The following is a 441,510-nucleotide window of genomic DNA, read 5'->3' as shown; positions in this document are numbered from 1 at the left end:
CCCTCGGTATTGATCAGGGCTTTTTCGAACCTACATACACTGTGCGGCGGCGCCTCGCGCTGTCGCTGCCCTCTTTTGGGGCGTTTCCTCCCTAGACTTGGGCCGCTTGTTTATTCAAGCGGCCCTTTTTATTTGCATGGATTTGCCGCAATTCTCACGCCGCCTTGTAGGCCGCGATCTTCTTGATCTGCGGCGCGAGCGCGTCTTCGGCCGTTTCGAGATCGAAGCGCGCCTGAATGTTCATCCAGAACGCCGCGCCGGTCTTGAAGAATTTCCCGAGCCGCAGCGCAGTGTCGGCCGTCACAGGCTTTTCTTCGCGCGCGATGCGCTCGATACGGGTGCGCGGCACGTGCAGCGCGGCGGCGACCGCATAAGGTGTCAGCTTAAGCGGAACAAGAAATTCCTCCCGCAGGATTTCGCCGGGATGAACCGGCGGAAGTTTCTTTGCCATATGTGAACTCCCGATGCCCATCAATCGTAGGATGGGTAGAGCGAAAGCGAAACCCATCATCTCACCCCGCGGAAGCATCGATGGGTTTCGCTGCGCTCTACCCATCCTACGTTCCCGTGCTCGCGATAGGCTATCGAGTCGCTTCCCTCACAATAGCGAAATACAGCGAGCGGGTGCGACAAATTAACCTGACGGGCAAATCAGTTCTGATTTACGGAATTGGTGTCAAGCCCGGAAATTAAAAATATTTCTGTTTACCAGAATGAAAATCAGGTGCATATGTTTGCCCATCCCGCCCTACTCAGAAGGGCGTCGGCCGTCGTCACGGACGTTGGGCGGGTTGCGGTGGACGCTTGTTTGCGCTGAGACGATGGCGTGAACTAAGCGTACGGTAAAACCGTGTGGTCCTGGCACCCGTTGCAGGTGTCAAGCCGTCGTAAGCGTGAGCTGAACCGGCGGTGACGGAGTCAACCAAGAACTCGTCTCCGGGGAGATCACGGCATAAGCCGTAAAGCCATTGCGCAGGGAAGGCCGGGTGTTCTCCGCTGCCCTGTATGCTCGTGTGCACTTTGTTTTGTGCAATCCGCACACGGGACCGCGGGTGCAGCGCGCACCCGGTCTTCCCTGCGCCCTCTTATTTCGGGGGCACGGAATTTCTGGCAAAGCTCGGGCGCAATGCGCGGCGAGAATGCGAAACTGCGTTTTGGGTCATGGTGCCAACAAAAACACCGCCGTCGTCCCGGGCTTGACCCGGGACCCATAGCCACAGGAAGAAGTTTTGCGAACGGTCTCTGTTACCGCATCTTCATCGAGAGATCACGCGGTATGGGTCCCGGCCTTCGCCGGGACGACGATGAAAGTGGCTTTACGAGTTCGTGCCGGAAGCGGCGCGCGGTGAAGCCTCGGCCAGCGATCGTCCGACGTGTCGCAGCATCCTGCTTGCCTGCGCGGCGCTGTGGTCGAGCAGCCAGCGGCCGAACGCGTCGGGCGACAGCGCTCGGGCGTAGAGAAATCCCTGCACGACGTCGCAGCCAAGTTCGGTCAGCAGATTCAGCTGGCCGTCGCTTTCGACGCCTTCGGCGACAACGGTGAGGTGCAGACTTTGGCCAACGCGCACCACCGATGTCACGATCGCCAACGCGCTGGGGTCGCTCTCGACATCGTGCATGAAGCTGCGGTCGATCTTCAATTCGCGGATCGGCAGATGCGCCAGCCGGCTGAGGCTCGAATAGCCGATGCCGAAATCATCCAGCGACAGGCCGACCCCCAGTTCGCGAAGCGCATGCATCGTCTCGATCGCAACCGAACGCTCGTTCATGATCACGCCTTCGGTGATCTCGAGCATCAGCACTTCCGGCGGCAGGTCATGGTCTGCGAGAAACCCGGCGACCGTTGCGGCCAGGTTCGGGTTCTGGAAATTGATCGGCGAGAGGTTGACCGACACGCAGGGGATATCCACGCCGGCCGCACGCCATTCCGCCATTTGCCGGCAGGCCTCGCGGAGCGACCACATGCCGATCTGTTCGATCAGTCCGCACTCTTCGGCGAGCGGGATGAACTTCGAAGGCGAGACGTCGCCGAGCTCCGGATCGTACCAGCGCGCCAGCGCCTCGACGCCATAAATGCCGCCGTCGCTGGTCCGGATCTGCGGCTGATACTGCAATTGCAGAACGTCGTTGGCGAGCGCGCGCCGCAGCGCCGCGCTGTGGGCCAGCCGCTGTTCGGCCAGCCGGTCCATGTCGGCGCTGAAGAAGCGAAACGTGGAGCGGCCGGCCTGCTTGGCCTTGTACATGGCGGCATCCGCCTGCTGGATCAGCGTGTCGATGTCGGTCGCGTTGTCCGGATACAAGCTGATGCCGATGCTGGCGGACATCGCGACCTGCTTGGCGCCGATCTGAATCGGATTGACCAGGGCCTCCGTCATCCGCGACGCCATCAGCGAGGCTTCGGCCGCGTTGCGGTTCGGCAGCACGATCACGAATTCGTCGCCGCCGAGCCGCGCCAGCATGTCGCCCGGCTGGATCTGCGCGCGCAGGCGCTGGGCAAATCCGACCAGCAGTTCGTCGCCGGCCGAGTGTCCGAGCGTATCGTTGACGTCCTTGAAATTATCGATGTCGAGAAACGCCAGTGCAACGTGTCTTCCGTCGGCGCAGGCGTTGGTGGCCTCAAGGATCAGATCGCGCAGGCGCGCGCGGTTCGGCAGGCCGGTCAGCATGTCGTAATAGGCGAGCCGCGCGATCTGGGCGCGGGCTTCCTTGCGCTCGATCGCGAGCCCGCCGAGATCGACGCAGGCGTCGACGATCCGCTGATGCCAGCGGCTGGGCGCGCGACATTCCCGGTAGTAGAACGCGAAGGTCCCGATCACGCGGCCGTCCTTGCCCTTGATCGGCGTGGACCAGCAGGCGCGCAGGCCAACCTCGAGCGGGCGGGCCTTGAACGGCTGCCAGCGCGGGTCGGTATCGATGTCCTCCGCCAGCACCGGCTTGCCGAAATAGGCCGCGGATCCGCAGGAGCCGATGTTGGGACCGATCGCGACGCCGTCCAGCGCCCGCGAATAGTCCTCGGGAAGGCTGGGGCCGCCCAGCGAGTGAACCAGTCCGCCGGCGTCGATGTGCAGCAACGAGGAGACGACGTCAGGCGCGATCTCTTCGACGCGCCGGCAAAGCCGGTCGGCGATGTCGGCGATCGGGATTTCATCGGCCAGCGCGCTCATGATCAGCTGCTGCAGCGAACGCAGCTGCTTGGTCTCGGTGATGTCGGTCAGCAGGGCGAACATGTAGTTGGACCGTCCGCGCCCGTCGCGGAACGTCTTGACGTTGGCCGAGACCCAGATTTCGTCGCCGTTCTTGTCGTAGGCGAGGACTTCCTCTTCGCCGCCGGCTTCCTCGCCGACCCAGCGTCGCAGCCTGGCCAGCGTCCTGCGGTCGGTACAGCGGCCCACCAGCAGTTCGCCTGCAAACCGGTCCTTCGCCTCTTCGAGCGAGTACCCGAACATTCCCGTAAACGCGGCGTTGGTGTAGACGACCCTCAGATTGCGATCGGTGACGACAACGGCGCGGCTGGTCCGGTCGGCGACCAGCGAGAGCAGAGCCAGCCTTTCACGCCGGTCGACCTCCTTGGTGATGTCGCGCACGAAAGCGATGGTGCGGTGTTGACCGTCGATCTCGATGTTCGAAAGCCAAAGCGCCACACGAATCCGGCTGCCATCCTTGCGCGCGATCGTGATCTCGGCGTTGCGTCCGTTCGGAACGTCGTTGCGGCTCACCTGGTCCGAGGCGGGCGTCGCGACATGATGATGTTGCAGGTCCTTGAGCCCGAGATCGCCGACATGGCAGCCGAGCGCTGCTGCGCGGTTGAGCCCGAAGATCAGCTCGGCCGCGGCGTTGCAATAGCTGACGTGAAGCTCGCGATCCAGGATCAGGACGGCGTCGTTCGCCCGCTCAAGCGCGGCCAGCAGAACGTCCGGCGTTTCGGCCACGGGGTAATCGCCTGTGCTCATCATCCAACCCTGATGCCCGCCTGGAGCCCATCGGGGCCTTGGTCCGATAGGGCGGCGGCGTCATTTTGGTGAAAAGCCTAGGCGAGCATGGGTGTTGAAATGGTTCTTCGATCCCGTCCCGGCTGGCGGAAAGAGATCATCCTTAAGGATTCGCTAATAAATAGCCGAAGCAACCGGCCTCAGCGGCCAGGCTGGAACGCAATTTCCGTTGTGCGTGGCGGAAAAAGAAGGGTGCCGGCGGCGGATCGCGTCGGCACCCATCCATTTTCGTATTGCCGCTCCCCGTCACGAAGGGAGGGCGTTGACGGCTCAGTAAACCAGACCGGTTCCCGGCGGCTTTTCGAGCGCCGCGGCGAGCGAGCGGTATTCGTCACTCGAGGTGCCCGCAAGCGACGCGATCTTGTTCAAATGGTATTGCGCGGATTCGCGGTTGCCCTGTTCGACCTGCCACAGGCCGTAATATTGCCAGGTCTTGACGTGGTTCGGATCGGCCTTGAGCGCGCGCTCGTACCAGACCTGCGACACCTTGTAGTCGCCGAGCTGGCGATAGGAGTAGCCGATCAGATTGGCGACCGCGGCGCTGTCGTCGCGGCCGAGCGCCTTCAACTGTTCGATCGCCGAGGCGTAGTCGTGGCGATCGTAGATCGCGGCATAGGCGGCGCGATAACCGGCCGCAAATGCGGTTTCCTGCGTGCTCGGGCGTACTTCGCTCGATCGCTTCTTCTTTTTGCTGTTATCGGGCGGCGGCGGCGGACTGCTGTCGGGTGCCGCGTAGACCACGCTGATGAAGGGGGCCGCCGTCAGCGCCAGGGTCAACATCGCCAGCGTCAGAAGCCTGATAGCAAATTTGGTCATGCGTCTCTCCAGTTGAACAGATCAAGAAACCCGACTTCGAGAAAATCAGTAGAAAAGGACGGTGCCATCAGGCGATCCTATACCGAAGCTCGCTGATTTGAACACCTGGCGGTTGGGAACATTCCCGCCCCTTTAGTGCCATTCCCGTGATTTTTGCGCTGCGGCCGCATTGCGCCGGGAACATGACGAAGATGTCATGCAGATGAATGAAGTCCGGTGTCGCGCTTCACGACGGGTTCAGTGCGGGGTCGTTAGCGTCGTCTGCATGATCAGCGAGGGGTCGGTCACGTGGCCGGAGCGTCCTGCGATCCATGGAAGAGGAGACAACCATGTTCAAGACCATTTCCGCAGCGCTGCTCGCCGTATCGGTTCTCGCCGCACCCGCGCTAGCCGGTTCGCCGGGTAAGACCATGCACGCGCCGATCAGGGCGGAGCAGGCGAACGCGAATTTCTTCAATGCCAATGCGCGGATGGGCCGGCATCATCACAAGCATTATCGCCACCATCATCGCCACCACAAGCACATCGGCTTGTTGAAGACGCACACCACGCCGAAAGTCGTGTTCAAGCACGTTCCGCACGGCAGGCGCGGCTGATAACTGATCCGCGGGCGCGGTTCGATCCCCATTGCCCCCGCCGCGCCGGCGGGTATCAGGCCAGCCCACGCGCCATTGCTTCCCCAATGGCCGTGGGTTGGCGCCGTTTTCAGCGGTCCAATCCGGGCGTGATGCCCGAGTTGCGAATTCCATTTCGGCGCCGCCCGGTCTAAGAGATAGCCTCGGGGGCAGGTGGAAGACTTACGCTTGGGGACATCAGCAAAATTTGCGGCGATCGTGTTGCTGCCGATCGTGCTCGCGGCCTGCGCGAGCAGCGACGAGGGCAGGAGCATCACCTATACCGACGATCGCGGCGTCTCCAATCAGCCGTTTCCCAACAATTACAAGGGCGAGATACTCTCGTTCATGAGGACCTATCTCAACAACCCGGTCGGTGTGCGTAATGCCGTGATGGCTGAGCCGATACAGCGCGTCGTCGGGGGACGGCTGCGTTATGTCAGTTGCCTGCGCTTCAGCCCGCGCGATTCCGACGGCAATTACGCCGAACCGCGCGAACGCGCGATCCTTTACGTCGATGGCCGGCTCGACCGCATTATTGAAAACGCCAGCGAGCCCTGCGCCGGTGCGGTCTATGCGCCATTCCCCGACCTGGAAAAGATGGCGCGGTAGCAGCCGGTGCTCAGGATTACGCGCTCTGCTTTGCCGTCGCGGGGCTTGCCGGCGCGCCGGTCGGCGTATCCTGCATTGATTTGATCAGGTTGTTGCGCACCGTCACCACCGCCTTTTGCAGCTTGGGGAATTCCTCCGGCGAAAGCCCGGAAGCCTTCACCAGATTCCTTCCTCCGAGTTTTTCGCGCAGGCCCCGCCCGGCCTCGGTCAGGCTGACCAGCACCTGGCGCTCGTCGGCGGCATCGCGCTGCCGGCGCAGATAACCCATCGTCTCGAGCTTCTTCAGGATCGGGGTCAGCGTGTTGGATTCGAGGAACAGCTTTTCGCCGAGACTTGAGACGGTCTGGTTGTCGTTTTCCCACAACGCCACGATCGCAATGTATTGCGTGTAGGTGAGGCCGAGTTCATCGAGAAGCGGTTTGTAGGCCCGGCCAAAGGCGAGGTTGGCCGAGTAGACCGCAAAGCAAAGGAAGTCGGCGAGCTTGGGATCCGAAGGCCGCGGATCCGAAGGCGTTGGGTTCGAAGCCGTTGGGTTCGAAGGCTTGGTCGGTTTCATCCTGATGCTCCCGGACACCTGATCGTGACGTCAGGTGAGCATATATATCGGATACGATTAAATCGGAAGGGTTGACTTCAGGAACAATAGCGGTAATTAGATCGTATCCGAACAAATCGCACTCGATGTGTATCGAAGGAGACCCAAATGTCCGACAACATCAACCTTGGTCGCCGCCGTTTTCTTGGCGCCGCGGCCATGACGCTGGCAACGGCCCAGGTGGCTTTGGCCGGCCCGGCCGGCGCACAGTCCGGTAACGCCAAACCAGTGAGTGCGGTCAAGCCGGGCGCGCACACGTCGTTTCCTGCCATCAAGCGGATCAATGCTGGCCTCCTCAATGTCGGATACGCTGAAGCAGGGCCCGCCGACGGTCCGCCGGTCATTCTCCTGCACGGCTGGCCCTACGACATTCATGCCTTCGTCGATGTCGCGCCGATCCTGGCCTCGGCCGGCTTCCGGGTGATCGTGCCGCATCTGCGCGGCTACGGCACCACGCGGTTTCTCTCCAGCGACACGCTCCGCAACGGTCAGCAGGGCGCGCTCGCGGTCGATGTCATTGATCTGATGGATGCGCTGAGGATCGAGAAAGCGGTTATCGCCGGCTTCGACTGGGGCGCACGGACCGCCGACATCGTCGCGGCGATCTGGCCGCAACGCGTCAAGGCGCTGGTCGCGGTAAGCGGGTATCTGATCGGCAGCCAACAGGCCAACAAGGCGCCGCTGCCGCCGAAGGCAGAGCTTTCCTGGTGGTACCAGTATTATTTCACCACCGAGCGCGGCCGGGCCGGCTACGAAAAATATACCCGCGATTTTGCCCGGCTGATCTGGCAAACGGCTTCGCCGAAGTGGAATTTCGACGACGCCACCTTCGAGCGCAGCGCGGCCTCCCTCGACAACCCGGATCATGTCGCGATTTCGATCCACAATTATCGCTGGCGGCTCAGCCTGGCCGAGGGCGAGGCGAAATACGACGATCTGGAGAAGCGGCTCGCCGCGTTTCCGGTAATCCAGGTGCCATCAATCACCCTCGAAGGCGATGCCAATGGCGCCCCGCACCCCGATCCTGCCGCCTATGCCAAGAAGTTCTCGGGCAGATACGCGCACCGCCTGATCACCGGCGGCGTCGGCCACAATCTGCCCCAAGAGGCGCCCCGGGCCTTTGCCGAGGCGGTGATCGACGTTGCCGGCTATTGAGCCGGGACGGCTTCCGGGAGCCTGAAATCGGGCATCCCGGAAACACCCGAATGACGCTCTTCGGCGAAGGGTCCTTCCGGCTAAGCGGAGGGTCCTCCGTTCCGAAAACATGACCTGAATTCAATCACTTTTTGGCGACCCTTGAACCTTGCCTTAGTCATCTCCGACATCAACAAAGCGGGATACCTGCCAGTTAACGCAGGAAAAAACCTTATATGCGAGGGAACCAAAGCGCTTTGTTGCCGCGCCGTCACAGTTGGGCACCGTCAGGTGCTCCGGCATTGCCGCAAAGCAACCTAATTGAGGTCACGTTGTTTGGTTTGATGACGAACGTTAGTCACGGGGAATGAAGATGAAGAAGTTTTTGCTCGGCGCTGCCGCGCTGGCCGCAATGGCGGCTCCTGCTTTCGCGGCGGACATCCAGCCTCGACCTTACACCAAGGCGCCGGCATACACGGCGCCGGCGCTGGTCTATAACTGGACCGGTTTCTACATCGGCGGCCACGTCGGCGGGGCATTTGCGGGTAACGACTCCCTGCAAGGCAGCGACGCGCGCTTCCTCGGCGGTGTGCAGGGCGGCTTCGACTACCAATTCGCGCCCAATTGGGTGGTGGGTGCCGAAGCCCAGTACAGCTGGCTGAACGGCGGCAGCAATAATGGCGTGCTGTTCCCGGGCGGTACGCTGGTGACCAGCAATACCGACCAGCTCGGTTCGGTGACCGGCCGGGTCGGCTACACTTGGGGTCCGGCGCTGCTCTACGCCAAGGGCGGTTATGCCTGGCGGGACGGCAACAACCTCGGCGTCACCGTGGGCGGCCTGCCGGCGGGCTTTACCAACAATGGCAACCGCAACGACGGCTACACCGTCGGCGGCGGTCTCGAATACATGTTCGCACCCAACTGGTCGGCCAAGGCCGAGTACCAGTATTACGATTTCGGCAAGACCACCTTCACGGCTGGCCCCGCCGACATCACCGGCCAGAGCTTCCGGAACGACGAACACACCGTCAAGGTCGGCGTGAACTACCGGTTTGGCTGGGGTGGCCCCGCGGCCTCCAAATACTGACGGGCTTGCTGCGTAACCAGACGAGAAAAGGCCGGGGGGAAGCCGGCCTTTTTGTTTTCAGGGGCAGCTGCCGGAGGGCACGAAGCGCTATCCGCGGCTGTCGGCAGCCCGCAAAAAATAATTTTCGCGGTGCACGCAACTTTTTGTCATCTTCGGTTATTATGGTCCAGTCGGCTGGTTGGACAATCAAACATGCGTGCTTTTGCGTTAGGGCTGGTACTTTCCGCAGCGTCGCTGCCATGCTTTGCCCAGACTGTCCTGAAATCAGAACCGCTCATCCTTGCTCCCTATGAAATCGCCTTCGTGCAGGACGCCAACTGTCCGGTTGGGAAGGTGCTCAAGGTGACCGGCGCGATCAGGGGACTGAACCGCCGCAAGGCTTGCGTCGTGCTCGCCTCGGAACAGGCTTCACTGGCAGCCGCGACGCCTTAAGGCGGCGATCGTTCGATTTTTCCTCCGGCCGCAAGGCGGGGCTGGTCCCCTGCGGCAACTATTTCTATGTCCGCCAGGAATACTCGCCAAGCCGCCGCATCAGGCGGCTTTCGAACCCAACTGCAGCACCGAACGGGCGTCACGCTCGGCCTCGGCCTTGTTGCGCGCCGGATCTTCGTCGGGGTCCGGTTGGCACGGCTTGATCTCGTAGTCATTGTCCAGCACCGGTCGCGGCTCCTGCCTTTCCTCATCGGAAACCGCATCGACCACCAGCCCCGACTGTCGGGCCAGCTTCCAGACATCGGCCTCGGTCGGATAGGCCTTGCTCAGCTTGGCCTCTTGGCAGAACAGCGCGTAGGGCATCCAGGGTGGCTCCAGCAAAAACGGTCAACGTTGCAGCCCCATTCGGGTTTCAGGCTTGGCTGCTATGCCATTCCTTCAGAGCTCGGGAAGGCAAAAATGGTCCGTTTTGGCGGTATTTTGGCGGAGTCCCTGAGTCGTAAACGAGTCATGAATCCCGCGAAAAAGAATCCACGAGACTCCTCGGCTAGAATCGCTGGATGTTTCGGCCATGAGAACGATCCTCCAGACTCACTCCTGCGAGCGTGTCCAACTCACGCTCACGGTCGCGCTGCTGGTGGCCTGCGCGGCCAACGTCGCGCTGGTCTGGGCGTGGCTTTAGCAGGCGGGGAGCGATTGACCGCGCGACCAATCCACCCATCATGCAACTCAATGGTTCGGGCTGTGAAGCGGCCTGACGACATTGCAGGGACGGGAATGATCGAGACGCTGCAAGCGCGGGTCAATGGCGATGCGGGATTGGTCCGGCGCGGCCGTTATCTCACGACCAGCTTTCTTCTGGAGGTCGGCCAGTCGGCCTTTCTGATTTCGATCCATGAGGGACGAATCGTGTCGGTGACGCCAGGGCCGTTGGTGATGCCGTCATCGGCCTTTGCGCTTCGCGCCTCCGAGGAGGAATGGAAGAAATTCTGGAGCGAGCGCCCGCCGCCGGGCTCCAACGATTTGCTGGCGCTGATCAAGCGGCGCGTGCTGAGGGCCGAAGGCAATCTGCAGATCTTCATGGCCCATCTGCGTTACTTCAAGGAGGCGCTCGCCAAGCTCCGCGCCACGGGAGCCGGCGCATGAGCGCGAGGTTCGAGCCGATCGTCGGCCGCTACATGCATCTGGAATTGTTCGGCCGGCCGCACCGCATCTACGTCGAGCAAGCGGGTGAGGGCACGCCGTTACTGTGCCTGCACACCGCGGGCAGCGATGGCCGGCAATACCGCGCGCTGATGAACGATGCGCGCGTCACCTCGAAGCATCGCGTCGTTACCTTCGACATGCCCTGGCACGGCAAATCCTCGCCGCCGGCTGGCTGGCAGGAGGAGGAATACCAGCTGACCTCGGCGCAATACACGACCATGGTCCTGGAAATTTCGGCGGCGCTCGAGCTCGACACGCCGATTCTGATCGGCTGCTCGATCGGCGGCCGCATCGCGCTGCATCTGGCGCTCGAACATCCCGAGCGCTTTCGCGCCATCATCGGTCTGCAGGCCGGCGCGCATGTCGATCCCTATTACGATCTGAATTTCCTGCACCGGCCGGATGTGCATGGCGGCGAGGTCTGCGGTGCCATCGTCTCCGGACTGGTGGGCCCCGATGCGCCCGAACGTGAGCGTTGGGAAACGATCTGGCACTACATGCAGGGCGGGCCCGGCGTCTTCAAAGGCGATCTGTATTTCTACAAGCTCGACGGCGACATCCGCGGCCGCGTCGCAGAGATCGACACCAGGCGCTGTCCGCTGTTTCTGCTGTCCGGCGAGTATGATTACTCCTGCACCCCGGAGGAGACGCTGGCCGTGGCCAACAGCATCAGGGGTTGTGAAGTCACCATCATGAAGGGGCTCGGCCACTTCCCGATGAGCGAAAATCCGGAGCTGTTTCTGACGCACCTGCTGCCGGTGCTGGAGAGAATCGGCAGGACCTGAAGGGTCTTCAAGCGAAGCGGATTCAGGTTCGCGCTAAGAAAACCCGTCGAACAAAAGAACCTAAACCAAAAGGACCTGGCGAGCAGCTATTTGCCCAGTGGCGGCGGCGCGGTGTCTTCGCGCAGCGCGGCGTGGACCTTGGCCATGGTGGCGCTGCAATAGGCCTCGCGCTCGCGGTTGAAGCGTTCCTGATGCGCGCGGAAATTGGCGACACGGGCGCGGATCTCGGACTGGAAATCGACCTTGGGCTCGGGACGGGCGCTCTGGACCGGCTTCAGCGGCGCGACGGAGATGGTTTCGGCCAGCATCGCCTCGACGTCAGGCATCGACACCGCGGGCGCGGCCTTGGGCACGTCAAAGGGGGCGGGCGCTTCCGGGCTCACGAAAGAGGCAGGATTCGCGAGGAATTGCGCGGCGTCCGGCTTCTTCCCGGTCACCGATTGCACGAATGCCATTGTTTGCGCGATCAGGAGGTCGCGTTCTTTCATCCATTTCATCGCACACCTCAGCCCAAGTCATTCGAGCAAAAGGCTTTTGTGGAATCAAGAGCAAGTGTTGAACTTGGCTAATGAACGCATTCGATTTGCCGGCGAGGTGACAAAAGGGCGACACCTGTGGGGGACACCCAGCGTGGCGCCGCCGCAAAGCAGAGCGGACCGCGGCTCGCAGCACGGTGCGTTGCGTAAGGTATAAGAAAATAGGGGCGGCCGTCACGGCCGGACCCTCCATCCCGCTTAGCGCTCGCGCGGATTGGTGTTGGGCACGAAAGGCGCGCCGATCACCCGGACCGGCGTTTGGTCGATGAGCCGGGCTGGTTGACGTGCCGCCGGTGAAGCCGTGGCGGCCTTGGTCGACGGCGACGAAGCCGTCGCGGCGGCCGCATAGACCTGCTTGTTTTTGCTCACGGCGGAGGCGGGTTCCCAAAAGCCGGCGGCGCCTGCGATCACAGTACTCACCAAGGTAACGCCGGCGAGCAACACCAGATTGCAGTTCTCTTCCCGAATTCTCATGGAGCAAAAACGTGATTGGCCGGTGTTGGTTCCGGGAGTCCACGGGAACCCAAAATGCCGCAGGCATCGGATGGAACAAAGATTAAATGTGCACTTCGTAACACATCGCTCGGAACGATTCCCGCGTTGCAACGTAATTTCTGCGGGCAGGCAAGCGGGAGATAGCAGCGGTGGTGGGCAGGCAGTATCTGACGCGTCAGGCAACTACGCTTCTCAAATTTGCACGGACAGTCACGGACCCGAATGTGGCAGCGGGCCTGGTCGAGAAGGCCGCCGATCTCAAATCCCGGGTCGATGATCCGAACCGGTCGGACAAGAGTCCGAGAGCGCCGGATGTCGAGCGGTCCAGCAGTCGATAGCGCAGCGACGCCGCCATGCAGGAAGGCCGCATGGTCTGCGCTCGCAAGCCGACGCGCGATCACATAATCGCCATCCGGAACTCCGTTGAATCATCGGAACAGGAGTCCGTTTCCCTAAACTGCAAAAATTAACCTGCGCAAGTTCCTGCAACACGCTCGCTCCGCAGGCGTTAACCCGGCAACGGAAAGGAGCGCACATGCGAAAGATAGGATTAACTCTCGCAGCCGTTGCCGCGCTTGCGACAACCGCTGTCGTCAACTCGCCGGCCGAGGCCCGCGGCGGGCGTAACGCGGCGATCGGCTTCGGTGTGGCCGCAGGCGTGCTAGGCGCGGCCGCGGCGGCCAATGCCTATAACAACGGTTACTACTATGGCCCGAGATACGGCTATTACGGCGGTGGGCCGTACGCCTATTACGATGATGGCCCGCGATACTATCGCCGCCACTATCATCGACACTACCATCATTGGTAACGAAGAGGCCCGGAGCAATCCGGGCTTTTTCTTTGCGCTGTCAGATAAACAGCTTGGCGACGGCCAGCACCATCAAAGCTGCAATGCAGAGATACATCAGGGCGAATAGGCGCCGGTCCTGTTTGGCGTGCCGTTCCGAAATCTTACCAGTCATGAAATCAGTAAATGGATCTTGCACGGTGGCCCTCTGAAGCAAGGCCGTACAGGTTCTGATTTGCGATTCCCGGTCAAGAGTCGCTTGAGATTTTTTGATGTTGCGGTCGGCATAAAGCGGCTCGCAGAGCACGGCGCCCAAAGTGTTCACTGTGAATAGTGAGGATAACGGGAAATCTCGCTGTGGCTGTGAATATCGAGGATTGAGTGCAGAATGCTGCTTTGCGGTCGGACAATTCGAAGCGCGCACTTCAGAACCGTATTCATCGAGCCATTGTTCGGGAGGTGCCACGTTGAAATATAATGGTGTCAGCTCGCCGGCGGCGGCCTATGTCTGCCACGTGGTTTGCTTCTTTATCGGTTGGGCCGCGCTTGCGCTTTTCACCGTCAATCGGGTGAAAGTCGATCACTCCGAAGGGCCGAGCTGGAATCCATTTTCTAGATTGCCGGACGGCTCGCCTGCGATTTCCGAATACGCGGTGGATGTGCTCGGCGTCAGCGTCATGATCGCTGCGCTCGGGCTCGCGCGGCTGATACGGCGCTGGATGCTGATGTAAACGGTGCAAGCGTCGTTGTCGTATTTGCGACTTTGAACGCGGACTGGCGCCGGTAAAACCGTCCCGCATTCAATTATATCAATACCTTACGGCGACCGTGACCTATTGTCGGAAAATGTCATTTTTTGTGAACAGTTTCACAAGGCCGCTATCCAACGCCAGCGCGTTAGGTTATGTGACCCAAGGTTGGGACAACCCCGGAGCGATCATGACAACAGTGCAGGCCATTGCATTTGGGGCCATGCTGGCTTGGACCCCGGCGCTTATCATTATGGCGTTCTTGTTGTGGAATGTTCCCGACCTCGACGAGAAAGAATAGCCTCGTTGCGTCGCCGGTGTCGTCAGCGCTTCGCCCTGCCGTCGACCTGACGCCAGAGCGACAAACCATTTCGATTTTCGATCGATGACCTGGACCACTCTGAACTGGCGCCGATACGCCATGAGTTAGCTTGGCTGCACGTCGCGCAAATTGGTCGTCCCCAGTTCAGCACCAGTTTCTTACGATAGTGATGGGATGCTACCGAGCGAAACTCTCGGTCTTGTGCCACGACGACAGGAGCGTCCGAATTAGGATATCAGACTTCTTGCACGGTCATTTGCTGGCCAGCGCAAAGCAGTTCGTGCTGAATCACGATCCGGATTACTCGGCTTGCCTGTTCCGGCTAAACACAAGACCAAGGCAGCCCATTGCGATCAAAATTGCTCCCGCGATCATCAGCCAATACGGCAAGTCAATCGACGACAGCAGGTCCATTTATTCCCCTTCGCGTTCAGCTGGACCGTTCAGCCTCATTTGGGTTTTTGGGAATTGGCTGATGTTTCCCCGTCGAGCCAGTCTTGCTCCTCGGCCAACGCGAGCCAAGCGGCTTCCATCCGCTTGAAACGCTTGTGAGCGGGCTCGTTCTCTGCAGCCTCAGCCAGACGCAGGCAGTTCTCCGCGTTCTGCCGGTAGATTTCAGACTGCTTTATCATTGCCGCGCCTCTTCGGCCCCATTTCTCTATCGCCTTTGGTCAGATTAAGCGGCAGTCGTAGGGAGCGTATCGGAAGAGTTTAGTCTTTATGTTCGGTCCAGCTGCGTTCGCCGCACTGACATTCAAACATTCGTACCGTCAAGCCACGAGTTGGGTCCATCATCTTGTGAACCACTTTGGGCTGCGCGCCACACCTGCACCTGCGATGCTCGCGTTTCTCCGATCCTGAGGGTTTATCGCCGCTGAAGTCGTTCATTACTCACCCCGCCAAAGGTGAGTCAATAAGTGCTAAATTGCAAGTTTTGTTCCCGCTCGCGCGCGGAAAACGCGCGCGTCACCCGAATGGGTTATAATTCAAGTGAAGCCACTAACGGCGAGGCCGCGACCGGTAAGCAAACAAATCCGCGCGGGCCGGTGTGTACTTCGCGAAGGTCCCGGACTCGTGCAGCCACAGCCAGCCGCGCGCGATCGCGAGATCTTTCCAGCAGCTTGCGCGCGGCCTTCTCAGGACCGGAATAGGGGCGGTCGGTGCTTGGCTTCACGCGTGCTGCGAATCTATGCGTGCATCCTGAACGTGACGGCCGGTTGCTGCTTATCTATCGCGGCGTCACAGAAACAGCGTGCCCGTCCGCTGGTTGATTGCGTCGGCAGCGGCAGGCCAGCGGCATGCATTGCGTATTTCCAAGCATCCAGGCGCGCTGGTGCCGATACTCGACGAAGTCGGCTTCCGTGCATCGTGGTCGGCACAACCAAAGAGGCCGCCAACCGAGGTACTCCAAACTAGTTCGGAACGATCAACCGAGTTGCGGTAACTTGGCTAACCGTAGGCCGCCTTTTTCCGCGTTGCCCGCGGTTGGAATGGCGGCCCCAACTCAGCCCCCAGCCCCGAGGTTGGGGCCGCTTCTCCGCGGCATCGCGAATGGAAGAGGCCGCCACCTGAGGCGGCCGACAAGGCGAACGATAGAATGCTGATGCCACCACGGCCGCGCGCTTTGCTGTTTTTGAAACGGGGCGGGTTGCCGCCTTTTCCCCAGACGGTGAGTGTATGAGTTCCAGCGAAAAAGCGGCCGTCGAGGTGGTCCCCGGCAAAAGGCGAGAGCAAGTGATCGTTGGGGTGGCCTTCTTTGTCCCAGTTGTCCTTGCAATGGCAGGCTGGTTCTACCTCCTTAGCAAGCTCGTTGCGAAGACCTACGATTGGCTGTTTGCATAATTGCAGCGGAGCGCGCCGCGCGCAGCCATTGGTCGATTGCGTCGGCAGCGGCATCGGGGATGGCAAATGTCCAAGCCTTGAAGGGGCGAGAGCAACCGATGCTCGATGAGGTCGGTCCCGGTGCATCGGGGCAGGTCATGTTTCCATGCCGCTTCGATGTCGGTCCCGAGCCTTATCGTAACGCGTGGCAGCTGCGAGGCTGGTTTTGCATTCACGATCCGGTATTTTGCGCCGGCTTTTGCTGCCCAATGAAAAAGGCCGCAGGCTTTGCGCGCTGCGGCCCGTCCGGGAAAATTGATTGTCAGTGCAATGACAATACTCCCAACCCCGGTAACGTCGAATCTGCCGCAAGACTTTCGAGCAGGGGAGTCTTAATTGGTGTTCCGAGAAACGAAACATCCCGCATGTTGCTAGACGGTGACAGTTCCTCGCACCACTCAAGCGACGCTGGTGCCGGTTGAGAGGATTGAACTCCCGACCTTCGGTTTACAAAACCGCTGCTCTACCGCTGAGCTAAACCGGCGAATTGAAGCGATGGCGGGCCAGCCCAGATAACGCGCGGGATTCTACCAATCTTCGGCGGTCGAATACCAGACTTGCCCGGAAAGGGCCAGCACCTCGAAAGCCGCTCCATCACGCCTGCACACGAAAAAGCTGGCCTTTCGGCCGCCTTTTTCCGCGTCTCGATCCGCTGGTCCTATTGGCAGATGTGCCGGCGGCCGTCTTCGCCGCGGAACAGGGTGCCGGGATGCAGACGAAGCCGTTGCGGCGGGCATATTCTTCGCCGCCGATCGGTTCGACGGCCATAGCGGACGCGGTGCCTGCGGCGGTGCCGGCCGCGGCATTGCCCGGTCCGAAGCCGGTGCGGCCATCCCAGCGATTGTAGCTGTTCTGCCAGGTGCCACTCTGGCGATTCACCTGATCCGCAAAGGCCGGACGCTGATAATTGCCGCTGGTGACCTGCTGCGCCATGGCCGGGCTCGCCAATGCGTATGCAAGGATCGCGGCGGCGCCGAGGATCTTGATTGTCGTCATACGGCTCTCCTTCTTTTCGTGACGCGAGTTTTCTCGCGACACCAGTTTTCGTCACGCCAAGCCAGGTCCGGGGTGCAAGGTCGTTCCGTATTTTCCCTCGCCGCGATTCAATTCGGCGTGATTTGCCCGGACGTGCCGCTCACCTCTCAGCAGGGGCGCCAGCGTCCGTCGGGGCCCATATAGGTCGCGTCGGGTTGAATGCCGCAGGCGGGACGCAGGCTCTGCGGTCGTTGGACGGGATAGGCATAGGAGTCGTCATAGGCCGGCCCGCCGTAATAGGCGTAGGAATCCCTGTTGCGGAACGGGGCGGTCGCAATCGCGCCCGCCGCGCCAACCGCACCGCCGACGACACCGGCTGCGACTTCGCCGGGCCAGAAGCCAGACGATCTAGGGCGATAATTGTAATCATCATTCGTCCACTGCTGCGCCATCGCAGGTGTCGCAATCGTCGCCGCCAGCAATGCCGCTGCGCCCAGAAGTTTCAGCTTTGTCATTGGTTGCTCTCCGCAAATATTGTGCGGGGCCAACCGATCGCAGGGCTCGATGTTCCGAATTTGGGTTGTGCTGCGTTCAAAGCGGTGTGATGTTCCTGTTCCCGCACTTTGAAGCGCCCCCAAGAACTCCACTCAAGAGAATATCAAGACAACTTCAAGAGTCCCTCAGAGAATTTTATGCCGACGCGTGACCTCGATTACCGCTGCGACGATGTCAATTTGCGGGGCTATCTCGCCTGGAACGACAATGCGGCAGGTCCGCGGCCGGGCGTGCTGGTGTTTCACGAGGGACTGGGGCTCGGCGCGTTTGCGATGGAACGCGCGCGGCGGCTTGCAGACCTCGGCTATATCGCGCTCGCCGCCGACATGTTCGGGGACCGGCGGCAGGCGAGCAATCTGCAGCAGGTCGCGACGCTGGTCGGCGGCCTGCGTGCCGAGCCGGAAAAACTCCGCGCCCGCGGCCGCGCCGCGCTCGCGACGCTGGCGGAACAGCCTGATGTCGATACCAGCCGGCTCGCAGGAATCGGGTTCTGCTTCGGCGGCTCGGTGGTGCTGGAGCTCGCGCGCGAGGGCGCCGATCTCAAGGCTGTCGTCAGTTTCCACGGGGTGCTGACGACGAAAATGCCCGCGCAGCCCGGCCGCGTGAAGGCCAGCGTGCTTGTCTTGACCGGCGTGGAGGATCCGCTGGCGCCGCCCGATCAGGTCACCGCGTTCGAGAACGAGATGCGCGAAGGTCAGGTGCGCGACTGGCAGGTCATCAGTTATGGTAACACGCTGCACGGTTTCACCAACCCCGCCGCCGACGGCTCAATGATGCGCACCGCGCTCTACAATGAGCAGGCCGATCGCCGGTCGTGGGCAGCGATGGTGAGTCTGTTTGATGAAGTGTTGACCTGACAAGAACAGTTGATTGGTTTGATAAGCGCTTGTAGCGCGCAGGGGGCATATGTTCGGAATCTTGGGGCTTGGGTTTTTGCTGGGCATGCAACATGCACTCGAAGCCGATCATATCGCCGCCGTCTCCAGCATCGCCGCGCGCCGCAGCCGTGTCGGTGACATCGTCAAGCACGGGCTGACCTGGGGACTCGGTCATACGCTGACGCTGTTCGTGTTCGCCGGCTGCGCCATCTTGCTCGGCAGCGCGATCCCGGAAAGCGTGGCGCGTCCACTCGAGGCCGCCGTCGGCATCATGCTAGTCGGCCTCGGTGCGCATGTGCTGTGGCGGCTGTGGCGCGACCGCGTGCATTTCCACAAGCACGGCCATGGCGACGGCACCGTGCATCTTCACGCCCACAGCCATGCCGGAGAAACCACGCCGCATCTGCGCACCGCGCACGCGCATGAGCATGGTTTTCGCTGGCGCACGCTGCTGGTCGGGTTGATGCACGGCATGGCGGGCTCGGCTGCGCTGCTGGTGCTGACGGTGTCGCAGGCGTCTAGCCCGGCGGCCGGACTCGGTTACGTCGCGCTGTTCGGGATCGGCTCGATGATCGGCATGGGCGCATTGTCCACCGTCATCGCCGTGCCGCTCGCGGTGTCCGCGCGCTGGCTTACCTGGGCCAATCGCGGCCTGCAGGGCGCCGTCGGTATCGTCACGATCGCCATCGGCGCGACGACCCTCGTCGAAAACCTGTTTGCGTGAGCAAAATCTGTGTGCCTCAGTCCGCTGGATCCGCTCGCCCCGTTAACAATTGCTGAGCGGGTTCGCTCGCAATTGAGCGGCGGGGGATGCTGACGCGTTAGCCTTACCGGCAGTTTGGTCCGGCCCCTTAACCCTTGGGGATGCCCGTTCGACTAAATTGCGGCCAAAGGAAAACGGGGTCCCGGGCGATGCGCATTGGCGTGACACTGGCAATTCTGATGGCGACGACGTCGACGGCCTTGGCCGGCGGCGGCTTTGAAATCGTGATTCCGGGCCGCCCCGGTGTTCCCGTCATCATCAACGGCGTCGATGCATCCTATTCGGTGGTCGAGGGCGACTGGGGCCTCCTCAGGGGTACGCATGTGCAGCCGACCGTCTATGGCGGCCGCTATGTCGATCCGGTGCCGCGTGTCGGTCATTATTATCCGAGCGCGGGTCATCTGCCCGGTTACGGCCGTCTGGAAATCGAGCCGCCGGCGAACCGAAGGTTGCCGCAGCCGGCCGAAAGCTATCACCAGTCCTGGTCCGCACAGTCGGCGCCGCTGCCGGCGCAGTCCAACGTGCCCGTCAATCCGCCCGAGATCATCTACGCACCGCAGGAAGACCGGCGTCGTCGGCATCCCACGGGACTGCTTCCACGCCCATAAAACCACGCCAACAAGAACACCAACAGGCAAACACTTACAGGAGAGAGTAATGCGTCATCTGATTTCAGGACTGGTCGCGGCCGTCGCCGTGATGGCCACTGCGCCCGCGATGGCCTGCGGTTACGCCAATTGCGGTTACGCTGCGCCGGTCGTCTACGCCGCGCCGGTTGTTGCGACCTACACCTCGGCGGGCTGCAATCCCTGCGGCGGCGTGGGTTGGGGTTATGCCCGGCTCGCCGATCCCGTGCAGCAATACTATTACGTCAACCAGGGTCCGACCTATTCCGGTCCCGGCGCCTGGGCTCCGGCCCGCGTCTATCAGGAAGACACCGTCGTCGGCTATCGTCCGTATTACGGCTACGGCTACGGCAGTGGCGTCGTGGCCCCGCGCGCCTACGGCTACCGCTACGGTTTCCGTCCGGGCATCCGTTATGGCTATGGCGCCCGTTACGGTTATGCCGGACGCTATGGCTACGGCGCTCGTTACGGCTATCGCGGTGCGCGCTTCGGCCGCTACTGATCCAAACTTCGAATCAAGACAAAGGCGCCCGTTCGCATCATGCGAGCGGGCGTTTTTTTATTTCATCAGGCCAAGCCGGCTCGCGCCGATATAGAGCGCCAGCACCGCGGCGTTCGAGACGTTCAGGCTCTTGATCTCGCCGGGCATGTCGAGGCGCGCCACCACGCTGCAGGTCTCGCGCGTCAATTGCCGCAAGCCCTTGCCTTCGGCGCCCAGTACCAACGCCAGCGGCTGCTGTAATGCGACCGCGCCGAGGTCTTCGCGGCCTTCGCTGTCGAGGCCAACGGTCATGAAGCCGCGGTCGTTCAACTCGTTCAGCGCGCGGGCGAGATTCTGCACGGTCACCAGTGGCACCAATTCCAGCGCGCCGGACGCCGACTTCGCCAGCACGCCGGTCGCCTCGGGGCTGTGACGCGCGGTCGTGACGATCGCCTTGACCGCAAAGGCCGCGGCCGAACGCATGATGGCGCCGACATTGTGCGGATCGGTGATCTGGTCGAGCACCAGCACGATGCCCTCCTGATCAAGCGAATCGATATCCGGCGAGGGCAGGGGATCGGCCTCCGCGAGCAGGCCCTGATGCACGGCATCGGGGCCCAGCCGCTGGTCGATCGCGCTCGGCCGGACGAGTTCCGGGGGCACGCGGGTGTCGATATTCTCGTCGGCCAGGCGCCGGGCGGCGTTCTCGGTCAGAAATAGTTTGCGGATCTGGCGTTCCGGATTGGCCAAGGCCGCCGCAACCGTATGCCACCCATAAAGAATCACCGGCCCGTCCGGGCTCGTGTCCCGGTCGCGCCAGGCCGGGCGACCGCCCGGTTTCCGGCCTTTTTCGAAGGGTTTGCCGCCGCCACGGCGGAACGGCGGTTTTCGGTCGCGATCGCTCATAGGCCAGCTTGTGTCACGGGTTCCGGATTATGGCAATTTGGCCCCTCGAGGCTCGCTTTTCGAGGCTTCCCTTGGTTGACTTTGCCATGCCCCTTCGCCCATAAACGCGCCCGACCGGGAGCGCGCCATCGGCTCCAGGTATTAACTTCATCCATGGCCTGTCCGCCGCCATCAAGCGGTTGGGTTTGCGATGCAGTTAAACGGGGGAGTGTCCCGAGTGGCAAAGGGAGCTGACTGTAAATCAGCCGTCTTATGACTTCGAAGGTTCGAGTCCTTCTTCCCCCACCAATCTTTTCAAGGAGTTGTGTTCCCAATCGCTGAACTTCATGGAAGCGCGCGCTCTGGGGTAACGTTGCGGGTAACAGCTGCTCGAAATTAGCGGAAGGAGCCAGTTCTTGGCAAGGCATGTCACTGCCTCAGGATATGGGACCCCTTGACTTGGGCGGTCGTCCAAGCTTTGGCCGCGGTGCGCGCTCTTTAGGTCTGACTGGCATCACTGATAAACGAACGCCCAGTCCCTCGAACAAAGCCATGACACGTCCGAGTTGAGGGTCGATCTCACCGCCAAATGTTTTGTACAAGTTGTCTCGGCGAAGGCCCGTTTCCCGCGCCATTGCCTTTACGTTTTGGGCTCTCATCACCCGGTTCAGAGCAATTAGAACCTCACGCAAGTCATTTTTGCGAAATATATCATCTAGGTAGGCGGCGATCGCACCTGGGTTGTCGCGGTAGAGTTCCGGGTCAAATTCGTCGTCCGACATCATGTCCTCAACGCACTTTGCCATTCAGTGTGGCATCCCGGTGACAGCCCTAAAAGGTGAATTGGGTATACTCCCTATCACATTGGATTTCAGGAATCGGTGCGACGCACCCGGTGCGACAAGGGGAATAGAAATGAAGAAAATTGTGCTCGCTCTGGCTGCGGTAGCGGCAATCACCGGATCGGCCTCGGCCGCTGACCTCGGGGCCCGTCCGTATACCAAGGCTCCGCCCCCCGTGGTTCCGGTCTACAACTGGACCGGCTTTTACATCTTCGGCGGCGGTGGCGGCGGCATCTGGTCTGCAAACGGCGGCGTGGATGTCACCGGGGGCCCCTGCCTCGTTTGCACCAACACCCGCACTGGCGGCGACGGCTGGTTCGGAACGGTGGGTGCCGGTTACGACTGGCAGAGCGCGAACTGGGTGCTCGGTATTTTCGGCGATGGCACCTTCGGTAGCCTGAAGGGCAACATCGGTGATTCGACTTTCACCGCTCCTGGCAGCCTCATCCCGGGCATCGTCGGCACCACGAAAATGGAGACGGCTTGGGCAGTTGGCGCGCGCGTCGGTTATCTTGTCGCTCCGAACGTCCTCTCCTATGTGAACGGTGGTTATACGGGCACGTACTGGACGGGCAGCACGCTGCTGGGTTCAAACACCGGTACTGCGTCCGGTCTACACACTGACAGCTTTAACACTCAGGGCTGGTTTGTGGGTGGTGGCGTCGAAAACAACCTGAACATCTTCGGAATCAATGCTCCGGGCTGGTTCATGAAGACCGAATATCGTGCGGCCTATCTTGATCGCAAGAACCTCCAAGAGCGGGTCGATGGCACCAATCTCCCGACCGGCTTCGACATCACCTTCAAGCCTTTCGTTCAAACGATCAGCACTTCGCTGGTCTATCGCTTCAACTGGGGTGCTGCGACGGGAACGCGGTATTGATCTCCCGATTGGTCAATTCAAAAGCCCCGGCATCGCCCGGGGCTTTTTCTTGATCACTACCCAATGAAGCCCGCCGGCGTGAACGGGCGAGCCTTTTGCGCGCACTGTAGGTACGCTGGCCGCTAGCATAAGGAAGGGCCGCTCACTAAGGCTCACCCACGGATTAAAACATGCGGTTCGTTGCTGAACTTTGGCAGTTCATGCGATTCCGGAAGAAGTTCTGGCTGCTACCGATCCTGATCATGATGGTCGTGCTCGGCGGACTTGTGGTGCTCACCAAGGGCACAGCGGTCGCGCCGTTTATCTACACCCTCTTCTAGCTAGTGAAGCGGCATTTCTTAGAGTGGGCCAACTGCGGCTGAGAAAAAGCCCCGCCGGTTAGGGCGGGGGCCAGTTGCGGAAAGGTAATATTGCTAGCCCGCGTGAGGGCCGCCGACAATTAACAGGCCAGGCGGCATGTCGATTCGCATTTCCAGCATGCCTGCCTATTTATCCCGCATGCGTACATCAGCATTCGAACCCTGCATCCCGACCCGCGCCACCAAAGTCCCACCTCCAAAAATTGGCTTCATGAGATCAAGCACGACGGTTACCGGCTGATCGTTCATCGCGAGGGCAAGCGCGTGCGCCTGTTCACTCGCAACGGCTTTGATTGGAGCGATCGATATCCGCTGATCACCGAGGCCGCGCTGCGCACCGCTCAACCTCGTTTGTGATCGATGGTGAGGCCGTGTTGCTGGGTGTTGACGGGATCTCCGACTTCGACGGCCTGCACAGCCGAAAGCACAATGAGGAAGTGCAGTTCTACGCCTTTGATATGCTGGTGGCCGACCGGGACGATATCCGGAAGCTGCCGCTCACCATGAGGACGACCAATCTCGCCCGGCTGCTGGCGCGGCGCGTCGATGGCATCTTTATCTCTGACTTTGAGCGCGGGGAGATCGGGCCTGAGCTATTCCGGCATGCCTGCCTGATGGGCTTGGAGGGCTTGGTATCCAAGCTAGACGATCGACCTTACCGCCCCGGCCGCTCGCCCAATTGGGTGAAGATCAAGAACCCGGCGTCACCTGCCATGCTGCGGGCCAAGGATGCGTTCTCCTGATGGGCTGGACGAACCACCTGCACGTCTGCGCATAGCCGCGCTGGAGGAACCGCCAGCCCAAAGGCGAAAGGATAGGGGTGTGCTTCATTTGGCCGCGCATGTCACCCAACCAGATTTGAACCATTCGCCTCGGCATTTGTCTGACTCTGCGGAGGCAACACAAATGATGCCGGACCAACTAGCCCGCCAAGAGCAAATTGCCCGCCGTTTGGAGCAAGCCAAACGCTTGGTGAAAGGCGCGAACGACGCCAGGACCATAGAGCGCATCGGGAAGATGATTGGTGACCTAGAGCATGAGCAAGCGGAAGAAAAAGAGAAGTAAACGGCCGTCTTGGCCTCTCTCATTCTGACCGATGCTACACCGCAAGCTTGTAGCTTCCCGCCGTTCCGAACCACAAGGGATTGATAATTTGCGGAAGGCGTCTCGCCGCGCTTCAATGGGCCATGCCTGTTCTCACCCGCGGCCCTCACCCTGAACGCTCCGACACTTGGCACGTCTACTACGGTGATGTTCAGGTCGGCACCATCGCGATCCAGTCAGGTCTGCCGGTCAAGGCCAAGCAATGGCGGTGGGACTGCGGTTTCTATCCGCTATCACACCGTGGCCGGTCCCGGTACGGCTATGCGTCAAGCTTCGACGAAGCACGAGCCGCCTTCGAGGTGGCGTGGAAAGACTATCTGAAACGATGCACCGAAGCCGACTTCGTGGAGTACCGGCGTCAGCGCGCCTTCACGGCATGGAAGTACGCCATGCACGAGGCCGGTCTGCCGCTGCCGACGCAATCAACCAGTGGACAGGCGCGCTGTTTCTGTGGCGCCACAATCAATACAGCGGTAACCCAGCAACACGTTCACACCGCGCACATGATGGATTCGCAATAGGCAAGAAATCTCCGGGTTCTTCCTTGGAACCACGATAGAGGCGGAAAACATGAACCGGCTCAGGAAATACGTCGAATGGATGAGCCGAGGCCGGCGGACAGACCGGATTGCCTACGTCATGAAGGAGTGGGATTTGCCCCAACCGTTGCCTGGCGCGGAATGGCAGCCCGACGCAAAGTTTAGCCCCGCTGACGAACTTCTAACCAATCCGAACTTGAAGGCGGTTTTCAAAGAGGCGCTGGAAAAAGGCTGGGCATTGTATTCAGCCCCAGGGTCTGACGATGAAAGACGCTGACACCAAGCTGCTGGAGATCGCCAATACGGTCGAGCCCGTCCAGGATGGTCGCATCCACATCGAGAAAATCACAGGACTTGCCCCACCAGCCAACCGCCGGCTGGTCGATCTGGGGCCGAAGGCGAAGGGGAAATGAAAATCAACAGCAAAACGAGGGCACAATGATTTCACTTTTGATTGGGATTTTGATCATCGTGGTCGTCGGCGCGATCTGCTTTTGGGCGATTGAAAAGTTCGCGCCCGACGCCAAGATTGCGAATCTACTCAAGTTGCTCGTTGTACTCGTTTGTCTCGGCGCAATTGTGCAGCGATTGTTGGTGCTGACCTATTAGCCAGTCCCCGCGCGGCTTGTAGAGCTGGGGCTGAAGGCGAAGCCCAGGTCCTGATTTTTGTTTAAAGAATCCATCCCGTTTCTAGAGGGAGGCGCGCATGAGGGCGATCGGCGTCGCGGCAATATTGGTTTCCTTCCTCGCGATGGTTTACATCGTTTTCGATTATTACCAGCGCCAGAACCAGATCGACCAGATGCTGGGAATAACAGCGGACAGGCGGTGACGCGCCAAGCCCTCACGGGCGGCTTTCGCGCGCCTTATTGGGCTAGGACAAGGACACAACCATCACAATGAGCGCCAGTCCGGCGAGAGCCAGCGAGACATATCCAGCGATGTCGATCCAATCTCGGTCCTGGGGCATGCTCGGAATGCTGATCGCACAAACTCCCGCATTCCTTGACCCAGATCAATCAAGGCGCTTCTCCCGAAATGATCTGAAGCGATTTGCCCCTCACGGGCGGTTTCGCACGCCTTATCCCTTGCTCGTCCGCTCGCTACGGATACGTTCTCTTGATGTGGATCACCCAGCTAAATCTTAGGTGGGCCAGTTCTCAAGAGTCCGCCGGCTCCTGGATCGACGCACAAAATTCTCGCGTTCGTCCTGATTGCGGCTTCTGAGCGAGATCTTCAGTTTATGGGCCTTGAAGGCAATACCGCCCACCGTTCGGTTCATAATCTCCGCAATTTTCGGAATAGGGTGTCGCTGCGCTAGTTGCTTAAGGTCACGGACATCTTCATCAGTCCAACGCTTACCCATCGACTTGCTCCAGCACAAATACGAACTCCTAAAGTCGGGAAAAAACGGAAAGTTCCTATTCCGTTGGGAACGGCTCCGGGCGTGTCGAATTGGCCCTGATGGCACGGCGACAATAGTTAACGCAACTTGGTTGGATCGTTCCGGGCTACTTTGGAGTACCCCCGCGGCCTTTTCGTAAACAAGCCGTCCGTTTGGAACGCTGGTCCGGGACAGGAGTTTGAAATTTCCATTGTACGCGGTGTTTTTTATCGTGGAGTCGAATTGTGAGTCAGGTGCAAGAATTTAATAGACTGGTCGTCGGCGCTCGCTTCAAGATGAGTGAACTCGGAGCCACTCGATTGCGATCGCTGGCAGGCACGACATGGATCGTCGTCGAGGTTTCCCATCGAAATACGGGCGTCACCGTGTTGTTCGATGGTGCCAAAAGCCCAACTTGCCTGCACAGGGATTTTATCACCCCAATCTAGCGGTAACGCATCGGCCGGCTTGTTGAGACTCGGCCTTAATAGCAAAAGTAAATGACCCAGGATACTCCAGTACTCGCCGCCAACATGAGCCAACGCGCGGTGATGCAGCATCTCAGTTTGACTGAATGGAAGGTGGTGGCTCACCTCCCTGTGCCGGCTGGCCCTGGTATGCTCGATCGGATACGGGGCCATGGTTGGATAGAACTGCGCGGAATGAAACCGCGAACCGAGATCCGTTTGACCGAGTTGGGACTGGCAGCAATGCGCGCCCCTGTTGTACTGAAGGCGAAGCCCAAACCCTGATCAGCATGAAACGATACTTGGCCTTCATACTGACGTTCGAGGGTGGTGTCGTTAGTTCGATCGAGTTTTACTGCGCCGATGAAGCCGAGGCGATAGAACGTGCCAAGGCTCTTGTTGCAGACGGGCCGGTCGAACTTTGGGATGGGCCGCGTCGGATAGGTCGCTTTAACCTATCGCACTAGCTCCGAACGTGTCCGCGGTCATAGCGCTGCCCGTGAAAAGCAACGGCCCCAGCCTAAGGGGGACCATGCTGGGGCCGTCGATTGTAACACGCCCGGGCGGCAGGCGCGTTGAACCCACGCTAATCCTGCAAGGGCGCAACGCAAATTAATTCGATTCCGCGACGCAAAGGAAATTGGTGCTTGTGTTACTTTGTGCACCAAACGTGAGCCAACTTTTTTCCTAGATCAGACTCACCGCGTTCGGTTTGCGGACTATCTGTTCGTCATCATGGTAATGCGCACTCGAAAGGAAGCCACCCGGCGCCCGTCTGGGTTTATTGAACCTTGCCGGCCTACAAAGGCGATCCGGCCACCGTCCGGCCCTGAGTGGGTCCACGAGATAAAGCACGACGGCTTCCGCCTTCTGGTGCGCCGCGAAGGCCCGCGGGTGCGTTGTTTCACGTGGGGCGGCCCGGCCATCGTTGAGGCCGCCAAGCGGCTCCGGCCGCAATCCTTCCTGATCGACGGCGAGGCGGTCATCTGCCGGCCTGACGGCGTTTCGGACTTTGACGCTCTCCGGGTCGGGCGGCGCGCCCACGAGGTGACGCTTGCGGCCTTCGATCTGATCGAGCTGCAAGCCGACGATTTGCGGAAAGAACCACTATTCAACCGAAAGCAGCGCCTAGCGCGACTCCTGAGCGGTGGCCCGGACGCGATCGTCTACAACGAACACATTACGCATGACGGCCCCACCGTGTTCGAGCACGCCTGCCGGCTCGGCCTGGAGGGCATCGTTTCCAAGCGACTGGACGCGCCGTACCGCAGTGGCGCCGCCAAGTCATGGCTCAAGTCAAAGAACCCCCTCAGCGAGGCCGTGAGGCGGGAGACCCAGGAGGATTGGAGCTAGATCATGGCCGCGCGGCTGGTCATCTAAAGAAGGGCAAAAATTGCGAGCCAAGCACTCATCAATATGACAGGTCGCTATAGCGGTATAAGGCAGGGCGATACGCACTCGATCCTCCCCCGAAGAATACGAATCAGTACCACGGTTCGCCGCACCTGAGAACACCTCGGCTTAACACGGACAACGCGCAGCGCCTTCCCGCAAGCCGAACACGTCGGCATTGGCAGCGCGACCGCCCACCCTTAGGCCCTTTGCCCGGTTGGCATGCCGGCATCGCGATTGAGCGCGGGCAGATAGCTGCGGCGGCCCTTCTACTTGAACCTCGTCTTGATCGCCTGCCAGAACGATAGGCCTTCCCGGTGTTGATGCTCAACGGTAGGCGCCGGCTGAGTGGCGCGGACCGGGCCGGAAGTTGGAGGTGTCTCGGTCAAACCTGCCTCCAATCGCGCATGCATCTCCAGGTCGAGCGCCTCGGCTTCCCGTCGATCACCCTTTCCAACCGGAGTGAGAGTTGCTTTCTGAGCCATGCTCACCTCCCTCGTCCCCTGACTGAAGCCAACGGGTCCAGATTGGGCTCGTTCCATGGCGCGAAAAAAGAAGCTTCCGTTCCGCTTCCCGATGCATCCACTTGTATTTCACGTTGTACTGACGGCATTCCCCCAGCCACGACGCCCTGTGGCTCTCCGCCCTCCCGATCCCCAAGATGTTGAAAATTTGCGTTAGCGCCCTGGGGGCGTTTCGATGAACGATGCCTTGGCGTCGAAAACCAGACTCAGGACTCTGCTATTGGTCAGACGGTACGCCCACGACTGCGAAGGCGGCCGGCTTCAAGTCCATCCTCGTCTATTGCGTTGGCCCCCCTTATGGCGATCCCCGCCCGCGATGCTGGCACAATGCCGCGGTGCCGCTCGATCGGCTGCCGGACTGGGATTGGTACCATATCTGCGCCCATCTCAAATGCACGAAATGCGGTAGCGTGGGCTGGGGTGGACCCGCAGTCGGCCGAACTGGGGCGAAGTGATAAACTATGAGAAGGGTGTAAGCTGAGAAACTGGGCTAGAAGCAAAGACTTCGGTGAAGGGAACGGCAATGGCCAAAGGCTACTGGGTGGTGTTCGCAGACGTTACCGATCCCGAAGGCTACAAGGAATATGTCGCAGACAACGGTCCGGCACTCGCCAAATACGGGGCGCGCTTTCTCGCGCGGGGTGGCCAGGTCGAACCAAAAGAGGGACAGCCAAAATCGCGCGTGGTCGTCGTTGAATTTCCGAGCTATCGCGCTGCGCTCGATTGCTATCACTCGCCCGAGTATTCCGCCGCAATGAAGCTGCGGCAGGGACGATCTATCTGGGATATGGCGATCACGGAGGGGTACGAAGGGCCTCAGCCGCACCACAGCGACCTCGGTGGGGGGTAGGCCGTACACGCCAGCGCCGTGCCGCTGTGTGAATCGTTGGTCCGAAGACGTCGCTCATGAGCTGCGCCGGCGCTGCGATCTGGAGATGCGTGACATTTCATTGCCGTTGCAAGACTTCACCGACCGATATGAGGGCCGCTATCAAGACGTCCAGCTGCCACTACCAATGCGGTTGGCTTGATGCTTACGGACCGGCAAATGGCTGTTTTGCGGGATCTTGGACCAGCCTCTTCATTCAGCGAGGAAAAGAAAGGCGCGGTCTTGCATCTACTCACAAGCGGATACATCGAAAGAGACGGTGATCTGTTCAAGCTCACCGCAATGGGTTTACAGGCGTTGCTTGATCAACGGCGTGCATAATTTGTAAGTCCTGTCCGACAGTAAGTACAAAAGGGTACACAACCGCTCGCGGTTAAAAGTTGTATAAGTTTGGAACTGGCATTTTGCTCTGCAGTTGTACGGTCGAAAACTGTTGAGCAGCGCCGATGTCCCGACCAGTCCCGTACACTGACGTAATAATCGATCCGATGAATGGCCCCCAGGTCGAGCACTGGGCCAAGGACCTGCAGGTTCAAACCTACGAGCTCCGGGCAGCAATTAAGTTGATCGGGCCACGCTTAAGCCACCTGCGGCGGTACTACGGAAGGTCTGCGGACATCATTGTCCTTTCGGATAGGCGGGCCCAGTCACGCCAGACGGCGGCAACATGGTCTGCATTTTCCCCTGTTTGAGAACTAAGGAAGACGGGTCGCAGCCGAGTTACCCTCGTTTGTAGCGTCCTTCCATCACCGCTCGGCTCTAGGCTTTCATCGGTGACAGAGAGACGCCACAGCGCACCCGCCCTTTAGGAGCGCGAGCATGTCACCCGATGAGCCTGCGGGACCGCAAGATAAATCTGATCAGGTTCGGTGTAAGCGTTGCGACGCTGTACCCCGGCTTGTCCATAAGATTCCGAACGTCCGAACCGGCGGCAGCCTTCATGTACAAGTGCCCATAAGCTGCGCTTGTGGAACGAACACACGGTGGGACAGTTAGCAGCTGCGGCATCCCGCCGGCGAGGTTCAGACGATGCTTATGCTGTTTCCAATGATGGCGCTCATGATGGATGCGGCCCGAGTGATAGAAATACGTCTTCGGATGATGGCGTTCGGGAAGAGCACCCCTGACGAAATTTTTCTAATGGTCGCTGAAAAGATCGATGCCATGGAGCAAGCGAAGACAATCATTATTCGCGGCGGAGATCCGTCGCATGTCATCGATAACTACCAGAAGATTGTCGCGGCGAACGTCGCGCGCCTATCGCGCTCCTAACGCCGGAACTTTCGATCCTCACCGCTTTGCGGTGCGGGGAGTCGCACCACACAGACAAAAGAAAAGCCGGAGGCGCACTGCACTCTCCGGCTTTGACAATTAGTTTTGCGAGGCTTCATTCCTTCTTATGTGGCAGCCCCACCGCCATCGGATGTAGCGCAACATCTTTACACAAGGAAGGCGCATTTCTGCATACGAGACAACCAGCTTCCCACTCAGATGTTCCATCCCGCACCAGCTGTATTGCCGGGCTCGCAGGGTTCTTGATCTTCAAATGGCAAGATGCGGGTCGTTGTTGCTGACGCCGTCTATCGGGCCGTGCCCAGTGATAAAGCCGTATCTCGCTTGCCACAGAATCAGAAATTCCCTCTCATTGAATTCCGCTTCAGCCTTCGACGGGGCAGCCGGTGCGGCTTCCGCCTGCCGTCGTTCGACGGAGGTACATCCGCTCCGCCAAATGGTGCTACCAGCAGCGTCAGAACTTCGGGGATCCGCCCCCATGGACGAGCCCTCCGCAACAGCGCCAGCTCCTGAAGCAACTCTGCCCGCGGCGCAAATCAAGTTTGGCACTCGGAAGATGTGGGCTAGGGGAATCGATGGCGGCACGGTGGCAGAGAAAGGAGCGAGGTTGGTCTATTCACTGAGTCCGGTTGATGGATTGATTATAGCGGTCCTCTACCCGGCCACGTTGGAAGCGTGAAGGAGGATCACATCTTTCTCGAGGCCGGCAATTACAGCGGCATAGACTTATTGGGAAAATTGCGATCGGACCTCAAAGACCTTGGCGCTTACGTTTACGTCTCAAGTTTGAGCACGTGGTCTGCGTCGCTCACCGACCCGATACTGATCACCTCTTCGTCGGTCTTGCTTGCCCGCCAGGAATGCGGCGTCGGGGGGAGTTCGGCCTCGACGTAAGTCTGTGAGCTCGCGGCAAACGAAGAAGGCCCCGCCGAGACGGGGCCTTCAGAAGCATAAAAATCTCTCTCTTACTTCTTTCCTTTCGGCGCGGGCGCGGACGCGATGGGCGCACTGGCGCCTGCGTTGGGCGGAGCGGCGCCTGCTTTGTGCCCGTAATCAGGGCCTGCCATTGGAACCGGTTTCTTGGCTTTTGGATCAACCGTGATGGGCGCACTGGCGCCTGCGTTGGGCGGAGCGGCGCCTGCTTTGTGCCCGTAATCAGGGCCTGCCATTGGAATCGGTTTCTTGGCTTTTGGATCAACCGTGATGGGCGCACTGGCGCCTGCGTTGGGTGGAGTGGCGCCTGATTTGCTGGTGTCTTTTCCTATCAACATCGGCCCGGTCGGCGTCCCGGTCTGAGCCAACGCCAATGACGACCCAAAGGCGAAAAACGAAACTATTGCCGCCGTAACTACTCTCTTCATGTCCGTCTCCCGATTAAAACCCCTAAAACCTGCACAGCACCAATCTGTTCTATGGCGGCGCAGCGGTCAAACTTGATTTCGCGGGACCAACGGTCGCAGCACAATTTCATCGCGACCGACGCCGGACCAGGGCTGACTGCCGGAGGGTTGAGAGGCGCCTCCCTTTGCCGTCGCGTCCGCTTCCGCTGTGCTCGTGCCTCTACCAGCAACATACGTCTCAGAGATCCCCTCGTCAGCTCGAATACCGGCAACGGCTCGGAACCCGGCGCGGAGCTGCGCCCACCCTGCAAACTTCTGGCTCAGCGTTCATGACTGCTTTTCCAACATTAAATTCGGCTTGCGCCGAAACCCTGACGAAGCGTCGTCATTTGTTCATTGTCGCTGGTCCGGTTCCGGACGCCCCTTGGGACGGGCTGCGGCAGGGGGGCCGCCGCTGTCGGCGCTATGGTCTCGGTGGCCCCACCTCTCTTTGCGCAGGTCGGTCATATTGCAATCGATTGACGGTGAACCGTGGCTCGCCTGTGCTGGTACATCTCCGCAGTCACAGACAAAGTGGGTAATCGAAGAACAACGGCACGGTGAGCGGACGTTTTGGCTTGCTTGCCTGTCTACTCACCGGCCGTGTTTTGGCCTTCTTCACGGCAGGCTCGCCGAGCCTAAACTATGACGCGATAAAACATCTTCTGATGGCGACCGCTGTCCCCATACTGCATGATCTTTAAAAGGCGATTTGCGCGTTGCTCTTCCATTCGTTCAAGCTCGGATCGAACACGGGTTGCGCAAGCCGTTCCTGCTCCGCCGCCCCTGAAGCCTCCTCCGCCTCCTCCGAATCTGGCCTCCGCCTCATCCGGCACTAGTGCGAGCGTAGATGCGACAATTGCCACGCCACTGAGGATGGCCAATACTCTTTTCCGCATTGCACTCTTCTTTTGATTAGGACGTTTCCATTCGCCTCCAGGGAAACTCACAAAGCCGCGCGAGCTCAGCAACGTGCTCGGAAAACAGGGTTTCGGTGACCAGCGGCTGCTGCGGTGCTGTCCGATTCAGACTTGGCCATGAACTCCGTGACGGATTCGTCCAAGGTGCCGTCGAGCAGCAGATACGGGCCGGTGCCTTTGGTGCGCCGCTGGTTGTTAAGCGAAGGCCATTTCCTAAGGACAGCCGGAGCGTTAACCGGTCTGTTCACTTGTGAACCCTTCGCGTTATATCTTTGCCTTTTCATGGCGGAACAATTGTCCGGTACCTGACATTACGTCGTGATCACGGGGACCCTCATAGCGGACCCTAACCAAGAGACGCTATAGCGCTCCCGCCGAACCGGAGTGAGCGCCATGATCCGCTACTACTTCGACGTCGTCATAGACGATGATGTAACGGTCGATGAAGAGGGTGAACTCCTTCTTGATATAGGGTCGGCTCGACAAGAGGCTTCCCGAACGTTAGCTGAAATTGCCCGCGACGAGCTAGAGCGGACAATTGCACATCTGGCGATAATAGTCCGAACCGCTAAGGGGCCAGTTTGCGAGGTTATCTTTCAGTGGGACCCGAAATCTCTGCAGTAAAGCGCCCGAACAAACAAACGGCGCGGGGGCGAGGCGAGGCCATCTCTGCGAAAGGCCGTGTTTCATCAGGTGCACGCGCCACGACGACCGTTGCAATAAGACAATGCCCTCGTCGGCAAATGATTTGACCCATTCGATTTCCCCACGGGTTGGGGTTGTTGGTGACGGAGCCTCTGGTGCCGCTGCGCAGCACGAACCGGGCGCCTGCCGTGTTCGGTCGCGTTTGAATCGCCGGGCTTTCACCGCACATTCTCACTGGCATTGGTTTTCCGTTATTTCTGAAAAGGTGCGACATCTGAGGCGACCCCGGAATCGGTAAAAAGGCACCCACCTTCAAGCCATGGAGCCGGCGGCGTTGAGGCGTGTGTCTGGACGACGACGTCGGACAAAACGCTTCGAACAAAAGACTTCGCCGTCATGAGGAACGCTGCCACCGCTCGCTGCGTTGGATTGCGGGGGCCACGGAGAGCCCCATGGACAAGAAGATTCTGGTCCTCGGCCTTTTGGTGGCATTTTGCTTCGCCTTAGCTGCGATAACCCGGGCCATAGTTAACGCTGACACAGCCCAGGATAAATCCGTCCAAGGAGTGCCGCAGGCTGCAGTGCGGGATGGGTTAGACATTCGGCTCATCTCGCAGCGAACATCAGACATGAGGTCAGAGCGTTGACGTTGATTTCGCTTGAGATTGCTTCGGGCCACCGCGAATTGCAATGCCCGGACGAAATGTTTAACCGTCGGACGTGGCTACTGCACTTTTGCGCTTTTGCGGGACCGCAAGAGCCAAAGGCTATTGCCGACAGTCTTCACCGTTCGCTTCAATGCATTTGCGATTGAAACGGTAGTCCGGCCGGCATCCCGCAATTCCAGCAGGAGCCGGTCTTCTTCATCAATCCATGGTCCTTTCTTGACCATCAGCCGGCCTTGCGCTTCGCGGCTGGTTTGGCGTGCGTTTTCTTGGACGGCTTTTCGGCCGGGGCGGGCCCTTGCCACCCTTGATGCTCGCCTTCAGCGCATCCATCAGGCTGAAAAGGTTGCTGGGAGCGACTCGCTTCGCGGTACGCGTCATGCCCGACCTTGCCATCCGGCACAATGTAATAGGGACGAACCAGATAGAGATCGTCGATCTCGTTGCGCGGCACGAACTCGTCGATTTCGATGGTACGGGTGGACTCGAGTGCGATGTTTTCGAGCTCGTCCTTGGTCACTTCAAGGTAGCGATCCTTGTCGACCTGGTAGCCCTTGATGATGTCGCTGCTCTCGACTTCCTCGCCGGTGTCAGCATCGACCTTGAGATAGCGGATGCGGTTGCCGGTCTTCTTGTTGATCTGGTTGAAGCTGATCTTCTCGGATTCGGAGGTAGCGGGAAACAATGCGATCGGGCATGTCACGAGCGACAGCCGCAAAAAGCCCTTCCAATTCGCGCGCGGGGCCATGAACTCAAACTCCACCTATACTGAATAAGGTCAATATAGGCGGGCGACGAGGATGTGGGAGTCCCGGCTTAGCAGTCCGGGCAGGTGTCGCCGATGGACTGCATGACAGCCTCTAATGCTGCAAGGCATGCTTCCGGCGTGGAGCCAGGAAACGGGTTCCGCCAGGCTTCCTCGCGTGCCCGGTTCCAGGCATACGGGTCCGAGCGGTCTTTCCCATGGCCGTGATGCTCGCACTCGGTCACGGCGAGCTGTTCGATCAGCACGCCGAGCGCCCAGCCTTCCAGTGTGCGGTAAGCTGGCCGTCCGGTCGGCGGAGATGTCTTGCGCTGCGGGCTGCTCATCGTCATTCCTCGAATCAAAGGGTGAGCAGCAATATAACACCCGGCTCCTTTCTTCTGAATCCGGCTGGCCTTATGCCCACTGTCCACTGGCGACGAACGCATCGAGGCCGCCTCACGCAATGTGCAAAAGTGAACTTAGCAGATGACGATAATTTAATTGGAACGATTGATCTTGGAGTCCTTTCGCTTATCTCTGGAGTCGGCAGAGGTGCGCCGCCGCAGCCGGCCGGCGGGACCATCTTTCGCCTACCCCAGGGTGGAGCCGCTGTCAGCGGGCGGTATCGCCTGAAATGAAAGGCCCGCCAGAGGCGGGCCTTAGTTTTTATAGATTTCGATAAATATCTCGTTCTCGACGTATCTCGTCAGCCCCATAGGGCCGCGCTGCGGGATCGAACGACTGCCACCCGCTCTTCTGCCAAGCGGCAGTTCGGTTTCGAAGATTGACAGCTGACTCATTTAGAAGGCCATCGAGCCGAGCGCGGTCGGCATCCGCAATCCTGGCGGAAACGAGCGTTCCGCCTCGCCGAACACCTTCAGCATATGCATGCGCGTCTTCGTCGGATATGCCGGCTTCGGTAAGTGCGCCCACAATGCCGCCAGTAGCCGCACCGGCCGCAGCACCGACGGCCGTTGAAGCGAGCCAGCCTGCGGCAACAACCGGTCCGAGACCTGGAATAGCCAGCAGTCCTAGACCAGCGAGAAGGCCCGCTGCTCCGCCCAACCCACCACCGATGCCAGCGCCCCTGCCGGCACTTTCTGCTCGGTCGTCCACGCCATCGGCGTCTCGGTCCTTTTTGTCTCCGCTAAACCAGTTGTCGGAGTTGTTTGCCACGATGCTGATATCGGAATGCGCCACACCAGCGGACTCGAGGCGCGCCACGGCCCGCTCGGCATCAGCGTAGCTGTGCGCTCAAGCCCGCGACCCGAGTAAGTATTTGTGATCTTCGAGCGGCTACCAGAAATCATCAAGCGCTAACGCACCAAGCATGGCTGGGCGTTTCATTTGGAACCTTCCAATAGGATTTCCATTAAGTGGCTACGCGGCGCATTCCCGTGCCGGGTTGGCTCGCGCATTGGTAGATAGAGGTGTTGGTCCCAGCTGGCTTGGCGTTCAAACTTCTTGATCGGCGCAGTTGTCGTCGCCGCCCTCTATTTCACGCGTGAAATCCTCGTCCCGATCGCACTCGCCGTCCTCCTTAGTTTTGTCTTGTCGCCCCTCGTGAGGGCATTCCAGCGCATGAAAGTGTCGCGGTCGATAGCGGTGCTCAGTGCCGTCAGCCTGGCGCTGGCCATCGCCCTCAGTCTTGCGGCGATGGTGATGATCGAGGTCAACCAACTCGCGAGCGACCTGCCGCGCTATCAGTCCACGCTGGGCGAAAAAATCCATAATTTGCGGGACAGGATTGGCAGCGTTGGCGTGCTCAAGAACGCCTCCAGCCTGTTGAAGAACCTGGACAGGGAGCTGACGTCGCCCGGAAGTGGCGATGCCGAAACGGCGAAGCCATCGTTGTCGGACGGCCCAGCAAAAACGCCTATCCCGGTCGAAGTCCATCAGCCGGATCCGGGCGCGTCCGAGGTCCTGATTGCCATGTTGCGACCACTCGCAGCTCCCTTCACCACCACCGGAATCGTGGTGATCTTCCTCCTCTTCTTCCTTTTTCAGCGGGAGGACCTGCGCGATCGGTTCATCCGGTTGCTCGGCAGTGAGGATTTGGAGCGCACCACGGCGGCGCTCGATGACGCAGGGCAACGGTTAGGCAGGCTGTTCCTGACGCAACTCATTCTGAATGCGACTTTCGGCGTCGTGATCGGATTGGGCCTCGCCGTCATCGGCGTCCCGAGTTCGCCGCTCTGGGGACTGCTGGCAATGATCCTTCGGTTCGTGCCCTACATCGGCGCGATCCTTGCCGCCGGCTTGCCAATTGCCTTGGCCGCCGCGGTTGGGAGCGACTGGACCATGACCTTGTGGACAATCGCCTTGTTCGCAGTGGTGGAACCGCTGACGGGCCATGTTGTCGAGCCGCTGGTCTGTGGGCGAAGTGCCGGTCTGTCCCCGGTCGCCGTGGTCGTGGCCGCGTCGTTCTGGACCTGGCTCTGGGGCCCCCTGGGGCTTTTGCTCTCCACGCCGCTCACACTGTGTCTGGTCGTCTTTGCCAGGTACGTCGACCGTCTCCAGTTTATCGACGTCATGCTGGGAGACCAGCCGGCGTTGACGCCGCAGCAGACCGCATACCAGCGCATGCTGACGGGCGATCCGATTGACGCGATCGAACAGGCACGGTCGTTCCTGAAGAAGGGGTCCGCTGTGGCCTATTACGAAGAAATCCTGCTGGGCGCCCTGCGATTGGCTGAGGCCGATGCCGCCCAAGGCCGGCTTGACGACGTCAGGCTCGAGAACATTCACGAGACGGTTTCCGAAATCATCGAAGATATCGCCTCGCACGAGACCGCTGAGGGGAGGGCGAGTGCCGAAGCGCCCGCCAAAGAGGGGAAGATTGTCAACATCGACGCTCGCAAGCTGGGCAAGCCGGTTTTCTGCCTACCCGGACTGGGTCGGCTCGACGATTGCGCCGCGTTGATTGTCGCAGATGCGCTGAAACGTGAAGGGTTCAACGCCCGTGTTTCCGGCGTCGATGCTGAGATTGACGCCGGCAAGGCCGAAACGATCTGCGTTTGCTTTCTGGAGGAGGTATCGGAGGCGAGGTCGTCGTTCACGGTTCGCAAGTTCTCCCGACGGGCAGCTTCGGCCAGGATCATCGTTTGCCGGTTGGGAAATCAGCTCGAAGCGGACAAGGAGCAGCGTAGTGATGACGTAGCGCCGCAGTCGCTCGCCACCGTTATCGCCGCCGTCGCCAAAAGTGCCAGCGTCAAAACGCGTCGGGAACAATAGCTATGTCCCCGAGTTCGGCACAGGAAGGAGTCAAGGTATGCAACAGACAGCCGATCAATCGCTCCGAGAGCTACAGCGCGACACCGAGCAGACACGCGCAGGTCTGACCCAAACGGTAGATCAGCTCAAGGCGAGCGTAACCGATACCGCGAGCGAAATTCGCCAGCGCATCAGTCCCGAAAACATAAAGGCGGAAGTGACGAGCTACGTCCGCTCCAAAGGCGAAAGCATGTTGGAGGACATAACGGCGGCGGCGCGTCGTAATCCGATGCAGGCGGTAGCCGTAGGCGCAAGCCTCGCCTATCCGCTTTTCAGGTTCGCAAGGGCAATTCCGTTGCCCGTGCTGATGGTCGGCGCGGGGATCTTTTTCGCCGGCACAAAGAGCGGACAATCGATCACCCAGAAAGCCTCCGACATGGCCTCCGATCTATCGGACGAACTCGGCCGGCGCAGCGAGGATATGTCGGCGCAGGTTGGAGGGGCCGCCAGTTCGGCAACGGACGCGGTTTCGGATGCCGCGGGGCGCGTTGGCGACATGCTGTCCGGGGGCGCGGACCCGGTCCGCCGTTCCGCAACGTCCTCGACGGCAGCGCTCAGTCTGGCAGACCGGTTAAAGGACTCGGCCGCCGCGGCAGGCGACGCGATCAACACGGGTGTTTCCGATGTGAGAGATCGTGCGTCTGACCTGGCTGGTTCCGCGATGGATTCGTCGCGAGATATTGCCGCTGGCGCAGCCACTGCCGCGCGAAGCGCCGCCTCGTCCGCGGCGAATGCGGGGTTGGAAGCGGCCCGCGATGTTCGCGACAAGGCAGCGGATTATTCCAATCGCGCCGGAAAGACCATGTTGGACACGATCCAGCAGAATCCGCTTCTGGTCGCAGGCGTCGGTCTGCTGGTTGGAGGTCTGATTGCGAGTGCGCTCCCCAAGAGTGAGTTGGAGGAGGATCTCGTGGGCGATGCAGCCACGGCTGCCAGAAGGCGGGCGAGTGAAGCAGCTTCCAAAGGCTTCGACGCTGCCAAGGGCGTAGCGGGCGAAATCCTTGAAAACGTGGCGCGGCAGGCTGGCGCGGAAGGCCTGACCCCGGACAAGTTGGACGAGTCGGCCCGTGAGATCGGGCAACGCGTCAGGCGCGTGGCGGAAAGCGCCGTCACGACGGCGTTCGATCCGGACAAGACGTCCCAATCACACAACGGCGGAGAAAACTGACATGGCTGACCTCATTGGAACTGCACATCAAGTCACGGCGTCTTCCGGCCAGGACTCCGCAAGAGCCAAATTTGACGACGCCGTCGCATCGACCAAGAGTTTGAGCGAGAAGGCCATGTCGGCTGGCCGAGACCTTACCGACAAGGCAAAGGATATTGCTGAAGGTTCGACCGATGCCATCAAGGGCCAAGCCTCCGATCTCGTCGATGCAGCCAAGGATGTGGCATCCCAGGCTACTGACAAGCTCAAGGACGCGGTCAACAGTCAAAAGTCGTCCGGCGCGGAATACGTCGGCAACCTGGCGGAAACAATAAGGCGCGCGGCACGGGAATTCGATACGGATCTGCCGCTCGCGGGCACCTACATCCGGAAGGCGGCCTCCCAGATCGAAGGGGTTTCCGATCACATCCGAAACGGCAACCTGAACGACGTGGTTCGGAGCGCGCAATCCTTTGCGCGCCGGCAACCCACGGCGTTCCTTGGCTTGGCTGTCCTGGCGGGTTTTGGCGCCGTTCGGTTCCTCAGGAGTTCCTCCACGGACGACGGCACGAGCTCGCAGGCCGGCCGCTCCTCCGCAGCAGACAGCAGGGGATATCGCGATGACTTCTCGAACTGATCGCTCGATCCCGGAACTGTTCAGCGATGCGGTCGGTCAGCTTGCAAAGCTGATCGGAAACGAATTCGCGTTGGCTCGCGCCGAGCTGTCCGAAAAGGCCGGACAGGCCGGGAGAGCTGCTGCAATGATGGGTGCTGGGGCAGTCATCATGATTCCCGCGCTTGTCCTGCTGTTGTTTGCCGCGGCGGCTGCCCTCATACAGGGCGGCTTCTCCGAGCCCATCGCATATCTCATCGCCGGGGGCGGCGCAGCGGCCCTGTCGATCGCCCTCATCGTGGTGGGCCTTAATCGCCTGTCGGGCGATGCGCTTGCGCCCACTGTGATGATCCAAGAAGTCGAGCGAGACAAAGCGGCGGCGAGGGAGATGGTTCGATGACCGATATGGCCGGAAAAGGTTCTGATTTCATCAAGGATCTAGGGGACGCTGCTCGTCGCAATCCTGTTTCTGCGGCACTGATCGGCATGGGGGTCGTATGGCTTTTCGCAGGCAAGGCCGGGGTTCGGCCGAACGAACTCCTTGAAAGAACCGGCCTGGATCGCCTGCCGGAGGCGGCAAGGAATGCGATGAGCGCTACACAAGACCGCGTTGCATCTGCTGCCGATGCGCTCCGTGAGACCGGCAGCGACGGTGTTGAAACCGCGACCCGCATGGCCTCGGAATACGCAAAGGCCCTGCCGGATTCTGCCGATGTTCTTCGCAATGTGCGAGGCAATCTGACTGATCTGTTCAAGGCACAGCCCCTGGCATTGGGCGCTCTTGGATTGGCCATCGGCGCCGGCATCGCTGCGGCCCTGCCGAACACCGACATCGAAAAATCATACCTTGGCGAAACCAGCGAGACCCTGAAAAGCAAGGCTGCCGAAATCGCAGGTGAGCAGATCGAGAAGGTGGCGGCGGTTGCGGCGACCGTCGTGGAAACCGCGGCAGATGAAGCGCGCAGGCAGGGCCTCACCATCGATGGCGCAAGGGAGGCGATGGACGACCTTTCAGGCAAGGTCAGCCGCGTGGTCGACGCGGCGGGAAAGAGCGCGTCGCAACGCGCAACATGAAGGGCAAGTGCGATCGACAGCAAAACGAGGAGAGAAAAATGAACGCCAACGAGGCAGAAAGGCGCGGATACGCAAGACCGGGCTCCGACTGATCCTTGCGCCGCCGGCCACTCGCATATCGAGCGGCGGCCCGGGCACGACGACGAGGCAAGCCATGTCCGAGGTGTGGAAGATTCTTAAGGCTGCTGTGCGGGGTTACATCGACAATGAAGCCTTGAGTCGGGGCGCAGCAATTTCCTTTTACGCTGTCACGTCCCTGACTCCTGTCCTCCTGATCGTGGTGGCGGTTGCCGGCGTTGCTTTCGGAAACGACCTGGTGCGGGATAGCCTCATCCGGGAAATGGGCGGCGTTCTTGGGCAGGAAAGCGGCGAACTCGTCAAATCGATGCTCGCCAAGTCGAGCGATCCGAAAACCGGCACGTCCGCGACGATCTTCGGAATCGTCATGCTGCTGGTCACCGCTTCAGGCGTGTTCGGAGAAATGCAATCCGCTTTGAACGCCACATGGAAGGCGAAAGCGCCCGACGAGCCATTTTTCTCGCTGATCAGGAGTCGGGCCACGAGTCTGGGTCTGGTCGGCGCCCTCGGCTTCCTGTTGATGGTTTCGCTTGCCGCCAGCACCGGCCTATCGGGCCTTGCCGACTATCTGGGCAGCAGGAACGTGCTGGCTCCGTTGATCTTATCCGTCATCAACACGCTGGTGTCGGTTGCGCTGTTCACGGCGCTTTTCGCCGCCATTTACAAAGTCTTGCCCGACACCCCTATTGCTTGGCGGGACGTGCGCACCGGTGCGTTTCTGACCGCGCTGATGTTCACGGCGGGAAAAAGTCTAATCGGCTGGTATCTTGGAACGACAGCGACGAGTTCGGGCAACGGCGCGGCAGGCGCCCTAATCGTAATCCTGCTCTGGACCTACTACTCTGCGCAAATATTCCTGTTCGGATCGGAGGTAACCAAAGCGATCGCCGACGCGCGGTCGGATAACAAAAGCCGTGACGCTTCTGAAAGCCGGCTGAGGCCGGCTGGAACGTCAAGGCAACACATTCGTTAGTTCCAAATGCACTGGACGTTGGGAAGAGGCCGGCGGTCGGAATAAACTGCCAAGCTTTCGACCAGTAGTGCAGGCGGGAGAACATTTGAGCAAACGATGGCCATCCAAGCTTTGGGTTGTCCGGCACGGTGAAAGCGCGGGCAACGTCGCTCGCGACGCCGCTCATGCTGCGGGCCGTCCCGACATCGATATTTCCGCCAGGGATGTCGACGTTCCGCTCAGCGCTCTTGGTCATCGGCAATCGAGGGCGCTAGGCCGATGGTTCGCGGCGTTGCCGCCGGATACAAAACCGGAGATCGTGCTGAGTTCACCCTATCTTCGTGCGCAAGCAACGGCAGAGGAAATCGGCAAGGCCTCAGGCTTCGCCCAGGGATTTTCGAGCCTGGTTATCGATGAGCGGCTGCGTGAAAAGGAATTTGGAATACTGGATCGGCTAACCCGACTGGGAATCGAACAGCGTCATCCCGAGCTGGCCGCTTCAAGGCAGCTGGTAGGAAAGTTCTATTACCGCCCACCAGCGGGAGAAAGCTGGTGTGATGTGATTTTGCGACTTCGCAGCGTGCTCGATACGATCAGTTTGCATTATGGTGGCAAACCCGTCCTGATCGTGGCGCATCAGGTGGTCGTGCTGTGCATGCGTTATCTCCTCGAAAATATGGACGAGAAAGAGATCCTGGCGATCGACGCGGAGGGCGACGTCGCCAATTGTGCGGTGACCGAATACGTCTTCGATGAAGAAAAAGACGGCGGGTCCCTCGTATTGACGAAGTACAATTTCGTGGCGCCGCTCGAACGCGAGGGGGCGCCGGTTACGTCCTCGCCCGACGCGAATGTCGCCGCGCGATGAGCGTCACCGAGATTACCCGGGAGTTCCTGCGGGCTCATCCCTTGCCAAAACCCGAAATGGGAGGCGATAAGCAGGCGAGAGGCCGTGTGCTAGTCATTGCCGGCAGCGTGGAAATTCCCGGTGCCGCATTGCTTGCCGGGCTAGGATCGCTCAGGGCTGGCGCAGGAATCCTGCAGATCGCCACTTGCCGTTCGCATGCCGGCCATTTGGGTATGGCCATGCCGGAGGCGCTGGTAATCGGATGTAGGGAAACAAATGCGGGCGGCATCGATCCGGCGAGCGCGGAGCGTTTGATCGAACTCAGTGCAGACTGCGATGCTGTGCTGATCGGCCCAGGCATGACGGACCCAGCAGCGGTTGCGCAGCTTACCCGGACCATATTGCAAAATCTGGATCGTCCGAGTGTGGTGCTTGATGCTTTAGCATTCTCAACGCTCCATTCCGATAAAATGCCGCAAGGCCGTGTCGGCAAAATCGTCGTGACACCGCATTCGGGCGAGATGGCGAAATTTCTCGATGCTAGTCGCGCAGATGTAGAGAAAGACCCATTGAACGCGGCGCGCCGAGCTGCGGCTGCGCTGCCCGCCGTCGTAGCGATGAAAGGTGCCGATACGCACGTCGTTGCCGAAAATGGCGAGGCTTGGCTTTCGCGAAATGGCTGCATCGGTCTGGCCACGTCTGGATCGGGAGACACCCTGGCAGGTATTCTCGTCGGACTGCTTGCCCGAGGTACGGAGGCCGGCCTGGCGACGGCGTGGGCGGTTTACATGCATGGTCAGGCCGGCCGAAATCTGACGAAGAAATACGGCGCGTTCGGGCTGCTGGCGCGCGAAATTCCTGGCGAGATTCCTGCAATCATGCGCGAACTCACCGAATGATATTCGGGGCGGCGATCATGAGAGAGTCGGCAACGGGGGCGGGCAGAGACTCCTGCAGAAACCTTACCTTGACTTCGCAACGTGACTTGCTTGCTTTCCCCGTAGCGCGCTTGCCGATCGCGGCGCGGATCAATTCCCTTACGTAAGATCTGCAACGGACGCCCTGCGATGGGTGAGTTGCAGCAGCGCTCGGAGGTCGGCCGCTTGCCGGCCGTGGGGCATCGCTCACACGGCGAGATCATTGGATGCTGGTGGCGAAGTGAGGCAGCTCCCTACAATAAATGATGCTGTCGCCGCAGGAACAATCCCACCTGCCCCCACTTGACTGCAAACCGCCCGTTTATCGCGAGGATTCTCGATTTATGGCCGACCTAACAGAAGACAAAATACGGACGCGGGCCTTTGAGTTGTGGAAAGAGGCTGGCGAGCCCAGCGGCATGATGGAAACGTTCTGGTACCGAGCTGAGAGAGAGTTGCTGCAGCAGCGAAGCGACGAGTCGGCCGAAAATCAGGACTTGCGCTGACCCGCTCTCAACGCCGGATGCGTTATCGCGAAGGGGTGATAGAATCCCGGTGCAGGCGAGTTGGTCTGTTGGACCATCGAACAGCACGGGTACGGAGGGTGGCCATGGATCAGCTCGAGGACCCCCGCGACCTGGAGCGCAAGATTGAACAAGCGAGCCGTATTGCCTCGCGGGTAATAGACCAGACGACCTATCAGCGTCTTACCGCTTGGGGCGATAAACTAAGACAGAAACTGCAAAAACCTTGCTGCAAGGAGATGAAAGTTTATGGGCATTCAGCGGGCGTAATTGCGAGTAGCAGAATAGACAAGTGCAGCCAGTGCGAAGATCCTCACGCCTTTTCCTTTAGTCCAGGTTTTCTCCCCACGTTGGCACTTATCGACCGACGAGAAGAGCTTCTCGCCGGGAAAAATGTCGGCGGATTTGGATCGGCCGCAGCCGCCGACAACAGACCAATGCACGTTGTATGCGGCAGCGTTCAAAACACTCGGAAAGGACCCCGAATTTCGGCCCGCCGGTCAACTTCGCTTTTGAGTATTCACGTAGTTGGACGGTATTAGCTAACCAACTTGAAAACCTATCGATCATCATGAAAGAAGAAACGATAGGCGATTGCGGCCCCATCGATGCCCGCAGCTTATTTGGCGAAGTAGACCCGCCGGGGCGTGGATTACTGGATGGCGCGGAAGTTCAACCGTTGGGGCCGGACCGTAGCAACGGGTAGGAATTGCGCTCAGCGGTCCGAGCCGCTTTCCGCGAATGCACCAAGCGACATAAGAGCCGACGCTGTAGCAGTGGCAGCTAGCCAGCAATCTTAGTTTGACCGTAATGCGCCGCAGTGTTTGACCGTAATGCGCCGCAGTTCTATCGGCAATCAAGGGAACTTGGGCCAATGACCGAAAAATTAGCGCTCTTTCTCGATGGCCTGAACCTTCACTACACGGCGAAAGCTTTGGACTTCAGCATTGATTTCAGGAGGCTTCTCGCTGAATTCGAGGCTCGCGGCGTGCTTGTGCGTGCTTATTACTACACGATCATCGCTGAAGAATTTGAAACGACCCGGCCTCTCATCGATTGGCTCGAATACAACGGTTTCGCAGTGCGTACGACATCGGTTAAAGAGTTCGATGATGTTCAGGGGCGGCGGAAATACAAGCGCAATATTGGAGTTGAACTCGCAGTCGATGCGGTCGAGATTGCGAAGTACGTGGACCACATATTGTTGTTTTCCGGGGACGGCGATTTTCGTCGCCTTGTGGAAGCAATCCAGCGCATCGGTCCTCGCGTCACAGTCGTATCAAGCATGCGAACGAAACCTGCGATGGTCGCCGACGAATTGCGTCGGCAGGCGGATACGTTCCTCGAATTGGATGACCTCAAGGCTGCGATAGCGCGGACAAAGGAGGAGAGGAGCAACCAACGGGATGAGTTTTCGTAGGGAAACAATATTCCCGTGACTCGCACAAAAGGCCGCCCAACTGGGTCAGTCTTACGCGAACCACAAAAAGAGGTAAGCACAGATCGCCGCCCCAGCCAGACCAAAAGAAGCCGATAGTAAGGAAGGTCACAATCCATGGCTTTCAATCAGCGCCGATCTCTACAGTCGAACCGTTGATCTAGCAAGGGAGCGCGCTAATGCGACCCTTTTGCGTTCGGCGCGACTTCTCACGGGAACCCGCCCACTGAGGTCTTGCGCGGTGCGACGATTGCTAAACTAGGCTTGAGCGTGGCCTGAAACCACAACGGCCGACGTCCCGTAGCTAGGGCGTCGGCCATCGCTCTCGTTGAGGCTGGGGCAACTGGAAGTGGTCGGCCGGGGCCGTCCGCTTTTCCAAATTACGGGCGGCCCCACTTCCTTTCAAGCCCGGCGGGAAACATCAGGATCAGCTGTCAAGATGTGACCAACACCCAGCGGCAAGATCGTCTTTAACGCGAGCGGAAATTCCAAAGACTCGACGATCAGCGCGTTCCGGATTCAGTAGCGACGCCCCCAGGACGCGTTTTTTCGGAGCGAACCGAATAGATTCCCGGTCTAATACCCGACACGGGGGCTATGAACTGCCTGTGCAGGCAAGTCGGTCTTTTGGCGCCATCGAACAACACGGTAACGCCCGTGTTGCTGAGGCTCACTTCGACAACGATGCCGGTAAGATTAGCGAACTCGGGGCATCGAGCGTCGCCTAGCTTACTCATCTTGAAGCGAGTCCCGACAACTAACCTGTCGATTTCCCGAACCATCTCAAATCCGTAAAAAATAAATTTTGCTAAAGCGCAATAATGAGAACCAGCGGCCACTCAATGCGTGCCACCAAGTTGGCATTAAACAACTTTACCCATTTGCTTTCCATCACCCACTTGGGGGGGGCGGCCCCTTTTGCTGCAAGTGCGAGATGCTTACTTCCGACGAGCCGCATCAGTAGGCTGCACTTGCTGGGTAAACTGCATTCTAATGTTGCCTATTGCCCACCAACCAACATGAGCATTGCGAGTACGCTCGCGGCGAACAACACGACCGAGCCTAATAAGAAAAGGGTGTAGTAGGTTTTGTCCTCGTCGACCTGATGCAGGTCCCTCAAGCTGAGCTCGGTACTGTTGCAGGCGTAGCCAGACCTTGTGGCAAAGGGCGGACATTGCGGTTACTATTCCGAATTTACGTAATTCTACGAGCGTTACTAAAATCGGCACTGCGCGGTATCTTTGATCAAATCGAGGGGCCGGCGATGTTCATTGTGAGCGATCTGGCTGGCGACACGGAAGTGGTCCGGGACACGCCCGAGGACGCCATCGAAGCAGCAAACGATTTGCTTGCTCAGGGATCCGCTCAAGTAACCATCGAAGCCGGTGGCAATGTCTATACGCTAGTAAATTTTGCCCTGACCATCATCGACCCCAGAGATTAGGGCCACCAGGCCGCTATCCTCTAAGAGCCTTTAGCCAGGAGCGAGCGGGCGGAAAAAGGTAGCCATTTACGACGTTGAGACCAACACCATTCAGATCGCCGAGCGCGGTTCTACCCTTTTTGCAAGCAGCCACAATCTCTTCGGCAATGTATTTTCGGATCGGGATTATCCCGCTCCGGCGGCAGCTTCCGGCAAACATACTCAAGCGCCGCCGTCATGTTGGCGAGAGTCGTTTGATCGAAATTCAGAATTGAGTTCATGCGGCCGCACAGCATCGGTTGGCAATGAACGATACCGCGTATGTGTTAACGCAGGCTGATATCGAACATTGCCGCAAACGTCCGCAAATTAGGACACCACTAACCAACAGGGGCCCACAATCATGCCCTCATGCGTGGCAAGACAAGGTTCAGTTTCTTCGCCTTGGCTTGGACGCCCATAAAAGACCTGCGAAGCTCTTTGCCGATGCTGCGGGCGTCCTTTCCGGCCTGAGCCATTGACCGCAGTGCGGCCAGCTCGGCTTCCGTCCAGCGGCGCGTTTTGTATGGCGCCCGCTGCGTTATCATTTGTCCTACCTGATAATCGAAATCAGGATGGCCAGTTGATGGGCGAGTGCTGCATTCGCCGCTTGATCATTTCTTGACGTAGCTTATCCGCCCGTTCCCGGACGCTCGGGCTAGCCGTGAAATGCTCTTTATGCTTTCGATCGGCGTCGGCTTGTTCGCGTATGCTCTCGTAATAACGTGCGATGCTAGCGTCAGACATTCTCTCGAAACTCATAATCAAAGAACCTGCTTGAGTGGCGGCCGCCGACCGTCACGGGTGAGGGGGTGGGCAGTAAAGTTTACCACTTTTTCCCGATGTGTGAAATAGCACACAGTGCTCGACGCGTTAAAAGTTAGACAATGCGGTCACGTGGAGGATTCAGTCATGACCACTTCTGCGAAGCGACGCGTAACAGCCGACGTGATTATCTTAACGACAGGGGCGGTAATTTTGATCGTGCTGGCCTATGTTGGCGCGCTTTAACGGCAGGCGCGGCCCAGGGTGGGGACCAGGAGATGCATACGCTGAGCGCTGAAGATATCGACGCCATTATTCTGTAGCCCCGCCGACACCCGGCGGGCTTTTCGGTAAGGTCCCATTAACCCGGGATTGTCAGATTGGGTCCGGACCTTTCGAGCGAGGGGTCGCAATCTGAAAGCCGTCACCGATCTCAACCCCGGTGGCGGCTTTTTGATAATTGAAGCGCGTCTGCGCGGCGAGTGAGGGTGGGAATATCGCCGTGCAAAACCGTTGTGACGCTATGCCGGAAGGTCCTGACGCCTCTGACTCGGTTTTGGAATCTCGTTCTTTCGGCCCATCTCGCGCTCATATGCTGCTTCAGCCGGGGTCAGAGGATGTTCATAGTCAGCATATGCGCGGGCCTCATCCACCGTCATGCCCATCTCACGCATCTGCTTAAATGTGCGAGCCCGCCACGCAATTCTGAGATTCAGTAAGATCTTCCTTAAGATGTTCATGCCCGTGTTCCAATTCAGGCTCGTTTGGCGGACTTCGAGTAGGAAATGCGACTGGCTGCCGGCTAAAAAATTGACGCTTCAGGACCCGCCTTGAGAAATTAAATTTAGTGCGGGCGCTCGATGTGGAGCGTGCGAGCCACCCCGCCTTGTTCTCGAAGGCGCTCCTCCTAAGCGTAGTGCGCCCTGATGCGGCGCAGTATCTCCGCCATTGAAGGATCGTCGTCTCTGGGTTTGCTCATGCGGCATCCTTACGCCACGCTGGTAAACCGATTCCAAACGGCACAGACTACAACGGCGGGTTAGGACAAATGAAACCCCGTCCGGGGGGCTAGCGCGGACGGGGTCATTCCAAAGCGCTCCCGGCGGCGTTTTGATGAGCGCCACCGAAAGCCTAACAGCGGGGCTCATTGCCGGAAAGTGAGTTTCGTGGAAACTTGGTATTAGTCCGAGCGAGACAGCCGGTTTCTTAACGTTCGCGCTTTGCTCGTAAGCTCGTTCCGCTCTAAACTGAGCAATGCGCGTCGGGCTCCAGCGACGCTCAGCCTCCTAAGGGGCTTGTCTAGGGGGTCGACATGTATGAAGCGACGCCGTTCAGTCGGGGCGCGGAGCGCTTCCCTGGCGATAACATCAGCGACGTTAACAGACTTTCGGGAAGTCATGATGCCCTTGCAACCTGGCTACCAGAGTTCTGCCCATTAGTGGGCACACAAGCCATGCCGCGCAAATCACAACCCGATCAGTAGCCAACCGCTTGGGACGTGGCAGCCCGCGGGGGTTTTTCGTCCATCAGGAGAACGCATCCTTCAGCCGCGGCATGAGGAGGCGGGGTTATTGATTTTCACCCAATTGGGTGGCCTGCCGGGCTGGTACGGCTGGTCGTCGAGCTTGGAAACCAAGCCCTCGAGTCCCATAAGGCAGGCGTGCCGGAAGAGCTCGGGCCCGATCTCGCCGCGTTCGAAGTCGGAGATGAAGATGCCGTCCACACGCCGGGCCAGCAGCCGGGCGAGGTTCGTTTTCCTCATCGTGAGGGGCAGCCTCCGGAGGTCATCGCCGTGCGTCACCAGAATGTCGAAGGCGTACAACTGCACCTCGTCATTGTGCTTGCGGCTGCTGTGCAGGCCATCGAAGTTCTGAGATTCCATCAACATCCAACAGAACGGCCTCACCATCCAGGACAAACGAGGTCGACCGATGCGCAGCGCAGCCTCGGTGATTAGTGGGTAGCGGTCGCTCCAGTCGAAGCCACTTCGCGTGAACAGCCGGACGCGCTTGCCATCGCTGCGGACGATCAGGCGGTAGCCATCGTGCTTGATCTCGTGGAGCCAGCTATGGGAGGTCGGGACCTTGGTGGCGCGGGTTGGGATGCACGGTTCAAAGGCTGATGTGCGCATGTGGGATAACTAGGCAAGCTAGCGGGAAATGCGAATCGACAATCCTAGTCACCTTGTCAAAGGCCCTCACGGGGCCGGAGCATGTTACCTTACCCGCGACTTCGCCCGCCATCTCTGGCGGGCTTTTCCTTGGCGTTAGGAACGATCCGGCGCCGGAGGAATCGATTCTGCGCTCCCGGTATGCCCCTTACCTCCAACCGGGAGAAAACCCCCACTGGGTTGGCGGCCTTGGTGCAGCGTGGCGTTCTCCGCGCCGGGGCCGTTTGTGCCGCTCCATCAGGGGAAGGCGCGTTTCGGACCGTTATTTTTGACAGGATATTCGAACGCCACGCCCTCAGGATCATGATCTCGAAACCAAGACTCGGCTGCGGCCTCGTTGGCGAATACTTGCAGATGGTCGGGGTCTCCCACCTGTTTGCTCGTGTCGACGTAGACCCAGACATTCATGAGAAGGCATCCTTAGCGCGGTTCGTCGCTGGCGACGCCGGGTTCTTCACCTTGATCCAGTTCGACGACGGCCCCGCTCGATAGGCGCAATCTCGGCGCTTCGAAACGATACCTTCCAGCCCGAGCTCACAAGCGTGCTCGAACATCGCCGGGCCGAATTCGCCTTCCATATACTCGCTAAGTTGAATGCCAGGCGACCCCATGACCGTTGAATTCTCAAGCACCTTTGCCAGTTTGACTTTACGGACATGCAGAGGTTCGGCACGGATGTCCTCGCCGTCAACCGCCAACAAATCGAAGGCAACCAGGCGGGCTTCGCGGTCGTGTTTCTTGGAGCGCAGTGCGTCAAAGTCTGCGACGCCGTCCTCGCGCAAGACGACAGCCTCGCCATCGATGACAAAGGATGACACCCGCAGATGGCTGGCAGCTTCCACGATCAGGGGGTAGCGGTTGCTCCAGTTGTAGCCGTTCCGAGTAAACAACCGCACCCGATCGCCCTCACGCTGCACGATCAGTCGAAAACCATCGTGCTTGATCTCATGTAGCCAGTCAGGACCGCTCGGTACCCTTGTTGCGCGGGTCGGTATGCAAGGTTTGAAGGCACTGGTACGCATCCGGTTTAGATAGGCGAGGGCGCAGCGAATCGATACGGGCCCGCCGGCTCACCCCGGCAGGTTTTCTTTGCCCGTGCAAACGCCTTATACGAGGCTGACAACGGCGAGGACTAGTTCGGGGCCGATATCGCTCGATGCCAGCGCGATCAAGGTTCCGGCACAGACGGCTAAAATGGCGGTGACTGTGAGAGCAATCATTTTGGAAATCCCCTGTTGTCAGTGGCGAGGAGACTGCGCCGGCTTCGTTTCCGGATGACTGCGTGGGGGAAGGCAATCGGTTTCGTTCACCGAGACGTTATCTGCCGTACGAATGCCGCCTGTATGCCGATCGCCCGCAGGCGGGATGTTTCGTCAAGGGAAAGCCGCCCCAAAGGGCGGCTTTAAGTTTAACCATTGAAGTCCATCCAAGGGGATGAGCTTCAACTGATACTTCCGGTTCGTGACCGTTTTTTTATAGGCGCCCCCGCCTGACTGCTTAGTCTGCTGTTCTCGACGGGTAGCTGCATCGCAGCAGCCGTTCTTTCCGGTTCTTCTTGGAAAACTCGCGCTCGCGTTGCTCGACAGCAGCAAGCTCCCTTTGCGCCGCTTCTAGAAAGCGGTCACGCGGTGTTATTGCCAATTGAGTGTGTCCGGTCATCACGCACCCCACTGATTGCCCAGCGCCCGTTCTACCCAAGTGCGGGAAACTGGAAAAGGTTCGGCCACGTAAAATTATGGAAAGATGACATTCGGCCACAGCGGAGGAACCCTCCCGCCATAAGTCGCGGCCCAAACATCTTATCAGCGCCATTGCCATCGGCCTCGGGGGATTGGTTTGCTCATTTTTTTGTCGGTGATCCGCTAAGCTGAGCTTGAACCGCTACGCATCGGTCAATTAGGTTCAACCTGGCTCCAGTCCAACTCGACGCCGTCCTAACCGGCAGGGCTTTTTCTCGGCGTCAGCACGGCTCAGATAGGAGAGGGGACCGGATATGCGAATCCGAGAACGGCCCCAGCACGCGGCGGGTGCACTGGAGCCGTCACTTGGAGTTTGCCTTCCGGCCAACGGGGGTTGAAGACCGGAGGGCATGGAGTCCGACTCAGCGCACGCTTGAAAGTTCCGGCACTCACCCAAACTCGCAGTCGGATGCCAGACGCTCAATGGCATCCGTTGTGGCGGCCGCAGTTCGCTTCCCCTAGGGCGGAGACGCGCCGTGTTCTGTTGATGAGGAGGCAAGCGCTTACCGACCTCGATGCCGCTCGTGTGATTTGATGCGGATGGAACAACCGATGGGTCAACAGGTTCTCCTTGTGCAACGCAACAAGGGTAAAAATGCCAGCTACAACTCAGTCATTTCGTCCGCCATCTAAGATTCTTATGATGCTTGAAGGGCGGCGCGCTCTCAGCGAATTCGGGGCTTTTTTGGGTGCGCTTCCGATTTTAAACTTGGTGGCAAAGGGGGACGGACATCCGGTGTTGGTGTTACCCGGCCTCATGGCTGGTGACGACTCCACATTACTGCTGCGCCAATTTTTGGAAGGTCGTGGCTACAGGGTTAGTGGCTGGGGGCAGGGGCTAAACCGAGGTCTTCGCGCCGGCGTCCAAGACCGCATGCTCGATTTGGTGCGTGAACTTAGCGACTTGCACGGTAGAAAAATCAGCATAGTAGGCTGGAGCCTTGGCGGGATTTATGCGCGGGAACTGGCAAAGATGTTGCCAGATCGCGTTCGTTCGGTGATTTCGCTGGGAAGTCCCTTCGGCGCCAGTCCCAAATCCACAAATGCGTGGCGAGTTTATGAGTTTGCCAGCGGCCAATCGGTCGACGACGCGCAGGATGTTGCGGTCGCGCCACCAGTTCCTACGACGGCGATTTATAGCCGCACGGACGGAATTTGCGCGTGGCAGGGTTGTGTAGAGGAAACCTCCGCTCAGTCAGAAAGCATTGAGGTGCAAGGAAGCCATTGCGGGCTGGCCGTAAATCCAGCCGCCGTCTACGCGATTGCCAACAGACTGGCCCAGCCGGAGGGAGCGTGGAAACGCTTCGATCGCAGTGGCTTGCGAAGCCTTATCTTCCCCGATCCCTCGCTGGGCGCTCAACGCGAGAAATGAGGAGCACCTGAGCGAAATCTCAGGGCATGCCTGGAAGCAGACTTATGAATTGGGGACATATTGTTAGAAGCGTCGCCGTCGCGATTGGCATAACGTTCGTTACAGCGGTCGTCGCCTACCTTGCTCTGCGGTTTTTCGCGTCGCTAACTTAGGCCACGTCAATTGGGACTGGGAGCAGTTATGACTGATGAGCATCAAATAAACGCGATTATCGCAAAGGCGCTACTCGATAGCTTTGGCGACCATCCCGAGCTCAAGGTAGATTTTGAGGAGGCCAAAATAATTGCGAAGCGCATCCTTGGAGCTCTTGGGGATGCAGGCCTTCAAGTTACGGTGACGGAAGTGCCAGCACGGTAACGAGCTCTGCTATACCTTTGAATGACATGGGAGCTTCTAGCGGACGAGTGTGGGTATCGGTTCCAAATGGGCGACAACTGCATTGCCTTAGTTGTCCATGAGCTGGCCACCAACTATCTGAAATACGGCGCGCTATCGGTCACGAGCGCCGTGCTGACCGCGTGGCTCGGAGGCGCGCGGCATCCGATGACCTATCCTTAGATGTGCTTGACGAAGGAAAGTGATCGCCACGTTTGAGCAGGAGAAGTCCGCTGGCATAAGCGGCGTTGCAAACAATCCTTCGATGACTGAACTAAAGAGAACACATGGGCAAAGCTAGAATTGTATGTCGGCTCGGCCGAACGGGCAGCATCAATATTCGAGGTAATCGAATGTTCTTGAAATATGATCATGAACAGCGGCGTCCTCGAAAAGGAGTCAGCGTTCGTGATCTGGCGCCCCGTCATCGGCACGTTAGAGTCTTTGCGTTTGGGCTTCTACGCCATGGTTTCTCCCTCGCCCAGTGGTGTGGGGCGTTTCAATGAGAAGAATCTGAACGTTAGCGCTTTGACTTCTTACTTTTCTTCTTAGATGACTTTTTGGCGGATTTCTTCGACGCCTTTTTAGCTGACTTCTTCGGTGCGGACTTCTTCGCGGCCTTTTTCGGAGATTTCTTGGCCGACTTTTTTGCTGACTTCTTCGAGGCCTTCTTGGCCGTCTTCTTAGCCGCTGCAGCCTTGTTCACTTTCTTGGCAGCCTTCTTGACCGACTTCGGTACGCGCTTCGCAACCGCTTTAGTGGCCTTCTTGGCGACAGTCTTTACTGCGGCCTCAGCCAATGTTCCTGCCGCTCCAGCGACCAGGTCGGTCATTTGCTCCATGATGGGCTTCTTAGATTGGTCGGCCTCGGTGGCTTGCTCGGTCTTTTCAGTGTCCATGGTGTCCTCCAGAATCGCTATCTTAGCTTATTTCCATTCGACCGGCATTGGCCGGGTGGAGGTATGTGCCCAAAAATTTGTTCAGAGAGCCATATTTCTCTTCATTACCCAGAGGCTCTAGGGCGGTTTCCGCGGTTGTCAGGCCAGCTCAATTTTGATCAAATGGCGGGCCACTAGAGGATGTCCATGAGGTCGAAGCCTTATCGACCTTTCTTAGAATCCGGGGCAATCAAGCAATCAAGTGGTGTAGATCGCGCCTGCGACCGTCATGATCTGAACTTTGCTCAATAAGGCCAGTGGTGACAAGCGACTTCATAGATTGCCTGCAAACTACGAAAAAGCGCGCGGTCATAAGAGATGGTCAGCACAGTTTGGGTGAATATTTTCTAAGCCACTACACAGGCTCGATGTTTCCTTCGAATTATTAGTTAAAGGATAATCGTCTAGAAAGTCGCCTCACAAAAGGAGTGTCGTGTGGCTAGAAAAACCAAAAAGAAAACCAAAAGGAAAACTGTCTCGCGTCGCCTGTACACGATGGAAACCTAAAACTGCTAAAGGCGCATTCAAGATCTAGGACGCCGGTGGAGCGTATTGCTAAGCTTATGAAACGGTCCGCAGCAACCTTGCGTCAAAAGGCGCGAGCGATGGACACCGTAGGTAAATTAAAACCGGGCGGCTCGCTTGCATGGTGTCAAACGGACCGCCCGGCGGAGGACCGTCTGTGGCTAAACGAGACGGCTTATACGAGAATACACGGGCGCCGCTCATGTTCCTATTTTTTCTAAGAGCAGAAAGCCGGACGTAATCGCTCACGCTTCGGACCTCGGCGAACGAACCCGGCTACAAGGACGCGGTCAAGCGCTGGACGCGACCCTCAGCGAGCTAGCGCAAGCCGAGGTCAATCAGTCCGCGGAGACGGCACAGGCGGCGTAAGAAGAAGAAATTTAGAGGTGCCGAGCTAGCTACCTTCGTCGGGAAGTCGAGAAACGTTTTTTGGCTTGTTATAATAGCCTGAGGCACGGTGTGCGCCCTTTTGTGCTTCATAGTGGACAGATCCCGGATAAGTTGCGCACAACACCGGGCCACAGCTTGACGTCTCCGATCCCACCGGCTCGTGATGGCGGCTACTAAGACGCTCTCAAACTTGTCTCGAAGCCACTTGACCGAACTGGCGCCTACTTGATCTGAATATTGAAACCTTGAGACCGCATATCCAGAAGCGTCGTCCTATCTGCGGCAGTCATGGTTGATGGCGGGGTTATGACCAAGCGCTGCCTCCCGCGGTTCTCGATCAGCGCCAGTCTCAGCGCCGGGAGATCGGCAAACTCGCGTGTTGCCAACAGCGAATTGTGTTCGCTCGGTTCGCTGTAAATCGCTAGCCTCCACAAGGACAAAGTCACGATGTCTCCAAGGAAATAGGCCTAATCTGCCGTAGGCAACCGTCGCATTGTGAATTGAATTTGTCCGTCGGGAAGCTGACGCCACCGTTCGACAATCGTCATGTAACCGCCGGATGGGAATTCTTTAATGAACGTGCGCGCCTGAGCGCGCGCCTCTTCGACGGGGAGTGTGAAGGTTTTGCGCAGGAAGCCATCTGGATCTAGACGCCGCAGATCTCGTAGTTCTCGTGATCGGGTGGCTGCGTCGCGAGGCTTCATATGTCCTCCCTGAGCCCTTTGAAGAACGGATGTCGCACCTTGCCCTCGGCCGATTTTGCTCGGTATTCGATTTCAGCCATCAGCTGAGGTTCGACCCAGATGCCCTTGTGTGCGATCCGGTTAGCATAGGGCTGGGTTTTGCGGATCAGTGGGGTGAGCATTCCGCGCAAGCGGGCCGCCGAAGCCTTATCGAAACCGTGATCGACCTTGCCGGCATACACCAGGTCGCTGCCTTTGCGGCGTCCGAGATAGACACCATCCCAATCGTTGCCATCGAGCGCGAAGCCAGCGATCGTCAATGTTTCGCGCTGCGCGCATGTCTTCTTCACCCAATCGTTGCCGCGGCCGGAATTGTATTTGCTGTCCCGCACTTTCGATACGATGCCTTCGAGGCCGATCGAGCAGGCGTGTTTGAAGATATCTGCGCCTTCCGTCTCGAAGCTGTCGGAAAACTGGATAGCGCTATTAGCGATCAGCTTTCTTAGGTGCGCCTTACGCTCGAAGAGCGGCAGCTTCCTCAGATCAAAGCCGTTGAGATAAAGAAGATCAAAAGCAACCATCACAATCTTGGTCGACTTGCCCTTGAGCTCGTTTTGCAGGACAGAGAAATCGGTGGTCCCGTCAGCAGCCGGTACGACGACCTCGCCGTCGATGATCGCGGAAGAGGCACTGATCAGGAAGGCGTCATGCGCGATCTTGCTAAACCGCTTAGTCCAGTCATGACCATTGCGGGTAAAGACCTTCGCGGCTTCATTGGCGATATGCAGCTGGACCCGATAGCCATCGAACTTGATCTCGTGAAGCCAGCGCTCTCCTGACGGAACTTTCGCGATTGAGGTCGCCAAGGTGGGGTCGATAAATCCGGGGAAGGGCGCTTTAACACCGATAGCCGCGGGCTTCCTGCGCTGGAATACCATCGCTTCACGCCAATCGCATCGGCAAGGGTAGCTGGACGCGGCGGTGACGGCCTTCGTACCGATCGGTGAAATCTTGCAGGGGTAAGGGGATGTCGCGCATTTGCAAATCGCAGCGCCGTCGCAGCTCGTGGGCGACATCTTCCGACCCGTCCTCCGACCATCGCTCAGCGGTGTTGAAGGCGATGATACGGATCGGATTGTTGTACTGACCGGAAAGAAGGTCTTGGATCACGGCCTCGAGGTCGGCTGTCTCGCAATCGGTTTCGCGCCAAGCGCTGCCGTTTTTGCCAAAATCATCGGCTACCAAATAGACCGTCTGATCGTTGCCGTTGGGCACGATAGATGGCGTCCAATTCGACTTACGCATAACAAACTCCACACTACAGAACCGAAAAATAAGCGGGCACTTAGAAATTTGTTCCGGGGTCCCGGGTCCCGGATCGCGATATGTTCCCTTTCTCCTCCCGGCACGCCGAAACAGACCGCTCCGCTTTTCGAAACAGGCCACTGATTGGGAACGAATACTTCCGGGGCGAATTCAGTGAAGACTACCGGATGTCAGGCTCAAATGGCATCCGCTGGAATGGCGGCCTCAGCGCGTCCCCCGAAAGGCGCTGAGGCCGTTTCTTTTGGCTATAGCAACGCAACCCCAAGCGCCTCAACTGAGGTGGCCCGTAGTTTCTCCGACCGAGAACATATTTCCGGAACTAAGTGGCATCGACTTCGTACCTAGTCTTACAGGTCGCCCGACCGGCTCCCGCCTGCAACGAGCAGGGCATCATGTGTAACAAGTGCGACGATATTCGTAAGATTGCTCACTACAAGCAATTGGCATCCCTCATCACCGACCAGCAAACCCTGAACGGGATCGGAGACCTGATCAAGAAAATGGTGGTCGAAAAGACCACCTTCCGATGCGAGCAGCCGCCAGAAAAGTAAGGCCGCCTCAGTGGGCGGCCTCTTTCGTTTTGCGACGGACTTGGCAGCTGCCTTCGGAGGCGCCGGCATTCCCCAGCGCATCCGTGACCACTCTCCGCTCTCCCTGATTGTTGGCACGATGGGCGCTGGAATAGTTTGGAATACGACTGTTAGAGGCTATGACCCGCGACGTCCGTAGTATTACGGAAAGACGTTCAACGACTGTTCATGATGAGCCGACTAACAACGCGACCGGGGAGGCGCGGTCAATTAGAATGGGCATCGATGGCGACGTCACCGGACAAGTTCGATCCTCTTGCTATTGTCGTAGACTGGCTTGATGCCTGTCGCTTCGGCGATCATGGTGCCCTAGTCGACATGTACGACGAGCGGGCGACGCTTGAATGCGGCTGCGATGGTGTGGCCCTCATCGGACGAACGTCCATCGCGGCTTACTGGGGACCCAAACTTGCGATGGCGTCTTCGACGGCATTCGCAATGGACGACCTGACGCTAACTGCTGACGGCGTTTGCCTCGACTATCGAAATTATGAAGGCGACCCCGTGCGGATGCTCTTCCGGTTCACCTCCTCCGGCCAGATACTGCACACTGAGTGTGGGCTGTTCAGTCGGCGTTGCGCCGCCTGACAGTCGCCGTCATGCGTCCCATGCACTCGTCAAGCCGTCTGACCGCTCATCGCTTGCTCGCCCGGGCATAGGCGGCAGATTGCCGCCGCAGTTGACCACGCGATGAGGGCTGCGATTGCAGCTTGAGGGATTGCACATTTCAATCCCGATCGCCCGGCCACATTTTGGAGGCGGGCGTGTCCGCCGAAATCTTGTTCGGTCGCAGGGCGATCAGCTGACTTCTCTTGTAGGGATATCGGCGCTGCTCAGAGCATTCCTTACATCGCATGTAACGCTCCAGCTCGTGCACCGGCGTTGTTTTCGGACGGCGAATGATACCTAACGCCACCGTCTGATGAGTGTTGCAGCCGAGGCACCTTACTTCGAGGTAGCCGTAGCCCCCGTTCAAAGCGTCGCCGATAGCCGGGGAGGGTTGCGCCGGACCTCGAAAGCCCAACATTCGCGCGTTCCACGCCTCGCAGGCGAGGCGGTCCGCACTCTTCCGCGCCCTGGTTGCTTCGTCGGATTTCGCTCGAACGCTTGAGCCGAACAGATACTCGCGAGATTTGGTGCTCATCGGCCACCACAAAAGCGCGGCCATTGGCTTACCGCAAATTATCAATGTCTAGGGGCCAAGCCCGGTCGGACAGTACTGGCCCTCGTGGCTGTGGAAAGATCCCGTCCGAGGAACGAACGTCGCTGCCGCAAATTATCGCACCGGTGGCTGGCAAGAGGATGTGCGATATTCCAGCGATCTTTGGAGCTGGGCTCGCACATCCGATGGAGGAGCGGATATGAAAATGGTGACGATAGTTGTGGCCCTTTATCTCGGCACCTGTTCGTTCGCTTTCGCCCAGAGCTCGACTGGCGGGGCGGCCGGGAGCAGGGAGCTCGACGCTTTCGAACGGGAGCACTATCAGCGGAACAGGCGGATCGCCTGGCCCGAATACCTCGAATGCGCTCAACCGCGGCACGACAGGGAATAACCTCGGCGCGCCGCCAAACCGCCCCTCCGCAGGGCCTGCTGCCACTCACGGCAATGCCGTGGATACCCCCGCAGCAAAAGCAGCCACGCAAAATTTTGGCAATACAGACGCGGGCGTTTTCAAGAAATAAGCGCCTATTGTGGCGACGATGCTCAATCATCCCCGATGACTAATAATTTGGAGCCTGCAATGACAAACGCGGACCTCCACCGGAAGCGCGGAGCACCGGATCGAGCACGCAACGGATGCTATCCGCAGCATGTCGCAGGATCTTACCGCCGAGGTCGCGCCGCGGCGCAATTGGATCGACCAGGTGAGCACATTGACGCGAGAAGCGCCCATTCATTCGTTGGCGATTGCCTTCCTGTTTGGGTTGATCATCACCCGTCGGTGACTCTCGCAAGTTGCAAACAAGATTTGCTAAACCCGTTGGTCGGACGAGCGAGCGCCTTAGTGGCTATTCTTCAACGAAGCGACCACTGAACCCGGCCGCGACGCGATTGGCTGGTATCAAGAAAAGAAGTCGAGCGATGACAGGAACATTGGGCTTACGCATAACCACGATTGGAGTTCGCACGGCGCGGACGCGTTCGGCCTGTTGTGCCTCCATTACGACCAACCGGAGGGGGCTCCACCGCAGCGGCAACGATATACAGGCCCACGCAGTTCGAGCAGCGGGGGCTCTTGGCAAAGCGCATAGACACGCAATTGATCCTTAGCAAGTAACCAGTTGGCCAAACAAAAGGCCCGCAGTAATTTCACACTGCGGGCCACGGGCCCTTCGACGGGCTGTCTGTTTCCTAATCGCCAGTCAGGTGCTTTAGCGTATCATGCCACCTCGCGACTCCCAGTACGTAGGCGTCCCGTAGTACTGGTGCGTGCGCGTTTCCCAGTCTCGATCTTGCCACGAGTCATCACTGAACTCAGGCGCGTCTCTTAGTTGTTGCTCGGTGATATTTGTTCGGAAACCACCAAGCGACGTGTCATATGTCAGAGCGCCCCAAGGTATGGGATAATGGCTGTGGCCTAATCCAGCAAAGCCGCCAAAGCTCATGACGGCATAGGCCACGCGACCTGACACCTTGTCGATAATGAGGTGATCAATCTCACCGATATTCTTCTGACCTGCCCCATACACCTCGGTTCCCTGAATGTCTTCGCTTGAGATGCATTGACGATCCGGATGCGCTGTCGCACGGGCCATGGCTTCCTCCTCAATAGTGAGTTTGTCGTCATAACTCGGCCGCTACGGCTTCGTTCCTGATTTCCGAGAGAATTGCCCTCCACACCAACCCTACCGTCACCGTCGACCCAATTAACCAAAATCTTATGGCATCAGGAAAAAGTGGCAACTTTCTCAGGGCAAACGAATTGAATTTGAACGCTTTCTTGGAGTCGAAGATGGATGACAGTTCTCCGCTGAAGGTTGCGGTGCAGCGAGCGTGGAGCTTGCACTTGGCGACTCACGACGATGTCGACGCCGCCGACGCGCGTCGTTGCTCGCTGGAGAGGTACCTACGCCGAAAATGGCAAACTGGCGAAAGCGATCTAGAAGAACTAACGTGCTGCGGTCTTTCTTATCTAGCTCGTTTACGAACCGAGAGTTGGTGAAGGAGGATGGCAAACTTCGCCACGGCTTTGATCCGCCTAGCTGCTCGGAGCGCCAGACCCGAGTGGACGCTGAGCGCGATGGCAAGCCTCATGGCTGCCGGTATCAGCGTGTCGCTTCGATATGTTTTTGGATGAAGGCCAAACTTTACTAAGCAAGGCGAGTTATTGGTGGATGAAATGGCGGACGCTAACGGCTTGAAACTCATCGGAATTGTTTTTGCAATGGTGACTCTTGCCGTCACTGCAACAGCGGCTGTGCTTGCGATTTGAGATGCGCACGAAATACAAAGCTATGCAGTTCGAGATCGTTCAATCGACAGACCTCTTTTGCTGGAAATGGGTCGTCTTTCTCGGCGCAACCAGGATGCAGACTGGCACGGCACTTACACGAGCCGACGCGGTATCGGATGCCGAATTCACCATCGACAATGCTTTGGAGAGCCGTGGAGGAAGCGCTGCGGAGAGGCGCGGAACACTTTAGTCCGCGTTAGGCCGCGCAATGATGCGTTGAAGAATGAAGGCCCTGCCGAGCTCAGAGGAGGGCACTCGGCAGGGTAGGTTCACGCCGTGACGAACGATTAGTCCGTACAAACCTTCATGGACTTCATGCCGGTTTCCGCTTCGGTCCGGGTCTTGAAGATGCCGTTGTCCACGACGGTCGTCGTCGTCGTCGGCTCCCTGTCGACGATGGTGCACTTCTTAGTAGTTGCATCTCTCACGACATAATATTCGGTGGCGGTCTGCGTCAATGCTGGTGGCCTTGGCGCGGTTTCCGTCTAACGCGGGATTTAGCAATCGAAGTGCGGGACGACAACGGCGTGGTGATCGAGCGTCTACCGTAAGGCCTCCCGGTGCTACTGGCGCCGCGCTTTGCATCCATCACCCGTGCCATCCCGGATGATCCGGATTCTTTATCTTGATTTAATTCAAGCGAGCGCAACTACCTCCCCGTTATGGAACCAACCGTCTTTCGCGAGCTTGGTGCATTTTAACCGGGAGGACTCCATGAAGAAGCTAGTGACGGTGACGACAATCGCGTTTTTCGTTCTGGGATCGTCTTTGGCCTCGGCCCAGACCGGCGGGCCAATGTTGATAGGAAAAGACACCAGCAAAGCAGGCGCCACTCCACCCAACGCAGGCGCCAGTGCGCCCATCACGGTTGATCCAAAAGCCAAGAAACCGGCTCCAATGTCAGGCCCTGATTACCAGCACAAATCAGGCGCCACTCCACCCAACGCAGGCGCCAGCGCGCCCATCACGGTTGATCCAAAAGCCAAGAAGCCGGCACCAATGGCAGGCCCTGATTACCAGCACAAAGCAGGCGCCTCTCCGCCCAACGCAGGCGCCAGCGCACCCATCGCGTCCGCGCCCGCGGCCAAAGGGAAGAAGTAGGACCAGAGCACTTTTTGTGCGTCTTAAGGCCCCCGTCCCGACGGGGCCTTCTTCGTTGGGCCGTGACGTGCTCCCTTCATTAAAAATATGAACGATCCCGCACCGTCTGCATCGTTCTAATGCTAATGAGCGAGTTTCAACAATCGGCAAACCGGAGACTAAAATTCACCGGGTGCAACTCCAAAAGCGAGTGTAGCCGTATCCAGATGGGTCGAGCAATACGAGGCCTGTCTTCGGCCGTGGGTGTTTCATTGACGAGCAAGCGCGCTAAGCCCTCCGCTTGAGCGCCAGCTTCACCATAGCGAAACAGGGGACGCCAGCGCTTGCCCCGATGACTTTGCGCGGGTCGCGCGCCTCAACTCAGGCGGCCCTTTACTTCTCTTTTTCTTCCGCTTGCTCATTTTCTAAGTCATCAATCAGCTTCCCGATGCGCTCTTCAGCGCTCATGCGCGTTGCAATAGACGCATTCTCCTCTCACCCACAGAAATTGGAAAGAGGTGTGGCGGACTTAGCCGCCACAAGCCAATATCAGGCCTCAATAGTACGAATAACCGTACGATTCATAGCAGACGTTCACGTACTGATAACCGTCCCAAACCACGCAGCTATGGTAGCCCGAGTAGCCATACGGATAACCCCATGCGCCGGCAGCGACGATGCCGGCTGCAACCGGCCCACCCCATCCTCCCCAACCCCAGCGACCCCAACCCGGACGGTAGCCGGCCCACCTGCCGCCCCACCCGGGACGGCCCGCGACACCCCACCCAGGGCGGCCTGCGATCGGACCTGCCGCTGTAATAAGGCCCATACCGTCAGCTACCTCGCTCGGCCTTGCTGGCCTTGCAGAGCGCCACGTACAGCTCAAACGCTTCCGGGCGACCGTACCGCTCTTTCTGCCAGCGCTCCGCTGCGCAGCATCCGGCCGGATATGGGCATGTCGCGTTTGGATCTTCAAACGCCGGCCATTCCCATAGCCTCAGCTTGAGCTCATCCCACAAGGTGCTGTGCAGGTCCCACCACTGTTCGCAGCCAGAACACTGCGTGTGCACCCAGTATTTTCCGGCCCAATCCCTGGGCACACACGCGCATTCGATGGCTCGCATCTTCTCGAAAGTTGAGATGGCAAGCGGCGTAATCTCGAAGTTACGATCTTTCGCCTTGCGTTTTTTCACTGGCACAATGGTTCTCCGCTTTCCAGCGCTACTGGCTCGAAGTCGTCGGCCGTTAACCGCCTGCGTTCGGCGGGTGACAGCAATCCGTGACGATCCAGATAGGCAGCCTCGCTTTCGAACTTGGGCGGATCGCTCCAGTCTATCGGCGTGCCTAGATTGAATTTGTCGGCCCCGACCCACGGCCAATCCGTCGGTATCCCTCGCCAGAAGCGGGGCGCATAAGCCGAGGTTTGGTAGAGTGGTTGACTTGAGCCTCCGAGTTGGCGCCGTGGCTCCTCAAGTTTATCCGGCCATTCGCTCGTCAGTCCTAGGGCCTCGGGTGCAGAGCGAGGCGCGTCGAAACGCCACCAAAGATTAGGCCGCGTGCCGGGATGGTCAGCAATCCACGCAGCAAGTACCTCCTCGCGATAGGCCTCCCAAAGCGCACTGTTGGACGGGTATTCGTCATCCATCGCGCAATCGCGCCGCAGTTGGAAAGCCTCAAAGCCCTCCGTTCCATGCGGCAACGGCTCGTCATGCAGGAAAGCCCGCTGAGCCTCGGTCAGTTCAAAAATCGTTTTATTCCGCTTCGACTTTCTACGTTTAACCGGCATAGCCAGACCCCCTGCGGTTCGATCGAAGTGCAGGCGGCCCCGTGCGCGCGTCGCCCGGTGGCTCAGTGTCGAGGTCCAGTTCTCGCAGAAGACGCGCGAATGAAACCTCGGCGTCCCGGCGAATGCTCACGGCAGGATGCGGACGCAGGCCACCCTCGCGGCCGGCAATGACCAGCCCGTCACGGGCGAGGATCGATTGTGCGTCCACAGCGCGGTCCCAGGCCTCTGCCGCTGCCTGGAGCAAGCGGAGATGGTGCGGCTCAAGCCTGTACTCGCGCACAACGGACCGCCACCACGCTCGGGTGGGGTCGGCAAGGTGTGCGGGTGCCTTTGGGGTTGTTTGCTTCATGGTTATCTCCGTTTAGGGGTGAGTTTTTGAACGGGGGCAGCGGTTGGCAAAGGTTACTGGCAACGCGGTTTTCAGAAGGGGCGCGAAAACCTTTCCTTTGGTCCCCCCTGCCTCTCGTGTGGGATCGGCCGGCGCCCCTTTGTGATCCCCATCACAGTCAACTCGGCTTCGGACCCGCTAAGCCTGAGTTCACGGGAAACAGGGAGACGGGAAATGACCTCGAACAACGAACTCAGCTTTGCGCAGCTCGACACCGTCAGCGGCGGTTGGTTCAGCATTGGCCATCTGCCGATGCGGTCGTCGGCGACGAAATCTTCCTCGTCTACGCCAGAGGGCCCGGCTTCTAAGGATGGTTCGACCGTCAAGTCGTATCCGAGCGCTTCATTCGATCCCGTCACGATCAGGTTCTGATCACTCAAGGCGCACAGCAGAGCAGCTACCCACTGGCAAGCTGTAGAGTGCTTCTGTAGTGGCACTGTGCTGGTCGATAATTGGCGCTGACAGTCCCAGCCCAAGCGCATTCACGTTGCTTGATTGCAACACAGTCCCACTACAGGACCCGTATAGGTTCTGTGGTGGGACTGTTGGTTACTGTGGTGGGACTGTTGAATGATTTTGCCGGTATCCATTTCATGAACTCCTTGGTGGCCATCACGCCTGTTTTGGTGTCGTCGGGAAACTCGGTCAGCAGCCACTCGGTGGCGACACGACCCTTCATGTTGAAGCCGCTCCGCTTCCCCACTTTGATGAAACCCAGCGCTTCCAAGAGTTGGAAACAGCGGCATGCCGTGCTGTGGCCGATGCGAAGCTCCTTGGCGGCTTCGCGCACGCTGTAGGGTATCTTGCCGTTGTTTGAGTTCGGGCCTCTGTAGCGCCTCGCCAGCTCGACGTAGAGGCATCGGGAATTAGGGTCCAACCTCTGCCAAGCGGGACACGCGAGCATATACTCGCGCAGCGTGACGTAACGTCCCGCCGGCATCTCCCGTTTGTCCCGCCCTCTCATCGAGGGCCCCCAATACTGCCAATGCCGAGAGCATCGGTAAGGTTGTCGATGAAGGTGCCGATGTTATCGCGCGATATGACAATCATCTGGTCTTCGTCAGGCCAGCGCGCCTGTGTGATGATGGCGTCGCCGTCGTCGTCGAAGGAGATCTCGATCTTGTCCTGCGCCGCACACAACACCGTTCCGTTACTCAAGGTAACGGGTGGCGTTATGGTCAGAGCGTTACGCTGCGTTACGGTCGCGTTACGCTGCCTGTAACGGCGCTGGCGTTCCGCATTGGTGGAAGCCTTTCCGGTGGTAGTCCGGTGGATTTCCACTTCGCTGGTGGTGTCTGTCATCGCGCCACCGCGTATGCCAGCTGTGCAATGGTTGCGGCGGTGGCGAATGTGACGGCGTACAGACGAGAGATCCTGCGCACTTGTAGAATTGCCGCCGGTTCGTTATCAGTGTCATCCTGCACGATGATGGATCGGTCGCCCTGGCAGGCGCCCTTTTCGTTTTTCAACGCTCAGCCTCCTGGAATGATGTACCCCGCACAACGGCCTCGGCCTCTGCGCGTGAGCTGAATGTCCCCAAGGGCCTGCCCGCGCAGTTGTAAGCGCTGGCCTGACTGGCATCGCCGTGCACGACCAAGTGCCCGATTTCGAAATCGTCCGCGATTATGGGAACCGTGTATGCGAAGACGGCGCCGAGGTCGGCGAGGCTGCGGAGAGTTGGCATCAAGCAACTTCCCGGCGGCTCGTGTTTTCGCGATCCCAAGCAGTGAGCCGGTCCTCGTCGTCGTACTTCCGTCCGTTGATGATTGTGGGCGCGGGAAAGTTCAGTTCCGGGTCGCGCTCCCAACGGGAAATAGTGCGATCGCATACCCCGTAGCGCTCGCAGGTTTTGCGGCGGGGCAACTTACGGCCGGTGGTTTGGTTGGTCATATCCGCTCCTGTCAGGAAGTTTGCGGATATGACTAATAGTCAGTTCGTCGAGAGATGTCGCAAATATGCCAGGACAAACCCGGTTAGCCTGCGACCGGTTTTGTCCGACGGCCGCCGAATGAATCGGAAACGATTTTCGATGCGCTGCTGGGCTTCTCACCAGAGTGTTCGAGCAAAATTGCCGTCACCGTAGTGAGTATCCCGCCGGCCTTTACATCGACGGGCATCCCAGATTTTTCAATGATTGCGGCAAGTTCTCGGACAAGCACGGTATGAGCCGAAACTGGCCGTCCGCGTGGGATCATTTCCTCCGCCGTTCCAACTGTCTCCTCAAATACAGCGAGCATTGTCTCGATCTGGTCGATCTCGTCGTGGCGATCGAGACTGGCAGCGGCCTCCCAAACCGTGTGTCTAAGGGGCCCGAGATCGGAAAAGGCTTTGGATAATTCGGTAGCGCGCCGCCGCAGATCACTAAGTTGCTTCCGGGCGTCTTTGGGTGAGGGATGATCAGAGCGGCCATCACGAGAAATAATGTAAAACGAATAAGCCCTCTCAACCTTTTTGAGGTCTAAGTTGGGAAACCTCCTTGTAATTTCTTCGCGCGCATTTGCGGGCAGAGGCTGAAGGAATCCTGCCGTTGGCAGTACAAAACCGGTGACCGGCATCTTCATCCACCCCGCAGATTGATCACGTTGTGGTCCGGGTGACCGGCGACAATATCCGCAACAAATGCAGACCACCGGTGGAGGGCGTTGCGCTTTTCCGTCGCGTATGAGTGCCGCTGATACACACCTACTACGCCGCGGAAACTGCCACTCGAATGATTGAGCACCTTTTCAATGACAGGCAACTGAATGCCTAGGCGTGCCATGCCGCTCGCCATAGTCCGGCGGAGATCATGAAACGTCCAGTGCTCTGGCGGTTTTGCCCCCGCCTGCAAAGATGCCTCTACGCCTGCGTCCAGGCGATCCTTGGCGCGGGAGAAGCCAGACACTGCTGCGTCGCGGGTGGTTGTGAATACGAAGCCCTTTGTCGTGTTTATGCGGGGCAGGGCTTTCAAGATTTCGACTGCGGTATCAGAAAGCGGCACTTCGTGGCGCTCGCCATTCTTCACACGCTCCGCCGGCAGCGTCCAAAGCTTGCTTTCGAAGTCGATCTCATCCCAGCGCATGCCGCCTACCTCGGCCAAGCGCTGTCCAGTTAAGATCAGCATTTTGACGAGTGGTCCGAAGGGGGACACATCGGTGCCGCTGGCGTTCCAGACGAGTCGCAATTCGTCGTCGCTCAAGATGCGATCGCGGCTGCGCTCCGGGGCAGGGGGTTCGATCAGTGTGCAGGGTGAAACCTGGATCACATCCCTCGCCAGACACCAGTTGAACAGCTTTCGAACAGCCGCCAGATTCCGGTTTGCCATCACCGGGGCGCGGTCCCGGACAGTATCAAGGAAGGTAATGACGTCCCGCTTGGTGATCTCCTGCACCTTGCGGCCAGCCCAGTGATTGATGACGGTCAGGGGCTTGCCGTCCTGTCGCTCAACAACGAGCAATTTCTCCGGATTTTCTGGATCGGGCTTGAGGCCGAGAATCCGGGCGGTCTCCCGCCACGACGATTCCCGGGTGTTCTTCATGGCGTGTCGCTCAATGAACTCGCGGGCAACGTTCTCGAATAGATCACGCTTGCCGCGCTCCTCCTCAGCCTTCGCCAGTTTCTCCGCACCTTTACGCGCTTGCTTTTCGGTGGCGGGGTCCCGGCCCTCAGCGGCGGCCCGTAGGGCCTTGCCGCCGATATCGCGGGCCGCCTCAAGGGTGATCGCCGGGAACGCACCCAAGGTCAGCTTGCGCGGCTGGCCGGCGTATCGGTAACGGACGGCGAATGACTTGGCCCCTGAGGGCTGCACCACGAGATAGAGGCCAACCAACAACCCGTCGGGGACTTCCTGGCGCGTGGACTTTGCCTCCGCGGTCTCAATGCGCTTAACTGTGAGAGCTTTTGTCATAATCAGACTGCCGCCCGGGTAACAGCGGGGTAACGCTTGCCGCCTGTCTGCGAATGTTACCCCGTGTCGGCGACAATGCCGGACAAATAGCAGAAATGCAATGGTTATTGAGCGATTTCGCTGAAAGGTGTCCTGATTTGTCGGGGGCTGTCATGATATCGGGCCTGACTGTAAATCAGCCGTCTTATGACTTCGAAGGTTCGAGTCCTTCTTCCCCCACCATCCTTCGCTCGCTCCGCGAGCTACGGCTCGGCAAGCCCCATCGTAGCGAAGGCTGCCGCGCCGAAGCCCGGTGAATCACACATTCTGGGTTCGGATATGCTCTCGTTTCTGGCCGAATTCTGGATGTTTCTGCGGGTGCGGAAGAAGTTTTGGCTGCTGCCGATCTTCATCATGATGCTGCTGTTCGGGTCGCTGCTCGTCTTGTCGAAAGGCTCTGCGGTCGCGCCTTTTATTTACGCGATTTTCTAGAGAACTCTTGAGCCCTTCTCGCTGCTGCTCTGGCTCCTTGATTTCCTCGGCTTGCTCAAGCTCGCGAGCGCCGTTCTGGAGCTGATCGGGGCGGTGATTTCCGGCGTGGTAAAGCTTGCCAGCTATTGATGCGCCGGTTGACCGGACCGGCAAATCTCCAACCCTGAGCGTCGTAGCCCTAGCTGGTAACGCCCGGCGTCTCCGTGGTTGGGAGCGGCTCGCCGGGAAGATAGAGGGCGATCGGGCGGATCTCGTAGACCGCGGTCGGATTGACCTTGCGCAGGTCGCGGGCCACCGCGATCGCGGCGTCGTCATCGGCGCAGTCCACGACATAAAGCCCCAGCAACTGCTCCTTGGTTTCGGCAAACGGCCCGTCGATCACGACCCCCGCGCCCGGTCCTCGCAAGGTGCGGGCCTTGCCCGTCGCCCCCAGCCGGGCCGACGGCCCCAGCAGCTTTTTTTCGTTCAGCCGGTCGTGAACGCGAAGCAGGTCGGTCATCAGGGCGGCATCCTCTTCCGGCGTCCAGGACATCACCTCGGCTTCCACGTGGTAGGCCAGAATGGCGTAAAGCATCGATATCTCCTTGGCCAAAGCGTTTTCGAGCGAAGAATGCCCTCGGACTTGATCCGGGGGTGGACCCGGTTCGCAGCAATCAAGTTTGCGCAGATTGCGTAGACTTATCTGCGGTAGAAAACGCGTCAAAACAAAAATAGGACGGGACTGGCCCGCCTGTAAGGACGTTTGGCAAAGGCCTATCCCGACAAGTCCGTTTCAACAAAGTGTCAAACGGTCGCCGGGTGAGGCACGTCACGAAACATTCCGGAAACACGATATAGGGGTTCGGTGCTTGAACGCGCGGTGGCAAGTTAACGACTGATGAACAGAACGCAGCAACTGCGCATCATCCACGGAGACGGTCATGCAACGCAAGCCAGCCTCGATCATCAGTGACGCCACCCGGTCCCACGCGGCGTCGCCGGCATCGACGCAGCCCGGCGATTGGCACGATGTCTCCGGCCACCACCGCTATTACGGCAGCTCGGCCACCAATGGCGGCGAGAACATTGTCGAAAGCCGCCGCGGGGCACGTCCGCGATCGGTCAATCTCTGCGGCTTCTGACCGGCCTTCAGTCCCGAGACCACCCCCAATGACCGACGTCACCCTAGGCACGCTCTTCATCCTGTTCCTGCCGTTTCTGTTGTCGCTGTTCGGGCAGGGCGGAATGGCGAAGATGCTCACGCTGGCGACGAGCATTCTGGCGCTGCTGCTCAGCGTCGAGGAATACGGCGCGGTGCTTCCCTGGATCACCGGCATGGCGATCGCCCTGGTTTCGGTGTGGGAAAGAATCCGGCAGCGCCGGATGGCGTGAGTGGTCGGCTCGGAAGCTTCTGGACCTCTGACTCGAACAGCCTTGCCCCTATTGCTCTCGTCCCGGGCTTGCGGAACAATGCCGCCAGCGATGGAGGAAGAGATGGGAGCAGCGTTCGCCGTAGCGCTAAACGTGCCGTGCTGAAGACCGTCTTGCTTGGCACGCTTGTGAGCGCCTGCTGTGTTGCGGCGGCCTTTGCACAATCCGGCAATGCCGGCGGCACCATTGGCAATGATGAAAAGGCGCTCTCCGGCACCAGGCAGCAATTGCCGTCGGCGGCACCGGACCAGGACCGCAATTCATGCGTCGTCGCTGATCCGACCGGAACGCCGCTCAACATCCGGACATCACCGAACGGAAAAATCGTCGGCAAGATCGCCAACGGCGAGCGCATCCGGATTTCCGACCAGACAACCGAAGACGGAAAGCAGTGGGCCTACATTTCGAACGCCGCTTCCCGGCCGATGGGGTGGGTGTTTCGAAAATTCCTCGTGTGCAGATGAGCTTTGTTTTCTGATCGGGAGTTGCGGCGCGAGCCCCGAGGGCTATCTCTCGTCCACAAACTCTCTTCTACAAACAAAAAGGCGCGGCAGGATTGCTCCCGCCGCGCCCCAACTATTGAACTCGCTGGTCCAGGGCTGAGAGCGCCCCGTTGCCAAGCCTCTAAGGCGAGAGCCTAGCGGGCGATCCCAGCGAGGTGACAGCGCTTGGTAAGAGACACTGGATCACCTCCTTTCGTTGTTTGTGGAGATAAGAGTATAGGCAGCGAATCTGTCGCTGTTAAGGGGGCTGGGCGGTGCGGATTCCGGCCGGAACCGGGCCGATTCGTGAGGCGACCGGGTCGCGTTTGGCGGTTTCCCGACGGTTTCCTTGCGGGTCCCCACGGTTCCTGGGGTGGTTGAGGCCGCCCGCACGGCGTGTTAGGTGATCGCCAACGCGGGTGTAGCTCAATGGTAGAGCAGCAGCCTTCCAAGCTGAATACGAGGGTTCGATTCCCTTCACCCGCTCCAGCCTCTTCATAGACTTAGCGAGAGGGTCGGATTTCATTCTGACAAATGGGCTGCTTTACACGTTCTGATGCTCGCTTTCCGACCGACTGTTTCGCGTCCGCTTGATACGCTGTCGTATTCCCCGCACTGCTCCAGACCGACTCAGGTGCGAGCTCATCAAGACCGAATATCTTGATTTGGAGAAGAGGTACTGAACGCGCGTGCGGAAATCGGCGACGATGGCGTAAATATAGGACAGTCGAATACAACGCTTGCGAAGAGACGATCAGTCGGCGGTAGCGTTCTGCGACGGTGCCTCTTGCAAGGCCGCTGGTCGAGATGTTCGCGCGCTACGTCGGAAGGTCAGAGCGAATGTCGCGGCCCCGGGCGAGCCAAGACGTAAACGGCGACGAGGGCTGCAGCAAAGCCTGAAGCCGCGCCGATGCCGAGCGCCCAGCGCGGCCCGCAATGATCGGCCACCCATCCAACGATCGGTGCTCCGATCGGCGTGCCTCCGAGCGCGGTCCCGACGCGCAGCGCCATCACCCGCCCGCGCATCGCCGGCTCGGTCGAGAGCTGCATCAGGCTGTTCGTGGTGTTGGTGAACGTCAGGGCGGCCACCCCGATGATGACGAGCGCGCCGGCGAAGAACCAGTAGCTCGGCGCAATGGCGGCCAGCATGCAGCCGAGCCCGAAGACCGCGGCGCCGACCAGCAGCAAGCCGAACCGGGGCGTGTCCCGGCCGGCGCCCAACAGCGCGCCCGCCACCGTGCCGATCGCCATGATCGACGACAGCAGGCCATATCCGCGGGCGTCGGCATGAAAGACACTGACCGCGATGGTCGAGATGAAAATCGGGAAATTGAGGCCGAAGGTCCCGATCAGGAACAGCATGGCCAGAATAGCCTTGAGGTCCGGGCGCCCCCACACGTAACGGACCCCTTCGGTGAAGCTGCCTCTGGCCCGGTGCGCCCTGGCACTCGGACGAAGCTCGACGACGCGCAGGAACGCGAGGGAGATCAGCACCGCGACGAAGGAGGCGCCGTTGATCAAAAAGGCCCAGCCGGTGCCGATCGCGGCGATGACCACACCCGAGACGGCCGGGCCGATCATCCGCGCGGCGTTGAACGAGGTGGAGTTGAGCGCTACCGCGTTGTGCAAGTCTTCATCCCCGACCAGTTCGGCGACGAAGGTCTGGCGCACCGGCGCATCGAACGCTGCGGCACTGCCGAACAGGAAGGCGAAGATGTACACGTGCCAGAGCTGGACGAGGCCGGCGACGGTAAGCGCCCCCAGTGCCAGAGCGAGAGCGCCCATCGTCGCTTGTGTAGCGATCAGCAGCTTGCGCTGATTGAAATGGTCGGCGGCGAAGCCAGTCCATGGCAGCAGAAGGAGCTGCGGCCCGAACTGCAGCGCCATGACCAAGCCGACGGCCGACGCGTCGTGATGGGTGAGCTGGGTGAACACCAGCCAGTCCTGGGCCGTCCGCTGCACCCAGGTGCCGACATTGGAGACGAAGGCGCCGCCGACCCAGACCCGATAGTTGAAGCTTCGCAGAGACCGGAAGACACCCGCTAAGGGAGCCTTCATGGATGCTCCGGCTGATTGCCGCCGTGGAGGCGGCCAAAGTGCCGGGCGGAAAAAAGCGCAATCAGGAGCGCGCCAGCGGCGCATGCAAGGACGTCGCCTGTGTTCCTCAATCCAAAATCACCGACGCGGCAGACGAGGACATAGCCGACGACGATATTGAAAAAACCCCAGAGGACGTTGACGGTCGACGAAGAGAGCCCTTGGCCCGGCGGCTTGGCGAACGGGCTCTGAAACGGCCTGCCCATCATGCCGCTGACGACATGAGGGATCGCGTTCGCCAGGAATACGCCGCCGAAGAAGTAGGACAGGAGCGGAAGCCACGGCATTTCAGGCGCTCCTTCCGGACAGGAGATCGACGATCTCCTGGGTCGTCCCCGTCTCGCCGAGCCGCGGAAAGACGTTCCTGATGCTGTAGTGGTGAGCCTCGGGACGCACGTCGGTCATGGCGTCGAGGGCGAGGGTGACATTGAAACCCGCCTCATAGGCTTGGCGCGCCGTCGCCTCGACGCCGGTTCCCGTCGCAACGCCCGCGATCACCACCTGGGTGACGTCCCGCGCTTTCAACAGGGCTTCGAGATCCGTGCTGGCGAAGGCGCCCCAGGTCCGCTTCGTCACCACGATGTCCCTGGGTTGTTGATTCAGCTCCGGGGTGAGGTCGGTCCACCCTTCCGGACGGGGACTCGTTTGACGAGGCTGTTCCGTCCGGCCTGGCGCGCCGCCGGCGACGTTGACGAGCACCACCGGCAGGTCGCGCTCGCGGAAAGCGTCGGCGAGCGCCCGAGCCCGCTCGATGATGTCGCCGATCGGGTGGATAGCGGGAAGACCGATGATGCCCTTCTGCAGGTCGACGATGATCAGGGCGGTATTCGGATCGAGCGTGGCCAGCGCCATGGATTCTCCTCTCGAAATTCGGGATGGGTTCGATCGGGCGTGAGCCCCACGAACTTCCGTCAATCGTCGTCGAGCCGCTTGAGCAGCTCGACGGCCTCCGCAAGCTTGTCCTGTTCCTCCGGCGACAGACGCGCCTGGAGAGTGCGGGTCAGCCAGTCTTGGCGCGCCGCGCGCCCTTCCTCGACCCATTTGCGACAGGCGTCTGTGAGCGAGAGCAGGGTCTGTCGTCCGTCCGTCGGGTCTGGCGCGCCACTCACCAGGCCTGCGCTCTCCAGCGCGGCGACGACCGGGCCCATTGACTGCGGACGCATTCCCTCCGCCCGGGCAAGGCTCGACGCCGTGGCGGGACCGTCCTTCTCCAGGCGAAGCAGCGCCGACACCTGGGAAGGTGTCAGGTCGCCAACGTGCGCTTGCTCGCGCAGTCGGCGCTTCAGCTTGCCTATCAGGGTGCGGAGGTCCTGCGCCAAGTCTGAGGCGCGTATGGCTTGGGAATTATCCGGCTGATCGTTCATGTCAGCCTGTATAGCAGATATGAAGATTATCTGTAAAGATAAACTTATCAGTTTATCTGAATATATCACGGGCGGAGTCGAAGGCGCTGTCCCAAAATCGATGCGGGCGTGTGCAGAGCGTTCTCTAGAAGCCGGTTGCGATTCGATTGAATCGCATCCGGCTCTCGATGCCTTGAAAACGCGCGCGATTTGCGAAAAACCGGCGTCCACTTTCTCGCCGCGCGCTCTAAGCGATCTGTCGGAAGGCGCTTGATCGTGCCGATGAGATCCGGGTAGCGGCCGGAATATCTGCAGCGTCGTGGCGCGTGCGGTCGCCGGATGCCTTGAATATCAGCGGATGCCGTAGCGTAGGATGGCGGGCGTGGAGGGATTCGAACTGATGATTGTTTCCAGCGCCTCAGGCTGCCAACCTTGGAATAGACCTCTCGACCAATCGCAAGAATCGGCTGTTGCATGTCCCCGATTTGAACCTACCTCCGCCCGAGCCAAATGTTCTGCGACCATGGGACTCGCAACCGCCATTCTGACAACGAGAAATTCTGTATTGATCTCAATGGGTCAAAAACACCGAAAATGTCAGAACGGCCGCTCACTACAGTATTTCGAGACTTCCAAGCTGAATACGAGGGTTCGATTCCCTTCACCCGCTCCAATCAAATTCTGTCCAGCCCGAAACATAGGTAGTGGTGCCGATCGAATCCCGCGGTCGGGTGGATGAACGTGGATCAGGCATGAAGAAGATGACACCTGCCGCCAGCCCCGAGGCGTATGTCGTCGCGCTCTCCGGCTGGCGCCGCGAGTGTGTTGAATCCCTACGGGCGGCGGTTCGCGCTGTTTCGGCCCTGGAAGAAGTCGTGAAATGGGGCCACCTCGTCTATCTGGCTAATGGACCGACGCTACTCATCCGCGCCGAGGAGGAGCGGGTGCTGTTCGGCTTCTGGAGAGGCCAGCGATTGAGTGACATCGAGCCTCGCCTCAAGAAGGCCGGCAAGTACGAGATGGCCACGCTGGAGCTGCGGGAAGGAATGTCCATCAAGCCATCGATCGTGCGTCGCCTGGCTCGGGAGGCCGTCGCACTCAACCAGACGCTCGGCAATCCAGTGGACGCTGCGAAGCCGGCTTCGAAGAAAGGCAACAGGCGGCAGCTCTGATGCGCATCGTCTATTTTTGCCTGGGCTGGGTGATGGTCGCGCTCGGCGTGATCGGCCTCGTGTTGCCGCTGATGCCGGGGGCGGTTTTCCTGATCGTGGCGGCGTGGTGCTTCGCGCGCTCCTCGCCCCGTTTCGAGGCCTGGCTGCTCGGGCATCCGACGCTGGGCAAACCGCTGCGTGACTGGCGCGCCGCCGGAGCCATCCCGCGCCCGGCCAAGATCATGGCCTGCGCGGGGATGACGTTCGGTTTCGCTGTCTTCTGCTATACTTTCGCGCCGTCAGTGCCGCTCGCCCTGGCCGTGGCGGCGGGTTTTTTGGCCTGCGCCGCCTATGTCGTATCGCGGCCGGCGGTGGCCCGGCAGGATACTTCGATCTAACGATCGCCGCCACGAGCACAAAGGCGGCCGCATGCCAGTCCTGATCCGGGCAGCCTTGTGCGGCCGGCCGTCTCGCACGATGCTCACGAGCACCGCAAGCCTCATCAGGAAACTCTCCATGCCCGTCGACGTCAAAACCGCCACCGACCGCCTCATGCGCTTCCTCGCCGTCGAGGGCGTGACCGGAAAGGAGGCCGCGATCGGACGCGAGCTCAGCGCGGCGCTGCAGGAAAGCGGCGTGCCGGCGAGCGCGATCCGCCTCGACGACGCCAACACCCGCATTCCCGTGCCGACGGAGACCGGCAATCTCATTGTCGATCTGCCCGGCCGTGGCGCAATGCATAACCAGCCGCGGATCATGTTCATGACCCACATGGACACCGTGCCGCTATGCGCCGGCGCCAAGCCAAAACTGGCGGGACGCAAGATCGTCAACGACGCGAAGACCGCGCTCGGCGGCGACAACCGCGCCGGCTGCGGCGTTCTCGTCACGCTGGCGGCCGAACTTGCAAAACAGAAGCTCGATCATCCGCCGATCACGCTGCTGTTCTGCGTCCGCGAGGAGAGCGGGCTCTATGGCGCGCGCCACGTCAAGACCGACGAACTCGGCTCGCCGGTCATGGCCTTCAACTACGACGGCGGCTCTGCCTCCAATGTCACGATCGGCGCCGTCGGCGCGGATCGCTGGCAGGTCGAGATTTTCGGCCGCGCCTCGCACGCCGGCGTCGCACCCGAGCGCGGGATCAGTTCGACCATGATCCTGGCGCTGGCGCTGGCCGACGTGAAGGCTGGCGGCTGGTTCGGCAAGGTGGTGAAGCGCAAGCTGCAGGGCACCAGTAATGTCGGCCCCGTCACCGGCGGCGAGGGAAGGCCGGCCGGCGACGCCACCAATGTCGTCACCGACTATGTCCATGTGCGCGGCGAAAGCCGCAGCCACGACAGCAAGTTCTTCAAGGAGATCACCAAAGCCTACAAGGCGGCGTTCGAGAAGGCCGCCAAGAACGTGAAGAACAGCGACGGCAAATCGGGCCGCGTCAAGTTCAAGGCCGAGACCGACTATTATCCGTTCCGCATGAAAGAGAGCCTGCCCGTGGTCAAGCGTGCGATCGAGGCCGTGTCCGGCATCGGCGCAACCCCGGCCATCCGCGCCGCCAATGGCGGGCTGGATGCCAACTGGATGGTCCGCCACGGCATTCCGACGGTGACCTTCGGCGCGGGTCAGAACGAGCCGCACACGATCGACGAATGGATCAATCTCGACGAATACGACAAGGCGTGCGCGCTCGCGGTGCAGCTCGCGACGATGCGGTGAACGTGGCCTGCCACCGCGGTTCAGTGAGGCACAAGACAACCTTGATGCAGCCGTCCTAAGCCGTATGGCCGGGATCAAAATCCGACGGGGTCTTCTTTCGGCGTTGCGGGACCATTACTGCGGGATCCGGCTGTCCCGGTCGGTACCCCTCGGGGTCCCAGTTGCTCGCGCTGAATGTCGTCCTCCGATTGCCTCGGCCGGCCGTCATCGACCTGCCGCCGAATTTTTATGCTCTCGTCGTAGATTTGCCGACTGGTTTTGGTTTCCGGCATGTGAGCACCCGTTTTTCAGTTAGCTCGCAACTGCGTGTCGTCGGAAGCCACTCATACTAATAACGTCCCCGGCAGAGATTTGTTTCTACTGACGGCCCGATGGACTACCGCGCTGACATAGAAAAACCGCCCACGACCTCAGCCAGGCTTAGCGGTTCTGGGCGCTTTCGCAGCACGCGTTCGCCGTCGGCCGTGGTCCGTTGCCGGCCAGCGCTTGTCGCTGACGGCAGCGCGTACGACCTCGACCACGGTGTTGCGCACCTCCAGGAAGGCCTTGGTCTGCGGCCGGTCCGCCAGCGCGATCAGCCCAAGCGAACGCGTCAGCGGCGGATCGATGATGCGCCGCGCGTAATACTTCTCCGCCGCGAGGTCGGAGAGGACGGTGGCACGGGACAGAATAGCGCATCCGAGGCCGGCCTCGAGCGCCATGCGCAGCGCCGGCAGTGAATCGACTTCGAGCGTTTCGCTTGGAATGACCTGATTGCGGAGAACCTGGGTCTGGATGATGGCGCGCGATGCCGGCATCGGCGTCAACCCAAGTACGCTTCGTTGCGGAATCGCGGAGAAGGCGATCGGACTGGTCGACCGGCCGATCAGGCCCGGATGTCCGACGAGGTAAAGATCTTCCTCCAGCAGCAACTCGACATCCAGACGGGCGTCCCGCGGCGGATTGTAGGCGAGCGCGAGATCGAGGGTGCCCGACAGGACGCGCTCGGTCAGCGCCGGTGACAGCGCCTCGACGATTGTCAGGTAGACGCCCGGAGCATTGGTTCGGACCGCCTTCATGAGATCGAGCGCGACCAGGGAGATCCCGGTATGGCTGAGGCCGAGGCAGACCGGACCGGCCGCTGCCTCGTTAAAGTTCCGGACATCCTCTTCCGCCTTGCCGAGCGCCGACAAGACGGCGCTGGCGTGCTCATAGAGCCGGCGTCCGGCTGCTGTCAGCGCGATGCCGCGCGGCCTTCGTTCGAGCAGTTTGACGCCGAGATCGTTTTCGAGCGCGGCGACGTGATGGCTGAGCGCCGACTGGGCGATGTTGAGCCTCTCCGCCGCCCTCGACAGCACGCCGGCGTCGGCAATGGCGATGAAGTATCTGATCTGCCGCAGTCCCAACGCCACCGAAGATCGCTCCTATCATCTGATTATTAGAACAGATTGATCATGATATTATATTTGTCAGATGTCTTGGGGCGCGACAAGCTCACAACCAACAAAAGATCACCCGGGGAGCCGCAGGGCATGGACCTGCCGAACAGCGTCGTCATCAGCGAAGAGGGGCCGCGCGAAGGCTTTCAGATCGAGCCGGGCCCGATTGCGACCGCGGACAAAATCGCGCTGATCGATGCGCTCTCCAGTTGCGGCCTGCGCCGGATCCAGGTCGCCTCCTTCGTCAACGCCAAGCATGTTCCGGGCTGGGCCGACGCCGAGGCCGTAGTCGATGGGTTCACTGCACGGCAAGGCGTCGAATACTCCGCGCTGTGGTTCAACGAGAGCGGATTGCGGCGCGCGCTCGCGTTCAGGGGGAAGCTGACCCTTGCCGGGTTCATTTCGCTGAGCGCGTCGGAAGCCTTCGCGATCAGGAATCTCAACCGCGATCGCGCCGGACAAGTCGAAGCCATGCGCAAATATGTGCGGGTGCACCAGGAAGCCGGCGTGCCGATCGCCAAGATCATCGTCATGGCCGCCTTCGGCTGCAATTTCGCCGGCGACGTCTCGCCCGCAATGGTCGCCGGGACCGTGGCGGACGGGCTTGCCGTTGCACGCGAATTCGGCGTTGAGGTCCGTGACGTTGCGCTCGCGGATTCCATGGGCTGGGCGACGCCGCGCCGGGTCGCGGCCGCGGTTGGCGCCGTTCGTGACCGCTGGCCGGACTTGCAGATCGCCCTGCATCTGCATGACACGCGCGGGCAGGGTATCGCATGCGCCTATGAAGGATTGAGGCTCGGTGTCACCGCGTTCGACGCGGCGGTGGCGGGGCTCGGCGGTTGTCCGTTTGCCGGCCAACCCGGCGCGCCCGGCAATATCGCCACCGAGGAGCTCGCGCTGCTGTGTGAGGAGATGGGCATCGCGACCGGCCTCGACATCGAGGCGCTGATCGAGGCCGGCCGTCTCGCCGAGCGGATCGTCGGACACCGCCTGCCGAGCGCTGCGCTCCGATCGGGAACGCTGGCTGCATTCAGGGAAAGGGCTGCGTGATGACGGCGTCGAGGCCGCTGGCGGGATTGAAGGTGCTGGATTTCGGCCACACAATCATGGGGCCGTGCGCGGGCGTACTGTTTGCCGATCTCGGCGCCGACGTGATCAAGATTGAGCCTGCCGGTGGCGATCCGACGCGACGCCTGCCGGGTTTTGCCGCCGGATTTTTCGCGACGTATAATCGCAACAAGCGATCGATCGCGATCGACCTGAAGCGGGCCGAGGGGCAGGCGATCGTGCATCGGCTCGTCGGGGACGCCGACGTGGTGCTGGAGAATTTCGGGCCGGGAACCATCGAGCGGCTGAAATGCAGCTGGGATGATCTGCGCCGGATCAATTCACGTCTAGTCTATCTTTCGATGAAGGGTTTCCTGAAAGGCCCGTACGAGAATCGGGGCGCGCTCGATGAAGTCGTGCAGATGCAGTCCGGCCTTGCCTACATGACGGGTCCGCCCGGCCGGCCGCTCCGCGCCGGTGCGCCCGTGATCGACATTCTCGGCGGCGTGTTTGGCGTGGTGGCTGCGCTGGCCGCGCTGCGCGAGCGCGACGCTACGGGCGTCGGGCAGAAGGTCGCCAGCTCCCTGTTTGAAAGCGCGACCTTCATGCTCGGCGCCGTGGTCGTCGGCAGCGCGGTCATCGGCGGTCCGATGCCGCCGATGCCGGCGCGCAAGAATGCCTGGGGTGTCTACGATGTTTTCACCGCGTCCGATGGCGGTCAGGTCTTCATCGGCTGCACCTCGGACGGCCACTGGCAGCGGTTCTGCGAAACGTTCGGCTTCGACGACTGGCGCGATGATATCAGGTTTGCGGGTAACGCCGCCCGCTGCGAAGCGCGCGAGTGGATGCTCCCCGAACTGGAGCGGCGGATCGCGCGGCTGCCGCTCGGCGAAATCCTGGCAAAATGCGAAGCGGCGCGGGTGGCCTATTCGCGGGTTGGCCGGCCCGACGAACTGTCGACCGATCCGCATCTGCTTCACAATGGCGGCTTGCTGGCGACCGCCGTATCGGGACTAGGTGGCGGGCCGCTGGTCGGAATCCCGGCGCTGCCGGTCGAGTTCGGCGAAGCGCGGGAACGGCCCGGCCTCGATCGCCAGCCGCCGCGGATCGGCGAGCACACGGACGAGATTCTGCGAGACGCCGGATATTCGGAGCGCGACATTGAGGATTTGCGCTCGGCCGGCGTGCTGGGCGCGGTCGCGAACGAGCCCGCGTAACAACGAACCAGCGCGGTGGATTCAACTGCGCCTGGATAAAAATGTGATCTCATGGAGGAGGCGGAGCATGACGTCAGGCAAATTGGTGCGAGGCAAAGCCCGTACGCTCGGCGCGGCGCTGGTTACGATGGCGTTGGTCGCGACGGTACAAGTCGCCAACGCGCAGCCATATCCATCGCGATCGATGACCTTCCTGGTGGGTTATTCCGCGGGCGGGCAGGCCGATGCACTGGCCCGGATCATCGGCAAGCAACTCGGCGAGAACCTCAAAGTATCCGTCGTCATCGAGAACAAGACGGGCGCCAATGGCATGATCGCGGCGCAGGCGGCCGCACGCGCCGAGCCCGATGGATACACGATCCTGATGGTGACGGATGCGATGGTGACGATCGATCCGCATCTCGCCACCAGCAAACAGTTCGACCTTTCGGCAGCCTTGGAGCCGGTGATCAGCGTCACCGGGGCGCCATTGCTGCTTGCCGCCAGCATCAATCTGCCGGCCAACTCGGTGGCCGAGCTCGTCGCGCTGGCCAAGCAAAAGACCGTGGAATTAAGTTTTGGCAGTTCAGGCAGCTCCACTCCACATCGTCTCGCCGGCGAGATGTTGCAGAAGGCCGGCGGCTTCACCATGACCCATATTCCATACAAGGGGACGGCGGCTTCGGTGAACGACCTGTTGGGCGGACAGATACCGCTGGTGTTCGGCGCGTACACGGCGGTCGAGCCGCTGGCGGCGGCGGGCAAGATTAAGCTGCTGGGCGTTACCTCGGAGAAGCGCGACCCGCTGCTCCCCAACGTGCCGGCGATCAGCGAGACTTTCCCGGGTTTCAAGATCACCAGCTACATCGGATTCATGCTGCCGAAGAACACGCCAAAGGCGGTGATCGATACCTTGAACAAGGAGGTGAATCAGGTCCTTGCGACGGACACGATGCGCGCCTGGCTGGCCAAGCAGGGCATGGCCGCGATCGGTGGTACGGCTGATGATTTCAAGCGGCAGATCGATATCGACTATCGGGCGCGTGGTGAGCTTGTCCGGGCTCTCGGCATTGCCGCCGAGTGAGCCGGAAGGTAGCGGATCGCATCACACGATGAGCCGGCCGACCCGATCGGCGACCGTGATCTGCGCCTCGGTCCCCGAATTGAACTCCAGGCGGTCGGCTTCGATGCCGTCGCTGAAGATGACGCCGTTTTCCGGCATCAGGGAGCGGACGCTGAGCCGTTCGGATCCTGTCAGTTCGCCATAGACCAGATTGACCTGCGAGGTGCGGCTTGGAAACGGCTCGCGCACGGCGAAGCGCAATGCGTTGCAATCCCAGGCCTGCGCTGAATAGGACGCGGGCGCGGTCTGGCCGCCGAACGCGCCGGCAATGGCGAGCGAACCGGTGACGATGCTCTTGAACCACGCCGTCGAGCCGAGGCCGGTTGAGACGATCAGGCCGCTCGACGACTGCGTCTCCCTGTGCGCGCCGGCTGCGATTTCATAGACGGCTGAAATGTGCGTGCGCGCGCCGATGAAGAGCTCGTTGACGGCATGGAGCACCTGACCGTTGGTCAGCGTGGCCCTGGCCATGGTCACCGCCTTGAAGCCGCGCTTGTCGGCGGCGACCTCGCGCAGCAGGGCAGGGAGGTCGTCAGGCACGAACGGCAGCAGGATGCCGTCGTAACGCCTTGCGTCCGGGTTGAGGCCGATCAGCGGGTGGCCGTCGAGATATTTCATGGTGTTGGCGACCACGCCGTCCTGGCCGAGCGCGACCACGATGTCGGCGGGGCCGAACAGGAAGTTGGGCAAGAAACTCCGGTCGATGATCTGGTAGCGGCCCCATTGCTCCAGCGTCTGCACGGTGCGGTGCCGCTCTGACTGATAGACGTCGTGCTCGCGCTGATAGTCGGAGAAGTCGGCGCCGAGATGCTCGACATAGAATCTGGCTTGCGCGGCCGTGAGATATTTCGCGATCAGATCTTCCAGCCGCGTCTTGCGGGTGACCAGCACCACCTTGCGGTCATTGGCGGCGGGCATGTGCGGTCTCCCTGGGCTTCTCCATCAGCGCGTTGAGCAGTTCCGGCGAGACGTTCAACTGGCCGATCCGCTCGGCCTTTTCGGCGATCCCGCCGAACGCCTGCGCGATCAACTGGCCGGGCTGCATGCCGGCAGAAGCGAGCGCCTGGATCACCCTGGTATCGACGCCCTCAAAAATCTTCATCAGCGCGCCGACGCGGTAAGCCTCGGCGTCCGCCAGCGTCCTGGTATTTTCCGCGTTGAGCGCCACGAAGTCCCCGCGCTTGGCTTCCAGCGTGATGTCGGCGACCATGCCGGCTTCGCGCAGCTCGTTCTGCTTGGCGACCACGCTGGCCTCGGCGTCCATCTGGGTCTCGCGGATCGAACGCTTCTTCTGCTCGACGGCGATTTCGGTGTCGAGTTCGCTCTCGCGGATGGCGCGTTCCTGTTCCACCGCGAAATTGCGCCGGGCGAAGATCGCCTCGTCGGCGTTTCGCAGGATGGCCTCGCGCGCCTCGGCTTCGAGCGCCTTGGCCGTGTCCGGCGTCGGCTTGATCGCGCGGATCGATACGCCGAGGATTTCCAGCCCGAGCGAAGCGATGTCGGCGCGGCTCTTGAGTCCGGTTGCGATAATGTCGGCGATCCGGTCGGAGGCCTGCAGCGCTTCCTTCAGCGTCAGGTCCTTCACCACCTGCTGCGCCAGCACCTCGACGGTGCCGAGGATCCGCAGCGGCAGTCTCTCGGGGTCGTCGGACTCGTAATTCTTGCCGTCCTTCTTGAGCGTGAAATTGAGCATGGCGGCGGCCCGCTTGGGATCACTGACGCGATAGGTGACGTGGCCCTGGATAGTGAGGGCCTGAAAGTCGCGGGCGATCTGCTCGAAGATGAAGGCGGCGTCGCGGCTGCCGATCGGCACCGCGACCAGCGACGTGACCGGGGAGTAATAAAACCCCGAGAGGCCCGCGCCTTCCTGAGTCACGGCGCCGCCGCGGTATTTCATCAGATAGGTGGTCGGCTGTGCCTTGATGAACCGGATGCCGAACATGGCGTGTACCCCTTCTAGTTCGTTCGTAAGTGTGTCTGGACAACTAAGTAAGTTGGACAGTACAACTAAGTGTGCTATTGTCAAGCCCAACGGCAAGAGGGTTCATGGACACGGATTCGGGCATGGAACAGGGACGGGGAACAAAGTCGGGCAGAGGAGGGCTGGATTTTCCGCGGCCGTTGACGACGGTCGACGTCGTCATCTTCGCCGTGCGGGACGACGCGCTCCAGGTCCTGCTGGTTCAGCGCCCGGCAAATGAGGGCGAGCCGTTTCCGGATTCCTGGGCATTGCCGGGCGGGTTCGTGGACACCGACCGGGATCGCGACCTCGAGGCCTGTGCGGTCCGCAAGCTCAGGGAAAAAACCGGCATGGTCAGTCCATACCTCGAACAATTGGGGAGTTGGGGCAGCGCCGGCCGCGATCCCCGCGGCTGGTCGGCAACCCACGCCTATTTCGCGCTGATGCCCGATCTGCCCGCGAGCGGCCCCGGCGCCGCCGACGCGCGGTGGTTTGCCGTGGGTTCGGGCAAGCCAAGGGTCAGGCTTGCGTTCGACCACGCCGAGATTCTGGAGGCGGCGGTCCAGCGCCTGCGCAACAAGGTCGAGTACACCTCGCTGCCGGCCTATCTGATGCCGCCGGAATTCACCCTGCCGGACCTGCAGCGGGTCTATGAGATCGTGCTCGACCGCCCGCTGGAGAAAAGCGCGTTCCGCACCCGGATGCTGGCGGCGGACCTGATCGAGCCGGTGGCCAAAATGCGCAAGGGGCCGAACCGGCCGGCCCAGCTATACCGGCTGAAGAAGGCCAGGTCCCCGGTGTTTTTTGCGCGGACATTCAACGCGCCGGGCTGAGGCGTTTCGGCGCGCCATCAGCCACAGGCGGATACCTGCATGCCGCGAATGCAGGGCTCATGGCCGCAAAATAGTGTATCGGCTGGGCATCGCGCGCCGGGGGACGTTCCGGCGCCACCAAATCAAAAGTTTCGGAGGAAGTTTCATGTCGGCTCTGCCACTCAAAGGCATCAAGATTCTCGACCTGACGCGGGTGCTGGCGGGGCCCTTGTCGGCGCAGATGCTGGGCGATCTCGGGGCCGAGGTGATCAAGATCGAGCGTCCCGGCGGCGGCGACGACGCGCGCGCCTTCGGCCCGCCCTACCTGCAGGACCCCGAAGGCAAGGCCAATAACAACAACTCGTTCTATCTGTGCGCCAACCGCAACAAGAAGTCGGTCACGGTCAACATCGCCTCGCCGGAAGGCCAGGACATCATTCGTGAGCTCGCAAAATCCTGCGACGTGATGATGGAGAACTACAAGGTCGGCGACCTCAAGCGCTACCGGCTGGATTATGAATCGATCAAGGCGATCAATCCCGGCATCATCTATTGCTCGGTGACCGGTTTCGGCCAGACCGGGCCTTACGCGCCGCGCGCCGGCTACGACGCCATCCTGCAGGCGATGGGCGGCCTGATGAGCGTCACCGGTCATATCGACGGCGAACCCGGCGAGGGGCCGATGAAGGTCGGCCCGTCGATCGTCGACTACATGACCGGCATGAACACCTCGATCGGCATTCTCTCGGCGCTGTTTCACCGCAAGGTCAATGGCGGGGAGGGGCAGCATGTCGACGTCTGCCTGTTCGACACCGTGATCGCCTCGCTGTCGCACTGGTTGCAGATCTACCTCGTCAACGGCGTGACGCCGCCGCGGCGCGGCACCTGGGGCAATGGCGGCATGCCGGCCGGCGTGTTCCGCGCCATCGATGGTGAATTGATGCTGGTGGTCGGCAATGACGGCCAGTTCGCGCGCACCTGCGCCGTGCTGGGCGCTCCCGAGCTCGCGACCGATCCAAAATTCCTCAAGAACAACGACCGCGTCGTGCACGGCAAGGAGATCATGGCGATCTTCGCCGGACTGTTCCTGAAGAAGCCGGTGGCGTACTGGCTGGACGAATTGGAAAAGGCCGGCGTGCCCTCCGGTCCGATCAACAATTTCGAGCAGGTGTTTTCCGATCCGCATGTCCAGTCGCGCGGCATGCGGGTCAAGGTCGAGCATCCCTTCGAACCGGAACTGTCGTTGATCCGCAATGCCATCTCGTTCTCCGGCACGCCGGTGAAGGAGTATCGCGCGCCACCGCTGCTCGGCGCACACACCAGGGAAGTGCTGGCGACGATCGGTTATGACGACGCCAAGGTCGAGGCGCTGAAGGCGCAGAAGATCGTCTAGGCGATACAGCAACACTTCGATCACCTTCGAAGCATGATCGCGGCGCAAGACGTTAGTCTTGCGCTGTCGATCCGCCAAATGAAGGTGCCGTCATGAAAAGAGAAGCTCTCCGCGTCGAACCGATCTCCTCTTTTCTCGAGAAATGGGGAACGCCTCCGGCATCGCCGGTGACGCGCGCCGGCAACATGATCTTTGTCTCCGGCCTGCCGCCGTTCGATCCCCAGACCGGCGAAATCCTCAGCGTTCCGATCGAGCGCCAGACCGAACTGGTTCTCGAGCAGATGAAACGCTGTCTGGAGGCCGCGGGCGCATCGCTGGACAATGTGATGAAGTGCAACGTCTACTGCACCTCAGCCAGGCACTTTGCGGCCGTCAATTCGGTCTACCGGCGCTACTTTCCGCAGGATCCGCCGGCCCGCATCTTCGTTTGCATCCCGGAATGGACCGGGCCGTTCGATATCGAGATCGATTGCGTGGCGATGACGTAGCTCACAGGTCCTGCCGGGTCAGCCGGCCATACGGCGGCGCCATGGACCGGGCCGGCGCTTTCTTCGCAGGCTCGCCGCCTGTCAGCGCCATTACCGACACCGTGACCACGCGTTCGACGATCGCATTCACGTCGTTGAGGTCGCATTGGCCTTCCGACAGTTTCGTCAGCCGCTCTTTTTCGCGGATCGTGTGGTGCGACATCGCGAGCGCAAAATGCAGGCCCCAATAGAGCTCGGCATCGTCGCGGCCGGGCAGGGAGCGGCGCATCGCGGCGACGAATTTCCGCAAATGATCGACCTCGCGGTTCTTGATGCGGCGGATCGGCGGCACTGACTCGATCGACGCGCGGATCATGAAGCGCGCCGCGGTCGAGCCTTCGCGGTCCGGACCGAGGCAGCCGCGCAAGGTCGGGCCGACCAGCGCGTGCATGATGGCCTCGATCGAGGCGCGGCCGCCGCCGGCTTCCTCGGCGGCCTTCAGTTCGTTGAGCCGCTCGCGGTTGGTGGCGAGGCTGCGGGTCACGAACAATTCCGCGATCAACTCGTCCTTCGAACCGAAATGATAATTCACCGCGGCGAGATTGACGTTCGCCTCGGCAACGATGTCGCGCAATGTCACATCGCCAAAACCGCGATCGGCGTAGAGCCGTTCGGCGGCGGCGAGAATGGCGGAGCGGGTATGATCGGACGCCATATCTGGTCCCCTGTTGGGGAGTTGCATTTCAAACGCGTGTATGAAACTATCGTTTGAAGGGCGGGAAATGTCAATCCACCTCGGCTCGTGCATCAGCAAATCTCTTGCGGCGCAGGAGGGGTGGGCAGACAGTGCCGCCAAAGGTTTCAAAAGCCAGCGAATGTATTCAGAAGGGAGCGTCCCATGGACTTCAATATGTCAGAACGCCAGACCGAATGGCTCAACCGCGTTCGTTCGTTCATGAAAACGCATGTTCGGCCCGCGGTGCCGATCTACGACAAGCAGGATGCGGAGGGACCGCGCTGGAAGGTGATCCCGATCCTCGAGGATCTGAAGAAGAAGGCCAAGGCCGAAGGCCTCTGGAACATGTTCATGCCGCCGAACGCGCATGAGGATGACGAATTCCGCGGCGCGGGATTGACCAACCTCGAATATGCGTTGCTGTCGGAAGAGATGGGCCGCATCTCCTGGGCTTCGGAGGTGTTCAATTGTTCCGCCCCGGATACCGGTAACATGGAAGTGTTTATCCGCTACGGCACCAAGGAGCAAAAGCGGAAGTGGCTGCGGCCGCTGATGGACGGTGAAATCCGTTCCGCCTTCCTGATGACCGAGCCCGCGGTGGCGTCGTCGGACGCGACCAACATCGAAACGCGCATCGAAAAGGATGGCGACCACTACGTCATCAACGGCCGCAAATGGTGGTCGTCGGGCGTCGGCGACCCCCGCTGCAAGATCGCGATCCTGATGGGCAAGACCGATCCGAGCGCGGCGAAACACAAGGCGCAGTCGCAGATCCTGGTTCCGCTCGATACCCCCGGCATCAAGGTCGAGAAAATGCTTCCGGTGTTCGGCTATGACGATGCGCCGCACGGCCACGCCCAGGTGCTGCTGGAAAACGTCCGGGTCCCCGCGGAAAACATCCTGCTCGGCGAGGGCCGTGGTTTCGAGATCGCGCAGGGCCGTCTTGGTCCGGGCCGCATCCATCACTGCATGCGCACCATCGGCAAGGCCGAGGAAGCGCTCGAGAAGATGGTGAAGCGGCTGGCCTCGCGCACCGCGTTCGGCAAGAAGATCATCGAGCACTCGGTGTGGGAGCAACGTATCGGCGAAGCGCGCGCCGACATCGAGATGAATCGCCTGCTGTGCCTCAAGGCTGCCGACATGATGGACAAGGTCGGCAACAAGACGGCACAGGCCGAGATCGCAATGATCAAGGTCACCGCGCCCAACATGGCCTTGAAGATCATCGACAATGCCATCCAGTCCTATGGCGGCGCCGGTGTGTCCGACGAAGCCGGCCTGGCGAAGGATTATGCCCATATCCGTACGCTCCGCCTGGCTGACGGTCCGGACGAGGTCCACAATCGCGCCATTGCCAGACTTGAACTTCGGAAGTATGCAAACACGTCGCACTAATTAAGCAGGCGAGAGCGAACGTGCTCTCACAGCCGTCATTCCGGGGCGCGCGAAGCGCGAACCCGGAATCTCGAGGTTCCGGGTCCGGTCCTTCGGACCATCCCGGAACGACGGATAAGAAACTTAGGGGAGCGTCATCGTGGCGGACGGCGTCAGGAAAGACGAAGAGTTTTCAGGCACCAAGGAAGTCGAGGAGCGTCATCGCATCGATGAGACGCGCCTCGATGCGTGGATGCGCGAAAACGTTGAAGGCTATCAGGGACCGCTGACCGTCCTGCAGTTCAAGGGCGGCCAGTCCAACCCGACCTACCGGCTCGATACGCCCGGACGATCCTATGTGATGCGCCGCCGGCCGTTCGGCAAATTGCTGCCGTCGGCGCATGCGGTGGATCGCGAATTCCGCGTCATCGCCGCGCTGAGCAAGCAGGGGTTTCCGGTTGCAAAGGCCTATGCGCTCTGCACCGACGACGGCGTGATCGGCTCGGCCTTCTACATCATGTCGATGGAAGAGGGGCGGGTGCTGTGGGATCCCACGCTGCCGACCCAGACGCCGGGCGATCGCTACAAGATTTTCACCAGCAAGATCGAGACGCTTGCAAGACTGCATCTGTTCGATCCGCAGGCGATCGGCCTCGGCGATTTCGGCAAGCCCGGCAATTATTTTGCGCGGCAGGTCGATCGCTGGACCAAGCAATACCGCGCCTCCGAGACCCAGCACATTCCGGAATTCGAAAAGCTCGCCGAATGGCTGCCGAAGACGGTGCCGGAGCAGAAGCGCGTGTCGATCGTCCATGGCGACTACCGCCTCGACAATATGATCTTCCACGCCACCGAGCCGCGCGTGCAGGCGGTGCTGGACTGGGAATTGTCGACGCTCGGCGATCCCATGGCCGACTTCACTTACCTCCTGATGCAATGGACCATGCCGGGCCTCGCCAACGCCGATCTGAAGGCGCTGAACATCCCGAGCATGGAAGCGGCCGCGCAGATCTACTGCAACGTGACCGGTACCGAGGTTCCCGACCTGAACTGGTACTTCTCCTACAATCTGTTCCGCCTTGCAGGCATCACGCAGGGTATTGCTGGCCGGATCCGCGACGGCACCGCGGCCAACGCCAAGGCCATCGAGTCGGCGAAGCGCACGGTGCCGCTGTCGCAGGCTTCCTGGGAATACGCGCAGAAGGCCGGCGCGAAATAATTTGAAACATGGCGCGGTCCGGATGGGCCGCGCCATGTTTCATTCATTGCATCCGTAGCCAGACCCTCATGGTGAGGAGGGGCGAAGCGCCGTCTCGAACCACGAGGCCCCGCTCTCGCTCGCGGCCATCCTTCGAGACGCTTGCTTCGCAAGCTCCTCAGGATGAGGTTCAACTGGAATCCATCTTGGCTCTCTCCCCAAATATCCGTGGCAGCCTGATCATGGCCACCGCCATGGCCGCTTTCACGATCAATGACTCCATCACCAAGGCGGTGTCGGCTGAAATCAATTTCGGCCAGGTGATGCTGGTGCGTGGCCTGTTCGCGATCGTGCTGGTCGCAGCGCTCGCATTGCATCAGCGCGCGTTGCGCCCGTTGCGCACGGTGATGACCGCGCCGGTCGCGCTGCGCGTTGTCGGCGAGGTCGGCGGCACGATATCGTTCATGGCGGCGCTCACGCATCTGCCGCTGGCCAATACGTCGGCGATCTTTCAGGCCTTGCCGCTGGCCATCACGCTCGGCGCGGCGCTGGTGTTTCGCGAGCCGGTCGGCTGGCGACGCTGGCTGGCGATCGCGGCCGGTTTTGTCGGCATGCTCATCATCGTGCGGCCGGGCATCGCGGGCTTCAACCAGTTTTCGCTGCTGGCGCTGGTCTCGGTGGCGTTCTGCGCCCTGCGCGACCTCTCGACCAAGAAAATCCCCGCGCAAATCCCCTCGCTGTTCATCACGCTGTTGATGACGGTGACGGTGACATCGGCCGGCGCGGTCATCCTGTTTCCGCTCGGCGGCTGGACGCCGCCGTCCAATCACGCGCTGGGCATGCTGGCGCTGGCGGCGGTGCTGGTGCTGATCGGCTATCAATGCATGATCGTGGCGTTGCGATCGGGCGATATCTCGGCGGTGGCGCCGTTCCGCTATTCGGCGCTGCTGTGGGCCATGCTGCTCGGCTATTTCATGTTCGGCGACAAGCCCGACGGCATGATGTTGCTCGGCGCCTCGATCATCGTCTCGTCCGGGCTCTACGCGTTCTACCGCGAACGGGTCCGCGCCCGGCCGGTGGCGGCCAGCACGTCAGGCATTCCGCCCGACGGGCTGTGAGCGTCGCGTTGTTTGATGGAACCGATCGCGGGATGGCCGGGCAATTGACAGGCAACAGCGCGATCATATCTCCCGCGCAAGAGGAGATCTGATCATGATCCAGCAACTTCGCATCTATGAGATCTTCGAACGGAACAAGGCCGCGTTCCATAACCGGTTTCGCGATCACGCGGCGCGTATCATGCGCACCAAATACGGCTTTCGGATCGTCGCGATGTGGGAAACCAAATTCGGTGACAGAACCGAATTTGCCTATCTGTTGGAATGGCCCGACGAGGCGACCAGGACCGCGGCATGGTCGGACTTCATGGCGGACACCGAATGGTCCGATATCAAGCGCGTGACGCATGCGGAGCACGGACTGATGGTCGGCCAGATCGAGGATCGCTTGCTGGCGCCGGTGGATTATTCGCCGGTGAAAGGGAGTTTGCTGCCGGCTTCCTGACACGCGCTACTGCGCTCATCGTCATTCCCCGATGCGCAATTGCGCATCGGGGAATGACGGCGGATGGATTGCTCGCGCTGCGACAAATTAACCCGACGGGCAAAATTCCGCTTTCCTCGTCGGGCAAATCAGCGGTTTGAATTGTCGCGTTCCGCCCGACAAGAGGGGCGTGCGCACGTCACGAACGCGCGGCGGGATGCGGTGGACGCTGGTTCACGTCTGACGACGGCGTGTATTTAGCGTACGGCAAAACCGTGTGGTCCTGGCGCCCGTTGCAGGCGTCAAGCTGTCGGAGAAGCGCAAGCGGAAACGGCAGCGACGGAGTCAACCAAGAACTCGTCTCCGGGGAGAGCGCGGCATAAGCCGTAAAGCCATTGCGCAGGGAAGGCCGGGTGTTCACCGCTGCCCTGTATGCTCGTGTGCAGCCTACTTAGTGCAAACCGCACGCGAGACCGCGGGTGCAGCGCGCACCCGGTCTTCCCTGCGCCCTCTTATTTCGAGGGCAAGGAATTTCTGGCAAAGCTCGGGCGCAATGCGTCGCGAGAAGGCGAACTCATATCCCCGTCGTCCCGGACAAGCGAAGCGCGATCCGGGACCCATAACCACAGGGAGAAGTTTTGCGAACGGTCTCCGCTACCGAGTCTTCACTGAGCGATCACGCGGTATGGGGTCCCGGCCTTCGCCGGGACGACGCGTTGATGGAGGAGTTGGGGACGCAGCAATCAAACCGGCTTGCCCGTATACGGCATCGAGGCCGTCAAACCGCCGTCGACCGGGATCGCCTGGCCGTTGACATAGGACGCGTCGTCGCTGGCGAGGAACAGTCCCATCGCGGCGAGTTCATGCGGCTGGCCGGCGCGCTTCAGTGGGTTGAGCTGGCCGATCTTGTCCTGGGTGCCGCGCTCCTTGGCGCGGTCGAACACCGGCTTGGTCATGCCGGTTTCGATCAGGCCCGGACAGACTGCATTGATGCGCACGCCGGTGCCGGACAGCGAATAGGCCGTGGTCTGCACCAGGCTGATCACGCCGGCCTTGCTCGCGCCATAGGGATGTCCGCTGGCGCCGGCCTTGAGACCTGCGACGGAAGCGGTGCAGACGATCGAGCCCGACTTCTGCCTGATCATGTGCGGCATCGAATGCTTGATTGCGAGGAACGGTCCGATCAGGTTGATGCGCAGCACTTCCTGCCAGTGCTCCACCGTCTGTTCGGGAATTGGAACCAGCCCGCCGCTGACACCGGCATTGGCCCAGATCGCATCGAGCTTGCCGTATTTCGAGACCGCCTTGTCGATGAAGGCCTTCACGTCGGCTTCCGATCCCGCATCCGCCATCACGGCCTCGACAATGCCGCCGGCGTCGCTGACGAGCTTTGCGGTTTCCTTCACCGCTTCGCTGCGATCGACCGCAATCAGTTTTGCGCCTTCCCTGGTGAACAACAAGGAGGCTGCGCGTCCGATGCCGCTGCCTGCGCCGGTGATGATGACGGATTTGCCTTCGAGGCGGCCCATGAGTTCCTCCCTAGTGTGGACGTGGTTATAGCGTTTTCAAGCGAAGTGGCTACCGGTTCGCGTGAAGAAAACGCGTCAGACATAGATACGCTTGCCGCCTTGCGGAATTTCAAACAAGATTTCAAACGCTGAAGTCACTTGAGACGTTGCGTGCTCTGACGTACAGCGACAGTGAACACTATTGAAGGGTGCCAGCGATGTCCAATACCGACAAATCAGTAGCTGCTCCGAAGGCAGGAGTGGTTACCACACGCTGGTGGTGGGTGCGGCATGCGCCGGTCCGCGAGGATGGCGGCTGCATCTACGGGCAAAAGGATCTGGGCTGCGATACCAGCGATCGCGTGGTGTTCGACGCGGTCGGAAAAATCCTGCCGCGCAACGCGGTCTGGTATTCAAGCAACCTGAAGCGCACGCATCAGACCGCGGACGCGATCTGGGCCGCCGGATTTCCGAGGCCCGCCGACATGCCGCACATCAAGGACTTTGCCGAACAGCATCTCGGCGAATGGCAGGGCATGAATCGCGCAGCGTTTCTGGCCAGCCGTCCCGCCGGCAGCCATTGGTTCGCGGCGATCGACGAACCCGCGCCCGGCGGCGAAAGTTTCATGGATCTCTACAACCGTGTCTGCGGCGCGATCGAGCGCATCACCAGGGAGCATGCCGGCAAGGACGTGATTGCCGTAACCCATGGCGGAACGATCAAGGCCGCGGTCGGTCTTGCGCTCGGCGGCTTGCCGGAAAAGGGCCTCGCCTTCGACATCGATAATTGCTCGGTGACGCGGCTCGATCACGTCGCAAGCGAGAACCATGCGATCTGGCGGCTGCCGATGGTCAACCAGCAGCCGTGGATTGCGGACGCCTCGCACAATGCGATGCATCAGCCGGCCGGGCCGGAGATCGTGCCGCCGGCGACGAAGCTTGCGTAAGGCGTCATTCTCCGATGTGCAATTGCACATCGTAGTTCGATGCTTCGCATCGCCCGGGAATGACGTTAGGTTTAAAACCAAAACCGGCGGACCGCCGGACCAACATCTGGGAGAGAGACATGAGCTTGTTCGACATGAAGGGCAAAGTCGCCGTCATCACCGGCTCCACGCGCGGCATCGGCCTTGCCATCGCCGAACGGATGGCCGAGCACGGCGCCAAGGTCGTGATCTCCTCGCGCAAGCAGGACGTCTGCGATTCCGTCACCAAGTCGATCAACGAAAAATTCGGCAAGGGCACGGCGGTCTCGATCGCGGCGAATATTTCGAGCAAGGAAAACCTGCAAAACCTCGTCGATGAATCCAACCGCGCCTTCGGCAAGATCGACGTGCTGGTCTGCAACGCCGCGTCCAATCCTTACTATGGTCCGCTCGGCGGCATCTCCGACGATCAGTTCCGCAAGATCCTGGACAACAACATCGTCGCCAACAACTGGCTGATCAACATGGTCGTGCCGCAGATGATCGAGCGCAAGGACGGCTCGATCATCATCGTGTCTTCGATCGGCGGTCTGAAGGGTTCGACCGTGCTCGGCGCCTACGCGATCTCGAAGGCCGCCGACATGCAGCTCGCGCGCAACCTCGCCTGCGAATACGGCAAGCACAACATCCGCGTGAACTGCATCGCGCCCGGCCTGATCAAGACCGATTTTGCCAAGGCGCTGTGGGACAATCCCGATACCCTGAAAGCCTCGACCGCGCGCTCGCCGCTGCTCCGCATCGGCACCCCCGACGAGATCGCCGGCGCGGCCGTCTTCATGGGATCGGCGGCCGGCGACTTCATGACCGGCCAGACGATCGTGATCGACGGTGGGGCGACGATTAGTTGAGGACGCAATACCTCTCGTCGTCCCTGCGTTCGCAGGGACGACAGGGAATTACTCCACCGCCGCGTACACCAGGTTCCGCAACATCGTGCGGATGTATTCCCGCTGGCCCGGGCCCTGCATCATGAACACCGCGATCAGGTCCTCCTTCGGATCGATCCAGAAGAACGTTCCGGCCATCCCGCTCCAGAAGAAGTTGCCGCGCGAGCCCGGGAACGGCGCCATGCCGTCATGGGTGCGGACCGCGAAGCCGAGGCCAAAGCCGTGGCCGGCCGGCATCAGGGGCGAGTTGACCTTGACTGACGGGGCGAGGTGATCGGACGCCATCAGTTCCAGCGTCTTGCGGCTGACGATGCTGACGCCATCCAGCGTGCCGCCGCTCAGCAGCATCTGGCTGAAACGGGCATAGTCCATCGTGGTCGACACCAGCCCGCCGCCACCGGATTCCATCACCGGCTTCTCGAGCATGTTGAAGAGCTGGACCTTGTCGCCGTTCCAGGGATCGGTCGGGAACGCCTCGGCCAGCCGGCCGGCATTTTCCTCTGCGGTGTGGAACGCGGTCTCCGCCATTTGCAGCGGCGCCAGGATGCGCTCGGTCAGGAACGCGCCGAGCGACTTGCCGGAGATGACTTCGATGATGCGGCCAAGGATGTCGGTGGAGCGGCTGTAATTCCATTCGGCGCCGGGCTGGCAGATCAGCGGCATGCTCGCGACCATCACCGCATGTTCGGCATTGGTGATCTTGCGGCTGCGCAGCCGCGATTGCTGATAGAGCTGTTGCACCAGTCCGTTGCCGGTGTGGTCGTAAGTGATACCGGAAGTGTGGCGCAGAAGGTCCTGCACCGTCATCTGCCGCTTCAACGGCACCAGCTCGAGCTGGCCGTTGTGCTCGACGCCGACCTTCTGGCCGGCGAATTCGGGGATGAATTTGGCGACGGGGTCGCTGAGCAGGAAGTGGCCGTCCTCGATCAGCATCATGATGCCAATGGAGACGATCGGCTTGGTCATCGAGAAGATGCGGAAGATGCTGTCCTTGGCCATCGGCGCGGACAGGATAGGCGCCTGCCGGCCGATCGCGTCGAACCAGCCGATCTGGCCGCGACGGGCCACCAGCACGGTCGCGCCCGGCAGGGTTCCCTTGTCGACCTCGCGCTTGAAGGCGTCCGACATGCGTTGCAGGCGGGTGGTGGACAACCCGATCTGTTCCGGCTTGGCGTGGGGGAGGGACGGGGTCTGCGGCGTGGCGGCGTGTTTGGGGGCAGTCTGCGCGTTCATGGTCTCTCCCATTGCTCTTGGCTCTTGTTGTTGTGGGAGCAAGTTTGGCGCAGAACCCTTGACTTGAACAGGGCGGTTACCGATTTCCAGAGGGCTGCTCGCGGCTTCGCCCTTGCAATCGGGGCATCGCCTATGCTTGAAACGGGCCGAAACCGGCGGCGACGCATGGTTTGCGTAGGGGTGTAGCTCAGTTGGTAGAGTACCGGTCTCCAAAACCGGTTGTCGCAGGTTCGAGCCCTGCCGCCCCTGCCAGCTAAATCAAGGACTTGGGTGGGGTTTCCTGCCGCCGTCCGGAACTAGCCGAAGAACCCCACGACAACAGCCATGTCCGAAGTCGCGGGCGCCACGCCGCGCAGATTCGCGTCAATCACGCGCCGGCAGGCATCGATGGTGACGGTATCGCCGAGATCGTTGGCCGCGTCGAGAACGCTCCAGGCGATGTCACCTGCAGGTCCGTCCTGGCCGGTCTGGGGTTGGCTGAGCAGCGACATCGTCACCTCATGGTCCATCAAGGGGACGGTCAGGATGGCGGGGAGCCTTTAAGAACCCGATCGCGCGCTGATTCGGATTTGAGGGGCGCCCGCTACCTGCGGTTAACCAACGGCCTTCGGTCCGGCCGAGGCATTTCCGCCGGCCCGGGGGCCTTCCGCGGCCGGCGGATACCTTGACCTTTTGCCCGACTGGCAGTAGATACCCGCCACCTGCTGCCGGCCCGTTATGCGGATATCCGGCGCGGCTTTGAAATCCCCCGAACAATCGAGCCCGCTTGGCGGCTCATCCTTCGAGAGAGGGCTGGGCGCTAGAGGGCTGTTCGGATTCACTTAAATTCAGACATTCGTTTCACGAAGGACGCGGTACCCAACGATGGCTCTCAGCCCGTTCAAGTTCCTGCAGGAAGTGCGTTCGGAGACCGCCAAGGTCACCTGGCCGACCCGCCGCGAAGTGACCATCACCACCATCATGGTGTTCATCATGGTGGCGCTGTCTTCGATCTTCTTCTTCGCCGCGGATATGATCATCCGCTATCTCATTACCTTCCTGCTGGGCGTCCACTGATGAGCACCGGAACCCAAACGATGGACAAGCGCTGGTATATTGTTCACGCCTATTCGAACTTCGAGAAGAAGGTCGCGGAATCGATCCGCGAACAGTCCAAGCAGCGCGGGCTGGAGGAACTGTTCGAGCAGGTGCTGGTGCCGACCGAAAAGGTCACCGAAGTGCGCCGCGGCCGCAAGATCGACGCCGAGCGCAAGTTCTTCCCGGGCTACGTGCTGGTGAAGATGAAGCTGACCGACGAGGCGTTCCATCTCATCAAGAACACGCCCAAGGTGACCGGCTTCCTGGGCGCCGAAAACAAGCCGATGCCGATCTCGGAGTCCGAGGCGATGCGGATCCTGCATCAGGTGCAGGAAGGTGTCGAACGTCCCAAGGCGTCGGTGTCGTTCGAAATCGGCGAGAACGTCCGCGTGGCCGATGGGCCGTTCGCGTCGTTCTCCGGCGTGGTCGAGGAAATTGACGAGGCACGCAGCCGCGTGAAGGTCGCAGTGTCGATCTTCGGCCGCGCGACGCCCGTCGAACTGGAATTCGGTCAGGTCGAGAAGGTCTGATCGCTGTCATTGCCGGGCTTGACCCGGCAATCCATCCGCTTCGCAAAGGCTTTCGCGAAGGTGATGGATGCCCGGGTCAAGCCCGGGCATGACGAGTAGAGGAGGCGGCGACGCTTCCGAAGAGCCGTGGAAGGGGACTGACGGTTGCCAGCCGTCATGCGAACCGCACCACGGTCCTGTGAAGCTTCCGGATGATCCGGAGCAACATGAGGAGTGACGTATGGCAAAGAAAGTGACCGGATACCTGAAATTGCAGGTGCCGGCGGGTGCTGCGAATCCTTCGCCCCCGATCGGTCCCGCGCTTGGTCAGCGCGGTCTCAACATCATGGAATTCTGCAAGGCGTTCAACGCCCAGACGCAGAAGGAAGAAAAGAACACCCCGATTCCGGTGGTGATCACGATCTACGCCGATCGTTCGTTCACCTTCGAGATGAAGACCCCGCCGATGTCCTTCTTCCTCAAGCAGGCCGCCAAGATCCAGTCCGGTTCGAAAGCCCCGGGCCGCGACAAGGCAGGCTCGGTGACCAAAGCGCAGGTGCGCGAGATCGCCGAGAAGAAGATGAAGGATCTCAATTGCGATTCCGTCGAGTCGGCCATGAAGATGGTCGAGGGCTCCGCCCGTTCGATGGGTCTGGAAGTTGCGGGGTAACGGACCATGGCAATCGGAAAACGTTTGAAGAAGGCCCGCGAGGGCGTCGACCGCGAGAAGCTCTATCCGCTCGCGGACGCCATCAAGATGGTCAAGGAACGCGCCAAGTCGAAGTTCGACGAGACGATCGAGATCGCGATCAATCTCGGCGTCGATCCGCGTCACGCCGACCAGATGGTTCGCGGCGTGGTGACCCTGCCGAACGGCACCGGCCGCACCCTGCGTGTCGGCGTGTTCGCGCGCGGCGCCAAGGCGGAAGAGGCCAAGGCAGCCGGTGCTGACGTCGTCGGCGCCGAAGACCTGGTCGAGAAGGTGCAGGGCGGTGCGATCGATTTCGATCGTTGTATCGCCACCCCCGACATGATGCCGCTGGTCGGCCGCCTCGGTAAGGTGCTCGGCCCGCGCGGCATGATGCCGAACCCGAAGATCGGCACCGTGACGATGGACGTCGCCACCGCCGTGAAGGGCGCCAAGGGCGGCTCGGTCGAGTTCCGCGTCGAGAAGGCCGGCATCGTGCAGGCCGGCATCGGCAAGGCCTCGTTCACCGAAGAGAAGCTGGTGCAGAACGTCAAGGCGCTCGCGGATGCGGTCTCCAAGGCGAAACCTGCCGGCTCCAAGGGCACCTACATCCAGCGCGTGGCGGTCTCCTCTACCATGGGCCCGGGCGTCAAGGTCGAGCCGGGCACGCTGCTCGGTTAAGGTCTTGCGGCACTGATGAGAAAACAGGGCGGAATCGGGTGACCGGTTCCGCCCTTTGCTTTGCGACAGGGAAAGAACAACAACATGCCCGAGAAGGTCCTGGTCTATTCGCGCTTCCCAAAAGCCCTGATGGTGCGGATCGGTGAGCGCTACGAGCTGCTGGACGCCGCGGGCAAGCCGCCGAACGAGACGTTCTCGGCCGAACAGCTCTCCAATATTCGCGCGATGATCACGGCAGGCGGCACTCCACTCCGCGCCGACGTGATGGATTCGATGCCAGCACTCGCAGCCATTGTCTGTTACGGCACCGGCTATGACGGCGTCGATCTTGCGGTCGTCGCCAAACGCAACATTGTGCTCGGCCACAGCCCGGGCGCAAACGCCGCTTCCGTTGCCGACATCGCGGTGACGCTGATGCTAGCCGCGACCCGGCGCTTGCTGGTGGCCGATGATTACGTGCGAAGTGGTAGCTGGTCCGGCGCAAAGCCGTCGCCGATGATGCGTCCGCAGGCCGGCATGCTCGGCCGCAAGATCGGCATCTACGGGATGGGGGAGATCGGCCGCAAGATCGCCGCGCGTGTCGCAGCCTTCGAGACTGAAGTGGGCTATTTCAGCCGCAGCCAGCACGACGTGCCGTATCAATATTTTCCGACGCTCGAGGCGCTGGCGGAATGGTGCAGCGTGCTTGTCATCGCGGTTCGCGCCGGCAGCGACACCCACCACGTGGTCGATGCCAATATCCTGAACAAGCTCGGCAAGGACGGTTATGTCATCAACATCGCGCGGGGTTCGGTGATCGATCAGCGGGCGCTGATCGAGGCGCTGACCGACCAGACCATCGCCGGCGCCGGCCTCGACGTCTACGCCAGGGAGCCGCATGCGCCGGATGCGCTGACGGCACTGCCGAACGTCGTGCTGTCCCCGCATATCGGCGGTCACACGCTGGAATCGCACGTGGCGATGCAGGACTGTGTGATGGCCAATCTCGAGGCGTATTTCGCCGGTAAGTCGTTGCCTTACGAGGTAAAGCTCGGCTGATTGCCGGCCGCTGGCAACGCCTTGACGGGCGGGAACCGTGCCGGGAAGTGGCGTTTCCCCATTTGTGGCAGCGGCCTGAATTTTGCCCTTGGCAAGACGGGCGAGACTCGGTAAAGAACGGCTTCCGGGCGTGCTGGCCGTTGCTGGCACGTCTGTGCTCGCATTCCGAAAACCCGATACGGTAGGAGATCATTCCTTTCAGGACATCCGCTATGGATTGCTCGAAAGGAAGGAAAGCCATCGTCGGGCTGGAATGCGGCAGGGGGCGTCCGGCTTGCCGGATAACCTCGATCCTGTCCAAGACTGCAGGCGCCCGCGATGAGATGCAAGTCTCTTCAACGGCTTAATCGCACAGCCTGCACAGACGGGTGAAGACCGGATTTTGCTTGGCGTCGCATCTTGCGGCGTGTGGGCCGATTTGGTTCGAACCTCGACACCCCGCGCCATCTGGTTCGGGAGGGCAGGCTTTTCAATGTCGTCTTGCCCGACGTGTCCGAAGGACTGGTGTCTTGAGGTCAGGTTTTGGGTGAGACGGTGGGTGCAACCCGGCGGTCTCGCCTCACGCGAAGGCCGCCAACCGGAGAGAGCTTGCTGTGGAAAGAGCGGCAAAAAAGGACGCGGTTGAGGCGCTGAACGGGGTCTTCAAGACCACCAGCGTTGCAGTCGTCGCCCACTATTCCGGCCTCACCGTGGCCCAGATGCAGAAGCTGCGCATGCAGATGAAGCAGGCGGGTGCGTCGGTGAAGGTCTCGAAGAACCGTCTCGCCAAAATTGCTCTTGAAGGCACGGATGTCGTTGCCATCGGTTCCCTGCTGAAGGGACCGACCGTGATCGCCACTTCAGACGATCCGGTAGCGGCGCCGAAGGTTGCCATCGAATTCGCCAAGACGAACGAACAGTTCGTCATTCTCGGCGGCTCGATGGGTAAAACCGTCCTGGATGTTAACGGCGTGAAGGCGCTTGCCTCGCTGCCGTCACTCGATGAACTGCGCGGAAAGCTTGTCGGCCTCCTGGTGGCGCCGGCGACCAAGATCGCTCAGCTCTCGACTGCGCCCGCGGCCAAGCTCGCGCGCGTCGTCCAGGCCTATGCCTCAAAGAGCGAAGCGGCCTGACCCTTCGCAAATCAAACCTGGTTCGAACCAATACGTTTAAGGAAACAGATCAATGGCTGACTTACAGAAAATCGTCGACGACCTCTCGAGCCTGACCGTGCTCGAAGCTGCCGAGCTCGCAAAGCTCCTTGAAGAAAAGTGGGGCGTGTCCGCCGCTGCCGCCGTTGCGGTTGCCGGTCCGGCCGGTGGTGGCGCTGCCGCCGCTCCCGCTGAAGAAAAGACCGACTTCACGGTCGTCCTCGCCGCCGCCGGCGAGAAGAAGATCGAAGTCATCAAGGAAGTCCGCGCCATCACCGGCCTGGGCCTCAAGGAAGCCAAGGACCTCGTCGAAGGCGCGCCGAAGCCGGTCAAGGAAGGCGTCAACAAGGACGAAGCCGAGAAGATCAAGGCCCAGCTCGAAAAGGCTGGCGCCAAGGTTGAACTCAAGTAACGCAAGTTACTTGGGACAAAGTCCCGGGCGGGGCGCACCTGCGCCCGGGATCGATGCAAAAGTCGTGCTATGGGACAACCGGACGCACGGCGTACACAAAAATGTGTGGGGATTCGCGGGGTTAACCCTCGAATCTCCACTATTGTCATCCCATATCGGGCTGGCAGCAGGAAAATACGGTAGGCGGCGGGAACGGCAGGGTTCTCGGCGTAAGCCGTTGGGAGACAGTCAAATTTCGGGCTTTTTCAGTCCGTGAAGCGATGGTTGGACGGGCGAGGTGCAGTCATGCGCCTTGCGCGTCGTTTTGCGTTTTGAAGGTCTGGAGAACGGATTTGGGACTTAATTCCTGAATTTGGGCTTGGTTCCGGCGAAGCGATTCGAAAATTCAACCCGGGGGCGATGGCAGTCGCGCTTCGGAAGGTTCGTCCATCAAGGGCGACGAAAATGAGAGGCCACGATGGCGCAGCAGACATTCACCGGTCGCAAACGCATCCGCAAGTTTTTTGGACACATCAAGGAAGTCGCAGAGATGCCGAACCTCATCGAGGTTCAGAAGGCGTCCTATGACCAGTTCCTGATGGTCGATGAGCCGGTCGGCGGCCGTCTGGACGAGGGCCTGCAGGCGGTCTTCCGTTCGGTGTTCCCGATCTCGGATTTCTCCGGCACCTCGATGCTGGAGTTCGTCCGCTATGAATTCGAACCGCCGAAATACGACGTCGACGAGTGCCGTCAGCGCGGCATGACCTATGCGGCGCCGCTGAAGGTGACGCTGCGCCTGATCGTGTTCGATATCGACGAGGAAACCGGCGCCAAGTCGGTCAAGGACATCAAGGAGCAGGACGTCTACATGGGCGATATCCCGCTCATGACCATGAACGGCACCTTCGTCGTCAACGGCACCGAGCGCGTCATCGTCTCCCAGATGCACCGCTCCCCGGGCGTGTTCTTCGACCACGACAAGGGCAAGACCCATTCGTCCGGCAAGCTGCTGTTTGCCGCTCGCGTGATTCCGTACCGCGGTTCCTGGCTCGACATCGAGTTCGACGCCAAGGACATCGTGTTCGCGCGCATCGACCGCCGCCGCAAGATCCCCGTGACCTCGCTGATGTATGCGCTTGGTCTCGACGGCGAGACGATCCTGTCCACCTTCTACAAGAAGATCAATTACAAGCGCGCCAAGGAGGGCTGGCGCGTGCCGTTCGACGCCACCCGTTTCCGTGGCTACTCGACCATCAACGACCTGATCGACGCCGACACCGGCAAGGTCGTGCTCGAGGCCGGCAAGAAGCTGACCGTGCGCAGCGCGCGCCAGATGCAGGAAAAGGGCCTCAAGGCGCTGCGTCTGTCGGACGAAGAGCTGATCGGCAACTATCTGGCCGAGGACCTCGTCAACCCGAAGACCGGTGAAATCTACGCCGAAGCCGGCGAGGAACTGACCGAGAAGTCGCTGAAGGCGCTCAACGAGCAGGGCTACAAGGAACTGCCGCTGCTCGACATCGACCACGTCAATGTCGGCGCCTACATCCGCAACACGCTGCATGCCGACAAGAACATGACGCGTGAAGACGCGCTGTTCGACATCTACCGCGTGATGCGTCCCGGCGAGCCGCCGACCATCGACTCGGCGCAGACCATGTTCCAGTCGCTGTTCTTCGACTCTGAGCGCTACGACCTGTCCGCGGTCGGCCGCGTCAAGATGAACATGCGCCTCGAGCTCGACGCGCCCGACACCCACCGCACGCTGCGCAAGGAAGACATCCTGGCCGTCATCAAGACGCTGGTCGACCTGCGCGACGGCAAGGGCGAGATCGACGACATCGACCATCTCGGCAACCGCCGGGTCCGTTCGGTCGGCGAATTGATGGAAAACCAGTACCGCATCGGCCTCCTGCGCATGGAGCGTGCGATCAAGGAGCGTATGTCCAGTGTCGATATCGACACCGTGATGCCGCAGGACCTGATCAACGCCAAGCCGGCGGCTGCCGCGGTGCGCGAGTTCTTCGGCTCCTCGCAGCTGTCGCAGTTCATGGACCAGACCAACCCGCTGTCGGAGATCACCCACAAGCGCCGTCTCTCGGCGCTTGGACCGGGCGGTCTGACCCGCGAGCGCGCCGGCTTCGAAGTGCGCGACGTGCATCCGACGCATTACGGCCGTATCTGCCCGATCGAAACGCCGGAAGGCCCGAACATCGGTCTGATCAACTCGCTGGCGACCTTTGCGCGCGTCAACAAGTACGGCTTCGTCGAAACGCCTTACCGCAAGGTCAAGGACGGCCGCGTCACCGAGGAGGTCGTGTACCTCTCGGCGATGGAAGAGGGCCGGTATCGCGTGGCGCAGGCCAACGTGCCGCTCGACGCCAAGGGCCGCTTCACCGAGGACCTGATCATCTGCCGTCACGCCGGCGAAGTGCTGCCGATCACGCCTGACAAGGTCGACTACATGGACGTGTCGCCGAAGCAGCTGGTTTCGGTTGCCGCGGCGCTGATCCCGTTCCTCGAGAACGACGACGCCAACCGCGCGCTGATGGGCTCGAACATGCAGCGCCAGGCGGTGCCGCTGGTTCGCGCCGAGGCGCCGTTCGTCGGTACCGGCATGGAAGGCGTGGTTGCGCGTGACTCCGGTGCTGCGATCGCGGCCCGACGTTCCGGCGTGATCGACCAGATCGACGCCACCCGCGTCGTTATCCGCGCCACCGAGGATCTCGATCCCACCAAGTCGGGCGTCGATATTTACCGGCTGATGAAGTACCAGCGCTCCAACCAGTCGACCTGCATCAACCAGCGTCCGCTGGTGAAGGTCGGCGACATCGTCAAGAAGGGCGACATCATCGCCGACGGTCCCTCGACCGATCTCGGCGAACTCGCGCTCGGCCGCAACGTGCTGGTCGCGTTCATGCCGTGGAATGGCTACAACTTCGAAGACTCGATCCTGCTCTCGGAGCGGATCGTGAAGGACGACGTCTTCACCTCGATCCACATCGAGGAGTTCGAGGTGATGGCCCGCGACACCAAGCTTGGTCCGGAGGAAATCACCCGCGACATTCCGAACGTTTCGGAAGAAGCGCTGAAGAACCTCGACGAAGCCGGTATCGTCTACATCGGCGCGGAAGTTCGCGCCGGCGACATCCTGGTCGGCAAGATCACGCCGAAGGGCGAAAGCCCGATGACGCCGGAAGAAAAGCTGCTGCGCGCCATCTTCGGCGAAAAGGCGTCCGACGTTCGCGACACCTCGCTCCGCGTGCCCCCGGGCGTGCAGGGCACGATCGTCGAAGTGCGCGTGTTCAACCGTCACGGCGTCGACAAGGACGAGCGTGCGCTGGCGATCGAACGGGAAGAGATCGAGCGTCTGGCCAAGGACCGCGACGACGAGCAGGCGATTCTCGACCGTAACGTCTACGGCCGTCTGGCGGAGCTTCTGGAAAACCGCCAGGGCATCGCCGGTCCGAAGGGCTTCAAGAAGGACACCAAGATCACCCGTGCGGTGCTCGACGAGCATCCGCGCTCGCAGTGGTGGCTGTTCGCTTCGCCCAACGACAAGCTGATGGCTGAAATCGAGGCGATGCGGAAGCAGTATGACGAATCGAAGAAGGGCCTTGAACAGCGCTTCCTCGACAAGGTCGAAAAGCTGCAGCGTGGCGACGAATTGCCGCCCGGCGTGATGAAGATGGTCAAGGTCTTCGTCGCGGTGAAGCGCAAGATCCAGCCCGGCGACAAGATGGCCGGCCGTCACGGCAACAAGGGCGTGGTGTCCAAGATCGTTCCGATCGAGGACATGCCGTTCCTCGAGGACGGCACCCATGCCGACATCGTGCTCAATCCGCTGGGCGTGCCCTCGCGCATGAACGTCGGTCAGATTCTGGAGACGCATCTCGGCTGGGCCTGCGCGGGCCTCGGCAAGCGCATCGGCCAGACCATCGACTCCTACTATCAGAAGCAGGACCTCAAGCCGCTGCGCGAGACCCTGAAGAAGATCTATGGCGACGATGAAACCATCAAGACGATGAACGATGGCGAGTTGATGGAGCTTGGCAAGAACCTGAGCCACGGCGTGCCGATCGCAACGCCGGTGTTCGACGGTGCCAAGGAAGCCGACATCGAGGAAATGCTGAAGCTCGCGGGCTTCGACGCCTCGGGCCAGTCGACCGTCTATGACGGCCGGACCGGCGATGCCTTCGATCGTAAGGTGACGGTGGGCTACATCTACATGCTCAAGCTGCACCATCTCGTGGACGACAAGATCCACGCGCGTTCGATCGGACCGTACTCGCTCGTTACCCAGCAGCCGCTGGGCGGCAAGGCGCAGTTCGGTGGCCAGCGTTTCGGCGAAATGGAGGTCTGGGCGCTCGAAGCGTACGGCGCCGCCTACACGCTGCAGGAAATGCTGACCGTGAAGTCGGACGACGTCGCCGGCCGTACCAAGGTGTACGAGGCGATCGTGCGCGGCGACGACACGTTCGAGGCGGGTATCCCGGAATCGTTCAACGTGCTGGTCAAGGAAATGCGCTCGCTCGGCCTCAACGTCGACCTGCACAACTCCAAGATCGGCCCGGCCACGACGTCCGAGGCGGCAGAGTAACGCATACGATTTCATGTCCGGCGCATGCGGGCGAAGCCAAGTCTTCGCTCAGATGCGCCGGGCATTCGCACTCCGCTCGGACGTTGAGCAGGGCGCGCGCTGACAAAGAGTTTCGAATTTGCTGCCGGTGACGATCGGCACGCGAGGAGAAGACGATGAACCAAGAAATTATGAATCTCTTCAATCCGACGACGCCGGCTCAGGTCTTCGACCAGATCCGGATTTCGATTGCGTCTCCGGAGAAGATTCTGTCGTGGTCGTATGGCGAAATCAAGAAGCCGGAGACCATCAACTACCGTACCTTCAAGCCCGAGCGCGACGGCCTGTTCTGCGCCCGCATCTTCGGGCCGATCAAGGATTACGAGTGCCTGTGCGGCAAGTACAAGCGGATGAAGTACAAGGGCATCATCTGCGAAAAGTGCTCGGTCGAAGTGACGCTCTCCCGCGTCCGTCGCGAGCGCATGGGCCATATCGAGCTGGCGGCGCCGGTTGCGCACATCTGGTTCCTGAAGTCGCTGCCGTCCCGCATCGGCCTTCTGCTCGACATGACGCTGAAGGATCTCGAGCGGATTCTGTACTTCGAATATTACGTCGTGCTGGAGCCGGGCCTGACCGCGCTCAAGGACCGTCAGCTCTTGTCGGAAGACGAGTATCTGAAGGCGCAGGACGAATACGGCCAGGACAGCTTCACCGCCATGATCGGCGCCGAAGCGATCCGCGAGCTGCTCAAGGGTCTCGAGCTCGAAAAGCTCGAGCAGTCCCTGCGCGCCGAGATGCAGGAAACTGAATCCGACATCAAGCACAAGAAGCTCGCCAAGCGCCTCAAGATCGTCGAAGCGTTCCGCTATTCCGGCAACAAGCCGGAGTGGATGATCCTGACCGTGGTGCCGGTGATTCCGCCGGACCTGCGTCCGCTGGTGCCGCTCGACGGCGGCCGCTTTGCGACCTCGGATCTCAACGACCTCTACCGCCGCGTCATCAACCGCAACAACCGCCTGAAGCGGCTGATGGAGCTGCGTGCGCCCGACATCATCATCCGCAATGAAAAGCGCATGCTGCAGGAGGCCGTCGACGCTCTGTTCGACAACGGCCGCCGCGGCCGCGTCATCACCGGCGCCAACAAGAGGCCTTTGAAGTCGCTGGCCGACATGCTCAAGGGCAAGCAGGGCCGCTTCCGGCAGAACCTGCTCGGCAAGCGCGTCGACTATTCCGGCCGTTCGGTGATCGTGGTCGGTCCCGAACTGCGGCTGCATCAGTGCGGCCTGCCGAAGAAGATGGCGCTCGAACTGTTCAAGCCGTTCATCTATTCGCGGCTCGACGCCAAGGGTCTGTCCACCACGGTGAAGCAGGCGAAGAAGCTGGTCGAAAAAGAGCGTCCCGAGGTCTGGGACATCCTCGACGAGGTCATTCGCGAGCATCCGGTGCTGCTGAACCGCGCGCCGACGCTCCATCGCCTCGGCATTCAGGCGTTCGAACCTGTCCTGATCGAGGGCAAGGCGATCCAGCTGCATCCCTTGGTCTGCGCCGCGTTCAACGCCGACTTCGACGGCGACCAGATGGCCGTGCACGTTCCGCTGTCGCTTGAAGCGCAGCTGGAAGCGCGCGTCCTGATGATGTCGACCAACAACATCCTGCATCCGGCGAACGGCCAGCCGATCATCGTGCCGTCGCAGGACATCGTGCTCGGCCTCTATTACGTGTCGATCATGCGCGAAGGCCTGCCCGGCGAGGGCAAGATCTTCGGCGAGATGGCCGAACTCGAGCACGCCCTGCATTCGAAGGTCATCCACCTCCACACCAAGATCAAGTATCGGTGGGAAGGCATCGACGAGACCGGCAAGGTGTCCAAGCGCTGGATCGAAACCACCGCGGGCCGCGTCATGCTCGGCAACCTGCTGCCGAGCTCGGCGAAGATTTCGTACGACATCATCAACAAGCTGATGACCAAGCGCGAAATTTCCGGCGTCATCGACCAGGTCTACCGCCACTGCGGTCAGAAGGAGACGGTGATCTTCTGCGACCGCATCATGGCGCTCGGCTTCTACAACGCGTTCAAGGCCGGCATTTCGTTCGGCAAGGACGACATGGTCGTTCCGCACTCCAAGTGGAAGATCGTCGACACCACCCGTACGCTGGCGAAGGATTTCGAGCAGCAGTACAATGACGGCCTGATCACCCATGGCGAGAAGTACAACAAGGTGGTCGATGCCTGGTCGAAGGCGACCGAAGAAATCGCCAAGGAGATGATGAAGGAAATCTCCTCGACCAAGAAGAACGCCAAGGGCGCCGACGCCGACATCAACTCGATCTACATGATGGCGCATTCGGGCGCGCGCGGCTCGCCGGCCCAGATGCGTCAGCTCGCCGGTATGCGCGGCCTGATGGCCAAGCCGTCGGGTGAGATCATCGAAACGCCGATCATTTCCAACTTCAAGGAAGGTCTGTCGGTGCTCGAATACTTCAACTCGACCCACGGCGCCCGCAAGGGCCTCGCGGACACTGCGTTGAAGACCGCGAACTCGGGCTACCTGACGCGCCGTCTGGTCGACGTGGCGCAGGACTGCATCATCACGCAGGACGATTGCGGCACCAAGCTCGGCATCAAGATGCGCGCCATCGTCGATGCCGGCACGGTCGTTGCCTCGCTGGCGTCCCGCATTCTCGGCCGCACCGCGGGCGAGGATCTGCGCGATGCTGCGACCAACAAGGTCGTGGTCAAGCGCGGCACGCTGATGGAAGAAATGCATGTCGACGCCATCCAGCAGGCCGGCATCCAGGAAGTGAAGATCCGTTCGGCCCTGACCTGCGAACTCGTCAACGGCATCTGCGGCAAGTGCTACGGCCGCGATCTGGCCCGCGGCACGCCGGTCAACCATGGTGAAGCGGTCGGCGTCATCGCGGCGCAGTCGATCGGTGAACCCGGCACCCAGCTGACGATGCGTACGTTCCACATCGGCGGCGCGGCGCAGATCAACGAGCAGTCGTTCATCGAGTCGAACTTCGACGGCAAGGTGACCATCAAGAACAAGGCCATCGCCAAGAACAGCGAAGGTCATCTGATCGCGATGGTCCGCAACATGGTCGTTGCGATCACCGACGCCGACGGCACCGAGCGTGCGACCCACCGCATTCAGTACGGCGCGCGCATGCACGTCGATGAAGGCGACATGGTCAAGCGCGGCCAGCGGATCGCCGAATGGGATCCGTACAGCCGTCCGGTTCTCACCGAAGTCGAGGGCACCATCGGGTTCGAGGACCTGGTCGAAGGCCAGTCGATCTCGGAGACGCTCGACGAATCCACCGGTATCGCCAAGCGCGTCGTCATCGACTGGCGCGCCTCGCGTGGCGGCGCGGATCTGCGTCCGGCCATCGTGGTCAAGGGCAAGGATGGCAAGGTCCTGAAGCTCGCACGTGGCGGCGATGCCCGCTACATGCTGTCGGTCGACGGCATTCTGTCGGTCGACACCGGCGCGAAGGTGAAGGGCGGCGACATCCTGGCGCGTATTTCCACGGAAAGCGCCAAGACCCGCGACATCACCGGCGGTCTGCCGCGCGTCGCCGAACTGTTCGAGGCTCGCAAGCCAAAGGACGCGGCGATCATCGCGGAAATCGCGGGCACGATCCGCTTCGGCCGCGACTACAAGAACAAGCGCCGCATCTCGATCGAGCCGATGGACAAGACCGAGGAGACCAGGGAGTACCTGATCCCGAAGGGCAAGCACATCCATCTGCAGGACGGCGACATCGTCGAAAAGGGCGATTTCATCGTCGAAGGCAATCCGGCACCGCACGACATCCTGGCGATCAAGGGCATCGAGGAACTCGCTGCCTATCTGGTCAACGAAATCCAGGAAGTCTACCGGCTGCAGGGCGTGCTCATCAACGACAAGCACATCGAGGTGATTGTCCGTCAGATGCTGCAGAAGGTCGAGATCACCGACCAGGGCGAGACCGACATGATCTCGGGCGAGCAGGTCGACAAGATCGAGTTCGACGCGCTCAACCTCAAGGCCAAGGAAGAGGGCAAGAAGCCCGCCACGGGAACGCCGGTTCTGCTCGGCATCACCAAGGCGAGCCTGCAGACCCGCTCGTTCTTCTCGGCTGCCTCGTTCCAGGAGACCACCCGCGTGCTCACCGAAGCCGCCGTCAACGGCAAGGTGGACCCGCTGGAAGGCCTCAAGGAGAACGTCATTGTCGGCCGGCTGATCCCGGCGGGCACCGGCGCCTCGATGGCCAAGATCCGCGAAGTCGCGGTCAAGCGCGACAAGCTGATTCTCGACGAGCGCGAGAAGCAGGCCGCGATCGTGCCGACCGCTCCGGAAGCGGAACCGCTGGCGCTGCCGCCCGCGGAATAGGGCCTCCGCGCGAATACGCTGCAAGCGAAAAGGCCGGCGCAAGCCGGCCTTTTTGCTGCGGCATGGGCGTCCACGCCTCGCTGTGACACCGCCGGTTCCTTCAAACGGGAGAGCCCGTTGGGAAACTGGCTGTCCTTTGTTGACGGCGTGTCCTCGTGCTTCACCCACAAAGCGGGGGCGTGCTATCAATGCGTGAATCGTATCCGGGCAACCATTTTCACGGGTTTCCATGAGCGAAATGGATCATTCAGAACATTTGATCGACCGCATTTACGAGGCGGGGCTCATTCCTTCCCTTTGGCCAGCTGTGCTTGGCGAGCTCGGTGCGACGACCAGCGGTAGCGGTGGGTTTATGTTCGCCGTGCGGGACGGTTACGTCAGCGCGGTCAACTCAGTCGAATATGATGCCACCATGCCGCTCTTTCTGAATGACGGGTGGAGCGAGCGCGATCCGAATCTGCCGCGCGCCATCGCGCTGAATCATGCAGGCTTTCTCACGGACGGCGATCTTCTGTCGGATGAGGAAATTGCAACCAACGACGTCTATTGCAATTTTTATCGCAAATACGGCCTCGGTTACCGGGCCGGCACGATCATCCCGATACCGAGCGGCGATTCGATCGCCATCGTCGTGCCGCGGCACCAGGATCTTGGCCCGGTGCCGCGCGAGATCGTCACCTTCCTGGACGGGCTGCGGCCACATTTGGCGCGGGCGTCGCTTACGGCGAACCGCCTTGGCTTCGAGCGCGCACGCGCCCAGGCGGACGCGTTGCAGGCGCTGGGCCTGCCCGGTGCGGTGCTGCGTGCGCGCGGCCAGGTGTTCGCGGCCAACGGCCTGTTCGAAGCCTTGATGCCTTCGCTGTTTGAAGACCGTGCCGAGCGCGTGACAATGACGGATGTGACGGCGGATGCGCTGCTGGCCGAAGCGCTCGCCGCGCGGCCTCTTGGGGATGGCCGGATCATCAAGTCGATACCGGTTGCAGCGACGGCCAACTATCTGCCGATGGTCTTGCACGTCATTCCCGTCCGCGGGGCCGCGCGCGACATCTTCACCCAAGCGAGCGTGATGCTTGTGGTGACGCCGGTCGATCGCGCCGCGGTGCCGACCGCCGAAGTCCTGCAAGGCCTGTTCGACCTGACGCCGGCCGAAGCGCGTGTGGCGCGCGGCATCAGCGAGGCCCGCACGATCGAAGTACTCGCGGGGACGCTTGGTGTCAGTCGCGAAACGGTCCGCACTCAGCTCAAGTCGGTGCTCACGAAAACAGGCCTTTCGCGGCAGCAGGAACTGATCAGTCTGCTCGCCGGCAAGGCGTTCCCGAAATAACGAAACGTCCGCGGGAATCCGATGGCGTACTCCACGTCTGCGGGAATAAGGTCGGCCGGACCCGCTTGCCGCTACCGTGGCTTTCACACACGGCGACACCCGATCAACCGCCGGCGCCGAAACCCCCGTAAGAGTACGGATTCGGATGAAAAAGCGCGGTTATGGCGGCCTCCATGGCGCTTTCCCGCATTGCCGCGATGCGCGGACCTGCTTTGTTCATCTTCCCTTCAGGGTGAAAAGCGCTTTTGCTAAGGAGACTTAAACCGGCTGCACTTTGGGGGCAGGCGGGAACTTGCGGAAAACACATGCTCGATCTTGCAATCGTAGGCGGCGGCCCCGGGGGGCTGATGAGCGCCTGGTATCTGAAAAAGAAGCTCGGCGACCTCTGCCGCATCACGATCTACGAGGCATCCGACCGGGTCGGCGGCAAGATCGTCACGCGCAAATTCGATTCGGCGCCGGCGATGTATGAGGCCGGCGTTGCCGAGATCTATGATTACTCGATGACCGGCCCCGATCCGCTGCGCGAGCTGATCCAGCATTTCGGCCTGCAGACGATTCCGATGGACGCCGAGCAGGTGCAGTTCGACGGCGAACTCCTCAACGACGTGCCGGGCATGCGCCGCAAATATGGTGTAAAGACCGCAGCCGCGATCGAGGGCTTTCGCAAGCGCTGCAGCGATATGGTGTCGCCGATCGAATATTACGAAGGCGTCGGCGCCCACGACAATGAGCATCCGTGGGCCTACATGACGGCTGAGGAACTGCTCGAAAAGTTCGTCGACGACGATACCGCCAAGCGCTTCTTCAAGGTGATGGCCCGCTCCGACATCGCGACCGAGCCGCACAACACCAACGGGCTGAACGCGCTGAAGAACTTCGTGATGGATGTCGACGGCTATATCGGGCTGTATTCGATCCAGAACGGCAACGAGCAACTGGTCGATTGCCTGCGCAGCGAAGTCACGGCCGATATCCAGCTCAATCACCGGGTGCTCCAGGTCGGCAAGACGTCCTCCGGCCGCTATCAGCTCAACATGATGAACGGCAAGGGACCGGAGACGCGGGACTTCGATCTCGTGGTGATGTGCCTGCCGCATTCCTGGCTCGGCACGATGCGCTGGAACGGCGAAGAGCTGCGCAAGTCGATGGTCAAGCACGTCGCCTATTTCGACCGGCCCGCGCATTATCTGCGGGTCTCGATCCTGTTCGACGAACCGTTCTGGGGCGAGAAGATCCCCGGGGCCTGGTTCATGTCGGAGGCATTCGGCGGCTGCTGCGTCTACAACGAGGGCGCGCGCCATGACGTCGGCAAGCACGGCGTCCTGAACTGGCTGATCGCGGGTTCCGATGCGCTGGCGTTTGCCAATCTCAGTGATCAGGAACTGATCGACGCCGCGCTGAAGTCGCTGCCGGCGTCGCTCGGCAACGCCCGTGACTATTTCAAGGAAGGCAAGATCCATCGCTGGCTGTCGTCGGTGAACGCGCTGCCGGGCGGCTTGCCGGTGCGCGATGTCATGACCAACCACCGGCCCGAGCCGAAGGAACATCCGGGGATCGTCGTGGTCGGCGACTATCTGTTCGACTCCACGCTGAACGGACTGCTCGACTCCTCCGACGCCGCCACCGACATCATCGTCTCCGAGATGATGCGGCTGCGCCGCGCACGCGCGCAGGCGGGCGGGGCGCTCTCCGACAAGATCGACCGCGATTATTTCCAGAATTATCGCGGGCTTGGCCCCTACAGCGAGGTCTGGAGCCAGTTTACCGACCCGGCCTATCTGACGGACCTGATCAAGATCGTCTGGAACCGGGCGAGGGGCTACAAGCTCCTGATCGCGGGCTCCGCCAGCGGCGAACTGGTCGGCGCGCTGCGCGAGCGCGGCATCGACGCCTGGGGCATCGAAAACAACCGGGCCATCCATGCCCGGACGCCGAAGGCGCTGAAGAAATTCAACAAGCTCGGCTCGATCGTCGATATGCCGTTCAAGGACGGCGAATTCGATTTCGTGTTCGAGACCAGCCTGTGCCACGTCGCGGAGAAGCAGGTGCCGCGCGCGGTGCGCGAACTGAACCGGGTGATCAAGACCGGGCTGCTGTTCGGCTCCGTCACGTCGGACACGCCGCCGGCGCTGATCGATCGCTATGACCTGCTGCGCGGGGTGAAGAAGCTCGGCACCTGGTGGGAATGGTCGGAGTTGTTCTTCGGCAACGGATTCGACCTCTCAATGCATCGCCGTGACGTCACCGATGCATTGTGGGCGGCGACGCTTGCCGCCAACAAGGGGCCGGGGCAGTGGTACGCCGACTCCGACAGCCTGCGCTATTCGTTCTTCGACAAGGTGGAGTCCGAAGACTGATCGGCAGCCGCCGATACTCGGATTGTGTGCCAATTGTTTTGCCGAATTCATCCTGATCGCATAGGATCGGCGCGATAGCGTCCACCGCTATCGCGTTCGATTTGCGGTCATGCCGGCCGTGCAGCATCGGTTGGTTTTATGGCGCCAAAGCCTCCTTCTCCGGATGATCAGAATCCCGCGCCAGCGGACGATTCTGAGCTTGCGAAGAGGCTCGCGCTCGAGGCTGTCGCCAGTGGCAAGCCGGCCGGCGTGCCCGCTGCCGATGACGGCATAAAAGACAAAAAAGCCAAGAAAGACGAGGACGAGGACGACGACGAGCTGGAGCTCGACGACGATGATGACGAGGACCTCGTCGTCTTCACCGCGAAGGAAGCCGCCGGCGCGATGGCGACGGTCTACGGCTTCGTCAGGCCGTATCTTGGCAGTTACAGGAAGCCATTGGCGATCGTCACCTTCGGCGTGCTGGTCGAGACGCTGTTCAACGTCATCATGCCGCTCAGCCTGAAGTTCCTGATCGACGACGCGCTCGGCGAAGAGGATTTCCAGGCGCTGTACAAGATCCTCGGCGTGCTCGCGGTCGCCGGCATCATCACCTCGATCGTCGCGATCTGGTATGAGCGCTGGGACGCGCGGCTGGCAGCCGGGATCATTTCCGATGTCCGGACCCGGTTGTTCGAGCATGTCCAGGGCTTGCCGGCGGGCTATTTCGCCCGCACCAAGCGCGGCGAAATTCTCTCGCGCTTCTCGATCGACCTCTCGGCCTTCGAGGGGGCGGTCAAGACCTTTGCCAACAGCGCGGCGCTGCCGTTCCTGGAGTTGATCGCCGGCATCATCCTGATGCTGTTCCTGAACTGGCAGCTCGCCGCCGTCGCGCTGCTGGTGTTTCCGATCACGCTGATCGGCCCGCGGATTCTGACGCCAAAGGCGGTGCAGGCCAATTACGAGCAGAAGCTGAATGAATCGGCGCTGCTCGGCGTGGTGCAGGAAAACGTCGCGGCCCAGGCGGTGGTGAAAGCGTTCAGCTTGCAGCGCCGCGCGTTCGGCTGGTTCTCCCTGCGCAACCAGGATGTGCGCACCAAGACCGCGTCCGCGGTGTTCCTGTCGACCATGGTGGAACGCACCGTCACGATCTCGGTGCTGTTGCTGCATCTGGTGGTGCTCGCGATCGGCGCCTATCTCGCCACCACCGGCCAGATCACCATCGGCACCTTCGTGACCTTCGAGAGCGCGTTCTGGGAGGTGTCCTACAACATCGCCCATCTGATGCATTTCATTCCGGTGTCGATCCAGGCGGCCGCATCGGTGCGGCATATGCAGGAGCTGCTGGACGAGCCGACCCGCGGGGCCGACCGCGCCGGCGCGCCCGACCTGCCGCGCATCACCAACGACATCACCTTCGATCGCGTGACCTTCCAGTACGAGGGCAGCGAGACGCCGGTGCTCGACAATCTCAGCCTCAAGCTCAATGCCGGCAAGCGCATCGCCATCGTCGGACCCAGCGGCTCGGGCAAGAGCACGCTGCTCAATCTGGTCCTGCGGCTCTACCAGCCCGACGAGGGGCGCCTGACCATCGACGGCGTCGACGTCCGCCGCGTCACCCTGGAATCGCTGCGCGGGAGCATGGCGGTCGTGTTCCAGGAGAACATGCTGTTCAACATGTCGATCCGCGAAAACATCCGGCTCGGCAAGGAAGGTGCGAGCGACGAAGAGGTCGAGGAGGCCGCCAAGAAGGCCGAGATCCACCAGTACATCATGAGCCTGCCGCAGGGATACGACACGCCGGTCGGCGAACGCGGCGACACGCTGTCGGGCGGCCAGCGCCAGCGCATCGCGATCGCGCGCGCCGTCATCCGCAACCCGTCCGTCCTGCTGCTGGACGAAGCGACGTCCGCGCTCGACCAGACCACGGAAGCTGCGATCAATCGCACGCTGCTGAAGGTCGCGGAGGGACGCACCATGATCTGGTCGACGCACCGCCTGACGTCGGTGGTCGAGATGGACGAGATCATCGTGATTTCGAACGGCAAGGCGATCGAGCGCGGCTCGCACGCGGAGCTGCTTGCCCGCAATGGCGCCTACCGCAAGCTCTGGGACGACCAGGGCCACAAGCCGCACAATGCGGCCGGTCAGGCCGACGACGACAATGAAGACGACGATGATGATGAGGACGAGGACGACGAGGAGGAGTGAGCGTGGGTTTTTGCTTCCGCGCTGATTGCCTTGCGTAGCCGCCGCAAATTGCCTTCGCCAAACCACGCCAGGAACCGCGCCAGGCGTTGTGCGCGCCAGTAGATGCCGCGGTCCAGCGTGACCTTGCGGAAGCTGAAGGCCTTCGCCATCGACCAGGCGTCGCAGGCCAGCTTGACCGGATCTTCGTAATACGACGCGATCTTGGCCTCGATCATGCCCTCGCTCGCCAGCCAGGCGGGAATATGGACATTGCAGAGCTGGGTGACGTCAGTGAGTACCTTGTCGGTGCCGGTGCCCGTGACAGGGCAGGTGGTCGCGAAGGCGTCGCCGACCAGGACGATGCCGGGCTGCCGATAGCCCGTGCTGACGTGGAGATCCGCTGGCCTGATCTTGACGTCGCCTGACACGGTATAGTCGCCGGTGATGCGGCGCAGCCGCGGCAGCGCGGCATTCATGGTCTCGACCGGCTTTTGCCGCATCTCGCGCAGCCAGGTATCGTCGGCCTCGCGATAGGCGAACAGATTGGCCCGCATCTTCGTGCCGACCGGAAACAGCGTCAGATAGGGGATACGGCCGCTCGGCCGTTCCGAAAAATACGTCAGCGCCGGAAATTCGAAAGCGGCGCGGCCGACAGGCGCAAGGTCGAATCCGATCGAGATCGAGTGGCACGGGCTGATGATCTGGCGTTCGATGCCGAGATTGCGGCGGAGCCCGATGTTCAACCCATTGGCCAGCACCACCAGCCGCGCCGAGATCGATTCGCCGTTCGAGAGCGTGAGCTTCTGGCGATCGTCGCTGGTCGAGACATCCGTGACTTTGGCGTAGACCAGTTCGGCAGGTTTGGGGATTTCGGCCCGAATCGCCATGATCAGCGCGTCGTACATGATGCCGAACTGCTGGCTGGGCCGCTTGTCGAGCAGATATCCGGCCCGCGCGATCCAGTTTTCGCCGTCATGGGTGGTCGCACGCAGCAGCGAATCGGCGAATCCCGTCTTCTGCAAAAGGTCGACCTGGGTACCGCCACTCAGCTTTTCGACGCGAAAATCGAACGGATAATTTTCATGCGGGTCGATCAGGAGCGTCGGAATCCCGGCGCGTCCGAGCATCGCGGCCGCGGTCGAGCCGGCGAGGCCGCCCCCGATAATTGCAATGTCGGTGTACCGCATAGGAATTTCCGGCCTTGAAGGGCTAGTTTTGCGCCGGGAAAGGCAAATAAAGGCTTAGCTTGGCAATCCGCTTTGGACGGGAACCCGGGGAATTATGTTTCTGGATATATTTACCCGGGTAAAATTTGGCGAGAATCGCTGGTGCCGTTCGATTCGAAGAAGCGGGGAGTGCCGCCAATTTCGCTACGCACCGATTCACGCTAAGCTCTGAATCTGCAGGTGCCATAGGCGTTTCCTGCGTTGTCGTTTCGCTTGACTTAGCTACCCACGGCTTATAGAAGACCCCCACTTCACGACAGGCGGTGAGCGTCGCCAGCGTCGGAACGGAACACCCTTCAAATCCTTATGGACCCAAATCCTTCTGGACTGAGACGGGCACCAACCTCGACGAATGCCGCTCAAACGCTGTCGATCATATAGCTAGGCAATGCCAGTGCGATTTTAGTTCTCTTGAGCACGTTCTCTTGAGAGTGAACTCGGATGCATGACCTCGGTAGCAGGCCGAACAGCGAACGCTGATCGGTCTTCAGTCGCGGTCCTCTGTGGCGTCGAAGCGCTTTCCGCTCAGCAATGAGTGGTTGGCGCGATTTCGTTTTGCGTGGGTCTTTTCCCGTGCAAGGCGGCCGAACGGGGCGGCTAGTCCCGAGAAGAATTTGCGAAGCCATCTCCGGTTTCGCGCGAACTAAAGGGTGAAGGCTGACATGCCGACGATCAACCAGCTGATCGCAAAACCGCGTACCGTGCAGAAGTCGCGCAAGAAGGTGCCGGCGCTGCAGCAGTCGCCGCAGAAGCGCGGCGTTTGCACGCGCGTCTATACCACGACCCCGAAGAAGCCGAACTCGGCGCTTCGTAAGGTTGCCAAGGTGCGCCTGACCAACGGCTTCGAAGTGATCGGCTACATCCCCGGTGAAGGCCATAACCTTCAGGAGCACTCGGTGGTCATGATCCGCGGCGGCCGCGTCAAGGATTTGCCCGGCGTGCGCTACCACATTCTCCGCGGCGTCCTCGATACCCAGGGCGTCAAGAACCGTAAGCAGCGTCGTTCGAAGTACGGCGCGAAGCGTCCGAAGTAAGCGGGAACAGCCAAGATGTCTCGTCGCCATTCAGCTGAAAAGCGTGAAGTGAACCCGGATCCGAAGTTCGGGAACATCATCATTACGAAGTTCATGAATTCGATCATGTACGACGGCAAGAAGTCTGCCGCCGAGAGCATCGTCTACGGCGCGCTCGCCATGATCGAGGCCAAGACCAAGCAGGGCCCGCTGCCGGTGTTCGAGCAGGCGCTGGAAAACGTCATGCCGACCATCGAAGTGCGGTCGCGCCGCGTCGGCGGCGCCACCTACCAGGTGCCGGTTGAAGTGCGTTCCGTCCGCCGTCAGGCGCTCGGCATTCGCTGGATCATCACCGCGGCGCGCGATCGCAACGAGAAGACGATGACGGAGCGGCTCTCCGCTGAACTGCTCGACGCGTCGAATAACCGGGGGAACGCCGTCAAGAAGCGTGAAGACGTGCACCGGATGGCTGAAGCCAACCGCGCCTTCTCGCACTATCGCTGGTAACGGCGAAACACGGATTTTAAGGAACAACCCATGCCCCGCGTTCATGCCATAGAGAACTACCGCAACTTCGGTATCATGGCGCATATCGATGCCGGCAAGACCACGACCACCGAGCGCATCCTTTATTACACCGGCAAGAGCCACAAGATCGGCGAAGTGCACGAAGGTGCCGCGACGATGGACTGGATGGAGCAGGAGCAGGAGCGCGGCATTACGATTACGTCGGCTGCGACCACCGCGTTCTGGGAAGGCAAGCGCCTCAACATCATCGACACTCCCGGCCACGTCGACTTCACCATTGAAGTCGAGCGTTCGCTGCGCGTGCTCGACGGCGCGGTATGCGTGCTCGACTCCAACCAGGGCGTTGAACCCCAGACCGAAACCGTCTGGCGTCAGGGCGACAAGTACCGCGTTCCGCGCATCGTCTTCGCCAACAAGATGGATAAGACCGGCGCCGACTTCTACAAATGCATGCAGGATATTGTCGATCGCCTCGGTGCCAAGCCGATTGCGATCCAGCTGCCGATCGGCTCCGAAAACAACTTCAAGGGCCTGGTCGATCTCGTCCGCATGAAGGGCGTAGTCTGGGAAGAAGAGAAGCTCGACGCCAAGTTCGTCGACATCGATATTCCCGAGGACATGGTCGAGAAGGCCAATGAATATCGCGAGAAGCTGCTGGAAGCCGCCGTCGAACTCGACGACGACGTTCTTGCTGCTTACCTCGACGGCAAAGAGCCCGATGTCGCGACCTTGAAGCGCATGATCCGCAAGGCCGTGCTGACCGGCGCGTTCTTCCCGGTGCTGTGCGGTTCGGCGTTCAAGAACAAGGGCGTGCAGCCGCTGCTCGATGCGGTCGTGGACTATCTGCCGTCGCCGGTCGACGTGCCCGCCATCAAGGGCATCGATGAAGACGGCAACGAAGTCGTCCGCAAGGCCGACGACAAGGAGCCGCTGGCTCTGCTCGCGTTCAAGATCATGGACGACCCGTTCGTCGGCACCATCACCTTCTGCCGCATCTATTCCGGCGTGCTGATGAGTGGTACCGGCGTGGTCAACTCGACCCGCGAGAAGAAAGAACGCATCGGCCGCATGCTTTTGATGCATGCGAACAACCGCGAAGACATCAAGGAAGCTTATGCCGGCGACATCGTTGCTTTGGCGGGCCTGAAGGAAGCGCGCACCGGTGACACGCTGTGCGACCCCGACAAGCAGGTGATCCTGGAAAAGATGGAATTCCCGGAGCCGGTGATCGAAATCGCTATCGAGCCGAAGTCTAAGGCCGACCAGGAAAAGCTCGGCGTCGCGCTGGCGAAGCTCGCTGCGGAAGATCCGTCGTTCCGCGTGTCGACCGACCAGGAGTCCGGCCAGACCATCCTCAAGGGCATGGGCGAACTCCATCTCGACATCAAGGTCGACATCCTGCGCCGTACCTACAAGGTCGATGCGAACATTGGCGCGCCGCAGGTGGCGTTCCGTGAGCGCGTCACCAAAAAGGCCGAGGTCAAGTACACGCACAAGAAGCAGACCGGCGGTACCGGTCAGTTCGCTGAAGTGTCGATCGTGGTCGAGCCGAACGAGCCCGGCAAGGGCTACGAGTTCGAGTCCAAGGTTGTTGGTGGTTCGGTGCCGAAGGAATACATCCCCGGCGTCGAAAAGGGCCTCAACAGCGTGATGGGCTCGGGTGTCGTCGCCGGCTTCCCGGTGGTCGACGTCAAGGTGACGCTGGTCGACGGCAAGTATCACGACGTCGACTCGTCGGCGCTGGCCTTCGAAATCGCATCGCGCGCGGCGTTCCGCGAAGCGCTGACGAAGGGCAAGTCCGTCCTGCTCGAGCCGATCATGAAGGTCGAAGTGGTGACCCCGGAAGACTATACCGGTTCGGTCATCGGCGATCTGAATTCGCGGCGCGGCCAGATCCAGGGTCAAGACATGCGCGGCAACGCCAACGTCATCAACGCGATGGTGCCGCTCATGAACATGTTCGGGTACGTGAATAACCTGCGCTCGATGAGCCAGGGACGCGCGACCTTTACGATGCAATTCGATCACTACGCGGAAGCACCCGCGAACGTGTCCGCAGAAGTCCAGAAGAAGTTTGCCTGATTGTCGTTGGCGACAGTCAACGATTAAACGGAGAGTCAAATGGCCAAAGCAAAGTTTGAACGTAACAAGCCGCACTGCAATATCGGAACCATCGGTCACGTCGACCATGGCAAGACTTCGCTGACCGCAGCGATCACCAAGGTGCTGGCTGAAACCGGCGGTGCGACGTTCACGGCGTACGACCAGATCGACAAGGCGCCCGAAGAAAAGGCGCGCGGCATCACGATCTCGACCGCTCACGTCGAATACGAAACCGCGAACCGGCACTACGCCCACGTCGATTGCCCGGGCCACGCCGACTACGTCAAGAACATGATCACCGGTGCGGCGCAGATGGACGGCGCGATCCTGGTGGTGTCGGCCGCCGACGGCCCGATGCCGCAGACCCGCGAGCACATCCTGCTGGCCCGTCAGGTCGGCGTTCCCGCGCTCGTCGTGTTCCTGAACAAGTGCGACATGGTCGACGATCCGGAACTGCTCGAACTGGTCGAGATGGAAGTCCGCGAACTGCTCTCGAAGTACGAATTCCCGGGCGACACCATCCCGATCATCAAGGGTTCGGCTCTCGCCGCCCTCGAAGACAAGGACAAGAAGCTCGGCCACGATGCGGTTCTCGAGCTGATGAAGGCCGTCGACGAAAGCATCCCGCAGCCGGCGCGTCCGATCGACCAGCCGTTCCTGATGCCGGTCGAAGACGTGTTCTCGATCTCGGGCCGCGGCACCGTGGTGACCGGCCGTGTCGAACGCGGCATCGTCAAGGTCGGCGAGGAAATCGAAATCGTCGGTCTGCGCGATACCCAGAAGACCATCGTCACCGGCGTCGAAATGTTCCGCAAGCTGCTCGATCAGGGCCAGGCCGGCGACAACATCGGTGCGCTGCTGCGCGGTACCAAGCGCGAGGAAGTCGAGCGTGGCCAGGTGCTGTGCAAGCCGGGTTCGGTCAAGCCGCACACCAAGTTCAAGGCTGAGGCTTACATCCTGACCAAGGAAGAGGGCGGTCGTCACACCCCGTTCTTCACCAACTACCGGCCGCAGTTCTACTTCCGCACCACCGACGTGACCGGCGTCGTGCATCTGCCCGAAGGCACCGAAATGGTGATGCCGGGCGACAACATCGCGATGGAAGTGCACCTGATCGTGCCGATCGCGATGGAAGAGAAGCTCCGCTTCGCGATCCGCGAAGGTGGCCGCACCGTCGGCTCGGGCGTCGTCTCCGCCATCATTGAGTAAGCGAACAGGAATTGGCGAGTGGCGGATGAAGTCATCCGCTACTCGCTAGCCACCATTCGCAAATACGACGACAAAGAAAGACAGCGGCAATGAACGGCCAAAATATTCGCATCCGTCTCAAGGCGTTCGACCATCGAATTCTCGATACGTCGACCCGCGAGATCGTGAACACGGCGAAACGTACCGGTGCTCAGGTTCGCGGACCCATTCCGCTGCCCACCCGCATCGAGAAGTTCACCGTCAACCGTTCGCCGCACGTCGACAAGAAGAGCCGTGAGCAGTTCGAGATGCGCACCCACAAGCGCCTGCTCGACATTGTCGACCCGACCCCGCAGACCGTCGATGCTTTGATGAAGCTCGACCTGGCCGCCGGTGTCGACGTCGAGATCAAGCTCTAAGATTTTTTTAGATCGTCCGAAGTTAGCGGACAGAAAGAACAGGAAGCACGCCGATGCGCTCCGGAGTGATCGCACAAAAGGTCGGGATGACGCGGGTCTTTACGGAGACCGGTGAACATATCCCTGTGACCGTGCTGAAGCTGGGCAATTGCCAGGTTCTGGGCCACCGCACGACCGAGAAGAACGGTTACGTTGCGCTGCAGCTCGGTTCCGGCACCCGCAAGACCGTCTATCTGCCCAAGGCAGAGCGCGGCCAGTTTGCGGTGTCCAAGGTCGAGCCCAAGCGGAAGGTCACCGAGTTCCGCGTGTCTGAGGACGCGCTGATCCCGGTTGGCGCCGAAATTCAGGCGGACCATTTCGTGGTCGGCCAGTTCGTCGACGTCACCGGCACCTCGGTCGGTAAGGGTTTTGCCGGCGGCATGAAGCGCTGGAACTTCGGCGGTCTTCGCGCCACCCACGGTGTGTCGGTTTCGCATCGTTCGATCGGTTCGACCGGCGGACGTCAGGATCCCGGCAAGACCTTCAAGAACAAGAAGATGCCCGGTCACATGGGCGTCGATCGCATCACCACGCTCAATCTGCGCGTCGTGCAGACCGACGTCGAGCGCGGCCTGATCCTCGTCGAGGGCGCCGTTCCCGGCTCCAAGGGCGGTTGGATCTCGGTGCGTGATGCGGTGAAGAAGCCGTTGCCGAAGGAAGCTCCGAAGCCCGGCAAGTTCAGGGTTGTCGGCGGCGCCGAGCAGGCTGCTGCACCGGCCGAGCAGGAGGGCGCGTGAGATGGAACTGAAAGTCACGACCCTTGAGGGCAAGGAAGCCGGTTCGGTCCAGCTGTCCGATGAGATTTTCGGCCTGGAGCCGCGCAAGGACATCATCCAGCGCTGCGTCAACTGGCAGCTCGCCAAGCGTCAGGCCGGCACGCACAAGACGCAGGGCCGCGCCGATGTCTGGCGCACCGGCAAGAAGATGTACAAGCAGAAGGGCACCGGCGGTGCTCGTCACGGTTCGGCCCGCGTTCCGCAGTTCCGCGGCGGAGGCCGTGCGTTCGGTCCGGTGGTGCGCTCGCACGCCTTCGCCTTGCCGAAGAAGGTGCGCGCACTGGCACTTCGCCATGCGCTCTCCGCCAAGGCAAAGGACGGCGGGCTGATCGTGATCGAATCGGCGACGCTCGAGGCCGCCAAGACCAAGGCTCTGGTCGGGCATTTCTCGGGTCTCGGCCTGACCAATGCGCTGATCATCGACGGCGCCGAGGTCAACACCGGTTTCGCGACCGCGGCCCGCAACATTCCGAACATCGACGTGCTGCCGATCCAGGGCATCAACGTCTATGACATTCTGCGCCGTCACAAGCTGGTGCTGACCAAGTCGGCGGTGGATGCGTTGGAGGCGCGCTTCAAATGAAGAATATCGATCCGCGCCATTACGACGTGATCGTTGCCCCGGTGGTGACCGAAAAGGCGACGGTAGCGTCCGAGCACAACAAGGTTGTGTTCAAGGTCGCCTCCAAGGCGACCAAGCCGCAAATCAAGGAAGCCGTCGAAAAGCTGTTCGACGTCAAGGTGAAGAGCGTGAACACGCTGGTCCGCAAGGGCAAAACCAAGGTGTTCCGCGGCAATTTCGGTTCGCAGTCGGATGTGAAGCGGGCGATCGTGACCCTCGAAGAGGGCCACCGCATCGACGTCACCACCGGACTATAAGGCGTTACGACGATGGCATTGAAAACATACAATCCGACGACGCCGGGCCAGCGCCAGCTGGTGATGGTCGACCGTTCGGCGCTGTACAAGGGCAAGCCGGTCAAGGCGTTGACCGAGGGCAAGCACAGCAATGGCGGCCGCAACAACACCGGCCGTATCACGGTTCGCTTTCGTGGCGGTGGCCACAAGAAGGCCTACCGGATGGTCGATTTCAAGCGCGACAAGGTCGACGTTTCAGCGACCGTCGAGCGCCTGGAATACGATCCGAACCGCACCGCGTTCATCGCGCTGATCAAGTATGCCGACGGCGAGCAGGCCTACATCTTGGCGCCGCAGCGGCTGGCCGCGGGCGACACCGTCGTTGCCGGCAACTATGTCGACGTGAAGCCCGGCAATGTCATGCCGCTCGGCAACATGCCGGTCGGCACGATCGTCCACAATATCGAGATGAAGATCGGCAAGGGCGGCCAGATCGCACGTTCCGCCGGCACCTACGCGCAGATCGTCGGCCGCGATCAGGACTACGTCATTCTGCGTCTGAACTCGGGCGAGCAGCGCCTGGTGCACGGCCGTTGCCGCGGCACCATCGGCGCGGTGTCGAACCCCGATCACATGAACATCTCGATCGGCAAGGCCGGCCGTACCCGCTGGCTGGGCTGGCGTCCGCATAACCGCGGCGTCGTCATGAACCCGATCGACCATCCGCACGGCGGCGGCGAAGGCCGCACCTCGGGCGGCCGCCACCCGGTTACCCCGTGGGGCAAGCCGACCAAGGGCAAGAAGACCCGTTCGAATAAGTCGACCAACAGATTCATCCTCCTAAGCCGCCACAAGCGGAAGAAGTAAGGAACGCCGGACATGGTTCGTTCAGTCTGGAAAGGCCCGTTCGTCGAAGGCTCTCTGCTCAAGAAAGCAGATGCCGCGCGTGCGTCCGGCCGTCACGACGTCATCAAGATCTGGAGCCGCCGCTCGACCATCCTGCCGCAGTTCGTCGGCTTGGTCTTCGGTGTCTACAACGGCCAGAAGCATGTGCCGGTATCGGTCAACGAGGAAATGGTGGGTCACAAGTTCGGTGAATTCTCGCCGACCCGTACCTTCCATGGCCATTCTGGCGACAAGAAAGCCAAGAAGGCTTGAGGAATAAGCGATGAGCAAACCAAAGCGCGAAAGAGTGCTCGCGGATAACGAGGCCAAGGCTGTGGCCCGGATGCTGCGCGTGAGCCCGCAGAAGCTTAATCTTGTCGCGCAGCTGATCCGCGGCCGGAAGGCGTCTGCGGCACTGGCCGACCTGCAGTTCTCGCGCAAGCGGATCGCGGTCGACGTCAAGAAGTGCCTGGAATCGGCGATCGCGAACGCCGAGAACAACCACGACCTCGAGGTCGACGATCTGGTCGTCGCCGAGGCCCATGTCGGCAACGGCATCGTGATGAAGCGCTTTTCGCCGCGCGGCCGTGGCCGTTCGGGTCGTATCTACAAACCGTTCTCGCACCTGACCATCGTGGTTCGTCAGGTCGAGGCCGAGGCTGGCGCTTAAGGGCGCGGGAGAAGACGATGGGTCAAAAAATCAATCCAATCGGACTGCGTCTCGGCATCAACCGTACGTGGGATTCCCGTTGGTTCGCCGGCAAGAACGAGTACGGCAAGCTGCTGCATGAGGACGTCAGGATCCGTGAGATCCTGCACAAGGAACTCAAGCAGGCAGCCGTCGCCCGCATCGTGATCGAGCGTCCGCACAAGAAGTGCCGCGTGACGATCCATTCGGCGCGTCCCGGCGTCGTAATCGGCAAGAAGGGCGCCGACATCGACAAGCTGCGCAAGCGGGTTGCCGACATCACGGCTTCCGACGTCGTCATCAACATCGTCGAAATCCGCAAGCCTGAGCTCGACGCTACCCTGGTCGCCGAATCGATCGCCCAGCAGCTCGAGCGCCGCGTCGCATTCCGCCGCGCCATGAAGCGCGCGGTGCAGTCGGCGATGCGTCTTGGCGCCGAAGGCATTCGTATCAACTGCTCGGGCCGTCTCGGCGGCGCCGAAATCGCGCGTATGGAATGGTATCGCGAAGGTCGCGTTCCCTTGCACACGCTGCGCGCCGACGTCGATTACGGCGTGGCGACTGCGTTCACGACATTCGGTACCTGCGGCGTCAAGGTCTGGATCTTCAAAGGCGAGATCCTCGAGCACGATCCGATGGCCCAGGACAAGAAGATGGCCGAAGGCGACAATACCCGTCCGCGTCGCGACGCTGCTTGAGACATTAGAGAAGGTTTGAGGGCGTAAGCCATGATGCAACCAAAGAAAACGAAGTTCCGGAAGGCGCATAAGGGCCGTATCCACGGCGTTGCGACTTCGGGCGCGACGTTGTCGTTCGGACAGTTCGGCCTGAAGGCGATGGCGCCCGAGCGCATCACCGCCCGTCAGATCGAAGCCGCACGCCGCGCGCTGACCCGTCACATGAAGCGCGCCGGCCGCGTCTGGATCCGCGTGTTTCCGGACCTGCCGGTGTCGAAGAAGCCCGCCGAAGTCCGCATGGGCTCGGGCAAGGGTACGCCGGAATTGTGGGTGGCCCGCGTCAAGCCCGGCCGCGTGATTTTCGAGATCGACGGCGTCACGGTGCAGACCGCAAAGGAAGCGCTCTCGCTCGCCGCCGCCAAGCTGCCGATCAAGACGCGCTTCGTCGCGCGCATTGCGGAGTAACATTCATGGCCGAGATGAAAACCGCCGACATTCGCGCGATGAGCGACGATCAGAGGGAGGACGCCGTCCTCAACCTGAAGAAAGAGCGTTTCAACCTGCGTTTCCAGCGCGCCACCGGGCAGCTGGAGAACACCACGCGGCTGCGTGAAGCTCGCCGCGATATCGCCCGCATCAAGACCATCGCCGCGCAAGCGCGCGCGAAGAAGAAGTAAGAGGCCGGATATGCCGAAACGAACCCTTCAGGGCGTGGTCGTGAGCGACAAGCAAGCCAAGACGATCGTGGTGCGCGTCGACCGCCGCTTCACCCACCCGATCTACAAGAAGACGATCCGCCGCTCCAAGAACTACCACGCGCACGACGAGAACAACGAGTTCAAGCCGGGCGACATGGTGTGGATCGAGGAGAGCAAGCCGATCTCGAAGTTGAAGCGCTGGACGGTTGTCCGGGGCGAACAGAAGAAAACGGCCTGAAGCGGGTCGGGCCTAGCCTGACCGGTTTTGGGAAATTTTAAGCGCGTTTCAGCGCATCAGAAAGAGGACGAGGTGCATCAATGATTCAGATGCAGACCAACCTCGACGTGGCCGATAATTCAGGCGCACGCCGTGTCATGTGCATCAAGGTGCTTGGGGGCTCCAAGCGCCGCTATGCCACCGTGGGCGATGTTATCGTTGTGTCGATCAAGGAAGCGATTCCGCGCGGCAAGGTGAAGAAGGGCGACGTGATGAAGGCTGTCGTGGTGCGTGTCCGCAAGGACATCCGCCGCGCCGACGGCTCGGTCATCCGCTTCGACCGCAACGCCGCCGTGCTGATCAACAATCAGTCGGAGCCGGTCGGCACCCGTATCTTCGGGCCCGTGCCGCGCGAGCTGCGCGCCAAGAACCACATGAAGATCATTTCACTTGCGCCGGAGGTGCTGTGATGGCTGCCAAGATCCGCAAGGGTGACAAGGTCATCGTGCTGAACGGCCGCGACAAGGGCCGTACCGGCGAAGTATTCGAGGTCCGTCCCGACGAGAACAAGGCTCTCGTGCGCGGCGTCAACCTGGTGAAGCGTCACCAGAAGCAGACCCAGTCCCAGGAAGGCGGCATCATCTCCAAGGAGGCGCCGATCCACCTGTCCAACATCGCGTATGTCGGCAAGGACGGCAAACCGACCCGCGTGGGCTTCAAGATTCAGGCTGATGGCAAGAAGGTACGCATTGCCAAGAGCTCGGGAGCAGAGATCGATGGCTGAAACCGCTTATGTGCCGCGCCTGCGCGTGGAGTATGACAAGAGCATCCGCAGCAAGCTGACTGAACAGTTCGGCTATGCCAACGTCATGCAGGTGCCGCGTCTTGACAAGGTCGTCCTCAACATGGGCGTCGGCGATGCCGTCAACGACCGCAAAAAGGCCGAGACCGCGGCTGGCGACCTGTCGCTGATCGCCGGCCAGAAGGCGATCGTGACCTATTCGCGCGTCGCGATCGCGACCTTCAAGCTGCGTGAAAACCAGCCGATCGGCTGCAAGGTCACGCTGCGCAAGGCCAAGATGTACGAGTTCATCGACCGCCTAGTGAACGTGGCGCTGCCGCGCGTGCGCGACTTCCGCGGCCTCAATCCGAAGAGCTTCGACGGCCGCGGCAATTATTCGCTCGGCCTCAAGGAGCACATCATTTTCCCCGAAATCGACTTCGACAAGGTTTCGGAAGCCCGCGGCATGGACATCACGGTTTGCACCACGGCGCAGACCGACGACGAGGCGCGTGCCTTGTTGACCGCTTTCAATTTCCCGTTCCGGCAGTGAGACGCAGTTAAAGCCTCTCAAACGCGGAAACCCAGGAGCCAAGCATGGCAAAGAAGAGTTCAATCGAGAAGAACAACCGGCGCAAGCGGATGACCAAGAACGCCGCCCCCCAGCGCGCGAAGCTGAAGGCGATCATCGCCGACAAGACCAAGCCGATGGAAGAGCGCTTCGCGGCGACGCTGAAGCTTGCCGAGATGCCGCGCAACTCGTCGGCGACGCGCATCCGCAACCGCTGCGAACTCACCGGCCGTCCGCGCTCGGTCTATCGCAAGAACAAGCTCAGCCGCATCGCGCTGCGTGAACTCGGCTCCAAGGGCCTGGTTCCCGGGCTCGTGAAGTCGAGCTGGTAAGGGAGGGTCGTCAGATGTCTACGCACGATCCGATCAGCGATCTCATCACCCGCATCCGCAACGCGCAGATGCGCTCCAAGTCCAAGGTTTCGACCCCGGGCTCGAAGATGCGCGCCAACGTGCTCGAAGTGCTGAAGTCCGAGGGTTACATCCGCGGCTACGCCAGCGTAGAGCATTCGTCCGGCCGCAGCGAACTCGAGATCGAACTGAAATATTTCGATGGCGAGCCGGTCATTCGCGAAATCGAGCGGGTGTCCAAGCCAGGCCGTCGGGTTTACGCCTCGGTGAAGAACCTGCCGCGCGTCAACAACGGTCTCGGTATTTCGGTCTTGTCGACACCGAAGGGAATCATGGCTGACCACGAAGCGCGTGAAGCGAACGTGGGCGGCGAAGTTCTCTTCACGGTGTTCTGAGGAAGGATTCTAGCATGTCACGTGTTGGCAAACGGCCCGTGCCGATCCCGTCCGGTGTGACGGCGACCGTCGAGGGGCAGACCGTCAAGATGAAGGGGCCGAAGGGCCAGCTTCAGTTCGTCGTGCATGACGACGTCGAGGTGAAGTTCGAGGACGGCGCGGTCAAGGTCGCGCCGAAGCTCGAAACCAACCGGGCGCAGGCCATGTACGGCACCGCGCGCGCGCAGGTCGCAAACCTGGTCGAGGGCGTCACCAAGGGTTTCGAGAAGAAGCTCGAGATCACCGGCGTCGGCTACCGCGCCGCGCTGCAGGGCAAGAACCTGCAGCTCGCGCTCGGCTACAGCCACGACGTCGTCTACGCGATCCCGGATGGCATCACCATCGCGGTGCCGAAGCCGACCGAGATCACGATCACGGGCAATGATTCCCAGCGCGTCGGTCAGGTTGCGGCCGAAATCCGCGCCTATCGTCCGCCGGAGCCCTACAAGGGCAAGGGCGTGAAGTACGCCAACGAATTCATCTTCCGCAAGGAAGGCAAGAAGAAGTAACGGAGCCGGCCATGTCACTGAAAGTTACAAATGCCCGGCGCAAGCAGCGTGTGAGGAATTCACTGCGCCGCTCCGCCAATGGACGTCCGCGTCTGTCGGTGTTCCGCTCGTCGAAGCACATCTATGCCCAGGTCATCGACGACCTGAAGGGCGAGACGCTGGCTTCCGCGTCGTCGCTGGAAAAGACGATGCGCGAGAGCGGCAACACGGGCGCCAACATCGATGCGGCCAAGGCCGTCGGCAAGCTGCTGGCGGAACGCGCCGTGCAGAAGGGCGTCAAGGAAGTGATATTCGATCGCGGTCAGTATCTGTATCACGGGCGCGTCAAGGCGCTCGCCGATGCGGCCCGCGAAAGCGGATTGAGCTTCTAACAACCGGTTTTGAACCAAGATTAAGGACAGGGGCGTTAGGCTCCCTGAGATTGGAAAACACCATGGCAGGTGAACGCGAACGCGGCGGACGCGAACGGAGCAGGGATCGCGAAGAGCGCGACAGCGAGTTCGTCGACAAGCTGGTCCACATCAATCGCGTGGCGAAGGTCGTCAAGGGCGGCAAGCGCTTCGGCTTTGCGGCGCTGGTCGTGATCGGCGACCAGAAGGGTCGGGTCGGTTTCGGTCACGGCAAGGCGCGCGAAGTTCCCGAGGCGATCCGCAAGGCGACGGAATCGGCGAAGCGTAACCTGACGCGCGTTGCTCTGCGCGAAGGCCGCACGCTGCATCACGATATCGCCGGCCGTCACGGTGCGGGCCGCGTCTATCTGCGCGCAGCCCCGGCCGGTACCGGCATCATCGCGGGCGGTCCGATGCGCGCGGTGTTCGAAACGCTCGGCATCCAGGACGTGGTGGCGAAGTCGATCGGCTCGTCGAACCCCTACAACATGGTTCGCGCAACCTTCGACGCGCTGAAGCATCAGGATTCGCCGCGTTCGGTGGCGGCACGCCGCAACATCAAGGTGTCCACGCTGCAGTCGCGCCGCGTCGGTGGCGATGCCGAAGTGGTGGCTGAATAAACAATCAGGCGCAGCTTCCCGCGCCGTTCGGAGTCAAGACGATGGCCAAGGCCGCAAAGATGATCAAGGTCGAGCAGACTGGCAGTGCAATCCGCCGCCACCACTCGCAGCGTGCGACGCTGATCGGCCTCAAGCTCAACAAGATCGGCCGGGTTTCCGAGCTGCAGGATACGCCTGAAGTTCGCGGCATGATCAGCAAGGTTCAACATCTCGTCCGCGTCGTCGGCGAGTAAGCAAGACAGGGAGGAGCATGATCCCGAAAAGTGGGGACCGGTTTTCGGTCAAGATCATGCTCCATAGATAAGGGAATTTCGCGATGAAGCTCAGCGATATCGCCGACAACGCCGGCTCGCGCAAGAAGCGCATGCGCGTCGGCCGTGGCATCGGTTCAGGCAAGGGCAAGACTGCGGGCCGCGGCGGCAAGGGCCAGACTGCGCGTTCGGGCGTGCGCATCAAGGGCTTCGAGGGCGGCCAGATGCCGCTGCATCGGCGCCTGCCGAAGCGCGGCTTCAACAACATCTTCAAGCTCGACTTCGCCGAGATCAATCTCGACCGCCTGCAGGACGCGATCGATGCCAAGCTGGTCGACACCAAGGAAACCATCACCGCCGAATCGCTGGTGAAGGCAGGCGTGCTGCGCCGCGCCAAGGACGGCCTGCGTCTGCTCGGCCGCGGCGAGATCAAGGCCAAGCTCGCCATCGAGGTGCATGGCGCCTCGAAATCCGCGATCGCGGCGGTCGAAAAGGCCGGCGGCACGGTGAAGGTTCTGGCTCCGGCCAAGAAGGAAGAAGGCGAGGCGGCGTAACATCTGCGTCATTGCCCGCCGAGCGCGGGCAATCCGCCGATTGAACGATGGACTTATCGAAGCCGAGCACCAAATAATGTCCGGCGTCTGCCGATGGCCCCGCTCGGGGCCCACGGCGTGAGGGACGGCGGGAGAAAGCCTAGACATGGTCTCAGCAGCAGAACAACTTGCGGCAAACCTCAATTTCTCTGCGCTCGGCAAAGCCGACGAACTGAAGAAGCGCATCTGGTTCACACTGGGTGCGCTGCTTGTTTATCGGCTCGGCACCTACATTCCGCTGCCCGGCATCGATCCCGCCGCCTGGGAGCAGGTGTTCAAGTCGCAGGCCGGCGGTATTCTCGGCATGTTCAACATGTTCGCCGGCGGCGGTATCAACCGCATGGCGATCTTCGCCCTGAACATCATGCCGTATATCTCGGCGTCCATCATCATCCAGCTTCTGACCACGGTTTCGCCGCAGCTCGAGGCGCTGAAGAAGGAAGGCGAGGCCGGCCGCAAGACGCTGAACCAGTATACCCGCTATCTCACGGTGATCCTCGCCGCGTTCCAGTCCTACGGTATCGCCGTCGGCCTGCAGGGCGCCGGTAACGTCGTCAGCGAGCCTGGGCCGTTCTTCCTGATCTCTACCGCGATCACGCTGACCGGCGGCACCATGTTCCTGATGTGGCTCGGCGAGCAGATCACCTCGCGCGGCATCGGCAACGGTATTTCGCTGATCATCCTGGCCGGCATCGTCGCCGAGTTGCCCTCGGCGCTCGCCAACATGCTCGAACTCGGCCGTCAGGGTGCGCTGTCGACCGCCCTGATCCTGGTCGTGATCGTGATGGCGGTCGTCGTGATCGCCTTCATCGTGTTCATGGAACGCGCCCAGCGGCGGCTCCTGATCCAGTATCCGAAGCGCCAGGTCGGCAACAAGATGTTCGAGGGCCAGTCCTCGCATCTGCCACTCAAGCTCAACACCTCGGGCGTGATCCCGCCGATTTTCGCCTCGTCGCTGCTGTTGCTGCCGACCACGGTTGCCAACTTCAACGCCGGCAAGGGTCCGGAATGGTTCCAGTGGCTCAACACCCAGCTCAGCCACGGCCGTCCGCTATTCCTGTTCTGTTATCTCGCGCTGATCGTGTTCTTCGCGTTCTTCTATACCGCGATCGTGTTTAATCCGACCGAGACCGCGGACAATCTGAAGAAGCATGGCGGCTTCATCCCCGGCATCCGTCCGGGCGAGCGTACCGCCGAATATATCGACTACGTGTTGTCGCGCGTGACGGTGCTCGGCGCGATCTATCTCGCCATCGTCTGCCTGATTCCCGAAGTTCTGATCTCCTATGCCGCGGTGCCGTTCTACTTTGGCGGAACCTCGCTTCTGATCGTCGTCAGCGTGACGATGGATACGGTGGCGCAGGTGCAGGGCTATCTGCTCGCCCATCAGTATGAAGGGCTGATCCGCAAGTCCAAGCTCAAGGGCCGCCGTCGATGAAATCTGAGCTGCCGCGCCGGATCGCGATCACGATCGGCGCGCTGCTCATCTTCCGGCTCGGCACTCATATCCCGCTTGCGGGCCTCTCGCCACAGATGCAGGCCGGCCTGCTGGTTTCATCGGGCGCGGCCGCCCGCATTTCGATTTTCGCGCTCTTCATCATTCCCTATCTGAGTGTCGCGATCGTCATCCAGCTTGTCGCTGTGGTGTGGGGCAGGCTGAGCGCGCTCGAACGATCGGGTGAGGCCGGCCGCCGCAAGATTGCCCGCTTCACGCTCATCCTGACGCTGCTGCTTGCGACATTCCAGGCCTTCGGCGTCGCGTCCGGTCTTCAGGACGTTCCCGGCCTCGTCACCGAGCCCGGCGGCTGGTTCCTGCTGTCGGCCACTGCAACGATGGTGGGCGGCGTGTTCTTCCTGGTCTGGCTCAGCGAACAAATCACCCGCCGCGGGATCGGCAACGGGCTCGCGCTGCTTCTGTTCGTCGGCATCATCGTTTCGCTTCCGGCGGATATTTCCGCCACCTTCCAACTGCTGGGACAGGGTGCGATCTCCGGCAGCCTTCTGCTGTTGCTGGCCATCCTCGCGGTCGTGGGGGTCGCTGTCATCGTGCTCGTCGAAGGCGCGCGGCGGAACGTGCCCGTGCAATATGCCGCGCGCCAGGCCGGAACACGCCTGCTTCCCGCGCGCTCCTCGGTGCTGCCGATCAAGATCAACAGCGCCGGGTTCCTGATCCCGGCCACCGTGACACCGTGGATTTTCTATCTTCCGCTGGTGCTTGCGACCCTGGCCTTCGGCCAGACACCGACGCTCGCCGTCGCCTACGACCACATCCAGTTCGCCCGGCCGGTCCACATGATCCTCGGATCCATTGCGGTCTTCGTGCTGGCTTTCATCTATACCGCCTATGTGCTTGATCCCGCGCGCATCGCCGAGGTCTTGCACAAGCGGGGCGGCGCGATTACAGACGTGGCGCCGGGCGAACCCACCGCCGACCATCTCGATCGCGTCGTGACGTTGACGACCTTCGTCGGAGCCGTCTACCTCGTGGCCGTGTCGCTGATTCCGGAAGCCCTGGTGGCTTACGGTAAGCTGCCCTTTCTTTTTGGTGGTGGGTCGGCGCTGATTGTGGTTTGCACTATCCTTGATATCAAAACGCAGGTGCGCGGGCATTCGCTCACCAAGCCGGGGGGCGAATTGTCATGAGATTGATCCTTTTGGGGCCGCCGGGTGCGGGCAAGGGGACCCAGGCGCAACGGCTGGTCCACAAACACGACCTGATCCAGCTCTCCACCGGCGAGATGCTGCGCGCTGCGGTGGCCGCCCAGACGCCGATCGGCCTGCAGGCCAAGGACATCATGGCGAGCGGGTCGCTGGTGCCGGATGAAATCGTGATCGGGATCATCTCCGACCGCCTCGACCAGCCCGACATGAAGAACGGGTTCATCCTCGACGGCTTTCCCCGCACGGTGCCGCAGGCCGCGGCCCTCGATGAACTGCTGAAGAAGAAGCACATCAAGCTCGACGCCGTGATCGAGCTGCGCGTCAACGAGAGCGCGCTGCTCGACCGCGTCGAGAGTCGCGTCGCCGAGATGCGGGCGAGGGGCGAGGAAGTGCGAATCGACGACACCCCTGAGGTGTTGTCGAAGCGGCTGGCGAGCTACCGGACCCTGACCGAGCCGCTGATTCACTATTATTCGGAGCGGCGGAAGCTGCTCACGGTCGACGGCATGATGACCATCGAGCACGTCACGCGGGAAATTAACCGGATCCTGTCTGCGATCGGCGCGGTGGAACCCAAGCCGGTCAAGGCTTCAGCCCCGGCCAAACAGGCCAAGGCAGGCGCCAGGAAGACCGCCAAGCCATCTGGCAAAAAGCCTGCCAAAACAGCCAAGAAGGCCGCCAAATCGGCTCCAAAGGCCGCCAAATCGGCCTCCAAGGGGGCAAAAAAGGCCAAAAAGGCGACCAGGAAAACTGCCAAGAAAACGGCCAAAAAGGCGGTCAAGAAGCCCGCCAAAAAGGCCGTGAAAAAGGTCACGAAAAAGCGAGCTAAACGATAGAGACGGTTGACGAAACCGAGTGGAATCCTTTAATAAGCCCCGCATCCAAGTCGGATAGTTTCAGACGATGCCGGGCCCCAAAGAATCTGAGGGGACGGGCGTCGTGTTCGCGTTTGCGGACACCTGCCCGAGTTAGCAAGAACATAGCCCGGTCCGCGAGGGATCGGTGACAGGAGAGAAGTCCGTGGCCCGTATTGCCGGCGTGAATATCCCGACCAACAAGCGCGTCTTGATCGCGCTCCAGTACATCCATGGCATCGGCCAGAAGAACGCGGCCGAGATCATCGAGAAGGTGAAGATTCCCGCCGAGCGCCGCGTCAGCCAGCTCAGCGACCAGGAAGTTCTGCAGATCCGCGAAGTCATCGACCGCGACTATCTGGTCGAGGGCGATCTTCGTCGTGAAGTCGGCATCAACATCAAGCGTCTGATGGACCTCGGCTGCTATCGCGGCCTGCGTCATCGCCGCGGCCTGCCGGTGCGCGGCCAGCGCACCCACACCAATGCGCGCACGCGCAAGGGCCCGGCCAAGTCGATTGCCGGCAAGAAGAAATAAGCTCGCGAACAGCTGACGCGAGGCGGCGAATTTCCATTCGCTCCTCACCGTCTGCTTTTCGCGTTTTAGGTGTAGCCGCTGGCACTACGGCGGCGTTTGAGATCACAGGAAAGGTTTTGGAATGGGCAAGGAAGCCACCCGCATTCGCCGCCGCGAACGCAAGAACATCGCCTCCGGCATCGCGCATGTGAATTCGTCGTTCAACAACACGACCATCACCATCACCGACGCGCAGGGCAACACCATTGCCTGGTCGTCGGCCGGCACGATGGGCTTCAAGGGTTCGCGCAAGTCGACCCCCTATGCCGCGCAGGTCGCGGCCGAAGACGTTTCCAAGAAGGCGCAGGAACACGGTATGCGCACGCTGGAAGTGGAAGTTGCGGGCCCTGGTTCGGGCCGTGAGTCGGCGCTTCGCGCGCTGCAGGCGGCGGGCTTCACCGTCACATCGATTCGCGACGTGACGACGATCCCGCACAATGGTTGCCGTCCGCGCAAGCGCCGGCGCGTTTGATATTTGGTCGCGGGCGGATTTATCCGCCGCGCGATTGCCTTGGAATTTCGACAGCCGCGGGCTGATCCGCGATCTCCAACGTCAGTTGCGGGCACGACTGGCCCAAAGGACTGACACATGGGTGACACAGTGACGATCCAGAAAAATTGGCAAGAACTTATCCGACCGAACAAGCTGCAGGTAACGCCGGGCACCGATGCGGCCCGGTTTGCGACCGTTGTTGCAGAACCCCTCGAGCGCGGCTTCGGCCAGACCCTCGGTAACGCGCTGCGCCGCATCCTGCTGTCGTCGCTGCAGGGTGCAGCGGTGCAGTCGGTGCACATCGACGGCGTGCTGCACGAGTTCTCCTCGATCGCGGGCGTTCGCGAAGACGTCACCGACATCGTGCTCAACATCAAGGACATCTCGATCAAGATGCAGGGCGAAGGCCCCAAGCGCATGGTCGTGAAGAAGCAGGGCCCGGGCGTCGTCACCGCCGGCGACATCCAGACCGTCGGCGACGTCGTGGTGCTCAATCCTGACCTGCAGATCTGCACGCTGGACGAGGGCGCAGAAATCCGTATGGAATTCACGGTCGCTGCCGGCAAGGGCTATGTCGCCGCCGAGCGTAACCGCCCCGAGGACGCGCCGATCGGCCTGATCCCGGTCGACAGCCTGTTCTCGCCGGTCCGCAAGGTCTCCTACAAGGTCGAGAACACCCGCGAGGGCCAGATCCTCGACTACGACAAGCTGACCATGACGATCGAAACCAATGGTGCGATCACGCCGGAAGACTCGGTGGCCTATGCCGCCCGCATCCTGCAGGATCAGCTCAACGTGTTCGTGAACTTTGAAGAGCCGCGCAAGGAAGTGGCGCAGGAGATCATCCCCGATCTCGCGTTCAACCCGGCGTTCCTCAAGAAGGTCGACGAGCTGGAGTTGTCGGTGCGTTCGGCAAACTGCCTGAAGAACGACAACATCGTCTACATCGGCGACCTCGTGCAGAAGTCGGAAGCGGAAATGCTCCGTACCCCGAACTTCGGCCGCAAGTCGCTGAACGAGATCAAGGAAGTGCTGGCCCAGATGGGTCTGCATCTCGGCATGGAAGTGCCGGGCTGGCCGCCGGAGAACATCGACGAGCTCGCCAAGCGCTTCGAAGACCACTATTGATTTAGCAATGACCGCGATGGCCGGGCGAAAGCGCGGCCATTGCATTTTGGGCGAACGCAGGCGGCCCACCTGAGCAACAAGTCCGACGAACCGTCGCGACAGAATAAGTATTGAGGAATTCAACATGCGTCACGGCAAGGTTCACCGGAAGCTCAACCGCACCGCCGAGCATCGGAAAGCGATGTTCGCCAACATGTGCGCGGCGCTGATCAAGCACGAGCAGATCGTCACCACGCTGCCGAAGGCCAAGGAATTGCGCCCGATCGTCGAGAAGCTCGTCACGCTCGGCAAGAAGGGCGGTCTCGCGATGCGCCGCCAGGCGATCAGCGAAATGCGCGACAAGGATCAGGTCCGCAAGCTGTTCGACGTGCTGGCGTCCCGCTACAAGGACCGTCAGGGCGGCTATACCCGCATCATCAAGGCCGGCTTCCGCTACGGCGACAACGCTCCGATGGCCGTGATCGAATTCGTCGACCGCGACGTCGACGCCAAGGGCAAGGACTCCGGCCCGGTGCAGGAAAAGTCCGCCGAAGCGGCGTAAGGTTTTCCGAGATCAGTTTCCAAAAGCGGCGCCTCCGGGCGCCGCTTTTTTTTGGCATCACCTGCAGGTGACCAGCGATTGCGGCTGCGCCCGCCGCTTCCGATATCTCCGTCATCAATGAAGGGAGATATCCAGTGAACATCGATCTTTCGGGAAAAACCGCGCTGGTGACGGGCTCGACCGCCGGCATCGGACACGCTATCGCCAAGAGCCTCGCCGCGACCGGCGCCAGCGTGGTCGTCAATGGACGCTCGCAAGCCAAGGTCGATGCCGCGTCAGGGGCGATCACCAAGGCCGTTCCCGGCGCCAAGGTCCACGGCGTGGCCGCCGATGTATCGACCGCTGCGGGATGCAAGGCGCTGCTGGCCGCGCTGCCCAGCGTCGACATCCTGATCAACAATGCCGGGATATTCGAGCCCAAGGGCTTCTTCGATATTCCCGACGAGGACTGGAGCCGCTTCTACGAGGTCAATGTGATGTCGGGGGTGCGGCTGTCGCGCGCCTATATGCCGGGCATGTTGACGCGCAATTGGGGCCGCATCGTTTTCATTTCCTCGGAATCCGGGTTGAACATTCCAAAGGAGATGATCCATTACGGCATGACCAAGACCGCGCAGCTTGCGGTTGCGCGGGGCCTTGCGGAGCTGACCCGTGGCACCGCGGTGACGGTCAACTCGGTATTGCCGGGGCCGACGATGTCGGAGGGCGTCGAGACCTTCGTCAGGGATCTGGCAAAGCAGAATGGCCAGTCGGTGGAAGAGGCGGCTTCCAGCTTCGTGAAACAGCATCGCCCGACCTCGCTGCTGCAGCGCTTTGCCAGCGTTCAGGAGATCGCCAACATGGTGGTCTATGTCAGCTCGAAGGAGGCCTCCGCCACCAACGGCGCCGCGCTCCGTGTCGAAGGCGGGATCGTGCAAACCATCGCGTGAGGCGGCGCCGGCGTGTGTGCACGGCGCGGCGTCGCATATCCGACTAACGCGAACTGCCTAAGACAAAAAGGGCCGCCATTTCGGGCGGCCCTTTTTAGTGCAACTACCAGCGGCGGTAGTAAGCGCGATGGTACCGTGGACCGTAGTAGCGCGGACCGTAGGCGTAGACCGGACGATATACGCGGCGAACATAGGGACCGCCATAGTAGCCGCCGTAGTAGGCCGGTGCGTAACCGCCACCATAATAGGCGGGCGCGTACCCGCCGCCGTAATACGCTGGCGCGTAGCCGCCGCCATAGTACCCGTAGCCTGGGCCGTAATACCCGTAGCCCGGACCGTAGGCGTAAGCGTTCGACGCAATTCCGCCGATCACCGCGCCCGCGATCAATCCGCCAGCGATCCCCGGGAAAAATCCGCCGCCGCGCCAGCGCGCTTCCGCGGGCGAGGGTGCCGCGATCGCCGTCAAGCCCAGGACCGCCGCGGCGGTCAGAGCCAATACTGCCTTCCTCATGGGCCACTCCCTTCCAAAAATCACACGCAATCCAAACATTCTAGGTCGAAGTTCGTTGCTTACCCAAGGACTTCCAGTGAGTTTGCGCGCGGATTTAATATTGATGAACGTTTGTTCAGCGCGGCCGATCCACCGCCTTGGCGAGGATCGTCGATTTCTCCGGGCATTGGAACTCAACGCTCCGTGAAATTACATTCTGTCGCAGGTGCGAAATGACGGGGTAGCCGCCGAAGTTCGTAGGGCGGGCAAAGCGACTTGTCCGGTGTAGCTCGAAGAGCGAAGGCGGCCCCACCATTCACGACAACGATCCGGATAGAGGGTGGGCACGGCGCTGGTGCGCCTTTGCCCACCCTACGCAATCTCGAACTACCAACCCTCCAGCACGATCTTGCCGCGCGACTTGCCGCTCTCCAAAAGCGCATGCGCGCGTTTGAGGTTGGCGGCGTTGATGCTGCCAAAGGTCTGGTCGAGCGTGGTGCGCAGCACGCCCTTGTCGATGAGGTCGGCGACGTCGTTCAAGAGATGATGCTGTGCGATCATGTCCGGCGTCTGGAACGACGAGCGCGTGAACATCGATTCCCAATGCACCGAGATCGCCTTGCCCTTGAACGCGCTCATGGTGAATTCCGGGGGATCGTCGATCAGGCCGAACTTGCCCTGCGGCGCCATCAGGTCGGCGATGCCCTTGTAGTGCTGATCGGTGTAGGTGAGGCTGGCGACGAGGCCGACCGGCGGCACTTTCAGCTGCTCGATTTGCTCCTTCATCGGCTTGCCATGATCGATCACGGCATGCGCGCCGAGGTCGAGGCACCATTTTTGTGATTCCGGCCGGGTCGCGGTGGCAACCACGGTGAGGCCGGTGAGGCGGCGCGCGAGCTGGATCAGGATCGAGCCGACGCCCCCGGCGCCGCCGGTAATCAATAGCGTGCGCGGATCGACGCTCTTGCCCGGCACCGCGCCGAGGCGGTCGAACAACAACTCCCACGCGGTGATCGAGGTCAGCGGCAGCGCGGCGGCCTGCGCAAAGGAGAGCGACTTCGGCTTCTTGCCGACGATGCGTTCATCGACCAGATGGAATTCCGAGTTGGTGCCCTGGCGCAGGATCGAACCGGCGTAGAACACTTCATCGCCCGGCCTGAACAGCGTCACGTCAGGTCCGACCGCATCGACGACACCGGCCGCGTCATAGCCCAAAATCTTGGTCTCGCCTTCGGGCGGCGCGGCGCGCTTGCGCACTTTGTAATCGACGGGGTTGGCCGAGATCGCCTTCACGGCGACGCGGATGTCGCGGCCTTTCGGCTCCGGCTTGGCGGTCTCGAAATCGATCAGCGAATTCGCGTCCTCGATCGGGAGCGATTTTTGGTATCCGACGGCCTTCATGGCTGTTGTCTCCTGACTGTCCAAAACAGGTGGTCCAAATTTGACGTGTTTTCCTGGCGCGAACCGGTCGCCACCCACGGACCAATTCCGCGGGCATGCTTCGGTTGAAAACGCTGTAGCCCTACCTGTCGCGCTGGCGTCAATTTGGCAAGTACTGTAAAATTGGGGAGCTAGTCCCTATTTGGATACTATTGGAAAATAACGCATGAAAAGGCGGAATTTTGCTCATCGGCCCGGCTGCTCGGTGGAAGCCACCCTCGACCTGATCGACGGCAAGTGGAAGGGCGTGATCCTGTTCCATCTGCAGACCGGTACCCAGCGATTTGGGGAGTTGCGGCGGCGGATGCCCGGCATTACCCAGCGCATGCTGACCAAGCAGCTGCGCGCGCTGGAGGATGACAAACTGGTGGTCCGCAAGGTCTATGCCGAGGTGCCGCCGCGGGTCGAGTATACCCTCTCGGAGCTCGGCGAGAGCCTGCGCCCCGTGATCGATACGCTGAAGGCGTGGGGGGAGAGCCATCGGGACCGGCTGTCCTGTGGACCCGCGCCGGAAACCATCGAAACGCCCGATCGCGCAGCGTAGTTGTGGACCGCTTTGTCTTCTCTCGTTGCCGCCTCGCATCTATATCTGACGCACCAAATTACGGGATTTCCTGCATGTTGATTCGCTCTCTTGCCCTGCTACTGGTTTCCGCGATCGTTGCCACGCCGGCGCTGGCGCAGGACCGCCGCGTGCCGTCGTCGGGAGCCGAGTTGCGGCTATCCTTTGCGCCGATCGTGCAGCGGGTGCAGCCGGCGGTGGTCAACGTCTATGCCGCCAAGACCGTGCAGAACCGCAATCCCTTGCTGGACGATCCGATCTTCCGCCGCTTCTTCGGCGTGCCCGGCCAGCAGCCCGAGCAGATGCAGCGTTCGCTGGGTTCGGGCGTGATGGTCGACGCCTCCGGCCTCGTCGTCACCAACAACCACGTCATCGAAGGCGCCGATCAGGTCAAGATCTCGCTGGCCGACAAGCGCGAATTCGAAGCCGAGATCGTGCTGAAGGACAGCCGCACCGATCTGGCGGTGCTGCGCATCAAGGACTCCAAGGAGAAGTTCACGACGATCGACTTCGCCAATTCGGATGAATTGCTGGTCGGCGACGTCGTGCTCGCGATCGGCAATCCCTTTGGCGTCGGCCAGACCGTGACGCAGGGCATCATCTCGGCGCTGGCGCGCACGCAAGTCGGCATCACCGACTACCAGTTCTTTATCCAGACCGATGCCGCGATCAACCCCGGCAATTCCGGCGGCGCGCTGGTGGACATGACCGGCAAGCTTGCGGGCATCAACACCGCGATTTTCTCGCGCTCCGGCGGCTCGCAGGGCATCGGCTTTGCGATTCCCGCCAACATGGTGCGCGTGGTCGTGGCCTCCGCCAAGAGTGGCGGCAAGGCGGTGAAGCGCCCGTATCTCGGCGCCAAATTGCAGGCGGTGACGCCCGAGATCGCGGAGACGCTGGGGCTCAAATCGCCGACCGGTGCGCTGGTCGCCAACGTCGCGGCGAACAGCCCGGCAGCACGCGCCGGATTGAAGCTGTCCGACCTGATCGTGGCCATCGACGGACAGGTGATCGACGATCCCAACGCGTTCGACTATCGCTTCGCCACCCGTCCGTTGGGTGGTTCGGCGCAGATCGACGTGCAGCGCTCCGGCAAGACCGTGAAGCTGACGGTGCCATTGGAAACCGCGCCTGACACCAACCGCGACGAGATCGTGCTGACCGCGCGCTCGCCGTTCCAGGGCGCGAAGGTCGCCAACATCTCGCCGGCGGTGGCCGATGAACTGCGGCTGGACGCCTCGACCGAAGGCGTCGTCGTGATCGATCTCGCCGATGGCGGAACGGCCGCCGGCGTCGGCTTCCAGAAGGGCGACATCATCCTCGCGGTCAATAGCCAGAAGATCGCCAAGACCAGCGATCTCGACAAAGCCTCAAAGACCTCGGCGCGGATCTGGCGCATTACCGTGGTGCGCGGCGGCCAGCAGATCAACGTGACGCTCGGCGGATGAGCCCGAAGCAGCCACGCGAAGCTGCCAACCTCTTTGCCGCGGCAGGGATGGAGCAGGACGCGCCGCGTCCGCTGCCGGACCGGCTGCGCCCGCAGTCGTTGTCCGATGTCGTCGGCCAGGATCACATCCTCGGTCCCGACGGTGCGCTGACGCGGATGCTGGAAACGCGCACGCTGGGCTCGCTGGTGTTTTGGGGGCCACCCGGCACCGGCAAGACCACCGTGGCGCGGCTGCTCGCCGATGCCACCGAACTGCATTTCGAACAGATCTCCGCGGTATTTTCCGGCGTCGCCGACCTGAAGAAAGTGTTCGATGCCGCGCGCGGCCGCCGCGAGACCGGCAAGGGCACGCTGCTGTTCGTCGACGAGGTGCATCGCTTCAACCGCGCGCAGCAGGATTCGTTTCTGCCCGTGATGGAAGACGGCACCGTGGTGCTGGTCGGCGCCACCACCGAAAACCCCTCGTTCGAGCTCAACGCGGCGCTGCTGTCGCGGGCGCGCGTGCTGGTGTTTCATTCACTTGATGCGGTGGCGGTGGAACAGCTCTACGCCCATGCCGAAAAGATCGAGGGTAAAAAGCTGCCGCTCGATGCCGAGGCCCGCGCCGTGCTGGTGCGGATGGCCGATGGCGACGGTCGCGCCGCGCTGACGCTCGCCGAAGAAGTCTGGCGCGCCGCGCGCAAAGGCGAAGTCTTCAACGCCGAGAAGTTGCAGGACATCCTGCAGCGCCGCGCGCCGATCTACGACAAATCCGCCGACGGCCACTACAATTTGATCTCGGCGCTGCATAAGGCGGTGCGCGGCTCCGATCCGGATGCGGCGCTGTATTATCTCGCGCGCATGATGGACGCCGGCGAGGATCCACTGTTTCTGGCGCGGCGGGTGGTGCGCATGGCGGTGGAGGACATTGGCCTTGCCGATCCGCAGGCGCTGGTGATCTGCAACGCCGCCAAGGACGCCTATGATTTCCTCGGCCATCCCGAGGGCGAACTGGCGATCGCGCAGGCCGTGATCTATCTCGCCACCGCCCCGAAATCGAACGCCGCCTACAAGGCGTTTGGCGCGGCGATGCGCACGGCGAAGGAGGGCGGCTCGCTGCTGCCGCCAAAACACATCCTCAACTCGCCAACCAAGCTGATGAAGTCGGAAGGCTACGGTTCCGGCTACGAATACGACCACGATGCGCCCGATGCGTTTTCCGGCCAGGACTATTTCCCGGAAGCGCTGGGACGCCAGACTTTTTATGATCCGCCCGATCGTGGTTTCGAGCGCGAAATCCGCAAGCGGCTGGACTATTGGGCGAAGCTGCGGCGCGAGCGCGGCGGGGGAAGTGCTGAATGACTGGTCTGATGTGTCGTGGCTTGTTCGCTTTCGCGTGCGCGCTTCTTGCAGTGGGGTTTGCGCAATCCGCGTCGGCTGACACCGTGGAAGTTGCGCCGGGGATACAGGTGACGAAGCGTACCTATGCGGCGCCGAGCAAGGAGCAGCCGTTCTTTGGCTTCGCAGCCAAGACCGACGCGGAGCGGAATGAGGACGACAAGTTCGTCAAGGCGCTGGTGCAGGCGGCCGGGACCAAGGAGAAGGCCCTGGACGAACTGGTGAAGCGCGGTTGGCGGGCGCTTGGATCGGGCAAATACCCCGAAGCTGCACTGCGATTCAACCAGGCCTATCTCGTGGCTCCCGAACAGAGCGTCGTCTATCACGGCCTGGCGGCGATCGCGCAAATTCGTTTCAAGGACCTCGACTACGCCGAAGAGCTGTTCCGGATTGCGCAGAAGCAGCCCAATCCGTTGAAGATGCTGAATGCGGACTACGGCCGCGTGCTGCTGGTCGCCAAGCGCCCGAAGGAGGCTCAGCCGGTGCTGGAGCAGGCGGTCAAGGACACGCCGGACTTCGGCGACGCCTGGATCAATCTCGCCCACGCCCGCCTGCAAAATGGCGACCGCGACGCCGCCTGCGCGGCGGCCGACGTGGCGATGAGACAGCGTCCGTCGAGCAATGCGGCCGTTGATCTCAACAAGTTGAGGAATGACGCGCAGTGCAAGTGAGCGTTGCCTGTTTCCGACCTCGCGCTGAAGCCCAAGCGAGAGGTGACGTGCGCCGCTACTTCCCCGTCTTCACGAAAGCTCCCTGTGTCGCCCGCTGAAGTCAAACGCAAGGTCCTTGACGAAATCGGCAGCGACTGGTCGCGGTCGAATCTTCACGGAGTCAACCTCAAGCAGTGTCTTCTGTCGACGCCGATACGTAAGAGCCTCCGCAATTCGTGGTTTGATACAAAGCTGCGAGAAAGCGATACGAATCGCATCAACGTGGAGCTTTGGTTGATATTGGAAGAAAGGCAGACTGAGAAAGACGGATACGCAATCGTTTACTCGGAGGAGGGCGATCAATTTGGTTTAGCGATGGGCGAAACTTTCATCGCCTTCTACGGGAGTTTTATCGAAACTCTGAATGCTATGTGATGCAACAACTAGCTCGCTTTTTTTGTCATGGCCGGGCTTGTCCCGGCCATCCACGTCTTTCTTGCTTAGTGGAAGCCAAGACGTGGATGCCCGGCACAAGGCCGGGCATGACGACGTTCGGTAACAATACGAGCGCGCCGTCGAGCTCCAATGTCGTCGTACCCTTCCACTACTTCCCCGTCTTCACAAATTCCAGAATTTCGTCGGTTAGCCGCGTATCCGCGGTGTTGATCGCGTAGACCTCCGACATGTGGCTGTGCTGCGGCAGCATGAAGGTGCGCGCGCACCCCTCGGCGCTTTTGCAGGTGGCCTGTTTCAACAATTCGTATTGCTCAATGAATCGCGGTGGATCGAGTTCGGCGGCCGTGGCCATCAATGGAATCTTTGTCTCCAGCAGGCCTCGCAGCGACGACCGTTCGGCATAGCGCGAGGGATCGGAACCGAAATAGGTGATCTCCGCGTCGCCGACCGGCGATGCCGTCAGATCGTAGATGCCGGAAACCATGATCGCGCCGGCGATGCCGCCGCCCTTCACCTTGTGAAGCTCGGGATGCGATACGTAATTGGCGACATGCACCGCGCCGGCGGATTGCCCCATCAGGAAGATCCGATCAGGATCGCCGCCACGCTCGCGGATTTTCTCGGTCACCCATTGCACCACGGACGCAAGGTCTTCGGCACTGGCCGGATAGACGAATTGCGGCGCCAGCCGGTAGGTGGCGTTGACGCCGACGAAGCCGTTCTTCACCGCCCACAGCATGATGTTGTCGTAAAAGGGGCTGCCGGGATTGCGCTTGTTGCCGGCAACAAAGCCGCCGCCGTGGATGAAGATCAGCACCGGTCGGGCGGGTGAACTGGTGTCCGGCGTAAAGACGTCGAGCAGATGCCGCTCCGCCGCGCCGTATTTGACGTCGCGCTCGGTCTTGACGCCCTCATAGGGCTCCTTCTGCTGCATCGGCGCGTAGAGCGCGGCGGTCTTGGGCGGGTCAATGGTGCGCCCGAGCTCCAGCAGCTTCCACGCCAGATCTTCGGACATCGCCGGCTGCTGTGCGAGGGTTGAACCCGCCCACAGGGCTGCGGTCACGGCCAGGAACAGCTTCACGGCCCATGTCGTCGATTTCATCTCGCAACTCCAGCTTACTTCCAAACCATAATCCGGCCGCTGGCTGTCTGGCCGCCGACCAGGCGGACAAGCTTCCGCGCGCGACCCACCACACCACTATCAGATGGATCTGGCGCGAGGCCAAATGCAGCGGAAATTGAAGCCGGATCGGCCGGGTTTTCGTCCGACATTCTCCGAAACAGGCCGATTCACCGTGACGATTCGCCGCTTTTGCGCTAGGCAACGACCTTATCCGGAGCCAAGCCAAATCATGAGCCGTCGCGTCAAAAAACCTCTCCGCCCGGCGGGCGACCGCCCCAAGGGCGCGCGTCCCTATCGGGGCTCGAAAGCCGAGCGGCCGGCCCATCGTCCGGGCGGCAAGCCGCCGGCGCGTTTTGCGGCCGCGGCGCCCCGCGCGCAGAAACCGGCGCCCTACGTTCCGGAGCCGGAGAAAGTGGTCGCCGAGCCGCCACCGCTGCCGACCAAGGTCCAGACCGTGGTCGTAACTGCGGACGAGAACAACATGCGCGTCGACCGCTTCCTCGAGGCGCGTTTCCCGGGCCTTTCGTTCTCCCACATCCAGCGCATCGTCCGTAAAGGCGAACTGCGCGTCAACGGCAAGCGCGCCGACAGCAAGGACCGGATCGAGGAGGGGCAGAGCATCCGGATTCCGCCGCTCAAGCTCGATACGCCGAAGGTCGGCGGCACGCTCTCGGAAGCCGCGACCAAGACGCTGCAGGCGCTCAAGGACATGATCCTGTTCGAGGACGCCGACGTCATGGTGCTGAACAAGCCCGCGGGGCTTGCGGTGCAGGGCGGCTCCGGCATCACGCGCAATGTCGACGACATGCTCGAAGTGATGCGCGACGCCAAGGGACAAAAGCCAAGACTGGTGCACCGGCTCGACCGGGAAACGTCGGGCTGTCTGTTGATCGCAAAAACGCGCTTTGCCGCCACCGCGCTGACCGGCTCGTTCCGCCATCGCTCGGCGCGAAAAATCTACTGGGCGATGGTGGCGGGCGTACCGAAGCCGAAGCAGGGCCGCATCTCGACCTATCTCGCCAAGGAAGAGAGCGAGGACGACACCATCATGCGGATCGCCAAGCACGGCGACGAAGGCGCCAGCCACGCGGTGACCTACTATGCTGTCGTCGAGACCTCGGCGCAAAAACTCGCCTGGGTGTCGCTGAAACCGGTGACCGGGCGAACCCATCAATTGCGCGCGCATATGGCGCATATCGACCATGCCATCGTCGGCGACCCAAAATACTTCAACAAGGAAAACTGGGACCTGCCGGGCGGCATCCAGAACCGCCTGCATCTCTTGGCGCGCCGGATCGTGATCCCGCATCCGCGTGGCGGCGTGATCGACGCGACCGCGCCGTTGCCGCCGCACATGCTGCAATCCTGGAACCTGCTCGGCCTCGAGGCCGACCGCTTCGATCCGATCGAGAACGCGCCGGAGGAGTAGGGTATCTCAGCGCTTGAACTGCGCGAGAAACAGCCGCAGTGAGTCTTGCGGACTTTCAATGTCCGAAATCACCCAGCCGTCAGGCCCCTTGACGGCGATGAAGTTCAGCGTGACGGCGCGGCCGTTATTGTTGAAGCTGGCGGTGACATAGGTCTTGCCCGATTCCGTGCGCAGGATTTTTGTCGAGACCGGGCCGATTTTCCAGCTCGGGCTCTGCACCATGAAATCGTACGGCGCCTCGCGCGGGGCGATCCACGCGCTTCGCAGACTGCGGTCGAAAAACTGTTCCGCGATCTCGGCGCTGCGCGGCAATCCCTTCGAGAGGTCTGACGAGCCCTTGCCGTAATAGGCGTAGACATTACGGACCAGGGATTCCGGCGTGCGGAACCCGGCTTGCGCGGGCAGGGCGGCGAGAACAGCCATCGAAATCAGGATCGCAGCAAGGAGTTTCACGGCTCGCGGACCTTTCTTTGTTTCACCGGGCCCATTTTGGCGGCAAATGACATCAGGCGAAAGCCTTGCGCACGGCTCGAATTGAAGCGTTTTTTGGCGTGAACCGGTGTCCATTTCACCCAAAAGCGCTATAAGGCGCGGATGCGTGAATTATTCGATGAAGTTGCCGGCCAGTCTCCGTTCGACCCCGAAGAGGCGGTGCGGCGCGCGACGCGCGTGCCACAACGCAAGCGCTTTTACACCAGTGCCGGCGTCGGCGAGGCGGATGGCGGCTTTACCGTCACGCTCGACGGCAAGCCGATCCGCACGCCCTCCGGCCGCCATGTCGTCGCGCCCAACGCTGTTATCGCGGAGGCGATCGCTGCGGAGTGGAATGCGCAGGTCGAGACCATCAATCCCCTGACGATGCCGCTGACGCGGTTTGCCAACAGCGTCGGCGAAGGCGTCGTCGATCGCGTGGACGCCGTCGCCGACGACGTCGAAAAATATCTCGGCACCGATTTGCTGTTCTATCGCGCCGGCCATCCCGAAGCGCTGGTCGCCAAGGAAGCCGCGCATTGGGATCCCGTGGTGTTCTGGGCCGCGAGCGAACTCGGCGCCCATTTCATGCTGGCCGAGGGGATCGTGCACGTCACCCAGCCGGAGCCCGCGATCCAGGCGGCACGTGCGGTGTTCCCGACCGATCCCTGGTCGGTCGCGGCGCTGCATGTGGTGACGACACTGACGGGCTCGGCGCTGCTCGCGCTGGCGCTATTCCACGGCGTACGCAACGCCGATGAGGTCTGGGCCGCCGCCCATGTCGATGAGGACTGGAACATCGAGAAATGGGGCCTCGACGAGGAGGTCGCGGCCCGCAGGGCAGCCCGGCTGGTCGATTTCACCGCCGCGGTCACCATTCTGAAAGCCCTGAATCGGGTGGTCGGTTAACGAGAGGTTTACGACGCCGGGGTAGCCTGATGCCCTGGCCGAGACCTCTGACATGGCGATCTCTATCAACAATTCGGTGCTTCCGGTGCTTGCCGCCCAAGAGGTCGGCGGCGTGGCGCCGGAGCTCGTGCTGGCGCAGGGCAGTGTGGTCAATGCGCAGGTCCTGAAAGTTCTCGACGCCAATCTGGTGCGGATCGCCATCGCCGCTCTCTCCATCGATGTCGCCACCGAAATTCCGCTGCAGGCGGGGCAGTCGCTGCAACTCGCCGTGTCGCAGACCAAGGACGGGATCAGGCTTGCGCTGGTCGGGCAGGGCGGCGACGCCGGTGATGCCGTCACGCTGTCGCCGCAGGCGCTGGTCGATGCGGCGGCCAACCGCCCGACAATTGTCGCACCCTCAAAGAACGTCCTGACGCCGCTGGAACGCGCGGCGGTGTCGGTCGCGGCGCAGAGTGCGGCGACCGAGCAGGATAGTCTCGCGCCATTATTCGCCAATCTCGGCGCCGCGGTATCATCCGCAAACCTGCCGCCGAAACTGCAAGCGGCGATTGCGCAGGTATTGGCGCAACAGACCAGCCTCGACCAGAATCTCGACGGCGGCGACATCAAGACCGCGTTCCAGAAGTCCGGTATTTTCCTCGAGGCGTCGCTGGCCTCGGGCGCGGTGCCATCGTCAGGCGCGCCCGATCTGAAGGCCGCGCTGATCGTGCTGCGACAGACGTTGCAATCGGCGCTCGGCGCGGATGCAGTGGTGACCATGAAAGCGGCGCCGGCACAGGCCGGTTTGCCGAATGCCGCACCCAGCCTTGCGCCTTCTGGGACTTCCGATCTCGACGTCCACGAAATCCTGCTGCCGCAGGCGCGGCTACCTGTGGCTCAGGAAATTGCCCAAGCGCGCGGCGGCCTGCAGGGCGCGCTGGCCCAGGCCCTCAATTCCGGGCCGAGCGCGGGCGCGACCATGAATCTGCTGCAGGAAGCACTGCAGCAACTCGGCACTCCCGCGCGATCGGCAACACTGTCGAAGGCGGCACCCGGCGACGACGTCACTGTTCACACCAACACGCCGCCGCCGCCGTTTCGCGGCGCATCGCCGACGGCGCAGCCGGTCGCGTTACCCTCGCTCGCGCCGGACGCGCCGCTTGCCACCACAGCGCATCATCTGCTCGACGACACCGATGCCGCGATTGCGCGGCAGACCCTGCTGCAGGTCGCCTCGCTGCCGGACCGCATCGATGTTACAGGCCCGAAGATCGACGCGACGTCGCCGCGCTGGAATTTCGAAATTCCGTTCGTGACGCCGCAGGGCACGGCGATGGCGCAGTTCGAGATTGCTCGCGACGGTGCTGCCGGCGAGGCCGAGGCCGCCAAGCGGGTGTGGCGCGCGCGGTTCTCGCTCGATGTCGAGCCGACAGGTCCGATCCATGCGCTGGTGTCACTGGTTGGTGAAAAAACCTCGGTGCGGATGTGGGCGGAGCGGCCGACCACCGCCGCGCAGCTGCGCGCGGGTGCTGCGGATTTGAGCCAGGCGCTCACCAGAGCCGAACTGCAGCCCGGCGAGATCGTGATCCGCGACGGCGCGCCGCCGCAGGCCGCCCCCGCCAAAGCCGGACATTTCCTGGACCGCGCGCTATGAGCGTCGAGGTCCGCAATCAGCTCGCGGTCGCGCTGCACTACGACAAGAAAGGCGCGCCGCGCGTCGTCGCCAAGGGCAAGGGCACCATCGGCGCCAAGATCATCGAACTCGCCAAGGCCCACGACATCCCGATCGAGGAGAACGAGGTGCTGGCGGGCGCGCTGTCGCATGTCGAGATCGGCGACGAAATCCCGGAAGAACTCTACAAGGCGGTGGCGGAAGTGCTGATCTTCGTGCTGCGGCTGTCGGGGCGGATTCGGTAGATCTTGGCGGCTCGCGTCATCGTTTTACCACGATGCCATCCGCATCCTCCTCCGCTCCCCTCAATCGTTTCGGATATCTCCCGTGATCAATCGCCGCCATGCGCTCGGACTTGTTGCCGCCGCGAGCCTTTTGCCTTCGCGCAGCTTCGCCAATGTCTCTTATCAGCGCAGCGAATTTCGCGACGATCTGGCAAAACGGTTTTTCAACCTGGGAACGGTCGGCACCTTCGTCGGCTACAAGGTCGATGACTATCTGATGATCGCCAGCGACAAGGTCCGCTCGGGAGAGGACAAGCTGCCGGCTTCCACCTTCAAGATTCCGAATTCGCTGATTGCGCTGGAGACCGGCGTGGTCGAGGACCCGGACAAGGATATCTTCAAGTGGGACGGGGTGACCCGCAGCATCGCGGCCTGGAACCAGGACCACACGCTGCGCTCCGCGATCGCGGTCTCCGCGGTGCCGGTCTATCAGGAGATCGCCCGGCGCATCGGCGCAGAGCGGATGCAGAAATATCTCGACCTGTTCGAGTACGGCAACCGTGACATCGGCGGCGGCATCGATCAATTCTGGCTGACGGGCAATCTGCGCATCGATCCCGTCCAGCAGATCGATTTCGTCGACCGGCTGCGGCGCGGCGTGCTGCCGGTCGGCAAGCGCAGCCAGGAGCTGGTGCGCGACATCCTCCCCGTAACGAAAGTCGGCGACGCCACGATCCGCGCCAAGAGCGGTTTGCTTGGCGCCGAGCAGGGCAAGCCGTCCCTGGGCTGGATGGTCGGCTGGGCCGAGAAGGGCAACACGCAGACCGTGTTTGCGATGAACATGGACTGCAAGGAGCCCGCCCACGTCGCCGCGCGCATGACGGTGACGCAGCAATGCCTGTCAGACATTGCTGCGATTTAATGATCTCGCTCTGGCGACCGGGTTCACGCTGAACTAGCATTTTCCCGCGATGGCAACCCGCCATCGAACGGGGCTTTGGCATGCTGCATCGCCGCGCTGTCGTGCTGGGTGGGTTGGCGCTTTCGCTCGGTGCCGGCTACGCGCGGGCACAGGCCCCCGCCGAGGAAAGTCTTTCGACGATCCTAAAGGAGCGGGTGGATATCGGCCGCGAAACCACCGGCCTCGTTGCCGTCGTTCTCGATGGCGGCCGGCGCATCGATGCCGCCTACGGCCGCTCCGACTCCGCTGACAACCGTGCGCTCGATGCCGACAGCGTTTTCGAGATCGGATCGATCAGCAAGGTTTTTACCGCGCTGCTGTTTGCCGACATGGTGGTGCGCGGTGAAGTGTCTCCCGGCGACCCCGTCGCCAAATTGCTGCCGGCGAACGTTCGCGTGCCCGAATTCCAGGACAAACCGATCACGCTGCTCGATCTTGCGACCTACATGTCGGGCCTGCCGCGCATGCCTTCCAATCTTGCGCCGAAAGACAAGAGCAATCCCTTCGTCGATTACACGGTCGAGAACCTCTACGCTTTCCTGGCCGACTACCAGCTGCGCTTCATGCCCGGTACCCATTATGAATACGCTAATCTGGGCTTCGGTCTGCTCGGTCATGCGTTGGCGCTCCGCGCCGGCATGAGTTACGAAGAACTCGTGATCTCCCGCATCTGCGCGCCGCTTGGCATGGACGATACGCGGATCACGCTGTCGGCTTCGATGCAGTCGCGGCTGGCGCGCGGACACAACTCCAGCCTCGAGCCGGTGGCGAACTGGGACATTCCCACGCTTGCCGGCGCCGGCGCGCTGCGCTCGACCGCGAATGACCTGTTCAAATTCCTGGAAATGGCCCTCGGCAACAGGTCGTCGCCGCTGGCGCCGGCCATGGCGATGACGCTGGGCGAGCGCCACCCGACCGAGCGGCCGAGAGTGGAGGTCGGCCTCGGCTGGTTCCTGAGCACGAGCTACAAGGATGAGATCGTCTGGAAGGACGGCGGCACCGGCGGCTATGCCACGTTCGTCGGGTTCTCGATGAAATCGCACCGGGCCAGCATCCTGCTGTCCAACACGGCCGACTACGGGCCGAACCTCAGGCTCGGTGTCCATCTCGTCAATTCTGCCTACGCGCTGCCGAAACTGCGCCGCGCGGTGCCGGTCGATCCGGCGCTGCTTGCGAGCTATGCCGGCCGCTACATGCTGGCCGCGACCTTCGTGCTGACGGTCCGCGCCGAGGGCGGTCGGCTGTTCGTCCAGGCGACGGGGCAGCCGGAGTATGAAGTGTTTGCCGAGGACGACGCCAGTTTCTTCTATCGCGTCGTCGACGCCCAGATCACCTTCGATCGCCCCGACAACGGCGCAACGCCGCCGCTGACGCTAACACTGCATCAGAACGGCAGGGATCGGCCGGGACGGCGGCTGCAATGATCCGGTATTGCGTTGCCCGCTAACCCAGCTTGAACAGCGCCAGCAAAAAGTCGCTCACGGCCTTGCGCGCTTCCGCGGCGGTGGCCGGGTTGCCGCCGACATGCGGGTTGAGCTCGATGCAGGCATCCTTGTAGCTGAACGGCGCCTTGGTGTCGGCATTCATCAACACGCCGCCTTCGCCCTCGCTGAGCTTGCAGCTGCGCGCGGTCTGCGCATTGGCGGAGACGGTCGTCGTGCTGAGGCCGAGCAGGCCGGAATCGAAGCCGTGCGGGGAGTCCGGATATTCGGTCAGCACCACGTCGCGCTTGGCTTCCTGCAGCCGCGCCAGATAGGCCTTGCAGCTCGAGACCGGATTATAATCATCGGGCGTGCCGTGATGGATCCGGATCGGACGCGCCGCGACTTCGGTGTCGGTGGCATAGCTCGTCGAGCAATCCGGATAGAACGGGATGTAGGCGGCGAATTGCGCGCCGGACTTGTTCCACAGCTTGTTGAAGCGATCGAGGCTGGCGTAGAGCGTGGCCTGTCCGCCGCGCGAAAATCCCATCAGCACGATCCGCTCAGGGTCGACGCGCGGATGTTTGGCCAGGATCTCCAGCGAGCGATAGATGTCGACGACGAAATTGAGCCGGCCGAGCAGGCCCTGGTTCGGGCCAACAGCGGTGAGGCCGCGGCCGGAGAAGCCGTCGATCACGAAGGTCGAAATCCCCAGGCTGTTGAGCTGACGTACCCACGGATCCATGCCCGCGCCGACGCCGCTCGAGCCGTGCATCAGCACCACGACGGGCAGCTTTCCAGTGCCTTGCGCGATGCGGAATTGACCGGCGACGGTGACCTGCTTGCCGTTGGCGTCGCCGGTCAGAAATTGCTGGTCCGAAATCGTCAGCGACGGGATCGCGTAGATCTCGGTGCGCGCGGCGACGTCCTTCGGGATCGACTGCGCGTTGGCCTCGAGCGAGCTCAGGAGAATCCCGCCGCAACAGATCGCGGCCGTGACGGCAAAGCGCCAGTCTGTCAGCATCGGTGTGCCCCCCGGTATTTTTTCGTTGTGGGGCAACTAGACCAAGCAGCGCAATGGCTGTCAAATCGATCTGCTAGGTCGATTTCTTCCCGATCTGCCCGAGATGGGTGAAGCCAAACCCGGTGGTATATTTCAGCCCATAGCCCAGCGCGCGGTCGAAGCCGATATGGGCGAGCCAGATCATCGCGATCGACAGCACCAAAGGCTCGGCCGTCACAAAGCCGACCGTCATCAGCGCCATCGGCACCATGTAGGTGTGGGCGGCGTTGTAGAGCATCGCCCCGAAGCGCGGCCCGAAAAGATAGGCGGCGAAGCTGAGGTCGGGCGCGAGGAACAGGGCGGCGTAGACCCACCACGATCCGTCCCAGACCCAGTAAAGCAGCGTCATCCCCAAAAACAGCGCCAGGCCTTCCAGCCGGAGCATGGTTCGCAGGCCCCCGGTCACGGCCCCGGCAGGCTCGGCGGTCGCAGTATCCGTCAATTGCATCCCCTGTGCAGAGGTGCGGATATAGGTGCATTTCCGCACCGGTACCAGAGGGCATGGAGGGGTGTTTCCGGTTCGCAAAAGGCCGTGTTAGAACCCCGGCCAATTCGGACCTATGACGGGCGGCAGCACATGAAAGACATCCTGGACACCCTCGAAGAACGGCGCGCCGGCGCCAAGCTCGGCGGCGGCGAGAAGCGCATCGAGGCGCAGCACGCCCGCGGCAAGTTGACGGCGCGGGAGCGCATTGAACTCCTGCTCGACAAGGGCTCGTTCGAGGAGTTTGACATGTTCGTCGAGCACCGCTCGGTCGAATTCGGCATGGAAAAGAACAAGATCCCCGGCGACGGCGTCGTCACCGGCTGGGGCACCGTCAATGGCCGCAAGACCTTCGTGTTCGCCAAGGATTTTACCGTGTTCGGCGGCTCGCTGTCCGAGACCCATGCGCTGAAAATTACAAAGCTGCAGGACATGGCGATGAAGGCGCGGGCGCCGATCATCGGGCTCTATGACGCCGGCGGCGCGCGCATCCAGGAAGGCGTAGCAGCCCTCGCGGGCTATTCCTACGTGTTCCGCCGCAACGTCATTGCCTCGGGGGTGATCCCGCAGATCTCGGTCATCATGGGCCCCTGCGCCGGCGGCGATGTCTACTCGCCCGCGATGACCGACTTCATCTTCATGGTGAAGAACACGAGCTACATGTTCGTCACCGGACCCGACGTGGTCAAAACCGTCACCAACGAAGTGGTGACGGCCGAGGAACTTGGCGGCGCCTCCGTGCACGCCACGCGCTCATCGATTGCGGACGGCGCGTTCGACAACGACGTCGAGACGCTGCTGCAGATGCGCCGGCTGATCGACTTCCTGCCCTCCAACAACACCGACGGCGTGCCGGAATGGCCGAGTTTCGACAATATCGAACGCCTCGATATGTCGCTCGACACGCTGATCCCCGACAATCCGAACAAGCCCTACGACATGAAGGAACTGATCCTAAAAGTCGTGGACGAGGGCGACTTCTTCGAGATTTCGGAGACGTTTGCAAAAAACATCGTCACCGGTTTTGGCCGCATCGCCGGCCGCACCGTCGGCTTCGTCGCCAACCAGCCGATGGTGCTGGCGGGCGTGCTTGACTCTGACGCCTCACGCAAGGCCGCGCGTTTCGTTCGGTTCTGCGACGCCTTCAACATCCCGATCGTGACCTTCGTCGACGTGCCGGGCTTCCTGCCGGGCACCGCGCAGGAATATGGCGGCCTGATCAAGCACGGCGCAAAACTGCTGTTCGCCTATTCGCAATGCACGGTGCCGCTGGTGACCGTCATCACCCGCAAGGCCTATGGCGGCGCGTTCGACGTGATGGCGTCCAAGGAAATCGGCGCCGACATGAACTACGCCTGGCCGACCGCCCAGATCGCCGTGATGGGCGCCAAGGGCGCGGTCGAAATCATCTTCCGCAGCGACATCGGCGATGCCGACAAGATCGCCGCCCGCACCAAGGAATACGAAGACCGCTTCCTGTCCCCCTTCATCGCCGCCGAGCGCGGCTATATCGACGACGTCATCATGCCGCATTCGACGAGAAAGCGGATCGCGCGGGCGCTGGCGATGTTGAAAGACAAGAAGGTGGAAATGCCGGCGAAGAAGCACGACAATTTGCCGTTGTGAGCTTCGTAGCTTCGTAGGGTGGGTTAGCGAAGCGTAACCCACCATCCTTGATCTTCGCAGCTGCAATTGATGGGTATCGCTTCGCTCCACCCATCCTACGCATCCCTACCGCGCCGCCAGAAAACCCAGCAGCAACTCGTTGTACTTCGCCGGCGCCTCCAAAAACACCAGATGCCCGGTATCCGGAATCACCTCGGCGCGGGCGTTCGGCATTTTGGCGGCGAGGGCTTTGGCGAGGTCGGCGTTGTGGCCCATCTTCGGCCGCAGCGCTTCGGGTGCATTGGCTTTGCCCGGTGCGTTGTGATCGTCGGCGCCCATGATGAACAGGGTCGGCCGCGTGATGAGCGGAATTTCATGCGCAACCGGCTCGCGGTAGATCATCTGCGCGGAGCTTACGAAGGCGCGCAGCCAGCGCGGATATTCGGCGCTGCCCTTGAGGTTGAATCGCGCATCGATGAACGGCGTCACCTGGTCCGCCGGCAGTTTTAGCGAATAATTGGTCTCGAGCTGCTTGCGATATCCGTCAGCGGTCAGCTTGTCCTCATTCTCCAGAATCTTTTCGGTCGGCGTCGGCGGCACATAGAGACGGTAATCCTCGAGCCCGATCGGTGCGGTCAGCACGAGATGGTCGATCCTGTCAGGGTAGGCGCGGGCGATCCGCACGCCGAGCATTCCGCCGAGCGAATGGGCGACGATATCGGCCCTGGCGATATGCAGATGATCCAGCAGCGTCATCGTGTTGCGCGCCAGCGTGTCGAAATGCAGCTCGCCCTGCGGCTTGGAGGATTTGCCGAACCCGATCTGGTCCGGCACCACCACGCGGTAGCCTGCCTCCGAGAGCGTCTTGATGACCGGCGCCCAATAGCTCGACGGGAAATTGCGGCCGTGCAGCAGCGCCACGGTGCGCCCGTTCGGCTGCACCGGGGCGACATCCATATAGGCCATCCTCACTTGCTCGCCGTCGTTGGTGAGCGGCAGCAGGCTGACCGGATAGGGGTAGGCGAATCCTTCCAGCCCGATGCCATAGGGCTCACGCACGGCGGCGCTGGCTGGTGCATGAAGTGAAGCGAGCAGGGCGCTGGCCAGCGCCGCGGCACAAAGACGATTCATTGGGAACTCCGACGGCGTTGGCCTGTGTGTGGCGGCATCGGAATCACGACGCGATATCCACTTTAGCCAACGACATACCGACGTTATGGTTTCCTGTGGAAGGGGCGAGCCCTTCACGAAACGTCACCTTCGCTTGATCGGGATCACGCGTGAGCTGGTATCGCGCCGATCAAGCTAGAGACCCGATGCCTTGATCCCCGGCGCCCCCAGCGGGTAGGGTGACTTTCCAACCATTCTGGTATCTGCCCATTAATGACCGAAGACGACGACCCGACCGACGAGATTTCACGGATCGAAGCGCGGCTCGAGGAGCTTGCCGAGGCCGCCGAGCGATGCCGGAAGTTCATTCTGGCTTCCAAGGCGGCGATCGCCGGCGGCGCCGCGCTATTGCTTGTGACGATGCTTGGCCTGTTCGGGGTCGGCATAGTTTCCGCTCTCGGATCGATCGCCATGATCCTTGGCGGAATTGTCTCGCTCGGGTCGAATGTCAGCACCTTGCGGCAGACGGAGGAAGCCATCGGCGCCGCCGAGCTGCTCCGATCCGATCTGATCAGCAGGATCGACCTGCGGATGGTTCGTGATGCGCCGATGAAGCTGGTGTGAGGCTAGCCGCCATTCGCAATTACTGTCTTGACCCGGTCCAGCTTCCAGCACATCCATCGGATCGCCGGAACGAACCTCCGCCGCTGCGGCCCGAGAAACGGCCGGACATGGTCCAGCTCAGGCTCCCGGCGCTTCCGACTCCGGACACCGAGCCATTCGGGCTGACTTGAGCGGTGCCATATTGCCCCACCATCTTGCCGCCCGAGACGACCACCGTGTCGGTGGAGCTGCCGCAGGGCGTGCCGACGCTGGTAAGAACCCATGCACCATCCAGATTGCCACCGCCGCCGCCCCCGCTGCTTCGCGGTGCCCGGCGCGGTGCCTCCGCTTCGGGCTTGCTGCGTCGTGCCGGCTTTTCGGGTTCAACCGCCCGGGGCGTCGTGCGCGAACCGGACAGCGATTTTTCGTCATTGCCGATGCTGCCGCCCGCGCTCCCTGATTGCGCGCCCGCCATCTCGGGCAAGGCGACAATGGCGAGTGTGGCTGACAGCAGGGCGGCTTTCAAAATACATCGAGTGACGTTTTGCATAATAAATTGGTGTCCAAAAAATACTGGTGTCCAATAAAAAGAGGGTCCTGACGGCCGGACCCATCGCCAAAACATCGCGCCGATCTGCGGCAAGACTTGCCGGTCTCGCCGCACTCGTCAAGCGCTGCGCCCTTCGGACTTTGGACTGTGTGCCGCTAAGCGGGGGCAGGCTGGATCAGCCGACCGAAATCCACCAATTAAGTCTGGAGCGTCCCCAGGGAGCGACGGCAACGCCCGCGCCAGGATTCCCGTTTGGCCTGCTCGCAAGCCGCGACCAGAAAAAATCCACCACGCCGACGCCGCCCACGCACCATGCGAAAAAGAACTCGGCCCGGGCATAGCTGTGCGCGCCCAACAGCGTGTCGAACAGTGCGAGGATGAAGCCCGCTGCGACCCAGACGATGTCGCCGTCCGTGGGAGGTTTTCGTTTGAAGGCGTGAAGCACGGCTGCGTAAGCCAGTGCTACTGACACGGCCACGCTGCCCCAGGCCGTGGCGGCGACGACGTAGAAGCCCGGCACGGCCTGACAAGTCTCTCCGCACCACGCCTGCGCGGATTGGGCCAAAGCGGAATGATAGGCGGCGTGAGCCACACCGCCGAGCAGCAGGGCGAAGCAGACCACATGACGGAGCGTGCGGAGCGCCGTTTGATGCTGGCTGGTCCAGGCGTCAAAGCGGGCCACCGCTCCGCGGAAAGCTTGTTTACTGGATTGAATCAGCTGCATGGGCAGTTAGACGAGGTGAACGGCTGGAAGGTTCAGACCCATATCTCTCGTCGTCCCGGCCTTGAGCTCAGATGCGCAATTGCGCATCGGGGGACCCATACGCCGCGGCCCATCGATTAGAAAACGGTGTTCGACGACTTCTCGTAACCACGAGCATCGGTGGCTATGGGTCCCGGCCTTCGCCGGGACGACGAGACTCAGGTCAGGTCCGTAGGGTGGGTTAGCGCAGCGTAAACCGCCAATTTTGTTCGCCGCATCGCATCGGTGGGTTACGGCTTGGGCCTAATCCACCCTACGATTCCGGCGAGTGCAGTTACTTCATCCCCATGCAGCTCGCATAGAACGTCGTGGTCGCCGGCCAATCCGAGAACATGCCGCGGATGCCGACCTGTTTTGCCAGCACATCGAGCACCGTCAGCGTGTCGCCGTCGCGGTCGATGGCTGGTTTGATGGAGCGATGATAGAAGCCGCCGCCCTTGTTGAGCGGGCCGTCACGCTCCAGCGACCAGCCGATCAGATCGAGGCCGGCGGCCTTCGCGGCCTTGGCGTATTCGGACGGGATGATTTCTTTCTTGTCGTTCAGCGCCAGCATGGTCCAGATCGGCGGCGCCAGGATTCTGACGCCAGACGACTTGAGTTCGGCCATCGAAGGCTTCCAGGTCTCGGGCTTGGCGGGATCAAGACCCTGCTTCTCGTAGCGGTCCTCGAGATAGACCGCCTGCGCGCCAAATGCCGGCTCGGTCTTTATCCAGAACAGCACGTCCGCGAGGTTAAAACTCTGCGCGAATACGTCGCTCGCCGGAATGCCCGCGGCCTTGTACGCCTGCAGCATTTGCGCGGCATACTTCTCCTGGGTGTAGTCGCCGTCGAACGGCATCGGCACTTCCGGTGACTTCAGCTCGGGCGTGAACTTGGCGCCGAGGCTCTTGATCAGCGCGATGCTTTCGTCATGCGTCATCAGCGTGCCGGAAGCGGCGTAGAGATCCGTGCGCCAGCGCGGCGTGCCGTTCTGGTAATCGGCTACGTTGGTGGCATCGGGATTGAAGCTGTCCATTTTTGCTGTCAGCGACCTGAACTCGGCGAGCGTGATGTCGCTGGTGCAGCACTTGGCGGATGCCTTCTTGCCGGTGGCCGGATCGGCCGGGCTGAATCCCTGCGAGCATTTGGCTGCCAGCGCGGGCACCGACAGGATGTTGGTCGTGGTGTGCAGATCGCACTGTGCATGCCGGCAGACCAGCTGGCGGTCCTTGGTGAAGGTCACGTCGCATTCGATGATACCGGCGCCCATCCGGGCTGCGGCGGTATAGGATTCTTTGGTGTGTTCAGGGAATTGCATCGCCGCGCCGCGATGGCCGATCGAAAAGTCGGTCTTGTGGAACGGGCCAGTGCACTGGCTCAGTTTTTCCTTGAGCGGGCCGTCCTTCATCTTATCGACGAGGTAGAACGGGCGCGGGCCGATCTGCGCCTCGCGGGGCAGGGGCACGCTTTGCGCCGCGGCGGGAGCGGCGGACGCAAACAGCGCGACCGCGGAGAATAGAACCAGAAGGCGGCGAGAGTGCATGAACGAACCTCCGAAGTGGCGGTGTAAAAAACGGATATCACCACGACATTATGACGTCTGCGTGTGGGGTTGCGCCCGCTTGGCGTTTATCTACAGTTCGCGCGGTCGCACGGCGGCGATCTTACGCAAAATAACAATCGGGAGGAACCGAAATGCCGAAAGCCCTGTTCGTCGTCCGCGCCACCGTGACGGATGCCGCAAAGCGTCAGGCGTTCGATGCCTGGTATTCGCGCGAGCACCTGCCGGACGCGGTCAAATCGTTCGGCGCCGAGAAAGCGTGGCGCTACTGGAGCCTCAGCGATCCCGCACTGCATCACGCGATGTATCAGTTTTCCGACGAGGCTGCGCTCGATCGCGCGACCAAAGGTCCCGACATGACCCGGCTGATCGCAGATTTCAACCGCGACTGGCCCGACGTGACGCGCACACGCGAGGTGCTGGTGCTGGCCGAGGAGTTTGGGAAGTAGCAAGCGTCGTCCCGGCGAAGGCCGGGACCCATAGCCACCAGCGGTTATTAGTTCACACGCTGGTCGTTATCTTCCGTTTTCGACAACAGTGGCCGCGGCGTATGGGTCCCGGCGTTCGCCGGGACGACGAGAGCGCGTGAGCAAACCTGAACGCGCAGTTCAGCTGGCATTCATCTCGGCGCACCGAAACTCTCCTGCTCAATCCAACCGATCGCAGAGGAGGAGATGTCATGGAGCGCCGTCACTTTCTTAAACTCGCCTTTGGATTTGCGGCTGGTGGCATCGCACTTGCGGCCGGCGCACAGGCGGCGCCGCTGACGCCGCGGCCGCTGGTTCCGGACGGCCAGCTCCCTGCCAATCCGGATGCGCAACCCGCCGTCACGTCTGGCGATGAGGTCGATCGGCTTCAGCCAGAGGAAGTGCGCGGGGGCCGTGGCCGTGGCCGTGGCCGCGGATGGGGGCGTGGCCGTGGCTGGGGCCGTGGCCGCGGATGGGGCCGTCGTCGCTGGGGCTGGGGCCGTCGTCGTTGGGGCTGGCGCCGCCGGCGCTGGGGCTGGCGCCGCAGGCATTACGGCTGGCGTCGCCGCTACTGGCGCCGTCGTTACTGGCGTCGCCGCTACTGGTAAGGTTCCTGGGTACGGGGCGGGGATGGCATTTGCCGTCCCTGCCTTGTTCGGCTCGGTGCGGACTTCATCCCATCCGGCTATCTGATTTTCGGCGACGTCTCGAAATTCGCCTGCGTATCCTGCGTATGAAGGTGCTTCAGCCTTCCGCCATCCTCGATCAGATAAAAATGGTTTCCGACGATACCCTTTTCGTTGCGGGCGCCGCGAAACACGATCATCCGGCTGTTGGCGCGGCTGACGACGGGATCGAAATCATCTGATACCTCGTGCCATCCGGAGACCGTGAACAGCTCGACGATCTTGCCGGTGCGCGCATCGAGCAAGGTGGGCGCGACGCAGCTCGAGCCGCAGGGCAGCTTGACCACGATGTAGCGGCCGGCCGCATCGATCTTCCCGTCGTCGGCTGCCGCCAGAAAGGTCTCGCGGCGGGCGCGCAGATCCGGCGTCGCCAGGCGCGGTTTTGCGACTTTGCCGGCGTAGACCTTGGCCGGATGGTCCGCGAATTTGGGTGGTGCTTCGGCATGCGCCGGCATGGTGAAGGAGGCCAGCGCGATCGCGGCGGCTACGGCGCACAGCAGGGCGTTCATGGATTCTCGCGTGGAAACGGTTACGCCGTTTCGTCTGCGCAACAAGCCGCTACGTTCAATGCCCAAATAAAAAGCCCCGCCGGAGCGGGGCCTTTTCGTATCAAGGGGGATCAGAAAGGACGGCAACGTCCACCACGCCACGCGAAGCCGGGGCCGCAGCCGCGGCCAGGCCGCACCACCACAACCGGCTCCCTTACAACCACGCGCGGGGCGCCGTAGACCGGACGCGGGGCGACATAAACGCGGCCGACGTTGCGGACGCATGCGCCATACGGACCGCGATGCCAGCCGGGGCCGCATCCGCCTGCGGCATTCGCCGCGCTGAAGCTCGCAAACGAGGCTGCGACCAAGACTGCAGCGAAAAGGTACTTCATGTTTTCTCCCGATTTTTAGCCGCCATGCGGCGCGGTTCCGAACCTAGTCACGGAGACCTGAATAGAAAATGAATGTTGTTGATTCGTGAAACAGCAGCAAGAAATTGCCGGTTGAGCTGCGGTCACATTCTCGTTGCCGCGCCTCATTTGGAGCCAATTCGTAAACAAACGGGCTGCAGGAATTAAGCTTCGCTCGGGCCGAACAGCGCCGCGAATCGCTTCTCACCATTACGCGTGAAATTGACGACGCGGCTGCCCGGCGTGGTATCGCGCGCGGCCCAGTTCAGTTCGGTGAAGCGGCTCATGACCGCCGCGCCCAACGTGCCGGCGAGGTGGTGCCGCCGTTCGCTCCAGTCGAGGCAGGCCTTGCAAACCGGACGGCGGGGATGCGCCAGCGTATCGGCGTCGATCTGCAGCGCCTTTGCCATGAAACGCTTGCCTTCACCGGTGAGTTCGATGGTCTCCTTGCTTTGCCGGACCAGCTTCTGCTTCTTCATGCTGTCGAGCATCTGCACGCCGAGATCGCCGGCGAGGTGGTCGTAGCAAATCCGCGCCCGGCGCAGCGCCGGCTCTTTCGGCCCGGTGCGCACACGCGTGTGACCGGCGCGTTCCGCAAGCCCCGCGAGGCCCTCGAGCACGCCGGCGACATCGGGATCGGTGAGGCGGTAGTAACGGTGCCGGCCCTGCTTCTCCTGTTCGATTAGCCCGCCGGCTTCCAGTTTGGCCAGATGCGAACTCGCCGTCTGCGGTGTGATCCCGGCCTCGTGCGCCAGCTCGGTCGCGGTCAGCGCGCGGCCGGTCATCAGCCCGGTCAGCATGTTGGCGCGCGCGGGATCGCCGACCAGGGAGGCAACCATTGCGATGTCAGGGCCTGCTTTCATAGTTCGATGATAGCCGAAGCATCGACGGCGATCAAGCGGGTAGTGTCGCCTCGAACGTCATTGCGAGCGAAGCGAAGCAATCCATCGCGCCACACGCGGAGGAATGGATTGCTTCGTCGCTTCGCTGCGCTCGCAATGACGACAACAAAGACCGGAGAACCACATGACCATCACCGTCTTCATCCGCTACCAGCTCGATCCGTTCAAGCGGGCGATGTTCGAGGAATACTCGAAAAACTGGCTCACCATCATTCCGAAATGCGGCGGTGACCTGATCGGCTACTGGATGCCGCATGAGGGCACCAACAACATCGCCTTCGCACTGATCTCGTTCGACAGCCTCGCGGCCTACGAGAGCTATCGCGCACGGCTGCGCGCCGACAAGGAAGGCATGGCCAATTTCAGCTTCGCCGAGGCGAACCAGTTCATCCTCGCCGAAGAGCGCACGTTTCTGCGCAAGGTCGTGGCGTGAGCGTCTGGCGAAGGCGGCGTCGCGTACCTATGTTGGCCGCGCCAACAAACAATTCGGGGAGTGACCATGCTGACAACTGCTGACAAACGCGCCGCCTTCAAGAAGTTGCACGAGAGCGGCTGCTTCATCATCCCCAATCCGTTCGACGTCGGCAGCGCGAAGGCGTTGCAGCATCTTGGCTTCAAGGCGCTGGCGTCCACCAGCGCCGGGTTTGCCTGGGCCATCGCCAAGGCCGACAACCGCGTCACCGTCGACGACGTCTGCGATCATCTCGCCGCGATCTCTGCGGCGGTCGACATTCCTGTCAATGCCGATTTCGAGGACGGCTTTGCGCATGAGGCGGACAAGGTCGGCGTCAACGTCGCGCGCGCGGTCAAGACCGGCATCGCCGGCCTGTCGATCGAGGATTTCACCGGTGACAATTCCAAGCCGCTGTTCGACCGTGAGCTCGCTATCGATCGCATCAGGGCGGCGCGCCAGGCGATCGACGCCGACAACAGCGGCGTCCTGCTCACCGGCCGCTGCGAGGCATTTTTGCGCGGGGTGAAGGATATGAAGCTCGTCATCGACCGGCTCACTGCCTATGCCGAGGCCGGCGCCGACGTTCTCTATGCACCTGGCATCTCGACGCCGGAAGAAATTTCGGCGGTCGTCAAAGCGGTCGCGCCAAGACCGGTCAACCTTTTGGTTGGTGCGGCCGGTCCGTCGCTGAAAATTGCCGGCGATCTCGGCGTGCGCCGCATCAGCGTCGGCGGTGCGCTGGCGCGGATGGCGTGGGCAGGCTTCATGAAGGCGTCGAAGGAGATGGCGGAGCAGGGCACGTTCACGGAGTTCGCGAACGGCTATCCCGGCGGCGAACTCAACAAGATGTTCAGCTAAAATCTGCAATCAATAGCGCGCAACAAAAAGCGCAGCGGGCGAAATGCCCGCTGCGCTCTCAATTCATTTCACTCTTGCCTCAGCCGTTACTGTTTGGCCGGTGCGTCAGCCGGAGCGGGCGGGGCCGCCGGCGAGGGCGCTGCCGGACGCGGCGGCGCGGCACCGGTGGTCATGCCGGGCTGGTTGTTGGACTTCGGCGTTACGTCACGCATGCCCGGAGGCGCCGCGGGGGTGGCCGGCTGTGTCTGCGCGGTCTGGCTGGACGGCGTGGTGCCGGCCTCGTTGACGCTGGTATTGTTCAGACCATAGAACAACGCACCCATCACCACTGCAATCGCGATGGCGAACATGGCGACCTTGGTGCCGCTGGCCGGACCGTCGGCGAGTTCCGGGTCGGCCGGGATCTCGTTGTCGAGACTGTTCAAACGTGCCTGACGGCGGATTTCTTCGTCTGACATACTGGCACGATACGGGTCGTTCGGATTGTAGGTCATCAATCAGTTCCTCCGTTAGAACCCCAAAGTGTTTAGCGGAGATACAATGGCTGGCGCGGCCGGATGTTCCGCGCCAATCTTGCAACCGGTTAATGATGGAACCGTGATTCGCGGGTTCCATCGAACCACGAGGGGTGCGAAGAGGCTGCATAAGAGGTTGCCATGTGGGCCCTGCCGCCCAGCGATACCGTGCTGCACCTGTTGTCTTATGTGGCGCTGACCGCGCAGGCGATGACGGCCGCCCTGGCCGCCGGGCGCCGCAGCATGGATTGGGCGGGCGTATGCATGCTGGGTTGCATTACCGCGCTCGGCGGCGGAACCATCCGTGACGTGCTGCTCGGGCACTACCCGCTGGTCTGGGTGAAGAACCCGTCCTACCTGGCGCTGACCGCGATTGCGGCTTTCATGACCATCCTGATCGCGCGCCACGTGCACCGGCTCAACCTCGCATTCCTGGTGCTCGATGCGATCGGCCTTGTGGTGTTCACGATGGCCGGCTGCGACGTCGCCCGGCAAGTCGGCGCGCCGCTGCCGATCGTGATCGTCGCCGGCATGATCACGGGCTGCGCCGGCGGCGTGCTGCGCGACATCCTCTGCAACGACGTGCCGCTGCTGTTTCGCTCCGAACTCTACGCCAGCGTCTCCGTCGTCACCGGGCTGTTCTACGTCACCGCGTTCGGGTTGCAGTTGAATCACGAACTCTGGACCGGATTGACCTTCGCGCTCGGGCTGACGCTGCGGCTGCTCGCGATCCGCTACAAATGGGAAATGCCGAAATTCGTCTTCGGCGGCGATCAGCGCTGACCGACGAACGCAGCGCACCATAACGTGTCAGCCAGAATCGCCTGCAGCCAAAGGCCGCCTCGGGCGTTATCCCCAAAGGCAGGGCAGCCGGCCACGTCATGCCGTTTCGTGCCGGGGCGGTCCGGCGACACAAAGCGAAACCGGCCGGCGTTCTTCCCGGCACGAAATTGCGATCTTTGATCGCGCGGCTGCCTTGCCCAGATTTGTGGTGCGGGAAGCGGAAAATCCGACATAGACTGGTTCTAAGAAGTTCTGACGCCTACATAAAACACAGCCTTGCTCAGAAATCGTCTTGGCGATCAAAGCGGCTGGCAAAAGAGGGCTTAAATGGGAATCAACCAGGGTCCGATCAGTCTCGATCAGAAATACACCCAAGGAAGCGGCCATGTCTTCCTGACCGGCATCCAGGCGCTGGTGCGGCTGCCGATGGCGCAGATCCGCCGCGACCGCGCCGCGGGGCTGAACACCGCAGGCTTCATTTCAGGTTATCGCGGCTCGCCCCTTGGCGGTTACGACCAGCAGCTGTTCGCCGCCCGCAAGCATCTCGAGCAATACAACATCAAATTCCAGCCCGGCGTGAACGAGGATCTCGCGGCCACCGCGGTCTGGGGCTCGCAGCAGCTCAATCTGTCGCCCGGCGCCAACTATGATGGCGTGGTCGGTATCTGGTACGGCAAGGGCCCCGGTGTCGATCGCTGCGGCGACGTGTTCCGTCACGGCAACGCGGCAGGCTCGGCCAAGAACGGCGGCGTGCTGGTGCTCGCGGGCGACGACCACGGCGCCAAATCCTCGACCGTGCCGCATCAGTCGGACCATGCCTTCATGTCGGCGCTGATGCCCTATCTGTATCCCTCCAGCATCCATGAAATGATCGAGATGGGCCTGCTGGGGATCGCGATGTCGCGCTACAGCGGATGCTGGGTCGGCATGAAGGTGATCACCGAAACGGTGGAAACCACCGCCGAGATCGACCTCACCGACGAGATGACGCCGTTCGTGATCCCGACTGATTTCGAACTGCCCGAGGGCGGCCTCAATCTGCGTTGGCCCGATGACCGCTTTGCGCAGGACCGCCGCCTGCAGGACTACAAGGGCTTTGCCGCGATCGCCTTTGCCCGCGCCAACAAGGTCAACCGCGTCACCATGGATTCGCCGAACGCCCGTTACGGCATCATGGCGTCAGGCAAGAGCTACGAGGATATTCGCCAGGCGCTGCGCGAACTCGGCATCACGCCGGAAGTTGCCGCCAAAATTGGCCTGCGGCTCTACAAGATCGGCATGCCCTGGCCGCTGGAGCCGGAAGGGGTGCGGCAGTTTGCGGTGGGGCTCGAAGAAATCTTCATCATCGAAGAGCGCCGCGAGATCGTCGAAAACCAGGTCAAGCAGGAGCTGTTCAACTGGCGCGACGATGTCCGTCCGCGGATCATCGGCAAGATGGACGATCACGACAAGCGCTTCCTGCCCTTTGCCGAAGAGCTCAGCGTCGCCTCGCTGGCGAGCTCGCTGACCGAGCGGCTGCTTCGACTTAATCTCAATCCCGAAATCGCAGCACAGCTGCGCGCCAAGGCCGACTGGTTCAACGGCCGGCAGGCAACGCAGATGCAGGCGGTGGCGCCGATCACCCGCACCCCGTATTTCTGTTCGGGCTGCCCGCACAACACGTCGACAAAAGTGCCGGAAGGCAGCCGCGCCTTTGCCGGCATCGGCTGCCACTTCATGGCGCTGTGGATGGACCGCTCGACCGAGACGTTCACCCATATGGGCGGCGAGGGCGTGCCCTGGGTCGGCGTCGCGCCCTTCACCAAGGAAGAGCACGTGTTCGCCAATCTCGGCGACGGCACCTATTTCCATTCCGGCAGCCTCGCGATCCGCCAGGCGGTCGCCTCCGGCGCCAATATCACCTACAAGATCCTCTATAACGACGCGACCGCGATGACCGGCGGCCAGCATGTCGATGGCGAATTGTCGCCGCAGCAGATCACCTTCCAGCTCCACGCCGAAGGCATCCGCGAAATCTACCTGGTCTCCGAAAATCCCGACGCCTATCCGGCTGGCGAAATCGCCCCCGGCGTCAAGACCGCGCATCGCGACGAGCTCGACACCGTCCAGAAGACGCTGCGCAAGGTGAAGGGCGCCTCCGCGATCGTGTTCGTGCAGACCTGTGCCGCCGAAAAGCGCCGCCGCCGCAAAAGGGGAACACTGGAAGATCCGGCGCGTCGCGTCATGATCAATCCGGCGGTCTGCGAAGGCTGCGGCGACTGCTCCGTGCAGTCGAACTGCATTTCGGTCGAACCGCTGGAGACCGAGCTGGGGCGCAAGCGCGCCATCAACCAGTCGACCTGCAACAAGGACTATTCCTGCCTGAAGGGCTTTTGCCCGTCCTTCGTAACCATCGACGGCGGCAAGATGCGCAAACGCGCGCCGGCGGGCGTCGGTGACATCGGCGAACTGCCGGAGCCTGCGTCGCGCCCGACACTGGACCGGCCCTACAACGTCGCCGTCGGCGGCGTCGGCGGCACCGGCGTGCTGACCATCGGTGCATTGCTCGGCATGGCCGCGCATATCGAGGGCAAGGCCAGCATGATCCTCGACATGTCCGGTTTGGCGCAGAAGGGCGGCGCGGTGCTGAGCCATGTACGTCTGTCAGAACACACCGCCGACGTCACCTGTTCGCGCATCGTCACCGGCACCGCCGATCTCGTGCTGGCGGCCGACGAGGTGGTAGCCGTGTCCAAGGAAACCATCACGCTCTGCGAATCCGGCCGCACCACCGGGATCATCAACACCCACCTCATTCCGATCGCCGACTTCATCCTCAACCGCGATTTCAATTTCCAGGCTCGCAAGGTCAACCACGTGCTGGAAACCGCGCTGCGCAAGGATTCGTCGTTCTTCGATTTCACCAAGCCTGCCGAAATGCTGCTCGGCGATTCCATCGCCACCAACATGATGATGATGGGCTTTGCCTATCAGAAGGGCCTGCTGCCGCTCTCGGCGAAAGCCATCGAACAGGCGATCGAGGTCAACGGCGTCGCGATCAAGCTGAACATCCAGGCATTCCAGCTCGGACGTCTCGCCGCACACGATCCCGCAAAGCTGATCGCGATGATGAAGGACCAGGACGGGAGCGTTGCACCCAAGACGCTGGATGCGATGTCTCTCGACGAGATCATTGCTCACCGCAGCAATCTCCTGACCGAGTATCAGGACGCGAAACTCGCCGCCCGCTATCAGGCGCTGGTCAAGAAGGTCCGTGACGCCGCCATCGATGGCGGTTACGACGAGGCCTTGCCGCGCGCGGTCGCGATCAACTATGCAAAGCTGCTCGCCTACAAGGACGAGTACGAAGTCGCGCGGCTCTACACCGACGGCCGCTTCGAAAAGCAGCTTCGCGACCAGTTCGAGGGCGATTTCAAGTTCAGCTTCAACCTTGCCCCGCCAATCCTCGGTGGCGGCGTCGATGCGCTGGGCCGGCCGAAGAAGCGCGCGTTCGGCGCGTGGATGATGCCGGTGTTCAAGATGCTCGCGAAGATGAAGGGCCTGCGCGGCACTACGTTCGATATCTTCGGCCACAGCGCCGACCGCAAGATGGAGCGCGACCTGATCGCTGGCTATGAGAAGGACGTCGCAACCGTGCTCGGCCTGCTGTCGCCGCTCACGCTCGACATCGCGATCGAAATCCTCTCGCTGCCCGACCGCATCCGCGGCTACGGCCCGGTCAAGGAAAAGGCGGTGCACGACGCCAAGGCGCGCTACACCCAACTCGCCGCCGACCTCGTCAGCCCGCCACCCGCGCCGAGGCAGATCGCGGCGGAGTAGGCCCTCGACCCTCATGGTGAGGAGCGCGCTCTTGCGCGCGTCTCGAACCACGCTCTGCCCTTCGGGCTACGCGTGGCGCAGCCACTCACAAAAGGCACAAAGCGTGCCCGGCGAAGCCCAATGGGCGAAGACGGGCTCCTCAGGATGAGGAACGTGGTGCGCGTTGTTCTGTAAACCGATCGATGATCCCGTAAAGGCGCTCGCAGGAAGCCGCGAGGCGCTTCTGCGGCGCTGTCGCGATGCCCAGCAGCAGGCCGGATCGCACTGGGGCCGTCGATGCGCACCACAGTGACAGCGGGGTCGGCGCCAGGCCGAACGACAGCGTTTCCCGGGCGATCGCGAGGTCCGGAGCGCCATCCGGCAATCGCAGCAGCACGGCCAATCCCGCAACCGCGATATCGTTCGCATTGTTCTTGGCGTGCGGCCGCAGGCATTTCAGCAGCGCGTCGGTTTGCGTTGCATAGATGCGCTTGGTGCGCCGCAGATGCCGCATGTAGTGGCCGTCGCGCATGAACGCCGCGGTCGCGAGTTGCACCGCCGGTCCGGGCGCCGGCGAAAGACACGCTGCGACTTCGGCAAACCGGCCGGCCAGCGGCAGCGGTACAACGAGAAAGCCGAGGCGCAGGGCAGGCGTCAGCGTCTTGCTGAACGATCCGATGTGAATGACGCGCCCGGCGCGATCGAGCGAGGCAAGCGCCGGCGAGGCGCGGCCCTTCATTTGCAATTCGCTCAAATAATCATCCTCGACCACCCATGCGCCCTTAGAAGCGGCCCAGTCGAGCAGGCGCAGGCGCCGCGCTAGCGACAATGTGAAGCCGAGCGGCGCCTGCTGCCCCGGCGTTACGACAGCCAGCGCGGCATCCGGCGCATGGTTCAGGCCGTAATCGACATCCATGCCGTCAGCATCCACCGGGATCGGCGCGAGCGACAATCTTGCGAGCTCGAGGCCGCGCCGCGTGAACGGGAAGCCGGGATTCTCGACCCAGGCCTTCCGCCCCTCGAGGCCGAGCACCCGTAGCGCCAGCCCGAGGCCGCTGCTGAAGCCGCCGGTGATGATCACTTGCGAAGGTGAACACTCGATGCCGCGCGCGATGGCAAGATACGCGGCTATTTCCCGCCGCAGCTCCGGCTCGCCGCGCGGGTCCGGATAAAGCGGCGGCGCGCTCAATTCCGCGCGAACGGCGGATGAGCGAATTCTGGCGAAGAGTTTTGCGGGAATCGCTTCCTGCGCGGGCACGCCCATCTGGAACGCCAACGGCCCCGCCGTCAGTTCCTGATACATCTCCATGAACGAGCCGGGATCGGGCGCTTCCTCCTGTCGAACCGACATCGAAGGGCGCGCCGCGACATGGGTGCCGCTTGCCCGCGAAGCTGCGATCAATTGGGCAGCGGATAGTTTTTCATAGGCGGTGCGAACCGTGCCCCGGGCGACGCCGAGCTGGGCGGCAAGGTCCAGCCAGGACGGCAGGCGCGCGCCCGGCGCGAGCACGCCGCTCTCGATGGCGGAGGCGATGCCTTTGCGGATCTGCTCGGCCAGCGGCGTCCTGGCCGCCCGATCGAGCTTCAGATTCAGTGTCTTGTCCATGTCCCCTTGGTACACGATTTTTGTCACTTCTTGGTACTTTTTTATAGACCATGGGAGGGGCATCTGTGCGGGACAGCAACGGAGAACCATCATGAAACTACGATCCATCCTCGGTGCGGCCTGGGCCGCTGCCGCGATCGCCACGGCAACGCCTGCCGCCGCACATGGCGTCGGCGAAAAGGCCACGCCGCACTTCGCACAGGCGATTCCAAACATCCCCGGCAAGTCGCTGATCGCCGTGGTCGTCGACTATGCGCCCGGCGGAGCGTCGCCTTCGCACGTTCACGCGAAGTCGGCATTCATCTTCGCCTACGTCGTGTCTGGCGCCATCGAGTCGCAGGTGAACGACGGGCCGAAGCGGGTCTACCGCGCCGGCGAAAGTTTTTACGAGACGCCGGGCTCCAGCCATCCCGTCAGCCGCAATGCGAGCAAGACCAAGCCGGCAAAACTGCTCGCGGTGTTCGTCGTCGATACCGACGACAAGCAACTGACCACCCCGGTCAAATAACCAGATCATCAAGGAGCAAGACAATGAGCAAACGTCTCGACTACAACCAGATCGCACCGGCAGGTGCAAAGGCGCTGGGCGGCGTCTACGGCTACGTCATGCAAAGCGGCCTGCCTGCCGTGCTGGTCGACCTGGTCTATCTGCGCATCTCGCAGATCAACAACTGCGCCTATTGCCTCGACATGCACACGCGCGACCTTCTCAAGAAGGGCGTGAAGATCGAGAAGCTGGCGCTGGTGCAGGCGTGGGCGGAAGCCGGCGATCTCTTTGACGCGCGCGAGCGTGCCGCGCTTGCCTGGGCCGAAACGGTGACGCGCGTCGCGGAGACCGGCGCGCCTGATGAAGCCTACCAGGCCGCCCGCGCCGTGTTCGAGGAGCGGGAACTGGTGGACCTGACGATCGCGATCGGTCTGATGAATGTCTATAACCGTATGGCGATCAGCTTTCGAAATACGCCGCAGGCTGCGGTCGCGAAGGCGGCCTGACGGACCCGAAAGGCTTCGCTCGCAACCGGTCATCGGGTTGCGAGCGGCAATCACGGCGCCGGATCGGCTTGGCGAACCCGGCGTCAAGGCAGATCGCGGCGGAGTAGGGGCTCCAGACCCTCATGGTGAGGAGGCGCAGAGCGCCGTCTCGAACCATGAGGCCTCGATCGCGCCCGCGGCCATCCTTCGAGACGACCGCGTTGCGGTCTCCTCAGGATGAGGTTCGTGGTTGTGGTTGCCGTGCTCACCGTCGCTCAAAGGTGACGGGGAAATCAAAGCCTCGTAAAACGCAAAAGACCTCCGAGCCGAAGCTGGAGGCCTTCACTGTCACGAGGGGTACATCCGCCCTTCGTGACACTACTGGTGCGCATCGCTGCGCTATGGTTGACGCTTGTAATCCATGACCGTCAACGTTTTATGACGCTGAAAGTTCCTTCGGGGATAAGTCTGGCGCGAACAGCATGTATGGCGGGTTCTCTTTAACCCGCCATCTTGCGTGGAGCGCGGCGGGTTAAAGAGAACCCGCCCTACACAGCTGCGTCGCCTCGCTTGCAACTGGAATCTGGCTGCGGTGGGTGCGACAAAGCAACCCGACGCGCAAATCAATTCTGATTTACGGAAATCATGTCAAGTAAAAAAATTACGAAAATCAAAAATATTTCTGTTGTCATCCACCCCAAATCACCTACACATCAATAGCCATCCCGTCCCACTCAGAGGGGCGTTGGCCATCGTCACAACGAGGGGCGGGTCGCGGTGGACGCTGATGTTGCGATTGACGGTCGTGGCTGAAGCGTACGGCGAAAGCGTGTGGTCCTGGCGCCCGTAACGGCGTCAAGTCTTTCGGGGGCTAACGCTTCCGAGGGGCGACGGTGGCAATAGAGGCCGTCTCACCGGGGAGAGCGCGTCATAAGCCGTAAAGCCATTGCGCAGGGAATGTCGGATGTTCTCCGCTGCCCTGTATGCTCGTGTGCAGCCTACTTAGCACAATCGCACGCGAGACCGCGGGTGCAGCGCGCATCCGGCATTCCCTGCGCCCTCTGTTTTGAAGGGCGGAACGATTGTAAAACTTCGGGCGCATAGCGCCGCGAGAATGTGAGATCATGTTCGGCAACAATAACTCGTCATGCCCGGGCTTGACCCGGGCATCCATCACCCTTCGCAAGAGTCCTTCGAAGGAGATGGATTGCCGGGTCAAGCCCGGCAATGACAGAGGTGGCGTACTGGGTCCCCCGCTTTCGCGGAGGACGACAGTGTCGGTGACCTGATACGATTTCCGAAGATAATCATCCCGACTTGAGTCCAGTCGCTACGTCTCGCCTGACGGAATATTTCCTCGCTTGCCAATGCCCTCCCGACAGGCCAGAAAAACGTTGGAAATAAGAAACGCCAGCGGAGAATGATTTGACCATCAAGGGCAAAGCCTACATTGCCGGGATCTATGAGCATCCCACCCGGCACGCACCCGATAAATCCACCGCGCAGCTGCACGCCGAGGTCGCCAAGGGCGCGATCGAGGACGCCGGGCTGACCAAGGCCGATATCGACGGCTATTTCTGCGCCGGCGATGCCCCCGGCGGCCTGTGGCCGATGGTCGACTATCTCGGCCTCAAAGTGCGCCACATGGATTCCACCGATACCGGTGGCTGTTCCTATTTGATCCATCTCGGCCACGCCGCCGAGGCGATCGCCGCCGGCAAGTGCTCGATCGCGCTGATCACGCTCGCCGGCAAGCCGCGCACCGGCCCGATGCCGCCGCGCGCCGCCGGCGCCGAGGCCGATTTCGAGGCCGCCTATGGCGCGACCACCCACAATGCCTACGGCATGTGTGCCATGCGCCATATGCACGACTACGGCACCACAAGCGAACAGCTCGCCTGGATCAAGGTCGCGGCTTCCCATCACGCCCAGTACAACCCGCATGCGATGCTGAAGGAAGTCGTCACCGTCGAGGACGTCTTGAACTCGCCGATGATCTCCGATCCGCTGCATCGGATGGATTGCTGCGTCGTCACCGATGGCGGCGGCGCGCTGATCGTCACCACGCCGGAGATTGCAAAGAGCCTGAAGAAGCCGCTGGTGCGCCTGATCGGCCATGGCGAGGCGATGAAGGGCCCGCGCGGCGGCAAGGATCTTGATCTGACTTACTCCGCCGGCGTCTGGTCCGGCCCGCGCGCATTCGAGGAAGCGGGCGTGACGCCGAAGGATATCAAATACGCCTCGATCTATGACAGCTTCACCATCACGGTCTTGATGCAGCTCGAGGATCTCGGTTTCTGCAAGAAGGGCGAGGGCGGCAAGTTCGTCGCCGACGGCAATCTGATTTCCGGCGTCGGCAAATTGCCGTTCAACACCGATGGCGGCGGCCTCTGCAGCAACCATCCCGTGAACCGCGGCGGCATGACAAAAATCATCGAAGCGGTGCGCCAGCTGCGCGGCGAAGCGCATCCCAAGGTGCAGGTGCCAAACTGCGATCTCGCGGTCGCCCACGGCACCGGCGGACTTCTCGGCGTGCGCCATGCCGCCTCAACCTGCATTCTGGAGCGTGCGTGATGACGGAGCCAAAGAAACTTCCTGTGCCGCAAGGCAATCCCGAGACCGCGCCGTTCTGGGAAGCCGCCAAGCAGGGCAAGTTCATGATCAAGCGCTGCACCGCCTGCGGTGAGCCGCATTTTTTCCCGCGCTCGATCTGCCCGTTCTGCTTCTCCGACAAGACCGAGTGGGAGGAGAGCTCGGGGGAGGCCACGATCTACACCTTCAGCCTGATGCGCAAATCCCCGACCGGGCCTTACGCGATCGCCTATGTCACGCTGAAGGAAGGCCCGTCGCTGCAGACCAACATCGTCGATTGCGACATGGACAAGCTCAAGATCGGCCAGAAGGTGAAGGTGGTGTGGAAGCCGACCGACGGCGCACCACTGCCGTTCTTCACGCCGGTGTAAATTCTTCCCTTCTCCCCTTGTGGGAGAAGGTGGCGCGAAGCGCCGGATGAGGGGTTCTATCCGCGTCGAAAGATGTGTCTGCGGAGCGAACCCCTCACCCTAGTGAGATTGTTGCCGGCTTCGGTGATGCCCTCTCCCACAAGGGGAGAGGGTGCATTAACGGGCGCCGGTGAAGAAAAAGAATTCGGGAGGACGCGCGAAGATGCCGATCAAGTATGAAGAGCTGATGGCCCTGAAAAATCTCGGCCAGAAATATGCCTACACCGACCGCGAGGTGATGCTCTACGCCTACGGGATCGGGATGGGCGCGGATCCGATGGACGAGAAGGAGCTGGCCTTCGTCAACGAGGGCACACTGACGCCGCGTCCGCTCAAGGTGGTGCCGACGTTCGCTTCGGTGGCGGCGTGGGGGGCAGGGCCCGGCGAGATGAATCTCAATCGCGTAATGGTGGTCGATGGTGAGCGCGACATCACCTTCCACAAGCCGCTGCCCGGCGCGGCGCATATCACGGCCGACTCGACCGTGCTGGACGTGTTCGACAAGGGCAAGGACAAGGGTGCGGTGATCCGTCACCAGACCGTGCTCAGGGACGAGAAGGGCGAGAAGCTCGCGACACTGGTCGCCTCGCGTTTCGCGCGCGGCGATGGCGGCTTTGGCGGACCGTCCGAAGGCCAGCCCGAGCCGCACAAGGTGCCGAGCCGCGCGCCCGACAAGATCGTCGACATTTCCACGCGCCCGGATCAGGCGCTGGTCTATCGCCTGTGCGGCGACCGCAACCCGCTGCACAGCGATCCGGAGTTTGCCAAGAAGGCCGGCTTCCCGAAACCGATCCTGCATGGCATGTGCACCTACGGCATCACCTGCCGCGGCGTGCTGCAGACCTATGCCGATTATGACTCGTCCGCCTTCAGGCAGCACGCGGCGCGGTTCTCCTCGCCGGTCTATCCCGGCGAAACCGTGACGATGGAATTGTGGAAGGACGGCAACGTCGTGTCGTTCGAAGCCAAGGTGAAATCGCGCGGCGTCACCGTGATCAAGAGCGGCAAGACGGTGCTGGGTTAAAGCGGCGAGGGCGGTGCGCTCCCTCGCCCCGCTCTTGCGGGGAGAGGGTGGGGGTGAGGGGCTCTCACCGCGAGTTGTGAAAGCGGTGAGACCTGTACCCCCTCACCCGGATCGCAAGAGCGATCCGACCTCTCCCCGCAAGCGGGGAGAGGTAAGGAAGAAAGAGCAATAGGGAGAACCGCCATGGGATTACTCGACGGCAAGGTCGCGCTCATCACCGGTGCGGGCGGCGGGCTGGGTGAGGCCTACGCCAAATTGTTCGCGCGCGAGGGAGCGGCGGTCGTGGTCAACGATCTCGGCGGCCCGCGTGACGGCTCCGGCGGCGACCAGACCATGGCGCAGAAGGTGGTCGAGGCGATCAAGGCCGAGGGCGGCCGCGCGGTCGCCAACGGCGCCGACATCTCGACCATGGCCGGCGGCCAGTCGGTGTTCGACGACGCCATCAAGCATTTCGGCCGCGCCGACATCCTGGTCAACAACGCCGGCATCCTGCTCGACGAGACTTTTGCCAAGGCGAAGGAAGCCAATTGGGACAAGGTGCTGAAGGTACACCTCAAGGGCACCTTCTGCTGCACCCAGCCGGTGTTCAAATGGATGCGCGAGAACGGCGGCGGCGTCATCGTCAACACGTCCTCGACCTCGGGCCTGATCGGCAATTTCGGCCAGACCAATTACGGCGCCGCCAAGGGCGGTATCTGGGGACTGTCGAATGTGCTGGCGATCGAGGGCCGCAAATACAACATCCGGATTTGGACGCTGGCGCCGGGCGCGCTGACCCGCATGACCGCGGATCTGCCGCGCTACATCGAGAACCCCAAAGCGGCGCTGGGGCCCGATGGCATCGCGCCGGCCGTGCTATACATGGTCAGCGATCTGTCGGGCGATCAGACCGGCAAGACGCTCGGCGTTTCCGGTCCCCGCGGCGTCCGCGAGATGCGGATGATGGAAATGGAAGGCTGGAAGCCGCCGGGCGAGGCCTGGAAGGCGCAGGATATCGTCGAGCACGCCAAGGAGATCTTCTTCTCCGACGAACAGATCAAGATGGGCGCGCGTCGCTTCTGACGCCCGTCTCATGCCCGAAGGAGGTGCTATGCTCGCACTGCGGCCCGCTCGTCCCGAGGAAGCGCCGGCACTTACTGAATTGTGCCTGCGCTCGAAGGCCGTCTGGGGCTATGACGCGGCCTTCATGCAGGCTTGCCGAAGGGAGCTCACGATGACGCCGGCGGTCATCATGTCATCGCGCGTGCAGGTCGCTGAAGTCGACGGCCGTCTCGCAGGCGTCGCCGAGGTGAAGTCCGAAGGCGACGTCGCGCAGCTCGAAAGGCTGTTTGTCGAACCGGGCATGCTTCGCGCCGGCACCGGCCGACAGCTGTTCGATTGGGCCAAGGCCACGGCGCGCGCCGCCGGGGCCACGACAATGCTGATCGAGGCGGATCCGGACGCGGCCCCGTTCTACCGCCGCATGGGGGCGGTCGACGACGGCGTTGTTCCATCCGGCTCGATCCCCGGCAGGTTCATTCCCAGGCTCAATCTCTCGCTTTGAGACGGCAGCCAGTAGGTGGTATCACTGGATCAGGGATACCGCTCGCTCACTCCTAACTACGGAAATTGACCATGAAGCTCACCGCCCAGGCCGCAGGCACCTTTGCGATTGCGCCGACCCCGTTTCACGATGACGGCCGCATCGACGAGAAATCGATCGACCGCCTGACCGACTTCTATGCTGAAGTCGGCTGTGACGGCGTCACCGTGCTCGGCATTTTGGGCGAGGCGCCGAAGCTGGACGCGGCAGAAGCCGAGCAGGTGGCGATCCGCTTCGTCAAGCGCGCCAAGAACATGCAGATCATCGTCGGCGTCTCGGCGCCGGGATTTGCCACCATGCGCTCGCTGGCGAAGGCGTCGATGGATGCGGGCGCCGCCGGCGTGATGATCGCGCCGCCACCGCACTTGCGCACCGACGACCAGATCACGGGCTATTTCAAGCAGGCCCAGGAAGCCATCGGCGGCGACATTCCCTGGGTGCTGCAGGATTATCCGCTGACGCTCAACGTCGTGTTCACGCCCGCTGTGATCCGCAAGATCGTGATGGATTCGCCGTCCTGCGTGATGCTCAAGCACGAGGACTGGCCGGGGCTGGAGAAGATCTCCACGCTGCGCGGCTTCCAGAAGGACGGCTCGCTGAAGCCGATGTCGATTCTCGTCGGCAATGGCGGCCTGTTCCTCGATTTCGAGATGGAGCGCGGCGCCGATGGCGCGATGACCGGCTACGCTTTCCCGGAGTTGCTGATCGATGTCGTAAAACTGCAAAAGGCCGGCAAGCGCGACGCCGCGCATGATCTGTTCGACGCGCATCTGCCGCTGATCCGCTACGAGCAGCAGCCGGGCGCCGGTCTCGCCGTGCGCAAATACGTGCTGCAGAAGCGCGGCGTGATCGCCTCCAGCGCACAGCGCAAGCCGGGTGCGACCATCACGGCGACGGCAAAGGCCGAGGTCGAGTATCTGCTGTCGCGGGTGGCGCGGGTCGATCGCCGCGCCAATCTGCAACCGCAATCCAGCGCGGCAGGTTGATTTTCCCTCATGGTGAGGAGCCGCGGAGCGGCGTCTCGAACCATGAGGCCCCGGTGCTTCCTAATCATCCTTCGAGACGCGGCCAAGAGGCCGCTCCTCAGGATGAGGTTTTGAGGAGTTGAGTGTTATGACCGAACCCGCCAAAGCACCGCGCCCTGCGTCCACCATCCTGTTGCTGCGCGACGCCTCGGCAAAGAAGGAAATCGAGGTCTTCATGATGGTTCGCCATTATGAGATCGACTTCAATTCCGGCGCGCTGGTGTTTCCAGGCGGCAGCGTCGACAAGGGCGACAAGGAGATCATCGCGGCGCCTGAATTGTATTCGGGCGGTGAGGGGCTCGATGAGGCCACGCTCAGCTTCCGCATCGCGGCGATCCGCGAGACCTTTGAGGAGAGCGGCATCCTGCTGGCGCGCCCCAAAGGATCGAAAGCGCTGGTCGACGCCGTCAGGGCCAGCGAGATCGAGACCGCACATCGCGCCGATCTCTGCGACAGCAAGATCAGCTTCCTGAAAGTATTGACCGACAACGGCATGGTGCTGGCGCTCGATGAACTCGTGCCCTATGCGCACTGGATCACCCCGGAAGGCATGCCGAAGCGTTTTGACACCTGGTTCTTCCTCGCCGCCGCACCGCCCGAACAGGTCGGCGCCCACGACGGCAAGGAATCCACCGATTCAATCTGGGTGTCGCCGCGCGAGGCGCTGGAGGGCGGCGAGACCGGCCGCTTCAAGCTGCCGTTCCCGACCACGCGCAATCTGATCAAGCTCGGCAAGCAGGACAGCGTGCAGGCTGCGCTCGAGGATTCCAGAGGTAAGTCCGTCGTCACGGTGACGCCGATCATGACCAGGAACAGTGGCGGCCGCCAGCTGCGGATCCCGCTCGAGGCCGGCTATGACGGCGACGTGTTCGAGGTCGGCTCGGTCGGCTGAGGCACGCATGCACACTTCGGCGATGAACGAAGTATCGTAAGGTCTGCAGTCTGTAATGTCCGGCCCTGGCATGGATCAGGACCGGAATCACCGACATGGGCGAAAGCCAACCGCAACATGAAGCGATCGTGAGCGAACTGGGGCTGCTTCTGCTGCTCGCGACGCTATGGGGCGCGTCGTACACGTTCCTGAAAGTAGCCGTGGAGACGATCCCGCCGATCACGCTGATCGCGGGCCGTACGCTGATTGCGGGGCTGCTGCTGGTGGCCATCATGCATGGCCGCAGGGTGAAAATGCCGACGGACGCTGTGAACTGGCGCCGCTTCCTGTTCCAGGCCTGCCTGAACAGTGTCATCCCGTGGGTCATGGTCGCCTGGGGTGCACAGGCGCTGGACGCCGGCGTCGCCACCATTCTCAATTCGACCGCTCCGATATTCACGTTTTTCCTGACATTCGCGATCACCCGTCACGAGGCGGTGACCTCGCGAAAGCTGATCGGCGTCATCGCTGGCATGGCTGGCATCTGCCTGATCGTCGGCGTGCAGGCGCTGGGCGGCCTTGGTGAGCAACTGATCGCACAAATCGCCTGTGTCCTTGCCGCGGTCTGCTATGCCGGCGCGGCGATCTTCGGTCGCAATTTTGGGAAGCTCGATCCGATGGCGCCGGCGGCGGGATCGCTGCTCTGTGGCGCCGCGATCCTGATTCCGCTCAGTCTCATTGTCGACCGTCCCTGGACGTTGGCGCCGTCGATGCATTCGCTGCTGGCGCTGCTCGCGATCGCCGTATTCTCGACCGCGCTCGCGTTCGTCATCTATTTCCGGCTGATCCAGACGCTCGGATCAGTCGGCGCCACCGCGCAGGCCTATCTGCGCGTACCCATTGGTGTGGCGTTCGGCGTGGCCTTCCTCGGCGAGCAATTGAGCTCGACGGTATGGATCGGGTTAGCTTGCGTGGTTGTCGGCGTCGCCGCGATGACGATACCCGCGCGGAGGGCGAAACCGGTGGCGGCGTAGCTTACGCGAGATAGGCGTCGACCGCCGCCTGGTCCTGGTCCCAGACCCAGCATTCCCACAGCAGGCCGTCCCGCACGGCATAGACCAGCAGCCGTTCGAATTCCTTAGCCTTGCCGTCGCGCTCAAAGCGCTCGCGCACCAGCAGCGCGCCGCGCTCCGGGCCGGCCATGATGTCGATGATGCCGAGCAGTTTTCGGCTGGTGCGGCGGGTGAACTCGGCCAGGATCGCGAGCGCGGCCATCTTGCCCCTGTGGTCGCCGGCGAGCGGATTGCTGCCGAAATAATGCAGCGTGAAATCGTCGTGGTAGCAGGCGGCCAGCGCCGTCCGGTCGCCGGCAAGCCAGGCGTTTGCGTAGCGCGTCACGGCCTGCCGGGTGCGCTCAATCGCGGCTTGGCTCTCGGTATCATCAGGCTTATCTGTCATCGTGCCGGGTCCTGTTGTCATCCCGGCACCCTAGCTCCGCCTGATCATCCGGGCTTTCAGAAACTGGCTATGCGCGCAATCGGCGGGGCGAAATTGTTGGGGTGGGGCGCGCGCGTGCTTTATCTCGGCCCGGCCTTCGGACTGACGCCGCACCGCAATGCGACCGCCGTGCTTGCCGTGGGCCTCGATGCGACGCTGGAAGTGGCCGACGATCCCGCGGACCCCGCGACCGACTATCGTTCCACCCGCAGCGTATTGATATTGCCCAACAGCCTGCATCATCTGCGGATCGCGCGCGGGCGCATGGCGTTCCTCTATGTCGATCCGCTCGGGCGCGACCTCAAGGCATTGCTGGCGCGAATGACGGACGCACGCGCACGTGCGGCATTCGATTTGCGGAATGAAGCCGCCGTGATCGAGATCATGACTGGCCTTGCCGAAGACCGCATCGCGGCGCGCGACGGACGTTTGTCGCTCGGCGAATTGCTCGGCGTGAGCACGGGCACCAAAGCCAACGCGCGGATATCGGCGGCGCTGCGGCTGATGCGGGACGAGCCGCACCGGGCGCACCGCCTGACGGAGTTGGCGGAACAAGCGGGCCTGTCAGCGTCGCGGTTCCTGCATCTGTTCAAGGCGGAGACCGGCGTTCCGTTGCGGCGCTACCGGATCTGGAACCGGATGGGGGCCGCGGTGCGCGCCTGCGGTGAGGGCTCGTCCCTGACGGAAGCTGCCCACGCCGCCGGCTTTGCCAGTTCGGCGCATTTCAGCAGCGCATTTCGGGACATGTTCGGCATGATGCCGTCGGACCTGCTGAAAACCTTGCAGCCTGTGGAGGGCGAGCCGCGATGGTCTGTGAGGCCCGAGGGATGATCCATCATCTGGCCATTTTGCCGCACGGCAGGGCCCCCGCCGCGCCCCAGAATCCCGGATTGGGGCAGCGAGGACCGGCAGTGTGACGCCAGCGTGACCCAGGGGGCCTGGACCGGCGCACCGCCCGGCCGGTCTGGCCGGCTTTGCGAGCTATTCCAGCATGTTCCCCACGACCCGAATAACGTCGTATATTGCGACCGATAGGAGCCCGGCCTCGATAACATGACCTCTGAATTGCCGCCGAATTCGCCAATGACGCGATCGTTCTCGTTGTCGATCGGCCAGCTGACATTCGGCAGTTTCATGCTGGTGCTGGCGGTGATTATCATCACCTCCACCGCCAGCGTCATTGCCATCCGCCACATCGATGCGACCTTCGCCGAGTTGCAGCGGCTGGAAAGCGTCGGCGACCTCGCGCAGGATATCGACCGGCGGATGAACGAGTTGCGGCTGGCGGCCCGGGATTTCGTCACCGACCCCGGCGCCCAATCGGTCCAGGTCGGCGAGGCGGCGACCTCGCTCATCGAGGTCCTGAAGAAAACCCGGCTGGAGCTTGCTCCCGAACAGCAGGACATGATCGATGGCGTGACCGAGCGCCTATCGACCTACCGCAGCGGCATTGAGCGTATTTCCGCCCTGATCAACCGCCGCGCGGAGTTGATCGTCGGGCTACCGCCGCTGCGCGAAAAGTTCGATGCCGCGATCGCCGACACCCCCGATCCACTGATGGCGTCGGCGCTGTTTCAGACCCAAAGCCAGATTGCCTCGGCTCTGCTGGCGCGAAATCCATCCGCCGCCGAACTGGCGGCGCAGAGCATGCGCTCAATGACCATGTCGGAGCCGAAGCTTCGCGCGGCCGTCGATGATTATGCCCTGGCGATTATCAACATTTCGACCCGCGAGCGGCAGATTTCCGACATCGACAAGGAGGTGCTGGGCGCGGAGGGCCGCCTGATCCAGCGCGTCACCGAATTGTTGCGCGAGGTCAGCGCGCGTCGCGGCCATGTGTTGTCCCGCGATTTCGCCCGGACGCTGACGGAAGCAAAATGGCAGAGCATCGTGCTCGGCACCGCCGGTGTCCTGATCGGGCTGTTCGCCTCGCTGCTGGTGGTCAGGCGCACCGTGCGTCCGCTCGCGACGATCGCAACCTCGATCCGCAAGGTGGCCGGCGGCGAAAAGAACACCTCGATCCCGCAGACCGATGTCGACAACGAAATCGGCGATATCGCGCGAGCCGCCGAAGTGTTTCGCCAGACGCTGGTCGATGCCGACGCGGCGCGCGAGGCGGCGGTACGCGCGCTGGCCGAACAGCGTCTCGCCGAGGAAAGCTATCGAAAATTGTTCGAGGCGTCGGTGGACGGAATCTACGTCACCACGCCCGGAGGCGCGCTGCTCAATGCCAACCCGGCGCTGGCGCGGATGATGGGTTACGCCACGCCGCAGGATCTGATCAACGGCCTCGGCGACGTCTCCGAATCCGTCTACGTCGATCCGCAGGCGCGGGTGGAATATGAGCGGCTGATGGAACGCGACGGCATGGTACGCGAGTACGAATACCAGGTTCGCGCGCGCGACGGGACGGTGCTCTGGCTCTCGGATAGCGCCAGCGCGGTGCGCAACGAGGATGGCGAACTGATCCGTTACGAGGGAACGGTCCGCGACATCACCGACCAGAAACGGGCCGAGGACGCGATCGCCGAAGGCCGGCGTTTGCTGCAGCAGGTGATCGATACCGTGCCCGCGGTGATCAACGTCAAGGACAAGCAGCTCCGTTATCTCCTGATGAACCGTTACATGGCCGGTATTTTTGGCATCGAGCCTGGGGAAGCCATCGGTCGCACCACGGCCGACCTGATGTCACGCTATGGCGCGGCGAAGACCGACGAGCCGGACAAGCGGGTGCTGGCCGGCGGCAGTGAACTCGGCTTCTATGAGGAAGAGTACAAGGATTCCACCGGTAATATGCGGCAATGGCTGGTCAACAAGCTGCCGCTGCTGGACGCGTCGGGCGCGATCGAGAACATCGTCACGGTCGCGCTCGACATCGGCGAGCGCAAGCGCGTCGAATTCGAGATGCGCAAGGCCAAGGACGCCGCGGAAGGCGCGCTGCGAAATTTGCGGGAAACGCAGAATTCGCTGATTGAAGCCGAAAAACTCGCAGCCCTCGGGCGGCTGGTGGCGGGCGTCGCGCACGAGGTCAACAATCCCGTCGGCATCAGTCTCACGGTCGCCTCCGCGCTGGAGCGCAAGGCGGCGAATTTCACCGCCGAGGTGGCGCGTGGCGAGCTGCGGCGTTCCAGTTTGACCGATTTTCTCGAAACCAGCCGCGACGCGTCATCGCAGCTCGTCGCCAATCTCAATCGCGCCGCCGAACTGATCCAGTCGTTCAAGCAGGTCGCCGCCGACCGCAACTATTCCGACCAGCGCAGCTTCGACCTTGGCGATCTCACCGAGCAAGTGGTGATGAGTTTGCGGCCGGGCCTTCGCAAACACAATCTGACGCTCAACGTCGATTGCCAGCCCAATCTGACGATGAACAGCTATCCCGGTCCCTACGGACAGGTGCTGACCAATCTGTTTCTCAATTCGGTGGCGCACGCGTTCCCGGACGGCAAGCCGGGCACGGTCGATATCCAGGTGCGCGAGTCCGGCAAGGACAATGTCGAGGTCCTGTTTTCCGACAATGGATGCGGCATGACCCTCGACGTTCGCCGCCGCGCGTTCGACCCGTTCTTCACGACACGGCGCGACCAGGGCGGCACCGGGCTTGGCCTGCACATCGTCTACAGCATTGTGACCAACCGGTTAGGCGGGCGGCTCGATCTCGATTCGGAGCCGGGAGGCGGCACGCGGATCCAGATGATCCTGCCGCGCATTGCGCCGCTCGAAATGGCGGCAGAGTAGCAATCAGGTATCATCGATGAGCAATGGAATTGATTTGTCGGAGAAGCTGTCCACATTCTCCGAGCACTGGTCGCCACGCACGGTTACGCAGTTCAACAATTGCGACGTCATGGTTGTGAAAGTGAAAGGTGAATTCGTCTGGCACAAGCACGATGACACGGATGATTTCTTTCTCGTGCTGAAGGGCGTGTTGGATATTCAGCTGCGCGATCGAACGATCACGCTCGGGTCGGGGCAGATGTATGTGGTGCCCAAGGGCGTCGAGCATCGGCCCGTTGCGAGGGAAGAGGTCCATCTACTGTTGATCGAGCCCACCGGCACGCCCAACACCGGCGATGCTGCAACAGCCGCACCGCGCAGGACGGTGTGATATTCTACCGATGAGCGGCGGCTAGCCTAGTTGGTATCGGCCAGCTTGCGCAGCGTGGCGCCGAAAATCTGGCTGGCTTTGCCGACCAGCGCCGTCCCGTTCATGGTTCCGCGCGTATCGGTGAAGGTGCCGGATACGCCGATGCCGACGGGGGCCGGCCCGCCGAACAGCGGATTGGCATCGGGGCTCGACGTGTGACGCTGCACCAGCACCTCGCCCTTGAAGGTATCGCCCTTCACGGTGTAGCTGCCGGTGTAAAACAGATAGGCATCGCCGCCGAGGATTTGGCCATCCCGAAACAGAATCACACCGCTGCCCTTGCCGGATCGCCCATCCAGCAGGCTGACGTGGATCGAATACAGACCGTTTTTCATGACGTCCCAATCGGCCTCCGCGCCCACGGAACCCGGCTAGCTTTTATGCCAAAGCGGCACCCGCGGCGTCAACGTGGCAGGCCGTAAATATGCGCGCGCGTAGCGCGGTGGATCACGCGTATTTCTGGTCGCGCTCCAGGAGTTCGATGGAAATGCCCTGCGGTCCGCGGATGAAGCAGATGCGTACGCCGGGCCGGATCGTGGTCGGTGGCTTGGTGAACTCGACGCCCTTGGCCTTGATCTCGGCGGCGACGGCGTCGATGTCCTTTACCGTCAGCCCGAAATGATCGAGGCCTTGATACGGCGTCACCGGCGGGGTGTTGACGCCGTCTCCGGCCGCAACCGGGGCGATGAACACGTTGGCGCCGCCGAGCTTGACGTCGATCCTGCCTGGGCCGCGGACGATCTCGCCGCCCAGAATGTCGGCAAGCCAAGCCGCGGTCGCTTCCGGATCGGGGCTGCGCAAATGGACATGGTCCCAAGTTACTGTCGGCATATTCGTCTCCCCCAAGCGTCTTCGCGGCACGTATTGCAGCGCCGCCAATCTAGCGGCCGGTCGTCCGCAATTCCATCCCCTGTCGTGCGCCTTTGGCGCCGCATAAATTGTCGAGCTCGCGTGCAACCATTCTGGCCGTGGGTGATTATCAAGCTAGCGGCGGAACCGTACAGCGGCAGTCGTGTGAGAGGCCGTACGGTGTAACGCCCGTGGGGCCTTTTTCATGTGCGGCTGCGGCGACCGATATCGCCGCCGGGTGAGGGCATGGCCATGATGATCGCTGGACGGTCGTTCGGAGCCCCGCAAGCGCGACTGCTCGTTTTGCCGGCCATCGCCATCGCGGGATGCACCGTATGGATGATGCTTCCCGGACCGAGCGACGCCGAGGGCCACGCCGCAGCCGAACCTTCCCCGACCATCTACGCGCAGAATGTATCCCTGGTTGAAGATGGGGCGGTTCCCGCCGCGACGTCCCTGGCAAATCCGGACCAGATGGCGACGCCCGCCGCGGTGACCGCGCCGTTGTCGATTGCGCCGGAATCGAGGTCGCCGATCGAGGGTTTGAGGATTTCCTCGCAGTCATGGCGAAGGGGCGGCCTCGGCTCGAAGGCGCTCGTGACCTTCACGCTGCGCAACGCCAATGATTATCCGGTGAAGGATGTCGAAATCGCCTGTGCCTTTACCCGCAGGGACGGCAGCCATTTGACCGACCGGCGACGGTTGATCCCGGACACCGTTAACACCAGGAGCCGGAAGCACTATTCAGGTGTGCTGGTCGGCTTCGTCAATGTTAACGCAAACAAGGCGAAATGTTCGCTGGTGACGGCAAGTCGAACTTAAAGTCGAACTTTGCCCTGCGAACCCAACGGTGCGAACCCGAAAATGTGATCGGCGCCGTTGAACCTTGGGGGTGTCCCAGGAACTAATCACCATATCTCCAGTTAGCCGAATGAACCGCGCGGATGGTGCGGGGGGAGCGACGTCAATGCCCGTAGCGCGCTATTTCCTGTTTGTCGGCGCAGCGCTGATCGCGCTGTTGTTCGCGCTCGATGCCTTTGCCCCGCAACAGGTCGCCGTGGCCAGCAATTCGACAGGCTCGATCGACAAGACCGTGGTGCGGATCCGTTCCGACCAGAAACCGCCGGAACGCGTGGTTTATGACACGAGCCTTCCCACCATTGTTCCGCCGGCTGTGACCACCCAGGTTGCGGCGGCTCCGGCTGCGCCGATTGCCGATGCGCAGGCTCGGGTGCGTGACACCTTTGCCCAGTTCGTACCGGCTGAAGCCAAGAAGGTTGAGCCGCAGGCTCCGCGCAAGCGCAAGGTCGCCAAGGCTCGCTCGGTTCACCCGTCGCCGATGCGCGTCGCCCAGCAGCAGCACTTTGGCTTTGGCTTCTTCGGGAACAACACCTGGTAAGGGTTCCATCCACCGCCGCTTGCGACATTCGCCGACCTCTGGCCGGGCGGTTTTGACGGGTTACCGCGGCAATTGCGGGATTTTGTCGACAAACTTGTTGAAGCAGGTCAGCCGCTCGTCTTCCTCCTTCACGAACCGGCATTCACTGGCGCTCTTGGCGGCCGCCGGCTTGGGTTTCGGCTGCGGCGCATAGACGGCGTCGTAGCAGGTCAGGCGTTCCTTCGTTGCGTCGTCGATATCCTGACAGGCTTGCAGCTTCTGCGCGATGGACAGGGGCTTGGCGGGCGCCGCCTTTGCCGACTTCTTCTCGGCGGGAGGTTTTTTCGTCCCGACCTGCACCAGCGGCTTGCCGCCAACCGTCGGAGGAGGGGCCGGGTTCGCGGGGGCGGGCGTAGCCGTTCCCTGAGCAAAGGCTGCGGCCGGATACAGGATCGCCAGCGCCAGGATCATCTTTCTCATGTCAATCGCTCTCGAATGCGTGGTTTGCCGGCGTGGCCTCAGCCCCGAAATGGCGCACTCGGAGAGATTCGAACTCCCGACCCTCGGAATCGAAATCCGATGCTCTATCCAGCTGAGCTACGAGTGCCTGTAGCCCGCCCGATTATCAGACTTGTCCGGGCAGGGCCAGCAGCGGAACGTTTAGTAACAGGGGTGCCGGCCGCCCTGGCCGATATAGGCGGCCGCGCCTTGGCGGCAGCGGTTGGTCGAGGGGCCGTCATAATAGGCAAAAGTGCCGGGCTGGAGGCCGGGCCCGTAATTGTGCAGGTAGCTGATCGGGTAGGGCAACGGCCAGTGCTGGCGGTGGTGCCGATTGTGGCGGGCGTCCGCTAGGCTAGGCGCCAGGGCCGCGGCAGCAAACAGGGCGGCGGCGATTAAAAACTTGGCTTTGGTCATTGCGATTCTCCGGAAGATCCCACCAGGAAACTAGACGTTTTTGGCCGGTCCGGGGGCCATTTTACGCAAAACGACAGGAAAAGCTCCGGAAAAGCTTGGGAAAATTGGCGGAAGCTTGCCTATTTTTGGCCCCTAAGGGATGCTTAACGAAATCCCAACACAGTCCGGCCAAGGTTCTGCGGTGTGGTCCGGACTTCAAGGGCCACCCCTCCGCTTTGACAAGGCTATCCGGTTCCCGATCGACCCATGCGCATCACGTCCCTTGCCCTGTTGTCTCTCTCGGTTCTGGTCGCGACCCCGGCGCGGGCCGATCTGCACATCACGCGCGACCATGGCGGCTACGTCGAGGAATACAAGGTCAAGTACAAGCGGATCCGCGACCGCAAGGAACGCGTCATCATCGACGGCATCTGCAACTCGGCCTGCACCCTGGTGTTCGGCATCGTGCCGATGAACAAGATCTGCGTGACGCCGAAGGCGAGCCTCGGCTTTCACCAGGCCTATTACGACAAGGCCTTCACCTTCGGCATCAAGGTCACGAGCTCCGACGGAACGTCGGACCTGATGTCCTATTATCCGGATACCGTGAAGGACTGGATCCGCCGCAATGGCGGGCTCACCACCGAAATGAAGAAGATCAAGAACGGTGGCGAGCTCTGGAAGATCGTAGATCCCTGCCCGGAAGCGTTTTGAGCCGGGCGCAGTCGCGGCCGCTCTGCGTCGTCAGTTCTCTCTAAAACGTCACCACGCCACGGATCGATTTCCCCGCGTTCGAACGCGTTGTTGATTTCGCTCAGCGGCATCACATGCGTGATCGTCGGGTCGATCTGGATCTTTGCCGCTGCATGTACCAGTCGACGATCTTCGGCACGTCGGTGCGGCCGCGCGCGCCGCCGAACGCAGCGCGACGGACCCGATCAGTCCTTGCCGCATGGCATATGATCGGGCACTACGCTTCCGCAAATGAACCGTGACCTTGAAGATATTGCCGCGCGGGCGGCGCCGGCGATTTTCGTCGTGCTGTGGAGCACCGGCTTCATCGCCACCAAATACGTCGTCAACAACGCCGATCCTTTGACCTATCTCGCGATCCGGATGGCGCTGGTGGTCGTCTTGATGGCTGGCATCGTCGCCATCGCGCGGCCCCGCTGGCCGGATCGGATCGGCATCTTCCACAGCGCCGTCGCCGGCATTCTGGTGCACGGCTTCTATCTCGGCGGCACCGCGATCGCGATTGCGCATTCGATCCCCGCGGGGCTGTCCGCGCTGATCCCCGGCCTGCAGCCGATCCTGACCTCGACCATCGCCAACCGCTGGCTCGGCGAGCGCGTCACGGCCATTCAATGGGCCGGACTTTTGCTCGGGCTCGCGGGCGTGGTGCTGATCCTGCACAATCGGCCGATGAGCGGCGACGCGGGCTGGGGTTGGCTCGCCTCCGGCGTGTCGCTGATCAGCATCACTTTGGGCACGCTGTACCAGCGGCGCTATTGCAACGCGATCGACTGGCGTGCCGGCAATCTCGTGCAATACATCGCGGTTACGATCTTCTTCGGGCTCGGGGCATGGCTGTTCGAGAACAACGTAGTGCGCTGGACCACGGAGTTCACGCTCGCGCTCGCCTGGCTGGTCGTGGTGCTGTCGATCGGATCGATCGGGTTGTTGTACTGGCTGATCCGCCGCTCCGCCGCGACGTCGGTGGCGAGCCTGTTCTATCTGGTGCCGGCGGTGACGGCGCTGATGGCTTATGTGCTGTTCGGCGAGCAGCTCGATGGAATCGCGCTTGTCGGCATGACCGCGTGCGCGGCCGCGGTGTTTCTGGTCAACCGGCGCGCTGCCTGAGGATGTTCAGCCGTTGCGAATGCTCGCATAGGCCGCGAGCGCGCGTTCACGACCAACCCTGTGATCGATGATCGGCCGCGGATAGTTTTTGCCGAGTTCGATGCCGGCGCTTGCCAGTTCAAGCGGTGTCGCGCTCCAGGGCTGATGGATCAAATTGTCAGGCAATTGCTTCAGCTCCGGCACCCAGCGCCTGACGTAGACGCCACCGGGATCGAACTTCTCGCCCTGCAGGATCGGATTGAAGACGCGGAAATAGGGCGCGGCATCGGCACCGCAGCCCGCGACCCACTGCCAGTTGGCCGGATTGCTGCCGGCATCGGCATCGACAAGCGTGTCCCAGAACCATTGCTCGCCCTCGCGCCAGTCGATCAGGAGATGCTTGACGAGGAACGAGGCCACCACCATCCGCACACGGTTGTGCATCACGCCGGTGTGCCAGAGTTCGCGCATGCCGGCGTCAACGATGGGATATCCGGTCTGCCCGCGCTGCCAGGCGCGCAAGGCCTTGGTGTCACGCTTCCAGGGAAACGCGTCGAACGATGCCTGCAGATTGCGCGTTGCGAGATCCGGCACGTCGTAGAGCAGATGACGACAGAATTCGCGCCAGCCGAGTTCGCTGAGGAATTTGTCGATATCGGATGACAGGCGAGGATGCTCGGCGGCGGCGAATTTTGCGGCGTGCCTGACCTGGCGCGGGCTGATCTCGCCGAAGCGAAGATGCGGCGACAGACGCGAAGTGCCCTCGCGGTCGGGGCGGTCGCGATCACCGGAATAGCCGGCGATACCGCCGGCGAGGAACGCCTTGAGCCGCGCCTGCGCCGCAGCTTCGCCGGGCGTCCAGCTCTCGCGCAGGCCGCCGGCCCAGTCGGGGCGGGTGGGTTCGAGATGCCAGTCTTCGAGCGTATCGCTGGCAATATCGGATATGCCGTTTAGCTTCTTTGGCGCCGGCAGCGGCTTTGGCGGATCGCCGAGGGATTGCACCCGCCGCCAGAACGGCGTGAACACCCGCAGGCCGCGGTTCTCCTTGTTCCGGATCTGGCTCGGCGCCACCAGGAGGTCGCCTGGAAATCTGTGAGTGGCAACACCACCGAGTGCCGCCGCGACCTGATCCGCGACCCGCTGGTGGGGCGCCTGCGCAATCTCGTTCCAATAGACGGCGCCGGCATCGACCTCGCGCGCGAGGGCGGCGACGACCGTGGAGGCCGACCCCCGGCGCAACACCAGGGACGCGCCCCGATCCCGGAGGCTCTCCTGCAAGGCGCGCAGTGACCGCGCCAGCCACCAGCGGGCAGCACCTCCGAGCGGACGAACGCCCGGCGTCCTCTCGTCGAGCACGAAAATGCATACAACCGGCGCTTGTGCGTTGGCGGCCGCATGCAGGGCGGGATGGTCCGAAAGGCGGAGGTCGTCGCGGTACCAGACGATGGCAGGGCGAGGACTCGTCATGCACGCATCAATTTCATCAAATTCCTCAGCCTTTGCCTAGGGTTGCATCCATTAATGCGATCGTAAGCAAGAACCGTCAAATTGAGCGCGATTTTGGGGAAAATTGCACATGTCATTGCCGTCGTTTGGAAAGCTGCTGCCGTCGCTGAAGCTTCGTCTCGGCACCAAGGCGGTCATTTCGGCCGTCCTCCTGATCGCGGTGAATACCGCGCTGGTTGTAGGCGCGGCCTATTGGTCGCTCAACTCTGAGTTTGGCGACCGGGCGCTTCGCGACATCGAGGTCAATCTGCGCACCCTGGCGCTGTCCTTTGCCGAGACCTACCCCGACGCCAAGATCACGCTGAAAGACGGCATGGTCGCCAAGGCCGAAGCGGCGAAGATGCCCGAATTCAAGGACCACGCGATCGTCGATCGCTCGGTCGGCTATGTCGGCGGCAACGCGACGCTGTTCGTCTATGACGAGGCCAGCAACCAGTTCGTCCGCCGCTCCACCAACGTGAAGAAGGAAAACGGCGACCGCGCCGTCGGCACCCAGCTTGCGCCCGATCATCCGGGACAACCGATCCTGCGTCGCGGCGAGGCCTATAAGGGGCCGGCCACGCTGTTCGGCAAGACGTTCATGACGGCCTATTACCCGATCGCGAATTCGACCGGAAAGGTGATCGGCGTTCTCTATGTCGGCATTCCGATGGCGCAGTTCGAAACCATGCTCGCGGAGGCTATTCGTGACATGGCGATCGCGGCGGCCGTCGCAGCGCTTCTGGTCATGTTGCTGACGATGCTGATCGTGCGCCGCGTGACCAAGCCGCTGACCTCGGTCACGGCGACGCTGACGGCCATCGCCAACGGCAACAGCGACGTCGAGGTCGGTCATCACGAACGCATGGACGAGATCGGCGAGATCGCGCGCACGGTCGCGGTGTTCAAGAACAACTCGCTCGAGCGCCGCCGGCTTCGCGACGAACAGACCGCGGCGGCGGCTGCAGCCGTCGAACAGCGCAAGGCCGAATTGCGCGGGTTCGTTGACGAGTTCCAGACCAGCGTCGGCGGTATCCTCGACAAGGTGCTGAATTCCTCGGGCGAATTCGAGCGCGTGGCCAAGCAACTCACCGAGACCGCGCGGACCACCGCCGGGCTGTCGGGCCAGTCGGCAGGCGCGTCGGAGACCGCCTCCGAGCATGTCCGCACCGCAGCAATTGCTTCCGATGAACTCTCCAACTCGATTGCCGAGATCACCCGCCGCGTCCAGGAATCCAACGGGATCGCGGCCGACGCCGTCAAGCAGGCTGTGGCCACCGACCAGCGCATCAACGAACTGTCCGAGGCGGGCGCGCGGATCGGCGACGTGGTGAAGCTGATCACCTCGATCGCCGAACAGACCAATCTTCTGGCGCTCAACGCGACCATCGAGGCCGCCCGCGCCGGCGATGCCGGCCGCGGGTTTGCCGTGGTGGCCCAGGAGGTCAAGAGCCTCGCCGGCCAGACCGCCAAGGCCACCGAGGAGATATCGAGTCAGATCGGCAGCATGCAGCTTGCAACCGAGGAGTCGGTCAGCGCGATCAAGGCGATTGGCCAGACCATCGAGCGCATCAGCGATATCGCGACCTCGATTTCGGCCGCGGTCGAGCAGCAGCGCGGTGCGACGGCGAACATCGCCCAAAGCGTGCGGGCCGCCGCGAGCGGGACCGCCGACGTTGCCGTCAACATCCGCAACGCCGCGCAGGGCGCCGGCGAGACCGGCGAGACGTCCAACCGCATGTTTGCCTCGGCGCAGGCGCTGTCGGGCGAGAGCCTGCATCTGAAGGCCGAGGTCGAGAAGTTCCTGGACCGCGTTCGCGCGGCCTGATCGCGGATTCAACCGGCTGCCGAAAAGCTACAGCCCGTCATTCCGGGATGGTGCGTAAGCACCAGACCCGGAATATCGAGATTCCGGATTCGATGCTGCGCATCGCCCCGGAATGACGTGTCGAGTTACTGTTTCGGCTGCGGCACGATCCGGATGTACGGCTTCGGCGACTTCCAGCCCTGCGGATAGATCGTCTTGGCCTCGTCGTCGGTGACTGAGCCGGCGATGATGACGTCTTCGCCCTGTTTCCAGTCGGCCGGCGTCGCGACCCGATGCTTGGCCGTCATCTGCAGTGAATCAATCACGCGCAAGATTTCCTGGAAATTGCGGCCTGTGGTCATCGGATAAACCAGCACCAGCTTGATCTTCTTGTCCGGTCCGATGATGAAGACGTTGCGCACGGTCTGGTTATCGGCAGCGGTCCGCGTTGCGACATCTCCCGAGGTGGAGGCGGGGAGCATGTCGTAGAGTTTTGACACATTGAAATCGGTGTCGCCGATCATCGGATAGTTCGGCGCCGCGCCTTGCGTCTCCTTGATGTCCTCCGACCATTTCGAATGCTTGTCGACGGGATCGACGCTGAGCCCCATCAGCTTGACGCCGCGCTTGTCGAATTCAGGCTTCAACTTTGCGAGAGCGCCGAGTTCGGTGGTGCAAACCGGGGTGAAATCCTTCGGATGCGAGAACAACAGCGCCCAATTTGAGCCGATCCAGTCGTGGAATTTGATCTTGCCCTCGGTGGTCTGGGCTTCGAAGTCCGGGGCGACTGCGCCAATCTGGAGTGCCATGGTACACCTCATCTTATTAAAGTTGCAGGAGAATTTCTGTCAATCTGTATAAGCCCTAGCGGGGTGGAAGTGAACCTCCGGCCCAAAAAGGCGAGATCCTTCTCCGCGAATAGGGAACTCCTAGCACCTTCTTGCGATCTGCGCCCCTGCGACGAAAAATCCACAGCGGCGGTAATCGCCCGGATTGCCCCGATATCGCCTTTTATGGTCCGCAAGACCCCGGTCCCGGTTGCCGGGGCGTTCATCGGTCATTCAACTGAACCGTGACATCAGTCACAGCGACCAACTGGAGTCACAGCGACTAATTGGCAACCATCTAAAAATCTCGGAATGCAAGTTCCGAATCGTTAACCACTCGTTTACGCCGGCATCGCAATGCTGGACCAGAAAAAGAAATTGAGAAGTGCAAGCTATGTCTGCCCCTAGTACTACCAAATCTATTGAAGCGTTCGCCGTTCTCCAGCCTTCCTGCCGCAAGACCGCCGCCCACGCGCTGACCATCGTGCGCGATGGCGTCATTACCGGCGAGGGCCCGACCACCAAGGGCCGCATCCATTTTTCCCGTGCGCTCGACGCCGATGACGCCGCCTGGTGCGCCCGCATCCTAACCGCATCCGCCGTCGAGCATCAGCCGGTCAGCCGCGCCGAAGCCGAGGCGCTGTTCGAAATCAGCGACGCCGCCGCCGAGCGCAGCGACGGTGGCCGTTTCGACGATCTCTTGGCCAAGGCGGTCGCCCATCACGCGGCGTCCGAATCCGGTCTGCCGGTGCCGCCGCGCACGATTGCCCTGTCGCCGGACACCGACATCGAAAGCTGGGCCCCGGCCAAGGCCGTCAACATCGACACCAAGGTGCTGGAGTGGATTGCCGCCCAGATGCGCGGCAAGCGCCGCTCCAACCACGCGCTGGCCGCGATGGTCGCGACCCTGGTCGGCGCCGCCGCACTGCCGCTCGCGCAGCTGCCGGGCATGCTGGACATGGGGATGATGTAACGTCATTCTCGCATCGTTGAATTCAAAGCGGCGGGGATTTTCCCCGCCGTTTTTGTTTGATGGAGCAGGGTGGCTACTAAATCGTCATTGCGAGCCAACGGGTCGCCCGAATGCGCACCCGATGACAGGCTCCGCGAAGCAATCCATGCCGCCACGCAAAGAATGGATTGCTTGGTCGCAAGTGCTCCCTTGCGCAAACGCTTTGCGTTTGTCGCAGCAATGACGGCACGGCAAACACAGCTCGGCATTCTCGCGGGGACGTTGTGCCCAAGCTGTTGCCCGAGCCGCCGCTTTCCAGTCTGACCTCGAACGGGCATTGCACCACGTCGCGGCCAACAGGCCTTTAATTCCCGATCCGGCACCCCATATAGAATCCCATGGCACAATGGAAAGCATCTGTCGCGCGGCAACCACCAATGACCAAGGCGGAACTGCGGGATATGCTGACCGACGCAGTCCGCAACACGCAGCCCGGTGCTGACGAGAAGCCGAAACGCTCCCCGAAGGTCGAGAACGATCAGCCCTGACGGGCCGCCCCACGATTTATCCTCGGCAGTTGCGGTCGATCCGAACTTCTTGGCCTCACAAGTTTCACAGGGAATAGCGTATGCGGCTGGTTGCCAAACCCACCGAACAAGAGATCATCGAGGGGCCGCAAGCGGTATCCTTTCAGATCGCGAACGGGAACGCGCGGCAGCGCTGCCTTCTGCAAACCGATCTTCCGACGCAGGCGCTGGCCCACAAATATCTGCTCACCAATTGGCCTGCGATCGAGCGGATGGCGCGCGAGGCCCTCGCGACCGGCATCCTTGACGATGGTCAAATCAAACTGGCCATGGTCTAAGCGGCTCGTTCAACAATCAATGTCGGTTTTGGTCTACAGGGAATAGTCATGCTCAAGGATCGTGAGAATATCCTGAATGCGCTTCGCGAGAAGCCGCTCAAGGTCTACGAGATCATGAAACGCGCCAATCTTCCGAATGAGGAAGCCTGCCAGTCGCTGCTGCTGAAAATGCGCGACGAGGGTCTGGTGAAATTCGACATTCACAAGGGACGCTGGCTTGCCGGATGATGGCGGCTCGCTGGATGATGGCGCGGCGCGGCAAACGAGTCGCCGCGCCGAAAATCGATGTCGGCTCGAAGCTGGATCGCGGCTAATCCCGGCCGCGTGTGTCTCGAATGTCCCGCAAGAGCCAGGCGAGCACAAGAACGGAAGGCGTCCAGGCGAGTAGTGCTCCGATCAACATCGCTTGCGCGCTGGTCATGATGGCTCCTCCACTTACGCTATCGACAATTTCCACCTCAACGGTTTCGGCTCATTTCGGTCCGAGAGACAGTCTCCAGTCCGGAGCGGTCGCATCGCTGGATTATTTTTGGTTTGCGACAGACGGCTCGGGGCATTTGTAGAGCCATCTCCAATAGGCCTTGTTACGATCCCGCTGACGCTTGCACTGTTCGCGGCACCTGGACGAGCAGAATTGCCCGAAACGCCAGCTGAAACGGACCAGCCCGAAGGGGCGTTCGCAGTTCGGATTGTCGCAACGATTTGTCATGATGCGGCCTCCGCATTCGTTCGCAGGATCAAGCGAATGAATTTTTCCTGGCCCTGGCCGAGACAAGAACGTCCGCAGTAACGTTCACGCGCCGGATTTCGCAGGCATACTATCTTGGGTTCTTCACTGTCGCATTCGGAACAGCGTGGGCCTGTACGCATGGCGACCTCCTCCTGAGGAATTGCCATTCACTGATCGTGGTGTACTGGTTGTCGTGCCGTCGGATGACCGGAGGGCGACGATGCCGCACTCTCGTTCCGTCCCGCCCCATATTCAACTTGTCTAGATGGTTGATCGCCTTATCCCTAGGTATGACCGGTTCGAAACTGCCATTTCGGTGGGATGGGATTGTCGTTTTGGCCCTGTCGCCGGACCGATCGGAATAGCGGTGCGATGCCGTGCTAACCCGATCGGATCGGGTCATCAGCTCTTTTCCTCGCCGTGCCCGCGCAGCGCGGCGTCGAGGCAGTTGATCAATGCCTCTCCCGTGAAGGGCTTGGTGAGAAAGCAGCTCGCGCCGGCCTTCAGTGCTTGCATGCGCGCGTTCTCGGTCGCGAAAGCCGTGATGAAAATGAATGGCAGCCGGTATCCGTCGGCAACCAGGTGAGCTTGCAGCTCGAGACCGCTCATGACCGGCATTTGAATATCTGCGATCACGCACGAGGTGTCATGCAGATGAGGCGACCGCAGGAACGCCCCGGCCGATTCAAAGGTGTGAACGACGTATCCAAGCGTCCGCACGAGATTGTAGGTCGCGGTGCGAACGGAGCCGTCATCGTCAATGATTGAAACTACGGGTGGGTTGGCCAAAGCGGTGCTTCCTGACGTGCCGGCAGAATGCCTCTTGCTGCAAGCCGCTTGAGGGCAGAGTGCGTCGCAAATCAGGGGCGGAAAATCATACTTAGGTTTGCAGGACGGGGTGTGGATCGCTCCACGACCCGCCGCTATTGCGGCGGTGCCGGGCGCTGTATTTCGAGCGCCTGGGCCATCTTCACCAGCTCGGCCAGCGATTTCGCGGCCATTTTTCTCATGATGTTTCCGCGGTGTATCTTCACGGTGATCTCGGCAATGCCGATTTCGGCCGCGATCTGCTTGTTCATGAGCCCGGTCGTGACCAGCGCCATGACCTCCCGCTCCCGGGCAGTCAAGGTCGCGAACAGCGCGTGCAGGTCGGAGCGGATCTTTGCTTCATTGCGGCTATTTCGATCGCGTTCGATTGCCGCGGTCACGGCATCCAGCATGTCCTGATCGCGGAACGGCTTGGTCAAAAAGTCGACAGCCCCGGCCTTCATGGCCCTGACCGTCATCGGGATATCGCCGTGGCCGGTCATGAAGACGATGGGAATGTGAATGCCTGCCTTGGCAAGGTCGGCCTGAAAGTCGAGGCCGCTCAGTCGAGGCAGCCTGATGTCAAGGATCAGGCAGCTCGCAACGTCCGGCAGCTTGCTCTGCAGAAATTCTGCAGCCGAACCGAACACTTCGGCCCGCAAGCCCACCGAGCGGAAAAGATTCCGGAGCGCTTCACGCACCGACACGTCATCGTCGACAACGTAGACGATCGGCTCGTCCGGGCCGCCAATGTTGCGAGGCGGGTTTGAGCGGCCGGTCACAGCGTATGGTCCTCTTGATGCATCGGCAGGCTGAACTGAAACGTCGCGCCGGGCCCGACATTGATGGAGGCCGACAGTCGCCCGCCATGGGACTCGACGATTGATCGGCAGATCGACAGGCCCATGCCCATGCCGTCGGGTTTGGTGGTGAAGAACGGGGCGAACAGCCGGTCGGCATTCTGAACGGCTAATCCGACACCGGAGTCTGTTACCGTGACCAGAATCTCGCGGGCGTCCTCCTGGTGCGTCCGGATCGCCAGCTTGCGCGGCCGGTCAGTGACCGGTTGCATCGCTTCAATGGCGTTGATGACGAGATTGAGGATGACCTGCTGCAGCTGAATCCGATCGCCGAGGACAGGGGCGAGGGCAGGAGCGAGGTCCTTCCGCAGCACGATCCGGTGGCTGAATAGTTCGCGATGCAGCAAGGTGACCACCTCATTGACGACCGCATTGATGTCGAGAGGCGCCTTCTGATCGGCGGTCTTGCTTACCAGCCCGCGGACGCGCTGGATCACTTCGCCCGCCCGGTTGCCGTCATCGATAATCGAGACCAGAGCGCTGCGCGCCTCCTGCAGTTCGGGAGTGTCGCGGTCGAGCCAACGCAGCGCGGCCGAGGCGTTGGCGACGACGGCGGCCAGCGGCTGGTTCACTTCATGGGCAATCGACGCGGCCAGCTCCCCGAGCGCCGTCACGCGCGTGACATGCGCCAGTTCTGCCTGTGCCTCGTGCAGTTTCTCCTCCGCTCGCCTTCGTGCCGTGACGTCCGTCACCGCGCCGACAAATTCGATGCCATCAGATGCATCGGTTACGGCATGCGCGGTTGCGTGGACATGTTTGACCGAGCCGCCGGGCATCAGCAATCGATATTCGTGATCGAAATCCCTGCCGTCGCGGGACGCCCGGTCGATGGTCTGTTGCGCGCCCGCTCGATCGTCGGGATGGATGCGTAAAATAACCATGTCGAGTGCGACAGAAGGTCCCTTTTCAAAGCCGAATATCCTGAAGGTTTCGTCCGACCAGATAATTTCGCCGGTGGCGACGCGCCAGCCGAAGCTGCCGGTGTGGCTCAATCGCTGTGCTTCGGCCAAATAGTTCCCACTCTGCCGCAAGGCGTTTTCAGCCTCCTTGCGCTCGGTGATGTCCTCGCATGCGATCAGGACGATCAGCCGGTCATCCTGTCGTCGCACGGCTTTTGCGTTTTCACGAACCCACAGCGCCGAACCGTCCTTGCGGACCTTTCGGATCTCCCAGCTATGCGTTTGCCCGATATGCGCCAGACAGATTTCAACGCTTTTTCGCACCGTGTCCCAGTCTGCTTCAAAGAACACCCCGAGCACCGGTTGTCCCCGTAGTTCGCTGACGAGATAGCCGAGTTGGGCGGCGCCAAAAGTGTTGACCGAAAGGACGATGCCGTCCGCATCGACCATGAAGTACATGACGGGGTTGTGCTCGAAGACCTCCTTCCACTGCGCCTCGCTCTCGCGCAGGGCTTCTATTGCGCGTTGTTCGGCGCTTGCCCGGCTCTCAAGCGCAGCTTCCATTTGCCTGCGGGTGCTTCCTACCAGGTGCATCACGATCAATGAGGCGAGAAACAGGGCGAACAGCAGCACGACGGCAATCAGATAGTCGGCAACCTCCGGGGCGGGACCGAGCACGAGCCAGATGCAAGCCGCCGTCAACGATGCCAGCGCCATGCCGCCGAGCAGCGATTGCTCGGCAGAGCGCCGGGATTTCATTATCTGGTTACGCATGGCATTCGGCCGTTCGGCCCCGCGCCGCGTCGTCAGGTGATCATCACCATCGACGGCAACACGTGGCCCCACGAATAGGCCGCATCCTAGCAGCTTTTCCCGGCCCGGAGGTATGGTGCATCGCGATACGCAGGTGGCTCAAAGCGCTCGCGGTCGCGGCCGTTCGTCGCGCCTGCGAGCCTCGGTTGACAATCGCGGAACGCGCAACGTCGACAACTGGATATCGCTGCGGGAGGAGGCGCTCCTTCTCCTCGCAAGGCTCATGCGGCTGATCCTAAACCTAAGTATGCTCCTCTCACCCAAATGTAACGTGCATATCAACCTCCGTTCAATGGTTCGGCGATTCTCCGCGACTAGGCTGGCGCGATAGCCGAGCAGCAGCAGTTTTCTTGCGCCATCGCTCTTGCTGATTGAACGTTGAACCTCGGCGCCGCTGTCCGGGATAGTCGCATTGTAAACGTCGCTTGCGTAACGACCGCCGTCTCGTGCCGCCACAAATTCGGGGATTGAGATGCCAAAGCCAAGCCTGCAATTGATCCACTGCTCGAACGATATTCGCCCGGCCGCAAAACGCCGGCAGGACAGCGCCGCCTTCCAGCCATACGTTATTCCTGGAGGCGCGCGATCCGTGCCGGGCGAGCGTTCTTGGGAGGCCGCGCTTGATCTGGTCGATTTTGGCGTTCTGGTTTGCTATAAAAACTATCTTGCCTTCCTTGAGGCGAGTGCGGCCGTTCTCGGCGGCTCCAGGTGGACTGATCATGAAAAGACCCGCTAAATTGACAAGGCACGCCCGAACCATGTGTGGTGCGTCGACGATCCCTTGCTCCGGGTCGTCAACGCCACCCGCGTGGGCCAGCTACGGTGTCCTACAACTTGTCCGTGGGGCCGAAGCCGGTCACTCTGCTGAGCTGCGCATCTCGAATTGGGGGGCTGGTACCTGATGTTATCGTCCGACAGGATCGCGCTGTTTATCGATGGCGCCAATCTCTACTCGACCTGCAGAGCGCTCGGTTTCGACGTCGATTACAAGCGTCTGCTCAAGGAATTCCATAGCCGCGGTACGCTGCTGCGGGCATTCTATTTCACGACCATTATCGAGGATCAGGAATACACATCGGTCCGCCCCCTGATCGATTGGCTCGACTATAACGGCTACACCGTCGTCACCAAGCTCACCAAGGAGTTCATCGACCCCAGCGGCCGCCGCAAGGTGAAGGGCAGCATGAATATCGAGCTCGCCGTCCATGCGATGGAGCTTGCCGATCATGTCGACCGGATGTTTCTGTTCTCGGGCGACGGCGACTTCCGCTCGCTGCTCGAAGCGGTGCAGCGCCGCGGCGTCCATGTGACCGTCATCTCTACCATTGTCAGCCAGCCGCCGATGGTGGCGGATGACCTGCGGCGTCAGGCCGACGCCTTCATTGATCTTGCCGAATTGAAGCCGGTGCTCGGGCGTGATCCGTCGGAGCGGCCGGCGGCACGTGAGATACGCCAGCAATCGTCGCAAATCCCGTCGCACGTGACGATCAATGGAAATGACCTCAGGTCATGATGTCTTCGGGATGTCGTCCCGCTCATCCGTGCTGTGTTTGTTCCAACGACGAATCCCCGCGCGCATAAGGGATTCGCGAACCGTCAAGAATTGACGGGATCGCGTCCCGATGCATCATCGTGCGATGTTCGGTTTCTTCAAAGGTTGCCGCCTGGCCCGCATGAGCAGCGGGCGCTTTTGCGTGGTGCGCGATCTCGGCCTCGTCAAGGGCGGCAAGGGCATGCGGCACCATGAGGTGGTGATCGCCTTCAGCGCCCGCGAGCTGCTGAAGTGGCTGCGCCAGCCGTCGGCGAAGCGCCTTGAGCCGGACGTGAGTTCGCGAGCCAGCGCCTTGCCGCATGAACCAGAGGCGTTGGCTAACCTCGGACCACGCTCCTGAAGGCAGCCGAAAGCGCGGCAAGCGCATCGCGCGGCCGGCCGTCCTTGACCCTGGAGTGAAGCAAGACCGGCAAGCGCGGCAGATCGGGAAGCCCGAGCTTGGGGCCGACCTCAACGGCGCCGAATGGCAGCATGCGCGGCGCCAGAGCGGCAACGCCGAGCCCGGCCATGACGGCGGCTGCGACCGCCGCAACGCCGCCGCCGACGAAAATTTCCATCCAGGGCACGTTCGCCGCATCGAGCAGGCGCCCGGCCATCGCACGCACGCCGCAGGGCTCGGCCATCGTGGCAAGCGGCAAGGGCTCGCCCGCGCGGTGCTGCCAGCCGGGTGCTGCGAACCAGCCGAACTTCTCTTCGGTAATGATTTCTCCGTCGTCCCGCCCGGCCTCGAGGCGGACGATCACCGTGTCGAGCTCGCGCCGGTCGAAGCTTTGCAGCAGGTCGCCCGACGATCCGATCCGGATTTCGATCAACAGCTGCGGGTCTTGCGCGTTCATGCGCGCGATCAGGGCGGGGAGCTCCGGCCCTGCAACATGGTCGCTGATGCCGATGGTGAGGCGCTGCCGGGCAGCGGCAAATACGGCGAGCGCGCGATCGTGCACCGCCAGCAGTTCGCGGGCGTGTTCGAGAAAGGCTGCGCCTTGCGCTGAAAGCTGCACGTAACGGGGCGTCCGCTCGATCAGCCGGCAGCCGAACCTCTCTTCGAGCCGCTTCAGCTTCAGGCTGACCGCGGCCTGCGTCGTCCGCATGGCCTCGGCCGCGCGCGTGAAGCTGCCAAGCTCGGCGATGCGGACGAAAGCCCTGATGGCATCGAGGTCGAGGGGGCGTTCGGTCATTTCCAGCCATTATAGCTGATATCCGTATCCATAGCATACCAAAATAACCCGATGGCATTTAGCGTTCGGGCCAGGACGAAATCGACCAGGACAAAATCGACCAAGGACAATGGAAAGGATCAGCTGTGCCGCTGCTTCACATCTCACTGCGCGCCGGAAAGCCGGAAGCCTACCGTCAGGCGATCTTCGACAGCCTTTATCGCGCGATGCGCGAAGCGTTGAACGTGCCCGAAGACGACCAGTTCATGACCATCACGGAGCATGACGCAGCGAACTTCCGCTACGGCGCTGCCTTCGGCATCGTCCGAAGTGACGATCTCGTGTTTATCCAGATCACGGTGTTCGACACCCGCACCGCGGAACAGAAGAAGGCGCTGTTCCGGCGGATCGCGGCGTTGCTTGGCGAGCGCCCGGGCATACGGCCGGAGGACGTGTTCGTGAACGTGCTCGACGCCGCGAAGGAGAATTGGTCCGTCGGCCACGGGCTCGCGCAATTCGCGTGAGCAGAAGGTCGTTCGTCCGCTCGGAACCGTCTCGTACGCAGACGGAACCCATTCGCGTGCAGATCTTTGATTGGCTCGGTCGGAAACATTACCGCTCCCGGCCGTTCTCTTTCGAAGGAGATTGCCATGACCACCTTCAGAGAGAAAGCAGAGGCGCAGACCGAGCAGGTGATTGGACAGATGCTCGGCGATGAGTTGCTGGTGAGAGAAGGCCAGTCGCGGTTGCGGAAAGCGGACAGTGCTGAACCCTCCGAGGATCGGGCCAAGGAACGAGATGAGGATCGCGCCAAGGGTGCGGATCAGGGCATCGTCCGCGATGAGCGCGGACAGGAGCAGCCAAAGGACAAGGCGCGCGCCCAGCAGGTGAGCCGCGTGGACAAGGGCGGCGATCCGCCCGGCAAGAAGGCCTAGGCGCTCGCTCGCCGACGAGGCGAAACACGCGGTGTGAATGGCCGCTTACGCAATCCGTGCCGTGCATCGGACCGAATGCAGGATATTGAGATGAAAACCAAGCTTGTTTCCGACGACCCCGGCGGGCGGATCCACGTCGTCATTCTGGATTCCGGAGAGGAGGCGTTCACAGCGCTGACGCGATTTGCGAACGAGACGAAAATTGAAGCGGCGTCCGTGACGGCGATCGGGGCGTTCGAGAAGGCAACCGTCGGCTGGTTCGATTTCACCTCGAAGACCTACAAGAAGATCGAAGTGGCCGAGCAATGCGAGGTGTTGAGCGCGATGGGCGACGTTGCCGTTGGGGACGACGGCAAAGCCAGCCTTCACATTCATATCGTGCTTGGATTGTCCGACGGTTCGACGCGGGGCGGGCACTTGATCGCGGGCACCGTCAGGCCGACACTCGAGATCGTCCTGACCGAAGTCCCGACCCGGCTGCGGCGCAAGAAGCGGGCCGACCTCGGCATTGCCCTCATCGATATCGGCTGATCGGCGCTTCGGTGGCATGACGCAAGCCGTCACAAATGTTTGCCGCCGGACCCAGGCCGTAAGCAAACGTTTAGCCGAAGGCTATAAAATACCGGTGACCACGTCCTGTGTTAACCACCGGTTAATCATGCGCCTCCTGCCGATGAGCTCCGACAAGTCTTGGCGTTCGATCAAGGCGCAATGGAAGAAGGACGCTGAAAGCGTCGGCGAAGACTTTTCCACGTTTTCGAACGGAAGCTACGCGGCGTTCGACGCCCTGACCAAGGACGGCGACAACCCGACGCTGTATTGCCTTTCGGACGGCGAGAAGATTCACGCGGCCTGTCAGGTCAGCCGCCTGATGATGAGCAAATTCCCGACCCCGATCCTGCGCGCGCGCTTTGTCGTGGTCTCGCCGCTCTACGAACTCGGGGTCGCTACATCAGTCCAATACGCGCAGACCATGGTCGCCCTGTTCTCCGGGATCGTTTGGTTGTCGCGCGACACGCTGTCGGCGGGTCATGTCCGGTTCTTCCTCAAGAGCCCCGGCGATGCACAGTTCTTCGCGGCGCTGCAGGTCGTGACGGAGCTTTCGCCATTTTCGGCATTCGCGATCGACGGGGCCTTGATCGAGTGCAGCTTGAAAGAGGCGGAAGTTCCGGAAATGGCCTGATCCGGGCGAGCGCTTTAACCGCGCAATAACTGATTTTGCTAACGCCCTCTTGGGTTGTCTTCCCGTACAAAAGCGACCGGGGGGCGGGCAAAATGCCGGGTAGTGCATCAGATAGCGTCATCGCGGGGAGCCTGCGGCGGTCAATCGCCGGCGTGCTGCCCCGAATGCGCCTGGGCGTGGTGCAGTGGCTCATTCTGTGCGCCGCGGCGATGGTGATCGCGATCATGCTCGGCACCGGCTATTTCGCGCTGCAATTCCGCGAGCGTGCGCTGGACGTTGCCGAGCGCGAACTCAACAACACCGCGCTGCTGCTGTCGCGCCATTTCGACCAGCAGCTCAGCGATCTCCAGCACGTGCACGACGACGTCCTGAACTATGTCCGGGCGGACGGGGTCAACACACCAGACGAATTCGAAAGGAAAATGTCGACCTTGAGCGCGCATGAGATGGTGCGCTCAAGGCTTGCGACGTTGCCGCATGTCGGCGCCCTGAATCTGTTCAATGCCAAGGGCTGGCTGATCAATACCTCCCAGATGTGGCCGGTGGGGGACGTGAACATTTCCGACCGGCGCTATTTCCAGGAATTCACCTCGGGAAAGCCGACGCCCGACGTGATCGTCGAACCGGTCGTCAGCAAGGTCACCAAAGTCTGGACCACGGTGTTTGCGCGCAAGATCGTCGGTCGCGATGGCGAGATCATCGGCTTTGCCAGCCGCGGCGTCGAGCCGTCGCATTTCGAGGCTTTTGTCGGCTCCCTGGCGCTGGACAGCGATACCGCGATTTCGATGATCCACCGTGACGGCACCATCATCGCCCGCTATCCGAAAGACGCAAAGCTGCTCGGCGTGAACGTCGCCAAGTCGCCGTCATTTCAGCGGGCGCTCGCCCTGAACGGCAACATCTCGGGACGCTTCACCAGCTCGTCGCAGAATGAGGACAAGGTCGGTGCCGTCCGCTCGCTGATGCATTTTCCGATCCTGATCGTTGCGACCACCAAGACCGAGACCGCGCTGGCCGACTGGCGGGCGCAGACCAAGCTGCAGTTTTGCGCGGCGGCGCTCGCGATCATCGTCGTTGTCGTCATGATCTTCCTGATCGTGCGCCAGCTGCGCAGCCAGCATGCGGCAGCCCAGCACAAGCTGTCGGAAAAGACCCAGCATCTGGACGCCGCCATCAACAACATGACGCAGGGCCTGTTGCTGTTCGATTCCTCGGCCCGCCTCGTCGTCTGTAACCAGCAATATATCGACATGTTCGGCGTATCACCCGACATCGTCAAACCGGGTTGCCATTTGCGCGACATCATCCTGCATCGCCAGGAGCAGGGCAGCTTCGTCGGCGACGTCGACGCCTATTGCGCGAGATTTCTCAACCCCACGGACGACGGCGTTCGAATCGTCGAGACGACGACACCTGACGGACGCACGATCCAGCTGATCTACCAGCGCTCGCCCGACGGCGGCTGGGCGACCACGCTGGAAGACGTGACCGAGAGGCGGCGCGTCCAGGCCCGGATCCAGCATCTCGCCCATTACGACGCGCTGACCAACCTGCCGAACCGCACGCTGTTTCAGCGCCATGCCGAGGGACTGCTGCTCGAATCCGAAACTACGCAATTCGCGATCCTCTACATCGATATCGACGAGTTCAAGCGCATCAACGATTCGCTCGGGCATCTGATCGGCGACGAATTTCTCAAGGGCGTCGCGGATCGCCTGCGCCAGTCGGTCGGGCCCGAAGACTTCGTCGCCCGTCTCGGCGGCGATGAGTTCGCCGTCGTGCAGCGTAACGTCGCGTGTGACAATGACGTCAGCATTCTGGTCGCGCGGATCTACGATCGGATGCGCACGCCGTTCGATTGCAACGGCCATCGCCTCTCCAGCGACGCCAGCATCGGCGTTGCAGTCGCGCCGCGTCACGGCTCCGATCTGTTCGCGCTGCTGAAGAGCGCTGATCTGGCGATGTATGCGGCGAAGGCGGCGGGCCGCCGGACCTATCGCTTCTTCGAACCGACCATGGAAAAGCAGGCCAACCATCGCCGCGAGCTCGAGAGCGATATGCGCGCGGCGCTGGTCGAAGGCGGGTTCGAACTGCACTACCAGCCGCTGGTCGATTTGCGCAACGACGAGGTCAGGGGATGCGAGGCGCTGCTGCGCTGGCGGCATCCGCTGCGCGGCATGGTGTCGCCCGCCGATTTCATTCCGGTGGCCGAGGAGACCGGCCTGATCGAGGAGATCGGACAGTGGGTGCTGCGGACCGCCTGCGCCGAAGCGACGACCTGGCCGGCGCATGTGCGCGTCGCCGTCAACGTCTCGCCGATCCAGTTCCGCTCGCAGTCGCTGTCGTTGAAGGTTGCCGCGGCGCTCGCCGACACCGGGCTCGATCCGCGCCGGCTGGAGCTTGAGATCACCGAGGCGGTTTTGATCGCGGACGATGACGCCGCGCTTGTGGCGCTAAATCAGTTGCGCGCGCTCGGGGTTCACATCGCGCTCGACGATTTCGGAACCGGTTATTCCTCGCTGCAATATCTGCAACGCTTCCCGTTCGACAAGATCAAGATCGACCGCAGCTTCGTCAAGGAAGTCACCTGCAATTCGAGTTCGGCCTCCATCATCAAGGCGGTGGTGAGCATCGCGGCCGACCGCAACATGATCACGACGGCCGAAGGCGTCGAGACCTTGCAGCAGCGCGAAACCGTGCAGAATCTGGGCTGCAACCAGATGCAGGGATATCTGTTCAGCGCGGCGCGGCCGGCGCATGAAATCCGCGCGTTGCTGGCCGCGTGCCCGGCCGCGGTCGAGGATGCGGCGTAACGGCTGCCGATAACAGCTAAAGCCGCGCGTCTGAAATCGCCTTCCGCAGGATGCGCGACAGCGACTCGACCGAATAGGGTTTCTGAATCAGCTCGAAGCCGCGATGGGCATTTTCCGCCAGTACGTTGCTGTAACCGCTGGTCAGCACCACAGGCAGGCCCGGATAACGTTCGCGGATGACGCCGGCGAGCTCGACCCCGTTCATGCCGGGCATGATGACGTCGGAGAACACCAGATCGGCGGCAAACTCGTCCTCGGCCAGGATCGCCAGCGCGGTGTCGGCATTGTCGGCGCGGCGCACCATGTAGCCGAGGTCTTCCAACAGCTCGGTGGAGAACTGTCCGACATCGTCATTGTCCTCGACCACGAGAACGCGGTAGCCGCGCCCGCGCGGGCCGGGCTCCTGGCCCGCGGCAGCGGCTTCCGCCGCCTGCGTCGGCATCGCGGCCTGCGGCAGGTAGATGGTGAAGGTCGCGCCCTGTCCGGGCTCACTGATAACGGCGATATCGCCGCCGGATTGCTTGGCAAAACCGAAGGCCTGGCTGAGACCGAGCCCGGTTCCCTTGCCGACTTCCTTGGTGGTGAAGAACGGTTCGAAGATCGCCTCGATGTGCTCGGGGGTGATACCAAGACCGGTGTCGGTCATGGCGATGGCGACGAAGTCGCCGCTGCGCGCGGTCTGGGCACGCAGGGCAGGGATGGAATGAGCCTTCCTGACGCTGATCGCGAGCCGGCCTTCGCCCTCCATGGCGTCGCGCGCGTTGACCGCCAGATTGATCAGCGCGGTCTCGAACTGCGCGATATCGGCAATCGCGAAGCAGTCGGGCGCGGAAATATCGACCTCGATCCTGATTCTAGGGCCGACAAGCGGACGAACCAGCTGGGCGACGGCTTCGACCTGGGCGCCGACATCGAACACCTGGGGTTTTAGCGGCTGCCGGCGGGCAAACGCCAGCAATTGCGCGGTCAGTTTCGAGGCGCGTTCCACGGTATCGGAAATCGCGTCGATGTAACGCCGGCGCCGCTCATCCGGCAGGTCGCGGCGGCGCAGGAAATCGGTGGCCGAGCGGATGATGGTCAGGAGATTGTTGAAATCGTGCGCGACACCGCCGGTCAATTGGCCGACCGCTTCCATCTTCTGTGACTGCCGCAGCGCTTCCTCGCCCTTGCGGCGCTCGGTGATATCGATGGCTTCGGGAACCGCACGGATGACCGCGCCGTGCTGGTCGCGCAAGGGACGCATCGCGAAGTCGAAATAGCGCTCGCCGACCGGCAAATGCAGCCGCATCTCGGTCTTCACCTCGTCGCCCCGCATGACCGCGACGAAGGCATTGCGGACGGCGTCGGGCATGCCCTCGGTGGCGCCGAACCACGGCGTTTCCCAGAACGGCTTGCCGATGACGTCGGCGGCGTCGGCGCGAATGCCGTCCAGCGCCGTCTTGTTGGCGTAGAGCACGTCGCCATGTGGATTGAGCAGCGCCTGGTACTGATGGCTGGTCTCGAAAATCGCGCGCATCTGGGCTTCGTTGGATTCCAGTTGCGCCGTCCGCTCGGTAATCCGCAGTTCCAGGGTTTCGTTCAGCCTCCGCAGTTCGCTTTCGGCCTGCTTGGCGGCGGTGATGTCATGGGCGACGCCGATGAAGCCGATGTGGTTTCCGGTCGGGTCCCAGCGCGGTTGGGATTCCGACCTCAGCCAGCGCCATTCGCCGTCGGCGCGCTTGTAGCGGGCCTCCAGCACGAACGGCTTCAGGGAAGCCTCGCCGGCGACCGATTCCTGCAGGATGCGCGGCAGATCGTCCGGATGCAGCACCTTGCGCCAGTCGAACCCGATCGCCTGCTCGAACGGCAACCCGAGGAAATCGACATAGGCCTGGTTGGCGAAAGAGCGCGTGCGGTCGAGCTTGGTGACCCAGATCGGGACGGGGGCGCTGTCGGCGATCAGGCGGAAGCGCTCCTCGCTTTCGCGCAGCGTTTCCTGGGCCAGCATCTGGCCTGACACGTCGAGATCGGCGCCGACCAGGCGCTGCGCGCGACCGTCGCGGCCGCGCTCGATCTTGGCAACGACGCGGATCCATCTGATGTCGCCGTCATTCGGCCGAATGATGCGGTATTCGGCCGTATAGTCCTCGCTCTCGCTCCGCAGCACGCCGAACAAATGCTTGACCGTCCGCTCGCGATCTTCGGGATGGATTCGACTGACCCAGTCCGAATAGGTCTCGCTGGCCGCCTCGGGCGGCAGCCCGTGAACGAGGAGATATTCCGGAGAGCGGCGGTTCTTGACGCCGTCGCGAAAATCGATTTCGAGCCCGCCGACACCGGCTATTCGCTGGATCCGCGCCAGCTCCGCCTCGCGTTCCTGCAGCGCACGATGAGCCCGGTCGCGCTCGCGCGCGATTTCTTCGAGATGTTGACGCAGCCTTTCCGCAGCGGCTGCTTCAGGAAGTGGGTTGGAATGATCAGGAGGAGTCATACGCGCCCGCAAGCCTCTTGCGGCACTCTCACACAAGAGGCGCAAGGTTTGCCAGCATCATTTGCTTTCATTTGCTCTTGGCGGGGGGCCGGCAATTATAGGCTCTGCGGAACCCGCCGGCCTGGGCGTCCTCTTCTGAACAAAACCAACGGTCCGGATTGGTCAGTCCCGGATAGCTGCGGCAGGCCTGCAGATGATAGATGCCGAGATTGCCGGTGACGCGGGCGCGGACCGCGAACTTGCCCTTGATGTTGCAGCCGGACGGCATCACGAAATCCTCGGGGAATAGGGCCTCGCGAATCTGGCGGTCGCGGTCGGCGCGGCATGCGGCGCCCAGCAGTGCGCCGTCCTTCTGGCCGCGGCGAAACTCTTGCGGCGCTGCGAAACAGCCTTTCCAAAGGCCCTGACGATCGTCCCTGGCGCGGGCCTCGTCGGTCTTGAAACGCCCGGTTGCAGAGGCGTCGATATTCAGGGCGAAGCCCTGGCGGACCAGCAACTGGCTGAGGCTGGTGGGGTCGCCGCCCTCGATCTTGCACACGCCGAGGCGCCGCTTCTTGAAAGTGGGATCGGCGCCGAGATCGTCGCAGCGGACCTGGCGGCCGCCGATCAGCTTGACCAGTTGATCGCGCGCCTCGATGCCGCAGGCCCAGCTGTCGGCGTGTTCGTCGATGCAGAGCTGATCGAACGCCGGGGCGTCGATCCCGTCGAGCCGGTAGGTAACGTTGCCCAGTTGAAGCGTGCCGCCATCCCTGACGGTCGCGGTGGCGGCCCAAGTCCGGGACGAGGAAAGTGAGACCAATAACAGCGCAACAATCAGAACAACCCGTGACCGCATGTGTCTCACTTCAAATCTCTTTCGTATCGCCAAGAACCTTCTAGCACATGCCGGCATCCCGGAACCAAGGGCTGTCAGCGCTACGAGGTGTCACCATCCTTCAAGGAAGCGATTTCTCTCGCCATATTTGCGCGGGCGCGCTGGTCGTATCGCGTTGCAAAATCGGGGTCGGGGAAGATGACGGGCCTCGCCATGAAGCGCTGGAGGACGTCGGAACGCCCGGACCGGTAGGCGGCATCCGGAACATGGGAGAATTCCTTGCGGATCGACGAGGCATAGGCGTCGTACCGATCTGGTTCAGCCCCCAATATGCTGAGGTCGATCGAAATCAGGATCGCGCCGAGGCGGTCGCCGGGCGCGACCTGGTGGGACTTTGTCAGGCGGATCAGCCGGCCGACTTGCGCTCGGATATCCGATGACACGGCTTGCTGGGCAAGCAGGGCACTCTGTTCTTCATTGTCGGATTCTGTGGGGTCGTAAACCGCGTCGTGCCACCAGATGGCCTGAACGAGCAGATCGCGCTCGGCCACGGAAAGGTTATCGACGGACGACAACAGGTCGAGGCAGTCCTCGATATGCGCCAGGTTGTGATAGTGGCGGCCCGGAGCAGAATAGGCGGCGATCAATGCGTCGTTGGACATCCACAAGATGTAATGCAATGCGGTTGCGGCGGAAATGGCCGAGGCAATGGGGCTCCATCCACAGGCGAGGGACATCGCGTCATGCGCCGCGCATATTCATTGACTTCATGAGAACAAAATAGGAACATAGCGCTCCGCCGCGAGATCAGTTTCATGTCTTCTTCCTCCCAGCCAGCCACCGAACCGAACGACGAGCTGGAAACGGCGGTGGATCAGGCCATTTCGGCCTGCGGCGGCGACATGCGCGCGACCATCCGCGCGCTGATCGTGGCCAACGAATATCTGGAGACCGAGGTCGGCGAACTGATGAAAGCAGTGTCGCACGCCTATGCGCGCGGCCGGTTTCACAGCTATTCGGGCTGACTGGCGCCGGCGGGCCGCGGCCTGAGCAGGCGGCTTGAAACTGGACCGTTGCCTCGGTCGATTTTTGCTGTACGACGGGTTTGTTCGCCGCGTCCCCGCATGTCACATTGCGGGTGAGGATCCTGCCCCAGGCCTTGAAACAGCAAGCCTTCAAGTAAAGCTCAAGCAAGAAGCACATGTTCAAACGAATTCTGATCGCAAATCGCGGCGAGATCGCCTGCCGGGTCATCAAGACTGCGCGGCGCATGGGGATCGAAACGGTAGCCGTGTATTCCGAGGCCGACCGTGATGCGGTCCATGTCGAAATGGCCGATGACGCGGTGCTGATCGGCCCGCCGGCCGCGTCCGAGAGTTACCTTGTGATCGAGAAGATCGTCGAGGCCTGCCGCAAGACCGGGGCGCAGGCCGTGCATCCAGGTTACGGCTTCCTGTCCGAGCGCGAATCCTTTCCGCGCGCGCTGGCCGAGGCGGGCGTCGTCTTCATTGGTCCGAACCCCGGCGCCATCGCCGCCATGGGCGACAAGATCGAATCCAAGAAGGCCGCCGCCAAGGCCAAGGTCTCGACGGTGCCGGGACATCTCGGCGTCATCGAGGACGAAAAGCATGCGGTGAAGATTGCCGACGAGATCGGCTATCCCGTGATGATCAAGGCGTCCGCCGGCGGTGGCGGCAAGGGCATGCGCATCGCGCATTCGAAATCCGAAGTCGCCGAAGGTTTCAATCTGGCTAAGGCCGAGGCCAAATCCTCGTTCGGCGACGACCGCGTCTTTATCGAGAAGTTCATCGTCGATCCCCGTCACATCGAAATCCAGGTGCTGGGCGACAAGCATGGCAACGTGATCTATCTCGGCGAGCGCGAATGTTCGATCCAGCGCCGCAACCAGAAGGTCATCGAGGAAGCGCCGTCGCCGCTGCTCGACGAGACCACCCGCCGCAAGATGGGCGAGCAGGCGGTTTCATTGGCCAAGGCCGTGAATTATGATTCCGCCGGCACGGTGGAATTCGTCGCGGGCCAGGACAAGAGTTTCTACTTCCTGGAAATGAACACCCGCCTGCAGGTCGAGCACCCCGTCACCGAACTGATCACCGGCATCGATCTGGTCGAGCAGATGATCCGCTCCGCCGCCGGCGAAAAGCTGTCGCTCGTGCAGAAGGATGTCACGCTGACCGGCTGGGCGGTGGAATCGCGCGTCTATGCCGAAGATCCGTTCCGCAATTTCCTGCCCTCGATCGGCCGGCTGGTGAAATACCGCCCGCCCGCGGAAGCGAGCCATGACGGCATTACCGTTCGCAATGACACCGGCGTGCAGGAGGGCGGCGAGATCTCGATCCATTACGATCCGATGATCGCCAAGCTCGTGACGCATGCGCCGTCGCGGGCGGCCGCGATCGAGGCGCAGTCGGCGGCGCTGGATTCGTTCTATATCGACGGCATCCGCCACAACATTCCATTCCTGTCGGCGCTGATGAGCCATCCGCGCTGGCGCGAGGGCAACCTGTCCACCGGATTCATTGCCGAAGAGTTCCCGAAGGGATTTGCAGCGCGGCCGCCCGAAGGCGAGATCGCGCGGCGGCTGGCGGCGGTCGGGGCTGCGATCGATCACGTGCTCGGCGAACGCAAGCGGCAGATTTCCGGCCAGTTGAACGGCCGGGCGGTGCAGCGCGAGCGCCGCCGCGCAGTGTGGCTCGATCGCGCGGAAATCGCGCTCGACGTCGCGCGCGAAGCCAATGGAATCGCGGTGCGCTTCATCGGCGCCGACGATCTGCCGGGCAATCCGCATCAACTGGTCTCGAACTGGACGCCGGGCGAGCCGGTCTGGCAGGGCACCATCGACGGCCATTACGTGGCAATGCAGGTGCGCGCGATCCCGAACGGCATCCGCCTGGCGCATCAGGGCTTTGAAGTCCCGGTCAACGTCTTCACCGAGAGCGAGGCGGCGGCCGCCCGGCTGATGCCGGTGACGTCGGCGGCCGATACCGGCAAGAAGCTGCTGTGCCCGATGCCCGGTCTCGTGGTGTCGATCGCGGTTGCCGAAGGGCAGGAGGTCAAGGCCGGCGAAACGCTGGCCGTCGTCGAGGCGATGAAGATGCAGAACGTGCTGCGCGCCGAACGCGACGGCACTGTGAAAAAGATCCACGCCGCCGCCGGCGCCACGCTCGCGGTGGACGCGCTGATTCTGGAGTTTGCTTGAGCCCCGGAGTAATCAAGCCGTCATTGCGAGCGCAGCGAAGCAATCCATAGAACAGCCAAGCAAGAATGGATTGCTTCGTCGCTGACGCTCCTCGCAATGACGGCAGATAGAATTGAGGACACCATGGCCTTTCGCCAACGCCGAGAGAGATTGCGCGCCATCCTCAACGGATCGACCTGCATCCGGCCGGGTTCAGTCTATGACGCGACCTCGATCCGCATCGCCGAGGACCTCGGCTTCGAACTCGGCATGTTCGGCGGCTCGGTCGCTTCGCTGGTGGTGCTCGGCGATCCCGACATTGCGCTGATCACGCTCACCGAACTCGCCGAACAGATGCGCCGGATGTCGCGGGCCGCGCAGCTGCCCGTGCTCGTCGATGCCGATCACGGTTATGGCAATGCGCTCAATGTCCGCCGCACCGTACAGGAACTCGAAGCCGCCGGCGCCGCCGGGTTGACGATCGAGGACACGCTGCTGCCGCAGGCCTTCGGGCAGGCGAAGACGCAATTGATTTCCCGTGAAGAGGGCGTCGGCAAGATGAAGGCCGCGCTCGACGGGCGCGGCGATCCCTCGCTTGTCATCATGGGCCGCACGGGCGCGGCCTCGATCACCGATCTCGACGACGCCATTGCGCGCGCCAAAGCGTACGAGGCGGTCGGTGTCGACGCGCTGTTCTTCACCGGCATCAAAAATCGCGAAGAACTGGAAGCGATCTCGGCCGCAACCAGATTGCCGATCGTGCTGGGTGGCGCGCCGGAGGAGATGTCCGCGCTGGACTACCTCAGCGCCCAGCGCGTACGGATCGCGCTGCAGGGCCATGCGCCTTTCGCAGCCGCCACGCAGGCCGTCTACGAAACGCTGAAAGCACTGCGCGAGGGAGGCTCGCCGAAGAACCTCAAAGGCCTCGCATCGTCAGAGTTGACCGGGCGGGCCATGCGCGAAGCCGAAGTGAAGGCGCGCAGCGCCGAATTTCTAGGGCTGAAGAAATAGATGACCAGCGCGATCCGCCATGTCACGGTCACGGGCCGGGTACAGGGCGTCGGCTACCGTGCCTGGGTCGCGGACGAGGCGATGACACGTGATGTCGAGGGCTGGGTGCGCAATCGCAGGGACGGCAGCGTCGAGGCGCTGTTTGCGGGGTCTGCGGACGTCGTCGCCGACATGATCGCAGCGTGCCGGCGCGGGCCGTCGATGGCGCGGGTCGACGCGGTAAGGGAAGAGGACGCCCATCCCGACGCGCTGAAACTGCTGCGGCCGGGGGAGCGCTTCTCGCTGTTGCCGACGATCTGACATTGGCGCGGACCAAGTTCGTTGCCATAGTCGCCACTGGCCGAAACCCGCCAAACGAGGTGATCCATGAAGCCGCCGACTTCCGAACGCGATTGGAGGCAAATCCATCATTCGCCGATGTTCTGGGTCGGCCTCGTGCTGTGCCTCGCCGCGATCGCGATCTATCTGTGGTCGGATGATCTGTCGTGGCGGCCGGGGACGCGATAGCGAGCGTGGCGGCGAGGGCCTCAGTCGCCAAGCCCGGCGTCAGTGGCCCTTGCCCATGCAAAGCTGATCCAGCGTGATGATGACTTCGAACGCGATCAGCCCGACGATGATGAGTTCGAGGCGCAGGGTTCGGCGCGTGTCGATGATATCGGCAAGGGTGTTGGCGGTTTCCGCGACCACGGCAAGTTTCCGGTTGAGCGCATCGAGGCGCTCCTTGAGCTCGTATTCGTCTTCAAGCCGGGCATAAAGCCGCTCGAGGTCGGGACGATCCCACAGCGCGTCAGGCTTTTCTCCGATCGCGACGCGGCCGGACACCCTGTGCTGGACCAGCAGCGCGCTTCCGATCAGTTGCATGACGCCTTTTCGATCGCGCCTGGTTCGTCCGTGGTCTGCCAGCTCTTTGGCAAACGGTTCGATAATCTCGAACACCTTCGCCACTTCGCGTTCGTCGTGCGCCAGCACGACGCTCTTGGCCAGCACGTCGGCCACGACAAGAAGTCTTGCCGGCGACATGTCGCGCAACTGTATCGGGCCGCCGGACAAAACCTGATCCTCGGTCTCACCGGCGAAGGCGAGAATGGCGGCTTCCTCTTCACGGCGCGCCAGTTTGCCGTCGATCCGGGGTTTCAGTGTTTCCAGGAAGCGGCTTTGTTCTTCCGGCGCAAGCCCGATCATGACAGCCACACCGTAGCGGAACAGAACCGCGACGCCGCTCGTGCCAACCCTGATCGCGAGCGGGATCGCCGAGAGCGCTTCTGTTTCGAAGCCGATCGTATTGATGCGGTCGCCAACATGCAGCGCGTGTGCCGTGACCCGCGTCCCGATTTCAGCGGGAATGAATTCGGGTTTGGTCATCTCGCCGCCTCCTCAAGGCCGATGCTGGCCGGCGGAGACTACGCGCGTTCGATGACAGGCGCGATGCGATTGCCAGTCTATGCGGTCGCGCGGATCGGAGAGGGCGGCGCATCGATGTGCCGGTACTTGTGTTCCGACGACATCACCAGCCGATAGGCTCTCAGCTTGGAATCCTGCCAGACATCGAGAAGTTGGCCGCAGGTCGTGCATTCAATCCGGCCCGGCCGTCCAATCGGTGAACTTGATTCCGCGACCTCGTAAGCAGACGCGCAGGATGGGCAGGTGAAATCTGATATTTTCATTGGCGGAACCTGTGGTGTTTTGAGCAGAACGATTTTTCTGGATCAATGTGGCACCAGAAGGGTCCAGGCTGATGCGTGCAGCATATAATTTGTGCGCACGCGCAAAGTTCGGCCGCTATGGCAGCAGGGCTGACATGCAGAACTGATAGTGGACGGTCTCGCTCAAGATATTGATCCGCGATGACGCGCGCTAATGCGCCAGCTTCCGTTCGGCGGGCGCCAGTTCCGGATCGTGCTGGATCGACCCGGCCTCGACATAGCGCAGGACCGGCGATGAATAGACGAAGCTGCGATTGCGGCCGAGCCGCTTGGCTTCATAGAGCGCGACATCGGCCTCCCCGACCAGCGCAGCTTCACCAGATGTCGCGCGCGTCCGGGTGGCAATGCCGGCACTGATGGTGACGAAGCCACGGTTGGCGGCGGTGTTGGGAAGGCCGAGGGCGCGCACGGTCAGCCGGATCGATTCGGCGACCTTCAATGCATCGTCTTCGGAAGTGTTCGGCAGCACGACGGCGAATTCCTCGCCGCCATAGCGCGCGGAGAGGCCCGATGTATTCGAGGTCGCATCGCCGATGGCCCGGGCGACGGCCTGCAGGCAGCGGTCGCCGGCCTGGTGCCCATAGGTGTCGTTGTAACCCTTGAAGTTGTCGATATCGAACAGCAGCACCGAAATCTCTTCGCAGGCCTCAAACTGGCGCGCCAGAAAACCATCGAAGGTGCGGCGGTTGGTCAATCCGGTCAGACCGTCGGTGGCCGCGAGCTGGGTCAGGCGACGGTTGAGCAGGGTCAGCTCATCCTCCATCCGCTTGCGCTCCGTGATGTCGCGCAGCACGCCGACAAACTCGGCCTCGGCGGGATTGTCGCGTTCCGATGCCTGCTTGAAGTTGCTTTCGACCCACACGATCGATCCGTCGGCACGGTAGGTCCGAAACTCGGCTGTGCTGACGGCGCCCGAACCGTTCAGCCGCGCGCTCGCGGCCATCAGGCCTTGCTTGTCCTCGGCGTGAACCATGTCGAAGCAGGATTTGCCGACGAGGTCCTGCGGGCGAACGCCCAGCATCTGTTCGACCGAGTGGGACACATAACGAAGCGTGCCGCGGCCGTTGAGCAGGATGACGACGTCGGCGATATTGTCCGCCAGCAGGCGATAGTGGGACTCGCTTTGCCGCAGCGCGCGCTCGGTTTTGATCCGAAAATTGAACTGCGCCGAAAGCAATGCCGCGAGCAGCACGATCATGCAGAGGAGGACCGTTGCCACCAGCGCGTCGGTGCGCAATGCCGTCGACCAGGCCGAGAGCAACCAGTCCTCGGACATCGCCACCGTGATGATCAGCGGATATTGCGGCGTTCCCTCGTATCCGAAATATTTGACGACGCCATCGAACGGCGAGGTGATCTTGTAATACCCGACCGAGCTCGCCTTGAGGTGTGTCGTAAACAAGGCCGTTTTGGAAAGGTCCGCACTTCTGGTCGAAAGCGGCCAGCGGGACAGGACGGCGCCGTCATTGCGCAGCAGGCTGATTCCGCCGTCGGGGCCTAGCTGGAATGCGCTGTAGAAGCTGCTGAAGTAATCGCTGTCGATCGCGGCCGTCAGCACGCCGCCAAAGCTGCCGTCCTGCTTGGTGACGCGTTTTGAGAGCAGGATGGTCGGTCGCCCGGTAAGGCGGGATTGAAACATTTCGCTGATACGAAGCGCCTTGCCGGCGGTGTCGCGATGGTAGGCGAAGTAGGGCCGGTCGCCATTGTTGTAGCGTGGTGTTTCCGGCAGGGATGAGTAGCGCCAATTGCCGTTGGTATCGAGCACGCCGATCTCGCGTATTTGCGGCAGCGCGGCCACGGTGTCGGCCATGTATTTGTTGAACCGCTCCGGCAGGGGGCTTTGATACATGAGCAGATCGACCATGCCACCCATCGCGATATCGGCAGCCTGAATGGTGTGCGCGGCGTGTTCGGCGAGGGAATGGGCGAGGTTCTTGATGTCGGTGGAGCCGCGCGACAGCGCGGCCGACTTGGCTTCGAGCGCCTTCCAGACCACGACGCCCAGGATGCAGGCCGTCATGACCAGCGCAAAGAACACCACGACCATCGCCGGCGTGATCCGCCGCAGGAAGGCGTTTTGGTTTGCGAGGTGTCGATCGGGCATCTTCCGCCTTGATGGGGGAGTGCCAAATCATTCTGACCGGCAAGCTAAATGCGTGGCCCGAATCTACCGGCCAATAGGTGGCGATGCGGTTAATAAACCGATCAGGGAAACAACGGAGGAACCGGGATTTCGGCCGGGATCCCGATGGAACCGGGACGGCGCGCGCCACCGGTCACCGCGGCAATTTTGCGATCGCCTGGCTCAATTGATGGATCTCATAGGGCTTGCGGAGGATGGGGAAATCGCCGCGCACGTTCAAGGCGGCATCGCTATAGCCGGTCGCCAGCAGAATGGGCAGCTGGGGCCGCATCGCCTTGAGGCGGCGCGCCAGGCCGAGGCCGTCCATTTTGCCCGGCATCACGATGTCGGAGAATACGAGGTCGATCCCGTCGCTCTCGATCTCGCGCAGGGCGGCCTCTGCATTCGCTACCCTGCGGACGGTGTAGCCGAGTTGTTCAAGCAGGCTGGTGCTGACCGCGGCGACTTCGGGATTGTCGTCGACCAGCAGCACGGTGCCGCTTCCACCGGATTCGGCGACGCTGACCTCGTCAACCGGCAGGCCGACATGCTGCTGTCGCGGCAGCAGTATGGTGATCCTGGTGCCTTTGCCGAGTTCGCTGGCAACCTTGACCGTTCCGCCGGCCTGATGGATGAAACCGTGCACCTGCGAAAGACCCAGTCCGGTGCCCTTGCCGATCGGTTTGGTCGTAAAAAACGGATCGAATATCTTGCTCATCACGTCAGGCGCGATGCCGGTGCCGGTATCCGTCACGGAGATGGCGACATAGTCGCCGCTGTGGGCATCCTCGCTAAGCCTGGTGTTGTCGGCTGCAACCTTGATGATGCCTCCGTCGGGCATGGCGTCGCGCGCGTTGATCACGAGATTGACCAGCGCGGTCTCAAGTTCGGTGATATCGACCATGACGGGCCAGACGCTGCGGTCGAGGTCGAATTGCAGTGTCACCGTGCCGCCGACGCCGGTGTGGAGAACATCGCGCACCGTCTTGATTCTTTCGGTGACATCGACCGTTTGCGGATTGACGCTTTGTCGCCTGGCGAAGGTAAGCAACTGGCTGGTCAGCGCTGCACCCCGCTTTGTCGCCCCGTCGATAGCAGCCAGCGCGCGCTGCATCCTGGGATCGTCGGAGACTCCCTTCCTGAGCGTATGAAGGCTGCCGCTGACGATCATCAGCAGATTGTTGAAATCATGCGCCACGCCGCCGGTCAGTTGCCCGAGCGCGTCCAGCTTCTGGGATTCCGCCAGCTGCGCCTGCATCTGATCGAGCTTGAGCTGGGCCTCCCGGCGTTCGGAGATGTCGCGGGTAATCTTGGCAAAGCCGACCAGCCTGCCGTCCTCGTAGATCGGGTCGATGACAACGCTGGCCCAGAAGAAGGTACCGTCCTTGCGGACGCGCCAGCCGTCCTCCTCATAGCGGCCGGTTTCGCGCGCGATGCGCAACGCGCGCGTCGGCTTGCCGTTGGCGCGGTCAGGTTCGGTGTAGAAACAGGAGAAGTGCCGGCCCAGGATCTCCGCCGGCGAATAGCCCTTGATGCGCTGACCGCCGATGTTCCAGCTGGTGATGATGCCGGTGGGGTCGAGCATGTACAGCGCGTAGTCGGCGACCGCCTCCACCAGAAGCCGGAAACTGCGTTCGCTCTCGAACAGATCCCGCTGCTGTCGTTGGTCTTTTTCGGACATCTGAACCCCTAACCTAGTGGCCGAAACGCGCGGGATGCCGGATGGTTCCGGCAATGGACAAGTTTTAGGCACATTTTAGCCGGGGGGCGCGATCGGGCAGGGCACGGCTCGCCTCGGCGAAGGTGCCCGGCCCGATGTCGGGGCTTGACGTCGATCCAGAAATGTCAGATATTTCTGTTATGACAGAAACAACCGAAAAGAAGAAACTCCCTGCCGCCGTCGAGCGGTTCATCCTGCACTGGGGTGACATGGGGGACGAGTGGGGCGTCAATCGCTCGGTCAGCCAGATCCACGGCCTGCTCTACCTCGCCGAGGCACCGATGACGGCCGAGGATATCGCCGAGACGCTCGGCATGGCCAGGTCCAACGTCTCCAACTCCATCAAGGAACTGCTGTCCTGGAACCTGATCCGTCGGGTGCCGATCCTCGGCGACCGCCGCGATCATTACGAGGCGGAGACCGACATCTGGGAAGTGGCGGCGCGGATCGCGTCCCGCCGCAAGGAGCGCGAGATCGACCCCGCGGTCGATGCGCTGCGCGCCTGCGTTTCCGATGCCGCCGATGATCCGACCATCAGCGCGGTCGCGAGCAAGCGGCTGAAGGAGATGCTGGAATTCACCGAGCTGGTCGACCGCTGGTACATGCAGATGCTGAAAGTGCCGCGGCCGAGATTGGTCGCCCTGATCAAGCTTGGCGAGAAGATCGTCAGCTTCCTGCCGATGGGAAAAACCAAATAGCGCAGGGCGTGGCGGGAGAGTAGCAGGAGCGTTCGATGGCATCAGCGATCAGGATCTCAAGACTTCCAGCGTCCAATCCGCATCACAAGCCTTCCAGCGACATACTGCTCGACGATAACAGGTTCCACGCGCTGCTGTCCGACGCCGATTGGGGGCGATTGCCGCTGGCGATCTGGCGGCGTTTCTCCAAGCGCCACGTTGATGGTGCAACCGTCGTCTATGTCGGCGAGGTCGAGGAGGCCTATTTCAACAGGATTGGCTGGTGGCTCGCGCAGTTGGCGCGGCTGGTCGGCGGGCCGCTGCCGACCGGGGCCGAGACCGGCGTCCCGATGGTGGTGACGGTGACGGAGGACGCGGCGAGCGGCGGCCAGATCTGGACCCGCATCTGCGCCCGCTCACACGGATTTCCGCAAGTCATTCACTCCTCGAAGCGCTTCGCCGGGCCGACCGGGCTCGAGGAATATGTCGGCCACGGCATCAGCATGGCGCTGCGGATCTTCGTCGAGCACGAAGCGCTTGTGTTTCGCAGTGTCGGTTACTCGTTCCAGGTCGGGCCGCTGCGGCTGGCGTTGCCGGATTGGCTGACGCCGGGGGATCTCACCGTAACCCATGCAGATCTCGGCGGCGGCACGTTCCGCTTCACGCTCGATATCATTCATCCGCGCTTTGGCAGGCTCATTCGTCAGTCCGCGGTGTTCCGGGAGGCCACGTCATGACATCGTTGCTATGGACCCTGATCGCCATTCAGATCGTGATGGGCGTGTTCGACACGTTCTATCACCATGAGCTGACCGAGCGGCTGGTCTGGCGCCCGTCGCAGCGCTACGAGCTGCAGCTGCACGGCGTGCGCAACATGATGTACGCGTTCCTGTTCCTGGTGCTCGGCTGGCTGGAAGTCTACGGCATTTTCGCTTTTGCCATCATCGCGGTGCTGGTCGCGGAAGTCATCATCACGCTGATGGATTTCGTCGAGGAGGACATGAGCCGGAAACTGCCGGCGAGCGAGCGCATCAACCACACGCTGCTGGCGATCAATTACGGTGCTATTTTGGTGCTGCTGCTGCCGGTCCTGATCGACTGGGCGATGCAGCCGACCGGGGTCCAATCGGCCTACACGGGGTGGCTCAGCATTGTCGCCGCGGCGGCCGCCGTCGGCGCGGCGCTGTGTGGTATCAGGGATTTTACCGCGGTCCGGCGTCTCGGCCGGATGCACAGCGCGCCTGCGGCCGGCCTCGTGGAGAAATTGCCTGATCGCCAGACCGTGCTCATCACCGGCGCCACCGGCTTCATCGGCAGCCGCCTGGTCGCGAGCCTGACCGCGTCGGGCCATCAGGTCATTGCGCTGGTCCGCAACCCGGCGAAGGCGGAACTGCCGCTGCCGATCACCCTGATCACCAGCCTCGATCAGATTCCGGCGGATGCCAAAATCGACACCATCGTGAATCTCGCCGGCGAGCCGATCGGCAACGGGCTGTGGACGGAGGCAAAGCGCCGCAAGATCCTCGAATCCCGGATTCAGATGACCGGCGATGTCGTTGATTTGATTGGCCGTCTCGAACGCAAGCCAAAGGTGTTGGTGTCCGGCTCCGCGATCGGCTGGTACGGTCTGTGGCAGGATCAGGTGCTGACCGAGTCCGCCAAATCCCACGCCTGCTTCAGCCACGAATTGTGCGACGCCTGGGAGCGCGCGGCGAGCCCGGTGGCCGAACATGGCGTGCGTGTAGCCTACTTACGGATCGGCCTCGTCATCGGAACCGATGGCGGCTTCATCACGCGGATGCTGACGCCGTTCGAGTTCGGCCTCGGCGGGCCGCTCGGATCAGGCAAGCAGTGGATGTCCTGGATCGAGCGCGACGACCTCGTGCGGCTGATCGCCCATGTGATTGCCAGCCCCGGCATCTCAGGGCCGATCAACGCCACCGCGCCGATCCCGGTCACCAATCTGAAGTTCACCGAAGAACTCGGCCGGCGGCTGCATCGTCCGGCCGTGTTCCGGATTCCCGCTAGCCTGCTGCGCCGTGTCGGCGGCGATTTTGCCAACGAGCTCCTGCTCGGAGGGCAGAGGGTGTTGCCGAACAAGGCGTTGAGCAATGGATTCAAGTTTCGGCATGAGACGTTGCGCAGCGCATTCGAGGCGATCTTGTGAGGGGGCCAATCATGCCAGGCAGCGCAATCCGACCTTGTCCACTGCCAGCCGATGCGCTGTTGGCCAGATATGCGGGTGCTGGAGCTTACACGGACTGCTACGCGTTGGACGTGGCGGGGGCGGTGTCCCACGCAGCGTATGTCGAGGCGTTTTACACGGGCAGGATGTTCAAGATCGAACGGTTCCTGCTGGGTTTGCTCTTGTCCAAGCCTTCAACGGATATTGAGGTCAAGCAGCTGGCGATCGGAAAAATCGATCACTTCTCGGGCTGGCGAGTGGAAGACCGAAGCGCCAATCAAGTGCTGTTGCGCGACCTCATCAGCGGCAAAACGAGATCGTGGCTCATGGTAGCTCCGCAGGCGGAGGGGACCACACGGGCAACCCGTCTGTTTTTTGGGTCTGCCGTCCTGGCGGATCGATCGAAGCAACGGGGGAGCGACGCATGGGCACAATGTTCGCGTCGTTACTCTGGTTTCACAAGCTCTACTCGCGAATTCTGCTGGACGGTGCGCGTGCACGCCTCGCGCAGGTCAGCAACAATGATCGCACCTAGGCCATGGGCGAGTTGCTGACCTTCGAGCGTAACATCACCTTGAGCGGCCAAGCCTTAGCAGTTTCTGCGCTATCCCGATGCCCGAGAGGCCGAGAGGAGCGATCCTAAACAGTTGCTTCCGGCAGGCGGGCTTTGGTCGCGCCGAACACGTCCTCAAAGGCCTGCCGGAGCGCGACGTCGACGTCTTCCATCGTCACGGGCAGCCCGAGATCGACCAGCGAGGTGACGCCGTATCTAGCATCGACGACGCCGCAGGGGATGATCGCGGAAAAATGCGACAGCTCCGGCTCGACGTTGATGGCGATGCCGTGGAACGAGACCCAGCGCCGCAGCCGCACCCCGATCGCCGCGATCTTGTCCTCATGGCCGGGGCCCTTGTCCGGCCTGTTGACCCAGACCCCGACGCGGTCCTCTCGGCGTTCGCCGCGCACATTGAAGGCGGCGAGCGTGCGGATGATCCATTCCTCCAGCCCGGCGACATAGGCCCGCACGTCCGGCCGCCGGCGCTTCAAATCGAGCATCACATAGGCGACCCGCTGGCCGGGGCCGTGATAGGTGAGCTGGCCGCCGCGCCCGGTCTCATACATCGGAAAGCGCGGGTCCAGGAGATCGCCGGCCTTGCCGCTGGTTCCGGACGTGTAGAGCGGCGGATGTTCCAACAGCCACACCAGTTCGGGGGCTTGCCCGGCCGCGATCGCGGCCGCCCGCATCTCCATCTCGGCCACGGCGTCGGGGTAGGGCACTTGTTTGGCCGCAATCCGCCATTCGACATCGCTGCCACCAGGGGCTTGCGCAAATGTCGTCAAATCAAGGCTTTGGCGGTCATTAACCATTGGCTAACCATAACGTGGTCAGGTGAAACCACGCAATTCAGTCCAAGAATCTAGTCCAAGTTTGGCGGTTTCGTAGTGGCCACCCTCGATAAAGTCAGCGTCGATCTCATGGTGGTGCTCGGCACCACCACGATGCCTATCCACCAGGTGATGCGGCTGTCCCGCGGCGCCATCATCGAACTGGACGCCACCGAGGCGGACGAGGTCAAGATCCTCGCCAACAACCTTCCGGTGGCTTCCGGCGTGGTCCTGGTCGATCGCAACCGGATTGCGGTCGAAGTCAAGCAAATGCTGCCGAAATTACCGGGTGTTAGGTAGTTATTCGGTCGCAAAACCGCCTTGTCCCTCCATCTCTGATTTGTTACATCGGCGCCGTTGATCCGGCAGGCCTTAGATCCTTCCAGCCGGTATCCCAAGCGCTCGTGGCGGAATTGGTAGACGCGCTGCCTTGAGGTGGCAGTGAGTAAAATCGTGGGGGTTCGAGTCCCTCCGAGCGCACCACAAAATCATGCAGTTTGGGCCCAACCCATTCGATTCGGTGAGAAAACGCGTCATTCTTCGCAAAGCCGCGGTGGCGAACCAGTTGGGAATCGCCCGGGCAGGCGGAAGTAGCCTTGCTGTTACACCGTTCGCGTAAAACAACAGGGCATCGCCGGCTACCCGGTCCGATGACCGTAATTCGGCACTTCCAAATCCATCCGGGGCACGTGAATGATCTTCCTGGGCTACGCCTATCGGTTCGTCTCCAACTTCGTGTTCCTGGCGCTGGTCTATTTCGCCCTTAACTTCCTGGATAAATATCCGCAGCGCGCGATGGTTGCGGTTCTCGTGCTGGTCTATGCCGCCATGCATGCCGCCTCGGCGCTGCGTTCGTTCTATTTCTTCCAGCGGATCGAGCGGCTGGAGATCGAGGCGCGGCGTCTGGCCAAGGTCGCCGCCGAGGGGCCGAGCGCGGCCGCTGCCGCCGCGGCCTCGCGCAAGCAGATCGTCACCGAGGTCAGCGGGCTTCGCCACGCCGGCGAGATCAAGGCCTATATCGATTTGCTGTTCCTCGCCCTCGTCATCCTGCTCTGCATCGCCAAGATCGTGACGAACTGAACGAAAATTCGGCGCATTCCTTTTGACATTCTTCATCTGCGCCGCTGGTTGTCGGCAGCTTTGCCGACTTGCCATGCATGCGGGAATTGCTGAGCGGCATAGAACTTGCTCCGCTGTGCAAGAGAATGCGAGGAGTTTCTATTCGATGCTGGCTGTCTATTCGGATGACAACGCGCTGCACGATCCCGATCATTTCATCTCGCGCGGCGTGAAAATCGCGGTGCGGGAATCGCCCGAGCGGGCCAACCAATTGCTGGCGGCGTTGCGCGATGGCGCGCACGAGATCCGAACGCCGCGCGATTTTGGCCGCGACGCGCTGCTCAGTGTGCACGACCCGCGCTATATCCATTTCCTCGCCAATGCCTACGACAATTGGCAGACCTTGCCGCAGCCGCGCGGCCCGTTCGTGCTGGCCAACAGCTATGCCATGCGACAGATGAAGACGCTGCCGACAAGTTTCGAAGGCCAGCTTGGCTTCTTCCTCTCGGGCAATTCGGTGCCGATCGGCCCGCAGAGCTGGCGCGCGATCGCCTCTTCGGCGAATTGCGCGCTGGAAGCGGCGGACGCCGTGCGCAGCGGCGCCTCCGAAAGCTATGCGCTGTGCCGACCGCCCGGCCACCACGCCTATGCCGATCTTGCCGGCGGCTATTGCTACCTGAACAACTCGGCGCTCGCGGCCCAGCACCTGCGCGGCCGGTTCGCCCGCGTCGCGGTGCTCGACGTCGACGTGCACCATGGCAACGGCACGCAGGGCATCTTCTGGGAACGCGGCGACGTCCTGACCGTCTCGATCCATGGTGATCCCAATACCGGCTATCCCTGGCAGGTCGGCTATGCCGGCGAACGCGGCGAGGGTGAGGGGTTCGGCAAGAACCTCAATCTGCCGCTGCCGCTCGGCACCACTGACGAGCCCTATCTGGCGGCCCTGGACCACGCGCTCGCAGCTGTCAGGGCGTTTGAGCCGGAAGCTTGCGTCGTGGCACTCGGCCTCGATGCATTCGAGGAAGATTCGTCGGAAATGATGCGGGTCACCACCGCGGGCTTTGGCGCCATCGGGGCGCGGATCGGGGCGCAAAAGCTGCCCAGCGTCATCATCCAGGAAGGCGGCTATGCCGTCGACGCCCTGCGCCGCAATCTCGGCAGCTTCCTTGGCGGATTTCTGTCGGCCCGCGGCGGCTGAGGCTATAGCGTTTTCCAGCGAAAGCCTGCCCCGGACTTGATCCGGGGTGGACCCGGTTCGCGCCAAGAAAACGCGTCAAAAAGAATCTAGAGCCCCGTTTCGATTCAATCGATACGGAAAAGGCTCTAGAATACGAAATGGCGGGAACACGCTTTTCGTGGTCTGCTCCCACCGATCAACAAGAATCGGAGCATTAATCCAATGACGGGCAGACCCAACTCCCTGGCGGCTCGCGATGTCGCCTCGCTCATCCATCCCTATACCAATCTCGACAAGCACAAGACCGACGGGCCGCTCGTCATCGCGCGCGGCGAGGGCGTTTACGTCTACGACGAAACCGGCAAGCGCTATCTCGAGGGCATGGCCGGGCTGTGGAGCACCTCGCTCGGCTTCAGCGAAAAGCGCCTGGTCGAAGCCGCGCGCCGCCAGATGGAGCAATTGCCGACCTACCACATCTTCAACAGCCGCTCGACCGAGCCCAGCATCGAGGCCGCCGAGGAGCTTTTGAAGATCGTGCCCAAGGGGCTCGGCAAGGTGCTGTTCGCCAATTCCGGCTCGGAGGCCAACGACCAGGCGGCGAAGATCGTCTGGTTCTACAACAACGCGCTGGGCCGTCCGCGCAAGAAGCGCATCATCGGCCGCGTGCGGGGTTATCACGGCATCACGGTGTTTTCCGGCAGCATGACCGGGCTGGCCGCCAACCATGTCGAATGGGACCTGCCGGTCGGCGGCATACTGCGGACCGATTGCCCGAGCCATTACCTGTACGGCCGCCCGGGCGAGAGCGAGGCGCAGTTCGTCGACCGCCTCGTCGCCAATCTCGAGGACATGATCATTCGCGAGGGGCCGGATACGATCGGCGCCTTCATCGCCGAGCCGGTGAACGGGGCAGGCGGCGTCATCGTGCCGCCGGCGGATTATTTCCCGCGCATCCAGCAGGTGCTGCGCAAATACGACGTCCTGATGATCGCCGACGAGGTGATTTGCGGCTTCGGCCGCACCGGCGAGATGTTCGGCTGCGATACGTTCGGCATCGAACCTGACATCATGACCGTCGCCAAGGCGCTGTCATCGGCCTATCTGCCGATCTCGGCCACCATCATCAGCGACACCATCGCTGAAACCATCACCGCCCATGCCGGCAAGCTCGGCAATTTCGCCCATGGCTTCACCTATGCCGGTCACCCCGTCGCCGCCGCCGTAGCGCTGGAGACGCTGCGCATCTACAAGGAGCGTGACATCGTCTCGCAGGTCAAAGCGCTCGCACCGCATCTGCAATCGCGGCTGCGCGCGCTCGGCTCGCATCCGCTGGTGGGCGAGGCGCGCGGCGTCGGACTGATCGGCGCGCTGCAACTGGTCGCCGACAAGGTCACACGCCGGCCGCTGCCGCCGGCCGAAGGTATCGGCGCCTTGATTCAGCAAGGCGCGATGGCGCGCGGCGTCATCGTCCGCGCCGGTCCCGACGCGGTGTTCGTCTGCCCACCGCTGATCATCACGCCGGAGCAAATCGACGAGATGATGGACGCGGTGGCAGCGGCGCTTGACGAAGCGCACGCGGTGGCCGACCAACGCGGCTTGCTGGGCCGTGCGCAGTCGGCGGCGGGGTAGAGCGTTTTCGAGCGAAGAAAACGCGTCAAAAAGAGTCTAGCGCTTCTTCAGGCCGGCCATGCGGACCTTCTTGGCCGGCTTTGCGGGCTTGACCTGCACATGTTTGGCGGCGCCCTTGCCGCCATGTTTTGCGTGCTTGGCAGGGCGTGCGGCCTGTTTGGCGGACACTTCGTGCGCGGCAGGCGCGGTCGGCTCGACCTTGCGTGCGGATGGCGGCGAATACAGCATCGTCACGCGGATCGATTCCGGAAGCTTGAACACGCCGGGGGCCGGGACCGGCAGCGCGGGCGGGTCAAGCACCAGCGTCACCTGCCGCGACCACAGGGCGTCGCGCAAGGCGCGCCGCTGCACGCGGTCCGCCGGGGCCGTATTGCGCCAATCGTAATCCGCCAGCGCGGGCGCGGGCAGGGCCGCAGTCGCGGTATAAGCGAAATTCGGAATTTTGGGCCAGCGTGACGTCGCCACCTGCTCCGATACCGGATACAATTGCCATTGCGACGGCTCGGTCGGCGTCGGCGGCCGTTCCGGCGTTGCCGGCACGACATGGACGAGGCGGTAACCGCGGGCCTTCAGGTCGTGCAAAATTCGCGGCAGGGCGGCGACGGTGCGCGCCTGGATGTCGTGCAGCAGCAAAATGCCTTTGCCCTTGGCCTCGAGCCGTTGCATCGCGAGGTCGTAGACGCGCTGCGATGAGACCGGCCGCCAGTCGTCGGCAGGAAAATCGGCGCTCCAGATTTGCAGGCCTTTTGCTTCGGCATATGCCTCGATGACGTCGGAACGGCCGAGGCCCGGAATGCGGAAGAAAGGCGACGGCGCGGTGCCGTCGCCGAGCGCTGATGTGATCGACGCGATGCCGTCCTCGATCTCTTTCTTGGCGCCATCGATCGAAAGCCGGTTCATGTTTCCGGGATGGTTCTGGGTATGGGTGGCGATGGTATGGCCGGCATCGCGCATTTTGCGCACGCCTTCGGGGTTGGCGTTGGCCTGCCGTCCGACCAGGAAGAAGGTCGCCTTGGCGCAATGGGCGGCGAGGATGTCGAGGATCTGGTTGCTGTATTTCGGCAGCGGACCGTCGTCGAAGGTGAGGACTACCTCATGATCTTCCAGCGGCAGCGTCTTGGCATATTGCATGGTGCCGATCAGCGGATATTGCCGCGGATCGACCACCAGCGTGCGCGACGTGCCGATCGCATCGGGATGCCCGGGGCAATTGGTGGCCGGCGCGGCCTGCGCCGTGGCGCCGGTCAGCATTCCCAGAAACATTGCGGCTGAAAAACTAATCGATGCCCGCTGACGGAGCCCCATACCTGCGCTAGCGATCATTGAACCCCGGCTTCATTCCCAATCGAACTTTGGTCCGCGCGGACCGGTATTCGGTTCACTCGAAAAATGCCTTGTTTGCAATCCTTAACGGCGGGCCATGAATGCCGCCTTAATAGCCGAAATACCACACTTATTTCGGGTTTTGGACCGCTCTGGCGGTGCTCGCCGCGGCTGCCGGGACGATATGGACCACGCGGTAACCATTGTCTCTCAGATAGCGCAGGAACGCCGGCAGCATGGCCGCGGTTTGCGCCTTGGGATCGTGCAGCAGGATGATTCCCTTGCGGGCGGCCTGCAGCCGCTCGGTGAGCAGCTTCAACTGCTGGGCCGGTTTCATCGGCTCCCAGTCGCTGGCCCAGAGGTCGGCGCCGAACACGGTTATGCCGCGGTTTTGCAGCAGGTCCAGCGTCGCCGGCGTCATCTCGAAATAGGGATAGCGAAAGAACGGCGTCGTCGGGGTCGCGCTTGCGATCCCCGGGGTCGCAATTCCGATCCCCTGGGTCGTCGTCACGGTGCCGTGAAGCGCCTTTTCGACCGCCGCAAAGCCCTTGTCGATGTCGGCCACGGCCGCATCCGGCTTCATATATTTGATGTTGGGATGCGACCAGGTGTGGTGCCCCACCGTGTGGCCAAGGGCTGCAATCCTGCGCACCAGTTCCGGGTACGCCGAAGCCGACCTGCCGATCATGAAGAAGGTGGCGAGCACGCATTCGCGCGCGAGCGCGGCCAGCACCTGGGGCGTCGTGCCCGGCCACGGCCCGTCATCGAAGGTCAGGACCACTTCACGGTCTTGCAGCGGCAGGGTTTGCGGAAAGCTCTTCAGGCCGACGCGCGGTGAGGTAGCTGCATCGACGCGCAGAACGCGTGAGGTGCCGAGCGCGTCCTTGCGCGGGCATTCGGCAGCCTTGGCCGCGGCCGTCCACACCGTCGCGGCCGCGACGGCTGCGCAGAGCGTCCTGGTGAATCCCGGGGTCATTCGCCGTTGTACATCTTTAGCATTGCGCTTTGCGTCGCCGATTGGGTAATGCGTGCAGCGATAACTCAAACGCAAGTTCTGTCAAACCGGCGAGGCGCGGCATGGCCGAGGATATCGACGTTGCCCTAGCCGGCGCGCGACCCGTTGACGGGTCCGCGCTCGATCCCGCCCTGATGCGGGATGAAGAGGGCCACATCCGCCACGAATTTGTCGAGGAAATCACGCGCGCCATCAAGGCCGCCGATCGCCCCCTGCTGTGTGAGGTCGTCGCCGAGTTGCACGAGGCTGATCTCGGCGATTTGATCGGTGCCCTCGAACCCGACGACCGCGTCCATCTCGTCGAGCTGACAGGCACCGATTTCGACTTCTCGGCGCTGAACGAGGTCGACGACGCCGTTCGCGAGGAAATCCTCGAAGAGCTCGAACCGCAGACGGTTGCGGAGGGCGTTCGCGAACTGGAATCGGACGACGCCGTCGAACTGCTCGAAGGCCTCGACGAAGAGGACCAGGAAGAGATTCTGGAAAAGCTGCCGCCGTCCGAGCGCGACGCGCTGGAGCGCAGCCTGCTGTATCCGGAAAACTCCGCCGGCCGGCGGATGCAGTCCGAATTCATCGCGGTGCCGCCGGACTGGACCGTCGGGCAGGCGATCGACTACATGCGCGACACGCCGGACCTGCCGGAGCGGTTCTATGAAATCTACGCGGTTGACGCCAACCAGCACTGGCAGGGCGCGGTCTCGCTCGACACGCTGCTGCGGGCAAGGCGGCCGGTGCCGCTCGCCGACCTGATCGAGGAGGACCGCCGCCGCGTCTCCGTGCTCGACGACCAGGAAGTGGTCGCGCGGATGTTCGGCAAATACAATCTGGTCGCAGCCCCCGTGGTCGACACCACCAACCGGCTGGTCGGCGTCATCACCATCGACGACGTCGTCGACGTGATCGAGGAAGAGGCCGACGAAGACCTCAAGGCGCTAGGCGGCGTCACCAGCGACGAAGAATTGTCCGACAGCGTCTGGACCATCGCGCGCGCCCGCTTCAACTGGCTGCTGGTCAATCTGGCGACCGCGTTTCTGGCATCCTCGGTGCTCGGCCTGTTCGAAGGCCAGCTGGAAAAGATGGTGGCGCTGGCCGTGCTGGCGCCGATCGTGGCAAGCCAGGGCGGCAACGCCGCGACCCAGACCATGACGGTGGCGGTGCGGGCGCTGGCGACCCGCGAACTCCATTCCAACAACGCGCTCCGCGTGGTCCTGCGTGAGGCGATGGTCGGTCTCGTCAATGGCCTCGCCTTTGCCGTGATCACCGGCGTCGCCGCGGTGGCGTGGTTCAAGATCCCCGGCCTCGGCGTCGTGATCGGCCTTGCGATCGTCGTCAACCTGATCGCCGGCGCGCTGGGCGGCATCCTGATCCCGATGGTGCTGGAGCGGGTGCGCGCCGACCCGGCGGTCGCCTCCGGCACCTTCGTCACCACCATCACCGACGTGGTCGGCTTCTTCTCGTTCCTCGGCATCGCCACGCTCTGGTTCGGGCTGAAGTGAGCTGGGTGAGTATCGTTAATCGGGCCTTAACGCGCTTGGCCGATGATTCCCGGATCGGGAATCGAACATGCAGCGCTTGCGGCTAAAGGCAGATGGACGGATCGTGGAACTGCGGGACGGGCAGGAGTTCCCGCTGGCGCCCGGGCTCGCGCTTGCGACGCCTGCGCATCCGGTGCCCGGGCTCGCGATGCCAGCAGCCTCTGTTGCGAGCGAAAACGCGCCGCTGCCGGCGGTTCGCGACCTGCGCCGCCGTTCGCGCCTGACTCAGCTCGAATTCGCAGCCCGGCTTGGCGTGCCGGTCGAGACCATCCGGAACTGGGAGCAGGGCAAACGCGCACCGCGCGGACCGGCGCGGGCGCTGCTCGCCGTCATCGCCCATTCGCCGGAGACGGTTTTCGCCGCGCTCGCCACGGAATCGGCTACCATCTAGCGTTTTCGAGCGAAGTGGATACCGGTTCGCACAGCAATCAAGTTTACGCAGATTGCGTAGACTTATCTGCGGTAGAAAACGCGTCAAAACAAGAATCTAGAGCCCCGTTCCGATTCCATCGGAACGGAAAAAGCTCTAGGACGCGGACTCACCAAGGCACAGCCACAGCCTGATTGACGCAAACTCAACAGGCAAGCAGCCGCGCTGACGGCTGCTTGTTCGCAAAGCGCAGTCCGCATGTGACGGTTGATCGGTTACATCCCACGGCTCAATAGGTACATCCCGCTATCTCTAATCCTGTCGATAGCGCGTTGAGGTGTGATGTGGTCGATCGCATCGCGCGTCAGGCCGATGTCCATCAGCTCCCTGTCGCTCAGGTAGGCCAAGCTCTGGCATTGGCGCCGCTCCTGAAACGCACGCCAATATCGCTTGAGCAAGCCGAGGACGTTTCGCGTCGATGCGGCCGTTGGTAATGCGATGGGCAGGTCGAGGCCGAGCCCCGCGGCATCGCGCTCGGTCCCGGATGTGATGTTCGTCTGGTGGGGTGGCATCGGATGCTCCTGCTGTTGCGTCGGCAGGGAGCATGGCCAAACAAAAGGCCCCGTCCGATGCCGGCGGGGCCTGGTGAAAAGATCGCGTCGTCGAATTTCTAGCGCACGACTCCTTCCACGGCCCAGCGAGAGCGGGTCATGTTTTTACGGTTCGCGGTGCATACGACGTTGATCATGAAGCGTAGCTACCACGGAAATCGCGCCAAATCAAGGGATGTACCGACGTGGCTCGCATCCTGGAGGCGAGCGACATATTGCGCGGTCGCTCGAACCTGGTCGCCACGGGCAGAGCGAACGTGGCCTTCGTCGCATCACGCCGCCGGGTTTATGGGTACACGGTCCAGTCTCTTCTGACGCGTTTTCTACCGCAGATAAGTCTACGCAATCTGCGTAAACTTGATTGCTGTGCGAGCCGCAATCCACCTCGCACGAAAACGTTATGTGTTGGCACTGAGCTGCCGGCGGCCCATAATGGGCGATGCACTTCATCGAAGCCAATGGCGCAAAAATCCCGGCGATCGGGCTCGGCACCTGGGAATTGCGCGGACGAACCTGCGCGCGGCTGGTCGAGCAGGCGCTGCGGCTCGGCTATCGCCACATCGACACCGCGCAGGTCTACGAGAACGAACGCGAAGTGGGCGAGGGGCTGCGCGGCTCCGGCGTCAAGCGCGGCGAGGTCTTCGTCACGACGAAAATCTGGACCACGCATTTCGCGCCCAACGATCTCGAGCGATCGGCGAAGGAAAGTCTCGCCAGGCTGCGCCTGACCGAGATCGATTTGTTGCTGCTGCACTGGCCCAATCCGCAGGTGCCGCTTTCGGAAACGCTGGGCGCGCTGGCGCGGGTCAAGCAGCTCGGGCTTGCCCGGCATATCGGCGTTTCCAATTTCACCGTGGCGCTGATCGAGGAGGCGGTGGCGGCGTGCCCGGAGCCGCTGGTCTGCGACCAGGTCGAATACCATCCCTATCTCGACCAGGCCAAGGTGAGGGAAGCCTGCGCGCGCCATGGCATGGCTGTCGTGGCCTATAGCCCGGTCGCCAAGGGCCGCGTCAAGAACGACCAGGCCTTGCTGCGGATCGGCGACCGCTACCGCAAGACATCAGCGCAAGTGTGCCTGCGCTGGCTGGTGCAGCAGAACGTGGCGGCGATCCCGCGGACGTCGAAGCTGGAGCGGCTGTCTGAAAATATCGAGATCTTCGATTTCGAGCTGTCGGACGCCGATATGCGCGAGATTTCCGAGATGGGCAGTGCCAATCGCCGGCTCACCGATTTCGGCTTCGCCCCGAAATGGGATTGAGCAGCGGTCGCGCCGGGCGGTATGCTCAAAGCCCATCGCAAGGCCCTTCGATTGTCTCGGTACGATGAACCTGCGCCAGATCATACCTTCGGACATGACGGCTTCAGTGATTGCCCATCTGTCGCTGCTGGCGTTGCTGCTTGTGTTCTCCGACGTGCACCCGTTCGGCGCGGCCACACCTGAGTCGATCGCCGTTGATATCGTCGCGCCGCAGGACATTCCTGAAAAGCAGGACATCCCCCAGAAGGCCGAGATCGAGAAGACGCCCGAACCGGTTGCGATGCCGACGCCGCAACCGGATTTCACCGCGCTCGACAAGCCCGCGGCCGCGGCGGCGGCTGCGGTTCAACAGCCACCTCCGCCGCCGCCGCAGAAGCAGGCGTTGGCCGCACCGAGCCCGGCGCCGCAGCCAGCCGCGCCACCGCAGGGAGTGACGCAGACGCCGGCCTACAAGCCGCCCGAGCCTGATCTATCGGTCAAATACAACGTCATGCTCGGTCTGCCGCCGCCGATGGAACCGAGCGCGCCGTCAGCGGCCGACAAGGGCAAAGACAATTTCGACGCGCCCGCGACCACGTCCGCCGACATCAATTCAAGCGTCGTCGCGGCGTTCCGGCGCCACTTGCGGACCTGCTCGAAACTTCCGCCCGCGTTGAAGGGCTCCGACGACGTCAAGGTCAAGCTGCGCGTGTTCATGGGCCAGGACGGCAAGCTCGCGGCGGAGCCGCAGCTGATCGAGGCCAGCGCTTCCGCCAAGGGCCCGCTCTTGATGCGCAGCGCGATCAGCGCGCTGCAAGCCTGCCAGCCCTATGCGATGCTGCCGGCCGACCGCTACGGCGAATGGAAGGTGCTCGATCTCAGTTTTACGGTGCAGGATTTCGCGGGTTCGTGATACTTTTCGATGCGTTTTCTTGACGCGAACTAACGGGAGTAGCCGGCCCTGGATCAATGAACGGGTAGATGCGCGATCACCTAACTGGAGGCAGAGCCATGATCAAAGACATCCTTGTCAACCTGTCTTACGGTACATCGCAAGATGGCGTTTCCAATTACGCCCTGTCGGTTGCGGAAACATTCGGCGCACACATCATGGGGACGGCCTTCTATCCGGCAGTGCTCGGTGGCATTGACCTGTCCGCTAACTTTATTCGAGCCCAGCAAGCTGAAGCTCACCAACGCGCAGAGGCTGTGGCCAACGCGTTTGACGAGGCGACGCGTCGGGCCGGCGTTTCAGCCGAAACACGCAGAATTGAAACTGACGTCCGCGACGGACCAACCCAGTTTGCGCATATCGCAAGACGCTTCGATCTTTCCGTCATTGGCCAGTTTGAAGGGGACCGGGATCATCGCACCACGAATATCGTTCTTGAGGCAGCGCTGTTCGAATCCGGAAGACCGGTGCTGATCGTACCTTTCATTCAGAAGGAGCGGCTCAAACTCGATCATGTCATGGTGTGCTGGGATGGCAGCCGGGCAGCCGCCCGAGCGGTCGCCGATGCCATGCCGTTTCTTATCCGCTCCGGCACGACGAGTATTGTTGTTGCGGACACTCAGAGCGCCAAGAGCGCAGACCTTCCGGGTGCTGACATCGCGACCCATCTGACCCGTCACGGAGTAAACGCCGCGATTGAGCGCATCCCCGTCAGCAAGATCGATGTTTACAATGCAATCCTGTCATATGCAGCCGATACAGCTGCCGACCTCATTGTCATGGGCGGGTACGGGCATTCCCGGCTGCGGGAATTTATTCTGGGTGGGACGACGCGTGGTATGCTTGCCTCGATGACCAAACCGACATTGATGTCGCATTGATGGGATCTTATTAAGGTGACAGCTGGTACGGCGGATTGAGCCGACTTGTGCGGCCGACCTACGACCTTGCGCGAAGGCGAGGAAACCGCGAAAATCCAGGCCAGTTCAAAAGTCAGCTCGGGAAACTTAGACACATGCAGTTTGATGACGTTATCCTCGGTCGCCGAAGTATCCGCGGTTACAAGCCCGATCCGGTACCCAGGGAGCTGATTGCGGAAATCATCGCCCTGGCGATGCGCGCTCCGTCGTCGATGAACACCCAGCCCTGGAATTTCTATGTCATCACCGGCGAACCGCTGGACCGGATCCGCGCCGGCAACACCGAGCGGATGGTGGCGGGCATACCTCAGTCGCGCGAATTCCGCACCGGTCAGGCCTTTGCAGGTCCGCACCGCGACAGGCAGGTCGGGGTAGCCAAGCAATTATTCTCCGCAATGGGGATCGCGCGCGATGACAAGGACAAGCGCCAGGACTGGGTATTGCGCGGCTTCCGCCAATTCGACGCGCCTGTATGCGTGATCGTGACCTATGACCGCGTGCTGGACGGCAGCGACGATACGCCCTTCGATTGCGGCGCTGTGGCGACCGCGCTGGTCAATGCCGCCTGGTCTCGCGGGCTGGGCGCCGTGATCAACAGTCAGGGCATCATGCAATCGCCCGTGGTCCGCGAGCACGCCGGCATATCCGACGATCAGGTCATCATGAAAAGTATCGCGCTGGGCTGGCCGGATGAAAGTTTCCCGGCAAATGCGGTCGTGTCCGAACGCAAGTCTGTCGAGGAAGCCACGGTGTTCGTCGGTTTCGAGAATTAGGCGCGCAAACGGGCCGGCATGCATGAGGCCAATACCGGCCAAAATGCCAGCAAGTTCACTGCCTTTATCCCGTCAGCTCGCGGTCGGCGATTTGAGAATGGGAGCAAACCGCTCGGAGAAGGTTGCCGCTTTCGTTTCGCGGGCTGCCGAGATGAAATTGTAAACAGGCACTGAGACGACTGCCAACAAAATGGCTCCGAGAATGAATTTACGCATTCCATCCTCCTTTTCCGGGTGCTGATGGGCGGAGATTGCAACTGTCTTGTTTCAGGAGCGTTTCGTGGTGTTGAAGAACGGTTTCGTTCAACGGAACGTGTACTGGCGCCTTCGACCGTTAGCCATCACCGACGTCCCGTCGGAACCGTAGATCGCGGCATCGCGGCGCGGCAGGCCGGTGATCGATGTCACCGGCCTGATAATCGAGAATTTGGTTCAGGTGTTTGTATTGACGTTGATGCCGAGCAGCTTCCAGACCTTGGCATTCATGACGAAACGCAGGCGATACGTCACCTTCATCTCGTCGGTCTTGAATGCGCCGGCGAGCACCAGCACGCCTTCTTCGTCGATTTTGGTCGGCTCGGAGGAGACGCGCGTGGCGGTGACGATGTCGTCGAAGAACATCTGCTTTTCGCGGAACGAGCCGAATATCGTCTGAAGCGTTTCCGGCGTCACCTGCGCCTGGAGCTGCCGCGATGCCTTGGCCATGAACACGGTGTAGTTATTGGCGATGTTGGCATCATTGAACGAGGCCAGGGTCGATCGGATCATCACATCCTGATCACGCTCGGACGGGATGTCGGCCGCGAAAGCCGACGGGATCGACAGGAATGCCAGGGCGAACAGCGAGGCGATGCAGGCAGTTACACGGGCGCGAAATGATTTCATCCTTCCTCTCCAGACGTTGAAAATGATCTGCGAGCTGCACGACGACCTGCCATCAGAAATTGGCAGTCGAAGTGATCGCGCCGGTCTTAATGCTATGCGGCGCGCTCGCGTACAGTGATTTAGATCACGGAGCTGGTAGGGCGGGGGCTACGACAAACTCGCTCGGAAGTACTTCTCAGCTCTGTGCTTCGTTGCCGCCGTGGCATTCTGGCTTTAGTCGTGCGCGGTTTCCGCCTTTGGGATAACATGGCGAGCGTGTCGGCACCCGGATGAGGACGGGAAACCATGAAGGGGAGCTTGGAATGAGCTCGCCGCGAGTGTCGGGAACCGCTGCGCAACGAACCATTGCCGTCCTGGGCTCGGCGGTTTTCTTCGTGGTCGCCCCATGTACGCTGGCGGGGCTCGTTCCATGGTCGATCACGGGTTGGCAACTCCGGCCGCCGTTCCTTGGTCTGGAGCTGACGCGTGGCATCGGCGCGATAATGATTCTCGCAGGTGTGCCTGGGCTCGTTGACGCATTTGCGCGTTTCGCGCTGCAGGGTCTCGGCACCCCCGCGCCCATCGCGCCGACACGGAATCTCGTGGTGACCGGTCTCTACCGTTATGTGCGTAATCCAATATACGTCGCGGTCGTTGCCATCATCCTGGGTCAAGCGGTGTTGATGGGCGATTGGCGCCTCATCTTCTACGGCGCGCTGCTCTGGCTCGCCTTCCACGTCTTCGTCGTGGCGTACGAAGAACCCACGCTCGAGCAGACGTTTGGGAGAGAGTACGAGGCGTTCCGCGCCGCCGTCCCGCGCTGGATACCGCGGATGACCCCATGGCGGTCGAAATGATCGGTGGCCCGCGGTTGTGCGAGCCGCTGCTCGCGACCGGTCTCGGACGCTTCACCGGCGCTGCGAGCAGGCACGCTAACGGCCCTCGGAAAAGAACATCTCCCCATTGGCGATGCGGTTGGGTTTCAGGCGCATCGCACGCGCTACGACAAACTCGCTCGGAACTATTTCTCAGCCCTGTGCCTCGTTGCCGCCGTGGCATTCTGAGCATTAATCAACTGAGTCGGACCCTGGCAGCTTCGGAATCGAACCTTGGTTAGGGCTGATGCTTGGCGCGGCATTTCGGGCCGGGGCCACGCATGTAGTGCAGCTCGGGCCGGTAGCTATCGCGCACGTCCATAACCAAATTGTGAACGATGCTGGCGATGTCGGAGACGGTCTCAGCCGTCTTGCGGGCAAAACCAGACATTGCGGACCGGCGTGCAGAAGCACGGGGGCTGACGATGCTTTTCCAGATCATCTTTCTTCTCCGTTCGCTTGGATGGGGCACCGTGATCATCTAGCGGTTCGGAGCCGCGGCTACGCCAGAGCGATTGCCTTACCTGTTGAGCGATTGCTGCTAACGCTGCGCCTCAATCCGTCGCCGATGTCGCTGCGTCGCTTCCTGCGCAAGCGAAATCTCGTTGCCCGCGTGCGGCAAATCAACCCGACGGGCAAATCAGTTCCGATTTACAGAAATTGGTCAAGCCCAAGAATCAAAAATATTTCGCTTTTGCAGAAGGAAAATCAGTGGCATATCTTTGGCCATCCCGTCCCACTCAGAGGGGCGTCGGCCGTCGTCATGACGAGGGGCGGGTCGCGGTGGACGTAACAGTTGCGATTGACGGTCGCGGCTGAAGCGTACGGCGAAAGCGTGTGGTCCTGGCGCCCGTAACGGCGTCAAGCCTTAAGGGAGCTAACGCTTCCGAGGGCGACGGTGGCAATAGAGACCGTCTCACCGGGGAGAGCGCGTCATAAGCCGTAAAGCCACTGCGCAGGGAATGTCGGATGCTCTCCGCTGCCCTGTATGCTCGTGTGCAGCCTACTTAGCACAATTCGCACACGAGATCGCGGGTGCAGCGCGCATCCGGCATTCCCTGCGCCCTCTGATCTCTCGAGGGCAAGGAAATTTCTGTCAAAGCTCGGGCGCAATGCGTCGCGAGATCGCGAACACGCATTCAGTCGTCGTCACCCGCGGAGGCGGGTGACCCAGTATTCCAGAGACGGCAATGATTGAACCGATAGGCCACGGCGTACTGGATACCCGCATTCGCGGGTATGACAGCGTTGTATGGAGCCGCATCAGGCTCCCCTCAGCTCCCCATCGCCTTCCACGCGTTCGACGCGAACTGCCGCCGCCAGGTCACGATCACGACCATCGCTGTCGTGACGAACAACACCCATGGGCTGACGAACCAGCCGAGATAGCCGAGCGCAAAGAAAAACGAGCGCTGGCCGCGATTGAAATGCTGGCCGGCGGATTCGAACAATCGCGTCGTGCGGATGACGTGCGCTTCGGCTTCGGGGGTACCTTTTTCCGAGGCCGGCGGCATCGCGCCGAGCAGGATGGCGACATAGTTGAACAGGCGATAGGCCCAGGAAAATTTGAAGAAGGCGTAGGTGAAGATCAGGATCAACCCGACGCATTTGATTTCCCACAAAGCGGGCGAGGGGCTGAGATCGATCGGCAGCGCAGCAAGAACCGCCAATGCGTCGTTGGTGGCGCGCAGCAGCGCCAGCCCGCCGCCGATCGCGATCAGGCTGCTGGAGGCAAAGAACGCCGTGCCGTTTTGCAGCGAAGCCATGATCTGCATGTCGACCATGCGGGTTTCGCGGTCGAGCAGGTTGCGGATCCAGACCTCGCGATAGATATGCATGCGGGCGGACAGGCTGTCGCGGCCGTAGGCGGTACGCTCGAGGGTGAAGGCGTAGACCGTCCACTCCACGACGAAGAACGTGATGGCCGCGATATCGACCCAGTAACCGGTCATGCTGAATCCCCCGTGACCGCTTGGTCACGCCAGATGTACAGGTTGAATGTGCGCGGCGCACTATGCCATGATGGCGTCCCCAACAGGATTTCCCGCAAATGTTGAAGCTCGTCATCGGCAACAAGAACTATTCGTCATGGTCGATGCGGCCGTGGCTGGCGCTGCGCGCCAACAACATTCCGTTCGAGGAGGTCGTGATTCCCCTGTACACGGACAACCCGGCCGACAAGGCGCGCATCCTGAGTTTCAGCGATGCGGGAAAAGTGCCGGCGCTGGTCGATGGCGACGTCACGGTGTGGGATTCGCTGTCGATCATCGAATATCTCGCCGAAAAATTTCCGCAAACCAAACTGTGGCCGGAAGACCGCGCGGCCCGCGCGCATGCGCGCTCGATCTCGGCGGAGATGCATTCGGGCTTCATGGCGCTGCGCAACGAATGCGGCATGAACCTGCACCGCCCGATCCGCGCGGTTGCGCTGTCGGATGACGCGCAGGCCAATGTGGCGCGGATCCAGGCGATCTGGGCCGAGTGCCATCAGCGCTATGGCAAAGACGGGCCGTTCCTGTTCGGCGCCTTCTCCGGCGCGGACGCGATGTTCGCACCTGTCGTGCATCGTTTCCGTACCTATGCGATTCCGGTAGCTAGCGGGGCGCTGTACTATGTCGATGCGATGGAGGCGCTGCCGGCGTTCCAGGAGTGGACCCGCGACGGGCTGGCCGAAACCATGCTGATCGACCGGCTCGAGGCGATCTGAGGCGGGCGGCGTTCGGCTCGTCCGGTTCCAATAGCCTGACCGCACCCGCCCTGGCTGCGGCGTGGGCCGGGCGAGGGGAAATTGCGGCCGGAATAGCGGCTATGCAAATTCCCCCAAACGGGCATTTAACACACTGAAATATCTGTAAAATATCCGTTTTCGTGAGTTCCCGATGTTGCTGGCTTTTTGGGCCTGTGGTGTGCTAGGTTGACGCAGGGTTCTCAAGTCGGCCGATCGCTAGCGGGACAACTAAGCGCCGCCGACAATCTTGCGTGATGGAGAGGGCGTTGAAGCACAAGTTCACCGTTGGAGAGACTGTCTATTTCACTGCCAGCAACGTTGCCCGACCGGCCGCCAGCGGCACCTATGAGGTGATCCGGCTGCTTCCGACCGACGGTGACGACTGCCAGTATCGCATCAAAAGCTCGACGGAAGCCTTCGAACGGGTAGCCAAGGAAAGCCAGCTCGCGGTCTCCTGAGCCGCGCTTGCGGTCTCCTGAGCCGCGTGCGGTCTCCTGAGAGAGCTGTGTGCAAACCAGCGGTTGACGCGGTTCCTTATCGCTCGCCGTCAAAAGGCCCCGTTCGCAGGACCATTCTGTCGGAAGTGAATGCGGGCAAGCACGCATTCGCTTTCGCTGATCGCGTTATGCTGCGTGAGGGACACCGCGCATGAGCTGGGACTGGGCTTCTTCGCTGGATCAGATCTGGCGTACACCGACCTTTCCGATGTGGCTGACGCTGGCCGCGGCGGGATTTTTGGGAATCATCGTTCTGATCACGCTGTTGCGCGCGGAGAAATCCGTGGCCAATGGCGTGCTGACGGTCATGACGCTGCTCGCGATCGTCGTCGCTGTCGCCGCGACCATCCGCAGCTTCGGGCCCGATGGCGGGGTCTCGTCCGCGGGGACCCGGGTGGCTTCGGTCAGCGCAGCGCTGCCGCAGCTCTCTTGTGTCGACGATCTCGCCGGCGATGCCGTCCTCAACGCCTGCGAGAAGACGTTGTTCGGGTCCGCCGACTCGGTCGCTGCCGCGGTCACCTATGCGGCGTCCCAGATCACCCGCCTGACCGGGCTCGGCGATGCTGCCACTGCCGACAAAGCGACGAGTTCCGATCTGCAGGCGCTGCGCCGCGCCGTCGAGCGCGACCGCTACGGGCTGATGGCCTATGTGCTGATGGCGCGCGACCATTGCACGCCGGCTGCATGCGCGGCGTTCGCCGCGCTGGCCGACAAGCGCCAGGTCGTCGCCAATATGGATGAGCGCCTCTACGAGAACCTGATCACGCGCTATGCGCCGTCATGGAACGCGCCGCCCCTGGCTGCGACATCCCCGGGGCTGCTCGCGGGGCTACCGCCATCGATGCCTACCGGCAGACCGACCAATGCCGAGTTCCCGAGTGCGGCCAATACCCCGCCGGTCAACATCATGACGCCGGAACCCACCAGTGCCCCGGCGATCCGGTCGGCACCTGCGGCTAACGGCGCAGCGCCGCCGCGGCCGGCCGCGGCCGCAGCACCAGCCGCCGCTGCCCCAACGGCCGCCGCACCAGCCACACCAACCGCGGCAGCGTCGCCAGCGCTGGCGGCAGCCAAAAAACAACCGCCGGCGCCGAAACGCACACCGGCCGCGCCGGTCCAGCTGTCGCCGGCACCGGGGGCGCCGGGAGCACCGACGGTGTCATCCACAGCTGCGGCGCCCGCCAACGAATGATCGTTTTCAAACGGCGCGGAGCCCGCTAAACCCGGATCCATGCCGCTTCATCTCATCAAGCTCGCCGTTGGCTGCGAGTCGGTCAAAGAACTCAAAGGCTGGGTTGCCGAACGGATGGCAACCGCCAAGAAAAAGGGCTTGCCGCTCCGCCATATCCACGTCACCCGGATGACACCGAAACGCGACGAGGAACTGCTTGCTGGCGGTTCGCTCTACTGGGTGATCAAGGGAGAGATCGCGGCGCGCGAAAAGCTGATCGCGATCGAGCCGTTCCGCGACAAGGACGGTATCGGACGGTGCCGCCTGGTGATGCAGCCCAAGGTCATATCAGTCTCGCCGCGGCCGATGCGCCCGTTCCAGGGCTGGCGCTATCTGACCGAGGACGGCGCGCCGGCCGATCTCGGCAAGTCCGCCGCGGTCGTGGCGTCGATGCCGGAGCCGATGCGGCGCGAACTGCGCGACCTCGGGCTGTTGTAGCGGGCTACACCGCGATATTGTCGATCAACCGCGTGGTTCCGATCTTGGCGGCGACCAGCATCCGCATCGGACCGTCCTTGAGCGAAGCGATCGGCGCCAGCGTTTCGGCGTGGCGCACCTCGAAATAGTCCAGCGCAAAACCCGCGTTCTCGATCAGCTCGGCGCCGGCCTGCATGACGGCGTCGACCGGCTCGCCGGCGCGCAGGCGGGCCGCGCTTTGCTTCATCGCGCGGTAGAGCTCGGGCGCCGCCTGGCGCTGTTCGGGCGCGAGGTAGACGTTGCGCGAGGACATCGCCAGCCCGTCGCGTTCCCGAACCGTGCGCGATCCGATCACCTTGACGCCGAGATCGAGATCGCGCGCCATCTGCGTCACCACCCGCAATTGCTGAAAGTCCTTTTCGCCGAAGATCGCGACATCCGGCCGGCATTGGGTGAACAGCTTGCCGACCACGGTGGCGACGCCGCCGAAGAAATGCGGGCGGAAGCGATCTTCCAGCCCGGCGGTGGCCGGACCTTCGGGCACGATCCGGGTGACGAAGCCCTCCGGATACATCGCCTTGACGTCGGGGTTCCAGATCAGGTCGACCTTCTCGGCCGCGAGCTTGGCGACGTCGGACTTCCAGGTGCGCGGGTAGGAGCCGAAATCCTCCGTTGGCGCGAACTGGGTCGGATTGACGAAGATCGAGACGACGACTTTCTGTGCGCGGCGCTTGGCGAGCCGAACCAGCGACACATGACCGTCATGGAGCGCTCCCATGGTTGGCACCAGCGCGATATCAGCCTTTCTGGCGCGAAGGCCATCAAGGGCGCGGCGCAATGCTGGGACGGTACGGACGACCATGGGGCTTCGCGGCATCTGGGTTCGATCTCTTGCACGATGTTGGGGGTGAGGGGGCTAATCGCCGCGACCTCTGGGCGGGCGCGCCGACCTTATAAGGCCGAGGCATTGCCGCCAAGGTGATCAACCTGTGCAACTCATCACGGCAGTCCGACGTAGCTGCATGGGTCATGTATCGCCAGAGGGGTCGGCGCGTGGAAACGTGCGTTCGATCACAGATGAACGCGACGTCGCCAAGCGGATTCATGATTAAGGCAGGCAGACAGTGATTTAAAAGTGTTATCACGCATTTTGCTTGACCACAGTCTCGCGTGATTTGAAGATATCAAACGGGGGTTGGGGTTGAGTCATGTTGGTTCAGGCTAGTCAGGGTCAGTCCGGTTCGGCGCACGTTGTCGTGCTCGGCAACGAGAAGGGCGGTTCGGGGAAATCCACCACCGCGCTGCATATCGCTGTCGCCCTGATGAAAGCCGGTCAGCGTGTCGCCACCATCGACCTCGACTGCCGCCAGCAGAGCTTCACCCGGTACATCGGCAACCGCACCGCGTGGGCCCGCCGCACCGGCCTCGACCTCGAAATTCCCGTGCACTTTTGCATCAAGCTCGGCGAGACGATGCAGATCGCCGACAATGAAAATTCCGAGTTCCAGCAGTTCATGGAAGCGGTGAGCACGGTCGAGCGCGCCTTCGACTTCATCGTCATCGATACGCCGGGGTCGGATTCCTATTTGATGCGCCTGGCCCATTCGATGGCCGATACGCTGGTGACGCCGATCAACGACAGCTTCCTGGATTTCGACGTGCTCGGCACAGTCGACCCCGCCACCTATTCGGTGACCGGCGAAAGCCACTATGCCGAGACGGTGCGCGACACCAGGCGCAAGCGCCGCCAGCTCGACGGCGCTTCGACCGACTGGATCGTGGTGCGCAACCGGCTGTCGATGATCGGTTCGCGCAACAAGCAGCTCGTCGCCGACAGCCTGAAGGATCTGTCGTTGCGGCTGGGCTTCCGTTCGATCGACGGCCTTGCCGAGCGGGTGGTCTACCGCGAATTCTTCCCGCGCGGGCTGACTGCGCTCGACGACATCGATGAGGCCACGCTCGGCACGCGGCCGAGCATGGGCCATGTGACGGCGCGCGAGGAGGTGACGAGCCTGCTTCGCCAGTTGAAGCTGCCCCTCGACGAGCGCGGCCGGCGGCGGGCCGCCAACCGCGCCGAATGGTTCAGCCAGGTCGACAAGCCGCTCGAAGTCCACGACATCCTCGGCGCCTGATCACGGCGCTCGATCCTCGGCGCTTGATCGCCGCAGCCTCAGCGCGATCTCGGCGGCTCGATCACCGTCATCCGGAACGGACCACTGTTGCTGGCGGCATGCGTGACCGCGGCGTTGGCGTCATCGAGTGCAAACGAAGTGACCTCGAATTGATCCAGGCTGACCAGGCCTGCGCGAACAAGCCCGGCCATCAAAAGGCTCGCGTGCGGCGGGTACATCCATTGGCCGCGAAGGGTGATGCAGTTCCGCATCATCCATGAATAGGGCAGGTCGAGGCCGGCGCCGCCAAGCATGCCGACACCGCCCATCAGCACCACGCGTCCATACGGCCGAACCGCGAGAACGGCGGTCCGCACCTGCATCGCGTTGGCCGCCGGCGGCAGGATGTCCAGCACGCAGTCGATGCCGCCCGGGGCGGCTTGCACGATCCGCTTGCGGTCGTCGTCCTCCTCGCCGCGCATCGGAACGATACGGACGCGTGGGCCGAACCGGCGCACGAGATCGGCCAGCGCCTTTTCGTTGCGGCCGGTTGCGATGACGCAAGCCGCGCCCATGCCCAGCGCGACGGCCACCGCCGCGCTGCCAAAGCTGCCGGTGGCGCCGTTGACCAATACGGTCTCTCCTGCCTGCAATTGGGCGGCGAGGAAGCCGCCATAAGGCACCAGCAGCGTGCCCAGCGCGCACCACCGCGCGGCGTCCGCTTCGGCAATGCTGCCGATCCGTACGGCGTTTTCCGTCGGCACCCGCATCTGTCCGGCCCATGCGCCATCGTGAAAGTATCGCTGCAGCCGCAGACCGCCGTCGCTGCCGGCGGTCAGGCCCTGCAGCGCGATGTCGGGGGCAAGCGCATCATCGCGCGAACGCACGGTCGGATCGCAATAGACCCAGTCGCCCTTGGCCAGATGGGTCGCGTCCGGGCCGGTGGCGCGGACCCGGCCGATCGCGCCGGGACCCGGCACCACAGGCAATTCCAGCAGGTATTTGCGTTCGCCGCTCAGGACCTCATTGGCATAGGCGAGAACCCGGCTCGCCATCACGTCGACGATCACTTCGCCGGTGCCGAGGATGGGATCGGGCAGGGTTTCGATCGCGAGCGGCGATCCGAATTGTTTCAAGACGGCGGCTTTCATGGGGCATCCTTTCGCAACGAGAAGCCCATTTTCGCGACCCTTCATTTCGCCAACAAGACCTGGTATTATCCTAGGATTGATCAGTCCCCCGCTGACGAAGTGCAGGTCCGTGAATCCCAGGCAAAGCGAACTCGGCGATTTCCTGCGCTCGCGGCGGGAAAAGCTGACGCCGAAGGCGGTCGGCCTGCCGATCGGGCGGCGGCGGCGAACACCCGGCCTGCGGCGCGAGGAAGTTGCCGAACTCGCAGGCATCGGCGTCGACTGGTACATCCGGCTCGAGCAGGGGCGCACCGTCAGTCCGTCGGCCGCGACGATCGACGCGCTGGCCCGCGCGCTGCGGCTCGGCAAGGCTGAGCACAAGCATCTGCGGGCGCTGACGCAGAATGCCGACCGCCGCGCCTTCGTCCCGGAAACCGTACCGCCTGCGGTCCGGCGCACCGTCGAGCGGCTCAATTTGCCGGCCTATGTCACCGGCCGCCGCTGGGACATTCTGGCCTGGAACGCGGCCGCGGATGAAATCTTTGCGTTCAGCCGGCTGCCGGAGGGCGATCGCAACATTCTCCTCACCGTGCTAACCAACCGCGCGACGCGAAAGTTATTCGGCGCCTCATGGGAAGAAGAGGCGCGGCGCATCGTGGCGCAATTCCGCGCCACGCATGATTTGTGGGCCGGCGATCCCGCGTTCCAGGAACTGCTTGCACGGCTGCGGCAGGGCTGTCCCGAATTTTTGGGCTGGTGGGAAGCCCACGATATTGGCGGCGCCGCAGCCGGCCGGAAATCCCTGAGTCATCCGAGGAAGGGGCGGCTGAAGCTGGAATATGCGAGCTTCCAGGCCAATGACGATCCGGCGCTGAAACTGATCATCTGTACCGCGGGCTGAATCCAGTGGTTTTCCGGGATTTCCAGGGCAGACGCGGCGTGCGAAACAAGGGAACCAATTGCCTACAACACCGTTTTCATTAGACTTTTATCGATCGGTCGAACCGAAGCTTGGTTGGGGCCGTCATATATAGGCAAATAGGAAATGATCGCAGGGTAGTGTGCAGCTGCACAATGGATGGGTGCATCGCACAACGATCAGGCGACTAATTCACAATATTTGGACTTTATGTCACGCCGCTGTGACATATATCATCAAGAACGAGGCCGAAGAGTCTCGAGACCAACATAGCCCCGCCGGGGGCCCCGAGGACGCCGATGAAACGTGGAATTGCCATTCTGCTTTCACTTACCGTACTGGTTGCGGTCGCGTACTTTACCGCGAGCAAGTGGGCGATCCGTCACGAGACCATCGCGTTCCATGATCCGGCACGGGACAATCGTTTGGTCGCGGTGAATATCGCCGTTCGGCGCGACAAGGAAATGCAGGCCAATGCCGGCATGATCACGCTGCCGGTTGCGATCATCAATCACGGCAACACCGTCAAGCATACCGAGTACTCATTCCTCTCCAACGCGTTCGCGGCGCGCGGCTATCTTGCAGTCAGCCCGCAGCATGATCTGCCGACCGATCCGCCGATGGTGACCAAGGTCGGAGAGCTTTATGTCGGCCGTCTGCCGCAAATTCAGCGCGGCGTCGCCAACATCCATTTTGCCGTCGAGGAAATGAAGAAGGTACAGCCCAACGCCGACTACGCCAGGGTGACGATGGTCGGGCATTCGATGGGCGGCGATATCTCGATGTATTTCGCCAAGCAATATCCCGACGAGATCAAGAAGGTGGTGACGCTGGACAATCTGCGCGTGCCGTTCCTGACCGACGGCAAGTTCAAGATCCTGTCGTTCCGTTCAAAGGACACGCAGTTCAAGCCGGATCCGGGCGTCGTGCCGGATGACGACCAGTGCGAGAAGGCGGGTATTACGGTCGTGAACACCGGCTATCAGCACAACGATATGCGCGACACCGGGCCCGACGCGGCAAAGTCGTCGATCCAGACGATGCTCGACAAGTTCATCGCTGATAACACCGACAGCAGCGTGCTGAAGCCGGTGCCGACCAAGGTGCCGGATCCGCTCGTGAGCAATCCGGGGCCGGTGCCGCTGGCGAGCAACCCACCGACCATCAAGTCGGCGACCAACTAACGGTTTTAGCTGTTAAGCTGCCGCTGCCTGATCCTGGCCGATCACGACCGGGTGCATTGACGCCCCGTATGGACCGTCCCACATAGAGCTTGCTGTAATTGCGAGCGCTCATGGCCGGCGAACCCACCAAACCGAAATCTTCCGCCGACGTCTTCGCGGCGCAGAAACCTCAATCGCGCAGCTCTCCGTTGCCGGAAGCCCGGCCCTCGGCAGCCGAAGACATCGCTGCCTTTGTCGCCAAGGCCCGCGCCATGTCGCCGCACCGCACCGGCGCGAAGGGCAGGTTGGTGTTCGCGCTCGACGCCACCATGAGCCGGCAACCGACCTGGGACATGGCCTGCGCGCTGCAGGCCGATATGTTTCGCGAAGCGGCGTCGCTCGGCAGTCTCGACATTCGCCTGGTCTACTACCGCGGCCTCAATGAGTGCCGCGCAACGGGATGGATCTCCGACTCGGCGCAACTCGCCAAATTGATGACCAAGATCGATTGCCAGGGCGGCAATACCCAGATCGGCAAGGTGCTCTCGGAAGCCCGCCGCGAGGCGGTCGCTTCCGCCGTGCGCGCCGTGGTGTTCGTCGGCGACGCCATGGAAGAGTCGGTCGACGACCTCTGCGCCAAGGCCGGTGAACTCGGCCTGCTCAAGGTGCCCGTGTTCATGTTCCAGGAAGGCCACGACGTTGCGGCCGAGCACGCGTTCCGTGAGATCGCGCGCCTCACCGGCGGGGCATGGTGCAGGTTCGATCCCGGCGCCGCGGCCCAGTTGCGCGAGCTGTTGCGAGCTGCGGCGGCCTATGCCGCCGGCGGACGCGAAGCGCTGCTGCGGCTGTCGAAGACCGGAAGCGGCGCGGCCAAGCTGATCGGCCAGATGAAATGATCGCCAGCTGGGTTCTTCAGGTGCGGATCGCCATGCTTTTTGCCGCCGGGGCGACTATATTGAGCCCATGCCAACCCTGATTGCCGGTGTCGTCGCCGTTGTCCTGCTTTATTTGCTGCTGCAGATGTTTCGTGCAGCCAATCCGGTCGTGCTTGCGCGGCTGCTCAAGATCGGCGGCGGCATCATCGCGCTGGCGGTCGCGGCCTTCACCGGGCTCAGGGGCGAACTGGCGGTGGCGATCCCGCTCGGCATCTTCGGAGCGGGACTGCTCGGCTGGTCGCCGTTCGGCCCGTCGGGCTTCAGCAATATCGGCGGGATCTTCGGCGGCGGCACGCAGCGCTCGCCCGGACAGACCTCGCGCGTGCGATCGCAGTTTCTCGACATGAGCCTCGATCACGACAGCGGCGGCCTGTCGGGCCAGATCGTCGACGGGCCCTATGCCGGCCGCTCGCTCGACGAGTTCGACCTGGTGCAGCTGACGACGATCATGTCCGGCTTCGACGCCGAGAGCGTCGCGTTACTTGAAAGCTATCTGGACCGCCGGTTTCCCGCCTGGCGTCAGAACGCGCAGGGCGATGCGGCAGGGGGGCAGCGACGCGCGCCGCCGAGCGGCAAAATGACGGACGAGGAGGCCTATCAGATCCTTGGCCTGCAGCCGGGGGCGGGGCGTGACGACATCAGCCGGGCGCACCGCGCCCTGATGAAGAAACTGCATCCCGATCAGGGGGGCTCGACGTACCTCGCCGCCCGTGTAAACGAGGCCAAGGATACTCTGCTTCGCGCGCATCTCAGCTAACTCCGGCAAACGCTACCAACGCTACAAACCGAGAGCTGCCGCTGCCCTATTCTCTGGTTGATGCCCCGTGTCGCCCGCCGTTTTCCGGCGTGGTCGATCCTTCATTCCGGAAAACTTAACCGTAAATTCTTGACGAGAAGTTTGCGCAGGTTCGATTTGCTGCCAGCGGCCGAACGGCGTCTGCAACTGTGCTCTGGAAACAACAAAGCCGGCGCTTGCGGCGCCGGCTTTGCGAACCAAGAGAGAAATGGGTCAGTTACGAACGGTGATGCAGGAGATGTCGGCGCGCTTCAGCGTCTTGCAGACCGCCTCGGCCTGATCGCGCTCGAGGCCGGCGAAGCGGGCGCGGAACAGCTTGCGATTATCCTTGGCAACGACCGGTTCGGTGAAGGAATCGGCCTTGCCGAGCAGGCCACGGGCCTGATTGCGTGCCTGATCGAGGCGGGCGCGGGCTTCGCTTTCGCTTTCCAGCGCGCCCACCTGGATGATCCAGCCGGTATGGGTAACGGTGGCCGCGGGCTTGATGGCGCCGTTCTGCTGGACGGTCTGTGGCTGGACATAGGCGAGTGCCTGCGCGGGGGCAGACGGCACGCTGGAGGCGGGCAGCACGCCGAGTACGCCATGGCCGGTACCGTGATTGGCAGGCTGCGGCGGCAGTTCGGCACGGGCCACTTCGGGCCTGATCACCTCAGGCTTGACGGCTTCAGATCTCGGCTCAGCCCGCGCCACGACGGCGCTGGAGGTCTCCGCCACTTCCGGGCGGGAGGGCGCAATCGCGCTGGTGATCGGCGGGGCAACAGGCTGGGACGGGCCGGCGGAAGCCAGCTTCATCGCGCCGGCCTTGACCTGAACCGTCTTGACCTTGACCGGCTTCATCGGCTCGGCCGAGCCGGGGATCGCCGATATGGCCTGGGTCTGAATCACACCGCTGGTCAGCGGGGCCGGTTCGGGCTTGGCCTGCGCCGTGAACTTGGACTGTTCGGGTTTCGGTTGCGGCGCCGGCAGGGCGGCTGCGGCTGCGGCCATCAGCGAGGGCTTGGCCGGGGCAACGCTGCGCGTCACCTGCATTGCGGCCATGCTGGGCTCCGAGGCCGCGGCGGCGTTGTTGGCCTGGACCGCCTCGGTCGGGCGCGGCGTGCTGGCGACTTCGGCCACCTCGACGCTGGCCTCAGCGGAATTGCGTTCGGTGACGGCGGCGGCAGTGCGGATGGTCGCACCCTTGTCGAGGTTTTCCGCGAGCAGGGTGCGCATGGTGGCGTCGCGCGATCCGCCGCTGCGGCCGCCAAGCACCACGCCGATCAGATGGCGGTTGCCGCGCCGCATCGAGCTGACAAGATTAAAGCCCGAAGCGCGGGTGTAGCCGGTCTTGATGCCGTCGACGCCTTCGACATTGCCGAGCAGGCGATTGTGATTGCGGATCGACTGGCCGCGATAGGTGAATGAGGTGGTCGCGAAATAGCGATAGTAGCGCGGGAAGCGCTCCTGGATCGCGCGGCCCAGCGTTGCCTGATCGCGCGCGGTCGTGAGTTGTTCATCGTTGGGCAAGCCGTTGGCGTTGCGATAGACGGTCCTGCTCATGCCGAGCGAACGCGCCTTGCGCGTCATCAGCTTGGCGAATTCGTCTTCGTCGCCGGCAATGGCTTCCGCGATCACGACCGAGGCGTCGTTGGCGGAGCGCGTCACCAGTCCCTTGATGGCGTCTTCGACCTTGATGGTCTGGCCGGGCTTCAGGCCGAGTTTGGTCGGCGCCTGCTGGGAAGCATACGCGGACACTTCCATTTCGGTGTCGAGTTTCATCTTGCCGCGCTCGAGCTGCTCGAACAGCAGATAGAGCGTCATGATCTTGGTCAGCGAGGCCGGACGACGGAGGGCGTCGGGATTGTTGGAGGAGAGCGTGGCGCCGGAATTGCCGTCGACGATGATGGAGGCGAATTGCGGGCTATAGCTCGCGCGCGCCACGTGGTGGGCGGTGTGGTGCTTTTTGCGGTAGCGGCGGGCTTCCGCGCTGTCGCTGGTGTAGATGACTGCAGAGGTGAGAGTGACCAGCCCGAGAACGCAAACTCGCAATGTGCGCGAGGAAGCTAAGGTTGTACGAAGCATTTACTTCCCCGTCCCAATTTCTATCTTGATCACCGGTTCGTGAGGCGAAATTGTGCCCATCGGTCCGGTGACGCTGCCTGTTCGAAGCGGTTAGCCTGGTTGCAATGTGGCCCCGGCTGGCCGATCAGGTCGCTGTTCTAGCTAAGGTGTTGTTCACAAACAGCTTTCAATCTGTCTGTCGGAAGGCGAACACGTCCGGGAATCAGGTTAGGCGGCGCGAGTTTCCAAAAGGTTAAGTAACCGTTGCGTAACACTCCGGTGTTTGGCGCTAATCGTCGGTATTTGTGCGTCGCACAATATTCCTTGACAGTCATTGTGCGGTGCACTATAAGGGAGAGGTGGTCAGGGAGCCGGGACCTCCCGGCGATTTACATTTCAGTCTGGGAAAGGACTCCAAGATGGTCAAGGTTGAAGACATTCAGAGCTACGGAAAAGAGCATCTCGAAACGGTCGCCGCGTCCGCGAGCAACCTGCAGAGCGGTGTTCAGGCGATTGCGACCGCCTATGGCGACTACGCCAAGAAGTCGTTCGAAGACACCAAGTCGTTTGTTGAAAAGCTGTCCGGCGTGAAGTCGGTGGACAAGGCGATCGAAGCCCAGACCGAATTCGCCCGCTCGTCCTACGAGACCTTTGTCGCCGAGTCGCAGAAGATTGCCGGCCTCTATACCGATCTGGCCAAGCAGACCTTCAAGCCCTACGAAGGCCTGGTCGCGAAGTTCGCTCCCGCCACGAACTAATTTTTTGCGCTGTAGCAAGACAAAAAGCCCGGCCGTAAGGCCGGGCTTTTTTCGTTTTGCGTTGTTGTCCTGCCGGCTGCGTCGCGGTTATTTCGCGACGCGCAGCTTGGAGAGCGACGTGCCGATCGCGGTAAAGGCCGTCGCGATCTGGCTCGAGGACGTCACGGTGGAGAACTTGTCCGAGCCGCTGGCGCAATACTGTAGGACGGTGGAGGTCGGATCGCCGTTGGTGTTGACGTGCATCGTGTAGATGATGACGCCGTCGGCCTTGATGTTGTCGCACTGGATGCGCTGGCGGGCGTCGATGGCGCCGTTGTACTGGACTTGGCCGTTGCCGTATGACGGCCAGCGATCCTGCGTGTTCAGACCGTCGGACATCACGATCAGCACCCTCTTATAGGTGTAATTGGCATCCTCGGGTGGTGCGTTGAGTGGCGCGCCCTGGGTGAGAGACTGCCATCCCCAGGCGATGCCGATCGGCTGGTTGGTGCCGCCGTTCGGGGTCAGCTCGTCGACTTTGGATTTGGCGGAGGCGAAGTCGGTCGTCAGAGGCAGCAACTGCGCCGGGCATGCGTTGTACTGCTCGGCATAGAACTTGGTACGATAATCGGAGGTCGGCGTCGTGTTCTTGGTATCGTAGTCCTGATCGCGGTCAGTCACACAGCCGTTCCAGTTATCGTGGTTCTTCACCGTCCAGGTCCTGCCGGCCGATTCACAGGAGCTTTTTGTAGGGTAGTTCCCGGAGTTCTTGCCGCTGCACTTGCCGTTCGCAGCCTCCCACTCGCTCCACTCGATCCACGACTGTTCGTAGTTGCTGGCGCCGACGTTGACGTCCTTGGCGAAGGGAATGACCGAAATATAGACGTCGCCTGTGTTCTTGGCGAGGGCGCCGATCTGGTCGATCAGGGCCTTTGCGGCCGGCTTCATCGCCGTCATTTTGCCGTCATCGTTCATCGATCCGGTGACGTCGAGTGCGAGCGCCACCCGCATCTTGACGTTGCCCCAGAGCGAGGTCGAACTGGTGTCGAAGCCGATCTGCGGGAAGCCGGCGACCTTCATGAACTCCGTCGGCACGTTGCCGGAGCCGGTGATCTTGATGGTCGAGCCCTTGCCGGTGTTTTCGGTATAGCTCGCAGTGACGCTCACGCCCCTTGCTTCGGTGTTGGTGTAGAGCGCCTTGAAATAGTCCTGAGCCTTGGTGTTGATGTCCGAGACCTTGATGGTTCCGTCCGAGAGGTCTTTCGCCACCATCAAGGCGGTGGAATCCATGGCAGCCTGCATCGACGACCGGGCACTGTTGGCGCGGGTATAGTCGATGGCGGCGCCGACGAAGCTGATGATCGGGACGGCGGCGATGGCAAACAGAATCGCGATGTTGCCCTGATCGGCCCTGGCAAAACGCCCGGCGGCCGTACGCACCCGACTGAAAATGGCTGTATTGAGCATGGCTCTCACCGAAATAGTGGTTTCTAGCGGTATTTCGGCCTGGGCCACTAAACAGGTGGTAAATCGGTTCCCGCAAAAACGGGTCAAAGCCCATGTATCGGGAAACCGGCGGCCAGAAGTGCCTGCTATGCTCAAGGACCGCTAAACGGGCAGGGGCCTTCCTTTGTCAAATCCGCCAGAAACGATTAACCTTGCCTGGATTGCCGGACCGGGATTCGGGGCCGGTTGCGGGCGCGGCAGGGCAGCGTTGATGCGCTTGCGGTGGTCTGCAACTGGACCCATATTCCAATAGCCGATCCGCCGCTGGATCGGACCGGGAGCGGCGATCTGGAAAGCGTTGCTGGGTGCCTTGTGGTGGTCGTTTTGGGGCCTTCGCGAGCGTGCGACGATGCGCTGTCCGGTTTCCCATAAGGATTTTGGTCCGGAATGTCGAACACCTGAGCCATGTTGCAGTTGAACTCCAAAGCCTGTTTGTACGCGCCCGCCGCGACCGCCGTCTCTGCTCCCCGGATGAGCAATGACGAAAACCGCAATGCGGGGACAAACGGTCCGTCGACGTCGGTCATCACCAAGGTCAAGCCGAAGACCAAGCGTCCGAATCTCTATCGTGTCCTGATCCTGAACGACGATTACACGCCGATGGAGTTCGTGGTTCATGTGCTGGAGAAGTTCTTCCAGAAGGACGCGGAAGCGGCCACCAAGATCATGCTTCATGTTCATCACCACGGTATCGGTGAGTGCGGCGTGTTCACTTACGAAATCGCCGAGACCAAAGTGACGCAGGTGATGGATTTTGCACGCAAGCATCAGCATCCCCTGCAATGCGTGATGGAAAAGAAATAGCCGCTGCACCAGCCCCGACCGGCTAAAGGGCGACCGGCTAAAAGGAACGGGTCTTGCATTGTTCCGCCCTGGAGGAAGCAGGGCGGCAACCCAGTAGTTTTTCGGGTTGGTGCTCGTGTCGCGATGGTGCGAAAGTTTAGAGAAAAACCACTGTTCACGGGACCTGTCTTTCGCCACGATCGTGCGTAACTATATGACACGGGACGACGAAGGTTGTTGTTGCCTGACCGGGTAATGGCGATCATGATGACCGGGGGCCACAGAGGACGCGAATGCCAACTTTTTCCCAAAGCCTTGAACAATCCCTGCATCGTGCGCTGGCGATTGCAAACGAGCGGCATCATCAATACGCGACGCTCGAACACCTGCTGTTGTCGCTGATCGATGACTCGGATGCTGCCGCGGTCATGCGTGCCTGCAGCGTCGATCTCGACAAGCTGCGCACCAGCCTCGTCAATTATCTCGAGACCGAATTCGAAAATCTGGTGACGGACGGAGCCGACGACGCCAAGCCGACCGCCGGTTTCCAGCGCGTGATCCAGCGCGCGGTGATTCATGTCCAGTCGTCCGGTCGCGAAGAAGTGACCGGCGCCAACGTGCTGATCGCGATCTTCGCGGAGCGCGAAAGCCACGCCGCCTATTTCCTGCAGGAGCAGGACATGACGCGGTACGACGCGGTTAATTACATCAGCCATGGCATTGCCAAGCGTCCCGGCGTTTCCGAGGCGCGGCCGGTTCGCGGCGTCGACGAGGAGACCGAGACCAAGGGCAACGAGGACGCCAAGAAAAAGGGCGAGGCGCTCGATACCTACTGCGTCAACCTCAACAAGAAGGCGCGCGACGGCAAGATCGATCCCGTCATCGGACGCAACTCCGAAATCAACCGGGCGATCCAGGTGCTGTGCCGCCGGCAGAAGAACAACCCGCTGTTCGTCGGCGAAGCCGGCGTCGGCAAGACCGCGATCGCCGAAGGCCTTGCCAAGCGCATCGTCGACTCGGAAGTGCCGGAAGTGCTGGCCGCGGCGACCGTGTTCTCGCTCGACATGGGCACGTTGCTCGCGGGCACGCGCTACCGCGGCGATTTTGAAGAGCGGCTCAAACAGGTTTTGAAGGAACTGGAAGCGCATCCGAACGCGATTCTGTTCATCGACGAGATCCACACCGTGATCGGCGCCGGCGCCACCTCCGGCGGCGCGATGGATGCGTCCAACCTGCTCAAGCCGGCGCTGGCATCGGGCACGATCCGCTGCATGGGCTCGACCACCTACAAGGAATACCGCCAGCATTTCGAAAAGGATCGCGCGCTGGTGCGAAGGTTCCAGAAGATCGACGTTAACGAACCGACGGTGGAAGACGCCATCGCGATCCTCAAGGGCCTGAAGCCCTATTTCGAGGATTACCATCGGCTGAAATACACCAACGAGGCGATTGAGGCCGCGGTGCAATTGTCGTCGCGCTATATCCACGACCGCAAGCTGCCGGACAAGGCGATCGACGTGATCGACGAGTCGGGCGCGGCGCAGATGCTGGTGGCCGAGAACAAGCGCAAGAAGACCATCGGCATCAAGGAGATCGAGACCACGATCGCGACCATGGCGCGGATTCCGCCCAAGAGCGTATCGAAGGACGATGCCGAGGTGCTCAAGCATCTCGAGCAGACCCTGAAGCGCGTGGTGTTCGGCCAGGACAAGGCGATCGACGCGCTGTCGGCGTCGATCAAGCTGGCGCGTGCCGGCCTGCGCGAGCCGGAAAAGCCGATCGGCTCCTATTTGTTCTCCGGTCCGACCGGCGTCGGCAAGACCGAAGTGGCAAAGCAGCTCGCGGCGTCGCTCGGTGTCGAGCTCATCCGCTTCGACATGTCCGAATATATGGAGCGGCACACGGTGTCGCGCCTGATCGGCGCGCCTCCGGGCTATGTCGGCTTCGACCAGGGCGGCCTCTTGACCGACGGCGTGGACCAGCATCCGCATTGCGTGGTGCTGCTCGACGAAATCGAGAAGGCGCATCCGGATCTCTACAACGTGCTGCTGCAGATCATGGATCATGGCCGGCTAACCGATCACAACGGCAAGCAGGTCAATTTCCGCAACGTGATCCTGATCATGACCACCAATGCGGGTGCGGCCGACCTCGCGCGCCAGGCCTTCGGCTTCACGCGCAGCAAGCGGGAAGGCGACGACCACGAAGCGATCAACCGGCAGTTCGCGCCGGAATTCCGCAACCGCCTCGATGCCATCGTCTCGTTCGCCCATCTCAATGCCGACGTCATCGGCATGGTGGTCGAGAAGTTCGTGCTCCAGCTCGAGGCCCAGCTGGCCGATCGCGACGTCACCATCGAATTGTCGGAGCCCGCCAAGGCCTGGCTGATCGAACATGGTTACGACGAGCAGATGGGCGCGCGTCCGATGGCGCGCGTCATCCAGGAGCACATCAAGAAGCCGCTCGCCGATGAAGTGCTGTTCGGCCGGCTCAAGGGTGGCGGCCATGTCCGCGTCGTCCTGATCAAGGACGAGGCGGAAGACAAGGACAAGATCGGTTTCGAGTTCGTCGAAGGGCCGGTTACGCCGAAGCCGGAGAAGCTGCCCGGGGCGCGCAAGCGCGCCACGCCGCGGAAGCCGAAATCGGGTCCCAATGGCGGGGGCGGCTCCAATGGGCCGGCCTCGCGGGGGCCGCTGGTCAAGGTCTGAGCGGCCAGGATTTTAAGCATCAACGAAGCCGGCGCGTCGCAAGACCGCCGGCTTTGTGCTGGGCGGTTGCCGGTTCAATTTGCGGTCGTTAACCGCTCGTTAGCATTGGGACGAAGTCGGTGTCCGTACGAACGCGGTTGGAACCATCAGGTTAAACCAGTTTAGACCATGCGCCCGTTTAATCGGGCCAGGCAAACTGGAAAACGCTGTCATGCCCGAACAGAAACCGATGCCGCGCGGCCGGACGTTCCTGGCCGGCAAGGTGATCTCGAACTACGGTCAATCCACCATCGACTGCACCGTGCGCCGGATATCCGATACCGGCGCGGTCATCGAGGTGGAGAGCGTGCTCGGCGTCCCCGAACATTTCCATCTGATGATTCCGGGTGAGGGCGATCCGCTGCCGTGCAAGCGGTCGTGGCAGTCGGAGAAGCAGATCGGTCTGGTGTTCGAGACCGTGGAAGACGTCAAGGCGGAAGGCGCGCAGGCCGGTCCCGATGAAGCGAAGGGCGCCGATCAGATCATGCGCAGCCAGATGCTGGCATTGCGCGCGGCGCTCGACGTGGTCGATGTCGGCGTTCTGTTGCTCGACGCCAACCTGAAATCCCAATTCATCAACCGTGCTTTCCGCCGCATGTGGGCCTTGCCGGATGCGGTCGCCGACCGCAATCCGGCTTTCGTGGCGCTGATGTATCATGGCCGCGACACCAGGGCGTATGAGGTCGCGCCCGCCGAGATCGACGCTTACGTCGCCAACCGCGTTCGCCTGGTCAGGGAAGGCGACACCACGCCGCTCGATCTGCGCCGCACCAATGGTGACGTGGTCCGGATGCAATGCGCCAATCTGCCGAATGGCGGGCGGATGATCAGCTACACCTACGTGACCGACATTGTTCGCCATATGGACGAACTGGAAGTCTTGCGCGGCGCACTCGACAATTTATCGGAAGGCGTCGTCCTGCTCGATGGCGAACTCAATGCGCAGTTCCTCAATCGCAAGATGCGGCAGTACTGGGGCGTCAGCGATGAACAGGCCGCCAGCCGTCCGTCCTATGCGTCGCTGATCGCGAGTTCTCCGCATACCAGCAAGCGCGGCATGACGCCGGATGAGCTGAACGCCTTCTACGCCGGCCGGGTCGCCGCCGTCCGGGACGGCAGCGAGCCGCTGCGGGACTTGCAGACCACCGATGGCCGTCACATCCGGGCGCACTGTTCGGTTCAGAAGAACGGCGGACGGATGCTGACTTACTGCGATGTTACCGATCTCGTCCGCACCGCCCGGCAGATGGAGGAGCTGGCGACGACGGATTCGATGACCGGCCTCGCCAACCGCCGGCACTTCCTCGCGCTCGCCGCGGCGGAGTGGAGCCGGTTTCAGCGCTACTACCGGCCGCTCTCCGTGCTGATGATCGACGTCGATCACTTCAAGTCGGTGAACGACCGCTACGGCCACGCGGTCGGCGATGACGCGCTGATCGCGGTCGCCAATGCCTGCCTGGAGGGCAAGCGTTCGTCCGACATCGTCGGCCGGATCGGGGGCGAGGAGTTCGCGATGCTGCTGCCCGAGACCGATCTCTATCAGGCGCGGATCGTGGCGGACCGGATCTGCAGGGCCGTCGCCGCCGGCACGCTGCGGGCCGGCGAGGTTCATTTCAAGGTCACGGCCAGTATCGGCTTTGCGGCCGCGACCGTGAGCATGCCGGGATTTGAAGCCTTGCTGAATGCGGCCGATCAGGCGCTGTACCAGGCCAAGGAGCAGGGGCGCAATCGTGTGGTCGGATGGTTGCCGCCGCCGGCGGCGAAGCTCGCGGCTGAGTAGAGCGTTTTCCAGCGCAGTGGATACCGGTTCGCGTCAAGAAAACGCGTCAAATAACGAATCCAGAACTCCCGTTCCGATTGAATCGGGACCGAAAGGCTGTGGTCAGCGTTCGCCGAGCAGCTCGTTGATGCGGCGCTGAAGCTGCCGCTTCTTGATTTCGCTCTTGCGCAGCCGCTCCTCCAGATCGGAAACCGGCGCGGCCGGAGGTTCGCCGCTGAAGGCGAGGCCGACGAAATTATCGCGCCACCACACCACCTTGGCGAGGAAGGAGCGGCCTTTCCGTGCGATGCGAAGCGAGATCTGTTCCTTCGGAAGGTCCATGGTATTGCTGAATTCGACGCTGGCGCCCTTGTCGGAGATGTTGCGAACGATGCATTCACGGCTCGCGCCGTTCTCGCCGATTTCCGCGACGCCGCCGTAAATCACCTTGTCGCGCGCGTTCTCGCGTCGGTCCTGCATCGACATCTCCCAATTAAAGGGAGACTTTTACGCCGCTTTATCGGCCGCGAAAGGCTTTGGCCGCCAAAAAGCGCCGTTAACGTAAACCAACATCGGCGCGATGGCGGGGATTCAGGGCTTTCGGAGACCAAAACATGGTTACGCCGAGCTCTGGAACCGACCCCTCGGGGCCGGTATTAAGTACCTTCGATGGAAATCGGACGGCAATGCGAACAGGTCATGGTCTCCGCGCCGGGTTGAGCTTGCTGGCGATGCTGGCGTCGTTTGCGCAGGCTATCGCCCAAGACGCGCCATCCGCGCCATCCGTTCCGACCGATGCCGCGCGGCCGGGCGTCGAGGAACCTGCGAAACAGCCAGACACGCCACCTCCAGACGCGCCACCTCCTGAGAAGCCCAAGGAGGCCGCGCGCGAGAGCGATACGCGCGAGGCGCTGTGCCTGATGGTGGAATCGGCGGCGAGGGCGGCAAACCTGCCGCTGGAATTCTTCGCGCGCGTGATCTGGCAGGAGAGCCGCTTTCAATCCGATGCGGTGGGACCGATGACCAGGAGCGGCCAGCGCGCGCAGGGCATCGCGCAATTCATGCCGGGAACCGCGAACGAGCGACGGCTGCTCGATCCCTTCGATCCCGTGCAGGCATTGCCGAAATCCGCCGAGTTCCTCAGCGAGTTGCGCGACCTGTTCGGCAATCTCGGCTTAGCTGCGGCGGCCTATAATGCCGGCCCGAGGCGGGTGCAGGAATGGCTCGCCGGCACGGGATACATGCCCCAGGAAACCCGCAACTACGTCGTCGCCATCACCGGCTCAACGGTCGAGGAGTGGGCGACCGCGGGACGGAACGGCAAGATGCCGGAAGCCGCACCAGCCTCCAGTTGCCGCGAACTGATGGCCTTGCTCAAGCGGGCGCCCAATCTCTTCGTCACGGGCCTCGAACAGCGAATCACGCTCTCTGCCGCGAAATTGTGGGGCGTGCAGCTCGCCGCCGGCTTCAACCGCGACAAGGCGCTGGCCATGTATGCGCGCGCGATGAAGCGGCTGAGTGCTGTGATCGGCGACCAGGACCCGAGCCTGCTCAGTTCGGTGATGCGCAGCCGCGGTACAAGGGCCTTCTACCAGGTGCGGATCGGCGCCGACACGCGGCCGGCCGCGGATGATCTCTGCAACCGCATCCGCCGAGCCGGCGGGGCGTGCTTTGTGCTGCGAAACAGGGGCGTGCCGGGGTGACTCATGAGCAAAGACGGTTTCGACGTGTTCTCGATAGCCCATCGCGAGACCGCGCGCTCAGCGCTCGCTACCGCTTTTGGCTCCGCTCCGGTCGGCGCGATCACGGCGATGACAGGTGGGGCGACGACGGCATCGGTCTATTGTGTCGAAGTAGGCCAACGGCGCTATTTGTTGCGGATCGAGGGCGAGCCAAGCCCGCTGCGCAATCCGCACCAATATGTCTCGATGCGCATCGCGACGGAGGCGGGAATTGCCCCTGCCATCCGCTATCTCGACGAGGCGGCTCGTATCGTGGTGATCGACTTCATCGAGCACCAACCGCTGAAAACCTATCCGGGCGGGCCGCCCGCACTGGTGCAGGCGCTGGGAGAGCTGTTCTCGCGGCTGCAGGCCACCTCGATCTTTCCCTATTACGTCAACTATGGCGACATCGTCGCGCGCCTGTTTGCGCATGTGCGGGGGACCGGCCTGTTTGCCGCCGGCATGCTTGATGCGCATGTGGAGCGTCTCGAACTGCTCCGGGAAGCCTACGACGCAGGCGCGTCCAGGCTGGTCTCCAGCCACAACGATCCCACCCCGAACAACATCCTGTTCGATGGCGAACGGCTCTGGCTGATCGATTGGGAGTCAGCCTGCTGCAACGATCCCCTCGTCGATGCGGCGATCGTGCTCAATCAGTTCGCGCGTTCTCGGGAATTGGAGGATGTGCTCCTGAAGGCCTGGTTCGGCCGCGCGCCTGACGAGGCGCTTCGTGCCCGGCTGGCGTCGGTCCGCGCGCTCACCTGCCTTTTTTATGCGGGCGTCATGTTCAGCGCGTCTGCAGCGGCGTCTTGGGCGAAGGAGGACACCGATCTTTCAGCCCCAACTCCCGAGCAGTTCCGCCTTGCGATCGACGAAGGTCGGCTCATACGCGGTGCAGCCGAGTCCCGGCACATTCTCGGCAAGATGTACCTGGCGTCATTCCTGTCTGGTGTTGCTGCGCCGAAGCTCGAAGCCGCCGTCTAGCAGCGGCTAAAATTCACTGGGCGAATGGCGACTATACGATCGATCGATTGGACGAATAGACCCCGTCTCGGGCATGTCAGTTGTACCCCGCAACGGAGAATGCAAAATGGGAACCATCGAGAACAAGGACACTATCCGGCGCATCTATCAAGCGCTGGAGACCGGCGATCGCAGCGTGTTCGGCGCGTCCGTGCACCCCGACTATGTCTGGCGCTTTCCGGGCCACAGCAGCTGGTCGAAACGCTTTTGTGGTCAGGAAGAGGTTCGCACCAAGCTGCTGAAACCGCTGTTTGCGCTGTTCGCGACCGAGTATCGGGCGCAGGCCATCAATCTGGTCGCCGAGGGCGATTACGTCGTGGCCGAAGTGCGCGGCGACGTCCAGACCAAGCGCGGCCAGCGCTACAACAACGAATACTGCTTCGTGTTCAAATTTCGCGGCGACAAGATCGCGGAGGTAGTCGAATATTGCGATACCGATCTGGAGGAGCGCGTGCTGGGCAATTACGATGACGCCGTCAGGCAGATGGCGGCGTCGTAGAAGCCGGGGCCGTGAAACGGGTAGCCTCCCACTTTCGTCATTGCCTGCAACAAACGCAAAGCGTTTGTGCAAGGGAGCGCAGCGACGCAGCAATCCACCTACCGTTATGCCGCGCTATGGATTGCTTCGCGGAGCCTGTCATCGGGCGCGCATTCGCGCGACCCGTTGGCTCGCAATGACGGTGGGGCGCTGTCTGCGTCAGCCCATGCATGCCAGCCCTGAGGCGGCCTCGCTTGACGCCGCCTTGTTTCACCGCCGTTATGCCCGACAGGATTCACCCCCGGCCGGTTATACGTGGCGCTCCCTCCGCTCGACTCTGTGACATGGCAAAGCCCGTTGCGCGCCTTCGCATTGGGTATGCGCTCAGTTGCAACGACGGTTTTGACGCTGGTGCTGTTTGCGACCTATGTCGGCATCGGTGCGCTGGCGCATGACAGCCATTTCAGCCTGGGGTGGGTGCTCGGCAGCACGGTTCTGGTCTGGGCGGGCCCGGCGCAGATCATCCTGATTACGACGCTGGGCTCCGGGGCAACGGTGGTGCAGGCCGCGATTGCCGTCGCCGTCAGCGCCATCAGGCTGTTTCCGATGGTGGTGTCGGTGCTGCCGACCATGCGGACATCAGGCACGAAGCGTCGTCATCTCGTGCTCGCGGCGCATTTCATTGCCGTCACGCTGTGGGTCGAGTGCCACCGGCTGTTGCCGCTGGTGCCTCGCGAGCGGCGCATCGCGTTCACGCACGGGCTCGGCTGCGGACTTCTTTCGGTCTGTCTGGTCGCGACCACGGTCGGGTACGGCCTGGCTGCCAACCTGCCGCAGCTGTTTGCGGCCGCGATCCTGATGCTGACGCCGCTGGCGTTCCTGCTTTCCACCGCGCGCAACTGCCGGCAGATTTCTGACGTGCTGGCGCTGGTGCTTGGGCTTGCGCTGTATCCGCTCGTCGCGACGCTGCAGACCGGCGTCGACATCCTGATCAGCGGCATCACGGCGGGCACTATCGCTTACGGCGCGCACTGGTGGCGGGTGCGCGTATGAGCGATTGGCTCGCAAACTTTCTGGGTGACCCCCACGCGCTGCTGGTGCTTGTCATCGCGGGTTTCCTGCCCAACGAGGTCTGGCGCATGCTCGGGCTCTGGCTCGGCGGCGGCGTCGACGAAGGATCGGAAGTACTGGTCTGGGTGAGGGCGGTGGCGACCGCGATCCTCGCCGGCGTCATCGCGCAGATCCTGGTGCAGCCGCCGGGAGCGCTCGCAAGCGTGCCGGACTGGCTGCGCTACGGCGCGGTCGCCGCGGGCTTTGCGGTGTTCATGCTGACCCGGCGCTCGATCTTTGCCGGCGTCGTTTCGGGCGAGGTCGCACTGGTGGCGGGAAAATGGTGGCTCGGTTGATTGCAGCCGCCGCATAATCCGGTAGTGTCCCTTCAACTCAGAAACGGCAAGGGGAACGGCATGAATTGGCGCGCAGTGGCGGCTCTGGCCTTTGGTTTGGTTGCAGGCGCGCCGCAAGGACAGGCGGCCGAATATCCCACGCGACCGATCAAGCTGATCGTGCCGTATGCGGCGGGCGGTCCGACCGACGTGCTCGGCCGCATGGTCGGCGAATATCTCAGCCGCGACCTCAAGCAGCCGGTGGTGATCGAGAACAAGGCTGGCGCGCAGGGCGCGATCGGTGCCGAGGCCGCGGCGCGGGCCGAGCCTGACGGTTATACGCTGTTCTTCACGGCGGCATCGATCTTCGTGCTCAACCCGATGCTGTACAAGAAGCTGCCCTATGATCCGCAGCGGGACTTCCGGATGCTGGCGCTGATCACCGATCTGCCGGTGGTGATGGAGGTGCATCCTTCGGTGCCCGCCAAGACGGTCGCGGAGTTCGTGGCTTACGCGAAACAAAACCCCGGCAAGCTCAATTTTGGATCGGCCGGCACCGGCGGCACCATTCATCTCGCCGGCGAGATGTTCAAGCAGATGGCCGGCGTCGACATGGTTCATGTCGCCTACAAGGGCGCGGGCCCTGCGTTGACCGACCTGATATCGGGCAATATCCAGCTGATGTTCGACACGCTCGGCACCGCGCTGCCGCCGGTGAAGGGCGGGTTGCTGCGCGCGCTCGCGGTGAGTTCCGCACAACGTATCGCAGATTTGCCCGATGTGCCGACCATGGCCGAAAGCGGCTATCCCGACTACGGCGTCAGCGTCTGGTACGGCGTTTCCGCGTCGTCAAAACTGCCTGACGATATCGCGCGAAAAATCACCGCAAGCCTCGACAAGGCGCTGGCCGATGATACCTTCCGCGCCGCGCTGGAGAAGGTCGGCTTTCCGCCGCTGCGGCCGCGCAGCCAGGCCGAGATCGACCAGTTCATCGCAACCGACCGCGCGCGCTGGGCGGGCGTGATCAAGGCGCTCAACATCTCGCTGGACTAGCGTTTTCGAGCGAAGTGGGTAAACGCGTCAAACGCAAGAGTATTAAGATATGGTTCGGGAAAGCGAAGTCCGCGAAGGCGAAATCACCGTCGACATGCCGCGCGGCCAGGGATGCTGGTCTGGTGTTCATCGGGCGCATCCGCACGCCCTGGAAGTCGCGGCTGGAAAGCCCGCGGCAGGGCCGTCATGACGGTCCGGTGTGCCGGCTGGAGATTTTCGAGCCCTGGGTGCCCGCGCTCAAGGGCGTCGATTTCTACTCCAACCTCGAAGTGCTCTATTGGCTGCACCAGTCGCGCCGCGACTTCGTGCTGCAAAGCCCGAAAAACAACGGCAATACGCGCGGGACGTTCTCGCTGCGCTCGCCGGTGCGGCCCAATCCGATCGGCACGTCCATCGTCAAGCTGGTCGGCGTCGAAGGCAACGTCGTGCTGGTGCGCGGCCTCGACTGCCTCGACGAGACCCCGCTGATCGATCTCAAGCCGGATCGCTGCGAGTTCACCCCGCTGGCGCCGCCGCAGCCGGGCGATTTCGAGACGGAGTAGCTGGTTTCACCGTCATTTATTGCGAGCGCAGCGAAGCAATCCATTGTCACCTCGCATGCCGAAGGATGGATTGCTTCGCGGAGCCTGTCATCGGGCGCGCATTCGCGCGACCCGGTGGCTCGCAATGACGAAGCTGAGACGTTCGCTACCCCTTCAACGCCGCGATCAGCTTGGTCGCGTTGTCTTCCAGCACCTTGACGTCTTCCTTGCGGCTCGCCGGCGGCAGCATGGCGACGCCCTCGTGGCGGGGCAGCACGTGCATGTGGAGGTGGAAGACGACCTGTCCGCCGGCGGGCTCGTTGAACTGCTGGATGGTGATGCCGTCGGCCTTGAAGGCCTTCATCGCGGCGGCGGCGATCTTGTGGGCGCCGCGGGCGACATGGGCGTAGTCGTCGGGCGTGATGTCGAGGATGTTGCGGGCAGGGGCCTTCGGCACCACCAGCGTGTGGCCGGGCGAACGCGGCATGATGTCGAGGAAGGCGAACACATGCTCGTCCTCATAGACCTTGTGGCAGGGAAACTCGCCGCGCAGGATCTTTGCGAAGATGTTGTTGGTGTCATAGGTGGCGGACATGGCGGCTCCCTCGGTTTCGTCTCATTCTCAGGTCGGTATTATCAAGGTCAAGCCTCGTCGTCGGCGCCCTTGCGGAACGGCCCGGCCTCGGTGAGTTCCCGCCCGACCTCGGCGACGTAAGCGCGTTCGCGCTTCAAATAGTCTGATATCGCCCGGCGCAAATCGGGATCGGCGATGTAATGCGCCGAATAGGTCGTCTGCGGCAGATATCCGCGCGCCAGCTTGTGCTCGCCTTGCGCGCCGGCTTCCACCGTTTTCAGGCCGCGCTCGATCGCAAAGTCGATGGCCTGATAATAGCAGACCTCGAAATGCAGGAACGGATGATGCTCGACCGCGCCCCAATTGCGGCCGAACAGGGTGTCCCCGCCGATAAAATTGATCGCGCCGGCGATCCAGCGGCCGCCCCGCCGCGCCATCACCAGCATCACGTCCCGGCTCATGCTCTCGCCGATCAGCGAGAAGAATTTTCGCGTAAGGTAAGGCCGGCCCCATTTGCGCGAGCCGGTCTCCATGTAGAACGCAAAGAAGGCGTCCCAGGCTTCCTCGGTGATGTCAGCGCCGGTCAAGCGGTGGACGGTGATCCCGGCGGACACGGCCTCGCGCCGCTCGCGCTTGATCGCCTTGCGGTGACGGGAATTCAGCGATCCCAGGAAATCGTCAAAGGTCTTGTAGCCGTCATTGTGCCAGTGGAACTGCTGGTCGGTGCGCTGCAGGAATCCCTGGGCGCCGAGAAACTTCGCTTCCGCCTCGCGAGCAAACGTCACGTGCACGGAAGAGGCGTTGGTGGCGTTGCACAGCGCCATCAGCCCGCTGGCCAGCGCCGTCCCGATCCGCTCGTGGTCAACGTCGCCGCGGATCAGCAGGCGCGGTCCGGTGGCGGGCGTAAACGGCACGGAGGCCTGCAGCTTTGGATAATAGCGGCCACCGGCGCGCTCATAGGCGTCGGCCCAACCGCGGTCGAAGACGTATTCACCTTGCGAGTGCGATTTCAGATAGCAGGGAACGATGCCGGCGATCTTGCCATCGAGCCGGGCGAGCAGATGCCGCGGACCCCACCCCGTGCGGGCGCAAGCCGAGCCGGAGGCCTCGGCGGCGGCAAAAAAGGCGTGCGAAACGAAAGGGTTATAGGCAGGTTTTGAGTCGGCGCACGAATCACCTGACGCGTCGGGTGAAGCCAGCGTGTCGAGGTTTTCGAGGCTGTTCGGATCGCCTTTCGGATTGGCGCAGGCGTCCCATTCCGCAGCCGGGATATCGCTGGCGGAGGGGACGGCTTCGAGGGTGATTTCGGATGACGCCATCGAGAATTCGCAGCCGGTCCCTTGCGATCAGCCATCGCGATGGTGACCAAGTCAGGCAAAGATCAAGTCAGGCAAAGATGTTGCATTGCGACCGTGACTTCAAGGCCATGTAATGCGGATCAGGTTCCCGGCGGGAAACCTCGAGCCCAAGACGTCAGGGAACAAACCCCTCAAAGATCATCTGGTCGGCATATCGGGCGGCGCTGGCGCGCTGGTCCGGCGTGCGCACGGTCCAGGTCAGCAGCGGCAGGCCGAAAATGTTGCGGGCGATCCAGGGCGCGGCCGCCGGCAGTTCATTGACCCAATAGGCGACGAAATGCGGCCGGGTGCGGAAGGCGTGCCGCAGATGCGTCATACCCCGGCGCTGCGCCACTGAGGCTTCCGGCCATTCGTCCTCGGTATATTCGCGCTCGGCCACGATGCCGCGGGGAAGCGAGGGGATCAGCTCGCGCAGCGCCAGCACCTGGTCCGGGTCGAACGACATGCCGACCGCGGGTCCGGAATAGGTGGCGAGGACCTCGGCCATCCGCGTGACCAGTTTGCGGTCGCCATCGAAATGGCTTTTGACCTCGATTACCAGCGGCACGCGGCCGGCGACGAGGCTGCAGAGATCGCCGAGCGTCATCATCCGCTCCGGCGTGTTCTTGAATTTGACCGCTTTCAGTTCGGCGGCGGTCTTGCCGCGCAATGCGCCAGAGCCTTCGGTGAGGCGGCCGAGCGCATTGTCGTGATGCACCATCGCCTCGCCATCGGCGGAAAGCTGGATATCGACCTCGATCGAGAAATTACCCGCGATCGCCGCCTGCACCGCGCCCGGCATGTTCTCAAGGATGCCGCGCGCAGCGTCATGGAGGCCGCGATGGGCGACCGGCCGTGCCGTCAACCAATCAGGCGCTCGCATCGCGCGTTACTTTCAGGAGACCTCGAACACGCCGTCGACTTCGACCGCCGCATCGGAGGGAAGGGAAGAGACGCCGACGGTGGTGCGGGCATGGCGGCCCTTGTCGCCGAAGGCCGTGACCATCAGGTCGGACGCGCCGTTCAGCACTTTCGGTCCGTCGAAATAATCCGGCGCCGAATTGACGAAGCCGCCAAGCCGGACCACGCGCACCACCTTGTCGAGATCGCCGAGCGCAGCCTTGATCTGCGCCAGCAGATTGACCGCGCAACCCTGTGCGGCGGCATAGCCCTGTTCGGTGGTGACGCCGGCGCCGAGCTTGCCCTTGGCGATCAGCTTGCCTTCGGCATCGGCGCACACCTGGCCGGAGACGAACAGCAGGTTTCCGGTGCGGACGAAGCCGACATAGTTCGCCATGGCGGCGCGGGGCTCGGGCAAGGTGATACCTTGTGCCGCCAGCTTCTGTTCGACCGTACCCGCCATGTTTCGTCCCCGTTTGAATTGACCACACCTGAACCTTTTCAGGTCCGCTTTGTTTCGCGCATCACGTTCCAGGTTGCAAGCGAGGGCGGATTGGAGTCGGACCCACGCAAGCGGCGGCAATTCCGAGAAACAGGCCGGAAAACGTGGCATTCCGGCGTCAAATTCCTGCGATTTCGTGACGCCGCCCTAGTTGCGACGCAATAGAGCCGACAGTAGTGTATCGAATCTTCCGCTTCACAAGGAGAACACATGGCTCGACCGTTCCGGATTCCGCCTCGTGCTTGGGTGCTGACAATCGCAGCCGTTGCAACAGGATCGGTTTTCCAGGCCGGGCCAGCGCTGTCAGCCGCAAGCGGGCCATTCCTTGCCCATCAGGCGCTCTACGAACTCAACCTGGTCAAGTCGCGCGGCTCCAACGCCATCAACGGAGCGCGCGGGCGCATCCTCTACAATTTCTCCGGCAGCGCCTGCGAGGGCTACACGTCCGAGTTCAGGCAGGTGTCGGAGCTCGACAGCGGCGAGGGCAAGCTGACGCTCAGCGATCTGCGCTCGACCTCCTGGGAGGATGCGGCAGGCAAGAGCTACCGCTTCAAGATCGACACGCGGATGAACGATACGGAATCCGCGCCGGTAGACGGCGTCGCCGAGCGGACCGGCGATCACATCACGGTCAAGCTGAAGCAGCCGGTGGCGAAGACGTTCAACCTCGAAGGCAAGATCGTGTTCCCGACCGAGCAGATCCAGCTCATCATTGCGGCTGCCCGCGAAGGCAAGTCGGTGCTGGAGCTGATGGTCTATGACGGCTCTGATAATGGCGAGAAGGTCTACAACACGCTGTCGGTGATCGGGCAGCCGATTCCCGGCACCAAGACCATCGCTTCCCCCGATCCCTCCACCGCGAACGACCAGATGAAATCACTGACGCGCTGGCCGGTCACGGTGAGCTATTACGACCGCGACGCCAAGGCCAAGGATGGCGAGCAGACGCCTGTCTATGCGATGTCGTTCGAGCTGTTCGAGAACGGCGTCTCCCGCGCGCTGATGCTGGACTACAATGACTTTGTCATTTCAGGCGCGATGGGCAAATTCGACGTCAGGGATTCCAAGCCTTGTAAGTGACGGGGCGGGCGTCGCTCAGTACTGAATTCCGTCATGCCCGGGCTTGTCCCGGGCATCCACGTTTTTGGCGCCGCGAAGAAGGAAGGCGTGGATGGCCGGGTCAAGCCCGGCCATGACAAGATTATAGTTACTCCTCCTCTTCCTCCTCGTCCTTTTCCGGCCCCTTGTACGCAATTCCCCTGATCACAGCGGCATTGCCGAACTTCTTGCGCAGATCATCCATCGCGCGTTCGGCGTGGGCCGAGCGGCGATCCAGCATGTCGGTGTCGTCGGCCAGCGAGCCTTCGCGCAGCGCGCTGACGCCGGTGCCCATCAGGCGAAAGGCGGTGCCGTCGATCTCCTTCGCCAGCAATTCACGGGACACTGCGAAGATTTTTGCCGCCAGTTGTGTCGGCGCCTGGATCGACTGCGAGCGGGTGCGTTGCCTGAAATCGGCGGTCTTCAATTTCAGCGTGATGGTCAATCCGGAAAGGTTGCTGTTTTTGAGGCGCGATGACACCTTCTCCGACAGCCGCCACAGTGTTCGCTCCAGCGTCGCGAAATCGCGGATGTCGTTATCGAAGGTGGTCTCGTTCGAAATGGTCTTGGCGCCGCGATCGGGCACCACCGGGCGGTCGTCGATGCCGCGCGCCAGCCGCCACAGCCTTCGGCCTTCGCTGGCGAACTGCTTCATCAGATCGACCTCGTCGGCGCGCTGCAGATCGGCGATGGTGCGAAAACCGCGCTGCAGCAGCTTTTCCTGGGTCGCGGGGCCGACGCCATAGATGAAGCCGACCGGCCTGTCGGCCAGCATCTCGCGGGCTTCGGCCTGGTCGAGGGTGGCAAAGCCGCGCGGCTTGTCCAGATCGGAGGCGATTTTGGCGAGGAACTTGTTGCAGGACAGGCCGACGGAGACCGTGATGCCGATGTCGCGCTCGACGTCACGGGCGAAGCGCGCCAGCACTTTTGCGGGGATCATGCCGTGGACGCGCTGGGTGCCGGAAAGGTCGAGAAACGCCTCGTCGATCGACAGCGGTTCGACCAGCGGCGTCAGCGTCTGCATGGCGTGGCGCACCTCGCGGCCGACCCGGACATATTTGGCCATGTCCGGCCGAATCACGATGGCGTTGGGACAGAGCGCCAGCGCCTTGAACATCGGCATTGCCGAGCGCACGCCGAATGTCCGCGAGATGTAGCAGGCGGCGGACACCACGCCGCGCTTGCCGCCGCCGATGATGACCGGCTTGTCGGCAAGTTCCGGGTTGTCGCGCTTCTCCACGGTCGCGTAGAACGCGTCACAATCGATATGCGCCATCGCCAGCGTCGGCAACGCATGGTGGCGAACCAGGCGAGGGGAGCCGCATTCGCCGCATCGCCTGGCCATGATGTCGAGGTCGCCGAGGCAATCCCGGCAAAAACAGCGCGGACCGTCGCCTGCCTGCGCCAGTGCGCTCACGGCACGTCGCGCTCCCAATGCGGGTCGCCCAGCACCTGACGGGCGGCGGCGATGTTGGTCGGATGGAGCTCGGAGGCGGCCGCAAACGCCTTCACGGTTGCGTCATCGCGCATCACGAAATCCAGCACGCTGGCCAGAAATTGCGGGTCGGCGGCGGCCGTCCGGAGCGTCTCCGGGCCTAAACCGCTCTCGGCCAGAAACAGGCCCAGGCGCTCCGGATCGGACGCAATGAAGGACAGCGCCTGAACCGCAACGATTTCAGCTACTTCCCGGGGGTTGTGAACAGGCTTTTTCAACAGACGGGTTTGCCTTTCCGTTAACTTATGGTCTCTAGTTTGATGGCCATCATGCCCGAGTCTGCGGAATGTGTTCAAGCAAGTGGAAACCGCTTCGCGAAAAGATGGCACTTGGATTTAACGGGTTAGAGCGAATCTGGCGCTAGTTTGATTTCACTTTTCTACAAGCCCGGAAAGGCGGTGCGGAAGCACCCAAAGGCCGGGCCTGTTCTGGAAACCAGTTCTTGGGACAAGGGAGGGACGGGATGGCCAAAACCGTCCTGATCGTGGAGGACAACGAGCTCAACATGAAGCTCTTTCGCGACCTGTTGGAAGCGCATGGCTATCAGACCTCCGGCACCAGCAATGGCTTCGAGGCGCTCGATCTCGTTCGCAAGCTGCGCCCCGATCTGATCCTGATGGATATCCAGCTGCCGCAGGTGTCGGGTCTCGAGGTGACGCGCTGGATCAAGGACGATCCGGAACTGCGCGCGATACCGGTCGTTGCGGTGACGGCATTCGCCATGAAGGGCGACGAGGAACGCATCCGCGAAGGCGGCTGCGAAGCGTATCTGTCCAAACCAATTTCGGTCGGCAAATTTATTGAGACAGTACGGCGTTTTATTGGGTAGTGGGAGTGAGTTTCGATGTCTGCGCGTATCCTGGTCGTCGATGATGTTCCCGCCAACGTCAAGCTGTTGGAAGCCCGTCTGTCGGCCGAGTATTTCGATGTGCTGACCGCCACCAACGGCGCCGAGGCGCTGGATGTCTGTTCGCGCGCAGAATGCGACATCATCCTGCTCGACGTCATGATGCCCGACATGGACGGTTTTGAGGTCTGCCGCCGGCTGAAGTCCAACCCGGCCACGCATTTCATTCCGGTCGTGATAGTCACCGCGCTCGACAGCCCGGCCGACCGCGTGCGCGGCCTCGAGGCCGGCGCCGACGATTTCCTGACCAAGCCGGTGTCCGACGTGGTGCTGATCGCGCGCGTCCGTTCGCTGACGCGGCTGAAGATGATGACCGATGAGCTGCGCATGCGCGCCATCACCTCGCTGGAAATCGGCATGGAAGCGCCCGAGCGCACCGCCGTGGCCGACAAGGGCGTCGGCGGACGCATCCTCCTGGTCGACGACCGCCCGTCATCCTACGAGCGGCTTGCGCCGCTGCTTTCCGCCGAGCACACCGTCGATGTCGAGGCCAATCCGGCCGAAGCGCTGTTTCACGCCGCCGAAGGCAATTACGATCTGCTGATCGTCTCCCTCAGCCTCGAAAACTACGACGGCTTGCGGCTGTGCAGCCAGGCGCGCTCGCTGGAGCGGACCCGTCAGGTGCCGATCCTGGCGATCTCCGACGCCGACAACAATGCGCGGCTGCTCCGCGGCCTCGAGATCGGCGTCAACGACTATCTGCTGCGCCCGGTCGACAAGAACGAACTTTTGGCGCGCGCGCGCACCCAGATCCGCAGGCGCCGCTATACCGATCATCTGCGCGACAACGTGCAGAACTCGATCGAAATGGCGATCACCGACGCGCTGACCGGCTTGCATAACCGCCGCTACATGGAGAGCCATCTGGCGACGCTGGCCGAGCAGGCCTCGAGCCGCGGCAAGCCGCTGGCGCTGATGATCCTCGACATCGATTTCTTCAAGGCCATCAACGACAATTACGGCCATGACGGCGGCGACGACGTGCTGCGCGAATTCGCGGTGCGCATCCGCAAGTCGATCCGCGGCATCGATCTCGCCTGCCGCTATGGCGGCGAGGAGTTCGTCATCGTGATGCCGGAGACCGACCTGCATGTGGCAGGCATGGTGGCGGAGCGGCTGCGCCGCTCGATCGTGAGCGAGACCTTCGCCATCGCCAAGGGCACCAAGCGCATCGAGGTCACGGTCTCGATCGGGCTGTCCACGCTGGAGCGCAAGGGTGAGCCGGTCGCCGACGTGCTGAAGCGCGCCGACACGGCGCTGTATCGCGCCAAGCACGACGGACGCAACAGGGTGGTGGTTTCGGCGGCGGCGTAAGGCCTCCGCTACCGCCCGCGCTTCACCGCGTCATACGCCAGCCGCTTGAATTCGAACGAGAACGGATGGACGAACGCCATCTGCCGCTGTGCCATCATCACGCCGGCCATGGTATGTCGCGGTGAAATCCACCATTGCGTGCCGGCGAGGCCGCCCCAATAGAGCTCGCCCGAAGCATCGGGGTGGTCGAACGGCGTCGGCTTGACGATCAGCCCACCGGCCAGCGTGTGTGCCTTGCCGACCTGTTCGCCCATCAGGGCGAAGCGGATCCACTGGCCGTCCGGCAGTTGGTTGGTCGTCATCTGCGCAATGCTCTCCGGCTTGAGCAGCGTTCGGCCGCCAGGCAGCAGGCTTCGGATCAACGCGACCATGTCGGGCATCGTTGAGACCATGCCGCCGCCGCCACTGAGCCGCGCAATGGGCCGCAGATAGGCGCCGGGGAAGGGCGCGTTATCGGTGCGGGTGAGCCCCGGCTTCATCGGCTCCATCATGTCGGCGCCGGCGTAGTACGCGACCAGCCGGCCCTGATCCTTTTCCGGCACGACGAAACCGGTATCGACCATGCCCAGCGGATCGAGTATCCGCGCCTGGATGAACTTGTCGAAGCTTTGGCCGCTGATGATTTCCACCAGCCGTGCCACCACGTCGATGGCAAGCGAGTATTCCCAGGACGTCCCCGGCTGATAGATCAGCGGCAGGTCGGCCAGCACATCGACCATCTGGGCCAGCGTCGTCATCGGGTTGTGGACGCCGCGCTCGTTGAGCGCCTTGAAGATCGTGGTGCCGGGATCGAAAAACCCGTAGCTCAGACCGGAGCTGTGGCTCAGGAGCTGGCGGATCGTGATCGAGCTCTTCGCCGGCTCCGTGTCATCCAGCGAGGTCGCGCCAGCGCGCAATATTTTTCGGTTTCCAAGCTGCGGAATAAATTTCTCGATCGGATCATCGAGGCGCAATTTGCCTTCCTCGACCAGCAACAATGCGGCGCAGGAAGTGATCAGCTTGGTGTTGGAAAAAATCCGAAAGATGTGGTCGGGCCGTAGCGGCGTCTGCGCTTCCTTGTCGGCCCAGCCGACGCAATTGACATCAACCAGATCGCGGCCGACCATGACAGCCCACGAGATGCCGGACAGCAGATTGCCGTCGATATAGCGCTGCATGGCCGCGTGGGCCGGTTTGAAGTCGTAACCCTTGGCGGTCACCGTCAAGTCTTCCATGGTGTTTCCTCATTTGCCGGCATGCGCATCGCACGGGCCGAATTTTTTTGTCGTCCCTGCGAACGCAGGGACCCATAATCACCGGCCTCACTGGCAGCGGAAGGTAGCTACCACATCGCCCTATTGAAAGGCCACGGCGTATGGGTCCCTGCGTGCGCAGGGACGACGATAGAGCATGATTATCTCACCGTGTTTTTACTTGCGGCATTTGCGCGGCCCCACCGACCTTCACTCCGGCATGCTTCAGCAACACCGTTGCGGCCGCTTTCGCCGCGCGCGCCATCGCGGGGTCGTTGCGAACGAGATCCTGCGCGATCGAACCGTCGACCAGCAACGCGAGCTGCGTCGCAAGGCCTTCCGCGTCGGCGGCGCCGAGCTGCACCAGAAGATCGCGAAACCAGAGACGGCGGCTTTCCTTGAATGCGATGGCGATCTTGCGGACGGATTGATCCTCGCTGCCGAGTTCGGCGACCGCGTTGACGAACGGGCAGCCGCGAAAATCCTTGGCTGCAAAGCGCCGCTCCAGCGCATCGAAGGTGCCGAGAATCTGTTCGACCGGCGGCTTCTCGGACGGGCGCGGCTGAACGAAGCGGCGTGCCAGATAGGCCGAGATCAACGCATCCTTGGAGGGGAAGTGGTTGTACAGCGTGCGCTTGCTGATGCCGATTTCGGCCGCGATCGTGTCGACGCCGACCGCACGAATCCCCTGCAGATAGAACAGCCTATCCGCGGTTTCGAGAATCCGGTCCTTCATGTCTGGTTTGGCGGGCAGGGGTGCCATGCGCGTGCGCGATATCCTTCAGCCTTGACAGTCGGGGCCCGTTATAGACTAGGTACACAGGTCTGTGTACCTATTTCAGATGCCAATTGCAGGACGCGGCTTTTGAATCGCGGCCGATAGGGAGAATAAAAACAATGGCCCTGCTGCAAATCCTGCGTCCAACACTCCCCATCCTGATCGGCGCGTCCGTGATGCTGACCCTGAGCATGGGCCTGCGGCAGAGTTTTGGTATTTTCATGCAGCCGCTGACGAAGGACATCGGAATTTCGGTGTCGGATTTCACGTTGGCGCTGGCCGTACAAAACCTCGCCTGGGGATTCCTGCAGCCTGTCGCCGGCGCCATGACGGTGCGCTACGGCTTCCGCCCGATCATGATCGTGGGCACGCTGATGTACATCGTGGGCCTTGCCCTGATGGCGACCGCGCACGGGATGATCCCGATCCTGATCGGCGCGGGTCTGCTGATCGGTTTCTCGCTGGCCTGCACGGCCAATGCGATTGCGATGTCGGTTTCCGCGCGCGCGGTGCCCGCTACCGTGCGCAGCACGGTGATGGGCATGGTCTCGGCGGCGGGGTCGCTCGGCGCATTGGTGTCGGCGCCGATCGGGCAGATGTTGAATGAAGGTTTTGGCTGGCGCGCCGGCGTCGCCGGCTTTGTGATCCTGTCGCTGTTCATGCTGCCGGCCGCCTGGTACGCGGGCAGGGCCGACAAGATCCCGCTGCCGCCCAGGGCCGCCGACGACATCAGCGACGCTTCGGCCTCAACCGCCGCCAAGATCGCGTTCGGCAACGCCTCGTTCGTGGTGATGACCTGCGCCTATTTCGTCTGCGGCATGCAGCTCGTGTTTCTCACCACGCATCTGCCGTCCTATCTTTTGATCTGCGGCCTCGATCCGATGCTGAGCGCGCAGACGCTCGGCATGATCGGCGGCTTCAACGTGCTGGGCAGCCTGTTCTTCGGTTGGGCCGGCCAGCGCTGGAACAAGTTGGCGCTGCTCGGCGGCATCTACATTTTCCGTTCGATCGCGCTCGCCTGGTACTTCATGCTGCCGGCAACGCCGGCGACCACGCTGTTGTTCGGCGCGATCATGGGTTTCCTCTGGATGGGCGTCGGTCCGCTGGTCGCGGGCGCCGTCGCTGAAATGTTCGGCCTGAAATGGCAGGCGATGATTCAGGGTCTCGCCTTCATGAGCCACCAGATCGGCTCGTTCCTCGGCGCTTATGGCGGCGGGCTGATCTACGACCAGCTCGGCTCATACACCATGGCGTGGCGGATCGGCGTCGCGCTGGGCCTGGCCGGCGGCATCATCCAGGTCGCGTTCGCGCTGATCAGGCCAAGCGAGCCGCCACGACAGATGCAGGCGGTTTAGAGCACGCACAGAATCAAAACGGGGCCGCGAGGCCCCGTTCGTTCGTCAGCGATGGTTTGCGACGTTACTTGATCTTCGATTCCTTGAACTCGACGTGCTTGCGCGCGACCGGGTCATACTTCTTCTTGACCAGCTTGTCGGTCATGGTGCGCGAATTCTTCTTGGCGACGTAGTAGAAGCCGGTGTCCGCCGTGGAAACGAGCTTGACCTTGATGGTGACCGCTTTGGCCATGTTTAAAACCCTTGATGTGTGAAAATCGGGTGCCAGCCAAATCGGCCCGCATTTGTGCGGCAACCTAGCTTCTGATCGCCCAAAGTCAAGGTTTTCAGCGGCGAATCCGGTCCAAATCTAGGCAATTAACCCTCAAAGAACCGGTTTTTCGGCCTCGGCAGCCCCAAATTCTCCCGCAGCGTCCGGCCCTCATATTCTTTGCGGAAAATCCCGCGTCTCTGCAGTTCCGGCACCACCCGATCGACGAAATCGTCGAGCCCGGCGGGCAGGAACGGGAACATGATGTTGAAACCGTCGCTGCCGCGGCTCACCAGCCATTCCTCCATCTGGTCGGCGATGGTCACGGGCGTGCCGACAAAGGAGAGGCCGCCATAGCCGCCGACACGCTGGGCGAGCTGGCGCACGGTGAGCTTGTCGCGCGCCGCGACATCGACCAGGCGCTGGCGGCCGCTCTTGCTGGCGTTGGTCTCGGGAATCGGCGGCAACTGGCCGTCGGGATCGAAACCGGAGGCGTCGGTGCCGAGCTGGACCGACAGCGAGGCGATCGCGCTGTCGTAATGCACCATGCTGTCGAGCTTTGCGCGCTTCTCCTTTGCCTCTTCCACGCTGTCGCCGACCACGACGAATGCGCCGGGCAGGATAACGAGATGCTCGGGGTTGCGGCCAACCTTTTCCATCCGGCCCTTGATGTCGGCGTAGAGCTTTTGGGCATCGGCGAGACTGCCGCCGCCGGTGAACACGGCTTCCGCGGTCTCTGCCGCCAACTGCCGGCCGTCGTCGGAGGCACCGGCCTGCACGATCAACGGCCAGCCCTGCACGGGACGGGCGATGTTGAGGGGGCCGCGCACGCTCAGATATTTTCCCTTGTGATTGAGCACGTGCATTTTGGCGGGATCGAAATAGAGGCCGGATTCGACGTCGCGCACAAAGGCATCGTCGGCAAAGGAATCCCACAGGCCGGTAACGACGTCATAGAATTCGCGAGCCCGCTTGTAGCGCTCGGCATGCTCCATATGATCGTCGAGCCCGAAATTCAGCGCGGCGTCCGGATTGGAGGTGGTGACGATATTCCATCCCGCGCGCCCATTGCTGATGTGGTCGAGCGAAGCAAAACGGCGCGCGACATGATAGGGCTCGTCGAACGTGGTCGAACCCGTTGCGATCAGGCCGATATGTTCGGTGGCGCCGGCCAGCGCCGACAACAGCGTGAACGGTTCGAACGAGGTCACGGTGTGGCTGCGCTTGAGCGCATTGACCGGCATGTTCAGCACGGCCAGATGGTCGGCCATGAAGAAGGCGTCGAACTTGCCGGCTTCGAGTTTCTGGATCAGTTTCTTGATACGCGGGAAATTGAAATTGGCGTCCGGCCAAGCCCCGGGATAGCGCCACGCGCCGGTGTGGATAGAGACCGGTCGCATGAACGCGCCGAGCTTGAGTTGCCGCTGTGCCATCGCCCCGTTTCCGTGTTCGTTGCTGTTGAGGAAAGAGATAGGGAGGCGATTGGGTCGCCGCCATTGGGGTAGGCCGAGAAGGATTTTACGATTTAGAGGGCACGCAGAGGATATTTCAGCGTCATTGCGAGCGAAGCGAAGCAATCCATCGCGCGGCGCAAACGGATAGATGGATTGCTTCGTCGCTACGCTCCTCGCAATGACGGGGAGGGAGTGAGAGCTTACGCCCCCAGCACGTCCTTCTGCATCTTGCCGCCGTAGAAATGGAAGAACGGCACCGGTGCGTCGTGGCGCAGCGGGCCGGTGGCGAGGCGGCGGTCGAGTTCGGCGAGCACGTTCTTGGTCATGGCATGCGCATCGGCGAGCGGTTTCGAGCCGATCTCGACCCAGACCAGTTCCACCAGTTCGGCGTCGGCGTGGATCACGCCCTCGACCTTGTGGGCGATGGCGGAAGCGTCGGCGGTGAAGAAGCGGGTGTCGAAACGACGGACGCGGCCGGGCGGGGTGATCGCGCGTGCGATCAGGAACAGGCTGGACGGATCAGGCAGCAGGCCGGCATCCGAGAACGGCTGCCAGGTGCCTTCGAGTTTTACGGGCTTTTCGACCTTGCGGCCGAGGCAGAGCCCGGTCTCTTCGCAGGCCTCGCGGATCGCCGCTACCGCCAGCGCACGTGCGCGCGACGGCGCGATCTTCGGGCTGCCCTTCAGTAGATTGGCTTCGAGCTCGCCGGTGATGGGTGCGGCAACGGGAACGCGGTTGTCAGCCTTGTCGACGCGGCCGCCGGGGAAAACATATTTGCCGGGCATGAACACCACATTGTCGTGGCGTTTGCCGACCAGCACCTTCGGCTTGTCGCCGCTCCGGTCGATCAGGATCAGCGTCGCGGCATCCTTTGGTCGGAAATAGGGATGGTGATCGGCTTCTTTTCCTTCGACGATTGCAGGCGCTGCTTCGGTCATTCCATCCCTCAGGCTCTTGTTGGTCTTGGTTTAGCTAGACCGGAGGGATGTCGCTAGGGGCATTTTCATCAAAGCCATGCATGCGTAGCGCCCACTGGAAGCCCACGACCGCGCCCTTGACCGGTTGCAGCAGCAACAGCGACGAGAGGAAGGTGAAGGGCAGGTAGATCGCCATTTGCAGCCAGATAGCCGGCGAATAATTGGTTTCCACCCACAGCACGACCGGTACCACGATATGGCCGACGATGACGATCACGAGATAGGCCGGCAAATCATCGGCGCGGTGCGGCGTGTAATCGAGCCCGCAGGTCTTGCAGTGGTCGTCGACTTTCAGGAACGCGCGAAACAGCTTGCCTTCGCCGCAGCGCGGGCAACGGCACATGAAGCCGCGCTTCATCGCGCTCCAGAGGTCACGCTTTTCGCCCTTCACGGATTCCCTGGTCCAGACTGTCGTCGCGGGGTTCACCGTTTCCATGACTTGCCTCTCTTCGATTTGCCGGGCTTGCCTTTACCGGACTTGCGTTCCTTCGGATGCGGGCTACGGCCCGGACGCGTCTTCGATGGCGTGACCGGGGCTTTCGAACCTTCGCGGCGGCCGCCCTGTTTTCTGCCGCGCGGAATGACCTTGCCTTCAGATAGTAACTCGAACCGCAGCGCGCCAGCTACTGGTGCTGCTTCTACCAGACGTACGTCGACAACGTCCCCCAGCCGGTGCATGGCACCGCTGCGTGAGCCGACGAGCGCGTGGCGGGTCTCGTCATAGTTGAAATATTCTGTTCCCAGCGTGCGGATCGGGATCAGCCCGTCGGCGCCGGTATCAGACAACTTCACGAACAGTCCGGCGCGGGTGACGCCGGAAATGCGGCCCTGGAACGTCGCGCCGATGCGGTCGGCGAGGAAATGCGCGATCAGCCGGTCGGCGGTTTCGCGCTCGGCCTTCATGGCGCGGCGTTCGGTGACGGAAATCTGCGCGGCGACCTCGCTCAGCGTTTCCAGCGTTTCGGCGTCCGGCAGCGCGCCTTCGCCGAGGCCGAGCGCGCGGATCAGCGCGCGATGCACGATCAGATCGGCGTATCGCCGGATCGGCGAAGTGAAATGCGCATAGCGCCGCAGGTTGAGGCCGAAATGGCCGTAATTCTCCGCCGAATATTCCGCCTGCGCCTGCGAGCGCAGCACCACTTCATTGACCAGCGGCTCATAGTCCTCGCCGCGGACCTGGCCCAGCACGCGATTGAACAAGGCGGGGCGCAACGCGCCGGCTTTTGCAAACGGCAGGTCCAGCGTCTTCAAAAATTCCTGGAGGTTGTGGACCTTCTCCTGGCTGGGCTCGTCGTGCACGCGGTAGATCAGCGGCAGCGCCTTCTTCTCCAGCATTTCGGCGGCGGCGACGTTGGCGAGGATCATGAACTCCTCGATCAGCCGGTGCGCATCCAGCCGCTCCGGCACGATGACGCGATCGACGGTGCCGTCAGGCTTCAGCAGGATCTTGCGCTCGGGCAGATCAAGATCCAGCGGATCACGCTCGTCGCGCGCCAGTTTTACCAGTGCATAGGCCGCATAGAGCGGTTTGAGGATCGGCTCGAGCAGGGGACCGGTGGTGTCGTCGGGGCGTCCGTCGATCGCGGCCTGCGCCTGGGCGTAATTGAGCTTGGCGGCGGAACGCATCAGCACCCGATGAAAACTGTGCGAGCGCTTGCGGCCGTCAGGGCCGATCACCATCCGCACCGCGAGCGCACCGCGCGGCTCGCCCGGCACCAGCGAGCAGAGATCGTTGGAGATGCGCTCGGGCAGCATCGGCACCACGCGGTCCGGGAAATAGACCGAGTTGCCACGCGTCAGCGCATCGCGATCGAGCGCCGAACCCGGGCGCACATAGAACGCGACATCGGCGATGGCGACATGGACGATGTAGCCGCCCTTGTTGTTCGGATCGTCATCGGGCGCGGCATGGACCGCGTCGTCATGGTCCTTGGCGTCGGGCGGATCGATGGTCACGAGCGGCAGCTCGCGCCAGTCCTCGCGGCCCTTGAGGATCGCAGGCTTTGCGTCCTCGGCTTCGCGCAATGCTGATGGTGTGAAGGCCTGCGGAATGTCGTGGGCGTGGATCGCGATCAGGCTGACCGCTTTTTCGGTCGCGAGCGAGCCGAGCCGCTCCTTTACCTTGCCCGACGCAAGCCCGTAGCCGCGCGTGCGCACCAGATCGACGCTGATGAGGTCGCCATCCTCGGCGCCGCCGGTGTCTGAGCTTGCGATGTTCAATTCGCGTCCGGCCTGCTTCTTGTCGACAGGAATCATCCTTCCGCCGCCATTGGCAAGCTTCCGAAAAATGCCGAGCAGGCGGGTGCGAGCGTGGTCGATGACCTTGATGACGCGCCCGCGATAGGGCGTGCCAGCGGTGTCGTCGGTCTTTTCGACGCGGAGCAGCGCGCGGTCGCCGACCCCGGCGGCGGTGCCCGGTTGCGGACGACGCGGAACATGGATGCGGATCTTCGGTGCCGCGCCGAATTCCTCTTCATCCCATTCGGTGGGGGTAGCGAGCAGTTCGCCGTCGGTATCGCGGCCGGTGATGTCGGCCATCACGGTCGGCGGCAGCGCGGCGGGCTCGAGAACCTTGCGGCCGCGCTTGGCGATGGTGCCTTCGTCGGCAAGTTCGCGCAGGATTCGCTTCAGCTCGACGCGGTCGGCGTTCTTCAGGCCGAACTCGCGAGCGATCTCGCGGGTGCCGATCTTGCCTGGATTCGCACGGATGAAGGCAACGATGGCGTCCCGGGCCGGAAAGCCATTGTCGTGTTTTCTCTTCACTTATCCCCGGGCCTTGCCCGCGCTCTTCTTCGCAGGCGTTTTGGGTGCTGCTGCAGGCTTTGCGGCTGACGTCTTTGCAGCAGACGCGACCGGCGCGCGCGCCTTGCTGACGGCTTCCGATTTCGGTTTTGCGGCGGCCTTCTTCACCGCGGCCTTCTTGGCGGGTTTTGGCGCGTCGGGATCAACGGGCGCCTTGGCTTTGGAAGTCTTCTTCGGTGCGGCTTTCTTCGCGCCACGCTTCGGCTTGCCGCCGCCCTTGGCGGCGCGTTCGTCGATCAGTGCAATGGCTTCGGCGAGCGTGATGGTGTCCGGCGTCTTGTCGCTCGGAATGGTGGCGTTGACGCCGCCGGCGGTCACGTAAGCGCCGTAGCGGCCGTTCTTCACCGCGACACCGCCCAGACTCGGATGCTCGCCGATCGGCTTGCCGGGATCGGCGCCGAAGCGGCGGCCGCTCGGGCCCTTCAAGATCTTTTCGGCGATCAGCGTCACCGCGCGATTGAGGCCGATGTCGAACACCTCGTCACCGGCTTCCAGGCTCGCATAGGTCTTTTCGTGGCGCACGAATGGGCCGAAGCGCCCGATGCCGGCGGTGATCGGCTCGCCGGTTTCCGGATGCTTTCCAATTTCGCGCGGCAGCGACAGCAGTTTGAGCGCGAGCTCCAGCTCCATGTCGCCGGGCGACGTGTTCTTCGGGATACCGGCGCGGCGCGGCTTTTCGCCTTCGGCATAATCCTTCTGCTCGCCGAGCTGGATGTAGGGACCGAAGCGGCCGGCCTTCACCGCCACGTCGAGATCGGTTGCGGGATCCTTGCCGAGGACGCGGTCGGCGCTGGCCTCGCTGTCAGCGGCAAGCGGACGGGTGTGACGGCATTCCGGATAATTCGAGCAGCCGACAAAGGCGCCGAACTTTCCAGCCTTCAAATTGAGCCTGCCGGTGCCGCACGTCGGGCACTGCCGGACATCGCCGCCATCCGCGCGCGGTGGATAGATGTGCGGGCCCAGCATGTCGTCGAGCGCATCGAGCACTTCGGAGACGCGAATATCCTTGATGTCGTTGACCGCGCCGGCGAAGCCGGTCCAGAATTCCTTCAGCACATCCTGCCAGGAAATTTCGTTGTTGGAGATGCGGTCGAGCTGCTCTTCCAGATTGGCGGTGAAGTCGTACTCGACATAGCGCGCGAAGAAGTTTTCCAGGAACGCGACTACGACGCGGCCCTTGTCCTCGCCATGCAATCGCTTCTTCTCGAGCTTGACGTAGCCGCGGTCCTTCAGGACCTGCAGGATGGAAGCGTAGGTCGAGGGCCGGCCGATGCCGAGTTCTTCCATCCGCTTGACCAGCGACGCTTCGGAGAAGCGCGGCGGCGGTTCAGTGAAATGCTGGGTGACGGCGAGATCCTGCCGCTTCAGCGCTTCGCCCTCGCTCATCGCGGGGAGGCGACGGGAATCCTCGTCTTCCTCGTCGTCGCGGCCTTCCTGGTAGAGCGCGAGGAAGCCGTCGAACTTCACCACCTGGCCGCTGGCGCGCAGGTCCAGCACGCGTGAGCCGGCCTTGGCGGCGATATCGACGGTGGTGCGCTCGAGTTCGGCGGATTCCATCTGGCTTGCGATGGTGCGGATCCAGATCAGCTCATACAGCTTGGCCTGATCGGTATCGAGACGCCGGCGCATTTCGGCCGGACGGCGCGACATATCGGTCGGGCGGATCGCTTCATGCGCTTCCTGCGCGTTCTTGGCCTTGGTCTGGTACTGGCGCGGCGCCTCCGGCACATAGGCGTTGCCGTAATCCTCGCCGATCACCTTGCGGGCCTGGGTGATGGCCGAGCCGTCGATCTGCACGCCGTCGGTCCGCATATAGGTGATGAGACCGGTGGTCTCGCCGCCGATATCGATGCCTTCATACAGGCGCTGCGCGATCCGCATCGTATGCGCCGGCGCAAAGCCGAGCTTGCGGCTGGCTTCCTGCTGCAGCGTCGAGGTGGTGAAGGGGGCCTGCGGATTGCGGCGGGCGGGCTTGGCTTCGACGGTCGAGACCGTGAAGTTGGCGGCCTCGATCGCTTTTTTGAGGTCTTCGGCTTCAGCGCCGGTGCCGATGTCGAGCCGCTGGATCTTCTTGCCGTCGGCGCCGACCAGCCGCGCTTCGAACGTATCGCCGCGTGGCGTCGTCAGCGTTGCCACCAGCGACCAGTATTCGCGGGGCACGAACTTTTCGATTTCGAGTTCGCGGTCGCAAACCAGCCGCAACGCCACCGACTGCACGCGGCCGGCCGAGCGGGCGCCCGGCAGCTTGCGCCACAGCACCGGCGAGAGCGTGAAGCCGACCAGATAGTCCAGCGCGCGCCGCGCCATATAGGCGTCGACCAGCGCGCCATCGATCTGGCGCGGCGACTTCATCGCATCGGTCACCGCCTGCTTGGTGATGGCGTTGAACACCACGCGCTCGATCTTGTGGTCCTTCAGCGCGCGCTTTTCCTTGAGCACTTCGAGCACGTGCCAGGAGATTGCTTCGCCCTCGCGATCAGGGTCGGTTGCGAGAATCAGTCGGTCGGCGCCCTTCAGGGCCTTGGCGATATCGTTGAGCCGGCCGGCCGCCTTGGGGTCGACCTCCCAGATCATCTGAAAATTGGCGTCCGGATCGACCGATCCGTTCTTGGCGGGGAGGTCGCGAACATGGCCGAACGAGGCCAGAACCTCGTAGGAGGCGCCCAAATATTTGTTGATCGTCTTGGCTTTCGCCGGCGACTCCACAATGACGATATTCATGTCATTCCAATAGCTTACGGGAAAAGATTAAGGCCGGTTCCGCGAGACTCGCGGCCGCCGTTTCGACCCGAACATGGGTGGTGAGGCGGCCCCTGTCAAATCGACAGATCATGAGGAGGGGCCAGAAAGGGGTCTTGGACGCCCGAACTTATATACAGGAAGTTGCGAATTGCGCCCTAGAGTTGCGCCCGCAAAGCGGTTATTTCTCGTCCATATTATATGGGATTGGGTGCATTTTATTTGAGCAAGGCAGGGGGCGGCCGGAAGCGCACCGCTTCGGGCGGTAATCGGCGATATCAAGCGGTTGAATCAGGTGAGGAGGGCGGCCCCGACGAGGCCGTGGCCTTCATCGCGGAGACCGTTGCCGAATTGACAAAACTCGCCGAGCGCCACCGGCTTGAGGTCCTCAGCCATTTGCTCGGGATGGCGCTGCTGGAAGCCCAAGAGCATCTGCGGCTGCGGAGCAAGCGCAAGCTGTCGTGAGCAGCCTTCTGTTCAGGCCGAAATAGACCTGAGCTTCCGTGATGACTTGGCGTCCGGGCGCGGCTTGAGCGCGGTATCGGCCGCGGTCAATAGCCGCCCATCTTGCGAATAGAGTTCGAGCTTGCGAACGGGGCGGCCCTTTTCCTTGTCGACCAGGATAGTCGCGATTTCCGCAGGGTGATCGTCGAATTCCTCGCTCCACTGGCGCAACGCTACCAGGATCGGAAACACGCCGCGGCCTTTCGGCGTCAAAAGATATTCCTGATAGGCGCTGCCATCGGAGGCGGGAGCCAGCTTGAGAATGCCCTGATCGACCAGCGCGCGCAGCCGCACGGTGAGGATGTTCTTGGCGAGCCCGAGACTTTTCTGGAATTCGCCGAAGCGGCGGCTGCCGAATAATGCCTCGCGGATGATCAGAAGCGACCACCAGTCGCCGATCGCGTCCAGCGATCGCGCGATCGGGCAATCGTCGTTCTCGAAGCTCGTCCGTTTCACCATGGCCATCTCCGCGGATTTGTTTGACGCGTTTTCTTCACGCGAACCGGACTCCACTCGAAAACGCTTTGGATGATCACAGCCTTGTGTGGTTGCATTATACAACCAGATGCTCTAGATGGCAACTTAGTTTAATAATGCAACCATCGGAGGCTCCCGTGAGACTGGCGAACAAGACGGCGTTCATTACTGGCGGAAACAGCGGCATCGGACTTGCGACGGCCAAGCTGTTCGTGGCGGAGGGGGCGCGCGTCGCCATCACCGGACGCAACAAGGAGACCCTGGAGGCGGCCGCACAAGAGCTGGGTCCGAACGCGCTTGCGATCGCCGCCGACGCCACCGACATCGCGGCGACCGAGGCCGCGATTCGGCAGGCGGTGGCCAAGTTCGGCAAGCTCGACGTCATCTTCGCCAATGCCGGCATTGCCGGCGGCACGCCGCTTGGATCAGCCACGCTCGAAACCTTTGAGAGCGTGATCCGGACGAACATCACGGCGGTATTCTTCACGGTGCAGGCCGCGGTGCCGCATCTCAACGACGGCGCTTCCATTATCCTGAACGGCTCGGTGATTTCGGTGCTCGGCAACCCCGGCTATTCCGCCTATGCAGCCAGCAAGGCCGGCGTGCGTGCGATGGCGCGGGTGATGGCGTCCGAACTGTCGCCGCGCAATATCCGAGTCAACGTGGTCTCGCCGGGTGCGATCCGCACCCCGATCTGGGGCGCGGCACTGGCGACGCCCGAAGCCGAAAAGGCCTTCGAGCAGCGCATCGGCGCCACCACGCCGCTCGGCCGCATCGGCGAACCCGATCACATTTCGAAGACGGTGCTGTTCCTCGCCTCCGACGATGCCGCGCATATCCAGGGGCAGGAGTTGTTCGTCGACGGGGGTGCTACGGCCTCGCCAAGCGGAGCGCCGATCTATCGGGGATAGGCGGATATCCGGCAATATCGTCGCCGGCCGGCGGGACGCTGGCCGGCTTGCGCCCTGCGGCGGATTGGCGCTGAGCCAGAACGCGCATTGAACCAGGCGTGTAACTGCTTGAGATTTCAAGGACAGGAGTTTCGTAAACAACCATGAACCGGTGAGCCCAGTCGTGCCGAAGACCACTGGCATCTCCTCGACCCCGGCGGAAAATTCGGACACTGCGCAATTTGTTTCAGTCGCGCTGTTTTCGGGTGTCGGTCTCCTGTTCTCCTTGATTGTCGTTATCCTCCGTATCAACGGCGTTTTCTGATTGGAGCGGCTGCCGTCACGCGCCTGGCGACGGCAACCGCTCACGCACCAACTCAGGCTGCGTTCAGATTGCCCGCGGCTTTCAGCGCGCCGGCAACCGCTTTTTCGCGGTGCTCGGGACCGACCTGGATTCCGTCGGCGGAGATGAATTCGGGATTGGCGATGCCGATGAAGCCGAACACCCAGCGCAAATAGGTTTCCAGATGTTCACCGACGGCGGCCGGTGTGCCGGGGCCGTAATATCCACCGCGCGAGATCGCGACGATGACGCGCTTGTTGCCGGCCAGCCCCTCGACGCCCTGTGCGCCATATTTGAACGTCTTGCCCGCCACCAATATGCGATCGATCCAGGCCTTGAGCTGGCTCGGAATGGTGAAATTGTACATGGGCGCGCCGAGCACCACGATGTCGGCGGCGAGAAACTCTTCCAGCACCGCTTGGCCGGCGGCGAGGTCCGGCTGCAGCGATGCCTCGGGCGTGGCGCCCTGACTCGCGGCGAGATGCGAGCCCGACAGATGCGCCAGCGGCGTCAGGGTCAGATCGCGGTAGCTGACCTCAAGGCCGGGAGTGGATTGGCGCAGCCGGTCCACGATGGCGGCGGAAACCTGGCGGCTGACGGAGTGGGGGCCGAGGACGCTGGAGTCGATATGCAGAAGTTTCATTTGGGTCACCCTTGGTATTGGTTTGTAACTGGCGCTATATGAGTGACTGTCCTAAAACCTCGCAAGAACGCACATTTTTGAAACCTGAGCACATCCATGAGACCCGAGCACATCAATGTGCCTGTCCTGCCGCCCAGCGCTCACGAGAGCAGTGACTGCCGTGGCGTGGCCTCTATCCTGGCGCGGGTCGGCGACAAATGGAGCGTGTTCGTCATCATGATGCTCGGTGGCGGGCCGCTGCGCTTCAACGAACTCAAGCGCATGGTGGGCGGCATCTCGCAGCGCATGCTGACGCTGACGCTGCGCGGCCTCGAGCGGGACGGCCTCGTCACCCGAACCGTATTCCCGACCATTCCGCCGCGCGTCGATTATGAACTGACTGATCTCGGGCGCGGGCTGTCGAAGCCGGTTGAAGCGCTGGGAAAATGGGCGTTCGATCACCAAGCCGAGATCGAAGGCGCGCGCAGCAGTTTCGACGCGCGTAATGACAAACGTTGAGCGGGTAATTTGATACCGTAGCTTGCGGCCCTGTCTTTCTTTGCATGGGGTTGTTTTCGCGATTTTGTGTCTTGGCACTGCCCAGGGCGCTGCGCTCTTAAACCAGCGACACCAGCCCGCCGCCGTGGCGCTCCAGCCGTCCGGCAAGCTCGAGTTCGAGCAGCACCGATCGGACGATCGCGGGCGAGGCGTCCGACATCCGGATCAGATCGTCGAGGCTGATCGGGCTTGGTCCGAGCAGATCGATGATGTGCTTGCGTTCGCTAACGCCCGCGTCGAAATCCAGCGGCTCGCCGTCGCCCTCGCGCAGTTCAATTGCGACCGGCCGCTCCATGATCGGCGCGACTGCGTTGATCACGTCGGACGCATCCGTGGTCAGCGTCGCGCCCTGTTTTATCAGATCGTTGGTGCCGGCGGCGCGGGGATCGAGCGGCGAGCCGGGGACAGCAAACACCTCGCGGCCCTGTTCGGCGGCCATCCGCGCCGTGATCAGCGATCCGGAGCGGTGGGCGGCTTCGACCACGACGACGCCGAGCGAAGCGCCGGAGATCAGGCGATTGCGGCGCGGAAAATCGCGGGCGCGCGGCACATGGCCAAGCGGCATTTCCGAAATCGCGCCGCCATGTTCGAGCAATGCGGCCAGCAGGTCCTCATGCTCAGGCGGATAGATCCGGTCATGGCCACCGGCCAGCACCGCAACCGTGCCGCTCGCAACCGTTGCCCGATGCGCGGCCTGGTCGATGCCGCGTGCCAATCCGGAGATAACGACAAAACCGGCTTCGCCGAGGTCGCGCGCGATCTGGCCTGCGAATTTCAATCCGGCGCCGGAGGCATTGCGCGAGCCGACGATCGCAATCATCGGCCGCATCATCACCTCGGGCGCGCCACGGATGCCGAGCAGCGGCGGCGCATCGTCCAGCGTGGCCAGCCGCGGCGGGTAGCCGGCTTCACCGGGCACGACGAGAGCGAGGCCGATCTTTCGGCCAGCTGCGAGTTCACCCCGCGCGTCATCCTCGCTGCAGATGCGCCCCGGTCCTGACGCGCCGCCCCGCCGCGCCAGATCGGGCAGCCGCTCCAGCGCGGCGCGGGCGCTGCCGAAGTGCCGCAGCAGCGAGGCGAAGGTGCGTGGGCCGACATTGTCGGAACGAATGAGCCGCAACCGGTCGATCCGCTCGGAATCGGTGAGGTGGGGCGTGCTGGGCGTTCGGTCGTGCATTTCGGTGCCAGCTTTGCCCAACCGGAGATTGCAATCAACACCTCTTCTCACGGCTGCCATGCCCGCCGATGCGTTGCCCCGTTCCGGCCCACTCCGTAAAACCCGTTGGTCCGCCGCAGGAGGAGTGTCCATGATCTCGCTCGCCGACCTTCAACGCCGTATCGCGCAGGGTGATCTTTCCGCGGATGCCGCGATTGCCCAGTCGCTGGAGGCGATCGGCGCGCAAGAGAAAACGATCGGCGCCTTCGTCTGCCATGATCCGAGCATCCGCGCCGAGAACGCCGGGCCGTTGCGCGGCGTCGCCGTCGGCATCAAGGACATCATGGATACCGCTGATTTTCCGACCGAGATGGGCTCGTCGATCTACAAGGGGTTCCAGTCTCGCGGCGATGCGGCTGTCGTGATGGCGCTGAAGGCGGCAGGGGCCAGCATCGTCGGCAAGACCACGACGACGGCGTTCGCATCGTCAGACCCGACCGCGACGCTCAACCCGCGCAACAATGCTCACACGCCGGGTGGATCATCGGCAGGCTCGGCAGCCGCGGTCGCGGCCGGCATGATCCCGCTGGCGCTGGGCACGCAGACCGGTGGCTCGGTGATCCGGCCGGCGTCGTTCTGCGGCTGTGCCGCGATCAAACCGTCCTACCGCCTGCTGCCGACCGTCGGCGTGAAGTGTTATTCGTGGACGCTGGATACGGTCGGTTTGTTCGCGGCCAGTGTTCGCGACGTCGCGCACGGGCTTGCGGCGATGACAGGCCGGGATGAATTTTTGCCGCAGGCGTTGGTGCCGACGCCACGTATCGGCGTCGTGACCCAGGACTTTGCCGGTGCACCGGAGGCCGAAGGCGCCGAGGCGCTGCAGATCGCTGCCAAAGCTGCGGAACGGGCAGGGGCATCCGTGCGCACGCTGGCGATGCCGGAGATCGTAGCCGAAGCATGGCGCCAGCATCCGACAGTGCAGGAATTCGAAGCGCATCAGGCGCTCGCCTTTGAATACCGCGTCCATTACGACGCCGTCGCGCCGAACCTGCGTGGACGGCTCGACGAAAGCAAGGGCATGCTGCCCGCCGCCTATGACGGGGCGATGCAAGTTACACGTCAGGCCAGAATCGCGCTGGCAAAAGTTTTCGAAGACGTCGACGTGCTGCTGGCCATATCAGCCCCTGGTGCAGCACCTGCGGGATTGGGCTCGACGGGCGACGCCCGCTACAACCGGCTGTGGACGCTGATGGGAACGCCCTGCGTCAACATCCCCGCGCATATCGCTGCCGGCGGATTGCCGGTCGGCGTGCAGGTTATCGCGCGCTATGGCGACGATGCGAAGGCGCTGGCAGCGGCGCAGTTCGTCGAGGAAGCGCTGGCGCGGTGAGGAAGTGCGTAGCCCGGATGAGCGACTCGACATCCGGGAGAGATCTAACAGCACCCCGGATATCGCTGCCGCTCAGCCGGGCTACGATACGAGCTTATTTCGCGCCGATCCGGCTCTCGGTTCCGGTCTGCAGGCGCTTGATGTTTTCGCGGTGCGCGTAGAACAGCAATAGCGTCATCACCGCAAACAGCGAAGCCAGCGCCGGGTGGAGGAACCACCACAGGAACAGCGGCGTCACGAAGGCCGCGATCAATGCCGACAGCGACGAGTAGCGCGTGGTGATGGCGGTCGCGATCCACATCACGCAGAACACGATGGCCGCGGGCCAGAACAGGCCGATCAGCACGCCGATATAGGTCGCGACGCCTTTGCCGCCTTTGAACTTGAGCCAGACCGGATAGAGATGGCCGAGAAAGGCGCCGAATGCGGCCAGCATCGCGGCGTTGGGGCCGCCATAATAGCCGCAGACGACGACCGCGAGCGTGCCCTTGAGCGCGTCGCCGATCAGCGTCCCGGCGGCGAGGCTCTTGCGGCCGGTGCGGAGCACGTTGGTGGCGCCGATACTGCCGGAGCCGATCGAGCGCAGATCCTCGGTGCCGGCGAACTTGGTCAGCAACAGCCCGAACGGAATCGAGCCGAAGAAATAGCCCACGAAAAACGCAACGATGAGGAATGGCTCAAACGTCATCGCCGTTGCTCCCGCCGCGGAGTGCTTCGCGCACGTCTTTTTTTGACGCGTTTTCTTGACGCGAACCGGTACACACTTCGCTTGAAAACGCTCTATCAGACATGCTCATAGACCGTCCGTCCGCCCACGATAGTACGCACGACGCGGCCCGAGAAGCGGGCTTCGTCGAACGGCGTATTTTTGCATTGCGATTTGAGGTCGTCGCGGTCGAGCACCCAGGGTACGTCGGCATCGATCACGACGACGTCGGCAGGGGAACCCGCGCGCAGCGAGCCGCCGGGCAGGCCCAAAATCTCGGCCGGGCGCGTCGACATCGCGCGGATCAGGGTCTTGAAGTCCATCTCGCCGTTGTGGATCAGCCGCAGGCCCGCCGGCAGCATGGTCTGCAGCCCGACCGCGCCGGCGGCGGCTTCCGCGAACGGCAGCCGCTTCACCTCGACGTCTTGCGGATTGTGATCGGACATCACGACGTCGATCAGGCCGGAGGCCACGGCCGCGACCAGCGCCAGACGGTCGTCCTCGGTGCGCAGCGGCGGCGACAGTTTCAGGAACGTCCGGTACGGACCGATGTCGTTTTCGTTCAGCGTGACGTGGTTGATCGACACCGACGCCGAAACTGCAAGTCCCGCGTCTCGCGCGCGCTTGAGGATTTCGAGCGACTCGATGCAACTCAGTGACGCCGCGTGATAGCGGCCGCCGGTCAGCGCCACCAGGCGCATGTCGCGTTCCAGCATCACGGCCTCGGCGGCATTGGGGATCCCGACGAGGCCGAGCCTTGCGGCGAACTCGCCCTCGTTCATCACGCCTTCGCCGACCAGATCGGGGTCTTCGGTGTGGTGCACGATCAGCGCGTCGAAATCGCGCGCGTAGGTCAGAGCGCGCCGCATCACTTGCGCATTGGTGACGCTGTGGGCGCCATCGGTAAAGGCGACGGCGCCGGCGGCCTTCAACAGGCCGATCTCGGTCATTTCCTCGCCGCCCATGCCCTTGGTCAGCGCCGCCATCGGGTGGATGTTGACGATCGCAGTGTCGCGCGCCCGGCGCAGCACGAAGTCGACGGTGGCCGAATTGTCGATCACCGGCGAGGTGTCCGGCTGGCAGATGATGGTGGTGATGCCGCCGGCGGCCGCCGCCTGGCTGGCGGAAGCAAAGGTTTCGCGGTGGCTGGCGCCGGGTTCGCCGACAAAGGCGCGCATGTCGATCAGCCCGGGGGCGACGACCTTGCCGGCGCAATTGACGATGTCGGTGCCTTCGGGGACGCCGGCAGCGCCGATGCCGCGCTTTGAGTCGCGGATCATGCCGTCGGCGATCAGGACGTCACCGGGGCCGTCGAAGTCGCGCGAGGGGTCGACGACGCGGGCGTTGGCCAGGAGGATGGGGCGGCGATCGGTCAGCATGTCAGGCGTTCGGCAGGTTGCGGGCGAGTGCTTCCAGCACCGCCATGCGCACCGCCACTCCCATTTCCACCTGTTCGCGGATCAGCGATTGCGCGCCGTCTGCTACGAATGAATCAATCTCGACGCCGCGGTTCATCGGGCCCGGATGCATCACCAGCGCGTCGGGCTTGGCGTAAGCGAGCTTCTTCTGGTCGAGACCGAAATAGTGGAAGTATTCGCCGGATGACGGCACGAACGAGCCGTTCATGCGTTCGCGCTGCAGCCGCAGCATCATGACGATGTCGGCGCCGTTGAGACCCTCGCGCATGTCGCGCGCCACCTCGACGCCCATCCGCTCGATGCCGCGCGGCAACAGCGTGGAGGGCGCCACCACGCGGACGCGGGCGCCCATGGTGTTGAGCAGCAGGATATTGGAGCGGGCGACGCGGGAATGCATCACGTCGCCGCAGATCGCGATCACGAGGCCTTCCAGCCGGCCTTTGTTGCGGCGGATCGTTAGCGCGTCCAGCAGCGCCTGGGTCGGATGCTCGTGGCTGCCGTCGCCGGCATTGATCACGGAACCGTCAACCTTGCGCGCCAAAAGTTCCACCGCACCCGAGGCGTGGTGGCGCACCACCAGGATGTCCGGATGCATGGCATTGAGCGTGACGGCGGTATCCATCAGCGTCTCGCCCTTACGGATCGAGGACGAGGATACCGACATGTTCATGACGTCGGCGCCAAGCCGTTTGCCGGCTAGTTCGAACGAGGATTGGGTTCGGGTCGAGGCCTCGAAGAACAGGTTCACCTGGGTGCGACCGCGCAGCGAAGTGCGCTTTTTGTCTACCTGGCGGTTGAGCTCGACATATTCCTCGGAAAGGTCGAGCAGGCCGGTAATATCGGCGGCGGAAAGCCCCTCGATTCCCAGCAGATGCCGGTGACCGAGGACGAAGGTCGATTTCGATGCAGGGGTCATTAAAACGAGAGCTATAGGCAGACTTCCCAAGCGGGGCAAGCGCGAATAGGGGGCTTGCGAGTTATCCCCCGGTCAGTCGCCGCGCAGGGTAAAGAGGGTTGCCGCAATTGCGCCGCGTTCGGCGCGCGGGGAAGGCGTCCAATGCAGAAATGGCACGTTATTTTAGCGATCGGATTAACCGGTCTTGGCCTGTCCGGGCCGCAGACTGCAAAGGCGCAGGGGCTGCCGGGCGGCTTCGTCTACCTGCGCGATATCGATCCCAGCATCATCCAGGACATGCGCTACGCCACCTCGAACAACTTTGTCGGCAAGCCGCTGAGGGGGTATGACGCCGCCGAATGCGTCGTGAAGCGCGAAGTCGGCCTGGCGCTGAAGAACATCCAGCAGGAACTCGCCAGGCAAAAGCTGTCGTTGAAGATGTTCGACTGCTATCGGCCCGAGCGCGCGGTCGCCGACATGGTGGCGTGGTCGAAGAACGGCAAGGAGACGCAAGCCGATCGCCGCTTTAGCCCGGCCTTCCGCAAGGCCGATTTGTTCCGTCTGGGCTATATCGCGACCCGGTCCGGACATTCAACCGGCGCCGCGCTCGATCTGACCCTGGTCGATCTGACTGCCGACAACTCCGCGAGGTTCGATTCCACCAAGTCCTATGCCGACTGCACCGCGCCAGCCGAGGCGCGGGCGCCGGAAGGCAGCGTCGATATGGGTACCGGCTATGATTGCTCGGACGTCAAATCGCATACCGCCGCCCCCTCGATCACGCCGGCGCAACGGCGATCGAGGAACACGCTGGTTGCCGCGATGGCCCGGCAAGGGTTTGTGAACTATTCGAAGGAGTGGTGGCACTTTTCGCTGCCGGGGGTCGGCCGGCAGGCCTATGATTTCCCGATTGTGCGACGGAATTGATTCCCTGAGATCAGGACCCGCCATGAGCCAGGCATCGTTCGCGACCCACGAGGTCTTCAACCAGTCACCGCCGTTCGAAGATGTCGACCTGTTCGCGGTCGACCGGCCGCTGGCCGAGGCGGTAGCTGCCAATGGCGGCGCTTCGGCGCAGCAGGAATTGTCGGATTTCGGCCAGCATTGGGGTTCGGCCGCGATGGCCGAGCGGGGCCGTGTCGCCAATGAAAACACGCCAAAACTGCGGACCTTCGATTCCCGCGGCAACCGCCGCGACGAGGTCGAGTTTCATCCGGCCTATCACGAGCTGATGGCGCACTCGGCGCATGCCGGCGTGCATAATTCGACCTGGAGCGCCGACGGCAAGCCGGCGGGCGGTGCTTCGGAAGTCGTGCGCGCGGCCAAATTCTACATCGCCTCGCAGGTCGAGACCGGCCATCTCTGCCCGATCACCATGACGCGCGCGTCGGTGGCGGCGCTGGCCGAGCAGCCGGATCTGCTGGCGAAGGTGATGCCGGTGCTGGCGACGCGTTCTTACGATCCAACCTTTGCGCCGTGGTGGAGCAAGCGCGGCATGACGGTCGGCATGGGCATGACCGAGAAGCAGGGCGGCACCGATGTGCGCTCCAACATGACGCGCGCGGAGCGCGACGGCGATGCCTATCGTATCACCGGGCACAAATGGTTCATGTCGGCGCCGATGTGCGATGCGTTTCTGGTGCTGGCGCAGGCGGGCGGCGGCCTGAGCTGTTTCTTCATGCCGCGCTTTGCGCCCGACGGCACCGTCAACGCGATCCGGTTCCAGCGGCTGAAGGACAAGCTCGGCAACCGCTCCAACGCGTCATCAGAAGTGGAATTCACAGGCGCCTATGCGGAGCGCATCGGTGACGAGGGCAAAGGTATCCGCACCATCATCCAGATGGTGCAGCTGACGCGGCAGGATTGCGCGATTGCCTCCGCCGGCCTGATGCGCTCGGGCCTCGCACATGCGCTGCACCACGCTAGGCACCGCAGCGTATTCCAGAAGCATCTTTCCGACCAGCCGCTGATGCAGGCGGTGCTGTCGGACATGGCGCTGCATGTCGAAGCCTCGATCGCGCTGGTGATGCGGCTGTGCCGGGCGTTCGACCGGGCGCCTTCAGACCCCAAAGAGGCCGCCTATATGCGGCTGCTGACGCCGGCGATCAAATACTGGGTCTGCAAGAGCGCGCCGGGCTTTCTCTATGAGGCGATGGAATGTCTCGGCGGCAACGGCTATGTCGAGGAGGGGATTTTGGCGCGGCATTACCGGGAGTCGCCGGTCAACGCGATCTGGGAAGGGTCAGGCAATGTGATGTGCCTCGACGTGCTCCGGGCGCTGTCGCGCGAGGCCGACGCGGCATCGGCGGTCCTGCACGAGCTCACCGGTGAAACGCTGGGCCTGCCGGGGGCCGGCGAGGCGGTCGGTTTTATCGGCAAAGCTTTCCGCCGGCCGGACAGCGAGCGCGTGGCGCGGCTGGCGGTCGAAAAATTGGCGCTGCTCGCGGCAGCGGCGGCGCTCAACGCGGTGTCGCCACGGCATGCGGAGCTGTTTGCCGCCACGCGCCTTGCCGGGAATCACGCCAGCATGTACGGCGCGGTCGATCTTGCCAGCGCCGACGTCGCTGGTCTGCTGGAACGGGCGCTGCCCTGAAAGTCAGTTGATGGATTCCCTCAGCCTCCCGCAACCGCCCCCTCCCGTCGCGTCCACCCTGCGTCCGCCCCGGATCTGGAAATTCTGGGGCACGGCGCTGTGGGGGCTGTTCATCTTTGCCGGCATGTTTGTCGGCCAGGCCGTGGTCATCGCTTACTTCGTGTTGCGGCAAGGTTCGTGGGATCTTGCGGCTGCGATCCATGTCGTCGGGGCCGGGCTGACGATCTCGCTGTCCGTGATCATGGGAATGCCGGCGGTGCTGCTCGCAGCCTGGGTCGCGACGCGGGCCTCGCGCACGCCATTTGTCGATTATCTCGCGCTGCGCTGGACCACGTGGCAGAATTTCCTGATCGGCGCCGTCTCACTGGCCGTGCTGGTCGGCGGCTGGGACCTGCTGTCGCGTGCGCTCGGGCGCGAGGTGACGCCGGGCTTTATGGGCGACGTGCTGAAATCGGCGCAGGCCGACGGCGCGCTGTGGCTGCTCGTGATCGCATTCTGCGTCGCTGCACCGATCTCGGAGGAAATTATGGCGCGCGGTTTTCTCTACCGCGGCTGGTCGGAATCGCGCCTCGGGGTGCCCGGCGCCATCTTCCTGTCGTCGCTGGTCTGGACTTCGATGCACCTGCAGTACAGCTGGTTCTTCTTCGGTGAGGTGTTCACCATTGGACTGCTGCTCGGCTATTTCCGCTACCGCACCGGTTCGACCTGGCTCACGATCGTGCTGCACGGTCTCAACAACACGGCGGCGACAATTCAAACTTTTTGGCTCGCCGGCAGCTAGATCCTTGTTTGACGCGTTTTCTTCACGCGAACCGGCGTCCACTTCGCTCGAAAACGCTATAATATCGCCGCGAGCGCAATCGCGATTGGCATCGTGATCGCCGCCAGAATGGTCTGCAGCGTGATGATCTGCGCCAGCAAAGGCGCATCGCCGCCCATCTGCCGGGCCAGCACATAGGCGCTGGATGAGGCCGGCACCGCCGCGCACGCCGTGACGATCGCCAGGTTCGAGCCTGACAGCCCGAACCACAGCGCCAGCGCGACGGCGATCACCGGCATCAGCACGAGCTTGAGGAATACCGCGACCGACGCCGCAAGGCTCGGGCGGAACATGCCGTTGAGATGCAGGCCGGCGCCGGTCACCAGCAGGCCGATCGCCAGCGAGGATCGGCCCAGCGCGTCGGCGACGTCATGCCAGAGCTTTGGCAGGGGGAGGTGGGTGACGTTGATCAGGAGCCCGATCGCGCAGGCCCAGATCAGGGGATTGCGCACGACCGTCATGGCGATCGATCCGACCGATTGCTTTTCGGTCGAAGCGTATTGCGCGAGTACGCTGACGCTGAACACGTTGACCAGGGGAATGATGGCGACCATCGCGACCGAGGCCAGCGCCAGCCCGGCATCGCCGAACAGGCTGCCCGATACGGCGAGCGCCACATAGGTCTGCCAGCGGATGGCGCCCTGGAACACCGAGGTGAAGGCGGGGCCGTCGACCGCGCCGCGGGCGAGCAGGGGCCGCAGCGCCAGGCACAGCACCGACATCAGCAGCGCCGACAGCAGCAGTGCGCCGCCGACGCCGGCGACCGGGACCTTGCTGAGGTCGGCCTTCACCAGCGTCTGGATCAAGAGCACCGGAAACAGCACGTAATAGGTCAGCCGCTCCAGGCCGTGCCACTGCGTCTCCAGTCGCATCAAGGTCCGCTTCAGGATGAAGCCGAGCACGATCAGCAAGAACACCGGCAGCAGCGCCGCGACCACCACCGCCATCTTCAGCGCTCGCCGCGCAGTGTGGCGAGCCGGTCCAGCGCGCCCTGCAGGATGAAGATCGCGGCATGCTCGTCGATCACTTCGGCGCGGCGGGCCCGGCTGACGTCCATCCCGATCAGTTCGCGCTCGACGGCTGCTGTTGAGAGCCGTTCGTCCCACAGGCCGATCGCCAGATCGGTGAGTTTGGAAAAATTGCGCGCAAAGGCTCGGGTCGATTGCGCGCGGGGACCCTCGCTGCCGTCCATGTTGATGGGCAGGCCGAGCACGAAGCCGACCGCGTTGCGCTCGCCGGCAATGATAAGCAGCCGCGCCGCGTCGGCCTTGAAGGCCTTGCGCTGAATGGTTTCAACGCCGGTCGCCAGCCTGCGATCGGCGTTGGAAACCGCGACGCCGATGGTCTTGGTGCCGAGATCGAGGCCGACCAGCGCACCGCGCTCGGGCCAATGCGTGACCGCTTCGATCAGAGGGAGGATGGGGGCGGGCATGGACCCGCATAACACGCAGCTAGTCTGACATGCAAAGCCGGATGCGGCGTGGCGTCCATGCGGGAACGCCACGCCGTCCGTCGAGATCGTCTTACCGGATCGCGACCGGGTTGATCATGCTCTGCACGCCGCCCTTGAAGCGTGGCTGGCCGAGCACGAACAGGAACTCGTAGGCCTTGTCGGCTGCGAGTTCGGCGGTATTGATGACTTCGAGAATGTAGGTCCCGTTCATTGGCAGCAGGATCTGGTGCACCTCGAACACGTTCTTCGATTCAAACGGTATCACTTCCAGCCCCCAGGTATCGGCGCCTACGGCAACCACGCCCTTGCCGGTGAGATATTTGGCGCCTTCGACGCCAAGGCCAGGCTCCGCTGAGTTGAAGCGCTTGTCGTCCTTGCCGATCAGACTGGCCCAACCGGTGTGAAACAGGACGACGTCGCCCTGGCGGATTTCCACGCCTTGTTTCTTGGCGACTTCCTCGATCTCCTTGACGTTGAAGGCCGTGCCTTCCTTCACTACATCGGTGCCGTAGTGAGCGGCCATGTCGAGCAGCACACCGCGGGTCACCATCGGAGGCACTTTCTCGATGCCGAGCTTCTTCAGGCCGGTGGGGTCAGCGAATTCGAGCAGCTTGTTGCCGTTGTAATAGACGTGCTCGACGCCGATATGGCCGAGGCCGTCCATCTGGCTGCCGACGCCGACCCAGCCTTCGATGATGTCGTCATATAGGTGGTCTTGCTCGGCCCAAGGCCGGGAATGCCGGCCTGACCGGGCTGGACGACGGTGATCTTGAAGGCGCGCGGCGGGTAGGCGGGCATCTTGGAGTCGACGGGGAAGCCAAGCGCGTAGGTCTTGCCGGTCTTGACGAGGCCGGCCGCCCTCACAACGAGCTCCGGGGTCATATAGTTGGCGGCGCCGATCTCGTCGTTCGGTCCCCATTTCGATTTCGTCCAGTCTTGAGCGCTTGCCGTTGCAACCGATCCCAACAAGGCAGCCGAACAGCACAGCACGAACGCGTGGCGCATCGCAGATCCTCCCAGAGTTGACGTTATGGTTCTTGGTAGTCAGCGCCTCATACTAACGTAGTAGTGTGCGGCGTCCAAAAATATTTGAGGCGGCGGTCGCGCTGCGATGGAAAGCCGCACGTGTGCGATGCAAATCGATTTGTTGCCGAAATATGGCGACGAAATTTCATACAGCGGAACGTCCGCATGATGAGGCTACGCGATGGATGCACTGCAATTGTTTGGACTGTTCGCAGTGACCGCGATGCTCATTTGTTATGCGGTGGAAGACCACAGCCACTGGTTTATCCTCGGGTTCGCCGGTGCGTGTGCGCTCGGTTCGGCCTACGGTTTCTTGCAGGGCGCCTGGCCGTTCGGGCTGGTCGAGGCGGTCTGGGCCGTTGTTGCGTTGCGGCGCTGGAGCGTCAGGCGGCGGCTTATGGCATAGGCCGCCCGCATCATGTCGCAATTCCGGCGGCGTTGAATGGCCGCTGCCCCGAAGCGTCTGGCGTCAGTAGCATTGCATGATCACCCGCACCTCTTCAAAGCGCCGAGCGCGCAAGGCGTCCCGGTGGATCCAGACATAGAGGTTGCCCACGTCGCCCCACATCATGCCGGCACGATCGTCGGATGCGATTTGCAGCAGCAGCAGCCAGTTCGCCGCGTCGGATTTTAACCGCTCGGCCGCCTTCGAATTCCGCGCGCTGAGGTCGAGCCCCTTACTGACGAGCGCGCATTCGGTTTGCATGTTGCCCTGAATCTGCAGCGGATGCCCGCCGAAGCGATGATCATGGCCGTCCCGGGTGACCTCGTACCACCAGGCTTCCACGGACTTCTCCGCCCTGGCTTTGATCTCGCAGGCATTCCATTCGGGGGAGCCGTAATAGGGCGGCCACATGCCGGTATGAAGCACGCACCGCTGCGGCCGGAAGCCGGCGGTCTGCTTGTGAGCTGATAATTCGGCCGGCGGGCTTGCTCGCTTTAACGAGTGGGTGGGCGTCAAATCGTAGATCAGCCGCGCACCCGTGATATCTGCCGGCCTATCGCCCCCGGGCCGATGGTCGGTGTCATAGAAAAAGAAAAGCCGTCCTTCGCGCGGGATGTCCGGATCGACGGGTCCCGTAAGCCAGATTTCGGCCAAGTCGACCTGCGCGATGAACTGGAGTGGCGCCGGCTGCCCGGTCCGCCTGATATCCTCGACCAAAGAATCGAGACTAAATTTGCTGTAGTCGACCTTTGCGGATTCGGCCGCGAAGGCTTCGAACTCGTCGGGCGGCAACACCTTCCGGAACTCTTCGAGCATCTCGGCCTGTTCAGCCATCATGTCTTGCGGGTTGAGGAGTGTCACGCCAGCCTGCGTCTCTTCGATCCGCTGCTGATGATCGGGATATGGCGGACGCCAGGGCCATGGCATCGTGACCGGAAGGTCTGGCGTTCCGCCTATCTTGGTCGCGCCCAAAGCAATCTCGGCTTCGTCGTCGACCTCTGCGGTTTCGAGCCAGATGTATGGCTTCGACCCTGCCGCCAGGGCCGTTGCGTCAGCGGCACGGACCCCCGCGGCTCGCAGCGAGCCATCGATCTCGGCGGCGGTCTTGAATAGCTTGCGCATCGCTGTCTCACCATGTCTCACGAGATTTCGTGAAACGGTAGACGACAGATCCGCGGATTCGGTTCGATCTGAAATCTCAGGCGGCGATGACCTCGCCGCTATTGTTCAGGCAGGCGGTAAAGCCTTGCAGCGCGCTATATTGATGTGCGCTGCGGCGCTGGATGAAGAGGGTGTCGACCCCAGACTGAGCGGCCTTCAGCTTGTGGACGTTGACGGTCTCGTTTTTTCCGACAACGGCACGGGGCAGCAGCGTCACGCCCATGTCAGCGGCGACGCAGCCGATCATGCCGTCGAGCGTGCCGAGCTCGAACCGCGCCGAAGACGGCCAGCCGAACTCGGAAAACACCTGTTCGAGCCGCTGCCGATAGCTGCAGCCGGTACGGAATACCAGGGCCGTCGGCCCCGATCCTGGCGTGCCCGCGCGCAAGGCGGCCAGATTTGCCCAGCGCCTCGACGTCACCAGCACGAGCTCTTCCCTGAAAGCGATTGTCGAACTGAGGTCGGCGTGATCGATCGGACCGGCAACAAAGGCGCCGTCGAGCGATCCGTCAAGCACGGCCGCGACCAGGTCTGCGGTCGGCGAGGTGCGCAGGCTCAAGCGCACCGCCGGAAAGCGGCGATGGAATTCGGCGAGCAGGGAAGGCAGCCGTACCGCCGCGGTGGTCTCCATCGAGCCGATCGACAAGGGCCCCTTTGGCTCGCCATCGTCGCGCGCGGCCAGCACGGCTTCGCGTGACAAGGCGGCCATCCGTTGCGCATAGGGAAGCAAGCGGCGGCCGGCGCCGGTCAATGTCATGCCGCGGCTATGCCGCTCGAACAGTGCGGTGCCGATCTCGGTCTCCAGCGCTTTGACGCGCTGGGTGACGTTGGACTGCACGGTGTTGAGTTCGTCCGCGGCGCGGGTGATGCCGCCGAGGCGTGCCACCGTCGAAAACGTCACGAGATCGCTCAATTCCATGGACCGGTCTCCGTTTCATTATAGCGATGGTAGCATTCGATAGTATTCATTTTATGAGAATGATACGTCGGCTTATCGTGTCTGTCCAGATAGAAGGGTTTGGACATGTCGATCAGCACGCCATTGACGGCTCTCCTGGGCATCACGCATCCGATCCTGTCGGCGCCAATGGACGTGATCGCCGGCGCACGGCTCACGGCGGCGGTTAGCGCCGCCGGCGGCTTTGGCATTTTGGGTGGTGGCTATGGCGATAAGGCCTGGCTGGAGCAGGAGACCGCCAAACTCAAAGACGTATCCACTCCCTTTGGCATCGGCTTCATCACCTGGAGTCTCGCCAAACGGCCGGAGTTGATGGACATCGCGCTCGCGGCACGGCCACGCGCCATCATGCTCTCGTTCGGCGATCCAAAACCCTTTGCCACAAAAATCAAAGCCAGCGGCGCGCTGCTGATCTGCCAGGTGCAGGACGAGGGCATGGCGCTGATGGCACTCGACGCCGGTGCCGACCTGCTGATTGCGCAAGGCAGCGAGGCCGGCGGACACGGTGCCTCCCGCACCACCATCGACATCGTGCCGGCGATTGTCGATCTCGTGGCGGGCCGGGTGCCGGTTGCGGCGGCGGGCGGCATCGGTGACGGCCGCGGGCTGGCGGCGATGATGATGCTGGGAGCGTCCGGCGTGCTGCTCGGCACGCGGTTTTACGCCAGCCAGGAATGCGACGGCGCCGATGAAGCCAAAAAGCGAATCTGCAACGCGACCAGCGGCAGCAGCATCAGGAGCATCATCTTCGATATCTCCCGGAATAATGTCTGGCCGGCGCCGTTCAACGGCCGCTGTCTGATCAATGATCACGCGCGCCGCTGGATCGGGCGCGAGGTCGAACTGATGCAGAATGTCACCGCTGTCGCGGCCGAATATGCCGCCGCGAGAGCCGCCGGAAATTACGATGTCGCCGCTGTGATCGCCGGTGAGGCCGTCGGCCTGATCCATGACATTCCGCCGGCGGCCGTGATCGTTGACAGGATCGTCGGCGAGGCCGACCAGATACTGGCTGGACGGCGCAACTCTTCCGCAGCATCAAGAACCTGATTGCACTCATTCAAGCGAGCAGAACCATGTGGCCAGACCGCCGACTTCTCGATCTCTTCAAGACGGAATTTCCGATCGTGCTGGCGCCAATGGCCGGCGTGATGGACCAGGACCTGGCGATCGCGGCGGCCCAGGGTGGCGCGCTGGGTTCGCTGCCATGCGCGATGATCACAGCGGAGAAGGCGCGCGAACAGATCAGCATCGTGCGCCAGCGCGTCTCCGCGCCGATCAACTTGAACTTTTTCTGCCACGCGCCGGTCGCGGCCGATCCCGCGCGCGAGGCCGGATGGAAGGCGCGGCTCGCATCCTATTACAAGGAACTCGGCCTCGATCCCGCAGCGCCCGTCACTACCGCCAATCGCGCGCCGTTCGACGAGGCGATGTGCGCGCTGGTCGAGGAGATGAAGCCGGAGGTCGTCAGCTTCCATTTCGGCCTGCCGAATCCGGCGCTGGTGAGGCGCGTCAAGGCTGCGGGATCAATCGTGATGTCGTCAGCCACGATCGTAAAAGAGGCGATCTGGCTTGAGGAGCACGGCGCCGACGTGATCATTGCGCAAGGCGCCGAAGCCGGCGGCCATCGCGGCATGTTCCTGACCGAGAATATCGCCCAGCAGCCGGGCACCTTCGCGCTGGTGCCGCAGGTCGTCGACGCCGTGAAGGTGCCTGTCATCGCGGCTGGTGGCATTGCCGACGGACGCGGGATCGCAGCGGCCTTTGCGCTCGGAGCTGCGGGTGTGCAGATCGGCACGGCCTATCTGCGCTGCCCGGAATCGAAGGTGTCCGCGCCGGCGCGGGTAGCGCTTGCCCAGGCGAGCGATGATGCCACCGTGATTACCAACGTCATGACGGGAAGGCCCGCACGCGGTGTCGCCAACCGCGTGATGCGCGAGGTCGGACCGATTTCGCCGGATGCGCCTGATTTTCCGCACGCCGCAACCGCGCTCGGTCCGCTGAAGGCGGGCGCCGAAAAGCTTGGCAAGGTCGATTTCACCAATCTCTGGGCCGGGCAGGCGGTGCGGATGGGCCGCGAGATGCCTGCCGCAGAACTGACGCGGGCTTTGGCGGGCGCGGCGTTGGCTAGGTTGAGTTCGCTGGCTTAGCGTCCGGCGGCTGCCGGGGTCACCAGCGCTAATGCGCCGGCTCGTCGCGTTTGACGACGTCCAGGTGCTCGACGGCGAGCGATCGATAATGCGCGGCCATCTCTTTGTAGTGACGTTGCGAGATGGGATCAGTGGCGCTTTCTGCGCGCCGCTCGAACATCTCGGCTTTTTCCTGAAGTTCTTTCGCTTTGGACATGACGTTGCCTCACGTTCGTCAGGCTAGACACGCCAGATATAGGATCGCGGCGCCAAGCACGCCACCGATCGACCACAGAGCAGGATCCCAACTTTCCGTTACACTGTCGTGTTCCGTTGTCCGCACGGCACGGCCTCCAAGGTGATGCCCGAGTACACGCCGCGACTGTTTCAAAACGACTGCGTCAGCCCGCTAAATGGTTTCGTCGGCGGCTTTTCCCGGTCGAAACCCCGAACTCTCGGCGCGGGTCGCCATGGCGGCCCTTTGACCCGCCTTTGAGCCCCGTTTGGCGGTATTTTGGCCCTAAAATGCCGGCGGGGCGGTTCCCTGTGGTTGCGGCGCAAAACCGGGCTCTGCTATACGGCGGGTGCGATCCCCCGATTGAGGCCTTATATAAATGTCCGTTGATGCCGCTACCGTTCGCCGCATCGCGCATCTTGCGCGAATTGCGGTCGCCGAGGCCGAAGTTCCCCACCTGCAGGGCGAACTGAATGCCATGCTGGCGTTCGTTGAGCAGCTTTCGGAGGTGAACGTCGACGGCGTCGAGCCAATGACCTCGGTGACCCCGATGGAAATGAAGAAACGTCCGGATGTGATCAATGACGGCGAGATCACCGACGATGTGGTCAGGAACGCGCCCGACACCGTGAACCATTTCTTTCTGGTGCCGAAGGTCGTGGAATAACTTCTTCTTTGTTCGAGATCGGAAGTCCGATGTGCATGCTCTGCGACGATGAAAAGGCCTATCAAGCCTACATGAACTATCTCGACGCGATGGAGCGCCAGGGAAAGGTCGCCGATCCCGATAAGGCAATGGACGCCGTGCTCGACGCGCTCGAGGCGTCCGAGCTGACGCGGCCCAAGCAAGACGACCCCGCCAACGACAAGACCCTGTCTCCGTTCTTCTGCAGCCCGATCAATAAATGACCGATTTGATTTCGATGACGATCGCCGAGGCCAGGAATGGTCTCGCGAACAAGTCTTTCACCTCGCTTGAACTGACCGACGCGCACCTTGCCGCGATCGAGGCGGCGCGCGCGCTCAACGCCTTCGTGCTGGAAACGCCGGACAAGGCCCGCGCCATGGCGCGCGCGATCGACGCCAAGATTGCTAAAGGCGAGGGCGGTCCGTTGGCCGGCATTCCGCTCGGCATCAAGGACCTGTTCGCGACCAAGGACGTGCGCACCACCGCGTGCTCGAAAATCCTCGGCAATTTCGTGCCGCCCTATGAGTCGACAGTTACTTCGCAGCTCTGGCGCGACGGCGCCGTGATGCTGGGCAAGCTCAACAACGACGAATTTGCGATGGGCTCGTCGAACGAGACCTCGTGCTTCGGCCCGGTAGTCAACCCGTGGCGGCGCGAAGGCTCCAATACCGCGCTGGTACCGGGCGGCTCGTCGGGCGGCTCGGCTTCCGCGGTGGCCGCACTGCTGTGCATGGGCGCGACCGCGACTGACACCGGCGGTTCGATCCGCCAGCCGGCGGCGTTCACCGCCACCGTCGGCGTCAAGCCGACTTACGGCCGCTGCTCGCGCTGGGGCATCGTCGCCTTTGCGTCTTCGCTCGACCAGGCAGGGCCCATCGCGCGCAGCACGCGCGACGCCGCGATCCTGATGCGCTCGATGGCGGGGCACGATCCCAAGGACACGACGTCGGTCGATCGTGCGGTGCCGGACTACGAGGCCGCGATCGGAAAATCGGTCAAGGGCATGAAAATCGGGATTCCCAAGGAGTACCGCCTCGACGGCATGCCAGCCGAAGTCGAAAAGCTCTGGACCGAAGGCGCGGCCTGGCTGAAGGCGGCTGGCGCGGAGCTTGTCGAGATATCGCTGCCGCACACCAAATACGCGCTGCCGGCCTATTACATCGTGGCGCCTGCCGAAGCGTCGTCTAACCTGGCGCGCTACGACGGCGTGCGCTACGGCCTGCGTGTGCCCGGCCGCTCCATCGGCGAAATGTACGAGAACACCCGCGCCGAAGGTTTTGGCGACGAAGTGCGCCGCCGCGTGATGATCGGCACCTATGTGCTCTCCGCCGGTTACTACGACGCCTATTATTTGCGCGCGCAAAAAGTCCGCACCCTGATCAAGAAGGACTTTGAGGATTGCTTTGCGAAGGGCGTCAACGCGATCCTGACGCCGGCGACGCCGTCGGCGGCGTTCGGCGTCGGCGAAAAGGGTGGCGCCGACCCCGTGGAAATGTATCTCAACGACATCTTCACGGTGACCGTGAACATGGCGGGGCTGCCGGGCATTGCCGTTCCCGCCGGCAAGGATGCGCAGGGGCTGCCGCTCGGCCTGCAACTGATCGGCCGGCCTTTCGACGAAGAGACGCTGTTCTCGCTCGGCGAAGTGGTCGAGCAGGCGGCCGGACGCTTCACGCCGGCCAGATGGTGGTGAGGCCATGGCAGATTTCAAGGCCAGCCTTTCCGATGACGCGCCGCCGCTGGCGCTGAGCCCGTCACTCACCGCGTTGTGGTGGGCTGCCAAGGGCAATTGGGACGCGGCGCATAAGATCGTTCAGGACGAATCCTCGGCGGAAGCGGCGTGGGTGCACGCCTATTTGCACCGCGTGGAAGGTGATCTCGGCAACGCCGGTTACTGGTATCGCCAGTCCGGCCAACCAGCGGCGATCGATTCGCTTGAGGCAGAGTGGGACCGGATCGTCTTTACACTGCTGTTGGGAGAACGGACATGACGGCGGCGAGCGGCAAGCTGATCAAGGGCCAGACCGGCGATTGGGAAATGGTGATCGGGCTCGAGGTCCATGCCCAGGTCACATCCCGGTCAAAACTGTTCTCAGGCGCCTCGACCGAGTTCGGCGGCGAGCCGAACACCCATGTCTCGCTGGTGGATGCCGCGATGCCCGGCATGCTGCCCGTGATCAACGAAGAATGCGTCCGGCAGGCGGTGCGGACCGGGCTTGGCCTCAACGCGCAGATCAATTTGCGCTCGGTGTTCGACCGCAAGAACTATTTCTATCCGGATTCGCCGCAGGGCTACCAGATCAGCCAGTACAAATGGCCGATCGTTGGCGAAGGCGTGGTCGAGGTCGAACTCGACGGCGGCCACACGGTCAACATCGGCATCGAGCGGCTGCATCTGGAACAGGACGCCGGCAAATTGCTGCACGATCAGAGCCCGACCATGTCGTACGTCGACCTCAACCGGTGCGGCGTGGCGCTGATGGAGATCGTCTCCAAGCCTGACATCCGCGATGCCGAGCAGGCCAAGGCCTACGTGACAAAGCTGCGTTCGATCCTGCGCTATCTCGGCACCTGCGACGGCGACATGGAGAAGGGTAGCTTGCGCGCCGACGTCAATGTCTCCGTGCGCAAGCCCGGCGGGCCGCTCGGCACCCGCTGCGAGATCAAGAACATGAACTCGATCAACTTCATCGGTCAGGCGATCGAGTATGAAGCGCGGCGCCAGATCGAGATCATCGAGGACGGCGGCGCGATCGACCAGGAGACCCGGCTGTTCGACCCAAACAAGGGCGAGACGCGCTCGATGCGCTCCAAGGAAGAGGCGCACGACTACCGGTACTTCCCCGATCCCGACCTGCTGCCGCTCGAGTTCAGCGAAGCCTATGTCGCCGGCCTGAAGGCCGATCTGCCGGAATTGCCGGACCAGAAGAAGATCCGCTTCATCGAAGGTTTCGGACTGTCGCCCTACGACGCCGGCGTGCTGGTGGCCGAGCGCGAGAGCGCGGACTTCTATGAAACCGTGCTGGCCGGGCTCAGCGACAAGGCGCGCGACGGCAAGCTTGCCGCCAACTGGGTGATCAACGAGCTGTTCGGACGTCTCAACAAGGAAGGCCGTGATATTACGGCCTCACCGGTGTCGGCGGTGCAACTCGCGGCGATCGTCGACCTGATCGGCGAGGGCACGATCTCCGGAAAGATCGCAAAGGACCTGTTCGAGATCGTCTGGCAGGAAGGTGGCGACCCGCGTGAGCTGGTCGAGACGCGCGGCATGAAGCAGGTCACGGACTTGAGCGCGATCGAGAAGGTGGTCGATGACATCATCGCCGCCAACCCGGACAAGGTCGCGCAGGCGAAAGCCAAGCCGCAACTCGCCGGCTGGTTCGTTGGCCAGGTGATGAAGTCGTCCGGCGGCAAGGCCAATCCGCAAGCCGTCAACGATCTCTTGAAGGCGAAGCTCGGCATCTGAAGCGTCCCGTAACGGGACGCTTTCGTCGTCGCTGACGTTGCGATCGACGCGCACGAGCGTGCATCGATCTCGCATCGCGGATCAAAATCATCCTCACGACGGACAGCCGGCCTTGCGAATCGGTCGCCGCGATTCGTCCAAAAATTCGGTTCTGGCGAGCGCCGATGAGACGTGGAGGCTCTATCCACGAAAATTTTTTTATTGCCAAAATTCGCGACTCAGAGTCCGCGCAAGCGGCTTTTGGGCCGTCTCACCGAGTCGCGATGACGTCGATTGTGCAATGATCATCGCATGCGTGAATCGCCAAAACATCTATAGCGCAAGCGTTTCCTTCAATATTGACAAACGCCGACGTCGGTCGTTGCTGCACTTTTTGCATCGCTGCGCGAGCTTGTTGCGTCGCCGCCGAACGATGCTTCGAGCGCGCCCTCGCATTGCCGCGTCAACACTTCCTTAAGCGGGACGCTGTTTTTTTGAACGTGTTGGTGTATTCGGGATGTAGTGCACATCGATTCCCGAGTGCACGCAGCGAACTAAGCCATCTCACTTACATTAGGAGGGCAACATGGCCAAGAAAGCTAAGAAGGCAAAGAAGGCGAAGAGCGCAGTGAAGAAGACTGCGAAGAAGACCCGCAAGGTCGCCAAGAAGAAGAAGTAAGCTCTCGTCTTTGAGAGAATTGCCGGCGGCTTGATGCCGGCGCGTCACTCGAGCCTTCAGAGGGTTTGCTTCTCGGAGCAAACATAACTCCGACGGCTCGGTCGACGAAAGAGGGTGTCGGCGAGACATCAGGTCAAACGGCTGGATCGACTTTCGGAAGAGTTCGCTTTTCCAAAACCGGTCCGGCAGAAGAAACAAGTTTTCTTCGTTCGGTGCGGAATCTTTGCTCCGCAATTTCATCGGACCAAAGCCCGATTGAAATCTGGTCCTGACGTGTTCGCCGACGCCCTCGTTCCCCGGAACGCCTCCTGTTCCCCGGAACGTCCAGCGCTCCGATCGCCGCGCCTTTGCTGCCCGGCACGTTGGCCTTCCCAAATCCCCTGGGTTCCTGTCCTGACCGCCCACGGCCTGCGCCGGGCGGTCGCAGATCGCGCCCATGCGCCGCCGCGTATCGGTTACGCCGCGCCCCGCCGACCCGGTGCGGGAACTTTTGCAATACCAGGTCTTCGGTTTCCGCCGATCACAACGCGCGCGAGATGCGAGCCGTTGCAATGGTTATCGTTCTGCCAAGCGGCAGGGTAAACCGGTCTTCACGAATCCTCACTTGTTGCTGCGGCACAGGCACTTCTGCGATTCTCCACCGGCCCCCGCGCGCCTCGCGTTTACACCCCGTTCATCGCGATATTTAAACTGCCCTTCAAATTTGATGGGCCATGATCATCCCAACAAGCCGGCAAACGGCGAGCGCATGATCCGCCAAAGTGTAGGCGGTTTGGCGATCAGATCATGCGCTCTTCTTAAAAAAGGGCGCGCGGTCGGACGCAAAACCGGGTTCCACTTTTGCTGACCGCGCGCTGGAATAACAGGACGTTTTGACAGTGGACGGGGGCCGCGCTCGGGGGAGGGCGGCAACAATAAAAAGGGGAGACTACGATGTTTCAGGGACAATTCGATCTGGAGACGGCGACACCGGTGGAAACCGCAATCCCCGACTTGCTGTTCGAGCGTGGCCTGTACTGGGCGAGCGGCCGTTCCGGCGTCGTCAACCTGGTCGCCGCCCATAAATGGTTCAATCTCGCCGCCCTGAAGGGCCGCGCTGACGCGATCTCGATGCGCCGCGAAGTCGCCGAGATGATGTCGGATGTCGAGATCGCCACCGCGCAGCGCGAAGCCCGCGCCTGGATGACCTCGCACTGAGTTCGCGAGCCGCCACGGAGCGGCCGGAGTGCCTGCGTCCGTGTACCGGCATCGGCGGCATTCGAAAAAGGCTCAGTGCCCGCTCAGCACCAGCGTCTTGATGGGCAGCAGCAGGGCCTGAATCCGCAACAGCAGGGCGTGCACGAGGCCGGTGGCGTCGACGACGTGCAGCGCGAAGCTCTTGAACGCGCTGAGCTTGCCTGACGCGATCCGTTCGTGATTGCTGGTGTAGGCGTTGGCGACACAGCTGCTGCCGGGTGTCACGCCCTCCAGCCCACCCTGGTAGATCGGCTCCATGAACACGAGAATGGTGCCCGGACGTACCGTGCTCTGCGCCTCGATCAGTTGTTCGCCGCCCCTGAACTGGCCAGCTGCGATGTAGTCCTGCACATTGGTCACCACCATCGGGATGATCGTCCACGGCTTGGAAATGCAGGTGGCTTCGGCCACCATTCCGATCTTCATGACCTGGGCCTCGATCTGCCCAAACCCTGCCATGAGAGCCCTTTTTCCCGCGCCCTCCGGAATGAGAACGCCGGCCGTCCGCATAATGGGAGTGACTATATCACCCGGCCTCAGTCCGAACTGCTCGACCCGCCCATCGACGCCGGCGCGAATATAGGTCTTGTCCAGATCGACCTGGGCTTCGGCCAGCGCCGCCTCTGCACTCGCTTTCTCGGCCGGGAGAAGGGCGGTGACGCGGACCGCAGCCGATTGTTTTGCAGCGTTGGCGGCATCAAGCGATCCTTGCCGGCCCGCCTGCAGCACCTGCAGTTTTTCGATGTCGCGCTGCGGGACGATGCCGGGATTGCGTTGCTGGAGATCCCGCTTGACGTTCAGCTCATCGGTGGCTTGCTGATAGTCGCCCTGAGCCTGCTGGATCTGCCCTTCCGCCTTGAGAACATCCGCCTGTGCGGCAAGCATGGCGGCTTCGACTTCGGCGATCTTGCGTTTGGCCGTCAGTAGCGCTGCCTCCTGCTTGGCGCTGTCGAGTCTGAAAATCACCTCGCCTTGCTTGACGGGCGCGCTGACATCGATGTTAACCTCCGCCACCCGGCCGGTCACTTCGGTCATGATCGGGACGGTCCGGTAGTACATCGTCGCCGAATTGGTCGACGGATGATAATAGAAGATCATCGTGATCAGCGCGACCGTGAGCATCAGGCAGGTGATGATGCCATATCGCAGCTCGAACCAGACTGAATAAAGCGTGATTTCGTGGCCGATGCGCTTTCCCTGCCGATAGCGGCGATAGAGATAGTCCGGCAGTATCGTCACCAGCGAGCAGAGGATGATCTCAAGCATGAGCCTTTGCCTCACTCTTGGCGGCGTGGCCGTGCGTGCTGGCGTGGGCTGCCGTTTCTGGAGCCGGCTCGGTCGGGTCTGGTTCGGGCGGACCGCCGGCTATCTTCTCGACCGATCCGGCGATCCTGCGCAGCGGCGTGCCGAAGTCGGGCAGGTCGACCATGGCGAGGAGCAGGCCGATCACCCAGAACAGGTGGTTGTGCGTAAACAGCGCCAGCAGGCCCAGCACGGCCACGATTTCAAACTGCAGCTTCTGCGTTTTGTGGGCCATCCGTTCCGGCAACGTGTGCAGGTGCAAATACAGATTGCCGACCCCCACGACGGCAGCAATCAGGATAATGCCGACAACGACCATCAGGACGTCGGTGTCTCCCGGCGCCGTGATGAAGCCTGGCAGATGATGAGGGGCGGCAGGGTGAAGGGGTTCGCTCACGCAACTCTCCATTCCGAAAGAGCAAGCCGAAATAACAAGCAATGCACCAACGAAGGCATGGACAGGCGCCCGGCTAGGCGCAGCCATCTTTGCATAATGCGGGAACTTGGCAAGCACGGGTTGTCGTTGCGAGTTAGTGCTTCGATTCTGATTTGCCTTCCGCAACATGAAATTAGCCCGATTGCGATGATGGTCTTCTGATCTGAATCAAACAATGTGAGGGCATGGGTCCACATTCTCACGGCATGAGATGCCTGAGGTTTGCGTCACTTTGCACCTTCCCAGAAAGAGGAGGGCGCAGGGAAGACCGGGTGCGCGCTGCACCCGCGGTCCCGTGTGCGGTTTGCACTAAAAAGGCTGCACACGAGCATACAGGGCAGCGGAGAACACCCGGCCTTCCCTGCGCAATGGCTTTACGGCTTATGCCGTGATCTCCCCGGAGACGAGTTCTTGTTGACTCCGTCGCCCCTGATCAGCTTTTGGCTGCTCAGGAACTTGACGCCTGCAACGGGCGCCAGGACCACACGACTATATTTTGGTAATGGTGAAACACGCCGAAACTAAGAAACGCTGTAAAACAAGTGCTTTTCGGCTACCCTGATGCAGCGCGTTTCAGCGAGCTTCACCAAATTTAGGGCCCGGCCCTAAGCCTTTCAGTGCCGTCCAGACTGAAAGCCTCAAAGCCGAGCCCCTTTGGTCCCAACCCTGAGGAGCTGAAACCAAAATGAGTACTCTCACCACCACCGAAGCGGCTGGCAAGCGCATGCGCAATGGCAGCGTCATCTTGACCGACCGCATGTGCGAAAGGCGGGTCGCCACGGCGGGTCAAAATCTACGACCGCAAATGCCCCGGCCTCCACGTCAGCATCACTACGGCTGGCATGTTCTCCTTCAAATTCACCGACCCGGCGACCGGCAAGCAGCGCACCCGCTGGCTTGGCGTCTACAACCCCGAGACCTTCGCCGTCGAGCATGCTCGCAGCCGGGTCCTACGGCCTCAGAGGCACGGGTGCGGCGGCGAAGAAAGTTCACTGAAGCGGACATCGCCAATCTGTTTCCATGCGAACTCGACCTCAATATGCTGCCGCGGGACGGCTCGGGAGCGTGAACGATGCGTCGAAGGGAGTTCATTGCTGGGCCAAAAGATCATCCTGATGCTCGTTCCCGAATGATGCTGACCTAATACTCGGTAGTTAGGCCAGCGCTTGCGATACAACATCGTTAGACTTAGTATTTTGGCATAATAGGGCATGGGGAGATCGATGATGAAGAGCATCGCCGTCGCCATCGCGTTCTTCTTTGCAATGCCTTCATTACCCTCGGTTGCACAGCCGCGCTATGATTACGGACCCGGCGGCAATCCCTATCCGCGCACTTATCCCGGACCACCACGCGGCACTCCGTACTGGTCGGGCTACGTCGATGCCCCGGTTGGAGAGGCGATCCCTCCCTGCCACTGGATTACCCAGCGCTTCTGGGGCGGGCAGGGCTGGCGGGAGCGCCGCGTGCGAATCTGCGGCGTCGATCAAGCTTGGCCTTCCAGCCCTTCTTTTTGATATCTTCCCGCGCCTGATCGTCGGTCCTGCCGATAACTATCGGCACCCACAGGGCCCAATAGGTCTTTTGACGGAGCTGTCTTTGACGACCTGCGATCTCCGCGAGGACGTAGCCACTAACTCAGCCACCAGTGTGCAATCATCCTCCAGGGAAAATTGCGTCTAGGGCCCGGGATGACCGCTTTGGGTCCATTTTCGGACTTGGCCGCGCGCGGTTGCGAGGTCCGCTTTACCTCGTCGATGAACTGACGCCGTCAGGCCGCTTCGGTCGGCCCGAAAAGTACCAGACTCGGACTCCGCCACCCGAGCGAATGCATCCCTATTCGACCGGCTCGGCAGCGCGGGCGAACAGCGTTGGGAGCGACCCTGACAAGATCGATGTACGAATATTCATGACAATATTCATGACCCAGTTTCCCACGCTCGCTAACGCGGCCAGCAGGACATTTTGACTGAGCAGCGCATTGATGTGCATCAATCTCAATGCTTGCGGTGTCCGGTTTGGTGGGGGCGGTGAAATGAATTTAAACTTGGCCACTCGTTAAAGAGGATTGCTCCATGATCCGGCTGTCTATCCAAAGAAAGATCATGGGTATTGCAGTGGTGCTCATCGTCCTGATGGCCGTTACAGCTGTGTTGTCGATGATGTCGGTGATGCAGGTCGGCGAGCGCCTCGAAGAGCTGACCCATAGCTACATTCCGGCCTATGGAGATCTGGCGCGGGCGAATATCCGTTCGGTGGAGCGGGGTTTGGCGCTGCGCCGCATGGTGATCGAAAAGATGAAGTCGTCATCGAGCGCCGAGCGGTTTGCGGCCATACGCACCACGTTCGACGCCAAGGGCGCGGAAGGGATGCGGGAGACCCAGGCCGCGCTCGCATTGATCCGCGGCCTGATCGAGCGGAAAAGCGCGTTCGGTGATACGACCGCGTTGGCCCGGCTTGAAAGCCGCATCGATTCCGCCGTCGGCGATACGCGCCGTCATCTCAATGACGAGATCGAGCGTCTGTTACCTCTGCTCGATAGCGGTGACGCCAAGGCGATCGAAGACAGCCTTACACGTGTGGACGCCCTGCGCGACGAGATGAATCAGAAGATGGACGCCATCCGGGCGGACATGTTGACGTTGCTGCGCGCCGACGCCGAGTTGACCACACGCAAACAAACTCAGGTCATCATAATCGCCGCAATCCTGACCTTGCTTGCCGCCATTCTCGGTCTGGTGTTTGCAGCCTTGGTCAGCGCCGGAGTGACGCGCCCTGTGCGGCGGTTGCTGGAGGGCGCACGGGCGGTCGAAGCCGGCAAACTGGACGGAACGCTGGTCGCGACTTCGCAGGACGAAATCGGCCACCTGACCATCGCGTTCAATCAGATGGTCGAGCAGTTGCGCCTTAAGGAACGGCTACGCGAGACTTTCGGAAAATATGTCGATCCGCGCGTCGTCGAAGGCCTGATCGAGGGGCCTGCGCTGGCAGCCGAAGGTCAGCGCCGCGTCATGACCGTGCTGTTCTGTGACGTCAAGGGATTCACCAGCACCAGCGAAGGCATGACCCCGCAGGGGCTGGTCAAGGTGATGAACCGCTATTTCTCGACCATGTCGGCGCCGATCCGTGCTCATCAGGGCATCATCGACAAATATATCGGCGATGCCATCATGGCCTATTGGGGGCCGCCTTTCGCCGACGATAAGGAGCAGGCGCGGCTCGCCAGCCTGGCCGCGCTAGACATGCTGCAGCTCGTCCCGCAATTGCAGGCCGAACTTCCCGAATTGCTCGGCATTCGCATGCTGCCAAAAGCGTTCGATCTGCGTGTCGGCATTGCCACCGGCGAGGTGCTGGTTGGCAGTATCGGCTCCGAACTGATGATGAGCTACACCGTGATGGGCGATACCGTAAATCTCGCGTCGCGTCTCGAAGGCGCCAACAAGGAATATGGCGGCCGCATCCTGGTATCCGCCGCCACCATCGCCGGTGCCTCAGGCGCCGTCGAGGCGCGCGAGATCGACCGGCTGGTAACGTTAGGACAGACCCAGCCGCAGGCGGTGTACGAGATCATGGGACGAAAGGGCGAGTTGACGGCTGCGCAGCTTGAACTGCGAGGCCGTTTCGCCGAGGGCCTCGCCGCATACCGGGCGCAACGCTGGGACGACGCACGTCGCGCTTTTGAAGCAGCGCTAGTAGTTTCGCCTGACGACGGACCATCGCTGACGTTTATCAACCGCATAGACAGGTTGATCGCGGCTCCGCCCGGCGAAGGTTGGAACGGCGCGTGGCATCTTGAGAAAAAGTAATCCATCACATGTCCGCGGCTCGTGCCTTCGTATTACCTGATCAGGTTCAATGTCCGCTTCGGGTCAAAAAGCGGAAAAGCTTCAGACAAGCACATAGCTTCCGCTTTGTGGCCGAGAGCGGACATTCACGCCGCGGGGCGTCAGGCCCATCTTGGCGGTTTTGCAGGCCGCTACTGTGGCGAATGGCGACAAGCTCGTGATGCCGCCTTTCCGATTAGGATCAAACCGCGGATGAGACGGTGAACCCTGTGCAGGATCATACGGGGGCGCTGCAACGCCCGGCGGGCGCGGCGCCGGTGACATCGTCCGCAGCAAGTCGGTGCCCGGATCGTGCACGACGTGGCCGGCCCCACAACTGCTTTGCGAGCGCGCTGAGGATTTCCGGCGGCAGCGTGGTCCGGCCTTCGGAAAACGCGACCGAGGTCTCGGCCGCGACGGAGAGATCACGCGCGAGGCCGGCATAGCGCATCGTTTTGACGCGAACGCGGACCGCCTCGCGCAAAACGTCGGTACCGTTTTTCTCGATCTCGGTCATGCTGTTTCCCTCACATTCCAAAGTGTCGGGCGAGATCGCGAATCTGCTGATCCGACAGCGATGCACTGCCCGTTAAAAATTGCTGTAGCGTTGCAATCGAAACGCCAGCCGCCTGGGCGGTGTGGGGCGACAGCGCGTGCCATCAGCGCGCGGTCTGGTGTCTGTTTCTACAGCTCGGGCCGGTGCCGCGTTTGCCTTTGCTGCATTGATGACGCTCAAGGCATCAACGATTCCCCGCAGGCACGATGTCCATCGCTGCGCGATTCCGTACATCTCGACCGCCGCCGAAGGCTGATAGCGATGCAGGAGTTTTGCTTCAGGGTTGCAAGGTAGTCGACTCAGACTCACCTCATCCAAGGTGCAGCAGCTGATAAGCCCATGAAACCGTTCGCGGTCATCGACATCGCGCAGCATGTAATTGTGAATCGTCGCCGCGACACCGAAGTAGGAGCACCGCTTCGCTACTGGGTCGGTGACGAGCGCGCGAACGTAAAGACCCTTGTCGGTGCTGCGGACTTCCTGGATTCGCCGGCCGGACGACCATGCCGAAACAGCAGCGGGATTTGTTTGCCGAAACGGCATCCAGCAGTGTGGCCCGAACTTCGTGATTCGTGATCGATGGTCGCCGGCACTGCATAGCCCTCGACAATCACGTCATGGTCGATGGCTGGCAGCAACGGGGCCGGTGAGAACGCGTTGAATGTCCAGATGACAGCAAACGCGACGCCATCGATTCGCGGTCCCTGGCGATCTTGGTGACGGCGCTGCTCTCGACCAGGTTCTTGCAGCGCAGGTCGCGACCGACGGCAAAGAAGCAGGCCGACGTATCGATCTCCCAATTGAAGATGGTGCCGTTGACGATGAAATCCTTCTCGGCCCAGATGCCCACGATACCATTCCAAAAAAAGCGCATCAAGGCCGAGGTCGCCCTCGAAGGTGGCGTCTCCGGCGGGATGAGTGATGCGTGAAGCTGGCAGTTCAAATGTGAGCCCCTTCCGGGGGCTCGTCTACGACGCAAGCCTTGGCGCGTCGCCGAAATTGCGAATCCGATCAAGGCAATCCATCCGAGCCGGCCGGCAGGCCAGGAAGTCGGCGACGCCTCAGCACCGAGGCGGAGCAGAAACGGCCCCAGCCTCGGGGTTAGGACGCTGAGGCCGTTTCCATATGTCCGGTATCCTCCAGACGGACGTTCAACGTCGCTCATTGCCACTTGTTCCCGAATGCGGGAACTTAACAGGGTTTTCGCGGTTGTGTGCAGGACGGGGCAACAGCGTGGGCGCGGATGATGAAATGGATGCTCGTGGTCCTGGTCGGCGGCATCACCCCCGTGAACACAAACCTGGTGTTTGAAAAGTTCTCCGAGTGTCTCGCCGCGGAAGAACAGATGCGCAAGCACTATGCTGATGCATTCGAGGCTTGGGACCGCGGGGCTGCCCTCAACTTCGAGCGTCGGCGGGAGTATGCCAGAGCACGTGATTTGCAGGCCAAACGGCTGCTGAGCAACGTCGGCACGTGTGTGCCCCACGGGACTGGCGAGCCGCAGCCCGCGCCGCCACAAACGTCGACGACGCCCCCGGCCAGCCCCCGAAGTTAGCGCTTGTCGTTATCCGGATAGGGTCCGGAGAAAATGACGTAGCCGCGCAGCGGCGGAGTCCCCGGATGTGGTCATCGTTAAGAGAAAGGGGGCCCAGGATGGGCCCCCTCACTTTCGAGCTTAGTTGTAATCCGAATATTTGAACTGCGGCATCGCCTTGAGCTGCTCCTTGGTGCCGCTCATGACGGCATGGTCGGGTACCCAATCATTGGCGCCGGCCGTGCGCGCGGGGGCCGGGGCGGTGGCTGCGCCGGTCGTGCTATCACGCGTCGTCGCCGGAGCGGTTGTCGTCGCCGGAGCAGTTGAAGCGGTCCGGGCGGGCTCTTCCATGAACTTCAACTTGTCCATGGAAACGGCGATGTCGTGCTCGCCCATTCCCAGGAAGCCGCCGACGCCGATAACGACAGCACTAACCTTGCCGTTCTTGTCCAGAATGATCTCGTTGACATCACCCAGCTTCTCATTGGCTTCATTGTAGACGTCGAGGCCCATGAGCTTCGATGCGCGCCAGGTTCCCTTCAGCATCATCTTGGTGTTGGAAGCCGCCGGGCTGGTGGTCGCGGCCGGAGCAGCGCGATCCGCAGGCTGGGCGGTCTGGGCGTAGACCGGGGTGCTAATTACGGCAACACTCAAAAGAGCGGCAGTGACGAGAGTCTTCATTTCATCCTCCAGTGTTAAAACAGTTCTTGGAGAACAGAACAGAAGATCAAATGTTCCAGAGGAAGCCGACATCCGCTGCACACGACCTGGCGGGACGGTCGCCGCGCAGCCGCTTGCGCACTAGACCGTGAACAAGTGGCAACGGGGGAAGTTGGTCCCTCGGTCGGCAGTTTTTTCCTTGCGCGGCGTTTTTGATTTGCGGCGGTTCACTCAACATCAGTGGCCGCGGAACGATTGGTACTCGCACTCGCTTGCGTTCGTTATCAACCGATGGAATGACAGCGCTCAACGTACAGCTTTCGTCTGACCCGAATGCCAGGAACTTATCCTCACTTCCTCGCTTTTCCCTGCACGGTATCATTCAGGCCTTTGACCTGTAGGCCGCAGGACGTCGACGATGGAGAGCACTTTAGTCAGGCGCGACCAGTTCAATGTCACTCCGCAAGGCATCGTCCATAAGCCGACCGACGCAGCCTTCACGCCATACCCGGGCGATCCCTTTTCGGGAATCGAACGCTCAGGTCAACTCGCAAACAAACATCCGAATGGAAGCGGCTTCAGGGCTGAGGACGTAAGGCGGATGATGCGCGAGCTTTGGGCTGAATATGTCACGAGCAATCCGCAACTGTTTAACCTATGAGACGTCCGCGGGCCGGGCGGGATCGAGGTCGTCGAGGCGGGCTCACGGCACCGCGCGTCGCTGCCGCAGCGAGGCCCCAAAAAGAACGGCCTCAGCGCACGGGGGGAAGCGCGCTGAAGCCGTTTAGGGGTCCTATGTCCGTTTCCATCAGACGCGGGATAACGGCAGGCATTGCCACTTGTTCCCGGACGCAGCCGGAGAAATTTGCAGCATCCTGGTGAGAGCCATTCCTGTAAAGTTTCGCGCCCGGCACAAAATATAAAACTGGCTATCCCTCGTACCGAGGCGCACGATCATCGTTCACAGCCCGTCTTGCGGCTTTTATCTGTGACGAGGACGCCTGGTAGCGCTCCCGCCTTCCTCCGATGGAAAGGAGTGCGTCATGAAGACAGGGCGTCGTTTCAAACACACAAAATCACCAACAGGGCGCCTTCTCGAAGAAGCGCAAAATCTGCGCGACGAGGCGAAGCTCCTGCCTCATGGACCGCTCCGCGACGCGGCCCTGAGAAAGGCGCGGCAGACCGAAGCGGCGGCCCATATGGACGCCTGGCTCAACTCGCCCGGCCTGCAGCCGCCGGAGAAGGACGATATCCCGGGACCGAACTGAATTTGGAAGCAGCCTGACTGGCGAAGCCGCCCAGGACGATCGTCTGCGTGCGGCGTGCATGCTCCACCCCGTCCGCAAAGCGACGGACGGCATCGTTGCAGGCCTGCTGCCGATCCGAATTGCTAGGCCGCCTTGTTTGGCAGCAACTTCGAAATGCCGGACCGATTGCTCGCCCACCATGTAATCAACTTGTTCTTCGCAACGCGTTGCTGGCCCTGACTTGAGTCCGCCGGAGATCTCATCCGGCGGGTTTTTCATCGGCGGTTTCCGACGAGGTGCAATTGCCGGCTCAGTTGCGATGAGGCTCAAAGGCCTGGCCGAGCCGCTCCACTTCGGGGCTGGCGCAAAACAGCGCGAACAGACATCCAGATCACGCTGGTGCCTGACGGCGAGCAGAACGTCGATGCCGCGATCAAGCTCGGGGAGGTGCCTGACACGACGCGATTTGCATCACGCATAGAAGGCTGAAGGAGATGAGATCGGACCAGCCGTCACGCGGCAGCTGCTCGCCGGGCGATGATATCTATTCAATCAGTGCCGGTCTAAGACTGGCGCATGATCGTGTTCTAGGATGGAGATGAGGCGCTGAGCAGGTTTGAGGGCAGGGGACTGCGCACCAGCCCGCCGTCGCTGCTTCGCAGCTGTGATCTGCCACCCGAAGCCCGTCAGGGCGAAGGGGTGGCGGAGCCGGAGGCAGCAAATTGACCTCCGCTGACATCCGCGACACTCCGCTAAACGTATGTGATTCCCCACCTTTCTCAGTTCGTCGCTCTGTACAAGTCCGCTAGGTTCCGCTAGGTTCGTCTTCCTAATTGTGGGTACAGCCGTAGGCAGGAAAACCAGCGCGGGTTCGAATCCTGATGTTGCGGGTTAGGCGGAGAAATCGATGGCCAAGATGAGCGCGGTCAGCGTCGGGAAGATCAAGGAAACAGGATACCATCGGGACAATGGCGACGGCGGTGCTCGTGGCCTGTACCTACAAGTTTCGCCCGCTACAGGCGGAGGGCTCTCCAAAAGCTGGATCTACCGGTATGTCTCGCCCGTGACCGGCAAGCCGCGCTGGATGGGGCTCGGTCCTGCCGACGTCATAGGGCTCGCTAAGGCGCGAGAACTGGCCAGGACCGCGCGCGAGAAGGTTGTGCTTGGCGACGACCCCATCGAGGATCGGCGCACCCAGCAGGCCGCTAGGCGGATCGCAAGCGCACGGGCGCTCACCTTCGGCAAATGCGCCGCTGACTACATCGAGCAACACCGGGCCGGCTGGAAGAACCCCAAGCACGCCGCCCAATGGAAATCGACATTCGAGGGCGACAACGCCACCACCAGGGCGATCAACGACCTTCCTGTTGCCGCGGTCGATACCGCACTGGTTCTAAAAGTTCTCAGGCCCATCTGGCTCAAGAAACCAGAGTCCGCTGGACGCGATCGGGGCCGGATCGAGCGGGTGCTGGCATGGGCAACGGTGAGCGAGTTCCGGCAGGGCGAAAACCCCGCCCGGTGGCGAGGCCACTTGTCCGAGATGCTGCCGGCCAAATCCAAAATCCACAAGGTAAAGCCCCACAAGGCGGTCCCATATGTCGAGGTACCGGGTTTCATGGCCGATCTGAGGGATCGAGACAGCGTTTCCGCGCGCGCGCTGGAGTTCACGGTGCTGTCTGCCACGCGCACCAATGAAACGATCGGGGCCGTGTGGGACGAAATCGACATGCAGAAAAAGGTTTGGACTATCCCGGCAGTCAGGATGAAGGCGGAGCGGGAGCACCGCGTGCCGCTGTCGGACCGTTCTGTCGAAATTCTCAAGGGACTGCCTCGGGAGGGGAAATACGTTTTCCCGGGCGGGAAGGCCAACAAGCCCCTCTCAAACATGGCCCAGCTTGAACTGCTCAAGGGCATGATTGGGAACGGCTACACCGTGCACGGCTTCCGATCAAGTTTCCGTGATTGGTGCAAGGAACAGACAAACTTCCCCCGCGAGATCGCCGAGCTGGCCTTGGCTCACATGGTCGCTGACAAAAGTGAGGCCGCATACAGCCGCGGTGACGCGCTGGATAAGCGCCGGCTGCTGATGGCCGCCTGGGCAAAATACTGCGCCACCAAACCCCTGAAGGCCGCCAGCGTCACTCCTATCCGCGGCGGGATGTCATGATCCGCAACAAACGGGATCTCGCGACACTGGAGCGCCTATGGCGGAAGTTCGGAGACGTAAAAATCTCCGAGGCCATTCATAAACTGAGAAATCCACGCGCAGGCCAGCCGATAAAGTGGGACATGAGTAAGGTCGTGGACGTTTTTCTAGGTGTGGAAGCCATCAAGTCTATAGGCCTTAAGCCCGAGCGAGCCTTCAACGAGTTCACAAGCTATTCAAAGCTCACATTGCCACAGGTCAAATATGCCTATGCGAAGGGGAGGCACATTGCAAAACCGTTTCTCGGACATTTGGACCAAAGTATCGATATGCTTCTGAATGGCGTGAAACATACGGACGAGAAAGGGGAGCCGGAACTCCGTGACTTTTTGAGGAAGCTCCAAAGCAGAACGAAAACCCCGTCAATTCGATAGGTTTAATCAAACCGAACCCACTGGCAAATCCCAGCGCACGCCTTCGGGCGTCAGCAAACTGGAGATTGCCCATGGTTCAGACGTTCCACCGCGCTCAGGCGGCCCGCAAATTCAGCGGCTACGGACTGAGCGAGTTCTATGAAGCCATCAAGGATGGCCGTTTTCCCAAACCCGACGCGTATCTTGGTCCGAGGTCGCCGGTATGGACCGACGAAACGCTGGCGAATTGGCAGCGTGAGCAAATCAAGACCAGCAAGACCTCCGCCAGGGAGGCCGCATAACTCTCATGACCCATCAAATGCAAAACCCCGCCGGGGCTAACGGCGAGGCTTGCGAAGATACCCTTCTGGCAAGTCGGGATACTCAGCAAGTTACATCAGCACAAGCCAACAATCAAGATTTGGTCGTTGGCGCCATCACAAAGAACAAGCGCGAAGCGCTGCGCGTAACCCTCAAGTCATTCGCTGACCTGAGGCAAGTCGACGTTCGGATCTTCAAGAACGTGCATGGCGTGGATGTTGGCACGCCTCAGGGTGTCACCATTAAGCCCGCCAACATCCGGGACATGATCGAAGTCCTTGAACGCGCCGAGATCGCCGCGAAAGCGGAGGGCCTCGTCTGATGGGTAGGGCTTCAAGAGATAAGGGGAACCGCGCCGAAAGGGCGATTGTAAAATCACTCATTAACGCGGGGCTGACTGCTGAACGAGTGCCGTTGAGCGGATCAGCTGGTGGCAGTTACGTTGGCGATCTGATGGTCCGCGTTGCAGACCGCAATTTCGTTGTCGAGGTTAAGGCCCGCAAGAATGGCTTTCGGCAACTGTACGACTGGCTCGACGCGCGTGACGTTTTGGTCCTGCGTGCCGATCGCGCGACGCCGCTTGTTGTCCTGCGCATGGACTTGGCTGCCGAGATCGCATTAGCCGCCGATAAAAATCAGCTCCGCATCGAGCGCGTGATTGTACGGCCCGGCGGTGTTACATGAACGGCGCCCTTGATCCTCGTACTGTTGCCCGCGTTCTCGGCGGTGACATAATCGGACGCAACCGCGTTAATGTCCCGGGGCCGGGGCACAGTCCTGGCGATCGATCTCTCTCGATCACAATTGATCCAGCCGCGCCGCAAGGTTTCTGGGTCCATTCCTTTAGTCCCAGAGACGATTGGCGCGATTGTCGCGACCACATAGCGGCGGCGCTCGGCATCAAATTCTGTGCCTTGCCGTCGAGACCAACGCGCGGTTCGCAATTTGGAATGCAATCAACTGTACCAGACGATACAGTTGATGCCGACGACCCCTCAGAGTTCCCCCTGAAGATTTGGTCGGAAACGACCAGCGCGCCTGGCACCCTGGCGGAAAAACATCTCGCATCTCGTGAACTTGCACTGCCTGATAGACACGAAGAGGTGCTGCGGTTTCATCCGTCGTGCGTCTTCGGCCGGGGCACGCGCCATCCTTGCATGGTGGCGCTATACCGAGACATCAAGACCAACGAACCGAAGGCGATACACCGCACCGCATTGACGCGCGATGGCACGAAAATTGACCGCAAAGCGCTCGGCCCAAAGGGCGGTTGTGCGATTAAGCTTTCGGCCGACGAGGATGTGACGCAAGGCCTGACGATCGCCGAGGGCCTAGAGACCGCACTCGCCGGAATCCAACTCGACTTTCGTCCGACGTGGGCGCTCGGTGATGCTGGCGGAATTGAGAGATTTCCCGTTCTACCCGGCATCGATTGCCTGACCATATTGGTCGATAACGACGCTAGCGGTACCGGGCAGGGTAGTGCTCTGAAATGCTCGGGGGTGTGGTCTAGCGCGGGGCGGGAGGTGCGGCGCGTAATCCCGCGAACGGTTGGCGAGGATCTTGCCGACATCGTCGCAAGGAGTGCCGCATGACAGAGCCCCCCTTTGACATTAAGCACGATACGCCCAAGCGCCAATTCGTTCTCTATTCTGAATTGCGTTCCGGCGCGAGCAAAGCGTGGCTTGTTCGTCACATGCTCGGGATGGGTGAAACCAGCACGTTCTACGGCGCGCCCGGCTGCGGTAAGGGCGTCATTATCGAGGACATGTGCCTGCACATCTGCGCCGGCATAGAATGGCATGGCAGGCCGGTAACGCCGGGGGCGGTCGTCTATGTGGCGCTGGAGCGGAAAAAACTGGTCGAGCGCCGCGCGATAGCGTTTCGCAAGAAGCACGACCTACATGATTTGCCCTTCGCCGTCGTCGGCGGCGTGCATGACTTCAGAGATCCCCGCACAGCCCTGTGGCTCGCTGACCTTTGCGAGGAAGTTAAGATAGCGACGGGCGAACAGGTTGTCCTGATCGTCATCGATACTTTGTCCAGGGCGCTGGCCGGCGGTGACGAAAACAGCCCGAAAGACATGGGGGCCGTCGTCAACTCGACCGCGGTCATCCAGGAAAGGACGGGCTCGCACGTCCTCTGGGTTCACCACATGCCACACGAGGGCGACAGGATGCGCGGACATGGCGCATTGCTCGGGGCGATGGATACCACGCTGCACGTCGTTAAATCGGCCGGGGGACGCTCTGCCACCGTTGTGAAGGCCAACGACTCGGAAGAGGGCGAACGCGTTGCCTTCGATCTGGAGAGCATCGAGATCGGCGACGATGGAACCACGGCGCCGGTTGTTGTCCCGCTGGATGGAGCGAACCTCCAGTCATCGACCGCGAAGCGAAAGATTAGCCCGAAGCAGAGGCTGGCCCTTGAGGCTCTGACAGAGGCCGTTCTGACCTGCGGGAAACCAGCCCCCACGGACTTCGGACTACCGGCGGCCACCAACATCGTCCCCGTCGAAAGATGGCGCGAAGAGATGCAGCGGCGGGATGTCATCGAGAGTACCGACGCGAACCCGCGAGCGAGCTTCAAACGGCTCAAGGACGCTCTTGCCGTACGCAACCTGATCGGAATTAGAGATGGGTCGGTATGGGCAGCTTGAGCAACCGGCAAGGCTACCGGAGACCTTCCAGACTAGAAGGTCATGGCCACCGTAGCACTGTAGCATGTGTAGCACCCCTAAAGGGTGGTGCTACGCTACGCTACAGCAGTGTGCCCGTAGCAATTGCTACAACATGCTACGCAAACGCTACACGCTACAGGGATTATCGAGCACTGCTCCTCACATCGGTTCCCTCTCGCGACAGGGCTTGGCAATGGTTGCACTTGAACTAAGTTATTCCGGCAGGGCGGAGCATCTGTCCGCTGAACTAAGCCCTTTCTTATTGAGAAGATTGGCGTTTCTTACGAAGGTTTAATGAGACCCACAACCGTACCCACAAATAAAGCTTGAACCGCGACGGTTCATCGCGTAGGTTTGCATCGTTATTCGGTCGGCGAGTTTGCCACCGCACCGCTCACGCCAGCAGGCGCCGGGCTTCCATCGAACGGAAGCCCTATGAGCCGAAAGCCCCGCCACTCCACCTGTACCGTATGCCGGCATCCTGAGCGCGCCAGGATCGAGATGCTGCGCATTGCTGGCGTTGGCCTGGACAAGATCGCCGAGCAGTTCAGCGTGAGCCGTGACGCTGTCTGGCGTCACATGGGCAAGCACCTGAGCGAAGCCGACAAGGCCGCTTACCTGGCTGAAGTCCCTCTTGCCGAGATGCTGGCCCGTGCTGCCGACGAAGGCGTGAGCCTGCTGGACTTCTTCAAGATCGTCCGTGGCACGCTGATGAAGCAATTCCAACTGGCCGCATCGGTCAACGATCGCAAGGCCGTTGCGGCCCTGGCTGGCAAGCTCAACGAAACCCTCAACCTGATCGGCAACGTCACTGGCGAGATGCTGCGGCTATCGCCAGGTACGGTGAACAACAGCACAAACATATTCATCAACTCGCCGGCCTTCGTGGATCTCCAGTCGATGCTGGTCCGCAAGCTGGCAGGCCATCCTGAGGCCCTCAGCGCGGTTGTAGAGGGCTTGCAGGAACTGGAGGCCAGCGCGGCACCATCCGGCCCAATGCCGCCCATGATCGACGCTGTGGCTGTGGGGGGCGTTCATGCTCTCCCTGCCTAGATCCATGTTCGGCCACCTTGCATCAGCACTGGCTGATGACTGGTCGCTGAAGGCCCGCCCCGAGCAGCTTGCACCCCCTGGTGACTGGTGGAGCATCTGGCTGCTCATGGCCGGGCGTGGGTTTGGCAAGACGCGATCTGGCGTCGGCTGGACTCGGCAACAGAAGATAGCCGGCTGTGGCCGAATTGCGTTGATTGCGCCGACTGCCGCCGATTGCCGTGACGTTCTGGTCGAGGGGCCGTCCGGCATCCTTGCCACTGCGCCTAACCATGATCGCCCGGTTTACGAATCCAGCAAGCGGCGCGTTGTCTGGAATAACGGCGCCATTGCTACGCTGTTTTCCGCTGAAGAGGGCGAGCGGCTGCGTGGGCCTGAGCACGATGCAGCATATTGCGACGAGCTGGGTTCATGGCCGGACCAGACCGTCTGGGATAATTTGATGTTCGGGCTGCGCATCGGTGCCAACCCGCGCGTCTGCGTCACAACGACGCCAAGGCCAACAAAGCTCATTCGCCAGCTTGTCGAGCGTGAGGGCAGGGACGTTGTTTTGACCCGTGGTCGAACTGCGGACAATGCCGCGAACCTGTCTCCGGTGTTCCTCTCCCAGATTGTCGGGCGCTACGAAGGCACCCGGATGGGCCGGCAAGAGCTGGACGGCGAACTGCTTACCGACGTTCCGGGCGCGCTGTGGCAATTGACCTGGATCGACCGGGACCGCGTCAAGGAAGCGCCGAAAAACCTGATCCGCATTGTGGTCGCGATCGATCCAGCGGTGACAAACAACGAGGGATCAGATGAAACCGGGATCATGGTGGCTGGCGTGGATGCCATTGGTCATGGGTATCTGCTTGAGGACATTTCCGGACGCTATGCCCCGCACGAATGGGCGCGTAAGGCTGTTGATGCTTACAGTCGCTGGAGGGCTGATAGGATTATTGCCGAGGTAAACAACGGCGGCCAGATGGTTGAGAGCACCATCCGCATGGTCGATCAAAGCGTACCGTTCAAATCGGTTCACGCCTCCCGCGGCAAGGTTATTCGCGCTGAGCCGATCGCCGCGCTCTACGAGCAAGGCAAGGTGCATCACGTCGGCGAATTCGCTCAGCTCGAAGATCAGTGTTGCAGCTTCACGTCAGATTTTGACCGGTTACGGGGTGGCTCACCCGATCGGCTCGACGCGGCGGTTTGGGCCTTCACCGAATTGATGACTTTGAAACAGATCCCGACTGCGCAGGTCGGGACGTATTCCTGGGGTTAGACACATGAACCGATACTACAAGCCGCGCGATCCGACCAACCCATGGCCCGGCCGCATTTACATCGGGCCGGCAAACACTGAAATGGAGCGCGATCGAAAGCGGATTTCCTATTTCGCATTTGACGGCCCGGAAGGGTCGGCGGTTGCCAAGCTGAAGAGCACATACCTCGAAAGTCTCGCCATTGTAGATGGCCTTAGAGGCAAGCGCGAGCAAACTGAAGCCACCCGAAGGTTCACTTCGTTGGGTGTCACTGAGGCCCTTGGCGAGGTTGCGTTGACAGACTCTTTGCCTGCATTGCGTCGAGCCTCGGCCGTGGTTGAGAAAGTCAAAGCGGAGATTGCCACAAGGGCATCCAGCCTCACGCTGGCGAAGCCGACAGACGAGCAACGTGCAGAACAAGCTGAAGTTCGTTCCGCTTTGCGGGCCATGACGCCGCAAGGCCGCGACGAATTTCTGAAGCAAAATCGGCAGAATCCGGTTGTTGCAGCGGCAATTGCGGGCGCCATCCCGGCATTGAGCGGGCTGCACCCATCGGTTCACCAAAACATCGTGGCCGAGCAGCTTGAACGCGAACACGGCGACACGATCGCAGAACTGCGCGATCTCGAAGAGGTTGTCCGCGTCGCCGACAAGGTCGTAACCGTGGCTCGGGAGGAATTGCGTGAGACGATCGGCTGCGAGCGCGCAATTTTCGAACAGATTGCGAAGGTGGCTGAAGCTAACGACGGAGAACTGCCGTTCCGGGTCGAGACCATCACCGTCAACGGTCAGGACCAGGAAATCTGCCGCGTCTACGATCTCAATGCAGGAATTTGGCGTGACGCTTCCGCCGATGAAATCCAAAAGGTGGCGTAATGGGTTGGCTTAGCGATATTTTCGGACAGGGGCCGCGTTACGTCGCGTCGAGGGGTCCAAGTGCGACGGCCGACACCGCCGGACCGGACACAAAGTCCGCTGACATCGAGTCGATGCAGCACAAATGGAAAATTATTGATGACGTGCTGGAAGGCTTCGACGCGATCAAAGCGGGTGGTGAGCGCTTCCTACCAAGGTTCGAGAAAGAGAGCGAAAAAAAGTACAAACGGCGCCTTCATGACGCGCCATGGCGGCCGATCGTGCCGGATGCGTTGGAAAACATCACGGCGCGGCCGTTCACGTCGTCCGTAACGCTGGGCGGCAACGCAAGCGCTATGATGAAGACTTTTGTCGAGGACGTTGACGGGCAGGGGAACAGCCTCAACGTTTTTGCTCGCAATACATTTGACAGCGCCGTAAGTCACGGCGTCGCAGTATTTCTCGTGGACTATACCCGGACGCTCGCCCGGAAGGACGGGCAGCCAAGATCGCTCGCCGACGACAAAGCCGATGGTGTGCGGCCGTTCTGGTGTCGCATTCCGGTTTGCAATCTGATCGATGTGCGAACGCAATTCATCAGGGGGCGCGAGGTTGTAACACATGTAAGATTTTGGGAGTATCCGCAGGTAGCCGATGGCTTTGCGGAGTCTTGCATTCCCCAGGTTCGCGTCATCGAGATCAACGACGGCGGTGTGGTATATTGGACAATCTGGCAAAAACAGCAGCAAGGAAATTTCGCGCAGACTGACAGCGGCGTGATGAAGGGAATGACGGAAGTCCCGCTCGTTCGCGTATTCACCGGCAAGCAGAAGGGCACGATCTCTAATAAGCCGTGGAGCTATGAATTGTGCCGCGTCGCCCTTGAATACTATCGCAGCTTAGCCCGTCAAACTGAGATCGAGAATTTCAGCGGCTGGCCGATGCTGGCTGGACAGGGGATTGCGAAGGGCACCGACGAAATCGAGACCGGCCCCAATACGGTGCTGTATTCGCCGCCGTCTGACGGCACGGGTGGTTCTAAATGGGAAATCCTCGGGCCTGATGCCGCCCTGGTTGCCGAGATCGGCAAGGGACCGGAACGTGTGCTGGACGTGTTCAGCAAGTTGGCTATGGAGCCTACTGTTCCGAAAGCAGGTGTGACAGCCACTGCGGCGGGCGTCGATAACTCGCGGGCACACTCTGCCATCGAAGCATGGGCTGGCAATCTGAAGAACGGCCTCGATGAGGGCTTGGCCTTCACCGCGCAATGGCTCGGCATCGCCGATACCGTCACCGCGAATGTCTCGACCGACTTCGCCGCGCTTACGGGCAGCACGGACGAAGCTAAGATCATCGGCGACGCACAGAAGCGCAATGTCATCTCGGCAAAGACCGAACGCTCCGAATTGAAGCGCCGCGGCATTCTCGGCCCCGACTTCAAGGAAGAGGACGAAGAATTGCGTCTGGCTGAAGAGCAACTGGGGCTAGAGCCGGAAGAGCCGATGGACCCGGTGTCCGGGAATATCCTCGCATTCGACGAGGCGGCCGAATGAGCAAAAATCCATTTCACGCCAAAACGCACGCGGCAATGAAGGCCGGCGCCGGGCGCGTCAGCTCGAACATTTTTACACGGGTCGAGCCCTCGAAGCCGGGCCCGCACAATGCGCCCCTGCGGGCAATGAAGTCCGCAGACTACGCGCCGGACGCCGTGTCGATGGCTGAGCGTCTTGAAGAGGTGACGCCGAGCGCGCATGGCAAGATCACAGCGCGGGCGCGGGACAAGCTACGGGTTAAGCACAAGCTGCCAACGTGACGAATTTTGTGACCGCGGATGTACCGGCACAAGAGGTGGGGCCGCCACAATGCGGATCAGCGGCGGCCCCCCTACCGCAGCCATGCCCAAGGGGCGACCCGGACTTGGACCACGACACTGAACCAATGACGCCGCCACGCCTGAGGTTCGGTTGGATTCGAAATTTAATGTGAAAGAGCAGGATCGCTCGATGTGACACCGCCCCAAACCCGAACCGTGATCCGAATGCCCCGGCTCCGACGCCGGCTCGCCCTGGGGCAAGACGGGCGGTGGTTCGATGACTGTCAGTGGATACCGCCTTCCTCTGGCGTAGCTGTAAATTGAATAGGGCATCCTCCAGCAACCAGAGCGGGCGAGCAAGGGATAAGGCGCCTTGACCCGCAGGGTTCAAAAGTGAACAGACGCCCCAGGAGCGGCGCGATTAACTAGATCCATTGCTTTTAGCTGTGTAATACTTGCGTTCCGCCCGGCATCTCGCCGGGCTTTTCGTTGGCTAAGCCAGCTTATGACGAAGTTCACCGCCTATGCCGTCGATCTCAACGGCACCGCACTTGCCCGCTACGATCTCGCCGCGCCCGATAAGGAGTCGGCGGAGCGGGAAGCGCGGCAGTACCTAGAGCAGCATCCGGTAATCGAGGTTTGGTCCGACGACCATCGGCGCGTCGCGCGGCTTGTGCGGAAATAGCGGCGTAAAAACCCCGTCCGAGGCAGTCGCTTCCTCGGACGGGGTTTAGGGTTTGAAGGAGGCAAATCTATCAAACCCGACGCCCTTCAGCGCCGACCATAAACTTAACGGCGGGTTCCGTTGGGAGGAAGGCATTTTCGGGAAAACTTGGTAGTACCCATATGGGCACGAAAGCCGCCCGTTTACCGCGACTCGGGCTCTAGGCCGTCGCTATGGTTCGCGAGAATTGATGAAAACTCGTCAATCGAATAGCTCCCGATGCCGTCACTAATCGAAACGTCCGCGAGTTTGCTCACGACATGCCATTCGATCGCTTTGGCAAATGCTTCTTTCGCGGTTTCGGTACTCACCGAAACGAGATGATCGTCAATGTAGGCAGAGACGGAAAACGGCATAGGGCAGCGATTCCAACCAAAACTCCAGCGCCTTCAGATGATGTGAAAACCCCGTCCGGGGGGCTAGCGCGGACGGGGTCATTCCAAAGCGCTCCCGGCGGCGTTTTGATGAGCGCCACCGTAAAGGCTAACAGCGAAGTTTATTGCCGGGAAGTAGATTCGGGAAAACTTGGTATTTGTACCGGGACGCCTGCGGTTGCGCTCACCCAAACGGGTTATGAGATTCTCCGAGGTTCACAATGTCAGCCAATGAAAACCTTGCAACGCCTTCCCCCTCAGATTTCCGAGCAAGCGATAAGCTGCGTTACTGCGAAATCTCGGTGATGAAATCCCTGTGCAGGCAGGTTGGTCTTTTGGTCCCATCGAACAGCACTGTGACACCCGTATTGCGATGGGAAACCTCGACAACGATCCCCGTCTTGCCGGCCAGCGATACCAATCGAGTAGCTCCAAGTTCACTGATCTTGAAGCGAACGCCCGCGACCAGTCTGTGAAAGCCTTGCCCGTCACTCACAATTTTACTCCACGATTAATAACCCACTTTGAATGACGTTCGAACTTCTGACGTGGCAGAGGGTTCCAAAAAGGCGGCTCACACTGCGGGCTGGTGGAGGTATTCCCAAGGAGCCAGCAAGGATCTTAATCAGTTGCGTTAATTTTGATCGCCGTTGGCGCTTTTTTCAGCGTTTACGGCCGGAATGAGCGGCCCTAGCGCAGCTTCCCGCCGCTGCTGGGGCCGCTCTTTTGCGGCTCCCGAGATGAAGGAGCAAATTTCGGGAAAAAGTGGCAATGGCTCGGCTTGATTGATCTACGTCAAAGATTTTGGGGGCTTGGGGGATCAGCATTCCGAGCATGCCCCATGACCGAGATTGGATCGACATCGCTGGATATGCCTCGCTGGCCTTGGCCGGGCTGGCGCTCATTGTGATGGTTGTGTCCTTGTCCTAGCCCAACAAGGCGCGCGAAAGCCGCCCGTGAGGGCTTGGCGCGTCACCGCCTATCCGCTGTTGTTCCCAGCATCTGGTCGATCTGGTTCTGGCGCTGGTAATAATCGAAAACGAGGTAAACCATCGCGAGGAAGGAAACCAATATTGCCGCGACGCCAATCGCCTTCATGCGCGCCTCCCTCTAAAACGGGATGAATTTCTTAAACAAAGATCAGGATCTGGGCTTCGCCTTCAGTCCCGCTTCGCGTGCTATCCGCTCGGACTTTAGCCGCTCCCGATTTTCATCGAAGGACTTCTTTGCCTTCTCATGCTCGCCCTTGACCGTTTTTGTCTCGACCTTTTTGAAGGCCTTTTCGGCCTCGCGCTGCGCAGCTGTTGTTACTTTTCGCTTATGGCTTGATTGCCGCCGGTATCGCGGTCGCGATCATCACTGCGGTGCAGGGTGTCGGCGGCAAGCTCAGCACCAATTTTGACTCGATCAGCACCTCGCTGAAATAGACAAGGCGGGACGAGCAAACCCAACTAACGCCACGGTCCAGACCACCGGGGTGCACAACGAGCCCGCCGGCATCACCCCGGCGGGTTTTTCTTTACCCGTGCAAACGCCTTATACGAGGCTGACAACGGCGAGGACTAATTCGGGGCCGAAATCGCTTGATGCCAGCGCGATCAATGTTCCGGCACAGACGGCTAAAATGGCGGTGACTGTGAGAGCAATCATTTTGAAAATCCCCTGTTGTCAGTGACGAGGAGACTGTGCCGGCTTCGTTTCCGGACGACTGCGTGGGGGAAGGCAATCGGTTTCGTTCACCGAGACTTTATCTCCCCTAGGAATGTCAAAATCAGCCGACCGCTAAGGGAGCGGAACAATTCCTGACCGGATCGCTTAGTTGTGCACGACCGAATGGATGACGTCCCCCCGCGCTTCATTCGAGGAAATGTCGGCCCCAGTGTTCGCCCACCGCGCACTGGGGCCGTTTCTTTAGAACCTAAGCGCCCCACAATCGACTCGCCGCTCCCGGTACCCTCAAACTCCAACCGGGAGAAAACCCCCACTGGGTTGGCGGCCTTTGCGTCCCCCGCGCCGGGGCCGTTTCGCCCGTTGATTCGACAGGTCGCCTATGTGCCGATGCTGCGCAGGCGGGTGCCCGAAAAGATACGCCGCCGGGCTCGAAATGCATTGTCCCGGCGGCGCCCTGTTACAATCTGGGACCTGCAATCCCCAGCAGACAATTATCTGCATGCGGCGTGCCAACATTTTATGACATGGCATGCCGCCTGTGTGCCGATGGTGCGCAGGCGGGCTACCCCCTTGCGGACTTTACTGCTTCATCGCCAACTCAACCTGATCGGCAAGGGTCGTAAGATGCAGGGACAGCCGATCAAACAATTCCCGCTTTGCCGGGTCCGTAGCGAGGTCGCAAATCAGCCGACATTCAGCCGCGTCGGTCCTGAGCTTTTCTAATTGTTTTTGATAGTCCTTCACGGCGGGCACTCCAGCTAGCCATGAAGACTCCTAACCCAAAATCTTCCCGGATTGAACTTTTCGCGAACGACGCTCTCCGTTGTGCGCACAAGCTGTTATTGGTGCGACTCTGTTCTCCTCCGGAGAACTACGGGGCCTATCCGTGCGCTGAATGAGAATTCCGCTTCGAGAAATGCAAACAGCGCCCCGAAGCAATAACCGGCCTTGGGTGCGTTGCTCGTCCATCAGGCCAGCTCGTCTCTGACGGGGTATTCGAACGCCACGCCCTCAGGATCGTGATCTCGAAACCACGCCTCGGCTGCGGCCTCGCTCGCGAATACCTGCAAATGGTTGATATCTCCGACCTGCTTGCTCGTGTCGACGTATATCCAGACAGTCATGAGAAGGCATCCTTAGCCCGCAGCATGGCGGGAGAGGCGGGGTTCTTGACCTTCACCCAATTGGGCGAGCGGCCGGGGCGGTAAGGTCGATCGTCTAGCTTGGATACCAAGCCCTCCAGGCCCATCAGGCAGGCATGCCGGAAAAGCTCTGGCCCGATCTCGCCGCGCTCGAAGTCGGAGATGAAGATGCCGTCAATTCTTGGAGGTCGGGACCTTGTGGCGCGGATCGGAATGCAGGGTTCCGAAAGCACTGGTACGCATGCTGCACAAATAAGTTTCGGAGGCAGAAAAAGCGAGTCGGGAACCTGGCCCGACGGTTCACGCCGGCGGTTTGTCCCTAGAAACTATGCGCTTTGAACCGGGCCGCCCAATGCATTTCTCAATGCGGCTCTCTTTTTGGCGGCGTATCGACGACCTTTGTCAGTCGGTCGCCAAGAAATGTAGGACGACTTCACAAAGGTACCGCCGATAGTTCCGAAAGCCTCCAATAGGTTGTGCGCCTCCAATTGGTTTCTAAGTTTGATAACGTCGTCCATTAAAACTGTGTAATGGGAAACATCTGTTAGATTCTCGGGAAGTCGATCACTCAAATACGCGCCGATATCTGATCGAAGCGACTGTTCAGATGGCTCGACCAAAAGCCTATCGTAGATGGCAACAAAGATTTCCCCGATCTTTGCGTTGGCCGTCCCCGTTATAATCTGCTCACTTTCTCTAACATGGCCCGTGAGCGCAAATTCCATGTTATCGTCTGGACCTAGTAAATTTGGGTTGAAATAGATTTCTTCGCCGTCTAGGGCCTCAAGCCGCTGACGAAGATCATTGTTCTCGATGCGCAGTCGCTGAGCCTCTTGTAATACCTTTGGATCGATTGCTTGATCACCGCGGACCCATCCAATCCCCGGCTTTAGATTTGTAGCTTGGGTGATAGCGATCACGACCTGAGTGCACAACTCACCAGTATCGGTCCAAAATTTTACAATTCGCTTATCGCGCAGTTTCGCTCGAAATGCGTCTAGCCGTCGAACTTGTTCGGGGTCGGTATCTGTTTTTCCGACTGCAATTTGATTTGGCTGTCCGTGAATGAAGGCCAGAACAGATATTCCTTTGGAGCGCGCGTACTCGAATTCACTTTCAGTAAAGCTGATTTCATCATCTGCCAGTGATCCGTAACGCCCAGCAACAATCACGACGTAATAGTCGCTCCGGTCAATAATCCGTTTAATAAAATCTAGTTGCTGCTCATCAGTTGCGGGAAACAATTCCATCCCGGCGACAACGTAACCGGCCTTTGCCAAAGTATTTGATACCTGGCGGCGTTCTTCGGCTAGGTCCGAAAAAGTTGAGCTAACAAAAACCTGATACACTTTATCCATCTTCGACCTACATCAGCGGTGTCGCGCTCTTCCACAAATCTTCGTAGTAGGAGGCCTTTAGTTGGCCGAGGTCCGGCTCGAAGGGTTGCAGAGTCGCGGGAGAACGTTTTGCCAGAGCATTGAATGACTGCGATAGCGACCACGCGCTGCCATCAAGAATAATAACGCGGTCATGCAAAGCGGCCTGTTTTGCAATGCGCACTTCAACGGGTCTCGTAGTTCGCTGCTGTCGCCACGCGCGTAACGCCGGCTCAAGATCATCCGCGGTCTTCTTGTTACCTGACATCAAGCGGAGGTTGACGCCCTCACCAAGCGACAATGCAAAGTCATTGAGCACTACTTGCGACATGTAGGGATCGATAATGAATACGTCCGTCGCCGCCTTTCCGAGGATCGCTGAAATAGCGATCAGGGCATCATGCGCGGAGCCTACGGGAATATAGGCACCTCTTGAGGAGGCTGGTGCGGATCTCTCTGCTATGCCCAAGGCAAGATACATTGCCGTGCGCATTTTCTCGGCCATGTGCTCCGGACTATGAAGTTGGGTCCCTGTTCTGAAGTCGAACCCCGTCTTAAAGTCGGCGGCGAGTAGTGCCTGTCCCATTTCCAAAAGGAGAGCGTTGACCCTGCCGACCCAAGTAAGCGCTACGGCGGGGAGGGGGGACAACGATAGGTCTGGCGCCGTAGCCAAAAGTGCGCCGAGCTCGGAATACCATTGAGATGCACGGTTCTTTTGCTCGATGGCGGTGAGAAACGAGTTCATTACCCGTCCATTCAATTTGTGGGTCGGATTGTGGGCTAACCCATTACTAGGAGATATTGGTTAGTAAAAACAATTACTTATAAGCATTATTGGCGGAGCCGGAGGGATTCGAACCCTCGATAGGGCTTTACAACCCTATAACGGTTTAGCAAACCGCCGCCTTCAGCCACTCGGCCACAGCTCCGTAGGGGCGGATATGCCCGACGCGGGGGCGGGCCGCAAGCGGCAGATTCAGGTTACGCCGGGGCCATTTAGCGACGCTGCCGCGTCCCGGCACGGCTGGTACGCCAATTCGCATCTTGCGGCGCCGGTTTGAGAGCCTTCCTTGCGGCTTCGGAAGCCCCCGTGCGGGCAGGTGGTCAGGCGGCCTCCATATAATAAAGCCGGCTTTGGGATCATTTCCCGCGTGTGCTGGCTTTGACGTCTTCAAGGTGCGGGATTCGCTCGTTCAGGCGACACGCTGTCGATTCGGCGCCACCCACTGCGGATTCGGATGGAGACGGGTTGCCCACAAAGGCAAAGGCGCGTTTCGGCCGCCAGTAATAGCGACTCTTGCAATCCTGGGGCGGTTCCCCAGAGCCCGTTCAAGCCGTGAGCCTTTATATGCCTGCGATATGGCGGTGAACGGGCATTACGGCGGTCGTTTCGCCGATCCCCATTTCACCACGAGTGTGACGGTCTGACGGGATTCGGTGATTTTGGGCGCTCGATTCGACGCCGCAACACCTCCGAAGAGGGAAAACCGCCCGTCGGCCGGTCGTGGGCGACGATTTGGGAGGCAAATGGAACTTTCAAAAAATATCCATTTGAAACAATTAGTTATGAAGAAATCCCGATCACGTCCGCGTGTTATTTGTGCAACACCCTTTGGAAAAGGCGCTGAGTCATGCGTCTGGAAGCGGTTCCTTTGTTGCGTGTGCAGAAGTCCTCGGTAATTGTGATCACGCGACGGAGGGGGGCATCCCGAGGTCGTCCCGTTAGGTGGTTCGCTTAAGTCCCTCGCGTTAAGCGGGAGTGGTCCGAAGGCGCGAAGCGACTAAGCGGGTTTCATGGGATTAAGGGAACCAACCTTAGGGTGTTTGCACCCGGCGGATCCGGAACCTTCCCTACAGAGCAACTTGGAGGTTATCATGAAGATGGTTAAGAGCCTTATTCTCGGCTCAGCGGCGGGTCTTCTCGCCATGGGTGGAGCTCAGGCTGCCGATCTTCCCGTCAAGGCCAAAGCGGTCGAGTACGTGAGGATCTGCTCCCTGTACGGTGCTGGTTTCTACTACATCCCCGGCACGGACACCTGCATTAAGCTGGGTGGTTATCTGCGCGTTGACTTGGCGCTCAACACCAACAGCGATTTCGGCCAACATAGCACCGGCGGAGCCGGCGGACGAAACCGGTATCTCAACTATTACACCGCTCGTTCCCGTCAGGACATCAACATCGATACGCGCACCGCGACCGAATACGGCGTCGTCCGCACCTACTTCGATGCGGTCTTCAGCTGGACCACCGGCAACTTCGCCGGAGCCGGCACGACCCCTGGCACCACGACGTATTCGAGCTTGCTTACTGGTGCGCAGGCCGACGGCCTTACCTCGCAGGGTTCGCTCGGCGTCTACCACGCGTTCATCCAGTTCGCTGGGTTCACGATGGGTAAGACGATCTCCCAGTTCGACGCTCCCTGGGTCAACTATCCCGCCAACAACTTCGACGGCTTGGTCGGCGGCAGCGGCATGGTCACTGGTGTGAATCAATTCACCTACACCGCTCAGTTCGGCAACGGCGTGTCGGGTACCGTTTCGGCTCAGGACGTGGTTCAGTACGGACAGGCCGGCATCCTGAACCTGACCGGTGCTACCGCGGCAGGCATGCTGGGCGGCGCCTATGGTGTTAACAACACCGCTGGCACGCGCTCTCCGGACCTGATCGGTGTCTTGAAGGTTGACCAGGCCTGGGGCTTGTTCCAGCTGTCGGCCGTGGCGCACAACAACACGGTTGGCTACTACGGCTCGAACGAATCGACCGGCCACCCGAGCAACAACTGGGGCTGGGCTGTCCAAGGTGCCTTGCAGATCAAGAACATCCCGACTGGTGCGGGTGACACTATCAACCTGCAGGCTGTCTACACGGACGGTGCGACCCGCTACAACCTCCAGAACCTGACTCCGGTCGGCTACGCGAAGTTCGGTGACACCGGCCTGGCCGGCGCTTACCAGAGCGTAGGCTTCGCTAACGCTCCGGATGCTGTCTACACGGGCACCACGGCTGCCAACGGCAGCTCGCTCGAGAACATCAGGACCTGGGGCTTCCGCGGTGGTTACAACCACAACTGGGATCCCTACTGGAGCAGCGGTCTCTACGGTGCCTACGCTCAAGTCAAATACGGCAACCTGGGTCGGACCACTGTTTGCGCCAACGCAGCGGCACTGCTTGCCTTGGTTGGTACCTGCAACCCGGACTTCAACGTAGCTCAGGTGGGTCTCATCACTCGCTGGACCCCGGTGAAGGGCCTGACGTTCTCGGCTGACGTTGCCTACACGCGGCTCGACCAGAAGTACTCTGGTACGGTTGTTAACCCGGCGGTCCTCGCGGCTCCGGGGAAGCCGGCCGCCGTGTACGAACTGCGCGATCAGGACAGCATCGTGATGCTGCTCCGCGCTCAGCGTAACTGGTAATCCAGTTCGTCTGATCGACCTCTAGCTGAGCCCCCGGCGGGAAACTGCCGGGGGCTTTGCTTTATTGGACAGTGTTTCACTGATCGCGTTCTTTGCAGCCGGGGTAAAGCGCCACAAAGGCCGAAAGACCGGTTTCGGAGCGGACACCTGGTTTCTAGTTCCTGACGCAATGCTGACACCAGCCAGGTTTGGGCTGGCATGACATTTAGGGGATGGTCAGAAGCCGTTTCCGGTTAATAGTGATCTGTGGGGCATCGAAGCGCTCACAACCGGGCTATTAAAATGTTAGACACACTGCATCTCAAATTTAGCTGTCCTCGAGAGCTTGAGGGTTATCTGCCCGCGCCAGTGCCGGCCGCCCAAGGCGTTCCCGACTGGCTTAAAGCAATGCCGGCCAAGGCCTACAGCTCCGTCAACATGCGTGAAGATGAAACGGTAAAGCGGTGCCCGCCGTTCATCGATGCCATGACCCACGGCTTTTTGCTTCCGTTGATCTGCGACTTAAGGGTCGCGAACGGCCAGATCACGTGGGACAACGAGATCCCACCGGGTGGAGCACTCGATCTTCCCCGCTCGCCGATCGGATTTCACGATGAGGGGCAGGTCACCGGTACGCCACTTTTTGAAGCCGACCACTTCGTTGTCAAGTTCCACAATTTGTGGACCATCGAAGCCCCGGAAGGCTATTGCGTGTTCTTCACGCATCCCGTCAATCGCTTCGATCTGCCTTTTACCACGCTGAGCGGACTGGTCGATTGCGATCGCTATCACGATACCTGGGTACACTTTCCGGCGCATTGGCATGACAGGGACTTCGAGGGTGTCATCCCAAAAGGCACGCCCATTGCGCAGTGCATTCCAGTCAAACGAGAAAACTGGATTGCGCAAATTTCTTCCTTTACGGAAGAAGAGACGCGGCGGGTGAGCGCATTGCAAAGAAAGATAGGACGAGAGCCCGGATTGTACAGGCGGAATTTCAGGACGTAGCTAGCCAGACCGATTCTCACCCAGAAAGTTCGCCACCGCACTTGGCCGGAAAAAGAAGCGGCCATGCGAGGAAGCTGAAAGCGCGTAGGCTGCGCGGCCGAGCATCTGAGGCCGTCCGCGTATTGCAGCACGCAAGGCAGCCTCGCCACCATCACGCTCTCCCATCTCCAGCAGGCATGCGGCAAGGTTGGCGCGCGCCAACGCATCCTGGGGACGCAGGCCGAGCGCGTGGCGGAAGGCATCGGCAGCTGCCGCGTATTCGCCGTCAAGGAGCAATGCCCGCCCGAGTTCTGTCAGGATGTCCGGGCGCCCCGGCGCTGCATCGCGAGCGACCATCAGAGTTTCGCGAGCCCTTGCGCGATCATTGTCCTCAAGCAGCAGGCGCCCCAAATCGAGTTTCAAATCGATGCTCTCAGGAGCCAATGCGAGGGCATCCTCGATGGTCCTGATCGCTTCGTTGAGTTGTCCGGCTTTGGAGAGCTGGCCTGCCAGTTCCTGAAACGCAGGCAAATATGGCGGACGCCGCGCCGCGGTGCGCCGCAATTGATCGATGCCATCCGACGATCGGCGTGCACCGCACAACACGGCCCCAAGCAGGGTTTCGATTTCCGCGTCGCTGTTACGGCGCATCGTCCTTTCGAGCGGCATGATCGCCTCAACGTGACGATTTTGACCGATCAGGGCATGGGCCAGAACGAGGACCGCGCTCCTGTCGGTGCGGTTCGATTTCAATATGCCGGAGACCAGCTGCTGGGCGCGATCGAACTGCTGCATCTGCAGCGCTTGTGCGGCCTGCTGAAGCGCCTGATCGCGGGAATGGTTCTGCCTGTTATTCACGACGTCGATTCTAAACCACTTCCGCCGGGCGGCCAACAACGTCCAGCGGGGATATCCAAGGTGCTGGCTTTCGACGACACCTCAATCCAACCGCCGGGGATCCTGACCCCATAAAACCCGTGCGACGGCGCCACTCGACGCTGGAGCCGCGCCGCAAATCGGCTTCGATCTGAAGCCTGGTCCGGCCGCCGAACCGCGCGCGGCAGACCTGCAGATTCTTCATGATCCGCTGCACGGTCGAAGCTGACGCCGGCCCGATTGGCAACATAGCGCCCGGCATCCGGGGTCACCTGCATCAGTCCGTAGGCCTGCGCCGGCGAGACCGCGGCCTGGTTGAAGTTCCTGCCGGCAGATGGCGTAGACGATGCTCGGCTCGACCTCCGGCCCGATCGACCTGAACGGCGGGATGCCGTTGACGGGATAGGCGTAGTGGTCGAACGGCAGGCCGCGATTGAGGGCGGCCTTGCCGCAACAGCATGCCCCGGGCATCGGTGTAGCGCGCGGTCAGCTCGCCGAGCCCGGCCAGCGCGTCGACCGAGGGTAACGTTCAGAGCCACCGATCCTTCAATCACATCGGCGGTGGGCTGATGTCCCGCGGCGCGAACGGGGCGATCGGCGAAAACGATCGAACTCGGCGTCACGCCGGTCTCATATCTGCTTCTCCAGCTGGAAATGTCGCCAGGCTGGCTAATCGAAAGGGAATATCCGCTTCCAATCCTTCTTCATGTTGACTACCGTCCAATTGTTCACCTTCGCCGCATCGAGCGCCACGTCCAGTTTGCCGAAGTGTGAATGGCGATCGTAAGCATATTCCCGCACCTCATCGGTATGATGAACGATCAGACCGAACCGCGAACCACTGGCGCCGAGCGTCGCCCATTGCAGCATTTCGAGATCGCCATCGGAGTTACCGAAGGCGGCGATCGGACGGCGGCCGATGTGCTCGTTGATGCCGACCGGTTTTCCGGCCTTGTCGTCGATGAAGTTAATGTCGGGCAGCCGGAAAAGGGTTGGCGCACCGTCCTTCATTTCAAATCGGGTCTTGATCGACGAACCGATCACCTGCTCCGGCGGCACGCCGTAGATCCGCTCGGTCCACGGCCGCATGAACTCAATTCCGCCGCCCGACGCGATGAAGGTTTTGAAACCGCTGGCGCGCAGGTAGGCGAGCAGTTCCAGCATCGGCTGGTAGACCAGTTCGGTATAGGGTCGTTTGAAGCGATGATCGCGCGTGGTCGCGAGCCAGTCCGAGGAGATCTTTTCGAACTCTGCCGTGGTCATGCCGGCATGAGTTACCGCCATCAGTTCAACCAGTCCTTTTTCGCCTGATGCCGCCAGTGCCTTGAAATCGTTGTCCAGCACCGCCGCGAACGGCTGCTTGGTCTTCCATTCCGGATGCATAGGCGCCATCGCCTTCACGCGGTCCAGTATGAACGCCAGTTGCACGTACATCGGCTGCTCGACCCAGAGCGTTCCGTCATTGTCGAGGGTCGCGATGCGCTTGTCGGCCGCCACGAAGTCAGGCCCGCCCTGCGTCGTGACGCGCGCGACGAAGTTGAGAATCGAGGTCTTTGTCGCGCCATCGTTCCAGGACGGCAGCGGGTCGGGTGGTGCCTGCGCCGATGCGAAACGAGACATACCAAAAAGGAGAGGGAGGGTGGCGAGCGAAGTGAGCAGAAATCGACGATCAAGAAGAGGAAACCGAGTTGTGCTCATGATAAAGGTCCCTTTGGCGATTAACGAGGATGGCGCCATCAAGGCGCTAGCTGCTGTTTGTCCTATCTGCCATTTGACGATTGAGCATGATGCCTTGCTACAGCTAGCGCTGCCGTCGTTGCGACGGTACGTTATGGAAGGAGCCTATCAGGGAATATTGGACCCTGGTCCAATATCGTACCCCATGCTCATCTACCTCACATTGTTGACCATGACCTCTGGCGAGATGTCGATTTAACAACGTGCGCAATACAGCGGTTGCCGGCTATCTCGTCTTCACCCATACATCCATCTGGAGGCAAGTTTGCAGGCTGACATAGCTCGGCGTGCCCCCAATGCTCTCCTGGGAGATGCAACTTGACTTGCTGGATGGGGAAAACTTTGACCACTGGCTTCCGAGCTGCTGCCGGGCCCTCGTTTCATCGTTGACGCAGGACTTCAGTGATTGGTCGACTGTAAGTCCGGCCGTTGCAGCAATGTCGAGTTTGCAGTTCCGTACAATGTCGAACGTCGGCACCCGATCGGCGACGGTGACGACAAGTTGCGAGCTCAAGGCGATCATCGAAATCGAAATAGGCATCCTCGTATCTCCATTCGTATCCGGTGTCGTTCAAAGAGCCTTCCCGAACCAAGCACTAGCTATCCGCGCGAGGAGCAATGATCGCTCGATCGATGGCGGCAAGTAAGGTGCTATCCTGAAGGGGCTTCAACAGAAGATCTGCGAATCGAAGGTTCTCCTGACCCATGGCCGCGTCGTGATGAGCCGTGATCATGATCGTCGGGATAATGTAGCCATTGTGTATGAGATGTTCTCGCAGCTCCTGACCGCCCATTACGGGCATCTGGAGATCGACAATCAGGCAATCGGGAAGTCCGTCAGGCAACGAAGCAAGAAACTCCTGCCCTGATACGTATGTGTGAACCTTGTACCCATGGGATCGCAGCAGCCTGCTCAGCGCCTTGAGCACGGCCGGATCATCGTCGACCACAGCAATCCAAGGAGAAACCTCCGACATTGATGATTAATGCGCCCGGTTCCGTTGCCGGTCGAGTTGACCCTTGGTCCAATAAGGCACGGATTTCTATCTAGCAATCCGGGCCTTTTCAGCCAGCCGGACCAGATCGGCAACGCCTCGAACACCCAGCTTTTCCATCATCCTGCCGCGGTGCACCTTGATGGTCTTTTCTACGGTACCAAGATCGCAGGCAATTTGCTTGTTGAGCCGGCCGGCGACCACGTGGACGAGCACTTCGCGTTCTCGCGGTGTTAGCGTGCTGATCTTCGCCTGGATTGAGCCCAGTTCTGAGTCGGCCAGTCGGTGCTCGGCATCGTGGGTCTTCGCGCGCTGAATTGCTTCGAGCAAATCCGTGTCCTTGACTGGCTTGATCAAAAAATCCAGCGCGCCGGCCTTCATGGCGCTCACACTGGTTGGAACGTCGCCCTTTCCTGTAATGAATATCACTGGTCGGTGTGAGCCCCGAGCAGTCAGCGCCTGCTGCAGGCCAAGACCGTTCAGGCCCGGCATAGCAACGTCTAATACGGCGCAACCAGGGGCCTCTGGGTCGTGTTGCTGGAGGAATTCTTGCGGAGAGGAGTAGGCCCGAACTCCATATCCCTTGGCGCGAAGCAATCGCGACAATCCTTTCAGCACACCGGCATCGTCGTCGACCAAATAGACAGTAAATTCATCTGTCATGACGTCGTAGCCTCCCAGCTCGGTAAGGAAAGCATTGCGATCGCGCCCCCGCTTGCGTCGTTCAGGAGAGTAAGCCGCCCGCCATGTGCCTCTACGATGGCCAAGCAGATCGCGAGTCCGAGACCGAGACCGTGTTCCTTTGTAGTATAGAACGGTTCGAATAAACGTCCATTTTCCAAAGCACGAATGCCGTGCCCTCGATCCTTTATGCATACCTCAACTGATCCGCTTTCCATCCCGCGGGTCGATATCAGAATATGCCGCTGATCGACCGGGGTCGCGGCCATAGCATCCATTCCGTTCATTACGAGATTAAGCAGAACCTGCTGCAATTGAACGGAATCTCCCGTCGTCAGGAATAGCCTGTTCTCCAGGTCGAACCGGATGCTGATTTCCCGGCCGATTAGTTCGCTGTGGAGCAGGGCGGCTGTCGAACGGACAAGGTCATTGATGTTGACCGATTCCAGCTTTCGCTCGCCTTTCTTCAGGAGGTGACGGAGGCGCTGAATCACTGCGCCGGCGCGGTTGTCTTCATGAACGATATCGTGAAGGGCATCCCGGATCTCCTTGAGGTCCGGCGATTTCTGTCCCAACAAGTGCAGGGCCGCCTGGGCGTTTGACAGTATCGCCGTGAGCGGTTGGTTGATTTCATGGGCTATTGAACCGGAGAGTGCGCCCAAGACAGACACCCGCATCAGGTGCTCAATTTCCAGGCGCTGCAGGGCGGTCTCGGCTTCGGCTGATTTTTGGTCGGTGATGTCGACGAAAATGCCGCCTGATTGCTTTGGCTCACCGTCGCGTTCCGCATAAGAGCGGGCGCGCATGCGGATCCAACGTAACTTGCCGTCCGGCAAGACAATTCGCACGTCGCTCGCGGCAGATCGCTCCGTTCTGATTGACCTCCGAATCGCGCTGTTTGCGATTTCGAAATCATCCGGATGAACCGTCGCGAGGAGTGCCTCTCGGCTAAATGGCGTATTTCGCGGCAGTCCGAACAGCGTCCTGCAATGTTCGGTGACCCACAACTTGTCCGTATCCCGGTCAAACTGCCAGAGCCCGATATTTGCCGCAGCGGCGGCAAAGGTCATCCGGTCGTCGCTAACCTTGAGCAGTTGTTCGGCGCGCTGCCTCCTGCGCCATTGAATCAGCAACGCACCCAGAAAGGCCGTTTGCAGACCGAGCACGGAAAGTGCCGCAAGGACGGTGCCCCGATGTTCGTCCCAGATCGTCGGTGGCTTGAACAAGACGACGGTGCCGGGAGGCAGATCTCCTTCCTTCAGATTCCAGCGCTCCATTGCCCGGTAATCGACGCGGTAATGCTGGGCGGGATTTGTTCGAGGTGCCAGCGTCGCCGGATCGGCGCCCTTCATGATTTCGATGGCCATTTCAGCCGCTGCGTTGCCGATCGATTCGAACGTCTCGACAAAGCCGCCGACCGCGCCGCCGCCGATAAACGTATCGTAAGGCCCGTAAACCGGGGCAGGTGACAGCCTGGCCAAATCGGCGGCAATCTGTGCCGGAACGAAGGTCTTGCCGTCACCGTCGACGAAAACAGTCAGAACGATCACGATCGCATCTTTGGGTACCTTCGACAATTCAGCAAAGAGTTCGGCAAAGGGAAGTTCAAACAGGAAAGTCGTCTCGAACTTGCTGCCTTGCTGCTCGATGACCTTGCGAGCACTTAATTGCCAGCGCCGATCCGCCTCGCCGCTACCGGCGATGACGTACAGGCGACGAGCCTCCGGTTGCAGCCGCTCCGCCAGCGATAGCGTCTTCGCCAAATCGAACGCGGTAACAATTCCGGTAATCCCCGGTGGCGGTCGCAACGCCGCATAGGTCTGCGGCGAGATGGATGCGAATACGACCGGGACCTTGGGAAAAAGGTCTCGATGCTTGACGACGAACGGCAGTGCGGCGCTGCCAAGCGCCATCACCAAATCCGGTGGATTCTTGCCGTACTTGTCGCGAATAAATGCCGCCGTTCGCAGCTCATGGGGTTCGTCCGGATTCCGGGCTAGATCGAGAAATTCGGCGTCGATCTCAACTGATTTCGAGTGCTCGACCAGCCGCTTTCGAGCCGCGTCTGCTATCAGGCTGGTGGCTGGAAATGAGTAATTGAAGCCGTGCAGCATAAGAACACGCGGATGCTCCGCAGCGCAGGTTTCCCCCGCGAGCAAAAAAAGGAGTCCAATGCTCCACAAGGCACTGCGCGTCGTGGTCATTTTGAAAAGGCGCACTCAATACGCTACATTTACAAACGCACAAATTGATGAAATCTGCCCGGGCGGTCCAGCGATAGCACTATGCAACATACCATGAATTTGCGAGCGCAACCGATTTCTTCCGTTGGGATTTTTTGGCAAGGCGATTTCGAGCGGAATATGCCTATGCAGCTATCGATCGCGGATAGGCGCTTTCAGCAGTCGCTGAGCTCAAATCGGGCGTCCCCGCGGGATCGTGGCACAAAATGCATAGCGACGTGGCACGCATCTCACTATGCGTACGAACGAATGGCTCAAGCGCCGTCAGCTGTTCGGATAGCTAATATTTCGTCTGACGAAAACAGCCGACGATGTTACCGCAATATCACCCGCACGGGTGGTGCTGCCGGGCGCGCCCGAATAATGACAGCAGCTAAAATCGTCCGATGTTGGACCACGGTCCAATAGCTTGTGACAGGGCTCCTACGTAGCGTGCGTCCGTCTCGATTGCTGTTTTGGCGATCGTCGGGAGGCACGTTCCAAAATGTCGGCGCTTTTCCCTGCACTTGCGGCAATGGCCGATGCATCCTTTGATAACGCCTCCTCGCAAGGCGAAGGGATGATCTGGATACCCGGCGGCACTTTTCGCATGGGATCGGACAGGCATTATCCCGAAGAAGCGCCGGCGCATCGCGTCACCGTAGATGGCTTCTGGATCGACCGCTATCCCGTGACAAATCGGCAATTCAGGGAGTTTGTCAGGGCTACCAGGCACGTCACCGTCGCCGAGATCACGCCTGACCCCAAGGATTATCCGGGAATGCTCCCGCACATGGTCTACGCGGGCTCGCTGATGTTCTTGCCGCCCAACCATCCGGTCAGCCTCCGGGACTTCAGCCAGTGGTGGACGTTCGCCAAGGGCGCGCAATGGCGGCATCCCTACGGGCCCGGAAGCAACATCCGTGGGCTGGAGGATCACCCCGTCGTGCATGTGGCCTTCAGTGATGCGCTCGCCTACGCGACTTGGGCGGGCAAGGATCTTCCAACCGAAGCGGAATGGGAATTTGCGGCACGCGGCGGGCTCGAGGCTGCCGAATTTGCCTGGGGTGATGAATTCACGCCGGCCGGGCGTCACATGGCAAATACCTGGCAGGGTGAATTCCCGCGTCAGAACGTCAATGCCGACGGCTTCGAGCGCACCTCGCCGGTTACCGCATTCCCATCCAACGGATACGGACTCCACGACATGATCGGCAACGTCTGGGAATGGACTGCCGACTGGTACTCGCAAAAACATCAGGCCGATGCTGCGAAGGCCTGCTGCATTCCGCAGAATCCGCGCGGCGGCTGCGAGACCGACAGCTACGACCCCAGAACAACCAACGTGGAGATTGCACGAAAGGTCATCAAGGGCGGCTCGCATTTGTGCGCGCCGAATTACTGCCGACGCTACCGGCCGGCAGCGCGCCATGCGGAGCCGGTCGATACTTCAACGAGTCATCTTGGCTTTCGATGCATCCGGCGAGGAGCGCCTGATGCGTCATAAACGGGAGAAAGACATCATGTTAGCTTCCATCTTCGATGACAAGCGGCCTTCGATCGAAACACCACCACCCAGACAGTCGGGGTGGCTTAGGCGCTCTTGTGCCGCGCTTCTGAGCGCTACGATGATGATACCGTTGGCCGGTCCCGTCAGCACGCCGGCCGCGGCGCAAACGCCGGCGAAGCCAAACATTCTCTTCATCATGGGCGACGACATCGGTCTCTACCAGCCGAGCATCTACCATCGCGGCTTGATGGTCGGCGAGACGCCCAACATCGATCGCATCGGCAATGAAGGCGCGATATTCACGCACTACTATGCCGAGCAGAGCTGCACGGCGGGCCGAAACGCCTTCTTCACCGGCATGCATCCGCTGCGCACCGGCATGATCCCTCCGCAACTTCCAGGCAGCCCGTCCTATCTGCGGCCCGGCACCCCGGCGCTCGCCAAGTTCCTGCTTGATCTCGGCTATAACACCGGCGAGTTTGGCAAGAACCATCTCGGTGATCACACCGACGCGCTGCCGACCGCGCACGGCTTCCAGGAATTCTGGGGCTACCTGTACCATCTCGACGCCATGCAAGGCGTGAGCTTCCCGGACATCAACAAGACGCCGACCCAGCAGGCGGTGGCGCTGCCATGCAAGAACACGCCGATTCCGGGTCTTGCGGAAGTACCGGGCGCGGTCGATCCGAAAACGGCCATTTGCCTGACACCGCCGCGCCCCGTGCTGTCGTGCAAATCCGACGGCACCGCCAAGAACATGACATGCAAGGACGAGGGACCACTGACGCTCGAACGATCGAAGGGTATCGACGAGGAAATCTCGGCCAAGGTCGTCGATTTCCTCGATCGCAACGATCCGAAGAAGACCAACAAGCCGTTCTTCGCCTGGTATAATCCTGCGCGCATGCACATCACGACCGTGCTGAATGACAAGTATGCGGGCATGATCGGCGAACCCGGCGGCAAGGACTGGGGCCTCAACGAAGCCGGCATGAAGCAGCTTGATGACAACATCGGCGTCGTCCTCAAGAAGCTCCAGGACATGGGCGCACTCGACAACACGATCGTCGTGTTCACGACTGACAACGGCGCCGAGACCATCACCTTTCCGGACGGCGGCACCACACCGTTCAAGGGCGGCAAGCTGAGCACCTGGGAAGGCGGCATGCGCGCTCCGGCACTCGTTCGCTGGCCGGGGGTCATCAGACCCGGTACCATCAAGAACGACATCTTCGCGGCACTCGACTGGCTTCCGACGCTGGTCAACATCGCCGGCGGCCAGAAGGGCGATGGACTGAAGAAGCAGATCGAGGCCGGAAGCTATCCCGGCATCGTGAAGACGACTCTCGATGGTGTCGATCAGACGGAGTACCTTTCCGGACGTTCGGAAAAGTCGGCGCGCGATACCTTCTTCTACTATTCGGGCAAGGACCCGTCGGCGGTCCGCTACAAGAACTGGAAGATCTACTTCACGATGGTGTCCGACAACCCGGCGGGCTTCATTGCCGGTGCGCTTCCCTATCACTGGGCCCAGGTCGTCAACATCAAGCGTGATCCTTTCGAGACCTCGATTGGTTCGCAATACAAGACGCTGATGGGCATGGGCGGCACCATCGGGTCCGCCTCAACAGCCTACGTCTACGACTGGAACATGCTGCCTATCGGCCAGGCGCTTTGGCTCAAGGAGCTGGAGACCTATGCTGCGTACCCGCCGCTCCAGGACCCGGCGAGCTACAACCTCGATCAGGTGATCCAACAGATCAAGCACGCCAAAACTGCCGGCCGCAGCGACTAGATTGTCCAATACTGATTTGGCGGGCGTCACTCCCGGCGCCCGCCGATCAACTTGCTCGGGTTCGGCTAACGCCCGAGGCGTGCGCCGGTACGGTGACAGCGGCGACAATCAGAGGAAACGCTCATGAACATCTTTCGACGCGCCTGCCTTGGCCTCCTGGCATCAGTGGCAGCTACAACAGCAGTCGTGTCCCCGCTATCCGCGCAACAGCAAAAGCCAAACATCCTCGTCATCATGGGCGATGACATCGGCTACTGGAACATCAGCGCCTACAACCGCGGCATGATGGGCTACCGCACGCCCAACATCGACCGCATTGCGAACGAGGGGGCGATCTTTACGGACTACTACGGGCAACAATCCTGCACCGCTGGCCGCGCGGCGTTCATCACCGGCCAGAGTCCATTGCGAACTGGACTATTGAAGGTGGGCTTGCCGGGAGCGAAAGAGGGCCTGTCGGGAAAGGATCCGACCATTGCCGACCTGCTCAAGCCGCAGGGCTATGTGACAGGGCAATTCGGCAAAAACCATCTCGGCGACCGCAACGAATTCTTGCCCACAGTGCATGGCTTCGACGAGTTCTTCGGCAACCTTTATCATCTGAATGCCGAAGACGAGCCGGAACATCCAGACTATCCGAAAAATCCTGCGTTCAGAGCTCAGTTTGGCCCTCGCGGCGTCATGAAATGTGTGGCGACAACGGTTGACACACCGGGCGATGATCCGCGCTTCGGTCCCTGGGGCAAGCAGAAGTGCGAGGATACCGGGCCGCTCACCAAAAAACGCATGGAAACGATCGACGAGGAATTCCTCGGCGCTTCGACTGATTTCATCGAACGAGCAAACCGAGACAAGAAGCCATTCTTTGTATGGTTCAATCCAAGCCGGATGCATATCTGGACGCGTCTCAAGGCCGAATCCCAGGGAAAGACAGGTCTCGGAATCTATCCTGACGGCATGGCGGAGCATGACGGGCAGGTCGGGCAGATTCTAAAGAAGCTCGACGACCTCGGCATAGCCAACAACACGGTCGTCATTTACACGACCGACAACGGGGCCGAGACATTTTCGTGGCCCGATGGCGGAACCACGCCATTCAAGGGCGAGAAGAACACCAATTGGGAAGGCGGCTATCGCGTTCCGGCGATGGTACGCTGGCCCGGGCTGGTGCCTCCGCGAACCGAGATCAACGACGTGTTTTCAGCGGAGGACTGGGCGACAACACTGGTCGCGGCGGCAGGCGAGCCCGACATCAAGACAAAGCTGCTGGTGGGCTACGATGCCGGCAGCAAGAACTTCAAGGTCCACCTCGACGGATACGATCAACGCGACCTTCTCGCCCGGAAGGGCGCCAACAAGCGCCGCGAGTTCTTCTACTGGACCGACGACGGAAACCTCGCCGGCCTTCGTTACGACCAATGGAAGGCAGTGTTCATGGAGCAGAAGGCGCATGGGTTCGCCGTGTGGTCGCAGCCGATGGTGCAGCTTCGCTTGCCATCGCTCTTCAACCTCCGATCCGACCCGTTCGAGCGAGCCCAACACGAAGCCGGCGATTACGTCCGGTGGTTCGTCGAGCATGCATTTGTACTCGTTCCGGCTCAGGCGATCGTGGGACAGCACCTCATGAGTTTCCAGCAGTTTCCGCCGAGACAAAGACCGGGCTCATTCTCCGTCGAACAGGCGATGGAAAAGCTAAGGAATCCACCGTCCAGCAATTGAATTCAGGATGATTCCGATTGGACGCGAGTAGCGAAAACGCGAGGAGTTCATCATGACCGTCAAGAGCCGAACTGGCTGCATGATTATCGCCCTCCTGCTGTACGGGACAGCACCTGCGCTGGCCCAGACCACGCCTTCGACGCCGATGCACGAGCCGCTGCAGAAGACGATCGGCCAGGCCAAGCCGCAGATTGTGCCGTCGTTGATCGTGATGAACGCACGCGGCGCCAGCCTGCAGGGTGGGAAACTGACACTCACCGGCGTGGCGCCCAACTCGATCGTTTTCGCGGACCAGCCGTCGCGGGCTGCAGGGCATTCGCTCACGACTGCCCTGGTGGAGGAATGGTCGCCAACCACTGCCAGCGATGAGAGCTTTACCAAGGATCCGCCGAACGCCACGTCTCGGTGTTCAGCATGGACGGGTCGAAAATCCAGGATGCCTTCGTGGTGTTGAAGACAGCGAAGCTCGAGGGCGACCGGGTGACCTTCGACGTGGATGTGCTCGAAGGTGATCATTCCGGCGGCGATGGGCCCGCGGCATTGTTCATCGACCGCTTCGGTTTCGGCGGCTTTCACGCTGGTGGCTTCCACGCGGGCGGCATGGAGGGCTTTCACGCGGCGGGCTTCCGGGGCGGCTACGCAGGGGTCGGGGGAGTCGGCGCCGCCGGCATCTGGCGTCGTCCCAACGTCGCTCGCGGCGCTTGCGGAAGTTACGCTGCTGCAGCGGTCGGTGCCGCCGCGGTGGGCGGGGCTGCATTGGGTGCGGCGGCAGCCAGCACTATCCCTCCTATGGGGCCACCTGCGGCTATTATCCCTATCCGCCTTGTTACTGAGGACTGCGCAGCATTGGCGATTGAAAAGGGTGGCACGAATCTTCAGCTGAAGGAATCAGCCATGAATCCGTTCGTACGAGTTCCGCTCGCGGCGGTGAACAAGTGGATCGTGGTCGACATGAAACGTGACTGGAAGCGGATTTTTGCTGTTGAGTAGGAGGCCGACAGATTGATTGGACCCGGGAGCGCAACAATGACGAAAAAGAGGCGTGTCCTGCTCAGTTCGATAGCTTCACTCCTTGGCATGACGATTGCCAGCTTGCCCGCGGCTGCGCAGCAGCCGAAGAAACCGAACATTGTCGTTATTCTCATGGACAATTTGGGTTATGGCGAGTTGGGCGTCTATGGCGGTGGAATCCTGCGCGGCGCAGCTACTCCGCGGATTGACGCCCTCGCCGGCGAGGGAATGCGTCTGCTCAATTTCAACGTCGAAGCACAATGCACACCGTCTCGGTCAGCTCTCCTGACCGGCCGTTTTGCCATCCGTTCCGGCACTTACGAAGTCCCGATCGGTGCGGTTCCTGATGGCCTGACACTGTGGGAGGTCACCATCGCGGAGCTGCTATCGGCGCAGGGTTACGCGACTGGTATTTGGGGCAAATGGCACCTCGGAAGCGCCGAAGACAGGATGCCGACAAACCAGGGATTTGACGAGTGGTATGGCATCCCGCGCACGTATGACGAGGCGATGTGGCCGTCGCTCAACGAAACCAGGAGCGTGTGGCCGTCGGTCGGGAACAAGCAGGGCTGGAATGCGAATGTCGTTCATCCCGAGCATATTTATGCAGCGCGCAAGGGTGAAAAACCGCAGCAGGTTGCGGTGCTGGACGTGGATCGCCGTCGCACTATGGACGCGGAAATCACGACACGAGCGGTCGAATTCATCAAGCGCAACGCCGGCGCAGGCAAGCCGTTCTACGCCTACGTTCCGTTCGCGCAGGTTCACATGCCGACGCTTCCAAATCCGGAATTCGCAGGCAAGACCGGCAACGGCGATTGGGCCGATTGTCTGGCTGAGATGGACCACCGTACCGGACAAATCCTCGATGCCATCAAACAAGCGGGCATCGAAAACGACACACTCGTCGTGTTCGCCAGCGACAACGGCCCCGAGGCAACCCATCCCTGGGAAGGGGACAGCGGGCCCTGGCGCGGGACGTATTTCACGGCGATGGAAGGCTCGCTGCGAGCGCCGTTCATCATTCGCTGGCCGGGCCAGGTGCGAGCGGGTCGGGTGAGCAACGAAATCGTCCACGTCGTTGACCTTTTCACGACGTTTGCGCGCGTTGGAGGCGCGGATGTCCCGAAGGATCGTCCGATCGACGGTGTAGATCAGTTGGACTTCTTTCTCGGCAAACAGGAAGCTTCCAACCGCGAAGGCTTCCCGGCCTACGTCGCCGACCGCCTTTCAGCCGTCAAATGGCGAAACTGGAAGGTGCATTTCATCTGGCAGGAGAACATGTACGCCTCGCCGCAGAAGTTACCGTTGCCAAAGATCATCAATCTACTAACCGACCGGAAGGAGGAGCGCGATGTTGGGGCGCAAAACTCCTGGGTCGCCGATCCCGCAGTCAGGATCATCAGCGAACTGGAGATAAGTTTCAAGAAATACCCTCCGATCAAGGTTGGCACCCCAGACCCCTATAGGCCATCCGATGGTGCGAGGTAATTCGCAGCAGATCTGGTGAGGGAGACCGTGCTTCTGCGGCGGCGCAATACGCGCTGTCGCTGCATGCCGGATTAAACTAGTTTCTGGTGCAGTCTGTGTCTGCAAAACCACAGACTTTAAAGCGCTATTCTGTTCTAGTTTGCCGAGGTGTTGGCGCAGTTTGGGAGGTTCGAAATGAAAATCACTTCCTCGAATATTTGCCGGATGACATTCATCGCTGCCGCGGCGTTGGCGCTTCAGTCTCAGGTATCCAGTGCGGACGAGAACGGGGTGTCGCTTTGGCTTCCGGGCCAATTCGGAAGCCTTGCTGCTGCCCCCGTTACCCCGGGATGGTCGCTCGGGGTGGTGGGCTATCACACCACTGTAGGAGCCTCCGGAAATGTCGCCGCAGCGCGGCAAATCCAGATTGGCCAGGTCCCGGCGACGGCGAACGTCAATCTCAACGCCAATCTTAGCGCCCGCGGCGATCTCTTGTTCATCTCACCAACCTACACCTTCGCGACGCCTGTGCTCGGCGGCCAGCTCGCCATAGGTGTGATCGGAGTTGTCGGTAATCTCGACACAAGCATCGCCGGAACGCTGACCGCACAGGTCGGCCCCATCGTCGCGACGCGAAATGGCGTTCTGTCAGATTCATTGACCGGCGTCGGCGATCTCTATCCGCTGGTGACGCTGAAATGGAATCAGGGCGTCCACAATTATATGGTCTATGGGTTCGGCGATATTCCGGTCGGAGCTTACGAATCCACACGGCTGTCGAACATCGGTATCGGGCATGGTGGCATCGACTTCGGCGCCGGATACACCTACCTCAACCCAGCGTCAGGGGTCGAATTTTCCGGCGTTGGCGGCTTCACGTACAATTTCAAGAACCCGACCACGCAATATCAAAATGGCATCGACTTCCATTTTGACTGGGGCGCGTCACACTTTTTGTCCAAGCAGCTTTTTGTCGGCGCGGTCGGATATGCATATCAGCAAGTAACGGACGACTTCGGAGCCGCGCCTTTCCTTGGCGGATTCAAGTCGCGCGTTTTCGGCTTGGGACCACAGCTCGGCTATCTGTTCCCGGTTGGAGACAAGCAGGGATATTTGAATCTCAAGGGCTACAAGGAGTTCGCCGCGGAAAACCGGCCCGAAGGGTGGAACGTGTGGTTGACGTTCGCGATCTCGAACGCCGCGCCTACGTCAACAGTTACACCAACGAGGCATTCGATTACGAAGTAGGGCTTCGCGGTGATTTGACCCCGATGGATCCCCATCAACGCGTCGGTCTGGACCCGACGTGGTGCGGATGGGCCACCTGCTCGGCGAGGACGGCGCCACTAGGGCGCCGTCGGTTTCCGTCATATCCATCAGTTGCCCGTAGGCATCGGCAGCTTGATGCCTTCCTTGGCAAGCGACTCGCGGACGCTCTGGAATCGTTCGTATTCCGACAGCGTGAGCGGACCGGTGTAGCTCTCACTTTGCAGCTTGCGAGGGGGATACTGGACGTAGGTTTTCATCAGGTTCTTGATCGCTTCGCTGATGGTTACCAGGGTCCACGTACGCTCCGTATAGTTGTTCATGAAGATGTCGTAGCGCTCCTGTGGATCCTGCCAAAGATCAAACACCTGGGGGACGGTGGCGACATACTTCTCCGCACCCTTCCAGCCCAGATTGGTGTCGACGGCGAGACCGCCGGTCGACGCGCCGTCATCGCCGCGCAGATTGAACACCGCCTTGTAGTTGCCGACGCGCGCAGCTCCGGGTGAAAGCTCGTTTTCGGTGAAGTAGAACCACTCGTTGCGCGGTGACTTGCCGGTGCCAAACAGGACAGGCGACATGTCGTAGCTGTCGAACATGATCGGCTGTCCGGCGCGATCCTGTGTCGGAAGCTTGGCGCCTCCGACGGCCGCAAAGGTAGCCATCAGGTCAAGGCCGCCAAGGATCTCGTGATTCTTCGCGTTCGGCTTGATCTTGCCGGGCATCCAGGCAATTGCAGGAACTCGGTTGCCGCCCTCGCGCACGGTGCCCTTGGTGCCGCGGAACGGCGTGTAGCCGGCGTCGGGATAGACATCCTGCCATGCGCCGTTATCGGTGGTGTAGAACACCAGCGTATTGTTGGCATTTGGAAGCGAGCGGATCTTGTCCATGATGCGGCCGATTCGCGCATCAAGTTCGACCACGGAATCAGCATACTTGCTCTTGGACAAGGATTTATGGATGTAGTCGGGGTGAGGCATGTTGGGCTGGTGCACCTTCATGAAGTTAATGCTCATGAAGATCGGTTCGCGCGAGTTCGCGTTACGATCCAGATATTCGATCGCCGCCTTTTCCACGTAGCCGTCGAAGAAGGGAATTCCCACCACCCCTTCCTTGCCGTTTATCACGGGTGTGTCGACATACTGCCCGTTGATCTTGAATTCCTCACGCACCGGCTGGCCGGCGTTGCCTGACAGCGCGCCCTTGGTGACGCGCGCAAACATCGCGCGCAGTTCGGGAGACATGTCGGGAAACCACGTCGGGTCGGCGTAAGTGTAGGCGTTGAGATGATAGAGGCCGCAATACTTCATCTCATCGTAGCCCTGTGCATTGGGAAGCGCGTAGTCGGCTTCGCCCAAATGCCACTTGCCGGTGAAGAAAGTCTTGTAGCCGCCGGTCTTGAGCACGGATGCGAGCGTCCACTCCGCCGCCGGCAGGCCGCCGCCTTGGCCCTGGAAAGCCACGGTCGTCATGCCGCTGCGGTTCGGAATACGGCCAGTCTGCATGGCCGCGCGGCCCGGGGTGCAGCTTGGCTGCGCGTAGAATGAGTGGAACTGCATGCCCTCGCTGGCCAGCCGGTCGATGTTGGGCGTCGGCATGCCGCGGCCCTCGCCACCGCCGTACGGCCCAAGGTCACCGACGCCGGTGTCGTCTGATATGATCATGATGATGTTCGGCTTGCTCTGCTGAGCTTGCGCCTGGCTGAATTGGGGTCCGTCCAGGGCAAAGGCGGCCGCCAGCATGGTACCGGCAAGCAAAGCATTGCGTCGGCTGACGCCGCGGCCGCTAGTCGCGCTCGCAGCTCTTTCGTTGAATGTTGTCATTCTCTTGCTCCCGTTTGACGACGTCAGCGCATCCGGTCGCACGACGATCTTCGGACACAACGAAATCCGAGATGGCTCGTCGACGTATCGACAGGCTCGGCATGCCGCGCTGCGGGGCGATAGCGGCGGCAATAATTAGGCGCACAAAGATGCGAGCCACCCTTGATAACTTTGCGCGGAAACTTGCCAGCTGGGTGGTGCGGATCGAAGCTTTCCTCTTCGCGGCCCCCGCGCGGATTGTGCGGAATGCAGCAGGTCTTCTTGGCATCGGCTTTGTGTTTCGGCGAGTACCAGTCAGCGGTCCACTCCCATGTATTGCCAATCATGTCATGGACGCCAAAACCATTCGGTGGAAATGCGTTCACGGGCGAAGTGCGAGCGAATCCGTCGTTTAGGGAATTCTCGGCAGGAAAGTTTCCTTGCCAGGTGTTGGCCATGTGGCGCCCGCCAGGTACGAACTCGTCTCCCCAGGCGAATTCGGCGGACACAAGTCCTCCGCGGGCCGCGAACTCCCATTCGGCTTCCGTCGGTAGCGCCTTGCCGGCCCAACTCGCAAATGCCAGCGCATCATCATAGTTGATATGAACAACAGGATGGTCATCAAGTCCTTCGATGTGGCTGTCGGGCCCGTAAGGATGTCGCCAATTGGCTCCCCGCATGAGGCTCCACCACTGACTCCAGTCTTGAGCGTTCGACAGACGCTTCGGTGGAACGAAAACCAATGAACCTGCGAAAATGAGCTCGGGAAGGGCGTCAGGATAATGCAAAGGATCGGGCGTCACTTCCGCAAACGTAACGTGGCCCGTGGCGCTCACGAATTTGCGAAACTGTCCGTTCGTCACCGGATAGCGGTCTACCCAGAAACCATCGACGGTGACGCGGTGCGCCGGAGCTTCTTCGGGGTAATGTCTGTCCGACCCCATGCGAAAAGTGCCGCCGGGTATCCAGATCATCCGAGCGTTGCTGGAAATGGCATTATCGATGGAAGCGTCGATTGTCATCGCGGCTTCTGGAAAGAGCGCCGTCATACCAGGAATGACTCCCAACTCTGTCGCCGAAAACGCAAGCACCGGAAGATCACCCTACTGGGCGATCTCTTCACGGGATATTGGACCCTGGTCCAATACAAGAATCGATGCCACTCCGAGGTCGATAGAATGCGACAAGAAATTCTGACTTCCGGCCACATAGCCGAAGCCTCGATCTCTGAGAGGGAGCGCGGGTCACGGCAATGGCCGTGCTTCGCATCTTCCTCGGTTATTACTTGATCGCGACCTGGAGGAGGTGCGCCGGCGGCAGCGCGAGAGTACGAATTGACTTTCGCTCCATCATTGTCTCCGGCACTCGCTAGAGATAGGCGGTATAAGAACTGATCCAGACGAGAATGGAGGCCAGAAGTCCGATAACACCCGCCTTTTGAGCATAGGCCGTAGCATTGCCGGACATTCCGAGCCGGAGCGAATCTCGGCTCAATTGGTCGGGCACGGATATTTCTGCTGGAAAGGCGGCCGTTCCACCGAGGGCCGTCGTTCGAGCAAGAGTTCCAGATACTGCGACTTGGCCCTGACCTATGCCCTTTGGGATAGCGGTGATCTTGGCGTGATAAATGCGGCCGGGAGCGTTATCGAAGACGAGATCGACCGGCGCGCCAACCCTGATCGTTTGGAAACCGTTTTGTGAGAACATCCCGATAATTGTGATCTCGTTTTCAACTACAAATGAAAGTAGCGAGCGGGCTTGCAGCGCACGATCACCGACCGTCAATGTTACGAGCGTTACGTAGCCGTCGGCTGGCGCTCGAACCGTAGTCTGGGACAATTCCCACTCGGCATTATCCAGCTGCGCCCGAATTTGAGCGACCGTGGTGTTCACACCCCCAATCTCGGAGTCTAGTGCAAATTTCGCGCTCTGTTGGGCGGCCTTGGCTGCGCCGAGCTGTGCAGACACGGTCTCGAACTGAACCTGGGTGTCTTGCTCCCTGAACTCGGTGTTCGCCCCGCTCTCAAATAGCTTCTGAATGTCCTTCAGGCGCTGCGCATTGAATTTGACCTGGGCTTCCAGTCCGGCAACCGTGGCGCTCGCCTGGTCGTAGGTTGACTTCAATATGTGAGTTTGCTGTTGCGCAGCAGCCAGCGACGCTCTCAGGTGATCTACTTTAAACTGGAACGGTGCGGAGTCGATCTGGAACAGAACGTCACCAGTCTTTACCGGCACGTTTGGTTTGACTGGAATAGCAACGATCTGGCCGCTCACGTTTGGCGTTACTTCGACGACCCGTCCGGTCACGGTGACCTTGCCGGATGGCGTCAAATAATTGAAAAGCGCCAGGAACGTGGCAAGGATCAATGCACCGATGGAAATCGAAATCGCTCCCGACAGCCAGCCCCAACGAACGATCTTGAATTTTGAGAACACAAGCCAAAGCGCTACGGCGTAGAGGCACAGAATTATAAGCACGACAGTCCCTATCTTCGTTGACCCGAACAGGCTGGAAGAACTTCGCTATGCGCAGCGAAGGGATCGTGACGAGAATCTTGTCCTAATAAAATTGCCCTTTGGACCTACATCCCCAGGCTGTTGCCCTTCGGTCCAATTCTGGTGGTTGCGATCCCACGCTACCCTTGCCCTGCAACGCTTTGGTGGGAGCTTAAACATGTCCAAGGAGCTTTACGACACCACCCGATGTCACCCGGATCGGGGATATCGATCGCCGATCCCTATTCCCTCTGCTCGGCGCCGGGACGGCCTTCCTGATGCTGGCGGGTAAGGCTCTGGCGCAGCAGGTCCCGATCCCACAACCGCCGCGCAAGTTCCCAGCCCGCCGAGCGGCACCGCCATGACCACGGCCTACGTACGTTCGGTAGGACGTGCTGCCTACCTGTGGGGCTGGCCGCTGATCAATAACTTCAATCGGGCCAAAGCGTTTGCCGCAGCGCCCGAACCCGGCCTGCTAGGGGGCGAGCTGCCGATCGCATACGGCCGGAACGCCATGCTGACCAATTATATCAGCCCGGAGCAGACGTTTGTAACCTGCACAAATCAGGATGTGGTCTATGGCGCGGGCTTCATGGACCTGGATAAAGAACCCATCGTCTTTCAGGTCCCGGACTTCAAAGATCGTTTCTGGGTCTATGCGCATTATGATGCGCGGACCGACGAGTTCTCCGAAATCGGCAAGCAGTACGGCACCAAGCCGGGCTTTTATCTGATGGTTGGCCCAAAACTGGAAGGGCGAGAAGCCCAACGGCCTGCGTGGATTTTATCAGGACCCGAAGAATCTTGCGCCCGCCGTCGCGCATCTTGAAAAGACGAAGATCTATCCCCTGAACGGCGAGTCCACCGCTAAGCCGATGAAGTTCCCCGATGCTTCCGGTGTCCCGGCCAACATGCTGCCGATCAGCGACGGCAGCGCGTTCGACCAGCTCAAGCAGCTCGCGGACCGGGAGGGCGACAATCTCGCAGTTCCCGATTGGCTCGGCATGCTGGCGGCGATCGGCATCGTCAAGGGCCAAGCGTTTTCACCCGATGCGCAGACGCGCGAGATTCTCGATCGCGCCGCCAAGATTGGCTACAAGATGAGCCGGGTCATTGGATTTGAAGAAGTCGTAAGCGGCAGATCATTCCGTCAGTATCCTGATCGCCGCTGGCTCAACCCGATCGCTGATGGCACTCCCGCTAATCCGGGTGGGCCGTTCGATCTGCAATGGCGACGCACGGCCGGGAACTACCTCGACCTGAATACGCGCATCCGGTTCTTCACCGATTACTACTCGATAAGCCCAGGCATGATATCTCAAACTCCGGGAAAGGGCGCGAAATACGTTGTCGCCTTCACCGATAGCACCGGCACGCCATTCGCGGGCAGTTCGAACTACAAGATCAACCTGCCGCCGAACATTCCCGCCGCCAACTTCTGGTCAGTGACGCTCTACGAAGCCGAGAACGCCTCAGGTCTCGCCAATGGCCAACCATTTCCGTCGCTCTCGCGCGACAAGCCGGCACAGAATGCGGACGGCAGCACGGCCCTTTACCTCGGTCCCAAAGCCCCCGATGGCAAGGCCGGTAACTGGCTCGAAACCGTGCCGGGCGGGGGGTATTTTGCCATCCTCAGGCTCTACGGCCCGACCGAAGCCGCCATCGACAAGAGTTGGAAGCCGGGCGACATTGAGAAGGTGAAGTGACGTTAGCCTGCGGATGCCGGGCGGTGAAAATAGTGCGGATAAGTTCCCCATTAGAACCCCGGCCTTAAAGCCTGGGGTTCTGCTTTGTGACCGCCTTGCAAATGTCGCGCGGTTTCATGGCTGCTGTTGGCGGCACTTTTCGGACATGTCGCGCGGGCTGTTAATGTCCGCTCGCGGGGGCAGAGCAGACCTCGCCCATGCGGGTGCTGACTTCAGAAAATGACCCCATAGCTGACATGCTTTGATTTGGATCAACTGCGTGGCGTGCTGCTCGTGCGGTTTCGCATTGGAAATCCATCCAGCGGGCCCCGGCCGGAATGCGCAGGTCGGGCCTTTCATTTTGCCGACCGAGCCATGGAAAATCTAACGCACTACCCGCTGCTCTTGTTCGCTGTTTCCTTCGTGGCGCTGTCAGTCGTCGCGGTCGCAGCATCATGGCTCCGTAAGCGTTATCCGACCGCCGACGACGAGCAGAACGAACATCTTGGTATCATCCTTGCGGCTACCCTGACGTTGCTCAGCCTGATCATCGGCTTCAGCTTTTCGATGGCTGCCAATCGTTATGATCAGCGCAAGAATTTCGAAGAGGCGGAAGCAAACGCCATTGGAACCGAAATACTGCGCGCCGATTTTCTTCCCGCCGCCGATGCCGCAGACGTCCGCAAGCTCCTTGAAGAGTACACGCGCCTGCGCATCCAGTTTTACCTCAACAAGGACGACGATCAACGCAAGCAACTGGCCGAACGGACGACCCAGTTGCAAGCCGCTCTCTGGTCTGCCGTCCGCAGATCGTCGGCTGCCCAGCCGACGCCCGTCGAGGCGCTGGCAATCGCCGGGATGAACGATGTAATTAATTCGCAAGGCTTTGCGCAGGCAGCGTTTTGGAATCGGATTCCCACTGCCGCGTGGTTTTTCATGGCGATCATCGCGCTATGTTCCAACGCGTTGATGGGCCACCGAAGCAGCAGAGCAGAGCCAAGGCTGCTGTTCGTGCTGCCGCTGATTGTTTCGGTTGCCTTCCTTCTGATCGCCGATATCGATGCACCTCGTCATGGTCTGATTGAGGTTAGGCCGCAAAATCTGGAAAGTCTGGAGAACTCGCTCGGCGCACGCTAGAGCCATCCGACGAGCATCCAGCGCTCTAACCTCGAACCTGCACATCTGCAGGATACTCCCGTCTCTGGCACTTTCGAGACATGCCGACGACCTCCGATTGCGTCTGCTTCTGGGTTAGACCGGAAGTGGGGGGCACGCGGTGCCGGGCCGTTCGAAAAGCCAACGATTCATGGCCTGATAAAAATTCATAAGACCGGGGACAGTCATGTGCGTCTTAACGTACTTGAGGCCAGCCCGTTGTAAGGTCCGGTTTTGGACCGATATTGAATGCGTTCGGTTCACAGAACGGATGACTGATCTCCAGCGCGGGAAAATAGATATCCACGCTTAAGCGGACGCATTGTGTACCGTTTCCCCTGCTGTCGCTGCGTTGGCTCGGTGACATGCAAATTCATATTTGCCTGCTTGCCGAATATTATCTTGTCGCAACTTGAGAATCCAACCGGACGCCCATCCATCAACCAAATGACGAAGAAAGCTTTCCGCCCGCCGAGCGGAAGGTCGTACTGGGATCTGAATAAGGATGCCCAGACCTCCTTTGGGGGAGGCGTATCGGGTCAACTCCAAGCATCTCCAATGCTCGGGCGTCGATGAATGGAAATAATCGATAGCAAGTGGCGTTTCCTCAAGTCGCATGTCGCGAACATGTAGATCCATCGGTATCCTCCGGTCACCAGTCAGATCGATGATAACTGGACGTTCCCGTTGCGCGCTAATTGAAGTGACGACGTACTAGCCTCCGATCGAAGGCTCGCCTGGAACGAAACTGCTCTGACTTTGAGTCAGAATCCACAGGTGGCCCGGTTGGCTCCCGCCTGATTACGGAGCCGGGCCATGTGTGAGACATGCGACGAAATCAATGTCAAGATTGCGCACCTCCGGGACGTAAGTCGCCGGATGCTGGATCAGCAGACGCTAGACGGTATTGCGCAATTGATTCTTGAACACGAAGCGCAGAAAGCCGCTCTGCACTCCGAGTAAGGCCGCCTGTTGTTTATCGAATGGGCAGGTCACTAATTTCGTAAAGAACTGAGAACTTAGGCCTACCAGTAGCACCGGTCATCTTCTTGGCGGTTGATGACCTAGCCAGAAAGGCCCGCTCTCTTCTCAGGGAAACGGGCCTCTCTTTTTGCCACCCCGGTTGGCGGGGCGGGATACGGATTGGCCGCAGTTCTCCGGTATTGGTTCACTTTGAACATTATTTCGGAACGAATGAGTTCCGCGCTACTTGCTACGCAGCCGTAGTCCTACGGAGAGAATCTTCATCGTTCCGACTCGTTTGGCGCGCATCGTCGCAAGGTGATCGAATCAATTTCGAAAATTCGCGAGTGCGAGAATTGTCGCGCTGAGATGATGCCGCTCGGCAAGCTGCCAGCTATTGGGACCAAGCCGTTAATCAAGGTGTTCGGTTGCTACGAGTGCAACCGCATTGAATTGGAGACACACTAGGGCCGCCGTTGCCACTTTCATTCGTTGTTTTGCTTGTCACCATCATTAATCGGGGACATTGCTAATGAGAGTATTTTGGATTGTTGCCGTTGCGGCTGGAGTCGTCTTTTTGATCGACTACGAATTTTATAATGGTCACTACTGGCATTTGGTATCAGTGATGCTGCGCCAAATTGGCCGTTCGTTTGGTTGGCGTTGATGAATGGCTTAGTCCGCAATGGTCGACATCGAGCGCGAGGTTGTCCAACTGATCATGACGCTAGATCTAGGCCGGGTTTGTATTCGGCCCCGCTGGCGCCTTCTTTGAACAGAAATGGCCCGTTGATTGAAGCGCAGGTGACCGCGTCATTGGTTTAGGCCAACAGATCGGCACCCGCCTCAGTGAACCTTCTCGATATGTATGTGAGCTGACGCACAGTGCTCAGTCGCGATAGGTCAGACAACGCGGTCTCCCGTGGATGGAGGGTTCAGCCATGACCGAATCTGCCAAGCGACGCATAACAGTTGATGTGATAATCCTAGCGGTGGGAGCGGCAATCTTGATCGTTTTCGCGTTTGTGGGCGTGCTATAACTGAAGGGGCGGCTTTTCGCGTTCTCAGGCGAACAGGTCGGCGCCGGCCGGGGTGGCGCGCTCCTGGTACAGCATCGGCGCGTTTATCTTCTCGATGTAAATCTTTCCGTCTACCGGCTCGGTCGCGTTGGCGATATCCAGCAGTTTGCGCGCGGCCCTTTCAGGATCGGAATAGGGGCGGTCAGTGCTGAATTTCATGCGGGCTGCGAATCCATATGCGCATCATGAACGTGACGGTCGGTTACCGCCATATCGATCGTGGCGCCACAGAAACAGCGCGCCTGTCCACTGGTTGATTGCGTTGGGAGCGGTAGGCCGGCTTCGTACATAGCGTATTTCCGTGCTGTCCAGGCTCGCTGGCGGCGATGCTCGGCAAAGTCGCTTTCGGTGCACCGCGGGAGATAGTCTTTCCATGCGGCTTCGAAGCCGGCCCGAGCTTCCTCGAAGCTTGGCGCGTCGCCGCTGCGAGAACAACCGCGATGTGACGCCGGGTAGAAGCCGACGTCTCATCTCCATTGCTTGGCTTTGACGGGTAGTCTCGACTGGATCGGATCGCGATCGTGCCGACCTGCACGTCACCTTAGTAGACGTGCCAGCAGTCGTAGCGTTCGGGGTGCGGGCGGCGGGTGAGGGCGGGCATGCCACATTGAAGCGTGGCCGGTCATCTACGGCAAATATCAAGCCCTTGGGGCTACTGCGCGTCGTGGGTGTGAAAAGAGGCCGCCAACTGAGGTGGCCTTACTTCGTCCGAAGGTCCAGCGGGATCACGAAGCGTTCGCCGCTCCATAATTCATTGTCGTGCCCGTCTGCAGACTGCTTTGCCCAGACGATAGCGTCTTCGTCATTTCGCATACGAAGGCTCGTGAGGCCGTGATATGCCCGCCAGCGCGGTCAGAAACGCCTGTTCCTGCGCCGGTGCCGGATGGATGAAGGTCGGGGGCACGCTGCGGGCGGTTTCAGCGTTCAATCCAGACTAGCTCTTTCTGCCGCTCGTCTTTTCCTGCTGATACGACGAGCCTGACCCTTCGGCTTGTCAGACTTCGGTTTCTTTGTTTGCTTGGACGGCTTGTCTTTACCCTTGGCCATTAGTTCGCTCCTTGTTCGACCGTGAATTTGTGATCACCGCTTTGACTTCTTCCCTGCCTTCTTGCTCTTTTTTTTAGAACGTCTCTTCGTTGATTTTTTGGTAGTTTTCTTAGCCTTCTTATTCGAAGCTGTTGCGCGCTTAACAGCGGAGGTTTTAGCTTTTTTCTTCGCCTTAGTCTTTGCTATCTCGCGCCCCGTCATGGGTACGTTAGATTCGGTAGATGCTTCTACGAACTCTTTGAATTTATCTATAAGAGACTTCTTGGCCACGATTATTCTCTCCCTTGCTGAGCCGGACTTAGAATTACGATGACTGGGCGGCAGCCAGCAGTTGTGAAGGGCCAGCGACAAGCAACGACCTATGACCCTTTGGCATTTTTGCGGTCCTGCCGCTTCATTTTAAGGCCAATTATCACGCCCACCACACTGAACAGGCCGACGAGTGTGACTGTCCCCCATCCAATCCAGACCCAAGGGACAGGATAGGACCACACCGACCCAACCAATTCCTGGAATATAGACAAAATGTCGGCCATCAACACATCGTATCCGCCTTGCGGGTCACGTTACTGAGGCTCGCTGGGCTTGTCGCGCTCATGGCTTTCCGCCTCAGCAGCCGCGCACGCGTCCATGCCGCGGCATGTGCTGTAATAATACCGGGCGCCCGCAAGGACCGAGCACGCCATTACGGCTGCTATTAGCAGGAAGATCCAAGGTCGATTGAACGGTTTCATGCGCTTCTCCTGAGGACAGGGCATCCAGCGCTTCGGTCCCGCGACCGTGGCGGGCGCCAGGAACCGTGGTTCCGAGTCATTTTGGCAGATTACGGGAGAATGCGGTCGAAGGCGTTCTAAGTAGATTTTGGCATAGAAGCGCTCTCGCGTCGTTAAGCGAACACATCCGCGCCGATGCATCGACGAACCCACTCTTTGTTCATCTATGGGGTACAGCCACATACATGGCCCTAGGAGCGGACTTGTAGGCGATTTGGGGTACGTTCCACGGTGATAGCAGAAAGAGAACAGCTACCAACGCAGTTGCGCCCATAATCGCCAGCACAGTTGTACCCAGTCCCACATCCGGACTAGCATTACGCTCTTTCTGCATTACTTCTCCGAATGCCCTAATGATCAATAAGTAACAACGGGGAAACGTTCCTGCGGAGCAGAGCCCCATATGCCCTCGCCACCAAAGTTTGACGATTAGAGCGTCGTGCACTACCGCGAAATCTGACTGGCCAGCGCGTGTAGGGATACGCACAGTCATGAGCTTGAACTTCAAGCCTCGGCGCTCTGCCAGGGCTTTTACGAGCCGGGCGGAAGCGTTCTCCACGTCACGACGATGTAAACCGCGACGAACACTATGATGCCTCCGAAGATGGCGAATACTAAGGTTTCCATAGAAGGCCCCAGGGCTAGTTTTTCGTTAACTCGACGCTCGTCCGCCGGTTCACGCCGGCGGGTTGTCCTATGACGTTTGCCGCTGGTGCAGCCCCGTTGGTGATGGGTTTGATTTCAGCTTTTTTCGTCGTCTTTGACAGATTGAAACGAGAAGCCCATCGCTGCTCAAAGCGCCTTTGCACGTGAACGGGAATAGCGCTCATAGCCAAACTCCGTGCCCCCCGATCATGCTGGTTAGACTCAAACTCAGACGATCGTCTAAAGGTCCACGACAAAGCCCACCACCATAAGAAAGAGGCCGCCAACTGAGGGCGGCGGCCTTTGTTCTCTGATCTGAGAAAATGACCATGTGGGATCGGCGAAAGCGGACCATACTCAGGCTTTTGGAAGTGGAACACAGTCGCGAACAAAGGTGGAAACCCAATCCGGGTCGTCAGGCTTTGTTGCGGAACACAAACCCCGGTAGCGGCCGTGGCGGAGCGGTTCGTTCGCCGCGGTCCCAGCACGCATACTTCTCGGCAGTCCAGGCGGCTTCATGGCGTCAGTTCTCGCTGAAGCCGCAATCCCAGGTCCAATAAGTGAAACCCCTTGGCCCCTCCGCTTTGGCGATCGTCCCGACACGCACATCGTCATACCAAATGTGCCATGCCTCGCTCGAAGCTTCAGGAAAGCGGCGTCGCGTCAGTCTGCCGTGTATCGTCGCCGTCGGTGACCAGCATGTTGAAGGCGTAAAACTGCACCTCGTCATTGTGCTTGCGGCCGTGCAGGCCATCGAATTCTGAGATCCCATCGACGCCAAGCAACACGGCTTCACCATCTAGGACAAAGGAAGTTGACCGGATGCGGAGCGCCGCCTCAGTGATCAGCGGGTAACGGTCGCTCCAATCATAGCCGTTGCGGATGAACAGCCGGACGCGCTTGCCATCGCGGTGCACGATCAGCCGGTAGCCATCGTGCTTCACCTCATGAAGCCAATTCTTGGAGGTCGGGACCTTGGTGGCGCGGGTCGGGATGCAGGGTTCGAAAGCACTGGTACGCATGCGGTTTAGTTAGGCGAGGGCGCAGCGAATCGAAACGGGCCCGCCGGGTTCATACCGGCGCCTTTTTCTTAGTCGTTAGGAACCATCAGGCGCCGTCTGAGTCGTTTCTGCGCTCCCGGTATGCCCCTAACACCTCCAACCGGGAGAAAACCCCCCACTGGGTTGGCGGCCCCGCGTTGGCGTGCACCTACGCGGGTGCCGTTTGCGCGATCGGCCATCGATCTGACACGCGGCCCAGCACCAGAGTTCTGTACACTTGTGCACCTACCGCAATTCGGTTTCGGTGCATGCTGGGCATTGTTGAAATCTGGATGCAACGGCCACGTTAGCCACCTTTGAGAACCAACTATGCTTGAACTGCTCACGAAACGCGATTGGGCGCTGGTGGCCGTAGTTGTAGCGGTAGCGGTCCTAGCTATTTACTGGTTGGCCTTTATCGCCTCAGGCGACCGTACCTCTTAAGCTCCGGTTGGCTTCCGATGGAGCAAGGCCTGTTCAACCTGATCGGCAAGGGTTGTGAGATGCAAGGCCAGCCGGTCAAACAGATCCCGCTTTGCCGGGTCCGTGGCGAGGTCGCTAATCAGTCTGCATTCGGCCGCGTCGGTCCTGAGCTTTTCTAACTGCTTTGATAGTCCTTCACGGCGGGCACTCCAGCTAGCCATGAACACACCCTAACACCGCTAAGTTCAGACCGCCCTCAAAAAGCGACGGCCCTGGTGCACGAAATCCAGGGCCGTCTTGGAGGTTGTCTATCGTGCTCGGGGTTGGCACGATACTTCGCTAATTCCCGATCGGTGCGACTGTTCCAAACGACCAGTCCTTCTAAGTGAGGAACCGAACAATTGCCTGCCAACTTCGTCATACCATTGATGGAGGTTAGCCGTGGACCAGAACGAGGATGCCCGCGAACTGGAACGCAAGATCGAGCAGGCGACCCGCGGAGCGTCTCGCGTCACGGACCAAACGACCTATCAGCGCCTTACCGCTTGGGTCGATGAACTAAGACAGAAACTGCAAAAACACCTTGCTGCTAGGCGATCTAAGGAAGAGATTAGAGCGCGCGCTCACGAACTATGGGAGCAGCACGGCCGCCCGGTCGGCCGGGACGAGGAGGTCTGGCTCCAGGCAGAAGCAGAGTGCGGGAAATCTCGAGACGAGTAGAATCTGGGTGGCGCCCTGACCGGAGGGATTTGCGCACAAGAGGAGGTCCGCGATGTCAGTTCCCAAAAAGCCTCTGAAGCCTGGCGATTTTCCAGTGAATGCCGACGGTAAAAAGATCAAGAAGCAAGACGGCGTTCCGATTGCGAACACTGATGATCCGGCTGTAGCTGATGACATCGCCGAACGTCTTAACGATGACGAAGCCCGGCGCGAAGAAGATAAGTGGTCGGCTTGATAATCTCGGTTCCTACGTTCACAAGTGTCCTGACGCCTAGCACGCTCAAGGTCCATATCTGGCGCGCGTTAAGGTCTACACGGCTCCAGTCGCTTCCCCGCGCTGGAGCCGTTTTTTTAACAGGCACATCAGCCGGACCGCGTCGCGACGGTCATTCAAAATCACTCCGCCCATGCAGATCCGATGAACCGCGGGTCAGGAGAATGAAAACTGAAACGACGTGTACCGTCCGTGTACCATTGACTGATCGGTACTAGCCGGGAAAGCCCGATATCAAAGGGTTTTCTTCAATACTCGACGGTACACGACTTTGGTGAGAACAAGTCAGCTATCCGATTGAAAATATTGGCGATCCCAGCAGGATTCGAACCTGCAACCCACGGAGTAGAAATTCGTTACTCGAACTAGTAATGAGCGGGAGGACGAGAAGCGCATTGAGCTAAGAGCCGAAAATAAATTTCATTTTAGCTACCACCGCCGATGATGGGCTGAGCTGGCGGTCAGGGTTGCAAAATCGGTTGTCGCAAGTTCGAGCTCTCCCTCCCATCAAATCAATGATTTCAGATCAAGGAAGTTGTTTCCCGACCAGGCCCATGCGACTGGGCGGCGCATTAGGCGCCCCATCTTCGTCTTGGACGGGTGGAACGACAGGCAGCGGATGGGTTTCCAGCCAAAGCTGGCGCGCCAAACCGACTGGTTCTAGGCCGGCTGTCACCCACCAATCTTTTTCCTTGCTGGCGCGGTGCAGCTCGCGATGATGCGCCCGGCACAGCGGTACTGTAAATTCGTCGCTGACCTTTTGGCCGAGCCCGCGGGGCTGTGCAAAACGCAAATGGTGCGGATCACATGGCTCGCGGCCGCAGACAAGGCAGGGGTGGCTAGCAACAAAGCGCAGGTGCTGCCGGTCTCGTTGCCGTTTGGTCTCCGGCAGCGTTAGCGCGCTTTTGTCAATGCGCGATCGGACCTCTGGGGTGGCCGTCGGTTGTCGCAGTTCGCCTGACGCGATACCGGCATGCGACGTCATTTGGTCGAGCCGGACCTGAAACGCAGTCCTAACCTTATCGCCATCTGCAGGCGTCAGGGAGTTTGCTTTTGGCCAGGTTTTCAGGGTCCAGGCGTCCAGATCGTCCTTGAGCCCCAACCCGTCGAGCTCGGCAAGCAGCTGGTCCCGCAGTGTCGCCGATGCTTCTGCCGGTAGGACGCTGACGTGAGCACCGTTGGCACGCTTGCGGGCGTTCTGGAACGTTTTCGCTGGCAGGGTCTGGCCGTTCGTACTGGATTGCGGCCGCCTGTGTGTGGGGGCTGGCTCCGCCGGTTGGGGACCAGGATCGGGTGCATCGAGATCGTCATCGCCGGCGATCCCGACCAGGGTAAAGAGGCCGTAGCGCCGGGCATAGGTGAGGGCGGAGCCCATCCGATGCGGGGCCGCGGTCTCGGTGACGGGACAGACCGGCCAGTCCGAGGACACCCATTCGCCGGAAGCATGGAGAAGGGTGGTGGTGAGCTTGATCAGACCGGTCTCAGGCTCGATCGCGGTTGCCTGGAGGGTCGCAATCTCGTGCTTGCTGAGGCATTTTCGGACGATATCCAGTCCACTTGCCAGCGAGGCATAGCGAAAGGTTCGGCTCTCCTCTCGCGGGAATGGCGAAGGGATGGTCGCCGTCAGCGACTTTTCCGGGTTCTGGATCTCCGCCTGCGCTCTGGCAAGGGCGGCGCCTATATTGCTGATCGACTGGCTTGCACGTTGCATAGGTAACTCCATTGAGGAAAGGCTATGACGCTAGCGAGCGGTTAGAACTTCGACCTGAACCGCTAACACGAGAGCGGCGACGACCAGCTCGGTTTCCAGATGGGCGGTGAAGCCGGCCAGAAACGCATCCTGCGGGCAGGCGGACCTGAATGCGCGCAGCTCGCACCAGAAAGCGGCCAGCAGCTCAAAGGCTGCGACATACTCCTCCGGAGGATCGCAAGAGGGGTCGAGATGGGCAAAGTCGAAGAGCGACTGCATGGGCGCATCCATGTCCAATCTACTACGAGGGCTTCGCTCCGACTTTCAAAATGTCGCCGAGTGGAAAGCTCGGCGGCGGCTATTCGGCTGCCTGAAGTTCAAAACTGATGGCGCCCGACTTGGAGCGCTTGGCGCGCACGCCGTGCCCTTTGGCCTCTTTCGCGTCCTCTGGAACCAGCTTCTTGAGCTCGCCTTTGGCGGCTTCGTGATCGAGGAACGCGGCCCGGGTTCGGCAAAACACCCCTGCAAATTCCGCCCAGGAGTTGGACGCAGTCATGTCGACGGTCCTCACCGCTTCGATCCGCGGCTTGGGCGGCTCGACGCCAAACAGGTGAGGGGTCTCGCCGGTCTGGACGCAGCGCCAGAATTTTTTCTCCGCCGTGAGCAGCAGGTGCTGGTAGAGCGGATCAGCCGTAATCGTCATCTCCACCCACTTTCCGCCGCCAGTGATGATCGATAGCACCGCCGTTCGGGAAGCGGTGACCCACATATTGTGCTGCAGCTGCGCCATGTGCTTTTCCGCTGCCCCTTCCTCCGAGAACGACCACGGCAGCATAAACTTGGCCTCGAACACCGCGCCGGTCGCCTCGACCCTGCCGTCGAGGGTGGCGGCCATCCACCTCTTGCTCGGGTGAAACACTTGCCGCTGCACTTCAGTGATCACCTGGCCGCTATTGCGTTCGTACCAGTGCCGGTTGAGGTGCTCCGTCACGGAGCCGAGCTGGACAACTAGATTATTCGAAAGGTCCTCGGGCTCCAGCTCGCCCCGCTTTTCCCGCCACAGCCGAAGCAGGCCCGTCTCGTCGTCGCCCATGATAATCCGGGCATCGCTGCCGCCGATGAAGCTGCGGCGGTCGTGAGGAATTACGCTAGGGTTGGGCATTGGAGCGCTCCATCATATAAAAATTATATAAACATATATAATATATGCTTAGACGTGTCCATAGATTTTTTATGGTTTTGTAAATTGGAGACGAATCCGGCATTGGGGAGGCATGATCAATCCTGCACAGTGCAGAGCAGCTCGTGGGCTCCTAGCATGGAGCCAGCACGATCTTGCTCGTTCAGCCGGCATCGGCATCGTGACAGTCCATCAGTTGGAGGCCGGTACGAGCGAGCCGCGGCGGGCGACTCTCGACGTAATCAGGCGGGCGTTCGAGGCCGCCGGAGTGGAGTTCATTGACGAGAACGGGGGCGGTCCCGGCGTGCGCTTACGAAAAGCACATCGTGCTAAACCATGACCGCTGGTGTGCTGAGCGGAGAAGGTTTTGAAGAAGGCCTCTGACAGCCGTCCCTGCGTAACCTAGACGTTCTCCCGAACTCACTCGTCAACATCGATTGCAAAAGTTCGTTGCGATTCTTATCGTCGAAGCCGAAGCCGGCAGCGGTTGGTCTACGCTGCTCGACAGCGTACCGACTCGCGGCGCCCGCCAGGTGGGCGCACAAATGCAAAACAACGTGCTGCGCGTGTCGACCGGATCTTGTCCTTTTTTCCAGCACGGCGATCGCGCTGGACATGTCCGAGTACGACGTTGAATTCTGCGAATCAGATTATCAAAGCGACGTGCTAGGAGCCAGGGCTGGCCTGTTAGGGAGCACCTAGCGCGGAACGCAAAAAAAATTTGCAGAGGGCTAGTGTATTGGTGAGGTTGAACCCCGCAATCTCCGCGACCGCAAATACTACGACGCCGTGTCGTAGCTCGCTCGCCTGATTTGCAGAACAAACCCAATTTCTCTCTGCAGAATCAATCTCACGCGTTTTTTGCACCGCGCTTAATGAGGTCGCACCGAATTCGCGGCTTTGCCGATGAAGTCCGCAAGCCCACGTTAGATCGCCTCCCTGACGGCGGCATGCGTTAGAGGGTCGTTAATTTTTTTTGTGAATTTTGCCACTGTGGAGCTTGGCTAAGCACTCTCCACTTCCCAGCGGCGTACATCGGGAATCTTGTCAGACCATGTTGTCTGTCGAGCTGCAGCTCGTTTTCACTGGGAGAAACAGCATGAAGCATAACTCAAAGTCCAGATCGGCATCACGAAAGCGGCCGCCGGAAAATCCCTTCGATCGCATCTTCAAGACGGGTCTCTTGCGCTCGGAATCGAAACGCAGCTTCGAAGTGTTCCGCAACGATATTTACGTCGAGCTAGATCCTCAAACTCCAATTCAACACTTGGTCGCGCGTCTGATCGTATACGGGTTTTGGCAGGTTGAGCGCCACCAGAACTGGGAGTCCGGAATCTTAAACAATGCCAGCTTGCCGGCATTGCAGAACCTTATTGAGCCGACATCCTTTTGTCACGGTATCGACACCAATGGTCTTGCATCGAAATACTTCAGCGATCCGGAGGCAAATCGGGAAATTCAAAAGCGTTTGGCTCAGCTCGGGATGAAAGAAAGTGATATCGATGCCGAAGCATTCCGAATTCGCGCACCGGACCTGCAGGCAAATGACAGGCTCCGGGCATCCGCGCAAAGTCGCACAATAAAGCTACTGGGAACCTTGAACGAACTCCGTCCTCGCTCCCAAGTCATCCCGCACGGTGAGGCAATGGATCATGTGCAGACCGACGGAATGGACAAGAGCCGAAACTGCGACGGGATCTCGGCCGATGAAAAAGGGCAGGACGCGTGACCAGTGCCCGCCAAATTGAGGCGAACAGGCGCAATGCAGCTCGGAGCACTGGGCCGCGCTCGCGCGCGGGTAAGAAACGGTCGAGCACGAATGCGTTCCGGCATGGCTTGTCTGTTGATCTACCTGCAATTCGCGGGGAAGAATTAGAGCTGGTCGTTGGCCTGCTCGCGGATTATCAAGTTGACGAAAGGGCCCGCAAGGACGCTCAAAACCTCGCTCGGGCCACTGTTGAGCTCGAGCGAGTCACGCAATACAAGTTATCACTCATCGAGCGCGTCGAGTTGGTTGGTCGATTGAATCGTTCCTATTGGCTAAACCAACTGGACTCCATTATTTTCACCACCCGCGAAATGCGGCAAATCGACAGGGCATTGAACGGCGGCAGAATGCCGCGTTTGCGTCGGATCAAGCCGCCCCTGCCTTTGCCGCCCGATGAGCCGGCGCGTTTATCCGAGGCGTTTCGCCGCGCTATTCCAGAGCTTTTGGCGGTCGAACGTTATGAGAGGGCATTCTTTGCCCGGTTTATCGCGGCCCTACGCTCGATGTTTCAGAGGGGGCTTATGACGAACTGCGTCGTACCCGTTATTCCCAAGCCGGGCGCATTCCCTCAACCTTATTAATTCTAGGGCCAGCCGGGGCAAACCTTTACTTACTCACTCGCCAATTTGCAGAAGGTTGGCAACTGGTGTCGCTGTGCGACGGCGCTACTCGACGCTGGAGCCGCGCCGCAAATCGGCTTCGATCTGAAGCCTGGTCCCGCCGCCGAACCGCGCGCGGTAGACCTGCAGATTCTCCATGATCCGCTGCACGTAGTTTCGCGTTTCGGAGAACGGGATCTGTTCGACCCAGTCGACCGCGTCGACCTTGGGGTCGCGCGGATCGCCATAGCGCTCGATCCATTTTTTGACGCTGCCGCGGCCGGCATTGTAGGCCGCGAAGGTCAGGATGTAGGAGCCGCGATAGTCCTCGAGCAGCCCGCCAAGCTCGGCGGCGCCCATCGCGGCGTTATAGACCGGATCGGTCTTCATCCGGTTGAGGTCGAAGCTGACGCCGGCCCGCTTGGCGACATAGCGCCCGGCATCCGGCGTCACCTGCATCAATCCGTAGGCCTGCGCCGGGGAGACCACGGCCTGGTTGAAGGCGCTTTCCTGCCGGCAGATGGCGTAGACGATGCTCTGCTCGACTTCCGGTCCGATCGACTTGAACGGCGGGATGCCGTTGACGGGATAGGCGTAGTGGTCGAACGGCAGGCCGCGATTGAGGGCGGCCTTGCCGAGCAACAGCATGCCGCGGGCGTCGGTGTAGCGCGCGGTGAGCTCGCCCAGCCCGGCCAGCGCGTCGGGATCGCCGTTCTCGCCCATGTCGCCGAAAATCGGGATGGCGAGCTCGCGCTCCTGAAGCTCGTAAAGCAATTGCACCGCGCGCACGATCTCGAGCCGCTCGGCGCCGCGCCCGCGGGGGACGCCGTTCAGTTCGATCTGCGGCAATCCAAGTTTGGCGCGCGCCAGCTGGCCGTAATAGCTGGTCGACTGTTCGGCGGCCCTTGTGTAGGCGGCGCGAGCCTCCTGGGCGCGGCCGGCAGCCTCCGCCGCGCGGCCTTGCCAATAGCCGGCGCGGGCGAGCGCGGTCGGGTTCACGCTGCCGACGCCGATCCGCGCGAAATGCTGGGCGGCTACTGACGGGTCTTTGAGGAAGCGCAGCGCAATCCAGCCGGCGGTGAATTCCTGCTCGGTCTTGTAGATGTCGCGCGAGGGCAGGGCGGCATCCCGCGCGATCAGATAGGCGTTGCGATGTTCGCCGACGTCCATCATCTTGCGCGCCAGTAGCCGCCGCTCGATCCACCATTCGTTGAGATTGTGCAGGCGGCCCGGATCCTTCGGCGCGCCCAGCATCAGCTGGGCGGCCTCGGCAAATTTCTCCTCGCGGCGAAGCAGCTGGATCCTGGCAAAGGTGTAGCCGGGGTCGCCGTGCAGTTCGCGCGGCACCGCGTCCAGCAAGGCCCGGAGGTTCGAGCCCTTCTTGTTGGCAGCGATGCGCGCCTTGGCCAAGGCCATGTGGCCCGCACCCAGCCGCTTCGCGGCGCGCAGGCCGCCGGCTTCCTGCTCGGTGCCATAGAGCAGAAAATCCATCCGCGCCTTGTGATCGCCGGCCGTCAGCAGGGCGCCGAACAGATCGAGCGCGGTGTTTTCGGTGTCCTCCGTCATGCCGTCGTGCCGCCAGGCATCGCGCACCAGGCGTTCGGCATTGGCGCGATCGCCGCGCCCGATCATCACCCGCGCCAGCGCGAACTTGCCCTTGGCAGAGATCGGCGATTCGTTTTCGAACCACGACCAGACCGTGGCGTCGTCGCGGCGGTCGTCCCACAGCGCGGCCTCGATGCGCCGGCGCAGGAAGGTCTGCGAGGGCCAGCTCGGATTGGCCGAAACGAAAGCGCGATAGCGCTCGACCGAAGCGCCATTGTCGTCGCTGCGCAGGATCACCCATTCCGCGAGCTTGCGGGCGACCGGATCTGAAATCGCGGCCTGTGCCTGCGTCGCATCCCCCGGTTTGCGCTTTCGAACGAGCTCGATGACGTTCTCGAGCGCATCCTTGTCGGACTGCGAGGTCGACGACGTCGCGGCAACCGCGGCGGCGGTCACGGGCTTGCGCGCCGCGGGCAGGGCGGCGTGCTGGCGCGTCGCAGGCGCCAGCACCGGTGCTGGAATTGGCGCGGCGGGAGTTGTCGTTGCGGGCGCAGAATGCTGCGTCGGGATCGCAGCCGTCGAGCTTGCAGGTGTGGAGCTTGCAGGTGTGGAGCTTGGAAGTGTGGTCTTGGGGACCACGTTGCGGGCGATCGGCCGCGGCTTCGGCAATGGAACCTTCGGCTGGGCCCAGGCCTCCACCGACATTGCAAATAGCCCAACCGCCAGCACCAGACCTGTCGCCAGTGCGGTCGATCGCAATGCGGCTGCGCGGGCGGAGCGGGTCACGGATTTCCTCTGCGGCGGCGAATCACTCAATCGCTCAAGCCTTAGGTCTATTTGATTGAATATGTGGACAAAATGCTAAAAACGTCGCGTCCCGGGGTGTTTGCGCCAACACCACGGCAAAATCGCGGCTGCGGCGTTTTCGAGCCTTCCGGATTCGATCCGGGAACGCCCGCGCCGCGCGGCCGGAAAATGCGTCAAAAACAAAGGCCTGTGGTCATATCCTTCGGCCCTTTCGCCAGATCGCCAGACCCGATATGAATTGGCGGGTCATTTTTAGCAGTGCCGTCACGCGCGCGTTGGGAGGAAATCCATGGCAGCCAAGACAAAATTCCAGGGATCCTTCACCGCCTTGGTCACGCCATTCAAGAACGGCTCGCTCGACGAAGCGGCGTTCCGCGGTCTCGTCAGCTGGCAAATCGAGCAGGGTTCGCACGGTCTCGTTCCCGTCGGCACGACCGGCGAAAGCCCGACGCTGAGCCATGCTGAGCATCACCGCGTGGTCGAGATCTGTATCGAGGAGGCAAAGGGGCGCGTGCCTGTCATCGCCGGCGCCGGCTCGAACTCCACGCGCGAGGCCGTCGATCTGGCTGTCCACGCCGAGAAGGCCGGCGCCGACGCCGTGCTGGTGGTCACGCCCTATTACAACAAGCCGACCCAGGAAGGGATGTATCAGCACTTCAAGGCGGTGAACGACGCGATCGGCATCCCGATCATCATCTACAACATTCCGCCGCGCTCCGTCGTCGATATGTCCGTCGAGACCATGACCCGCTTGTTCGAGTTGAAGAACATCGCCGGCGTCAAGGACGCCACCGCCAATCTCGCGCGGGTGTCGCAACAGCGCCATGCCATGGGACCGGATTTTATCCAGCTGTCCGGTGAGGACATGACGGCGCTGGCCTACATGGCGGCGGGCGGACATGGTTGCATTTCGGTGGTCGCCAACGTGGCGCCAAAACTGTGCGCCGAACTGATGACGGCCGTGCTGAAGGGCGATTACGCCACCGGACTGAAGCTTCAGGACCGGTTGACGCCGCTGCACGATGCCGTCTTCAAGGAGCCGGGCCTCGCGGGAGCCAAGCATGGCCTCAAGCTGTTGGGACGGCTGGAAGAAGAAGTGCGCCTGCCGCTGATGAATGTGACGCCGCCAACCGGCAAGGTGATCCGCGACGCCATGGTCCATGCCGGCCTGATCAACTAAGGCCGGCCTCTCACTTCGCCTGATGCACGAAGGAAACCGACTATGCTGAAGGAATTCCGCGAGTTTGCGATGAAGGGCAATGTCGTCGACCTCGCCGTCGGCGTCATCATCGGTGCGGCCTTCGGCGCCATCGTGACCTCGCTGGTCGGCGACGTCATCATGCCGATCATCGGCGCGATCACAGGCGGGCTCGACTTCTCCAATTATTTCACCGGACTGTCGAAGGCGGTGACGGCGACCAACCTGGCCGACGCCAAGAAGCAGGGCGCCGTGCTTGCCTGGGGCAGCTTCCTGACGCTGACGCTGAATTTCATGATCGTCGCCTTCGTGCTGTTCATGGTCATTCGCGCCATGAACACGCTGAAGCGCAAGGATGAGGCCAAGCCCGCCGAGCCGCCGAAGCCGACGCGCCAGGAAGAGCTGCTGACCGAGATCCGCGATCTCCTCAAGAAGAGCTAACGTGGCCGAGAAGAACGAGCGCCCGATCAAGGTTGTCGCCGAGAACCGCAAGGCCCGGTTCAACTATGCGATCGAGGACACCATCGAGACCGGCATCGCGCTGACCGGCACCGAGGTGAAATCAATTCGCAACGGCAAGACCACCATTGCGGAGTCCTATGCGGACACCAAGGACGGTGAGATCTGGCTGATCAACGCCAATATTCCCGAATATCTGCAGGCCAACCGCTTCAACCACGAGCCGAAGCGGCCGCGCAAACTGCTGCTGCACCGCAAGCAGATCAACAAGCTGATGGGCGCGGTCGATCGCGAGGGCATGACGCTGATCCCGCTAAAGCTCTATTTCAACGAGCGCGGCCGCGCCAAGCTGCTGCTGGCGGTGGCCAAGGGCAAGAAGCTGCACGACAAGCGCGAGAGCGAGAAGAAACGCGACTGGGGCCGGGAGAAGGGCCGCCTGCTGCGGGCGCGGGGGTAGCGGCTACCTAATGTCTTCCGGCATTGCGAGCGAAGCGAAGCAATCCATCGTGCTGCGAAGGAAGAATGGATTGCTTCGTCGCAAGTGCTCCCTTGCGCAAACGCTTCGCGTTTGTCGCAGGCAATGACGATCGAGGGAGAATTGCGCAAATGAATCAAAAAAATCTGCTCGAAGTCGACTGGAGCAAGATCCCGGCGCCGTCGGATGATGGCGCAGCTACCCACCTCGTCGGGATGACGATCCCGCCGCTCAGCCTGATGGCGACCGACGACAATTCGGTCACGCTGTCGGCGCTGCCGGGCCGGGTCGTCGTATTCGCCTATCCCCGCACCGGTGAGCCCGGCAAGATCAGCCTGGTCGATGATTGGGACATGATCCCGGGGGCGCGCGGCTGCACGCCGCAGACCTGCTCGTTCCGCGATCTGTTCGCCGATCTGAAGGCCGCCGGCGCCAGGCACGTCTTCGGCCTGTCGACGCAAAGCAACATCTACCAGACCGAAATGGCGTCGCGGCTGCATCTGCCGTTCCCGGTGCTGTCGGATGAGAAGCTGGCGCTGACCCGCGCGTTGAAATTGCCGACCATGGAGGTGGCGGGGCTGACGCTGATCAAGCGGCTGGCGCTGATCATCGACAACGCACGCATCAGCCACGTGTTCTATCCGGTGTTTCCGCCGGACCGGAATGCCGGCGACGTGCTGGCGTGGCTGAAGGAAAACCCGGCTTGATTTTGTAGGGTGGGCAAAGCGCAAGCGTGCCCACCATGGTCGTTTCGATGAAGATGGTGGGCACGGCGCAAGCGCCTTTGCCCACCCTACGAATCCAGATCCGCCCTTACTTTCGCAAACACATTGCGAAACATTTCCGGCGTCAGCACGCGCGTATTGGTGTTGTAGCGGGAGCAGTGATAGCTGTCGTAGAGCTTGATCGGGCCGGCCGTATGCACTGCGCCGTGCGCAAAGGGGGCCGCGGCGTTCCGTAGACCAAGGGCCTTTAGCGTCGATTCATGGGCGATGCGCCCGAGCGCCACGATGGCGCGAAGCTTGGGCATGCCGGCGATGGTCGCGATCAAAAATTGCCGGCAGGTGTTGATCTCGACCGGCAGCGGCTTGTTCTGCGGCGGCACGCAGCGCACCGCATTGCTGATCATGCCATCGACCAGCCGCAATCCGTCGTCGGGCCGCGCCTGATAGCTGCCCTTGGCAAAGCCATATTCCAGCAAGGTGGCATAGAGCAGGTCGCCAGCGTAGTCGCCGGTGAAAGGGCGTCCGGTGCGATTGGCACCCTGCATGCCCGGGGCGAGGCCTACGATCAGCAATCGGGCTCTTGGATCGCCGAACGAAGCCACCGGTGCATTGTGCCAGCCCGGCTCACGGGCACGGGCCTGGTCGCGAAACTCGGCGAGTCGCGGGCAAAGCGGGCAGTTGCGGTCCGGTCCAATAGCGGAAAAGGCGGCGGCGCTAGCCATTCATGACCATGGCGTTTTCAATGTGAGCACCGGTTCGCGTCAGGACGTCGCGACAAAACCAAAAGCCCGGTTCTGATTCCAGAACCGGGCTCTAGCAGTGCAGCGGATTATTCTCAATCTTCGAAATCGTCGTCGCCGGCGGCCCGCGGCGCCATGGTGGTGGCGCGCTGCAGGAATTGCGGAGCGTGATGACGCGGCTCGCGCGGAGCGGGGCGCTCCGAGGGGTCGCGGCCGAGCTTGGATTGCAGCTCGACGAGATCAGTGAAGACGTCGGCCTGGCGGCGCAACTCGTCGGCGATCATCGGCGGCTGGCTCGAAATGGTCGACACCACCGTGACGCGAACGCCGCGCCGCTGCACGGCTTCAACCAAGGAGCGAAAATCGCCGTCGCCGGAGAACAGCACGATCTGATCGACGTGCTCGGCGAGCTCCATGGCATCGACCGCGAGCTCGATGTCCATATTGCCCTTCACCTTGCGGCGGCCGCTGGCGTCTATGAATTCCTTGGTCGCCTTGGTGACGACGGTGTAGCCGTTATAGTCGAGCCAGTCGATCAAAGGACGGATCGATGAATATTCCTGATCTTCGATGATCGCCGTGTAGTAGAACGCCCGCACTAGCGTACCGCGACTCTGGAATTCCTTGAGAAGACGCTTGTAGTCGATGTCGAAGCCGAGTGTCTTTGCGGTTGCATAGAGATTGGCGCCATCGATGAAGAGCGCGATCTTGTTGGAAACGGGTGACATCAAAGGGTTCTCGCGTTGTTGTTAACGTTTTTAGCGCAGCGGGAATCGACCGCGCGCACTTTCCAGGTCAGCTGTCTAAAGTTCGGTGAATCTTTCCCCACCACAATCACCACTGCAATTATGGTGAGGCGAGGGCGAAATACCTAGTCTTTTGACGTTGTAAGGAGAGAATACTTGTCCCGAACGGTGTCCCGCCGTCTTCGGACGCTCCGGCCCTTCTGGCCCCGGGGATGGTTACCAGAGCCCATTAGGAAGGCAAATCACAAATTTAGTCTTGCGAAACCCCATCCGCCCCTATAACTAGCCCCCATAACCGACATATTGGGCCCCATTTAACGGAGCGACAGTCTATGGCGCGCGTCACCGTGGAAGATTGCATTGATAAGGTCGACAACCGGTTCGACCTGGTCCTGCTGGCAGCACATCGCGCCCGTATGATCTCGTCCGGATCACAACTCACAGTTGATCGCGACAACGACAAGAATCCGGTCGTTTCGCTGCGGGAAATCGCCGACTCCTCGATCTCCCCGGAAGATCTGCGCGAGGAACTGGTTCATTCCCTGCAGAAATTCGTCGAAGTCGATGAACCTGAGCCCGATACCGTGCCCTTGATCGGCTCGGCCGGCGCCAGCGTCGATGCCGACGACACCGAGGTCGCGGTCGAGCGCATGACCGAGGAAGAGCTCCTGAAGGGCCTCGAGGGCCTGGCCCCGCCGGAAGAGCAGCCCGAAGAGGACGAATAGACCCGGCAACGGGACGTCCCGAAACACCCTGATCTGCCAAAGGCCCGGACATTCGTCCGGGCCTTTGCTTTTGTTGACATTTTTTCAGGTACGATGCGTGCTTGGCGGATGGGTGCGAGATCGCCTGAACCGGGTTGGCCGCAGGTTGGCCGGGTTCGGCATCACAATCGTTCCAAGCCATGCGAAATTGATCGTTTGCGGGCCCCCAACGGGGTGCAGCTTCGCTCGAAATCGCATTAGTGTTCTTGAGGCATTCTTGCAGCGGGCCGAGCGCGGCGCGCGGATGAGGCAGTGATTCGATGGCGTTCTGGCGCCGCATATCCCGGCAAATGCAGGCTGCGACCGATTCGGTCGCGGTGGCGCCGGCCTTGCCCGTGGTGGAGCGGCCCAAATCCCCCCGCTCGCGCATGATGCGGCAATACGATCTGGTCGAGCGTGTCCGCTCGTACAATCCGGACACCGACGAAGACCTGCTCAATCGCGCCTATGTCTACGCCATGAAGGCGCACGGCACCCAGACCCGTGCATCGGGCGATCCTTATTTCTCGCATCCGCTCGAAGTCGCGGCGATCCTCACCGGGCTCAAGCTCGATGATGCCACCATCGTCGCGGCGCTGCTGCACGACACCATCGAGGACACGGAGGCGACGCGCGCCGAGATCGACAACGTGTTCGGCCACGAGATCGGCGCGCTGGTGGAGGGCCTCACCAAACTGAAGCGCCTGGAGCTGGTTTCGCGCGAGGCCAAGCAGGCCGAGAACCTGCGCAAGCTGCTGCTGGCGATCGCCGACGACGTCCGCGTGCTGCTGATCAAGCTCGCCGACCGCCTGCACAACATGCGGACCCTGGAATTCGTGCCGCACGCCTCGCGCCGCAGGATCGCCGAGGAGACGCTCGACATCTATGCGCCGCTCGCCGGCCGCATGGGCATGCAGGAGATGCGCGAAGAGCTCGAGGACCTGTCGTTCCACACGCTCGATCCCGAAGCCTATGCGGTGGTGATGCAGCGGCTCGACGCACTGGCCGAGCGCAACCGCAATCTGATCGGCGAGATCGAAAGCCAGCTGTCGAAGAATTTGCAGAAGAACGGCATCACCGCGCGGGTCTATGGCCGCCGCAAGCAGCCGTTTTCGATCTGGACCAAGATGGAGCGCAAGTCGGTCGGCTTCGAACAATTGTCCGACATCTACGGTTTCCGCGTCGTGATGGGGGACGTCGAATCCTGCTATCGCGCGCTCGGCGTCGTCCACACCACCTGGCCGGTGGTGCCGGGGCGCTTCAAGGACTACATCTCGACGCCGAAGCAGAACGACTATCGTTCGCTCCACACCACCGTGATCGGTCCCGGCCAGCAGCGCGTCGAACTGCAGATCCGCACCGAGGAGATGAACCAGATCGCCGAATTCGGCATCGCCGCGCACGCGTTCTACAAGGAGGGGGAGGGCTCGCCGACCGAGCGGCTCAAGCACGAGTCCAACGCCTTTGCCTGGCTGCGCCACACCGTCGGCATTCTGTCCGAAAGCGCCAATCCGGAAGAGTTCCTGGAGCACACCAAGCTCGAACTGTTCCACGACCAGGTGTTCTGCTTCACGCCGAAGGGCAAGCTGATCGCGCTGCCGCGTCAGGCCAACGTGATCGATTTCGCCTATGCCGTGCATACCGACGTCGGCAACAGCGCGGTCGGCTGCAAGATCAACGGCAAATTCGCGCCATTGTCGTCGGAATTGCAGAACGGCGACGAGGTCGAGGTCCTGACCTCGCAGGCGCAGTCGGCGCCGCCGTCGGCCTGGGAGTCGCTCGCGGTCACCGGCAAGGCGCGGGCCGCGATCCGCCGTGCGACCCGCACTGCCGTGCGCGATCAATATGCCGGACTTGGCCGCCGTATCGTCGACCGCCTGTTTGCCCGCGCCAAGATCGAATACGCCGATGACAAGCTGAAGGGCGCGCTGCCCCGGCTGGCGCGCGCCTCGATCGAAGACGTGATGGCCTCCGTCGGTCGCGGCGAACTGAAGGCGTCCGACGTCGCGCGGGCGATGTATCCGGACTACAAGGAAGAGCGGATGGTGCGCTACGGGGCCAAGCGAAGCCTCGCGGACAAGCTGAAGCTGAAATCGCCGCCGCATCCGGCGCGCAGCGCGTCGGTGATCCCGGTGCGTGGCCTCAATTCCGACCTGCCGGTCAAGTTCGCCCCCAACGGCGGCGCGGTGCCGGGCGACCGCATTGTCGGCATCGTTTCACCGGGTGAGGGGATCACGATCTATCCGATCCAGTCGCCGGCGCTGAAGGATTTCGAGGAAGAGCCGGAGCGCTGGCTCGACGTGCGCTGGGATGTCGACGAGACCATGCCGCAACGTTTTCCGGCGCGGATTCTCGTGCACAACGTCAACGAGCCCGGCAGCCTTGCCCAGGTCGCCACCGTGATCGCCGAGCATGACGGCAATATCGACAATATCAGCATGTCGCGCCGCTCCCCCGATTTCACCGAGCTGACCATCGATCTCGAGGTCTATGACCTGAAGCATCTCAGCGCTATCATCGCCCAGTTGCGCGCCAAGGCCGTCGTCGCACGGGTCGAGCGTGTTAATGGGTAACGTCGCCCGCCAGGATTCCAAGAGAGTGAAATGCCGAAAGTTCTTCCGCTGCGCCTCGGGGTCAATGTCGATCACGTCGCCACCTTGCGTAATGCACGGGGCGGCGCGCGGCCGGATCCGGTGCGCGCCGCGCTGACCGCGATCGAAGCCGGGGCCGACGGCATCACCGCGCATCTGCGCGAAGACCGTCGCCATATCCGCGACACCGACATGGCGCGCCTCAAGGCCGAAATCTCAAAACCGCTGAATTTCGAGATGGCGGCGACCGAGGACATGCTGCGGATTTCGCTGGCGACCAGGCCGCACGCGGTCTGCCTGGTTCCCGAGCGCCGCGAAGAGCTCACCACCGAGGGCGGGCTTGACGTGGTCGGCCAGCACAATGCGCTGGCGCCGTTCATCGCGCGGCTGAACGATGCCGGCATCCGGGTGTCGCTGTTCATCGCCGCCGATCCGGCCCAGATCGAGATGGCCGCTCGCCTGCGGGCACCGGTGATCGAAATCCACACCGGCGGCTGGTGCGACGCCGTGGTGGATGGCCATGCCGCCAAGGCCGAGGCGGAATGGCAGCGCATCGTCGCGGGGGCGCGGCTGGCGCGCGCCGCGGGGCTTGAGGTCCATGCCGGCCATGGCCTCGACTACGACACGGCCGAGACGATCGCCGCTCTGCCCGAACTTGCCGAGCTCAACATCGGCTATTTCATGATGGGGGAGGCGCTGTTCGTCGGCCTCGGCGAAACTGTCCGCAGCATGCGCGCGGCGATGGACCGCGGGCGCCAGCGCAGCGTGGCTCCGACATGATCATCGGCATCGGCTCCGACCTGATCGACATCACGCGGGTTGCCAAGGTGATCGAACGCCATGGTGAGCGCTTCCTGGACCGCATCTTCACCGACGCCGAGCGCGCCAAGGCGGCGCGCCGCGCCAACAACGAGAAGATGGTGATCGCAACCTATGCCAAAAGGTTCGCGGCCAAGGAGGCCTGTTCCAAGGCGCTGGGCACCGGGATCCGCCAGGGCGTCTGGTGGCGGGATATGGGGGTGGTGAACCTGCCGGGCGGCCGTCCCACCATGAAGCTGACCGGCGGGGCGCTGGCCCGGCTCGAGAAGCTGACGCCGGAGGGGTTCGAGGCCCGGATCGACCTTTCCATCACCGACGACTGGCCGCTGGCGCAGGCCTTCGTCATAATTTCGGCGGTCGTTCCGGGCAAATCATAGGGCAGGCGGCCGTTCGCGCCGGGGACCGACATAAAACTAAAAAACATTGATTTATCAATGGATTACGAAGTTTTATCGAGGCGCTTGATTGCACGGCCGCGAACAACCGTCTAAAACGCCGCTGCGACACTACCGAGCCAGGGCGAATTCGGGTTTTGCGCCGGAATTTGCCTTCAACATCAGTATCGAAGACCATTTTCTTGACGCGAACGGAACTGTTCGATTCGCGTGAGGAAAACGTTCTGCCACCGTGCAGGCCAAGCCTCTGTTTAATACTTGCCTTGCTTGAAGCAGCCTTGCGGGAATTGGGAAAGCGATGAGCGTGACATCCGGGACAAAAACTGAAAGCGGCTTGGGCGAAACCATCCGTGTCGTCATCCACGCCCTCCTGATCGCGCTCGTGATCCGCACCTTCCTGTTCCAGCCCTTCAACATTCCCTCGGGATCGATGAAGGCGACGCTCCTGGTCGGCGATTACCTGTTCGTCTCGAAATATTCGTACGGCTATAGCCACTACTCGATCCCGCTCTCGCCGCCATTGTTCTCGGGCCGTATTTTCGGCTCGGAACCGTCGCGCGGCGATATCGTCGTGTTCCGCCTGCCGAAGGACGATTCCACCGATTACATCAAGCGCGTGATCGGCCTGCCGGGCGACCGCATCCAGATGCGCGAAGGACTGCTCTACATCAACGACGCCCCGATCAAGCGCGAGCGCCTGAGCGATTTCATCGGTGAGGACCCGTGCGGCTCCGACGCCACCGCGCGCGTCAAGCGCTGGAAGGAAACCCTGCCGAACGGCGTCTCCTATGAGTCGCTCGATTGCGTCGACAACGGCTTCTACGACAACACCACCACCTATACCGTGCCCGCCGGCCATTTCTTCATGATGGGCGACAACCGGGACAATTCGACCGACAGCCGCGTGCTGTCGGCGGTGGGCTATGTGCCGTTCGAAAACATCGTCGGCCGGGCTCAAATGATCTTCTTCTCCATTGCCGAGGGCGAACATGCCTGGATGTTCTGGCGCTGGCCGACCGCGGTGCGCTGGAATCGCATTTTTTCAATCGTGCGATGAACGACGAAACGCCCGTCATCAGGAATACCCCGACACCGGGCGAGAGCCCGCAGCCTGATGCCGGTGGCGAACCTGCGCCCAAGAAGAAGCGCGGCAGGGCCTCGGCCAAGGAATCGGCGAAGGCCGCGGCCGCCGCGCTCGAAGCACGCATCGGCCACAAATTCGGCGATCCGAACCTGCTGACCACCGCGTTCACGCATGTGTCCGCGCTGAAACCCGCGCGCAATCGCGCCGAAAGCTACCAGCGCCTCGAATTTCTGGGCGATCATGTGCTCGGGCTGATCGTGTCCGACATGCTGTACCGCGCCTTTCCGAACGCCGACGAAGGCGAACTGTCAAAACGCCTCGCCGATCTCGTGCGCAAGGAAAGCTGCGCCGACGTCGCCAAGTCGCTCGGGCTGGTCGACGACATCAAGCTCGGCCAGGTCGGCGCCAGCGCCAGCGCGCGCTTGCGCAAATCCGTGCTCGGCGACATCTGCGAAGCCGTGATCGGGGCGATCTTTCTCGACGGCGGCTACGGCGCTGCCGCGCAATTCGTCGAGCGCAACTGGACGGAACGGATGCGCAAGCCGCGCCGGCCGCTGCGCGATCCCAAGACGGTGTTGCAGGAATGGGCGCAGAGCAAGGGGATGCCGACGCCGGTCTATCGCGAGGTCGAGCGTACCGGGCCGCATCACGATCCGCAGTTCCGCGTTTCCGTGGAACTGCCGGGCCTCGAGCCGGCCGAAGGCGTCGGCGGCAGCAAGCGCGCGGCCGAGAAGGTTGCGGCGTCCGTGATGATCGAGCGCGAAGGCGTCGGCGGTGGTGGCAATGACAGCTGAATCTCCGGCCCAGACCGCTTGTGGCTTCGTCGCGCTGATCGGCGCGCCCAATGTCGGCAAGTCTACCCTGGTCAACGCGTTGGTCGGCTCCAAGGTCACGATCGTGTCGCGCAAGGTGCAGACCACGCGGGCGCTGATCCGCGGCATCGTGATCGAGAACAACGCGCAAATCATCCTGGTCGATACGCCCGGCATCTTCGCGCCGAAACGGCGGCTCGACCGCGCCATGGTTTCGACCGCCTGGAGCGGGGCGCATGACGCCGATCTGGTCTGCGTGCTGCTCGATGCCAAAGCCGGCATCGACGAGGAGGCCGACGCGATCCTGAGCAGGCTTGCGAGCGTGCAGCATCCGAAAATCCTGGTGCTGAACAAGATCGATTTGATCCCGCGCGAGAAATTGCTGGCGCTGGCGCAGGCCGCCAATGACCGCATGAAGTTCGAACACACCTTCATGATCTCGGCGCTGTCGGGCGACGGCGTCGACGATCTGCGCGCCCAACTCGCCAAAATGGTGCCGGCAGGCCCGTTTCACTATCCCGAAGACCAGATGTCGGATGCGCCGATGCGGCATCTGGCGGCCGAGATCACGCGGGAGAAGATCTACCGGCAGCTGCACCAGGAACTGCCGTATCAGTCCACCGTCGAGACCGACAGCTGGACCGAGCGCAAGGACAAATCGGTCCGCATCGAGCAGACCATCTTTGTCGAGCGCGAGAGCCAGCGCAAGATCGTCCTCGGCAAGGGCGGCGCCACCATCAAGTCGATCGGCGCGGATTCCCGCAAGGAGATCGCCGAGATACTGGGTCAGCCCGTGCACCTGTTCCTGTTCGTCAAAGTGCGCGAGAACTGGGGCGACGACCCGGAGCGCTACCGCGAAATGGGAATTGAATTCCCGAAGGAATAGTTCGGCAATCTATGCGATCGTCATTGCGAGCGAAGCGAAGCAATCCATCTCGCCGCGTTGAGAAAAATGGATTGCTTCGTCGCTTTGCTCCTCGCAATGACGGAATTGGAAGTCCGATGACCCTGCCCAGGAACGTAGTTTGGTTTGAAGTTCTGCTCTATCTGTCGCTGACGCTGGATGCGGTATCGGTCGCGTTCCAGGACCGCACGCCGAAAGCCGACATGACCGAGCAGATGATCATGGTCGCGACCCTGATGGCGGCCGGCCTGATCCTGCTGCTGGTCTATTTCGTCCGGCTCGCGGCGCGGGAGCGCAAGAACTGGCCGCGCTGGGTGCTGGCCGCGGCACTGGTGCTGTCGGTGATCTCGCTGGCGCAGGTAATCGGTGCGAACGGCCTGCAACTCGACAGCGCCATCGAGGTGGTGTCCTGCGCGCTGACGACGGCGGGGCTGTATTTTTCCTTCACCGGCGATGCCGTGGGCTGGTTCAACGCTTAGTGATTGATGCCGTCATTCCGGGATGGTGCGCAAGCACCAGACCCGGAATCTCGAGATTCCCGGTTCGCATCTTCGATGCGCCCCGGAATGACGGTTGCTAGATGGCTGCGACCTTCGCCGGAATCCTGTAAACTCCCGCCCATGGAATGGACCGACGAAGGCATCGTGCTGGGGGTGCGGCGGCATGGCGAATCCTCCGCCATTGTCGAACTCTTGACGCGCAGCCATGGCCGGCACCTTGGCCTGGTGCGCGGCGGCGCGGGCAAGCGGATGCGGCCGCTGCTGCAGCCCGGCAACAGCGTCACCACGGTGTGGCGGGCGCGGCTCGACGAGCATCTCGGATATTACGCCATCGAGGGCACGCGGCTGCGCGCGGCGACCTTGCTGGCGTCGGCGCACGCCACCTATGGCGTCACCCACCTGGCCTCGCTGGTGCGGTTGTTGCCGGAGCGCGACCCGCACGAGGACATCTACGAGATGTTCGAGCGCACGCTGGACGATTTCGACGATGTCGGTGGCGCCGCGGCGCATCTGATCCGGTTTGAGCTGGCGATGCTGGCCGAACTCGGATTCGGCCTCGACCTGGAAAACTGCGCCGCGACCGGCGAGACAACGGAATTGATCTACGTGTCGCCGAAATCCGGCGGCGCGGTGTCGCGGCGCGCCGGTGAGCCCTACCACGACCGGCTGCTGCCGTTGCCGGCATTCTTGCGAGAGGGCGAGGGCGGGACGAATGGCTGGTCGGACCAGGACCTGCAGGACGGCTTTCGGCTGACCGGCATGTTCCTGCTCCGCCACGTGCTGGAGCCGCGCGGGCAGGGCCATTCCGACGCCCGCGATGGATTCATCAACGCGGTGACCAAATACCGGGCGCGAATCAGTTCCGCCGTCTGACGTGCTCTCTTGCCGTCGTCCCTGCGAACGCAGGGACCCATACGCCGCGGCTTGTCGATAGGAGCTGGGGCGCCAGCCGTTTTCTCCCATAAACATCTGTGGTTATGGGTCCCTGCGTTCGCAGGGACGACAATCGCCCCGATTCGCGGCTTGCCCGAGTCAGCCCAAAAGTTTAACCCGTCCCCATGGGAAAACGAACGTTACCGCCGGAAGAGCCGGCCGAAATCCATGAAGTCATGCTGCGGGATGCGCTGGAAGAGCGCTATCTCACCTATGCGCTTTCGACCATCATGCACCGCGCGCTGCCGGACGGCCGCGACGGCCTGAAGCCGGTGCATCGGCGCATCCTTTACGGCATGCGGCTGCTGCGGCTCGACCCCGGCACGGCGTTCAAGAAATCCGCCAAGATCGTCGGCGACGTGATGGGCTCGTTCCATCCGCATGGCGACCAGGCGATCTATGACGCCATGGTGCGGCTGGCGCAGGATTTCGCCTCGCGCTACCCGCTGGTCGACGGCCAGGGCAATTTCGGCAATATCGACGGCGATAATCCGGCGGCCTATCGGTACACCGAAGCGCGCATGACCGCGGTGGCGCAGCTGCTGCTGGAGGGCATCGACGAGGACGGCGTCGAGTTCCGTCCCAATTACGACGGCCAGACCAAAGAGCCGGTGGTGATGCCGGGCGGCTTCCCGAACCTGCTCGCCAACGGCTCCCAGGGCATCGCGGTCGGCATGGCCACCTCGATCCCGCCCGCACAACGCCGCCGAGCTGTGCGACGCCGCGCTGCATCTGATCGACAAGCCCGACGCCAAATCGAAGTCGCTGCTGAAATGGGTCAAGGGGCCGGACTTCCCGACCGGCGGCATCATCGTCGATTCCAAGGAAGCGATCGCCGAAGCCTACATGACCGGGCGGGGCTCGTTCCGCACCCGCGCGCGATGGACCCAGGAAGAGGGGGCGCGGGGTACCTGGGTCGTTGTGATCACCGAGATCCCCTGGCTGGTGCAAAAATCCCGGCTGGTGGAGAAGATCGCCGAACTGCTCAACGAGAAGAAGCTGCCGCTGGTCGGCGACGTCAGGGACGAGTCTGCCGAAGACGTGCGTCTCGTGATCGAGCCGAAATCCCGCGCCGTTGATCCCGCGCTGATGATGGAATCGCTGTTCCGGCTGACCGAGCTCGAAAGCAAGATTTCGCTGAACCTCAACGTGCTGATCAAGGGCAAGATCCCGAAAGTGGTCGGGCTTGCCGAATGCCTTCGCGAATGGCTCGACCATCTGCGCGACGTGCTGCTGCGCCGCTCGAACTACCGCAAGACCCAGATCGAGAACCGGCTGGAAGTGCTCGGCGGCTACCTGATCGCCTATCTGAACATCGACAGGGTGATCAAGATCATCCGCACCGAGGATGAACCGAAGCCGGAGTTGATGAAGGCGTTCAAGCTGACCGAGGTCCAGGCCGACGCCATCCTCGACATGCGGCTGCGCCGTTTGCGCAAGCTCGAGGAATTCGAGATCCGCACCGAGGACAAGAACCTTCGGGCCGAGTTGAAGGGCATCAAGTCGCTGCTCGGCTCCGAGGCCGAGCAATGGTCCAAGGTCGGCGACCAGGTGCGCAAGGTTCGCGACATGTTCGGGCCCAAGACGCCGCTCGGCAAGCGCCGCACCACCTTCGCGGATGCGCCCGAGCACGATCTCGCTGCGATCGAGGAGGCCTTCGTCGAGCGCGAGCCGTGCACGGTGGTGATCTCCGAAAAGGGCTGGGTTCGCACGCTCAAGGGCCATGTCGAGGATATTTCCGGGCTCGCCTTCAAGACCGACGACAAGCTCGACCACGCGTTCTTTGCCGAGACCACCTCGAAGCTGCTGGTGTTCGCGACCAACGGCAAGTTCTATTCGCTCGACGTCGCAAAACTGCCGGGCGGCCGCGGTCATGGCGAGGCAATCCGCATGTTCATCGACATGGAGCCGGAAACCGCGATCGTGTCGCTGTTCGTCAACAAGGGCGGCCGCAAATTCCTGATCGCAAGCCTCGAAGGGCAGGGCTTTATCGTCAACGAGGACGATTGCGTCGGCAATACCCGCAAGGGCAAGCAGGTGCTCAACGTCGAAATGCCGAACGAGGCCTGCGCGATCACGACCGTCGCCGGCGACACCGTCGCTGTCATCGGCACCAACCACAAGATGGTGCTGTTCCCGCTCGACCAGGTGCCGGAGATGGCGCGCGGCCGCGGCGTACGGCTGCAGAAATACACCAGCGCCAAACTCTCCGATGTCGCGGTATTCGAGTCCAAGGCGGGGCTGAACTGGAAAGATTCCGCCGGCCGCGACCAGAGCATGAGCTGGAAGGAACTGGCCGATTGGCGCGGCAACCGCGCCGACGCCGGCCGCCTCGCGCACGGCCTGCCGAAGTCGAACAAGTTCCTGCGGGGTGTGGAGTAGGGGACTTATACCCAGACGTCGTCATGCCCGGCCTTGTGCCGGGCATCCACGTCTTCGCTTCCGTCGAGGTAGAAAGACGTGGATGGCCGGGACAAGCCCGGCCATGACATTGAGCGCGGCTACCGCAGCAGTGCGATGAGCTGGCTCCGTTTTCGGATACCGAACCTCTCATAGACCGCGAGGAAATGATTTCCGACAGTGTCCTCGGAAATCTTCAGCTGCCGCGCGATGGCCTCGTCAGGCAATGCCGTCAACGCAAGATCGACCAGTTCACGTTGGCGGTTCGTCAGGACCGTTAAATCAGCCGCAGCGCGTGCCGGCGGTCTGGTGAGAAGAAAAAGCGTGTGCAACACGGGGGCGATCGGAAAGCCGAACCGGGGATCACGGCAAAGGGCGGCTTGTGACCCGCCGTTTCGCTGGCCCATCGGCGGATTACGGTTTCGTGATCCGCTTGCGGCTTTGCTGGATGCCCTTTGACTGCATCAGGGTTCTCGCCGATGCTCTCCAAAAAAGGGGAGGCGGCATTGCGCAAAGCGGAATGGCAACGACTCATCGCAACGATCGGCGGAGCAGTTCTGATGCTCGCCATGCCGTCTTTGCTCAAGGCTCAGCCCATCCCCGGTGCGGCGCCTGAATCGGCCAAGGCATTGTCGCAAGGAGAATGGCCGGCCTATGCCGGGACCTACGCCGCGTCGCGCTATTCGCCGCTCACGCAGATCGATCGGACCAACGCGAAAAACCTGCATGTCGCCTGGCGCTGGAAGTCGCCGGACATGGCGGTCAAGCAAGCCAATCCGTCCGTCGGCCCCAGCGCGGTCAATGAATCGACGCCGCTGATGGTGGGCGGCGTGCTGTACACCTCCACCTCGCTGTCGCAGGTCGCCGCGATCGACGCGGCTACCGGCGTCACCAAATGGGTGTATGACCCAAAAATCTACGAAAACGGCCTCGGTATTCCCGCCAACCTCGGATGGCTGCACCGCGGCGTTGCCTATTGGCGCAATGGCGACGACGAACGCATCGTGATTCTCACCGCGTTCGCGCAACTGATCGCGCTCGATGCCAGGACCGGCAAACCGGTGCCGACATTCGGCAAGGATGGCCGGATCGATCTGGTCGAAAGCCTGCGCCGCCCGATCGACCGCAATTATTACACCATGACGTCGCCGCCGGTGATCGTGCGCGGCGTCATCGTGGTCGGCTCCTCCGTGTTCGACTGGTGGGGAAGCCGGCCGTCACCGCCCGGCGATGTCAGAGGGTTGGATGGTGCCACAGGCCGTCTACTCTGGACCTTCCACACCGTGGCGCAAGGCGAGGAGCCGGGCGCGGAGACTTGGGAGAAGGAGTCCTGGAAGGAAGCCGGCAACGCCAATGTCTGGGCGCCGATGAGCGCGGATGAAGAGCTCGGCTATGTCTATCTGCCGGTCTCGACGCCCACCAACGACTATTACGGCGGCCACCGTTTGGGTGACGGGCTCTATGGCGAAAGCCTCGTTTGTCTCGACGTGACGACCGGCAAGAAGGTCTGGCACTACCAGATCGTCCATCACGGCCTGTGGGATTACGACCTGCCGGCAGCACCGAACCTGATCGATATCACGGTCGAGGGAAAGCCGGTCAAGGCGGTTGCGCAGGTGACCAAGCAGGGCTTGATCTATGTATTCGATCGCGTCACCGGCCAGCCGGTGTGGCCGATCGAGGAGCAACCGGTCCCAGCCTCCAGCGTGCCCGGCGAGCGCGCCTCGAAGACCCAGCCGATTCCTTCCAAGCCGGCGCCGTTCGATATCCAGGGCGCAACCAATGAGAATCTCATCGCCTTGACTCCGGAAATTCACAAGGAAGCCATCGACATCGCCGCCGCCTATGATCGCGGCGGCCTGTACACACCGCCGACCGAGCGCGGCATGATCCAGGTGCCCGGCAATGGCGGCGGCGCGAGCTGGGCGGGCGCTGCGATCGATCCGGAATCCGGCACGCTCTATGTTGGTACGCAACGCCTGCCGAGCCTCATCATGATCCGCAAGCCGGAGCCGTGGGAGTCCCCGTATGACTTCATCGGTGTGTCCAGTTATGTGCCGGGGCCGCGCGGCCTGCCGCTGCTCAAGCCGCCATTCGGCAGCATGGTCGCGATCGACATGAACAGCGGCGAGCACCGCTGGCGGATTCCGGTCGGGCGCAGCGTGGCGTTGCCGCCAATCCAGAAGCTCGGCATCCGCGAGCAACTGGGATTGCCAGGCCGCAGTTGGGCGCTCCTGACCAAGACGGTGATGATCGTCGTGCAGATGGGATATGTCGGCCAGATGCGCTTCGTGCCGGGCCTCAATATGCCGATCCGGGATCTCTTCAATCGCGATCCGCATTTGTGGGTCTACGACAAGACCACCGGCGAGATGCTGGCGGAGATCGATCTGCCCGCCAATGCCACGGGCGCGCCGATGACGTATATGGCCGGCGGCAAGCAGTTCATCGTATTTCCGGTCGGCGGCGCAAAACTGGTCGAGGAACTGATCGCGGTTTCGCTGTGATAGTATTCGCATTTCCATGCGCTGTATAACGGCGGCATGGCGCACGATCACCACGGCTCACACCACCACCACGACCACTCTCACGCACATGACCACGCCGGGCACAGCCATGCGCCCGACAGTTTCGGATGGGCATTCGCCGTCGGCGCATCGCTCAATGCGGCGTTCGTCGCCGCCGAGCTGATCTTCGGCTATGCCGCCAATTCGCTGGCGCTGATTTCGGACGCCGTTCACAATCTCTCCGACGTGATCGCGCTGCTGCTGGCCTGGGGCGGGGCGTGGCTCGCGCAAAAGCAACCGACGCAGCGGCATACCTATGGATACCGGCGCGCCTCGATCCTGGCGGCGCTGTTCAACGCCGGCCTTCTGCTGGTCGCCGTCGGCGGCATCATCGTCGAGGCGATCAATCGCCTGCAGGAACCCGCGCCGGTGGCCGGCTGGACCGTCGTGGCGGTCGCGGCACTCGGCATCGCCATCAATGGCGGCACGGCTCTGTTGTTCATGCGCGGCCGCCACGGCGACCTCAATGTTCGCGGTGCTTATCTGCACATGGCCGCCGATGCCGGCGTCTCGTTCGGCGTGGTGGTCGCGGCCCTGGTGATCATGTTCGCGGGATGGCTGTGGGTCGATCCCGCGATCAGCCTTGCCATCGCCGGTGTGGTGCTCGTCAGCGGGTGGGGGCTGGCGCGCGACAGCGTCAATCTCGCGCTCGACGGCGTGCCGCGCGGCATCGAGCTGGCAAAGGTCAGGGACTATCTCGGCGCACTCGACGGCGTCTCGGAAGTGCATGACCTCCACATCTGGGCCATGAGCACCAACGAGACCGCGCTGACGGCGCATCTGGTGCGGCCTGACGGCAGCGACGACGCATTCCTGCATAGGGTCTGCGAAGAGCTGTCGCACCGTTTCAACATTCACCACGCCACGCTGCAGATCGAGTCCAGCGGCGCGGTCTGCAAGCTGGCGCCGGCGGAGCGGGTGTAAGGCGATCTGCCCCGGCCCGTTTGCGGTTTGTACGCCGCGAGGGGCCATCCTGGCGCAGAAAATCAAATAATTGGCGCAGGATCGCAAGTCGGACGCGGGCAATCTGCTAGATATGCATTGCCGCTTCGAGCCGGCCGGTTTCGGTTGCGCGATTTTTGCTGCGGCATCTCTCAGGTTTCAAAGCAGGCGAGCGGACGAAGGTGCGCGCGGACATCGCTGCGTTCGACGACATGGTTTCAAGGCGAAAATGAAGAGGCATGTGAACGGGAAGCCGGTGACCGGTTGGCCTGAACCACGCCGATTGTTTCTCGATTCAAGGACAGTCATATGTTGCGATCTGAGCCCGGCCGTATGGCGATCTTCATCGATGGCCCCAATCTTCACGCAACCGCCAGGGCGCTCGGTTTTGATATCGACTTCAAGCGCCTGCTCACGGAATTTGAGAGCCGCGGTTCGTTGTTGCGGGCATTGTACTACACGCCTGTCAGTGAGGTTCAGGAATTCCCTTCGATCCGCCCTTTGGTCGACTGGCTTGGTTACAACGGCTACACCGTCATTACCAAGGCGTCGAAAGAGCTCGCCGACGCCGGCGGTCGCCGCAGGATCAGAAGCAGCCTGGATATCGAACTCACGGTCGATGCGATGGAACTTGCCGTGCATCTTGACGAAATCGTGCTGTTCTCCGGGAATGGCGCTTTCCGCCCGCTGGTTGAATCGCTGCAGCGGCGAGGCCTCCGCATCACCGTCGCCTCGACGATTTCGAGCCAGCCGCCGATCGCTGCCGATGAATTGCGTCGACAGGCCGACGGATTCATCGACATTGCCGACCTGCAAAGCAGGATCGGTCGGGAGCCAGCCTGACTTCAGACGTCAGCGCCGCTCCTCAAATCAATCCCGTCAGCCGCAATGCCACGCCGGCCGCGCAGGACCCCGCCAGCACCCAGAGCATGCCGATGTTGAGCCGGAAGATCGCGGTCGCCGCCGCAGCTGACAGCACGAACGCGGCGATATCGATGCTCGACAGCAAGGGCATGTCGAACGACAGCCCGAACGACCGGACCGGCGTCGTCTGCCGGAACAGCGTATGCAGCGCGAACCAGATCGAGAGATTGAGGATCACGCCGACCACGGCGGCGGTGATGGCGGTTAGCGCGCCTGCAAGCCCCTTGTTGCCGCGCAGGGTCTCGATGAAGGGCGCGCCGAGGAAGATCCAGAGGAAGCAGGGCATGAAGGTGACCCAGGTCGCCAGCAATCCGCCGAGGGTTGCCGCCATCATCGGCGACAGCGTGCCGGGATCGCGAAAGGCGGCCATGAAGCCGACGAACTGCAGCACCATGATCAGCGGGCCCGGCGTGGTCTCGGCCATGCCGAGGCCGTCCAGCATCTCGCGCGGCTGCACCCAGTGATAGTGCTCGACCGCCTGCTGGGCGACATAGGCCAGCACGGCATAGGCGCCGCCGAAAGTCACCATCGCCATCTTCGAGAAGAACAGCGCGATCTGGCTGAACACATTGTCCTGGCCGAACGCGATCAGCAGCACGGCGACCGGCACCAGCCATAGCAGCAGCCAGACCGAACTTACTTTCAGCGCCTTGGCGACGCTCGGGCGGACATGCTCGGGCAACTCCTCGCCGAGCAGGCTGTCGACGACGGCCGTCTTCTTGCCGCCGCCACCATGTTCGACCGCGGCGAACTCCGGCCGGCCGCTGCGGGCCCCGAGATAACCGATCACGCCGGCGGCAATGATGATGATCGGGAAGGGGACGTTGAAGAAAAAGATCGCGACAAAGGCGATGCCTGCCAGCGCGATCATGATCCGGTTACGCAACGCGCGTTTGCCGACCCGAACCACCGCCTGTACAACGATGGCGAGCACCGCCGCTTTCAGCCCGAAGAACACCGCCTCGACGAAGCCGACATTGCCGTAGGCCGCGTAGATATAGCTCAGCCCCATGATGGCGATGACGCCGGGCAGGATGAAAAGCCCGCCGGCCATGATGCCGCCGGCGGTGCGGTGCAGCAGCCAGCCGATATAGGTGGCGAGCTGTTGCGCCTCCGGCCCCGGCAGCAGCATGCAGTAATTCAGCGCATGCAAAAACCGGCTCTCGGAGATCCAGTTCTTTTCCTCGACCAGGATGCGGTGCATCACCGCGATCTGGCCGGCGGGCCCGCCGAAACTTAAGCACGCCACCCGCAGCCAGACCCGGAATGCCTCGCCGAAGCTGATGCCGTGCGCGTATTCGCTGTTGGCACCGGCTTCGGCTGATTTGTCGATCGTGGCGTCCATTACGGTTTCGCCTTGTTGGTCGGCCAATTATGGGTTTCGCCGGTGGCATCGCGGCACCAGCGATAGAAGGCGTCGTACAGCAACAGGCCGGCCTCCAATTGTTCGAGATCGTCGTCGAACATCCGCGACAGGCCGAGCGAAGCCGCGAGCAGCCCCGGTGCCTCCGGCGAAAGATCGAGCCGGCCGGTATCGGCGGCGCGAACCATCGTTGCCAGCCGCAACAGCGGTGGCGTCGCCAGACCAAATTCTTCAATCATGACGTCGAAGGTGCAGAGTTCGCCGCGGTGGCTCCAGAACACGTTCTCGACATCAAACGGGGTCGCGCTGAAACGCTCGCCGACAGCAAGCACTTCGGACGGCGCGACGAACAGGAACACCGCGTTCGGATCGATGAACCTTCGTATCAGCCAGGGGCAGGCGATGCGGTCGATCTTCGGCCGCGCCCGGGTCACCCAGACGGTGCGACCCTTGGCATCGCGCGCGGGAACCTTTGCGGTGGGCGTGAGCGGGAGTTTTGCTTCCTTCCAGCCTTCAAAGCCGCCTTCAAGTGTCTCGGCCGAAATGTCGAGATGCCGCAGCCATGCGGCGGTGCCTTGTGCGAGTTTCGCGCCGCGCAGGCAGACCACAATGGCGGAATGGCCGGCGAACTCCTCGCCCCATTGGGCGGCGTCCTCGTGGCTGCGCCTGACGGCGCCCGGAATCAGCCGCGGGTCGGCGGCGAAATCCGCCTCGGTACGGACGTCGATCAGGACAGGCGTATTCGCCGTGCCGATCAACCGTGCAAGTTTATCTGGAGATATCGTGGTGTAGGATGACATGGTTGCGCCCTCGTTAAGAGAAAACGGGCGCGATACTTGGGCATGTCGCCTCGTGGGGAGATCGCAGAGTCCCCATGCGCCGAATTAAGCTCCTGTCGGTTCCGCTGTCAACCTTGTAACCTTGCGCCGGTGCAGATTCCGACCTAGCCTGCTTCACATCGGGGACAAAGCAGGCTCCCCGTCAGACGGTCCGCCGTCCAAGCTCTGCGCACCGCTCGACGTGTCGAGTTGCGCATGAAAGCATGGATCGATGGCCAGCATCCCCTCGGAATCGAACGTCTCGTCGGCGAATTCGCTCATCACGCTGCTCTATGTCGCGCGGGGCTTGCGCGGATTCGGCGACGGTTTTGCGATCATTATCCTGCCGGCCTACATGACGCTGCTGGGTTACGACGCCATCGCGGTCGGCATTGTCGCTACAGCCTCGCTGCTGGGAACCGCGCTGCTGACCTTGATCGTCGGCTGGATCGCGCCCCGCCATGATCTGCGGCCGCTACTGATGTTCGGCGCCGGCCTGATGGCGGCCACCGGGATTGCGTTCCCGGGCGTCGAGCACTTTGTCCTGATCGTTCTGGTCGCCTTTATCGGCACCATCAATCCGTCCGGCGGCGACCTCGGCGTGCTGGTGCCGCTCGAACATTCGGTGCTCGCGCACAGCACGACCGACGAGCGCCGCACGCAGATCTTTGCTCGCTACAGTCTGATCGGGGCGCTGGCCACCGCGGGTGGATCGTTGGCGGCGTCGTTGCCAGATTTTCTCGTTGCCGGCGGCAGCACCCAGCTCGGCGCGTTCCGCCTGATGTTCTATGGCTACGCCGGGCTCGGTATTCTCTGCGCCGCGCTCTATCGTCGTGTCCCGCACACGCGCGGCGAGGAGCGGGCGCCGCAGACGCCGCTCGGACCTTCGCGCGGCACCGTCTACAAGCTCGCCGCGCTGTTCAGCATCGATGCGTTCGCGGGCGGTTTCGTCGCGCAGTCGTTGCTGGTGTTGTGGCTGTTCGAGCGCTTCGATCTTTCACTGTCCGCGGCGGGATTGTTCTTCTTCTGGTCGAGCACGCTGAGCGCCTTCTCCTATCCGGTCGCCGCCTGGCTCGCCAGGCGCATCGGCCTCGTCAACACCATGGTGTTCACACACATCCCGTCCAGCGTGTTCCTGATCCTGGCGGCGTTCTCGCCCAATCTTTACCTGGCGCTGGGCTTACTGTTGCTGCGCTCGGCGCTGTCGCAAATGGACGTGCCGACCCGTACCTCCTACGTCATGGCAGTCGTGACGCCGGCGGAGCGTCCGGCGGCCGCCAGCGTCACCGCAGTGCCGCGCAGCCTTGCGTCCGCGATCAGCCCGGCGATTTCAGGTGCGCTCCTGATGACGGCGTTCTCCGGCCTGCCGCTGGTGGTCTGCGGCGCGCTGAAGATCGGCTACGACCTCGCGCTGCTGTTCTCGTTCCGCCACATCAAGCCGCCGGAGGAGAGTGCGGGGGACTAGGGTATTCAGGAAACGTCTGCCTTGCGTTCCTGCTGACAATTGCCGCCACATCGCAGAAAGATTCGAAGGAAGAGCATTTTCGACTCGCGTGTTCGATTTACCACGACCATATCTCGCACGCGCGCTGCGACAGACGGTGCGACGGGGAGACAGGCATTGGGCGGCGAATGGGTCGGTGTCGCAATCGCATTGGTATCGAGCGCTCTCGGCGGGACTGCGGCGGCGATCACGCGCTATCTCGCCGGCAATACCGATCCGGTCACGATGGCGATCCTGCGCTGGGGCATCGGCTTTTGCTGCGTGTTGCCTGCCGCGCTGCTCCTGAAGGCGCGCTGGCCGCAGCGCCGGGACTGGCCTGCCGTCGCCGCACTGGGCTTTTGCTTCTTCGGCGTGTTCTTCGTCCTCTACAACATCGCAATGTCCTATACGACCGCAGCGCGCGCCAGCCTCGCGCTGGCGACACTGCCGCTGCACACGATGGTGGTCGGCGCGTTGCTCGGCATCGAGCCGCTGACGAAGCGGAAGTCGATCGGCGTCGGTATCGCCGTGCTCGGCGTCTTCGCGGCCCTGGCATCGGGGCTTTCGACCGCGCCGGCGGGCGCCTGGCGCGGCGAGCTGATCATGACCGCTGCCGTCCTGTGCATGGCGTTCTACAACGTCTGGTCCCGTCCGTTCATCCAGCGCTCGAGCGCGCTCGGCTTCCTCACCGTCGGCATGGGCACGGGTGCCGCCGCGCTGATCCTGGTGGGCTCCCTGACCGGGAGCGTCGCGGTCCTGAGCCAGTTCGGAACGGCGCAATGGATCGCAGGCCTCTATCTCGGGATCGCCGGCGGCGCGCTGGCGTTCATCCTGTGGGTGCTGGCGCTGGAGCGGGCGTCGCCGACAAGGGTGGCCAACACCATGACTGTCAATCCGCTGGCGGCAGGATTGCTCGCCACGCAGCTGGTCGGCGAGCCGATCACGCCGAACCTCGTGCTCGGGCTAATCGCGGTGTTTGCCGGCATCTGGATCGCGACGTCGGCGACCAGCAAGCCGTTGAAGGTGTGAAGCTCACGCCGCGGCGATGGCCTCGATCTCGATCAGGAAGTCGGGACCATAGAGTTTCGACACCTCGACCAGCGTCACCGCGGGCGCCGCAGGTGGCGTGACGGAGGCAAAGAAGCGGTTGCGGGCCTCCCGGTAGCGGCCGAGATTGTCCATGGCGGTGAGGAACACCGTGAGTTTGACCAGGTTGGCGGCGGTGCATCCGCTCGCCCGCAGCGCGATGGTGAGGTTCTCGAACACCTGATCCGCTTGCGCGGCAAAATCGTTCTTGCCGACCACATTGCCGTCGCGGTCGAGCGCGGTCTGACCCGCGATGAAAACCAGGCGACCGGCGCTGACGTCAACGATTTGCGAATAGCCGGGTGGGGTGCCGAGTTCGGGTGGATTGATGCGGCGGATCGACGGCGTCGTGTCATCCACCATTGGGAGTCCTCATGATGGCGTCGTCACGGGCGGATGGCTGCGCACCATAAACAGCGCGAGCAGCGCCGCAAGGCTCAGCGCGGAGGAGACGATGAGAACGCGGCTGCCCATGATGTCGATCAGGAGGCTGAACAGCAATGGAGCGGCGGCCTGCGCCATCCGCGCCGGCGCGCCGATGATGCCGAGGCGATAGCCGTAGTTTTGGGGGCCGAAGATCGCCAGCGGCAGCGTGCCGCGCGCGATGGTGAGGATGCCGTTACCGGCGCCGTAGAAGATCGCGAACACGCTGGCCGCGCCGCCACCGGCCAATCCGAGGATCGCCGCGCCGATCGGATTGGTGACACATGCGAGCTTGGTCGAGACCAGCGGATGAAATCGGCTGAGGAAGCCGGCCTCGAAAATACGCGCCGCCACCTGCGCCGGGCCGAGCAGGGCGCCGGCGAATACGGCCTGCGCGGTGGTGGCGCCGGCTGCTTCCATGATGCGCGGCAGATGGGCGGCCATTGCACCGGTGACGGTCCAGGCGGCGGCGAACACGAAGGCCAGCAGGATCATGGTGCGGTCGATCGCGATGTGCGGCTTGACGGCGTTCGCCACCGCCGCCTTGGCGCCCTTCACCGCAGGCAGCATCAGCAAATTGATCGGCAGGCCGATCAGGATATGCGCCGCCGCCCAGGCAAAGCAGGTGTTGCGCCAGCCGATGGTCTCCAGTCCCCAGGCCGACAGCGGCCATCCGACGGTCGATGCAAAACCCGCGAGCAACGTGATGCCGGTGATCGAGCGCCGCGCGTCATTGCCGTAGATGCGTCCGAGCGCGGCGAACGCCGCATCGTACAGTCCGCCGGTCATGCCGATGCCGAGCAGGAGCCAGGCAAGCACCATCACCGGAACGGAATAGCTGAACCCAAGCAGCGTCAGTCCGGCCGCGAACACCACATTGGACATCGACAGCACCGGCCGGCCACCGACCAGATCGATCTGCCGGCCGATGCGCGGGCCAAGAAAAGCCGAGAGCACCAATGCTGCCGAGAAGGCGGCAAATATCCAGTTCGAGGAGACGCCGAGATCGCGCGCGATCGGATCGGCCAGGATCGCCGGCAAGTAATAACTTGAAGCCCAGGCCAGCGTCTGCGTGGTGCCGAGCGCGATGATGATGGGAAGGGGGCGTGCGCTCATGGCTTATCTTTTCGTTGCGCCTGCTTGTTGTCGTTGCCGGCGTTCCGGCGTACTGGAATCAAGTTGTCTATGATATTAGACAACTTGGAATCTAGGCGCCATGACGCCTGGAGGCAACAGGCTTGTGTCGCACTCATGCCTGAACCGCGGTCCGTCTCGACCAGTAGAGCGCCAATGGCCCAAGCAGAATACCCGCCGCCAGCACGGCAAACGCCGCCGTCCAGGCGGAGGCGCTCGACGGTCCACCGGCCGCATCCAGCGCGACGCCTAGCGCCCAGGCGCCCAAAGCCGAAAGGCTGAAGCCGACGGTCGAATGCACGGCCATCGTCGCCCCGCGGTACTTTGGGTCCGCCGCCATCGTCATCCCCGATGTCAGTGCGCCGGAATCGGCGGGCACGGTGATGGCATAGGCCAGGATCAGCGGCAGCAACAGCCATGGCGATTTGTCGGCGAACGCGCCGATCAGCAGCGCCACGACGGCAGAACTGAACATCACGGCGGTGATGGCGCGATGGCGGCCGAACCGGATCGCGCATTCATTGCCCAGAATGCTTGCGGGCATCGCGAGCACGGAGAACAGCACGCTGACCACGACGGGCGTCAGGATCGAGCCGTCCGAACTCCTCGCCGCCACGAAAGTCCAGAACGCCACCAGCCAGGTTCGGATGCCGTAGAGCTCGAAGCAGTGCGCGCCATAGCCGAGAACGAAACCCATTGCGCTGGTGTTGCGGAACACCGGCGCAAAATCCAGCAGGCGGCCTTGCGCGGGTTTTGGCGTCACCGGTTGCAGCAGGAAGCAGACCGAAAGCATCACCAGCGGGCCCAGCGCCGTCACCAGGAAGGCGGCGCGCCAGCCCCAGGCTTCCGCGACGAGTTGCGAGATGAGGAACGACAGTCCGACGCCGAACGAGAAGCTCGACGTGTAGAACGTGACCGCGCGCGATGAATCGCCCGGCGCAAGCCGGTCGGTCAACGCCTTGAGGCCGGGCATGTAAGCGCCCGCAAATCCGATGCCGGCGATGGCGTTGAACAACGCGCCGGACCAGAGGCCGGTCGCAAACAGGCCGAACAGCAATGTACCGAGCGCACTGACCGCCGAACCCGCGATCAGTATTTTGCGCGCGTCGATCCGATCGGTCAGCGTCGCCAGCACCGGCACGGTCAGCATGTAGCCGGCAGCGCCGGAGCCTGCGAGCAGACCCGCCTGCGCGCCGCTCAGATGCCATTCCGGAATCAGGAACGCCGCGAGAATGGAAGGCACCACGACATGGGGAAGCAGGCTGCCGAGCTGCCCCACACACATCGCGACGATGACGGATCGACCGCTTAAGGAAATGTGTTTCACCCCGGTTCGTTCAGGACGCGCACCCGCATCCCGTTTTGCCTTGTTGCTTGGCATTTGCATCCGCTGCGCAACAGGCGTCAACAGCTGATGGCGCCGGTCCGCCGCAGCACTGGCTTGCGCCGAGCGCGTCCGCGCGACTGCAAACGCCGGTTTCGGGCAGCACCAGTTCGACACGCTCTGCCGCCGCGTGATCGCCGGCAATATCGGCGGCAATCGAACGGACCTGTTCATAGCCCGTCAGCATCAGGAAGGTCGGCGCACGGCCGTAGGACTTGATGCCGGCGAAATAGAAGCCGGGTTCGGCCTGCGCCAGTTCGCGCGCGCCGTGGGGCCGCACGGTGCCGCAGCTATGCTCGTTCGGATCGATCAGTGGCGCCAGCGCCACCGGACATTCGATCGCCGGATCAAGCTGGATGCGAAGCTCGCGCACGAAATTCAGGTCCGGCCGGAAGCCCGTGGCAACGATCAGTTCGTCGACGATGATTTGACGGCAGCAACTGCCCGCGCCGGTCGCGACGGTGAGGCGGGGGCCGTCCGCTGTGATGTGCGAAACCCGAAACTCGCTCTCGACTTTGATGCGGCCGGCCGCGACCAGCGATGCAAAGGCGGCGCCAAGCTCGCCGCGCGCAACCAGCTTGTCGTTCGCGCCGCCGCCAAAAGCCTTGGCCGGATCATTGCCCCGCAACAGCCAGACGGGCTGTGTTCCTGGCACCTCGGCTGCGAGCCGCGCGAGATCGGTCAGCGTGCCGATCGCCGAATGACCGGCGCCCAGCACGGCGACGGTCTTGCCGGCGTAGCGCGCGCGATCTCTTCCGAGAACATCGGGCATGCCGTAGGCGATCTTGGCCGCAGCCTGCGTCTCGCCGATGGCGGGCAGGCCGTTGGCGCCCGCCGGATTGGGCGAATGCCAGGTGCCTGACGCGTCGATCACGGTGTCAGCCTTCACGACCTTCGGGCCTTGCCCGTTCTGATAACGAATTTCGAACGGTGCGGACTCGCGTCCTTTGGTCTTGAGCTTGTCGAAACCAGCACGGCTGATGTCGGTGACGCGACTGGAGGTGTGGATGTGATCGGAGAGGGCGGTCCTGGCCGCGAGCGGTTCAAGATAGCCTTCCAGCAATTCCGCGCCGGTCGGATAATGATGCGGATCCGGCGAATTCCACCCCGTTGCCGCGAGCAGGCGCTCCGCGGCGCGGTCGATGTTGTATTCCCACGGCGAGAACAGCTGGACATGGCTCCATTGGCGAACGGAATGCCCGACGTTGTCGCCTGCTTCCAGCACGATCGGCCGGAGCCCGCGCTCAAGCAGATGGGCGGCAGCGGCAAGGCCGACCGGGCCGGCGCCGATGATCGCAACGGACTTTGCCTCGCGCATTGCATTCTCCCATCAAACTAGAAATATCGAAATTGACGGCGGCGCAACTCACGCCGCGGTCTGCGTATCGTTGCTTTCGGAGCCCGTGCAGCATTCGGCCACCAGGAAGTCCACCAGTCCCCGCATCACGTCGTAATTGGCATGGCACACGAGTGTGGTGGCTTCCCGCACCTGATCGATCAGACCGACGACCATCAGCGTCTTGATGTGGTGGGAAAGAGTGGATGGGGCGATCTTGAGCTTTTCCTGGAGCCGGCCGACCGGCATTCCGGCATCGCCGGCGCGAACCAGAGCGCGATAGATTTTCAACCGGGTAGGGTTGCCCAGCGCTTCAAGGTGTGCGGCGGCGTCGTCGAGTTTCATGACGGCATCTTGATATTCGAAGCCGGGGTTGTCAACTGTATTTCTAGAATTATGGAAATAGCGAGTTCTGTCCGCAGTGAACGTTGTCGTCCTCCGCGAAAGCGGGGGACCCAGTACGCCGGGGCTTCTCGGTTCAATCATTGACGCCTCTGGAATACTGGATCACCCGCTTTCGCGGGTGACGACAGCTGAATGTGTGTTCGCGTTCTCGCGACGCATTGCGCCCGAGGTTTGCGAGAAACTTCCCGCCCTCAAATGAGAGGGCGCAGGGAATGCCGGATGCGCGCTGCACCCGCGGTCCCGTGTGCGAATTGTGCTAAGAAAGCTGCACACGAGCATACAGGGCAGCGGAGAACATCCGACATTCCCTGCGCAATGGCTTTACGGCTTATGCCGTGATCTCCCCGGAGACGAGTTCTTGGTTGACTCCGTCACTGCCGTTTCCGCTTGCGCTTTTCCGACAGCTTGACACCAGCAACGGGTGCCAGGACCACACGGTTTTGCCGTACGCTCGATCCACGCCGTCGTCAGACGTGAGCCCAGCGTCCACCGCAACCCGCCCAACGTCCGTGACGACGGCCGACGCCCTTCTGAGTAGGACGGGATGGCCAAAGATATGCACCTGATTTGCCATTCTGGTAAACAGAAATATTTTTTATTCTGGGGTTTGACACGATTTCCGTAAATCAGAACTGATTTGCCCGTCGGGTTGTTTTTTCGCACTTAACCGTCATTGCGAGCGGAGCGAAGCAATCCATGGCACGGCTTGGGGCAATATGGATTGCTTCGCTCCGCTCGCAATGACGCGGAGAGGACGACATCAAATTTGCCCGTCGGGCAACATTGGTGTCGGCAAAGCATCGCGGGTACCTCCGCGAGGCTTGACAGGATGATATATATATCCATAAGTCTAGATATATGGAATCAGAGCAAGCCATTCTCGCGCTCGCTGCATTGGCGCAGCCGACCCGGCTCGGGGTGTTTCGCCTGCTGGTGAAGCACGAACCTGAAGGGCTGGCGGCCGGCGATATCGCCAAGGCGCTGGCGGTGCCGCAAAACACCATGTCGTCGCATCTGGCGATCCTGTCGCGGGCGGGGCTGGTGACGGCCCAGCGCTTCAGCCGCTCGATCGTCTACCGCGCCGATCTCGACGCGTTTCGGGCGGTCATGCTGTTCATGGTCAGGGATTGCTGCGACGGACGTCCTGAAATCTGCGCGCCGCTGATCGAAGACCTCACGCCGTGTTGTCCGCCTGTTAGAAAAAAGCGCGCTGATGCAAAAGTTTGATCTTCCGCGCCGCCTGACTGCCGAAGCCCTCGGCACCGCGATCTTGGTCGCAACCGTGGTCGGCTCCGGCATCATGGCGGAAACGCTGACCAGGGACGTTGCACTCGCGCTGCTTGGCAACACCCTGCCGACCGGTGCGATCCTCGTCGTGCTGATCACCATTCTCGGGCCTATCTCAGGCGCGCATTTCAATCCCGCGGTGTCGCTGGTGTTTGCGCTCCGGCGCGAGCTGACGGCGCGCGAGGCGTTGTCGTATGTGGCGGCGCAGATCGCCGGCGGCGTCGCCGGAACCATCATGGCGCACGCGATGTTCGCCCTGTCACTGCTGGATGCCTCGCTGAAGGTCCGAACCGGCGGTGCGCAATGGCTGGCCGAAGGCGTGGCCGCGTTCGGCCTGGTTGTCACGATACTTGCCGGCATCCGGTTCAATCGTCCGGCGATTCCCTGGCTGGTCGGGCTTTACATCACGGCGGCATACTGGTTCACGTCGTCGACGTCGTTTGCCAATCCCGCGGTCGCCATCGCCCGATCTTTCACCAATACGTTTTCGGGAATTCGCCCAACCGATCTGCCCGGTTTCATCGCCGCCGAACTTTTGGGCGCCATCCTTGCGATGATGCTGATGGGCTGGCTGCTGCGCGGGGCAGGCGAGGTGGCCGCAACGACCAGGGAGGCCCATTCATGAGCATAACGATCTACCACAACCCGTCCTGCGGCACCTCGCGCAATACGCTGGCGATGATCCGCCAGAGCGGCGAAGAGCCCGAGGTGATCGAGTATTTGCAGACCCCGCCGAGTCGTGCCCGGCTGGTCGAACTGATCGCCGCGTTGGGCATCTCCGCGCGCGAGTTGCTGCGCGAAAAAGGCACGCCCTATGCGGAGCTCGGCCTTGCCGATCCCAAATGGAGCGACGACGAACTGATCGATTTCATGCTCGCCCATCCGATCCTGATCAACCGGCCGATCGTGGTGACGGCGAAGGGCGTGCGGCTGTGCCGGCCGTCGGAACTGGTGCTCGACCTGCTCGACCGTCCCGTCGACTCCTTCGTGAAGGAAGACGGCGAAGTCGTCATATCCGGGAAAACGTAAGGGGCTGCGGCAGGCTTCCGTCCGTCACGATTGCGCGGCATAATGGCGGCATGGAACTCACGCCCCGCCTGCGCCTGATGAACTGGATCGCTCACCAGAGCCTGACAGGCCTGCCCGAAAACGATCTGCTCCGTGGCTTTTGCGAGCGCTGCCGCGCCCATGGCCTGGAGCTGTCGCGCGCAATGGTCATCATTGACACGCTGCATCCGGTGTTCGAGGGCCGCGGATTTCGCTGGAGCCATTCCCAAACCAACGAGAGCGACAGTTTTGAATATGGTTCGAGTAGCGAGGGCGGCGCCGTTGCGGAAAACTGGCGGCGCTCGACCTTCTACCATTTGCTTGAAACCGGCGGTGACGAACTCTTGATCGATCTGTCCGATTGCGAAGGCCTCGATTTCAACATGATCGAGGACCTGTCCGCCAAGGGGCACAAGCATTTTCTCAGCATGGTGCACCGCTTCGGCGAAGCCGGCACCATGGGCCAGATGGACTGCTTTTACTCGACATGGGTGACCCGGCGCGACGAAGGTTTTGGCGAGCAGGGGCTCGCCGCCTTGCGCGAGTTGGTGCCGGTGCTCGGGCTTGCGGTCAAATCCGCCGCACAGGCCGAAGTCGCGCGGACGCTGGGGCGGGTCTATCTCGGACGGGATGCGTCCGAGCAGGTGCTGCGCGGCCGCATTGCCCGCGGCGTCACCGAGCGCATCAACGCGGTGCTGTGGTTTTCGGATCTGCGCGGCTCGACCTCGATCAGCGAGAGCATCGAGCCCGGCCAGATCATCCCGTTCTTGAACGATTACGCGCAGGCCTCGATTGACGCCATCCATGACGCCGGCGGTGAGGTGCTGAAACTGATCGGCGACGGTGTGCTGGCGATGTTCACCAACGAGAACATGGCCGTTGCCAAGCGCACAGCGCTGCGCGCCGAACACCATTTCCGGCGCAACATGGCTGCGGTCAGTGCCCGCCGTGCCGCCGAAGGCGTGGCGGTGACGACGGCCCATGTCGGCCTGCATGTCGGCGAGGTCTTTTACGGCAATATCGGCAGCGATGACCGGCTCGACTTCACCGTGGTGGGGCCGGCCGTCAACGAAGTCAGCCGCATCGCCTCGATGTGCCGCTCGGTCGACCGCGAATTGCTGACCTCGGAGGCGTTTCGCACCGGACTGGACGCTGCGGGGCGCAACTATCTGGTTTCCACCGGCCGCTATGCACTGCGTGGCATCGGCCGCGCGCAGGATCTTTATACGCTCGATCCGGACATTGCGTCGGATGAAGTTGTGGCGGGGAAGTACGAGCGGTATCTCGGAAGCTAAGGCGCATCTTGTCGCCCGGATGAAGCGCAGCGAAATCCGGGAATCTTCGGTTGCCGCGATTGCGGTCCCCGGATTGCGCTTCGCTCCATCCGGGCTACGGGCTAATTCGTTTTGGCGCGCAGCGTATACAGCCCGACCGCGACAAAGGAAAACACCGTCAGCACCACGCCGAGCGCAAACAGCGCCTCACGCGAGATCGTCGCCGCCAGCCAGACGCCGATCGCCGCTGTCATCATCTGCCAGAAGCCGACCAGCGCGGAGGCAGCCCCCGCTTTCTCGCCGAACGGGGAGAGCGCCTGCGCGGTGCCCAAGGGGTTCACGATACCCATGCCGAGCAGGAACACGCTCATCGCCCCCAGAAATGGCAGGAAGGTCGGGCTATACAGCGACACCAGCAGCATCGCGAGGCTGCCGATAGCGGCCGCGAATAATCCGCCACGGATCGAGCGGTCGAGCCCGTAGCGCGGCGCCAGCTTTGTCGCCAGCATGCCTGAGGCGAATACGATCAGCACGGTGCCGGCGAAGAACAGGCCCAGCTGGATCGGTGTAAAGTGCATCGCTTCGATCAGCACGCGGGGCGCGGCCGAGAACATCGCGAACAGACCGCCCATGATCAGGCTCACGGTCGCGGCCGGCACCACGAAACGGCGGTCGGCGATCAGGCCAAGATAGTTTTTGGCAATCGCGAGCGGGTCGAGCGGCGTGCGCGTCGCGTGGTGGGTCTCGCCCAGAACCATGCCGTAGGCGAGCGCACCGAGCACCGCAAAGGCGGCGACGAGCGCGAATTCGGAACGCCAGCCGAAATAGTGATCGAGCGCACCGCCGAGCAGCGGCGAGAAGCCTGGCGCCGCCGCCATCGCAATCATGATCAGCGCCATCGCGCGCGCCAGTGCGGCGCCGGAGAACAGGTCGCGCGCAATGGCGCGTGACAGCACGGAAGTGGCGCAGGCGCCGGCGGCCTGGACCACGCGGCCGGCGAGCAGGTTGGGCAGGTCGGTGGCGAGGGCGCACCAGACGCTGCCGGCGAAAAATACCGCAAATCCGATCAGTACCGGCCAGCGACGGCCGTAGCGGTCCGAAATCGGTCCGACCACCAGCTGGCCGACCGCGAACACCGCGAGAAAGATCGTGATGGCTGATGTGACCGCGGCGCTGGTGACATTCAGCGAGGCTGCCATCTGCGGCAGCGACGGCAGCAGGATATTGGTCGCCAGCGTCCCGGTGGCGGCCAGCGCCGCCAGCACCGCGATCTGCAGCACGGTGGAGGAGGCCTCGGGACGGGGGCTCGCGATCGCTACGGTCTGGTCGGCCATGGTGGGTTCCCGCTTTTCGATAAAATGATGAATATCATATAAAACGGGATTGGGAAACGCCGATGGTAGGGTCACGGGTAATTCGTTCGTCATGGCCGGGCTTGACCCGGCCATCCACGACTTACCTTCGCGGTTGCAGCCAAGGAAGACGTGGATGCCCGGGTCAAGCCCGGGCATGACGAGGACCTTTTCAGAACGCATGCGAAGTCAGTGGATTCTTTCTTCAATCAACATGCCCGCAGCGCCGGCCCGTCGCCGACCATGTCCGGCTGCCGCGTCAGCGAGACCGCCGGCGACGTCAGGATGACAAGCGCTTGGGCTGCGAAGATCGCGGCCGCCAGATAGAGGCAGGCTTCGGCGCTGTAGAAGCCGCCGACGATGGCGCCGAGCGCCGAGCCGAGCGGGCGGGCGCCATAGCTCATGATGTTGATGGCGGAGACGCGCCCCAACAGCGAGGGCGGCGTCACCGACTGGCGCAGCGTGGTGGTGGAGATCACCCACAGGATCGGGCCGACGCCGAGCAGGAAGAAGCTGAGGCCCGCCAATAGCGGTGTCGGAACGATGGTCGTCAGTGCCATCACGGCGGCGGCGACGAAACCGGTCACCGGGCCGAGTCCGATCACGGTGCCGAAGGCGAGGCGTTTCATGACGCGCGTCGCCAGGAGCGCGCCGACCACCATGCCGACGCCGTACATCGCCAATGTGGTGCCGACGCCGGTGGCGGATAGGCCGAGGTGACGCACGGCATAGGGCACGAACACCGCAAGGAGCAGGAACGAGGCCGTATTGAAGATGAACTGTGTGATGAACACCGGCCGCAGCAGCTTGTGATGCAGCACGAAGACCGCGCCTTCCTTGATGTCCTGCAACGGATGGCGGCGCGGCGCGGGCGCGCGGGCGGGTTCATAGATGCCGGACAGCAGCACGACTGCGATCACAGACAGCGCCGCGGCAAAGCCGAACGCGGGCGCTGCGCCAACCCATCCGACAAGCACGCCGCCGAGCGCGGGGCCGCTGGCGAACGCCACGGTGCGCGCCAGCTCAATCCGCGCATTGGCCGCGGGCAGCTGCTGCGGGGTCACCAGCGAGGGCACCAGCGCCGGTGCGGCGACGCTATAGGCGACCGTGCCGCACACCGCGATGAAGCCGAGCAGAGCCAGCAGCGGCAGCGTCATCCAGCCGAGCCAGATCAGCAGCAGGATTCCGCCGAGCGCCGCCGCACGCAGCGCTTCGGCGCCCGCCATCAGCCAGCGCCGCGAAATGCGGTCGGCAAGCAGGCCGGCAGGGATCGCAAACAGGATGAAGGGCAGCGTCAGCGCGGTCTGCAGCAGGCCGGTCTGGCCTTCGCCGACGCCCAGCAGCAGCACCGCGACGATGGGGGCGGCGGCCAGCGCAATCTGCTCGGCCGATTGCGCGGCGAGGTTAGACCAGGCGAGGCGGTTGAAGGTCGGCGGCAGGTGCGGCGTATCGGCGGCGGACATGGGGGGATTCCTTGGGGGGATTCCTTGGGGCGATTCCCTGATGGCTTTATTGGCCCTCATTGTCCGACCACAGGACGGTCCAACCCACCCGTTTCCCGACAAGCTGCGGGACAACGAAAAAACCTCCACACGTGATCGTGTGGAGGTTTCTCACCTTGATGTGTCAGCGATGTCTCCCAACACCAGTGATCTGTCCGGGCCAAACACGTGTCCCGGCCATCCACGTCTTGCTGACCCATCAAACGTCGAACAGAAAGTCGTGCTTGCTGAGTTCATAGGGCCGCACGCCCGTCAGTTCGATCCAGTCGTCGCCGACCTGCACGATCGTGTTGCCGTGGTTGCCCGAGATTTTCACGTCGCGAAAGTCGAGACGGCCGGCGTGTTTGAACACCAGCAGGTCGACGTCGGGATCGAAGTCGGTGATCTTGGCTTTGGTGGCGCCGAGATCGAACACGAAACGATCCGCGCCGGCATTGCCCGTCATGGTCTGCTTGCCGGTGCCGGCGAACAGGTAATCGCCCTGCGGACCGCCGATCAGGGTGTCGGTGCCGTTGGAGCCGATCACGATCTGGCGGGCGTCGGGATCTTCGGACTCCACACCGCCGGCAAGGCCGGTGTGCCGGACATAGGTGACGAAGACGTCGTCCTGGATGTGCTTGGTGTCGGTGTTGCGCAGGATGATGTCGGCGAGCGTCGTGCCCTTGATCTCGGACAACGTCCTGGCGTCAAAACCCTGGTTCTCGAACCAGAGCCGGTCGCCGTCGCGCAGCGCCTCGAACTGCATCGTCAGGATGGCCTGAAAAGTTTCGCCGACCAGCGCGCCGGGGACATGGTTTTCCGACAGGCCGCCGGTCCACAGGCCGACATTGTTGACGTTGCCGTAGGCCGCCTTCAATCCGGCCAGCGTCTGCGGGTCGCTCGTGATCTGGCTGAAATCGGTGTAGGGGTCGAGGCCGAGCGCTTCACGCGTCTGGTTCAGCGTGCCGAGGCCGAGGTCGCGTGCGCGCTGGATATTGATCGCGGCGAGATCCATCGACACCGGCGCATCGACCAGAAAATTTCGCAGATCCTCGACGATGCGCGCATCGAGCGCCTGCGAGGGGTCGGCGGCCAGATGGCGCAATTGTCCGTCGGCGCCGCCATTGTCGATGAAGTCTGCCGCCGGCTGGAAGAACACGTCTTTCAAGTCTTCCTCGGAGCCGGCGATCACTTCGCCGTTTTCCGCAAGGCCTTCGGTTTCGCCCGAGACGATCGAGTGCCCGAAGCGGAACGCCGCGGCGACGAACTCCAGCGTCAAATGCGGATCGACATTGGGATCATAGCCGTCGTAGGGCGTGAGCGCGTCCTTGCCGACGAGGTTCGGCAGGAATTCCGAATAGGTGATGTTGGCGATTTCCGCCGACACGATGGCGCGGGCGTAATTGTAGAGCTGGTCGCCGTTCCAGGTCGGATGCTCATGGTGCAGTTTGTCGACCTGGTAATTGTGTTCGCGCACGAACAGCGTCTGCAGCGCGGTCAGCGCCGGATTTTCCGCGGCACGGCCGTCACCGGCCACCACCATGCCGTTGACGATGGGCAAATTGTCTCCCGCTGACGTCTTCATGTGGCCGTCGGCGGTACGCAGGCTGGCGGCGATCGCCGCACTCGACCCGTAGACCATCGAAGCGTCGAGCCAGGCGGAGTTGGAATTGACCGCCATCGCCGGATTGGACGTGCCGGCGCCGGTCGTGGGATCGGTAACGGCGCGGGTGATCCGAATGATGGTGCCGGCGGGAAATACGGGATCGCCGGCGGGAACCACGACGCTGATGTCGTTGACGCCGTCGGTTCGGGTCAGCGTCATGTCATGGTCGATGAACTGGCCCCAGGCGTACATGAACGCGGAAACACCTTCCGGATTCGCCACGTCGGCATCGCCGGCGCCGACCACGAGATTGCTGATGGTGCGCGGATTGTTGCCGCCCAGCGGCACGGAAATGCCGTCGGCAAAATGCGCCGTGCCGATGCGTGAGAATTCAGTGCCGGCGGCGTTGAGGGTGGAGTCAGACCGGTTGTTCTGCGAACCGTCGAAGCTGCGGTACTCGATCTTTACCGGCTGCGGACCCGGTTGGCAGTCATGCGGGCCATGAGAGCCGTGGCCCCCGTGAGAACCATGGCTCCCGTGAGAGGGGTGGGCGTCGTGCGAGCCTTGTGAACCGTGAGGCTGGTGCGGCTGGAAAAAATGCTGGGAAAAATTGCCGAAGTGGAAATCGTCATGGTCTCCGTCCTTGCCGCCAAAAGCCCGCTTGAGCTGACGCATCGACCGCCTCCCTGACTTGCAATTGCGAATTATTCGCAACTAGTGTCACTAATGAGAGGCATTTGCAATAAGGAAATTGAAGAGGGACGAACGCGCCGTGCCCGACAGGCGCTGAAAAGCCCGCCGCATCGACCGCGGCGGGCTTCTCTCTGTTCGCGATCTAGCGGCTGATCAGGCCGTCACGACGACTACGACTTCGGTCCGAGCGTCGCCTTGCCCGTGCCCGAGATGGTGGTCGGCGGCGTTGCGGTGCTGTCGGCAGGCGCTGGCAACTCCGCTTCAGTCGGCGTGCCGCCGCTGCCGGCACGCAGCGCATTCAACAGGCTGGTGATGCCGTCGGGGCCAGCCGGGAAGCCGGCCTCGCCGAGAATCTTGTCGATCATCGGCTTGAACGCCGATACCGACAACAGCTGAGCGGCGAGACCGTCGCCGAGTCCGAGACCGCCATTGCCGGCGCCATTCATAGCGCCGTTGCCGCCACCGCGACCGAGCATGCCGCCGGTATCGAAGATCCGGATGTCGGAGATCTTCTCGATCGGCTTGACCGCTTCGGCCAGCGCGCTCGGGATGATGTTGATGCGGGCGAGGTTGAGGTCGTACTCGATTATCTCGGCGCCGAGCTTGTTGCGGGCCTCGGCCTTGAGCGCCGCCACCCCGGCTTCGGCTTCACCAAGCGCCTTGACGCCGGTCGCACGCGTGGTTGCGGCGTCGGCGTCTGCCTTGGCCAGCACGTTGATCGCTTCCGCCTTGTTGGCGGCGGCCTGCCGTTCGGCTTCCGCCATCACGGTGATCGGCATCGCATCGGTTTCCGCCACCTTGCGCGCCGCGATCACGTTGATGATCTTGTCGCGCTCGGCGATTTCGGTGGCCCGTGCCGTCGTGACCTTTTCCTCGGCGGCGATCGCAAGCGCGCGCGCCGTCTCGGCGATGGTCTGCGCTTCGGATTGCTCCTTGTTCTTGGTGGCGACGACGATCGCGGCTTCCTGCGCCACGATCTGGAGATCACGCTCCATTTCGGTGGTGCGGCGCTTCACCGCCAGATCAGCCTCGATCTTCTTGGTGTCGCGGGCCTGGTTGGCCTCGGTCTGGACGTTGGCGACGGCCAGTTCCTGCTGGATGCGGTATTCGGCCTCGTTCTGCAGCGCCGTCTGCTCGACCTGCGCGGTCTGCGCGCGCATCGCGGCGGTCTTGTTGGCGATGTCGCGCTGCTGCGCCAGTTCCGCCTCGCGCTTGGTGCTCTCGATCGTCAGCGTGGTCTGGCGCGCGACCAGGTCCTGCTGAGCGATGTTGACCTCGGTGGTGCGGACGATCTGGTTACGCTCCTGCTCACGCTCCTTGGTGATCTTGGTCAGCGTGGTGAGGCCGTGCGCGTCGAAGAAATTGCTCGGATTGAAATGCTTGATGTCGCTCTGGTCGAGCCTCGTCAGCGAGACCGATTCAAGCTCGAGGCCGTTGTTCTGGATGTCGGCGCCGACCGCGTCCTGCACCGATTTGACGAAGGTCGCGCGCTGTTCCTGCAACTCCTCGAGATGCATGGTGGCGGCGACCGAGCGCAGGCCGTCGACGAATTTCGCCTCGATCAGTTCGCGCAGTTCAGCGGCGTCGTTGGTGCGGTTGCCGAGCGTCTGCGCGGCCAGCGCGATCGACGACATGTCGGGTTTGACGCGGACGTAGAACTCGGCGCCGATGTCGACGCGCATGCGGTCCTTGGTGATCAGCGAGTCCGGGCCGCCGCGGGCGACCTCCAGCCGCAACGTCTTCAGATTGACGGCCGCCGTCGAATGGAAAACCGGAAGCACGACGGAGCCGCCGTCGAGAACGACTTTCTGGCCGCCGAGACCGGTCCGGACATAAGCCTCGTCGCGGGTCGAACGCCGGTACAGCGTCGCGAACATGAAGCCGATGATGACAAAAAGAAGGACGCCGATAGCGATCGGTACTGCAAGTTCCCACATGTTCATGCCCTGTCTGGTGACTATTGTTGCGCAATGAGGTTGGCTGGTGCGGCAATCGCGATAAAGCTCTTGGTGTCGCGGTCGACCAGCAACACGCTGCTGCCGACCGCGAGCGCTTTCGAATCGGGGCCGGCGCGCGCCGGGACAGAGTGCCAGTTGCCGAAGACATCCTTGAGACGGACGCGGCCGGGCAGTCCCTGATCGAGCGGACCGATCGAGACCACGGCGACCTGGCCGACGAAGTCGGCCTCATCGACCGCATAGGTCTCGTCGCGCGGGATCACGCGCGAGATAGCCCGGCTGGTAACCCGGACCGCCGGAATGGTGCCGATGATGGCGCCGACGGCGGCGAGCGAAACCGGGAGAGAAATTCCGACGCTGTGCGCGATGGCCTGCAGGAAAAATCCCGCGATCGAAAACATGCCAAGCGTCAACATCAAGAGAATCAAAAGCGGGACGCGCCCCGCGTTGATCCAGAGGAACAGGCCGGAGATGGCGCTGTGGCCGTCGGCCTCGATCTCGACGTCCTTGCCGACGATGTGACTGAGCGAAAACCCAACCATCGTCGACAGAAGTTCGATCACGGCCAGCACGACCACGATCGCCGCGGCGATCGTGAAGGGGCGGACGTCCGCCGCCAGCAGGAGGTCGATCACGGCGCTCATGGTGAGGATTTGATCCGCGCGAGACGTTCTGTGATCGCCGTTTGGTGGGTCATGGTCTTCTCCGGTTGGGATTTGACGGCGACGTCGATCTCGTAAGCCTGGCCGTCTGAGACCAGCTGAGCCGGGGAAGGGACTCTCCCACCGGCAAGATAGCCCGGGACTTCGAATGGAACCAAGACACCCCTCCGACGGTGTTGATGGTCAGGGTTATCGACCACTTGATCTCAAACAGTTTGTCGTCGGGGGGAATTCGGGGGTTCACTGCCGCGGCGCATGGCTGGCGCAGGCCCGCCTCGACTCGATGCCGGTATTATTTGCATGATCACTAGATGCAGTTGCAAATGAGTTGCAATAAGAGCGAATATCGACCATCTTACTGAGATGGATGCGCGAACGCCCGAATTGGGCCGCAAGACTTATTCGGAGAGATTGCCTGTGGCCTTGCAAGACGCCGACGCCGGCTGGCGCGCCGACGCCGCCGCGAACAGGCAGCGCAGTCTGGCCGAAGTCAACGCGACCATCGCGGTACCGCTCGGTGGCCATTGGGCGCGCAGGTTGCTGGCGTTTCTTGGGCCCGGCTATCTGGTTTCCGTCGGCTATATGGATCCCGGCAATTGGGCGACGGATCTCGCCGGTGGATCGAAGTTCGGTTACACGCTGCTGTCGGTGATCCTGCTGTCGAACCTGATGGCGATCCTGCTGCAGGCGCTCGCAGCACGGCTCGGCATCGTCACCGACCGCGATCTCGCACAGGCCTGCCGCGCCAGCTTTTCGCGTCCGGTCAACTTCATGCTGTGGCTGGCCTGCGAGGCTGCGATCATCGCCTGCGATCTGGCGGAAGTGATCGGCACCGCGATTGCGCTAAAACTGCTGTTCGGCATTCCGCTGATCGGCGGCGCGCTGATCACCGCGCTTGACGCCTTCCTGCTGCTGCTCCTGATGAACAAGGGTTTTCGGTTCCTCGAAGCCTTCGTCATCTCGCTTTTGATCGTCATCGCGGTCTGCTTTGCGATCCAGATCTTCGCCGCCGCACCCCCGGTTGCCGCGATGCTGCGCGGCTTCCTGCCGTCGACCGAGATCGTCACCAATCCGGAGATGCTGTACATCGCGATCGGCATCATCGGCGCCACCGTGATGCCGCATAACCTCTATCTGCACTCCTCGATCGTGCAGACCCGCGCCTATCCGCGCACCGACGAGGGCCGCCGCGACGCGATCAAATGGGCGACCACGGATTCCACCATCGCGCTGATGCTGGCGCTGTTCATCAACGCCGCGATCCTGATCGTGGCCGCCTCGACGTTCCATTCCAGCGGCCGTACCGATGTGGCCGAGATCGGGCAGGCGTATGAGCTGTTGTCGCCGCTATTGGGCCTCGGGATCGCCTCGACGCTGTTCGCCGTCGCGCTGCTGGCGTCCGGCCTCAACTCGACGGTAACGGCGACGCTGGCCGGCCAGATCGTGATGGAAGGCTTTTTGCACCTGCGACTGCCGAACTGGGCGCGGCGGCTGATCACCCGCGGCGTCGCGATCGTCCCCGTCGTCATCGTCACCGCGCTCTATGGCGAGAAGGGCACGTCACAACTGCTGGTCTTCAGCCAGGTCATCCTGTCGATGCAACTGCCGTTCGCGGTGATCCCGCTGGTGCGGTTCGTTTCCGACCGCCGCAAGATGGGTGATTTTGCGATCTCCCGTTCGGTCGCCGCGGTGGCGTGGATCGTCGCCGGGATCATCGTGATCCTGAACGTCAAGCTGCTCTACGACACGCTGCTCGGCGGTTAACAGCAGACCCGTAGCCCGGATGGAGCGAAGCGCAATCCGGGAATCTCTCGGGCGGCAACAGTGGCCCCGGATTTCGCTACGCTTCATCCGGGCTACCAGCTACAGGCTGAAACCCTAATCCTGCGGCTCGGTCAGCACTTCGCCTGACGCGTCGATGCGCAGCCAGCCTGAGGGCGCCAGCCGCTGCTGCGGCAGGAAGCGGCCCTTGTAGTCCATCTTCTTGGAGCCTTCGATCCAGTAGCCGAGATAGACGTAAGGCAGCCCCAGCCTTCTTGCGCGCGTGATGTGGTCGAGGATCATGAAGGTGCCGAGCGAGCGGCTTTGCTCCGACGGCTCGAAGAACGAATACACCATCGACAGCCCGTCGCTGAGCACGTCGGTCAGGGCGACGGCGATCAAATCCTCGCCGCGGCCGGTGATGCCGGAATCGACGTTGCGCTTGCGGTATTCGATGATGCGGGTTTCGACGTGGCTGTCTTCCACCATCATGGCGTAGTCGAGCACGGTCATGTCGGCCATGCCGCCATGGCGGTGGCGCCGGTCGAGATAGGCGCGGAACACCGAATATTGTTCCGAGGTCGGGACCGCGCTGCGCTGCTCGCCGATGACGTCGGCATTGCGCGCGAGGATTTTGCGGAAATTGCGCGAGGGCCGGAACTCGTTGGCAACGACCCGCACGGAAACACAGGCGCGGCACTGGTCGCAGGCCGGCCGGTAGGCGATCGACTGGCTGCGGCGGAAGCCGCCATGGGTGAGGAGGTCGTTGAGGTCGCCGGCCTTGTCGCCGACCAGATGCGTGAACACCTTGCGCTCGTGCCGTCCCGGCAGATAGGGGCAGGGCGAGGGCGCCGTCAGGTAAAACTGCGGGGTATCACGCGAATGCTGGGTCACGTCGGGTCGTCAGGCCTCCGAAACACGAACAATAACGCTTTCCGGTGAACAATTGGTACCGGTGGCACAAAGTTCGGCCCCGATCCTGATCCGGGCCGAACAAACCTCAGCATCGCGCCGCGGGGGCTGACGGTCAATCAATTTGGAGTGTGACATCCCTTCAATAGGCGCGCGCCGGAGGTACAACCTGAGTGCGAATCGAGCTGTTGATGACGACGGTTCCCAGGACGATGTCATGCAGCAGCCGGCGGCGGCCGTTGAACAAGCCGATCAGGAGCACCAGCGGCGTCAGGAACGAGATCGACACCCAGAACAGCACGGCGTGGGTGGCGCCCAGCACGAAATAGCCCGGCGCGCCGTACCAGGTGCGCAGTTCCAGATCCATCACGCGCATGCCCACAGTCGCCGAATGCGGCCCGCCGAGGGAAGAGCCGTAATAGACGATCGCCCAGACGATCGTGGCCGGCCAGGCCAGCCAGAACAGCGCCCAGCCGAGCCCAAGGGTGATCAGGCCGAACACCGCGATGAAGATGTAGCCGAGGATCACCGGGACCGACAGCACGACGAGGTCGATCAGGAACGCGAACACCCGCCGCGTCAGCAGGCCGCGAAACAGTTCCGGCTGCAAATCGGGGTCGAACGCATGCGGCTGCACGCCGCCATCGTTACGCCAGGCGCCGCCAGCATTTGAAGGGCCACCAGCATTTGAAGGGCCGCCACCGGTATTACCCGAACCGCTATACGACATGATCAGTCCTCCAGACCGTACATATTCCTGCAAGCGGAAACATGGGAACCGCGCCCGGGCACGCAAGCCCCTGCGGCAGTCACGAAACGGCAATATTCAGGCGATTCCGCGACCATGGCCTTGCCATGGGATGAGCGAGTTGAGAATGGAGTGCCGGTGCCGGCTGAATGCCGGGTCACAGTTCGCGGTAGCCTTGTGGGAGGGGAGATGAGCAAACAAGCGGAGTTGCGATGCCGTTGCGGGGAGGTGGTCGGGGAGATCACCAACGCTTCGCCGCGGACGGTCAATCGCGTGGTTTGCTACTGCGATGATTGCCAGGCATTTGCGCATCAGCTCGGCCGCGCCGACCTGCTCAATGCCCAGGGCGGCTCTGATATCGTGCAGGTAGCGCCCGCGTCACTGACGTTTGTGAAGGGGCAGGAGCGCATCGCAGGCGTGCGGCTGACCTCAAAAGGTCTGTTCCGGTGGCACACGACCTGTTGCAACACGCCGGTCGGCAACACGCTGGGTCCGGCGATTCCTTTCGTCGGAATTGTCGCGCAGGCATTCAATACCGACACCCAGCGTGCCGATCAGGTGTTCGGCGCGCCGGTGGGCGCGATCCTGGGGAAATACGCGATTGGTGAGCCCCCGGCTGGCTCCACCGGATTGAATCTGCCGCTCATCCTGCGTGCGATCGCCAAGGTGATTGGCTGGCGCCTGCGCGGCCGGACTTGGCCGCATCCCTTCTTCAGGCCAAACACGCGCGAGCCGATCTATCCGGCGACCGTGCTGTCGCCCGCGCGGCGGGAGGCGCTGCGCCAACATTGCGGGCCGCATCCAGCGACATAGCGCGGATCAGCTCTCCGCCTTGATCTTCTCCGCCGCCTTCGGCGCAAAGTACGTCAAAATGCCGTCGGCGCCGGCGCGCTTGAAGGCGAGCAGGCTTTCCATCATCGCGCGTTCGCCGTCGATCCAGCCATTACCGGCGGCGGCTGCGATCATCGCGTACTCGCCCGACACCTGGTACACGAAGGTCGGCATCGCAAAGGTGTCCTTTACCCGCCGCACGATGTCGAGATAGGGCATGCCGGGCTTCACCATCACCATGTCCGCGCCCTCGGCGATGTCGAGTTCGACCTCGCGCAGCGCCTCATTGGAATTGGCGCTGTCCATCTGATAGGTGCGCTTGTCGCCGGTCAGCGTCTTTGCCGAACCGATGGCGTCGCGGAACGGGCCGTAGAAGGCGGAGGCATATTTCGCCGCGTACGACATGATCTGCACGTCGGTAAAGCCTTCGTCGTCCAGCGCCTCGCGGATCGCGCCGACGCGACCGTCCATCATGTCGGAAGGCGCGATCACATCGCAGCCGGCTTCCGCCTGCACCAGCGCCTGCCGGACCAGCACGGCGACGGTTTCGTCGTTGAGGATTTTGCCGTCCTCGATCAGGCCGTCATGGCCGTGACTGGTGAAGGGATCCAGCGCCACGTCGCAGAGCACGCCGAGTCCCGGGAATTCCTTCTTGATCGCGCGCACCGATTGGCAGACGAGGTTGTCCGGGTTCAGCGCCTCGGAACCCTGTTCATCGCGCAGCGAAGGGTCAGTATAGGGGAACAGCGCGATGCAGGGGATGTTCAGCTTCGCCGCGCGCTCGGCATCACGGACCGCCTGATCGACGGTGATGCGGTCGATGCCGGGCATCGAGGCGACCGCGGTGCGGGTATTGTGGCCGCCGACGATGAACAACGGCCAGATCAGGTCGTCGGTCGTGAGCACGTTTTCCCGCACCATCCGCCGCGCCCATTCGGCCTTGCGGTTGCGCCGGGGGCGGATCGCGAGGTCGAGCGGGGCCGAGGTGAGGGCGGTCTGGTGCCGCGGTGCGTCACGCATTTCGATCGGACGCCCGAATTTGATCGCCATATGATAGTACTCCCGGCGGAAAGGCTGATTTGGCCTGATTTGGACCTGGTCTAATTCTAGCATTCCGGAACGGCCGCGTCACCGCAGCTTGATTTGCGCCAGCGGCAATTGATTTTGCCGACCCGGCGGGCCAAGACTCCGCCTATAAGGACCCGTTTTCGCCTGTGAGCACCGATTCTCATGTCTGACACCTCCGCGCGCGACCCGTCGCGGGATAACAGGGACAATGCCCGGGACAATGCGATGTCGGTGGCGGCGATCTCTTCCGAGCGGATCGAGCCTGACGACAATGCGTGGACCCGGCGGCTGGTGCTGTTCCTGCGCATCATGGCTGTCATCTCGATCGCCAAGGGCCTTTACCATTGGGCGCAGGTGACCGGCTTCATCGGCGGCGAGGAAGAGGCGTTCGAAAACCAGTCGATGGCCTGGCAGACCGCGACAATCTATTTCGCCGTGATCGAACTCGTCGCCGCTGTCGGTCTGTGGCTTGCGACGCCCTGGGGCGCGGTGGTGTGGCTCACGACCGTGGTGTCGATGGCCGTCATCGAATTGATGTTTCCAGGCATCTACGGCGGCAGCCTGACGGTGGTCGGCGTCGAAGCCGTGATGCTGGCAGCCTATCTCGCACTCGCCTGGATGGCCGCGCGCGAACGGCCACCATAGCAGTAGTGCGCGTCTGCTTGAATGATGGTGGGATAAACGGTGGCCGCATGGTTCGAGATGCGCGGCGTTGCCGCGCTCCTCACCATGAGGGTCTCAAGAGCGCACCCTGAACTGCTCGACCTCTTCCTGTGAGCCTGACCGAAAAAGCAGCCAGCATTTTCGAGCACTCCCTAACTGCCGGAAAATGATTCGCTTTTCGTCATGGCCGGGCATAGCCGTCTGTAGGACGGCGTCGCTTCCGCTCGCCTATGCCGGCCATCCACGTCTTTCTTGCTTAGTGGAAGCCGAGACGTGGATGCCCGGCACAAGGCCGGGCATGACGACGTTCGGTGCAAGTGGCGTCTCGAAGGATGACGCCCGAAAGGATGACGCCCAAACTGTTGATTGCGCCAGCGCATCTGCGTCCCAGAATGGGCCGCGCCATTCCCGTAAGATTTTCGACGATTTTCGCGGTAACTTTTCAGTCACCGTAAAGGGTTCCCTCACGTCGGTTACCCAGGCGTTTCGAATTCAAACGAACCTGTTTTGGAATGCGACAACCCTGCCAGACGAAGCGTGAACAGAGGCCTGCCACCGTCAATGAAATCTTGCGGAAAGCCCTTTATCCATGGGCTTAATCCGCGATTCACTGTCTTAAATTCATGATCTCTTTATTGTCTTATTTAAGCGGATCTTCAAACCGCCCCCTTAAGTTGAAGCTATCAGGCGGGACAAAAGTTTCGTCGAATAAGTCGATAAAAACGACAACAGGGGAATGTCATGATGAAAGCCGTTGCAACGGCGGTGGAAACCGCTGAACGCTCTGCCGGTCAAGCTCCGGTGCAGCCGCTCTATCTTGAAGCATTGACTTTGGTGGAGCGGCTGCATCGCCGGCTGCTTGACGTGATCAAGGATGAATTCGATCGCCGCGGCCGCGCCGATATCAATTCGGTGCAGGCGCTGTTGCTCTACAACATCGGCGACAAGGAACTGACCGCAGGCGAGCTGCGCACGCGCGGCTATTACCTCGGCTCCAACGTCTCCTACAATCTGAAGAAGCTCGTCGAGCTCGGCTTCCTCGATCATCAGCGTTCGCGCGTTGATCGCCGCTCGGTCCGCATCCGTCTGACCTCGCAGGGCCAGGAAATCCGCAAGATCGTCGACGCGCTGTATCAGAAGCACGTCAAGACCGTGGAGCAGGTCGGCGGCATCTCGAACGAGGAGTTCGCGACGCTGAACAAGTCGCTGCATCGGCTCGAGCGGTTCTGGACCGACCAGATCCTGTATCGGCTTTGAGATTTACATAGCGTTTTCGAGCGAAGTGGACTTCCGGTTCGCGTGAAGAAAACGCGTCAAACAAGAATTCGAATCCGCGGCCAAGCCGGCCACTCAAAAGACCGGCAGCCAACAGCGGATCATGAACTGGCAAGGCAGTAAGCCCTGCCCAAGGCGCATCGGCTCCGGGTTACCGGATCCGGTGCGTTTTGCTTTTTGGGCCGGAGTATTGCTTTTGGGCCTGAGTATCGAGTGCAGCGGCTTCATCCTTCGCGACGCGCGCAAGAAGTGCTTCGGCCATTGCCGCTTCGATGGCGGACACAGTTTCACCTGATAAAGCGCATCAAAACAACAAGCTGCACCTCGATTCTAAGGTCACGCGGGCAGGCGCGCCCAGCAAACAGCCGGTTTCCCCGAATGGAACTTCTGCCGGGCTCGTGCATTATCGCTCCTGACACGGGGACCGAAGAACATGCTCGTCGAGCGCGGATTGCGGGTGATGAATGTCGAGGTGGTCGGCGACGCTTACGCCATCGCCTCGAATTATCTCCGCAGGACCGGCGCCATCCCCGATAGTTTCGCCACCGACGAGCGGCTGCTCGAAATCATCGTGCAGATGTTTCAGCGCGGCGAATTCAACAAGATCCGCCTCGCTAACAAGGCGATCGCCAAATTCGAAGCCGAAACCTACATCGCCTGACCCCCACCGGAGAACTTCATGGAAGCCGCCATCGACCGCATCATGCACACCTATGACCTGCTGGTGAACCGCAGCGCCGCCGCGAACGATGAAGCGCGCGAGAAGGTGACCGACTATGTGAAGACGCTGTTCGAGGCCGGCGAAAAGGACACCCACCGCCTGACCGTGTGCGGCCTGACCTATCTGCGCCAGCTCGACGGCTCCACCGACCCGGTGAAGGCAGGCTATACCGGGATGTGAGCTGCGCTCAGCCCGCCTTGCGATCCGCTTCGAGCTTCCGCAACGAAGCCGACTTGAGACTGGCGCCGGCCAGTATGTAAGCGTGATCCGATCCCGTCAGGATGAACTGCGCGCCGAGGCCGGCGTAATGCTTCATGGCGTCCGGTTCGTAGACGCCGCCCATTCCGAGGAATTTGCCTGCCTTGCGGCACGCCGCGCCGACGCTGCGATAGGCTTCCTCGACGCGCGGATGCAGGATTTGACCCGAAATACCCATCTCCGCGGTCAGGTCGGAGGTTCCGATCAGCAAGCCGTCGATCCCATCAACGGCGGCAATCCCGGCGGAAGTGGCCACGCCTTCGGGGCTCTCTATCATGGCGACGACCAGGATTTCCTGGTTGATGGCGGCCTGGGCCTCGGCGGCGCCGGGCGGCTTGTAACCGAACAGAGCGGATGGTCCGCCCCAGCTCCGCGTCCCCAAAGGCGGATAACGAAAGGCCGCCGCGATGCGCCGGGCCTGATCGACCGTATCGACATGCGGTACGATGACGCCGGCGGCGCCGTTGTCGAGCGCCCGAGTGCCTTCATCAATCGCGCCTGCGCAAATCCGGACGATCGGCGTGATGCCGGTCGGCAATGCAGCGATGCAGATCTGCGCGACGTCATCCTGCGAAAATGCACCGTGCTCGAGGTCGATGAAGAGCCAGTCGTGCCCGCTCGCCGTGGCGATCATGCCCGCTGCCGCGGTGCGTAAATGGTGCACACCGAATCCGAGGGCGAGCCCGCCCGCCTGCAATTTCCTGATCGTGGCGTTCTCGACGAGCGGCATGGGCTTCTCCGTGATGTCGCGCATCGAGGCGCGTCGCAAAATGGTGGCTACAGTGCCGACCTGTCCGGCGATGTAAAGGACATGGCGCCTCGCGCGCTCCGTCAACCCGCAGGCTTGCCCATGATGTACGGCTTCAGCATCGCGTACATCAGGCTGTGCGTCGGCGTCGGCACGCCGAGCTTTTTGCCGAGCTCGACCACCTTGCCGCCGAGCCAGGGCAGCTCCAGCCGGTTCCCGCGTTCGAGGTCGAGCGCCATCGACGGCTTTTGGTGGGCGGGCAGGCTGTCGGAATATCCTGATATCGTCTCCACCGCGTTGTCCGGCAGCGCCACGCCGTAGGCGCGGCCGACATCCATCACCTCGCGGTAGGCCGACATCAGCACCGGGCGAATATCAGGATCGTCGCGCAACGCGCCGATCGGCTGGCGCGCCAGCGCCACCGCGCTGGCGTTGGCGGCGAGCAGGATGAACTTCATCCACAGTTCGGTGAGGATCGCGTCGCTCAGCTTGGCATCGAAACCGGCCTTCAGGCACAGCGCGAGAAGCTTTTCGCCGCGCGGGCTACTTCTGCCGTCGAGTTCGCCGAACACCATGCGCATGAAGGTGCCGACCTGCTGGATCACGCCTGATGCTATGATGTTCGCGCTGATTTGCGCGACGCCGCCCATCACGGCGTTGTTGCCCAGGATCGGGATCAGCCGCTCGGCAGCATCGACGCCGTTCTGCAGCGGGATCACAGCCGTATCGGGGCCGATCAGCGGCTTGATACTCTCGCCGGCGCTTTCGACGTCCCACAGCTTGACGCAGAACAGCACGAAATCGACCTTGCCGATCTCGGCGGGGTTGTCGGTTGCCTGTGTCGGCACCAGATGGATGTCGCCGCGCGGGCTTTGCACCTTCAATCCGTCGCTTTTCATGGCGGCCAGATGCGCGCCGCGCGCGATGAAGGTGACATCCGCGCCGGCTTTCGCCAGCGCCGCTCCATAACCGGCGCCTACGCCGCCGGTACCGACAATCGCAATTCGCATCGTTCTCTCCTCGCTCGCCGAAAGCCTAGCATCGCAGGCGGACGGTGGGCGAGGGTAAAACTTCGGCCATGCATCAACAAACAGCAGGAAGAACCGGACTCACGAAATCCGGTTATTCCTCAAACCTTTTGACGACGGCGGTTGCTTATTTGGGGCAGTAAGCGATGGCGGTGCCGCCAAGCCAGCCGCCGATGCAGCCCGCGCCGACGAAGATGCCGCCGACGCCTTTGATGCCGATCGCGAGAATGCCGTCTTCATAGGTGATCGGGCCGATGGTGAGGCCGCCTGCGGCGGCATCGAGTTGATCGAGCGACAACTCGCCGTTGATTTCGTGCGCAGTATTGCCTTCGCTCATAGCCGTTCTCCATTGGTTGCGATTGGCTCGAACAGGCCAACCCAGATGGAGCGTAGCGACGGAGAGAAAGCAGCTCAGTGATTGCGATCACGCATCATGACGATGCTCGAAACCTCTGCTAACGTGCGCCTCCAAGCAAGAAACCCCCTTGAGGAAACTGCCATGCTCACGGTTCATCATCTCAACGATTCCCGCTCGCAGCGGATCCTGTGGCTGCTTGAAGAGCTCGGCACGCCTTATGAGATGAAGCGCTATCAGCGCGATGCCACGACGCGGCTGGCGCCGCCGGAACTGACGGCGATCCATCCGCTCGGCAAGTCGCCCGTCATCACCGATGGCGGCACCACGATCGCGGAGTCCGGTGCGATCGTGGACTACATCATCCGCAAATACGGAAAAGGCGCGATGATGCCGGCGCCCGGCAGCGCCGACTATGAGGCCTACAATGAGTGGCTGCATTATTCGGAAGGCTCGGCGATGCTGCCGCTGATGCTGAACCTCTATGTCGGCAGGCTGAAGGAGGCGGGCGCGCCGCTGCATCCGCGCATCGACAGCGAGTTGGCCAACCATCTCGGCTATGTCGATGGCGCGCTGAAGGGGCGCGAGTTCTTCGTCGGCCCGTCATTGTCGGGTGCCGACATCCAGATGAGCTTTGTCGGCGAGATGGCAAAGGTGTTCGAAAAGCTTGGGCCCTATCCGAACCTGGCGGCCTGGCTGACGCGCATGCACGCGCGCCCGGCGTTCCAGCGAAGCGTGGAGAAGGGCGGGGCGTATAGGTTTGCGAAATAGGTCTTGTCGCCCCGGCCTTGAGCCGGGGCCCATACCCCGCGGCCCATCGTTAGGACAAAGGTGTCTGAGGCCTTCTTTTACAATGGCGGCCGCGGCGTATGGGCCCCCCGATGCGCAATTGCGCATCTGAGCTCAAGGCCGGGGCGACACGGGGGGAGGCGGCCACCTTGTCCCCCGCCATCCCCACCATATCTTGCATAAATATCAGACGGATACCGCAAATGCTTGGCCGGCCCGGGCCGATGTGGTATCTCGCAAGCGCTTCTTTCGACCGCCACACGTAACCGACCGTTTTGCCCCTAAGGGCTTGCGGCGGTGGAGATATTCGGCCCATGACGTCCAGCAGCAAGACCGCCTCCGCGCCCGACTCGTTCTTCACGGCAACCCTCGCCGAGGCCGATCCGGAAATCGCCGCCGCCATCAAGGGTGAACTCGGCCGGCAGCGCCACGAGATCGAGCTGATCGCCTCGGAAAACATCGTCAGCCGCGCCGTGCTGGAAGCGCAGGGCTCGGTGATGACCAACAAATACGCCGAGGGCTATCCGGGCGCGCGCTACTATGGCGGTTGCGAATGGGTCGACGTCGCCGAGACATTGGCGATCGATCGCGCCAAGAAACTGTTCGGCGCCCAGTTTGCCAACGTCCAGCCCAACTCCGGCAGCCAGATGAACCAGGCGGTGTTCCTGGCGCTGCTGCAGCCCGGCGACACCTTCATGGGCCTTGATCTTGCCGCCGGCGGCCATCTCACCCACGGCGCGCCCGTCAACATGTCCGGCAAATGGTTCAAGGCGCAGCACTACACCGTGCGCCGCGACGACCAGATCATCGACATGGACGACGTTCAGCGCCGCGCCGAGGAAGTGAAGCCGAAGCTGATCATCGCCGGCGGCTCCGCCTATTCGCGCGCCTGGGACTTCAAGCGTTTCCGCGAGATCGCCGACAGCGTCGGCGCCTATCTGATGGTGGACATGGCGCATTTCGCCGGCCTCGTCGCCGGTGGCGTCCATGCCTCGCCGGTGCCGCATGCCCATGTCACCACCACGACCACGCACAAATCGCTGCGCGGCCCGCGCGGCGGGTTGATGCTGTGGAACGACGAGACGCTGACCAAGAAATTGAACTCGGCGATCTTCCCGGGCCTGCAGGGCGGTCCCTTGATGCACATCATCGCCGCCAAGGCGGTGGCATTTTCCGAGGCGCTGCGTCCGGACTTCAAGATCTACGCCAAGAACGTCGTCGAGAACGCCAAGGCGCTCGCAGAAGCGCTGCGCGCGCAGGGCCTCGACATCGTTTCGGGCGGGACCGATAACCATCTGATGCTGGTCGACCTGCGGCCCAAGGGCCTGAAGGGCAACGTCTCGGAGAAGGCGCTGGTTCGCGCCGCGATCACCTGCAACAAGAACGGCATTCCGTTCGATCCCGAAACGCCGTTCGTCACGTCAGGCCTGCGTCTGGGCACGCCCGCGGCGACCACGCGCGGTTTTGGCGTTGCCGAATTCCAGCAGGTGGCCTCCATGATCGCCGAAGTGCTCAACGCGCTGGCGCAGTCGCCCGACGGCAAGGCGCCGCTGGTGGAAGCCGCGATCAAGGAACGCGTCAAGGCACTCACCGACCGCTTCCCGATTTATCAGTAAAGGTCACAGGTAAGGGATTCTTGGGATGCGCTGCCCCAGCTGCAACAGTCTCGATACGCAGGTGAAGGATTCGCGCCCCACCGAGGATTCCGCCGTGATCCGGCGGCGGCGGGTTTGTATCGCCTGCAATTTCCGCTTCACCACCTTCGAGCGGGTGCAGCTCCGCGAGCTGACCGTGATCAAGCGCAACGGCCGTCGCGTGCCGTTCGACCGCGACAAGCTGGTGCGCTCGCTGCAGATCTCGCTGCGCAAGCGCCCGGTCGATCCGGAGCGCGTCGAGAAGATGGTCTCCGCCATCGTTCGCGAGCTCGAAAGCGGCGGCGAGGCGGAGGTTTCCTCGGAAGCGATCGGCGAGATCGTGATGGAGCATCTGCGCCAGCTCGATGACGTCGCCTATGTGCGTTTTGCCTCGGTCTACCGCAACTTTCGCGAGGCCAAGGACTTTGAAGCCGTGCTCGGCGAGCTGTCCGGCGAGGAAGACGCACGGGTCACCGCGTTGCGCAAATGATCTTCCGCATTCTGGAAGACCAGTACGCGCAGAAATCCAGAGAGTCCAAAGCCGCGGACGCGCGCTTCATGCAGCTCGCGCTTTCGCTCGGCCGGCGCGGGCAGGGGCGCACCTGGCCGAACCCCGCCGTCGGGGCCGTCATCGTCAAGGACGGCGTCATCGTCGGGCGCGGCTGGACCCAGCCCGGTGGCCGGCCGCATGCCGAGCCGGATGCGCTTCTGCGCGCCGGTGAAGCCGCCCGCGGCGCCACGCTCTATGTGACGCTGGAGCCGTGCTCGCATTTCGGCAAATCGCCGCCTTGCGTCGACGCCGTGATCGCGTCGGGCATTGCCCGCGTGGTGTCGGCGATCGAGGACCCCAATCCGGAAGTCGCCGGTCAGGGCCACGCCAAATTGCGCGCCGCCGGGATTATCGTCGATGTCGGCCTGAATTCCGCGGAAGCCGCATACGAACATGCCGGGCATTTCCGCCGCATCCGCGACAAGCGCCCGCATGTGATCCTCAAGCTGGCAGTCTCCGCCGACGACAAGATCGGCGCCGCCGGCCGCAAGCCGGTCGCCATCACGGGCGAGGCCGCAAGGACCCGCGTGCACCTGCTGCGCGCGCAGTGCGACGCCATCCTGGTCGGGATCGGCACCGTGCTGGCGGATGATCCGGTGCTGACCTGCCGGCTACCGGGGATGGAGCATTTGTCGCCGGTACGGGTGGTGCTGGATCGGAGCTTGCGGATTCCCGGCACCAGCCGTCTGGTGCAGACCGCGCGCGAGACGCCGCTCTGGGTCATGACGTCGGATCTCGCCGAAGCCCCGGCTGCCATGAAGCTCGGCGCTGCCGGAGCGCAGGTGATCCGCGTCGCCGCGTCAAGCACGCCGCCGGGGCTGGATCTGCCGGCGGTGCTGCGTGGGCTGTCCGACAAGGGCATTTCGCGGCTGATGATCGAGGGCGGGGCGCGGGTCGCGTCGTCCTTTGTATCGGCGGGGCTGGTCGACGAGGTTTGGCTGCTGCGCGGACCCGAGGCGGTCGGCGCCGACGGCATTCCCGCGCTGGACGCATTGCCGCTGTCGGCTCTCACCGGGTCGCCCGCGCTAAGGGTCCGTGCTAGCGAAAGCGTCGGCAAAGACACACTTACGATCTACGAGCGCGCTTAGCCAAATTCGTCATGCCCGGCCATGACGGTAGAGGACACCAATGTTTACCGGAATAGTCACCGATATCGGCGAAATCGTCAGCCTGACGCCGACGGCGCAGGGGCAGTTGCATCGCTTGCGCATCGCCTGCCGCTACGATCGCGCCACCATCGCCGATGGCGCCTCGATCGCCTGCAACGGCGTCTGCCTCACCGTGGTCGCCTCCGGCGTCGATGATGGCAAGACCTGGTTTGACGTCGATGCCGCGGCCGAGACGCTCGGCATGACCACGGCCAAGCACTGGGGCGCGGGCACAAAACTCAATCTCGAGCGCGCGCTGAAGATCGGCGACGAACTCGGCGGTCACATCGTGGCCGGCCATGCCGACGGCATCGCCAGCATCGTCAAGCGCGACGATCTGCCCGATATGGCCAGGTTCGAACTGCGCACGACGCGGGAACTGGCGCGCTTCATCGCCGTCAAGGGCTCGATCACGCTGGATGGCGTGTCGCTGACCGTGAATACGGTTGAAGACGTGGTGTTTTCGGTGCTCATCATTCCCCATACGCTCAGTGTCACAACACTGGGCGGCTGGAATTCGGGCAGCGAGGTCAATATCGAGGTCGATCTGATGGCCCGCTACGCGGCGCGGCTGTCGGAAATGAAGTAAGATAGCTTGGCTTTGACCGCTGCTGCGCCTAAAACGCGCAACGTTGACATTCAACATACACACAAATTGTCAACGCATTGAAATGGATGAAGAATAAATGGCAGACGCACGGCGCGCACCGCTGAAAGACCAGACCGACATTACCGGCGCGCGCGCGCTGATCGTCGAGGCACGCTTCTACGACGATATCCAGGATGCGCTGCTGGAAGGCGCCGTCACCGAACTGAAGGCGGCCGGTGTCACGCATGACGTCATCACCGTGCCCGGCGCGCTGGAAATCCCCGCCGCGATCGCGATCGCGATCGACGCGGCTGAGAAGAATGGCAAGCCTTACGACGCCGCGATCGCGCTCGGCTGCGTGGTGCGCGGCGACACCATTCATTTCGAGATCGTCTCGATGGAATCCTCGCGCGCGCTGATGGACCTTGCGGTCGCCAGAAAGTTCCCGCTTGGCAACGGCATCATTACGGTCAACACCGAGGCGCAGGCTTGGGCGAGGGCGCGCGCCAGTGAACTCAACAAGGGCGGCGACGCCGCCCGCGCGGCGCTCGCGATGTTGCGGATCAAACGCCGGCTGGCAAAGGCCTGACGATGGCAGACAGCAAGAAGCCCGCTCCGAAAAGTCCGGACAAGAAAGCCAACCGGCGCGGTGCGGCGCGGCTCGCCGCCGTGCAGGCGCTGTACCAGATGGACATCGGCGGCGCGGGGATCAACGACATCTTCGCCGAGTTCGAGAGCCACTGGCTCGGCAACGAGGTCGAGGGCGACAAATATCTGCCGGCCGAAGCCGCATTTTTCCGCGACGTCGTCTCGGGCGTGGTGCGGGATCAAGCCAAACTCGATCCGCTGATCGACGATGCGCTGTCGAAGGGCTGGCCCTTGAAGCGGATCGACGCGATTTTGCGCGCGGTGCTGCGGGCAGGGTCTTATGAACTGGAGCATCGCAAGGACGTGCCCGGCCGCGTCGTCGTGTCCGAATATGTCGATGTCGCGCACGCCTTTGTCGAAAAGGACGAGACCGGCATGGTGAACGCGGTGCTGGACCAGATCGCGCGCCAGTTCCGCGCCGACGAGTTCGCGCGTGGCTAGCGCGCCCGCGTCCGGCGAGGACTCGCTGATCGCGCGCTATTTCAGGCCGATCGCGACCGACCCTGGCGCCTTCAATCTGGACGACGACGCGGCGGCCCTGAAGCCTGATGGCGACGACATCGTTGTGACGACGGACGCCATCGTTGAGGGCGTGCATTTCCTCCCCGACGATCCGCCTGATACCGTTGCGCGCAAGGCGCTGCGGGTGAACCTCTCGGATCTCGCCGCCAAGGGCGCCGTGCCGGCCGGTTTCGTGCTGACGCTGGCGCTCCGCGATACCGACGAAGCCTGGCTCAAACCGTTCGCGGCCGCGCTTGGCGAGGACGCCGCACAATTCGGCTGTCCGCTGCTCGGCGGCGACACGGTGTCGACATCAGGACCGTTGATGGTTTCGGTCACCGCGTTCGGGCGCGTGCCGTCAGGCAAAATGGTCCATCGCAGCGGCGCCAAGCCTGGCGACCGGGTGCTGGTGACCGGCACGATCGGCGATGCCGCGCTCGGGCTTGCCGTGCTCGGCGGCGGCAAGGTCCATGCTGCGGTGAGCGATATCGCCGCGCGCGATCTGCTGGTCGGGCGTTATCGGGTGCCGCAACCGCGCGTGGTGCTCGCGGAAATCGTTCGCGACCATGCCGGAGCGGCGATGGACGTGTCCGATGGGCTCGCCGGCGATCTCACCAAGCTGTGCGGCGTGTCCGGTGTTTCCGCTGCGATCGACCTGGAATCGATTCCGCTGTCGGATACCGCGCGCGATCTGCTGTCGCGTGGCATCGTCGGAATCGAAACGTTGATCGCCGGTGGCGACGATTACGAAATCCTGTGCACGGTGGCGGAAGACCGCGTCGATGCGTTCGTGCAAGCCGCACAGGGCGCCGGCGTGGCGGTAAGTTCCATCGGAACCGTGCTCGCTGGAAGTGGCGCGCCAAAATTCCTCGACGGGCAGGGCGGCGAAATCGTGCTGAAACGGCGCTCTTACAGCCATTTTTGAGCGTCGCAGCGCTGCCTGCGGGCCTTATTTGCAACCGGCCATTGCAATTTCCCGAAAAATCTATAGTTGTGCGCGCATTCGATTGCCGCCGTGCCTTGCTGAACGCGCCTGTTAGGGCATTTTCCAGAGACATCGTCGATTGGATTTGAATCCGTGCGATCGCCGTGCGGAATGAAAGCCTACGTGCTTTGGAGAATAGAAAATGGCTACGGGAACTGTGAAGTGGTTCAACGGTCAAAAGGGTTTTGGATTCATTCAGCCGACCGACGGCAGCAAGGATGTGTTCGTTCACATCAGCGCCGTTGAGCGCGCAGGTCTGACCGGTCTGGCCGAAGGCCAGAAGGTCGAGTTCGAACTCAAGACCGACAAGATGCGGGGCAAGGTAAGCGCAGAGAACCTGTCGCTGGCCTGAGGCCTCGAAACGGTCGTTTCACGGATGTACTGAAATGGATCGCGGGCCCGCTCAATCCCTTCGAGGATTGGGCGGGCCCATGTATTTTTCAGGCCAATGTATTTTCAGGCCCAGTATTTTTAGGCCCAGACATTTCTTGGTCGCTATTTGGGGGCGCTGCACCCGCAGGATCGCTGTCGGCAGACGATTCGAAGGTTTGCCCCGCGGGCGCCTGACAGGCCTCGGATTTTCCGCCGGACGGTCCAGCCGCCAGCCAGGCCTCGCCACCAGCCCGTCGTTCCCGGGGGTTCCTTTCAAAAATAGACGGTTTCTGGCCTCCGCGGCGTTGCGCCGGGGAAACGATTTTGGCAAGGTCCCGGCGATTTGAGGGGCCACCCTTTTGGGCGGGGAAAGGCCTCCTTTTTATGCGCTTGCCGCGCTCGCGGTGTGGCGGGGGAACATCAAGGTCTGAGGCAAATTCAATGACAGCATTATGGATGATTGTGCTCTGCGGAGCGCTTTCGATTGTTTACGCGATCTGGGCGACGGCTTCGGTGTTGAAGGCGGATGCCGGCAATCCGCGCATGCAGGAGATCGCAGCCGCGGTGGCCGAGGGCGCACAGGCTTATCTGAAGCGGCAGTACATGACGATCGGCATGGTCGGCGTCGTGATCTTCGCCCTGCTGGCTTATTTCCTCGGCATGCTGGTTGCGGTCGGCTTCCTGATCGGCGCGGTGCTGTCGGGCGCTGCCGGCTTCATCGGCATGAACGTTTCGGTTCGCGCCAACGTGCGTACCGCGCAGGCCGCGACCACCTCGCTGGCCGGCGGCCTTGAACTTGCCTTCAAGGCCGGTGCGATCACCGGGATGCTGGTGGCTGGCCTCGCACTGCTCGGCGTCACCATCTACTTTGCCTATCTGACCCAGATGCTGGGTCTGAAGGCCAACGACCGCGTCGTGGTCGACGCGCTGGTCGCGCTCGGCTTCGGCGCTTCGCTGATCTCGATCTTCGCCCGTCTCGGCGGCGGCATCTTCACCAAGGGTGCGGACGTCGGCGGCGATCTCGTCGGCAAGGTTGAGGCCGGCATTCCCGAGGATGATCCGCGCAATCCCGCCACCATCGCTGACAACGTCGGCGACAACGTCGGTGACTGCGCCGGCATGGCGGCCGACCTGTTCGAGACCTATGCGGTGACCGCGGTCGCCACCATGGTGCTGGCTGCGATCTTCTTCGCGACCTCGCCGCTGCTGGTCAACATGATGACGCTGCCGCTCGCCATCGGCGGCATCTGCATCCTGACCTCGATCGCCGGTACCTTCTTCGTCAAGCTCGGCGCCAGCCAGTCGATCATGGGTGCGCTCTACAAGGGCCTGATCGCGACCGGTGTCCTGTCGCTCGTCGGTGTTGCCGGCGTCATCTACTGGCTGATCGGCTTCGGTCCGCTGGCGGGTGTGAAATACACCGGCATGGCGCTGTTCCAATGCGGCGTCGTCGGTCTTGTCGTTACCGGGCTGATCATCGTGATCACCGAATACTACACCGGCACCGATTATCGCCCGGTCAAGTCGATCGCGGCGTCGTCGGTCACCGGTCACGGCACCAACGTGATCCAGGGCCTCGCGATCTCGATGGAATCCACCGCCGGTCCGGCGATCGTCATCATCGCCGGCATCCTCGTCACCTACAGCCTTGCCGGCCTGTTCGGCA

Annotated in this window: 460 protein-coding genes, 7 tRNA genes and 8 pseudogenes (1 of these 475 running past the window's edge); 298 read left to right on the top strand and 177 right to left on the bottom strand. The window is 61.8% G+C overall.

Going from position 1 to position 441,510, the window contains the following annotated elements; all coding sequences use genetic code 11:
• Positions 1-154: 154 nt before the first annotated feature.
• The 3 genes from ABIE49_RS05820 to ABIE49_RS05810 form a co-directional block, all read right to left on the bottom strand.
• Positions 155-451 carry a HigA family addiction module antitoxin gene (locus ABIE49_RS05820; protein WP_192733985.1) on the bottom strand — a complete coding sequence of 99 codons (297 nt, stop codon included), beginning with the start codon at positions 449-451 and terminating at the stop codon, positions 155-157.
• Positions 452-1,316: 865 nt separating this feature from the next.
• The gene (locus ABIE49_RS05815) at positions 1,317-3,950 is read right to left on the bottom strand and encodes an EAL domain-containing protein (RefSeq protein ID WP_192733984.1); all 2,634 of its coding nucleotides are present in this window, start codon (positions 3,948-3,950) and stop codon (positions 1,317-1,319) included.
• A gap of 309 nt (positions 3,951-4,259) precedes the next feature.
• Positions 4,260-4,805, bottom strand: a complete 546-nt coding sequence (locus tag ABIE49_RS05810; protein ID WP_192733983.1) for a tetratricopeptide repeat protein — start codon at positions 4,803-4,805, stop codon at positions 4,260-4,262.
• A gap of 329 nt (positions 4,806-5,134) precedes the next feature.
• Between ABIE49_RS05810 and ABIE49_RS05805 the strand changes: the two genes are divergently transcribed.
• A complete protein-coding gene (locus ABIE49_RS05805; protein ID WP_192733982.1) occupies positions 5,135-5,401 on the top strand; it encodes a His-rich protein BRANT in 267 nt (88 codons plus the stop codon).
• Positions 5,402-5,608: 207 nt separating this feature from the next.
• Positions 5,609-6,031, top strand: a complete 423-nt coding sequence (locus ABIE49_RS05800) for a hypothetical protein (RefSeq protein ID WP_192733981.1) — start codon at positions 5,609-5,611, stop codon at positions 6,029-6,031.
• Positions 6,032-6,047: 16 nt separating this feature from the next.
• On the opposite strand, the gene ABIE49_RS05795 is transcribed toward ABIE49_RS05800, so the two are convergent.
• On the bottom strand, positions 6,048-6,587 hold the full coding sequence (locus tag ABIE49_RS05795; protein WP_192733980.1) for a MarR family winged helix-turn-helix transcriptional regulator: 540 nt from the start codon (positions 6,585-6,587) through the stop codon (positions 6,048-6,050).
• 147 nt (positions 6,588-6,734) lie between these two features.
• Here ABIE49_RS05795 and ABIE49_RS05790 point away from each other — a divergent pair, with 147 nt between their 5' ends.
• From ABIE49_RS05790 to ABIE49_RS05780, 3 genes are all read left to right on the top strand, one after another.
• Positions 6,735-7,781 carry an alpha/beta fold hydrolase gene (locus tag ABIE49_RS05790; protein ID WP_192733979.1) on the top strand — a complete coding sequence of 349 codons (1,047 nt, stop codon included), beginning with the start codon at positions 6,735-6,737 and terminating at the stop codon, positions 7,779-7,781.
• A gap of 352 nt (positions 7,782-8,133) precedes the next feature.
• Positions 8,134-8,847, top strand: a complete 714-nt coding sequence (locus tag ABIE49_RS05785; protein ID WP_192733978.1) for an outer membrane protein — start codon at positions 8,134-8,136, stop codon at positions 8,845-8,847.
• Between the two features lie 192 nt (positions 8,848-9,039).
• Positions 9,040-9,279, top strand: a complete 240-nt coding sequence (locus ABIE49_RS05780) for a hypothetical protein (protein WP_192733977.1) — start codon at positions 9,040-9,042, stop codon at positions 9,277-9,279.
• Positions 9,280-9,378: 99 nt separating this feature from the next.
• Here the strand turns inward: ABIE49_RS05780 and ABIE49_RS05775 are convergent, their stop codons facing one another.
• A complete protein-coding gene (locus ABIE49_RS05775; protein WP_192733976.1) occupies positions 9,379-9,642 on the bottom strand; it encodes a hypothetical protein in 264 nt (87 codons plus the stop codon).
• A gap of 208 nt (positions 9,643-9,850) precedes the next feature.
• On the opposite strand from ABIE49_RS05775, the gene ABIE49_RS05770 reads away from it, so the two are divergent.
• From ABIE49_RS05770 to ABIE49_RS05760, 3 genes are all read left to right on the top strand, one after another.
• Positions 9,851-9,961, top strand: a complete 111-nt coding sequence (locus ABIE49_RS05770) for a glucose transporter (protein WP_192733975.1) — start codon at positions 9,851-9,853, stop codon at positions 9,959-9,961.
• 95 nt (positions 9,962-10,056) lie between these two features.
• Positions 10,057-10,425, top strand: a complete 369-nt coding sequence (locus ABIE49_RS05765; protein WP_192733974.1) for a hypothetical protein — start codon at positions 10,057-10,059, stop codon at positions 10,423-10,425.
• Entirely contained in the window at positions 10,422-11,270 is an 849-nt protein-coding gene (locus ABIE49_RS05760) for an alpha/beta fold hydrolase (RefSeq protein ID WP_192733973.1), read from the top strand. The genes ABIE49_RS05765 and ABIE49_RS05760 overlap by 4 nt, the downstream gene beginning before the upstream one ends.
• 86 nt (positions 11,271-11,356) lie before the next feature.
• On the opposite strand, the gene ABIE49_RS05755 is transcribed toward ABIE49_RS05760, so the two are convergent.
• On the bottom strand, positions 11,357-11,767 hold the full coding sequence (locus ABIE49_RS05755) for a hypothetical protein (RefSeq protein ID WP_192733972.1): 411 nt from the start codon (positions 11,765-11,767) through the stop codon (positions 11,357-11,359).
• A 237-nt stretch (positions 11,768-12,004) separates the two neighbouring features.
• Positions 12,005-12,280, bottom strand: coding sequence for a hypothetical protein (locus tag ABIE49_RS05750; RefSeq protein WP_192733971.1), 276 nt, complete (start codon positions 12,278-12,280; stop codon positions 12,005-12,007).
• 556 nt (positions 12,281-12,836) lie between these two features.
• Between ABIE49_RS05750 and ABIE49_RS05745 the strand changes: the two genes are divergently transcribed.
• Entirely contained in the window at positions 12,837-13,112 is a 276-nt protein-coding gene (locus ABIE49_RS05745) for a hypothetical protein (RefSeq protein WP_192733970.1), read from the top strand.
• 40 nt (positions 13,113-13,152) lie between these two features.
• On the opposite strand, the gene ABIE49_RS05740 is transcribed toward ABIE49_RS05745, so the two are convergent.
• Complete coding sequence (locus ABIE49_RS05740) at positions 13,153-13,557, bottom strand: hypothetical protein (RefSeq protein WP_192733969.1); 405 nt, start codon at positions 13,555-13,557, stop codon at positions 13,153-13,155.
• Position 13,558: 1 nt separating this feature from the next.
• Between ABIE49_RS05740 and ABIE49_RS05735 the strand changes: the two genes are divergently transcribed.
• Both ABIE49_RS05735 and ABIE49_RS05730 read left to right on the top strand, forming a co-directional pair.
• Positions 13,559-13,822, top strand: a complete 264-nt coding sequence (locus ABIE49_RS05735; protein ID WP_192733968.1) for a hypothetical protein — start codon at positions 13,559-13,561, stop codon at positions 13,820-13,822.
• Positions 13,823-13,937: 115 nt separating this feature from the next.
• A complete protein-coding gene (locus ABIE49_RS05730; RefSeq protein ID WP_192733967.1) occupies positions 13,938-14,141 on the top strand; it encodes a hypothetical protein in 204 nt (67 codons plus the stop codon).
• 470 nt (positions 14,142-14,611) lie between these two features.
• Here ABIE49_RS05730 and ABIE49_RS05725 read toward each other — a convergent pair whose 3' ends face one another.
• The 4 genes from ABIE49_RS05725 to ABIE49_RS05710 all read right to left on the bottom strand — a co-directional run bounded on the left by ABIE49_RS05725 (position 14,612) and on the right by ABIE49_RS05710 (position 17,533).
• Complete coding sequence (locus ABIE49_RS05725) at positions 14,612-14,794, bottom strand: hypothetical protein (protein ID WP_210337082.1); 183 nt, start codon at positions 14,792-14,794, stop codon at positions 14,612-14,614.
• A gap of 1,658 nt (positions 14,795-16,452) precedes the next feature.
• Positions 16,453-16,527, bottom strand: a tRNA-Thr gene (locus ABIE49_RS05720).
• 110 nt (positions 16,528-16,637) lie between these two features.
• Positions 16,638-17,039 (bottom strand): hypothetical protein, encoded by a 402-nt coding sequence (locus ABIE49_RS05715; protein ID WP_354066612.1) that lies wholly within the window; start codon positions 17,037-17,039, stop codon positions 16,638-16,640.
• A gap of 146 nt (positions 17,040-17,185) precedes the next feature.
• The gene (locus tag ABIE49_RS05710; RefSeq protein WP_192733966.1) at positions 17,186-17,533 is read right to left on the bottom strand and encodes a hypothetical protein; all 348 of its coding nucleotides are present in this window, start codon (positions 17,531-17,533) and stop codon (positions 17,186-17,188) included.
• A gap of 177 nt (positions 17,534-17,710) precedes the next feature.
• Here ABIE49_RS05710 and ABIE49_RS05705 point away from each other — a divergent pair, with 177 nt between their 5' ends.
• The 4 genes from ABIE49_RS05705 to ABIE49_RS05690 all read left to right on the top strand — a co-directional run bounded on the left by ABIE49_RS05705 (position 17,711) and on the right by ABIE49_RS05690 (position 20,342).
• Positions 17,711-18,430, top strand: coding sequence for a dienelactone hydrolase family protein (locus ABIE49_RS05705; RefSeq protein ID WP_192733965.1), 720 nt, complete (start codon positions 17,711-17,713; stop codon positions 18,428-18,430).
• A 49-nt stretch (positions 18,431-18,479) separates the two neighbouring features.
• Positions 18,480-19,175, top strand: a complete 696-nt coding sequence (locus ABIE49_RS05700; RefSeq protein ID WP_192733964.1) for a HoxN/HupN/NixA family nickel/cobalt transporter — start codon at positions 18,480-18,482, stop codon at positions 19,173-19,175.
• A 188-nt stretch (positions 19,176-19,363) separates the two neighbouring features.
• Positions 19,364-19,822: a hypothetical protein gene (locus tag ABIE49_RS05695; RefSeq protein WP_192733963.1), complete on the top strand. Its 459-nt coding sequence runs from the start codon at positions 19,364-19,366 to the stop codon at positions 19,820-19,822.
• A gap of 49 nt (positions 19,823-19,871) precedes the next feature.
• Positions 19,872-20,342 (top strand): hypothetical protein, encoded by a 471-nt coding sequence (locus ABIE49_RS05690; RefSeq protein WP_192733962.1) that lies wholly within the window; start codon positions 19,872-19,874, stop codon positions 20,340-20,342.
• A 57-nt stretch (positions 20,343-20,399) separates the two neighbouring features.
• On the opposite strand, the gene rlmB is transcribed toward ABIE49_RS05690, so the two are convergent.
• Positions 20,400-21,227, bottom strand: a complete 828-nt coding sequence (gene rlmB / locus ABIE49_RS05685; protein WP_192733961.1) for a 23S rRNA (guanosine(2251)-2'-O)-methyltransferase RlmB — start codon at positions 21,225-21,227, stop codon at positions 20,400-20,402.
• Between the two features lie 202 nt (positions 21,228-21,429).
• Here rlmB and ABIE49_RS05680 point away from each other — a divergent pair.
• Positions 21,430-21,515 (top strand) — tRNA-Tyr (locus ABIE49_RS05680).
• 128 nt (positions 21,516-21,643) lie between these two features.
• Here ABIE49_RS05680 and ABIE49_RS05675 read toward each other — a convergent pair.
• On the bottom strand, positions 21,644-21,988 hold the full coding sequence (locus ABIE49_RS05675; protein ID WP_192733960.1) for an addiction module antidote protein: 345 nt from the start codon (positions 21,986-21,988) through the stop codon (positions 21,644-21,646).
• Between the two features lie 133 nt (positions 21,989-22,121).
• On the opposite strand from ABIE49_RS05675, the gene ABIE49_RS05670 reads away from it, so the two are divergent.
• The 13 genes and pseudogenes from ABIE49_RS05670 to ABIE49_RS05605 all read left to right on the top strand — a co-directional run bounded on the left by ABIE49_RS05670 (position 22,122) and on the right by ABIE49_RS05605 (position 30,861).
• On the top strand, positions 22,122-22,931 hold the full coding sequence (locus ABIE49_RS05670; protein WP_192733959.1) for an outer membrane protein: 810 nt from the start codon (positions 22,122-22,124) through the stop codon (positions 22,929-22,931).
• A gap of 170 nt (positions 22,932-23,101) precedes the next feature.
• Positions 23,102-23,251 (top strand): DUF5989 family protein, encoded by a 150-nt coding sequence (locus ABIE49_RS05665; protein ID WP_192733958.1) that lies wholly within the window; start codon positions 23,102-23,104, stop codon positions 23,249-23,251.
• 171 nt (positions 23,252-23,422) lie between these two features.
• Positions 23,423-24,033: pseudogene (locus ABIE49_RS05660) on the top strand (ATP-dependent DNA ligase).
• Positions 24,034-24,112: 79 nt separating this feature from the next.
• Positions 24,113-24,355 carry a hypothetical protein gene (locus ABIE49_RS05655; protein ID WP_192733957.1) on the top strand — a complete coding sequence of 81 codons (243 nt, stop codon included), beginning with the start codon at positions 24,113-24,115 and terminating at the stop codon, positions 24,353-24,355.
• A gap of 122 nt (positions 24,356-24,477) precedes the next feature.
• Positions 24,478-24,915 carry a hypothetical protein gene (locus tag ABIE49_RS05650; protein ID WP_192733956.1) on the top strand — a complete coding sequence of 146 codons (438 nt, stop codon included), beginning with the start codon at positions 24,478-24,480 and terminating at the stop codon, positions 24,913-24,915.
• 49 nt (positions 24,916-24,964) lie between these two features.
• Entirely contained in the window at positions 24,965-25,210 is a 246-nt protein-coding gene (locus tag ABIE49_RS05645; protein WP_192733955.1) for a hypothetical protein, read from the top strand.
• A complete protein-coding gene (locus ABIE49_RS05640) occupies positions 25,197-25,346 on the top strand; it encodes a hypothetical protein (protein WP_192733954.1) in 150 nt (49 codons plus the stop codon). Before ABIE49_RS05645 ends, ABIE49_RS05640 begins: the two co-directional genes overlap by 14 nt.
• Positions 25,347-25,371: 25 nt before the next feature.
• Complete coding sequence (locus ABIE49_RS05635) at positions 25,372-25,542, top strand: hypothetical protein (protein ID WP_192733953.1); 171 nt, start codon at positions 25,372-25,374, stop codon at positions 25,540-25,542.
• Positions 25,543-25,639: 97 nt separating this feature from the next.
• Complete coding sequence (locus ABIE49_RS05630; protein WP_354066610.1) at positions 25,640-25,765, top strand: hypothetical protein; 126 nt, start codon at positions 25,640-25,642, stop codon at positions 25,763-25,765.
• Positions 25,766-26,817: 1,052 nt separating this feature from the next.
• The gene (locus tag ABIE49_RS05625; RefSeq protein ID WP_192733952.1) at positions 26,818-27,069 is read left to right on the top strand and encodes a hypothetical protein; all 252 of its coding nucleotides are present in this window, start codon (positions 26,818-26,820) and stop codon (positions 27,067-27,069) included.
• A gap of 450 nt (positions 27,070-27,519) precedes the next feature.
• The gene (locus ABIE49_RS05620; RefSeq protein WP_502915984.1) at positions 27,520-28,137 is read left to right on the top strand and encodes an ATP-dependent DNA ligase; all 618 of its coding nucleotides are present in this window, start codon (positions 27,520-27,522) and stop codon (positions 28,135-28,137) included.
• A 1,086-nt stretch (positions 28,138-29,223) separates the two neighbouring features.
• Entirely contained in the window at positions 29,224-29,550 is a 327-nt protein-coding gene (locus ABIE49_RS05615) for a DUF1330 domain-containing protein (RefSeq protein ID WP_192733950.1), read from the top strand.
• 1,068 nt (positions 29,551-30,618) lie between these two features.
• Positions 30,619-30,861 carry a hypothetical protein gene (locus ABIE49_RS05605; protein ID WP_354066609.1) on the top strand — a complete coding sequence of 81 codons (243 nt, stop codon included), beginning with the start codon at positions 30,619-30,621 and terminating at the stop codon, positions 30,859-30,861.
• Positions 30,862-31,847: 986 nt separating this feature from the next.
• On the opposite strand, the gene ABIE49_RS05600 is transcribed toward ABIE49_RS05605, so the two are convergent.
• On the bottom strand, positions 31,848-32,243 hold the full coding sequence (locus ABIE49_RS05600; RefSeq protein ID WP_192733948.1) for a hypothetical protein: 396 nt from the start codon (positions 32,241-32,243) through the stop codon (positions 31,848-31,850).
• Between the two features lie 1,331 nt (positions 32,244-33,574).
• Between ABIE49_RS05600 and ABIE49_RS40010 the strand changes: the two genes are divergently transcribed.
• Entirely contained in the window at positions 33,575-33,805 is a 231-nt protein-coding gene (locus ABIE49_RS40010; RefSeq protein ID WP_409411257.1) for a DUF6894 family protein, read from the top strand.
• A gap of 1,056 nt (positions 33,806-34,861) precedes the next feature.
• Here ABIE49_RS40010 and ku read toward each other — a convergent pair.
• The 3 genes and pseudogenes from ku to ABIE49_RS05580 form a co-directional block, all read right to left on the bottom strand.
• Positions 34,862-35,239 (bottom strand): annotated as a pseudogene (ku, locus tag ABIE49_RS05590) (non-homologous end joining protein Ku); the annotation flags it as partial.
• 68 nt (positions 35,240-35,307) lie between these two features.
• Entirely contained in the window at positions 35,308-35,580 is a 273-nt protein-coding gene (locus ABIE49_RS05585) for a hypothetical protein (RefSeq protein ID WP_192733947.1), read from the bottom strand.
• A 322-nt stretch (positions 35,581-35,902) separates the two neighbouring features.
• On the bottom strand, positions 35,903-36,460 hold the full coding sequence (locus tag ABIE49_RS05580) for a hypothetical protein (protein WP_354066607.1): 558 nt from the start codon (positions 36,458-36,460) through the stop codon (positions 35,903-35,905).
• 240 nt (positions 36,461-36,700) lie between these two features.
• Between ABIE49_RS05580 and ABIE49_RS05575 the strand changes: the two genes are divergently transcribed.
• The 12 genes from ABIE49_RS05575 to ABIE49_RS05520 all read left to right on the top strand — a co-directional run bounded on the left by ABIE49_RS05575 (position 36,701) and on the right by ABIE49_RS05520 (position 47,543).
• Positions 36,701-38,470, top strand: a complete 1,770-nt coding sequence (locus tag ABIE49_RS05575) for an AI-2E family transporter (protein ID WP_192733946.1) — start codon at positions 36,701-36,703, stop codon at positions 38,468-38,470.
• A gap of 37 nt (positions 38,471-38,507) precedes the next feature.
• Complete coding sequence (locus ABIE49_RS05570; protein ID WP_192733945.1) at positions 38,508-39,677, top strand: hypothetical protein; 1,170 nt, start codon at positions 38,508-38,510, stop codon at positions 39,675-39,677.
• Positions 39,678-39,777: 100 nt separating this feature from the next.
• On the top strand, positions 39,778-40,293 hold the full coding sequence (locus ABIE49_RS05565) for a YtxH domain-containing protein (RefSeq protein ID WP_354066606.1): 516 nt from the start codon (positions 39,778-39,780) through the stop codon (positions 40,291-40,293).
• A complete protein-coding gene (locus ABIE49_RS05560) occupies positions 40,277-40,669 on the top strand; it encodes a phage holin family protein (protein WP_192733943.1) in 393 nt (130 codons plus the stop codon). Before ABIE49_RS05565 ends, ABIE49_RS05560 begins: the two co-directional genes overlap by 17 nt.
• Positions 40,666-41,343: a hypothetical protein gene (locus ABIE49_RS05555; RefSeq protein WP_192733942.1), complete on the top strand. Its 678-nt coding sequence runs from the start codon at positions 40,666-40,668 to the stop codon at positions 41,341-41,343. Before ABIE49_RS05560 ends, ABIE49_RS05555 begins: the two co-directional genes overlap by 4 nt.
• Positions 41,344-41,497: 154 nt before the next feature.
• Complete coding sequence (locus tag ABIE49_RS05550) at positions 41,498-42,394, top strand: YihY/virulence factor BrkB family protein (RefSeq protein WP_192733941.1); 897 nt, start codon at positions 41,498-41,500, stop codon at positions 42,392-42,394.
• Between the two features lie 85 nt (positions 42,395-42,479).
• Positions 42,480-43,241 (top strand): histidine phosphatase family protein, encoded by a 762-nt coding sequence (locus tag ABIE49_RS05545; RefSeq protein ID WP_192733940.1) that lies wholly within the window; start codon positions 42,480-42,482, stop codon positions 43,239-43,241.
• Positions 43,238-44,119: an NAD(P)H-hydrate dehydratase gene (locus tag ABIE49_RS05540; RefSeq protein WP_192733939.1), complete on the top strand. Its 882-nt coding sequence runs from the start codon at positions 43,238-43,240 to the stop codon at positions 44,117-44,119. Before ABIE49_RS05545 ends, ABIE49_RS05540 begins: the two co-directional genes overlap by 4 nt.
• 362 nt (positions 44,120-44,481) lie before the next feature.
• Entirely contained in the window at positions 44,482-44,643 is a 162-nt protein-coding gene (locus ABIE49_RS05535) for a DUF2934 domain-containing protein (protein WP_192733938.1), read from the top strand.
• Positions 44,644-44,747: 104 nt separating this feature from the next.
• The gene (locus ABIE49_RS05530; protein ID WP_192733937.1) at positions 44,748-45,203 is read left to right on the top strand and encodes a hypothetical protein; all 456 of its coding nucleotides are present in this window, start codon (positions 44,748-44,750) and stop codon (positions 45,201-45,203) included.
• Positions 45,204-45,535: 332 nt separating this feature from the next.
• Complete coding sequence (locus tag ABIE49_RS05525; RefSeq protein ID WP_192733936.1) at positions 45,536-46,081, top strand: LabA-like NYN domain-containing protein; 546 nt, start codon at positions 45,536-45,538, stop codon at positions 46,079-46,081.
• Between the two features lie 1,282 nt (positions 46,082-47,363).
• Entirely contained in the window at positions 47,364-47,543 is a 180-nt protein-coding gene (locus ABIE49_RS05520) for a hypothetical protein (protein ID WP_192733935.1), read from the top strand.
• Positions 47,544-49,869: 2,326 nt separating this feature from the next.
• On the opposite strand, the gene ABIE49_RS05515 is transcribed toward ABIE49_RS05520, so the two are convergent.
• The 3 genes from ABIE49_RS05515 to ABIE49_RS05505 form a co-directional block, all read right to left on the bottom strand.
• Entirely contained in the window at positions 49,870-50,457 is a 588-nt protein-coding gene (locus ABIE49_RS05515; RefSeq protein ID WP_192733934.1) for an ATP-dependent DNA ligase, read from the bottom strand.
• A gap of 276 nt (positions 50,458-50,733) precedes the next feature.
• Positions 50,734-50,904, bottom strand: coding sequence for a hypothetical protein (locus ABIE49_RS05510; protein WP_192733933.1), 171 nt, complete (start codon positions 50,902-50,904; stop codon positions 50,734-50,736).
• Positions 50,901-51,518: an ATP-dependent DNA ligase gene (locus ABIE49_RS05505; RefSeq protein WP_192733932.1), complete on the bottom strand. Its 618-nt coding sequence runs from the start codon at positions 51,516-51,518 to the stop codon at positions 50,901-50,903. The genes ABIE49_RS05510 and ABIE49_RS05505 overlap by 4 nt, the downstream gene beginning before the upstream one ends.
• 1,312 nt (positions 51,519-52,830) lie before the next feature.
• Between ABIE49_RS05505 and ABIE49_RS05500 the strand changes: the two genes are divergently transcribed.
• Together ABIE49_RS05500 and ABIE49_RS05495 are read left to right on the top strand one after the other, a co-directional pair.
• On the top strand, positions 52,831-53,607 hold the full coding sequence (locus ABIE49_RS05500; protein WP_192733931.1) for an alpha/beta fold hydrolase: 777 nt from the start codon (positions 52,831-52,833) through the stop codon (positions 53,605-53,607).
• 180 nt (positions 53,608-53,787) lie between these two features.
• Complete coding sequence (locus ABIE49_RS05495; protein ID WP_192733930.1) at positions 53,788-53,964, top strand: hypothetical protein; 177 nt, start codon at positions 53,788-53,790, stop codon at positions 53,962-53,964.
• Positions 53,965-54,502: 538 nt separating this feature from the next.
• On the opposite strand, the gene ABIE49_RS05490 is transcribed toward ABIE49_RS05495, so the two are convergent.
• The 4 genes from ABIE49_RS05490 to ABIE49_RS05475 form a co-directional block, all read right to left on the bottom strand.
• The gene (locus ABIE49_RS05490; RefSeq protein ID WP_192733929.1) at positions 54,503-54,880 is read right to left on the bottom strand and encodes a hypothetical protein; all 378 of its coding nucleotides are present in this window, start codon (positions 54,878-54,880) and stop codon (positions 54,503-54,505) included.
• Positions 54,881-56,301: 1,421 nt separating this feature from the next.
• Entirely contained in the window at positions 56,302-56,538 is a 237-nt protein-coding gene (locus ABIE49_RS05485) for a hypothetical protein (RefSeq protein WP_192733928.1), read from the bottom strand.
• Positions 56,535-57,455 (bottom strand): non-homologous end-joining DNA ligase, encoded by a 921-nt coding sequence (gene ligD / locus ABIE49_RS05480; protein ID WP_192733927.1) that lies wholly within the window; start codon positions 57,453-57,455, stop codon positions 56,535-56,537. Before ligD ends, ABIE49_RS05485 begins: the two co-directional genes overlap by 4 nt.
• 4 nt (positions 57,456-57,459) lie before the next feature.
• Positions 57,460-57,822, bottom strand: coding sequence for a hypothetical protein (locus tag ABIE49_RS05475; RefSeq protein WP_192733926.1), 363 nt, complete (start codon positions 57,820-57,822; stop codon positions 57,460-57,462).
• A 344-nt stretch (positions 57,823-58,166) separates the two neighbouring features.
• On the opposite strand from ABIE49_RS05475, the gene ABIE49_RS05470 reads away from it, so the two are divergent.
• On the top strand, positions 58,167-58,394 hold the full coding sequence (locus tag ABIE49_RS05470; protein ID WP_210337081.1) for a hypothetical protein: 228 nt from the start codon (positions 58,167-58,169) through the stop codon (positions 58,392-58,394).
• 264 nt (positions 58,395-58,658) lie between these two features.
• The gene (locus tag ABIE49_RS05465; RefSeq protein ID WP_192733925.1) at positions 58,659-59,021 is read left to right on the top strand and encodes a Cif family virulence factor; all 363 of its coding nucleotides are present in this window, start codon (positions 58,659-58,661) and stop codon (positions 59,019-59,021) included.
• 139 nt (positions 59,022-59,160) lie between these two features.
• Here ABIE49_RS05465 and ABIE49_RS05460 read toward each other — a convergent pair whose 3' ends face one another.
• The 3 genes from ABIE49_RS05460 to ABIE49_RS05450 all read right to left on the bottom strand — a co-directional run bounded on the left by ABIE49_RS05460 (position 59,161) and on the right by ABIE49_RS05450 (position 62,346).
• Positions 59,161-59,577 (bottom strand): hypothetical protein, encoded by a 417-nt coding sequence (locus tag ABIE49_RS05460; RefSeq protein ID WP_354067400.1) that lies wholly within the window; start codon positions 59,575-59,577, stop codon positions 59,161-59,163.
• Between the two features lie 1,229 nt (positions 59,578-60,806).
• Positions 60,807-61,190 carry a PRC-barrel domain-containing protein gene (locus ABIE49_RS05455; protein WP_192733924.1) on the bottom strand — a complete coding sequence of 128 codons (384 nt, stop codon included), beginning with the start codon at positions 61,188-61,190 and terminating at the stop codon, positions 60,807-60,809.
• Positions 61,191-62,175: 985 nt separating this feature from the next.
• Positions 62,176-62,346, bottom strand: a complete 171-nt coding sequence (locus ABIE49_RS05450) for a hypothetical protein (protein WP_192733923.1) — start codon at positions 62,344-62,346, stop codon at positions 62,176-62,178.
• Between the two features lie 256 nt (positions 62,347-62,602).
• Between ABIE49_RS05450 and ABIE49_RS05445 the strand changes: the two genes are divergently transcribed.
• A complete protein-coding gene (locus ABIE49_RS05445; RefSeq protein WP_192733922.1) occupies positions 62,603-62,989 on the top strand; it encodes a hypothetical protein in 387 nt (128 codons plus the stop codon).
• A gap of 812 nt (positions 62,990-63,801) precedes the next feature.
• Here the strand turns inward: ABIE49_RS05445 and ABIE49_RS05440 are convergent.
• From ABIE49_RS05440 to ABIE49_RS05430, 3 genes are read right to left on the bottom strand one after another with little or no spacing between them, the layout of a single operon-like run.
• Positions 63,802-64,161, bottom strand: coding sequence for a hypothetical protein (locus ABIE49_RS05440; protein WP_192733921.1), 360 nt, complete (start codon positions 64,159-64,161; stop codon positions 63,802-63,804).
• Complete coding sequence (locus tag ABIE49_RS05435) at positions 64,158-64,754, bottom strand: hypothetical protein (RefSeq protein ID WP_192733920.1); 597 nt, start codon at positions 64,752-64,754, stop codon at positions 64,158-64,160. The genes ABIE49_RS05440 and ABIE49_RS05435 overlap by 4 nt, the downstream gene beginning before the upstream one ends.
• The gene (locus tag ABIE49_RS05430) at positions 64,744-65,103 is read right to left on the bottom strand and encodes a P27 family phage terminase small subunit (protein WP_210337080.1); all 360 of its coding nucleotides are present in this window, start codon (positions 65,101-65,103) and stop codon (positions 64,744-64,746) included. Before ABIE49_RS05430 ends, ABIE49_RS05435 begins: the two co-directional genes overlap by 11 nt.
• A 213-nt stretch (positions 65,104-65,316) precedes the next feature.
• Between ABIE49_RS05430 and ABIE49_RS05425 the strand changes: the two genes are divergently transcribed.
• Positions 65,317-65,514, top strand: a complete 198-nt coding sequence (locus tag ABIE49_RS05425) for a hypothetical protein (protein ID WP_192733919.1) — start codon at positions 65,317-65,319, stop codon at positions 65,512-65,514.
• Positions 65,515-65,653: 139 nt separating this feature from the next.
• On the opposite strand, the gene ABIE49_RS05420 is transcribed toward ABIE49_RS05425, so the two are convergent.
• From ABIE49_RS05420 to ABIE49_RS05395, 6 genes are all read right to left on the bottom strand, one after another.
• Complete coding sequence (locus ABIE49_RS05420; protein ID WP_192733918.1) at positions 65,654-65,932, bottom strand: hypothetical protein; 279 nt, start codon at positions 65,930-65,932, stop codon at positions 65,654-65,656.
• Positions 65,933-66,102: 170 nt separating this feature from the next.
• On the bottom strand, positions 66,103-66,444 hold the full coding sequence (locus tag ABIE49_RS05415; protein WP_192733917.1) for a hypothetical protein: 342 nt from the start codon (positions 66,442-66,444) through the stop codon (positions 66,103-66,105).
• Positions 66,441-66,611, bottom strand: a complete 171-nt coding sequence (locus ABIE49_RS05410; RefSeq protein ID WP_192733916.1) for a hypothetical protein — start codon at positions 66,609-66,611, stop codon at positions 66,441-66,443. Before ABIE49_RS05410 ends, ABIE49_RS05415 begins: the two co-directional genes overlap by 4 nt.
• Before the next feature lie 214 nt (positions 66,612-66,825).
• Positions 66,826-67,032 (bottom strand): hypothetical protein, encoded by a 207-nt coding sequence (locus tag ABIE49_RS05405; RefSeq protein ID WP_192733915.1) that lies wholly within the window; start codon positions 67,030-67,032, stop codon positions 66,826-66,828.
• A gap of 83 nt (positions 67,033-67,115) precedes the next feature.
• The gene (locus tag ABIE49_RS05400; protein WP_192733914.1) at positions 67,116-67,703 is read right to left on the bottom strand and encodes a hypothetical protein; all 588 of its coding nucleotides are present in this window, start codon (positions 67,701-67,703) and stop codon (positions 67,116-67,118) included.
• Positions 67,700-69,028: a tyrosine-type recombinase/integrase gene (locus ABIE49_RS05395; protein WP_192733913.1), complete on the bottom strand. Its 1,329-nt coding sequence runs from the start codon at positions 69,026-69,028 to the stop codon at positions 67,700-67,702. The genes ABIE49_RS05400 and ABIE49_RS05395 overlap by 4 nt, the downstream gene beginning before the upstream one ends.
• Before the next feature lie 318 nt (positions 69,029-69,346).
• Between ABIE49_RS05395 and ABIE49_RS05390 the strand changes: the two genes are divergently transcribed.
• On the top strand, positions 69,347-69,499 hold the full coding sequence (locus ABIE49_RS05390; RefSeq protein ID WP_212038526.1) for a DUF5989 family protein: 153 nt from the start codon (positions 69,347-69,349) through the stop codon (positions 69,497-69,499).
• A 178-nt stretch (positions 69,500-69,677) separates the two neighbouring features.
• Here ABIE49_RS05390 and ABIE49_RS05385 read toward each other — a convergent pair whose 3' ends face one another.
• Entirely contained in the window at positions 69,678-70,073 is a 396-nt protein-coding gene (locus ABIE49_RS05385) for a YciI family protein (protein WP_192733912.1), read from the bottom strand.
• A gap of 346 nt (positions 70,074-70,419) precedes the next feature.
• On the opposite strand from ABIE49_RS05385, the gene ABIE49_RS05380 reads away from it, so the two are divergent.
• The 4 genes from ABIE49_RS05380 (at position 70,420) to ABIE49_RS05365 (ending at position 71,880) form a co-directional block, all read left to right on the top strand.
• A complete protein-coding gene (locus tag ABIE49_RS05380; protein ID WP_210337079.1) occupies positions 70,420-70,620 on the top strand; it encodes a hypothetical protein in 201 nt (66 codons plus the stop codon).
• Positions 70,621-70,648: 28 nt separating this feature from the next.
• Positions 70,649-70,870 (top strand): hypothetical protein, encoded by a 222-nt coding sequence (locus tag ABIE49_RS05375; RefSeq protein WP_192733911.1) that lies wholly within the window; start codon positions 70,649-70,651, stop codon positions 70,868-70,870.
• A gap of 152 nt (positions 70,871-71,022) precedes the next feature.
• Positions 71,023-71,373, top strand: a complete 351-nt coding sequence (locus tag ABIE49_RS05370) for an SH3 domain-containing protein (RefSeq protein ID WP_354066604.1) — start codon at positions 71,023-71,025, stop codon at positions 71,371-71,373.
• A gap of 433 nt (positions 71,374-71,806) precedes the next feature.
• Positions 71,807-71,880 (top strand) — tRNA-Gly (locus ABIE49_RS05365).
• Positions 71,881-72,222: 342 nt separating this feature from the next.
• On the opposite strand, the gene ABIE49_RS05360 is transcribed toward ABIE49_RS05365, so the two are convergent.
• From ABIE49_RS05360 to ABIE49_RS05345, 4 genes are read right to left on the bottom strand one after another with little or no spacing between them, the layout of a single operon-like run.
• On the bottom strand, positions 72,223-73,449 hold the full coding sequence (locus ABIE49_RS05360; RefSeq protein ID WP_192733909.1) for an MFS transporter: 1,227 nt from the start codon (positions 73,447-73,449) through the stop codon (positions 72,223-72,225).
• Positions 73,446-73,775 (bottom strand): hypothetical protein, encoded by a 330-nt coding sequence (locus ABIE49_RS05355; RefSeq protein WP_192733908.1) that lies wholly within the window; start codon positions 73,773-73,775, stop codon positions 73,446-73,448. Before ABIE49_RS05355 ends, ABIE49_RS05360 begins: the two co-directional genes overlap by 4 nt.
• Before the next feature lies 1 nt (position 73,776).
• Positions 73,777-74,340 carry an isochorismatase family protein gene (locus tag ABIE49_RS05350; RefSeq protein WP_192733907.1) on the bottom strand — a complete coding sequence of 188 codons (564 nt, stop codon included), beginning with the start codon at positions 74,338-74,340 and terminating at the stop codon, positions 73,777-73,779.
• 59 nt (positions 74,341-74,399) lie between these two features.
• Positions 74,400-74,852 carry a MarR family winged helix-turn-helix transcriptional regulator gene (locus ABIE49_RS05345; protein ID WP_192733906.1) on the bottom strand — a complete coding sequence of 151 codons (453 nt, stop codon included), beginning with the start codon at positions 74,850-74,852 and terminating at the stop codon, positions 74,400-74,402.
• Positions 74,853-75,583: 731 nt separating this feature from the next.
• On the opposite strand from ABIE49_RS05345, the gene ABIE49_RS05340 reads away from it, so the two are divergent.
• The 3 genes from ABIE49_RS05340 to ABIE49_RS05330 all read left to right on the top strand — a co-directional run bounded on the left by ABIE49_RS05340 (position 75,584) and on the right by ABIE49_RS05330 (position 77,692).
• Positions 75,584-76,003: a DUF1801 domain-containing protein gene (locus ABIE49_RS05340; protein WP_192733905.1), complete on the top strand. Its 420-nt coding sequence runs from the start codon at positions 75,584-75,586 to the stop codon at positions 76,001-76,003.
• The gene (locus ABIE49_RS05335) at positions 76,003-76,380 is read left to right on the top strand and encodes a YbaN family protein (RefSeq protein ID WP_192733904.1); all 378 of its coding nucleotides are present in this window, start codon (positions 76,003-76,005) and stop codon (positions 76,378-76,380) included. The genes ABIE49_RS05340 and ABIE49_RS05335 overlap by 1 nt, the downstream gene beginning before the upstream one ends.
• A 118-nt stretch (positions 76,381-76,498) precedes the next feature.
• On the top strand, positions 76,499-77,692 hold the full coding sequence (locus ABIE49_RS05330; RefSeq protein ID WP_192733903.1) for a M20/M25/M40 family metallo-hydrolase: 1,194 nt from the start codon (positions 76,499-76,501) through the stop codon (positions 77,690-77,692).
• A 410-nt stretch (positions 77,693-78,102) separates the two neighbouring features.
• On the opposite strand, the gene ABIE49_RS05320 is transcribed toward ABIE49_RS05330, so the two are convergent.
• A complete protein-coding gene (locus ABIE49_RS05320) occupies positions 78,103-79,083 on the bottom strand; it encodes a LysR family transcriptional regulator (RefSeq protein WP_192733902.1) in 981 nt (326 codons plus the stop codon).
• 120 nt (positions 79,084-79,203) lie between these two features.
• Here ABIE49_RS05320 and ABIE49_RS05315 point away from each other — a divergent pair, with 120 nt between their 5' ends.
• The 3 genes from ABIE49_RS05315 to ABIE49_RS05305 all read left to right on the top strand — a co-directional run bounded on the left by ABIE49_RS05315 (position 79,204) and on the right by ABIE49_RS05305 (position 82,437).
• The gene (locus tag ABIE49_RS05315) at positions 79,204-80,160 is read left to right on the top strand and encodes a hydroxymethylglutaryl-CoA lyase (protein WP_192733901.1); all 957 of its coding nucleotides are present in this window, start codon (positions 79,204-79,206) and stop codon (positions 80,158-80,160) included.
• A complete protein-coding gene (locus ABIE49_RS05310; protein WP_192733900.1) occupies positions 80,160-81,374 on the top strand; it encodes a CaiB/BaiF CoA transferase family protein in 1,215 nt (404 codons plus the stop codon). The genes ABIE49_RS05315 and ABIE49_RS05310 overlap by 1 nt, the downstream gene beginning before the upstream one ends.
• A gap of 67 nt (positions 81,375-81,441) precedes the next feature.
• Positions 81,442-82,437, top strand: coding sequence for a Bug family tripartite tricarboxylate transporter substrate binding protein (locus ABIE49_RS05305; RefSeq protein WP_192733899.1), 996 nt, complete (start codon positions 81,442-81,444; stop codon positions 82,435-82,437).
• A 21-nt stretch (positions 82,438-82,458) separates the two neighbouring features.
• Here the strand turns inward: ABIE49_RS05305 and ABIE49_RS05300 are convergent, their stop codons facing one another.
• Both ABIE49_RS05300 and ABIE49_RS05295 read right to left on the bottom strand, forming a co-directional pair.
• On the bottom strand, positions 82,459-83,394 hold the full coding sequence (locus tag ABIE49_RS05300) for a diacylglycerol kinase catalytic domain-containing protein (protein WP_192733898.1): 936 nt from the start codon (positions 83,392-83,394) through the stop codon (positions 82,459-82,461).
• Positions 83,378-84,418 carry an SPFH domain-containing protein gene (locus ABIE49_RS05295; RefSeq protein WP_192733897.1) on the bottom strand — a complete coding sequence of 347 codons (1,041 nt, stop codon included), beginning with the start codon at positions 84,416-84,418 and terminating at the stop codon, positions 83,378-83,380. Before ABIE49_RS05295 ends, ABIE49_RS05300 begins: the two co-directional genes overlap by 17 nt.
• A gap of 104 nt (positions 84,419-84,522) precedes the next feature.
• Between ABIE49_RS05295 and ABIE49_RS05290 the strand changes: the two genes are divergently transcribed.
• The 3 genes from ABIE49_RS05290 (at position 84,523) to ABIE49_RS05280 (ending at position 87,129) form a co-directional block, all read left to right on the top strand.
• Positions 84,523-85,269: an NUDIX hydrolase gene (locus ABIE49_RS05290; RefSeq protein ID WP_192733896.1), complete on the top strand. Its 747-nt coding sequence runs from the start codon at positions 84,523-84,525 to the stop codon at positions 85,267-85,269.
• 145 nt (positions 85,270-85,414) lie between these two features.
• Complete coding sequence (locus tag ABIE49_RS05285; RefSeq protein ID WP_192733895.1) at positions 85,415-86,641, top strand: CaiB/BaiF CoA transferase family protein; 1,227 nt, start codon at positions 85,415-85,417, stop codon at positions 86,639-86,641.
• A 92-nt stretch (positions 86,642-86,733) separates the two neighbouring features.
• Entirely contained in the window at positions 86,734-87,129 is a 396-nt protein-coding gene (locus tag ABIE49_RS05280) for a RidA family protein (protein ID WP_192733894.1), read from the top strand.
• Between the two features lies 1 nt (position 87,130).
• Here ABIE49_RS05280 and ABIE49_RS05275 read toward each other — a convergent pair whose 3' ends face one another.
• Positions 87,131-87,823: a TetR/AcrR family transcriptional regulator gene (locus ABIE49_RS05275; protein WP_192733893.1), complete on the bottom strand. Its 693-nt coding sequence runs from the start codon at positions 87,821-87,823 to the stop codon at positions 87,131-87,133.
• A 183-nt stretch (positions 87,824-88,006) separates the two neighbouring features.
• Between ABIE49_RS05275 and ABIE49_RS05270 the strand changes: the two genes are divergently transcribed.
• From ABIE49_RS05270 to ABIE49_RS05255, 4 genes are all read left to right on the top strand, one after another.
• On the top strand, positions 88,007-89,239 hold the full coding sequence (locus ABIE49_RS05270) for an acyl-CoA dehydrogenase family protein (RefSeq protein WP_192733892.1): 1,233 nt from the start codon (positions 88,007-88,009) through the stop codon (positions 89,237-89,239).
• Between the two features lie 139 nt (positions 89,240-89,378).
• Positions 89,379-90,437, top strand: coding sequence for a phosphotransferase family protein (locus ABIE49_RS05265; protein ID WP_192733891.1), 1,059 nt, complete (start codon positions 89,379-89,381; stop codon positions 90,435-90,437).
• Positions 90,438-90,622: 185 nt separating this feature from the next.
• Positions 90,623-91,534: a DMT family transporter gene (locus ABIE49_RS05260; protein WP_192733890.1), complete on the top strand. Its 912-nt coding sequence runs from the start codon at positions 90,623-90,625 to the stop codon at positions 91,532-91,534.
• Between the two features lie 94 nt (positions 91,535-91,628).
• On the top strand, positions 91,629-91,979 hold the full coding sequence (locus ABIE49_RS05255; RefSeq protein ID WP_192733889.1) for an NIPSNAP family protein: 351 nt from the start codon (positions 91,629-91,631) through the stop codon (positions 91,977-91,979).
• 722 nt (positions 91,980-92,701) lie between these two features.
• Here the strand turns inward: ABIE49_RS05255 and ABIE49_RS05250 are convergent.
• Entirely contained in the window at positions 92,702-93,487 is a 786-nt protein-coding gene (locus tag ABIE49_RS05250) for an SDR family NAD(P)-dependent oxidoreductase (RefSeq protein ID WP_192733888.1), read from the bottom strand.
• Positions 93,488-93,684: 197 nt separating this feature from the next.
• On the opposite strand from ABIE49_RS05250, the gene ABIE49_RS05245 reads away from it, so the two are divergent.
• The gene (locus tag ABIE49_RS05245; protein WP_192733887.1) at positions 93,685-94,413 is read left to right on the top strand and encodes a histidine phosphatase family protein; all 729 of its coding nucleotides are present in this window, start codon (positions 93,685-93,687) and stop codon (positions 94,411-94,413) included.
• 119 nt (positions 94,414-94,532) lie between these two features.
• Positions 94,533-95,300, top strand: coding sequence for an SDR family NAD(P)-dependent oxidoreductase (locus ABIE49_RS05240; RefSeq protein ID WP_192733886.1), 768 nt, complete (start codon positions 94,533-94,535; stop codon positions 95,298-95,300).
• A 48-nt stretch (positions 95,301-95,348) separates the two neighbouring features.
• Here ABIE49_RS05240 and ABIE49_RS05235 read toward each other — a convergent pair whose 3' ends face one another.
• Entirely contained in the window at positions 95,349-96,572 is a 1,224-nt protein-coding gene (locus tag ABIE49_RS05235; protein WP_192733885.1) for a serine hydrolase domain-containing protein, read from the bottom strand.
• A gap of 176 nt (positions 96,573-96,748) precedes the next feature.
• Between ABIE49_RS05235 and ABIE49_RS05230 the strand changes: the two genes are divergently transcribed.
• Positions 96,749-96,824 (top strand) — tRNA-Trp (locus ABIE49_RS05230).
• A gap of 44 nt (positions 96,825-96,868) precedes the next feature.
• Here the strand turns inward: ABIE49_RS05230 and ABIE49_RS05225 are convergent.
• On the bottom strand, positions 96,869-97,063 hold the full coding sequence (locus ABIE49_RS05225) for a hypothetical protein (protein ID WP_192733884.1): 195 nt from the start codon (positions 97,061-97,063) through the stop codon (positions 96,869-96,871).
• A gap of 373 nt (positions 97,064-97,436) precedes the next feature.
• On the opposite strand from ABIE49_RS05225, the gene secE reads away from it, so the two are divergent.
• The 12 genes from secE to ABIE49_RS05165 all read left to right on the top strand — a co-directional run bounded on the left by secE (position 97,437) and on the right by ABIE49_RS05165 (position 116,912).
• A complete protein-coding gene (secE, locus tag ABIE49_RS05220; protein ID WP_192733883.1) occupies positions 97,437-97,628 on the top strand; it encodes a preprotein translocase subunit SecE in 192 nt (63 codons plus the stop codon).
• Between the two features lie 20 nt (positions 97,629-97,648).
• Positions 97,649-98,179: a transcription termination/antitermination protein NusG gene (gene nusG / locus ABIE49_RS05215; protein ID WP_192734252.1), complete on the top strand. Its 531-nt coding sequence runs from the start codon at positions 97,649-97,651 to the stop codon at positions 98,177-98,179.
• A 220-nt stretch (positions 98,180-98,399) separates the two neighbouring features.
• Positions 98,400-98,828 carry a 50S ribosomal protein L11 gene (gene rplK, locus ABIE49_RS05210; RefSeq protein WP_192733882.1) on the top strand — a complete coding sequence of 143 codons (429 nt, stop codon included), beginning with the start codon at positions 98,400-98,402 and terminating at the stop codon, positions 98,826-98,828.
• A 6-nt stretch (positions 98,829-98,834) separates the two neighbouring features.
• Positions 98,835-99,527 carry a 50S ribosomal protein L1 gene (gene rplA, locus ABIE49_RS05205; RefSeq protein WP_192733881.1) on the top strand — a complete coding sequence of 231 codons (693 nt, stop codon included), beginning with the start codon at positions 98,835-98,837 and terminating at the stop codon, positions 99,525-99,527.
• 84 nt (positions 99,528-99,611) lie between these two features.
• A complete protein-coding gene (locus ABIE49_RS05200; RefSeq protein WP_192733880.1) occupies positions 99,612-100,565 on the top strand; it encodes a 2-hydroxyacid dehydrogenase in 954 nt (317 codons plus the stop codon).
• 593 nt (positions 100,566-101,158) lie between these two features.
• Positions 101,159-101,677 (top strand): 50S ribosomal protein L10, encoded by a 519-nt coding sequence (rplJ, locus tag ABIE49_RS05195; RefSeq protein ID WP_192733879.1) that lies wholly within the window; start codon positions 101,159-101,161, stop codon positions 101,675-101,677.
• Between the two features lie 52 nt (positions 101,678-101,729).
• Positions 101,730-102,107 carry a 50S ribosomal protein L7/L12 gene (gene rplL, locus ABIE49_RS05190; protein ID WP_192733878.1) on the top strand — a complete coding sequence of 126 codons (378 nt, stop codon included), beginning with the start codon at positions 101,730-101,732 and terminating at the stop codon, positions 102,105-102,107.
• 457 nt (positions 102,108-102,564) lie between these two features.
• A complete protein-coding gene (gene rpoB / locus ABIE49_RS05185; protein WP_192733877.1) occupies positions 102,565-106,683 on the top strand; it encodes a DNA-directed RNA polymerase subunit beta in 4,119 nt (1,372 codons plus the stop codon).
• Between the two features lie 155 nt (positions 106,684-106,838).
• Positions 106,839-111,038: a DNA-directed RNA polymerase subunit beta' gene (gene rpoC, locus ABIE49_RS05180; RefSeq protein WP_192733876.1), complete on the top strand. Its 4,200-nt coding sequence runs from the start codon at positions 106,839-106,841 to the stop codon at positions 111,036-111,038.
• Positions 111,039-111,267: 229 nt separating this feature from the next.
• Positions 111,268-112,362 (top strand): helix-turn-helix transcriptional regulator, encoded by a 1,095-nt coding sequence (locus tag ABIE49_RS05175; RefSeq protein WP_192733875.1) that lies wholly within the window; start codon positions 111,268-111,270, stop codon positions 112,360-112,362.
• A gap of 305 nt (positions 112,363-112,667) precedes the next feature.
• Positions 112,668-114,722: an FAD-dependent oxidoreductase gene (locus tag ABIE49_RS05170; protein WP_192733874.1), complete on the top strand. Its 2,055-nt coding sequence runs from the start codon at positions 112,668-112,670 to the stop codon at positions 114,720-114,722.
• Positions 114,723-114,860: 138 nt separating this feature from the next.
• Positions 114,861-116,912, top strand: coding sequence for an ABC transporter ATP-binding protein (locus ABIE49_RS05165; RefSeq protein WP_192733873.1), 2,052 nt, complete (start codon positions 114,861-114,863; stop codon positions 116,910-116,912).
• Here the strand turns inward: ABIE49_RS05165 and ABIE49_RS05160 are convergent.
• A complete protein-coding gene (locus ABIE49_RS05160) occupies positions 116,849-118,078 on the bottom strand; it encodes an FAD-dependent oxidoreductase (protein WP_192733872.1) in 1,230 nt (409 codons plus the stop codon). The two genes, ABIE49_RS05165 and ABIE49_RS05160, sit on opposite strands and share 64 nt — an antisense overlap.
• 701 nt (positions 118,079-118,779) lie before the next feature.
• Between ABIE49_RS05160 and rpsL the strand changes: the two genes are divergently transcribed.
• The 33 genes from rpsL to ABIE49_RS04995 all read left to right on the top strand — a co-directional run bounded on the left by rpsL (position 118,780) and on the right by ABIE49_RS04995 (position 139,884).
• Positions 118,780-119,151: a 30S ribosomal protein S12 gene (gene rpsL / locus ABIE49_RS05155; RefSeq protein WP_057849132.1), complete on the top strand. Its 372-nt coding sequence runs from the start codon at positions 118,780-118,782 to the stop codon at positions 119,149-119,151.
• A gap of 15 nt (positions 119,152-119,166) precedes the next feature.
• Positions 119,167-119,637 carry a 30S ribosomal protein S7 gene (rpsG, locus tag ABIE49_RS05150; protein WP_192733871.1) on the top strand — a complete coding sequence of 157 codons (471 nt, stop codon included), beginning with the start codon at positions 119,167-119,169 and terminating at the stop codon, positions 119,635-119,637.
• Between the two features lie 30 nt (positions 119,638-119,667).
• Entirely contained in the window at positions 119,668-121,740 is a 2,073-nt protein-coding gene (gene fusA, locus ABIE49_RS05145; protein WP_192733870.1) for an elongation factor G, read from the top strand.
• Between the two features lie 39 nt (positions 121,741-121,779).
• Positions 121,780-122,970: an elongation factor Tu gene (tuf, locus tag ABIE49_RS05140; RefSeq protein ID WP_192733869.1), complete on the top strand. Its 1,191-nt coding sequence runs from the start codon at positions 121,780-121,782 to the stop codon at positions 122,968-122,970.
• 89 nt (positions 122,971-123,059) lie between these two features.
• Positions 123,060-123,368: a 30S ribosomal protein S10 gene (rpsJ, locus tag ABIE49_RS05135; protein ID WP_002712302.1), complete on the top strand. Its 309-nt coding sequence runs from the start codon at positions 123,060-123,062 to the stop codon at positions 123,366-123,368.
• A gap of 53 nt (positions 123,369-123,421) precedes the next feature.
• The gene (rplC, locus tag ABIE49_RS05130; protein WP_192733868.1) at positions 123,422-124,144 is read left to right on the top strand and encodes a 50S ribosomal protein L3; all 723 of its coding nucleotides are present in this window, start codon (positions 123,422-123,424) and stop codon (positions 124,142-124,144) included.
• 1 nt (position 124,145) lies between these two features.
• Complete coding sequence (gene rplD / locus ABIE49_RS05125) at positions 124,146-124,766, top strand: 50S ribosomal protein L4 (RefSeq protein WP_192733867.1); 621 nt, start codon at positions 124,146-124,148, stop codon at positions 124,764-124,766.
• Positions 124,763-125,062, top strand: a complete 300-nt coding sequence (locus ABIE49_RS05120; protein WP_192733866.1) for a 50S ribosomal protein L23 — start codon at positions 124,763-124,765, stop codon at positions 125,060-125,062. Before rplD ends, ABIE49_RS05120 begins: the two co-directional genes overlap by 4 nt.
• Before the next feature lie 12 nt (positions 125,063-125,074).
• On the top strand, positions 125,075-125,908 hold the full coding sequence (gene rplB / locus ABIE49_RS05115; RefSeq protein ID WP_192733865.1) for a 50S ribosomal protein L2: 834 nt from the start codon (positions 125,075-125,077) through the stop codon (positions 125,906-125,908).
• A gap of 12 nt (positions 125,909-125,920) precedes the next feature.
• On the top strand, positions 125,921-126,199 hold the full coding sequence (gene rpsS / locus ABIE49_RS05110; protein WP_027536815.1) for a 30S ribosomal protein S19: 279 nt from the start codon (positions 125,921-125,923) through the stop codon (positions 126,197-126,199).
• A gap of 10 nt (positions 126,200-126,209) precedes the next feature.
• Entirely contained in the window at positions 126,210-126,596 is a 387-nt protein-coding gene (gene rplV, locus ABIE49_RS05105) for a 50S ribosomal protein L22 (RefSeq protein ID WP_192733864.1), read from the top strand.
• 17 nt (positions 126,597-126,613) lie between these two features.
• Positions 126,614-127,312 carry a 30S ribosomal protein S3 gene (gene rpsC / locus ABIE49_RS05100; RefSeq protein ID WP_192733863.1) on the top strand — a complete coding sequence of 233 codons (699 nt, stop codon included), beginning with the start codon at positions 126,614-126,616 and terminating at the stop codon, positions 127,310-127,312.
• A gap of 30 nt (positions 127,313-127,342) precedes the next feature.
• Complete coding sequence (rplP, locus tag ABIE49_RS05095) at positions 127,343-127,756, top strand: 50S ribosomal protein L16 (protein WP_025588649.1); 414 nt, start codon at positions 127,343-127,345, stop codon at positions 127,754-127,756.
• A 5-nt stretch (positions 127,757-127,761) separates the two neighbouring features.
• Positions 127,762-127,968, top strand: a complete 207-nt coding sequence (gene rpmC, locus ABIE49_RS05090; protein WP_192733862.1) for a 50S ribosomal protein L29 — start codon at positions 127,762-127,764, stop codon at positions 127,966-127,968.
• A 10-nt stretch (positions 127,969-127,978) separates the two neighbouring features.
• Positions 127,979-128,227 (top strand): 30S ribosomal protein S17, encoded by a 249-nt coding sequence (rpsQ, locus tag ABIE49_RS05085; RefSeq protein ID WP_192733861.1) that lies wholly within the window; start codon positions 127,979-127,981, stop codon positions 128,225-128,227.
• Positions 128,228-128,307: 80 nt separating this feature from the next.
• Positions 128,308-128,676 carry a 50S ribosomal protein L14 gene (gene rplN / locus ABIE49_RS05080; RefSeq protein WP_011473865.1) on the top strand — a complete coding sequence of 123 codons (369 nt, stop codon included), beginning with the start codon at positions 128,308-128,310 and terminating at the stop codon, positions 128,674-128,676.
• The gene (rplX, locus tag ABIE49_RS05075) at positions 128,676-128,990 is read left to right on the top strand and encodes a 50S ribosomal protein L24 (RefSeq protein ID WP_192733860.1); all 315 of its coding nucleotides are present in this window, start codon (positions 128,676-128,678) and stop codon (positions 128,988-128,990) included. Before rplN ends, rplX begins: the two co-directional genes overlap by 1 nt.
• Positions 128,983-129,540 carry a 50S ribosomal protein L5 gene (gene rplE / locus ABIE49_RS05070; protein ID WP_192733859.1) on the top strand — a complete coding sequence of 186 codons (558 nt, stop codon included), beginning with the start codon at positions 128,983-128,985 and terminating at the stop codon, positions 129,538-129,540. Before rplX ends, rplE begins: the two co-directional genes overlap by 8 nt.
• 44 nt (positions 129,541-129,584) lie before the next feature.
• Complete coding sequence (rpsN, locus tag ABIE49_RS05065) at positions 129,585-129,890, top strand: 30S ribosomal protein S14 (protein ID WP_192733858.1); 306 nt, start codon at positions 129,585-129,587, stop codon at positions 129,888-129,890.
• A 14-nt stretch (positions 129,891-129,904) separates the two neighbouring features.
• The gene (rpsH, locus tag ABIE49_RS05060) at positions 129,905-130,303 is read left to right on the top strand and encodes a 30S ribosomal protein S8 (protein WP_192733857.1); all 399 of its coding nucleotides are present in this window, start codon (positions 129,905-129,907) and stop codon (positions 130,301-130,303) included.
• Between the two features lie 14 nt (positions 130,304-130,317).
• Entirely contained in the window at positions 130,318-130,851 is a 534-nt protein-coding gene (gene rplF / locus ABIE49_RS05055; RefSeq protein WP_192733856.1) for a 50S ribosomal protein L6, read from the top strand.
• Positions 130,852-130,862: 11 nt separating this feature from the next.
• The gene (gene rplR, locus ABIE49_RS05050) at positions 130,863-131,222 is read left to right on the top strand and encodes a 50S ribosomal protein L18 (RefSeq protein ID WP_192733855.1); all 360 of its coding nucleotides are present in this window, start codon (positions 130,863-130,865) and stop codon (positions 131,220-131,222) included.
• Positions 131,223-131,284: 62 nt separating this feature from the next.
• Positions 131,285-131,860 (top strand): 30S ribosomal protein S5, encoded by a 576-nt coding sequence (rpsE, locus tag ABIE49_RS05045; protein WP_028349043.1) that lies wholly within the window; start codon positions 131,285-131,287, stop codon positions 131,858-131,860.
• Positions 131,861-131,901: 41 nt separating this feature from the next.
• On the top strand, positions 131,902-132,093 hold the full coding sequence (gene rpmD, locus ABIE49_RS05040) for a 50S ribosomal protein L30 (RefSeq protein ID WP_192733854.1): 192 nt from the start codon (positions 131,902-131,904) through the stop codon (positions 132,091-132,093).
• Between the two features lie 83 nt (positions 132,094-132,176).
• Positions 132,177-132,665 carry a 50S ribosomal protein L15 gene (rplO, locus tag ABIE49_RS05035; RefSeq protein WP_192733853.1) on the top strand — a complete coding sequence of 163 codons (489 nt, stop codon included), beginning with the start codon at positions 132,177-132,179 and terminating at the stop codon, positions 132,663-132,665.
• Between the two features lie 145 nt (positions 132,666-132,810).
• Positions 132,811-134,142 (top strand): preprotein translocase subunit SecY, encoded by a 1,332-nt coding sequence (gene secY, locus ABIE49_RS05030; RefSeq protein ID WP_192733852.1) that lies wholly within the window; start codon positions 132,811-132,813, stop codon positions 134,140-134,142.
• A 95-nt stretch (positions 134,143-134,237) separates the two neighbouring features.
• A complete protein-coding gene (locus ABIE49_RS05025) occupies positions 134,238-135,347 on the top strand; it encodes a preprotein translocase subunit SecY (RefSeq protein WP_354066602.1) in 1,110 nt (369 codons plus the stop codon).
• Entirely contained in the window at positions 135,344-136,201 is an 858-nt protein-coding gene (locus ABIE49_RS05020; RefSeq protein WP_192733850.1) for an adenylate kinase, read from the top strand. Before ABIE49_RS05025 ends, ABIE49_RS05020 begins: the two co-directional genes overlap by 4 nt.
• Positions 136,202-136,385: 184 nt before the next feature.
• On the top strand, positions 136,386-136,754 hold the full coding sequence (gene rpsM, locus ABIE49_RS05015) for a 30S ribosomal protein S13 (protein ID WP_192733849.1): 369 nt from the start codon (positions 136,386-136,388) through the stop codon (positions 136,752-136,754).
• Between the two features lie 121 nt (positions 136,755-136,875).
• Positions 136,876-137,265, top strand: a complete 390-nt coding sequence (rpsK, locus tag ABIE49_RS05010) for a 30S ribosomal protein S11 (RefSeq protein ID WP_192733848.1) — start codon at positions 136,876-136,878, stop codon at positions 137,263-137,265.
• A 117-nt stretch (positions 137,266-137,382) separates the two neighbouring features.
• Positions 137,383-138,414 carry a DNA-directed RNA polymerase subunit alpha gene (locus ABIE49_RS05005; RefSeq protein WP_192733847.1) on the top strand — a complete coding sequence of 344 codons (1,032 nt, stop codon included), beginning with the start codon at positions 137,383-137,385 and terminating at the stop codon, positions 138,412-138,414.
• Between the two features lie 124 nt (positions 138,415-138,538).
• Positions 138,539-138,955 (top strand): 50S ribosomal protein L17, encoded by a 417-nt coding sequence (gene rplQ / locus ABIE49_RS05000; RefSeq protein WP_192733846.1) that lies wholly within the window; start codon positions 138,539-138,541, stop codon positions 138,953-138,955.
• Between the two features lie 134 nt (positions 138,956-139,089).
• On the top strand, positions 139,090-139,884 hold the full coding sequence (locus ABIE49_RS04995) for an SDR family NAD(P)-dependent oxidoreductase (protein WP_192733845.1): 795 nt from the start codon (positions 139,090-139,092) through the stop codon (positions 139,882-139,884).
• A gap of 103 nt (positions 139,885-139,987) precedes the next feature.
• On the opposite strand, the gene ABIE49_RS04990 is transcribed toward ABIE49_RS04995, so the two are convergent.
• Both ABIE49_RS04990 and ABIE49_RS04985 read right to left on the bottom strand, forming a co-directional pair.
• Positions 139,988-140,395 carry a hypothetical protein gene (locus ABIE49_RS04990; RefSeq protein ID WP_192733844.1) on the bottom strand — a complete coding sequence of 136 codons (408 nt, stop codon included), beginning with the start codon at positions 140,393-140,395 and terminating at the stop codon, positions 139,988-139,990.
• Positions 140,396-140,761: 366 nt separating this feature from the next.
• Positions 140,762-141,775: a zinc-binding alcohol dehydrogenase family protein gene (locus tag ABIE49_RS04985; RefSeq protein ID WP_192733843.1), complete on the bottom strand. Its 1,014-nt coding sequence runs from the start codon at positions 141,773-141,775 to the stop codon at positions 140,762-140,764.
• 205 nt (positions 141,776-141,980) lie between these two features.
• On the opposite strand from ABIE49_RS04985, the gene ABIE49_RS04980 reads away from it, so the two are divergent.
• The 5 genes from ABIE49_RS04980 to ABIE49_RS04960 all read left to right on the top strand — a co-directional run bounded on the left by ABIE49_RS04980 (position 141,981) and on the right by ABIE49_RS04960 (position 146,285).
• Entirely contained in the window at positions 141,981-142,358 is a 378-nt protein-coding gene (locus ABIE49_RS04980) for a winged helix-turn-helix transcriptional regulator (protein ID WP_192733842.1), read from the top strand.
• Between the two features lie 74 nt (positions 142,359-142,432).
• On the top strand, positions 142,433-143,824 hold the full coding sequence (locus ABIE49_RS04975; protein WP_192733841.1) for a DegQ family serine endoprotease: 1,392 nt from the start codon (positions 142,433-142,435) through the stop codon (positions 143,822-143,824).
• Entirely contained in the window at positions 143,821-145,164 is a 1,344-nt protein-coding gene (locus ABIE49_RS04970) for a replication-associated recombination protein A (RefSeq protein WP_192733840.1), read from the top strand. The genes ABIE49_RS04975 and ABIE49_RS04970 overlap by 4 nt, the downstream gene beginning before the upstream one ends.
• A gap of 107 nt (positions 145,165-145,271) precedes the next feature.
• Positions 145,272-145,871 carry a tetratricopeptide repeat protein gene (locus ABIE49_RS04965; RefSeq protein WP_354066601.1) on the top strand — a complete coding sequence of 200 codons (600 nt, stop codon included), beginning with the start codon at positions 145,272-145,274 and terminating at the stop codon, positions 145,869-145,871.
• Between the two features lie 84 nt (positions 145,872-145,955).
• Entirely contained in the window at positions 145,956-146,285 is a 330-nt protein-coding gene (locus ABIE49_RS04960) for a hypothetical protein (protein WP_210337078.1), read from the top strand.
• A gap of 169 nt (positions 146,286-146,454) precedes the next feature.
• Here the strand turns inward: ABIE49_RS04960 and ABIE49_RS04955 are convergent, their stop codons facing one another.
• On the bottom strand, positions 146,455-147,408 hold the full coding sequence (locus tag ABIE49_RS04955; protein WP_192733838.1) for an alpha/beta hydrolase: 954 nt from the start codon (positions 147,406-147,408) through the stop codon (positions 146,455-146,457).
• A gap of 250 nt (positions 147,409-147,658) precedes the next feature.
• Here ABIE49_RS04955 and ABIE49_RS04950 point away from each other — a divergent pair, with 250 nt between their 5' ends.
• Positions 147,659-148,858, top strand: a complete 1,200-nt coding sequence (locus tag ABIE49_RS04950; protein WP_192733837.1) for an RluA family pseudouridine synthase — start codon at positions 147,659-147,661, stop codon at positions 148,856-148,858.
• 6 nt (positions 148,859-148,864) lie between these two features.
• Here the strand turns inward: ABIE49_RS04950 and ABIE49_RS04945 are convergent, their stop codons facing one another.
• Entirely contained in the window at positions 148,865-149,311 is a 447-nt protein-coding gene (locus ABIE49_RS04945; RefSeq protein WP_354066600.1) for a hypothetical protein, read from the bottom strand.
• Positions 149,312-149,452: 141 nt separating this feature from the next.
• On the opposite strand from ABIE49_RS04945, the gene ABIE49_RS04940 reads away from it, so the two are divergent.
• The 5 genes from ABIE49_RS04940 (at position 149,453) to ABIE49_RS04920 (ending at position 154,498) form a co-directional block, all read left to right on the top strand.
• Entirely contained in the window at positions 149,453-150,238 is a 786-nt protein-coding gene (locus ABIE49_RS04940) for an ATP12 family chaperone protein (protein ID WP_192733836.1), read from the top strand.
• A 52-nt stretch (positions 150,239-150,290) separates the two neighbouring features.
• On the top strand, positions 150,291-151,871 hold the full coding sequence (fliK, locus tag ABIE49_RS04935; protein WP_192733835.1) for a flagellar hook-length control protein FliK: 1,581 nt from the start codon (positions 150,291-150,293) through the stop codon (positions 151,869-151,871).
• Positions 151,868-152,134 (top strand): EscU/YscU/HrcU family type III secretion system export apparatus switch protein, encoded by a 267-nt coding sequence (locus ABIE49_RS04930; RefSeq protein WP_192733834.1) that lies wholly within the window; start codon positions 151,868-151,870, stop codon positions 152,132-152,134. The genes fliK and ABIE49_RS04930 overlap by 4 nt, the downstream gene beginning before the upstream one ends.
• A gap of 82 nt (positions 152,135-152,216) precedes the next feature.
• Positions 152,217-153,035, top strand: a complete 819-nt coding sequence (blaOXA, locus tag ABIE49_RS04925; protein WP_192733833.1) for a class D beta-lactamase — start codon at positions 152,217-152,219, stop codon at positions 153,033-153,035.
• Between the two features lie 80 nt (positions 153,036-153,115).
• The gene (locus tag ABIE49_RS04920) at positions 153,116-154,498 is read left to right on the top strand and encodes a serine hydrolase (RefSeq protein WP_192733832.1); all 1,383 of its coding nucleotides are present in this window, start codon (positions 153,116-153,118) and stop codon (positions 154,496-154,498) included.
• A gap of 19 nt (positions 154,499-154,517) precedes the next feature.
• On the opposite strand, the gene ABIE49_RS04915 is transcribed toward ABIE49_RS04920, so the two are convergent.
• Positions 154,518-155,519, bottom strand: coding sequence for a dienelactone hydrolase family protein (locus ABIE49_RS04915; protein ID WP_192733831.1), 1,002 nt, complete (start codon positions 155,517-155,519; stop codon positions 154,518-154,520).
• A gap of 73 nt (positions 155,520-155,592) precedes the next feature.
• Positions 155,593-155,943 (bottom strand): DUF4260 domain-containing protein, encoded by a 351-nt coding sequence (locus ABIE49_RS04910; RefSeq protein WP_502915983.1) that lies wholly within the window; start codon positions 155,941-155,943, stop codon positions 155,593-155,595.
• Between the two features lie 192 nt (positions 155,944-156,135).
• Here ABIE49_RS04910 and ABIE49_RS04905 point away from each other — a divergent pair, with 192 nt between their 5' ends.
• The gene (locus ABIE49_RS04905; protein WP_192733829.1) at positions 156,136-157,668 is read left to right on the top strand and encodes an acyl-CoA carboxylase subunit beta; all 1,533 of its coding nucleotides are present in this window, start codon (positions 156,136-156,138) and stop codon (positions 157,666-157,668) included.
• Positions 157,669-157,773: 105 nt separating this feature from the next.
• Here ABIE49_RS04905 and ABIE49_RS04900 read toward each other — a convergent pair whose 3' ends face one another.
• On the bottom strand, positions 157,774-158,778 hold the full coding sequence (locus ABIE49_RS04900; RefSeq protein WP_192733828.1) for an alpha/beta fold hydrolase: 1,005 nt from the start codon (positions 158,776-158,778) through the stop codon (positions 157,774-157,776).
• Between the two features lie 252 nt (positions 158,779-159,030).
• Between ABIE49_RS04900 and ABIE49_RS04895 the strand changes: the two genes are divergently transcribed.
• Positions 159,031-159,381 carry a hypothetical protein gene (locus ABIE49_RS04895; protein ID WP_192733827.1) on the top strand — a complete coding sequence of 117 codons (351 nt, stop codon included), beginning with the start codon at positions 159,031-159,033 and terminating at the stop codon, positions 159,379-159,381.
• A 19-nt stretch (positions 159,382-159,400) separates the two neighbouring features.
• Here ABIE49_RS04895 and ABIE49_RS04890 read toward each other — a convergent pair whose 3' ends face one another.
• The 3 genes from ABIE49_RS04890 to ABIE49_RS04880 form a co-directional block, all read right to left on the bottom strand.
• Entirely contained in the window at positions 159,401-159,910 is a 510-nt protein-coding gene (locus ABIE49_RS04890; RefSeq protein ID WP_192733826.1) for a hypothetical protein, read from the bottom strand.
• A 175-nt stretch (positions 159,911-160,085) separates the two neighbouring features.
• The gene (locus ABIE49_RS04885; protein WP_192733825.1) at positions 160,086-160,634 is read right to left on the bottom strand and encodes a hypothetical protein; all 549 of its coding nucleotides are present in this window, start codon (positions 160,632-160,634) and stop codon (positions 160,086-160,088) included.
• A 313-nt stretch (positions 160,635-160,947) separates the two neighbouring features.
• Positions 160,948-162,195, bottom strand: coding sequence for a glycerophosphodiester phosphodiesterase family protein (locus tag ABIE49_RS04880; RefSeq protein WP_192733824.1), 1,248 nt, complete (start codon positions 162,193-162,195; stop codon positions 160,948-160,950).
• 152 nt (positions 162,196-162,347) lie between these two features.
• Between ABIE49_RS04880 and ABIE49_RS04875 the strand changes: the two genes are divergently transcribed.
• Together ABIE49_RS04875 and ABIE49_RS04870 are read left to right on the top strand one after the other, a co-directional pair.
• Entirely contained in the window at positions 162,348-162,662 is a 315-nt protein-coding gene (locus tag ABIE49_RS04875; protein ID WP_192733823.1) for a hypothetical protein, read from the top strand.
• A 230-nt stretch (positions 162,663-162,892) separates the two neighbouring features.
• Positions 162,893-163,288, top strand: a complete 396-nt coding sequence (locus ABIE49_RS04870) for a twin-arginine translocation signal domain-containing protein (RefSeq protein WP_192733822.1) — start codon at positions 162,893-162,895, stop codon at positions 163,286-163,288.
• Between the two features lie 77 nt (positions 163,289-163,365).
• Here the strand turns inward: ABIE49_RS04870 and ABIE49_RS04865 are convergent, their stop codons facing one another.
• The 3 genes from ABIE49_RS04865 to ABIE49_RS04855 all read right to left on the bottom strand — a co-directional run bounded on the left by ABIE49_RS04865 (position 163,366) and on the right by ABIE49_RS04855 (position 165,130).
• Positions 163,366-163,875, bottom strand: coding sequence for a hypothetical protein (locus ABIE49_RS04865; protein ID WP_192733821.1), 510 nt, complete (start codon positions 163,873-163,875; stop codon positions 163,366-163,368).
• Between the two features lie 110 nt (positions 163,876-163,985).
• Positions 163,986-164,249, bottom strand: a complete 264-nt coding sequence (locus ABIE49_RS04860; RefSeq protein WP_354066599.1) for a GCG_CRPN prefix-to-repeats domain-containing protein — start codon at positions 164,247-164,249, stop codon at positions 163,986-163,988.
• A gap of 182 nt (positions 164,250-164,431) precedes the next feature.
• Complete coding sequence (locus tag ABIE49_RS04855; RefSeq protein WP_192733820.1) at positions 164,432-165,130, bottom strand: ArsR/SmtB family transcription factor; 699 nt, start codon at positions 165,128-165,130, stop codon at positions 164,432-164,434.
• Between the two features lie 163 nt (positions 165,131-165,293).
• Between ABIE49_RS04855 and ABIE49_RS04850 the strand changes: the two genes are divergently transcribed.
• Positions 165,294-165,602, top strand: coding sequence for an NIPSNAP family protein (locus tag ABIE49_RS04850; protein WP_192733819.1), 309 nt, complete (start codon positions 165,294-165,296; stop codon positions 165,600-165,602).
• 66 nt (positions 165,603-165,668) lie between these two features.
• The gene (locus ABIE49_RS04845) at positions 165,669-166,481 is read left to right on the top strand and encodes an isocitrate lyase/PEP mutase family protein (protein ID WP_192733818.1); all 813 of its coding nucleotides are present in this window, start codon (positions 165,669-165,671) and stop codon (positions 166,479-166,481) included.
• 86 nt (positions 166,482-166,567) lie between these two features.
• On the opposite strand, the gene ABIE49_RS04840 is transcribed toward ABIE49_RS04845, so the two are convergent.
• Positions 166,568-166,975: a hypothetical protein gene (locus ABIE49_RS04840; RefSeq protein ID WP_192733817.1), complete on the bottom strand. Its 408-nt coding sequence runs from the start codon at positions 166,973-166,975 to the stop codon at positions 166,568-166,570.
• A gap of 162 nt (positions 166,976-167,137) precedes the next feature.
• Here ABIE49_RS04840 and ABIE49_RS04835 point away from each other — a divergent pair, with 162 nt between their 5' ends.
• Both ABIE49_RS04835 and ABIE49_RS04830 read left to right on the top strand, forming a co-directional pair.
• Positions 167,138-167,779 (top strand): trimeric intracellular cation channel family protein, encoded by a 642-nt coding sequence (locus tag ABIE49_RS04835; RefSeq protein WP_192733816.1) that lies wholly within the window; start codon positions 167,138-167,140, stop codon positions 167,777-167,779.
• 327 nt (positions 167,780-168,106) lie between these two features.
• Positions 168,107-171,598 carry an indolepyruvate ferredoxin oxidoreductase family protein gene (locus ABIE49_RS04830; RefSeq protein ID WP_192733815.1) on the top strand — a complete coding sequence of 1,164 codons (3,492 nt, stop codon included), beginning with the start codon at positions 168,107-168,109 and terminating at the stop codon, positions 171,596-171,598.
• A gap of 139 nt (positions 171,599-171,737) precedes the next feature.
• On the opposite strand, the gene pdxR is transcribed toward ABIE49_RS04830, so the two are convergent.
• Positions 171,738-173,183 (bottom strand): MocR-like pyridoxine biosynthesis transcription factor PdxR, encoded by a 1,446-nt coding sequence (pdxR, locus tag ABIE49_RS04825; RefSeq protein ID WP_192733814.1) that lies wholly within the window; start codon positions 173,181-173,183, stop codon positions 171,738-171,740.
• A 91-nt stretch (positions 173,184-173,274) separates the two neighbouring features.
• Here pdxR and ABIE49_RS04820 point away from each other — a divergent pair, with 91 nt between their 5' ends.
• The 10 genes from ABIE49_RS04820 (at position 173,275) to ABIE49_RS04775 (ending at position 182,693) form a co-directional block, all read left to right on the top strand.
• Entirely contained in the window at positions 173,275-173,691 is a 417-nt protein-coding gene (locus ABIE49_RS04820; RefSeq protein WP_192733813.1) for a cupin domain-containing protein, read from the top strand.
• A gap of 23 nt (positions 173,692-173,714) precedes the next feature.
• A complete protein-coding gene (locus ABIE49_RS04815) occupies positions 173,715-174,176 on the top strand; it encodes a carboxymuconolactone decarboxylase family protein (protein WP_192733812.1) in 462 nt (153 codons plus the stop codon).
• Between the two features lie 1,404 nt (positions 174,177-175,580).
• Positions 175,581-176,729 carry a thiolase family protein gene (locus ABIE49_RS04810; protein ID WP_192733811.1) on the top strand — a complete coding sequence of 383 codons (1,149 nt, stop codon included), beginning with the start codon at positions 175,581-175,583 and terminating at the stop codon, positions 176,727-176,729.
• Positions 176,729-177,118, top strand: a complete 390-nt coding sequence (locus ABIE49_RS04805; protein ID WP_192733810.1) for a Zn-ribbon domain-containing OB-fold protein — start codon at positions 176,729-176,731, stop codon at positions 177,116-177,118. Before ABIE49_RS04810 ends, ABIE49_RS04805 begins: the two co-directional genes overlap by 1 nt.
• 202 nt (positions 177,119-177,320) lie before the next feature.
• On the top strand, positions 177,321-178,181 hold the full coding sequence (locus ABIE49_RS04800; RefSeq protein ID WP_192733809.1) for a MaoC family dehydratase: 861 nt from the start codon (positions 177,321-177,323) through the stop codon (positions 178,179-178,181).
• A 183-nt stretch (positions 178,182-178,364) separates the two neighbouring features.
• Entirely contained in the window at positions 178,365-179,243 is an 879-nt protein-coding gene (locus ABIE49_RS04795; RefSeq protein ID WP_192733808.1) for an SDR family oxidoreductase, read from the top strand.
• Positions 179,244-179,271: 28 nt separating this feature from the next.
• The gene (locus tag ABIE49_RS04790; RefSeq protein ID WP_192733807.1) at positions 179,272-179,724 is read left to right on the top strand and encodes a GNAT family N-acetyltransferase; all 453 of its coding nucleotides are present in this window, start codon (positions 179,272-179,274) and stop codon (positions 179,722-179,724) included.
• Positions 179,725-179,795: 71 nt separating this feature from the next.
• On the top strand, positions 179,796-180,749 hold the full coding sequence (locus ABIE49_RS04785) for a dihydrodipicolinate synthase family protein (protein ID WP_192733806.1): 954 nt from the start codon (positions 179,796-179,798) through the stop codon (positions 180,747-180,749).
• 127 nt (positions 180,750-180,876) lie between these two features.
• A complete protein-coding gene (locus ABIE49_RS04780; RefSeq protein ID WP_192733805.1) occupies positions 180,877-181,680 on the top strand; it encodes an NUDIX hydrolase in 804 nt (267 codons plus the stop codon).
• A 95-nt stretch (positions 181,681-181,775) separates the two neighbouring features.
• Entirely contained in the window at positions 181,776-182,693 is a 918-nt protein-coding gene (locus ABIE49_RS04775; RefSeq protein ID WP_192733804.1) for a DMT family transporter, read from the top strand.
• A 1-nt stretch (position 182,694) separates the two neighbouring features.
• Here ABIE49_RS04775 and ABIE49_RS04770 read toward each other — a convergent pair whose 3' ends face one another.
• Positions 182,695-183,117 (bottom strand): nuclear transport factor 2 family protein, encoded by a 423-nt coding sequence (locus ABIE49_RS04770; RefSeq protein ID WP_192733803.1) that lies wholly within the window; start codon positions 183,115-183,117, stop codon positions 182,695-182,697.
• Positions 183,118-183,186: 69 nt separating this feature from the next.
• Between ABIE49_RS04770 and ABIE49_RS04765 the strand changes: the two genes are divergently transcribed.
• The 3 genes from ABIE49_RS04765 (at position 183,187) to ABIE49_RS04755 (ending at position 187,261) form a co-directional block, all read left to right on the top strand.
• On the top strand, positions 183,187-183,987 hold the full coding sequence (locus tag ABIE49_RS04765) for a helix-turn-helix domain-containing protein (protein ID WP_192733802.1): 801 nt from the start codon (positions 183,187-183,189) through the stop codon (positions 183,985-183,987).
• Between the two features lie 222 nt (positions 183,988-184,209).
• Positions 184,210-186,891, top strand: a complete 2,682-nt coding sequence (locus ABIE49_RS04760) for a PAS domain S-box protein (RefSeq protein WP_192733801.1) — start codon at positions 184,210-184,212, stop codon at positions 186,889-186,891.
• A 16-nt stretch (positions 186,892-186,907) separates the two neighbouring features.
• Complete coding sequence (locus ABIE49_RS04755; protein ID WP_192733800.1) at positions 186,908-187,261, top strand: cupin domain-containing protein; 354 nt, start codon at positions 186,908-186,910, stop codon at positions 187,259-187,261.
• Between the two features lie 26 nt (positions 187,262-187,287).
• Here the strand turns inward: ABIE49_RS04755 and ABIE49_RS04750 are convergent, their stop codons facing one another.
• Positions 187,288-187,635, bottom strand: a complete 348-nt coding sequence (locus ABIE49_RS04750) for a GrlR family regulatory protein (RefSeq protein WP_192733799.1) — start codon at positions 187,633-187,635, stop codon at positions 187,288-187,290.
• Between the two features lie 112 nt (positions 187,636-187,747).
• Complete coding sequence (locus ABIE49_RS04745) at positions 187,748-188,131, bottom strand: VOC family protein (protein ID WP_192733798.1); 384 nt, start codon at positions 188,129-188,131, stop codon at positions 187,748-187,750.
• A gap of 357 nt (positions 188,132-188,488) precedes the next feature.
• On the opposite strand from ABIE49_RS04745, the gene ABIE49_RS04740 reads away from it, so the two are divergent.
• Positions 188,489-188,971 (top strand): hypothetical protein, encoded by a 483-nt coding sequence (locus ABIE49_RS04740; RefSeq protein ID WP_354066598.1) that lies wholly within the window; start codon positions 188,489-188,491, stop codon positions 188,969-188,971.
• 109 nt (positions 188,972-189,080) lie between these two features.
• Positions 189,081-189,548: a hypothetical protein gene (locus tag ABIE49_RS04735; protein ID WP_354066597.1), complete on the top strand. Its 468-nt coding sequence runs from the start codon at positions 189,081-189,083 to the stop codon at positions 189,546-189,548.
• A gap of 60 nt (positions 189,549-189,608) precedes the next feature.
• Here the strand turns inward: ABIE49_RS04735 and ABIE49_RS04730 are convergent, their stop codons facing one another.
• The 3 genes from ABIE49_RS04730 to ABIE49_RS04720 all read right to left on the bottom strand — a co-directional run bounded on the left by ABIE49_RS04730 (position 189,609) and on the right by ABIE49_RS04720 (position 190,442).
• Entirely contained in the window at positions 189,609-189,998 is a 390-nt protein-coding gene (locus tag ABIE49_RS04730; protein WP_502915865.1) for a hypothetical protein, read from the bottom strand.
• Between the two features lie 59 nt (positions 189,999-190,057).
• Positions 190,058-190,134 (bottom strand) — tRNA-Arg (locus ABIE49_RS04725).
• A gap of 53 nt (positions 190,135-190,187) precedes the next feature.
• Positions 190,188-190,442: a hypothetical protein gene (locus tag ABIE49_RS04720; RefSeq protein ID WP_192733795.1), complete on the bottom strand. Its 255-nt coding sequence runs from the start codon at positions 190,440-190,442 to the stop codon at positions 190,188-190,190.
• A 246-nt stretch (positions 190,443-190,688) separates the two neighbouring features.
• Between ABIE49_RS04720 and ABIE49_RS04715 the strand changes: the two genes are divergently transcribed.
• The gene (locus ABIE49_RS04715) at positions 190,689-191,135 is read left to right on the top strand and encodes a hypothetical protein (protein WP_192733794.1); all 447 of its coding nucleotides are present in this window, start codon (positions 190,689-190,691) and stop codon (positions 191,133-191,135) included.
• Positions 191,136-191,175: 40 nt separating this feature from the next.
• On the opposite strand, the pseudogene ABIE49_RS04710 reads toward ABIE49_RS04715, so the two are convergent.
• Positions 191,176-191,343: pseudogene (locus ABIE49_RS04710) on the bottom strand (S-(hydroxymethyl)glutathione dehydrogenase); the annotation flags it as partial.
• A 62-nt stretch (positions 191,344-191,405) separates the two neighbouring features.
• Between ABIE49_RS04710 and ABIE49_RS04705 the strand changes: the two are divergent.
• Positions 191,406-192,281, top strand: coding sequence for a DMT family transporter (locus ABIE49_RS04705; RefSeq protein ID WP_192733793.1), 876 nt, complete (start codon positions 191,406-191,408; stop codon positions 192,279-192,281).
• Positions 192,282-192,287: 6 nt separating this feature from the next.
• Here the strand turns inward: ABIE49_RS04705 and ABIE49_RS04700 are convergent, their stop codons facing one another.
• On the bottom strand, positions 192,288-193,727 hold the full coding sequence (locus tag ABIE49_RS04700) for a cryptochrome/photolyase family protein (protein WP_192733792.1): 1,440 nt from the start codon (positions 193,725-193,727) through the stop codon (positions 192,288-192,290).
• A 109-nt stretch (positions 193,728-193,836) separates the two neighbouring features.
• On the opposite strand from ABIE49_RS04700, the gene ABIE49_RS04695 reads away from it, so the two are divergent.
• Entirely contained in the window at positions 193,837-195,573 is a 1,737-nt protein-coding gene (locus ABIE49_RS04695; protein WP_192733791.1) for a methyl-accepting chemotaxis protein, read from the top strand.
• Positions 195,574-195,698: 125 nt separating this feature from the next.
• Here ABIE49_RS04695 and ABIE49_RS04690 read toward each other — a convergent pair whose 3' ends face one another.
• Positions 195,699-196,361 carry a peroxiredoxin gene (locus ABIE49_RS04690; RefSeq protein WP_192733790.1) on the bottom strand — a complete coding sequence of 221 codons (663 nt, stop codon included), beginning with the start codon at positions 196,359-196,361 and terminating at the stop codon, positions 195,699-195,701.
• A 412-nt stretch (positions 196,362-196,773) separates the two neighbouring features.
• On the opposite strand from ABIE49_RS04690, the gene ABIE49_RS04685 reads away from it, so the two are divergent.
• From ABIE49_RS04685 to ABIE49_RS04675, 3 genes are all read left to right on the top strand, one after another.
• Positions 196,774-197,352 (top strand): hypothetical protein, encoded by a 579-nt coding sequence (locus ABIE49_RS04685; protein ID WP_192733789.1) that lies wholly within the window; start codon positions 196,774-196,776, stop codon positions 197,350-197,352.
• A 607-nt stretch (positions 197,353-197,959) separates the two neighbouring features.
• Positions 197,960-198,196 (top strand): hypothetical protein, encoded by a 237-nt coding sequence (locus ABIE49_RS04680; RefSeq protein WP_192733788.1) that lies wholly within the window; start codon positions 197,960-197,962, stop codon positions 198,194-198,196.
• A 48-nt stretch (positions 198,197-198,244) separates the two neighbouring features.
• Positions 198,245-198,424, top strand: coding sequence for a helix-turn-helix domain-containing protein (locus tag ABIE49_RS04675; RefSeq protein WP_192733787.1), 180 nt, complete (start codon positions 198,245-198,247; stop codon positions 198,422-198,424).
• 904 nt (positions 198,425-199,328) lie between these two features.
• Here ABIE49_RS04675 and ABIE49_RS04670 read toward each other — a convergent pair.
• From ABIE49_RS04670 to ABIE49_RS04660, 3 genes are all read right to left on the bottom strand, one after another.
• A complete protein-coding gene (locus ABIE49_RS04670) occupies positions 199,329-199,715 on the bottom strand; it encodes a response regulator transcription factor (RefSeq protein ID WP_192733786.1) in 387 nt (128 codons plus the stop codon).
• 134 nt (positions 199,716-199,849) lie between these two features.
• Entirely contained in the window at positions 199,850-200,515 is a 666-nt protein-coding gene (locus ABIE49_RS04665; protein ID WP_192733785.1) for a response regulator transcription factor, read from the bottom strand.
• Entirely contained in the window at positions 200,512-202,125 is a 1,614-nt protein-coding gene (locus ABIE49_RS04660) for a PAS domain-containing sensor histidine kinase (protein WP_502915864.1), read from the bottom strand. The genes ABIE49_RS04665 and ABIE49_RS04660 overlap by 4 nt, the downstream gene beginning before the upstream one ends.
• Before the next feature lie 652 nt (positions 202,126-202,777).
• Here ABIE49_RS04660 and ABIE49_RS04655 point away from each other — a divergent pair.
• The 3 genes from ABIE49_RS04655 (at position 202,778) to ABIE49_RS04645 (ending at position 204,197) form a co-directional block, all read left to right on the top strand.
• Entirely contained in the window at positions 202,778-203,041 is a 264-nt protein-coding gene (locus ABIE49_RS04655) for a hypothetical protein (protein ID WP_192733783.1), read from the top strand.
• A gap of 165 nt (positions 203,042-203,206) precedes the next feature.
• Positions 203,207-203,818, top strand: a complete 612-nt coding sequence (locus tag ABIE49_RS04650; RefSeq protein WP_192733782.1) for a LabA-like NYN domain-containing protein — start codon at positions 203,207-203,209, stop codon at positions 203,816-203,818.
• 109 nt (positions 203,819-203,927) lie between these two features.
• Complete coding sequence (locus ABIE49_RS04645) at positions 203,928-204,197, top strand: hypothetical protein (RefSeq protein WP_354066595.1); 270 nt, start codon at positions 203,928-203,930, stop codon at positions 204,195-204,197.
• Here ABIE49_RS04645 and ABIE49_RS04640 read toward each other — a convergent pair.
• Entirely contained in the window at positions 204,175-205,032 is an 858-nt protein-coding gene (locus ABIE49_RS04640; protein ID WP_192733781.1) for a LysR family transcriptional regulator, read from the bottom strand. The genes ABIE49_RS04645 and ABIE49_RS04640 overlap by 23 nt on opposite strands.
• A 125-nt stretch (positions 205,033-205,157) precedes the next feature.
• Here ABIE49_RS04640 and ABIE49_RS04635 point away from each other — a divergent pair, with 125 nt between their 5' ends.
• From ABIE49_RS04635 to ABIE49_RS04615, 5 genes are all read left to right on the top strand, one after another.
• On the top strand, positions 205,158-205,535 hold the full coding sequence (locus ABIE49_RS04635) for a tautomerase family protein (RefSeq protein WP_192733780.1): 378 nt from the start codon (positions 205,158-205,160) through the stop codon (positions 205,533-205,535).
• A 126-nt stretch (positions 205,536-205,661) separates the two neighbouring features.
• Positions 205,662-205,946 (top strand): hypothetical protein, encoded by a 285-nt coding sequence (locus ABIE49_RS04630; protein ID WP_192733779.1) that lies wholly within the window; start codon positions 205,662-205,664, stop codon positions 205,944-205,946.
• 90 nt (positions 205,947-206,036) lie between these two features.
• A complete protein-coding gene (locus ABIE49_RS04625) occupies positions 206,037-206,477 on the top strand; it encodes a PPC domain-containing DNA-binding protein (protein ID WP_192733778.1) in 441 nt (146 codons plus the stop codon).
• Positions 206,478-206,619: 142 nt separating this feature from the next.
• The gene (locus ABIE49_RS04620) at positions 206,620-207,129 is read left to right on the top strand and encodes a hypothetical protein (protein WP_192733777.1); all 510 of its coding nucleotides are present in this window, start codon (positions 206,620-206,622) and stop codon (positions 207,127-207,129) included.
• Positions 207,130-207,293: 164 nt separating this feature from the next.
• Positions 207,294-209,942 (top strand): bifunctional diguanylate cyclase/phosphodiesterase, encoded by a 2,649-nt coding sequence (locus tag ABIE49_RS04615; protein ID WP_502915982.1) that lies wholly within the window; start codon positions 207,294-207,296, stop codon positions 209,940-209,942.
• Between the two features lie 16 nt (positions 209,943-209,958).
• Here ABIE49_RS04615 and ABIE49_RS04610 read toward each other — a convergent pair whose 3' ends face one another.
• From ABIE49_RS04610 to ABIE49_RS04600, 3 genes are all read right to left on the bottom strand, one after another.
• Entirely contained in the window at positions 209,959-212,412 is a 2,454-nt protein-coding gene (locus tag ABIE49_RS04610; RefSeq protein ID WP_354066594.1) for a hybrid sensor histidine kinase/response regulator, read from the bottom strand.
• A 67-nt stretch (positions 212,413-212,479) separates the two neighbouring features.
• Positions 212,480-213,247, bottom strand: coding sequence for a thermonuclease family protein (locus tag ABIE49_RS04605; protein ID WP_192733774.1), 768 nt, complete (start codon positions 213,245-213,247; stop codon positions 212,480-212,482).
• An 80-nt stretch (positions 213,248-213,327) separates the two neighbouring features.
• A complete protein-coding gene (locus ABIE49_RS04600; protein WP_354066593.1) occupies positions 213,328-213,873 on the bottom strand; it encodes an HD domain-containing protein in 546 nt (181 codons plus the stop codon).
• A 168-nt stretch (positions 213,874-214,041) separates the two neighbouring features.
• Here ABIE49_RS04600 and ABIE49_RS04595 point away from each other — a divergent pair, with 168 nt between their 5' ends.
• The 5 genes from ABIE49_RS04595 to ABIE49_RS04575 all read left to right on the top strand — a co-directional run bounded on the left by ABIE49_RS04595 (position 214,042) and on the right by ABIE49_RS04575 (position 217,940).
• Positions 214,042-214,251 carry a hypothetical protein gene (locus ABIE49_RS04595; RefSeq protein ID WP_192733772.1) on the top strand — a complete coding sequence of 70 codons (210 nt, stop codon included), beginning with the start codon at positions 214,042-214,044 and terminating at the stop codon, positions 214,249-214,251.
• Between the two features lie 176 nt (positions 214,252-214,427).
• Positions 214,428-216,443, top strand: a complete 2,016-nt coding sequence (locus ABIE49_RS04590; protein WP_192733771.1) for an acetyl-CoA carboxylase biotin carboxylase subunit — start codon at positions 214,428-214,430, stop codon at positions 216,441-216,443.
• A gap of 123 nt (positions 216,444-216,566) precedes the next feature.
• A complete protein-coding gene (locus tag ABIE49_RS04585) occupies positions 216,567-217,433 on the top strand; it encodes an isocitrate lyase/PEP mutase family protein (RefSeq protein ID WP_192733770.1) in 867 nt (288 codons plus the stop codon).
• The gene (locus ABIE49_RS04580; RefSeq protein ID WP_192733769.1) at positions 217,434-217,733 is read left to right on the top strand and encodes an acylphosphatase; all 300 of its coding nucleotides are present in this window, start codon (positions 217,434-217,436) and stop codon (positions 217,731-217,733) included.
• 66 nt (positions 217,734-217,799) lie between these two features.
• Positions 217,800-217,940, top strand: a complete 141-nt coding sequence (locus tag ABIE49_RS04575; protein ID WP_192733768.1) for a hypothetical protein — start codon at positions 217,800-217,802, stop codon at positions 217,938-217,940.
• Between the two features lie 39 nt (positions 217,941-217,979).
• Here the strand turns inward: ABIE49_RS04575 and ABIE49_RS04570 are convergent, their stop codons facing one another.
• From ABIE49_RS04570 to ABIE49_RS04555, 4 genes are all read right to left on the bottom strand, one after another.
• A complete protein-coding gene (locus ABIE49_RS04570) occupies positions 217,980-218,795 on the bottom strand; it encodes an RMD1 family protein (protein WP_192733767.1) in 816 nt (271 codons plus the stop codon).
• A 77-nt stretch (positions 218,796-218,872) separates the two neighbouring features.
• Positions 218,873-219,097, bottom strand: coding sequence for an MJ0042-type zinc finger domain-containing protein (locus ABIE49_RS04565; protein ID WP_192733766.1), 225 nt, complete (start codon positions 219,095-219,097; stop codon positions 218,873-218,875).
• A gap of 190 nt (positions 219,098-219,287) precedes the next feature.
• The gene (locus ABIE49_RS04560) at positions 219,288-221,240 is read right to left on the bottom strand and encodes a diguanylate cyclase (RefSeq protein ID WP_192733765.1); all 1,953 of its coding nucleotides are present in this window, start codon (positions 221,238-221,240) and stop codon (positions 219,288-219,290) included.
• Between the two features lie 172 nt (positions 221,241-221,412).
• Positions 221,413-222,939, bottom strand: coding sequence for a PAS domain-containing hybrid sensor histidine kinase/response regulator family protein (locus ABIE49_RS04555; RefSeq protein WP_192733764.1), 1,527 nt, complete (start codon positions 222,937-222,939; stop codon positions 221,413-221,415).
• Between the two features lie 179 nt (positions 222,940-223,118).
• On the opposite strand from ABIE49_RS04555, the gene ABIE49_RS04550 reads away from it, so the two are divergent.
• The 3 genes from ABIE49_RS04550 to ABIE49_RS04540 are packed head-to-tail and all read left to right on the top strand — an operon-like array spanning position 223,119 to position 225,822.
• Positions 223,119-223,676 carry a GbsR/MarR family transcriptional regulator gene (locus tag ABIE49_RS04550; RefSeq protein WP_192733763.1) on the top strand — a complete coding sequence of 186 codons (558 nt, stop codon included), beginning with the start codon at positions 223,119-223,121 and terminating at the stop codon, positions 223,674-223,676.
• A 35-nt stretch (positions 223,677-223,711) separates the two neighbouring features.
• A complete protein-coding gene (locus tag ABIE49_RS04545) occupies positions 223,712-224,392 on the top strand; it encodes a DUF4166 domain-containing protein (protein ID WP_192733762.1) in 681 nt (226 codons plus the stop codon).
• The gene (locus tag ABIE49_RS04540; protein ID WP_192733761.1) at positions 224,389-225,822 is read left to right on the top strand and encodes a TIGR01777 family oxidoreductase; all 1,434 of its coding nucleotides are present in this window, start codon (positions 224,389-224,391) and stop codon (positions 225,820-225,822) included. The genes ABIE49_RS04545 and ABIE49_RS04540 overlap by 4 nt, the downstream gene beginning before the upstream one ends.
• A 657-nt stretch (positions 225,823-226,479) precedes the next feature.
• Here the strand turns inward: ABIE49_RS04540 and lipB are convergent.
• Complete coding sequence (gene lipB, locus ABIE49_RS04535) at positions 226,480-227,208, bottom strand: lipoyl(octanoyl) transferase LipB (RefSeq protein WP_192733760.1); 729 nt, start codon at positions 227,206-227,208, stop codon at positions 226,480-226,482.
• A 75-nt stretch (positions 227,209-227,283) separates the two neighbouring features.
• On the opposite strand from lipB, the gene ABIE49_RS04530 reads away from it, so the two are divergent.
• From ABIE49_RS04530 to ABIE49_RS04510, 5 genes are all read left to right on the top strand, one after another.
• Entirely contained in the window at positions 227,284-227,526 is a 243-nt protein-coding gene (locus ABIE49_RS04530) for a FliM/FliN family flagellar motor switch protein (protein WP_074276133.1), read from the top strand.
• Between the two features lie 98 nt (positions 227,527-227,624).
• Positions 227,625-227,709: transfer RNA gene (locus ABIE49_RS04525), tRNA-Leu, on the top strand.
• A gap of 210 nt (positions 227,710-227,919) precedes the next feature.
• Complete coding sequence (locus ABIE49_RS04520; protein WP_192733759.1) at positions 227,920-228,306, top strand: hypothetical protein; 387 nt, start codon at positions 227,920-227,922, stop codon at positions 228,304-228,306.
• Between the two features lie 145 nt (positions 228,307-228,451).
• Complete coding sequence (locus ABIE49_RS04515; protein ID WP_192733758.1) at positions 228,452-229,486, top strand: histone deacetylase family protein; 1,035 nt, start codon at positions 228,452-228,454, stop codon at positions 229,484-229,486.
• 201 nt (positions 229,487-229,687) lie between these two features.
• Positions 229,688-231,094 (top strand): aminotransferase, encoded by a 1,407-nt coding sequence (locus ABIE49_RS04510; protein ID WP_192733757.1) that lies wholly within the window; start codon positions 229,688-229,690, stop codon positions 231,092-231,094.
• 36 nt (positions 231,095-231,130) lie between these two features.
• Here the strand turns inward: ABIE49_RS04510 and ABIE49_RS04505 are convergent, their stop codons facing one another.
• Entirely contained in the window at positions 231,131-232,357 is a 1,227-nt protein-coding gene (locus ABIE49_RS04505) for a polysaccharide deacetylase family protein (protein WP_354066590.1), read from the bottom strand.
• A gap of 190 nt (positions 232,358-232,547) precedes the next feature.
• On the bottom strand, positions 232,548-233,393 hold the full coding sequence (locus tag ABIE49_RS04500) for a polysaccharide deacetylase family protein (RefSeq protein WP_192733755.1): 846 nt from the start codon (positions 233,391-233,393) through the stop codon (positions 232,548-232,550).
• 101 nt (positions 233,394-233,494) lie between these two features.
• Between ABIE49_RS04500 and mgtE the strand changes: the two genes are divergently transcribed.
• Both mgtE and ABIE49_RS04490 read left to right on the top strand, forming a co-directional pair.
• Positions 233,495-234,928 carry a magnesium transporter gene (gene mgtE, locus ABIE49_RS04495; RefSeq protein WP_192733754.1) on the top strand — a complete coding sequence of 478 codons (1,434 nt, stop codon included), beginning with the start codon at positions 233,495-233,497 and terminating at the stop codon, positions 234,926-234,928.
• Positions 234,929-234,995: 67 nt separating this feature from the next.
• A complete protein-coding gene (locus ABIE49_RS04490) occupies positions 234,996-235,358 on the top strand; it encodes a helix-turn-helix domain-containing protein (protein WP_192733753.1) in 363 nt (120 codons plus the stop codon).
• 254 nt (positions 235,359-235,612) lie between these two features.
• Here ABIE49_RS04490 and ABIE49_RS04485 read toward each other — a convergent pair whose 3' ends face one another.
• Positions 235,613-235,909: a DUF1127 domain-containing protein gene (locus ABIE49_RS04485; protein ID WP_192733752.1), complete on the bottom strand. Its 297-nt coding sequence runs from the start codon at positions 235,907-235,909 to the stop codon at positions 235,613-235,615.
• 478 nt (positions 235,910-236,387) lie between these two features.
• Here ABIE49_RS04485 and ABIE49_RS04480 point away from each other — a divergent pair, with 478 nt between their 5' ends.
• The 4 genes from ABIE49_RS04480 (at position 236,388) to ABIE49_RS04465 (ending at position 239,830) form a co-directional block, all read left to right on the top strand.
• Positions 236,388-237,206 carry an aldo/keto reductase gene (locus tag ABIE49_RS04480; RefSeq protein WP_192733751.1) on the top strand — a complete coding sequence of 273 codons (819 nt, stop codon included), beginning with the start codon at positions 236,388-236,390 and terminating at the stop codon, positions 237,204-237,206.
• Between the two features lie 64 nt (positions 237,207-237,270).
• Positions 237,271-238,098 carry a cell envelope integrity protein TolA gene (gene tolA, locus ABIE49_RS04475; RefSeq protein ID WP_192733750.1) on the top strand — a complete coding sequence of 276 codons (828 nt, stop codon included), beginning with the start codon at positions 237,271-237,273 and terminating at the stop codon, positions 238,096-238,098.
• Between the two features lie 98 nt (positions 238,099-238,196).
• A complete protein-coding gene (locus tag ABIE49_RS04470) occupies positions 238,197-239,018 on the top strand; it encodes a universal stress protein (RefSeq protein ID WP_192733749.1) in 822 nt (273 codons plus the stop codon).
• A gap of 134 nt (positions 239,019-239,152) precedes the next feature.
• Positions 239,153-239,830 (top strand): nitroreductase, encoded by a 678-nt coding sequence (locus tag ABIE49_RS04465; protein ID WP_192733748.1) that lies wholly within the window; start codon positions 239,153-239,155, stop codon positions 239,828-239,830.
• Positions 239,831-239,902: 72 nt separating this feature from the next.
• Here ABIE49_RS04465 and ABIE49_RS04460 read toward each other — a convergent pair whose 3' ends face one another.
• Both ABIE49_RS04460 and ABIE49_RS04455 read right to left on the bottom strand, forming a co-directional pair.
• The gene (locus tag ABIE49_RS04460; protein WP_192733747.1) at positions 239,903-240,046 is read right to left on the bottom strand and encodes a hypothetical protein; all 144 of its coding nucleotides are present in this window, start codon (positions 240,044-240,046) and stop codon (positions 239,903-239,905) included.
• A 216-nt stretch (positions 240,047-240,262) separates the two neighbouring features.
• Positions 240,263-240,715, bottom strand: coding sequence for a hypothetical protein (locus ABIE49_RS04455; protein WP_192733746.1), 453 nt, complete (start codon positions 240,713-240,715; stop codon positions 240,263-240,265).
• Positions 240,716-241,017: 302 nt separating this feature from the next.
• On the opposite strand from ABIE49_RS04455, the gene ABIE49_RS04450 reads away from it, so the two are divergent.
• Positions 241,018-241,551, top strand: a complete 534-nt coding sequence (locus ABIE49_RS04450; RefSeq protein ID WP_192733745.1) for a methyltransferase family protein — start codon at positions 241,018-241,020, stop codon at positions 241,549-241,551.
• Positions 241,552-241,807: 256 nt separating this feature from the next.
• Here ABIE49_RS04450 and ABIE49_RS04445 read toward each other — a convergent pair whose 3' ends face one another.
• Complete coding sequence (locus tag ABIE49_RS04445; RefSeq protein WP_192734284.1) at positions 241,808-242,011, bottom strand: hypothetical protein; 204 nt, start codon at positions 242,009-242,011, stop codon at positions 241,808-241,810.
• Positions 242,012-242,843: 832 nt separating this feature from the next.
• Positions 242,844-243,521 carry a DUF599 domain-containing protein gene (locus ABIE49_RS04440; protein ID WP_192733744.1) on the bottom strand — a complete coding sequence of 226 codons (678 nt, stop codon included), beginning with the start codon at positions 243,519-243,521 and terminating at the stop codon, positions 242,844-242,846.
• Positions 243,522-243,619: 98 nt separating this feature from the next.
• Here ABIE49_RS04440 and ABIE49_RS04435 point away from each other — a divergent pair, with 98 nt between their 5' ends.
• The 4 genes from ABIE49_RS04435 to ABIE49_RS04420 all read left to right on the top strand — a co-directional run bounded on the left by ABIE49_RS04435 (position 243,620) and on the right by ABIE49_RS04420 (position 246,463).
• The gene (locus ABIE49_RS04435) at positions 243,620-244,276 is read left to right on the top strand and encodes a glutathione S-transferase family protein (protein WP_192733743.1); all 657 of its coding nucleotides are present in this window, start codon (positions 243,620-243,622) and stop codon (positions 244,274-244,276) included.
• A gap of 275 nt (positions 244,277-244,551) precedes the next feature.
• Complete coding sequence (locus tag ABIE49_RS04430; RefSeq protein ID WP_192733742.1) at positions 244,552-244,755, top strand: hypothetical protein; 204 nt, start codon at positions 244,552-244,554, stop codon at positions 244,753-244,755.
• A 190-nt stretch (positions 244,756-244,945) separates the two neighbouring features.
• Positions 244,946-245,986, top strand: coding sequence for a hypothetical protein (locus ABIE49_RS04425; RefSeq protein ID WP_192733741.1), 1,041 nt, complete (start codon positions 244,946-244,948; stop codon positions 245,984-245,986).
• 39 nt (positions 245,987-246,025) lie between these two features.
• Positions 246,026-246,463, top strand: coding sequence for a DUF1489 family protein (locus tag ABIE49_RS04420; RefSeq protein ID WP_192733740.1), 438 nt, complete (start codon positions 246,026-246,028; stop codon positions 246,461-246,463).
• 4 nt (positions 246,464-246,467) lie between these two features.
• Here ABIE49_RS04420 and panC read toward each other — a convergent pair whose 3' ends face one another.
• A complete protein-coding gene (panC, locus tag ABIE49_RS04415; RefSeq protein WP_192733739.1) occupies positions 246,468-247,319 on the bottom strand; it encodes a pantoate--beta-alanine ligase in 852 nt (283 codons plus the stop codon).
• Positions 247,320-247,650: 331 nt separating this feature from the next.
• On the opposite strand from panC, the gene ABIE49_RS04410 reads away from it, so the two are divergent.
• Positions 247,651-248,574 carry a division plane positioning ATPase MipZ gene (locus ABIE49_RS04410; RefSeq protein WP_192733738.1) on the top strand — a complete coding sequence of 308 codons (924 nt, stop codon included), beginning with the start codon at positions 247,651-247,653 and terminating at the stop codon, positions 248,572-248,574.
• 38 nt (positions 248,575-248,612) lie between these two features.
• Here the strand turns inward: ABIE49_RS04410 and ABIE49_RS04405 are convergent, their stop codons facing one another.
• A complete protein-coding gene (locus ABIE49_RS04405) occupies positions 248,613-249,704 on the bottom strand; it encodes a zinc-binding dehydrogenase (RefSeq protein WP_192733737.1) in 1,092 nt (363 codons plus the stop codon).
• Positions 249,705-249,813: 109 nt separating this feature from the next.
• Between ABIE49_RS04405 and ABIE49_RS04400 the strand changes: the two genes are divergently transcribed.
• The 4 genes from ABIE49_RS04400 to ABIE49_RS04385 all read left to right on the top strand — a co-directional run bounded on the left by ABIE49_RS04400 (position 249,814) and on the right by ABIE49_RS04385 (position 253,457).
• Entirely contained in the window at positions 249,814-250,584 is a 771-nt protein-coding gene (locus tag ABIE49_RS04400; RefSeq protein ID WP_354066589.1) for a helix-turn-helix transcriptional regulator, read from the top strand.
• Positions 250,585-250,901: 317 nt separating this feature from the next.
• Positions 250,902-251,786: an alpha/beta fold hydrolase gene (locus ABIE49_RS04395; RefSeq protein ID WP_192733735.1), complete on the top strand. Its 885-nt coding sequence runs from the start codon at positions 250,902-250,904 to the stop codon at positions 251,784-251,786.
• A gap of 110 nt (positions 251,787-251,896) precedes the next feature.
• Positions 251,897-252,661 (top strand): VWA domain-containing protein, encoded by a 765-nt coding sequence (locus tag ABIE49_RS04390; protein WP_192733734.1) that lies wholly within the window; start codon positions 251,897-251,899, stop codon positions 252,659-252,661.
• 67 nt (positions 252,662-252,728) lie between these two features.
• Positions 252,729-253,457, top strand: a complete 729-nt coding sequence (locus tag ABIE49_RS04385; protein ID WP_192733733.1) for a DnaJ domain-containing protein — start codon at positions 252,729-252,731, stop codon at positions 253,455-253,457.
• 252 nt (positions 253,458-253,709) lie between these two features.
• Here the strand turns inward: ABIE49_RS04385 and ABIE49_RS04380 are convergent, their stop codons facing one another.
• Positions 253,710-255,557 (bottom strand): serine hydrolase, encoded by a 1,848-nt coding sequence (locus ABIE49_RS04380; RefSeq protein WP_192733732.1) that lies wholly within the window; start codon positions 255,555-255,557, stop codon positions 253,710-253,712.
• A gap of 398 nt (positions 255,558-255,955) precedes the next feature.
• On the opposite strand from ABIE49_RS04380, the gene ABIE49_RS04375 reads away from it, so the two are divergent.
• A complete protein-coding gene (locus ABIE49_RS04375) occupies positions 255,956-256,294 on the top strand; it encodes a phasin family protein (RefSeq protein WP_192733731.1) in 339 nt (112 codons plus the stop codon).
• Positions 256,295-256,381: 87 nt separating this feature from the next.
• On the opposite strand, the gene ABIE49_RS04370 is transcribed toward ABIE49_RS04375, so the two are convergent.
• The gene (locus ABIE49_RS04370; RefSeq protein WP_192733730.1) at positions 256,382-257,740 is read right to left on the bottom strand and encodes a TadE/TadG family type IV pilus assembly protein; all 1,359 of its coding nucleotides are present in this window, start codon (positions 257,738-257,740) and stop codon (positions 256,382-256,384) included.
• Positions 257,741-258,250: 510 nt separating this feature from the next.
• Between ABIE49_RS04370 and clpS the strand changes: the two genes are divergently transcribed.
• From clpS to ABIE49_RS04355, 3 genes are all read left to right on the top strand, one after another.
• Positions 258,251-258,583 carry an ATP-dependent Clp protease adapter ClpS gene (clpS, locus tag ABIE49_RS04365; RefSeq protein WP_192733729.1) on the top strand — a complete coding sequence of 111 codons (333 nt, stop codon included), beginning with the start codon at positions 258,251-258,253 and terminating at the stop codon, positions 258,581-258,583.
• Positions 258,584-258,855: 272 nt separating this feature from the next.
• Entirely contained in the window at positions 258,856-261,270 is a 2,415-nt protein-coding gene (gene clpA, locus ABIE49_RS04360) for an ATP-dependent Clp protease ATP-binding subunit ClpA (RefSeq protein WP_192733728.1), read from the top strand.
• 211 nt (positions 261,271-261,481) lie between these two features.
• A complete protein-coding gene (locus ABIE49_RS04355; protein WP_354066586.1) occupies positions 261,482-263,089 on the top strand; it encodes a sensor domain-containing diguanylate cyclase in 1,608 nt (535 codons plus the stop codon).
• A 102-nt stretch (positions 263,090-263,191) separates the two neighbouring features.
• Here the strand turns inward: ABIE49_RS04355 and ABIE49_RS04350 are convergent, their stop codons facing one another.
• Positions 263,192-263,548, bottom strand: coding sequence for a PilZ domain-containing protein (locus ABIE49_RS04350; protein ID WP_192733727.1), 357 nt, complete (start codon positions 263,546-263,548; stop codon positions 263,192-263,194).
• 206 nt (positions 263,549-263,754) lie between these two features.
• Between ABIE49_RS04350 and ABIE49_RS04345 the strand changes: the two genes are divergently transcribed.
• The 7 genes and pseudogenes from ABIE49_RS04345 to tsaA all read left to right on the top strand — a co-directional run bounded on the left by ABIE49_RS04345 (position 263,755) and on the right by tsaA (position 269,273).
• Positions 263,755-264,771, top strand: a complete 1,017-nt coding sequence (locus ABIE49_RS04345) for a transglycosylase SLT domain-containing protein (RefSeq protein WP_192733726.1) — start codon at positions 263,755-263,757, stop codon at positions 264,769-264,771.
• A gap of 3 nt (positions 264,772-264,774) precedes the next feature.
• Complete coding sequence (locus ABIE49_RS04340; RefSeq protein ID WP_192733725.1) at positions 264,775-265,776, top strand: phosphotransferase; 1,002 nt, start codon at positions 264,775-264,777, stop codon at positions 265,774-265,776.
• A gap of 106 nt (positions 265,777-265,882) precedes the next feature.
• A complete protein-coding gene (locus ABIE49_RS04335; RefSeq protein ID WP_192733724.1) occupies positions 265,883-266,314 on the top strand; it encodes a nuclear transport factor 2 family protein in 432 nt (143 codons plus the stop codon).
• Positions 266,315-266,608: 294 nt separating this feature from the next.
• On the top strand, positions 266,609-267,346 hold the full coding sequence (locus tag ABIE49_RS04330) for an AzlC family ABC transporter permease (protein ID WP_192733723.1): 738 nt from the start codon (positions 266,609-266,611) through the stop codon (positions 267,344-267,346).
• The gene (locus ABIE49_RS04325) at positions 267,343-267,699 is read left to right on the top strand and encodes an AzlD domain-containing protein (RefSeq protein ID WP_192733722.1); all 357 of its coding nucleotides are present in this window, start codon (positions 267,343-267,345) and stop codon (positions 267,697-267,699) included. The genes ABIE49_RS04330 and ABIE49_RS04325 overlap by 4 nt, the downstream gene beginning before the upstream one ends.
• 60 nt (positions 267,700-267,759) lie before the next feature.
• Positions 267,760-268,731 carry a Bug family tripartite tricarboxylate transporter substrate binding protein gene (locus tag ABIE49_RS04320; RefSeq protein WP_192733721.1) on the top strand — a complete coding sequence of 324 codons (972 nt, stop codon included), beginning with the start codon at positions 267,760-267,762 and terminating at the stop codon, positions 268,729-268,731.
• 49 nt (positions 268,732-268,780) lie between these two features.
• Positions 268,781-269,273: pseudogene (tsaA, locus tag ABIE49_RS04315) on the top strand (tRNA (N6-threonylcarbamoyladenosine(37)-N6)-methyltransferase TrmO).
• Positions 269,274-269,418: 145 nt separating this feature from the next.
• Here the strand turns inward: tsaA and ABIE49_RS04310 are convergent.
• From ABIE49_RS04310 to ABIE49_RS04295, 4 genes are all read right to left on the bottom strand, one after another.
• Positions 269,419-269,847 carry an HIT family protein gene (locus ABIE49_RS04310; protein ID WP_192733719.1) on the bottom strand — a complete coding sequence of 143 codons (429 nt, stop codon included), beginning with the start codon at positions 269,845-269,847 and terminating at the stop codon, positions 269,419-269,421.
• 47 nt (positions 269,848-269,894) lie between these two features.
• Entirely contained in the window at positions 269,895-271,145 is a 1,251-nt protein-coding gene (locus ABIE49_RS04305; protein WP_192733718.1) for a GNAT family N-acetyltransferase, read from the bottom strand.
• Positions 271,146-271,299: 154 nt separating this feature from the next.
• Positions 271,300-272,046: a glycerophosphodiester phosphodiesterase gene (locus tag ABIE49_RS04300; RefSeq protein WP_192733717.1), complete on the bottom strand. Its 747-nt coding sequence runs from the start codon at positions 272,044-272,046 to the stop codon at positions 271,300-271,302.
• 12 nt (positions 272,047-272,058) lie between these two features.
• Positions 272,059-272,526: a RidA family protein gene (locus ABIE49_RS04295; protein ID WP_192733716.1), complete on the bottom strand. Its 468-nt coding sequence runs from the start codon at positions 272,524-272,526 to the stop codon at positions 272,059-272,061.
• 249 nt (positions 272,527-272,775) lie between these two features.
• On the opposite strand from ABIE49_RS04295, the gene ABIE49_RS04290 reads away from it, so the two are divergent.
• The gene (locus ABIE49_RS04290; protein ID WP_192733715.1) at positions 272,776-273,645 is read left to right on the top strand and encodes a cell envelope integrity EipB family protein; all 870 of its coding nucleotides are present in this window, start codon (positions 272,776-272,778) and stop codon (positions 273,643-273,645) included.
• Between the two features lie 127 nt (positions 273,646-273,772).
• Here ABIE49_RS04290 and ABIE49_RS04285 read toward each other — a convergent pair whose 3' ends face one another.
• Both ABIE49_RS04285 and ABIE49_RS04280 read right to left on the bottom strand, forming a co-directional pair.
• Positions 273,773-275,071: a DNA polymerase IV gene (locus tag ABIE49_RS04285; protein ID WP_502915981.1), complete on the bottom strand. Its 1,299-nt coding sequence runs from the start codon at positions 275,069-275,071 to the stop codon at positions 273,773-273,775.
• Between the two features lie 5 nt (positions 275,072-275,076).
• A complete protein-coding gene (locus ABIE49_RS04280; RefSeq protein ID WP_192734246.1) occupies positions 275,077-275,376 on the bottom strand; it encodes a DUF3572 domain-containing protein in 300 nt (99 codons plus the stop codon).
• Positions 275,377-275,621: 245 nt separating this feature from the next.
• Here ABIE49_RS04280 and ABIE49_RS04275 point away from each other — a divergent pair, with 245 nt between their 5' ends.
• Together ABIE49_RS04275 and ABIE49_RS04270 are read left to right on the top strand one after the other, a co-directional pair.
• Complete coding sequence (locus tag ABIE49_RS04275; protein ID WP_027538546.1) at positions 275,622-275,987, top strand: response regulator; 366 nt, start codon at positions 275,622-275,624, stop codon at positions 275,985-275,987.
• Positions 275,988-276,002: 15 nt separating this feature from the next.
• On the top strand, positions 276,003-277,379 hold the full coding sequence (locus ABIE49_RS04270) for a PleD family two-component system response regulator (RefSeq protein ID WP_192733713.1): 1,377 nt from the start codon (positions 276,003-276,005) through the stop codon (positions 277,377-277,379).
• A gap of 8 nt (positions 277,380-277,387) precedes the next feature.
• Here the strand turns inward: ABIE49_RS04270 and ABIE49_RS04265 are convergent, their stop codons facing one another.
• Positions 277,388-278,593: a serine hydrolase domain-containing protein gene (locus ABIE49_RS04265; protein ID WP_354066584.1), complete on the bottom strand. Its 1,206-nt coding sequence runs from the start codon at positions 278,591-278,593 to the stop codon at positions 277,388-277,390.
• 184 nt (positions 278,594-278,777) lie between these two features.
• Positions 278,778-279,374, bottom strand: a complete 597-nt coding sequence (locus tag ABIE49_RS04260) for a TetR/AcrR family transcriptional regulator (protein ID WP_192733712.1) — start codon at positions 279,372-279,374, stop codon at positions 278,778-278,780.
• 134 nt (positions 279,375-279,508) lie between these two features.
• Here ABIE49_RS04260 and ABIE49_RS04255 point away from each other — a divergent pair, with 134 nt between their 5' ends.
• Entirely contained in the window at positions 279,509-280,744 is a 1,236-nt protein-coding gene (locus ABIE49_RS04255) for an MFS transporter (RefSeq protein ID WP_192733711.1), read from the top strand.
• 64 nt (positions 280,745-280,808) lie between these two features.
• Here ABIE49_RS04255 and rpmG read toward each other — a convergent pair whose 3' ends face one another.
• The 6 genes from rpmG to topA form a co-directional block, all read right to left on the bottom strand.
• The gene (rpmG, locus tag ABIE49_RS04250; protein WP_027537094.1) at positions 280,809-280,976 is read right to left on the bottom strand and encodes a 50S ribosomal protein L33; all 168 of its coding nucleotides are present in this window, start codon (positions 280,974-280,976) and stop codon (positions 280,809-280,811) included.
• Positions 280,977-281,101: 125 nt separating this feature from the next.
• Complete coding sequence (locus tag ABIE49_RS04245; protein ID WP_192733710.1) at positions 281,102-282,427, bottom strand: LLM class flavin-dependent oxidoreductase; 1,326 nt, start codon at positions 282,425-282,427, stop codon at positions 281,102-281,104.
• 221 nt (positions 282,428-282,648) lie between these two features.
• The gene (locus tag ABIE49_RS04240) at positions 282,649-283,386 is read right to left on the bottom strand and encodes an NUDIX hydrolase (protein ID WP_192733709.1); all 738 of its coding nucleotides are present in this window, start codon (positions 283,384-283,386) and stop codon (positions 282,649-282,651) included.
• Positions 283,387-283,420: 34 nt separating this feature from the next.
• Complete coding sequence (locus ABIE49_RS04235) at positions 283,421-283,861, bottom strand: DUF983 domain-containing protein (RefSeq protein ID WP_192733708.1); 441 nt, start codon at positions 283,859-283,861, stop codon at positions 283,421-283,423.
• Positions 283,849-286,188 (bottom strand): ribonuclease R, encoded by a 2,340-nt coding sequence (gene rnr, locus ABIE49_RS04230; RefSeq protein WP_192733707.1) that lies wholly within the window; start codon positions 286,186-286,188, stop codon positions 283,849-283,851. Before rnr ends, ABIE49_RS04235 begins: the two co-directional genes overlap by 13 nt.
• Positions 286,189-288,948, bottom strand: coding sequence for a type I DNA topoisomerase (gene topA / locus ABIE49_RS04225; protein ID WP_192733706.1), 2,760 nt, complete (start codon positions 288,946-288,948; stop codon positions 286,189-286,191).
• 339 nt (positions 288,949-289,287) lie between these two features.
• Here topA and ABIE49_RS04220 point away from each other — a divergent pair, with 339 nt between their 5' ends.
• Positions 289,288-289,431 (top strand): hypothetical protein, encoded by a 144-nt coding sequence (locus ABIE49_RS04220; protein WP_192733705.1) that lies wholly within the window; start codon positions 289,288-289,290, stop codon positions 289,429-289,431.
• A gap of 12 nt (positions 289,432-289,443) precedes the next feature.
• Here the strand turns inward: ABIE49_RS04220 and ABIE49_RS04215 are convergent, their stop codons facing one another.
• Positions 289,444-289,929: a winged helix-turn-helix transcriptional regulator gene (locus tag ABIE49_RS04215; RefSeq protein WP_192733704.1), complete on the bottom strand. Its 486-nt coding sequence runs from the start codon at positions 289,927-289,929 to the stop codon at positions 289,444-289,446.
• A gap of 155 nt (positions 289,930-290,084) precedes the next feature.
• Between ABIE49_RS04215 and ABIE49_RS04210 the strand changes: the two genes are divergently transcribed.
• Positions 290,085-290,858 carry an SDR family NAD(P)-dependent oxidoreductase gene (locus ABIE49_RS04210; protein WP_192733703.1) on the top strand — a complete coding sequence of 258 codons (774 nt, stop codon included), beginning with the start codon at positions 290,085-290,087 and terminating at the stop codon, positions 290,856-290,858.
• 356 nt (positions 290,859-291,214) lie between these two features.
• Here ABIE49_RS04210 and ABIE49_RS04205 read toward each other — a convergent pair whose 3' ends face one another.
• Positions 291,215-291,823, bottom strand: a complete 609-nt coding sequence (locus ABIE49_RS04205; protein WP_192733702.1) for an FMN-dependent NADH-azoreductase — start codon at positions 291,821-291,823, stop codon at positions 291,215-291,217.
• A gap of 96 nt (positions 291,824-291,919) precedes the next feature.
• Between ABIE49_RS04205 and ABIE49_RS04200 the strand changes: the two genes are divergently transcribed.
• Positions 291,920-292,321, top strand: coding sequence for a winged helix-turn-helix transcriptional regulator (locus tag ABIE49_RS04200; RefSeq protein WP_354066583.1), 402 nt, complete (start codon positions 291,920-291,922; stop codon positions 292,319-292,321).
• Between the two features lie 97 nt (positions 292,322-292,418).
• On the opposite strand, the gene dprA is transcribed toward ABIE49_RS04200, so the two are convergent.
• Positions 292,419-293,537, bottom strand: coding sequence for a DNA-processing protein DprA (gene dprA, locus ABIE49_RS04195; protein ID WP_192733701.1), 1,119 nt, complete (start codon positions 293,535-293,537; stop codon positions 292,419-292,421).
• 130 nt (positions 293,538-293,667) lie between these two features.
• Here dprA and ABIE49_RS04190 point away from each other — a divergent pair, with 130 nt between their 5' ends.
• Positions 293,668-294,906: an amidase gene (locus tag ABIE49_RS04190; protein WP_192733700.1), complete on the top strand. Its 1,239-nt coding sequence runs from the start codon at positions 293,668-293,670 to the stop codon at positions 294,904-294,906.
• Positions 294,907-295,000: 94 nt separating this feature from the next.
• Here the strand turns inward: ABIE49_RS04190 and plsY are convergent, their stop codons facing one another.
• The 3 genes from plsY to ABIE49_RS04175 all read right to left on the bottom strand — a co-directional run bounded on the left by plsY (position 295,001) and on the right by ABIE49_RS04175 (position 297,946).
• Complete coding sequence (gene plsY / locus ABIE49_RS04185; protein WP_192733699.1) at positions 295,001-295,594, bottom strand: glycerol-3-phosphate 1-O-acyltransferase PlsY; 594 nt, start codon at positions 295,592-295,594, stop codon at positions 295,001-295,003.
• A gap of 95 nt (positions 295,595-295,689) precedes the next feature.
• On the bottom strand, positions 295,690-296,991 hold the full coding sequence (locus ABIE49_RS04180) for a dihydroorotase (RefSeq protein ID WP_192733698.1): 1,302 nt from the start codon (positions 296,989-296,991) through the stop codon (positions 295,690-295,692).
• A gap of 1 nt (position 296,992) precedes the next feature.
• A complete protein-coding gene (locus tag ABIE49_RS04175; protein ID WP_192733697.1) occupies positions 296,993-297,946 on the bottom strand; it encodes an aspartate carbamoyltransferase catalytic subunit in 954 nt (317 codons plus the stop codon).
• Between the two features lie 141 nt (positions 297,947-298,087).
• Between ABIE49_RS04175 and ABIE49_RS04170 the strand changes: the two genes are divergently transcribed.
• From ABIE49_RS04170 to ABIE49_RS04160, 3 genes are read left to right on the top strand one after another with little or no spacing between them, the layout of a single operon-like run.
• Positions 298,088-298,852: a M15 family metallopeptidase gene (locus ABIE49_RS04170; protein WP_192733696.1), complete on the top strand. Its 765-nt coding sequence runs from the start codon at positions 298,088-298,090 to the stop codon at positions 298,850-298,852.
• 22 nt (positions 298,853-298,874) lie between these two features.
• The gene (locus tag ABIE49_RS04165) at positions 298,875-300,518 is read left to right on the top strand and encodes an isovaleryl-CoA dehydrogenase (protein ID WP_192733695.1); all 1,644 of its coding nucleotides are present in this window, start codon (positions 298,875-298,877) and stop codon (positions 300,516-300,518) included.
• 10 nt (positions 300,519-300,528) lie between these two features.
• Positions 300,529-301,299: a CPBP family intramembrane glutamic endopeptidase gene (locus tag ABIE49_RS04160; protein ID WP_192733694.1), complete on the top strand. Its 771-nt coding sequence runs from the start codon at positions 300,529-300,531 to the stop codon at positions 301,297-301,299.
• A gap of 56 nt (positions 301,300-301,355) precedes the next feature.
• Here the strand turns inward: ABIE49_RS04160 and ABIE49_RS04155 are convergent, their stop codons facing one another.
• From ABIE49_RS04155 to ABIE49_RS04145, 3 genes and pseudogenes are all read right to left on the bottom strand, one after another.
• Positions 301,356-302,285, bottom strand: a complete 930-nt coding sequence (locus ABIE49_RS04155) for an AEC family transporter (protein ID WP_192733693.1) — start codon at positions 302,283-302,285, stop codon at positions 301,356-301,358.
• Between the two features lie 2 nt (positions 302,286-302,287).
• The gene (gene ruvX, locus ABIE49_RS04150; protein WP_192733692.1) at positions 302,288-302,770 is read right to left on the bottom strand and encodes a Holliday junction resolvase RuvX; all 483 of its coding nucleotides are present in this window, start codon (positions 302,768-302,770) and stop codon (positions 302,288-302,290) included.
• A 91-nt stretch (positions 302,771-302,861) separates the two neighbouring features.
• Positions 302,862-303,796: pseudogene (locus ABIE49_RS04145) on the bottom strand (cyclase family protein).
• A 202-nt stretch (positions 303,797-303,998) separates the two neighbouring features.
• Between ABIE49_RS04145 and ABIE49_RS04140 the strand changes: the two are divergent.
• Positions 303,999-304,223: a hypothetical protein gene (locus ABIE49_RS04140; protein WP_192733691.1), complete on the top strand. Its 225-nt coding sequence runs from the start codon at positions 303,999-304,001 to the stop codon at positions 304,221-304,223.
• 63 nt (positions 304,224-304,286) lie between these two features.
• Here the strand turns inward: ABIE49_RS04140 and ABIE49_RS04135 are convergent, their stop codons facing one another.
• Positions 304,287-305,384 carry a DUF1963 domain-containing protein gene (locus tag ABIE49_RS04135; RefSeq protein ID WP_192733690.1) on the bottom strand — a complete coding sequence of 366 codons (1,098 nt, stop codon included), beginning with the start codon at positions 305,382-305,384 and terminating at the stop codon, positions 304,287-304,289.
• A gap of 76 nt (positions 305,385-305,460) precedes the next feature.
• On the bottom strand, positions 305,461-306,342 hold the full coding sequence (locus ABIE49_RS04130) for a LysR family transcriptional regulator (RefSeq protein ID WP_192733689.1): 882 nt from the start codon (positions 306,340-306,342) through the stop codon (positions 305,461-305,463).
• Between the two features lie 105 nt (positions 306,343-306,447).
• Between ABIE49_RS04130 and ABIE49_RS04125 the strand changes: the two genes are divergently transcribed.
• Both ABIE49_RS04125 and ABIE49_RS04120 read left to right on the top strand, forming a co-directional pair.
• On the top strand, positions 306,448-307,431 hold the full coding sequence (locus tag ABIE49_RS04125) for an NAD(P)H-dependent flavin oxidoreductase (protein WP_192733688.1): 984 nt from the start codon (positions 306,448-306,450) through the stop codon (positions 307,429-307,431).
• A gap of 26 nt (positions 307,432-307,457) precedes the next feature.
• Positions 307,458-308,531, top strand: coding sequence for an NAD(P)H-dependent flavin oxidoreductase (locus ABIE49_RS04120; RefSeq protein WP_192733687.1), 1,074 nt, complete (start codon positions 307,458-307,460; stop codon positions 308,529-308,531).
• Positions 308,532-308,559: 28 nt separating this feature from the next.
• Here ABIE49_RS04120 and ABIE49_RS04115 read toward each other — a convergent pair whose 3' ends face one another.
• The gene (locus ABIE49_RS04115) at positions 308,560-308,727 is read right to left on the bottom strand and encodes a hypothetical protein (RefSeq protein WP_192733686.1); all 168 of its coding nucleotides are present in this window, start codon (positions 308,725-308,727) and stop codon (positions 308,560-308,562) included.
• Positions 308,728-309,124: 397 nt separating this feature from the next.
• Here ABIE49_RS04115 and gatC point away from each other — a divergent pair, with 397 nt between their 5' ends.
• From gatC to ABIE49_RS04085, 6 genes are all read left to right on the top strand, one after another.
• Positions 309,125-309,412: an Asp-tRNA(Asn)/Glu-tRNA(Gln) amidotransferase subunit GatC gene (gene gatC, locus ABIE49_RS04110; protein WP_192733685.1), complete on the top strand. Its 288-nt coding sequence runs from the start codon at positions 309,125-309,127 to the stop codon at positions 309,410-309,412.
• Positions 309,413-309,441: 29 nt separating this feature from the next.
• Positions 309,442-309,654 carry a hypothetical protein gene (locus tag ABIE49_RS04105; RefSeq protein ID WP_192733684.1) on the top strand — a complete coding sequence of 71 codons (213 nt, stop codon included), beginning with the start codon at positions 309,442-309,444 and terminating at the stop codon, positions 309,652-309,654.
• Entirely contained in the window at positions 309,651-311,126 is a 1,476-nt protein-coding gene (gatA, locus tag ABIE49_RS04100) for an Asp-tRNA(Asn)/Glu-tRNA(Gln) amidotransferase subunit GatA (RefSeq protein WP_192733683.1), read from the top strand. The genes ABIE49_RS04105 and gatA overlap by 4 nt, the downstream gene beginning before the upstream one ends.
• 4 nt (positions 311,127-311,130) lie before the next feature.
• Positions 311,131-311,424 (top strand): hypothetical protein, encoded by a 294-nt coding sequence (locus tag ABIE49_RS04095; protein ID WP_192733682.1) that lies wholly within the window; start codon positions 311,131-311,133, stop codon positions 311,422-311,424.
• Positions 311,421-312,899, top strand: a complete 1,479-nt coding sequence (gene gatB, locus ABIE49_RS04090) for an Asp-tRNA(Asn)/Glu-tRNA(Gln) amidotransferase subunit GatB (protein WP_192733681.1) — start codon at positions 311,421-311,423, stop codon at positions 312,897-312,899. The genes ABIE49_RS04095 and gatB overlap by 4 nt, the downstream gene beginning before the upstream one ends.
• 1,591 nt (positions 312,900-314,490) lie before the next feature.
• Positions 314,491-314,754: a hypothetical protein gene (locus tag ABIE49_RS04085; RefSeq protein ID WP_192733680.1), complete on the top strand. Its 264-nt coding sequence runs from the start codon at positions 314,491-314,493 to the stop codon at positions 314,752-314,754.
• A 72-nt stretch (positions 314,755-314,826) separates the two neighbouring features.
• Here the strand turns inward: ABIE49_RS04085 and ABIE49_RS04080 are convergent, their stop codons facing one another.
• Positions 314,827-316,059: an HlyD family secretion protein gene (locus ABIE49_RS04080; protein ID WP_192733679.1), complete on the bottom strand. Its 1,233-nt coding sequence runs from the start codon at positions 316,057-316,059 to the stop codon at positions 314,827-314,829.
• Positions 316,052-316,492, bottom strand: a complete 441-nt coding sequence (locus ABIE49_RS04075) for a hypothetical protein (protein ID WP_192733678.1) — start codon at positions 316,490-316,492, stop codon at positions 316,052-316,054. The genes ABIE49_RS04080 and ABIE49_RS04075 overlap by 8 nt, the downstream gene beginning before the upstream one ends.
• A gap of 1,265 nt (positions 316,493-317,757) precedes the next feature.
• Here ABIE49_RS04075 and ABIE49_RS04070 point away from each other — a divergent pair.
• Complete coding sequence (locus ABIE49_RS04070; protein ID WP_192733677.1) at positions 317,758-318,048, top strand: hypothetical protein; 291 nt, start codon at positions 317,758-317,760, stop codon at positions 318,046-318,048.
• Positions 318,049-318,367: 319 nt separating this feature from the next.
• Here ABIE49_RS04070 and ABIE49_RS04065 read toward each other — a convergent pair whose 3' ends face one another.
• A complete protein-coding gene (locus tag ABIE49_RS04065; protein WP_192733676.1) occupies positions 318,368-318,523 on the bottom strand; it encodes a hypothetical protein in 156 nt (51 codons plus the stop codon).
• A gap of 83 nt (positions 318,524-318,606) precedes the next feature.
• Here ABIE49_RS04065 and ABIE49_RS04060 point away from each other — a divergent pair, with 83 nt between their 5' ends.
• The gene (locus ABIE49_RS04060) at positions 318,607-320,337 is read left to right on the top strand and encodes an adenylate/guanylate cyclase domain-containing protein (RefSeq protein WP_192733675.1); all 1,731 of its coding nucleotides are present in this window, start codon (positions 318,607-318,609) and stop codon (positions 320,335-320,337) included.
• A 256-nt stretch (positions 320,338-320,593) separates the two neighbouring features.
• On the opposite strand, the gene ABIE49_RS04055 is transcribed toward ABIE49_RS04060, so the two are convergent.
• From ABIE49_RS04055 to ABIE49_RS04045, 3 genes are all read right to left on the bottom strand, one after another.
• Positions 320,594-320,872: a hypothetical protein gene (locus ABIE49_RS04055; protein WP_192733674.1), complete on the bottom strand. Its 279-nt coding sequence runs from the start codon at positions 320,870-320,872 to the stop codon at positions 320,594-320,596.
• A 72-nt stretch (positions 320,873-320,944) separates the two neighbouring features.
• Complete coding sequence (locus tag ABIE49_RS04050; protein WP_192733673.1) at positions 320,945-321,454, bottom strand: hypothetical protein; 510 nt, start codon at positions 321,452-321,454, stop codon at positions 320,945-320,947.
• A 67-nt stretch (positions 321,455-321,521) separates the two neighbouring features.
• On the bottom strand, positions 321,522-321,761 hold the full coding sequence (locus ABIE49_RS04045; protein ID WP_192733672.1) for a hypothetical protein: 240 nt from the start codon (positions 321,759-321,761) through the stop codon (positions 321,522-321,524).
• A gap of 396 nt (positions 321,762-322,157) precedes the next feature.
• On the opposite strand from ABIE49_RS04045, the gene ABIE49_RS04040 reads away from it, so the two are divergent.
• Positions 322,158-322,466, top strand: coding sequence for a hypothetical protein (locus tag ABIE49_RS04040; RefSeq protein ID WP_192733671.1), 309 nt, complete (start codon positions 322,158-322,160; stop codon positions 322,464-322,466).
• A gap of 120 nt (positions 322,467-322,586) precedes the next feature.
• Here the strand turns inward: ABIE49_RS04040 and ABIE49_RS04035 are convergent, their stop codons facing one another.
• The gene (locus tag ABIE49_RS04035; RefSeq protein WP_192734243.1) at positions 322,587-323,126 is read right to left on the bottom strand and encodes a PRC-barrel domain-containing protein; all 540 of its coding nucleotides are present in this window, start codon (positions 323,124-323,126) and stop codon (positions 322,587-322,589) included.
• 397 nt (positions 323,127-323,523) lie between these two features.
• Here ABIE49_RS04035 and ABIE49_RS04030 point away from each other — a divergent pair, with 397 nt between their 5' ends.
• From ABIE49_RS04030 to ABIE49_RS03960, 15 genes are all read left to right on the top strand, one after another.
• Positions 323,524-323,766, top strand: a complete 243-nt coding sequence (locus ABIE49_RS04030; RefSeq protein ID WP_192733670.1) for a hypothetical protein — start codon at positions 323,524-323,526, stop codon at positions 323,764-323,766.
• Positions 323,767-324,148: 382 nt separating this feature from the next.
• Entirely contained in the window at positions 324,149-324,373 is a 225-nt protein-coding gene (locus ABIE49_RS04025) for a hypothetical protein (protein WP_192733669.1), read from the top strand.
• Positions 324,374-325,259: 886 nt separating this feature from the next.
• The gene (locus tag ABIE49_RS04020) at positions 325,260-326,519 is read left to right on the top strand and encodes a tyrosine-type recombinase/integrase (protein ID WP_192733668.1); all 1,260 of its coding nucleotides are present in this window, start codon (positions 325,260-325,262) and stop codon (positions 326,517-326,519) included.
• The gene (locus ABIE49_RS04015) at positions 326,516-326,932 is read left to right on the top strand and encodes a hypothetical protein (protein ID WP_192733667.1); all 417 of its coding nucleotides are present in this window, start codon (positions 326,516-326,518) and stop codon (positions 326,930-326,932) included. Before ABIE49_RS04020 ends, ABIE49_RS04015 begins: the two co-directional genes overlap by 4 nt.
• A gap of 71 nt (positions 326,933-327,003) precedes the next feature.
• On the top strand, positions 327,004-327,213 hold the full coding sequence (locus ABIE49_RS04010; RefSeq protein ID WP_192733666.1) for a helix-turn-helix transcriptional regulator: 210 nt from the start codon (positions 327,004-327,006) through the stop codon (positions 327,211-327,213).
• A gap of 5 nt (positions 327,214-327,218) precedes the next feature.
• Positions 327,219-327,554 (top strand): hypothetical protein, encoded by a 336-nt coding sequence (locus tag ABIE49_RS04005; protein WP_192733665.1) that lies wholly within the window; start codon positions 327,219-327,221, stop codon positions 327,552-327,554.
• Positions 327,554-327,916 carry a putative PDDEXK endonuclease gene (locus ABIE49_RS04000; RefSeq protein ID WP_354066581.1) on the top strand — a complete coding sequence of 121 codons (363 nt, stop codon included), beginning with the start codon at positions 327,554-327,556 and terminating at the stop codon, positions 327,914-327,916. Before ABIE49_RS04005 ends, ABIE49_RS04000 begins: the two co-directional genes overlap by 1 nt.
• Before the next feature lie 266 nt (positions 327,917-328,182).
• Positions 328,183-328,827: a DUF7146 domain-containing protein gene (locus tag ABIE49_RS03995; protein WP_192733664.1), complete on the top strand. Its 645-nt coding sequence runs from the start codon at positions 328,183-328,185 to the stop codon at positions 328,825-328,827.
• A complete protein-coding gene (locus ABIE49_RS03990) occupies positions 328,824-329,891 on the top strand; it encodes an AAA family ATPase (protein ID WP_192733663.1) in 1,068 nt (355 codons plus the stop codon). The genes ABIE49_RS03995 and ABIE49_RS03990 overlap by 4 nt, the downstream gene beginning before the upstream one ends.
• Before the next feature lie 522 nt (positions 329,892-330,413).
• Entirely contained in the window at positions 330,414-330,965 is a 552-nt protein-coding gene (locus ABIE49_RS03985; protein ID WP_354066579.1) for a hypothetical protein, read from the top strand.
• The gene (locus ABIE49_RS03980) at positions 330,949-332,223 is read left to right on the top strand and encodes a DNA-packaging protein (protein ID WP_192733661.1); all 1,275 of its coding nucleotides are present in this window, start codon (positions 330,949-330,951) and stop codon (positions 332,221-332,223) included. Before ABIE49_RS03985 ends, ABIE49_RS03980 begins: the two co-directional genes overlap by 17 nt.
• 4 nt (positions 332,224-332,227) lie before the next feature.
• Positions 332,228-333,079, top strand: coding sequence for a hypothetical protein (locus tag ABIE49_RS03975; protein WP_192733660.1), 852 nt, complete (start codon positions 332,228-332,230; stop codon positions 333,077-333,079).
• On the top strand, positions 333,079-334,611 hold the full coding sequence (locus ABIE49_RS03970; protein WP_192733659.1) for a DUF4055 domain-containing protein: 1,533 nt from the start codon (positions 333,079-333,081) through the stop codon (positions 334,609-334,611). The genes ABIE49_RS03975 and ABIE49_RS03970 overlap by 1 nt, the downstream gene beginning before the upstream one ends.
• A complete protein-coding gene (locus ABIE49_RS03965) occupies positions 334,608-334,871 on the top strand; it encodes a hypothetical protein (RefSeq protein WP_192733658.1) in 264 nt (87 codons plus the stop codon). The genes ABIE49_RS03970 and ABIE49_RS03965 overlap by 4 nt, the downstream gene beginning before the upstream one ends.
• A 505-nt stretch (positions 334,872-335,376) precedes the next feature.
• Positions 335,377-335,556 carry a hypothetical protein gene (locus ABIE49_RS03960; RefSeq protein WP_192733657.1) on the top strand — a complete coding sequence of 60 codons (180 nt, stop codon included), beginning with the start codon at positions 335,377-335,379 and terminating at the stop codon, positions 335,554-335,556.
• 182 nt (positions 335,557-335,738) lie between these two features.
• Here ABIE49_RS03960 and ABIE49_RS03955 read toward each other — a convergent pair whose 3' ends face one another.
• The 3 genes from ABIE49_RS03955 to ABIE49_RS03945 form a co-directional block, all read right to left on the bottom strand.
• Positions 335,739-335,951, bottom strand: a complete 213-nt coding sequence (locus tag ABIE49_RS03955; protein WP_192733656.1) for a hypothetical protein — start codon at positions 335,949-335,951, stop codon at positions 335,739-335,741.
• A 304-nt stretch (positions 335,952-336,255) separates the two neighbouring features.
• The gene (locus tag ABIE49_RS03950) at positions 336,256-336,465 is read right to left on the bottom strand and encodes a hypothetical protein (RefSeq protein WP_192733655.1); all 210 of its coding nucleotides are present in this window, start codon (positions 336,463-336,465) and stop codon (positions 336,256-336,258) included.
• A 476-nt stretch (positions 336,466-336,941) separates the two neighbouring features.
• A complete protein-coding gene (locus ABIE49_RS03945; RefSeq protein ID WP_354066578.1) occupies positions 336,942-337,067 on the bottom strand; it encodes a hypothetical protein in 126 nt (41 codons plus the stop codon).
• Between the two features lie 206 nt (positions 337,068-337,273).
• Between ABIE49_RS03945 and ABIE49_RS03940 the strand changes: the two genes are divergently transcribed.
• A complete protein-coding gene (locus tag ABIE49_RS03940; protein ID WP_502915863.1) occupies positions 337,274-337,396 on the top strand; it encodes a Flp family type IVb pilin in 123 nt (40 codons plus the stop codon).
• An 823-nt stretch (positions 337,397-338,219) separates the two neighbouring features.
• On the opposite strand, the gene ABIE49_RS03935 is transcribed toward ABIE49_RS03940, so the two are convergent.
• The 5 genes from ABIE49_RS03935 to ABIE49_RS03915 all read right to left on the bottom strand — a co-directional run bounded on the left by ABIE49_RS03935 (position 338,220) and on the right by ABIE49_RS03915 (position 341,087).
• A complete protein-coding gene (locus tag ABIE49_RS03935) occupies positions 338,220-338,384 on the bottom strand; it encodes a hypothetical protein (RefSeq protein ID WP_192733654.1) in 165 nt (54 codons plus the stop codon).
• A 224-nt stretch (positions 338,385-338,608) separates the two neighbouring features.
• Positions 338,609-338,764, bottom strand: coding sequence for a hypothetical protein (locus tag ABIE49_RS03930; RefSeq protein ID WP_192733653.1), 156 nt, complete (start codon positions 338,762-338,764; stop codon positions 338,609-338,611).
• 344 nt (positions 338,765-339,108) lie between these two features.
• Positions 339,109-340,140 carry a DUF4062 domain-containing protein gene (locus tag ABIE49_RS03925; RefSeq protein ID WP_192733652.1) on the bottom strand — a complete coding sequence of 344 codons (1,032 nt, stop codon included), beginning with the start codon at positions 340,138-340,140 and terminating at the stop codon, positions 339,109-339,111.
• Positions 340,141-340,147: 7 nt separating this feature from the next.
• A complete protein-coding gene (locus tag ABIE49_RS03920; RefSeq protein ID WP_192733651.1) occupies positions 340,148-340,903 on the bottom strand; it encodes a phosphatidylserine/phosphatidylglycerophosphate/cardiolipin synthase family protein in 756 nt (251 codons plus the stop codon).
• 90 nt (positions 340,904-340,993) lie between these two features.
• Positions 340,994-341,087 (bottom strand) — tRNA-Ser (locus tag ABIE49_RS03915).
• Positions 341,088-342,033: 946 nt separating this feature from the next.
• Here ABIE49_RS03915 and ABIE49_RS03910 point away from each other — a divergent pair.
• Together ABIE49_RS03910 and ABIE49_RS03905 are read left to right on the top strand one after the other, a co-directional pair.
• The gene (locus ABIE49_RS03910) at positions 342,034-343,572 is read left to right on the top strand and encodes a porin (RefSeq protein WP_192733650.1); all 1,539 of its coding nucleotides are present in this window, start codon (positions 342,034-342,036) and stop codon (positions 343,570-343,572) included.
• A gap of 282 nt (positions 343,573-343,854) precedes the next feature.
• The gene (locus tag ABIE49_RS03905) at positions 343,855-344,559 is read left to right on the top strand and encodes a hypothetical protein (protein WP_192733649.1); all 705 of its coding nucleotides are present in this window, start codon (positions 343,855-343,857) and stop codon (positions 344,557-344,559) included.
• Here ABIE49_RS03905 and ABIE49_RS03900 read toward each other — a convergent pair whose 3' ends face one another.
• The 7 genes and pseudogenes from ABIE49_RS03900 to ABIE49_RS03870 all read right to left on the bottom strand — a co-directional run bounded on the left by ABIE49_RS03900 (position 344,560) and on the right by ABIE49_RS03870 (position 351,031).
• Positions 344,560-345,396 carry a tetratricopeptide repeat protein gene (locus tag ABIE49_RS03900; protein WP_192734241.1) on the bottom strand — a complete coding sequence of 279 codons (837 nt, stop codon included), beginning with the start codon at positions 345,394-345,396 and terminating at the stop codon, positions 344,560-344,562.
• 10 nt (positions 345,397-345,406) lie between these two features.
• Positions 345,407-345,928, bottom strand: a pseudogene (locus tag ABIE49_RS03895) (transglycosylase SLT domain-containing protein); the annotation flags it as partial.
• Between the two features lie 155 nt (positions 345,929-346,083).
• Complete coding sequence (locus ABIE49_RS03890) at positions 346,084-347,034, bottom strand: HAD family hydrolase (RefSeq protein WP_354067394.1); 951 nt, start codon at positions 347,032-347,034, stop codon at positions 346,084-346,086.
• 343 nt (positions 347,035-347,377) lie between these two features.
• Positions 347,378-347,692: a hypothetical protein gene (locus ABIE49_RS03885; RefSeq protein ID WP_192733648.1), complete on the bottom strand. Its 315-nt coding sequence runs from the start codon at positions 347,690-347,692 to the stop codon at positions 347,378-347,380.
• Between the two features lie 55 nt (positions 347,693-347,747).
• On the bottom strand, positions 347,748-348,128 hold the full coding sequence (locus tag ABIE49_RS03880; protein WP_192733647.1) for a response regulator transcription factor: 381 nt from the start codon (positions 348,126-348,128) through the stop codon (positions 347,748-347,750).
• A 66-nt stretch (positions 348,129-348,194) separates the two neighbouring features.
• A complete protein-coding gene (locus ABIE49_RS03875; RefSeq protein ID WP_192733646.1) occupies positions 348,195-348,809 on the bottom strand; it encodes a response regulator transcription factor in 615 nt (204 codons plus the stop codon).
• Positions 348,806-351,031: a sensor histidine kinase gene (locus ABIE49_RS03870; RefSeq protein WP_192733645.1), complete on the bottom strand. Its 2,226-nt coding sequence runs from the start codon at positions 351,029-351,031 to the stop codon at positions 348,806-348,808. Before ABIE49_RS03870 ends, ABIE49_RS03875 begins: the two co-directional genes overlap by 4 nt.
• Before the next feature lie 553 nt (positions 351,032-351,584).
• Here ABIE49_RS03870 and ABIE49_RS03865 point away from each other — a divergent pair.
• The 7 genes from ABIE49_RS03865 (at position 351,585) to ABIE49_RS03835 (ending at position 359,802) form a co-directional block, all read left to right on the top strand.
• Positions 351,585-352,556, top strand: coding sequence for a formylglycine-generating enzyme family protein (locus ABIE49_RS03865; RefSeq protein WP_502915980.1), 972 nt, complete (start codon positions 351,585-351,587; stop codon positions 352,554-352,556).
• Between the two features lie 121 nt (positions 352,557-352,677).
• Positions 352,678-354,354 (top strand): arylsulfatase, encoded by a 1,677-nt coding sequence (locus tag ABIE49_RS03860; RefSeq protein WP_502915862.1) that lies wholly within the window; start codon positions 352,678-352,680, stop codon positions 354,352-354,354.
• A gap of 123 nt (positions 354,355-354,477) precedes the next feature.
• On the top strand, positions 354,478-356,073 hold the full coding sequence (locus ABIE49_RS03855; protein WP_192733643.1) for an arylsulfatase: 1,596 nt from the start codon (positions 354,478-354,480) through the stop codon (positions 356,071-356,073).
• Between the two features lie 52 nt (positions 356,074-356,125).
• On the top strand, positions 356,126-356,527 hold the full coding sequence (locus ABIE49_RS03850; RefSeq protein ID WP_354066577.1) for a hypothetical protein: 402 nt from the start codon (positions 356,126-356,128) through the stop codon (positions 356,525-356,527).
• Positions 356,488-357,063 carry a hypothetical protein gene (locus tag ABIE49_RS03845; RefSeq protein ID WP_354066576.1) on the top strand — a complete coding sequence of 192 codons (576 nt, stop codon included), beginning with the start codon at positions 356,488-356,490 and terminating at the stop codon, positions 357,061-357,063. Before ABIE49_RS03850 ends, ABIE49_RS03845 begins: the two co-directional genes overlap by 40 nt.
• Before the next feature lie 36 nt (positions 357,064-357,099).
• Positions 357,100-358,575 carry an arylsulfatase gene (locus ABIE49_RS03840; RefSeq protein WP_192733642.1) on the top strand — a complete coding sequence of 492 codons (1,476 nt, stop codon included), beginning with the start codon at positions 357,100-357,102 and terminating at the stop codon, positions 358,573-358,575.
• A gap of 174 nt (positions 358,576-358,749) precedes the next feature.
• Positions 358,750-359,802, top strand: a complete 1,053-nt coding sequence (locus ABIE49_RS03835; protein WP_192733641.1) for a SphA family protein — start codon at positions 358,750-358,752, stop codon at positions 359,800-359,802.
• A gap of 128 nt (positions 359,803-359,930) precedes the next feature.
• On the opposite strand, the gene ABIE49_RS03830 is transcribed toward ABIE49_RS03835, so the two are convergent.
• The 3 genes from ABIE49_RS03830 to ABIE49_RS03820 form a co-directional block, all read right to left on the bottom strand.
• Positions 359,931-361,562, bottom strand: a complete 1,632-nt coding sequence (locus ABIE49_RS03830; protein ID WP_192734238.1) for an arylsulfatase — start codon at positions 361,560-361,562, stop codon at positions 359,931-359,933.
• Between the two features lie 104 nt (positions 361,563-361,666).
• Positions 361,667-362,644: a formylglycine-generating enzyme family protein gene (locus tag ABIE49_RS03825; RefSeq protein ID WP_502915979.1), complete on the bottom strand. Its 978-nt coding sequence runs from the start codon at positions 362,642-362,644 to the stop codon at positions 361,667-361,669.
• A 346-nt stretch (positions 362,645-362,990) separates the two neighbouring features.
• Positions 362,991-364,100 (bottom strand): HlyD family secretion protein, encoded by a 1,110-nt coding sequence (locus ABIE49_RS03820; RefSeq protein WP_192733640.1) that lies wholly within the window; start codon positions 364,098-364,100, stop codon positions 362,991-362,993.
• A 379-nt stretch (positions 364,101-364,479) separates the two neighbouring features.
• Between ABIE49_RS03820 and ABIE49_RS40005 the strand changes: the two genes are divergently transcribed.
• The 3 genes from ABIE49_RS40005 (at position 364,480) to ABIE49_RS03810 (ending at position 366,940) form a co-directional block, all read left to right on the top strand.
• Positions 364,480-364,947, top strand: a complete 468-nt coding sequence (locus tag ABIE49_RS40005; RefSeq protein WP_502915861.1) for a DUF1254 domain-containing protein — start codon at positions 364,480-364,482, stop codon at positions 364,945-364,947.
• A gap of 46 nt (positions 364,948-364,993) precedes the next feature.
• Positions 364,994-365,824 (top strand): DUF1214 domain-containing protein, encoded by an 831-nt coding sequence (locus tag ABIE49_RS40000; protein ID WP_502915860.1) that lies wholly within the window; start codon positions 364,994-364,996, stop codon positions 365,822-365,824.
• Between the two features lie 354 nt (positions 365,825-366,178).
• Positions 366,179-366,940, top strand: a complete 762-nt coding sequence (locus ABIE49_RS03810; protein WP_192733639.1) for a bestrophin-like domain — start codon at positions 366,179-366,181, stop codon at positions 366,938-366,940.
• A gap of 2,045 nt (positions 366,941-368,985) precedes the next feature.
• Here ABIE49_RS03810 and ABIE49_RS03805 read toward each other — a convergent pair.
• The 3 genes from ABIE49_RS03805 to ABIE49_RS03795 all read right to left on the bottom strand — a co-directional run bounded on the left by ABIE49_RS03805 (position 368,986) and on the right by ABIE49_RS03795 (position 372,487).
• Positions 368,986-369,159: a hypothetical protein gene (locus ABIE49_RS03805; RefSeq protein WP_192733638.1), complete on the bottom strand. Its 174-nt coding sequence runs from the start codon at positions 369,157-369,159 to the stop codon at positions 368,986-368,988.
• A gap of 921 nt (positions 369,160-370,080) precedes the next feature.
• A complete protein-coding gene (locus ABIE49_RS03800) occupies positions 370,081-370,317 on the bottom strand; it encodes a hypothetical protein (protein WP_192733637.1) in 237 nt (78 codons plus the stop codon).
• 1,792 nt (positions 370,318-372,109) lie between these two features.
• Positions 372,110-372,487 (bottom strand): ATP-dependent DNA ligase, encoded by a 378-nt coding sequence (locus ABIE49_RS03795; protein WP_192733635.1) that lies wholly within the window; start codon positions 372,485-372,487, stop codon positions 372,110-372,112.
• 882 nt (positions 372,488-373,369) lie between these two features.
• Between ABIE49_RS03795 and ABIE49_RS03785 the strand changes: the two genes are divergently transcribed.
• Together ABIE49_RS03785 and ABIE49_RS03780 are read left to right on the top strand one after the other, a co-directional pair.
• On the top strand, positions 373,370-373,648 hold the full coding sequence (locus ABIE49_RS03785) for a DUF2934 domain-containing protein (protein ID WP_192733634.1): 279 nt from the start codon (positions 373,370-373,372) through the stop codon (positions 373,646-373,648).
• 52 nt (positions 373,649-373,700) lie between these two features.
• The gene (locus ABIE49_RS03780; protein WP_192733633.1) at positions 373,701-373,883 is read left to right on the top strand and encodes a hypothetical protein; all 183 of its coding nucleotides are present in this window, start codon (positions 373,701-373,703) and stop codon (positions 373,881-373,883) included.
• A 565-nt stretch (positions 373,884-374,448) separates the two neighbouring features.
• On the opposite strand, the gene ABIE49_RS03775 is transcribed toward ABIE49_RS03780, so the two are convergent.
• From ABIE49_RS03775 to ABIE49_RS03765, 3 genes are all read right to left on the bottom strand, one after another.
• Positions 374,449-375,633, bottom strand: a complete 1,185-nt coding sequence (locus tag ABIE49_RS03775) for an ERF family protein (RefSeq protein ID WP_192733632.1) — start codon at positions 375,631-375,633, stop codon at positions 374,449-374,451.
• 30 nt (positions 375,634-375,663) lie between these two features.
• A complete protein-coding gene (locus ABIE49_RS03770) occupies positions 375,664-375,891 on the bottom strand; it encodes a hypothetical protein (protein WP_192733631.1) in 228 nt (75 codons plus the stop codon).
• Positions 375,892-375,970: 79 nt separating this feature from the next.
• The gene (locus tag ABIE49_RS03765) at positions 375,971-376,774 is read right to left on the bottom strand and encodes a YqaJ viral recombinase family protein (RefSeq protein WP_192733630.1); all 804 of its coding nucleotides are present in this window, start codon (positions 376,772-376,774) and stop codon (positions 375,971-375,973) included.
• 112 nt (positions 376,775-376,886) lie between these two features.
• On the opposite strand from ABIE49_RS03765, the gene ABIE49_RS03760 reads away from it, so the two are divergent.
• From ABIE49_RS03760 to ABIE49_RS03750, 3 genes are all read left to right on the top strand, one after another.
• Positions 376,887-377,132 carry a helix-turn-helix domain-containing protein gene (locus tag ABIE49_RS03760; protein ID WP_192733629.1) on the top strand — a complete coding sequence of 82 codons (246 nt, stop codon included), beginning with the start codon at positions 376,887-376,889 and terminating at the stop codon, positions 377,130-377,132.
• Between the two features lie 759 nt (positions 377,133-377,891).
• Positions 377,892-378,521, top strand: a complete 630-nt coding sequence (locus ABIE49_RS03755) for a hypothetical protein (RefSeq protein ID WP_192733628.1) — start codon at positions 377,892-377,894, stop codon at positions 378,519-378,521.
• Entirely contained in the window at positions 378,518-379,141 is a 624-nt protein-coding gene (locus ABIE49_RS03750; RefSeq protein ID WP_192733627.1) for a hypothetical protein, read from the top strand. Before ABIE49_RS03755 ends, ABIE49_RS03750 begins: the two co-directional genes overlap by 4 nt.
• Positions 379,142-379,225: 84 nt before the next feature.
• On the opposite strand, the gene ABIE49_RS03745 is transcribed toward ABIE49_RS03750, so the two are convergent.
• Complete coding sequence (locus tag ABIE49_RS03745) at positions 379,226-381,409, bottom strand: lytic transglycosylase domain-containing protein (protein ID WP_502915978.1); 2,184 nt, start codon at positions 381,407-381,409, stop codon at positions 379,226-379,228.
• Positions 381,410-381,800: 391 nt separating this feature from the next.
• Here ABIE49_RS03745 and dapA point away from each other — a divergent pair, with 391 nt between their 5' ends.
• From dapA to ABIE49_RS03725, 4 genes are all read left to right on the top strand, one after another.
• Positions 381,801-382,691: a 4-hydroxy-tetrahydrodipicolinate synthase gene (gene dapA / locus ABIE49_RS03740; protein ID WP_192733625.1), complete on the top strand. Its 891-nt coding sequence runs from the start codon at positions 381,801-381,803 to the stop codon at positions 382,689-382,691.
• A gap of 42 nt (positions 382,692-382,733) precedes the next feature.
• Positions 382,734-383,150: a large conductance mechanosensitive channel protein MscL gene (gene mscL / locus ABIE49_RS03735; protein WP_192733624.1), complete on the top strand. Its 417-nt coding sequence runs from the start codon at positions 382,734-382,736 to the stop codon at positions 383,148-383,150.
• Position 383,151: 1 nt separating this feature from the next.
• Positions 383,152-383,625 (top strand): SsrA-binding protein SmpB, encoded by a 474-nt coding sequence (smpB, locus tag ABIE49_RS03730; RefSeq protein ID WP_192733623.1) that lies wholly within the window; start codon positions 383,152-383,154, stop codon positions 383,623-383,625.
• Between the two features lie 149 nt (positions 383,626-383,774).
• Positions 383,775-384,350, top strand: coding sequence for a peroxiredoxin (locus tag ABIE49_RS03725; protein ID WP_192733622.1), 576 nt, complete (start codon positions 383,775-383,777; stop codon positions 384,348-384,350).
• A gap of 86 nt (positions 384,351-384,436) precedes the next feature.
• Here the strand turns inward: ABIE49_RS03725 and ABIE49_RS03720 are convergent, their stop codons facing one another.
• Together ABIE49_RS03720 and ABIE49_RS03715 are read right to left on the bottom strand one after the other, a co-directional pair.
• On the bottom strand, positions 384,437-385,090 hold the full coding sequence (locus ABIE49_RS03720; protein ID WP_192733621.1) for a uracil-DNA glycosylase: 654 nt from the start codon (positions 385,088-385,090) through the stop codon (positions 384,437-384,439).
• Positions 385,091-385,203: 113 nt separating this feature from the next.
• Complete coding sequence (locus ABIE49_RS03715) at positions 385,204-385,836, bottom strand: LabA-like NYN domain-containing protein (protein ID WP_192733620.1); 633 nt, start codon at positions 385,834-385,836, stop codon at positions 385,204-385,206.
• A 350-nt stretch (positions 385,837-386,186) separates the two neighbouring features.
• Between ABIE49_RS03715 and rpoZ the strand changes: the two genes are divergently transcribed.
• From rpoZ to parC, 10 genes and pseudogenes are all read left to right on the top strand, one after another.
• On the top strand, positions 386,187-386,579 hold the full coding sequence (gene rpoZ, locus ABIE49_RS03710; RefSeq protein ID WP_074276225.1) for a DNA-directed RNA polymerase subunit omega: 393 nt from the start codon (positions 386,187-386,189) through the stop codon (positions 386,577-386,579).
• Positions 386,580-386,878: 299 nt separating this feature from the next.
• Complete coding sequence (locus ABIE49_RS03705; protein ID WP_192733619.1) at positions 386,879-389,170, top strand: RelA/SpoT family protein; 2,292 nt, start codon at positions 386,879-386,881, stop codon at positions 389,168-389,170.
• A gap of 30 nt (positions 389,171-389,200) precedes the next feature.
• Positions 389,201-389,968: a pyridoxine 5'-phosphate synthase gene (locus ABIE49_RS03700; RefSeq protein WP_192733618.1), complete on the top strand. Its 768-nt coding sequence runs from the start codon at positions 389,201-389,203 to the stop codon at positions 389,966-389,968.
• Positions 389,965-390,384 carry a holo-ACP synthase gene (gene acpS / locus ABIE49_RS03695; protein ID WP_192733617.1) on the top strand — a complete coding sequence of 140 codons (420 nt, stop codon included), beginning with the start codon at positions 389,965-389,967 and terminating at the stop codon, positions 390,382-390,384. Before ABIE49_RS03700 ends, acpS begins: the two co-directional genes overlap by 4 nt.
• 316 nt (positions 390,385-390,700) lie before the next feature.
• Positions 390,701-391,459 (top strand): signal peptidase I, encoded by a 759-nt coding sequence (gene lepB / locus ABIE49_RS03690; RefSeq protein WP_192733616.1) that lies wholly within the window; start codon positions 390,701-390,703, stop codon positions 391,457-391,459.
• The gene (gene rnc / locus ABIE49_RS03685; RefSeq protein ID WP_192733615.1) at positions 391,456-392,280 is read left to right on the top strand and encodes a ribonuclease III; all 825 of its coding nucleotides are present in this window, start codon (positions 391,456-391,458) and stop codon (positions 392,278-392,280) included. The genes lepB and rnc overlap by 4 nt, the downstream gene beginning before the upstream one ends.
• Complete coding sequence (gene era / locus ABIE49_RS03680; RefSeq protein ID WP_192733614.1) at positions 392,270-393,184, top strand: GTPase Era; 915 nt, start codon at positions 392,270-392,272, stop codon at positions 393,182-393,184. Before rnc ends, era begins: the two co-directional genes overlap by 11 nt.
• A gap of 116 nt (positions 393,185-393,300) precedes the next feature.
• The gene (locus ABIE49_RS03675) at positions 393,301-393,681 is read left to right on the top strand and encodes a hypothetical protein (RefSeq protein WP_192733613.1); all 381 of its coding nucleotides are present in this window, start codon (positions 393,301-393,303) and stop codon (positions 393,679-393,681) included.
• Between the two features lie 141 nt (positions 393,682-393,822).
• Positions 393,823-394,575 (top strand): DNA repair protein RecO, encoded by a 753-nt coding sequence (gene recO, locus ABIE49_RS03670; protein WP_192733612.1) that lies wholly within the window; start codon positions 393,823-393,825, stop codon positions 394,573-394,575.
• A 185-nt stretch (positions 394,576-394,760) separates the two neighbouring features.
• Positions 394,761-397,017, top strand: a pseudogene (gene parC / locus ABIE49_RS03665) (DNA topoisomerase IV subunit A).
• A 119-nt stretch (positions 397,018-397,136) separates the two neighbouring features.
• Here parC and ABIE49_RS03660 read toward each other — a convergent pair.
• A complete protein-coding gene (locus ABIE49_RS03660) occupies positions 397,137-397,442 on the bottom strand; it encodes a LuxR C-terminal-related transcriptional regulator (protein ID WP_192733610.1) in 306 nt (101 codons plus the stop codon).
• Positions 397,443-397,595: 153 nt separating this feature from the next.
• Between ABIE49_RS03660 and ABIE49_RS03655 the strand changes: the two genes are divergently transcribed.
• From ABIE49_RS03655 to ABIE49_RS03645, 3 genes and pseudogenes are all read left to right on the top strand, one after another.
• Entirely contained in the window at positions 397,596-399,542 is a 1,947-nt protein-coding gene (locus tag ABIE49_RS03655; RefSeq protein WP_354066573.1) for an outer membrane protein assembly factor BamB family protein, read from the top strand.
• A 36-nt stretch (positions 399,543-399,578) separates the two neighbouring features.
• Entirely contained in the window at positions 399,579-400,526 is a 948-nt protein-coding gene (locus ABIE49_RS03650; RefSeq protein WP_192733608.1) for a cation diffusion facilitator family transporter, read from the top strand.
• A 327-nt stretch (positions 400,527-400,853) separates the two neighbouring features.
• A pseudogene (locus ABIE49_RS03645) lies at positions 400,854-401,384 on the top strand (LabA-like NYN domain-containing protein); the annotation flags it as partial.
• Between the two features lie 25 nt (positions 401,385-401,409).
• On the opposite strand, the gene chrA reads toward ABIE49_RS03645, so the two are convergent.
• Together chrA and ABIE49_RS03635 are read right to left on the bottom strand one after the other, a co-directional pair.
• Positions 401,410-402,813 carry a chromate efflux transporter gene (gene chrA / locus ABIE49_RS03640; protein ID WP_192734236.1) on the bottom strand — a complete coding sequence of 468 codons (1,404 nt, stop codon included), beginning with the start codon at positions 402,811-402,813 and terminating at the stop codon, positions 401,410-401,412.
• Positions 402,813-403,631, bottom strand: a complete 819-nt coding sequence (locus ABIE49_RS03635) for a chromate resistance protein ChrB domain-containing protein (RefSeq protein ID WP_192733606.1) — start codon at positions 403,629-403,631, stop codon at positions 402,813-402,815. Before ABIE49_RS03635 ends, chrA begins: the two co-directional genes overlap by 1 nt.
• A gap of 250 nt (positions 403,632-403,881) precedes the next feature.
• Between ABIE49_RS03635 and ABIE49_RS03630 the strand changes: the two genes are divergently transcribed.
• Both ABIE49_RS03630 and ABIE49_RS03625 read left to right on the top strand, forming a co-directional pair.
• Positions 403,882-405,114 (top strand): MFS transporter, encoded by a 1,233-nt coding sequence (locus tag ABIE49_RS03630; RefSeq protein ID WP_192733605.1) that lies wholly within the window; start codon positions 403,882-403,884, stop codon positions 405,112-405,114.
• A 156-nt stretch (positions 405,115-405,270) separates the two neighbouring features.
• Positions 405,271-406,161 (top strand): DMT family transporter, encoded by an 891-nt coding sequence (locus tag ABIE49_RS03625; RefSeq protein WP_192733604.1) that lies wholly within the window; start codon positions 405,271-405,273, stop codon positions 406,159-406,161.
• A 3-nt stretch (positions 406,162-406,164) separates the two neighbouring features.
• On the opposite strand, the gene ABIE49_RS03620 is transcribed toward ABIE49_RS03625, so the two are convergent.
• The 5 genes from ABIE49_RS03620 to ABIE49_RS03600 form a co-directional block, all read right to left on the bottom strand.
• On the bottom strand, positions 406,165-406,581 hold the full coding sequence (locus ABIE49_RS03620) for a RidA family protein (RefSeq protein WP_192733603.1): 417 nt from the start codon (positions 406,579-406,581) through the stop codon (positions 406,165-406,167).
• Positions 406,582-406,590: 9 nt separating this feature from the next.
• A complete protein-coding gene (locus ABIE49_RS03615) occupies positions 406,591-407,757 on the bottom strand; it encodes an MFS transporter (protein ID WP_192733602.1) in 1,167 nt (388 codons plus the stop codon).
• A 133-nt stretch (positions 407,758-407,890) separates the two neighbouring features.
• Positions 407,891-409,060, bottom strand: coding sequence for an MFS transporter (locus tag ABIE49_RS03610; RefSeq protein ID WP_192734235.1), 1,170 nt, complete (start codon positions 409,058-409,060; stop codon positions 407,891-407,893).
• A 52-nt stretch (positions 409,061-409,112) separates the two neighbouring features.
• The gene (locus ABIE49_RS03605) at positions 409,113-410,477 is read right to left on the bottom strand and encodes an FAD-dependent oxidoreductase (protein WP_192733601.1); all 1,365 of its coding nucleotides are present in this window, start codon (positions 410,475-410,477) and stop codon (positions 409,113-409,115) included.
• Between the two features lie 48 nt (positions 410,478-410,525).
• Positions 410,526-410,840: an ArsR/SmtB family transcription factor gene (locus ABIE49_RS03600; protein WP_192733600.1), complete on the bottom strand. Its 315-nt coding sequence runs from the start codon at positions 410,838-410,840 to the stop codon at positions 410,526-410,528.
• 918 nt (positions 410,841-411,758) lie between these two features.
• On the opposite strand from ABIE49_RS03600, the gene ABIE49_RS03595 reads away from it, so the two are divergent.
• From ABIE49_RS03595 to ABIE49_RS03580, 4 genes are read left to right on the top strand one after another with little or no spacing between them, the layout of a single operon-like run.
• A complete protein-coding gene (locus tag ABIE49_RS03595; RefSeq protein WP_192733599.1) occupies positions 411,759-412,127 on the top strand; it encodes an ArsR/SmtB family transcription factor in 369 nt (122 codons plus the stop codon).
• Entirely contained in the window at positions 412,114-412,812 is a 699-nt protein-coding gene (locus ABIE49_RS03590) for an aquaporin (protein ID WP_192733598.1), read from the top strand. Before ABIE49_RS03595 ends, ABIE49_RS03590 begins: the two co-directional genes overlap by 14 nt.
• Positions 412,809-413,216 (top strand): arsenate reductase (glutaredoxin), encoded by a 408-nt coding sequence (arsC, locus tag ABIE49_RS03585; RefSeq protein ID WP_192733597.1) that lies wholly within the window; start codon positions 412,809-412,811, stop codon positions 413,214-413,216. Before ABIE49_RS03590 ends, arsC begins: the two co-directional genes overlap by 4 nt.
• 50 nt (positions 413,217-413,266) lie before the next feature.
• Entirely contained in the window at positions 413,267-414,529 is a 1,263-nt protein-coding gene (locus ABIE49_RS03580) for an adenylate/guanylate cyclase domain-containing protein (RefSeq protein ID WP_192733596.1), read from the top strand.
• Between the two features lie 101 nt (positions 414,530-414,630).
• Here ABIE49_RS03580 and ABIE49_RS03575 read toward each other — a convergent pair whose 3' ends face one another.
• The 5 genes from ABIE49_RS03575 to ABIE49_RS03555 form a co-directional block, all read right to left on the bottom strand.
• On the bottom strand, positions 414,631-415,842 hold the full coding sequence (locus tag ABIE49_RS03575; RefSeq protein WP_192733595.1) for a multidrug effflux MFS transporter: 1,212 nt from the start codon (positions 415,840-415,842) through the stop codon (positions 414,631-414,633).
• Between the two features lie 227 nt (positions 415,843-416,069).
• Positions 416,070-417,323, bottom strand: coding sequence for an MFS transporter (locus ABIE49_RS03570; protein ID WP_192733594.1), 1,254 nt, complete (start codon positions 417,321-417,323; stop codon positions 416,070-416,072).
• Between the two features lie 238 nt (positions 417,324-417,561).
• Positions 417,562-419,622, bottom strand: coding sequence for a peroxidase family protein (locus tag ABIE49_RS03565; protein WP_192733593.1), 2,061 nt, complete (start codon positions 419,620-419,622; stop codon positions 417,562-417,564).
• Between the two features lie 188 nt (positions 419,623-419,810).
• A complete protein-coding gene (locus ABIE49_RS03560; protein ID WP_192733592.1) occupies positions 419,811-421,577 on the bottom strand; it encodes a flotillin family protein in 1,767 nt (588 codons plus the stop codon).
• A gap of 20 nt (positions 421,578-421,597) precedes the next feature.
• Entirely contained in the window at positions 421,598-422,230 is a 633-nt protein-coding gene (locus ABIE49_RS03555) for an OB-fold-containig protein (RefSeq protein WP_192734234.1), read from the bottom strand.
• 393 nt (positions 422,231-422,623) lie between these two features.
• On the opposite strand from ABIE49_RS03555, the gene ABIE49_RS03550 reads away from it, so the two are divergent.
• The gene (locus tag ABIE49_RS03550; RefSeq protein WP_192733591.1) at positions 422,624-424,024 is read left to right on the top strand and encodes an Nramp family divalent metal transporter; all 1,401 of its coding nucleotides are present in this window, start codon (positions 422,624-422,626) and stop codon (positions 424,022-424,024) included.
• Positions 424,025-424,138: 114 nt separating this feature from the next.
• Here ABIE49_RS03550 and ABIE49_RS03545 read toward each other — a convergent pair whose 3' ends face one another.
• Positions 424,139-424,915, bottom strand: a complete 777-nt coding sequence (locus tag ABIE49_RS03545) for an arginyltransferase (protein ID WP_192733590.1) — start codon at positions 424,913-424,915, stop codon at positions 424,139-424,141.
• 160 nt (positions 424,916-425,075) lie between these two features.
• Positions 425,076-425,663 (bottom strand): RDD family protein, encoded by a 588-nt coding sequence (locus tag ABIE49_RS03540; RefSeq protein WP_192733589.1) that lies wholly within the window; start codon positions 425,661-425,663, stop codon positions 425,076-425,078.
• A gap of 207 nt (positions 425,664-425,870) precedes the next feature.
• Here ABIE49_RS03540 and ABIE49_RS03535 point away from each other — a divergent pair, with 207 nt between their 5' ends.
• Positions 425,871-426,494, top strand: a complete 624-nt coding sequence (locus ABIE49_RS03535; protein WP_192733588.1) for a DUF6151 family protein — start codon at positions 425,871-425,873, stop codon at positions 426,492-426,494.
• Positions 426,495-426,500: 6 nt separating this feature from the next.
• Here ABIE49_RS03535 and hemB read toward each other — a convergent pair whose 3' ends face one another.
• Positions 426,501-427,562 (bottom strand): porphobilinogen synthase, encoded by a 1,062-nt coding sequence (gene hemB / locus ABIE49_RS03530; protein WP_192733587.1) that lies wholly within the window; start codon positions 427,560-427,562, stop codon positions 426,501-426,503.
• A gap of 180 nt (positions 427,563-427,742) precedes the next feature.
• Between hemB and ABIE49_RS03525 the strand changes: the two genes are divergently transcribed.
• From ABIE49_RS03525 to ABIE49_RS03505, 5 genes are all read left to right on the top strand, one after another.
• The gene (locus ABIE49_RS03525) at positions 427,743-428,225 is read left to right on the top strand and encodes a DUF6163 family protein (protein ID WP_192733586.1); all 483 of its coding nucleotides are present in this window, start codon (positions 427,743-427,745) and stop codon (positions 428,223-428,225) included.
• Between the two features lie 759 nt (positions 428,226-428,984).
• The gene (gene ldtR / locus ABIE49_RS03520; protein WP_192733585.1) at positions 428,985-429,500 is read left to right on the top strand and encodes a transcriptional regulator LdtR; all 516 of its coding nucleotides are present in this window, start codon (positions 428,985-428,987) and stop codon (positions 429,498-429,500) included.
• Between the two features lie 121 nt (positions 429,501-429,621).
• The gene (locus tag ABIE49_RS03515) at positions 429,622-429,813 is read left to right on the top strand and encodes a hypothetical protein (protein ID WP_192733584.1); all 192 of its coding nucleotides are present in this window, start codon (positions 429,622-429,624) and stop codon (positions 429,811-429,813) included.
• Positions 429,814-429,951: 138 nt separating this feature from the next.
• A complete protein-coding gene (locus ABIE49_RS03510; RefSeq protein ID WP_192733583.1) occupies positions 429,952-430,179 on the top strand; it encodes a hypothetical protein in 228 nt (75 codons plus the stop codon).
• Positions 430,180-430,197: 18 nt separating this feature from the next.
• Positions 430,198-430,419, top strand: a complete 222-nt coding sequence (locus tag ABIE49_RS03505; protein ID WP_192733582.1) for a hypothetical protein — start codon at positions 430,198-430,200, stop codon at positions 430,417-430,419.
• Positions 430,420-430,426: 7 nt separating this feature from the next.
• Here ABIE49_RS03505 and ABIE49_RS03500 read toward each other — a convergent pair whose 3' ends face one another.
• The 3 genes from ABIE49_RS03500 to ABIE49_RS03490 all read right to left on the bottom strand — a co-directional run bounded on the left by ABIE49_RS03500 (position 430,427) and on the right by ABIE49_RS03490 (position 432,610).
• Positions 430,427-431,227, bottom strand: coding sequence for an HpcH/HpaI aldolase family protein (locus tag ABIE49_RS03500; protein WP_192733581.1), 801 nt, complete (start codon positions 431,225-431,227; stop codon positions 430,427-430,429).
• Positions 431,228-431,328: 101 nt separating this feature from the next.
• Positions 431,329-432,255 (bottom strand): ketopantoate reductase family protein, encoded by a 927-nt coding sequence (locus ABIE49_RS03495; protein ID WP_192733580.1) that lies wholly within the window; start codon positions 432,253-432,255, stop codon positions 431,329-431,331.
• Between the two features lie 145 nt (positions 432,256-432,400).
• Positions 432,401-432,610 (bottom strand): hypothetical protein, encoded by a 210-nt coding sequence (locus ABIE49_RS03490; protein ID WP_192733579.1) that lies wholly within the window; start codon positions 432,608-432,610, stop codon positions 432,401-432,403.
• A gap of 162 nt (positions 432,611-432,772) precedes the next feature.
• Here ABIE49_RS03490 and ABIE49_RS03485 point away from each other — a divergent pair, with 162 nt between their 5' ends.
• The 10 genes from ABIE49_RS03485 to ABIE49_RS03440 form a co-directional block, all read left to right on the top strand.
• Positions 432,773-433,399: a glutathione S-transferase family protein gene (locus ABIE49_RS03485; protein WP_192733578.1), complete on the top strand. Its 627-nt coding sequence runs from the start codon at positions 432,773-432,775 to the stop codon at positions 433,397-433,399.
• Positions 433,400-433,731: 332 nt separating this feature from the next.
• Complete coding sequence (gene glyA, locus ABIE49_RS03480) at positions 433,732-435,033, top strand: serine hydroxymethyltransferase (protein WP_192733577.1); 1,302 nt, start codon at positions 433,732-433,734, stop codon at positions 435,031-435,033.
• A gap of 25 nt (positions 435,034-435,058) precedes the next feature.
• Positions 435,059-435,541, top strand: a complete 483-nt coding sequence (gene nrdR / locus ABIE49_RS03475) for a transcriptional regulator NrdR (protein ID WP_192733576.1) — start codon at positions 435,059-435,061, stop codon at positions 435,539-435,541.
• Positions 435,538-436,689: a bifunctional diaminohydroxyphosphoribosylaminopyrimidine deaminase/5-amino-6-(5-phosphoribosylamino)uracil reductase RibD gene (gene ribD, locus ABIE49_RS03470; protein ID WP_192733575.1), complete on the top strand. Its 1,152-nt coding sequence runs from the start codon at positions 435,538-435,540 to the stop codon at positions 436,687-436,689. The genes nrdR and ribD overlap by 4 nt, the downstream gene beginning before the upstream one ends.
• 40 nt (positions 436,690-436,729) lie before the next feature.
• Positions 436,730-437,338, top strand: a complete 609-nt coding sequence (locus tag ABIE49_RS03465; protein ID WP_192733574.1) for a riboflavin synthase — start codon at positions 436,730-436,732, stop codon at positions 437,336-437,338.
• Between the two features lie 97 nt (positions 437,339-437,435).
• Positions 437,436-437,927 (top strand): 6,7-dimethyl-8-ribityllumazine synthase, encoded by a 492-nt coding sequence (ribH, locus tag ABIE49_RS03460; RefSeq protein WP_192733573.1) that lies wholly within the window; start codon positions 437,436-437,438, stop codon positions 437,925-437,927.
• A 2-nt stretch (positions 437,928-437,929) separates the two neighbouring features.
• A complete protein-coding gene (gene nusB / locus ABIE49_RS03455) occupies positions 437,930-438,427 on the top strand; it encodes a transcription antitermination factor NusB (protein WP_192733572.1) in 498 nt (165 codons plus the stop codon).
• Positions 438,420-439,412, top strand: a complete 993-nt coding sequence (gene thiL, locus ABIE49_RS03450) for a thiamine-phosphate kinase (RefSeq protein WP_192733571.1) — start codon at positions 438,420-438,422, stop codon at positions 439,410-439,412. The genes nusB and thiL overlap by 8 nt, the downstream gene beginning before the upstream one ends.
• Before the next feature lie 202 nt (positions 439,413-439,614).
• Positions 439,615-439,824 carry a cold-shock protein gene (locus ABIE49_RS03445; protein WP_192733570.1) on the top strand — a complete coding sequence of 70 codons (210 nt, stop codon included), beginning with the start codon at positions 439,615-439,617 and terminating at the stop codon, positions 439,822-439,824.
• 461 nt (positions 439,825-440,285) lie between these two features.
• A protein-coding gene (locus tag ABIE49_RS03440) for a sodium-translocating pyrophosphatase (RefSeq protein WP_192733569.1) crosses the window boundary here: on the top strand, positions 440,286-441,510 show its 5' portion. 896 nt of this gene lie beyond the right edge of the window; only the first 1,225 of its 2,121 coding nucleotides appear in the window; the start codon lies at positions 440,286-440,288; its stop codon lies off the right edge, out of view.

Origin of the sequence: Bradyrhizobium sp. OAE829, assembly GCF_040546575.1 — a bacterium.
Lineage (GTDB): Bacteria > Pseudomonadota > Alphaproteobacteria > Rhizobiales > Xanthobacteraceae > Bradyrhizobium.
The sequence above is the reverse complement of the archived record's forward strand: the minus strand, read 5'-3'. Positions and strand labels throughout refer to the sequence as shown.

Bases quoted from the DNA above. Each gene is read 5' to 3' on its own strand.
- ABIE49_RS05820 (WP_192733985.1), bottom strand. From the start codon at position 451: ATGGCAAAGAAACTTCCGCCGGTTCATCCCGGCGAAATCCTGCGGGAG.
- ABIE49_RS05815 (WP_192733984.1), bottom strand. From the start codon at position 3,950: ATGAGCACAGGCGATTACCCCGTGGCCGAAACGCCGGACGTTCTGCTG.
- ABIE49_RS05810 (WP_192733983.1), bottom strand. From the start codon at position 4,805: ATGACCAAATTTGCTATCAGGCTTCTGACGCTGGCGATGTTGACCCTG.
- ABIE49_RS05805 (WP_192733982.1), top strand. From the start codon at position 5,135: ATGTTCAAGACCATTTCCGCAGCGCTGCTCGCCGTATCGGTTCTCGCC.
- ABIE49_RS05795 (WP_192733980.1), bottom strand. From the start codon at position 6,587: ATGAAACCGACCAAGCCTTCGAACCCAACGGCTTCGAACCCAACGCCT.
- ABIE49_RS05790 (WP_192733979.1), top strand. From the start codon at position 6,735: ATGTCCGACAACATCAACCTTGGTCGCCGCCGTTTTCTTGGCGCCGCG.
- ABIE49_RS05785 (WP_192733978.1), top strand. From the start codon at position 8,134: ATGAAGAAGTTTTTGCTCGGCGCTGCCGCGCTGGCCGCAATGGCGGCT.
- ABIE49_RS05780 (WP_192733977.1), top strand. From the start codon at position 9,040: ATGCGTGCTTTTGCGTTAGGGCTGGTACTTTCCGCAGCGTCGCTGCCA.
- ABIE49_RS05775 (WP_192733976.1), bottom strand. From the start codon at position 9,642: ATGCCCTACGCGCTGTTCTGCCAAGAGGCCAAGCTGAGCAAGGCCTAT.
- ABIE49_RS05770 (WP_192733975.1), top strand. From the start codon at position 9,851: ATGAGAACGATCCTCCAGACTCACTCCTGCGAGCGTGTCCAACTCACG.
- ABIE49_RS05765 (WP_192733974.1), top strand. From the start codon at position 10,057: ATGATCGAGACGCTGCAAGCGCGGGTCAATGGCGATGCGGGATTGGTC.
- ABIE49_RS05760 (WP_192733973.1), top strand. From the start codon at position 10,422: ATGAGCGCGAGGTTCGAGCCGATCGTCGGCCGCTACATGCATCTGGAA.
- ABIE49_RS05755 (WP_192733972.1), bottom strand. From the start codon at position 11,767: ATGAAATGGATGAAAGAACGCGACCTCCTGATCGCGCAAACAATGGCA.
- ABIE49_RS05750 (WP_192733971.1), bottom strand. From the start codon at position 12,280: ATGAGAATTCGGGAAGAGAACTGCAATCTGGTGTTGCTCGCCGGCGTT.
- ABIE49_RS05745 (WP_192733970.1), top strand. From the start codon at position 12,837: ATGCGAAAGATAGGATTAACTCTCGCAGCCGTTGCCGCGCTTGCGACA.
- ABIE49_RS05730 (WP_192733967.1), top strand. From the start codon at position 13,938: ATGTCATTTTTTGTGAACAGTTTCACAAGGCCGCTATCCAACGCCAGC.
- ABIE49_RS05725 (WP_210337082.1), bottom strand. From the start codon at position 14,794: ATGATAAAGCAGTCTGAAATCTACCGGCAGAACGCGGAGAACTGCCTG.
- ABIE49_RS05715 (WP_354066612.1), bottom strand. From the start codon at position 17,039: ATGACGACAATCAAGATCCTCGGCGCCGCCGCGATCCTTGCATACGCA.
- ABIE49_RS05710 (WP_192733966.1), bottom strand. From the start codon at position 17,533: ATGACAAAGCTGAAACTTCTGGGCGCAGCGGCATTGCTGGCGGCGACG.
- ABIE49_RS05705 (WP_192733965.1), top strand. From the start codon at position 17,711: ATGCCGACGCGTGACCTCGATTACCGCTGCGACGATGTCAATTTGCGG.
- ABIE49_RS05700 (WP_192733964.1), top strand. From the start codon at position 18,480: ATGTTCGGAATCTTGGGGCTTGGGTTTTTGCTGGGCATGCAACATGCA.
- ABIE49_RS05695 (WP_192733963.1), top strand. From the start codon at position 19,364: ATGCGCATTGGCGTGACACTGGCAATTCTGATGGCGACGACGTCGACG.
- ABIE49_RS05690 (WP_192733962.1), top strand. From the start codon at position 19,872: ATGCGTCATCTGATTTCAGGACTGGTCGCGGCCGTCGCCGTGATGGCC.
- rlmB (WP_192733961.1), bottom strand. From the start codon at position 21,227: ATGAGCGATCGCGACCGAAAACCGCCGTTCCGCCGTGGCGGCGGCAAA.
- ABIE49_RS05675 (WP_192733960.1), bottom strand. From the start codon at position 21,988: ATGTCGGACGACGAATTTGACCCGGAACTCTACCGCGACAACCCAGGT.
- ABIE49_RS05670 (WP_192733959.1), top strand. From the start codon at position 22,122: ATGAAGAAAATTGTGCTCGCTCTGGCTGCGGTAGCGGCAATCACCGGA.
- ABIE49_RS05665 (WP_192733958.1), top strand. From the start codon at position 23,102: ATGCGGTTCGTTGCTGAACTTTGGCAGTTCATGCGATTCCGGAAGAAG.
- ABIE49_RS05650 (WP_192733956.1), top strand. From the start codon at position 24,478: ATGCCTGTTCTCACCCGCGGCCCTCACCCTGAACGCTCCGACACTTGG.
- ABIE49_RS05645 (WP_192733955.1), top strand. From the start codon at position 24,965: ATGAACCGGCTCAGGAAATACGTCGAATGGATGAGCCGAGGCCGGCGG.
- ABIE49_RS05640 (WP_192733954.1), top strand. From the start codon at position 25,197: ATGAAAGACGCTGACACCAAGCTGCTGGAGATCGCCAATACGGTCGAG.
- ABIE49_RS05635 (WP_192733953.1), top strand. From the start codon at position 25,372: ATGATTTCACTTTTGATTGGGATTTTGATCATCGTGGTCGTCGGCGCG.
- ABIE49_RS05630 (WP_354066610.1), top strand. From the start codon at position 25,640: ATGAGGGCGATCGGCGTCGCGGCAATATTGGTTTCCTTCCTCGCGATG.
- ABIE49_RS05625 (WP_192733952.1), top strand. From the start codon at position 26,818: ATGACCCAGGATACTCCAGTACTCGCCGCCAACATGAGCCAACGCGCG.
- ABIE49_RS05620 (WP_502915984.1), top strand. From the start codon at position 27,520: ATGGTAATGCGCACTCGAAAGGAAGCCACCCGGCGCCCGTCTGGGTTT.
- ABIE49_RS05615 (WP_192733950.1), top strand. From the start codon at position 29,224: ATGGCCAAAGGCTACTGGGTGGTGTTCGCAGACGTTACCGATCCCGAA.
- ABIE49_RS05605 (WP_354066609.1), top strand. From the start codon at position 30,619: ATGCTTATGCTGTTTCCAATGATGGCGCTCATGATGGATGCGGCCCGA.
- ABIE49_RS05600 (WP_192733948.1), bottom strand. From the start codon at position 32,243: ATGAAGAGAGTAGTTACGGCGGCAATAGTTTCGTTTTTCGCCTTTGGG.
- ABIE49_RS40010 (WP_409411257.1), top strand. From the start codon at position 33,575: ATGATCCGCTACTACTTCGACGTCGTCATAGACGATGATGTAACGGTC.
- ABIE49_RS05585 (WP_192733947.1), bottom strand. From the start codon at position 35,580: ATGAGCAGCCCGCAGCGCAAGACATCTCCGCCGACCGGACGGCCAGCT.
- ABIE49_RS05570 (WP_192733945.1), top strand. From the start codon at position 38,508: ATGCAACAGACAGCCGATCAATCGCTCCGAGAGCTACAGCGCGACACC.
- ABIE49_RS05560 (WP_192733943.1), top strand. From the start codon at position 40,277: ATGACTTCTCGAACTGATCGCTCGATCCCGGAACTGTTCAGCGATGCG.
- ABIE49_RS05555 (WP_192733942.1), top strand. From the start codon at position 40,666: ATGACCGATATGGCCGGAAAAGGTTCTGATTTCATCAAGGATCTAGGG.
- ABIE49_RS05550 (WP_192733941.1), top strand. From the start codon at position 41,498: ATGTCCGAGGTGTGGAAGATTCTTAAGGCTGCTGTGCGGGGTTACATC.
- ABIE49_RS05540 (WP_192733939.1), top strand. From the start codon at position 43,238: ATGAGCGTCACCGAGATTACCCGGGAGTTCCTGCGGGCTCATCCCTTG.
- ABIE49_RS05535 (WP_192733938.1), top strand. From the start codon at position 44,482: ATGGCCGACCTAACAGAAGACAAAATACGGACGCGGGCCTTTGAGTTG.
- ABIE49_RS05530 (WP_192733937.1), top strand. From the start codon at position 44,748: ATGGATCAGCTCGAGGACCCCCGCGACCTGGAGCGCAAGATTGAACAA.
- ABIE49_RS05525 (WP_192733936.1), top strand. From the start codon at position 45,536: ATGACCGAAAAATTAGCGCTCTTTCTCGATGGCCTGAACCTTCACTAC.
- ABIE49_RS05520 (WP_192733935.1), top strand. From the start codon at position 47,364: ATGTTCATTGTGAGCGATCTGGCTGGCGACACGGAAGTGGTCCGGGAC.
- ABIE49_RS05515 (WP_192733934.1), bottom strand. From the start codon at position 50,457: ATGCGCACATCAGCCTTTGAACCGTGCATCCCAACCCGCGCCACCAAG.
- ABIE49_RS05510 (WP_192733933.1), bottom strand. From the start codon at position 50,904: ATGAATGTCTGGGTCTACGTCGACACGAGCAAACAGGTGGGAGACCCC.
- ABIE49_RS05505 (WP_192733932.1), bottom strand. From the start codon at position 51,518: ATGCGTACCAGTGCCTTCAAACCTTGCATACCGACCCGCGCAACAAGG.
- ABIE49_RS05500 (WP_192733931.1), top strand. From the start codon at position 52,831: ATGCCAGCTACAACTCAGTCATTTCGTCCGCCATCTAAGATTCTTATG.
- ABIE49_RS05495 (WP_192733930.1), top strand. From the start codon at position 53,788: ATGACTGATGAGCATCAAATAAACGCGATTATCGCAAAGGCGCTACTC.
- ABIE49_RS05490 (WP_192733929.1), bottom strand. From the start codon at position 54,880: ATGGACACTGAAAAGACCGAGCAAGCCACCGAGGCCGACCAATCTAAG.
- ABIE49_RS05485 (WP_192733928.1), bottom strand. From the start codon at position 56,538: ATGAAGCCTCGCGACGCAGCCACCCGATCACGAGAACTACGAGATCTG.
- ligD (WP_192733927.1), bottom strand. From the start codon at position 57,455: ATGGTATTCCAGCGCAGGAAGCCCGCGGCTATCGGTGTTAAAGCGCCC.
- ABIE49_RS05475 (WP_192733926.1), bottom strand. From the start codon at position 57,822: ATGCGTAAGTCGAATTGGACGCCATCTATCGTGCCCAACGGCAACGAT.
- ABIE49_RS05465 (WP_192733925.1), top strand. From the start codon at position 58,659: ATGGCGACGTCACCGGACAAGTTCGATCCTCTTGCTATTGTCGTAGAC.
- ABIE49_RS05460 (WP_354067400.1), bottom strand. From the start codon at position 59,577: ATGAGCACCAAATCTCGCGAGTATCTGTTCGGCTCAAGCGTTCGAGCG.
- ABIE49_RS05455 (WP_192733924.1), bottom strand. From the start codon at position 61,190: ATGGCCCGTGCGACAGCGCATCCGGATCGTCAATGCATCTCAAGCGAA.
- ABIE49_RS05445 (WP_192733922.1), top strand. From the start codon at position 62,603: ATGAAGAAGCTAGTGACGGTGACGACAATCGCGTTTTTCGTTCTGGGA.
- ABIE49_RS05435 (WP_192733920.1), bottom strand. From the start codon at position 64,754: ATGCCGGTTAAACGTAGAAAGTCGAAGCGGAATAAAACGATTTTTGAA.
- ABIE49_RS05430 (WP_210337080.1), bottom strand. From the start codon at position 65,103: ATGAAGCAAACAACCCCAAAGGCACCCGCACACCTTGCCGACCCCACC.
- ABIE49_RS05425 (WP_192733919.1), top strand. From the start codon at position 65,317: ATGACCTCGAACAACGAACTCAGCTTTGCGCAGCTCGACACCGTCAGC.
- ABIE49_RS05415 (WP_192733917.1), bottom strand. From the start codon at position 66,444: ATGACAGACACCACCAGCGAAGTGGAAATCCACCGGACTACCACCGGA.
- ABIE49_RS05405 (WP_192733915.1), bottom strand. From the start codon at position 67,032: ATGACCAACCAAACCACCGGCCGTAAGTTGCCCCGCCGCAAAACCTGC.
- ABIE49_RS05400 (WP_192733914.1), bottom strand. From the start codon at position 67,703: ATGAAGATGCCGGTCACCGGTTTTGTACTGCCAACGGCAGGATTCCTT.
- ABIE49_RS05395 (WP_192733913.1), bottom strand. From the start codon at position 69,028: ATGACAAAAGCTCTCACAGTTAAGCGCATTGAGACCGCGGAGGCAAAG.
- ABIE49_RS05390 (WP_212038526.1), top strand. From the start codon at position 69,347: ATGCTCTCGTTTCTGGCCGAATTCTGGATGTTTCTGCGGGTGCGGAAG.
- ABIE49_RS05385 (WP_192733912.1), bottom strand. From the start codon at position 70,073: ATGCTTTACGCCATTCTGGCCTACCACGTGGAAGCCGAGGTGATGTCC.
- ABIE49_RS05380 (WP_210337079.1), top strand. From the start codon at position 70,420: ATGCAACGCAAGCCAGCCTCGATCATCAGTGACGCCACCCGGTCCCAC.
- ABIE49_RS05375 (WP_192733911.1), top strand. From the start codon at position 70,649: ATGACCGACGTCACCCTAGGCACGCTCTTCATCCTGTTCCTGCCGTTT.
- ABIE49_RS05360 (WP_192733909.1), bottom strand. From the start codon at position 73,449: ATGAAGGCTCCCTTAGCGGGTGTCTTCCGGTCTCTGCGAAGCTTCAAC.
- ABIE49_RS05355 (WP_192733908.1), bottom strand. From the start codon at position 73,775: ATGCCGTGGCTTCCGCTCCTGTCCTACTTCTTCGGCGGCGTATTCCTG.
- ABIE49_RS05350 (WP_192733907.1), bottom strand. From the start codon at position 74,340: ATGGCGCTGGCCACGCTCGATCCGAATACCGCCCTGATCATCGTCGAC.
- ABIE49_RS05345 (WP_192733906.1), bottom strand. From the start codon at position 74,852: ATGAACGATCAGCCGGATAATTCCCAAGCCATACGCGCCTCAGACTTG.
- ABIE49_RS05340 (WP_192733905.1), top strand. From the start codon at position 75,584: ATGAAGAAGATGACACCTGCCGCCAGCCCCGAGGCGTATGTCGTCGCG.
- ABIE49_RS05335 (WP_192733904.1), top strand. From the start codon at position 76,003: ATGCGCATCGTCTATTTTTGCCTGGGCTGGGTGATGGTCGCGCTCGGC.
- ABIE49_RS05330 (WP_192733903.1), top strand. From the start codon at position 76,499: ATGCCCGTCGACGTCAAAACCGCCACCGACCGCCTCATGCGCTTCCTC.
- ABIE49_RS05315 (WP_192733901.1), top strand. From the start codon at position 79,204: ATGGACCTGCCGAACAGCGTCGTCATCAGCGAAGAGGGGCCGCGCGAA.
- ABIE49_RS05310 (WP_192733900.1), top strand. From the start codon at position 80,160: ATGACGGCGTCGAGGCCGCTGGCGGGATTGAAGGTGCTGGATTTCGGC.
- ABIE49_RS05305 (WP_192733899.1), top strand. From the start codon at position 81,442: ATGACGTCAGGCAAATTGGTGCGAGGCAAAGCCCGTACGCTCGGCGCG.
- ABIE49_RS05300 (WP_192733898.1), bottom strand. From the start codon at position 83,394: ATGCCCGCCGCCAATGACCGCAAGGTGGTGCTGGTCACCCGCAAGACG.
- ABIE49_RS05295 (WP_192733897.1), bottom strand. From the start codon at position 84,418: ATGTTCGGCATCCGGTTCATCAAGGCACAGCCGACCACCTATCTGATG.
- ABIE49_RS05290 (WP_192733896.1), top strand. From the start codon at position 84,523: ATGGACACGGATTCGGGCATGGAACAGGGACGGGGAACAAAGTCGGGC.
- ABIE49_RS05285 (WP_192733895.1), top strand. From the start codon at position 85,415: ATGTCGGCTCTGCCACTCAAAGGCATCAAGATTCTCGACCTGACGCGG.
- ABIE49_RS05280 (WP_192733894.1), top strand. From the start codon at position 86,734: ATGAAAAGAGAAGCTCTCCGCGTCGAACCGATCTCCTCTTTTCTCGAG.
- ABIE49_RS05275 (WP_192733893.1), bottom strand. From the start codon at position 87,823: ATGGCGTCCGATCATACCCGCTCCGCCATTCTCGCCGCCGCCGAACGG.
- ABIE49_RS05270 (WP_192733892.1), top strand. From the start codon at position 88,007: ATGGACTTCAATATGTCAGAACGCCAGACCGAATGGCTCAACCGCGTT.
- ABIE49_RS05255 (WP_192733889.1), top strand. From the start codon at position 91,629: ATGATCCAGCAACTTCGCATCTATGAGATCTTCGAACGGAACAAGGCC.
- ABIE49_RS05250 (WP_192733888.1), bottom strand. From the start codon at position 93,487: ATGGGCCGCCTCGAAGGCAAATCCGTCATCATCACCGGCGCAGGCAGC.
- ABIE49_RS05245 (WP_192733887.1), top strand. From the start codon at position 93,685: ATGTCCAATACCGACAAATCAGTAGCTGCTCCGAAGGCAGGAGTGGTT.
- ABIE49_RS05240 (WP_192733886.1), top strand. From the start codon at position 94,533: ATGAGCTTGTTCGACATGAAGGGCAAAGTCGCCGTCATCACCGGCTCC.
- ABIE49_RS05235 (WP_192733885.1), bottom strand. From the start codon at position 96,572: ATGAACGCGCAGACTGCCCCCAAACACGCCGCCACGCCGCAGACCCCG.
- ABIE49_RS05225 (WP_192733884.1), bottom strand. From the start codon at position 97,063: ATGTCGCTGCTCAGCCAACCCCAGACCGGCCAGGACGGACCTGCAGGT.
- secE (WP_192733883.1), top strand. From the start codon at position 97,437: ATGGCTCTCAGCCCGTTCAAGTTCCTGCAGGAAGTGCGTTCGGAGACC.
- nusG (WP_192734252.1), top strand. From the start codon at position 97,649: ATGGACAAGCGCTGGTATATTGTTCACGCCTATTCGAACTTCGAGAAG.
- rplK (WP_192733882.1), top strand. From the start codon at position 98,400: ATGGCAAAGAAAGTGACCGGATACCTGAAATTGCAGGTGCCGGCGGGT.
- rplA (WP_192733881.1), top strand. From the start codon at position 98,835: ATGGCAATCGGAAAACGTTTGAAGAAGGCCCGCGAGGGCGTCGACCGC.
- ABIE49_RS05200 (WP_192733880.1), top strand. From the start codon at position 99,612: ATGCCCGAGAAGGTCCTGGTCTATTCGCGCTTCCCAAAAGCCCTGATG.
- rplL (WP_192733878.1), top strand. From the start codon at position 101,730: ATGGCTGACTTACAGAAAATCGTCGACGACCTCTCGAGCCTGACCGTG.
- rpoB (WP_192733877.1), top strand. From the start codon at position 102,565: ATGGCGCAGCAGACATTCACCGGTCGCAAACGCATCCGCAAGTTTTTT.
- rpoC (WP_192733876.1), top strand. From the start codon at position 106,839: ATGAACCAAGAAATTATGAATCTCTTCAATCCGACGACGCCGGCTCAG.
- ABIE49_RS05175 (WP_192733875.1), top strand. From the start codon at position 111,268: ATGAGCGAAATGGATCATTCAGAACATTTGATCGACCGCATTTACGAG.
- ABIE49_RS05170 (WP_192733874.1), top strand. From the start codon at position 112,668: ATGCTCGATCTTGCAATCGTAGGCGGCGGCCCCGGGGGGCTGATGAGC.
- ABIE49_RS05165 (WP_192733873.1), top strand. From the start codon at position 114,861: ATGGCGCCAAAGCCTCCTTCTCCGGATGATCAGAATCCCGCGCCAGCG.
- ABIE49_RS05160 (WP_192733872.1), bottom strand. From the start codon at position 118,078: ATGCGGTACACCGACATTGCAATTATCGGGGGCGGCCTCGCCGGCTCG.
- rpsL (WP_057849132.1), top strand. From the start codon at position 118,780: ATGCCGACGATCAACCAGCTGATCGCAAAACCGCGTACCGTGCAGAAG.
- rpsG (WP_192733871.1), top strand. From the start codon at position 119,167: ATGTCTCGTCGCCATTCAGCTGAAAAGCGTGAAGTGAACCCGGATCCG.
- fusA (WP_192733870.1), top strand. From the start codon at position 119,668: ATGCCCCGCGTTCATGCCATAGAGAACTACCGCAACTTCGGTATCATG.
- tuf (WP_192733869.1), top strand. From the start codon at position 121,780: ATGGCCAAAGCAAAGTTTGAACGTAACAAGCCGCACTGCAATATCGGA.
- rpsJ (WP_002712302.1), top strand. From the start codon at position 123,060: ATGAACGGCCAAAATATTCGCATCCGTCTCAAGGCGTTCGACCATCGA.
- rplC (WP_192733868.1), top strand. From the start codon at position 123,422: ATGCGCTCCGGAGTGATCGCACAAAAGGTCGGGATGACGCGGGTCTTT.
- rplD (WP_192733867.1), top strand. From the start codon at position 124,146: ATGGAACTGAAAGTCACGACCCTTGAGGGCAAGGAAGCCGGTTCGGTC.
- ABIE49_RS05120 (WP_192733866.1), top strand. From the start codon at position 124,763: ATGAAGAATATCGATCCGCGCCATTACGACGTGATCGTTGCCCCGGTG.
- rplB (WP_192733865.1), top strand. From the start codon at position 125,075: ATGGCATTGAAAACATACAATCCGACGACGCCGGGCCAGCGCCAGCTG.
- rpsS (WP_027536815.1), top strand. From the start codon at position 125,921: ATGGTTCGTTCAGTCTGGAAAGGCCCGTTCGTCGAAGGCTCTCTGCTC.
- rplV (WP_192733864.1), top strand. From the start codon at position 126,210: ATGAGCAAACCAAAGCGCGAAAGAGTGCTCGCGGATAACGAGGCCAAG.
- rpsC (WP_192733863.1), top strand. From the start codon at position 126,614: ATGGGTCAAAAAATCAATCCAATCGGACTGCGTCTCGGCATCAACCGT.
- rplP (WP_025588649.1), top strand. From the start codon at position 127,343: ATGATGCAACCAAAGAAAACGAAGTTCCGGAAGGCGCATAAGGGCCGT.
- rpmC (WP_192733862.1), top strand. From the start codon at position 127,762: ATGGCCGAGATGAAAACCGCCGACATTCGCGCGATGAGCGACGATCAG.
- rpsQ (WP_192733861.1), top strand. From the start codon at position 127,979: ATGCCGAAACGAACCCTTCAGGGCGTGGTCGTGAGCGACAAGCAAGCC.
- rplN (WP_011473865.1), top strand. From the start codon at position 128,308: ATGATTCAGATGCAGACCAACCTCGACGTGGCCGATAATTCAGGCGCA.
- rplX (WP_192733860.1), top strand. From the start codon at position 128,676: ATGGCTGCCAAGATCCGCAAGGGTGACAAGGTCATCGTGCTGAACGGC.
- rplE (WP_192733859.1), top strand. From the start codon at position 128,983: ATGGCTGAAACCGCTTATGTGCCGCGCCTGCGCGTGGAGTATGACAAG.
- rpsN (WP_192733858.1), top strand. From the start codon at position 129,585: ATGGCAAAGAAGAGTTCAATCGAGAAGAACAACCGGCGCAAGCGGATG.
- rpsH (WP_192733857.1), top strand. From the start codon at position 129,905: ATGTCTACGCACGATCCGATCAGCGATCTCATCACCCGCATCCGCAAC.
- rplF (WP_192733856.1), top strand. From the start codon at position 130,318: ATGTCACGTGTTGGCAAACGGCCCGTGCCGATCCCGTCCGGTGTGACG.
- rplR (WP_192733855.1), top strand. From the start codon at position 130,863: ATGTCACTGAAAGTTACAAATGCCCGGCGCAAGCAGCGTGTGAGGAAT.
- rpsE (WP_028349043.1), top strand. From the start codon at position 131,285: ATGGCAGGTGAACGCGAACGCGGCGGACGCGAACGGAGCAGGGATCGC.
- rpmD (WP_192733854.1), top strand. From the start codon at position 131,902: ATGGCCAAGGCCGCAAAGATGATCAAGGTCGAGCAGACTGGCAGTGCA.
- rplO (WP_192733853.1), top strand. From the start codon at position 132,177: ATGAAGCTCAGCGATATCGCCGACAACGCCGGCTCGCGCAAGAAGCGC.
- secY (WP_192733852.1), top strand. From the start codon at position 132,811: ATGGTCTCAGCAGCAGAACAACTTGCGGCAAACCTCAATTTCTCTGCG.
- ABIE49_RS05025 (WP_354066602.1), top strand. From the start codon at position 134,238: ATGCAGGCCGGCCTGCTGGTTTCATCGGGCGCGGCCGCCCGCATTTCG.
- ABIE49_RS05020 (WP_192733850.1), top strand. From the start codon at position 135,344: ATGAGATTGATCCTTTTGGGGCCGCCGGGTGCGGGCAAGGGGACCCAG.
- rpsK (WP_192733848.1), top strand. From the start codon at position 136,876: ATGGGCAAGGAAGCCACCCGCATTCGCCGCCGCGAACGCAAGAACATC.
- ABIE49_RS05005 (WP_192733847.1), top strand. From the start codon at position 137,383: ATGGGTGACACAGTGACGATCCAGAAAAATTGGCAAGAACTTATCCGA.
- rplQ (WP_192733846.1), top strand. From the start codon at position 138,539: ATGCGTCACGGCAAGGTTCACCGGAAGCTCAACCGCACCGCCGAGCAT.
- ABIE49_RS04990 (WP_192733844.1), bottom strand. From the start codon at position 140,395: ATGAGGAAGGCAGTATTGGCTCTGACCGCCGCGGCGGTCCTGGGCTTG.
- ABIE49_RS04985 (WP_192733843.1), bottom strand. From the start codon at position 141,775: ATGAAGGCCGTCGGATACCAAAAATCGCTCCCGATCGAGGACGCGAAT.
- ABIE49_RS04980 (WP_192733842.1), top strand. From the start codon at position 141,981: ATGAAAAGGCGGAATTTTGCTCATCGGCCCGGCTGCTCGGTGGAAGCC.
- ABIE49_RS04975 (WP_192733841.1), top strand. From the start codon at position 142,433: ATGTTGATTCGCTCTCTTGCCCTGCTACTGGTTTCCGCGATCGTTGCC.
- ABIE49_RS04970 (WP_192733840.1), top strand. From the start codon at position 143,821: ATGAGCCCGAAGCAGCCACGCGAAGCTGCCAACCTCTTTGCCGCGGCA.
- ABIE49_RS04955 (WP_192733838.1), bottom strand. From the start codon at position 147,408: ATGAAATCGACGACATGGGCCGTGAAGCTGTTCCTGGCCGTGACCGCA.
- ABIE49_RS04950 (WP_192733837.1), top strand. From the start codon at position 147,659: ATGAGCCGTCGCGTCAAAAAACCTCTCCGCCCGGCGGGCGACCGCCCC.
- ABIE49_RS04940 (WP_192733836.1), top strand. From the start codon at position 149,453: ATGCGTGAATTATTCGATGAAGTTGCCGGCCAGTCTCCGTTCGACCCC.
- fliK (WP_192733835.1), top strand. From the start codon at position 150,291: ATGGCGATCTCTATCAACAATTCGGTGCTTCCGGTGCTTGCCGCCCAA.
- ABIE49_RS04930 (WP_192733834.1), top strand. From the start codon at position 151,868: ATGAGCGTCGAGGTCCGCAATCAGCTCGCGGTCGCGCTGCACTACGAC.
- ABIE49_RS04920 (WP_192733832.1), top strand. From the start codon at position 153,116: ATGCTGCATCGCCGCGCTGTCGTGCTGGGTGGGTTGGCGCTTTCGCTC.
- ABIE49_RS04915 (WP_192733831.1), bottom strand. From the start codon at position 155,519: ATGCTGACAGACTGGCGCTTTGCCGTCACGGCCGCGATCTGTTGCGGC.
- ABIE49_RS04910 (WP_502915983.1), bottom strand. From the start codon at position 155,943: ATGCTCCGGCTGGAAGGCCTGGCGCTGTTTTTGGGGATGACGCTGCTT.
- ABIE49_RS04905 (WP_192733829.1), top strand. From the start codon at position 156,136: ATGAAAGACATCCTGGACACCCTCGAAGAACGGCGCGCCGGCGCCAAG.
- ABIE49_RS04900 (WP_192733828.1), bottom strand. From the start codon at position 158,778: ATGAATCGTCTTTGTGCCGCGGCGCTGGCCAGCGCCCTGCTCGCTTCA.
- ABIE49_RS04895 (WP_192733827.1), top strand. From the start codon at position 159,031: ATGACCGAAGACGACGACCCGACCGACGAGATTTCACGGATCGAAGCG.
- ABIE49_RS04890 (WP_192733826.1), bottom strand. From the start codon at position 159,910: ATGCAAAACGTCACTCGATGTATTTTGAAAGCCGCCCTGCTGTCAGCC.
- ABIE49_RS04885 (WP_192733825.1), bottom strand. From the start codon at position 160,634: ATGCAGCTGATTCAATCCAGTAAACAAGCTTTCCGCGGAGCGGTGGCC.
- ABIE49_RS04880 (WP_192733824.1), bottom strand. From the start codon at position 162,195: ATGCACTCTCGCCGCCTTCTGGTTCTATTCTCCGCGGTCGCGCTGTTT.
- ABIE49_RS04875 (WP_192733823.1), top strand. From the start codon at position 162,348: ATGCCGAAAGCCCTGTTCGTCGTCCGCGCCACCGTGACGGATGCCGCA.
- ABIE49_RS04870 (WP_192733822.1), top strand. From the start codon at position 162,893: ATGGAGCGCCGTCACTTTCTTAAACTCGCCTTTGGATTTGCGGCTGGT.
- ABIE49_RS04865 (WP_192733821.1), bottom strand. From the start codon at position 163,875: ATGAACGCCCTGCTGTGCGCCGTAGCCGCCGCGATCGCGCTGGCCTCC.
- ABIE49_RS04860 (WP_354066599.1), bottom strand. From the start codon at position 164,249: ATGAAGTACCTTTTCGCTGCAGTCTTGGTCGCAGCCTCGTTTGCGAGC.
- ABIE49_RS04855 (WP_192733820.1), bottom strand. From the start codon at position 165,130: ATGAAAGCAGGCCCTGACATCGCAATGGTTGCCTCCCTGGTCGGCGAT.
- ABIE49_RS04850 (WP_192733819.1), top strand. From the start codon at position 165,294: ATGACCATCACCGTCTTCATCCGCTACCAGCTCGATCCGTTCAAGCGG.
- ABIE49_RS04845 (WP_192733818.1), top strand. From the start codon at position 165,669: ATGCTGACAACTGCTGACAAACGCGCCGCCTTCAAGAAGTTGCACGAG.
- ABIE49_RS04840 (WP_192733817.1), bottom strand. From the start codon at position 166,975: ATGACCTACAATCCGAACGACCCGTATCGTGCCAGTATGTCAGACGAA.
- ABIE49_RS04835 (WP_192733816.1), top strand. From the start codon at position 167,138: ATGTGGGCCCTGCCGCCCAGCGATACCGTGCTGCACCTGTTGTCTTAT.
- ABIE49_RS04830 (WP_192733815.1), top strand. From the start codon at position 168,107: ATGGGAATCAACCAGGGTCCGATCAGTCTCGATCAGAAATACACCCAA.
- pdxR (WP_192733814.1), bottom strand. From the start codon at position 173,183: ATGGACAAGACACTGAATCTGAAGCTCGATCGGGCGGCCAGGACGCCG.
- ABIE49_RS04820 (WP_192733813.1), top strand. From the start codon at position 173,275: ATGAAACTACGATCCATCCTCGGTGCGGCCTGGGCCGCTGCCGCGATC.
- ABIE49_RS04815 (WP_192733812.1), top strand. From the start codon at position 173,715: ATGAGCAAACGTCTCGACTACAACCAGATCGCACCGGCAGGTGCAAAG.
- ABIE49_RS04805 (WP_192733810.1), top strand. From the start codon at position 176,729: ATGACGGAGCCAAAGAAACTTCCTGTGCCGCAAGGCAATCCCGAGACC.
- ABIE49_RS04800 (WP_192733809.1), top strand. From the start codon at position 177,321: ATGCCGATCAAGTATGAAGAGCTGATGGCCCTGAAAAATCTCGGCCAG.
- ABIE49_RS04795 (WP_192733808.1), top strand. From the start codon at position 178,365: ATGGGATTACTCGACGGCAAGGTCGCGCTCATCACCGGTGCGGGCGGC.
- ABIE49_RS04790 (WP_192733807.1), top strand. From the start codon at position 179,272: ATGCTCGCACTGCGGCCCGCTCGTCCCGAGGAAGCGCCGGCACTTACT.
- ABIE49_RS04785 (WP_192733806.1), top strand. From the start codon at position 179,796: ATGAAGCTCACCGCCCAGGCCGCAGGCACCTTTGCGATTGCGCCGACC.
- ABIE49_RS04780 (WP_192733805.1), top strand. From the start codon at position 180,877: ATGACCGAACCCGCCAAAGCACCGCGCCCTGCGTCCACCATCCTGTTG.
- ABIE49_RS04775 (WP_192733804.1), top strand. From the start codon at position 181,776: ATGGGCGAAAGCCAACCGCAACATGAAGCGATCGTGAGCGAACTGGGG.
- ABIE49_RS04770 (WP_192733803.1), bottom strand. From the start codon at position 183,117: ATGACAGATAAGCCTGATGATACCGAGAGCCAAGCCGCGATTGAGCGC.
- ABIE49_RS04765 (WP_192733802.1), top strand. From the start codon at position 183,187: ATGCGCGCAATCGGCGGGGCGAAATTGTTGGGGTGGGGCGCGCGCGTG.
- ABIE49_RS04760 (WP_192733801.1), top strand. From the start codon at position 184,210: ATGACCTCTGAATTGCCGCCGAATTCGCCAATGACGCGATCGTTCTCG.
- ABIE49_RS04755 (WP_192733800.1), top strand. From the start codon at position 186,908: ATGAGCAATGGAATTGATTTGTCGGAGAAGCTGTCCACATTCTCCGAG.
- ABIE49_RS04750 (WP_192733799.1), bottom strand. From the start codon at position 187,635: ATGAAAAACGGTCTGTATTCGATCCACGTCAGCCTGCTGGATGGGCGA.
- ABIE49_RS04745 (WP_192733798.1), bottom strand. From the start codon at position 188,131: ATGCCGACAGTAACTTGGGACCATGTCCATTTGCGCAGCCCCGATCCG.
- ABIE49_RS04740 (WP_354066598.1), top strand. From the start codon at position 188,489: ATGATGCTTCCCGGACCGAGCGACGCCGAGGGCCACGCCGCAGCCGAA.
- ABIE49_RS04735 (WP_354066597.1), top strand. From the start codon at position 189,081: ATGAACCGCGCGGATGGTGCGGGGGGAGCGACGTCAATGCCCGTAGCG.
- ABIE49_RS04730 (WP_502915865.1), bottom strand. From the start codon at position 189,998: ATGATCCTGGCGCTGGCGATCCTGTATCCGGCCGCAGCCTTTGCTCAG.
- ABIE49_RS04720 (WP_192733795.1), bottom strand. From the start codon at position 190,442: ATGACCAAAGCCAAGTTTTTAATCGCCGCCGCCCTGTTTGCTGCCGCG.
- ABIE49_RS04715 (WP_192733794.1), top strand. From the start codon at position 190,689: ATGCGCATCACGTCCCTTGCCCTGTTGTCTCTCTCGGTTCTGGTCGCG.
- ABIE49_RS04705 (WP_192733793.1), top strand. From the start codon at position 191,406: ATGAACCGTGACCTTGAAGATATTGCCGCGCGGGCGGCGCCGGCGATT.
- ABIE49_RS04700 (WP_192733792.1), bottom strand. From the start codon at position 193,727: ATGACGAGTCCTCGCCCTGCCATCGTCTGGTACCGCGACGACCTCCGC.
- ABIE49_RS04695 (WP_192733791.1), top strand. From the start codon at position 193,837: ATGTCATTGCCGTCGTTTGGAAAGCTGCTGCCGTCGCTGAAGCTTCGT.
- ABIE49_RS04690 (WP_192733790.1), bottom strand. From the start codon at position 196,361: ATGGCACTCCAGATTGGCGCAGTCGCCCCGGACTTCGAAGCCCAGACC.
- ABIE49_RS04685 (WP_192733789.1), top strand. From the start codon at position 196,774: ATGTCTGCCCCTAGTACTACCAAATCTATTGAAGCGTTCGCCGTTCTC.
- ABIE49_RS04680 (WP_192733788.1), top strand. From the start codon at position 197,960: ATGCGGCTGGTTGCCAAACCCACCGAACAAGAGATCATCGAGGGGCCG.
- ABIE49_RS04675 (WP_192733787.1), top strand. From the start codon at position 198,245: ATGCTCAAGGATCGTGAGAATATCCTGAATGCGCTTCGCGAGAAGCCG.
- ABIE49_RS04655 (WP_192733783.1), top strand. From the start codon at position 202,778: ATGCCAAAGCCAAGCCTGCAATTGATCCACTGCTCGAACGATATTCGC.
- ABIE49_RS04650 (WP_192733782.1), top strand. From the start codon at position 203,207: ATGTTATCGTCCGACAGGATCGCGCTGTTTATCGATGGCGCCAATCTC.
- ABIE49_RS04645 (WP_354066595.1), top strand. From the start codon at position 203,928: ATGCATCATCGTGCGATGTTCGGTTTCTTCAAAGGTTGCCGCCTGGCC.
- ABIE49_RS04640 (WP_192733781.1), bottom strand. From the start codon at position 205,032: ATGACCGAACGCCCCCTCGACCTCGATGCCATCAGGGCTTTCGTCCGC.
- ABIE49_RS04630 (WP_192733779.1), top strand. From the start codon at position 205,662: ATGACCACCTTCAGAGAGAAAGCAGAGGCGCAGACCGAGCAGGTGATT.
- ABIE49_RS04625 (WP_192733778.1), top strand. From the start codon at position 206,037: ATGAAAACCAAGCTTGTTTCCGACGACCCCGGCGGGCGGATCCACGTC.
- ABIE49_RS04620 (WP_192733777.1), top strand. From the start codon at position 206,620: ATGAGCTCCGACAAGTCTTGGCGTTCGATCAAGGCGCAATGGAAGAAG.
- ABIE49_RS04615 (WP_502915982.1), top strand. From the start codon at position 207,294: ATGCGCCTGGGCGTGGTGCAGTGGCTCATTCTGTGCGCCGCGGCGATG.
- ABIE49_RS04610 (WP_354066594.1), bottom strand. From the start codon at position 212,412: ATGACTCCTCCTGATCATTCCAACCCACTTCCTGAAGCAGCCGCTGCG.
- ABIE49_RS04605 (WP_192733774.1), bottom strand. From the start codon at position 213,247: ATGCGGTCACGGGTTGTTCTGATTGTTGCGCTGTTATTGGTCTCACTT.
- ABIE49_RS04595 (WP_192733772.1), top strand. From the start codon at position 214,042: ATGTCTTCTTCCTCCCAGCCAGCCACCGAACCGAACGACGAGCTGGAA.
- ABIE49_RS04590 (WP_192733771.1), top strand. From the start codon at position 214,428: ATGTTCAAACGAATTCTGATCGCAAATCGCGGCGAGATCGCCTGCCGG.
- ABIE49_RS04585 (WP_192733770.1), top strand. From the start codon at position 216,567: ATGGCCTTTCGCCAACGCCGAGAGAGATTGCGCGCCATCCTCAACGGA.
- ABIE49_RS04580 (WP_192733769.1), top strand. From the start codon at position 217,434: ATGACCAGCGCGATCCGCCATGTCACGGTCACGGGCCGGGTACAGGGC.
- ABIE49_RS04575 (WP_192733768.1), top strand. From the start codon at position 217,800: ATGAAGCCGCCGACTTCCGAACGCGATTGGAGGCAAATCCATCATTCG.
- ABIE49_RS04570 (WP_192733767.1), bottom strand. From the start codon at position 218,795: ATGACCAAACCCGAATTCATTCCCGCTGAAATCGGGACGCGGGTCACG.
- ABIE49_RS04565 (WP_192733766.1), bottom strand. From the start codon at position 219,097: ATGAAAATATCAGATTTCACCTGCCCATCCTGCGCGTCTGCTTACGAG.
- ABIE49_RS04560 (WP_192733765.1), bottom strand. From the start codon at position 221,240: ATGCCCGATCGACACCTCGCAAACCAAAACGCCTTCCTGCGGCGGATC.
- ABIE49_RS04555 (WP_192733764.1), bottom strand. From the start codon at position 222,939: ATGTCCGAAAAAGACCAACGACAGCAGCGGGATCTGTTCGAGAGCGAA.
- ABIE49_RS04550 (WP_192733763.1), top strand. From the start codon at position 223,119: ATGACAGAAACAACCGAAAAGAAGAAACTCCCTGCCGCCGTCGAGCGG.
- ABIE49_RS04545 (WP_192733762.1), top strand. From the start codon at position 223,712: ATGGCATCAGCGATCAGGATCTCAAGACTTCCAGCGTCCAATCCGCAT.
- ABIE49_RS04540 (WP_192733761.1), top strand. From the start codon at position 224,389: ATGACATCGTTGCTATGGACCCTGATCGCCATTCAGATCGTGATGGGC.
- lipB (WP_192733760.1), bottom strand. From the start codon at position 227,208: ATGGTTAATGACCGCCAAAGCCTTGATTTGACGACATTTGCGCAAGCC.
- ABIE49_RS04520 (WP_192733759.1), top strand. From the start codon at position 227,920: ATGATCTTCCTGGGCTACGCCTATCGGTTCGTCTCCAACTTCGTGTTC.
- ABIE49_RS04515 (WP_192733758.1), top strand. From the start codon at position 228,452: ATGCTGGCTGTCTATTCGGATGACAACGCGCTGCACGATCCCGATCAT.
- ABIE49_RS04510 (WP_192733757.1), top strand. From the start codon at position 229,688: ATGACGGGCAGACCCAACTCCCTGGCGGCTCGCGATGTCGCCTCGCTC.
- ABIE49_RS04505 (WP_354066590.1), bottom strand. From the start codon at position 232,357: ATGTTTCTGGGAATGCTGACCGGCGCCACGGCGCAGGCCGCGCCGGCC.
- ABIE49_RS04500 (WP_192733755.1), bottom strand. From the start codon at position 233,393: ATGACCCCGGGATTCACCAGGACGCTCTGCGCAGCCGTCGCGGCCGCG.
- mgtE (WP_192733754.1), top strand. From the start codon at position 233,495: ATGGCCGAGGATATCGACGTTGCCCTAGCCGGCGCGCGACCCGTTGAC.
- ABIE49_RS04490 (WP_192733753.1), top strand. From the start codon at position 234,996: ATGCAGCGCTTGCGGCTAAAGGCAGATGGACGGATCGTGGAACTGCGG.
- ABIE49_RS04485 (WP_192733752.1), bottom strand. From the start codon at position 235,909: ATGCCACCCCACCAGACGAACATCACATCCGGGACCGAGCGCGATGCC.
- ABIE49_RS04480 (WP_192733751.1), top strand. From the start codon at position 236,388: ATGCACTTCATCGAAGCCAATGGCGCAAAAATCCCGGCGATCGGGCTC.
- tolA (WP_192733750.1), top strand. From the start codon at position 237,271: ATGAACCTGCGCCAGATCATACCTTCGGACATGACGGCTTCAGTGATT.
- ABIE49_RS04470 (WP_192733749.1), top strand. From the start codon at position 238,197: ATGATCAAAGACATCCTTGTCAACCTGTCTTACGGTACATCGCAAGAT.
- ABIE49_RS04465 (WP_192733748.1), top strand. From the start codon at position 239,153: ATGCAGTTTGATGACGTTATCCTCGGTCGCCGAAGTATCCGCGGTTAC.
- ABIE49_RS04460 (WP_192733747.1), bottom strand. From the start codon at position 240,046: ATGCGTAAATTCATTCTCGGAGCCATTTTGTTGGCAGTCGTCTCAGTG.
- ABIE49_RS04455 (WP_192733746.1), bottom strand. From the start codon at position 240,715: ATGAAATCATTTCGCGCCCGTGTAACTGCCTGCATCGCCTCGCTGTTC.
- ABIE49_RS04450 (WP_192733745.1), top strand. From the start codon at position 241,018: ATGAGCTCGCCGCGAGTGTCGGGAACCGCTGCGCAACGAACCATTGCC.
- ABIE49_RS04445 (WP_192734284.1), bottom strand. From the start codon at position 242,011: ATGATCTGGAAAAGCATCGTCAGCCCCCGTGCTTCTGCACGCCGGTCC.
- ABIE49_RS04440 (WP_192733744.1), bottom strand. From the start codon at position 243,521: ATGACCGGTTACTGGGTCGATATCGCGGCCATCACGTTCTTCGTCGTG.
- ABIE49_RS04435 (WP_192733743.1), top strand. From the start codon at position 243,620: ATGTTGAAGCTCGTCATCGGCAACAAGAACTATTCGTCATGGTCGATG.
- ABIE49_RS04430 (WP_192733742.1), top strand. From the start codon at position 244,552: ATGGAGAGGGCGTTGAAGCACAAGTTCACCGTTGGAGAGACTGTCTAT.
- ABIE49_RS04425 (WP_192733741.1), top strand. From the start codon at position 244,946: ATGAGCTGGGACTGGGCTTCTTCGCTGGATCAGATCTGGCGTACACCG.
- ABIE49_RS04420 (WP_192733740.1), top strand. From the start codon at position 246,026: ATGCCGCTTCATCTCATCAAGCTCGCCGTTGGCTGCGAGTCGGTCAAA.
- panC (WP_192733739.1), bottom strand. From the start codon at position 247,319: ATGCCGCGAAGCCCCATGGTCGTCCGTACCGTCCCAGCATTGCGCCGC.
- ABIE49_RS04410 (WP_192733738.1), top strand. From the start codon at position 247,651: ATGTTGGTTCAGGCTAGTCAGGGTCAGTCCGGTTCGGCGCACGTTGTC.
- ABIE49_RS04405 (WP_192733737.1), bottom strand. From the start codon at position 249,704: ATGAAAGCCGCCGTCTTGAAACAATTCGGATCGCCGCTCGCGATCGAA.
- ABIE49_RS04395 (WP_192733735.1), top strand. From the start codon at position 250,902: ATGAAACGTGGAATTGCCATTCTGCTTTCACTTACCGTACTGGTTGCG.
- ABIE49_RS04390 (WP_192733734.1), top strand. From the start codon at position 251,897: ATGGCCGGCGAACCCACCAAACCGAAATCTTCCGCCGACGTCTTCGCG.
- ABIE49_RS04385 (WP_192733733.1), top strand. From the start codon at position 252,729: ATGCCAACCCTGATTGCCGGTGTCGTCGCCGTTGTCCTGCTTTATTTG.
- ABIE49_RS04380 (WP_192733732.1), bottom strand. From the start codon at position 255,557: ATGCTTCGTACAACCTTAGCTTCCTCGCGCACATTGCGAGTTTGCGTT.
- ABIE49_RS04375 (WP_192733731.1), top strand. From the start codon at position 255,956: ATGGTCAAGGTTGAAGACATTCAGAGCTACGGAAAAGAGCATCTCGAA.
- ABIE49_RS04370 (WP_192733730.1), bottom strand. From the start codon at position 257,740: ATGCTCAATACAGCCATTTTCAGTCGGGTGCGTACGGCCGCCGGGCGT.
- clpS (WP_192733729.1), top strand. From the start codon at position 258,251: ATGAGCAATGACGAAAACCGCAATGCGGGGACAAACGGTCCGTCGACG.
- clpA (WP_192733728.1), top strand. From the start codon at position 258,856: ATGCCAACTTTTTCCCAAAGCCTTGAACAATCCCTGCATCGTGCGCTG.
- ABIE49_RS04355 (WP_354066586.1), top strand. From the start codon at position 261,482: ATGCCCGAACAGAAACCGATGCCGCGCGGCCGGACGTTCCTGGCCGGC.
- ABIE49_RS04350 (WP_192733727.1), bottom strand. From the start codon at position 263,548: ATGCAGGACCGACGCGAGAACGCGCGCGACAAGGTGATTTACGGCGGC.
- ABIE49_RS04345 (WP_192733726.1), top strand. From the start codon at position 263,755: ATGCGAACAGGTCATGGTCTCCGCGCCGGGTTGAGCTTGCTGGCGATG.
- ABIE49_RS04340 (WP_192733725.1), top strand. From the start codon at position 264,775: ATGAGCAAAGACGGTTTCGACGTGTTCTCGATAGCCCATCGCGAGACC.
- ABIE49_RS04335 (WP_192733724.1), top strand. From the start codon at position 265,883: ATGGGAACCATCGAGAACAAGGACACTATCCGGCGCATCTATCAAGCG.
- ABIE49_RS04325 (WP_192733722.1), top strand. From the start codon at position 267,343: ATGAGCGATTGGCTCGCAAACTTTCTGGGTGACCCCCACGCGCTGCTG.
- ABIE49_RS04320 (WP_192733721.1), top strand. From the start codon at position 267,760: ATGAATTGGCGCGCAGTGGCGGCTCTGGCCTTTGGTTTGGTTGCAGGC.
- ABIE49_RS04310 (WP_192733719.1), bottom strand. From the start codon at position 269,847: ATGTCCGCCACCTATGACACCAACAACATCTTCGCAAAGATCCTGCGC.
- ABIE49_RS04305 (WP_192733718.1), bottom strand. From the start codon at position 271,145: ATGGCGTCATCCGAAATCACCCTCGAAGCCGTCCCCTCCGCCAGCGAT.
- ABIE49_RS04300 (WP_192733717.1), bottom strand. From the start codon at position 272,046: ATGCGAGCGCCTGATTGGTTGACGGCACGGCCGGTCGCCCATCGCGGC.
- ABIE49_RS04295 (WP_192733716.1), bottom strand. From the start codon at position 272,526: ATGGCGGGTACGGTCGAACAGAAGCTGGCGGCACAAGGTATCACCTTG.
- ABIE49_RS04290 (WP_192733715.1), top strand. From the start codon at position 272,776: ATGGCTCGACCGTTCCGGATTCCGCCTCGTGCTTGGGTGCTGACAATC.
- ABIE49_RS04275 (WP_027538546.1), top strand. From the start codon at position 275,622: ATGGCCAAAACCGTCCTGATCGTGGAGGACAACGAGCTCAACATGAAG.
- ABIE49_RS04270 (WP_192733713.1), top strand. From the start codon at position 276,003: ATGTCTGCGCGTATCCTGGTCGTCGATGATGTTCCCGCCAACGTCAAG.
- ABIE49_RS04265 (WP_354066584.1), bottom strand. From the start codon at position 278,593: ATGGAAGACTTGACGGTGACCGCCAAGGGTTACGACTTCAAACCGGCC.
- ABIE49_RS04260 (WP_192733712.1), bottom strand. From the start codon at position 279,374: ATGGCACCCCTGCCCGCCAAACCAGACATGAAGGACCGGATTCTCGAA.
- ABIE49_RS04255 (WP_192733711.1), top strand. From the start codon at position 279,509: ATGGCCCTGCTGCAAATCCTGCGTCCAACACTCCCCATCCTGATCGGC.
- rpmG (WP_027537094.1), bottom strand. From the start codon at position 280,976: ATGGCCAAAGCGGTCACCATCAAGGTCAAGCTCGTTTCCACGGCGGAC.
- ABIE49_RS04245 (WP_192733710.1), bottom strand. From the start codon at position 282,427: ATGGCACAGCGGCAACTCAAGCTCGGCGCGTTCATGCGACCGGTCTCT.
- ABIE49_RS04240 (WP_192733709.1), bottom strand. From the start codon at position 283,386: ATGACCGAAGCAGCGCCTGCAATCGTCGAAGGAAAAGAAGCCGATCAC.
- ABIE49_RS04235 (WP_192733708.1), bottom strand. From the start codon at position 283,861: ATGGAAACGGTGAACCCCGCGACGACAGTCTGGACCAGGGAATCCGTG.
- topA (WP_192733706.1), bottom strand. From the start codon at position 288,948: ATGAATATCGTCATTGTGGAGTCGCCGGCGAAAGCCAAGACGATCAAC.
- ABIE49_RS04215 (WP_192733704.1), bottom strand. From the start codon at position 289,929: ATGGTGAAACGGACGAGCTTCGAGAACGACGATTGCCCGATCGCGCGA.
- ABIE49_RS04205 (WP_192733702.1), bottom strand. From the start codon at position 291,823: ATGAAACTTCTGCATATCGACTCCAGCGTCCTCGGCCCCCACTCCGTC.
- ABIE49_RS04200 (WP_354066583.1), top strand. From the start codon at position 291,920: ATGAGACCCGAGCACATCAATGTGCCTGTCCTGCCGCCCAGCGCTCAC.
- dprA (WP_192733701.1), bottom strand. From the start codon at position 293,537: ATGCACGACCGAACGCCCAGCACGCCCCACCTCACCGATTCCGAGCGG.
- ABIE49_RS04190 (WP_192733700.1), top strand. From the start codon at position 293,668: ATGATCTCGCTCGCCGACCTTCAACGCCGTATCGCGCAGGGTGATCTT.
- plsY (WP_192733699.1), bottom strand. From the start codon at position 295,594: ATGACGTTTGAGCCATTCCTCATCGTTGCGTTTTTCGTGGGCTATTTC.
- ABIE49_RS04180 (WP_192733698.1), bottom strand. From the start codon at position 296,991: ATGCTGACCGATCGCCGCCCCATCCTCCTGGCCAACGCCCGCGTCGTC.
- ABIE49_RS04175 (WP_192733697.1), bottom strand. From the start codon at position 297,946: ATGACCCCTGCATCGAAATCGACCTTCGTCCTCGGTCACCGGCATCTG.
- ABIE49_RS04170 (WP_192733696.1), top strand. From the start codon at position 298,088: ATGCAGAAATGGCACGTTATTTTAGCGATCGGATTAACCGGTCTTGGC.
- ABIE49_RS04165 (WP_192733695.1), top strand. From the start codon at position 298,875: ATGAGCCAGGCATCGTTCGCGACCCACGAGGTCTTCAACCAGTCACCG.
- ABIE49_RS04160 (WP_192733694.1), top strand. From the start codon at position 300,529: ATGGATTCCCTCAGCCTCCCGCAACCGCCCCCTCCCGTCGCGTCCACC.
- ABIE49_RS04155 (WP_192733693.1), bottom strand. From the start codon at position 302,285: ATGGCGGTGGTGGTCGCGGCGCTGCTGCCGGTGTTCTTGCTGATCGTG.
- ruvX (WP_192733692.1), bottom strand. From the start codon at position 302,770: ATGCCCGCCCCCATCCTCCCTCTGATCGAAGCGGTCACGCATTGGCCC.
- ABIE49_RS04140 (WP_192733691.1), top strand. From the start codon at position 303,999: ATGGATGCACTGCAATTGTTTGGACTGTTCGCAGTGACCGCGATGCTC.
- ABIE49_RS04135 (WP_192733690.1), bottom strand. From the start codon at position 305,384: ATGCGCAAGCTATTCAAGACCGCCGCCGAGATCGATGGCTCGCTGCGA.
- ABIE49_RS04130 (WP_192733689.1), bottom strand. From the start codon at position 306,342: ATGGAATTGAGCGATCTCGTGACGTTTTCGACGGTGGCACGCCTCGGC.
- ABIE49_RS04125 (WP_192733688.1), top strand. From the start codon at position 306,448: ATGTCGATCAGCACGCCATTGACGGCTCTCCTGGGCATCACGCATCCG.
- ABIE49_RS04120 (WP_192733687.1), top strand. From the start codon at position 307,458: ATGTGGCCAGACCGCCGACTTCTCGATCTCTTCAAGACGGAATTTCCG.
- ABIE49_RS04115 (WP_192733686.1), bottom strand. From the start codon at position 308,727: ATGTCCAAAGCGAAAGAACTTCAGGAAAAAGCCGAGATGTTCGAGCGG.
- gatC (WP_192733685.1), top strand. From the start codon at position 309,125: ATGTCCGTTGATGCCGCTACCGTTCGCCGCATCGCGCATCTTGCGCGA.
- ABIE49_RS04105 (WP_192733684.1), top strand. From the start codon at position 309,442: ATGTGCATGCTCTGCGACGATGAAAAGGCCTATCAAGCCTACATGAAC.
- gatA (WP_192733683.1), top strand. From the start codon at position 309,651: ATGACCGATTTGATTTCGATGACGATCGCCGAGGCCAGGAATGGTCTC.
- ABIE49_RS04095 (WP_192733682.1), top strand. From the start codon at position 311,131: ATGGCAGATTTCAAGGCCAGCCTTTCCGATGACGCGCCGCCGCTGGCG.
- gatB (WP_192733681.1), top strand. From the start codon at position 311,421: ATGACGGCGGCGAGCGGCAAGCTGATCAAGGGCCAGACCGGCGATTGG.
- ABIE49_RS04085 (WP_192733680.1), top strand. From the start codon at position 314,491: ATGTTTCAGGGACAATTCGATCTGGAGACGGCGACACCGGTGGAAACC.
- ABIE49_RS04080 (WP_192733679.1), bottom strand. From the start codon at position 316,059: ATGCTTGAGATCATCCTCTGCTCGCTGGTGACGATACTGCCGGACTAT.
- ABIE49_RS04070 (WP_192733677.1), top strand. From the start codon at position 317,758: ATGAAGAGCATCGCCGTCGCCATCGCGTTCTTCTTTGCAATGCCTTCA.
- ABIE49_RS04065 (WP_192733676.1), bottom strand. From the start codon at position 318,523: ATGCACATCAATGCGCTGCTCAGTCAAAATGTCCTGCTGGCCGCGTTA.
- ABIE49_RS04060 (WP_192733675.1), top strand. From the start codon at position 318,607: ATGATCCGGCTGTCTATCCAAAGAAAGATCATGGGTATTGCAGTGGTG.
- ABIE49_RS04055 (WP_192733674.1), bottom strand. From the start codon at position 320,872: ATGACCGAGATCGAGAAAAACGGTACCGACGTTTTGCGCGAGGCGGTC.
- ABIE49_RS04050 (WP_192733673.1), bottom strand. From the start codon at position 321,454: ATGCCGTTTCGGCAAACAAATCCCGCTGCTGTTTCGGCATGGTCGTCC.
- ABIE49_RS04040 (WP_192733671.1), top strand. From the start codon at position 322,158: ATGAAATGGATGCTCGTGGTCCTGGTCGGCGGCATCACCCCCGTGAAC.
- ABIE49_RS04035 (WP_192734243.1), bottom strand. From the start codon at position 323,126: ATGAAGACTCTCGTCACTGCCGCTCTTTTGAGTGTTGCCGTAATTAGC.
- ABIE49_RS04030 (WP_192733670.1), top strand. From the start codon at position 323,524: ATGGAGAGCACTTTAGTCAGGCGCGACCAGTTCAATGTCACTCCGCAA.
- ABIE49_RS04025 (WP_192733669.1), top strand. From the start codon at position 324,149: ATGAAGACAGGGCGTCGTTTCAAACACACAAAATCACCAACAGGGCGC.
- ABIE49_RS04020 (WP_192733668.1), top strand. From the start codon at position 325,260: ATGGCCAAGATGAGCGCGGTCAGCGTCGGGAAGATCAAGGAAACAGGA.
- ABIE49_RS04015 (WP_192733667.1), top strand. From the start codon at position 326,516: ATGATCCGCAACAAACGGGATCTCGCGACACTGGAGCGCCTATGGCGG.
- ABIE49_RS04010 (WP_192733666.1), top strand. From the start codon at position 327,004: ATGGTTCAGACGTTCCACCGCGCTCAGGCGGCCCGCAAATTCAGCGGC.
- ABIE49_RS04005 (WP_192733665.1), top strand. From the start codon at position 327,219: ATGACCCATCAAATGCAAAACCCCGCCGGGGCTAACGGCGAGGCTTGC.
- ABIE49_RS04000 (WP_354066581.1), top strand. From the start codon at position 327,554: ATGGGTAGGGCTTCAAGAGATAAGGGGAACCGCGCCGAAAGGGCGATT.
- ABIE49_RS03995 (WP_192733664.1), top strand. From the start codon at position 328,183: ATGCAATCAACTGTACCAGACGATACAGTTGATGCCGACGACCCCTCA.
- ABIE49_RS03990 (WP_192733663.1), top strand. From the start codon at position 328,824: ATGACAGAGCCCCCCTTTGACATTAAGCACGATACGCCCAAGCGCCAA.
- ABIE49_RS03985 (WP_354066579.1), top strand. From the start codon at position 330,414: ATGCTGCGCATTGCTGGCGTTGGCCTGGACAAGATCGCCGAGCAGTTC.
- ABIE49_RS03980 (WP_192733661.1), top strand. From the start codon at position 330,949: ATGCTCTCCCTGCCTAGATCCATGTTCGGCCACCTTGCATCAGCACTG.
- ABIE49_RS03975 (WP_192733660.1), top strand. From the start codon at position 332,228: ATGAACCGATACTACAAGCCGCGCGATCCGACCAACCCATGGCCCGGC.
- ABIE49_RS03970 (WP_192733659.1), top strand. From the start codon at position 333,079: ATGGGTTGGCTTAGCGATATTTTCGGACAGGGGCCGCGTTACGTCGCG.
- ABIE49_RS03965 (WP_192733658.1), top strand. From the start codon at position 334,608: ATGAGCAAAAATCCATTTCACGCCAAAACGCACGCGGCAATGAAGGCC.
- ABIE49_RS03960 (WP_192733657.1), top strand. From the start codon at position 335,377: ATGACGAAGTTCACCGCCTATGCCGTCGATCTCAACGGCACCGCACTT.
- ABIE49_RS03955 (WP_192733656.1), bottom strand. From the start codon at position 335,951: ATGCCGTTTTCCGTCTCTGCCTACATTGACGATCATCTCGTTTCGGTG.
- ABIE49_RS03945 (WP_354066578.1), bottom strand. From the start codon at position 337,067: ATGAAGGCGATTGGCGTCGCGGCAATATTGGTTTCCTTCCTCGCGATG.
- ABIE49_RS03930 (WP_192733653.1), bottom strand. From the start codon at position 338,764: ATGACTGTCTGGATATACGTCGACACGAGCAAGCAGGTCGGAGATATC.
- ABIE49_RS03925 (WP_192733652.1), bottom strand. From the start codon at position 340,140: ATGGATAAAGTGTATCAGGTTTTTGTTAGCTCAACTTTTTCGGACCTA.
- ABIE49_RS03920 (WP_192733651.1), bottom strand. From the start codon at position 340,903: ATGAACTCGTTTCTCACCGCCATCGAGCAAAAGAACCGTGCATCTCAA.
- ABIE49_RS03910 (WP_192733650.1), top strand. From the start codon at position 342,034: ATGAAGATGGTTAAGAGCCTTATTCTCGGCTCAGCGGCGGGTCTTCTC.
- ABIE49_RS03905 (WP_192733649.1), top strand. From the start codon at position 343,855: ATGTTAGACACACTGCATCTCAAATTTAGCTGTCCTCGAGAGCTTGAG.
- ABIE49_RS03890 (WP_354067394.1), bottom strand. From the start codon at position 347,034: ATGTCTCGTTTCGCATCGGCGCAGGCACCACCCGACCCGCTGCCGTCC.
- ABIE49_RS03885 (WP_192733648.1), bottom strand. From the start codon at position 347,692: ATGCCTATTTCGATTTCGATGATCGCCTTGAGCTCGCAACTTGTCGTC.
- ABIE49_RS03880 (WP_192733647.1), bottom strand. From the start codon at position 348,128: ATGTCGGAGGTTTCTCCTTGGATTGCTGTGGTCGACGATGATCCGGCC.
- ABIE49_RS03875 (WP_192733646.1), bottom strand. From the start codon at position 348,809: ATGACAGATGAATTTACTGTCTATTTGGTCGACGACGATGCCGGTGTG.
- ABIE49_RS03870 (WP_192733645.1), bottom strand. From the start codon at position 351,031: ATGACCACGACGCGCAGTGCCTTGTGGAGCATTGGACTCCTTTTTTTG.
- ABIE49_RS03865 (WP_502915980.1), top strand. From the start codon at position 351,585: ATGGCCGATGCATCCTTTGATAACGCCTCCTCGCAAGGCGAAGGGATG.
- ABIE49_RS03860 (WP_502915862.1), top strand. From the start codon at position 352,678: ATGATGATACCGTTGGCCGGTCCCGTCAGCACGCCGGCCGCGGCGCAA.
- ABIE49_RS03855 (WP_192733643.1), top strand. From the start codon at position 354,478: ATGAACATCTTTCGACGCGCCTGCCTTGGCCTCCTGGCATCAGTGGCA.
- ABIE49_RS03850 (WP_354066577.1), top strand. From the start codon at position 356,126: ATGACCGTCAAGAGCCGAACTGGCTGCATGATTATCGCCCTCCTGCTG.
- ABIE49_RS03845 (WP_354066576.1), top strand. From the start codon at position 356,488: ATGGACGGGTCGAAAATCCAGGATGCCTTCGTGGTGTTGAAGACAGCG.
- ABIE49_RS03840 (WP_192733642.1), top strand. From the start codon at position 357,100: ATGACGAAAAAGAGGCGTGTCCTGCTCAGTTCGATAGCTTCACTCCTT.
- ABIE49_RS03835 (WP_192733641.1), top strand. From the start codon at position 358,750: ATGAAAATCACTTCCTCGAATATTTGCCGGATGACATTCATCGCTGCC.
- ABIE49_RS03830 (WP_192734238.1), bottom strand. From the start codon at position 361,562: ATGCTGGCGGCCGCCTTTGCCCTGGACGGACCCCAATTCAGCCAGGCG.
- ABIE49_RS03825 (WP_502915979.1), bottom strand. From the start codon at position 362,644: ATGACAATCGACGCTTCCATCGATAATGCCATTTCCAGCAACGCTCGG.
- ABIE49_RS40005 (WP_502915861.1), top strand. From the start codon at position 364,480: ATGACCACGGCCTACGTACGTTCGGTAGGACGTGCTGCCTACCTGTGG.
- ABIE49_RS40000 (WP_502915860.1), top strand. From the start codon at position 364,994: ATGAAGTTCCCCGATGCTTCCGGTGTCCCGGCCAACATGCTGCCGATC.
- ABIE49_RS03810 (WP_192733639.1), top strand. From the start codon at position 366,179: ATGGAAAATCTAACGCACTACCCGCTGCTCTTGTTCGCTGTTTCCTTC.
- ABIE49_RS03805 (WP_192733638.1), bottom strand. From the start codon at position 369,159: ATGAAATTCAGCACTGACCGCCCCTATTCCGATCCTGAAAGGGCCGCG.
- ABIE49_RS03795 (WP_192733635.1), bottom strand. From the start codon at position 372,487: ATGCGTACCAGTGCTTTCGAACCCTGCATCCCGACCCGCGCCACCAAG.
- ABIE49_RS03780 (WP_192733633.1), top strand. From the start codon at position 373,701: ATGTCAGTTCCCAAAAAGCCTCTGAAGCCTGGCGATTTTCCAGTGAAT.
- ABIE49_RS03775 (WP_192733632.1), bottom strand. From the start codon at position 375,633: ATGCAACGTGCAAGCCAGTCGATCAGCAATATAGGCGCCGCCCTTGCC.
- ABIE49_RS03770 (WP_192733631.1), bottom strand. From the start codon at position 375,891: ATGCAGTCGCTCTTCGACTTTGCCCATCTCGACCCCTCTTGCGATCCT.
- ABIE49_RS03765 (WP_192733630.1), bottom strand. From the start codon at position 376,774: ATGCCCAACCCTAGCGTAATTCCTCACGACCGCCGCAGCTTCATCGGC.
- ABIE49_RS03760 (WP_192733629.1), top strand. From the start codon at position 376,887: ATGATCAATCCTGCACAGTGCAGAGCAGCTCGTGGGCTCCTAGCATGG.
- ABIE49_RS03755 (WP_192733628.1), top strand. From the start codon at position 377,892: ATGAAGCATAACTCAAAGTCCAGATCGGCATCACGAAAGCGGCCGCCG.
- ABIE49_RS03745 (WP_502915978.1), bottom strand. From the start codon at position 381,409: ATGTCGGTGGAGGCCTGGGCCCAGCCGAAGGTTCCATTGCCGAAGCCG.
- dapA (WP_192733625.1), top strand. From the start codon at position 381,801: ATGGCAGCCAAGACAAAATTCCAGGGATCCTTCACCGCCTTGGTCACG.
- mscL (WP_192733624.1), top strand. From the start codon at position 382,734: ATGCTGAAGGAATTCCGCGAGTTTGCGATGAAGGGCAATGTCGTCGAC.
- ABIE49_RS03725 (WP_192733622.1), top strand. From the start codon at position 383,775: ATGAATCAAAAAAATCTGCTCGAAGTCGACTGGAGCAAGATCCCGGCG.
- ABIE49_RS03720 (WP_192733621.1), bottom strand. From the start codon at position 385,090: ATGGCTAGCGCCGCCGCCTTTTCCGCTATTGGACCGGACCGCAACTGC.
- ABIE49_RS03715 (WP_192733620.1), bottom strand. From the start codon at position 385,836: ATGTCACCCGTTTCCAACAAGATCGCGCTCTTCATCGATGGCGCCAAT.
- rpoZ (WP_074276225.1), top strand. From the start codon at position 386,187: ATGGCGCGCGTCACCGTGGAAGATTGCATTGATAAGGTCGACAACCGG.
- ABIE49_RS03705 (WP_192733619.1), top strand. From the start codon at position 386,879: ATGGCGTTCTGGCGCCGCATATCCCGGCAAATGCAGGCTGCGACCGAT.
- ABIE49_RS03700 (WP_192733618.1), top strand. From the start codon at position 389,201: ATGCCGAAAGTTCTTCCGCTGCGCCTCGGGGTCAATGTCGATCACGTC.
- acpS (WP_192733617.1), top strand. From the start codon at position 389,965: ATGATCATCGGCATCGGCTCCGACCTGATCGACATCACGCGGGTTGCC.
- lepB (WP_192733616.1), top strand. From the start codon at position 390,701: ATGAGCGTGACATCCGGGACAAAAACTGAAAGCGGCTTGGGCGAAACC.
- rnc (WP_192733615.1), top strand. From the start codon at position 391,456: ATGAACGACGAAACGCCCGTCATCAGGAATACCCCGACACCGGGCGAG.
- era (WP_192733614.1), top strand. From the start codon at position 392,270: ATGACAGCTGAATCTCCGGCCCAGACCGCTTGTGGCTTCGTCGCGCTG.
- ABIE49_RS03675 (WP_192733613.1), top strand. From the start codon at position 393,301: ATGACCCTGCCCAGGAACGTAGTTTGGTTTGAAGTTCTGCTCTATCTG.
- recO (WP_192733612.1), top strand. From the start codon at position 393,823: ATGGAATGGACCGACGAAGGCATCGTGCTGGGGGTGCGGCGGCATGGC.
- ABIE49_RS03660 (WP_192733610.1), bottom strand. From the start codon at position 397,442: ATGGGCCAGCGAAACGGCGGGTCACAAGCCGCCCTTTGCCGTGATCCC.
- ABIE49_RS03655 (WP_354066573.1), top strand. From the start codon at position 397,596: ATGCTCGCCATGCCGTCTTTGCTCAAGGCTCAGCCCATCCCCGGTGCG.
- ABIE49_RS03650 (WP_192733608.1), top strand. From the start codon at position 399,579: ATGGCGCACGATCACCACGGCTCACACCACCACCACGACCACTCTCAC.
- chrA (WP_192734236.1), bottom strand. From the start codon at position 402,813: ATGGACGCCACGATCGACAAATCAGCCGAAGCCGGTGCCAACAGCGAA.
- ABIE49_RS03635 (WP_192733606.1), bottom strand. From the start codon at position 403,631: ATGTCATCCTACACCACGATATCTCCAGATAAACTTGCACGGTTGATC.
- ABIE49_RS03630 (WP_192733605.1), top strand. From the start codon at position 403,882: ATGGCCAGCATCCCCTCGGAATCGAACGTCTCGTCGGCGAATTCGCTC.
- ABIE49_RS03620 (WP_192733603.1), bottom strand. From the start codon at position 406,581: ATGGTGGATGACACGACGCCGTCGATCCGCCGCATCAATCCACCCGAA.
- ABIE49_RS03615 (WP_192733602.1), bottom strand. From the start codon at position 407,757: ATGAGCGCACGCCCCCTTCCCATCATCATCGCGCTCGGCACCACGCAG.
- ABIE49_RS03610 (WP_192734235.1), bottom strand. From the start codon at position 409,060: ATGTGTGTGGGGCAGCTCGGCAGCCTGCTTCCCCATGTCGTGGTGCCT.
- ABIE49_RS03605 (WP_192733601.1), bottom strand. From the start codon at position 410,477: ATGCGCGAGGCAAAGTCCGTTGCGATCATCGGCGCCGGCCCGGTCGGC.
- ABIE49_RS03600 (WP_192733600.1), bottom strand. From the start codon at position 410,840: ATGAAACTCGACGACGCCGCCGCACACCTTGAAGCGCTGGGCAACCCT.
- ABIE49_RS03595 (WP_192733599.1), top strand. From the start codon at position 411,759: ATGGAATCAGAGCAAGCCATTCTCGCGCTCGCTGCATTGGCGCAGCCG.
- ABIE49_RS03590 (WP_192733598.1), top strand. From the start codon at position 412,114: ATGCAAAAGTTTGATCTTCCGCGCCGCCTGACTGCCGAAGCCCTCGGC.
- arsC (WP_192733597.1), top strand. From the start codon at position 412,809: ATGAGCATAACGATCTACCACAACCCGTCCTGCGGCACCTCGCGCAAT.
- ABIE49_RS03580 (WP_192733596.1), top strand. From the start codon at position 413,267: ATGGAACTCACGCCCCGCCTGCGCCTGATGAACTGGATCGCTCACCAG.
- ABIE49_RS03575 (WP_192733595.1), bottom strand. From the start codon at position 415,842: ATGGCCGACCAGACCGTAGCGATCGCGAGCCCCCGTCCCGAGGCCTCC.
- ABIE49_RS03570 (WP_192733594.1), bottom strand. From the start codon at position 417,323: ATGTCCGCCGCCGATACGCCGCACCTGCCGCCGACCTTCAACCGCCTC.
- ABIE49_RS03565 (WP_192733593.1), bottom strand. From the start codon at position 419,622: ATGCGTCAGCTCAAGCGGGCTTTTGGCGGCAAGGACGGAGACCATGAC.
- ABIE49_RS03560 (WP_192733592.1), bottom strand. From the start codon at position 421,577: ATGTGGGAACTTGCAGTACCGATCGCTATCGGCGTCCTTCTTTTTGTC.
- ABIE49_RS03550 (WP_192733591.1), top strand. From the start codon at position 422,624: ATGGATGCGCGAACGCCCGAATTGGGCCGCAAGACTTATTCGGAGAGA.
- ABIE49_RS03540 (WP_192733589.1), bottom strand. From the start codon at position 425,663: ATGTCGTATAGCGGTTCGGGTAATACCGGTGGCGGCCCTTCAAATGCT.
- ABIE49_RS03535 (WP_192733588.1), top strand. From the start codon at position 425,871: ATGAGCAAACAAGCGGAGTTGCGATGCCGTTGCGGGGAGGTGGTCGGG.
- hemB (WP_192733587.1), bottom strand. From the start codon at position 427,562: ATGGCGATCAAATTCGGGCGTCCGATCGAAATGCGTGACGCACCGCGG.
- ABIE49_RS03525 (WP_192733586.1), top strand. From the start codon at position 427,743: ATGTCTGACACCTCCGCGCGCGACCCGTCGCGGGATAACAGGGACAAT.
- ldtR (WP_192733585.1), top strand. From the start codon at position 428,985: ATGATGAAAGCCGTTGCAACGGCGGTGGAAACCGCTGAACGCTCTGCC.
- ABIE49_RS03515 (WP_192733584.1), top strand. From the start codon at position 429,622: ATGAACTGGCAAGGCAGTAAGCCCTGCCCAAGGCGCATCGGCTCCGGG.
- ABIE49_RS03510 (WP_192733583.1), top strand. From the start codon at position 429,952: ATGCTCGTCGAGCGCGGATTGCGGGTGATGAATGTCGAGGTGGTCGGC.
- ABIE49_RS03505 (WP_192733582.1), top strand. From the start codon at position 430,198: ATGGAAGCCGCCATCGACCGCATCATGCACACCTATGACCTGCTGGTG.
- ABIE49_RS03500 (WP_192733581.1), bottom strand. From the start codon at position 431,227: ATGCCGCTCGTCGAGAACGCCACGATCAGGAAATTGCAGGCGGGCGGG.
- ABIE49_RS03495 (WP_192733580.1), bottom strand. From the start codon at position 432,255: ATGCGAATTGCGATTGTCGGTACCGGCGGCGTAGGCGCCGGTTATGGA.
- ABIE49_RS03490 (WP_192733579.1), bottom strand. From the start codon at position 432,610: ATGAGCGAAGGCAATACTGCGCACGAAATCAACGGCGAGTTGTCGCTC.
- ABIE49_RS03485 (WP_192733578.1), top strand. From the start codon at position 432,773: ATGCTCACGGTTCATCATCTCAACGATTCCCGCTCGCAGCGGATCCTG.
- glyA (WP_192733577.1), top strand. From the start codon at position 433,732: ATGACGTCCAGCAGCAAGACCGCCTCCGCGCCCGACTCGTTCTTCACG.
- nrdR (WP_192733576.1), top strand. From the start codon at position 435,059: ATGCGCTGCCCCAGCTGCAACAGTCTCGATACGCAGGTGAAGGATTCG.
- ribD (WP_192733575.1), top strand. From the start codon at position 435,538: ATGATCTTCCGCATTCTGGAAGACCAGTACGCGCAGAAATCCAGAGAG.
- ABIE49_RS03465 (WP_192733574.1), top strand. From the start codon at position 436,730: ATGTTTACCGGAATAGTCACCGATATCGGCGAAATCGTCAGCCTGACG.
- ribH (WP_192733573.1), top strand. From the start codon at position 437,436: ATGGCAGACGCACGGCGCGCACCGCTGAAAGACCAGACCGACATTACC.
- nusB (WP_192733572.1), top strand. From the start codon at position 437,930: ATGGCAGACAGCAAGAAGCCCGCTCCGAAAAGTCCGGACAAGAAAGCC.
- ABIE49_RS03445 (WP_192733570.1), top strand. From the start codon at position 439,615: ATGGCTACGGGAACTGTGAAGTGGTTCAACGGTCAAAAGGGTTTTGGA.